Genomic DNA, 461,373 nt, shown 5'->3' with positions numbered 1-461,373 from the left:
ATCGGATTCATTTTTTTATAACCTTTTAGCGGTTCTGCTGCTGGACGATCTAGGTGTGTAATCGTATCTCCGACACGTGAATCATCTACATTTTTAATACTGGCAATGACATAACCTACATCCCCTACCGTTAGCTCGTTAACTGGTAATTGTTTAGGTGTATTGATACCTACTTCGGTAACTTCAAAAGATTTTCCCGTAGCCATCATTTTAATTTCATCACCCGTTTTCAAAGTTCCTTCAACAATTCGAATTGAAGAAATAACGCCTCTGTACGGATCATATTCTGAATCAAAAATCAATGCTTTTAATGGCGCTTCTGGATCTCCCTGTGGTGGTGGCACCACTTCTACAATTTTTTCTAATATATCTTCAATGCCAATATTTGATTTTGCACTGGCTAATACGACATCATCTTTATCAAGTCCTATTACATCTTCTACTTCTTGTTTTACACGCTCAGGTTCTGCTGCTGGTAAATCAATTTTATTTACAACTGGTAATAACTCTAAATCGTTATCTAATGCCAAATAAACATTGGCTAATGTTTGAGCCTCTATGCCTTGAGCAGCATCTACAACTAATATAGCACCTTCACAGGCAGCTAGTGATCTAGAAACTTCATATGTAAAATCTACGTGTCCAGGTGTATCAATCAAGTGAAACGTATAAGTCTCACCATCTTTTGCATCATATTTTAAACGCACAGCATTTAACTTTATTGTTATACCGCGTTCTCTCTCTAAATCCATTGAATCCAATAACTGTGATTGCATCTCACGTGATTCAACAGATTTAGTATTTTCCAAAATTCTATCTGCTAATGTAGATTTCCCATGGTCAATATGTGCAATAATAGAAAAGTTTCTTATATTTTCACGCTTGCTTAAACGATTTTCTTTATCCATGTATTATCAGTCTCACTTTCATAATTCTAGCCCGTAAATATGTATGACATTCTTTGATATAATAACGTTTTTATTTACTAATTGCAAACTTGATAAATTTAATAGTGATTTTTAAAGTTATGTGTATATTTTATCGTCTATGTAACTATTTTTATGTATATCTTTTGTCATTGTAATTAATATTGTACCATTTATCGCGACTTTACGCGTCTTAATATAAATAAATGATTGCAGAAACCTGGTTGTTTTGATAAAATATTTCTTGTTGTAATCAAATTAATTTTTGATAGCGAAGATCACACTTTTAGGAGGTGACAGACATGCCAAACATTAAATCTGCAATTAAACGTGTTAATACTACTCATGTAACTGAAGAACGTAATATTTCACAAAAAAATGCAATGCGTACAGCTGTGAAAAGAGCTCATACAGCAATCGACACTAATGCTGACGATAAAGCTGAATTAGTAAGCTTTGCATTGAAAAAAGTAGATAAAGCTGCTCAACGCAACTTAATACATTCTAACAAAGCTGCTAGAATTAAATCATCTTTAATGACAGCTGCTAAATAATTTAAAGTTCAAGCTTACGCTTGAACTTTTTTTATTTTAAAAATAACGTATTTCATGCTTCATAAAATCAGCCCAGAAATGTTTTGCAATAAGTAAAAATTCTTCTGGGCCTTTTTTCTCTCTATTTTATGATTTTATAAGATTAGCATTATTAGTGCACACTTTTGTTATAATTCATCGACAACATTATATACATTATGTACGGTTAGCTAAACCTAAAAACCGTCTAATTTATAAGGATAAAATAAACAGTTCAAGTATAAGGTGTTTATTCATATAAGATGACTTTAATTTATAATCTGTTTCTGCACAATTATCAATGATATTTAATAAACTTTCTAATTCATAGTGTCTTGCTTGATTTAAAGCTAACTTCACTCTATAAGGATGGACATTGATTGTTTTGGCAATTTGTTGACCACTATAACCCTTTTGTCCTAATATTTTACTTTGATAGAAAAGTCGATAATTACTCGTAATTAGAGCTAATAATTTTATAGGTTCCTCTTTCATTGCTATTAAGTCTTTAACCAATTGAATAGCTTCTGTTTTTTTATTTTTTTGGATATATTCAGTCAGTAAAAAAACATTTTGTTCCAAACTCCTATTAACAATTTGATGAACATCATTTTTGTTAATTGTCGTTCTATCACCTAAAAATAAAATGAGTTTTTCTATTTCTTGTTTAACAATATTAAAATTAACTCCAGTTAATTCAATAACTAGATCTAGTGCATCTTGTTTAATATCTTTATAATTTTCATGCAGTTGACTTTTTATCCAACGCTTTATGTCTTCTTCTGACATTTGTTCTATTTTTTTAATTTGTGCATGCTTTTTCAAAGATTTAACAACTTTTTTTCTTTCGTCTAGTTTAGAATGATTTACTTCAAATAATATTAAAGTGTCACCATCGTATTTTTCTATAAATTCTATCAGTTGATCAATATTATGATTTAATTCTTTAGGTGGCTTCTCACCAGTAAATACATATGCATTTTGTACTAGAACAGCCTTTTTATTAGAGAAAAATGGCATTGTCAGCGTTTCTTCAATTATTGGAGCTAAATCATTTTCATATAAGTTATATTTAACGAAATTGAATTCATCTTTTGGGTCATCTAAATATTGGTCAATGACTTCAGAAGCTTTTTTTTCAATTAGTTCAGGTACTTCACCATATATCGTTATTATATTACTGCTCATTCTTAGCACCCTTTCATTTCTATTACACATTTTTTAATTATAACACGCGTCATAGCTTCTCACTAATTAAAAATTTTAATTGAATTGTGAGTGTATTTCAATTTGGTTTTTAAATAAAATGTTCACTTCTCCGTTGATATTTGTTTGAAATATTTTAATGTCAAAAGATTTTAGTCTATTAATAATTTGATGATTGGGAAGTCTATATTTATTTTTTTCACCTACTGAAATGAGAGCTATTTTAGGTCTAATTGCTTTCAATAAATTATTACTTGTACTCGTACGACTGCCATGATGCCCAACTTTTAAAATATCAACATTGTATAAATGATATTTATGTATTAAATTCTCTTCATTATTTATTGTTGCATCTCCCATTAATAAAATTTTATAACTTTTGTACTGTATTAATATAATGATTGATTGTTCATTTAAATTATCAGAATTGGAAATTGTAGCATCTAACAGTTTAACTTCCGCTTTATTCATAAAAAAATGTGATTTATTTTTGAAATCTATTAATTTGATATTCTTTTTTGAACAGGTATTTTTTAAATGATTTAGTTCTTTAATTTTAAAGCTATTTGCATTAATTATAATATTTTTAATTTTTAAACTGTTTGTTAAATAATCTAGTTCACCGATATGATCAAGATGTGGATGTGTAACCACAACGTAATCAATCTTTTTTATATTATGTCGTTTTAATGTTGGTAAGATATGATATTTTGAAATACTGTGGCTCGAAAAGTTCTGTGTCGAATTAAAATTACCGCCCGTATCGATTAATAATGATTCGTGTAATTTAGTTTCAAATAACAGTGCGTCACCTTGTCCTACATCCAACATTGTAAGTTGGTAAGCGCGTACTTGAGGTAGAATAGTAGAGACAATATATAAGGCAATTAAACTAATTATCATAAATTTATAGCATTTATGAACGAATAAAACTAAACATAGAAACGAAATGAGACATATTATAGTTATTTGAAGATTATTTAAATTGGGAATATACCATTGATAAAGGTTGAGTTTATCAAAAATTCCGACCACTTTATCATGCAAAACAATTAATTGATTATATAAGTTGATTATAAATAAAGGTTTGATTGGCAAATGTATGATAAAAGTAAGAAAAATAACGAAGGGAAATAATATGAAAGAATAGAATGGAACAAAAAAGAGGTTTGATATGAGACCAATCCATTGAATTTGATGAAAATGGATACAACTTAAGATAAATGAGCTTAGTTGTGCAATAAACGTGATATAGCACAAAGATTGAAAAATACCTAAATTCTTTAGCAATGGGCTAACAAAAAGGATTGAAAAAGGATTGAAAAAGTGATTAAAAAAGAAAGTTGAAATCCGACATGATAAATTAACGAGGGATTTAAAAATGTTAAAAATACGAATAAAAACCCTAAAATGTTCATTGAATTCTTTATAATGTATTTTGGAAATATGATTATTAACAAACTCATAAATATTGCTCTAACAGCACTTGGAGACATATTTGTATACATGCAATAAATAGGTAATAATATTATTAATATTAGTTTGGTTAAAAACAATGGACATTTTATCCTGTTTAGGATAAAGCATATGATTGCAATAATAATAGCTATATGTGTTCCACTAATAGCAAGTAGATGCGCAATGCCAATCTTTTTAATTGTATCTAATTCTTCTTTGTTCATAAACGATGTATCGCCTGTAATTAATGCAATTGTTTTTTCAGGGAAAGCTATTTTCCATTGTTTCATTTTTTCATAAATAAACGTTTTATGTTTATTTAAAGTATCAGAAAAAGTGCTTGTGTCTTCGTAACAACTTGAAAGGTGAATATTTTGAAGAATAAAAATAAGATTAGGTCTTGTATCGTTTTTTAATGATCTAAACTGTCCGTGTACCTTACAAGTTTTTTGGAACAAAAAATCAGAAACATTTTCTATTTCTATATTTTTTGATGCATGTATATTATAAACGTAAGTATAAAGCTTTTTATCTATTTTAATTTTACCTTTAAGTATACGATGCTCCAAATTGGGTTTTGTGATTAATTTCGCTTTTCCTTGAAATACTTTATTTATCATTGAAGAATGGTATTCTTTTTCTGATCTCAAGTCATTTTGAAACATCATAAAACTACTTAAAGATATGATAACTATTATTATAAAATGGATTAAATTAAAGCTTTTTCTTTTCATTATAATGACTAGCCCAAGTATTAAAATAAAAGATAAAAATTTATTAAATAGTAGCAAGTTACCAGCCAAATAAGCTAAAGCATAATAAATCAATTTTATTTATTGATTAAATATTGTGCTACGTGTTCTTGATTAAATGGAATTTTTTTATACACAATACCTGATTGTTTTAACAAATCTAAAGCATAATGATGATTATGATAGTCTTCAGCATAATAAATCGTTTTAATACCAGCTTGGATAATTGACTTTGTGCAATTCAAGCATGGAAAATGAGTAACATAAATCGTTGCGCCTTCTGTTGACACCCCTTGTTTTGCACATTGTAGCAACGCGTTCATTTCTGCGTGTATCGTACGAATGCAATGACCATCTTCCAACAGACAATCTTCATCAATACAATGTACTTCTCCAGACACAGAACCATTATACCCTCCAGCTATAATTCTATTATCTTTTACAATCGTTGCTCCCACAGACAATCTTTGACATGTAGAACGCAGCGCTAATAAATGGCTTTGCGCCATAAAGTATTCTTCCCATTTAATACGATCCATGATACTAAACCTCCAATTTATGTAAATTTTTAATGTGATATTTATAGATTAAATCGATTTTCGAAAAAACACAACAAAATTTTAGATTGTTAAATGTGAACTTAATTTTTCTATTGTTTTAGTACCGAATCCATTAATTTCTTTCAATTGATCAATAGATTTAAAATTACCGTTTTGCTCACGATATTCAATGATAGCTTTAGTTTTAACCTTTCCTATTCCAGGCATACTGGTGAGCTCGCTTTCTGTTGCAGTATTTAAATTTACTGTTGCAGCATCAATATCTTTTTTTCTGAAAAATTTGTTGCGGTTTCACTTTTATTCAATTGATTCTGAGCTTGTAAATGAGGTTGCTCCCCTTTTTCAGGAATATATATCATTTTCTGATCTATTAATCGTTCTGATAAATTAATGTTCGTTAAATCTGCATGTTCTGAAACGATAGCTTTATCCAACAACTGTTTGACGCGATCATTATTTTTCATTTTATAAACATTTGGATATTTTACCGCACCTTTGATATCAACATAAACAAATGAATCTTTTGTAGGGTCATTGCTTGGTGTTTCAGTTTTATTCGATGAACGTTCATTTTTTTCATTTGGTTTGAGTTGGTTATGCTCTGATAATTCTATTGGTGCCATATCATTACTTTTTTTCATTTGTTCGTTATCACGGTTCATTAAAAATGATAAAGTTAAGGCTACAGTCACTATTATAAATAGCATAACACAGACTTTTATTGTAGAATTAAATTGACTAAATCTTTCTTTAAACAATTCCCATAATGATAACAAAAAATCACTCCTTTATAGTTTACACGCATAAAGGAGTGATTTTACTTTTTTATTTTTTAACAATGAAGAACAAGCGCTCTCCATCTTGATTATCATTCTGGTTTTCAAATTCAAAATCAACAAATGTCGTTATATGTTTAAAACCACATGATTCTAACATTTTAGTGTAAACTTCCTTTGAATAAGTCCTTTGGTAATGTGACTCATCAAATCTTTTATATAAGTTATCACTTTGTTTTATAAAAAATGTCATATCATGCCATACGCTTAATGGTTCTTCGCCACGAATAGCTTCCCAAGCTAAAAATACATTTTCTGTTTCATCAATATAACTTTGATTATTGAATAATGTATTCATCTTGTGTTCAGTATGGACATCAAACATAAATACACCCTCATTCGGCTCTAGATGATGATATACTTGCTGAAAAGTGGATAACACATCTCCATATTCTGTTAAATAATTTAAAGAATCACAAAAAATGGTTATTGCATCATATTGTTGGTTAAGGTCGAATTCTGTCATATCACCTTCTATCCAATTCACTTCACTGGATTTTTGCATTGCTATCGAAAGCATATCAACACTTAAATCCATACCTGTTATATTATCAAAGTCGTTTAATTTTGAGGTGAAACTACCTGTACCACAACCAATATCTAAGATAGTTGATTTGTTTTTAGCATAATAATTTACAATATCAAGCCATGATTCGTATGGCTGATCTAAAGTTAATTGATCATAGTAATAGCTCATTTCTTCGTATTGAGCCATTATTAATAAACTGCCTGTCCATAAGATTCTAATGGTGCATCACGATATAATTTCTCCAAGTTGTAATAATCACGTTCATCTTTATGGAATACGTGTACTACTACGTTGGCCAAGTCAATTAAAATCCATCTTGCTTCATTAAAGCCTTCCATTCGTTTTACTTCGATTTCCGCTTCATTTGCAGCATCTTTAACTGCACGTGCGATGGATTGAACTTGTCTTTCATTATTGCCGTGGCATACGATAAAATAGTCAGTCATATCGCTAATACCTTGAATATTTAAAGAAATAATATCTTCTGCTTTCTTATTCTCAGTTGCATTGACAGCTAAATTTAATAATTGATCTGATTTCATTTAATCATCCTTTACTCTTTTGTCACTATAATTGTAATAATTCAAGCAAGCAATCGTGGCATCATAAACGGTAATATCTTTCGTGATTAAATATAAAACAGTTCGCTTAGATATTTCATAAATGGTTTTATCTAAGCTACCTTGATTGTATGCTAAATCTCTAATTTCTTCAACGCCTGGGGTTTGACGACCAGGTTCAATATAATCTGCGATAAAAACTAATTTTTCTGTTTTAGTCATTTGAGCACGACCAGTTGTATGATTTTTAATGGCAAGTAACACTTCTTCATCGTTTACACCAAATTGTTGCTCCATTATAACAGCACAGACTGGACCGTGTAAGATTTCAGATCCGTAACTCAACAAGTTACTATCCAAATCATTTTGTCTAACAATCTGATACATAGATCCCAAATCATCGTACTTGCTATAATCATGTAAAATACCTGCGAGTTTTGCCTTATCTTTATCCCCATCATACTGTTCAGCTAATTTAACAGCAGTTTCTGCTACTCTTAGTGAATGATTATATCTTTTCTCAGGTAATTTGTCTTTAACTAGGGAGACAGCTTCATCAAATTTCATATAATCCTTCCTCTCTGATATATTTCTCTACACTTTGAGGCACCAGCGTTTGAATATTGTTATGTTGTTTTACCCTTTCCCTGATGAGTGTTGAACTTATATCTATGCGTGGAATATTAATTGCTATCATATTATTTGGAACTTCTTGCTTTGCTTTACCACGATTCACAATTACAAAGGTTACCATTGATTTCAAATTTTCAATCGCATACCATTTTTCTAATTGAATATATTGGTCCGTGCCTATAACAAAAAATAGTTTAGCATTTGGATGTTTTTCTAAAATATGTTTAATTGTAAAATAAGTGTAACTTTGTCCCTTGCGTTCGACTTCGTCTAAATAAACAGATCCAAACCCAAGTTCGTTAATTGCACAATGGATCATATCAATTCTATATTTCGCATCTAAGTAATCATCATGCGCTTTGAGTGGTGACATATAACTTGGAATAAAGTAAAACAAATCTGGTTTAATAACATGATTCACTTCGCTGGCAACAACCATGTGAGCTGTATGAATCGGGTTAAACTGCCCACCATATAAGACTATCTTTTTAGACATTATGGTAATTGAATTTGTTTATTATCTTGTGATTCTTTATACAAGACAATCATAGACCCGATTACTTGAACAATTTCACTATGAGTTGCATCGCTTAAAGTTTGCGCTAAATCATTTTTGTCTTCAAAGTTATTTTGTAGTACATGTATTTTTATTAATTCTCTATTTTCTAAAATATCATTTAATTGTTCTATCATATTTTCACCAACACCAGCTTTTCCGATTTGGAAAGTTGGGTCAACATTATGTGCTTTACTTCTCAAAAATCTCTTTTGTTTACCTGTTAACATAAAATGCTCCTTTTATAAATAATTTAAAACTGTGTGTTTCATAACTTGCACGTCCGGTTCTGTATCTGTCCAAATTTTAAAACTTTCTGCACCTTGATAAACAAACATGTCCAAGCCATTATAGATTGGGTTACCTTGGGCTTCAGCTTGTTCTAAGATCGGTGTTTTAAAAGGTACATACACAATGTCACTCACTAACGTATCAGACTCTAAATGCTTCAAACTAATTGGTATTTCTTGGTTTGTGTTCATTCCTGCCGGTGTCGTATTGATGATAATATCGAATTCGGATAATGCTAATTCAGCATCGGATAATCTAATTTTATTTACATTCAAATTCCATTGTTCAAATCTGTCCAGAGATCTGTTTGCAATAGTAAGTTTAGGTTGTACATATTTAGTTAATTCATTCGCAATGCCTTTACTAGCACCGCCTGCACCTAAAATTAAGATATAGGCATGTTTTAAATCAGGATACACGCGTTGCAAGCCTTTAACATAACCTATACCATCTGTATTATAACCAATCCATTTACCATCTTCTATCTTAACCGTATTCACGGCACCTACAGTTTCTGATTGTTCATCAATTTCATCTAAAAAAGGTATAATACGTTCCTTATGTGGAATTGTTACATTAAAACCAGAAAGTGCTTTATCTGAAATAATTTCTCTTATTAGATGAAATTTATCTTCAGGAATATTAATCGCTTCATATGTTGCATTATAATTTAAAGATTCAAAATTAGCATTATGCATCACTGGAGATAAAGAATGATCAATTGGATGGCCTATTACTGCATATTTCATATTTTACACACCTTAACCTTACATAATTGAATTTCTTAAAATAACATCAACATTTTTTGGCACGCGCACAATAACTTTTGCACCTGCGTCTATCGTGATAAAACCTAATCCAGAAATCATTACATCACGTTTTTCTTTACCAGTTTCTAACCTTACAGCTTTAACATTTCTCAAATCAAAATTTTCAGGATTATGAGGTGGTGTTAATACAGATCCTAATTGATTTCGCCATAATTCATTTGCTTTTTCTGTTTTTGTTCTATGAATATTTAAATCATTAGAAAAATAACAGACTAACGGTCTTTTCCCGCCACTTATATAGTCTATACGTGCAAGTCCACCGAAAAATAATGTTTGTCCTTCGTTAAGCTGATAAACACGTTGTTTAATTTCTATTCTAGGCATAATTGTTTTTAGTTCATGTTCAGATACTAAATGTGTCATTTGGTGCGCTTGAATAATTCCTGGTGTATCATACATAAACGTCGTTTCATCAAGTGGAATATCAATCATGTCCAAGGTTGTGCCAGGAAACCTTGAAGTTGTAACAACATCTTTTTCGCCTACACTGCGTTCTATTAATTTGTTAATTAAAGTTGATTTACCTACATTTGTAGTTCCTACAATATATACGTCTTCATCGTTTCTGATACTGTTAATAGAAGTTAATAGATTTTCAATACCTTCATTTTTGTCTGCAGAAATAAGCACAACATCTTCAGCGTCAAGTCCATATTTTTTAGCTGCTTTCTTCAACCATTCTTTTACACGACGTTTATTTATTTGTTTTGGCAAAAGATCTATTTTATTCGCTACAAGAATAATTTTTTTGTTGCCGACGATACGTTTAATTGCATTGATAAATGAACCCTCAAAATCAAATACATCCACAACATTTACTATTATTCCTTTTTTATCTGCCAAGCCATTGAGTAAATTTAAAAAGTCATCGCTATCTAAACCTACATCTTGTACTTCGTTATAATTTTTCAGTCTAAAACATCTTTTACACACAACGTCTTCACGAAATAAGTTATGTTCTGGAACATAACCTGGTGCATCAGAATCTTCAGACTGTAAAGGTGCACCACAACCTATACATTTCAATACATCCAATTCACTCAATCAATTTTCCTCCCATTTTATATATCCTTTTTTTCTAAAATGTTGTAATAATCTGCGTTCAATAAGACGATTAAATTTAGTAATCAAGCCATCCGTTTGTTTAACAGGTACTACCATAATAGTAAATAAACCTCGTCTGTTACCACCAAATACATCCGTTAACATTTGATCACCAATAACTACTATCTCTGATGGGTGTAAACTCATAGAATGCATTGCAGGATCAAACGCACGCCCTCTTGGTTTTCTTGCTTTAAAAATATAATCTACTTTTAAAGATTTAGAAAAGCTACCTACTCTTTTTTCATTATTATTAGAAACTATTGTAATCGTAATGCCTTTTTGTTTTGCTTCTTCAAACCAAGTTTTAACTGCTTCTGTAGGATAGGCAACATCCCATCCCACTAGTGTATTATCTAAATCAGTAATGATACCTTTTACGCCAGATTTTGCAAGCTTATCTATATCAATTTGAAAAATTGATTGCACATATTCATTTGGCATAAAGTATTTCTTTATTATACCCATTATTTCTATTCACCTTTTTTATATTTTTTTAATTAAATTTTCTACCATAGTACTAGAAGATTTTGCTGCTTTTGTTAAAAATTCATCAAATGTGATACCAGCGTCTCCATCTGCTAAATCTGATATTGCACGAGTGATAATAAATGGTAAATTGAATTGATAGCAAGTTTGTGCAATTGCAGTTGCTTCCATTTCTGCAGCCATCGCTTGAGGGAAATTTGTTTTAATTTTCATTCGTTGGTCTTTTGTACCAATAAAACTGTCACCACTTACAATCAAGCCTACCTTAGCAACTAGTTGTTGATTTGTAATTACTTGTGTCGCTTTGTCAATCAATGATTTATCTGCTACGAATTGTGCAGGCATTTGTGGGATTTGTCCTAATTGATAACCAAATGCTCTGGCATCAGCATCATGATAAGCAACCATATCGCTTACTACGATATCACCAACATTTAACGATTTATCCAATGCACCTGCAGAACCTGTATTAATAATTAAATCAGGTTTAAACTTTTCAATTAATAATGTTGTTGAAATGGCTACATTTACTTTACCAATGCCACTTTGAGTTAATACGATTGCTTTATCATTTATATAACCTTTATAAAAATATACATGTGCAATATTAATCTCTTCTAAATTCACAAGTTTATTTTTTAAGATTGCTACTTCCTCTTCCATAGCTCCAATAATACCGATCATTGTTATTCACCTCAATTTAAAATCCTAACCTTAGTTATTCTATCACATTTAAACTGATAGCTCGACGATTGAAGCATATTTATATCAAATTATTACTTCATTATTTATCGTAAGAAATTTATGTAAATTTTCGCATTATCAATTTGATTTAACATGTAAATACATTGCTATTATTTTAAAACGAAATGGCAATGCTTATTTAATGCAAGTATAAATATAAAACAAACCATTCTCTAAGTCCTTATTATAAGCATAAAGAACTAGAGAATGGTTACTTAATAACTATATTCGTATTGTTAACTACCTATTAATTGTGTCAATCCTTGCAGTGAATATATACCTGTAACAATTGTGACTAAAACAGCTAAAATACCAAACCAAAGCATCCATGTCGGATGATGATAGTCCCCTACGATTGATTTTCGTTTACTAGCAATAAGTATTGTCGTTAATATAATAGGTAAGATAAGTCCATTTAAAGCACCTGCAACGATTAATAATGTTACTGGTTTTCCTAAGAATAGAAAAACAAAAGTTGAAATGACTATAAATGAAATTACAATAATATTTGTTTTGTTATAGATCGATTTATGCAATGTTTTTAAGAAAGTTGCACTTGTATATGCTGATCCAATAACTGAAGACATTGCTGCAGCAAATAATACAACACCAAATATATTTCGACCAATTGGTCCTAATACATGCTCAAATACTGAAGCCGGTGGATTTGTATCATTTAAAGTTACGCCCGTAACGACTACACCAAGTACCGCTAAGAATAATAATGCTCTAAGCACACCTGTTGTTAATATTCCTGAAATAGCCGCTTTGTTTACAAATGGCAAATAATGTTTACCACGGATGCCAGAATCTAATATTCTATGTGCACCAGCAAATGTAATATAACCGCCAACTGTTCCACCTACTAATGTGATAATAGGTAAAACAAGTGCTAAAGGTTGTTCTGGCATCACAAGATGTTTAGCTGCGTCAGCATATGGCGGGTTAGCTTTAAACATTACAAATGCAACAACTACAATCATTAAAACACCTAAAAACATCGTGACAACATCCATAATTTTTTGACCACTTTTACTTACAAAAATAAGTATTGCTAATACTGCTGTAATAGCTGCACCAATCTTTACATCTAAGCCAAAAATTGCATTCAATCCTAATCCCGCACCTGCAATATTACCAATATTAAATGCGAGTCCACCTATTGCAATTAATATCGATATAAAAGTACCTAATCCTTTAAATATTTCATTAGCTACTTCTTGTCCACGTTTACCTGTGACGACCAACACTCTCCAAATATTAATTTGCGCTCCTATGTCAATCAATATTGATAATAAAATCGCAAAAGCAAAACTTGAAGTGAACTGCGCAGTAAATACTGCAGTCTGAGTTAAAAATGCAGGTCCAATTGCAGATGTAGCCATTAAGAATACAGAACCTAATAATAACCTTTTATGATTTTTTGTAAATTCAAAATCCTTCGATTCTGTTTTTAATTTTTCTCCCATGTGTTAGCCTCCCAGCTTAGATATAGAAACGCCTTCTTTCGATAATCTTTCTCTTATTTTTGTAACAAATTCTAGTGCATGTTCACCATCTCCATGAACACAAATTGTATCTGCTTGAATATCAATTTCTTTGTTGTTTTTCGTAATTACTTTTTGTGATTTAACCATTTTAACAACTTGTTCAATGGCTTCTTCTGTGTCAGTTATTAAGGCTTCACTTTCTTTTCTACTCACTAATTGACCATCATCTTCATAACGTCTATCTGCAAACACTTCTGAAGCCGTAGTTAAACCAACAGCTTGCGCTTCTGTAACAAGTAGTGTATTTGATAATCCAACATAAATTAATGATTCATCAAAATCATATACAGCTTGAGCAATCGCATGTGCGATTGCTTTATCACGTGCACCCATTTGATACAGTGCACCGTGTGGTTTTACGTGATTTATTTTAACTTGGTGAACGTTACAGAATCCACTTAATGCACCGAGCTGGTAAATGACGATATCATAAATTTCTTTCGGTGACAAGTCCATATTTCTACGGCCAAATCCTTGTAAATCTGGAAGACCAGGATGTGCGCCAATACCAATACCATTTGCTTTAGCTAATTCCACCGTTTGATACATAACATGTTGGTCACCAGCATGAAAACCACATGCAATGTTTGCTGACGTAATTAACGGAATAATTTGATCGTCTCCACCGAATGAATAATTTCCAAAAGCTTCGCCTAAATCACAGTTCAAATCAACTTTCATTATGCTTCCTCCTTAATTATTTGATGTCTATCTAAAAATTTAATATCTACATCTTTTGCATCACCATTGGCATATTGTGGATATGATAAAACTGCATATAGGAAATCAGCTGTGGTAGTAAAACCATCAATTACCATTTCATCCAATGTTACTTTTAATTTGTTTATTGCCGAAGCTCTATTAGGTGCTTTTACGATAACTTTCGCTACAAGAGAATCATAATTTGGCGATACCGTATAGCCATGATAAAGCAAACTATCGATACGTACGTTAAATCCTTGTGGCAAATGTAACGCTTTTACTTTACCTGGAGAAGGCTGAAATCCTTTCTGAGGATTTTCTGCGTTGATTCTCACTTCAATGACATGTCCATCAAACAGTACCTCATCTTGGTTGAATGGTAATGAACCATACTTCATTAAATACAGCTGAGCTTGAAGTAAATCACGATTCGCTCTCATTTCAGTTACTGTATGTTCAACTTGAATACGCGCATTCATTTCAATAAAGTAATAAGCATCTTCTGTCACTAAATATTCGATAGTACCTGCACTTCTATAATTAGATGCTCTAGCCACTTTTACAGCATCATTACACATAGATGCTCTCATATTTTCGGATAATGCAGCACATGGTGATTCTTCAATTAATTTTTGATTTTTTCTCTGAACTGAGCAATCACGCTCACCTAAGTGTATGTAATTATCTTTACCGTCTCCTAGTATTTGTACTTCCACGTGCTTAGCTACAGGTATAAATGCTTCCACATATACACGATCATCATTAAAATATTTTTGCCCTTCACTTTTTGCTTCTTTAAATGACTTTTCCAAGGCTTCTTCTGCTTTGACAATTCTTATACCTTTACCGCCACCACCACTGGCAGCTTTTAATACAAGTGGGTAACCAATGTCATGCGCAATTTCTTTAACTTCTTCAATTGTCTCTACTGCAGAAGTAGAACCAGGTATGATTGGTACATTCGCTTGATCAACTGTTTGTCGTGCTGTTATTTTATCACCCATCATTTCCATGGTTTGATCAGTTGGTCCTATAAAATAAATACCATTTTCTTCAACATTTTTAGCAAATGAAGTGCTTTCTGATAAAAAACCATACCCTGGATGAATTGCATTCGCACCACTTATTTTTGCAGCACTAATGATTCTGTCTTGGTTTAAATAGCTATCCAATGCATTGGCTTCTCCAATACATATCGCTTGATCAGCTAAACTTACATGTAGACTTGACTCATCCCCTAAAGCATAGATAGCCACAGTTTCAATATCCATTTCTCTACATGCACGAATAATTCTTACAGCAATTTCTCCTCTATTTGCAATTAAACAACGATACAATTCAAATACCCCCTTTAAACTTATTTCACAGTTATAATTGTTTGATCATATTCAACATTTGAACCGTGATTGACATGTATAGTGTCTACAACACCATCCACATCACTTTTTACTTCATTCATTACTTTCATTGCTTCTATGTAACCAATGGTATCTCCTTTTTTAATTTCATCACCTTCACGAATGAGTGGATTTGTTAATTCTTTTTCATCTTGTAAATAAAACGTACCAACCATAGGTGATTTGACAGCTTGATTTGATTGTTCTTCATTTGATATATCTTGCCCATTTAAACTTGATTCATTATTTGAAGCTAATTGTTGTTGCGCGGGCGATGCTGATGTATTATCTGTAAAATCAATCGTTATTTCATTTTCATAATCTTTATAATTAAATTTTTTAACCCCGTTATCTTTTACGATTTTAATTAATTGCTCTACTTTTTCAAAATTCATTATAATTCCCCTTTCAATAAATGATTAATGCGTATAGATGTATTTCTCAATTGTGTAACATCAAAAATAGGTTGTTCATAAATACTTTTAATTGTATTTTTAAATGCTTCTTCTTGTTGCTCTAATTTTTTAACTGCTTCATCGATTGTAGTCCATTCAAAACGAATCGTATCATTGGGTTGCATTTGAGCTAATTTATGTAAATCAGATGCACAAACAGTCGCTATTTTTGTATAGCCACCTACTGTTTGTTTATCATTTAATAAAATAATAGGATTACCATCATTTGGAACTTGTATACTGCCTAAGGCAACAGGTTCTGATATTATGTCTGCCGATGTGGTTGGTGAAATCGTTTCACCTTGTAATCGATAGCCCATGCGGTCTGACTTTTCTGATATTTTAAATTCATTGGCCACTAATTTTTGTTGCGCTTCTTGGCTAAAGTTTTCAATTTGAGGCCCCTCGATGATTTGAATAGTGTTTTCTTTAACCTCTGTGACATCAATAAGTAAACTCAAACCAAGATGACGTGTATACGAATGATTATTTTCACACTCTATTACATCACCAGATTTTAATGGTCGCCCTTTAAAACCACCAATTTGGCTTCGTGTATGAGTAGCATAGCTATTTGCAACTTTTTGAATTTTCAAAGGTTTACCAAATAATAAGTATCCTCTGGCCCCATTAATAACTTGACCAACTTTCAATACATCACCTTTTTTTACTGCTATTACAGTAGCTTCATCAATAGATATATCGTTAATGGTTGCGTTAAACTCAGCACCTATTAATACAAATGTATTATCTTCTAAGAATTCAATCGTTGGGCCAATAATAGTACATTCAATCGCTGGCCCTTCATTACCAATTAACGCTAGTCCAGTTCTATAAGCATATTGATCCAATACACCTGCAGTAGAAAATCCTTGGTCTTGATAACCGATTCTTCCTAAATCTTGAATCGTACTAAATAAACCTGGATTAATAATTTTAATACTCATATTGAATTTTCACCCATTTCTCAATATCAAATTCACCTTGTTGTGCTTCAACAATTTGTTCGAACGTTGATTCATCTATAGAATAGAATTTTATATAGTCTCCTGATTCGTATAAACACATAGGCGTTCTTAAAATATCAAATACCGTAATTGGTGTACGGCCGATGATTTGCCAACCTCCTGGAGATTGTTTTGGATATAAGCCTGTTTGATTATTCGCAATACCAACTGAACCTGCTGGAATACTTGTTCTTGGTTCTTCTCTTCTAGGAGTAGCTAGCTTTGAATTTAATCCACCTAAAAATGGAAAACCTGGCATAAACCCAAGCATATAAATTAAATATGTATTCTCTGTATGTAACTTAATTACTTCTTCTATTGATAATTGATTATGTGTAGCTACTTCTTGAATGTCCGGACCATAATTACCACCATAAAGTACTGGTAAACTAATGATTTTTACTTCACTTAAATTTTCATCAAAATCCAGTTTGTTTAATTGTTCTAGATTCAGTTCATTAACAACTTTCGCTAAACTTTGTTTAGTAATATCTATATGTAGCATTATTGCTCGATAAGAAGGTATAATTTCAATAATAGCTTCATGTTGCTGATCTTTAATATACTTTTCAACTTTTTGTACTTCCTTAAATGTCGAAGGATCAATTTGTTGTTCAAAGTAAATCATAATTGTCTCTTCGTTGATTAATTTATATTCCAACATTTTTCCCCCTTTGTAGTATATACATTAAACTATTTTTCAAACATTAATATGTGTACAACATTATAATTGTATCATTAACTGAGAGACTATGTTTAATTAAAAATAGTTATAATTGTTGATAATTAACTACTATTGTTAAATACAAATCAGCTCTAAATTATCTTAATATTTCAATAATTGTATCAATGATATAAATTTATCAAATAGTTGAAGATAAGTATATATTTTTATTTATAAAGTGTAAAATCCCCCTAACATTGGTTGTTAACGGGATTTTAATATTACTTGATATTTACAATTTTCACATTGATTTCAGCACCATTTGGTAGTGGCACACGAACCTCTTCGTTTAATTTTTTACCAATTAAACTTTTAGCCATTGGTGATTCATTTGAGATTTTACCATTAAATGCATCAGATTCAGCAGATCCAACAATTTGATATTCTTCTTCATCTTCACCCGGTAATTCTACAAAAGTTACAGTTTTCCCAATTTGTACTTGATTGTTGTCACCTGTATCTTCGATTATAAGTGCATTACGTAGCATATGCTCAATTCTTTGGATGTCTTGTTCGATGAATCCCTGTTCATCTTTAGCAGCATCATACTCAGAGTTCTCAGATAAATCTCCGAAAGAACGGGCTACTTTTATTTTTTCAACGACTTCTGGTCTCTTAACCGTCTTTAACTCTTCTAGTTCATTTTCTAGCTTTTCGAAACCTTCTTGTGTCATAGGGTATTGTTTTTGGTTTTCCATATTGTCATCTTCCTTTACTAAAATACTATTGTTTACTTACTAAAGTCTGAATTTTTGTCGTCATTATATCGATCGCAACTTTATTACTTCCACCTTCAGGAATGATAATATCTGCATATCTTTTTGTAGGTTCTATAAATTGATTATGCATTGGGCGAACTACATTTAGATATTGATTTATAACAGAATCCATTGTACGACCTCTTTCTTCTGTATCGCGAAGTAAGCGACGTAAGATTCGTAAATCTGCATCGGTATCAACATAAATTTTGACATCCATTAAATCTCTTAACGTTTTATTTTCAAGCGCAAATATGCCTTCTACGATAATAACATCTTTTGGTTTAAATGCAATCGTTTCATCGCTTCTAGTATGATTTGTATAATCATATGTTGGTACTTCAATCTGTTTACCATTTCTCAAATCGTTTAAATTTTCTATTAATAAGTCATTATCAAAAGCAAAAGGATGATCATAATTGGTCTCTAAACGTTCTTCGAAACTTAAATGCGATTGGTCCTTATAATAATAGTCTTGTGCTAATAATGCAACACTATGGCCTTCTAAATTTTTCATAATTTCGTTTGTGACTGATGTTTTACCTGAACCAGAACCACCAGCGATTCCAATAATAGTCGTACGTTTCATTATCCAATTTCCTTTCTCATCATGTTGTTGGTATAAATTGGATGATCAACTTTAATTTGCACAATTTGCAATGGGTGTCGTGCAGCATCAAGTTTGTTACCTTCTTCATCATAAATAGTGTCAACAACTTGTCTAAATGTATCAATTTCAGGACCAAAAAACTCTATTTCTTCCCCAGGCTCAAATTTATTACGCTGTTGAATCGTAGCGAGTTTGGTTTTTTCATCATAACCAAGAACTAATCCACAAAAATCATAAGCCGAGTTTTTTTTATTTTGTTGCCCAAACATTTGCTCTTCGTAACCAGGTGTGCCTTCAATAAATGCTGAAGCAGTGTCTCTATTAGCGCATTTTTCCACCTCAGTTAACCATTCTGGCTTAATTTTAAAATTATCAGGATCTTCTGCATAAGCATCGATGACTTTGCGATATACAGATACAACAGTTGCAATATAATGTATTGATTTCATGCGTCCTTCAACTTTAAGTGAATCCACACCAATATCCATCATTTTAGGGATTGACTCTATAAGTTTCAAATCTTTTGGACTCATTGCGAAAGGTGTCACTGCATTTTCTTCATAATATAAATCTAAATCACCGTCTTTATCAATTTCCAATAGGTCATAATCCCATCTACAGCTTTGACAACAACCACCTCTATTAGAATCTCGAGCTGTCATGTGATTACTTAATGTACATCTACCAGAATACGCAATACACATTGCACCATGAATAAATGATTCAATTTCAATATCTACTTTATCTTTCATTTTCTTCATTTCCATAGCACCTGTTTCACGTGCTAATACTACACGATCTAACCCTTCATTTTTCCAAAATTCTACAGCTTTATAATTTGAAAGTGATTGTTGTGTTGATAAATGAATTTCTAAATTCGGCGCTACGCGCTTACATGTTTCAATGATTAGTGGATCCGCAACAATAATACCAGTGGCACCGGCTGACTCTAAATTTTTTAAATATTCATCCAAACCCGCAATATTTTCATCATGTGCAATAATATTAGTTGTAACGTAAATTTTCGCCCCATATTGCTGTGCGAATGTCACACCTTCTTTGATTTCTTCCATCGTAAAATTATCCGTATTGGACCTTAAACCATACGCTTGTCCACCTAAAAATACAGCATCTGCACCATAATGTACTGCTATTTTGAGTTTTTCTAAATTACCTGCTGGGGCAAGTAGTTCAGGTTTTTTAATCTTATTATTAGTATTGCTTTCAACTTTTTCTAATAATTTCATTATTTAAACCTCCCTTAATATACTGTTTGCTTATACAAGAATCCTTCATCAAATGGACGATGTTCAGGCTGAATAGCTTCAATCGGATCTACGAGCATAAATTTTTCATCATCATAAGCTTCTGGATCTTCATTGAATAAATCAATTGCTTCTCTATATTGTTCTGTACAAACATTGATATATTCTTCGGTTTGTAATATACCGTCAATCTTGAATGCATCAATATTGGCTGCTAAAAGCTGTTCTAACTCTTCAATCAAACATATATCATTGGGCGACATAATATGCGTTCCATTGTAATCTTCAAAAACAGGATATTTGTTATCACGTTCTTCATCATATAATAACAACTCATTAGCTACTTTGTTTCGATGAATTTTCATTTGTCTTTCTTGGAAAGTAAAATAGTTACCTAATAACATGCGTTTTGATTGAAACATGCAAGTCATACCATGTACTTGTACTTCAATCTCTACATCTGCATGTTTCTTTATATTTAATATTTCATCTAAACTTAATTCTCTAGCTAGTTGCGCGCGTTGCGCCCCCTTTTCACCCCAATAGTTGCATTGGAAATAATTTGTGACTAATGCTTCTGCATCCCAATTTAATGGAATTGGGTTTTCTTGTTCATTTACATACATAACTACCGCTGGATCACCAAATATAATGCGGTCAACTTTTACTTCGTGTAAAAAATCTATATATGATTTTAGTGCATTTAAATGATAATTGTGAAATATACCATTTACTGCCACATAGGCTTTTTTACCATGTTTATGTATTAATTCCACTGCTTCTATCAACGCTTCTCTGTTGAATTCTCCTGCTAATCTTAAGCCGAATTTTTGCTCGCCAATTACAAAAGCATCTGCACCTTTTTCAATTAATGTCTCAATATGTTTAACAGATTTTGGCGTTACTAATAATTCTGTCATTTTGATTCTCCTTTAATCGAAATAGCTAGACCATCATCCATATTAAGGAAATTAGTTCTGAAATGAGGTTGAGCCATCAGCCATTCATTATATTCTTGTACTTTTTTTACCATTTGTCTAACATTTCTACTTCTCACTACGGAAATATCAGAAACAAAACCATGATACAAAACGTTATCTGTAACTACTATTCCACCTTCTTTGAGTAAAGGCGCATACAAAGTAAAAAACTTTTTTGATTGTGCTTTCGCAGCATCGATAAATATCATATCAAATGATTGATGTTGTATGTTTTCGAAAGCTTCTAAGGCATCTTTTTCAATTAACTCAATTTGAGTTTCATATCCAAATTTCGTAAAATTTTCTTTGGCTTTTAATTGCATGTCATCATCACGCTCGATAGTAACCACTTTTATTTCCTTAGAAACAGAAGCAAATTGCATACTACTATAACCAATTGCTGTGCCTATTTCCAAAATACGATTGGGTTTATGTATTCTAATCAGTTGCTTAATCATATCTAAAGTTAGCCTATCCACAATTGGAACATGATGTTCCACAGCATATGGTCTAAGTTGTTCAATAGCGATATCATTCTCTTTGTGCAATTCTAATAAATATGATTGATTATTATCCATTTCAAAACTTCCTTCAATGTAAATATTTCAAAGTGTTTTTGACAAATAAAATAAATCAGCCAATGATAATGACTGATTGTATTTCAATTAATAACAACAGCTATATGTTCTTATATTACGAACCACTTTTATATAATTCTTTGAAATTATCTCATAAATTTAATTTTAACTTTATATATTTTACCACAAAGCCATTTATATTATAAGTGTAAATTGTGATAACTAACTTGTTTATGTAGCTATAATGAATATTACATCAATTTCACATATTAAATGTGTATAAGAAACTAATACAGAAGGCTCTTGGATTAAATAGTGTAGTCATTTGCGTTGGCTTTTGGAGTAAAATAACACTAGTCTAAGATTTCAGGTTGAGTTAGTACCCGACATAATGAATACAAAAAAACTGCCAACAAAGTTAGAAACTTGTCGACAGTATGAACTGAAATTTTTAAATTCAGTTTAATAACATGATATTTATACTCGATGACCAGATTTTTTACAAATTAGCTTTTGTAAAATTATTGGTAAAAAAACAGTGTCACCTAAGACAAAGTGTAAACAATAGCGAATCGATTTGTAATTCAGATTCACACTTTATATATCAATGTATATTTTTAGTGTAGTCCAAATATTATTCATGGTTATGATCATGGTCGTCCATTTCAGTGTTAACGACTTCTTCAATCATATCCCATTCTTCATCAGTTTCAACTGGTAAGAATTTTCCGCCTTCACCATCTTCGTCGGGTTCATTAATCATTGGTACTAATTCGATTAAATCGTCATCATCTGATTCTGCACCTTCTTCAGCAAGAATCACATATTCTTTTTTAAATTCAGGATGGAAAAATTCTAATACTTTTCGATAAAGCACTTCGTTTCCATCTTCATCATATAAAGTTAATAATTCCTCTTGGTTGTTAATTTCAAATTCAGATTCATGGTTGTGTTCAGTCATTATAAAACGCTCCTTTTTATTGTATAGAATCTAAATAGCCTTGTAATATAAATACTGCAGCCATTTTATCTATTACTTTTTTTCGTTTTTGTCTAGAAACATCTGCTTCAAGTAAAGAACGTTCTGCAGCCATGGTACTTAAACGCTCATCCCACATGATTATCTCTACAGATGGCAATGCTTCCTGCAGTTGCTCCTTGTATTGTAACGAAGCTTCGCCTCGAAATCCAATAGAATTATTCATATTCTTTGGCAAACCTATGACAACCGTACCAACTTTTTCTTTCTCTATGATCGTTACTAGTCTGTCTATACCTAGTTCATTCTTATCTTCGTTTATATGGAGTGTATCTAATCCCTGGGCTGTCCAACCCATGAGATCACTTATAGCAATGCCAACAGTTTTACTTCCTACATCTAAACCTAAAATTTTATGTTTTAGCATTAATTACTTTGAGTTCTCTTGTAAATAATTTGAAACTAATTCTTCCATGATATCGTCGCGATCAATACGACGAATTTGGTTTCTAGCTTCATTATTACGTGGAATATACGCAGGATCACCTGATAATAAATAACCGACAATTTGATTTACAGGGTTATAGCCACGTTCATTCAGTGTGTTATAGACATTTTGAAGTACTGTTTTGACATCTTCTTTTGGAATTTCGTCATAATTAAATTTCATTGTTTTATCAAAGTTTTCCATTTTGTAACACTCCTTCATATCGACTAAAAAGTACTTATTGTTAATTCTACATTACAAAACGTAGAACTTATAGAGATTTAATGTAATCTTTAATGAAACGTAATGATTCTGTTATGTTTTCAGGTTGAGTGCCCCCACCTTGAGCCATATCTGGGCGGCCGCCACCTTTACCACCTACAATAGGTGCCATGTTTTTAATAATGTCACCAGCTTTTACACTGTCTGTTAATTCTTTTGGAACTGTAGCTACTAAAGATACTTTGCCATCTATGTTACTGATTAAAATTATAATAGCATCTTGCAACTTAGATTTAAAGTCATCCATTGTCTCACGAATCGCTTTTGCGTTTGCGACTTCAACTTCAGTTGCAAGTACTTTAAATCCATTAATATCTTCTACCTGATTTGTAATATCACCCATTTTCAATGTAGTGATTTCTTTATTTCTTTGTTCAAGTTGCTTAGATAATTCTTTTTCATCCACTTGCATTTGGATAACCTTGTCTAAAACTTGATCATCTGATTTCACTTTAACTTGTGCTTTCACCGCATTAAATTGTTCTTGTATTGTTTCTAAATATAAAAATGCTGATTTTCCAGTAAATGCTTCTATACGTCTCACACCAGCACCTGTACCTGATTCGCTCACTATTTTAAACAAACCTATTTCAGAAGTATTATTAACATGGATACCTCCACATAATTCAATGGAGAATGGTGCCATATTGACAACTCGAACGACGTCGCCATATTTTTCACCAAATAATGCCATCGCACCTAATTTTTTAGCTTCAGCAATAGGCATTTCTTGTATATTCACATCTATACTATTCCAAATTTCTTCATTAACTCTTCGCTCAACGTGATCTATTTCATCTTGAGTCAAAGGTCCGAAATGCGTGAAATCAAATCTTAATCTCTCCGCTTCAACAAGTGAACCTGCTTGATTAACATGATCTCCAAGTACTTCTTTTAATGCTGCATGTAATAAATGTGTTGCGCTGTGGTTCTTTTTAATATCTCTTCGTTCAACATGGTTTACACTAGCAAGCGCTTCGTCATTCTTTTTAACAGTTCCAAATTGTATTTCACCTTTGTGTAAATTTTGTCCATTAGGTGCTTTGGTTACTTCAGTAACTTTGATTTCGAACTGTTCATTACTTATTGTACCTTCATCTGCTACTTGTCCACCACTCACTGCATAAAATGGCGTTTCTTTTAAAATAAAATAAATGATTTCTCCAGCTTCGGCTTCGTTTACAAAATTTCCATTATAAATGATATCAGTAATAAACGTTTTTTGATCCATGACGTCATAACCTACAAATTGACTCTCTGTTGTTATTTTTTTCAATATGTCACTTTGTACTTGCATAGATTGAGAGTTTTGACGAGCTTGTCTAGCTCTATCACGTTGTTTTTGCATTTCATCTTCAAAAGTATTCATATCAACAGAAAGGTTTTCTTGTGTTGCAATTTCTTCAGTAAGTTCGACTGGAAAACCATATGTGTCATATAATTTAAATGCATCCTTACCACTGATTTCATTTGTCGTTGATTTTGCTTTTGCAATTAAATTATTTAATATCGCTAAACCTTCTTCCAGTGTTTCATGGAAACGTTCTTCTTCCGATTTGATCACGCGTTTGATGAAATCAGCTTTTTCTTTAACGTTCGGATAATAAGGTTCCATTATATCTGCAACGATATCAACCAATTTATACATAAATGGTTCATTAATATCTAATGATTGACTAAACCTTACAGCACGACGTAAAAGTCTACGCAATACATATCCTCGTCCTTCATTTGCTGGTAATGCACCATCAGCGATTGCAAATGAAATTGTGCGTATATGGTCAGAAATGACTTTAAATGCTACAACATAAGTATCTTTTTCAAGATACTTTTTACCTGAAACTTTTTCTACTTCATTAATGATTGGCATAAACAAATCAGTTTCGTAGTTTGTACGAACATTTTGCGCTATAGATGCCATTCTTTCAAGCCCCATACCAGTATCAATATTTTTATTTGGTAATGGTGTGTACGTATGATCTTTATTATGGTTAAATTCACTAAATACTAAATTCCAAACCTCTAAAAATCTTTCATTCTCACCACCTGGATACATTTCTTCTGCAGGATCATCTTGTCCAAATTGATCACCGCGGTCATAGAATATCTCAGTATTAGGGCCAGAAGGTCCTTCACCAATATCCCAGAAATTTCCTTCTATACGAATAATTCTACTCTCTTCTAAACCTATGTCTTCATTCCATATTTTATAGGCTTCTCTGTCCTCAGGATGTATCGTTACATACAATCGTTTTGGATCCATAGCCATCCATTTTTCATTCGTTAAAAATGCCCAAGCAAATTCAATAGCCTCTTTTTTAAAATAATCACCAATTGAAAAATTACCTAACATTTCAAAAAAGGTATGATGTCTAGCTGTAAAGCCAACATTCTCAATGTCATTAGTTCTTATAGCTTTTTGAGAATTAACAATACGAGGCTTTTTAGGTGTTTCTCGGCCATCAAAATATTTTTTTAATGTCGCAACACCAGAGTTAATCCATAGTAAAGAATCATCATCTATAGGTACTAATGGTGCAGAAGGTTCAACCATATGTCCTTGTTCAACAAAGTAATCAATAAAATTCTGTCTAATTTCACTTGCTTTTAAGTTTTTCATACTTAAAATTCCTCCATCTCAACTCAAGTTATATCAGTTATTTGATAAAAAAGAAAATAAAAAACGTCCATCCTATCAAAAGGGACGAACGTTTCGCGGTACCACCCTAGTTATAAGCATTAATAATGATTACTAATTTCGCTTATCACTTTAAATAAGTATATTTATTATTTAACATAAAGTAGCTTTCAACTATGCTACCTGTACTTTTCACCAACCAGTACATCTCTTGTCGACTACCATAGTTTACTCATCTTTATGCACAATCAATTATATTGTATTTACTTTAACCTACGTTGTCAATGTTCAACAAAATCATATGGTGAAATATCTCCCATATTAATCATAGGATTAATTTTATATATATTTTCTTCTGTTAAAACAGTCGTCGAATCAAATGTATCATCAACTTCATCTTCATCATTTCGATCATCATTATTAAAATACGTTTTTAAGAACGTACAAAGCTGTGTCATTCTCACTTGACCATTTGTATTTAAACCGATTTCGAAAGCTTGTGGGTCCCCCAGAAACACCAGTGATTGCTTAGCTCTTGTTAGTCCAGTATATAATATTTGTTTTTGCAGCATTCTAAAATATTGCTTAACCATAGGCATAATAACGATTGGAAATTCGGAACCTTGTGATTTGTGAATAGACGTACAATATGCATGTGTTAGTTCCAATAAATCTTGCCTTACAAAAGTAATTTCATTTCCGTCAAAATCAACGACAATCACATCTTTATTTAAGGCATTTTCTTTTGCCCAAAATATACCAACAACCACTCCAATATCACCATTAAATATATTATCACTTGGTCTATTTACTAGTTGTAGTACTTTATCTCCTTTTCTAAAGACAACATCCCCGAATTCAACTTCACGTGTTTCTTTCTCTTTAGGGTTTAAAATTGTTTGCAATACAGCATTTAATTTTTTTATACCCGCTGAACCTTTATACATCGGAGCTAATACTTGTATATCACTCATATCATAACCTTTATTTACAGCGCTTGAAACCACCTTTTCAACTACTGAAGGTATTTGATCTGTTGAACAGTTGATAAAGTTACGATCGTGAAATCTTTGTGTAATATCGATAGGTTCACCCAATTTCATTCTATGTGCTAATTCTATGATACTAGATCCATCTTGTTGTCGGTAAACTTCAGTTAGATTCACTCTGGGGATTACTTTAGAATCAATGAGATCTTTAAAAACCTGACCTGGGCCTACAGAAGGCAATTGGTCTTCATCACCTACTAATATGACTTGAGCATCTATTGGGACGGCACTAAGGAATTGATGAAATAACCAAGTGTCGACCATTGACATTTCATCTATAATAATTAATTTCGCTGAAATCTCATTATCTAAAATATCCTCTGGTTGTGTGTCTTGGTTCCAACCTATTAACCGATGTATCGTCATAGCTTCCAAGCCCGTAGATTCTGCCAATCGTTTTGAAGCTCTACCTGTCGGGGCTGCTAATACAACTGGATAGTCATCATTTTGATAATCATCATAATCTAAAGATAAACCATGTATTTCTGCATATAATTCAACAATACCTTTAATCACAGTTGTCTTTCCTGTTCCTGGTCCGCCAGTTAACAGCATAATTTTAGTATTGATTGCAGTTTGTAACGCATCTCTTTGAGAATTTGCATATGTAACCTGATTACGTTGTTCTATTTCACCAATTTCTAATTGTAATTCAGATTGTTCTATTTCTTTTAATTTATTCGTATATGTGTAATTACGATATAAGTTTTGAACACTTTTAAGTTCCGAATAATATAAACTAGGAATTGCTATTTCACTTTCTTGTTTTACTAATTTAGTATCTTCAACAAGGACTTGAATCATATTTTCTAACTGTTGATGTTCAATCACTTCATTAGGTGGTTGCGACAACATTTCTTGTGTCATTTCTAATACAGTTTGTGTCGGCAAGTATGTGTGACCTTGCTTAATGCATTCTTCTTCTAATACATACAATAAACCAGCTTTTAAACGCTCATCATCGTTATACTGAATACCCACATTTCGTGCTAAAGTATCTGCTTTGTTAAAGCCGATACCTTTCACATCGTAAACCAATTGATAGGGTTTGTTTTCTACAATATTGAGTGTATCGCCTAAATAAACTTGATAGATTGCCATCGCGAGTTTAGGCCCAAACCCTAAATCATGTAATCGAATAATGATTTGCTCTGTTTCTTGATTACTCGCAATTTGTTCAGCGATTTGCTTTTGCTTTTTCTTTGGCAAACTAGGTACCTTTTCTAAAATAGATGAGTCATTTAAAATATCTGAAATTGCATTTTCTCCAAGTGTGTTTACAATATTTTGAGCTGTTTTTTTACCTATGCCTTTAAATAAATCACTAGATAAGTAGCTAATTATAGCTTCTTTTGTTTGAGGTAACTCTTTTTCAAACGTTTCAGCCTTTAACTGTTTACCATATTTAGGATGTGAAACGACTTGTCCTTTAAAAGTATAAACATCGCCTTCAGCAATTTCTGGAAAAAACCCTACAACTGTAGGCATAGAATCAAATTCTTCATTAGATTCTATCGTATCTACTTTTAAAACAGTATAAAAATTGTCTTTGTTTTGAAACAAGATAGCATCTACAGTACCTTTAATCATTGAATTATTAAATAATGTAGGGTTATCCATGTAATTACTCCTCCTCTGCAATTGATTTAAACGTTTTGATGGCATGTTGACTCATCAAATGTTCTGGGTTGATAGAAACTGCACGTTCAAAATATTCTATGGCGCTTTCAGTATCTTCAGTTAACATATAGGTTGCTAAACCTAAGTTATATAAAGCATCCGTATGGGCTTCATCTAATGTGAGTACATACTTTAATTGTGAAACGGCTTGTTCATACATTTCTAAGTGGCACAACACTAGTCCATACTGAAATTGTACTTCTACATCATTGCGATTATCCTTTTCAGCGGCAGTCATTAAAAAGGGAAGTGCTTCTGTAAAAGCTTCTAACTGGTTAAAAGACATACCAATCATGTAATTTGTATCTATTTCGTCCACTTTATATTGCAAGGCTTGTTGATATAATTTAACCGCTTCTTTATAACGTCCCTCATTGTAATAGACATTAGCTAAATTGTAATAAACAGCACCATTTTCTGGGTCGATGGTTAGTGCTTTCTGGAAAAATTTTTCTGCTTTATCTATTTCACCCGCTTCAGCTATTAAAATACCTGCATTGATATAGTTTTCGACTTCATTCGGGTTTGCTTCTATATTTTCAAATAGTGCTGCTAAAGCTTGCTCAAAATTACCTTGTTTTATCAGCGTATAAATTTGTTCTTGATTCATGCTATCCCTCTCTCTCAACGTCTTATTATAACATTTAAGAATGAAAAAACAGTAAAAAAGGAGTAAGTGACAAATCAAAAATTTAAATTTGATATTGTACGCTTACTCCTCAAAACATGTTCATCTATAAAACTTTATATTTAATTAACAATAAATCATTGTTATTTACTATTTGCCAAGATAATTAATTTATTTGTTTAAACAACATAACTTAATTGACCTGATGTTTTGTATACATCATCTATAGTAGCGCCACCTAGACATACATCACCATCATATAAAACAACTGATTGACCTGGAGTAATTGCGCGTACAGGTTCATCAAATGTTACGCGAATCGCATCATCATTTTCTCTTTGAACAAAAACTTTTGTATCTTTTTGACGATATCTAAATTTTGCTGTACATTTAAAGCCATTTTCTAGATCAACAGGGTTAACAAATGAAATATCTGAAGCAATCAAATAATCACTATAAAGGGCTTCATGATGAAAACCTTGTTCTACATATAAGACATTTTCATTTAAATTTTTGCCTACAACAAACCAAGGATCACCATCTCCACCAATACCTAAACCGTGACGTTGTCCTATTGTATAGTACATTAATCCTGTGTGTGTGCCTATTTTTTTACCATCTAATGTTTGCATTTCACCAGACTGTGCAGGTAAATATTGAGATAAAAATGTTTTGAAATTACGTTCACCAATAAAACAAATACCAGTAGAATCTTTTTTCTTAGCGGTAGCTAAATCTTGTGCTTCAGCAATTCTACGAACTTCTTTTTTATCAATATCACCTATCGGGAACATTACTTTTGATAATTGAGATTGTGATAATTGATTTAAGAAATAAGTTTGATCTTTATTATTGTCAACACCGCGCAACATTTCAACATGTCCATCTTCATGGCGACGTACACGTGCATAATGACCTGTAGCTACATAATCTGCACCTAACTTAAGTGCATGTTCTAAAAATGCTTTGAATTTAATTTCCTTATTACACATCACATCGGGGTTTGGTGTGCGTCCTTTTTTATATTCATCTAAAAAATAAGTAAACACTTTATCCCAATATTCTTTTTCAAAATTAACTGCATAATATGGTATACCAATTTGATTACATACAGCTATGACATCGTTATAATCTTCCGTAGCTGTACACACACCGTTTTCATCCGTGTCATCCCAGTTCTTCATAAAAATACCAATAACATCATAACCTTGTTCTTTTAATAAATGTGCTGTAACGGAACTATCTACGCCACCTGACATGCCAACAACAACACGTGTATCTTTATTTGACAACTAAACTTCCTCCTTGAATTTATGATAAATTTTGTGAATTTCAGTAACTAAATATTTTATTTCTTGTTCGGTCGTTTGTTCATTAAAGCTAAATCGTACAGAATGATTTGCTCTTGTATCATCACCATACATTGCCAATAAAACATGTGAAGGCGATGTGGAACCTGCAGTACATGCTGAACCAGAAGCTACATATATATTGGCTAAATCTAGCAAGGTTAACATGGTTTCTACATCAATAAATGGAAAATACAAATTAACGATGTGACCTGTAGTGTCTGTCATTGAGCCGTTTAACTCAAAAGGAACTGATCGTTCTTGTAATGAAACAAGAAATTGATTTTTCAAATTCATCAAATGGACATTGTTTTCATCTCTATACTGATTTGCTAGTTTTAAAGCTTCAGACAACCCTACAATTTGGGGAACATTTTCTGTACCTGCTCTTCTTTTCACTTCTTGTCCTCCACCTAATTGTGGAAACTTGACGGTTGTACCTGTTTTTATTAGTAAAACTCCGATACCTTTTGGCCCGCCAAATTTATGTGCTGTAATACTCATTGCATCGATATCAAATTCATGAAAATCTATGTCTAAGTGGCCGATTGCTTGTACCGCATCTACATGAAATATGGCATTTGAATGACTTACAATTTCATCAATATCATACATTGGTTGTACTGTACCAATTTCATTATTAACAAACATGATTGAAACGAGTATCGTCTCATCAGTTAATGCACTTTTTAATTGTTCTAACGATATCAAGCCTTCCACATCTACATCAAGGTATGTTACATCAAAACCTTCTTTTTCTAATTGTTCAAAAACATGGAGTACTGAATGATGTTCTATTTTAGTTGTAATAATATGCTTGCCTTTATCTTGATTTGCATACGCAATACCTTTAATCGCTGTATTATTAGATTCTGTTGCTCCACTTGTAAAGATTACTTCACTCGGCTTAGCATTGAGTTGCTTTGCTACGAAACGACGAGACTCATCTAAATATTTACGTGCATCTCTACCTATACTATGAATAGAGGACGGATTACCGTAATGCGTTGTATAGACTTCCATCATTTTATCTATTACTTGCTGTTTAACTGGCGTTGTAGCAGCGTAATCTGCATATACTTCCATGTTTGACACTCCTTACAAATTTATCAATGTTCCAATGATAGCACCATCTATTTAAATTTTCTAGTTGTCTGTTTCAAAATGTCCATTTTCATCTATCATTTCATATTCATCTAACAATGCTAATGTTTCGTCTACATTTGATTTTGTCATATGATTTAACGTTAAGTTGTATAATTTTTTATCTTTGATTTCCCAGTGTGTCGCTTTAAATCTAGATTGAAAATACGCATCATGTGTTACAACTAATACTTGACCGTTAAAACTTTTTATCATATTTAAAATTAAGTCCTGAGTTGAAATATCAAAGTAATTAGTTGGCTCATCTAAAATTAATAAATTGGCGCCAGAGAAATACAGTAGTACAAATTGAAATCTACTTTTCTCGCCCATAGATAATTGACCAATTGGTTCATTAATTTTTTCTTCATTAAAACCAAATGAAGCTAAAATAGTTTGTGCCTCACTTCGTAATATTTTATTTGTAGTTAATAGCATGGAAAGTGGAGATTCTGCTTCATTTAAGTTTTTGTTTGTCTGATCAAAATATCCAATTTTTAGTGAAGGCGTGATTTTTATATTTCCTTGATTTGGAAGTATCTTTTGTCTGATCATTGCAATTAAAAGTGATTTACCACTCCCATTTAGCCCAGTAATTAAAATATTTTCTTTTTGTTTCATTTCAAAATGAGCATGTTCAAATATATGATGTTCATTTATAGCAACATTGAAGTCTTCAAAATGAATTAAAAAGCGTTTGCGTAAACGATCTTGATGATTAAAGTGATAATGTTTTTGTTCATTATCTGGCTGATTTATCGTCTTCTCATTTAATTTTTCGGTCATTTGTTTTTCTTTTACTTTAGCCTTTTGAGCTAACTTACTGAGCTTCTTCTGCTCAATAGGGCTACGGACACTTGCTTTTTGTTGTGCTGAATGATGCCATGTTTGGATTCGTTGTATCGTGCGATTAAGTTCTGCTATTTCTTTTTGTTGCTTTTCGTACATATTTTGTTGTGTTTGTAACGTTAAATCTTTAATTTCACGGTACTTGGAATAATTACCATGATATTTATTCGTTTTTTCAGATGTTACTTCAATGACATGCGTCGCTGTTTGATCGATAAAATCACGCTGGTGTGATACATAAACAATCGTACGTTTTGATTTTTGAATTTTTCTAATCAGTTGTTCCAACATTTCTATATCTAAATGATTCGTGGGTTCATCCAGTAAGATCAATGGTTTGTTTGACATGAATGCTTTTAATAATGCCAGTCGTGTTTGTTGACCACCACTTAAATCTTGAATTTGTTTTTCTAAATCTTTTTCTGTTAAATTCATTTGATTCGCTTGCGTAATAATACTTTGTTCGAATTCGTAACCATTTAATGCACTATAATTAGCAATATACTTATAATTACTTTTAATCTTCTGTTTTATCTGCAGCAATTCAGGATTTATAGCCATTACATAGTCTATTCCTGTTAAGTGTTCATAAACAGACATATTTTGATGCATTAAATAAGCTTCATCTTGATATTTCATCTTTATTGCTTCTAACAATGTTGTTTTCCCTACGCCATTGTTACCAATCACTGCAACATGTTCGCCCTTATCAATTTGAATTTCTACAGAGTTAATTAATTTTTTACCAAATTTTTCAAATGGCTTTTGAACATAATAAAAAGACATACCAATTCCCTCTTTCTCAAGAGATACGATATGCCTTAACCATCCGAACATTATATATGTTAGGTATTTTCCTGATCACTTTTTATTAAGACATAATCGTATCCCATATATTACTTTTTGATTAAATAAACTGTTTTGATTGTTCTTATGAGATATATCCATTGTCTTAATAAGACCACCTAACTTTTTTTAATTTCATACAGTATAACAGTGAGCAATTTCTTACGCAAGTTTTATTTAGACTGTTATACTGCAATATATTAATATATTTAAGGAGGACATCGTGTAATGAACGATTTAAAATTATCTGCGCTTAATCTCGTTCCTATTAGAGAAGGTCAAACCGATCAAGATGCAATTAGCGATATGGTTAAATTAGCACAAAATTTAGAAGAACTGGATTATGAGAGATATTGGATTGCAGAACATCATAACGCACCTAACCTTGTCAGTTCAGCCACTGCGTTATTAATACAACATACATTAGAACATACTGCTAAAATAAGAGTAGGTTCTGGTGGTATCATGTTACCTAATCATGCTCCACTTGTTGTTGCAGAACAATTTGGGACAATGGAAACTGTATTTCCAAATCGCGTTGATTTAGGTCTAGGTCGGGCGCCAGGTACTGATATGATGACAGCGAGTGCCTTACGTAGAGATCAACACAATGGTGTTTATGAATTTCCTGAAGAAGTAGAACAACTTGCGACTTATTTCGGACCGGGTAATCAACAAACTTATGTCCGTGCATATCCAGCAGTTGGTAAAAACGTTCCTCTTTATATATTGGGTTCTTCAACTGATTCAGCACACTTAGCTGCACGCAAAGGATTACCTTATGTCTTTGCTGGGCATTTTGCACCACAACAAATGAAAGAAGCAATTGAAATTTATAAAGAACTTTTTGAACCCTCGGACGTGTTGAGCAAACCATATGTGATTGTTTGTTTAAATGCAATCGTTGCTGATACAGATGCTCAAGCAGAATATCTGGCAACGACACAGGCTCAAGTTATGGTAAGTATAACTCGAGGAAGAATGCAACCTGTACAACCACCTACTGACGACTTAAGAGGACTACTCACCCCTACTGAGTATGAAATAGCAAAACAACGTATGCAAAGTTCACTTGTTGGTTCTGAAGATACCGTCAAACAAAAATTACAATCATTTATAGATGAATATGGTGAAATAGATGAATTGATGGCTATTAGTTACATTTATGATCAGGAAGCACAACTCGAATCATATCGTAAGCTTAAAAATATGATTACAACGCTAAATTAAATATAAAAAAAGCCGAGTTCTTATGTAAGAAACTCGGCCTCTTTATATTTAAGCGAAAAAGCTTAAACTTTTAAGACAATTTTATTTTTTATCGTCTTTTTTATCATCTTTTTTATCGTCACTGCCACCAGTGAAATTATCGATTTGTTCAGATGCTTGTTTTGCTTTTTCGTTATCAGTATCTTTTAATTTGTCAGAAACGTTTTTTGCAGTTTCTTTTGCTTTATTTAAGAAATCAGCCATAATAAAACCACCTTTTTAGTATTAGTTAACGATTATTATTTTTTAAATTTATCGATAACTTCATTTGCTTTATCTTTTGCATTTTCTACTACTTCTTTGGCTTTACCAGAATTTTTATCTTCTTTGCCTTCTTTTTCTAATTCTTTATTGTCGGCTACGTTACCAACTGTTTCTTTAACGTTTCCTTTTGCTTGTTCGAATTTATTTTCATCAGCCATAAATAATACCTCCTTAGCAATGTATTAATTAAATACCACAATACTTAAGTCATAAACATTTAAAACAAACTTTTTTAAATATTTTCAATTAATGTCAAAAAATGTTTAATTAACAATGTTATTCACATCTTAAATATAGAACATATATCCATCTAAATTATTCGTTTCATTATAATCTGCTAGGTATTTCAATGTTGTATTATCTAATACTTCTCTTACTGCATCTCTCATTCTAATCCAAAGTTGTTTCTGTGCAGGAGGTTCAGAATCAATACTTTCTACGAATGTAATTGGTCCTTCTAACAAACGAATAATGTCACCAGCCGTAATTTCTTCAGCTGAAACTCTCAATTGGTAACCACCTTTTGCACCACGAACACTTCGAATTAAACCTGCATTTCTTAATGGACCCACTAGTTGTTCTAGATAAAGATCACTTAAATTATTTTCTTCAGCTATAGATTTTAACGAAACACATCCTTGCCCTTGTTTTTTGGCTAAGGATATCATTAGTGTTAAGCCATATCTACCTTTTGTTGATATTTTCATTATATAACCTCACTTAATTCGAATACTATATATTAACATTCTATCATTTTTTACGTTAAGATAATATTAGAAAGGTGTGAAAGATTGTGACGAACGAACCACTCGCTTCAAGAATGCGACCAAATAATATTGATGAGATCATTTCACAGGATCATTTAGTTGGTGACAAAGGTATTATACGCAGAATGGTCAATACCAAACGATTATCGTCCATGATTTTTTATGGTCCCCCTGGAATTGGCAAAACGAGTATTGCTAAAGCTATTTCAGGCAGTACCCAATTTAAATTCCGCCAACTAAATGCTGTAACTAATACAAAAAAAGATATGCAACTCATAGTTGAAGAAGCAAAAATGTCTGGACAAGTCATTCTATTACTAGATGAGATTCATCGTTTAGATAAAGCGAAGCAAGATTTTTTATTGCCACATCTTGAAAATGGAAAAATTGTATTAATTGGTGCTACAACTTCAAATCCATATCATGCAATTAATCCTGCTATTCGATCAAGAGCACAAATCTTTGAGCTATACCCATTAGATGAAAACGACATAAAAGTTTCTTTAGAGAGAGCTCTAACCGATGAATCACGCGGTCTAGCTTCATACAATCCAGTCATTGATGAAGAAGCGATGAATTATTTCACAACGCAAAGCCAAGGAGATGTCAGAAGTGCGCTGAATGCTTTAGAATTAGCCGTACTCAGTTCAGAAGTGATTGATAACCAAAGACATATTACATTGGAAGATGCTAAAGATTGCTTACAAAAAGGTGCTTTTGTCAGTGATAAAGATGGCGACATGCACTATGATGTGATGAGTGCATTTCAGAAATCAATTCGAGGAAGTGATGTTAATGCAGCATTGCATTATTTAGCACGTTTGATAGAAGCTGGAGACTTACCTACTATTGTCAGAAGATTATTAGTTATTAGTTATGAAGACATAGGTTTAGCTTCGCCAGGTGCTGGACAACGTACTTTAGCAGCGATCGAATCTGCTGAAAGACTCGGTTTTCCAGAAGCAAGAATTCCTTTGAGTCAAGCGGTAATTGAATTATGTCTGTCACCTAAATCTAATTCTGGAATCACTGCTATCGATGCAGCACTGTCAGATATTCGTAAAGGTCATGTAGGACAAATTCCTGATCATTTAAAAGATGGGCATTACTCAGGCGCCAAAGATTTGGGTAGAGCGATAGGCTATAAGTATCCTCATAATTATGACAATGGTTTTATACCACAACAATATTTGCCAGACAAATTAAAAAACAAAATTTACTATACGCCTAAAACAACATCAAAAACTGAACAACAGCTTAAATCTATTTTTGACAATATCAATAAGGCGCAACAAAATAAAAATTAATTTACAACCATATCAAACAACCGCGTTGACACATTACAGAAGACTACATGTGTTAAACGCGGTTGTTTATTTCTTTTATTTATCTTTGATTCTTGTTACGGGTATATCTTTTAAAATATCATTCACTACATAGCTTGCACATATTAGTCCTACAACACTGGGTACAAATGCATTTGAGGATGGTGGCATTTGGCCTTTTCTAGTTGGCGCATTTGCATCGCCAACAGTTTCTTTGACATCTTCTCTTATGACGATTGGACTTTCATCTGAGAATACTACAGGAATCCCTTTGAATATACCTAACTTTTTCAATTTACGACGTATCAATTTAGCCATTGGGTCCATATAAGTTTTAGAAATATCTGCAATCTGGAAACGTGTAGGATCTGTTTTATTTGCGGCACCCATACTTGAAATAACAGAAATACCTCTTTCGAGACATTCTTTCATAAGATGAACTTTGTAAATAAGTGTATCGCTCGCATCTAAAAAATAATCTATATCATAGTTATTAAACAAGGCTTCATAAGTTTCTTCTGTATAAAACATATGAAGTGATGTAACTTTACACTCAGGATTGATTAATTTAATGCGCTCTTCCATTAATGTTACTTTACTTTGACCAATTGTAGATGTTAATGCATGTAGTTGACGATTAACGTTCGTTATATCAACATCGTCTTTATCTATTAATATAATATGGCCTATATTAGTACGAGCTAAAGCTTCAGCTGCAAATGAGCCAACGCCTCCTACTCCTAAAACAACAACGGTTTTTTGTTTTAATAAATCTAAACCTTCTTTGCCGTATGCCAATTCATTTCTCGAAAATTGATGTTTCATTTTTAAACTCCTTATTTAGCGAATACTATTATCATAACATTTTTGATTGATGATTATTTGTAAAACAATATTTTTTGTTAATTTATAACGATATAAAAAATACGCAAGACCGAAGTCTTGCGTACCGATAGAGTCCGTGCGTGCCGTAGTTATAAATTGCTTGATCATTCGGCCTGCTATTAACAGGTGGGTGCCCTGTTTCTTGTTTTGCAAGTCCTCCTTGAGAGGCGTGTGCGCTGCAAGAAAACCTATTGGGCTCCCGGATCAAAGAGTGTTAGGCCCAAATATGAAGCAAACTTACGAACACGACAGATGACTACCTTATGCAAGTATAATAACACATTATTGGAATTTAGCAAGAATAAAGACTTGGTAAAAATTAATGTCTAATTCTTAATGATAATTCTTCTAATTGATTTTCTGATACTTCGCTAGGCGCATTTGTTAATAAACAAGTTGCAGATGCAGTTTTAGGGAATGCAATTGTGTCACGTAAATTCGTACGACCAGTTAACAACATCACTAAGCGGTCTAAACCTAAAGCAATTCCACCATGTGGTGGTGCGCCATATTTAAATGCATCTAATAAGAAACCAAACTGTTCCCTAGCTTGCTCTTCGGTAAATCCTAATACTTCAAACATTTTTGATTGTAAATCTTCATTATGAATTCTAATAGAACCGCCACCGAGTTCATAACCATTTAGCACAATATCGTATGCATTAGCTTGAGCATTTTCAGGTTCAGAATCTAATTTATTAATGTCTTCTTGTTTTGGTGCTGTAAATGGATGATGGGCAGCAGTATAACGTTTTAACTCTTCATCATATTCAAGCAATGGCCAGTCTGTTACCCATAAGAAATTTAATTTACTTTCATCAATTAAATCTAATTCTTTAGCCAATTTTAATCTTAGCGCACCTAAACTTTGAGCAACAACATTAGGTTTGTCAGCTACAAATAATACTAAGTCTCCAGTTTTTGCACCAGTCAACGATTTTAATTTTTCAACATGGTCTGCTTCAAAGAATTTAGCTATAGGGCCGTTTAAACCTTCTTCAACTACTTTCACCCACGCCAAACCTTTCGCACCGTATATATTAACAAATTCAGTTAAAGCATCAATATCTTTTCTAGTGTAATTATCAGATGCACCTTCAGCTACAATTGCCTTCACTTGTCCATCGTTATTTACTGCATCTTTGAAGACTTTAAAGTCCATGATTTCACCAAGTTCTGAAACGTTAATTAATTCCATACCAAAACGTGTATCTGGTTTATCAGAACCAAAACGTGCCATTGCTTCATTATAAGTCATTCTTGGGAATGGACGCGCCACTTCCACTTCTTTCACATCTTTTACAACTTTTTGTAACATTTCTTCGCCCATATCCATGACGTCTTCTTGATCAACAAAGCTCATTTCAATATCAACTTGTGTAAATTCTGGTTGACGGTCTGCACGTAAATCTTCATCACGGAAACATTTAACAATCTGATAATATTTATCAAAGCCACTAATCATTAACAACTGTTTAAATATTTGTGGTGATTGAGGCAATGCATAAAATTCACCTTCATGAACACGGGATGGTACTAAATAATCGCGCGCACCTTCTGGTGTTGATTTAGTTAGCACAGGTGTTTCTATATCATAAAAACCTTCACCATCTAAATACTGTCTAATTGAACGCGTTGTTTGATGTCTCATCTTAAATGTTTGTGCTAATTCTTGACGTCTTAAATCTAAATATCTATATTTTAGTCTTATGTTTTCATCCACATTTTGATTATCTTCATTTAATGCAAATGGTGGTGTTTCGGCTTTATTAATAATTTCAATCTCTGAAACTTGTACTTCAACTTGACCTGTTGCAATTTTTGGATTTACTGTTTGAGGGTCACGTTTTTTTACAATACCTTTTACTTGTACAACGTACTCAGATCTAATTGTTTCAGCTATACGCAAAGCTTCTTCGGAAAAATCTGGATTAAAGACAATTTGCACATAACCTTCACGATCACGTAAATCTACAAAGATAAGTCCACCTAAATCTCTGCGATTATGTACCCAACCTTTTAATATAACTTCTTGTTCTAATAATGATTCAGTTACTAAACCACAATATGTTGTACGTTTACTCATGATATCTTCTCCTTAATTTCTAAAATAGTTAACAAGTTCATTTAAATCAATACGTTCTGATGTTCCAGTTTCCATATTTTTTACATTAATATTTTTTTCTTCTAATTCTTGATCACCAATAACAACAGTATGTTTGGCATTCAGTCTATCAGCTTGTTTCATTTGTCCTTTAACTTTACGTTCCATATAATCTTTATCCGCTTTAACACCATTTTTACGTAAATCATTCAATAATTTTACTGCAAAACGGTCTGCTTCTTCACCCATAGTAACGATAAATAAATCAAAATCATGGTCAACATCCAAATCAATGTCTTCTTCTTCTAATGCCATTAGCAATCTTTCAATGCTAAGTGCAAAACCAATACCTGTTTGACTTGGACCATCTAGCAATTCAAGTAGACCATTATAACGGCCACCACCACATAAAGTCGTAATCGCACCTTCATAATTTGGATTATCAATCATCAGTTCAAATGCTGTGTGTGTATAATAATCTAAACCTCTTACTAAATTAGGATCTTCTTCATATTTGATGTCTAAATCGTTTAAATGCTGTTTTACTTCCTCAAAATATGCTTTTGAATCATCATTTAAATATTCTGTAATGCGCGGTGCTGTTTTCACTGCTTCTTTATCTTTATCAACTTTACAATCCAAAATTCTCATTGGATTAGTGTGCAAACGCGCTTGGCAATCCTTACAAAAATCGCCAATTACTGGTTCAAAATGTTTAACCAGCGCTTCATTATATTCTTTGCGCGAATCAATATCGCCAATACTATTAATAACTAATTTTAAATGTTTAAGACCAAATGACTGATAAATATGCATGACCATTGCTAAAATTTCAGCATCAATACTAGGATTTTCTGCACCTATGGCTTCTACACCAAATTGTGTAAATTGACGATAACGTCCTTTCTGTTTTCGTTCATAACGGAACATTGGACCATTGTAGTACAATTTAATCGGTTGGTTAGGTAATCCTTGCATTTTATTTTCTATATATGAACGTACTACTGCAGCAGTACCCTCAGGTCTCAAAGTGATACTGCGGTCGCCTTTATCTTTGAATGTATACATTTCTTTTTGAACGACATCCGTAGAATCGCCAACGCCACGTGCAAATAATTCAGTGCTTTCAAAAATAGGCGTGCGAATTTCTTCATAATTATATAATTCCATCAATTCGTCTAATTTTGCTTCTATATATCGCCATTTTTTTGTTTCGCTTGGTAAAATGTCTTGTGTTCCTCTAGGAATATTTATCATAAAACCTCTCCTTTTATACAATAAAAAGCCCCTTGCATAACTATACAGTTATACAAGGGACGAATATCCGTGTTGCCACCCTATTTGGTTGACATAGTTTATCAATAAGCTATATCAACCCACTTCATACGGATAACGTTCGTCACACGGCTTTAATTTCATAAAGCACCTCTTCTTGCGTTTTAATAACTAAACTACTAAGCATAATTTTCCAGCCTCGAATTATGTCTCTACACATTTTAAATGTTGACGTTTCATTTAGCATAGTCAAGAATAATAACGGTTTTAATATAGAATTCATATCTAATAATAACGAGTTATTGATTAATATGCAACCTTTTTATTCTGAAAAATATGCACGTAAACCATCGACAACTGCTTGTTCAACAATGTGGCGATGTAATTGATTCGTTATCATATTTTCATCAGTTGGGTTACTAATATAACCTAACTCTAGTAAAACAGCGGGAACATTCGTCTGTCTCAATACTTGAAAGTTTTCTTGTCTAGCGCCTTTATTTGTCAGTAACGCTTTCTTTTGTATGTAAATATTTAATGTTTCTGCAAGTGCTTTTTGATTATCTTGAAGCCAATAAACTGTAGTTCCATTAGCTTTAGAAGATTTTAGCGAATCATTATGTATGCTGATAAAAGCATCACCTTTAATATTACGATCGTCCAAACTAACATAACTATCTGAACTTCTCGTCATACTTACAGTCGCGCCTTCTTTTTCAAGAAGACTTTTCAATTCTTTTGCTGTTTTCAGTGTATAAACTTTTTCAGTGCTCTTCTTTTTTGTATTACTTGAAGCTCCCTGGTCACTTCCCCCGTGACCAGGATCAAGTACAATTGTTTTATCTTTAAGTGGTTTATCGTTTGCATTAGCATCTGCTTGAATATCTAGGTTTGTATGCCAACCAGCCACCCAACCTTTATCTTTATGATTACTTGATTCAACTTCAATCCATTTGCCGGATTTACCAATTTTATTATAACTTTGACCTTGATTAGCAGGTTTAATAGTAGGATATACAGCATTTGGACCTGTTCTCAAATCAGTATCTTCCGTTATATATATCGTACCCGCATCTTCATCATTGTGATTTAAAAAAGCAATGAGCATAAAAATAAATATGACAAATGCTAACGTAACAATAAGCATTGGGAAATTTTTTAAATTATGTTTATCTAGCCAAGTATTGATTGTTTTCATACGATTTTGCCATCCTGACTTTCATAAATAATTGTCACGGGGCCATCGTTGGCAATATTAACAAGCATATCTGTACCAAATTCTCCTGTTAATACATTTATGTTATAAGTGCGTAATGCCTCATTAAATTTTTCATAAAGTTCATTTGCTTTTTCAGGTGGCATTGAATTGGTAAAACCAGGTCTATTACCTTTTCTTACGTCTGCATATAGTGTGAATTGTGAGATAGAAAGAATCTCTCCACTTACTTGCTGTAAATTCAAATTAAGTTTGCCATTCTCATCTTCAAACAATCGGGCATTCACTATTTTTCTTACTAATGTATCAATGTCCGCTTCAGTAGACGATTTACCTACTCCAACAAGCAAACAAAAGCCTTTATTAATTTTATTATCTATTGAACCATTAGAAACGGATGCTTCTTTCACTCTTTGAACAATAATCCTCATGTGTATTTCACCTCTAATTCCAAACTCTTGTTACTGTGTAAACATCTCCAAGTTGTTTAATCTTATCAACAACTTGATAGACTTCATTTACATTTTTCACCATAACACCAATATTAATGATTGCATTTTTATCAATATCTGAACGACCAGAAACTTTAACTAAGTTACTTTTAGTGGAATTAACGGCTTGTAAAACTTCATTTAATAATCCATTTCGGTCATAAGCGGTAACTTCTAAGTCAACTTGATAACGTTGTGTCGCATCTTTAGAGCGTACCCATTCAACACTAATTAATCTGTCTTTTTCATTTTTGATATTAGGACAATCCGTGCGATGCACCTTAATACCATGCCCTTTAGTGATATATCCAACAATATCATCACCAGGGATTGGATTACAACATTTTGATAATTTAATCAGTACATTTTCAATTCCCTCGACGTATACGCCACTATCTGTAGTGATGTCGTCCTTAATTGGCACAGATTTTTGTACTTCTTGTACTGAATTTAATGCTTTTTGTTTGTCTTGAATGCGTTGCTTTTCTGTTAATTTATTAACAATTTGTAACGCTGTAACACCACCAAATCCTACTGCGGCAAATAAATCTTCTTCATTAGAGAAATTATATTTATCTTTTACGACTTCAATATTATCATCCGTTAAAACTGCATCTACACGGAACCCTTGGTCTTTTATTTCTGCTTCGACCATAAACTTACCTTTTTCAATATTAGAAGAGCGATCTTGTTTTTTAAAGAAACTACGTATCTTACTTTTAGCACTAGAAGATTTAACAATTTTTAACCAATCGCGACTTGGACCATAAGAGTGCTTACTTGTTCTGATTTCAACGATATCACCAGTATTGAGCACGTAATCTATCGGCTCAATTTTTCCGTTAACCTTAGCACCAATCATTTTGTTTCCTACTTCGCTGTGTACAGCATATGCAAAGTCAATTGGAACAGCACCATAAGGTAATTCTATTACATCACTTTCTGGCGTAAAAGCATAGACTTTATCACTTTGTAAATCAAATTTTAATGTTTCCATAAACTCTTCTGCATCGGTGGTAGTACTATCCGTTTCAGCGAGTTCTTTAATCCAATTTAATTTTTTATTGAAATTTTGTGTTTTTTCAGTAACTTTTTTGCCTTCTTTATATGCCCAATGCGCTGCAACCCCGTGTTCTGCAATTTCATGCATTTCATAAGTTCTTATTTGAATCTCTAAAGGATCGCCATTCGGTCCAACAACCGTTGTATGTAAAGATTGATACATGTTTTGCTTTGGCATAGCGATATAATCTTTGAATCTACCTGGCATGGGTTTCCATAGTGTATGCACAAGACCTAGTACTGCATAGCAATCATTTATTGAATTAACGATAATTCGTATGGCTAACAAATCAAATATTTGGTCGAATTGTTTCTTTTGTTTAACCATTTTTCTATAAATGCTATATATATGTTTAGGCCTACCATTAATATCGCCAATTATATTCATTTTTTCCATGTCTGAATCTATGCGATTAATAGCATTTTGTATATATTCTTCTCGCTCACTTCGTTTTTTCTTCATCAAATTAACAATTCTGAAATATTGCACACTATCAATATATCTCAGTGCTGTATCTTCTAATTCCCATTTAATCGTATTAATCCCTAACCTATGTGCCAATGGTGCATAGATTTCTAAAGTTTCTTTTGATATTCTTATTTGTTTTTCTCTTGGCATTGCTTTCAGTGTTCTCATATTATGTAATCGATCCGCTAATTTTACTAGAATAACACGCACATCTTTTGCGATTGCAATAAATAACTTGCGGTGGTTTTCTGCTTGTTGCTCTTCTTTGGAACGATATTTCACTTTTTTAAGCTTCGTCACACCTTCTACGATTATGGCAATTTCTTCATTAAACATGCCTTTTACATCATCAAACGTATAAGGTGTGTCCTCAATCACGTCATGTAAAAAACCTGCAACAATGGTTGGGCCATCTAAATGCATTTCAGTTAAAATCCCAGCTACTTGTATGGGATGCATAATATATGGTAAGCCATTTTTTCGAAATTGACCTTCGTGTGCCTCATAAGCTAGATGGTAACTCTTCAATACATACTCATAATCTTCTTTTGACAAATATGATTTTGCTTTGGATAATACTTCGTCCACACTGTATGGATATTCATTGTTCACTTAAGACACCCCTATACTAAATATTAATCACGATTAGATACCCAGTATTATTTTATATCGATTGTAACGTATTTTTACGCTATTAGGTCAAATTATGTATAATAGTTATATAATACTACATGTTATTAAATAAATAAATGCGTACATAAGACAATTGGCAAAATGTAGCTGAATTTTAATTTTTTAATTCAAGCAAAAGATAATTTAAGTTAACGAATCATATTACTATTTTATAAATATAAAAAGATTTCAGGACATAAATGTCTCTGACTAAACAAAAAACGATAATTTCTATTGAAATAGTGTAGAAATTGTCGTTTTCTTTTTTATCAAATAGTGTAGCTCATTGAACTACTATTCTCCATACATTCAATGCCATTAGGACAAATCCTTATTCTCTTTTGACTTTGTCTATCCCTCAAACTGACATTCGAGTGAAACCCAAAATAGCCTTCATGAATCCAAAACTGGTTCTACATCAATTTTTCTTTGACTGTAGATTCTTTAGCCTCTGGTTCTGAAAGCTGCTGATTAATTTGAGATTTAAAATACTCTCACTTAAAATACTTCATTATCTTCTTATTAGTTTTTGAATTGCTTTTCATACATCAATTTTTAAGTGGACATTTTAAACAATCATCACATTCGTAACATTTGAGTCATGTTATAATCTTTACACATAAGGACCTCGTTAATTTGGTTTAGTAGTATTTATTAAATTATACGAAAGGGTCTTACTTTTTGAATAAAAATGCAAATTGTACTGATTTTGTAGCGTTCTGACGCCCGGGGGCATAGTATGAGCGAGAGACTACAGGCTCGAGCCATATCCCCACGCAAGCATGCACGATCAAAATCGGAAGATTTTAAATATAAAGAGGGCAAATCCATTGTTAAGGATTTGCCCTCTTATTTTAAGAATGGGGAGTTATGTCCCAGTCTCTATAAAATTTCTTTAATTATAAATGTGATTATTCATCGTATGAAATTAAACTCATTACGTCGTAATCTTTAATTTTTTCAATACCTTTTAAATATTTTAATTCTATAATAAATGCAATACCTACAACAATACCACCTAATTGTTCAACTAACTTAATAGCCGCTTCAATCGTACCGCCAGTAGCTAATAAATCATCTGTAATTAGCACACGTTGCCCTGGTTTAATTGCATCTTTGTGCATGGTTAATACATTTGTACCATACTCCAAATTATACTCAAAACGAATGACTTCTCTAGGAAGTTTGCCTTCTTTTCTCACTGGTGCAAAGCCAATACCCATGGAATATGCAACAGGACAACCAATGATGAATCCTCTAGCTTCCGGCCCTACAACTACATCAACGTCTCGTAGTTTTGCATATTCAACTATTTGATCCGTGGCATAACCATAAGCTTCGCCATTGTCCATTATTGTTGTAATATCTTTGAAGTTAACACCTGGTTGTGGCCAGTCTGATACTTCAGATACATATTGTTTTAAATCCATACAAACTTCCTCCTATTATTCTACCAATTCATCCTTTATCCATTGCTTCAAACGATTAAAATCCTCATAAAGCAATAACTTTTCAACTTCAATTCTATCGATACGACTTTGATAATATTTACTTGAAGCAATATCACGTTTTGTTGAAACATTATTTAATTTAATTATACCATTTTCAACTTGAATAAACTCTAAATCTAAGAAAACTTTCAAGATAAATTTAAGTATATGTGGTTGAATGTTTAAAAATTTACTTAATTGTACACCTTCATTAGCTAAATTTGTTTCTTTTTTAGCTGCAAGTGCTTTAAAACATTGTTTAAATGTTTCCATTTTTGGCATACCTTCAAAGTATATTGATCTATCATGATTTAACACGAGATAAATTTGAGATATATCAACTGTTTTTAATGTTGTTTTTAAATCATTAATGGATGTTGGCAAATCTCTAAAGACGTATTTTTCATACTTATTAATAATTTCATCACCATAATAGTGATAATTTTCACCTAACTTTTCACTTCTTTGATGAATCAAGTAAGCAACATTCTCAGTATCTGCATTTAAATCATTTACTTTGTTTTTGCTTCTATAATCTAAAATCTGTAAATTATGACTTGCTAAATCTTCAATCATAAATTGAGGAGATTGAAATCCATTCCATTCATTAATTTGTAATGTTCCAATTACATTGATAGGTTGTTGCACACCCAATTCTTTTACTAAGTGACCGCTTTGCCAAAAGATTGCTTGTAATTGACTTTCTCCAATAACGAGTTTTAAGTGTTTTTTTTCTTGACCAATACCCTTTACTTGTTGAACAAGTACGTCTTGTAATTCGAAGCACGGACTAGTGAAGTCAGTACCAAATGGTCGCAATCTTTGAATATCTTTAATATTTTGTATAGTAATATCACCTTCTGAAATAGTTACATCAACTTTTTTACGTGGTTCAAGTGAAGTTGTTTCTGCTAATTGTGCCATCCATTCATTTAAACTATTCTGTAACGGTTGAATATTTTCTATAGGCATTGTAACCCCAGCTGCCATATGGTGGCCACCAAATTTCGTGATTAACTGTGAATAATCACTTAAAATTTCAAACATTGATACTTGATCAATGCTTCGAGCTGAACCTTTTGCGTGGTTTTGGGCTTCATCAATATTTAAAATTAATGTTGGAAGACTGTAAGTTTCAACAATTCTTGACGCTACAATACCAAGTACGCCTTCATGCCAATCTGTTTGAGCTAACAGTAAGAATTTTGAGCCTTGCTGTACTTGTTCTTCTGCCATTACAAGTGCTTCTTCAGTAATTTGAGAAACGATATCTTTACGTTCTTGATTAAAAAATTCAACTTGTTCAGCTAAAAACATAGCTTCATCTTCTGTTTCAGTCATTAATAACTCTGCAGCTAGCGCAGCATCCTCTAAACGTCCTACAGCATTTAATCGTGGTCCTATAATAAATCCAACAGTTTCTTCATTTATTTCGTCATTATAACCAGCTTGGTTTAAAATAGCTTTTATTGATGGCGGACAATATTTATTTAATGCCGCTAAACCATTTTGAACCAGCGTTCTATTCTCATCCGTTAAAGATACTAAATCAGCAATTGTTCCAATAGCAACCAAACCAAGAAAATGAACTGGTGGTTCATCCAATAAACATTGAGCCAACTTATAAGCAACACCTGCACCACACAGATATTTAAATGGATATTCAAACTCAGGATGCATTGGATGGACAATCGCATATGCATTAGGCATTGTTTTACCAATTTCATGGTGGTCTGTGACAATAACGTCAACACCTAGGTCTTGAACCATTTGTATTTCATCATGCCCTTGAATACCATTATCCACTGTTATAATTAATGATATCCCTTCATCATAAGCATTTTTAAAAGCCAATTCATTTGGCCCGTAACCTTCAGAAAAGCGATTCGGTATATACCAACCTACATGAGCACCAAGTTCTTTCAATGTAGACACCAATATAGTCGTTGAAGTGACACCATCCGCATCATAATCTCCATATACTAAAATCTTTTGGTTTTGATCTATCGCTACATTGATACGCTCAACAGCTTTATCCATATCACTCATCTTCCAAGGATCATGTGTAATTTGAACCCCTTCTAAAAGATTTCGAATATCAGTTTCATCTGTTATACCTTTACTTTCCAAAACTTTTTTTACAATAGGAGTTAGCTTTAAATCTGTTGCAATATTTTCTGCTATTTCAACTTCAGGTAATTTAACGTCCCAATTATATTTTGATTTAATCATACTATCCTCCCTCATTTCCACAAGCAATTATACAAAAGAATTTGAAAAATAAAAAGTGGTAACCTTTATTTCAAACATGCTTAAAACTTAATACGATTTTGCATCGTGTTGACGCCCGGGGAAATGATATGAGCGAGAGACTTCAGGCTCGAGCCATATCCCCAGGCAAGCATACACGGTCAAAATCATAAATATTAACAATAAAAAAGGACCAATTCTTTATTACTTATTATTTCAAACTAATTCATATTATTAAGTTTTCAAAATAAGAACATCATTAATTTATTAGGATTAATGAATTGTTTCAAATGAGCCTTTACTTTTATATCTTGAGAAATATTTCAAACAATTTTGCATCGTGCTGACGCCCGGGGAAATGATATGAGTGAGAGACTACAGGCTCGAACCATATCCCCAGGCAAGCATGCACGATCAAAATCGTAAATATTAACAATAAAAAAGGCTCCCTTCAAGGTTTACATTTTTAAATGTCTACTTTGAAGGGAGCCTGTCAGAAACATGGATTAGTCTTTTATTTAGAGTGTGGGCTTTTGACCACCCTATTTTATATTAGCTCATTTTTCTATATTAATTAGACTAATATTTTTTCATCATTTGATTTTTTCTCTTTATATACAATAAGTTTATTGTCATTTGATTTTTTAAGCTGACGTTTTTTCATGATTCCCCATAAAGGAACAGCTATAAATACTGATGAGAATACGCCAGATATTAAACCAATTAATAACGCTAATGAGAAATTGAAAATACTTGGTGCACCGAATGCTAATAGTGCAACTACAACTATGATAACTGTCAATACTGTATTGATAGAACGCGTCATTGTCTGACGAATTGATCTATTAACAATATCATCGATTTGTTCAGGTTTCGTAATCACTTTAACTTTATGCAAGTTCTCACGTACCCTGTCAAACGTTACAATCGTATCATTAATTGAGTAACCGATAATAGTTAGCACAGCTGCAATAAATGTAATGTCGACTTCCAATCTAAACAGACTAAATACAGCCACAATCATAAACGCATCGTGTAATAGTGCTAACACTGAGGACAATCCCATACGCCATTCGAATCTGAATGTGATATAAATAATGATACCGATAGCTGCATATAATAGCGTCATCATTGCATTTTTTGCTAATTCTTGACCTATAACTGGTGAAACAGTATTAACTGTTGGATCATTACCAAATGATTTATCAATCGTGTCTTTAATTTTTGACACTTCATCTTTAGATAAATCATTTTTGAATTGTACTGTTGCGTTTTTGCCGTTTTCACCTAAAGAAACTTGGGTAGGTTTAAAATCTTGATCCTCAAGTGTTTTTGTCACTTTCGCTTCAGATATTTTATCTTTCGATTCAAAATCAACTCTTGTACCACTTGTAAAATCAATACCTAAGTTAAGTTTGAAAACAAACAGTATAACTGCACCGACAATTAAAATTAGTACGCTTAGTGACAATAATGGTTTGGCTAACTTCATGAAATCCCAACGCTCATACGGTGTTTTTAAATCATGAACTTCCTTACCTTCATTTATATCTGCAATATGATGCTTGTTGACACCAAATAACCAAGATGATTTCTTGAAGAAATTTGAAGAAACAAGTAGTGAAAGTAACCATCTTGATAAAAATACTGCCGTTACAAAAATCATTAAAATGCCAAGTAGCAACATTGTAGCGAAACCTTTTACAGAACTTTCACCAAAGAAGAACAATACAGCAGCAGCAATGACTGTTGTAAGCTGTGCATCAACTATGGTTAAGAATGAACTTTTATTCGCTTTTTTATAGGCTTGTTTGAGCGTTCGTCCAATTTTCAGTTCATCTTTAATCCGTTCATACATGATAATATTCGCATCGACTGCCATACCGACACCCAGTACTAAAGCTGCAAGGCCTGGCAACGTTAATACACCAGAAATGAAATTAAATGCAACTAATGTTAAATAAATATAAACAGTAAGTGCAATAACAGCTACTAGCCCTGGTAAACGATAGAAACCTAACATAAATAAATAAATTACCGCTATACCGATAGCTGCAGCAAATATTGTTTTATCTAAAGCATCTTGTCCAAATTGTGCACCTACAGAATTAGAGTAAATTTCATTAAGGTCTACAGGTAATGAACCAGAATTTAATAAATCTGCAATTTGTTTTGCTTCTTCAATACCTTTTTCGCCTTTAAATCCACCAGAAATTTCTACACTATCTGAGTTGATAGGTTTGTCAACTGAAGCAGCAGACACATATTTTGGATCTTTTTTGTTCATTTCTTTATGGTAAGTATCACCTTTTTCGTGATCTAACCATACAACCATGACGTTTTCATCTTTTTTAGAAATTTCTTCAGTTACTTTTTTGAATTTATCACTATCTTTTAATTTAAAAGTAACTGCGGGTTGATTCGTATTCTGTTTAAATTCTTGTTTTGCTGAACCTTGTTGAATATCTTTACCCGTTAATTTGATATTGTCATCAGCATCACGAATCGTTAAATTAGCTTGTGAAGATAAAATTTCTCTTGCTTGAGATTGATTTTTTATACCTGCTAATTGCACACGGATTCTATTTTTATCTTCCACTTGAATCTTAGGTTCAGAAACCCCTAAAACGTTCACACGGTTTTCAAGTGTTTTTGCTGTGGCTTTTACAGCTTTATCATCAATTTTATCACCTTTTTGTAAAGGATCAACTTGGTATAAGACTTCAAAGCCACCTTGTAAGTCTAATCCGAGGCTGACGTTTTTAACTACATTTTTATATGTAAGTCCTATCCCGCCTAACAATAGAACTACAAGTAATATAAATGCAACTATTCTACTACTTTTCTTCACTTGAACACCTCATTGTAAGCTTATGTTATAAATTCATAATTCAATCGCATTCGATTTCATATACTAAACGATTAAATTTTCTCAATAACCTTTCATATTTTAACACATTACATAAAGTGTAAAAACAAACTTAACTTATTTGTAACTTCTTTTTAAATGTAAGTGTTACCAATTGTAATGATTATTTAAGCTATTTAAAAATTTGATTTTGTCTATCTTTCATTATAACACCAACTATGTCTTTAAAGTCCAGTATCTTTAGGTTTTATTAAACAAAAAACGAACTGATAGTATATATCAGTTCGTAATCATAACTTCATTTATGAAGGATCAACTTGTTTAATAGCTGGTTTTTCTAAAGTGATTTCTGTACCATTACCATTTAAAGTTAATACAACTGTAGTTTCGTCAACGCTACGTACAGTACCTTTAATTCCACCTATAGTAGTAACATGTTGACCTGATGAAATTTGGCTAATCATTTCACGATGCTCTTTAGCCTTTTTTTGTTGTGGTCTAATTAAGAAGAACCACATTAATACTAATAATAATATCGGTAATATCAATGAAGTAAATTGCATATAGTTATTTCTCCCTTTTAAAAGTTTTTTGGGTTTTCTACATTTAGTCCATACTGTTCAAAGAATTCTTCTTTAAAATCAAGTAAACGATCATCGCGAATAGCTTGTCGGATGTTTTCCATTAATTTCAGCAAGAAATGTAAATTATGATAAGTAGTAAGACGGATACCAAAAGTTTCTTCTGCTTTTATTAAATGTCTTATGTATGCTCTACTATAATTTTTACAAGTATAGCAGTCACAATTATCATCAAGTGGACCTAAATCTTCAGCATATTTAGCATTTTTTATAGTAACACGACCATGTGAGGTCATACATGTACCATTACGTGCAATACGTGTAGGTAATACACAATCAAACATATCCATCCCTCGAATGCTACATTCTATTAATGCATCTGGTGAACCCACACCCATTAAATAACGCGGCTTATCTTTAGGCATAAATTGTTGTGTATGCGAAACCATATCATACATTACTGGCTTTGGTTCTCCAACAGATAAACCTCCGATAGCATAACCGGGAAAATCCAACGCCACTAATTCTTCAGCGCTTTGTTGACGTAAATCTTTATATTCTCCGCCTTGGATAATACCAAATAAAGCTTGATCTTCAGGTCTTTGATGCGCTTGTAAACATCTGGCAGCCCATCTACTTGTTCTTTCGATTGAATCTTTTACATATTTATATTCAGCTGGCATAGGTGGACATTCATCAAATGCCATCATAATATCTGAACCAAGATCATTTTGAATCTGCATTGATTTTTCAGGACTCAAGAATAATTTAGAACCATTAGTATGATGACGGAATTCAACACCTTCTTCAGTAATTTTCCTTAAATTACTTAAACTAAATACTTGAAAACCACCTGAATCTGTCAGTATTGGACCATTCCAGTTCATGAACTGATGTAATCCCCCACTCTTTTTGATAATATCATTTCCTGGTTGCAACCACAAATGATATGTATTTCCTAATATTATTTTTGCTTCCATCTGATGCAATTCTTCAGGACTCATCGTTTTAACTGTGGCTTTAGTTCCAACAGGCATAAACATTGGTGTTTCAAACGATCCATGTGGTGTATGCACGATTCCTAATCTTGCTCCAGATTGTTTACATGTTTTTATATGTTCATATGTTACAGCTGGCATACAAAAACTCCTTTCGTTTCATTCCTAAAAAATTAACATTGCATCGCCGAAACTAAAAAATCTATATTCTAATTTGACAGCCTGTTGATAAGCGTTCAAAATATAATCTCTTGAACTAAATGCCGAAACTAACATCACTAGCGTTGACTTCGGCAAGTGAAAGTTTGTTATTAAACCATCTATTGCTTTAAAATCAAAACCAGGATAGATAAAAATATCAGTCCATCCACTCTCTGCTACAAAATTATTATGTGTTTGCATAATGGTTTCCAATGTTCTAGTAGAAGTTGTACCTACTGAAAAGATACGATGCCCATTTGCTTTTGTAGCATTTAGTAAATCTGCTGTTTCTTGATTCATTTGATAATATTCACTGTGCATTTCATGATCATCAATATTTTCAACACTCACAGGTCTAAATGTACCTAACCCGACATGTAAAGTAATAAAAGCAATATTAACACCTTTAGCTTTTAATTGTTCAAGTAGTTCATCAGTAAAATGAAGTCCTGCTGTAGGAGCTGCAGCTGATCCTGATGCTTTTGCATAAACAGTTTGATAACGATCTGGATCATCTAAGCGTTCTTTAATATATGGAGGCAGTGGCATTTCACCCAATTCATCCAAACGTTCTTGTAGTATACCTTCATAATTTAAACGCATGATTCTTCCGCCTTGATCTAAAGTTTCAAGACATTCAGCAACTATTTTACCTTCACCAAAAGATAATTTGTCGCCTACTTTAATTCTTTTTGCTGGCTTCAATAAGACTTCCCAGTCATTATCTTCAAGTTGTGTTAGCATTAACATTTCTACTTTTGCACCAGTCTCTTCTTTTAAACCAAATAAACGTGCTGGCATCACTCTGGTGTCATTAAGTACTAATGTATCTCCTGATTCAATATAATCAATAACATTTTTAAAGTGCTTATGTTCGATATTTCCAGTTTTTCTACCAAGCACAAGCAATCTACTCTCATCTCTATTTTTCAGAGGCGTTTGAGCGATTAATGATTCTGGCAAATGATAATCAAATGCTTCAATATCCAAAACTATTCCTTCTTTCCATTCTTACTAAAATGTTCAAAAGCATACGCTGTCGCTTTACGCCCTCTTGGTGTACGTTCAATAAATCCTTTTTGTATTAAAAATGGCTCATAAACATCTTCAATTGTGACACGTTCTTCACCAATTGAAACAGCGATTGTATCTAAACCTACAGGGCCACCTTTATATTGCTCTAAGATACAGTTCATCATCTTATGATCGATATAATCTAACCCTTCATCATCAACTTGTAATAATGCTAGAGATTGCTTTGTAGTTGCAATACTTATCAATTCATCTTCTTTAACTTGTTGAAAATCTCTAACTCGTTTTAACAGCCTATTCGCCACTCTCGGTGTACCTCTGCTTCTTTTCGCAAGTTCTATGGCACTTTCATCATCTATAGTCGTACCTAATACTTCTGCGGTACGGATTATAATTTCTTTCAATTCATGTTCTTTATAATATTCTAACCTCAGATGAACCCCAAATCTATCACGTAAAGGTGCAGTTAAACTCCCAGCTCTTGTTGTAGCACCTATTAATGTAAAAGGCGGCAAGTCAATACGTATACTTCGCGCTTCTTCTCCTTTACCTATCACAATATCAAGAAAGAAATCTTCCATTGCTGGATATAAAACTTCTTCTACGACACTACTCAATCTGTGAATTTCATCGATAAATAATACATCACCAGGTTGTAAACTAGACAAAATAGCAGCCAAGTCACCCGGTCGTTCAATAGACGGTCCAGAAATAGTTCTAATATTAACTTCCATTTCATTAGCAATGATATTGGATAAAGTCGTTTTACCTAATCCAGGGGGGCCAAATAAAAGTACATGATCTAACGGTTCTTTCCTAATTTTAGCTGCTTTGATAAAAACTTCTAAATTTGATTTAATCGTTGATTGTCCTATATATTGGCGTAATCTTTCTGGTCTTAAAGATAATTCAAATGATGATTCATCCTCATGCATAGACTGATCTACCATTCTATCATCCATTTATATTTCCCCCTTCATAAAAATTCAGCAAACTTAAGATATAAGCAACTGTAAACCTCGCTTCACTGCATCATCTATTGATTCAAAAGATTCCTTAGCTAAAGTTTTTTCAACTTTATTCAACTCTCTCTTAGAATAACCCAATGCTTCTAAAGCTAATAATGCTTCTTTTACAATTGCAGAATTTTGCGGATTATTTTGGTCCACATTAAACAATTGACTGCTATCTTCTTCTGTTACTTGTACTTTACCTTTGAGATCTAAAACAATTTGCCGTGCTGTTTTTTTACCTATACCAGGAAATTTTGTTAAATAAGCATCATTTTCATTTTCAATTGCAATTTTCACTTCGTTTGGTGAGCTACTAGCTAAAATTGCTAAAGCTGATTTGGGACCGATACCTGTCACTTTAATTAAACTTAAAAACATGTCTTTTTCTTCTTGATTAATAAAGCCATAAAGTAGCTGTGCATCTTCTCTTACAATCAATGAAGTATGAATCAAAATCTCTTGGTCTTTATATTTTTGAAATCGATATGAGTTTGGAGTTTGAATCTCATAACCTACACCTGAAGCCTCTAAAACTACATGCGTGGGATTTAAAACGGTTAAAGTTCCTTTAATATATGCGTACACAGTCACACTTCCTTATATAGTCATACTAATGAGTTCCACATTAGAAATATGTTCAATCTTTTTTAATGCGTTTATGACTTCATCTATTTCTAAATCTGTGCCTTTGCCATCTAATGATAATGTAATGGTAGCTCTACCGTCCATCGGTATACTTTGATGAATCGTCAACACTGACAAATCTAATTTAGAAAGTGTATTTAAAACCTCAGCTAACATGCCTATGATGTCATTCACATACAAAATCAATGTAAACTCTCTTGTTTCTTCTAATTTCTCGTCAACTGGAAATATCGTATCACGATATTTGTAAAACGCACTTCGGGATAAATCGAATTGTTTCACTGCTTCAAATATGGACAATGATGGGTCATTTTTCAAAACTTCTTTGATTTGTAAAGTTTTAACCACTGATTCAGGTAACACATCTTCACGTATTAAATAAAACTTTTTATTTTCATTTTTGTCCATATCATACACTCCTATTCAACAAATTCAAATTCTCCACCAAGTATTCTTACAATATCTCCATTTTCACAACCACGTTCACGTAACGCATCATCAATACCCATTGAACGCATTTGACGCGCAAAACGTCTAACTGCTGGATCACTATTAAAGTCAGTCATCTTGAACATTCTTTCTATGGCTTTACCACTCACTACGTAAGCAGCATCATCGTCTCTAGTAATCGTAAATGCATCCTGACTAGGTGTATATTTATAGACTACTCTATTTACACCTAAATCTTCTTCTTCCTTATTAAAATCTACATCTTTGACCTCTTCTAATGTATCAGCAATAGCATATAATAATTCATCAATATTGTCGTGCATTACAGTAGACAAGGGAATAATGCGTACACTTTTGTCATTTAATTGCTCTTTAAAAATGGTTAAATTATCTTCTGCATCAGGGATATCCATTTTATTAGCAACTACAATTTGTGGTCGTTCTTCTAATCTATGTTCATAAGCTTTTAATTCTTCATTAATAACTTGATAATCTTCGTAAGGATCGCGACCTTCTGAACCACTCATATCAATCATATGCACGATTACTTTAGTTCTCTCAACGTGTCTTAAAAATTGGTGACCCAATCCAACACCTTCAGAAGCACCTTGTATAAGTCCAGGTAAATCTGCCATCACAAAACTACGATGATCTTTGGTAGAAACAACGCCAAGATTAGGTTTAATTGTTGTGAAGTGATAAGCTCCAATCTTTGGTTTTGCTTTAGAAACCGTTGATAATAATGTAGATTTTCCAACACTAGGGAAACCGACTAAACCAACATCTGCGAGTAGTTTCAGTTCCAAAGTAACCTCAATTTCTTCACCTGGTTCACCGTTTTCACTAAAATCTGGTGCGGGGTTTCGTGGAGAAGCAAAGCGGGAATTTCCACGTCCTCCACGACCACCTCTTGCAACTGTAGCACGCTGCCCATTCTCTACTAAATCAGCTAGGACTTCTTCGGTTTCTACACTTTTAATGATTGTACCTGGTGGTACTTTTAATACTAAATGCTCAGCATTTTTACCGTGCATATTACTGCTTTGACCACCTTCACCTCTTTTAGCTTTGAAATGTGTTTGGTATCTGAAATCTAATAACGTTCTTAGACCTTCATCTACTTCGAACACAATTGAAGCTCCGTTGCCACCATCACCACCTGCTGGACCGCCAAATGGTACATATTTCTCTCTTCTATATGCAGTTATACCATTACCGCCATCACCAGCTTTGAGTGATATTTTAACTTGATCAACAAACATGATTTCACCTCTTTTTTATAAAACTTAATTTACATATCTTGTATATTATAGCATTTTCTATATAACTAGAAAATAAAGACAAAAAATAAACACCAGAAGTCATCACTTCTGGTGTTAACATGAACAAAAATTACTCAGCAGCTGCGTATACAGATACTTGTTTTTTGTCTCGACCTTTACGTTCAAATTTTACAACGCCGTCGATTTTAGCGAATAATGTATCGTCGCCACCACGACCAACATTTTCACCAGGATAAATTTTAGTACCACGTTGACGGAATAAAATAGAACCGCCAGTAACGAATTGACCATCCGCACGTTTAGCACCTAAACGTTTTGATTCAGAGTCACGTCCGTTTTTTGTAGAACTTACCCCTTTTTTAGATGCGAAGAACTGTAAGTTTAATTTTAACATTTGGTTGCACCTCACTTATAATTTAATCTAATATTTTCTTTGTATTCTTCTTCAATGGTCTGCAAAGAGACTAACATTGCTTGAAGAATTAATTGCGCTTTTTCATTATTCGTCTCGACACTTCTAACATGGAAGTATCCACCGTCATCACTATAGTCAATGTCGGGTTTCTCAGATGTTAATCCCATTATAGCATTAACACTTCCGAAAATAACTGCAGATGCTCCTGCACATACAATATCGTAACCGTAGTCACCATGATCGGCATGACCCTCCATGATAACGTCTGTTACTTGACCCGAATCGTTTAATGTAACATCTACATTAATCATAATTACGCGTTGATTTTGTCGATTGTTAATTTAGTGTATGGTTGACGGTGACCTTTTTTACGTTTAGAGTCTTTACGACGTCTATATGTGAAAACAGTAATTTTTTTACCGCGACCTTGTTTGTTTACAGTAGCAGTAACTGTTGCACCTTCAACTGTTGGTGCACCAACTTTAACTGAATCTCCACCTACAAATAGTACTTTATCAAAAGTGAAAGAATCACCTTCATTTACGTCTAATTTTTCAACGAAAATTTCTTGTCCTTCTTCAACTTTTACTTGTTTTCCACCTGTTTCAATAATAGCAAACATACTTTGCACCTCCTATAATTTAAGTCACGCCAAACTCAGGTGACATCTTTGTACTTAAACCTGAATCCGAGCGGTTGTATGTAGCTAGAAACTACTCAACTACTGCATTTTAGCATTACGATCTTTCACTGTCAATCTTCAATTGAATTTTTTTGAGGAATTTTGTTATTAGCGGATACAAAATAATTAATAAAATTAAATTTAGAATTAATGTCGGTATCATTCTAAAAATCACAAACTCAAACAAATTAAATTGAACTAATCCTAAAACACTATATATAACTGCTACATAAATTTCTAACACGAGTGTACTTAACAAAACGATAGTAAATAACATCGTATGATCTCGATAAAATACTTTAAAGAAAAAATCCATGATAACGACTAATAAAATATAGCCAAATAAATATAATCCGTAAAAGCTACCATAATATAAATCGGTAATTAATCCTAATACTGTAGATAAAATCAGAGCTACACTAAAACCTCTATAGACACTAATGATTAAGATATACATAATCGTTAAATGAGGTACAAAAATGATCTCTTTCCCAGAAATTTGCATAGGTATGACAAGTGCAATTGCGGTATCAATATAAAAAAGAATGATGCCTATAAGAAAGTAGTAAAAAGCTCTCATTAATTATCACCACTTTCACTATCAGGTACTGAATTAGGGTCTCTTTTAGCAACATAAACATGACTTAAATCAGCTAAATCAGTACCAGTTTTCACTCTTACTTCTTTAGCTAAACCATACTCATCGTTTTCAACCTTTGCTACTTCACCTATGTATAACCCAGTTGGAAGCTGATCTGCTAATCCACTTGTAACTACCTTATCTCCTTTTTCAACACTGTCTTTATTGTTAATATCAGATATTACTAGCTCTTCTTTTTTTGCATCATAATGGTCTATGAGGCCAAACACGTTTTTATCATCATGTTGAATATTGACAGATAAACGATTTGCCCTTGTGTTTGTTGATATTAAATCTACTTGTGAAGAAAATTGATTCACTTTAGAGATTCGACCAACTAAACCATCAGAAGTCATTACTGCCATATTATTTTTGATTCCATCTTTTGAGCCTTGATTAATCACTAATGTATTCATCCACTGATCAGGGTTTCTAGAAAGCACTGTGCTGGAAATTGGGTCGAATTTAGATATGTCTTCAATATCTAATTCTTTTTTGTATTTTTTATTCTCTGACTTTAACCTTTGATTTTCCGCCTCTAACTGTTTCAATTCACTTGATTGTTTTTTTGAATCACCACTGGTAAAAATACTATTGATAGATCCAGTAATAAAATGGACTGGATAACTCACAGCCTTTTGGCCAAAAGCTACTGTATCCCCAACATACTGTTCAACATATGATTGGGATTGGGATCGCAATGACACACCAATCAAGGCGATAAAAACAATGATTGCACATAATATAACAATCAATTTGTTGTTACTAAAAAACTTTGACAACCTAAACACCTCTATTAACCAACTATTTTATCTTCTTCCTATCATTTTATATTACTACTTAAATGAAATAAAGCACGAACATAAAGAATATGAAACAAAATTCATTTGTGAATTTTAATATGAAGATAAGTTTACTATATTTTACATTCAAACATTGTGATAACTTGTATTATAGCAATAAATATAGAAAATAGTGTATTATTTAGTATTAATTTAAGCACTCCATTTAATTTTTGTAATAGTCATGGAAAATTCCATTTTAGGACACCCCATTACTCAATTTTGTAAGTACCCAATCTCATTAAAAAAGAACGAATAAAAATCAATCATATCCATATTGATTTTCACTCGTTCTGGTTATTTATCATATTAATTTTTCAAACTAAAAAATACCTTGAAGCTGCATAAACTACAGCTTACATACATATTTCATTAACTGACTGTACTCGTATTAAATGAATCCTATTTCTGCTCTTCATCTGATGATGTTTTAGAGTCATTAGACTTACTAGATTCTTTTTCATCTTCTTTATATAGTGTTTCTTCTTTACGCCAACGCGCAAATAAATTTTGTGCTTTTGCTTGTTCGTCTGCTTTTTTTTCATTAGATTTTTCACTCATTATAAACACCAACCTTTTCATATTACTTATATAAGGCTAACTTATTTATTAAAAGAATTCAAACCCATTACTCATAATTTGAAGCTGGCTTCAATTCTATATGTTCGCCCAATTGATTGAGGTCTTGATTCATCTCTATTTCAGTTTTATAAACTCTCATAGATTCAGAACCAAATTTATAAATAATAAATTCATCTCCACGTTGACCAGCTAAATATGTTTCATTATATCCCATTCTTTCGATACCAGTTACTGACATAAACTCCCGCTTATCAATCCAATTAAACATATTTTTTGTTTGACTAAGTGGAACATTATTCAAAATATCATTATCTTCTACTGAATATCTTTGTCCGCCTGTTAGATGACCTTTATTTGCGCTATTATTTAAGGATGATTCATCATTATGAATTGGGTTCCAATCTTGGTCCTTCAAAAAAGGCGCATATTTGAGTGCGAAAAATACAATTACTATAATTGCAATAATAGCTATAATATTCTTTATAATACTAAATATGAAACGCATGAACCATCCTCCTATTTTATTCATCAAAATTATAGTATGTTTAATAAAGTTTATCATCAGACTATAGGTGTATTTATATCTTAACTATAGACCGATGTATGTTTCATGCATTAATATTAAACTATATTAAAAGGAGTGAATAGACAATGAGTATTTTATCTATAATCCTGCTTGCACTCTTAGTTATCTTATTATTTAGAGTAGGTTTATCTATTTTAAGATTTTTAATCTATGTTGGCATAATTGTATTATGTATTTATCTAGGATACCAAGGCATTCTTTGGTTAATGGAAAATTATAATCAATTTTTTAGTTTTATAAATTAAAATTTTAGCGCTTATAGACGTTGAAGTCCATTAAGCGCTTTTTAAGTATTCAAATGATTATTTTTTCGCAAGTATTTGATAACAATAATAACAACCACACAATAATAGCACCCAAATAACTCCAAGGATAATCGCACTAAAACCACATTAAAAGCAGATGATCATAATTTTTTAAAAGCTTAGTACTGTTGAGGAAATAGTAACACCTATCGTTGAAATCAATACAGTACTACAGTATATATGTTTCATTCTCATATTCGTTTTCATTTTAATCATTTACATTAAATAAATCACAGGTAATAATAGCGCACTTAAAGTATATTTTCTACTACTTAACCTCCCAATTTGATGCCTCAAATATAATATGCTCGTTAAGTGTAAGATGACAACTTAATCAAACATCGTTAATAACATTATATTTAAACCACTGTTATTTAATCAAAGTAACCCGCTTCTACCATGCTTAAATATTCATGGTCGCCAATAATGACATGGTCTAATAAATCAATACCTAATAGTTGGCCACAATCTCTAAGTCTCGCAGTGGTTTTAATATCTTCATTTGAAGGTGTTGTATCACCGGAAGGGTGATTATGTAAAACGATAATCGCATTGCTCGCACATTTAATCGCTTCGCTAAATATTTCTCTTGGATGAACAATTGAAGAATTTAGCGTACCTACAAATATTGTTTTCTTTTTTATAATGACATTTTTAGAATTTAAAAACAGCACAATAAATTTTTCTTGCGTCAAATGTTCCATCTTACCCATCATAAAATCCGCCACATCTTTAGGGCTAGTGATTTGAATTTTATCATCAACACTTCCGGAATGTATACGTTCACCTAATTCAAATGCCGCTTTCAATGTAAGTGCTTTATACAGTCCCACACCTTTTACTTTATTTAAATCATTAATAGATAACATTTTTAATTCTTTTAAACTATCTACTGATTTTAATAATTCATTAGCTATATCTAAACTTGAACTACCTTTTCTTCCTGTATTAATGAGAATAGCTAATAATTCAGCATGTGATAAATACCTGGCACCATGACACAACATACGTTCTCTTGGTTTTTGATGATCTGCAAGTTCATTTATTCTCAATAAACAACAACTCCTATGAATTATCTAGATGTATTTCAGTATTAAAATTAGTAATTTTGTAAGGTCATTGGAATAACAAATTTTAAAGAAGCATTCAAAAGCGAGGTGTATTTATTCTACTACGAATGAAGTGTCATGTTGACAAATTTCTCATTAATTTAATAATTGCTTATTTCTATCTAAAAAATTTAATTCAGAATAAAAATTTAATTATTTTATAAATTATATCAAGATGTTTCTTTACCTTTTTGTGCACTGTCCCACTGTGCAAATAAAAATAAAAGACCTATAATTCCTAATATTACAGTTCCCCATATATTCAAAGGTAATATATCATTAACATATAAATAAATAAGTGTAATCACAAATAAAGTTGGTAAAATGGCGCCCAATAGCTTATTTTCTGTTTTAGATATAAAATATTGCACCGCTAACAATACAGCATAAATAATTGCTGGTGATAATGTCATTAAAAATTTCAAATAAAATCCCTTCTTTTTTATTATATTTTATGATCATAACAAACCATAACTAATTAAAAATTGTGATTATCATGCTTATACTTTGTAATAGCGTCTATTAAAATACAAATACCTAAGCCGAAAATAATTAAAGGAAGTATGATGATTAAATATATTGAGAATTTTCCAAATGTATTAGTAAAAAAAGCTACAGCAAATATAATTAAAAATATAAAAATTAATAAATTCATTCCCGTTGTTTTATTCAAGCCCTTTCACCTATCATTTTAATAATGTGCTCAAATTATATTAGAGTTAGTCAAAATTTAAAAATGAAATAAACTATATTTTACTACAAGGTTAAAAAAGCATAGTAAATTTCAAAATGTAAATTTTACAAATTAAAATAGCTATGCTTTTAATTAATCTATTCTTCTTTTTTAACTTCTTCTACTGTTTTTTCAACTTCTTCACGTGTCATTTTTTCACGCCCATTTTTCATTGCTTTTAGGGTTTTATGTGCGAAAGCTAGTGGTAAACGACAGAACAATAAAATCGTCCTTTTATTGATTGCTTTCATATATTCATCCGCTTTTGCTAAATTTTCTTCAGCATAAGCAAATAAATCCTCACGCGTCCAGTCGTCAGGAACAAAACTCACATCACGTTCCTCAAGATCTTCTTCTTCATTTCGCAGAATGTTTACAGCCTGAAGTCCTCTTCCATAACCTATTGCTAAATCTCTATCAGTTTTAACATTTGCACAGACATCCCATAGTTTAGATAGCATTACACCTACAAGTCCTGCTACATAATATGTATAATCATCTAAATCCTCACGAGATTTAATTCTCCAGTTGGCTTTGGCCCATTTTGCCATACCATATGCCATTTCACTAGAAGATTCTCTAACGATTGCCCGAGTATGTTCAGGGCAAGCAGCCAACCAGTCTCCTAATCTCACTGAAACTTCTGGTAATTTATCTTTTACTGGACTTATTATTTTTAAATATTTTTCCGAATCAAAAGGCATATTTAATAATTCGCTAATTTGCATTAACAAACTATACTTTAAATCATTGTTAATTTCCTCATGATCTTCAATTTCATCAATTGCGCGCATAACTAAATATGCACAAGCTACAGAATGTTTTAGCTCTTTTTCTAAAAAAGTAATTGGAATATAAAACGTACGGCTTGTCTCTTTTAAAACGCGCATTGCATCTTTTGGGAATTTCTTTTCTGCCATTTTATGAGTTCCCCTCCCTTTTCTTGATATTATCATATTTTTACATTTTAAAATAGCAAATGCTATGTTGATAGTATTTTTACACTTTGATGATTAAAATAAATTAAAAAGCGAGAACAAAATCGACAGTTGTTAATCGATTCCATTGCCCGCTTCTAGAAATTAGCAAACACGAAATTTAAAACTATACTTTAAAATATTTTAAACTAAAATATGAATTTATCCTTTGTTATATTATACAAATTCTTCATATTCATAAGGATTCTGTCCTTCAACACGACCATCTTCACCTTTATCTAACGCATCTATTTTAGCTATATCTTCATTTGATAGTTTAAAATCAAGATAATTAAAGTTATCTTGTTGATGAGTATATTGTGAAGCTTTAACTACAGGGAAAACATGTTTCTGATTCACCCAATTAATAATGACTTGTGCTGTAGAACGATTATATTTTTCTGCAATTTCTTTAATTGTATTATTAGTTAACACATCGTTAATCTCACGGCCAAGCGGACTCCACGCCTCTGATAAAACACCACGTTTATCGTTTTCTTTGATTAATTCACTATTATTAAAATATGGATGAATTTCTATTTGATTTGTCGCAGGTGTAACACCTGTTGCCTCTATAATGTCATCTAAATGATCAGGCATGAAATTGGATACACCAATCGATTTTATTAATCCGTATTTTTGAGCGTCAACTAATGCTTGCCAAGCTTCTACATATTTACCTTGTTTAGGATTAGGCCAATGAACTAAATATTTATCAAAATAATCTAAGCCCGTTCTATATAGTGATTCTTGTATAAGGTTAATTGCTTTATCATATTCGTGAGCTGCACCAGGTAGTTTAGCACTCACATAAATTTCTTCTCTTGGAATACTAGAACGACGAATGGCTTCGCCTACCATTCCTTCATTATTATAGTTTGTGGAAGTATCAATAACTCTATAACCTAGATTCAATGCATTTTCTAATGCTTTAACACCCTTGCCACCTTGAATATTAACTGTACCTAATGCTATATGAGGTAATGTTGTTCCATCATTTAATAAAAATTTTTCATTTAAACTCAATTTATAACTTCCTTTCAATATTTAACAAATTATGTTACAAATCAACCTTAAATTGATTTTAAATCATTACATTTATATTTTACCCACATATGACCTTTTTAATCTAAATGGATGAGTGAATGAAGCATTGATATCATAAACTTCCCCAAAAAATCCTAAAATGTGATAATACTGTCTCTATACAAAACGCTATATATATAAATGGAATAAATGGTATTTTAATTTTTCGTTTTCTTGTTTTCAGCACTAATATTGTAGAAAATATACTTCCTATTAAGCATGTAAGAAAGAGTACATTGATAAAAATGGAATATGGTATTAAATATGATAAAAGTGAACAAATTAATATATCACCATATCCAATAGCATTTTTGAATAAAAAATAAAATATATGTAGCAGGAGTGTGGTAATAACAAAATAAAAGAGGTTGCCATCAATAATAACTGTACTACTAAAAGCAAATATTAAAAATGTGTGTAAGGGGATAGATAAAGTTTGTATATCATAGAGAGCAAAAACAAGGAGAAATAAGTATATGCATATGAAAGTGCATAACGACTTTGCACTTGGATTAAATATCAAATATAAGGCTGGCACCAATGACAATACCTCACCTAAAATATAAAGTCTGCTAAGCGGTTGTTTACAACATGAAGTTTTCCCTAAAAGTCTAATATAACTGAATATTGGTATGATATCTCTGTACCTCAATTGCTTATTACAGAAATCACACTTGGATCTTGTTGCCAAATACTTTAAGTTAAATGTTTCAACAAAACATAATTGATAAAGAAAGCTAAATAACACAGGACAAACAACAAACAAAATAAGCAATGAATCGCCTCCTCTTGCTTATTATAACAACACAAGTCTAGCACTTTAACAAAAACATCACTTTTCAAATAATAATAGAAAGATACAAAAAATAAAGCTAGTCTATCATTTAACAAAACCATTATATAAGTTTAGTTAAGGTGTTAAATAATAACTAGCTTTATTATATTCAAATTAAATATTTAGAAATTCACTTTAGCTTTAACTTCGCTGATGAAATACAAACTACCTGTAATGACTAAGCCCTGTCCTTCATAATTTTCAATAAATCGAACGAAATCATCCACAGTTTCTTTTTGATCAAATCGTATTTCATCGTAAATTTCTTCTTTTGCGCATGCTTTTGGAAAATCAAAATCTGTAATATACATTGTTGAAGCAATTGTTTTTAATTGATCAATCATTGCGTGAATTGGCTTTCCATTAATAGCCGCATACAATACGTCGACATTGTCTAATTTATAATAGTCTTTTAACGTCTTTATGAGTGCTTCTACACTTTCCAAATTATGGGCACCATCTATAATTATCAATGGTTCATCTTTAACTTTCTCAATTCTTCCTGTCCAATTCACAGCTTCAATCCCATTAATCATTTTGTTAAAATCTAATTCAACTAAACCAGATTCATTTAATTCGATTAATGCTGTAATTGCCAATGCTGCATTTTCTTTTTGATGTTCACCAAGCATATTCAAAATAAGTGTTTCTAGTTCATAATTCTTATAGCGATATGTAAATTCCTCACCTTGAGAAATCACACTAATATCTCTATCTAACTCAATACCTTCTGCATTTTGTTGTTCTACAAAATCACGAATGATTTTAAGTGCATCTTCATTCTTCACAGCATATATGACAGGCGTTTCAGGTTTAATAATTGCGCCTTTATCTTTGGCGATATCTACATATGTATCGCCTAAAATATCAACATGATCTAAACCAACACTCGTTAAAATGCTAAGTATTGGTTTAAATACATTTGTAGAATCATTCTTTATACCTAAGCCTGCTTCTACTATTACAAAGTCAACTGGATGAATTTCTCCAAAATATAGAAACATCATCGTTGTAATAATTTCAAACTCAGTGGCTGTTCCAAGTTCTGTTTCTATTTCTAATGCTTCACTTACTGGTTTTACCTTTTGAACTAATTCTACAATGGCATCGTCGCTTATTGGTACACCATTTAAACTTATACGTTCATTAAATGTTTCTATAAAAGGAGACGTAAAGGTCCCAACTTCATATCCATTGTCAACAAGCGCTGACCTTAAATAGGCAACTGTTGACCCTTTACCATTTGTACCACCGACATGAATACCATTGATATTAAATTGTGGATTGTTTAATTTATCTAGCATCCACTCCATGCGTTTAACACCTGGTTTAATGCCAAATTTAGTTCGTTCATGTATCCAATATAAGCTGTCTAGGTAATTCATGTTAAGGACTCCTATGCTTTTAATTGATTAATTCGTTCTTGTACACCATCATATTTTTCTTGATATGTTTGTTTTTTCTCACGTTCTTCATTAATAATTTTTTCAGGCGCTTTATTAACAAAATTTTCATTAGCTAGTTTTTTATTGACACGATCTAACTCTTTTTCCCATTTTTCGAGTTCGTTTTCTAAGCGTGCAATTTCTTTATCCATATCGATTAAACCTTCTAATGGTAATATGACTTCACCAGCAGAAGTAATTGATGTCATTGCTTTTTCCGGGATAGCTATTGTAGTTTGGATAATTAGTTCGCTTGGATGACAGAATCTATCAATATAATTTGAATTATTTAATAAAGTTTCTCGTATATTTTCATCTTTTGCTTGAATGAAAATTGGAATAGCTTTTGATAATGGCGTATCTACTTCTAGTCGAGATTGTCTTACGGATTTAATAATTTCAACAAGTTGTTGCATCGTTTCTTTACTTTCATCAAATACTAACTCATTATTTGATTTAGGCCAAGCTGCATTGACAATCGTTTCACCTTCATGTGGTAAATTTTGCCAAATTTGTTCTGTTACAAATGGCATAAATGGATGTAACATTCTCATTGTATTATCTAACACATAAGTTAATACAGAACGTGTAACTTGTTTTTGAGCTTCATCTTCACCGTTCATAGGTATTTTACTCATCTCTATATACCAATCACAGAATTCATCCCAAATAAAGTTATATAGCGCTCTGCCAACCTCACCAAATTCATAACGTTCACTTAAATCAGTAACTGTATCTATTGTTTCATTTAAGCGTGTTAAAATCCATTTATCTGCTAAAGATAAATTAGTTGATAAATCTACATCTTCAACTTTGAAATCGTCACCAATATTCATCAAACTAAATCTAGCAGCATTCCATATTTTATTTATAAAATTCCAGATTGATTCAACTTTTTCTGTGGAATAACGTAAATCATGACCAGGAGACGAGCCGGTAGCTAAGAAATATCTTAAACTATCTGCACCATACTCATCAATAACGTCCATTGGATCAACACCATTACCTAATGATTTACTCATTTTACGACCATCCTCAGCACGAACTAACCCATGTAATAAAACATCGTTAAATGGGCGTTGTCCTGTAAACTCGAGTCCTTGGAATATCATTCTAGCTACCCAGAAGAATATAATATCATAACCTGTTACAAGTACATTAGTTGGGTAATAACGTTGAAAATCTTCATTTTCAGTATCCGGCCAACCTAATGTTGAAAATGGCCAAAGAGCACTAGAAAACCAAGTGTCTAATACATCTTCATCTTGTGTCCATTCTTCTATATTTTGTGGTGGCTCTTCACCGACATAAATTTCTCCAGTTTCATTATGGTACCAAGCAGGTATTTGATGCCCCCACCATAATTGTCGTGAGATCGTCCAATCTCTAATTTCTTCCATCCAACGATTGAATGTTTTTTCAAATCTATTTGGCACAAAATCGATTCTATTATCCGTTTTTTGGTTGTTTAATGCCTGTTCAGCTAATGGTTTCATTTTAACAAACCATTGTGTAGATAGATAAGGTTCAACGACTGCACCAGAACGTTCTGAATGTCCAACAGAATGTTCATGTTCTTCAATTTTAATCACTAAATCCTGTTCGTATAAATCTTTAACTAATGCTTCTCGACATTCAAATCTATCCATACCTTGATATTTACCAGCATGCGCATTCATGTGACCAGACTCATCCATAACTGTAATACGTTCTAAATCATGACGATTACCAATTTCAAAGTCATTTGGATCATGTGATGGTGTAACTTTCATCGCACCACTACCAAAATCGATATCCACATATTCATCTGCTAGTATTGGTAATTCTCTACCAATTATAGGCAAAATTACAGTTTTACCTATAACATCTTTATAACGATCATCCTTCGGATTTACTACGATTGCAGTATCACCTAACATCGTCTCAGGACGTGTAGTGGCTATCTCAATGAAACCATTGCCATCTGCATAAGGATATTTAAAATGATAAAACTTACCTTGTACATCCTCATGAATTACTTCTATATCAGATAAAGCAGTACGTGCAACTGGATCCCAGTTGATAATGTATTCACCACGATAAATTAAACCTTTATTATACATATCCACAAATACTTTTTTAACTGCTTTACTAAGTCCTTCATCTAATGTAAAGCGCTCTCTACTATAATCTAAACCTAAACCTAATTTTGCCCACTGTTGTCTAATAAAATCAGCATACTCTTCTTTCCAATCCCAAGCTTTTTCTAGGAACTTCTCTCTACCTAAATCATGGCGAGATAAACCTTCTTCTTTGAGTTTCGTTTCTACTTTAGCTTGTGTCGCTATACCAGCATGGTCCATACCTGGTAAGTAAAGTGTGTCATACCCTTGCATACGTTTCATTCTTGTTATAATGTCTTGTAACGTTGTATCCCAAGCATGACCTAAATGTAATTTACCAGTTACGTTTGGGGGTGGGATAACGATTGTATATGTTTCTTTTGAATGATCTTCTGCTGCTTTAAAATAGCCATTATTGACCCATTGATCATAACGTCCAGTTTCGACTTCGTTTGGATTATATTTGGGTTTCATTTCCATGTGTAAAATCCTCCTTAAATAAATAAAAACCCATCCTAATAAAATAGGACGGGTTTTACCGTGGTACCACCTAAATTCAAGAAATTAGTATAATAATTTCAAGCACTTAAAATTATGATTAACGCTCAAACACGCTTTAACCTACTTTATTATCTTAGATTTGACAAATTTCAGCTAAAGTTCAATGTGGGCTACCTTCAATAAGTTAAATTGTACATTTTCAGCTACCATGTACTCTCTGTTAAATTTCAGCTTATTTACTCTTCCCAGTAGACAATATTTCTTTACTTGATTATAGTATAATGGATATGAAAATAAGTCAATAAAATGGAGTGAAATTTATGAATGAATGTGCATTTGGCACTACAGATTCTGTTTACATTAATTATCACAATGAAAGTTGGGGTCATCCTATATATGATAGTTTGAAACTATTTAAATTAATGGCATTAGAATCTCAACATGCCGGGCTATCTTGGTTAACTATTTTAAAGAAAAAAGAATCATATGAACAGGCATTTTATAATTTCGATCCATCGAAAATTGTAAATATGACGTCAGAAGATATTGATAGGTTAATGGAGTTTCCCAATATTGTTCATAATAGAAAAAAATTAGAGGCCATCGTCAATCAAGCAGAAGGATATTTCAAAATCGAAAAAGATTATGGCAGTTTTAGTGCGTTTTTATGGTCTTATGTCAATCATAAACCACTCGATTTAGGCTATCGTCAATCAACTGAACGAATGACAGTGGATGAGCGTGCCACGGAACTTTCTAAAAAATTAAAACATTATGGATTTAAGTTTTTAGGTCCAGTTACTGTCTTCTCATTTTTGGAGGCAGCAGGTCTATATAATGCTCACCTACAAGCATGCCCTTATAACCCTAACATATACAATGGCGAAGGTTTCCAATAAAAATAAACCACTTTAATATAGTTAACGAGCAGTTGTCTCATTCATTAAATTTTATTGAATAACATGATTGCTTTTTCCAAAAGATCATGTGCTAAAAGGTATTTTTTAACCTGCATCAATAATTTATATACGCAGAAAACATGCACAAAAAACTGCTACCAAAGTCAACTAGTTTTTCGGCAGTCTGACATGAGCTTTTGCTCATGTTTTTTAGTTTAAGCATATTAAAGTCTTTTAAAAATTTAAAAAGTGTCAAAAGCGAATATTTGGTTTACTTTCAATTATGACGCTAAATGTATAAAAAAACCACTCCGCAGAGTGGTCAAAAGGATGAAGTACTGGAGGTACTTCGCTTATATAATATCAAACCAAAACACGTTGTTCAATATAATAAATATTAAATTATTGTAAAATATAAATAGATTTTACACTGTTGTATTTTTAGTAATCATTTTTATTACTTTCGCTTTGTCTTTCCCTAAATTTAAGAAAATAATTTAACATCGGTGCAATTAAAAATAATATAAAGAAAATTCTAAAGATATGGTAACTAGATATCATCGCGACATCTGCGCCAGTTTCAATAGCAACTAATACAATTTGACTCATGCCTCCAGGGGCGGCACCTAAGAACAATTCGTTCACTTGATGATGTGATACGGTTGCTATAAACAAGACCATGACAAATGCTAATAATATTAATAAAATATTTTGGAATGCAATTGCTATAGCAATTCTTCCTTTCATTTGGTCTAATAACTTTGCTATTTGTATACCTATTCGAATCATATATATAATTTGTGCTGCAGCAATGATGTAATTATCTAAAGTGAAAGTCACGCCAGTAAATAAGTTCCAGCCTATCAGTACGAGAATCGGGGCAAGTAATTGTTTGGTCGGAAAATTTATTTTTGTCATAACAAAATAAATAACAGTTATTGCAATAATAAGTAAGGCTATATTCGGAATTGTTAAAGCCTGTGTCAAAACTTGTGTAGTTCGTCCAGTAGTTGAATGATTTCCAGAATCTTGAAAAAAATACGATATAAATGGAACTAATATAACTACAAATATGATTCTTGATGTTTGAGTTAAACTAACAACCATGATATTTGCTTTTTTATTTTCGTCTGCCATTATTAACATTTGGCTCAAAGCACCTGGGATCACACTTAATATTGCCGTTTCGGTATTAACATTAGCAATTTTTTTGAAAAAATAAGCAATGATTAAGGCTAATATAAGTAACATAATTGTTATCAAAACAATCGTGAGCCAATCATCTTTAATATCAAATATGACATTTTTTGTAAAAGTAGATCCTATTTGAACTCCTAATAGCACTAAACCAATTTGGCTTAACCAAAACGGCCATCTTATATCTAAGTGTAAATAGCGTATACAAACGATACTAGCAATAATTGGTCCAAACATAAACGGCAGCAAAACATGAGCTGCATTTAGTACTAAACTAAAAATAAGCGCTAACATTAATACGATAAAATTACTTTTTAAATGCTTATTCATTTGCTCACAACTTTCTTTAGTATCGTTATCTTTATATACATAACTAATTAAATTAAAAGGAGCGAGTTAGAAATCAAAATGCTTAATTTGATTTCGAATCCTCGCCCCATTTAGGTAAAAGAACTCTAAAAAGTAAGTACAATTAAATGTTATTAATGAGCCTTTTAAAACACTATTTATTTTAACTGAATTGGAAATAACAATATAAATTTTAAGTGCTTAAAATTAAACAATACGGCTCAATGCAGTATCAAATGCTGCTAATGTTTTTTCTATATCCGCTTCTGTATGCGCAGTAGAAAGGAATGTCCCTTCAAATTGGGAAGGGGGTAAAAACACACCTTCTTTTGCCATTTCTCTATACATTTGACTAAACATTTCTAAATCACTTTGATTTGCTTCTTCAAAATTAGTTACCGGTCCTTCATTTAAGAAATACCCTATCATAGATCCTGCACGATTCACAGTAATGGGTACATTATGTTTTTTAAAAACATCTTTTAAGCCATTTTCTAATATATCTCCAAGTTTATTGAAATATTCATATGACTCTGGTGTTAACTGTTTTAAAGTTTCATAACCACTTGTCATAGCTAGCGGATTTCCAGATAATGTTCCTGCTTGGTAAATATTGCCTGAAGGCGCAATATGATCCATGATTTCTTTTTTACCACCAAATGCTGCTGCAGGTAATCCTCCACCTATGACTTTACCAAGACAAGTTAAATCAGGCATCACATTAAAGTAACCTTGTGCACAATGATATCCCACTCTAAAGCCAGTCATAACTTCATCAAATAATAATAAAGAACCATATTCATTTGTGATATCTCTCAAGCCTTGTAGGAATCCTTCTACTGGTGGTACAACCCCCATATTACCCGCTACAGGTTCAACGATAACACCAGCAATGTCATCACCAAATTCTTCAAAAGCTACTTTTATTGACGCTAAGTCATTATATGGTACTGAAATTGTATTTTTTGCAATACCTTCTGGTACACCTGGAGAATCAGGTAATCCTAAAGTAGCAACACCAGACCCTGCTTTGATTAAAAGTGAATCACTATGGCCATGATAACATCCTGTAAATTTCACTATTTTATTTCTACCAGTATAACCTCTCGCTAAGCGTAATGTATCCAATGTCGCTTCTGTACCTGAAGATACCATGCGTAGTTTCTCAATGGAAGGTACACGATCGATAACGAGTTCTGCTAACTTATTTTCAATTAACGTCGAAGCACCAAAACTTGTACCATTATCAACAGCTTCATGTAAGCTTTCATTCACTTGTTTGTTTTTATGACCTAAAATTAATGGTCCCCAACTTAAAACATAATCAATATATTCATTACCATCGATATCGTATATTTTTGAACCTTCACCATGATCCATAAAAATCGCCGGTGTATCTACAGATTTAAATGCTCTAACTGGACTATTTACACCACCTGGCATTAGATTTTCAGCTGTCTTCATTGCTTCTATAGAATTATTATATCCCATTTAAATTTTCCTCCTTATTGTTCATCAATATATCTACAAATATCTTTAGAGAAATATGTGATAATCATGTCCGCGCCTGCACGTTTCATTGAAATCATCTGTTCCATCACAACTTGTTTTTCATCAATCCATCCATTAAGTGCAGCTGCTTTCGTCATGCTATATTCACCACTTACATTATATGCAATTACAGGAACATTTGTCGTATTACGGACATCTCTAATAATGTCTAAAAAACTCAAAGCAGGTTTAACAATCATCATGTCTGCACCTTCATGTAAATCACTATCAAGCTCTCTTAGTGCTTCTCTTCTATTTGCAGGATCCATTTGGTACGTTTTTCTATCTCCAAATTGTGGTGCAGATTCAGCAGCATCACGGAATGGACCGAAAAAGCTAGAAGCATATTTAATACCATAACTCATAATTGGTATATTGTAATAACCAGCATCATCTAAACCTGCTCTAATTTCTGCAACGAAACCATCCATCATATTACTAGGCGCAATGATATCGGCACCAGCCTCCACTTGTGAGATAGCAGTTTTGACTAACAATGGTAAAGATTTATCGTTGTCTACATCATTTGTTTTTTCATTAATAACACCACAATGACCATGATCCGTATATTCACATAAACAAGTATCTGCGACAACGAGTAAGTCGCTGTACATTGCTTTGGCTTTTCTAGTAGCTTCTTGAACAATACCATTGTGATCATAAGCACCTGTACCAACAGCATCTTTTTCATTGGGTACACCGAAGAACATTATTCCTCTAATACCTAAATCATATGCTTCTTTAATTTCTTCATCAAGTAAGTTTAAACTGAGTTGATACACACCTGGCATTGATTTTATTTCTTCTTTAACATTATCTCGTTCTACAACGAAAATAGGATAAATTAAATCCTCTTTGTGTACATGTGTTTCACGAACCATGTCTCTTATAGATTTACTACTACGTAATCTTCTGTGTCTATCAAATTGCATCATTTTCCCAACTTTCTTCAACTTTATTTATTAACGAATCTAATGTTTGAATATTTGATATTGTCGCATCATAACCATATTGCTTTATAGTGTTTAAAGTTTGTTGTCCTATGACGTAATACTGATTAAATTGCGGTGTTTCACTTTGTTCAAAAAAATATCTTACTGCAGATGAACTCGCAAATGTAATGACATCTAGCTCGTTATTTTTTATCATATGCTTAACATCTTCAATATTTTTAGTATGTGGTACTGGACGATATAAATCAATTTTACAAACTTGATAACCTTGTTGACTTAAACTTTCTTGCAACAAAGGCCTTGCATAAGCACTTGAGGGTATTAAAATTTTGCTGTTTTTTGAAGTTTGAAAGCATTTAAGAAACCCTTCTTGTGAGTAATCTGAAGGATAAAACAGCACATCTAAACCCAATGATTTACAATAGTCTGCTGTTTTAGCACCTATTGCAGCGAAATTTTTAACTTTCACTTGTGATAAAAATGGTTGGAAATATCTCACCGCATTTTTAGACGAAAAAATAAGCCAGTCATAGTCGACATCTAATAAATTTAAATCAAATGATAAGGGCTCTACATCTATAAATGGTTTGTGTAGAATAAACTTATCGTTTTGTTCAAATTTAGAAGTTTGCGTCATAACTATAACTGGTCTCATTATTTTCACCTCGAATGATTATTGTTCTTCGTTTAGTTCTTTAATTATTTCGTATGCACCTTGTGCATTTAAAACTTCTGTTACTTTTTCACCAAGTTCTACAGGATCATACCCACGTTCGGTATGTTCGTAACGTTCTTTACCATCAGGTGACATAATTAGTCCTGTAAATTCTATTGTACCATCACTGTTTTTACTAGCATAGCCCCCTATAGGCACTTGGCAACTACCATTCATCCGTTCTAAAAACGTGCGTTCTGCAGTTACACATTCTGCAACATCTTGATTGTGGACTTTAGCAAGAAGTTCTAGCAATTCCTTGTCGTCTGAACGACATTCTATACCTAATGCACCTTGACCTATCGCGGGTATCAAAGTCCGCTCGTCTAGATATGAAGTGACGATATCATCAGACCAACCCATACGTTTTAGCCCAGCTGCAGCTAATAGTATGGCATCGTAATCTTCATTATTTAATTTACTCAAACGTGTGTCAATATTACCGCGAATCCATTTTATTTGTAAATGTGGATATTTTGCAAGAATTTGTGCACCGCGTCTTAACGAACTAGTACCAACAATACTTTGTTTTGGTAATTCTTCTAGTGGAATATGATTTTTAGCAATGTACGCATCATATGGATTTTCTCTATCAGGTATGCAACCTAAAGTCAATCCATCTGGAATTACACTTGGGACATCTTTTAAGGAATGAATTGCCATATCAATTTCTTCATTAAATAAGGCATTTTGAATTTCTTTAACAAACAGACCTTTTCCGCCCACTTTAGATAATTGTTTATCTATAATTCGATCGCCTTTTGTTACGATTTCCTTTATTTCCACTTCTAAACTTGGATCTACTGATTTTAATTTATCAATAAATTGTTTACTTTGCGTTAAAGCTAACTTACTTCTTCGTGAACCTACTACTAATTTACGCATCATGCGCATCCTCCTAGAAACAAGTCTATTCATTCAACTTAATTACACTTCAATAAATACCTGTCCATTGATGAAAATCAGATATATGTGAAGCAAAAAATAAATTAATCATACTAAGACAAAACAATAATATATTAAAATAAATTAATTTATGCTTAGTTAGTATTTTTTTCACTCTAAAAATCAAATAAATTCCATATAGCAATGTTATGACTGATGACATAATAACTTTAGGATCTATAATGATGTCTACACCTAAAGTATTAAAACCCCATTGCGCACCTAGTACAATACTTAATATTATGAAAATGAAACCGATTAAACTACTGTAAAATACCACTTGTTCAAGTGTGGCCACACTACCAATTCTAAAATATTTCTGGTCAAATCGTTTTTGTTTCAAATTATTATATTGTATTAAATACAAGATACAATTTACAAAAGCAAAAGCAAATAATGCGTAACTAATTACCGCCAAACTAATATGCACTATAAGTAATTCATTGATAATATTGAGTTTTTCACCGGTACTTTGATAATGCATAGGTTGGAATGTGTTGATTGCAATGAATAAAAAACCAATCATATTAAATAAAAATATGGATAAGTTTATTTGTTTGATCACATTGATAACTATGGAAATAGAAATAATAAGCCATGCTAACGCAAAAAACACATCAAATATATTCCCTAATGGAATTTGTTTCGTTACATTTACATATAAAGATAAAGAGACTGTTTGTAACATCCAAACAATCCCTAATGAAACAAAACCAATCATTTTAATTCTATGATGTTTTTTCAAAAAATCATAGAAATAACAAGCAATGCTAAATAAATAAATTAATAATATAAGTTCATTTAATCTAATGAACGAAAATTCTTGCATATCATCACCATTTGCATATGCTTATTCAAAACTAAAAATTTGACTTGTCGTAGCTACATTACGCTTTTTCTTTTTTGGTTTATAAGCTTGTTCAGCTTCAATGTCAAAAATGTTTTGAAATAGCTCTAATTTTTCGTTACTTTTTTTGTCACTACTCAACTCTTTCGCTTGCTTGATGGGATCTTTTAACATTTGGTTAATGATACTTTTGGTATGTTTTGATATTATTTTGCGTTCTCTTTCTGTCAAACCAGGAAGTTTTCGGTCAATACTACTCATGGTATCTTCTTGAATATCCATCGCTTTTTCTCTAAGTGCACGAATAACAGGAACAACACCTAACATATTAACCCATTCATTATGTGCTTCAATTTCTGCTGGAATTCTTTGTGAGATTTCGTCAGCCGCATTTTGACGTTGTTTTAAGTTAGCATCTACTAAGCCTTTCAAATCGTCAACATCATAATTAAAGACATCTTGAAGTGTATCAATGCCTGGTTCAATATCTCTTGGAACCGCAATATCAATCAATACGAGTGAATCATTTTTCCGTTGTGATTGAATAGAAGCCATCATGCTATTTGTAATGATATATTCATCTGAACTCGTTGAACTGATTACAATATCCGCATGTGCCAAAAGTTGTGGTAGTGCCTCCATAGATTCATACTTAACATTATGTGAGATTGCTAATTTCTGTGCTTTACTGACAGTCCTATTAACGATTGTCACATCAGTTACATCTGAACCAATCAAATTTAAGAGTGACAGTTCACTCATATCCCCTGCACCAATTATCAATGCGCTTTTATTATTAATTTTGCCAAATACTTTTTTACTAAGTTCAACTGCCGCATATGAAACACTTACTGCATTATCTGCAATATCTGTTTCATTATGTGCTTTTTTCGCGAAAGTAATCGCTTGTTTAAATAGATGATTAAATATAGTACCAGTTGTATCTTCCTCTTGAGCGATAAAGAATGCATCTCTAATTTGTCCAAGAATTTGAGTTTCTCCTAATACTACAGAATCTAATCCAGAAGTAACTTGCAATAAATGTTTTACTGCTGCGTCCCCCACTGTTACTTCAGTCATTTCTTTAATTTCTTCTACATCAAATCCAAAATTTCTCGCTAAAAAACGTTGAATATAATAGCGACCCGTATGAATTTGATCAACAACCGCATATACTTCTGTACGATTACATGTTGATAATATTACATTTTCTAAAATAGATTTAGTTTCAAATAAATCAACATTAGCTGAACGTATGGCATCATCTTTAAAAGCAACTTGTTCTCTCAGTGCTACATCTGCTGTACGATGATTAATGCTTATCGCAATTAAATGCATTTATAACGCCCTCCATACATATTACAATAAGTAGATTATAACACAATTATCATTTGAGTTAAGCATCTTGCGCACGTAAATTAGAAATATTCTAATTTACATTCAAATAGTTGTCATAATTTATACACTTTAACGAATTTTTAAGTTTTTATAAATATTTTTCGATTATATTCCAGACTTGTTGTTGTTTATTCGCTCGGATAGAAGAATAACTTATAATTTCATCCTCAGGTTCCATTTCAAGTTTTCGTTGAACATTAGCTAAATGTTTCTGTACTTTGCCTTTAGCAATTTTATCTTCTTTTGTAGCAATCACTAATGTTGGAATATCAAAATACTTCAAATAATTATACATTAAGATATCGTCTTCAGTAGGATTATGCCTCAAATCAACAAGCTGAATGACAAGTTTTAAAGATGTTCTTTGAGAAATATATTTTTCAATCATTTTTCCAAATGCTTCACGTTGTTTTTTACTTACTTTTGCATAACCGTAGCCTGGCACATCTACAAATACCAGTTGATTATCAATGTTATAAAAATTGAGTGTTTGCGTTTTACCTGGTTGTTGTGAAGTTCTCGCCATATTTTTTCGTCCAATCATACTATTGATAAAGGATGATTTACCAACGTTAGAGCGACCACTAAGTCCAACTTCACTTAATCCAGTTTCTGGATATTGCTCAGGCTTTACCGCACTTATTAATAATTCAATTTCATTAGGATTTATTTTCATTCCCGACCCTCTTTTCTATTAAGTCACTTCATTATTATATTACACAATTTCACATATTTATATGTATTTTTATATGATTTATACTGCTTTTAAAAAGAAAGAGGCTAAGACATATTAAAAAATGTCTCAGCCTCGTAGTTTGAATTTTTAACGTTGACGCATTTGAAATTTTGATAATTATACATCATATCAACGTTAATCTAACCTTGCAGCACAGCCAATACACATAAAATAACGCGTTGGCTTTAGCCCTTATTTCAAAACTGTCTTACTTAAGCAGAAGTTTGTTCCTTATTTACAAGGTTGCCTTCTTTATCGTATAGTTCAGGATCTTTTTCTTCATTAATTGTTTCTTCTGTAATTACTACTTTTACAACACCATCAGAAGATGGAACATCGTACATAATATCAATCAGTGCTTCTTCAATAATTGAACGTAATCCACGTGCACCTGTTTTACGCTCAATCGCTTTATTACTAATTGCAGACAATGCTTCGTCTGTAAATTCTAACTCTACATCATCAAGTTCTAACATTTTTGTATACTGTTTTACTAAAGCATTTTTTGGTTGCGTTAAAATGTTTTTTAATGCATCTACATCTAATGTTTCTAAATTAGATACAATTGGTACACGACCAATAAATTCTGGAATCAGACCATATGATTGTAAATCTTCAGGTCTAATTTGTTCTAAGATAGCATCTTCATCATATTTAGATGCTTCACTACTAGAAAATCCGATTACTTTTTCACCAAGTCTACGTTTGATCACTTCATCAATACCATCAAATGCACCGCCTAGTACAAATAAGATGTTTGTAGTATCAATTTGAATTAATTCTTGGTTTGGATGTTTACGTCCGCCTTGTGGTGGCACACTAGCAGTCGTACCTTCAAGAATTTTCAATAGTGCTTGTTGCACACCTTCACCAGAAACGTCTCTTGTGATAGATGTATTTTCAGATTTTCTAGCGATTTTGTCGATTTCATCGACATAAATAATGCCTTTTTCTGCTTTATCTATATCAAAATCAGCTGCTTGAATTAAGCGAAGCAATATATTTTCAACGTCATCGCCAACATATCCAGCTTCAGTTAAACTCGTAGCGTCTGCGATTGCAAAAGGTACGTTTAATGTTTTAGCTAAAGTTTGAGCTAAAAGGGTTTTACCGCTACCTGTTGGACCAATTAAGGCAACATTACTCTTTTGTAATTCTACGTCATCTTCATTTGGACCTAAATTTTGAACACGTTTATAATGATTATATACAGCGACAGCTAAAGATTTTTTAGCTTTTTCTTGTCCAATAACATAATCATTTAATTGGTCCATAATTTCTTTAGGAGTTGGTAATTCTGTTAGTCCTTCTGATTCTGATTGAGCTAATTCTTCTTCAACAATTTCTGAGCACAGCTCAATACATTCATTACAAATGTATACGCCACTTCCTGCGACTAATTTTTTAACTTGGTCTTGATCTTTACCACAGAAAGAGCATTTTAAATTTTCTTCATCTTCATTGAATTTGAACATTCTATTTACACCCCTATTCCCTAAAGACTATACTAGATAGCATTTTAATATGCAACTTGAACAAATCTCAAGTTTTTTGCACAAAACATTGTAGCAGACACATTAATTGAATGCATCTGCTACTAGTTTACAATATTAAACAACTATTCTTTGTTTCTACAAACAATATGCTTGAGACATTTTTAATTATGCTTCTGAGTCATCTTTAGATGGTTCTACTAATTTCGCTTCATCTACTAACATATCGATAACTTTTTGGATACGTACATCATTTTTAACAATGTCAGTATTGCCAAGTGTTTGTTTAATATCTTCTACAGAGATATTAAACTGCTCACTCATTTTTTCTAATTCTTTATCGATGTCAGCATCAGATACTTCAACTTCTTCAGCATCAGCAATCGCAGTTAATGTTAAGTTTGTTTTAACGCGTTCCTCAGCATCGTCTTTCATTTGTTCTCTTAATTGTGACTCATCTTGTCCAGAAATTTGGAAATAAGTTTCTAAATTAAGACCTTGTTGTTGCATACGTTGTCCAAATTCTTGAACCATGCGGTCTAACTCAGTTTTAATCATCGCCTCTGGAACGTCAATTGTTGTATTATTCGTAGCTTTGTTAATAGCTTCTTCTTTTTGAGTGTTTTCAGCGTCTGTTGCTTTTTGTTCCGCTAAACGTTTGCGTACGTTTTCTTTATACTCATCAACTGAATTAGCTTCTGCATCTAATTCATTTGCAATTTCATCGTTTAATTCTGGAACGTCTTTATATTTGATTTCATTAACTTTTGTTTTGAATGTTGCTTCTTTACCAGCTAATTCTTCAGCATGGTATTCTTCTGGGAACGTTACATTAACATCTTTTTCTTCACCAGCTTTAACACCAACCAATTGTTCTTCAAAACCTGGAATGAATGAACCTGAACCAATTTCAAGGTCATAGCCTTCTGCTTGTCCACCTTCAAATTGTTCGCCATCTACATAACCATCAAAGTCAATGTTTACAGTATCACCGTTTTCAACTGCACCATCTTCTTTAACAACCATTTCTGCTAAATGTCCAAGTTGATGATCGATTGATTCTTGTACTTCTTCTTCAGTTAATTCAGTATCTTGCTTTTCAATTTCTAAACCTTTGTAATCACCAAGTTCAACTTCAGGTTCAACTACAACATTTGCTTCAAATGTCATGTCTTCACCTTTTTCAATTGATGTTACATTAATTTCAGGTTGATCAACTGGTTTAATGCCAGTTTCGTCAATAGCTTCACCATATGCTTCTGGTAATAAGATATCAACTGCATCTTGATACAATGCTTCTACACCAAAGCGTTGTTCAAAAATTTGGCGAGGTACTTTCCCTTTACGGAATCCTGGCACATTAATTTGTTTAACCACTTTTTTGAAAGCTTGATCAATTGCTTTGTCTACTTTTTCTGCTGGAACAGTAACAGATAAAACGCCTTCGTTACCTTCCTTTTTTTCCCAAGTTGCTGTCATGTATAAAAACCTCCATGATTATCCTATTTTATTTTTTCAACTTCATTATTATAGCACACGTCAAAGCTCGACACAAATTATGAATTTTCTATGAATAATAAATAAAAAGTTGAAATTTATTTTAATTTTATATTACCTCTTAACATCATTACCCATTTTTCATATGAGTTAATGATAAAACAACCTATTTTTCTTTATCTAGTGACACGATGAGTGTAAGCACATGATTCGTTTCATCAAGTTTTTCTAAACCGACCATAGATTTGAAATAATTTGTATAACCTTCTATCCAAGTTTGCTTAGTTGCAATGCTTTCAATATTTAATGGATAAAGCAAAATGGCATGATTATTCAGCAAATGAAGTGCTTCCTCTACAAGTTGAGATGCACCATCTTCAATTTGCTTTAATACATTAGGTATGATTGTAGTTTTAAATAAAGTTTGTTCTAGTCCTTCAAGATCACGAGGAATCACATCGATTTCATAGCCATATTTATGAATAGTAATCGTTTGGGCATTTTTTGCAAAACGCAAGTATTCCAACATAATGCTTACAACATTTGGTGCTAGTTCTAACGCATTCAACAAATGGATGACTGTTTCTTGGTAACGATATTGACTATGGTCTATGAGCGTCAACATAATATTAACTTGTTCTTTAAGTGTTAAAGTATCAAAATTTTGTAGCATTTGAGCTGCATGTTCATTATGTTTATCAATTTGGCTTAATGCAAATTCCTTGATTGGAAACAGTTCCATTCTAGTTTTATGATCATTAACCTCATCTATGATTTGGTTAATGATTTCGACAACTTCAAAATATTGCCCCAAGCCATTTAAACTTTGGACATAGTAAATCATCAAATCGTCATAATTGGACATACCTTGTTTTAATAAAATGATGGCTTCTTCACGTAATTCTAAATAATATTCCATTTTAAAAAGCATCGCACATTTTAAAAGCGACATTTGTTCATCAAGTTCGAATTGAGCCTCTAATGACTCAAATAAATCATAGGCTTGCTCGAAATTATTTTCATTAAAAGCTTGCTTAATTTCTCTAATCAACTTTTCTTTTGATCGCGGAAATGGAATGATATCAGACATTGATCAACACCTCTATTGTATTGCCTGTAAAATGAGTGCACTCCATGTTTCAAATTCATCATAATTATCTATCTTATTATGATTGACCCATTTTATTTTTAAAGTGTCTGTCTCTTTTGCTTCTACATCATTACTATTAACATTTATCTTAAATACAACACCTAAATGAACTTCACCGACTTCATTTGTATCATCGTTGATAAAGCCTATGTATGCTAAATTTTGTGATTTACTTTCAGAAAGTCCTACTTCTTCATTTAATTCTCTCTGAGCATTCACTCTGAGCACTTCATTAATAGATTCAGCACCTTTAACGTCATTCATATGGCCACCAACACCGATTGAAGATTGCCCGTGTAAACGCGTTTCTCCACCACCAGTTAGACGTTCATAAACCAAAATTTCATCGTGTTCATTTTCTAATATACAATATGAAATAAGTTGTTTATAACTTGAATTTTCCTCCATATCACCACGACGTTTAATTTCATAATTCGATAGTGTTTCAAAAATGTCTTGTCCTTTATTCGAATTTTTATCTAAAAATCCATTAAATTGATTATTTTCATTATCAAATAAGATTTTTCTTGGTACAACTGTAATCATTTCATCAAATTTAGACATTAGTTTCTCCTTCATGTGTGACTTCTTTGTTATTTTATCAAAACATTTAAGTATCTCAAAATAATACTAATGTCAGAACTCTTACCAGCAATAAAATTTAATAATCTCTTATTCGAATCTCTGATTTGAAAAATAATTATTATATTGGTATTTGTTCAAGCTTCTCTATTTTAAAGTATTTACGCATTGCCAATACCACATAAAAGCCTGAGACAATATGGTGTCCCAGGCTTTATTTTAAAATTATTTTAAAGCTTCTTTAGCTTTAGCTACTAATTCACCAAAAGCTTTGTCATCTGAAATTGCGATTTCAGAAAGCATTTTACGGTTAACGTCGATATCAGCTTTTTTCAAGCCGTTCATTAATCTTGAATAACTCATATCATGTTGACGTGCTGCAGCATTAATACGTGTAATCCATAATTTACGGAAGTCACGTTTTCTTTGACGACGGTCACGGAAAGCGTATTGTCCTGATTTCATTACTTGTTGTTTTGCAACTTTGTATAATGTGCGTTTTGCACCGAAGTAACCTTTAGCTAATTTAATCGTCTTTTTACGACGAGCTCTTGTTACTGTTCCACCTTTTACTCGTGGCATAATAAATTCCTCCTTAAAATGTGTACATGTTTAATATTTTCGTTGTTTCTCACGCTAACTCGTCAATTATTTTTTATAAGATAATAATTGTTTTACACGTTTCATATCTGATTTGTGTACTAATGAAGCTTTACGTAATTTACGTTTTTGTTTAGTCGTTTTATTTGCAAACATATGTGAAGTAAAAGCTCTTGAACGTTTTAATTGACCTGAAGCAGTTCTTTTAACACGTTTAGCAGCTCCACGGTGTGTTTTCATTTTAGGCATGATTCAATTCCTCCTGTATTATCTGGTATTATTTTTCGTTTATTGGGTTAAGCATAATGAACATTTGACGACCGTCCATTTTAGGTCTTTGCCCAATAGTTGCGATATCTTTACATTCTTCAGCGAATTTTTCTAAAACGCGTTGACCAATTTCTTTATGCGTAATCGCACGTCCTCTGAAACGAATAGAAACTTTACATTTATCGCCTTTTTCTAAGAACTTACGTCCATTTTTCAATTTAGTTTGGAAATCATGTTCCTCAATTGTTGGACTTAAGCGAATTTCTTTAAGGTTGATAGTTTTTTGTTTCTTCTTCATTTCTTTTTCTTTTTTCTGTTGTTCGAATTTGTATTTACCGTAATCCATAATTCTTGCAACAGGTGGTTTAGCGTTAGGAGCCATTAAGACTACATCTAAACCTACTCTTTCAGCCATTTCTAGGGCTTCGGATTTTGATTTAACACCAATTTGTTCTCCATCTTGCCCTATCAAACGTAATTCTTTTGCGCGAATCTTTTCGTTAACTTGAGTCTGATCTTTTGCTATGGTTGACACCTCCAAGATTTTTACGAAATTATCCCAAGCAAAAAGAGCGAGTATATAATATACCCGCTCTTCTCTACACATGATATTCCCATGTATATATAGACCTGCCAACTGCGTTTAGCGTCGCCACAGGTGAGAAGCGGGAGCTTCTACTTGGTTCGTTTCGTATTCAACATTACCTATCTTAGCAACAATATTCATATAAGTCAACAGTTTGTTTTAATTATTATTTAATTTCGTCCATATCTACATCTTGATGTAAGTTTACTTTCTCTAATGGAACCATTCTAGTTTTATAACGCAATTTATGATAAATAAAGAAAGCAAGAAATACTGGAATACCCATATACGTGATTACAAAACGATTTAAGTTAAATTCACCTGTTTTGATAAAATCAACATCTTGTCCAATTATGACTAATACACAAAGTATTCCAGCAAAGATTGGGCCAAATGGGAATAGTTTAGCTTTGTATTTTAATTTAGATTTATCATAATTTTGCTTGTCAAATGCTTTTCTAAATCTATAATGACTAACCGCAATACCTACCCATGCGATAAAGCCAGTCATACCACTTGCAGCAACGATATATTCATAAGCGTCACCGCTCAAATGTTGCAATATAAAGATACCTACGACAATGATTGCTGTCGTGATTAGCGATACATATGGAACACCGTTTCTATTTGTTTTACCAAAAATTGGATAAGCTAATTTATCTTTACTCATAGAGTATAGCATTCTCGTCGATGCATACATTCCAGAATTACCCGCTGATAAAACTGATGTTAAGATAACCGCATTCATAAATGATGCTGCGAAAGCCAATCCTGCATTTTGGAATACTAATGTAAATGGTGAAGTTGAAATATCATCTCCACCGCCCATTAGTGCAGAGCTATCATATGGTATTAACATACCGATTACAAAAATTGCTAATATATAGAAAATCAAGATTCTCCAAAACACTTGTTTAATTGCTTTAGGTACTGCTCGTTCTGGATTTTCTGATTCACCAGCTGTAATGCCGATTAATTCAGTACCCTGGAAAGAGAATCCTGCAACTAAGAACACCCCAAGGATTGTTAGTAGGCTACCATCTAAACCGTCACCAAGAATTGGCCCACCACCTTTAGTAAATGTGTCAAAACCTACGAATTCTCCACCCATAATACCTAGAATAGTAAGTAGTCCAATTCCAATAAAGATAATAACTGTTACAACTTTAATTAATGCAAACCAGTATTCACTTTCACCATATACCCTAACAGACAATGCGTTTAATCCAAATATAATCATTAAGAACAAACAGCTCCAACTCCATGCTGGTATGCCTGAAAGTGGTGTCCAATATTGAATCACTTGTGCAGCAATTGTTACGTCCGCAGCAACTGTAATAACCCAGTTGAACCAATAATTCCACCCCAATGCAAAACCAAGTGATGGGTCAACGAAACGCGTTGCATATGTACTAAATGACCCAGAAACAGGCAAATAAGTAGCCATTTCTCCTAAAGATGTCATAAGGAAAAATACCATTGCACCAATAATTGCATATGCAAGTAATGCACCCAAGGCACCTGCATCATGAATTGCACCACCAGAAGTCATAAACAAACCAGTACCAATACAACCACCAATTGCTATCATGGATATATGACGATCTTTTAGTCCTCTTTTAACTCCATTATTTTGATTTCCTTCTTTTGCCATAGATGCTCCCTTTCCTTTAAACTTAGAGGCCAACTTACTATGCGATTATAATTATACTTTTATAGTTTTTATTAACATGAATATTGGAATATACATGTTATTTAATCAATTTGCTATAAATTTCCCGTTTTAGTATGAATAATAATCTTTAACCTAAAATAAAATGGTTGCATACCTATTAGATATGCAACCATTTTAGTAATAGCATTTATATAGGTAGCACATCACATATGTGACAGTCCAGTCCCTTTCGAAAACTGACCCAACCAAAAGCGCAAATGGTCACTTTTGGTTTCGGCATTTTTACCTTTCACAAATCCTACATACGCTCCAAATAGCTTCCGGATTGTTACTGATTAAAAACGCAACCTCTAACTCAATTTTTTTATTTTTTTATTTCACTAAGATTTAATATACATGATTTCAAGATTACTTTCAAGGTTATCTTTGTTTTTTAAGTCTGATCTCATCTACTAAATCCCAAATAAATGATTCTTTTTCAACCGTTTCTTGATCTTGAGAACCATATTTTCTAACATTCACTTCATTATTTTCCATTTCTTTATCTCCAACGACAAGTTGATAAGGGATTTTTTGCATTTGAGCTTCTCTAATTTTGTATCCCATTTTCTCATTTCTGTCGTCTATCTCGACTCTTACGCCTTGTGATTTAAGTTCATCTTGCAAATGTCTGGCGTAATCATAATGCAAGTCGACATTTACAGGAATAATTTCAACTTGTTTTGGCGCTAACCATGTAGGGAAAGCACCTTTAGTTTCTTCTGTTAAAAATGCAACAAAGCGTTCCATTGTCGAAACAACACCACGATGGATGACTACAGGTCTATGTTGTTCACCATCTTTTCCTATATATGATAATTCAAATTTTTCAGGTAGTAAAAAGTCTAATTGTGCTGTTGATAATGTTTCTTCTTTACCCATAGCTGTTTGTACTTGGACATCTAACTTAGGACCATAAAATGCCGCTTCACCAATAGCTTCTTCGTATGCTAAGCCTAGTTCATCAACCGCCTCTTTCAACATACTTTCTGCTTTATTCCACATTTCATCATCGTCAAAGTATTTTTCTTTATCCTCTGGATCTCTGTAACTTAAGCGGAATTTATAATTTTCAAAGCCAAAGTCCTCATAAACATCGACGATTAAATTAACAACCCGTTTGAACTCTTCTTTTATTTGATCTGGTCTTACAAAAATATGTGCGTCATTTAAAGTCATTCCTCTAACACGTTGTAACCCAGAAACAGCACCACTTGCTTCATAACGATGCATTGTACCTAACTCAGCAATTCGAATTGGTAATTCACGATATGAATGTGGTTTATTTGCATAAATCATCATATGGTGAGGACAGTTCATAGGTCTTAGTACCATTTCTTCATTTTCATCTAATTTCATAGTTGGGAACATGTCTTCTTGATAATGGTCCCAATGACCTGATGTTTTATATAAATCTACATTAGCCATTACTGGTGTATAAACATGATCATACCCCATACTCACTTCTTTATCTACAATATATCGTTCAATTTCACGGCGAATTGTTGCGCCATTTGGTAACCATAATGGTAACCCAGCACCTACTAATTGATTATTTGAGAATAATTCTAGCTCTTTACCAATTTTACGGTGATCGCGTTCTTTACGTTCTTCTAACATTTGTAGATGTGCTTTTAAATCTTTTTTATCGAAGAAAGCAGTACCGTATATACGTTGAAGCATTTTATTATCGCTGTCTCCGCGCCAATATGCACCTGCAGTTGATAAAAGCTTAAATTCTTTAATTTTGGAAGTAGACGGTACATGAACACCACGACATAAATCAGTAAATTCACCTTGCGAATATAAAGTAACATTTTCATCTTCTGGAATAGCATCTATTAATTCTAACTTATATGGATCATCTGCAAAAAATGTTTTAGCTTCATCTCTCGAAACTACTTTTCGCTCTATAGGATAGTTTTCATTAACAATTTGTTTCATTGTTTTTTCGATTTTTTCAAAATCATCGGATGACACACTTTCAGTCATATCAAAGTCATAATAAAAACCACCATCAATTACTGGACCTACGCCAAATTTCACATCTCCGTACAAACGTTTTAATGCTTGCGCCATTAAATGCGCAGTAGAATGGCGTAAAACTTCTAAAGCTTCATCACTACCAGGTGTTACAATTTCAATTTCACCATCTGTTTCAATGGGTCTTGTTAAATCAATGAGTTGTCCGTTTAATTTACCTGCAACTGCCTTTTTTCTTAAACCCGGACTGATTGAATGCGCAATTTCTTCAGTAGTAATTCCTTTTTCAAATGCTTTCGCATTACCATCTGGAAAAGTAATATTTATTTGAGCCATTTAAATTCCTCCTATTTATACTTACCTTAAATCATAGCGAAAAAGACATAATTACAAATGTAAAAACAAAAAGACCCCATCCCTAAAAGGGACGAGGTCTTCGTGGTACCACCCTAATTAAAGTTATTTCTATAACAATGAAACAACTTTACTCTACATAAGTTAACGGTCTTGAGCCGGATGTCGATTAAAACATCTATAATGAAGTAGTAACAGATAATGATACTTACCAAATTCTCATCATACATTGGTTCTCTGTGAAGTAATCATTTACCTATCATGTCTTCATTTTATTTCGCTTAATTTAGATTTAATTATATTATACAACATTTTTTTTATAATTCAATCGTTACGATAATTTCTGCCTTCCAAAAAATATGGTGTTGCTAAAGATTTAATTCTTTCCATAATTCTTGCTGCTTTTGTTTTTTCTGTACCATTACGCGTAACAGAAAGATGATATTCTAATTCTTCAAAACTTAGGTTAGAGCTAAAGAACGTTGGTAATTCTTGAACCATTCTATAATGTAATAATGGTCCAATCACTTCATCTCTCGCCCAAGGTGTAATTTCTTCAGCACCAATATCATCCAACATTAATACATGTGATTCACGCACTTTCGCAAGCCTTGATTCGAAACTACCATCTTTAAACCCGCCTTTTAAAGAGCGAATAAATTCCGGTAAATATACAATCGTAGAAGGTACTTTTTCAACTTTTAATTCATTGGCAATTGCACCTAAGATAAATGACTTGCCTGTACCAAAAGGACCGTGTATATATAAACCTTTAACTTGGGGGGGGTTTTCTACTATTTTTTCACAAATATCCGTTGCTGCCATTGCGACATCTATACGATCTCTCTTATCCATATAAATATCGCTTAACTTGGCATTTAATGTATCTCGTTGCATATGGTGTGAAGCAATTAAATGTGCATCGAATTTTTCTTCATCATGTTTAATTTTACATGGGCAAGGCAAGTAACGAATCTTAATGTGTTGATTTTCTACATATAATTCAGGTACGTGACCTTTAACAAAATTAGGGCAATCTTTAAAAGCATGTCCATCATAATGTTTTTCTTGATCCTTATATTCTTGTAAAATATTCAAATCTTCATCAATCATCGCATTCGTCACTTCAGATTGATGAGATTCTAGAAACATCTTAACGTCAGGGTCATTAATAACATCTTTTTTTATCTTTTCAATGCGCTTACTTAAATCTTTAGAATCACCCATAATATGATTGAAAGACTTCATATATTACTCCTCCTCTCGCTTGCTATTTAATCGTTTCAACAGTGCTTCACGGTCTCGTTTTAATGCTTCATCCTCATCTGGATTAGTATGATTTTCTGAACTTTGGTTTTTCGTATCTTTACTATCCCTTTCTTCAAGCCACTTAGGCGTCATTTCTCTAGAAACGAGTTGCTTAGGTTTATAACTACCATTTTTAAGTTGATTTGATTGATTGGATGTAGGTTGATTTACCTTTTTAGCATATTGATATGCTTCCTCTGCTGTTTTGATGCCTTTTTTCTTCCAATTTGATGCGATCTCAAAGATATAAGTTTTAGGGAGTTTCATATCTTCTTTTAACATTACAAATTGTAAAAGTATGTTAATTACACCAAACGGTAATTGTTCTCTTTCTATCAATTCTTCGACCATATATTTTTGTTGAGTCGTCGGTTCAGATTCTGACCACGAAGCAAGCATATCAATAGGACTGGTTTCATCTAATTGCTTTAACCAATTATTTGAATCACCTTTTATATGATTTTTATTTTCCGTGTTGTCATCATTGATATAATTTGATTTTTTAGCATTTAATTTGGGAAGCTGCTGCTCATGCTCTATAAGATAATACGTTCTAGCATGTTTACGCATTTCTTCAAAAGAAAGTTCTTGTGCACTAGTGATTGATTTTAAAATAATACGTTTCATTGCTTCTGGTGTCAAACCATATAAAGTCGCAATTTGTGTGATCAGCGCTTTAGCTTCACCATCAATCATTTTAGTACTAATAAAATGATTTTGTAATAAATCATAAAGTACTTCAAAATCAAAATTTACGTTAGATAAATCTATGCCACTATAGGTTTCTTCACCTTCGATCATCTGTTCATCTTCAGTAAGTGCTTGGTTAGGAACTTTAAACACATCAGTAAATGTGCGTGTAATATCTTGGTACTGATTTAAATCAATAGACATTTGATCCTCAAAATGTGATTTTAATTGTACGTAACGTTGCTTGCTTACTTGGCTATATAAATATACAGAAAGCATAGGATCATTAAAAAATTGTTGTGCTGATGGTGGTTGTATGAGTTTGTAAACGAAAGAAGAGTGTTGCTTAAAATGATGAACAAAAGATTTTAATAAACCAATGCCTTCTAATAAATCCATTTCTTTCCTGAATTCAAGTAGATTAATTTTCAATTCATTCATAATAATATAATGAGTCAAGACAACATCTTGCTTAAATTCCACAAATTGATTCAAATAATGATACAAACCGATAGCATTTGATCCAATCATTGGCGTAAATAATCTATTTAGAATTTCTAAATGCTTATGATTTAAATAAAAATGACGTAACACGTGAAAGTCATCTTGTGGCCTCAAACCATAATCATAGGATTGTAATCCCATTTAAGAATCACTCCGTTTGTTTTCTGCTAAAATCCCTTGCATTGATTGTAATAATTGATCAACATCTTTAAATTCTTTGTAAACAGATGCAAAACGCACATAAGAAACTTGATCAACATGCATTAATAAGTTCATAACGTGTTCCCCAATTTCTCTTGAAGATATTTCAGCACGTCCTTCATCTCTTAGCTTCCACTCCACATTATTGGTAATATCTTCTAATTGTTGATAACGCACAGGTCTTTTTTCACAAGAGCGCACCAAACCATTGAGTATTTTTTCACGCAAAAATTGTTCACGTGTACCATCTTTTTTTACAACGATTAGCGGTCTTTTTTCAATATGTTCAAACGTAGTAAACCTTGTGCCGCATTGTTCACATTCTCTTCTACGTCTAATCGCATTTACTTCATCAGCATGTCGTGAATCTACAACGCGAGAGTGCGTTGAACTACATTTCGGGCATTTCATCGAATTACCACCCTCTCAATTTGATTACCATTCATTATACTATAAATCATTAAGTCACAAAAGAATGGTATTACACAATAATTTCATTTACCTATTTAGATTCACTGGTTCTTCATATTTAAAGTTAAAACCTCTCGTTAAAGTGAAACTATTATTTCACTTTAACGAGAGGTTTAGATATAAGTTAACAATAAATTATTTTTCTTGATTAAGCAATTACAAAGCAATAACCATGTAAAACACTAATAATAATTGCACTCTTAATTAACAACAGTTGATACATTATTTTTTAATAATTGACCAATTTCTTCAGCGACATCAACAACTCTATTTGAATAACCCCATTCGTTATCATACCAAGCTATCACTTTTACTTTATTATCACCCATTATCATTGTACTTTGCGTATCGATAATAGCTGAATGTGGATTTGTGTTAAAATCCATAGATACAAGTGGCGCATCTTCAGTAGCAATCACATCTTCTAACGTATTATTTCTGAAAGCATCATTAACTTGTTCTACTGTCACACTCTTATCTAAATCAACTACTAAATCAACTAATGATACATTTTTAGTTGGCACTCTTAAAGCCATACCGTGAAGTTTTCCTTCTAGTTCAGGTAAAACTTCTTTTAGTGCTTTAGCAGCACCTGTCGAAGTAGGAATAATACTTTCATTGCATGAACGAGCACGTCTTAAATCTTTATGTGGATTATCGATATTATTTTGATCATTGGTAATGGCATGTACTGTTGTCATTAAACCATTTTGAATACCAAATTGGTCATTAAGCACTTTAGCTACAGGTCCAATACAATTCGTTGTACAAGACGCATTACTAAAGATATCATATTTTTCAATGTCCAATTGATCATTATTTACACCTTTAACAATCATTTGAACATCTCCACCTTTTGATGGTCCTGTTAACAATACTTTTTTAGCTCCAGCAGTAATATGAGCGACTGCTTTATCTCCATGATTAAATTTACCAGTAGCTTCAATTACAATATCTACATCAAGTTCAGCCCATGGTAAATTCTCTGGGTTTCTGTCAGCTACAAGTTTAATTTCATGTTCATCGACTTTTATACCATTCTCAATAGGTTCTACTTTTAAATCGTAGTTACCATGTGTTGTATCATAATTGATTAGGTGAGCAATTGTTTCCGGTGGATAGCTAGCATTAATCGCGACTACATTCATATTTTCATTTTTAAGCGCTATTCTTAATACCATTCTACCTATCCTACCCATTCCATTAATTGCAATATTTGTCGTCATTCGAAGCACCCCTCGTTTTAGTGTTATACTTTATGGAATTAGTATAACATAAATCGATAAATGCGAAAGCGTTTTCTTGAATAAAATTTAAAAATCTTAAAACAATTAAAATTATAGTTTTCTAAATGATTAAATTTTTATGAAATCATCATTTATTGCTTTGATATTTCTATCCTGTGATTTTCGTGCATGCTTGCCTGATGATATAGTTCAATCCTGTAGTTTCACATTCTTATTATTTCTCCATAATCTGCATGTTACAAATCGTTATAAATGTAAAAAAATCCCTCCAAAGTTTTCATTTATTAATTGTCCACTTTGAAGGAATTAAGCGTGTATGTTTTATTACACACATTTTATATTTATTTTTATATTTCTTGCGAATGACCTGTTTCACTTTCAATATAGCCTTCATCGGTCAATAATTGTTCTAAGTTTTGTTTTAAATCTAATTTAGAATCTCGATTATCGATGACGTGATCTGCCATTCTGCGTTTTTTGTCTATGGATATTTGACTATAAACACGTGCCTTTGCATCTTCCATAGAAATATCATTGCGTTGCATTAATCTATCTATTTGGATACTTTCTGAAGTATAAACAAGCCATACCTCATCTACTGTATCTTGCAATTCATTTTCATAAAGTAAAGGAATGTCCATGATTACATTATAGCCATCTTTTAAAAATGCTTCTTTTTCTTGTTCCATAATGTTTCTAACAATAGGATGGACGATTTCATTTAATTCTAATCTTTTTTCGGGATAATTGAAGACGATATCTCCTACATACCCGCGATCCATATTACCATCTTCATCAATTGCTTCTTCTCCAAATGTTGCACGAACTTGTTCAAGCCCTTCAGAGCCTTTTTCAACTGCTTTACGTGATGCAATATCTGCATCTACAATTTTAAAACCATGTGCTGTTAACAATTCTGAAACAGTTGATTTTCCTGATGCGATACCACCAGTTAATCCAATAACTTTAGGCATAATTTCACTCTTCCTTCATTTTTGACATACAGGACAGAAATGACTATTGCGTGTTGCAATAATTTGTGTCTCAATATCATTTCCGCACACTTTACATGTCTTTTGTTTATATACATTTAAATATTGTTGCATTGTACCAGTACTTCCATCCGCATGACGATAATCTGAAATACTAGTACCACCATATTTTATACCCGCTTCTAGTACTTCTCGAACATAATAAAATAACATTTCTTTTTCTTGATGATTTAAATCCTTAGATATACGTGCTGGGTGAATGCCAGCTCTAAACAATGCTTCACAAGCATAGATGTTACCACAACCTGAAATCACTCTATGGTCTAGTATCATTTGTTTGATTGGTTTATTTTGATATAATTTTTTATCAAACCAAGACATATAATGTGGTAATGCTTCTTTCTCAAAAGGTTCTGGTGCGATTTCTAAAAATGATGGATATCCTTCAAATGAAGCAACATTTCTAATCTCTCCAAATCTGCGAATATCTGAATAAACTAATAGTTTGTCATTATCTAATTTAAAAATAACATGCCAATGTTTACGATAATTAGGAGCACTAATGTCATCTAAATCATCTACAACAAAAAAACCACCAGCCATACCTAAATGACTAATTAGAATTCGTTGTGTTGAATTATTTTGAATATAAAAGACAATATACTTACTACGTCTTTCAATATTATTAATCGTGTAACTCTTAGTAAAATTTTTGAATGTATCTAAAGATAGACCTTTAATAATCGTTTCTTTTTGATTATTTTTCCCTTCTATCACTTTATCAGAGAAAATAATATCCTCAATTTTTTGCCCTTGTACAAAAGGTCTTATTCCTCTTGTAACATGTTCAACTTCAGGTAGTTCAGGCACTATATTCCCCTCTTTCTATTTCGCGTCATACCATGTTTGTCCATAACTAGATTCAACTTTCAATGGAACATCCAACTTCAATGCATTATCCATTATTTTTTCAATGAATTTTTCAAAATCATTTACTTCTTCTTTTGGTACTTCAAAAATCAACTCATCGTGAACTTGTAATAATAGCTGAGCATGAAAATCTGTATGTTTAACCTCATTAGCAAAATGTACCATCGCAAGTTTGATAATATCTGCTGCGCTACCTTGTATAGGTGTGTTCATCGCTGTTCTTTCAGCAAAACCTCTTAAATTAAAGTTTCTACTAGTGATATCTGGAATATAGCGTCTTCTGTGAAGCAGTGTTTCTACATAGCCTTGTGCTTTACAGTCTTTAACTATGTCTTCCATATATTGTTTGACGCCAGGGAAACTATCTAGATAATCATCTATGAATTTTTTAGCTTGTTTTCTAGTTATACCTAAACTTTGGCTTAAACCATAGTCACTTATACCATATACGATACCAAAGTTCACGGCTTTTGCTTGTCTACGCATTAAACTATCTACATTTTCAGGATCCACATCAAACACTTTTACTGCTGTGGCCGTGTGGATATCTTCATCATTGATGAACGCTTGTTTCAAACTTTCATCTTGCGTTATATGTGCCAATACTCTTAATTCAATTTGTGAATAATCCGCTGAAAATATAACGTTATTTTTATCACTTGATTTAAATGCTTTTCTAATTTTTCTACCTTCTTCTAAACGCACTGGTATATTTTGAAGATTTGGATCAATTGATGATAAACGCCCTGTTTGAGCCAATGTTTGATTAAAACGAGTATGAATACGATTATCTTCAGCAATCACTTTTTGTAACCCTTCAACATACGTTGATTGTAATTTCGCTAATTGTCTATATTCTAAAATATACTCTATGATTGGATGTTCCCCTTGCAACTGTTCTAACACATCAACTGCAGTAGAGTATCCTGTTTTAGTCTTTTTAATCACAGGTAATTTTAATGTTTCAAATAATACGACACCTAATTGTTTTGGTGAGTTAATATTAAACTTTTCACCAGCAGCGTCATAGATGTTATCTATTAAGACATCTAATTTACTTTGAATTTCTGTTTCCATTTGTTGTAATTCACTGATTTCTGTATAAATTCCAGTTTCTTCCATTTCACTTAATATCTGTGCTAATGGTAATTCTAAATCATACAATAAATCGGTTTGATTATATTCATCCAATTGTTGTTGAATTTTTGGTTTAACTTGACTGATAGCATTGATAATAGACCCCACATAAGGATTTAATACGTCATCTGCAGGGACATGTTTTTTCTTGCCTTTTCCATATATCGCTACACTTGATTGGACATAATGTTGACCATAGTTTGCCACCACAGAATTCACGTCATCAATTGTGCGTGAAGGATCAATAATGTAACTTGCTAACATCACATCAAACACAATATGCTTAATACTAATACCAAGTCGATGTGCAACAACATAAGATTTTTTGGCATCATAAACAATCTTTTCAGTTTTATCGTCTTCAAGCCAAGCAATTAATGATTGATTCTGAGTTAATTGTTCTGCATTAACTACAACATAATGTTGACCATCAAACAAACCAAATTTCAAAATATTATCCTTTAAGTAGTTGGCACCATCCAATTCAAAATGGATAGTAGCTGCTTCTAATGAGTTGAAATCAACGTTTGTAAAATTATCTTCTATTTCAATATCCATGTCTTGCACTTCAGTTACATTATTTGAAGCATCCATCTGATCTAAGAGTTGATTGAATTCTAACTTTTTAAATAGTTCAATTTTATCCTCAGTATCTGAATGATCCGGTAATTTTGTATCCTCTAACGATACATCAATCGGGCTATCACAATTGATGGTTGCTAATGTTTTACTCATTAAAGCATCATCTTTACTATTTTCAAGTTTTTCTTTCAGTTTTTTTCCTGATACTTCATCTAGGTGATCGTATACATTTTCAACAGTTGAAAATTGCTTCAATAGTTTAATTGCTGTTTTTTCACCGACACCAGCTACTCCAGGAATATTATCTGAAGTGTCCCCCATTAAACCTTTCATGTCGATAATTTGTTTCGGTGTTAGACCATTATATTTTTCAGCTATAAACGTCGGTGTATAATGATCGACGTCTGTCACACCTTTTTTAGTATAATAAATGGTTACATCATCGGTTGCTAACTGTGTTAAATCACGATCTCCTGTAATGATTATTGTTTGGAAGTTTTCTTGATTAGCTTGTTTACTTAATGTACCTATTATATCATCTGCTTCATAGTTTTCTAATTCATAACGTTTAATACGATATGCATCCAATAGCTGTCTCACGTATGGAAATTGCTCACTAAGCTCTGGAGGAGTGGATTGTCGTCCACCTTTATATTCACTATATTGCGCGTGTCTAAATGTTGTTTTCCCAGCATCAAAAGCGACTAAAAAATGTGTGGGCTGTTCTTCTTTAATTATCTTTTCCAACAACATTGCAAAACCATAAACGGCGTTCGTATGAATACCAGCTTTATTTTGTAATAATGGTAACGCATAAAAAGCTCTAAAGCTTAAACTGTTTCCATCAATTAAAATTAATTTATTCAATATTTTAACCTCCAACACATATTTACTTTTCATTTTATCATAAATTATAGGACAATCCGTATTCATTCGATGACGTTGCGTCAAATTGAGCTTCTCAACTAATTAGCATTAGATTGGTAGTCACTGATAAAGGCATACTTTTTAATTTTATGTACTTGTACGACTGATGCAAGCGCATGAGTCTCTGCTCAATTAATCCTCTATCTTATTCCTTCTGTGCACCTTTACGCATGTACATGACAACACAAGCATCATCAAATTGATTAAATATATACTTTCATTGAATTTTACAGTCACAAAATAAAACAATCGATTTAACCTTGACCAATTATGGTTAAATCGATTGCAGATATTATTTTATTCAAAAAATGTGACTCTAAAGGTAGAACCTTTTTCCGGTTCACTAAACACATTAATTCTACCTTGATGTGCTTCCATAATATGTTTCGTAATAGATAAACCTAGACCAGTACCTCCAGAATCTCTACTACGTGCTTTATCTACACGATAAAAGCGTTCAAATATGTGTTTTTGATCTTGTTTGCTAATGCCAATACCAAAATCTTGAACTTCAAGCATGCGCTTATTACCTTCTTTGAAAACACGCACGATGACTTGTCCAGATACTTTAGAATAACTTATTGCGTTCGAAAGTAAATTAAGTGCTACTTGCGAAACTTTATCTTTATTCGCTTCTATAATAATATCTGGTGCAATTTCATTAACGATTGTTATATTTTTACTTTCTGCGATATTTTGCATATGTCTCATTGTTGATTCAGCAATTTCAGACAAACTTGTTGGCTCTGTTTCCAATTGTGTTTGTTTTTCAACATGAGATAAATCTAACAAGTCATATACTAATGTTTCAATACGATTAGATTCTTTAGAAATAATTTTTAAAAAGTCATTTAATGTTTGTTCATCATCTTTTGCACCGTCTAACAGTGTTTCGGCAAATCCTTTTATAGATGTGATTGGTGTTTTCAATTCATGAGATACATTAGCCACAAATTCACGTCTTAAATTTTCCAACTTTTTCAAATTCGTAATATCATGTAGCACAACAACCATACCATAAAGATTTTTTTTATTTTTAGATAAAATTGGAATACATGCAGTGTCAAAATATTTTTGATGGACCTGGTCAATCGTCAATTCGATTTGATCATATGTTGGTTTTTCAACTTTAAATGCTGCAGCGATTAACTTCTGTATCTCTGGATCTATAAAATCAATATAACTTTTATGTTCTACAACATTGTCTGGACTAAACACATCGTAATACGATTTATTGGCAATTACAATTTCGCCATATTTATCAATCATTAAAATTGAACTAGGTATATTTTCTATCGTTGTTTTCAAGCGATTAGATTGCAACTTTTGTTTATGATTTAAGCGTTGTAATCTTCTGGCTAACTCATTAGTGGTGACGAATAGTTCCCTTGTTTCTTTTACATTACTTTCTGGAACTCTTACATGATAATAACCTTCAGCTAAAAGATTGGTAGCATATGTCACTTCATTAATGGGTCTAATGTAAGTTCTATTAATACTTCTGACGACAAAGAAAATAATAACCAAAACAAATAATCCAATTAAGCCAACATATTTCCATATACCTATTTGTAATTCTAGGATTTGATTATTAATACCACTGATAATCACATCTTTATCTCTAATCGATGTTTTAAAAGTGTATCTTCGATCATCCCCGAATTTATCGTAAACTATTTTAGATGGATTCGCTTCATTATTAATATCGTCGTTAAATTGGATCCTTTCTTTTGTGGAAAACACTTCATCGTTATCTTTCGTGAGTATAAATGTGAAATTTTCATTTTTTGCAATATCTTTGATTTCATCTGTTTTATCATGATTATATAAACTAACTAAATGTTGTGCTTGATGCTCTAAGTCACCTTGTTGGCTCGAAATGACAGTATTATAAATGACATGTGTAATTATTGCACCTAATGCAACAAAACTAATGATAACGATGGTACATAATAAAAATAAGAGTCTTTGGTTAAACTTTAGCATTAGACTTTAGGTCTTTCCAATTTATAACCTAAACCTCTAACTGTTTTTATCAATTTAGGTTGTTTCGGATTCTCTTCTAATTTATCTCTTAAATGACTTATATGTACATCCACAATTCTTGAATCACCTGCAAATTCATAATTCCAAACAGAATTTAACATATGTTCTCGCGTGATTACTCTGCCTTGTCTTTCAATAAGGTAAAGTAACAGTTCAAACTCTTTAGGCGTGAGCTCTAATAATTCATCTTCGCGATAAACTTCAAAATATTCTGGTCTAATTCTTATAGAACCAATTAAAATATCATCCTCATCATTTTCAACTGGTACTGCTTCATTGATCATTGCAGAGCGTCTTAAAATAGCTTTAACTCTTGCGACAACCTCTCTCGGTGAAAACGGTTTAGTCATATAATCGTCTGCACCAAGCTCTAAACCTAACACACGATCAAATTCATCATCTTTAGCAGTTAACATCAAAATTGGTACTAAATTTTTATCAGATCGAATTGTTTTACAAACTTCGATACCATCTTTCTTAGGAAGCATAACATCTAATACAACCAATTCCGGATTTACAGTATTCACTTTTTCTAAGGCTTCTTCACCATCATAGGCAACATCCACTATGTATCCAGCTTGCTCTAAATTATATTTTAACAAGGTTACAATTGATTGCTCATCATCTACTACAAGTACTTTTTGTGACATAGTATACCTCCAATTTTATGATTACAAATTAATTATAACGTAAATTTTAATAAAAATAACATACTTAAAAGTTTTTTTACATAAACTTAATAAATAGAAAATAATTAGTTATTTGTAAAGAATGAACAAAGAATTTGTATCGTCTTCTTAAACAATTCTTCAATGAACCTATCTCCAGCATTTTAAATAAATAATATTGTTTATCTTAATACTAACTTAACATTAACTTTATATTCAAACTAGTAATTGTTTCTTTTCAACCAAATTAAGGCCAATTATTGCTAGTTAGCAACATGCATTCAAGCAAAATTAAAAAGAGCGAGATAGAAATCATTATAAAAATGATTTCATATCCTCGCTCTTAACTAAAATTATGCTTCTTCATTTGAAAAATACTTCGTTATAGTATTTGTTGTTCATTTATTTAATATTTTTGATTAATTCATCTGCGAATTCAGATGTAGATACTTCTTTTGCACCGTCCATTAAACGTGCAAAGTCATAAGTAACAACTTTTGAAGCTATTGTTTTTTCAATAGACTCAGTAATCTTATCAGCAGCTTCTTGCCAACCTAAGTGTTCAAGCATTAATGAAGCACTTAAAATTTCAGAAGATGGGTTTACTTTATTTAAACCGGCATATTTTGGAGCAGTACCGTGCGTTGCTTCAAATATCGCATGGCCAGTTTCATAGTTAATATTTGCTCCTGGTGCAATTCCAATTCCGCCAACTTGTGCTGCTAAGGCATCTGACACATAGTCACCATTAAGATTCATCGTAGCTACAACATCGTGATCTGCAGGACGCGTCAAGATTTGTTGTAAGAAAATGTCTGCAATAGAATCTTTAATAATAATTTTACCGTCTTTTTCAGCTTGTTCTTGAATTTCATTCGCTTTTTCTTTACCGTCTTTTTCAACAATTTCATCATATTGTTGCCAAGTAAATACTTTATCACCAAATTCATTATGTGCTAAATCATAACCCCATTGTTTGAAAGCACCTTCTGTAAATTTCATGATATTACCTTTATGAACTAAAGTTACAGATTTACGATTATTATCTAGAGCATATTGAATTGCTGCGCGCACTAAACGCTCTGTACCTTCTTTAGAAACTGGTTTTACACCAATTCCTGATGTTTCTGGGAATCTGATATTTTTAGCGCCCATTTCATCTTGTAAGAAGTCAATTAATTTTTTAACTTCTGGAGTACCTTCTTTAAATTCAATACCAGCATAGATATCTTCTGTGTTTTCGCGGAAAATAACCATATCAGTATCTTCTGGACGTTTAACTGGTGAAGGAACGCCTTGGAACCAACGTACTGGTCTTAAACAAGTAAACAAATCAAGTTCTTGACGTAGTGCAACGTTTAATGAACGAATACCACCACCGATTGGTGTAGTAAGTGGTCCTTTAATTGCGATTAAATATTCATTAATTGTATCTAAAGTTTCTTGCGGTAACCATTCGCCTGTTTCATCATAAGCTTTTTGACCAGCAAGTACTTCTTTCCATTCAATTTTCTTTTCACCATTATAAGCTTGTTCTACAGCTGCATCGATGACTCTGCTAGCAGCTGACCAAATATCTGGGCCGATACCGTCTCCAATAATATAAGGAATGATAGGATTATTTGGTACAGTTAACCCTTCTGCTGATTTTACTACTTTTTCTCCTGCCATGTAAAAATACCTCCGTCATTTGTATTATTTTTTAGAATGCTAATTCGTAATTATCTTTCTTCAATTGGTTCATATGTTCTATTGGTTTCACCAATATATTGCGCTCTTGGACGCATAATTCTATTGTCTCTGTACTGTTCAAGAATATGTGCAATCCAACCTGAAGTTCTGCTAACTGCAAAAATTGGTGTGAATAAATCATGTTCAATATTCATACTGTGATATACAGTTGCACTATAGAAGTCTACATTGGCGATAAGGCCTTTTTCTTCTTTCATTTTATCAGCTATTTTTACAGATATATCAAATAACTGACTTTGACCTGTTTCTGAAGTAATTTTTCTACTCATCTCTTTCAAGAATTTTGCTCTTGGATCACCATTTTTATATACACGGTGACCGAACCCCATTATTTTTTCTTTATTTTTAATTTTATTATCAATGTATTCGTCTACGTCATCAATAGACTTAACTTCTGATAGCATGCTCATCACACGTTCATTTGCCCCACCGTGTAATGGACCTTTTAAAGATCCGACAGCTGCTACAATACCTGAATACATGTCTGATAATGAAGACACTGCACATCTAGCAGTAAAGGTAGAAGCATTCAACTCGTGATCTGCATGTAGTACCAATGCCTTATTAAATGCTTCAACTTCAATATCTGTTGGTAATTCACCACGTAACATATATAAGAAGTTCCCGGCATAATTTAAATCACTATTAGGTTTGACAGGTTCTTTACCTTCTCTAACTCTAGCATACGCTGTAACAAGTGAGGCGATTTTAGCTTGGATACGCACTGCACGTTCCATTGTTTGATCTTCACTTTCATCCTCAGCATGTTCATCAAAATGTGCAACGTAAGACACTGATGTTCTTAACGCTGTCATTGGATGTACATTACTAGTAGCATATTCTTTAAAATGATTATACACTCTAGGATTTAATGTCATATACTTAAAGAGTTTTTCTTTAAATGTTTGTAGTTCTTCTTTATTAGGTAATCTGTAATGCCATAATAAAAAGACAACTTCTTCAAATTCAGCATTTTCGGCTAAATCATCAATTTCATAGCCAGCATATGTAAGTTGACTATCAATGATTGAGCTCACTTTTGTTTCTGCTGCAATTACCCCTTCTAAACCTTTTTGTAACTCTGCCATATATATTCCCCTTTTCTATTTCATAATGAAACGGCTTTCATAAACTATTATAGCCAATATTTACGTTTTTGTGAATATTTCCGTTTAAAGTCCTGATTAATCATTAAGAAACGATAATTTGTTTATATGCCCATAAACACGCCCTAATTAATGAACGTTGTTATATCATCATTCTAATATGTAATTACCCTTTCTTCAATTTATCAAAGTTTTTAATTGGTTATCATGATTAATAACAAATTATTAATATAATATTACACTGGTTTTTTTGAGATACAACTATAAAAAAGTATTGTTTTATTTTAGATTGCGTATCATAATAATAAATAACTTAATAAAGGAGTTAAAACTTATGGCAAAACAACAGCTACAAAGAGAACTCAGCAATAGACATATACAGTTAATTGCAATTGGAGGCGCAATCGGTACAGGACTTTTCTTAGGTGCTGGTCAAACCATAGCATTAACAGGCCCGTCTATTTTACTTACATATATCATTATAGGATTTATGTTATTTATGTTTATGCGTGGCTTAGGAGAAATACTTGTAACAAATACAAATTTTAAATCTTTTGCTGATGTGACAAATCAATATATAGGTTCATTTGCCGGGTTTGTTACCGGATGGACGTATTGGTTATGCTGGATTATTACAGGTATGGCTGAAGTCACAGCAGTTGCAAAATATGTCAGTTTCTGGTTTCCGCATATACCTAATTGGATAAGTGCTCTATTTTGTGTATTAATTTTAATGTCATTAAATTTACTGAGTGCTAAACTTTTCGGTGAACTAGAGTTCTGGTTCTCAATCATTAAAGTCGTTACAATCTTGGCACTTATCGTCGTTGGTGTGGTAATGATTATCATGGCATACGACACACAATTTGGACATACATCATTAACCAATTTATATCAACATGGTATTTTTCCTAAAGGAATTAGTGGATTTTTAATGTCATTCCAAATGGCACTCTTTTCTTTTGTAGGAATTGAATTAATCGGAGTAACGGCTGGTGAAACAAAAGATCCAACTAAAACCATTCCAAAAGCAATTAATAGTGTACCGATAAGAATCTTAATCTTTTATGTCGGTGCATTGACTGTAATAATGTCCATCATTCCTTGGAACAATATTAATCCTGAAGAAAGTCCTTTTGTTAGATTATTTGCTTTAATCGGTATTCCATTTGCAGCAGGAATCATTAACTTTGTAGTATTAACAGCTGCTGCTTCATCTTGTAATAGCGGTATATTTTCAAACAGTCGTATGTTATTTGGACTTTCAAATCAACAGCAAGCACCGCCTATTTTTGAAAAAACAAACAAAAATGGAGTACCTCATATAGCTATCTTAGTATCATGTGCGTTATTATTAATTTCAGCATTATTAAATTACATTATTCCAAATGCAACTTTAGTATTTACATATATTACAACCGTTTCCACAGTGTTGTTTTTAGTCGTTTGGGCACTAATCATAGTTGCTTATATTAATTATCATCGCCAAAATCCAGAAATGCACAAAAATGCTACCTATAAATTATTTGGTGGTAAATATATAGGATATATCATTTTAGCGTTCTTCTTTTTAGTCTTTTGCTTACTTTTTGTAAATGTAGAGACAAGAAGAGCAGTTTATTTAACACCTATTTGGTTTATCATCCTGAGTCTTATGTATCTAAGATATAAAAAAATCGCAAGTTCAGATGTAAAATAACTGCATCATTAATCTTGCATTAGCACTTTACTATTTCAATTAGTTAATAAAAACATCCCAAGACATAAAATAGTCTTGGGCTTTGCTTTATGGGAAGAGGATGATAGACAATCAATATGTGTTGTCTAGAACTAAAATGTTTACGTATTTTAATTTTCGTTGTATATATCATATCAAGGTAGTTAAAATATACATTCAATTTCGAGTTATTTATGCGTTTTGCACTTTCTCCATATGCGCAATCTTTTTATGTAAGAAAGATAAGAAACAGGATTTTAAGTGACAATTATAAAGGAATAGCTATAGTTTCAGAAAAAAATATATTAAGATTAGCTATGAAGAAATCTATCGTCACAGATTTCTTCATAGCTATTTTTTTATAGTTATAGAGAGAAGTAAATTGCACTGGCTATTGGTTTTAATCCGTTAAAAAAATTGTGTATACGCATATAGAATAATTTTCAACATCACTTAGGGATGATATGCGTAGCATCACGATGATGTTTGAATTCATCAAATACATTTTCAAAGATTGTTTCAACGATCTCATTCACATGTCGTGATGTATCATTTGTGGTAATAAAAATTGAAATTTCTATTGGTAGTGTAAGTTGAGCCATGTTGTAATCTTTATACATAAGGCACTTCGTTAATTTAGTTTGAGGGCATTTATTAAATTATATGAAAGTCCTTATTTTTTAAATAACAAAATATAAATTTTACCGATTTTGCATCGTGCTGACGGCCGCGAAATGATATGAGTGAGAGACTACAGGCGCGAGCCATATCCCCAGGCAAGCATGCACTGTCAAAATCGTAATATTTTAAATATAAAGAGGACCAATCCTTAATAAGGATTGGTCCTCTTATTTTATTTATATTGTCATTTATGCTGTTTAATGCATGAATAATGACTAATGTGATTAAAGTACGTTCGCATATCCTTCGAATACTTTACCTTGATTTGCATCTACAGTAATCAAGATGTCATTTTGTATCTCTTTAGTCGCATTTTCAACACCAACAATTGTTGGAATACCTTTTTCTAGACCTATAATTGCACTTGGTGACGTAATACCACTTTCTTCAGCAATTAAGCCACTTGCTTGTTCAATATAAGGAACGAGCGTTTCATCTACAGAAGTTGTTACAATAACTGTTTCACTTAAATCTTTGCCTTCAAGTTCACTCGCATCATTAACTACTAAAGTATTTCCAACTACTGAGTTTCTACCGATACCTTGACCTTTAGCTAACTCATCACCAACTAAATGTAACTTCATCATATTCGTAGTTCCTTTTTCACCAGTAGGTACGCCTGCTGTAATAATGATTAAATCACCATTTTGAACTTTTTCAGTTTCAACCGCTGTAGCAACTGCTGTGTTCAGCATAGCATCTGTTGTTTTACGTCCTTCTTTAACAACAGGATGGATACCCCAAACTAATGCACATTGACGTGCAGTTTCAGCATGAGGTGTAACTGCAATAATATCTGATTTAGGACGATATTTAGAAATTGTTCTAGCTGTTGACCCACTCTCAGTTGCTGCGACTATTGCTTTTACATTTAAATTTAATGCAGTATGCGCTACTGAAACACCAATTGCATTAACTAATGAAGTTTGCACTAATTTAGTACGATCTGATAATAATCGTTTATAATCTTGTGCAGCTTCAGCTGAAATTGCAATATTACGCATTGTTTTAACTGCTTCTTCTGGGTATAATCCAGCAGCAGTTTCGCCTGAAAGCATAACTGCGTCTGTACCGTCATAAATCGCATTCGCAACGTCACTTGCTTCAGCACGTGTTGCACGAGGATTACGTTGCATTGAATCTAACATTTGCGTCGCTGTGATAACAGGTTTACCTAATTTGTTACATTGTCTGATTAAGTCTTTTTGCACCATTGGTACTGATTCAGGTGGTATTTCAACACCCATATCACCACGCGCAACCATTAAACCGTCTGAAACTTCAAGTATTTCCTTAATGTTATCAATACCTTCTTGATTTTCAATTTTAGGAATAATGCTAATGTTTGTATTGTTACCATCTTCAAGTAATCTACGAATATCTAATACATCACTTGGACGACGAACAAAACTTGCAGCGATAAAGTCAATATTTTCACTTATACCGAATTTAATATCTTCAGCATCTTTATCAGTAATGCCAGGTAAACTTACTTTAACACCCGGTAAGTTAACACCTTTTTTATTTTTTAACTCTCCAGTATTTAAAACATCACAAACAACTTCACCTTTAGCTTTGTCTATTTGTTTTACTTGTAATTCAATAAGACCATCATCTAATAAAATATATGAACCTTCTTGAACATCATTTATTAGATTATCGTAAGTTACTGAGAATTTTTCTGGTGTACCTTCAACTTCAGTCATACTTACGATGACTTCCGTACCTTTTTCAAGTTCAATAACACCATCTTTCATGTTGTGAGTACGGATTTCAGGACCTTTAGTATCTAATAGTATAGCGACTGTTTTGCCCAATCTATGAGATACTTCACGAATTCTATCAATTCTAGCTTTATGTTCTGCATGATCACCATGTGAGAAATTCAATCTTGCAACATTCATTCCAGCTTTAATTAATTTCTCTAGCATTTCTTCAGACTCTGATGCAGGTCCTATTGTACAAACAATTTTAGTTTTTCTCATTATTAATGCCTCCCAGTATTTTATATCGATAATTCATTTGCTAAAGCAAAAGTTTCAAAATCAAATTTGTGTTCGTTTGATCTGAATATTTCTTCAAACGATGTATCTGTTAATTCATTGTTGCGAATACCAACACCAATTGCTGTTTTTCCTTCTAGCAATAAGTCTACAGCATGTCCACCTAATCGTGAAGCAAGCACTCTATCTGCGCCACTTGGACTGCCACCACGTTGGATATGGCCAAGTACAGATACGCGCGCATCGACATTAATGTACTTTGTCAATTCTTTTGCGCAATCTTCTCCAGACATACAACCTTCTGCAACCATAACAATGGAATGTTTTTTTCCACGTCTTATCCCATTATCAATTTTCTCAGCAACGTCTTTAATATCCGTTTCTACTTCTGGGACAATAATTGTTTCTGCCCCAACTGAAAGTCCAGCCCATAGAGCTAAGTCTCCACAATCACGACCCATAACTTCAATTATAAAAGTTCTTGCATGACTTGAGGCCGTATCACGAATTTTATCAACACAATCTATAATAGTATTTAAAGCTGTATCAAATCCTATTGTAAAATCGGAACCGTTGATATCATTGTCAATTGTACCTGGTACTCCTATCGTTTGAATTTCTTTACATTCTTCACTTATACGTTGAGCACCTCTATAGCTACCGTCTCCACCGATAACCACTAGTCCCTCAATCCCTCTTTTGCGTAAGTTATCTATTGCTTTTTTCCGAACTTCTGCTTCTTTAAATTCAGGACATCTTGCTGAATACAGAAAAGTTCCGCCACGTTGGATTGTATCACCAACAGAACCGAGCTCTAACTTCTCGATATCATCGTTTAATAATCCTTGATAGCCTTGGTAAACACCATAAACTTCAATATTATTATAAATCGCTTTTCTAACAACAGCTCTAATAGCCGCGTTCATGCCTGGTGAATCTCCACCGCTAGTCAACACTGCAATTTTTTTCATGACGACATACCTTTCTAACATGTATTTCTTATTCTAAAAATACCATAAAATCATAGAAGGTGCCATTAAAATAAGGCATAGTAACTCATGTAAACGTTTTTAATTATAGTAAAAAAACATTTTACAATACGAAAGCGTTTCCTTTTAATTTATCTAACATTGTCAAAACAACTATACTTTATCATACCTTTAACTTCACTTTATTAAACAGGTATCTCAATTTTCCATTTCTACATTGCTTTATTCAATAAAAATAAGAGCACTAATATGAAATCAAGTATTGAAACCTGACTCCAATATAATGCTCTTTGAAAAACTTAGTCAATAAATGACTCATAGCAAGAATGTGTAGTAAAAAATTGTTTTGTTGGTGTAAACATCAAGGCCTTTTTAGTTATTCATTAAATGATCCAATATTTCTAAATTTATCATAACGATTATCTATGATTTGTTGTTCATTAAGTGCATTTAATTCACTCAAATGATTTAAAAATGCTGTTTTAATACTTTGTGCTTGTGTTTCAATATCATGATGAGCACCGCCAAGTGGTTCTTTTAAAACCTCATCAGCAATTTTCAACTCATATAAATCTTCTGCCGTAATCTTCATTGTTTCAGCAGCTATTTGTGCCAAATTACTATCTTTCCATAGTAATGCAGATGCACCTTCTGGTGAAATAACAGAATAAGTGCTGTTTTCAAGCATTAACAAACGATTTGAAATACCAAGACCTAAAGCCCCACCGCTTCCACCTTCACCTATTACAATTGCAATGACTGGCACTTTAAGTGCTGCCATTTCAATGAGATTTTTAGCTATAGACTCACTTTGACCACGTTCTTCTGCTGCTTTTCCTGGATAAGCACCTTTTGTATCAATAAAAGTGAAAATAGGTCGGTTGAATTTTTCAGCCTGTTTCATTAAACGTAATGCTTTTCTATACCCCTCAGGATGCGCCATACCAAAATTACGATAAATATTATCTTTGGTATCTTTACCCCGCTGTTGTCCAACTACTGTTACTGCTTGGCCATTTAAATATCCAATACCACCAATCATAGCTGGATCATCTCGAAAATTACGATCACCATGTAATTCAATAAAGGAATCAAAAATATACGGTATATAATCTAATGATGTAGGTCTTTCTTGTAAGCGCGCTAATTGTACACGGTCCCAAGGCTTTAAATTAGTATATACTTTTTGAGTTTCACGTTCTAAGGACGCCTCAAGCATATCAATTTCTTCCTGTAAGTCCACATCATTTTTTTCTTGTGATTCTTTCAACGATTCAATTTTATTTTTTATTTCAAAAAGCGGCTTTTCAAAGTCAAGCATTCGTCTTCACCTCTTGGTGCATTTTTAGAATATTAGAAAGTGTTACTTTCATTTCTTTTCTATGTACAACCTTATCTAGTTGTCCATGTTCTAATAAAAATTCAGCAGTTTGGAAGTCGTCAGGTAACTTTTCATTAATCGTCTGTTCGATCACACGTCTGCCAGCAAAACCAATGAGTGCTTTGGGTTCACTTAAATTAATATCACCAACTGAAGCAAAACTTGCCGATACGCCACCTGTTGTTGGATTTGTAATATATGAAATGTATAGCAATCCATGATCCATATGTCTTTTTAATGTGACACTTGTTTTACCCATCTGCATTAATGATATGATACCTTCTTGCATTCTAGCACCACCACTAGCAGAAAATAGGATAAATGGTAAACGGTGCTCAGTACAATGTTCAATAATTCTGCAAATCTTTTCACCAACAACTGACCCCATGCTCCCCATTCTAAATCGAGCATCCATCACAGCTACACCAAATTCAATGCCTTCTAAATACGCTGTACCAGTAACAACAGCTTCATTTAAATCTGTTTTTTGTTGATCTTTTTGAATTTTTTCTTCATAACTTGGAAAATCCAATGGATTCGCAGAGGTCATTCCTTTGTCAAATTCTGTGAATGTACCTTCATCAGAAATGGCTTCAATTCTTTTATACGCTGTTAAAGCAATGTGATGATCACAATTGAAACATACGTTTAAATTTTCAGCTAATTCTTTGGTATACATAATCTTTTTACATTTCGGGCATTTCGTCATAATTCCCGCTGGAACATCACTTTGTTTTGAATCAGAAACAGTCACATATTTTTTCTTTTTACTACTTCTATTGAAAAAATCTTTAAACATTTTAAACCTCCACTTAACCATTACTGTCTTTCCAATATTATAAACTCAATATTTTGAGATCAGTATTCATGAATATTATTTATCTAAGTCTGTTAATTTCATTGTTTTATTATAAATTTCTTCTGGATCCATATCTGTTCTTGCTACCCCTGTTTCCATTGCAGCTTTTGCAACTTCTCTAGCAACAGAAGGTGCAACACGTTTATCAAATGGACCTGGAATGCAGTAATCTGGATTTAATTCTTCCGGTTTAATTAAGTCTGCAATTGCTTCTACTGCAGCTTGTTTCATCTCTTCATTAATGTGTGTAGCTTCTACATCTAATGCACCTCTGAATATACCAGGAAATGCAAGTACGTTATTGATTTGATTTGGATAATCAGAACGACCCGTTCCAATTACTTTGGCGCCTGCTTCTTTTGCTACATCAGGGTTGATTTCAGGGTTAGGATTCGCCATTGCAAATATAATTGGATCTTTAGCCATTGACTCAACCATTTCTTTTGTTAATAAATCAGCTACAGAAACACCAATAAATACATCAGCATCTTTAATTACATCATTTAATGAACCTTCTACTCTATCTCTGTTTGTCCATTTAGCTACAAATGATTTTGTATCATTCATTCCGTGGGAACGGCCTTCATAAATTGCACCTTTTGAATCACACATAATCATATCTCTAACACCGTATGAATACAGTAATTGAACAATTGCCATACCTGCTGCGCCAGCTCCGTTAAGTACCACTTTTATATCTGATAATTCTTTATCTATAATGCGTAGCGCATTTATCATACCTGCGACTGTAACAATTGCTGTACCATGTTGATCATCATGAAAAACAGGTATTTTTGTTTCTTTTTTCAAACGCTCTTCTATTTCAAAACAACGTGGTGCAGAAATATCTTCAAGATTAATGCCACCATAGTTAGGTTCTAATAATTTCACTGTATTAACGATTTCATCTGTATCCGTAGTATTTAGTGCAATTGGTACACCATCTATGCCTGAAAAACTTTTAAACAAAACTGCTTTACCTTCCATTACTGGAATACTAGCTTCTGGACCTATGTCACCCAGTCCAAGTACAGCCGTACCATCTGTAACAACTGCGATTGTATTTGCTTTCATGGTATATTCAAATACTTTTCTAGGGTCTTCGTGTATTTCTTTACATGGCTCAGCTACACCAGGTGAATACGCTAAACTCAACTCTTCTTTATTGGTCACTTGTACTTTTGGTGTAACTTCTAATTTACCTTGATTTATTCTATGCATTTCTAGTGCGTCGTCTCTTAATGTCATGTAAACCTACCCCTTACATTCAATAATTTTAATCAGTCATATATATTTTTATTACAATCTAACATAAATTACAAATGTTATCGTTAGCATTAAATAGCAAGCACAAGTTGTATGTTAACTTTTGTAATAAAAACATATATTTCACATGAAGTATAGATGTCATCATTTAATATAAACTGATGGCAAGTTTCAACTTAACCATCAGTTTACTATATCATAGTTTATAGACTTGATAAAGTTAAATTATCCTTATATCCCACGGTGAAAACTTAGATATAAGCACTTCAATTTTCTCTTTTTCACGTGATATAAAACCTATTATTTTAAATTGATTTTGTTTTTCTTGAAAATATTTCACTGGGATATCGTCTGCAGTCTCTTGTGAATTTAACCACTGTTTTATTTCCGATAAACTTTCAATATTTCTAATGATTATTTGTTTCGCATTTGCTAATTTATTGTTCTCAAATGACGCAACATTTTCTATTTGATTAATAATAAGTTGCTTTTTATTATTTCTATTTTCAAATTTACCTTTCACGATAAGCGTATCTGTATTGTTTAAATATACCTCAAATTTTTTATATGCGTCTGGGAACACTACACCATCTAAATTGTTAAGACCGTCATTTAACGTAATAAATGCCATGTTTTGTCCATTTTTAGTACGAATACGTTTTAACTGGTCGATTTGAACAAAGATTGGTTGATTATCTCTGGCATTATTAAGTTTATAAATACCAAGATATTGTTTTTCTTCAAATGCTTTTTCTACAGGATGAGTAGATACATAAAACCCTAAATATTCTTTTTCATAATCACTTAACACTTGATCTGGTAGCTCTTCTTTTTCTTCATATGTTGTTTTAGGTGTCAACACATCAAAAATAAAACCATCTTGTTCAACATCGGAAACGTCATCTAATACTTGGTCAATAGACTGCAATAAAGTCGCTCGATTCTTACCAAATGTATCAAAAGCGCCGACTAATATTAATGCTTCAAGTAATTTCCTACTCTTTATTCTTTTAGGGATACGACGTGTAAAGTCAAAGAAATCTTTATATGCACCATTATTTTTTCTTTCATCGACGATGAGTTTAACACTTTGATAACCTATGCCTTTAATCGCACCTAAAGATAGATAAATACCTTTATTACTTGCTTTATAAAACCAATGACTTTCATTAATATTAGGTGCCAATATATTTAATTGCTGATGTTTCGCTTCATCAATCATTTGTGCCGTCTTTTTTTCGCTACCAATTGAATTGCTCAATATATTGGCATAAAAATAATTAGCATAGTGTACTTTTAAATAACTCATAATATAAGCTATTTTGGAATAGCTCACTGCATGTGCACGTGCAAAGCCATAGTCTGCAAATTTTAAAATCAAATCAAAAATCTGCTTGCTTAATCGTTCATCATATCCGTTACTTAAAGCACCTTCTACAAAATGTTGTCGCTCACTCTCTAATACTGCACGATTTTTTTTACTCATAGCACGTCTTAATATATCCGCTTCACCATAACTAAAATTAGCAAACTTACTCGCGATTTGCATAATTTGTTCTTGATAAATAATTACACCGTAAGTAGTTTTTAATATAGGTTCTAAATCTTTATGCAAATATTGTACTTTTTCAGGGAAGTGTCTTCTTGTAATATAGGTTGGAATTTCTTCCATAGGTCCTGGTCTATACAAAGAAGTTACTGCCACAATATCTTCAAATTGTTCTGGCTGTAACTTTTTCAATACATTTCGTATGCCATCAGATTCTAATTGGAATACACCTGTTGTGTCACCCTGCGAGAGTAACTGAAATACTTTTGGATCATTAAAAGGAATGGCTTCAATATCTATATCAATATTCATATCTCTTTTTACTTGTTTAACGATTTGATGAATAATAGATAAGTTTCGTAAACCTAGAAAATCAATTTTTAAAAGGCCAATACGTTCAGCTTCAGTCATGGTCCACTGTGTCAATAACCCCGTATCTCCTAAAGTTAATGGTGTATATTCATATAAAGGATGATCGTTTATAATGATCCCTGCTGCATGTGTTGACGTATGTCGTGGCAATCCTTCTAATTTTTTACAAATTTCAAACCAGCGTTCATGCCGATGATTTCTATGCACAAATTGTTTAAATTCAGTTTGCTCATATGCCTCATCTAATGTAATACCTAACTTATGAGGGATTAAAGATGAGATCTCATTTAATGTTATTTCATCAAAACCCATAATTCGACCTACATCTCTTGAAACTGCCCTCGCTAATAAATGACCAAACGTCACAATGCCAGCAACGTGGTTATCACCATATTTTTCTTGTACGTATTTAATCACTTTTTCTCTATGCGTATCTTCAAAATCGATATCAATATCTGGCATAGTAACACGTTCAGGATTTAAAAATCGCTCAAATAACAAGTTATATTTAATGGGATCAACCGTCGTAATATCTAATAGATAACTGACTAAGGAGCCAGCAGATGAACCACGACCCGGACCGACTAATACATCATGCGTTTTAGCATAATGGATTAAATCACTAACAATTAAAAAATAATCTTCAAAACCCATGCGTGTGATAATCTCATATTCATGATTAAGCCTGTTATCGTATTTTTGTAATGAAGCATTGGGTAAATTTAGTTGTTTTAAATTTTGTTGGAGAACTTGATAAAGGTAATCTTTAGACGGTTGGTTACTCGGTGTTTTGAATTTAGGTAATAACGATTGATGATATTGTAGTTCGGCATTACAAATGGACGCAACGTAATTTGTATTTTGCCAAATTTGCTCGCTTAAATTAAACGCATCCAAATCGGACTGACTATACATATGTGCATTATAATTATGAACTTCTTTAACCAAATCTAATTTCTCATTATTTTTGATAGCAGCTAAAGCCGTTAAAGTATCCGCATCATCTTCATTTAGATAATTTGTACTTTGCGCCCATACAACAGGAAAATCTAATCTTTGTTGGCTATTGTGATTTACAAATATATCATCTTTATCAGTGAAATTTTGTAATATACTTTGGTGTGCTTCCGTAACATTTTTAAATATGATAACCAAATGATCAATATATTTATTTAGCCACTCTATTGGCGTTTCAGTCTTCTCTTTCATTTTTATCGCAGAAGATAATTTAAATAAATCTTTTAGACCATGATTATTTTTAGCAAGTACTATAGTTTCAACTGATGACAAACCATCTGTAAGATAAATCGTCATTCCAAATATAGGATGGATATTTGCTGTAATACACGCGTCATAAAATTGAGGGTACCCATATAAAACGTTTGTATCTGTAATTGCTAACGATGTATAACCTTCTTTCGCTGCTTTCGCAATGACATCTTTAATTTTAATACTTGAATTCAATAAGTCATACGATGTATGAACGTTTAAATGCGCAACCATCAGCAAATACCTCCTTAATATTACAATTTATTATTTAATGCTTGTGCTAATGCTTCAAATTGGTGCCAATCTGCAACTGAAACACCAGATGCATTCGGATGACCTCCACCACCAAATGTGTTAGCAATATCATTAATGACGATACCTTTAGAACGAATACGACATCTAATCTCGGAACCTTCATCTACCGCAAACACCCATATTTTCAACCCTTGAATATCAGCAATCGCATTGACAAAAAGCGAAGCTTCATTCGCTACAATATCAAATTGTTCAAGTACATCTTTGGTGATTTTCACCTTACAGAAACCTTTTTCATTTAAATCAAAATTCTGTAAAACATAGCCTTGAAAAGGTAATAGTTTTGGATCTTTTTCCCCTAATTTATTCAATTCTTGCTGATGGTTAAATGAATATTTTAATAATTGGCTTGCGACTTCCATAGTATGTGGTGTTGTATTATTGAATAAAAACCGTCCAGTATCGCCTACAATACCTAAATATAATACTCTTGCTACAGAATCATCAATTAGTGATTGATCATTAAAATGACTTATAAAATCAAAAATAATCTCACTCGTTGATGATGCTTGGTCATTCACATAGTTAATATCTCCGTATTGGTCAACTGCTGGATGATGATCTATTTTAACAAGACGTTTGCCAGCATTGAATCTATGGTCACTGATTCTAGGAGAATTAGCAGTATCACATACGATAACCAATGCTTCGTTATATTGGTCATCACTAATATCATCAAAAGTACCGATAAAATCAAGTGACGGTTCTCCTTCTCCTACTGCATAAATATTCTTTTCTGGAAATTTAAGTTTCAAATAATTTTTCATTCCAAGTTGTGATCCATAAGCATCTGGGTCTGGTCTTACATGTCTATGTATAATTACTGTTTGAACCGCTTTTATTTCATCCATAATTTGGTTAAATTCTATCGTCATTTTTATCTTCCTTTTTTAAGTTATATATGCTTTTAATCTATCATTTGACAAATAATCATTGCTTTTGCAACATGTTTACCATCACTTGTCATCGTTACTTCTAATTTAGCAAAATTTCTTCCTACATCTAACATATCATAATGTACATTAATTTCAGATTCAATTTGCACAATCTTAATGTAAATGATATTTAAACTTTCAATCATTACTTCAAGTTTCTTTAACTTCCGCATTTCATAACGCACAGTTTCTTCAATAATAGCTACAAACACCGCTTTACTCAGTGTGCCAAACTGATTTGTAAGTAAAGGCGAAGTTTGTACTTGAATATCATCATTTGCAATTGTAATATGTTTAGCTACTTGATCATTAATAGTTTCGCCTACCTGGGGTTGACGACTTAATAATTGCATTGCTGTCAACACATCTTTTCTTGTAATTACACCAATTAATTTTTTGCTTGGTGAAATCACTGGTAATAATTCGATACCTTCCCAAATCATCATATGTGCACAATTTGCTACTGTAGTTGATAGTTGTACATTAAGCGGAGACTTAGTCATAAAATGTGCTAAAGTATCCTTGTCTTCCATTTTAATAATTTCTTTACTCGTAATGATACCAACTAAACGCCAATGTTCATCGATAACTGGAAATCTGGAGTGACCTGTGCGTTTTGCTTTTTCTTTATAATCGTGCAACGTCATATTGTCAAAAACTACAGTATCTTCATTCACAGATTTCACTATATCTTCGACGACTAATATTTCTTTCCGAATCATTTGATTATACATCGCTCTGTTAATAATATTTGCAACTAAATATGTATCATAATTAGATGATAGTATTGGTAAATCATGTTCATCAGCATATTTGATTATTTCATTGGACGTTCTAAAACCACCTGTAATCAATACTGCATTTCCTCTTTTCAAAGCGGCTAATTGTACGTCTTTTCGATTTCCTACAATCAACAATGTATGCGGACTTAAATACTTTACCACATCATCAATTTCCATTGCGCCAATAGCAAATTTTGTTAATGTCTTGATGAGGCCATTTCTTCCTCCTAATACTTGTCCATCAATTATTTTTACAATTTCTCCAAATGTAAGTTGTTCAATTTGTTCACGTGTTTTCTTTTCTATTCGGACAGTACCAACTCTATCGATTGTTGCTACTAAACCAATTCTACCGGCATCTTTGATCGCACGATAAGCTGTCCCTTCAGAGACATTTAAATCTTTCGCTATTTTTCTAACAGAAATTTTTTGCCCTACTGCTAAAGATTCGATATAAGATAAAATTTGCTCATGCTTTGTCATTGTAATAACCTCATTTTTGGACATTTTCTATGATATTATAACTTTTTATAACTAAAATTGCGATTTAATCACTTGAAAAATATATTTTAACTTTAATTATGACATATATTCACTAAGATATTAATATCTATAAAACTTTTTACTCTGTTAATATGAAAATATATAATTTTTAATTTGATTTGTGATAAACTTTAATTAGAATAGAATTAAGGAGGGATGGAATAATGTTTAAAAATATTTTACTAGGTGTTGATACAACACTTAAAAATGAAAAAGCACTTAAAGAAGTTTCTAAATTAGCTGGCGAAGATACTGTTGTAACAATTCTTAATGCAATCAGTGAGCAAGATGCACAAGCATCGATTAAATCTGGTGTTCATTTAGATAAGCTTGTTGAAAAACGTAGTAAAGGGTTAGAAAGCACTCGAAATACGCTCGATGAATATGGCATCAAATATGATGAAATCATTGTACGTGGTAATGCCAAAGAACAATTGGTAAAAGAAGCAAATAGTGGTAAATATGAAATAGTTGTCCTCAGTAACCGTCGTGCCGAAGAAAAGAAAAAATTCGTACTAGGTAGTGTGAGTCACAAAGTTGCTAAAAGAGCAAGCATCCCTGTGCTAATAGTAAAATAGTACAACGGTTTAATAACTGGGAAAATCATCTCATTGCAACAATTAGTTCAATTCCATAAAAAACAAAGTAAACGCCAATTTCTACTATGATGTTAGTGAAATTGGCGTTTACATTTTATGTGTAAGCTGTTTATATCGCAATCACTTTAAAGTTGAACTGCGTCTCCTGGATTTAATATCTGTACTTCACCTTCTGAAACAGCTGACTTGAAGTCGTCTGGATTTTGTTTGATTAAGTCAAATGTATTGTAGTGAATTGGTATTGTAATTTTAGGTTTAATGAACTGATTAATTGCAAAACTAGCATCATCAATGCCCATTGTGAAATTATCACCAATTGGAATAAAACAAATGTCAACTGGATGACGTTCGGCAATTAATTTCATGTCACCAAATAATCCTGTATCACCAGTATGATAAATCGTCTTGCCTTCTATTTCTAAAATTAGCCCCATCGGCATACCTAAATATACGGGAATACCATTGTCGTCAGTCAAGCTAGAACTATGAAACGCTTGTACAAACTTAACCGTTCCAAAATCAAATTCTGCTTTACCACCAATATTCATAGGTCTAACATTTTCAACGTTTTTAGTAGTCGTTAAATAATCACCTAATTCTGCTGAACCAATAACTGTTGCGTGATTTCGATTTGCTAATTCAATCGTATCACCAAAATGATCTCCATGACCATGTGTCAAAATAATATAATCAACTTCTAAAGTTTCAGCATCTAAATCGGATAAATCGTTGCCCGTAATAAATGGATCAACAATTACTTTTTTGCCATTCGCTTCAAAATAAATCGTTGATTGTCCATGAAAAGATAATTTCATATCGATAATTCCTCCCATAAAACTATTTATTTTATATATACCACAATTATTAATAGTTATAACACGCTTTTAACAAAATACGTGCTTATATATGATAATTCTTTTAATAATTTTAGCAATATATCTTATTTCAACATATTATTTTTGAATTCCTTACACAACTAACTTAAAATTAATATAATCATATATTTAGGAGGCAGTAAAATGAAGTTACAACAAGTTATAGAATCATTAAAATCACAACAAGCTGACGCAGCATGGATTACTACCCCATTGAACATCTTTTATTTCACAGGCTATTTAAGTGATCCTCATGAACGTTTACTAGCATTATTAATCAAAGAAAATGGCGATCAAGTCCTATTTTGTCCACAATTAGAAGTCGAAGAAGTAAAGGCTTCACCATTTGATGGTGAAATCATTGGTTACCTTGATACAGAAAATGCATTAGATAAGTATCCCTTTACTTTCAATAAAATGTTAGTTGAAGCGGCACATTTAACTGTGCAACGTCAACGTGAATTAATCGCAGCTTTTGATGTAAAAGCGTTCGGTGATATTGATCAAACAATAAAGTCACTACGTAATGTTAAAAGTGACTCTGAAATTGCTAAAATTCGTAAAGCATGTGAACTTGCAGATAAATGTATTGAAATTGGTGCAAGTTTCTTAAAAGAAGGTGTGACAGAACGACAAGTTGTTAATCACATTGAATATGAAATCAAAGCGTATGGCGTAAATGAAATGAGCTTTGATACGATGGTCCTCTTCGGTGATCATGCAGCGTCACCACATGGTATACCTGGTGAACGTCAATTACAAAATAATGAATTCGTATTATTTGATTTAGGTGTCATTTATGAAAATTATTGTAGTGATATGACAAGAACAATTAAATTTGGACAACCTAGCTCAGATGCTCAAAACATATACGATATCGTATTAAAAGCTGAACAAGAGGCAATCGCTGCAATTAAACCTGGTGTAAAAATTAAAGATATAGACGCTATTGCCCGAGGTATTATTACAGATGCTGGATACGGAGACTATTTCCCTCATCGACTAGGGCATGGTCTTGGATTAGAAGAGCATGAATATCAAGATGTTTCTAGTACAAATGCAAATGAATTTGTACCAGGGATGGTTGTAACTGTTGAACCTGGCATCTATGTGCCTGGTGTAGCTGGTGTCCGTATTGAAGATGATATTCTCGTAACTGAAAATGGAAATGAAAGTTTGACAGGTTACGAAAAATGATCAAAGAAGCCGTAGTTGAAACAATCCAACAAGTTGAATATGCAATTGAAAATGGCGCAGATCGTGTTGAATTGTGTGATCATTTACATGTCGGAGGAACCACGCCAAGTATAGGAATGGTTGAAATTGCTACTGAAATTTGCAAAGCAAACGACGTAGAAATTGCTGTCATGATTCGTCCACGCGGTGGCGATTTTGTATATAGCCTATATGACTTTGAAATTATGCAGCGAGATATTAAAGCAATTAAATCATTTGATATTGATTATTTTGTATTCGGTTGTTTAACAGATGATAACACATTGAATGAATGGCAAATGAAAACATTAAAACAACTAGCATCGCCGATACCTGTTGTTTGTCATATGGCGTTTGATGAAATACATTTAGAAGGTCAAGTAAAAGCATTACACAAATTAATTGAACTTGGGTTTAGTAGATTACTCACACATGGGGGTCCGGCTGACACCAATATTTTTGACAATTTAAATCAACTTGGTAAATTGGTCGTGAATTCAGGAGGAAAGATTGAAATCATGCCTGGTGGCGGTTTAACAAAATCTAATGTTCAAGAACTCATTACTGCATTTCCTTTTCAAGAGGTACATGGTACAAAAATTGTATAACAATAGCATATATACTTTGTGAAAATTTCAATATATAATGGCAACACAATTTCCATAAGACCATTGACAATCCACTTTATAATGCTCTTCACTTAAGTAATTGTTTTAATACAAATATCAAATTTTATATTATATTTTAAAAGCTTATTACGCGTGCACTAAATTTTAATAAATCGTATTAAAACTGAATTTAAAAACTGGTAACCTCTACTATATGGAAGAGATTACCAGTTTTTGTTTGTTATTTTTTATTATTTTAGAGTGCTTTCAACGTTAGAATATGGTAAATTCAAAGCTTTACCAACACCTTTATTGGTTAATACGCCATTAATAGTATTTAAACCTAATGATAAAGGTTCATTATCTTGTAATGCTTTTAAATAACCTTTTCCCGCAATTTGTAATGCATAAGGTAACGTTGCATTATTTAATGCAATAGTAGAAGTACGTGGTACTGCACCAGGCATATTAGCCACAGCATAATGTACAACGCCATGTTTTTTATATGTTGGATCGTCATGTGTTGAAATACGGTCAGTCGTTTCGAAAATACCACCTTGGTCTATAGCAATATCAACGATTACCGAACCGTCTTTCATGGATTTTACCATGTCTTCAGTAACTAGGTTTGGTGCTTTGGCACCAGGAATTAATACCGCACCGATGACTAAGTCACTATTTTTAACACATTCTTCAATATTTAATGGATTAGACATAATTGTGTGTACACGGCCATCAAATAAATCTTCAAGCTCTTGTAAACGCTTAGGGTTAACATCTAAAATTGTTACATCGGCACCTAAACCTAATGCAATTTTAGCAGCATTTGTACCGGCTTGACCGCCGCCGATAATCGTTACGCGACCTTTAGCTACGCCAGGTACACCACCAAGTAAAATACCCATACCGCCTTTATATTTTTGTAAAAATTCAGCACCAATTTGTGCAGACATACGCCCTGCCACTTCACTCATCGGCGTTAATAATGGTAATGTTTTATCTTGCAATTGAACTGTTTCATAAGCAATACCTATTACTTTATTATCTAATAAAGCTTGTGTGAGTTTCTTTTCATTTGCTAAATGTAAATAAGTAAATAGTATTAACCCTTCCTTAAAATATTGGAACTCTTCTTCTAATGGTTCTTTAACTTTCATAACCATATCAACGTTCCATACTTCAGCCGGTACATCACCAATTTTAGCTCCAGCTGTAATATAATCTTCGTCTTCAAAATATGAACCTAAACCAGCAGATTTTTCAACAATAACTGAGTGACCTTGTTCTACTAATGCATGTACGCCACTTGGTGATAAACTCACCCTATTTTCATTGTTTTTAATCTCTTTCGGAATACCTATTATCATTTTATCCACCTCCAAATTTATAGTAACGCGTATTATATGAAAGCGCAATCATAGTTTAGGGTATTTTTACAACATGTATTAAGGCGAATTATGTTAATATTCTGTAAATAGTGGTATAATATAAGCAAGAAGATGAAGGAGGTAATTGTGATGCTAACGTATAAAAATATTTTAATCGCAGTCGATGGATCACATGAAGCTGAATGGGCATTTAATAAAGCTGTAGAAGTTGCAAAACGTAATGATTCAAAACTAACAATCGTAAATGTTATTGATTCAAGAACTTACTCTTCTTATGAAGTTTATGATGCGCAATTTACTGAAAAATCAAAAAACTTCTCTGATGATTTATTAAAAGGTTATAAAGAAGTGGCTACGAATGCTGGTGTTACTGAAGTTGAAACGAGACTAGAATTTGGTTCACCGAAAGCAATCATACCTAAAAAATTAGCTGCTGATGTTGATGCAGATTTAATTATGTGTGGTACATCAGGTTTAAACGCAGTTGAAAGATTTATCGTAGGTTCTGTATCAGAAGCGATTGTGCGTCACTCTCCTTGTGACGTGTTGGTCGTACGTACAGAAGAACTTCCTGAAGATTTCCAACCACAGGTAGCTACAGATGAATTTAGATCCAAGTATCAAGCACATTAACGTTAAAGTACAACTTATTTAATAAAGACATTCAGCTATAGAAAAAAGATAGTTTTACACTGTATATCGTGTAAAACTATCTTTTTTGCTTAATCATCTTCACATCGCCTGTTTAGTTGTTAAGAAATTGTTATATCATCCTTAAATGAGCTTCATATCAAATATGTAAAATAGAATTAAGGCATACCATAAAGGAGTAAATGATATGAACCAATTTAAGAGAATGATGATGGTTAGTTTATCTATTAGTGCTTTTTTTATTTCTGCGTCAACACATACATATGCTTATAACGATGATGTAAAAAATGAAAAAACGGCTTCTCAATTAAAATATATTGACACAAAAACCATCCCTTATAATAAATCATTCAAAAATACAAAAATAGGCGGTCTTTCTGGTATTTCTTATGATGCTAAGTCCAAAAAGTGGCTAATGATTAGCGACGACCGCTCAGAAGAAAATCCTGCTAGGTTTTATGAAGCTCAAATCAATTACAATAAACATAAATTTAACAAAGTGAAATTCACGCAAATGCACTTTTTAACACAACCCAATGGCACAAAATATCCAAGTAAGACATCATTTAAGAAGCACCAACATGATGTTGTAGCTGACCCTGAGTCGATAAGAATTGACCCTTTAAATCATAAACGTCTGCTTTATACAAGTGAAGGCGATCGCGAACTTGGTTTCAATCCATTTATAAGGACAGCTGCTAGAAATGGCACATTTATTAGTAATCTCCAAATCCATACCCCTATTAAAATGGGACATCAGAATAAACATGGATTTAGAAATAACCTTGCGTTAGAAGGTAGCAGTTTTTCCGAAAATGGTAAGTATATTTGGACTTCTATGGAAGCACCTTTACTTCAAGATGATCAATTACCAACCATAAAATCAAGCGCTAAAACACGCCTAACAAAATATAATCGTCAAGGTGATGTTATTTCAGAAAAGCCTTATAATCTAGATCCAATTTCAAAAAAACCAGGAAAAAACAAAGATGCTGAAAATGGAATAGCTGAAATTTTAACATTGAATAAAAAGGAATTACTTGTACTTGAGCGTGCCAGTGTTCAAGATAAAAATAACAATTTCAAAAATTATATACGTATTTATAAAATTGATAGCACAAGCGGAACAGATACTAAAAATATCAAATCACTGCAAAAGAACCATGTTACACCTGTTAAAAAACAATTAATTGCAAATCTTAATGCGCAAGACATCGGACATATTGACAACATAGAAGGTATGTCTTTTGGTCCAAAATTGCCAAATGGTCACGACAGTTTAGTTCTTATATCAGATAATAACTTTAATCAAAAACAACAAACGAACCTTACTGCATTTGAAATAAAACCTTAAGAATTGCAAAAAACAGCTTTTATTTTTGGAATTTATATATGTCTATTTAAATTAAAGGTAACTAGGCAGATAACATATAAATTATAGAGATTTTGCATCGTGCTGACGCCCGGGGAAATGATATGGACGAGAGACTACAGGCTCGAGCCATATCCCCAGGCAAGCATGCACGATCAAAATCGTAATATTTCAAATATAAATAGGGCCAATCCACATTAAGGATTGGCCCTATTATTTATAAGCTAGATATTTATATCATAGATTTTAATTTTTAAACATTGTTTTATATCTTAAACTATGTCATAACCTATCGTGCATTTTAAACTATCATACTTTTGATTTCAAATTTATTCAAGATTACCAAATTTAACTACATCACGTGCAATCATTACCTCTTCATTTGTAGGAATAACAATAACTTTTACAGGAGAATGTGGATAGTTAATGAAACCTTCTTCACCATGAATTGCTTCATTTTTCTTAGCATCCCAATAAACACCCATAAATTCTAAACCTTCTAAAACTTTTGCTCTAACAGGGTCAGAGTTCTCACCTACGCCTGCAGTAAAGATAATTACATCTACGCCGTGCATACGTGTCGCATAAGAACCAATATATTTATGAATTCTTGATGCAAATACATCTAATGCTAATTGCGCACGTTCTTTACCTGCTTTTGCTTCATCAATAATATCTCTTAAATCACTTGAAGTACCAGAAATACCTAACAAACCAGATTCCTTATTTAATGTATTCAGAACTTCTTCAGCATTTTTTCCAGTTTTTTCCATAATAAATGGTATTAGGGCAGGGTCAATATTCCCTGAACGCGTACCCATAGTAACACCAGCTAGTGGTGTGAATCCCATAGAAGTATCAACAGATTCTCCACCATCAATTGCAGCAATAGATGCTCCGTTACCGATATGACATGAAATCATGCGTAATTCTTCGATCGGTTTGCCTAAAATTTCAGCAGCGCGTTGTGATACATATTTATGACTTGTTCCGTGGAATCCGTATTTACGAATACCATAATCTTCATAATATTGGTATGGTAAGCTGTATAAATAAGATTTCTCTGGCATTGTTTGATGGAATGAAGTATCAAAAATAGCTACATGTGGAATTTCTGGTAATAATTTGCGAAAAGCACGAATGCCCATTAAATTTGCAGGGTTGTGTAATGGTGCTAGTTCACTTAATGACTCAATTTGTTCCTCAACTTCATCTGTAACATATACTGAATTTGGGAATAATTCGCCACCATGTACGACACGATGACCTGTGCCATCGATATCATAAATGCTATCAATCACACCATGTTTTTTGAAGCTTTCCAACATAATATTAACCGCTTGTTCGTGGTCTGCAATATCTAAAGTTGATTTGTGTTTTTCTTCGCCTACCTCAATAGTAAATACAGAATCTTTTAATCCAATACGTTCAATAAGTCCTTTAGTAATAATTTTTTCTTCCGGCATTTCAATAAGTTGAAATTTCAATGATGAACTACCAGCGTTAATAGCCAAAATTAATTTTGACATAGCATAATGCCTCCAATTTAAATTAAGTTTTTTTATATCCATATCTATTTAATCATTAATACAGTAAGAATTCAAGAATATTACAGTTTAATTTTCAGGATGATTTTCCATCATCCAAGCATTTAAATCTTGTAAAAAACCTTGAAATTGTTGAGGGCTTTTGAAATCAGGTATATTAGCTAACAGAACCTCTACAGGCTTTGTTACATTAGTTTCTTTTTTCTGTAGAATGAGTATCGATTTACGCGCTTTTTCATTTTTAAACAGTGTAGATGGCAAGTTTAGAAAAGCTTGCATTTCTGTTTCTGTTGCAATGAAATTTTGTAACTGTTTCACATTCGTACCTTCAAATAAATTACTAGGTACTACTAAAAACGCATAACCTGATGCTTTTAATGCAGTTACTGCTTGTTCAATTAATAAATAGTGAGAAAAACTATGTCCTTCTTCAAAACCTAAATCCATTTCTTTACTTCTATCATCCACTGGATAATATCCTATTGGTAAATCACCAATCACAACATCTGCGTCTTCAAAAGGAAGTGGCATGATAGCATCTTGGGGATAAACATCAAATGGAATTTCTAAAAAGTTTGCCAAATGTACACTTACACGCGATAATACTGGATCGACTTCAACAAGATGATGCATAACTGTATGTTCAGTTAATACTTCATGTACAGAAGCGCTCAAATGTCCAGCCCCACTCGCAATATCTGCGACATGAAATGCTTCTTTGTTTTTTAAAAAACGCTCGGCAAGGAAACCTAGAATCATTCCAATTGAATCAGGAGTAATTTGATGATTTGCTTGAATATCTTCTTTTTGCATTAAATTTAAATAAGCAAATTGAAATGCTTTACGTCTATCTTGTAACGTAGCTTGTTCCAGCAATGATCTTTGATTCGTATAAATATTTTCCATTGCAAGACCTAAATTTTCTATGAAACTTTGACCATTCTCTTCATTTAAAGATTTGGTTTTTTCATCAAGTGCCTTAAATAATTGTTCCATTACTGTTTCTTCTTGTGCCATTTAAAAGTCCTTTCTAAAAAAACTGCCCATAATTTAATTGAAACTAAGTCAGTACCCTAACTTATATTACCAAATAATTATGGACAGTTTAATTTATAATGTCAACGATACTGTTTTATGAGTTTTACTAGTATAATCATGTGACAATATTATATAATTTATAGACTACGATAAGCTTCTAATGCAGCATCAAAGTCTGGGAAATTTGTGCCTTCAGAAACAATTTCAGTATAAACAACTTTATTGTTTTTATCTAAAACGAAAACAGAACGTGCTAATAAACGTAATTCTTCCATAACAACACCGTACGTTTTACCAAAAGATAAGTTTCTGTGATCACTCAATGTGATTACATTTTCTAATCCATTTGACGCACACCATCTTTTTTGTGCAAATGGTAAGTCTGCTGAAATTGTTAAAACTACACCATCTTCTTTAGCAGCTTCTTCATTAAATTTACGTGTTTGTTGGTCACAAACACCTGTATCTATAGACGGAACAACGCTAATTAATTTTTTTTGTCCGTCATAAGTTTCTAAATTAACTTCATTTAAATCATTATCTAAAACAGTAAAATCTGGCGCATATTCTCCTTTTTTTACTTGTGAACCGTATAGTGTTACTGGTTCTTGTTTGAATGTAATTTGTGCCATGTTGCACGCCTCCTATTAAATAGTTCTTACTACAATAGTATACCCATCTATTGTCTCAAAATAAACTCATAGATTACTAAAGTTTACTTTTATTTTTTTAAATAAAATAATTTTTCGAATTTATTTCTGATTACGACCGTGTCAGCGAAGATATCATGAATACCTCTGTGTTTATTTGTAAACAAAGTAACTAAGTAAGGTAAATTAAATAACACGCCATTTATAATACGTCCAATCCACTCTCTAAATAATACATCTGACCATGTAAGGGATTGACGATCTATCCGTTCTACCCGAATATTACAAATCATTTTACCTATCGTTTGTTTGAAAAATTTGGTTAATAATACAAAGTATAGATAAAATACCAGCGCATCTAAAAGATGACCTAGGCTAAAATATTCAATCCATAACTTAATTTCATCTATATGTGTAAAATGATATATCGGTTTCAATATCAGTCCACGTATACCAAATATAATGAGTAAATCAATAATAAAACTCCAAAACCTTATACCAAAACCTGCATATACAGACTGTGCTAATTGTTTTTGATACATTGCTTCTATATCAGATTTATCATTTTCTGGAGTTGTTTGTAATGTTTGTTCATTTGTATACTGCTCCATTTTATACACCTAACCTTTATATAGATACATAGGTTCAGCTTCTGTATCATTGCTTATAATTGATTTCAAATCACTTAATTCATTTTTGAATTGATCTAGTGTTGATTTAGTTGAATAAATAGAACTAAACCAGCCTTCGTCTGCACTATATTTAAACACTTCTGCATCCTTTGCTTTTATGTCATTCTTAAGTGCTTTTAACGCATTATCATTATAACCAATTTCATCAATCAGTCCGTTCTTTTCAGCTTGTTGTGCACTATAAATACGTCCATCAGCTAACTTTTCAACCTTTTTCTCTGGCATATCTCTACCTTCTGCAACAATATTAATAAATCTTTGATAACTATCATCTAATACAGATTGCAGGATATCTTTTTCCTCATTAGTCATTTCTCGAGAGCTACTCATAATGTCTTTATGCTCACCTGATTTAATGACATTTTCCTTAATGCCTAGTTTTTCTTGTAATCCAGAATAATCAACATTTGACATAATAACGCCAATGGACCCAGTAGTAGATTGAGGGCCAGCATATATTTTATCGGCAGGGGCTGAAATATAATATCCACCAGATGCAGCCATCGCATCCATATGTACATAAACTTTTTTATGTTTTTGTTTTATTTCTTCAATTTTTTTATAAATTTCATCACTTGGGTATGTACCTCCGCCAGGTGTATTAACGGTTAATAAAACACCTTTTATCGAGCTATCTTTTTTCACTTTATCCAACTGTTTGAGAAATGCTTCATGATTATAACCAGAGCTTCCAAACAATCCTTCACCAGTACCTTCACTAATTTCACCATTTAAAGTTAGGTGTACAATGCGTTTTGAACTGTCACCTTCTGATTCTACCGTTTCAGTAAAAGGATCCATTTCTGACATGCCATCTTCACTAAAAAGCGAAGATATCACAGTAGATATCGAACTCATAACAATACCACCAAGCACGATTATTACGGCAAGTACTATTGCTATTATTCTCTTTTTCGACATAACGTATTCACTCCCAGAATATTTTTTCAATCGTTCCAAATACAATTTAAACATAATCAATTAAACAATGTATACCTTTATAAGAAAAATAAAATAAGAGGAAGATCTGAGTGGTATAGAAAACTAATCGTTTTAAAATGAAAAAAGCTGAGACATTTTTGTCTCAGCAACATACACACACCCGAATACCATTGAAGTATTACAGTTTTATTTTTAATGTAATCAATTGATTAATTGCATAATATAATCGTAAGCATTTTTAATAATCAAAATAGCAGTTACTACGATAAATAAAGTTTTTACATAACTGACACCTTTTTTAATTGCGAAAGTCGCCCCAACATACGATCCGCAAATCATACTTACTGCCATAATCAAACCATAAAAATAGTCAACTTGATCTAATATCATAAACAAAATTAAAGCACCTAAGTTAGAAGCAAAATTTAATACTTTTGCATTGCCAGCAGCACCTAAAAAATCAAAACCGAACATAAGTAGAATAAAAAGCATAAATGAGCCAGTGCCGCCACCTAAAAAACCATCATAAAATCCAATGAGCGACATAATACTTACAAATAAAATTGCTTTACCAAATGTCAATTTTGTATATGTACGTACATTGCCCCAATCTTTTTTCACCAATGTATAAATCATGACTAACGTCAAAATAATGATAACCAGTGGTTTTAAAAGCTCGGCGGGTAGAAATGTGGCTACACTCGCGCCACAAATTGCCAAAATAAATACAAATGGAAATAACTTTCCTACTATCTTCAAATCGACATTACCCGATCTCAAGAAACGAAATGCACTTGTAAGTGAACCAAATGAACTTGCTAATTTATTTGTACCCAAAGCGACAGCTGGTGGCATACCTACAGCTAATAATGCCGGAATAGAAATTAAACCGCCGCCACCTACAACAGCATCAATAAACGCTGCTAAAAACCCTAGAAGTATAATTATAAGAACGATCGAAATATCCCAATCTAGCATAATTCCATCCCCTGTCTGTTTTATTCTTATGTCTGATTAGCTAATGTTGTTTGTATGGAATTGAATATTCATAATAAAAATTAAAATAAATCATCTGCCAGTGCTTGCGTTTCAGTATCTTTTTCACTTTGATAGTCTGGCGTAATTGTTAATGTTTCTATTTGTTCAAATGCTTCCTGTACAAGTGGTTCAAAATCATACACTGTTTCAAATTTTTCCACCTTTTCAATATCTGGCTCCGTCACAGGATTTTTAGGTGTAAAGATTGTACAACAGTCTTCATATGGTTGGATAGATACGTCAAATGTGCCAATTTCTTTAGCTTTCTTCACAATGTCTTCTTTATCTAATGTTAAAAGCGGTCGTAAAATTGGTGTAGACGTCACATGATTGATAGCATACATACTCTTAAGGGTTTGACTTGCAACCTGCCCTAAATTCTCTCCATTTACTATGGCATGTCCTTCAATATCATGCACAAGCTTGTCCGCTACTCTCATCATCATTCTACGTGTTGAAGTCATCGTATAACGCTCATGTACCACTTTGTTAATTTGTTTTTGTAAAGCAGTGAATGGCACGATATGCAATTTTATAGGGCCTACATGAGTGGACATGATTCTTGTAAGTTCAATTACTTTATCCTTAGCCTTTTCACTTGTAAATGGTGGACTATGAAAATGAATGGCTTCTACAGTAACACCTCTTCTCATAACTTCAATACCAGCTACTGGAGAATCTATACCTCCAGATAACATAAGTAATGTCTTACCGCCTGTACCGACTGGTAATCCACCAGATCCAGCAATTACTTTATCATATACATAAATAGCGTCTAATCGAACCTCTACTTTAATCGTATGGTTCGGGTTATGTACGTCTACTGTTAGGTTATCAGTAGCGTTTAACACTGTACCACCGAGTTCTTTTTGCAATTGATAGGTATCAAACGGAAAATTTTTATCTGAACGTTTGACATCAATCTTAAATGTATCTCCATGTGCATAACCTTGTGCAAATTTTACTGCTATATCACGTACTGCTTCCATTGTTTTATCAATTTTCAATACAGGACTGATAGAATAAATACCAAATACTTTTTCTAGTCGACGACACATTTCTTCAATATCTGCACCTTCATACAATTCAATGTACATTCTATCTCTATTGGCTTTGACGTTATATCCTTGCAGTGGCATTAATGCACGCTTGACATTCGAACGTAATTTATTAACAAACATTTTACGGTTAGCACCTTTTAAAGTCAACTCACCATATCTCACTAAAATGTGATCATAAATCATATTAACAACTCCTTCACTTCTTCATATACAAGCTTAAATTTCACTTTAAAATCACGGATATCTTCAGCGGTAGTGTTGGCACCCATCGATATTCTAATACTGCCTTCTATTTGCTTTTTTGGAATATCCATTGCTAAAAGTACCTCGTTCAATGAAGCTTTTTTGGATGAACACGCACTTGTAGTAGAAAGCATAATATCATTTTTTGAAAATGCATTTACTAAAACCTCGCCTTTCACACCCGGAAAGCCAATATTCAAAATATGTGGTGATGCACCGTTAGGAGAATTAACTTTCACTCCAGTAAATCCACTTAAAAATCTTATAATTTCCTGATTGAACTCACTTAGTTTTTCATACAGTTGCGTACTTTCTTTAGCAGCGACTTTCAAAGCCTTTACGATAGCTATATCAATAGGAAGATTGACTGTGCCACTTCTAAGTCCATACTCTTGACCGCCACCATGCACAATGGGCTCAATTTGGTGTAAATTACGAACAAATAAAAGACCTTGGCCTTTTAAGCCATGAAATTTATGGCCGCTTAAACTCAGTGTGTCAGCAGCTTCAAAATTCAAAGCAATTTTACCTATTGCTTGTACTGCATCGACATGTAAATGTGCTTTAGGGTATTGATGAACAATTTTTGACACTGCTTCGACAGGTTGAATTTGTCCCATAATATTATTGACATGCATACAAGTCACGAGTGCTACATTGTCTGACATTAACGATTCCAAATGTTCTAAATCAATTTGTCCATCTTTTGTAATATTTACATATCTTATTTCGAACCCTTCAGTTTCCAGCGAACGTACCACCTCTAAAACAGAAGGATGTTCTAAAACAGAGGTGATTATGACATTTGCAAATGCCTTTTTCTTGTAAGCAATTCCTTTAATTGCAATATTATTCGATTCAGTTGCACCACTTGTAAATACAATATCAAAATCTTTTTCTAATTTAAATAGCGCTTTGATTTGATCTTTTGATTGTTGTAATAACTGCTCTGCTTGTATACCTGCTTTATGTGGACTATTTGGATTAAAATATAACGACTCATTTACTTTTAAATAGGTATCTAATACGTCTTGTCTTGGTTTTGTTGTCGCTGCATTATCAAGATAAATCAATATTTTCACTCCAATTGTATATCATTTTATATTTTTAAACGTTTCATATTTATATTTTATATCAACATTTTATTTCATATTTTAAAGTTTCCCTTTTAGCATTATACTCGCTTTTATTAAAAAGAAAAGAGAGTTAAAATAGAAATTGGTTTTTAAAATATAATTTCTTCATCACTATCGAAATAAATTTTTGAATGACCATTAAATATTAATAATCTATTAATGCGAACTTCTACGTCCAACAAATTTTTTGAGGCTGGAACATAAAAATGTTCCAGCCTCAAAAAAGATTACTGTTATTTAATTGATAACTTGTGATTCAATTTGTTTTGTAACGCCTGGTTCTACACTTTCAAGCGCTTGTTCAGATATTTCAATTGATCGTTTATAACGATTGTTTTTAAATAAACGTTCCGCTTCGTTAAGACTTTTATCAATATTTGAACTTTCTTTACGATAACGGTTACCGTATTCGATCAATTTTTCAGCATAAACTGCATTAACGAGGACATCTGTAGCTTCATCTTCAAATTTATTCATTTGTAAGACTACTTTAGATACTTTATCTTTAAGTTGTTTTACATGAATCGGTCTTACACTGAATTTTTTATTTACTTCACGCACTTCGTAATCTATTTCATTTTTCATAATGATGAATCTTTCAGGTACACTTGGTAAATTTGATGCCAAGAGTTTTCTATAAACTTCTTCTTTTTTACTTTGTACACGCAAGATATTTTCCTCTGCTTCTGCTTCATCTTCGCGAAGTTGAATTAAATGATTTTGTAATTTTTCCTGTTTTTCATTGATAACATCAACATGTTCTGCGATATATTTCAAGTTATCTTGAACTTCGCTATATCTTACAGCTGACTTTGCCATTTCTTGTAGAATTTCATCATAAACTGAAATCATACTCTGAATTTCATTTTCAAACTGTCTGACGTTTTGAACATCACTTTCATTTATATAATAATTTTCACGCACATATTCAATTTCAGTTTGTAATGTATAATTCATTTCTTTAGCTCTAAATAAATTATCTGTGATGACTTCTTTTGTTTCTTCTACTTCATTTTTTGCTTTCACTTCATGTTCGATTAATTCATACATTTCATCTAGACGATCATTGATACTATTTAATTTATCATTTGCTTCGTCTAATTCTAATCTACTAATCATCGGTTCTACGAAACTCAATTCTGTTTTAAGCGTCTGTAATGAGCTATCAATTTTGACATGGTCTAAATCATAACCCTCGACCTTCAAATCGCGACAACCATATTTTAAATCTTGGAATTGACCTGGTAATTCCTTTTGTGCTTCTCTAATTAATTCAGGAATTTCATCCATATCTTTTTTAAGATAATTCATATCTTCATTAAGTGTTTTGATGTGATCATACGCTTGGTTATAATTGCCGTCTTCTTTTAGTGTTTCGTATGTTTCCATCTCTGGAACAAAAGTTTCAATTTCTTGTTCTAATGGAGCAGCCGCTTCACCGAATTGATGTCTATTGGCTAACACATCACGCTTCATTTCACGATAATCCACCTTACATTCTTCATATAGGTGGTCACTTTCTTTATGTAGATTTAAAATGTTTTCAATATTTGAATTAAGTTCGTTGTAGTTTTCTTCATATTTATCCATTAGTTCATGAGCTTCATCAATCTCAGTTTGAGCTTGTGAAAACTTAAATTTATCAAGTAATCCTTCCGCTTGATGAATTTTTTCTTCTACTGGCAATAAATATTGATTTTTACTATCTAATGCATTTTGTTTTAAACTGTTATAAGTCGTTTTTGTTTCCCCAGTTAAAGTTAGCTCAGATAATTGAGATAGACTTTCATCATAGGGTAATTGTTCTACTTTTGATTTACGCGTTTCAGCCTTTTCAATCATTTGACTTTTGTTGGAACGCATATAGAATAATATACCGACAATAATCAGTATAATGACAATAATTGCTAAAATGACATACAATACCATATGTTTTCTCCTCCTATTTTATCACTATTCATTATAACGTAAGATACCTACCCATTAAAGAGAAAATGAGTGAATCATCTCAATTATTTAAAATTAATCATAAGTTCATTCTCACCTAAATCATATGTATAACGATATTTTGAAAAACTTCTAAAATCTATTGATTGATTACTATTAAAACAGTCTTTATAATAAATGAAAAGTAAAAAGTGAGGTTTTTTATGCTAGAGGTCACTGAAACAAATTATGATTTATTACAAAAACAAGTTGCAGGTTTAATTGAAGATGAGTCAAATATGATTGCTATCCTAAGCAATGTATCTGCATTATTAAATGACTCAATAGATCAAATTAACTGGATTGGCTTTTATTTAATAGAAGATAACGAATTGATTCTCGGACCATTTCAAGGACATCCTGCTTGTGTACATATCGCAATTGGTAAAGGGGTATGTGGTACTGCTGTTGCCCAAGATAAAACACAATTAGTAGAAGACGTCAATGCATTTCCTGGTCATATTGCCTGCGATGCTAACAGTAAATCTGAAATTGTAGTACCTATTCATAAGGATAATAATGTAATAGGTGTTTTAGATATAGATGCACCAATCACAAATCGTTTTAATAATGAAGATAAACAAGGATTAGAAGCGATTGTAAAAATCATTGAACAACAATTATCATAAATTTTATGTTTAGCTGTCACAAACAAACGCAAAGTCGACTATTGACAGATTAATATATCATGGTACAATGTTCTTTGTGTGAATAAACGAAATTAGCAGTTGTATATTAATTGGCGCTATGTTGTTCCCAAAGTGGGCGTGCCGTGTAACCGTAGCTATGAGGCGAGGACACATAAAACAATATATCCAATTAAGCATGCAACACTCTTTTTTGTTTTTTCATAACAATAAAAGAGAAAAAGGAGGAGTCAATTTATGGCTCGATTCAGAGGTTCAAACTGGAAAAAATCTCGTCGCTTAGGTATTTCTTTAAGTGGCACAGGTAAAGAATTAGAAAAACGTCCATACGCACCAGGACAACATGGTCCTAATCAACGTAAAAAAATGTCAGAGTATGGTTTACAATTACGTGAGAAACAAAAATTACGTTATTTATATGGCATGACTGAAAGACAATTCCGTAACACATTCGAAATCGCTGGTAACCAACATGGTGTACACGGTGAAAACTTCATGCAATTACTTGCTGCACGTTTAGATGCAGTTGTATATTCATTAGGTTTAGCTCGTACACGTCGTCAAGCACGTCAAATCGTTAACCACGGTCATATCGAAGTTGATGGTAAACGTGTTGACATTCCGTCATACACACTTAAACCTGGTCAAGAAGTTTCAGTACGTGAAAAATCTGCTAAATTAGATATCATTGCTGAATCTGTTGAAATCAACAACTTTGTACCTGATTACTTAGAATTTGATGCAGATAACTTAAAAGGTAAATTCATTCGTATTCCTGAACGTAGTGAATTACCAGCTGAAATCAATGAACAACTTATCGTTGAGTACTACTCAAGATAATAAGTTTCATACTCAAACACCGACAAATTTTTTGTCGGTGTTTTTTTATTTCTCCATGCTAATTTATATGCAATGAGTCATTATGCTATCATTTCAGTGCTAAAGCTTAATAAATTTCGCTATATTAAAAGTTTTTTTTATGTTTGCCACTGATTCAATCAATGTTAAAGAAAGATATAACATCTCCTCTCTACGCCCCTTCAATTTTACTTTTTACTTCACTTTGTTTATATTTAGTAAAAAGGAGTGTTATCATTGAAAATCAGAGCTTTAGAAGAAACAGATTTAGACTTTGTACATCATTTGAATAATGAATATTCCATTATGTCTTATTGGTTTGAAGAACCATATCAATCTCTAAGTGAATTACAATCACTCTACAAAAAACATCTATTAGATGAATCTGAAAGAAGATTTATTATCGAAAATGATTCTGAACGTATCGGAGTCGTTGAATTAGTAGAAATTGATTTTATACATAGCAATTGTGAAATTCAAATTATCGTGGATGAAGGATATGGTGGTAAAGGATATGCCTCACAAGCATTTAAAATGGCTATAGATTATGCTTTTTTAGTGTTAAATCTTCATAAAATATATTTATTTGTAGACGTTACGAACGAAAAAGCTGTACATATTTACCAAAAACAAAACTTTAAAATCGAAGGTACCTTACAAGAACATTTCTATACACGAGGAAAATATAATGATTGCCATGTAATGGGGCTTTTGAAAGATGATTGGATTAAACAACAAAAATAAACGTATAAACCGCCACTTCTCACTTTTTGAGTTAGTGGCGGTTATGCATGTGCTTTAGCTCAACTAATCCTGAAAACTAAGCTATCTTCCCTTGTCAGACTGAATGTAAAAATTACTTCGATGTCTATACCCTGTCAATTTTGACAATATATTCCAATTTAAATCTATACATTAACAGAGCGGATAAAGTGACACCACAAACTTTTATTTAAAACTAATCATTGGCTTAACAAAATAAACGATGTGGCTTGTCAGAAATAAGACCATCGACACCAATACGGATCAGTTTTATCGCTTGGCTTTTTTCATTAACGGTATAAGGCATTACTTTCAATCCATAGTCATGTGCCTTCTTCATAAACGCTTCCGTCACTAATGAATAGTGCGGATTAACATAGTCAGCATATTCAGCTATTTTTTTAAAAGATGGCATTTTATACCAATATCGTTTTTTGCTAATTAAAACACCTAATCGATAACCATAATGTTGCAGATATAGTTGTTTTATAAAATTTTGATCAAATGATTGAATAATCACTTGATTTTTATTTAGCTCATATTGATTTAGTTTATCTATTAAATCATTTTCAATACCAGGATAATTTTTAGGTTGTTTCATTTCTATTAATAATAACTGAGGCGATGATTTGATTAATGTTAGTACTTCATCTAATGTCGGCAATGTTTGTTTTGTATATCTTGGATTACTATTTATACCATAATCAAATCTTCTTAAATCATAAAGTGTTTGTTCTTTAACTTTTCCACTACCATCGGATGTTCTGTCAATAGAATCATCATGTAACATAACTAACTGACCATCCCGCGTTTTATGTAAATCTATCTCTAACATATCTGCATTACTTTGAAGGGCAGCTTGAATTGCAATGATAGTATTTTCTGGATAGTCCATTGCCAAGCCACGATGTGCAACTAACATTATGTGATGGTCTTCGAATTCAAATGACATAAAAAGTGTCCTCCCCTTTCAATATTAAGTAGAATCATCTAAACTTAAGTTATCATAAAAACATTGGAGGTCAAAGCAATGGTCCAACATCAATTTAAAGTAACTACAAAATGGGCAGATGGGCGTGAATCAGTCGGTAAATTATCAGGTGATATTTTAGATGAACAAATATCTATCCCAGCAGGTCTGGGTGGAAATGGAACTGGTACGAATCCTGATGAATTACTAGTTTCAGCAGCATCGTCTTGTTATATCATTTCCCTTGCAGCTGTATTAGAACGCTCAGGTTTTACACAGATAGATATCCAACAATCAACAATTGGATTTGCTATATTTGAAAATGCTAAATTTAAAATGGACACGATTACACATTATCCTGAAATAAAAGTGGATACAACTCAGAAAGAACAATTAAAAAAGAAATTACCAAAGTTACTAAAGATTGCAGACAATAATTGTATGATTTCAAATTCTATAAGAGGCAATGTCGACGTCAAAATAGAGCCTATACTAAAATAATTTTGCAATCATTTTATGTATGACGGAATATGATTATAATAACAATGTATGCCCTTACATATTATTTGAAATTTGAATATATTAAATAATTCTAAATTTTTACACTTTTATATTTTCTGAAAATTTGCTAAACTTGACAATCATAAGCATTGGGGGAATTACACATGAAATATTATCATCCTTTGTTACTTACACCAGGACCTACACCTGTACCAGAACATATATTACACGCTACACAATTACCAATGGTCGGACATCGATCAAGTGATTTTGAAACAATCGCAGAACAAGCTTTTAAATCACTTAAACCTATCTTTGGTTCTAAAAATGAGGTTATGATACTTACTTCAAGTGGTACAAGCGTACTTGAAGCAAGTATGCTAAATATAGCAAACCCAGATGATGACATTGTTATTATTGTTTCTGGTGCATTTGGCAATAGATTTAAACAAATAGCAGAGACTTATTACGATAATGTACATATATTTGAAGTTGAATGGGGTCAAGCAGTTAATGTTCCTGATTTTATCAACTTCTTAAAATCTTTAAACACTGATATCACAGCAGTCTTCAGCCAATATTGTGAAACTTCTACAGCTGTATTACATCCTATACATGAACTAGGTAAAGCATTAAGCGACTTTGATTCATCGATTTATTTTGTTGTTGATGGAGTCAGCTGCATTGGAGCTGTTGATGTAGATTTAGACCGTGATTATATCGATGTCCTTGTTTCAGGTAGTCAAAAGGCAATTATGCTGCCACCTGGTCTTGGATTTGTAGCTTATAATAATCGTGCAAAAGAGCGATTTAACGAAGTAGTAACGCCTAGATTTTATTTAGATTTAAATAAATATTTAAAATCATTGTCTGAGCATTCAACACCTTTCACACCTAATGTTTCTTTATTTAGAGGTGTGAACGCATACGCCGAACTAATCAATGCAGAAGGATTAAATCAAGTTGTAGCAAGACACTATGCGATAAGAGATGGATTAAGACAAGCATTGAGAGCATTAGATTTGGAGTTATTGGTCCAAGATGCTTATGCATCTCCTACTGTCACTGCGTTTATTCCAAAATCTAAAGATGAACTGAACTATATTAAAAATGAATTAAAAAATAGATTTGCCATTACAATTGCTGGTGGTCAAGGTCATTTAAAAGGCCAAATATTACGTATCGGCCACATGGGTCAAATATCACCATTTGATATTTTACAAGTTGTATCAGCTTTAGAAATACTATTGTCAGAATTTAGAAATGAATCTTATGTTGGAAAAGCTATCACACAATATATGGAGGTCGTAAAAGCGTATGTATAAAATTTTAGTTTCAGATCCAATTTCACCAGATGGTTTAAAAAATTTAACAGATCATAGCGATTTTAATGTCGACATTCAAACTGATTTGAATGAAACAGAATTAGCTGAAATTATTCCTAACTATGAGGGGCTAATTGTACGAAGCCAAACCCAAGTTACATCTAATATCATTGCTGCTGCACCAAACTTAAAAGTCATCGCACGTGCAGGCGTTGGTGTGGATAATATTGATGTAGAGGCTGCTACTAAGCATGGTGTTATCGTTATTAATGCACCTGACGGGAATACAATTTCTGCTACAGAACATTCAATGGCAATGATTTTATCCATGGCACGTAACGTCCCTCAAGCCCACCAATCATTAAAAAACGGAAAATGGGATCGTAAAGCGTATAGAGGAACTGAACTTTATAACAAAACATTAGGTGTCATTGGTGCTGGGAGAATTGGAATTGGTGTAGCAAAACGTGCACAAAGTTTTGGCATGAACATACTTGCTTTTGATCCTTATCTGTCAGAAGACAAAGCTAAAGAACTTAATGTAACTCGTGCTACAGTTGATGAAATTGCTGAACAAGCAGATTTTGTAACAGTGCATACCCCACTAACACCAAAAACAAGAGGTATTGTAGATAAAGCATTTTTTGAAAAAGCAAAACCGACCCTTCAAATTATCAATGTTGCGCGCGGAGGTATCATTGATGAAGATGCGCTTGTCGAAGCATTAGATACTGATCAAATTCAAGGTGCTGCAATTGATGTATTTGAAAGCGGACCTGCAACTGAATCACCACTTGTTGCGCATGACAAAATAATTGTCACACCACACTTAGGTGCATCTACTGTTGAAGCACAAGAAAAAGTTGCAGTTTCTGTTGCCAATGAAATCATAGACATATTTGAACATGGTAATGTCGTTAATGCAATTAACGCACCAAAAATGTCCTTCAATGAAATTAATGATGAATTAAAGCCGTATATTGAATTAAGTAAATTAACTGGTGAAGTAGGTATTCAATTATTGGAAAAAGCCCCTCGTGAGTTACAAATTAAATATAAAGGGGATATCGCACTTGATGATACAAGTTTACTTACGAGAACTCTTGTATCAGGTGTATTACGCCAAGATTTAGCGGAACGTGTCAATTTAATAAATGCCTTAGTGTTACTAAATGAGCAAGGTGTATCATATAATATTGAAAAAGATACCAAACATCGTGGATTTAGTAATTATATTGAATTAACTTTAATTAATAAAGACACACAAATTAAAATTGGTGCCACTGTACTAAATGGCTATGGCCCAAGAATCGTACGTATTAATGAATACCCTGTTGATTTCAAACCCGAAAAGCATCAACTGGTTATCAATCATAACGATAGACCAGGTATCGTAGGACATACAGGTCAAATATTAGGCGAATACAATATTAATATCGCTTCTATGCATTTAGGACGCACAAACCAAGGTGGTAATGCGTTGATGATTTTATCGATTGATCATCCTGTAACACAAGATGTAATCGATGCTTTGTATGAAATTGAAGGATTTAATCTAATAAGAAGTGTAGAGTTAGATGTTGCAGTAAGTGAAAATTATAATATTTAACAATAATAAGCTGAAAGGACAACAAAACGATTGTTCTTTCAGCTTTATTTATCTAAATACTTTTAATCCAAACTTTTATTAACCGCCCTATTCATTTTAATATTAACGAGTTTAGGAGATAAATCCCCATTCTCAAAATTAGAGGACCAATCCTTAATATGAATTGGTCCTCTTTATATTTAAAATCTTACGATTTTGACTGTGCATGCTTGCCTGGGATATGGCTCGAGCCTGTAGTCTCTCGTTCATATCTTTCCCCTAGGCGTCAGCACAATGCAAAATCGTTTGGAATATTTCTCAAGAAACTAAAACAAAGACTCATTTCAAACAATTCATTAATCCTAATAAATTAATGATGTTCTTATTTTATAAAGTTAATAACATAGTTAGTTTGAAATTATAAATAATAAAAATTTGGTCCTTTTTATATGGATTACTTACGATTTTGATTGTGCATGCTTGCCTGGGGATATGGCTCGAGCCTGTAGTCTCTCGCTCATATCATTTTCCCGGGCGTCAGCACAATGCAAAACCTCTATATATGATGTGTCACGACATGTGAATGAAAGCGTTGAAACAATCCTCGAAATTGTACTCGATAAATTCAAATTCATCGTGATGCTACTCACATCATCCAAAATGTTTATATATGCGTTTTAGTTCAGCTCAACCTTGTAACTCATTCATCGTAATCATCTTTATCAAGATGTAATTATATACGTTAATATTTTTATATTCCTCAATCGTCAACATTTGTATTATAATAAAATATCTCGAATTTCACCTACATGATTAACGATATATTCAGCATCATAACTTTCTAATTCCTCACGTGCATTTTGACCTTTCAAACCTGTTAAAGGACCGATAAAAGTTGCACCTATCTTTTTCGCACTTAATAAATCAGCTAATGAATCACCAACAATAAATACTTCATCTGGATTTACACGATTTTCTTGATTTGTCGCATATTTTTTATAATGTTCCAAAATATTACCATCAAGCGTAGCTAAATAGCTAAACGGATTTGGTTTCCCTAGCGGCTTTAATTCAGGAAAATGCTCTTCTGCATTCAATACGTCACTGGCTGTTACAATATGTAAATCATCAAACAAAGATTTAATGCCTAGTGTCTCAAATGGAACAATTGTCTCAGTTCGTGGTCGACCTGTTGCAATCGCAATTTGGTAACCAGCCTCTTTCAAATCTACCAACAATTGCTTGATTTCACTGACAGGTCTGAGCACTACCTCTTGATATATATAGCCCTTTTTAAAGTCAGTGCGTTGTTGTTTCTGTTCTACTTCATGATACAATTGGCAACCTAAATACCATTCCTGATAAATTTCTTGTGCTAGCGTCCAGAATGGACTTTTCAACTCAAATAATTCAGCATCTTCTGTATTTAACTGTACTTTTGCATGTTCAATTAACGCTTGATATATATTTTCTTTACCAGAACTTAAACCATCTAAAAATGAAAGTGGTAATTCAAAATTAAGCTCAATATTTGAAATATGATCAACGAGAAATTGTAGCGTTTGTTCACTAAAACTTTCACTATTCAATGCAATAGATAATTCCTCTTGAGAAAGTGATTTACATAAATCAATGTAATGTAATGCAATAACGATAAATAACATATCCCAGTTTGAATTCAAACCTAAAGATTTTAACTTTGTTAAAATTTCATCATGGTAGAAGACAATATCTCTTATTTCAGAAATTTGCTCATCATCCAGTTCATGAAAATCTATAGACGGGTCAATACCAATATAATCTTTACTCATTAACATTTCATAAACAGTTAATGCAGATACATCAAAGCACCTTTCTTCACTTAAAAACACACCATCAACATCAAATAATACCGACTTCATCTTAGTTCCTCTCCTTTAATCAGAAAATTCTGATACTAGTATATCGTACTATTTACATATGAAAAGAGCAATGTATTTCCAAAAGATATATATAGAAAAATATTATTAATTTCATAGAATTAATTTGAAAATAAAATCACGCTTGAAAATGAAACGATAACATGTACTTATCGCTTATTTCCAAACGTGATTTTATGAATTGTTATATTTTTATAGTAAATCTTTCAAAGGTTGCTATCTAATTATGATCTTCTAATTGTGTTTCCATTTCATCTGCTACTTGTTGTACTTGCGTACCAATAATAACTTGGGTGTTATGCTTACCACTTGTTGTAACACCTACTGCACCAGCAGCTTTTATCTTAGTTTCATCAATGATACTATTATCATTAAGTTCCATACGTAATCGTGTAGCACAGTTTGTTAAAGAAGTAATGTTTTCTTTGCCACCAAGACCTTCTAAAATTTGACTAGCCGTTTTTGAATACTTATTTGTCTGTAATTCCCTTTCAGACTCATCTGAATCTGCAGTGTCACCTGTTGTAGCTTCTTCTGATGTCGGATCAGGTAGTAAGTTATCGCCACGACCAGGTGTATTTAGTTTCAACCATTTTATCGCTAATCTAAATACAACATAATAAATAACAAAGAACACTACACCTTGAACCATCAACATCAGTGGATGATTTGCTACTGGATTAATCAGAGATAGTAAAAAGTCAATTAATCCTGCACTAAATGAGAACCCTGCTGTCCAGTGGAATAGCGCTGCAATAAACAGAGATAAACCAGTTAATAGTGCATGAATGACAAATAGTATTGGTGCTACAAACATAAATGAAAATTCGATTGGCTCAGTCACGCCAACGAAAAATGCTGATATCGCTCCACCAAACATTAAGCCATAAACTCTTTTTTTCTGTTTTGTCTCAGCAGTATGATACATCGCTAATGCTGCTGCTGGAATCCCAAACATCATTACTGGGAAGAAACCAGCCATATAGCGTCCTGTAATACCTTGAACGGCACCATCACCCGTTTGGAATTTAGCGATATCATTAATACCTGCTAAATCAAACCAGAACACTGTATTCAATGCATGGTGCAGTCCAGTAGGTATTAACAAACGGTTGAAAAAGCCATATAAAAATGCGCCACCAGGACCTAAATCTAATATCCATGTTCCAAATGCAACAATTGCTGAGTACACAATCGGCCAAACAAACAACATAATAACTGCTATAAATATACTAAAGAATGCAGTTAAAATAGGTACCAAACGTTTACCACTAAAGAACGATAACGCTGTTGGTAATTCTGTTTTACTAAATCTGTTATACGTATATGCAGCAACTAAACCAATAATCAAACCGATTAAGACGTTTTGATTATTCATTTGTTCGAACGCTTCATTTACTCCTGTTTCTTTTACACCCAATAATGGTGCTAATTTTTCAGGACTAAGCACGACGGTTGTTAAGAAGAAACCAACAGCTGCAGCAAGCGCCACTGCTCCGTCATTTTTTTTCGCCATACCTAAAGCGACCCCAATTGCAAATAATATTCCTAGTTGTTCTAGAATCGTTGAGCCTGCTGTAGAAAAGAACGCAGCTATGGTTGGCAAGATACCGAGTGCTGTTAATGCATTACCAATACCAACGATAATTGCTGCTGCTGGCAACACAGCAACTGGCAACATGAGCGATCTTCCCAAACGTTGAAAGAAACTATACATAATCATTCCCCATTTCCCAATAAATTACCCAAAAAATCACCACATGTACAAAATGTCCACGTGGTGAATGAAAGCGTTATACTTGTTGTCATTGTACAATTCCATAATAACACAAGTTCTATAAAATTCGTATATAAAATAAGATTCAAAATGAGTAAAATTAACTATTTATGTGCTGCATACGTATTTAATTCATTTTGTAATTGAATTGTTCTTTTTTCCAATTCTTTTGTTAAATATTCTAATTTCTCGTTTCGCTTCATATCTTTAGGCAAATTTTTTGTTTCAATGGGTTCACCAAATTTAATAATTGATTTGCCTGTGATTAAGCCCTGAATTTTTTGGGGACCAATATATGCCGCTGGTAAAATGGGTGCTTGCGCCATCATAGCGATTGTAACTGCGCCACGTTTCATCGGTGAGCCTTCATCATATTTCATACGATGTCCAGTTGGAAAAATACCCACTGTTTTATTTTCTTTTAATAATTTAATTGGCTTTTTCAACGTGCTTGGTCCAGGGTTTTCTCTGTCAACTGGAAAAGCATTAAGTGAACTTAAAAATCCACAGAACCATTTATTATGAAACAACTCTTTTTTGGCCATATAATGAATTTGGTTGGGATAAATAGCCATACCTAGCATAATGACTTCATTGTAACTTTCGTGGGTACAAGTGACTACGTATCTATGTAATTGAGGGATGTTTTCTTTTCCTTGTACTTCTAATGATTTACTTATTTTACGTAAAATAAAATTTAATATACCACTAACTATTCTATACATTTTTCCACCTACTTTTTTTACCTTATATTACCCTATTGATTCTATCATTTAGTGCATTAATGAACAAGATAATTTATATTTCAGTCTAAAGTTGGATAGTGATATACTAGAAAAAGTTGGACAAACCTTTCATAATAGGTTTTATAGAATAAATCGGAGGTATAATATGTCAGAATTTAACAACGATCAAAATATAAATAATAAACAACCTGACGCGCAAACATCAAATAACACTCAGACGACATTTAGTAAACGAACAAAACCAAAATTCCCTTGGTTTAAAACTGTTCTTGTTGCACTCATAGCTGGTATCATAGGTGCACTCATCGTCTTAGGTATTGGCAAATTGATGGAGAATACTGTTTTAAATGATAATGGTTCAACCGTCAAAGAAGCAAATAATAACAGTAATGCTGGTAATTCATTAGATGGCAAAAATGATAAATATGATTCTGTCAATCAAATGATTACAGATGTATCACCTGCAATTGTCGGTGTCATCAATATGCAAAAAGCACAAAATTTAGATGATTTGCTTAAAGGGAAATCTGCTAAATCTGAAGAAGCTGGCGTAGGTTCTGGTGTGATTTATCAAAAGAATAATGGGTCAGCATATATTGTTACGAATAATCACGTAATTGATGGCGCAAGCGAAATTAAAGTACAATTACATAATTCAAAACAAGTAGATGCCAAATTAATAGGTAAAGATGCACTTACTGATATTGCTGTATTAAAAATTGATGATACCAAAGGTACAAAAGCGATAGATTTTGCCAACTCCTCTAAAGTGAAAACAGGTGACAGTGTATTTGCAATGGGCAACCCACTTGGTTTAGAATTCGCAAATTCTGTAACATCAGGTATCATTTCAGCAAGTGAACGTACAATTGATACGCAAACATCTGCAGGTGCGAACAAAGTAAATGTACTACAAACAGATGCAGCCATTAACCCTGGTAATTCTGGTGGTGCGTTAGTAGATTTAAATGGGAATTTAGTAGGTATAAATTCTATGAAAATAGCGAATGAACAAGTTGAAGGTATTGGTTTCGCTATACCTAGTAACGAAGTGAAAGTTACAATTAAGGAACTCGTTAAAAACGGAAAAATCGATCGCCCTTCTATTGGTATTGGTTTATTAAATTTAAGTGAAATACCAGATGAGTATAAAAAACAATTAAATACGGATAGAAAACAAGGTATATATGTAGCAAAAGTATATGCTGACAGTGGATTAAAAGAAGGTGACATTATTACAAAAATTGATGATGAAAAAGTCAAAGAAGATACAGAACTACGCTCTTATTTATATGAACATAAAAAACCGGGAGATAATGTTAATTTAACAATTGAAAGAAAAGGTAAAACACAAAGTATAGATGTCAAATTAACAGAACAAAAGTCTAATACGAATGACTCATCTAAAGAAGAAGCCGTCCCTTTTAATTAATAAAATGTGATAATATATTAACATAACATGAATCAAAACTTAATCTTAAAATAAAGTCCCACTGCTCAATTTATTGAGTAGTGGGACTTATGCATAAGCTTTAGCTCTAAATTTTTACAATTGGAGTTATCGCTACTAAGAATGGGACAACGAAATCATTTTAATAAAAATTAGATTTCAGTTCCACACCTTTTATATTTCAAAGCTTATGATTAAGTATAACCTTATTTATAATTGATCATAAAGTATTTTTTCTTACCTCTACGCACAATTGTAAATGCATTATCGATTTTATCATCCTCTGACAATTCATAATTTACATCTTGTTGTCTTTCCCCATTTATATAAATCGCACCATTATTTATATCTTCACGTGCTTGTCTCTTAGATGAAGATATGCCAGTTTCAACGATGGCTTCAACAAGGTTCGAAGTCGTGTGGTTTAAGTCAACTTGTGGTACATCTTTAAATCCTTCTTTTAATTCTTTAGCTGAAAGTGATTTCAAATCACCTGAAAATAAAGCTTGTGAAATTCTAATTGCATCATCTAATGCATCTTGGCCATGAATAAATCTAGTAACATTTTCGGCTAATGCTTTTTGTGCTTCTCGTAAATGTGGTGCTTCTTGCAGTGATTTTTCTAAATCATTTATTTCTGCTTTACTTAAAAATGTGAAGTATTTTAAAAATTTAATAACATCTTCATCTGTTGAATTAATCCAAAATTGGTAGAATTCATAAGGACTTGTTTTGTCAGCATCTAACCATACTGCGCCACCTTCTGTTTTACCAAATTTTTTACCATCAGATTTAACTACTAACGGAATCGTCAGACCAAATGCTTCATTTTCTCCATACATACGACGCATGAGTTCAATACCACTAGTGATATTGCCCCATTGGTCTGAACCACCTACTTGAATTTTACAATTGTATGTTTGATTAAGATGTCCGAAATCAATTGCTTGTAAAATTGTGTAAGTAAATTCTGTAAATGAAATGCCGTGTTCTAAACGGGTTTGTATAGAATCTTTGCCCAGCATGTAATTTACACCGACATGTTTACCATAATCACGTAAGAATTCAATCAGTGATATTTGTCCAAGCCAATCTTTATTATTAACTAGTTTTGCACCTTTATTTGTGTCAAATTCAAAAATTTTATGCATTTGTTTACTAATGCCTTGTACATTGGTTTCAACTTGTGCTTCAGTTTGTAATTTTCTTTCTTCTGATTTACCAGATGGGTCGCCTATCATCCCTGTACCGCCGCCAATTAATACAAGTGGTCGATGACCATGCTCTTGAAAGCGACGTAAAGTTAAGAATGGTAATAAATGACCAATGTGTAAACTATCTGCAGTTGGATCGGCACCACAGTATAACGTAACTTGTTCTTTATTTAATAAATTCTCGATACCTGTTTCATCCGTTTGTTGATAAATTAAGCCTCTCCATTTTAATTCTTCAATTAATGCATTTGTCATGATATCAACCTCCTAATTAAATATTGATAAAGTTTTGAATAGGCTTTATTTGCATTACTTATATATATTCAAGAAAAATAATATTAGAAAATGCAAAAAAGCGCCCTTACATATTTATGTAAGGGCGCAAGTGCACGGTACCACCATACTTTAAGTCAAACAACTTTATTAATGATACGTTCATTAACTAAAACGTTTGGATAATTGCGTTATAAAGGTGTATTCATATAAAGATCAACGTTAGTTCACAGCAACCACTAACTCTCTGAGGATGATACAATATATTACTTCTCCTCTATCCAAAAACGATATCGAATTGATATTTATTATATTTAATTCTATTTTAAAAGTCAATAGTCTATCTTATGTTATAATACTGTTTAGCTAAGGAGGACCACTATGGAAAAACAAACGTTTGATACCGACATTCGTGAAGATAAACAACTTACCAGACTGGAACAGTTTGAATTTATTTATAAAAAAATCAAACACTTTTTCGTAGGGTTGTTTTTCATATTTGGCTGTTCTTTGCTTATCTTACTCGCAATATCTGTACTTTATTTTCAAAATTTAACAAAAGAAGCAACACATATGTCAGATAATGAATTAAAACATAAATTATTAAATGTATCTGGTAATGAAGATATTGATTATAAAAGTGACAACATTTTATCAGAATATAACAATTCTATTAATACACTTATTGTTGGTCCAAAACATGTTGATAGCAATGTGATCAAAGCATTAACAGCTTCAGAAGACAGTTTGTTCTTTCGTCATAATGGTATATTACCTAAAGCCGTTTTAAGAGCAATTGGACAGGATATATTTAATTCAATTGATGCTACTGGTGGTAGTACAATTACGCAACAACTTGTTAAAAACCAAGTTTTAACCAATAAAAAAACATATAACCGAAAAGCAAATGAACTGGTACTCTCAATGCGCGCAGAAAAAATACTGACTAAAGACGAAATTTTATATACATATTTAAATATTGTTCCCTTTGGTCGTGATTATAATGGCACAAATATTTCTGGCATTGGTTCAGCTGCTTATAGTATTTTCGGCAAACCTGCCGAGGATTTGAATATTGCTGAATCTGCTTATTTAGTTGGGTTATTACAAAGCCCATACTATTACACACCCTATAATGAAGATGGTTCACTTAAATCTAGCGATCAAATTCAAGTCAGTTTAAATAGACAACATTATGTGTTAAAACGTATGTTAGTAGAAGATGAAATTACCCTTTATGATTATAGACGTGCAGAAAATTATGATATTAAAGCTCATTTAATGACTAAATAAAATTAATCATATACATGTTTTTAATTTCTATTAAGTTAGCAAGTCTATGCATAGAAAAACACTTTCGTATGATTCATTTTAAATGAACTCAACGAAAGTGTTTTTATTTTAATCTCACTAATTAGGATTAATTCTTATATGATTCGATAGAAATTGAAGATTGTATTAAAAAAGAGGTTATATCAAAGGCTCTTTTTTGTACAATTTTTTAGAATAAACCTACTGCATGTCCATCATCTGTAACATCCATATTTAATGCGGCAGGTTGTTTAGGTAATCCTGGCATTGTCATTATTGCACCAGTCAGTGCAACAATAAATCCAGCACCTGTTTTAGCTTCTAATTCACGGATTGTAATTTCAAAACCTTCAGGTGCACCTAACAATGTAGCATCATCTGAAAATGAATATTGTGTTTTGGCCATACATACAGGGTAATGATCCCAACCATTTTCCTTAAATTGTTTTAATTGTTTTTGAGCTTTACTACTAAATGTTACTTTGCTACCACCGTAAATTTCTTTTACGATTGTTTCAATTTTATCTTCTAATGGTTGCTCTAGTTCATATAAATGTTTGAAATCTTGTGGTTGTTCGATTACTTCTAACACTTCGTTAGCTAAATCGATACCACCTTTACCACCTTTTTCCCAAACTTCTGTTAAAGCTAGTCGAACACCATTTTCTTTTGCCCATTCTTGAACAAATTTAGTTTCTGCTTCTGTATCATGTATAAATGCATTTAATGCAATCACTGGTTCTAATCCATATTTTTTCACATTATTTACATGTCGCTCTAAGTTTACAATTCCTGCTTTTAACGCATCAACATTTTCTTCTTTAAGGTTATCTTTTGCAACGCCACCATGCATTTTAATCGCCCGAATTGTAGCTACTACTACAACTGCAGATGGTTCAAATCCTGCTTCACGCGCTTTGATATCAATAAATTTCTCAGCACCTAAATCCGAGCCAAATCCTGCTTCTGTTACGACAATATCAGCTAATTCTCTAGCAGTTTGTGTAGCAAGAATCGAGTTACAACCATGTGCAATATTTGCAAATGGACCACCATGTACTAATGCAGGCGTTCCTTCTATCGTTTGTACTAAATTCGGTTTGATTGCGTCTTTAAGTATCATCGCTAAAGCACCTTCAACTTTTAAATCCGCAACAGTGACTGGTTTACGATCTCTTGTATAACCTACTGTAATTTTGCTGATTTTAGATTTCAAATCTTGAATGTCGTTAGCTAAACATAAAATCGCCATAATTTCTGAAGCAACTGTAATATTGAAGCCATCTTCGCGAGGTACACCTTGTGTTGGTCCGCCTAATCCTACAATCACATTTCTTAGGGCACGGTCATTCATGTCTAAAACGCGTTTCCACTCAATTCTTCTTTGATCTATACCTAAGTCATTTCCTTGATGAATGTGGTTATCAATAAATGCTGATAAAGCATTGTTCGCGGTAGTAATCGCATGGAAGTCACCATTAAAATGCAAGTTAATATCTTCCATTGGTAATACTTGAGCATAACCACCACCTGTCGCCCCACCTTTAATACCAAACGTTGGTCCTAAAGCAGGTTCACGTAAAGCAACCATGACATTTTGTTTCAATTGGTTAAATGCATCTGACAATCCCACTGTAACTGTTGATTTCCCTTCACCAGCTGGTGTTGGGCTCATAGCTGTTACCAACACAACTTTCCCTTTGTTCTCTTTTTGTTTAACTTGGTTGATATCTATCTTAGCCTTATAGTGTCCATATGGTTCTAAAGCATCTGCAGGAATGCCCACTTTTTCAGCAATATCTCCAATTGGTTGTAATGTTGATTGATTAGCAATATCTAAGTCTGATAAATGTGCCAAATTAATTCGCCCCTTCTTATATAAATTTTTATCACTTTTTAAATTTAAAATTCAATCAGTGAGTCAAAATTCCTTACACATTCATAATAACTAAATAATGTTGTGTTGTCGATTAATAGAGATAACGCTTTCAAAATAATAAGCGTCTTTTGTAAAGATATGATATATATTTCTACTCATATTGTTTTATTACACTAAAAACTCCTTTATTTCAAAATTTTAAGCTACGTTAAAACTTATCAATAAAGGAGTGTTTTTAGCTAGTTTTGCTTACTGAATAATCATAAAATACTTTGTATTTAATTAATCTTCCATCGTACTTAAGTCACCTTCTGGCAAGTCAAGTTCCCATGCTTTTAATACGCGACGCATAATTTTACCTGAACGTGTTTTAGGTAATTTTTCTTTAAATTCTATTTCGCGTGGTGCAGCATGTGCAGCTAATCCTTCTTTTACAAATTTACGAATTTCTTCTTTCAACTCATCACTTTCTTCGAATTCAGGACGTAGGGCAACAAATGCCTTGATAATTTCACCACGTACAGGATCAGGTTTACCAATGACTCCTGCTTCTGCAACAGCCTCATGTTCTACTAATTTTGATTCTACTTCAAATGGACCTACACGTTCTCCTGCTGTCATGATTACATCATCAACACGACCTTGGAACCAGAAATATCCATCTTCATCTTTATAAGCTGAATCTCCAGAAACATACCAGTCGCCGATAAAATACGATTCATATTTTTCAGGATTATTCCAAATGGAAATCATCATGGATGGCCAACCTTTTTTAATTGCTAAATTACCCATGCGATTTGGAGGTAATTCATTACCTTGGTCATCTACGATTGATGCCTCAATGCCTGGTAAAGGTTTACCCATTGAGCCTAATTTCACATCCATCGAAGGATAATTTACAATCATATGACCGCCCGTTTCAGTCATCCACCAAGTGTCTAATACCCGCAATCCAAATACATCTTTTGCCCATTTTATGACTTCTGGGTTTAACGGTTCACCGACAGATAAAATGCTCTTCAAGGATGACAAGTCATACTTTTCGACGATATCGTCACCAGCACTCATTAACATTCTTAACGCTGTTGGTGCTGTATACCAGATAGTCACTTTAAATTCTTCTATCATGCCATACCATGCTTCAGGAGAAAATCTACCTCCCGCAATACAATTCGTAATGCCGTTTAACCAAGGACTAAATATACCATACGATGTCCCTGTGACCCATCCTGGATCTGCTGTACACCAGTACACATCATCATCTTTAAAATCAAGTACATATTTACCTGAAATATAATGTACTAACATTGATTTTTGTGCATGTAATACACCTTTAGGTTGACCAGTTGATCCTGATGTATAATGTAAAATCAAACCATCATCTAGATCTAACCATTCCGTATCAAATTGATCACTTGCTTGTTCAAACTCACTATTGAAATCTACATATGCTTGATCGACATCATTATCAACTACTATGATTGTTTCTAAATTTGGTAACTTATCTACAGGTATTCTTGGTAATAAGCTATTTGTAGTAACAATTACTTTTGCCTCACTATTTTCTAGTCTATCTCCAACAGCTTTTTCCATAAATGCTTCAAATAATGGACCGACAATTGCACCGATTTTCAAAATACCAAATAATGCAAAATAAAGTTCAGGTGTTCGTGGCATGAAAATAAATACACGATCACCTTTTTCAACATTTGCCTTATCCTTTAAAACATTTGCAGCTTTATTCGATTTTAATTTCATTTCACTGAAAGTATAGCTTTCTTGTCGCTGATCATCTTTATAATGAAGTGCAACTTTTTCTCCTTTACCTTCATCCACATGGCGATCAATACATTCATGTGCCATATTCACTTTACCAGTGTCATACCATGAAAATGCTTTTTCGACCTCTTTCCAATCAAAGTTGTTGTATTGTTTCTCATAGTTTTGAAGGTTAAAATTTCCTTCTTCCCCTTTATATACTTCTACTTTCATTCTAAATCCCCCTCTTAATGAAATCGAATACTTAATGCATATTATAACTAACAAATTCGCAATTTTCAAAATAATTGGTGTAAACGGATACATTATCGTGTTAATTTTCTCTAAAATCCCTTATACTAAAACTATTAAAGGGTGAATATGATATTCATCTAAAGTCGTTTGGAGTGAAAAAATGGAACATATAAAAACGTATCAATTTCAATCATTTCATATGGACGAAGGTACATTTATTATAGAAGGTCCTGTTTCTAGAGAAAATCTTGAACTTATGACTTTTGATGATGGACTTTCTGCTTTTCGACAACCCGACGATCAATTTATAGCTATAAAAGAAATTAGTGAATTAGCAGAAGGCAGAATTTTTGTGATACGAAAGCATAAACATATAATAGGTTATGTCACTTATCATTATCCTGACCCACTAGAACGTTGGTCTGATGGTAAGCTTGAGTACTTAATAGAACTGGGTGCCATAGAAATCAGCTTACCTTATCGACATTTACATTTGGGCAGTAAACTCATTCGTTTAAGTTTGTCTGCTGATGAATATGAAGATTATATCGTATTAACCACTGAGTATTATTGGCATTGGGATTTAAAAAATGCAGGTCTTGATGTTTTTGCTTATAAAAAATTAATGCAAAAATTAATGGGTTATGGAGGCCTAGAAATTTTTGCTACAGATGATCCTGAAATCACTAGTCATCCAGCCAATTGTTTAATGGCAAGAATAGGTGCACGCATTTCCATTGATCAGTTACAAGCATTCGATGATTTAAGATACAAGAATCGCTTTTTCTTTTAAAGGGGAGTTAAATCAATATGAGCAATAACCAAAAAACTGGTTTTGTTTATTCAAACGAAATCTTACAATACCGTTTTAGTAATCAACATCCTTTCAATCAAATGAGATTGAAACTGACAACTGAATTATTAAGTGATTTAGGTTATTTAAAACCTGAACACATTGTTAAACCACGTATTGCAACAGATGACGAATTAAATTTGATTCATAGCTATGATTATATACAATCTATCAGACGTGCATCACATGGCATTTTAAATGACAATGAAGCTAAGAAATACGGCTTAGATGGAAGCGATACACTGCAATTTAGAATGATGCATAAACACAGTGCACGAATTGTGGGTGGTGCCCTTAATTTAGCTGATAAAATTATGGACGGTACGTTCACCAATGGTTGTCATTTAGGTGGTGGATTACATCATAGTTTGCCAGGTCGTGCAAATGGTTTCTGCATATACAATGATGTGGCAATTACCATTGCTTACCTCATCAAGCATTATGATTTACGTGTGATGTGTATAGATACAGATGCACATCATGGTGATGGAACACAATGGAGTTTTTATACTAACAACGATGCTTTAATTTATTCTATACATGAAACGGGTAAATTTTTATTCCCTGGGTCAGGAAACTATACAGAACGTGGCAATGAACAAGGCTTCGGTTATACCGTCAATATACCACTTGAACCGTACACAGAAGATGAATCATATCTCGAGGTCTTAAATGAAACATTAGAACCTGTTGTTGCCTCTTTCAAACCTGATATCATTGTGAGTGTACATGGTGTAGATATTCATTATTTAGATCCACTCACACATATGAGTTGTACCCTAAATGCACTATATGAAATCCCCTATAAAATTAAAGCATTAGCAGATAAATATACTGATGGAAAAGTGATTATGTTTGGAGGCGGTGGTTACAATATTTGGAAAGTTGTACCTCGTGCATGGACACATGTATTTTTGGCATTAATAGGTGAACAAAAACAACAAGGTGAATTACCTGAAAAATGGATAGCTAAGTGGACACCTTACGCTACTTGTGAACTACCAAAGACTTGGAAAGATCAAAAATTAGATTATCAATTGATACCCAGACGTAAAGAAATTACAGAGATCAATATGAAACATGCAACTCAAGTATTAAGTTGGTTTAAATAACACTTATTTTGATAGTTTTACTACATAAAAACACAGAGCATGATAAAGCCCCACTACTCAGTTCATTGAGATTAGTGGGGCTTATGCATTTCAGCTCAGGTAAAATTTAAAACCAGTGCATTCTTACTAAACTATAACCAAAAGCATAGTAAACATGCTTTTGGTTATACCATCTATGTTTTATTAAATTTATTTTGTTGTACCTCTATATTCAATTCTATGCGGTAAAATCACATTAGGTTCATCAATTTCTTCTTCGTTCATATATTTGGTTAATAATCTCATTCCCACTGCACCAATATCATACAATGGCTGAATCACACTTGATAATTGTGGTCTAACCATTTCTACTAATCGCGTATTATTAAAACTAACAATTTGTAAATCATCCGGAACAGTTACACCTTCATCTTGTGCTGCATGAACTAAACCAATTGCTTGTTCATCACTAATTGATAAAATAGCATCTGGTTTAGTAGATTTTAATGCACCAAATGCACGTAAACCATCTTTATATGTTTCATTACCATTGAAGATTAATTGTTCGTCCAATGTTAATTGATTTTCTGATAAAACTTCTTTTAATCCTTCTAACACATCATCTTGTGCCTTCTTAGAATAATCTCCACCTACAAAAGCAAAACGCTTTGCCCCTTTTTCGATCAAGTGTGCCGTTATTTCTTTTGCAGCAGTTTGGAAATCAATATTGACAGATGAAATTCCTTCATCTTTACCATTCGTACCTGATACAACCACTGGTACAGATGATTTATTAATCAACTCTTTAATTTCTTCTGATATGGTACCACCTAAAAAGATAATGCCATCTACTTGTTTGCTTAATAAATTATTAAAAATTTCTTTCTCTTTGCTCGGATCATTATCAGAATTAGAGATGATTGAGTGATATTTATACATCGTAGCAATGTCTTCTAAACCACGTGCAAGTTGTGAATAATACACATTTGAAATATCTGGGATAATTACCCCGACAGTCGTCGTACGTTTACTCGCTAATCCTCTTGCTACTGCGTTAGGACGATAACTCAATTTTTTTATTACTTCGTTCACTTTGTCTCGGGTTTCTGGTTTTACATTTTGGTTACCATTTACGACACGCGAAACAGTAGCCATAGATACTCTAGCTTCTCTAGCTACATCATAAATTGTTACAGTCATAAACTCCCTCCTTGAAAGCGATTTCTTTATCATTATACTCTGTTTTCATAACATTTTCAAAGTTTACCATATTTTTCGTAAATGTAAAATCATTTTGATTTGAATGTCATAATTATGTCAATTTCATAATAATTCATTAAATCTTATTTGAGTATTTTTTTTATTCCATTAACAATAAATTTTAAAAACAGTATCTATTTTCCGTATAAATAGTTATTATAAAGAAATATAAAAACCTCTATATGCACCTAAATAGTTAGTGTGCAAAATAGAGGTTATAAAATCATAATGACATATACTTTATTTTAATTGTTTGCTGTTATACATATCAGCTAATGGTTTTAATTCATTGTAGAATTTTTCAAATTCATTTAAATCCATTTGTTGCCCACTATCACTTAATGCAACGGAAGGATCTGGGTGAACTTCTGCCATAATGCCGTCAGCACCAACAGCTAAACCTGCTTTTGCAGTCGGTAACATGATATCTTTACGTCCAGTACTATGTGTAACATCTACTAAAACTGGTAAATGTGTCCCCTGTTTTAAAATCGGCACTGCGGAAATGTCTAATGTATTTCTAGTAGCTTTTTCATATGTACGTATACCACGTTCACATAAAATTATATTTTCATTACCTTGCGACGCAATATATTCAGCTGCAAAAATAAATTCTTCAATTGTAGCGGACAATCCACGTTTTAATAATACTGGTTTATTAGAACGCCCTGCTTCTTTTAATAATTCGAAATTTTGCATATTACGTGCACCAATTTGGAAGACATCTAAATATTGGTCAGCAATTTCAAAATCTGCTGGATTTACAATTTCACTTACAACATTTAAACCATATTTATCTTTTGTATTTTTAAGTATTTTAAGTCCTTCTTCACCTAATCCTTGGAAATCATAAGGTGATGTACGAGGTTTAAATGCACCACCTCTAATGAATTTCTCACCTTTAGCTTGTAAGTTTGCAGCAACTTCATCTACTTGTTCTTGTGACTCAACTGAGCATGGACCAAAAACAAATGATTTATTACCATCACCAATAATGCCTCCATTATCAAATTGAACAATCGTATCTTCTGGTTTCAATTTTCTAGACACATATAAGTGTTTTTCATTCTCTGATTTTTGCAAGTCAGTAGAGGCTTTAAAAATTTCTTTAAATAGTTGTTTAATCACATTATCATTAAACGGACCTTCATTTTTATCTAAAAGTTGATTAATCATTTCTTTTTCACGTTGAGGGTCATATACCATTGTACCCTGTTTGCGTTTTTCTTCACCTATTTTTTGTGCGATTTTCCCTCTTTTAGATAAAAGGTCTAATATTTGTTCATTAATTCCAACAATTTCATCTCTGTATTCTTGTAATTTGTCTGTCATTTTATTCACCTCTATGAAAATTTTACAGCGATATTTTGTTCTGCTTTAAAGCGATAAAATATTTGTTAAACGTAATTCTAACAATAACTACACATAAGTTCAAGTCTCAAACGTAAAAAATCACTTTTAAAGTGAATACGTTTAATGATAACTGAATTTTCTGTTATTTACTAGCCGTATTTTTACACTATTACATAAAATATAATTTTATTTCAACAATTCGTTACATCGTATGCAAGTAAATGATATATATCACTTGATATAAATAACTATACCTATTTTATCTTACGTTTATTTTTTAATCGTTACTTTTGAATGCACAGATATTTGTGGAAATAAGAATTAAAGTTTCCATTGCTAGTGTATAAATTGAGTCACGTTATAACCTATATAAACAAAGCACTTAGTGAATTTATTTAAGTAGTGTTTATTAAAATATACGTAAGAGGCTTATTTTTGAATAACAAAATTTAAATTGTACCGATTTTGCATCGTGCTGACGCCCGGGGAAATGATATGAGCGAGAGACTACAGGCTCGAGCCATATCCCTAGGCAACCATGCGCAATCAAAATTGTAAGTTTTTTATATAAAATGGACTCATCCATCATGTGTTTTCATATTAAGTTATATCTTTTGGTTAATTTAAAATATGACTTGCTATTAGCTTTATAAGTTAAATAATACGAAGCTGTTTCTATATGTATTAAAACACATCACTTATAGAGATTTTGCATCGTGCTGACGGCCCAGGGAAATGATATGGACGAGAGACTACAGGCTCGAGCCATATCCCTAGGCAAGCATGCACGATCAAAATCGTAATATTTTAAATATAAAGAGGACCAATCCATATTAAGGATTGGCCCTCTAATTTTGAGAATGGGGATTTATGTCCCAAACTCCATTTGATTATAGAATTTATTCCAAATTCAGATAACAGCTTTTAGTCATTAAATGTTCTTTTATCTATTTTACTTTTCGCTTTTTCAGACTTCTTGTTTTGTAATCTGTTTTTTGAATATGTTGGCACTTCTTGGTCAGAATTAGCTGAAACAGTACTATTATTACTAGAAGATTGCTTATTTATACCTTGTTCAGCATTATCATGAACAATTATACCATCTTTAAAAGACACACTTTTGTGTGTTTGTTTAACACGTTGTTCTGCAGCTTGAGGTGCATTATTAGTTGAAGCTTGACCATGTTTATCTGCAGAATTTTCTACTTTATTATTATTTTCTACTGCATTATCTAATTTCTTTGTAACTAAATTAGGTACCTTTTGATTAACTTTGGCTGTTAGCGTTTCAGGTTCTAATAAATCAACTGTCTTTTCAGCTACCTTAGGATCTTTAGACATTGCATCACGTTTTTGGTTAGCTGCTAATGCTAATCCTGCAGCAGTAATACTACCTGCAACTGTTGCTGATTTTAAACTATTTGTTGATTCAGCTTCAGTACTTTTAGTAACTAAATTAGGAACTGTCTTTTTAGAATTAGATTTTACATTTTCTTCAGCTACAAGTGCATTTGTGTTTTCCTTAACTGTCGCGTCATTTTTTAAAGCTTTATTTTTCTCTTCAGCAGCATTCGCTAATTTTGTAGCCGATACTGTACCATTTTTTGATGTTTCGTCAGAAGATGATGCAACTGTAGAATCAGATAAATGATGTGTTTCTGACTCTTGCTTAATTGCATTTTTTTGAGCATTTTTTTCACTTTCAGTTGGTTGTGCTTGTACATCAATATTGTTTAAATCATCATCTGATGCTTCACTTGATTTTTGTTCAGTTAATGTTTCTTGTGCTTGAGGTGACGTATTAGATAAGTTGTGTGTAGCCGTCTCTTGTTGAATAGCAACTTTTTGTGCATCTAATTCATTGTTTGTAATTGCTTTTTCTTTTATGTGCGCAACTTGACGTTCTGCTTCTGCTTTATCATTTTCAGTTTCTTTAACTACATTTGATTTGAATGCTTTTTTATTTTTAGGATCGGATTTATCACTTTGACGTGATTTACTAATAGAAACCAACCCTACAGCCGAACCTATCACTGCACCCACTATAAATCCATAAACAAACACATTTCTAGCGCCAGATGTAAAATATTCTGGAACTTCATAACTTTCTAAATTTCTTTCGAAATCATCTCGATTATAGTACTTCATAATTGAATGCCTCCTATAACAAATGCACTTAAATAAGTTTATACCTCATTTAAGTGCATTTGTTTTTTAAGTATATAAATGATTAATGGTCAACACGTGTAGTATAGCTATGATTTGCATCATCTGCTACGCTACTTGCTTTATAATTTGCACTTTCTCTACGATTTCTTCTGTTTTGCCATTTGTCAGCAACTTCCATTGCAACGTTTGACCATTGTACAACTTGAGAAATTTTATCTTCATTTTGAGAAATATTGTGCGTGATTGAGTTTGTAACTCGATCAACAGAACCATTTAATGTTTGAACTGAATCACCGATACCTTTCACAGCATCAACGACAGAGTTTAAACGTTCTGATTTATCTTGAATATCTTCAGTTAAGCGATTCGCTTTATGAAGTAAGTCAGTAGATTCACGTGTAATCCCTTGAATTTGTCCTTCAACTCCATCAAGAGTTTTAGCAACGTGATCTAAATTTTTCTTAACTGAAAGTAATACAACAACGATTCCTATACATAATACTAAAAAAGCAATCGCTGCAATTATTCCAGCTATAGGTAAAATCCATTCCATTTAAAACGCCTCCTAAAAAAACATATGTTGTTATTTAATATAAATACCCACATCATTTTAACATAAACATATTAAAATGAGGTAGTTACACCGATATTTTCCATATATGCACGTTGGATTTTTTGTATATCGCCTGCACCCATAAATAAGATAACTGCATCTTTATACTGTTCTAACGTATTTACACTTTGCTCATCAATAAGCGTGGAATCATCCACCCTTTTAACTAGGTCTTGAATAGTTAGTTCGCCATTATTTTCTCTTATTGATCCAAAAATTTCACATAAAAATGTTTTATCAGCAAGATTTAAACATTCAGCAAATTCTTCTAAAAAAGCCTGTGTTCTACTGAAAGTATGTGGTTGGAAAACAGCTATAACTTCTTTATTAGGATATTTTTTTCGTGCTGTCTCAATTGTAGCACTAATTTCTCTCGGATGGTGAGCATAATCATCCACTAATATTTGTTTACCCGCTTTTGTTTCATTAAATCTACGTTTTACACCACCAAATGTTTCTAACGCTTCTTTAATATTATCAACATTTAATCCTTCTAAATAACTTATTGCTATTACAGCAAGTCCATTTAAAATATTATGATCCCCAAATTGTGGAGATAAGAAAGTATCATAAAATTTATTATTAATATAAACATCAAATTGTGTACCTTTTTCACTAATTTGAATATTATCCGCATATATATCATCATTTTCAGAAAATCCATAATAATAAATAGGTACATCTGCTTTTAAATCACGAAGATATGGATCATCTCCCCAAGCTATAATTGCTTTTTTTACGTTATGTGCCATTTCTTGAAAAGCATTAAAAACGTCATGTACATCTTTAAAATAATCTGGATGATCAAAATCAATATTTGTCATAATTGTATAATCCGGATGATAACTTAAAAAATGTCTACGGTATTCACATGCTTCAAAAGCAAAGTAATCACTAGCAGGAATACCTAGACCTGTACCGTCTCCAATCAAGAAAGAAGTCTTTTTATCTCCGTTCATAACATGTGATAGTAAGCCAGTTGTAGACGTTTTACCATGTGCACCTGTTACCGCAACAGAAGTGTATTGATTAATAACATGACCTAAAAAATCATGATAGCGAATTACTTCTAAATTTAAATCGTGTGCGCGCACTACTTCTTCATGCGTATCAGGAAAGGCATTACCTTGAACAATGACCATATCTTCCTTTATATTATCTGCGTCAAAAGGTAGGATTTTTATACCTTTATTTTTTAATGCTACTTCTGTAAAAACATAATTCTTTATATCTGATCCTTGTACTTCATTTCCAAGATCATGCATGATTTGTGCTAATGAACTCATACCGGCACCTTTAATGCCGACAAAATGGTAATGTGTCATTGTAACACTCCTTTATCTCTATATTAATTATCATTCAAATCAGACTCAGTGATATACACATCTCTAGGTTTAGAACCGTTTGCTTCCGAAACATAACCTAACTGTTCTAGTTGGTCTACAATTCTAGCAGCGCGATTATAACCGATTTGGAAATGTCTTTGTATCAGTGAAGTAGAAATATGTCCTTCTTGTACCATAAATCGACATACGTCGTCGAATAAATCATCTTGCGGATGACTTTCTACTTTTTTCAACAATTCTTTTTCTTCAAAAAGATAATCAGGTTCACGTTGTTGTTTAATAAAATCAACTACATCATCAATTTCTTCATCAGAAACGAAAGTTCCTTGTACACGTATTGGTTTGTTCATTCCACTTCCTAGGTAGAGCATATCCCCATAACCTAATAAGCGTTCTGCCCCACCACTATCTAAAATCGTACGTGAATCTACACTTGAAGATACCATAAAGGCAATTCGCGTTGGTATATTCGCTTTGATTAATCCTGTAATTACGTTTACAGATGGTCTTTGTGTTGCAACTAACATATGAATCCCGCATGCGCGTGCTTTTTGTGCAATTCGTGCAATTGATTGTTCAACCTCTTGTGGTGCCATCATCATTAAATCAGCTAATTCATCTATTACTATAACAATTTTTGGCATTCTATCTTCATAATTTGCCTTTTTATTAAAAGCAGTTATATTTCTAACATGATATTTGGCAAATACTTTATATCGACGTTCCATTTCTTCAACTGCCCATTTTAAACTTTGTGTAGCAGCTTTAACATCAGTAATAACAGGGGATACCAAATGTGGCAAGCCATTATATGGTGCCAACTCAACCATCTTAGGATCGATAAGTAATAACCTTAGTTCTTCAGGATGATTTTTATACAATAATGACATTAAAATGCTGTTAATAGATACAGATTTACCTGAGCCTGTAGCACCAGCAATTAATGCATGAGGTGTTTTTGCTATATCCATTACCAACGGCTCATTATTAATTCTAAGTCCCATAGCAACTGTTAATTTAGATTCAGCATTTTTAAATGTATTATCTTCTATAATAGAACGTAAATTAACAGGTGTTGAAGACTGATTTGGCACTTCAATACCTACTAAACTCGTACCTGGAATAGGTGCTTCAATACGTATATCTTTTGCTGCCAATGCCATTTTAATATCATCTTGTAAGTTAGTAATTCTAGATACTTTCACACCTTTTTCAACAGACAATTCAAAACGAGTCACACTTGGTCCTTCCGTAACAGTTTGAACTTCCGCAGGTACATTGAAATAATAGAATGCTTCATTTAATTCTTGTTTCTTTTCTTCAATCCATTGATTATCTATTTCATGCACTTTAGGTTCATCAAGTAAATCAATACTTGGAAGTTTAATATTCGGACCTTTTCTTATTGTCGTTTTACTTTCTTGAGATGTTTGCGTATTTTGGCTTGGCTGACCCACAGAATTTGAATTCTGAGACTTCGTATCATCAACTGATTGATTGTCTAAATGTGTGGATTCAAGATTTTGTGTTTTTTCACCATGTTCGTTATCTATAGCTTCATCTTTCAGACCTTTATTGGACTGTACATCCTCAGTCAATATTTCAGATTGCGCATGCTTATCCGTAATTTTTGACTTATTATCGTCAGAAGCATTTACTTCCACATTATTTTCGGTATGCATTTGTTGATGATAAGAGGCAGTTGTTTCATCTTTTTTCGTTTGTGTTGATTTATCTATATTATCATCTGATTGTTGTAATTTAACCTCATTTGAGTTGACAGAAGTATTCGTGTTGTTAAGATTTTTTTTAGAATCAAGCATTCGTTTTTTATCAGATGGTGTCATCACTACATTGAAAGGTTTGCTCCCTTTCAATCTAGTTGCTTTTTTATGTTGTTGATTCCTTTGTTCATCACTATTAACCTTAGCTACTGGCTTATCATGAACTTGCTGCGCTTCATCATCTTTATTCTCTGAAATCTGTGCGTCGTTAACAAAAGTATTTTCACTAGTTCTATCCGCTTCAGTATTAACAGATGAATCTTTCTGATATCGTGAAACATTTTTATTTAAATCATCAGAGTCACCATCATTTTGCTCATCTTCTTTTTCAAAATGATGGTTTGTATACATTGATGTATCATCCACAGAATAATCATTTTCATTTTTTGATGTTTTCACTTCATTATTGTGCGTTTGTTGAGTTGAATCAAGCGTATTTTGTGACATATCATTTTGAACATCTGAAATTTCTCTATACGTTGCATCCGAAATTTCAGTATCACCGATAGATTCTGTTGCGTTTTCATCATTTTGTTGTTGAATGTTAGCTGTTTCTTCACGATTACTATCTTGATAAAGATTTGTATCTTCATTAGCTTGACTCGTTGATGTTTCTGTAATACTTGATTCATTTTCTACATTGACAGATTGTTTCTCACTTTCATCTGACTCAATATCTGATTGGTTATTGTCAATGTTATGTACATCACTTATATGATCTAAATTAATTTCTTGATACTTGTATTGTGACGTATCACTTTGGCCATCAGCATCATTTTTTTCATTTGTATCTTTATCAGACATTTTTTTTGCATAGTCTGTATTACTATTATTATTTTCTGCTCCGTCTAATGAACTTTCTCCAATATATTGTTTTGCTTGTTGTGCATACATTTCATCAATTGCTTTTTGAATTGTATCTTCGTCATCTTGTTGATTTTCTTGTCGCTTCTGTTGCAATGCTTTCTTAAACTGACGTTTTTGAAGCACTTTACGCTCACGTTCTCTACGAATTTCTTCAACAATTTGAGACGCGTAGATATTTTCTATATTGATTGTATTGTTCTTTTTAGGTGTAGTTGTTGATTGTGATACATGATCTTGTTGCATAGATTTATTTTGCGTTTGTTCTTTGCTCTTTTTAAATGATGGTTGTTCACTATCAACTTGAGAAGATTGATCAAACGTTGATTCATCAGTGACACTTTGATTATTGTTAGAATTTGGTTTTTGTTCTTCTTGCATTTCACTCTCATTATCATCTGTAAAACGATTATTAGGTTTTATCACACCGTTTTCTAAAGGATGTGGTTTTTTAGTTCCAAAAATAGCGGAAGGAACTTCGCTCGCTTTAAATTCGCTTTTATGATATTGAGGTGTAGTAGGCTCATGTTTTTTTGTACTATATCCACTTCCGTGTCCAGTACCGCCTAAAACATCTGTTTGAATTCTTGTTCTTTTTCCTTTGTGTTGTTTCTTTTCTTTACGAATTTCATTATCTAATGACGCATTTGTTTTACTACGTGATGATGGATAAGATTCTGTAGATGGTTGATTAAATTTATCTGTAGTTGTTTCATCAGCCATTTGTCTCCGTCTTCTATAGTGGTGATTCTCAGTATGATGATTAGATGACTTATGATTGGAATTTTTAAATTCATTTTCTGATGATGCTTTATTAGCGTCCTCAATGTCACTATTTTCTTCTAAAACACGCATTGGAAATCTAAATTTTCCTTTGGGTCTCTCATAAACATCGTTATTTTGAGGAAGTAATGTGTCTTGATGTTCTTGCTGCATATTCTTTTGGCGTCGTTGGTTTCTTTTATTTAGATAATCTTTATTAGGATCATTTTCTTCTCCAAATAATTTGTCGAACCAGCTCATTCGGACATTACCTCCTTCTATTCTTCAAAAAATGCCTGTCCAACTTTGTATTCATCAGACAATACCATAATACCTTTTTCCTGTGGAGCATTTGGTAAATTTAATTCTTTCATAGAACAAATCATTCCACTTGAATCTACACCACGTAATGCTGCATCTTTAATAACCATGCCACTTGGCATCACAGCTCCTACTTTTGCTACAACGACCTTTTGTCCTGCTTCAACATTCGGCGCTCCACAAACGATTTGTAGCTTTTCTGTTTCTACATCTACATTTAATACACTTAATTTATCTGCATCTGGGTGTTTGTCTTTAGTTTCAACATAACCGACAACAAATTTTGGTGATAAATCTGCGTTTAATTCAAATGTGAAACCAGCATTATTAATTGCTTTTTGTAAGTCATGAATCAAATTTTCATCCAATTTTATATGACCTTTTCCAGTAATATTAGAGACCTTTGATGCATTGAATATATTAAAACCTACAACCTTATTATCTTGACGAATTTCAACTACATCATTCTTTATTTCATAAGTAAATTCACCTGTTGTGGGTTCAATTTGTAAAAAAGCTACATCTCCTACAGCTTCTTTATTGTAAAATAAATTCATTTTTTTAACTCCTTATTTCTTATCTTTATTTTCATATTGTTTTCTAGTTGCTTCTAATCTTTGGATGACATCTGGGTTTCTTTTTTGTTTATTATTTTTACCTAGTATAAATATTGGTTCAAAATGTCCTTTATCATAAGCTAATGACAGTGATGTGATTGGAACTAAACCTTTAGTGAAGAATTCCATCGTTAAATGTGCCATGACATCATAACCTGTTTTATTTCGTATATCAGCAATAATTAACACATCTTGATGTGGTACTGCTACCAACATTTCACCTTCACATTGAGCTTGTATGTCATTTAAAAAGGTATTATTTAAAATTCTACTTGCATCATAGCCATCATTTGAATTTACAAAATAGAAAATATTACCTTTAACTTCATCAGTTTTATATTTGTTTTCAAGTTTCCTAACATTAAATAATGCCATTTCTTTGACTTGTTGTTTAGTAAGATTTAATTTTTCTAACATTTGTTCATCTATTAATCGATAAGATTTTCCTAAATCTACTGCATAATAAATATTTGTTTCTGCAGTATGTTTATCTATAACAAAAGAATTACCTTCTTTGTCTTTTTTATCAAAACTAGGGGATCTTAGTACAGGCATTATCTCAATATTCTCTGCATCAGATAAAGCCTCCCCTTTCATTTGTTCAATCGCTTCTTCAACATAATATACAATTTCATCTACAATGTTTTCTTTTTGTTCTTTATATTTCGCTACAATTGTAGAAATTTTGACAGTAACACCTTTGCCATTATCATTTCTAGATACGCGTAGTGTTTCTTCATCACGATTAAAACTAAATTTAACATCTAAATGTTTCAATCTATCTTTTAATTTATCTCTCATTTGAAAGACATTCATCGTTAACACTCCTATTTACGTGTCTTTATACAGTTTACAATAAATATACCCTTAGGAACAGAAAAAAAGTAAGTTCTAAGGGTATATTTTTAGCGTACACATTTATACATTTAATTCACTTTGTTTTTATAAAGAAGCTAAAAATTCATCTATCTGTTCAATGGATTTACGTTCTTTGCCAATATAACTTCCAATTTGTTGTCCATTACTAAATACTAAAAAACTAGGAATGCCCATAATACCATGTTCAATACAAATATCTATAAATTTATCTCTATCCACTGATATGAATTTATAATTTGTATACTTTGCTTCAAGTTGTGGTAGGTCTGGTTCAATCACTTTACAATCCGGACACCAATCAGCAGTAAATAAAAATACTGTGTGTCCTTTTTTTAATTCTAAAAATTGTTGTTCATTTTCTAATTGTTCCATCTAATCACTCCAAAACATTATTTATACTGTAAAGTATTTATTACTTCATTATCTAAATTTTTAACTGATTGTAATATTAAGCTTCTTGCAGCATCATAATCGCGAAAATCAAATACTGCATTTGTACTGTGAATATAGCGTGCACAAACACCAATAACTGCAGTTGGTATACCTATGTTTGCTTTGTGAATTTCTCCCCCATCTGTACCACCTGGAGACATATAATATTGATGAGGAATTTTAAATTTGTTTGCTAAATCTAACAGCAAATCTCTAAACGTTGGTTTTAGTATCATTGTTCCATCTTTTATACGAATTAAAGTCCCTTTTCCCAGTTCACCGGAAAGATTTTGCTTTCCTTTCATATCATTTGCTGGTGAACAATCTACTATAAAAGCAACATCTGGATCAATTAATTCGGCAGAGGCTTTTGCACCTCTTAAACCAACCTCTTCTTGGACATTTGCACCAACATATAAATCAAAATCTAACTCTATATCTTTTAATAATTCTAATAATTCTATACCAATTAAACAACCATAGCGATTATCCCATGCTTTACTAGCAAACCTATGCTCTGATAATTGTGTAAATGGTGTGTCTGGAACTATAGTATCACCTATTTGAATGCCTCGATTTATGACATCTTGTTCGTTTTCACAGCCTATATCTAATAATAAATCCTCAATTTTTGGTGCGCCTTCGTTACCTGTTCTAAAATGTTTCGGTATATTTGCTACGACTCCAACAATTTCTTCGTTGCTTCTTGATTTTACCTTTAGCCTTTGACCTTGCCAAATATCAGTTGCTACTCCACCTAAATTAGTGAATTGTAAAAACCCATTATCTGTAATGTTCGTTATTAAAAAACCTACTTCATCCATATGAGCAGCAACCATTATTCTTTTAGGATCTTTAGATTTAGATCGTTTAACCCCATAAAAACCACCCATACGATTATAAACAAAATCATCTACATACGGTGACATCTCATCTTTCAAATATCCTTTAACCTCATCTTCAAATCCTGGCGCGCCATGTAATTCCGTTAATATTTTCATTCTTGATAGTGTTTTACTTTTGTCTATACTCAATGACATTCACTCCTTAATATTTATTATATCATCTTCATTATGGTAAACTATAAATATGAATTTATTGGGGGTAGATTGTAATATGTTGAATAAAAAAAGTTGGTTCTTCATCGGCTTAATCCTAATAACAACTATTGTTGGATCAATTTATTTTTATACTCGCCAAAAGCAACTACAAAATCGTAATCCTGAAATTATTATTTCAGATGTAAAAACTTATTTTATGAATGTTGTAGGTTCTTACATATTAAACGAAACGATAATGTATCAAAATGCTGGCGATCAATTAGAAGTCTTTCAAGGTGGTATCACTACCCTTCATAATGGCAAACGCACTTATTATGATTTTTATGCTAATGCTAAAAGCGGTGAAGTGATAAACATCGTTGAATGTAAATGATAAATGGTTAAAGTTATGAACATGTTTGTATCATGTAGTAATTGATTATTGACTACATTGAAAGAAATAAACTATATCACTGCTCAAGGCAAGAAGACATTGTTTGTATTTTTTGTTAAAGATATAGTGCTATTTCAAATGTTCAAAACTTTAACCTTTTACTTTATTTTCTAGTAATATAATGTTCGATTTCAGAGGGTTCTTTTGGGTTAAATTTTACAGCAAAGTAATTCACATCATGATAATATAAGAACCAGTAATTTTCTAAAATAAATCTAGGTATCATGCGTTCTTTTTCTCTTATAGACTGCATTGGATAATCATCGTAGGCAGTTACCCATAGCGGATTTTTGTGAGCGACTGTGGGAAAAATATCTCCCATATGCACTGCTTTTTCTCCTTCACTTTCAATTGTAATAATAGAATGGCCGTAACTATGACCTCCTGTATGGTACATATTAATCCCTTTGACTATTTCAATTTCATTTTCAAATAACAATAATTTATTGGAGAAATCACCATTATTTTTCTGCCAATACGTTGATTTACTACGTATATTAGGACTAATAAACTCTTGCCATTCATCTTGTTGAATAATATGAATCGCATTTTTAAAAACCGCACGTCCTTCACTATCAGTTAATCCTGACGCATGATCAAAATGTAGATGTGACATTAATACATAATCAATATCATTCGTCGTCAAATTAAATAATTTTAACTCTTCTTCTATGTTACTTTCATAATGCACACCAAATATTTTACGCTCTTTTTCCGTAAGCTTTTGATTACCTATACCAGTATCAATGATGAAGTTAAATTCTTCTGTTTGTATTAATATCGGATGTGTAGGTAATGGAATCCGATTGTCCTCACTCAGTTCATATTTTTTTGTCCATAAAACTTTGGGTACTACACCAAACATCGCTCCCCCATCAATGTTCGTAATACCGCCGTTAAGGTAATGTATCTTGAAATTTCCTAATTTCATAACCAATCCCCATTTCTTAATTTAATTACTAATCACTTAATATAGTAATATAATACTTGTTACACGTAAAATAACGAATTTATTAATCCTCCTGCTATAATCATTTCTTTGCGATTTTACAACACATTGACAATCATGAATTTGTATATGTGAAAGACTACAGGCTCGAGCCATATCCCCAGGCAAGCATGTACGGCCAAAATCACAATATTGTTAAAACAACTAAAGGGGTAATACGTTATTTGTATGCATATTAAGTTTTGTCATTTGGTAAATTAAAACAAGTCTTTCTTTTAGTTGTATAGGTTAAATCATACGAAGCTTTTTCTATTATATTGAAACACATCACCTTTAGTGATTTTGTAACGTACTGACGCCCGGGAAAATGATATGAGCGAGAGACTACAGGCTCGAGCCATATCCCCAGGCAAGCATGTACGGCCAAAATCACAATGTTGTTAAAACAACTAAAGGGGTAATCCGTCTTTCTTACGGATTACCCCTTTAGTTTGAACATAAGAGTTATAACAAATATTTAATTATTATGGAATTTGGCTTCCATTCTATAAATTCTTGAACCTCTGTCAGAAAACTTACGCTCATATTCTGTTTCAATATTATTCTCTTTCTCTTCTTGATGTAAATTTAAATTTATTTTTGTAAAATACATACCAAATTGAGACATACTTTCTAAGCTATAGGCAAATAATCCTCTATTATCAGTTTTAAAATGAATTTCTCCATCTGTTTTTAACACTTGTTTATACAAGGATAAAAACGTGTGATACGTTAATCTACGCTTAGTATGTCTTCTTTTCGGCCAAGGGTCAGAAAAATTTAAATAAATACGAGAAATTTCTCCATCTTTAAAGTATTCATTGAGTTCTATCGCATCATTACATATCAATTTAATATTCGTTAGATTTTGCTCTCTCACTTTATCTAACACTTTGACCATAACATTTTTTTCACGTTCCATAGATATAAAATTAATTTCTGGTCTTTGTGCAGCAAGTGTCGTTATAAATTGTCCCATGCCAGAACCAATTTCAATATAAATTGGTTGATCCTTGTCAAACCACTCACTAATATGTCCCGCATGGCTGCCATCCGTATCTACAATATCAGGATGCGATTTTAAATAATCTTCAGCCCATGGCTTGTAACGCATTCTCATTTTCTTGATAACTCCTTATATAAATGCATTGTTATTCATCACTTCATTTAAGAACTTCAGCCACATATTCATATCCTTATAGCGCTTTTGTTCTTCATACCACTGTATCATTCCAATAGACTGGACAGCAGTATACCACTTCATCCTCTTTTGCAAGTCTATAGAATCTTTCGTACCGTAATCATTTAACCACTGAGGCCATTTATTTTCAGGAACGTAATTGTATAGCAGCATGCCTAAATCAATTGCTGGATCCGCAATCATTGCACCTTCCCAATCCACTAAAAATAATTCATCATGGTCAGACAACAACCAATTATTGTGATTGACATCTCCATGGACAACTGTAAAAAATCTAGGGTCAAGACTTGGCATATGATCTTCTAAATAAGTTAATGCTTTTCGCACTACATGATGCGTTAACACTTCTCTAGATAATGAGGCGTTTATTTTATTTAACAAAATATCAGGCGTAATAGGATACATTTCCATACGTTTCAACATATTCAAAAGTGTTTTTGAACTATGTATTTTTTTCAATAAATTAGCCACTCGTTGTTCATACATTTCATCGAAAGTTAACTCTCTGCCATTTTTCCAATGTTGCGCTGTAACGACTTCACCAGTCTCTATTCGTTTTGTCCATACAAGCTTAGGTACAATACCTTCAGCAGATAGGGCTGCAATAAATGGGTTTGAATTTCGTTTTAAAAACAATTTCTGCCCATCTTGTTCAGCCATATATGCTTCTCCAGATGCACCACCTGCTGAATCAAGTGTCCATCCTAATTGATAAAACTGCTCCAACACGTTCACCTCACTTTCAATTAGAAAATGGCTCAAGAAAACAGATTTCGAGAGCCAAATATAATCATTTTCTAATACACTTATAAACTTTAAATTCTATATCACAGTCATTTAATCATGACTATCATTTTGTCCCATAGAATCAAGTTTTCATATTTAAATATGAAATACTGTATCGAGATTAATAATAACTTTAACATCATATCATACATGATCTCGTAACAGTATTTTTTTGAAAAATTCCTTTAGTTTTTTATGAAATTTCAAGTCTCAATTTCAAGTCTCAATTTCAAGTCTCATAGAAGATTTTATAATGTTTAGAGATTTATTTCAACCAATAATGAGAAACAAAAAGTCACATTTTACTACAGTATTTTTCTGTAATTTTTAAATCGGCTCAGTAAGCATTATAACATAATTTAGCTTTTATAGATGTTACATTTTATATCCTTTTATGGAAAATATTAACTATCTGTGTCAATATAACTATTAAATCCTTCTTGTAATGATTTCGTTATTGGACCGACTTCTCCGTCTCCTACTTGTTCACCATCTAATTTAACGACTGGCATCACTTCAATAGAAGTACTAGACACAATAATTTCGTCTGCGTTTCTTAAAAAGTCTACAGTATATGTACCTTCATTAAATGGTATACCCTTTTCTTCGGCAATATCTTTTATAACCATTCGTGTAATACCATTCAATATATAATTGTTTACTGGATGTGTATAGATTTCGCCTGCTTTAATAGCATATACATTGCTTGATGATCCTTCAGTAACAATGTCACCTCTGTGTTGAATAGCTTCTTGTGCATTATATTTTACTGCACGCTCTTTAGCCAACACATTTCCAAGTAAATTCAAGCTTTTAATATCACATCTTAACCAACGAATATCCTCAGTTGTTATCGCATTAATCCCTTCTTCTAATAATTTGTATGGACGTTCATAAGTTTTGGTAAATGCCATCACATTAGCTTCTACTGATGGTGTTGGAAAAGCATGGTCGCGAGGTGCTGCTCCACGCGTTACTTGAATGTAAACACCACCATTAACAACGCCATTCGCTGCTAATAATTCTTGAATTAATTCAGTAAGTTCGTCCACATTGTATTTCAATTCTAAACCTATTTCTTTAGCACTTCTTAAAAGTCTTTCAAAATGGGGTTTGGCAGTAAAAATATTATTATTATATGTTCTAATATATTCATATATCCCGTCACCAAATACGTAACCTCGATCATTGTATGGTACTTTTGCATCTTGTTCATCTACTAAATGTTCATTAATAAGTACTTTTGTCATCATCATTCCTCCACGCATAGTGCATATAAAGCTTCTAAATAAATACTAGTTGCATTAAATAATTGCTTTTTCGTAATATACTCATTTTTTTGATGCATTAAATCTTCGGAGTCATTAAACATAGCACCAAAGGCAACACCTTTATCTAAATTACGTGCGTATGTTCCACCGCCTATTGTGTAAGGTTCAGTTTGGTCACCAGTTTGATTACGATATGCTGTCACTAACGTTTGCACGAAAGGATCATTTTTATCCACATAATGAGGTGTTTGATTTTTACCTAATTCAATTGAAAATCCAAGTTGCTGAATCTCTCCTTTAAAACGTGTCATGGCTTCTTCAAATTCAAAACCTTGCGGGTACCTTAAGTTAATACCAAATCGGCCACCATTTTGATTATCGTATGAAATGACACCAATATTAGTAGTTACATCTCCCATGACATCTGTATGGAATTTCATTCCCATTTTTTCACCGAAATGAGAGTTGAATAAATACTGTTCACTAAATTGAGTGAAGTTTTCGGCAGTTTTATCTAAATTTAATTCAGCTAAGAAATTCAATAAGTACAACCCTGCATTCACACCAATAGATGGATCCATACCATGTACAGCTTTACCATAAACTTTAAGTACTAATACACCGCTATCAACAATACTTTCACCATCAATATTATTATCAGATAAGAACTGTTCAAATTTTTGAATGACGTCAGTCATATTTTCTTTAACTGCAAGCTTAGCGATTGCTTCATCAGGCACCATGTTATAGCGTTGACCTGATGCAAAAGAAATAAGTTCGTATTCTGGCTCATCTTTATCCTCTGCTTTGTCATTTTGAACCACATCAAATGTACTAATACCTTTTTCACCATGTATTGCTGGAAATTCAGCATCAGGTGCAAAGCCTAAAGTTGGCATTTCTTCAGTTTTAAAATAACGCTCTGTACATTGCCAATCTGACTCTTCATCAGTGCCTATAATGATATGTATACGTTTTTTCCAATTGACTTTCATATCGTTCAATATTTTCACTGCATAATATGCTGCTATTGTTGGTCCTTTATCATCAAGCGTACCTCTAGCAATAATCTTGTCTTCAGTTACAACAGGATCGAAAGGATTAGAATCCCAACCATCGCCAGCCGGCACTACATCAACATGACATAAAATGCCCATAACATCTTCGCCTTCACCAGCTTCAATACGCCCTGCAATATGTTCAACATCATGTGTGTTAAATCCATCACGTTCAGCAATGCCATACATATAATCTAATGCCTTACGTGGTCCAGGTCCAACCGGATTTTCTGAAGAAATTTTATTATCGTCTCTCACACTTTCAATAGATAATAAGCCATTTAAATCGTTTATTATATCTGTTTCGTATTCTTTCACTTTATCTTTCCACATTTAGCATCAACTTCCTTTTTAATACTTATATATTTAATATTTTACATGAAGTAGTACAGAAACTACAGTGAGATGTGAGTATTATTTTAAAAAATCCACTGTATAATTAATTGAAAAACAGATTGAAGCCTTTCACATACATGCCTTTCAAAATCTGTATTAATATAAAAAAACCTAGTTCAAAACTATGAACTAGGTTAAAAAACTAAATTAATCATTGCTTATTTGTTTTTATTGTTTTTGAGTTCTTCTTCAGTAACGACACGAAGATTATTTGAAGGATCAGCTGCACCTTCATCAGTAAATCTCGCTTCTTCAACATGTTCTTCTTCTTCAGATTCGCCTTTAAAACGATCTTTTTGTTCGTTAATGAAACCTTTAGGATCTTGTTTTACTTTTGAAGCATAACCTTTAGGGTCTTGTTTCACTTCATTATAAGTTTCATTTGCTTTTGAACTGATTTGACTAGCGATATCTTTTGCGTTTTGCTTATAGGATTCAGGATTTGATTTATATTTGCTATATTCATCCTTTAATTTATCTCTCTTCTCTTTTTTAGAAAGAACAACTGCAGCAGCTGCGCCTCCAACACCTATAATTGCTTTTAATAATTTTGACATATTAACACCTCTTTATTATTTTAATCCTAATTGTTTAAAATCTATTTGAGTTAAATGGCGATATTCACCTGGTTCTAAAGTCTCATCCAGTTTTAATTCACCAATGCTAATACGTTTCAATTCTAGAACTTCATTATCTATAGCATGAAACATACGCTTAACTTGATGATATCTTCCTTCATAAATTGTGATAAATGATTTATACGCCTCATCACTTTTTACTAAAGTTGCAGGTTTCGCCAAACCCTCATTCAATTCAATACCCATTTCAAATGATTTTATATCATTATTTGTAATATTTTTTTTAGAAATTACCTCATACGTTTTAGAAACATGCTTTGCGGGGCTCATTAGTTCGTGATTAAAAGTTCCATCATTCGTAATTAATAACAAACCCTCAGTGTCTTTATCTAATCGCCCTACTGGAAAAACTTCTAAAAACCGATATGGTTCGACCAAGTCTACAACTGTTTGATGTTGGTCATCCTCTGTTGCAGATACATAACCTTTAGGCTTATTTAACATTAAATAGACTTTATCTATATAATGAATTGTTTCATTGTTTTTTTGAACTACATCATTTTCTGGGTCTATTTGCTTTTTAGGAGATTTTTCTATTTTATTATTAACTGTAATAGTTCCCTTTTTCAATAACTGTTTAACTTCTGTACGCGTTCCGACACTCATATTAGCTAGGAATTTATCTAATCTCATTTTATAAGACCTAATTTACGTCTAAGTTTATTTGGAATATCTCCTAAAAACTGGTCGGCAAGTTTTGTCTTCATCGTAATACCACCGTAAACAATCATACCTATAATGACACTTATGATTAAAATTGCTAAAGCGCCAAATTTAGTTTGCGGTGAAATAACCATTTGTAATAAAAATGATGATAATTCAACTACGACCATCATTAGGAAGCCGTATAAGAAAATTTTACCAAAATGTAGCCATGTTTCTGAGAAATCAAAATTAGCATATTTTTTAAGTATATAAAAATTACAGATAACAGCAAATAGTAATGCTATTGCCGTACTTAATATTGCTCCAGCAGTATGGAAAGCCAAAATCAATGGCGTGTTTAGTATTACTTTTAATACTACTGCCGCTAAAATTACAAATACTGTTAATTTTTGTTTATCAATGCCTTGTAGCATAGATGCTGTCACACTCAATAATCCAATTAAAATTGCCACAGGTGCATAATAAAATAACAATTGACTACCATCGACATTGTAACTATAAAAGACAGTATATAGTGGTAAAGCTAAGGCCATAATACCCAGACTTGCTGGAACGGTAATATACATTAGAACCCCTAATGATGTTCTGATTTGTCTGTGCATTTCTTTTAATTCACCTGATTCATACGTCTTAGTAATAAATGGGATTAAACTCACTGCAAAACCAGCAGATAAAGACGTTGGAATCATCACTATTTTATTTGTCGTCATGTTTAAAATGGTAAAGAAATAGTCATGTAATCGGCTTGGTACTCCAGCCAAATCTAGGGCACCATTATGTGTAAACTGATCTACTAAATTAAACAGCGGGAAATTCAAACTAACAATTACAAATGGGATACTATAAGAAATAATTTCTTTATACATTTTTCCATAAGAAACTGTGATATCTGAAGTATCCGTTGCTACCATTTTTTCAATGTTAGGTTTTCTCTTTCTCCAGTAATACCATAATGTAAATATCCCTGCTACTGCACCTACTGCAGCAGCAAATGTTGCTATACCGTTGGCTTGTAGCACACTTCCACCAAAGACATTAAGTACTAAATAACTTCCAACTAAAATAAATAATATACGTGCGATTTGTTCAATGACTTCTGAAACTGCAGTTGGCCCCATTGATTTATAACCTTGGAACACACCACGCCATGTAGCAAGTAATGGTATAAATATGACCACCATACTGATTATTCTAATAATCCATGTAATATCAGCTACTGACCAACCACCTTTAGTACCAGATTCATGTGCTAAAGTAATTGTAGCGATACTTGGTGCTAATAAATATAAAATGAAAAATCCAATAAATCCTGTTATAGTCATAACTATAAAGCTAGATTTATATAACTTTTCACTTACTTTATAAGCGCCTAAAGCGTTATATTTAGACACATATTTAGACGCCGCTAATGGCACCCCAGCAGTTGCGACTGCAATGGCAATATTATACGGCGTATATGCATAGTTAAAAGGTGCCAATTTTTCTTCTCCACCAATAATGGAGTAAAAAGGAATAATATATAAAACACCCAAGACTTTAGTAATCAATATACTAAGGGTGATTAAAAAGGTACCCCTAACTAATTCTTTACTTTCACTCATTCAGATCTTCCTATCTCAAATTAAATTTTTACAATCATAACTTTAATCATAACGTTATAAACACTTTTTTTCAAAACTATATTACTATAAACTATAAAATAACACTATTTAGTAAAGTGAGGCAATCAAATGTACCAAACAATTATTATTGGCGGTGGCCCTAGCGGTTTAATGGCGGCTGCTGCCGCAAGCCAACATAGCGATAAAGTCCTTCTCATAGAAAAGAAAAAGGGACTCGGTCGCAAATTAAAAATCTCTGGTGGCGGGCGTTGCAACGTCACAAACCGTTTACCATATGAAGAGATAATTAAAAATATACCAGGAAATGGAAAATTTTTATATAGTCCTTTTTCCGTATTTGATAATGAATCTATTATTCACTTTTTTGAATCACGTGGTGTTGCACTTAAAGAAGAAGATCATGGGCGTATGTTTCCTGTATCCAATAAAGCACAGGATGTTGTAGACGCATTAATTCGTACAATTGATGAGAATAATGTAACTGTAAAACAAGAAACCACAGTGCATGCTATTGAACATACGCCACAACAGACTTTTAAAGTATTTTTAGATAATCAACAAACTGTTGAAGGCAATAGTTTGATTATCGCTACAGGTGGTACGAGCGTGCCAAAGACTGGATCAACTGGTGATGGTTACAAATTCGCTGAACATTTGGGACATACAATCACAGAACTTTTCCCGACTGAAGTACCAATTACATCCTCCGAACCTTTTATAAATAATAAAAGGTTAAAAGGATTGAGCTTAAAAAATGTTGCATTATCAGTATTAAAGAAAAATGGTAAAAAACGTGTGACACATCAAATGGATATGATATTCACTCATTTCGGAATCAGTGGCCCTGCCGCTTTAAGATGCAGCCAATTTGTATATAAAGAACAAAAAAATCAAAAACGCCAAGATATTGATATGCAATTAGATGCTTTTCCAAAACTAAGCTTTGCACAATTAGAAGATAAAGTAAGTGAATTATTAAGAACTACTCCAGATAAATATGTGAAAAATAGCTTACATGGTTTAATCGAAGAACGTTACTTATTATATATGCTAGAACTAGCAAATATTTCAGAAACATTAACAGCACATCATATATCTAATGAACAATTTAATAAATTGATTACTTTATTTAAAGGCTTTACGTTTACAGTTAATGGAACTCTATCAATTGAAAAAGCTTTCGTAACTGGAGGGGGCGTTTCACTTAAAGAAATCGAACCCAAAACGATGATGTCAAAATTAAGTCCCGGATTATTTATGTGTGGCGAATTACTAGATATCCATGGTTATACTGGCGGCTATAATATTACTAGTGCTTTAGTTACAGGTCACATATCAGGAACAAATGCAAGTAAATTTCAACGTTAAACATATCAATTTATATAATTTGTCACCTATTAGAGCCACTAGTTATATTTAAAACAAATTCACTATTTATCCATTTTAATGATTGATACTTTTCTATGCGGGTGACACATGCAATGTTATAATACTTAAGTCGCCTACTCTCAGGCGTCAATAGACGTAGAGAGGAGGTGTATTTTGTGATTGATATCTTTGTTCATATTATGACTACTGTCATCAGTGGTTGTATCGTTACGTTATTTGCGTACTGGCTGCGCAATCGTAATGACAAGTAAATAGGCGACACTTAGCTAACACCAAAAAACCCCCTCACTACTCGCAATAGTGAGGGGGTTGGTGTATCTGTATTGATATCTTTGTTAAATGCATTATAACACTATATTTGCATAAAATGCAAAATCATTGTCTTATTTTCACTCTATCTAAAGACTAAATACTTTTAATTTCTAAGCCTTCATCTCCCCATGCATCCATGCCACCTTCAACATTGACTGCATGAACGCCATTACGCTCTAAATATTGAACGACCTGTGCACTTCTGCCACCAACTTTACAAATGATATAATACGTATCTTCTGAATTGAAGTGATTTAAATTATCAGGAATTTTATCCATTGGTATCGTTTCCGCTTCTGGTATTACGCCCATCGCTGTTTCTTCATCAGTTCTCACATCTACGATATGAATAGGATTAGAATTTAAAATTTTTGATTTCAATTCATCTATAGTAATAGTTTCCATAATATATACGCCCCTTTTGTGTTATTTGGCAACAATATTAACAAGTTTTTGAGGCACCGCAATCACTTTTTTAATATCTTTGCCTTCTATTTCAGCTTTAATATTTTCGTTACCTAATGCTGCTGTTTCCATTTCTTCTTTTGAAATATCTTTAGAAACATTGATTTTGGCACGAACTTTGCCATTTACTTGAACGACAATTTCCACTTCATCATCGACTAATAATGTTTCATCAAATGATGGCCAAGGTTGATAAGTAATTGTTTCTTCATGTCCTAAGCGCGCCCATAATTCTTCACCCATATGCGGTGCAATCGGTGCTAACATTTTAATAAACCCTTCAATATATGGTTTATAAATCTCATCAACTTTATAGCAATCATTAATGAAGACCATCAATTGACTAATTGCCGTATTGAAGTTTAATGTTTCAAAGTCTTCCGAAACTTTTTTCACAGTTTGGTGGTAACTTTTATCTAAAGCTTTATTATTAGTATTGACTACTTTATCTGTGATTAAACCGTCTTCTGTAATTAAAAGTCTCCAAATTCTATCTAAGAAACGTCTTGAACCATCTAATCCTTTATCACTCCAGGCAATTGCAGCATCTAGAGGCCCCATGAACATTTCATATAGTCTCAACGTGTCAGCACCATGCGATTTGATAATATCGTCTGGATTGATTACATTACCTTTAGATTTACTCATTTTTTCATTACCTTCACCTAAAATCATACCTTGGTTAAATAATTTTTGGAATGGTTCTTTAGTAGGTACTACACCTAAATCATACAAGACTTTGTGCCAAAATCTAGCGTATAATAAGTGTAACACTGCATGTTCAACACCACCAATATATAAATCTACAGGCAACCAATGTTTTAACTTTTCTGGGTCAGCTAACATCTGTTCATTATCTGGATCAATAAAGCGTAAATAATACCAACAACTACCTGCCCATTGTGGCATTGTATTTGTTTCACGACGACCTTTCATCCCAGTTTCTTTATCCACGACATTAACAAATGCATCTATATTAGCTAATGGGGATTCACCTGTACCTGAAGGCTTAATTTCGTCAGTTTCCGGTAGGAGTAATGGCAATTCATCTTCAGGAACAGTCGACATAGTACCATCTTCCCAATGAATAACAGGAATAGGTTCACCCCAATAACGTTGGCGACTAAATAGCCAATCTCTCAGTTTATAATTAACTTTTCTAGTTCCAGCATTGTTTTGTTCTAATAATGTAATTGCTTTTTCAATCGCTTCATTATTATATAGACCATTTAACTCTCCTGAATTAATATGAGGTCCATCGCCATCATAAGCTGCTTCAGATATGTCTCCACCTTCAATGATTTCTGTAATTGGTAAATCAAAAGTTTTGGCAAATTCATAGTCTCTTTGGTCTCCACTAGGGACAGCCATAACTGCTCCTGTACCATAAGAAGATAAGACATAATCTGCTATCCAAATTGGCGTTTTCTCACCAGATAAAGGATTAATTGCATACGCTCCAGTAAAAACTCCAGATTTTTCTTTAGCTAGTCCAGTACGTTCTAAATCTGATTTCATCGCCGCTTCTTGTTGGTATTTCTCAACACTTTCTTGATGTTCTGATGTAGTAATTTTGTTAACGAGCTCATGTTCAGGACTCAACACTAGGAATGTAGCACCATAAATAGTATCTGGACGTGTTGTAAACACTTCTATTTGATCATTAATATCTTCTACATTAAATGTTATAGATGCACCTTCTGAACGTCCAATCCAATTTCGTTGCATATCTTTTAAAGATTCAGGCCAATCTAAGTCATCTAAATCTTCAAGTAATCTGTCTGCATATTCAGTAATTCTAAGCACCCATTGTTTCATCGGTCTTCTATAAACAGGGTGTCCACCACGTTCAGAAACACCGTCGACAACTTCTTCATTTGACAATACAGTACCTAAGGCAGGACACCAGTTCACTGCTACTTCATCTATATAAGCAAGACCTTTATTATATAATTGAATAAATATCCATTGTGTCCATTTATAATATTCTGGGTCTGTTGTATTAACTTCTCGATCCCAATCATAACTAAATCCTAACTCTTTAATTTGACGTTTAAACGTTTGGATATTTTGTTTAGTGAATTCACGAGGATCATTTCCGGTATCTAGCGCATATTGTTCAGCTGGTAAACCAAATGCGTCCCAACCCATAGGATGTAATACGTTATATCCTTGCATACGTTTGTATCTTGAAATAATATCAGTAGCAGTATAACCCTCAGGATGTCCTACATGTAATCCTGCTCCAGATGGGTAAGGGAACATATCAAGTGCATAAAATTTTTTTTGGCCTAAATTATCTTCGGTTTTAAATGTTTTATACTCTTCCCAATAATCCTGCCATTTTTTTTCAACTTCATTATGATTGTAATTCACTTCATTTCCTCCTGTTCAATAATAAAAAGACACCTCAAACTATTATATAATAGGGACGATTTTTCACCGCGGTACCACCCTGTTTCACTTAATGTGCGCTCATTTTAATTAATAGTAAGAGATGTCATTCATTCATTTTAAGTCCTGGTAAGTTCACTAGATGCTTTACGCTAAGTTCCACCAACCTTAGCTCTCTGTGGAAAAGCTTTCAAGTTACTACTCCTATACTCTTCTTATGATATTTGAAAAAGCCCTTTATTTCAAGTATAAAGTTGATTTTCAAGCTTCATCTTAATGCATAAATAAATTTATAAAAATAATACTTAAAAATATTGTTAATTCAATAAGCATTACTTGCTGAATTAACAATATTCATCCTTTTTTCATATAACAACAATCATCAGGGTTTAAAAGTTAACTAAATCTACTATTGTTGACTACAATATTGACACACTTTTTTGCTAAATATCTTTTGGTAGTTTGTGGTCATAGAAAGTTAAAAATATGAGTGATAAGACTAACAATGAAATCATGCTTAAAAACATAATTTGCATGTTAAACATATCAACAACTACACCACCAATAAGTGGTCCGAATGCCTTACCTACTGTCGCTGCAGAATTAACGTAACCTTGAAATGAACCTTCTTTCCCATTAGGTGCAAGTTGATTTGCGATAGTTGGAACAGCTGGCCAAACAAACATTTCTCCCAATGTTAATATAATCATACCTACCATAAATACAGAAAATTGTTCAGCAAAACTTGTGACAAAAAAAGATATGATAAAAATTCCTATTCCAACATACATTTGATGTTTCAGATTACCTTTCAATAATCTGATTATCGGAATGATTAATGGTTGAGCTACTAATATCATGATACCATTGACTGTCCATAATAAACTGTATTGGCTCATAGAGATATTTAGCTCTTGTGTAAATGAAGCTATAGTACTTTCCCATTGAATATAAGCAATCCAGCAAATACTAAACATTACGCATAACAATGTTAATGCGATGAATTGAGGTCTATACGCTTTATCTAATAAACTCATGGCATCATTTGATTTTACTTTAACGTCCAATTTAATATTAAATTGACTAATTGCCACTACGCCAAACGCAATATACATGAGCAAATTAGCAATAAATATATAATTAAAACTTAATTCTGCCACAAAACCACCAGAAGCTGCGCCAATCGCCACACCAAGATTTTGCGCTAAATATATCGCATTAAAAGTTTGTCTACCACCCTGCGGCCAAATTGCACCGGCTAGTGCGTAAATTGCTGGTACAATCATGCCACCACCAAAGCCAAGACAAACTAACCAAACTGCATACCATGGCCATCCGTGAAAAAAATTCAACAAAGTAGTGCTGCTTAAACAGATCACTGTACCAATCATAATTGTCCGATAGCCACCCAATTTATCAAATAGATTACCACCTAGTAAATTTCCAATGACCATGCCAAATGAATTAATCATCAAAACTAACCCTGCCATGGTTAAACTTTTATCTAATTCTTCATTCATATATATTGTATTTAGTGGCCATAAAAAACTTGAGCCTGTGATATTTAATGCCATACCAATCACCAACCACCACACTGATTTTGGCATATTCATAACCATAAGCTCCTTTCTTTTTTAAAATTTCTGTTTTTACTCTAAACACTATATCATTAAAATATGTTAAAATCTTTAACTAGAATGAATTTAGAAAGGAAAATGTTATATGGGACAATTCTTCCCTTACGCATTCGAGAATAAACGATATCATACTTGGAATTATCATTTAAAAAATAAATTTGGGCAAAAAATCTTTAAAGTTGCAATTGACGGAGGCTTTGATTGTCCAAATAGAGATGGCACGGTTGCACATGGCGGCTGTACATTTTGTTCTGCAGCTGGAAGTGGAGATTTTGCAGGAAATCGTGTAGATCCGATAGATGTTCAATTTCAACAAATCAAAGATAGAATGCATGAAAAATGGCATGAAGGTCAGTATATTGCTTATTTCCAAGCATTTACTAATACACATGCACCAGTAGAAGTATTAAGAGAAAAATATGAAACTGCATTAAAAGAACCCGGTGTTGTCGGATTATCTATTGGAACGCGTCCTGATTGCTTACCGGATGATGTTGTAGAATATTTAGCTGAATTAAACGAACGTACTTATTTATGGGTTGAATTAGGTCTACAGACAGTACACCAAAAAACTTCAGATTTGATTAATCGTGCACATGACATGAAAACGTATTATGAAGGAGTAGCTAAGCTACGTAAACATAATATAAATGTCTGTACACATATTATAAATGGTCTTCCTGAAGAAGATTATGACATGATGATAGAAACAGCTAAAGAAGTAGCACAAATGGACGTCCAAGGTATTAAAATACACTTGTTGCATCTCCTTAAAGGTACACCAATGGTAAAACAATACGAAAAAGGTATGCTAGAATTCATGTCACAAGATGATTATACAAATTTAGTTTGTGATCAGCTGGAAATTTTACCAAAAGAAATGATTGTCCATCGAATTACTGGCGATGGTCCGATTGACTTGATGGTTGGACCAATGTGGAGTGTCAACAAATGGGAAGTGCTTAACGAAATTGATGAGGAATTAGCACGAAGAAATTCTTATCAAGGAAAATACTATGAAACGACGGTTAAATCATGAAACTAGAACGTATTTTACCATTTTCCAAAACACTACTACAACAACACATCAACAAGGATAGTATTGTTATTGATGCCACTTGTGGTAATGGTAATGATACCGAATTTCTAGCACAACAAGTACCAAATGGTAAAGTCTACGCTTTTGATATTCAAAAAATTGCAATTCAAAATACGAGCAACAAGACAAACGCATTTAAAAATGTACACTTAATTCAAGATAGTCATGCTAAAGTAAAGCAATATATACAAAGTAATGAAATTGGACAAATTGATGCAGCCATTTTTAATTTAGGGTATTTGCCTAAAGGCGACAAATCAATTGTAACAAACTCTAGTAGTACATTAGCAGCGATAAACGAAATATTTAATATATTAGCGACAGAAGGTATTATAGTACTAGTTATATATCATGGGCACGATGAAGGTAAAATCGAACGCGATGCATTATTAAATTATCTACAACATTTTGACCAAAACAAAGCTCACATATTACAATATCAATTTATTAATCAAAAAAACAATGCACCATTTATCTGTGCAATTGAAAAAAGATAATATATAAAATAACAATAAAAATGCATCTCCGCTTAAAAGGAGATGCATTTTTATTTTAGTATAGATAGTGATTACCTATTACTTTTTGAGTCTAACTCATCATTTTGTAACTATAATTATTCCCTATAATTTTAAGATAGATTTAAGACTAGATTGTATAGTAGATGATTTTTCGTTTATTTCCGCTTTAAAACAATTTAAAAGTTCTTCCCTTTGATCTTTTAAATCCTCATTGAAATGTATAATTACTGTACGTTCGTCATTAACGGGTCTTTCTTTAATAATCCATGCTTTCTCAACTAAATCGTTATACGTTCTTGTACGTTTATATGATTTAATTTTCACATAATTATCCATTTCTTTAAGCGTCATTGATCCTTCTTCCCAAAGTGTTAAAAGAATTAATATTTCTTCTTTTGACATTTTATATTGTTTCTGTACCTTTCCAAAGATGTCTTCAATATCTTTAAGTACATGTTCCAATCTAAGGACACTATCTACCATATCAGCAATTGTCTTCCCCATAGAAATATCCCCCAATCATAATATAAAGTTAAACATGTAAAATTAATTTACCAAAAAATCATTCAAAGCAAAATTTATTCATATCAGAATAAATTTTGATATTTTCAATAAAATTAATCTTATATACAGTTTAAAATTAAATTATGAATTATGCAATTAGTTGTTTGATTTTATTTTGCATATCTTTCAAAATTATGGCAGAATTTTCAAACTTTTCACTTTCTTCACTATTTAATTGTGTTTCATATACTTTAATTGCACCATTTCTATTAATTAATGTTGGAACTCCAATATAAATATCATTTTGATTATATTCACCTTCTAAGTAGCTAGAAACTGGTAATACTACATTTTGATTTTTTAAAATTGCTTGTGTTATACGAACCAAGCCCATTGCTATACCATAATAAGTTGCACCTTTTGATTGGATAATGTCATATGCAGCATCTCTTGTATTCATAAATATTTCATCTATTCTATGTTGTTTATCAGGGTTATCTTTCAATGCTTGGTATATTGGTTTACCAGCAATATTAGCTTGTGACCACACTGCTAATTCAGAGTCACCATGTTCACCAATAATTTGTGCGTCCACACTCCATGGTGACACACCAAATTCTTGTGCTAGTTCAAATTTAAATCGTGCAGTATCTAGTATCGTACCAGACCCAATAACTTGTGATTTCGGTAAGCCTGAAACTTTTTGTGTTACATATGATAATACATCTACAGGATTAGTTGCTATAAGAAAAATACCATTAAATCCTGTGTTCATAATTTTTGTGACAATCTCTTTAAATATTTTTGTGTTTTTTTCTATTAAATCTAATCTAGTTTCACCTGGCTTTTGCGCAGCTCCTGCAGTAATAACAATTAAATCAGCATTACCACAATCTTCATAATTACCAGCTTTTACTTTAACAGGTGAATCACCATATGGTGCGCTGTGATTTAAATCTGCAACATCGCCTTTAACTTTCGCTTCATCTAAATCAATAATTACTAATTCATCAGCTAAGCCTTGTGCAACTAGTGCAAATGCATAACTTGATCCAACTGCACCATCACCAATTAAAACTACTTTATTCCCTTTTTCAAATTTCATGTTCAATCGCTCCTTTTATTTCAAAGTAAATATTTCTAAAATTTAATGTGATTTTTTTCACAATATAAATATAACAATTATTATTTTAAAAATCAATGTTTATTGTGATTTTTTTCACATTATTTCTCATAAATAAAAAGAGCGTGAATAAAATCAACGTTAAATTACATTTATACACTCTTTTTATACGCAATTATTTAGTCATAACTTGAATAAATTGGATTTTAGTTAAATTACTTACTTCCATAAAACGATATTCATCATTTACTAAACGAACTATGACAGTTCATTTTCATCATGTACAATAAAACCAATGTTACTAGCACTATTATTAAGAAATGCTAGAATATAACGCATTACTTCATCTCTTTCAGGTTCATTATGTATTTCATGATTTAACCCTTTCCAAGCTTTAAAATACAGTTCTTCTGTTGCAATTTTTTCTTTAATTAAATACATCGTAGAAATATCTGAAACTTTATCTTCAAGTCCATACATTAATAATAAAGGAAGTGGTTTAATATCTTTTAAATGTGTAACGGTCTCTTTCATGATTTCTATGACTTGTTTATACCAATGATAAGTCACTTTCTGCAACATCAGTTGATCCTCTTTTGCTTCTTCAATAACTTCTTCATTTCGTGTTAAATCTTCAATCGTAATACCTATTTTAAACCTCGTATCTTTTGTTAATTTCCCCACATTCGATACAATTTTATCTTTTCTAGTTTTATTACTTTTCTTAAATTCTAACAATGGAGAAATCAACATTAGTCCTTCAATAGGCACATCCACTTTTTCAAGTAAATTTAAAATGATAAGTCCACCAAGGCCCACACCTAAAACATAAGTCGGCAGTTTATACTCATTAGCTATTCTAATCCACTCAAGGACATGCTCATGATATACTTCAAAGTTTGCTATTTGCCCTTTATTCGCACGCGTCGTTTGACCTTGACCAGGCAAATCACCCATGATTACATGGTAACCATTTCTACGTAGCATAGTTATAACATATGCATACCTACCTGTATGTTCGAGCATGTTATGGGCAATTACAATGACACCCTTAGCTTCATTTTCTGTTTCCCATTTCCACATATTCCATACTTCCCCTTCTACAATAATTTCAATAACTACATTGTATCAAAATATGATGTACTTTTTCCATTTTTAACGCATAAATTTTACCGTTATATGCTACTTCAACTTTATCATTAAATGTCATATTTAAAGCGTGAGTCAATGTTATCGTGTAGTATATAATATTTAGTGTAATAAATTTTATTGTAAACGATTTCATTACTATTCGATTCATGCTACACTATTATTGAAAGAACAGCTATTAGCAGAATGGGAGGAATTAATATGCCAATTGTGAAAAATTTTTTTATAGGATTATCTAACAATCCATTTTTAAATAAAGCAGCTAAGGAAATTGGTCCTATGTTCGGTGCCAAGAAAGTAGTTGCAGGGAATACTATTCCAGAATTAGTGGACACAATTGAACGTTTAAATAACAAAGGGATTACTGTCACAGTAGATTGTCTTGGTGAATTTGTTTTAAATGAAGGTGAGGCAATACAAGCAAAAGACCAAATATTAGAAGTGATGTACGCTATCTACAATCATAATTTAGATGGTCACATGTCTATCAAAATCAGCCATCTAGGTTCTGAATTTGACCTTGATCTTGCTTATCGCAATTTACGTGAAATATTACTTAAAGCTAACGAATTTGGTAATATGCATATTAATATAGACACTGAAAAATATAATAGCTTATTTGATATTACTCAAGTTTTAGACCGATTAAAAGGCGAATTTAAAAACGTGGGAACTGTTATACAAGGATATTTATATAAAGCGGATGCACTCGTTGATAAATATCCAGAATTACGATTACGTATGGTTAAAGGTGCGTACAAAGAAAATGAAAACATCGCGTATCAAACTAAAGAAGAAATTGACGATAATTACATACGCTTAATTAAAAAGCGACTGTTAAATGCGAAAAATGTCACTTCTATTGCTACACATGATGATGCTATCATCACACATATTAAACAATTCATTAAAGACAACAATATTGAAAAGGATAGCTATGAATTTCAAATGCTATATGGTTTCCGCTCAGAATTAGCAGAATCACTAGCGCGAGAAGGCAATCATTTCTGTATCTATGTGCCATATGGTGATGATTGGTTTAGTTATTTTATGAGAAGATTAGCAGAGCGTCCTCAAAATTTAAATCTGATGTTTTTAGAAATTATGAAACCAGAAGTGCTGAAAAAAACTGGGATAGTAGTTGGAGCATTATCAACCATTGGAGCAATTAGTGGATTGTTATACAAAAAATTTAAAAACTAGCAAACTTTCAAATTAAAAGTATGTAATTAAAATCGTTTTAAACATTATTTTAGATTAAAGAAATATAATACCAAAACTGTGAATGAAAGATTACAAACACGTACTAAGTAAATCATATTCGCAGGTATGCAAGAACAAAAATATAAAACATTAAGCTAAAAGAGAGCTCACCCATAGAGGTAAGCTCTCTTATTTTGAGCATAAGTAATTATATTACATACTACGTCATACTTTTAAAATTTTAAATTGTATGATTTCTATAACTACTCAATATTAAATTTCTTTAAATAAATTCGCCATTTCTATAGCACTTACTGCTGCTTCAGATCCTTTATTGCCTGCTTTTGTACCTGCACGTTCTACAGCTTGCTCGATATTCTCAGTAGTTAAAATTCCAAAAATAACTGGTGTATCCGAAACATCATTCGCTTTTGAAACACCCTTTGCCACTTCATTACATACATAATCATAATGTGACGTTGAACCTCTTATCACACATCCTAAAGTGATGACTGCATCATAATCACTTTTTTGAGCTAATTTTTTAGCTACTAATGGAATTTCAAAAGCACCAGGAACATATGCAACATCAATATTTTCTGCTGGTACCTCATGTCTAACTAAGGTATCTTTAACACCGTCTAACAAACGATTCGTAATGAAATCGTTAAATCTACTTACTACAATTGCTACTTTTAAATCTGATCCTATTAATTTACCTTCAAAATTCATGTTTTTTCCTCCTATATTAAATGACCCATTTTCTCTTTTTTTGTTTGCATATACGCTTGATTATATTGATTTGTAGGTATTACTAATTCAATTCTTTTAGCGATATCAATACCGTAATTTTCTAAACTTCCAAATTTTTTAGGATTATTACTTAATAAATTCACACGTTTAATACCTAAATATTTTAAAATTTCTGCAGCATATCGGTACTCTCTCAAGTCTTCATCAAATCCGAGCGCAATATTTGCAGTAACAGTATCGTAACCTTGTTCTATCAGTTCATAGGCTTTTAATTTATTAATTAAACCGATTCCTCTGCCTTCTTGAGGTAAATAAAGGATAACGCCTCCATGTTCATTAATATATTCCATAGAAGCAGCAAGCTGTTCACCGCAATCACATCTTTGACTATGGAATATATCCCCTGTTAAACAAGCAGAATGTATGCGCACATTCTCAGTTTCATTAATTTCACCATTCGCGATTGCTACAATCTCCTCGTTATCATTCGTGCTAAAACCATACATGTCAAAATCGCCAAATTCAGTAGGCATCTTTACTTTTGCTTTAGCTTCAATAGACGAAACAGATTGCTTTCTATATTTTTCTAAATCTTCGATAGAAATCATTACCAAATTATGTTTCTTTTTAAATGCTTCTAAATCGTCGCCTTTTGCCATTGTGCCATCGTCATTCATTATTTCACAAATGAGTGCTGCAGGTTTTGCACCAGTTAGTTTAGCTAAATCGACAGAGGCTTCAGTATGACCACGTCTAACCAACACACCATCATCTTGAGCTATTAATGGAAATAGATGGCCTGGTTTATTAAAATCTTCAGCTGTTGTACTATTATCGACTAATGCCTTCGCGGTGAGCATTCTTTCATCTGCACTGATACCTGTTGTTGTTTTAACATGATCGATACTTACAGTAAATTGCGTACCATAAACATCTGAATTATGGTTAACCATTGAATGAAGTTCTAAATCTTCAGCTATTTTTTTACTAATAGGCGCACAAATTAATCCTCTACCATATTTAGCCATAAAATTGACTGTATTATCATACATCCATTCTGTCACTGCTACTAAATCGCCTTCATTTTCTCTATTTTCATCATCTACTACAATGATACTTTTACCTTCTTTAAGTGATTCAAGTGCTAATTCTATACTGTCTAATTGCATTTTACCCCTCCTAGAATCCAAAAGCGCTTAGTTTTTCTAAAGTTAAACCTTTTTCACTATTGCCAACTATTTTTTCCACATATTTAAACAACATGTCTGTCTCAATATGTACAGGGTCTCCTACACGTTTTTGATTTAAAATAGTTGATCTTCTTGTTTCTGGTATAAGATGAATATCAAATTCTGTATCTCTTAATTGAAACACTGTCAAACTTACGCCATCTACAGTGATTGAACCTTGTTGTACCATTTGATTTATAATAGAAGTAGATGGTTTAATCGTTACAATTTTAGAATTATCTGAGTTTTGTATTCTAGTGATTTTAGCTACTTCATCTGTGTGGCCAAGTACAAAATGGCCACCAAATCTTCCCGTACCACTCATTGCTCGTTCTAAATTTACCTCAGTAGCTTGATTTAATTGATTTAGATAGGTTTTATTCTCAGTGCCTTTGATTACTTGGACTGAAAATGACTGATTATCAAATTGTATTACAGTTAAACATACACCGTTTACACTAATAGAATCACCAATATGCATGTCAGCTAAAATTGTCTTACAATCAATTGTTAAATTAACAACGGATTGTTGTGTTGTAACTTTTTTTATAGTGCCTATTTCTTCAACAATACCAGTAAACATAATTATTCACTTCTTTCGCAATTCTAATTTAATATTTTGCTCAAGCATTTTGGAATTTACAATTTCAAATTGAGGTACGTCTGATAAATTAAAGACATTTTCTGTTTTGAAAAATTGATAATCACCAGAACCACCTATTATTTTCGGGGCATAATATAAGATGAGCTCATTCGTATAGTTAGATTGAAGAAATTCTGAAGTAATCGTAGGGCCTGCTTCAACCAAAGCACTTCCAATCCCATATTGATATAACTGCTTTAAAATATTTTCAATCGTGCAATTCGAACAATATATAATTTCTATATTTGTATCTTCACTTTTTAAATTTTTATTTTCCGTAAAAATCCATATTGGTGTCATCGGTTGTTTAAATATGTCTAAGGTAAAATCTACTTGGCCAGATTTTGAAAGTATCACACGTATCGGTTGCTTACCTTCTTCAATCCTAGTAGTATATTGTGGATTGTCTGCATTTAATGTGCCAGTACCAGTGATAACTGCATCATGTTTATGTCTGAGCATAAATACATCTTGTTTAACAGTTTTATTAGTAATCCATTTACTTTCACCATGGTCAGTAGCTTGTTTACCATCTAAACTACAAGAGACTTTTACAGTAATTTCAGGGACGCCTTGTCGTTTAGTAATAAAAAAGTCTTTGTACAATGCTTCAGCCTCTGGCTTATGATGAAACTCAACTTTTATTCCAGCATTGTGCAAAATATCGTCACCTTTAGTCGATAATGTCGTATCTTTAACTGCATAAACAACTTTTGAAATACCAAATTCAATAATTTTGTTTACACATGGTGGTGTTGAACCATAGTGTGAGCAAGGTTCTAAAGATATATAAATTGTTGCTCCATTTGCAGCTTCTTTAGCCATATCTAAAGCTTGCACTTCAGCATGTTTATCACCTTTTCGTAAATGTGCACCGATGCCAACGATTCTACCTTGATTTACTACAACTGCACCTACTGGTGGATTTACGCCTGTCTGACCATCAACCATTTGTGCCAATTGGATTGCGTAGTTTAAATATTGACTCATATAATCACCTCTTAATAATAAAAAAACACCTGAAATTGATTTCAGGTGTGGGATGTATTTAGATATAACATAATTTACTTAAATTTGAATACACTTCTCCAATTTTTAGAAAAATGTATGTTAAATAAACACTAAAAAAAGTGCTTTTTTGTTATACTTCATTCTTTCTCCCATCCAGACTATACTGTCGGCTCTAGAATTTCACTAGATCAGCCACACTTGTCAAAAACAAATGCAGGTCGCAGGCTTAATTTACTGCCGGTTGGGAATTTCACCCTGCCCCGAAAGAATATTTATGAAATTGTAATTGATGATTGAGTCAAAGTAACTTTATGAAAGCTACATCGTTATGTTACTATATATTTCAACAAAAAACAATTCATATTATCTAAGTCGGCTTTATTTATAAACAACCACTTTCCTATATCCTTAGACCAGCAGTGCGTATAAGCAATTTTTACAAAATCATTTTCAAAATATATTTTTCTAAATAATTACATAAGTAATTAAGCATTAAAACAATTTAAATATTTTTGCGTGTCTAGTTTAAATTAAAAAACAACTGTTATCCACCTTTATAAAATTGATAGCCTTATTCCATAATGTATACATATTTATATTCATTTACAAACATATTTCACTTACTGCTTAATTATATGAGCAATGTTCGTTTGAATGCTTCACTACAAATTTAATCATGCTTAGTGTCTAATAATTTTTCTACCACACTTACAGCTTGTTTTACTATCATCATAACGCCGTTACGTGATTGGTTAATCCCATTTGTAACTTGGCCTAAGGCAAACATGTTCTGTAGAGTACCGTAACGCGGACTTATAATTTGATTTGTTTCTGGAATGATTTGAATACCACCCAGTGGATGTGCTTGGACAACTTGTCTATTTTCTAAGTTTAGAATTAGTTGATCATCTTGGTCTAATTCTGATAAATGTGATTTTGAACCAGTAGCATTAATAACAATATCAAATTTATCAATCGCTTTAAAATCATCTTCATATTTAAAACAAAACTGCTGTCCGTCATATGTTACATCTTCCAACCCTTTTTTGATTTCGATTTGCCCATTTTCAATGTGGTCAATAATTAATTTTGCTGTACGCGGGGGCATTGGATTTGAATTTTCTTTTAATATTGATTGGTATTTTTCTAAAAATATCTTCTGGTCCTGTCTACTGAAACTATTCCAAATCCAATTTAGATTTTCTTTTGTTAATTCTAAAATACTTTGAAATCTCCCTAGCACATCGGCATGTTGTAAATCATATGTTAAATCTAAAATTGGATCTCCTTGTCTTCTGTGGACTAATTTCTCCACTGGAATATCATAATATTCACAGTCCTTTTTAAATAATGTTAATGCTTCCTCCAAAGGTACATTCCCAAAATATGCTTTTTTGATTTCATTAAAATTTTCTGGTGTAAGATATTTAAATTGAATTTCTGGCATATCTCCCCTAACACTAGGTAAATGACCTTTACGACTCGTCACAGTAATAGGTAAATTGGGATGATGTGCCGTTACAAATCGAATTACATCTAAACTTGCTAGTCCTGTTCCAATGATAGCAATTCTATCAGTACTATCAACCTCATTTAATGTGTCATATGTTGGGTAAGGTGTTTTTATGTAACCTGGTGTCCCTTTTAAATGATATGGGTCATGATAGGACATCGTACCGATCGTTAAAAATACGATATCATAACGTCGGCGTTTCTCTAGATTTTCAGAAGTACAAACAACATATTTAACATGCGTATCACCAATATTAGATTCTATAAAAACTTCCAAAACCTCTTCTTTGATCATATGAATATTACTATAGTGATTATGATATGTTTCCAAATAGTCTTTCATATAATGTCCAAAAATAAATCTAGGTAGATACTCAGGGTTAGAAAATTTAAATACGGATTGTTCTTGATACCATTCATAAAATTCCCGTTCATTATTCAAATTTAAGGACATTTGACTTGCAGGTAAATTGATTAATAATTGGTCGCTGTCATTTTGAAACGGCACGCCTTGTCCCATATTTTTAGGATTATCGTAAACGTCTATTTCCATTTGCTTGAATTCCTTATATTTTACCAATTCTTTCAACAAACTAACACCTGCTGTGCCCATACCAATGATAGCTAAACGCATTTCACTCATCCTTACTTTAATTAATTTATACATAGTATATCAATTATCGAATTAACATTACATATTAATGAATTATGCCACCATTATACAAAATTAATAAATATGTTAATATAAAAATGGTGTATCAAAAAATATTTCTAAAACATATAAGGGGTTAAAATATGAATTTTTTTAAAAGAATAATCTTTTTATTGATTGCAAGTTCACTTTTATTAGCAAGTTGTGATTTACCTGGTTTAGGTGGCGGTCAATCTAAAAACTCAGTTAAAATTTCTGCTTTAGCTACGAGTGAATCTCAAATCATGGCTTATATGCTCAAAGATTTAATTGAACATGATACAAACGGGAAAACTACTGGATCTATTATTAACAATTTAGGTTCAGCTACAATTCAACATAATGCATTGCTCCGTGGAGATGCTGATATATCAAGCACACGCTATACTGGCACTGATTTGGTTGGAGCTTTAGAACAACAACCCATTACAGATACTAAAAAAGCAATGTCTGTTACTCAAAAATTATTCAACCAAAAATTTAACCAAACGTTTTTCGACTCTTACGGATTTGAAAATACCTTTGCTTTTATGGTTACTAAAGAAACCGCAAAAAAATATGATTTACATACTGTTTCAGATTAAAAAAAGGTCAAAGACAAAGTTAGAGTTGGTACGGATACTACATGGATTAAGCGAGGCGGCGATGGTTATGCACCATTCCGTGAACATTATGGTTTTGGATTCAATGATTTAAAACCTATGCAAATTGGACTTGTTTATGATGCATTAAAAAATAACAAACTTGATGTTGCACTTGGTTATACAACAGATGGAAGAATTGCAGCCTATGATTTAGTAGTTCTTAAAGATGATAAAAACTTTTTTCCACCATATGATGCTAGTGCCGTTGCACCAAATGAATTACTACAAGAAAATCCACAAATTAAAAAATCCATTGCAAAATTAAATGATAAAATTAGTACTGAACAAATGCAAAAGCTTAATTATGAAGCAGATGGTGAGGGTAAAGAACCAGCAATTGTAGCCAAAAGTTTTTTAGAAAAACATAATTATTTCGAAGATGAAAACTAAATTTCAACATTACTTTATATGTGATATTAATCAATTAATGTTACTATAGTTACATAGTTAAGGAAGTGATTAAATGAAATTCATTTTAAAAGTCATATTATCGACGATCTTACTTTTTATATTATTTGGGCAAAAAAACAAAGCAAAATGAAATTAAACACTCAAGTAGCCTATGTCCTAAATGAATAATGCATTCACATTGTGCGTAAGTAAGTATACTTATATATTTATAAAACATAACTACGCTATTAATCCAATATCTAAATCAATAATTAAAGCATTCAAAAAGGACTAATCCACTTTCCTGATATGCTCCCTTCAAAGTAGACACTTAAAAATGTAAACTTTGAAGGGAGCTTTTTTATGACTCATAGAAAATTATCACCTGAAACTTATCAAAAAGCTTTCAGCTTATATGAAGAAGGATATAGTATGAAAAATGTAATTCAAAAATTAAATTTAAATTGTTCTCCTAGAACATTATTGATTAACTATTATAAATTTAAGAAGCATGGAATAAAGGTGCTTTTACCAATTCAGAGAAATAATACCTACTCAAATGAATTTAAGCTTAAAGTTGTGCACGAATATATAAATGATGGCCTATCTTTAACTGATTTAGTAGTTAAATATAATATCCCCACTACTTCAACTGTAAACAAATGGATTTCAAAGTATTTGTCGGGTAAAATATTAAAAACATATTCTCCAAAACCCGAGGTGTATCAATTGAAATATAAATCATTAACATTTGAAGATCGTGTAGAAATCGTTGATTATTATATGAATCATGGCCAATCGTATAAGACAACAGCAAATCATTTTAACATCAATTATAGCCAAGTATATAACTGGGTAAAAAAGTACAACTTGCATGGATATGATGGGCTTAAAGATGGACGTGGAAAAGGGAAACCCCAGTCTGTATTAACACCTGAAGAGGCATTAAAAGCTGAAATTAAGATACTTAAAGAGAAAAATAAATTTCTTCAAATGGAAAATGACGTTTTAAAAAAGGAAGAAGAAATAGAAAGGAAGTTGATGAAACAGGCATCAGACAAAAAGCATCATACCAAACGGTAAAAGCATTTAAAAACCTTTATCCGATAGCTTGGTTATGTTCAGTATTAAAGATATCACGTTCAAGTTACTATAAATGGTTACATCGCAAACCATCAAATAAAGAAATTGAAAACCAAAAATTGATCAAAGATATCGTTGATATCTACAATAAATACAAAGGCATATATGGATATCGTCGTATATACATATATTTAAGACTTAAACTACATCAAAAAGTAAATCATAAACGTGTCTATAGATTGATGAATCAACTGAATCTAAAATCTACTATCCGCCCTAAAAGAAAACGATATATTAAAACAACACCTGAAATTACAGCACATAATATATTAAATAGAAAATTTGAAGAACAAATCCCAAATAAAAAATGGTTAACTGACGTTACAGAATTCAAACTAAGCAATGGTAAAAAACTTTACTTAAGTGCTATTTATGACTTAGGCAGCAAACAGATTATCAGTCATAAATTAAGTACCTCAAATAACAATAAATTTGTATTAGATACGCTCAAAAAAGCAGTCAAACTTGTGCCGAATACCGAAGGTATACTCTTACATAGCGACAGAGGATATCAATATACAAGCAGATTATTTAAAGTTACGTTAGAGCAACTTGGTATAAAACAAAGTATGTCACGACCAGGATGTTGCATAGATAATGGACCTATGGAAGGTGTATGGGGAACTATTAAAAGTGAATTGTTTAGAGGAAGAAAAAAAGTGATTTTTAAAGACAAGGCTACAGCAATAAAAGCAATTAATTCATATATAGAATTTTTTAATCAAGAAAGAATAACATTAAAAATGGCTACCCTTATATCGTAAATATAAGGTAGCCATAAACATTTTGTTTTTTTCACTGTCTACTTGACAGGGTGCAGTTCATTCCGACGGATTAGTCCTTTTTGAATAACAAAATTAATTATTCTTTTTTATGTTTATTGTCATCTTTATATACAAAATATTTATAATATTTACCTTCAGTTTTCATATCTTTATAAAAGTTTGACATTAGACTTGCGTTACTTTCTGCCCATTTAATATCTGTAGCATATTGATGTTCACCAGGATTTTTTGGATTCCAGCGCATGCTATACAGTGTGTTCTGATCTTTATTTGATAAAAAATGTTCATGTATAAAATTAGCGCCACCAGTAATTGCTTTTTCTGGCGTATCCCAACCGTGTTTTTTTGCATATTCAGCACCGGTTTTCACTGGATCTTCATCAAGTGCGCCAACTCCAAAAAAGTTATAATATTTCTTACCATCAATTTCAACACCACTAGATAACTCACTTTTAGCTGAGCCTGTTTCAAGTAATGCATGTGATATTAAGTATACTTCGTTTACATGCTTTTCTTTCGCTGCTTTTATGAAATCATCTGAATGTTCTAATAATATTGGATTATCAATTAACATTCTTTTGATTCTATTTTCATCAATACCTTGATATTTATCTAATTCTAAAAATTGGTATTTTTGCGTATCGCTTTCGATAAATTCTTTACTATCCATCGCTGCTTTAATCTCTGTTGAAGATGCATCTCTCCACGAATCATTATTTTTATTTGAAATTTGTTGGCTAGTATAATTATCGATTTGTTTTTTTGATGCTTTATTTAAAGAAATATTGAGCTGTTCTACTTTTTCTTGTTGATTAACTTTTTTAAAAAAGATTTGATCTGAAATCATTGAAAATACAACGATAACAGCTATCACTAACACCACCAATAAGCCAATAATTGATAGTATCGAGCCTTTCTTATGCTTCGTCATGTCCACACCTCATAGGTAATAATAAGAATATTAAGTTCTCTCTTTATAGAAATATACTATAAGAGACTATCTAAATTTAAATTCTAACACTAAATAGTTGAACGTACAATTTAATATGTTTGTTGTTACATATTCATAAAAAAAGTAATGAAATTTTAATTTCATTACTCTTGACTTTTATTATATTCCATCATTACAAAGCTTACTGCTTGAGATCTATTTTTATAATAATAACGATTTAAATCAATTGTTCCTTCAATTTCACCATCACGGTACATCATTTCTTTTGTTAGATTATTTATCATAACAAAGTCTGATTTATCTTTAATCATATCTAAATCATCATGTCTTGCAAAAAAATGTTCTAAATTTAAATGTGCGTAATCCATATAAACCTCCTGATTTGTTGTCCGAAGATAATACTAAAACTCTAAAGTGTTATATCTTTAAGTTGAATACGCGTTGATGTTATAAAACTTAAATTTTATCTATCTTATTATCTCTATTTAACACCTATTATCATTATTTAGCAAATGAAAATTACTATAATTTAAAATAAAATGATTTCATCCGGAAATCAAAGTTATATATAACATTGGAGCTACAGCATGTCTTTCGAACAAACTTATTTTCAATTTAAATATATTATTTTTGTGTTATTAAAAAAATATCATATTGAGTATAATCGAGAAGAATATACTCAATTACTTACTATCAAAATGTGGGAATTAACACAAAAATATTCACCACATCATTCTACAACATTAGAACAATTTCTATTCTTTCGTTTGAATTTCTATTTGATTGATTTGTTTCGCAGTCAAAAACAATCAGAAATCAAAATACATTCTCATTATTTAATAGAACAGCAAACTAATATGATTGATCATAGGAATTATCAACTTATGTATGAGCAATTTTTACAACTATTAACTACTAACGAAAAAAACTGGCTTAGATTAAAATTGCTTGGATATAAGCAATTTGAGATTGCTTCGATGTTAAACTGCTCTATTTCTACAATAAAAAATTACCGAAAAAAGGTTCAAGTAAAATACATTAAATATTACGGACTAAATCAAAAATAGGAGTTGGAAAATGACACAGTTTACAAAATTATTATACTTAAAATCAGTTGCTGGAAATGAAATCATAACAATAGGACAATATACCACACATCAATTTCACTATCCTACTTCAATAATGCCTACAATTACTTATCTACTTGAAACCTATGGCTTATCTCTCTCTTATCAAACAAAACAAGCTAAACAAATTTTAAAAATAAGAAAGATGGTCCCCATATTTATTACTCCACAAATCACTTTATTTCCTCTTAAAGCGAGGCGTGCGCCCTTGCAATACTACATTAATGCAAATGCGATTGTTGGCATTAAATCAAATAATGATCAAACAACGATTTATTTTGAAAATGCTACATATATCATCGTTGATGCACCCTACACTTTTGTATATAAAAAATGGCAAGAAAGTATTACACTTTCTCACCTTTTAATTTAACGCATCATAGTGATCTATTGTGTTTATATTCTAATAGCTTTTTCGTAAAATAGCCTGTTACTACCTTAATTAAATACAGGCTAATTATCAGTAATAATACTGCACCAATAAGTGTCAATATAACTATAACACTAGATAAATCAACTTCTGGTTTAATAAAAAATTGGACTGATGACAAACTTGTCAATAAAGCAAATAAAAATAATCCTAATAAAATAATATATGTAAATAAAATACTAATTAATAACATGAAGAAATAAGTTGATGAAACTATTTTTTCTTCAAAGATATAATTTTTCAAAAATTGATTGGAAAACGCAATCGGTCGATTGAGTTCTTCTTCATGGTGTTTATCCAAGACATTTGTTAATACTTGGTCTAGTTGATGTTTCTCTTTTTTATTTAAAAACCATAAATGCTTTTTAACTTTCTGTTTAAAAATATTTGCCTTCATTAAAGTTTCTCCTTAAATGTATAACACTTATACTATCATTATAAAGGATAAGTTATTTATCTCATGGTTTCAATGAAATTATAAAAATTTTTTAATCAAATTACATTTTCTTAGTTAAAGTGGACTATCCGATAATTCTTGTTTCCATTGTGACTAGAAAATCAATTAACTCAAACCCACGCAAATCAACTCAACAATGTATTAATAATACAACTTTTCTGTGCACTCATCATCATTATTTCAACAACCGTATTTTAAATTTTAAAGTGTGTCAGCAATGTTGATAAAAATTAAAACACTTCCGTATCAATTCATTAAGCAATGAATTCTACGAAAGTGTTTTTTTATTCTCTTAGATTAGCATTAACTCAGCAATGAACTTACTGAGCTCACGATTATAAAATAGAAAGTCCAGAACTTTGGATGTCTTTCGCAAAGCCTTTGACTGTATCTACTGATAATTCGTTAACGTCACGTCCTAAATTATTATTCACTTTTTTAACTACATCTGCAGGACATGTGATAATATCAGCACCAATTTCATCAGCTTGGATTACGTTGATGACTTCACGACAACTTGCCCATAATAATTTTACACCTTTTTTACTGTGTGTAACCTCAGCTGCTTCTTTCATCAATGGAATTGGATCTACACCTGTATCTGCAATACGTCCAGCAAATACAGAAACATAAGTTGGAACACCTTCAGTTACAGCGTCAGTAATTTCTTTAACTTGATCTAATGTATAAACAGCAGTAATGTTTAAACGAACATTGTTTGCTGATAATTTTTTAATTAGAGAAATAGTTGATTCGCCTTTAGTGTTTACAATTGGAATTTTAACAAAAACATTATCTCCGTATTGTTTTAAAATTTCTGCTTCTTTTTCCATTGTTTCTAAATCATCTGCAAATACTTCAAATGAAATTGAAGCATCAGGAATTTCACGCACAGCTTCCTCAGCAAAAGCTTTATAATCTGTTACACCTGCTTTTGCCATTAAACTTGGGTTTGTAGTAAAACCATCTACTTGTTTATTTTTATAAGCTGCTTTCATTTCTTCAATATCTGCACCATCTGCAAACACTTCAACATTTAAATTTGCCATTACTAATTCCTCCTGACTAAAATAAATAATTCTATAAAGAATTATTTTTATAACGGTTTAAACCATACACTTTATTTATACCACCTTTATGTCATAAATTCTATTTTTCTGCTTATAGATGATGACTTACTAAAAATACAATAATTGGTTATCAACCTGGATTCACTATAGACGAGCTTTATAATTTATATTATTATTCACTAAAATATTTTTCTTATTGTAAATTTAGTTAACTTTAAGTTAATTTATGGTATTATTACATAATGAATTGCATTAGGAGGTAATTATGGCACGTTCAAAACTTTATTTTTATTTATCATGCATTTTAATTATTATTAGCTTTTATTTTAATACTAGAAACCCTCTATTAAATATGCACTTTAATTCAATGATTAAACTTATTTTTGTTTGTAGTATTATCAATGCTATTATTTTAATAATTGCTATTATCTTTTCTGATAAATCCGTTAAACATTTACATGAAGATTCAGACTGGATTCGACCGGTTAGTAAAATTTTACCTTATATCTTATTAATTGTGATCGCCATTCATATTATAGCTTCTCTTTCAACATTTGGTATTATTTTCTAATTTTTACTACAAAAGTTATACTACTTTTGTAGTTTATTTTTTTGAAAGGAAGAAATCATCGTGCAATATTTATATATTTTTATTGGCGGTGCCCTTGGGACATTCATTCGCTATCTATTATCTTTTTTAAATACTAATGATGGATTTCCATCTGGCACGTTTATTGCAAATATTATAGGTGCATTTTTTATGGGCTTGTTAGGTTCTTTAGCAATACGGTATTTTAGAAACAATCCACTACTTAAAAAAGGTATGACTTCTGGGTTTCTTGGTGCACTTACCACCTTTTCAACGTTTCAATTCGAACTTGTTGGCATATTACAACAACAAGCATATGTACTGTTCATAACCTACGCTTTACTTAGTTACATCATAGGTATATTTGTTTGTTATATCGGTGTTAAAATGGGGGCACATTTATCATGAGTCAAATATTTTTAGTTATGTTAGGTGGCGGAATAGGCGCAGTTCTTCGTTCTGTTGTTACAAACTTCTTTAACAATAAAATTGATAGTGCATTACCTATTGCAACACCTGTCGTAAATATTTTAGGTAGTTTTTTGATTGGTTTGCTCATGGGTCTTGCTTTAAATATTTCTTGGATTAACACATTTTTAATTGTCGGCGTTCTAGGTGGACTAACAACTTTTTCAACTTTGTCATCTGAGTTAGTTCAAATGTTAACAACAAACAAGCACGTATTTCACTTTATTGTTTATTCAATTTTACAATATGTAGTGTCCTTCGTCGCATGTTTATTAGGATATTTCATGGTTTAACTTACATAACAAAAGACCGTAAATATAGTTATTAACTACTATACTTACGGTCTTTTTCAATATTTTATTTCAATTTTTTAATGCCCACTATATTCTGAAGGATTTGGGCCTATTCTTTTATCTTCGTTTAAACTGTCTAATCGCTCTATGTGTGCTTTAGTTAACTCAAAATCAAATACATTTAAATTTTCTTGAATTCTAGTTGGTGTGACAGATTTAGGTATTACGACTACATCATGTTCAATATTCCATCTAATAATAACTTGTGCAGGTGTTTTATTTATTTCTGATGCTATCGACTTAACTGTATCATCTTCTAAAATCTGTGCATTCATTAGTGGTGACCAAGATTCTGCATGTATATTCTGAACTTCTAAATATCTTCTCAATTCTGACTGAGTGAGATAAGGATGAAATTCAACTTGATTAATCACAGGTTTAATCGAAACTTGAGCTAGTAATGCTTCTAAATGTTCTGCATTAAAATTACTAACACCTATATTTTTAACTTTATCATTTTTATATAAATCTTCCATACCTTGCCAAGTATCTATCATTAACGCTTCATCTAGACCTGGCCAATGCATTAAATATAAATCTAAATAATCTAAACCTAGTTTATTTAAACTAGTCTCATAAGCTTCAGCTACATTATTACGACCGTAATCATCGAGCCATAATTTAGATGTAATAAAAAGATCACTTCTTTCTAAACCTGTAGAAGCTAGTCCTTCTGCAATACCTTGTCCAACCATCTCTTCATTTTCGTATATCATTGCAGTATCAATATGTCTATATCCATTTTCAATTGCATGTTTAACTGCCTTCTTACATTCATCATTATTTTCAACTCGGAAAGTACCTAAACCTATGATAGGCATTTCATTACCATTATAAAAAGTTACAAATTCCAAATTTGAGCTCCCCTTTACTATTAAACTAACTATAATAATAATCAAAATTGGCAAACTATTAAATTAAAATGCCTAAATATTAAATAATTTGTTTTAAAATAGTTATTTTTGTCATTCATTTCGACTATAATTTAAAAATATAGACGTAAAATACTAAAATATCCTTTGTCACTTTCGCTAAACAAAAACACCTTTAAAAATTAAGTTTAAGCACATTTGTTCCAAGATTCAAGTCTCTATTGTGTTGTATATAGTTAGGATATCATTAATAAATGGAGTCTTGGATACTCTATTACTGATAGGCAAATAAACTTAAAACGAAATATTGAAGCTTGCGTTTAAGAAATACAAGCTAATACATATGAAATTTTGATAAAAAAAAGCCCATAAATAAATTTTCAAAAAATTCATTTATGAGCATATTGTATTAAGATTTATATTTTTGATACTTTATTAGTTAAATGTTTCAATTTCATCCATCACACGTTGTAAATCTTCAACATTGTACTGGATACGACCATGAAAAACAAACTTATTAAAGTATTCATCAAGTTGTTCTGGTCCAACTAACACTTTAGAATTGGTACTTTGTGCATAATTTGAAATAGTCACAGCACCTTCATCTTTAGGATTAAAATATAAGATTGACGTCGGTGTGAACTTCAAGTTTAATTCTGTTTGTAATTCACCAGCTAGTTTTTCAATTTCATTTAAATAATTTGTATAATTCACAAATGATAAAGAATCTTTATCATCATTTTGATCCATTACTAATGTTTGTGCCGTTTGTTTATCAAGGTTTAACGTATCAAACACTTGTTCCATCATCGGTTGTTCTTTGAATTGGTTAGCATTAATGCCATTAAACACATGACCTTTTAACAACTGAGAATCAATGAGATATAGTCCTGTACGCGTAAGTACTAAATGACTTATACGACGTATATCACTGAAGTTATTTTTAGGTAAGAAAATATTTGCCATGATATGCATATCTTCTGGTCGAATGCGTTTCTCATTAACTAGACGCTCGCGAATACCAATTAATCTCATATCCGTTACGTACTCACTTTTATTTTTTGAGAACAGTTTCAATGCATCTATTTCTTGATCTTTCGCATTTACTGTAGCTTCGTAGTCCTCTTTTTGTTTAGTAACTTGCTTTTTATTTTCAATTCTTTCTTTTTCTAACTCTTCATCATGTTCATCGCTAAGTTTTTGTTCTCTTGATTTATATTGCTCCTCGATGGTTTGCTGTGCTTTTTTCTTACTTTTCAAAGCAACTAAAAATAAGATTAAACAAATAACTGCTACGACTATTGCCACGATTAAACCAATTTCTATCGGGCCAAATGAATTCATAACAACAACGCTCCTTTATGTGTTCAGTAACTTAATTATAATAGATATGAGCTCATCATTCGATAGTAAAGTTAAAAAATAAATACTTCGTGCTTATATTTCTACGCTATCTTTTAATAAATTAACTTTATCTAATTTTTCCCATGGTAACAGTATATCTGTTCGTCCAAAGTGGCCATACGCAGCCGTTTGTTTATAAATTGGATGTTTTAAATCTAGCATTTTAATAATGCCTGCTGGTCTTAAATCAAAGTGTTTTCTAACAGCAGCTACTAGTTCTGTTTCACTTACCTTTCCTGTTCCAAAAGTATCTATCGCAATCGAAACTGGTTCCGCTACACCAATTGCATAAGCGAGTTGAACTTCACATTTATCAGCTAAATCAGCAGCAACAATATTTTTGGCTACGTAACGAGCAGCATAAGTAGCTGAACGATCTACTTTTGTAGGATCTTTCCCGCTAAAACAACCTCCTCCATGACGTGCATAACCACCGTATGTGTCTACGATAATCTTACGACCTGTTAAACCAACATCGCCTTGAGGTCCGCCGATTACAAATCTTCCAGTCGGATTAATATAAAATCTTGTATTATCATCGATTAATCCCTCAGGTACTGTTGGATATATAACATGTTCTTTGATATCAGCTTGAATTTGTTCTAAAGTATTATCTTCTGCATGTTGAGCTGAAACGACAATTGTATCTATACGATGCGGTTTATCTTGTTCATCATATTCCACTGTCACTTGAACTTTTCCATCTGGGCGCAAATATTTTAAAATTTTATCTTTTCGCACATCTGATAATCGTTTAGCTAATTGATGCGATAAAAATATTGGTAACGGCATATAAGTATCCGTTTCGTTCGTCGCATAACCAAACATTAAACCTTGGTCACCTGCACCAGTTGCTTCAATTTCCTCTTCTGATATATTGTCACGATATTCTAAGGCATTGTCGACACCTTGTGCAATATCAGGTGATTGCTCATCAATTGCGGTTAATATAGCCATCGTTTGGCTATCATAACCATATTTCGCACGTGTATATCCGATATTTTTAATTGTTTCTCTTACAACTTTAGGTATATCTACATAAGTAGCAGTAGAAATTTCTCCGGAAATTAATGCCATACCTGTAGTTACCGTTGTTTCACAAGCAACTCGCGCATTAGGATCGTCTTTCAAAATTTCATCTAAAATTGCATCAGACACTTGGTCAGCGATTTTATCTGGGTGCCCCTCTGTAACCGATTCTGAAGTAAATAATCTTCTATTATAAGTCATAAATTAACTTGCTCCTTTGTCTTTGATTACGAAAATTCTCTTTGATTGAGCTCATTAAAAAAAGCCTTCATCACTATATGAATAGAGAGAAGGCCCTTATACGTCCATTCGCTCTTATCGTTCAGACGCTATTTGTCCGCAAACGGTTTGGCACCTTTCTTCATTGTAAGAAGAGGTTGCTGGGCTTCATTGGGTCCATGTCCCTCCGCCACTCAGGATAAGAGAATCCGTTAATCACTATAGTACCGAAACTAAGTAGTAATGTCAATTTGATATTTATTTAATTTCCTTTAAATATGGTGTGGACTAATCAATCATATGTGTTATACTCTGTAATTGTAAAGGCTTACATTAATTTAATAGCGTTGGAGGGATTTAGTATGGCGGTAGATACATACACTTACACAAAAAAAGTTCAAAATATTTTGGACAAGAAGACTTCATTATTTCAACAATCCACAACACAGTTGTATAAGAAAATTCTTAATAACAATGAAGGAGAATTAACCGAACTAGGTGCAATTAACGCTAAAACAGGTAAATACACTGGTCGTTCACCGAAGGATAAGTTTATTGTTAATGAACCATCATACAGAGATGACATTGATTGGGGAAATATCAATCAACCTATTGAAGAGGACACATTTTTAAAGTTATATGATAAGGTATTAAATTATCTAAATGAAAAAGATGAATTATATGTATTTAAAGGATATGCAGGTAGTGATCAGGATTCACAACTTAAACTAACAGTTGTAAACGAATTGGCTTGGCATAATCTATTTGCACAAAATATGTTTATTCGTCCCGAAACAAAAGAAGAAGCAGAAGAAATCAAATCTGACTTTACTATTGTATCGGCACCATATTTTAAAGCTGATCCAAGTAAAGATGGTACAAATTCAGAAACATTTATTATTACTTCATTTAAACACAAGGTCATTTTAATTGGCGGAACTGAATACGCTGGTGAAATGAAAAAAGGTATCTTCTCCGTAATGAACTACTTACTACCTAAAGATAATATTATGAGTATGCACTGCTCCGCAAACGTTGGTGAAAAAGGTGACGTAGCTCTATTCTTTGGACTTTCTGGAACAGGTAAAACCACGCTTTCAGCAGATTCAACTCGAAAGTTAATTGGTGATGATGAACACGGATGGAATGAAAATGGTATTTTTAATATCGAAGGTGGCTGTTATGCAAAAGCAATCAACCTTTCTTACAAAAAAGAACCTCAAATTTATGAAGCAATTAAATACGGTACGATTTTAGAAAATGTTGTTGTAGACGAAGAAGGCGATGTCGACTTTGATGATAACTATTATACTGAAAATACGAGAGCCGCTTATCCAATCAATCATATAGATAATATCGTTACACCTTCCAAAGCAGCACATCCAAATACGATTATTTTCTTAACTGCTGACGCTTTTGGTGTGTTACCACCTATCTCAAAACTCAACAAAGATCAAGCAATGTATCACTTTTTAAGTGGATTCACAGCTAAACTTGCAGGAACAGAAAGAGGTATAACTGAACCTGAACCATCTTTCTCAACATGTTTCGGTTCACCTTTCTTACCATTACACGCAAAAGTTTATGCAGACTTGCTAGGTAACTTAATAGATAAACACGATGTAGATGTATACTTAGTAAACACCGGTTGGACTGGTGGTAAATATGGTACAGGACGCCGTATTAGCTTAAATTATACGAGACAAATGGTCAATCAGGCAATTACTGGTCAATTAAGAGATACGGAGTATATTCAAGATGATATGTTTGGATTAAATATACCAGTGGAAGTTGATGATGTACCTCAAACATTACTAAATCCTATAAATGCTTGGAGTAAGCCAGAGGCATATAGAGAACAAGCGCAAGATTTAAAAGACAGATTTAAACATAATTTCGAAAAATTTGGCGATGAAGTTTCAGATTTAGCACAAAACGGTGGATTTTAAATAAAATACTAAATAAAGCACATGGACCACATTACTATTGTGGTCCATGTGCTTTATTAGTAATTGTTTTATTTTTTTCCACTTGTGCCATCCATTGTTTAACTGTAGCTAACGCTTTTTTCATCGCAAATGGCCTTGGTACATGGCCTTCATCCATTTGGTAAAATGTTTGATAAGTTGTACCAATATGTTTCAATTGTGTTTCCAAATAATAGGCTTGGTGAATCCCTACTTGTTTATCTTTTCCTCCGTGTACTATAAGTATCGGCGGACTATCGGCATGTATATTAGTTATCGCATCTCTTTGCTTATATGCATTTTCTTTTTTCTTTGGATGTCCAACCATCCTCCTCAACATCCCCCTTAAATCTATTCTTTCCTCGTACATGAGACGAATATCGGACACACCACCCCAAATAATATAACTAGTTATAGGCAAATCCTGAAATGTAAGTAACCCTTGTAATCCACCTCTAGAAAAGCCTATCATATGAATATAAGCCTCTGGATATAGTGTATTTAATATTCGTATAGCAACCGTAACATCATTTAAATCTCTGCCATAAAATTCATCTTTGCCTTCACTACCATTATTACCTCTATAATACGGCCCAAATACAAGTGTTTGCGCATCTGAAAATTGCATTAGTCTCCCTGCTCTTACTTTGCCGACTTGCCCTTTACCACCTCGCAAATATACAACAATTCTCTTTACATTTTTATGAGGTTGCATTAATAAACCTCTAACATTAATGCCATCTACTTTGTAAGTGACTTCTTCAAAAGTATGGTCAGGTACTTCTATAGGCATTCTTTTTTTATGCATAAAATCCAAGTTCGATCACTCTCTCTAAACATTGTAAGATTGCAGCATCTTTCAATAAATAACTTTTACGTTCTTCTTTAATGTCTGAAATACTATTGAAAAGTAATGGACCTTCAGTTTCTAAATAATCATTTTTGGTTTGTAATCGATCTACTTTAACCATAAAAACATCTTTTGTAAACGGTAGACTATTTTGTCGATTAACACAATATTGAGCAATATAATGTTGGTCTTTGATATTTATAAGCGCACCTGTTTCTTCAAACAATTCCCTTTCACACGCTTGTTCACTCGATTCTCCTTCTTCTCTTTTGCCTCCTGGAAATTCTATGCCTCTTAATTTATGTTTGGTGAAAAGCAATTGTCCTTGATATATAGGAATAACCAAGACATGATCACCATCCGGGATGTCGTTTTCATCCTTTAATGATAAATAGACATCATCATTTTCTTTATCTTTAAACTTCACAAACATCAAACTCCCTTTATATATGTTAAACTATCATTGCTATGTAAATTGTTGGAGGCAAAATATTATGAAAAAAATCTTTCTAAGTCTTATCTATATATATCAACATTTCATTTCTCCGATGACTCCGGCTACATGTCGTTTTTACCCCACCTGTTCTGAATATACAAGAGAAGCTATAGAAGTTTTCGGACCCATCAAAGGTACTTGGTTAGGTGTTAAACGTATTTCAAAATGTCATCCACTCCATAAAGGTGGATTTGATCCAGTACCACTAAAAAAAGATAAAAAGCATAAACTTTAATTAATCTGAGTTAAATAAAACTTGTTTACAAAAGGAGGTTCAAAATAAATTGAGCCTCTTTTTAATATGCCCGAATGCGCTACAATATCATTTTCAAAATAAAATCCGTGTGGTGTAATATCACTTGGATAAGTGGCATATCGTGCTAATAAAGCCGTGAAATAACGACTCAAACCATATTCATACATACCACCAATGACAAATTTCACATGTTTTTGTTCCAATATTTCAATTATTTCCATGACTTTATCAAGGCCGCCGAGTCTAAATGGTTTTAATACCACAACTTCAATTTTATAATTTTCAACATAATATAAAATTGCTTTCAATGATACTGCCTTTTCATCAATGGCTATGGGAGGTAATTCAGAATCTTTGAAATCTTTTAATTTTTGTATATCTTTAAAAGGTTCTTCTAAATAAAGTATCTCGCTGCTAGAAAGTAGCATAACTTTCTCAAATTCACTATTTTTAACTGATTCATTAGCGTCAATGACGATTTGAGATTTAAATGGCAATCTCTTCAACTGTATTACATCTTCTAAAATATTTTCAGACCATTTTATTTTTACGCGTTGTGGTTGTGTGTCTTTTAAGTTGAAAATATGTTTATATGTTAGACCACTAACTGTAGCACCATAGGGTACATTAAACGTTTCCAATTCGTAAAAAGCCTGATAACAGGCCATCACAATCATACTTCGTGTAGCAGGATATTGCTCCAAACATTGAAGTGCATTTTGTACATCCGAAAAGCGTTCAAATTCATGGTTTTTATATGCTTCAAACCACTTTATTGTTTGGTCATAAACTACTTCTATTGTTTCATCTGCATACCAATCTGTTTCAAAAGCGTTACACTCTCCAAAATAATGTATATGCTTATCAGTTATAAACTCAACAAAAAGTGCTTTACGCCTGTCCATTGTTACTTTAGGAGTAACGATTGCATGCTTAAAATAATTATTACAAATATAAAGTTTCATTTCACTCAATTTCATAATTGCTCACGCCTAATTTTTTAAATGTTTTCGTTGCAATTTACCTGTAGATGTATAAGGTAATTCTGTTGCATGTTTAAAATATTTCGGGATTTTATACTTCGCTATATGCGTTTTAAAATGTGCCAATAATTCTTCATTTGATAATTCTGTTTTTGAAACATAATATAAATAAGGTACTTCTCCCCATGTACTGTCATGTTCCCCAATACACATTGCATCAACAATTGATTCATGAAGTTTTGCCACAGATTCTATTTGATATGGATATATATTTTCGCCACCGCTAATAATTAAATCTTTACGTCTGTCATAAATCATTACATAACCGTCTTCATCAATTTCTGCAATATCTCCCGTTTTAAAATAACCATTTTCAAAAGTAGCCATTAAATTCTCAGGATATAGATACCCATTCATAACGTTATCACCTTTGATAAGCAGTTCTCCATGTCCTTGATCGTTAGGGTCTTTTATTTTAACAAAAACATTTTCACTTGGTTTTCCAACAGTATCATATCGCTTCGCTAACATATTTGGTGATGCTGTTAAAAATTGAGAGCATGTTTCAGTCATTCCAAATGAATTATAAATTGGCAATTCTGATTTCAAAGCATTTTCAATTAAAGTACTAGAAAGTTTAGCCCCACCCAACAATATCTTTTGTATATTAAATGGTTGATCCAAACCTTCTTCCATTAACCATTTTAAAGTTTGTGGAACCAATGATACATGTGTTGGTAACTCTTTTTGGATTATTTCAAGAATTACTTGTGATTTGAACTTCGCTGCAATACGTACTGTAAAGCCTTCCATAAGTGCTCTTAGTATGACACTTAAACCAGATATATGATAAATAGGTAACACAGATAACCATTTTGTGTCTTGACCAAATCCTAAACTTTCTTTACAACCAACTGCACTTGCATAATGATTGCTAAAAGTTTGAGGAACTGCTTTTTGTGGTCCAGTTGTTCCAGATGTAAACATAATTGAAGCAATTCGATCCAAATTGAATATAGCCTCAAACGTGTTGTCAGAAACCTCTTTTCTTAATTCATTAAAGTCAATTATCTCTATGTCTTGTAACAATAAATTGTTAGTAGTAATAACTGTATCGGTTTCTATAGAGTATAACTGATTTTGCATTTCTTCTTTGGTTAAACGCGTGTTTAGCATCACTATTTCTACACCTGCTAACCACAACGCATTAATCAAAGTAATAGATTCAATTTGATTTTCTATATATATACCTATACGCTTTTTTTTCAATTGTTTTATTTGATAAGCTAATCGACTTGCCTCGTAATACATTGAAGCAAAGGTAATTTTATTGGTACCATCATCAATAAATATTTTATCTCCATTTTGTTTTGCTTGCGTTTTCAACCAAAATTCCAATCTGTCATTCCTCCATCTCATTGACCATTATAACGTTTTTACTTTGATTTAACAGAGTTGATGCATTTTATTAATTACTCTTACCGTAAATACATATTTATACTATTTGTTTACATTTCTTTTGTAAAACAGTCAAAATTTAAGTTGTATGCGATGAATTTTGGTGATATGATAGTAAAAATGACTTCGCTTTCAAATAATTATAAGCACATAAACAAAAAACTGTCTATGAAAGTATTTCTCGTTATCTTAATAGATTATTAAAGTGTCAGAGGTTCGAACTCTTCCCTCTCCTATACTTATAGCATAATTAGATAAGAAGAAAGATAAACGTTTTTAATTATATATATATGATGAAGGAGATAAAAATAAAATGAAATTTATCAAATACGAAATTGAGCAAGGCTTATATTATGACTTAATAACAATATATGCAAAAACAAACAAAAATACCCCGTTTCATTTCACTTTTTCAGAGAGCCATACACTAAAAGAAGTAAAAGATAGATTAGAAGACATTGCAATTAAAATTGATAAACCATAACGCTTAGTATAATTAATCATTAAGTAAAGAGACGGCATCCCATATTATTTAAAAAGATGGTTATATGATGATTCTTAATCTATCAATAACAAAATAATAATACTAGAAAGCCTTGCACCACAGGTAATACTGAGTTAATTTGTCAACGCTTTGGTCAATGGCGTAGAATTATATTTTTGGCCATTTTGACCATGAAATGACAAAATATTAAAAACCTATGCAAAATAAAAACACCGAAACCCAAATATATCAAAGGTTACGGTGTTTCAAAGAAACTCAAATTATGTAATTAACGGAGAGTGAGGGATTCGAACCCTCGAGACGCTTGTGGCGCCTACACACTTTCCAGGCGTGCTCCTTCGGCCAACTCGGACAACTCTCCAATATAGAATTAAAAAAACAGAAGCGATATTTCACTTCTGTTTGTATGACCCCGACGGGACTCGAACCCGTGTTACCGCCGTGAAAGGGCGGTGTCTTAACCGCTTGACCACGGGGCCATGGCTCCACAGGTAGGACTCGAACCTACGACCGATCGGTTAACAGCCGATAGCTCTACCACTGAGCTACTGTGGATTAATTTGAATGGAGCGGGTGATGGGAATCGAACCCACAACATCAGCTTGGAAGGCTGAGGTTTTGCCATTAAACTACACCCGCTTGATAACGATTATGGGGCGGTTGATGGGAATCGAACCCACGAATGTCGGAACCACAATCCGATGCGTTAACCACTTCGCCACAACCGCCAAAAATAAAATGGTTCAGGACAGAGTCGAACTGCCGACACATGGAGCTTCAATCCATTGCTCTACCAACTGAGCTACTGAACCTTAATAGTAAATCAATAATGGCGGTCTCGACGGGAATCGAACCCGCGATCTCCTGCGTGACAGGCAGGCGTGTTAACCGCTACACTACGAGACCAAATTATGTAATTGCGGGAGGCGGATTCGAACCACCGACCTTCGGGTTATGAGCCCGACGAGCTACCGAACTGCTCCATCCCGCGTTAATATTATTAATGACGCCTACCTATTAAATATACCATATTGCCATTACAAAATCAACATTATTTTAAAATTAATTTACAAATAATTAATTTATAATTAAAAATTAAATGTCATAATGAGTGGTTAAGCCCATCTCATTTCTGAATACTTATTTAGTATATAAACTTTTATTACTTTCGTCAATGCTTTCATTAAAGTATTTTGTGTAAAAAAGGAATATAACTATAATATTATAATTTTAGTTGATAAATGACACAAATTTATTTGTTTTTATAGCTTGCCGAAGTTTATTCACTTAAAATGTTGGCAAGCTATAAAAAACTATTCACTTTATAATTAAAATTATAGAAATTATTGTCTTACTTTATGCGCGATGTTTATAAATATCCAATCTACTTACTCATGATACCCATCATTTTACTTTGCAAGTTTGTAAATGTTGTGAAACCATCATCTTCCATGAAGTGTCCACCAAAATCAGTGACTTTACACTTGCCATCTAACGCGTCCATTAAACGCTTTGTTTCTTTGTAAGAAACATGTTTATCATCCTTTGCACATAAACCATAAAATTCATTCACTTTTTCTTTAACTTTATCATAGTCGATGATTTTATCATCTAATTTTAACGACTCATCAATCTCTTGTGCATCCTCTTTAAATCCTGAAATACTAAATAAGCCTTCAATATTGCTTAGGTCTTTACTTTGAATAAATTCAAGTGATGCAATTGTACCTAAACCATGAGTTACAAAATAAGTATCTTGTTTACGGATATGAATTTGTTCATTCATAACATTGATCCATTTACGTATATCACTATTTTGTTCTTCCGGAATATTAAAAAGTGTAACTACATAACCTTCCAAGGTAAGATTATTTGCTAACCATTCATACCAGTGATTCGTTGAATCACCTAACTTCGAATGTACTATTACTATATCTGTCATAAATCAATCCCCCACTTTACAAATATTACTATTAAAGTATCTCATAAATTTCACACGTATTGTAATTCTCATCTTAATAAAAAAAGTCAATTCTACAATAATTAAAAATTATCAAGTAGAAAATGACTTTTTATTATTTATTTAAATTTCATTTAAAATCTCTTCCACTGCATCTTTACCTTGTTTTATACAATCTGGTAACCCTACAGCTTCAAATGATGCACCTGTAATACGTAATTTAGGATAATTATTTCTAATATGTGATTGTATCGCTTTAATTTGTTCAATATGTCCTACTTGATATTGCGGCATACTTTTTGGTAATCGATTTACAATACTAAAATCAGGTGCGCCTTTAAAGGTCATCATTTTACTTAAATCTTTTTTCACAATTTTCACGATTTCTTCGTCTGTGTGATCGTCAACTACAGTGTCACCTGGTTTACCAACATAAGCTCTAATTAACGCTTTACCTTCAGGTGTTGTAAATGGCCATTTCTTACTTGTCCATGTACAAGCTGTAATATTGGTATCACTTGTACGAGCAATAACGAATCCTGTGCCATCATAGTTATTGATGATATTTGCTTCGTCAAATGCAAGTACAACTGTTGCTACTGTAGTAGAATCCATGTTTTTAAAATAATCGAAAGCAGGATCATTACCAAACCATTGTAAGAATTTTTGATGTGGCGTTGTAACTAGAACACTGTCATGAATATGCTTTTCATTATCTGTTTTTATTACATATTTTTTCTGTGAAGCAGTAATATCGCGAACTGCAGTTTGATACTTAATATTAACACCTTTTGCTACCAAATCATCTTTTAAATGTTCTATAAATGAACTCAATCCATGTCTAAACTGTTTAAATTGTCCCTTAGGTGCACCAGGATAAAGTTCACGTTGTTTGATTCTTTGCGCTTTCTCATATCGCATTCCTTTAATAAGGCTTCCAAATTGTTCTTCTCTCTCTTTAAATTCAGGAAAAGTACTCATTAAACTAAGCTCATCGATATTTGTACCATAAATACCACCCATTAATGGTTCTATTAGGTTTTCTAACACTTCGTCACCTAATCGTGTTCTAAAAAATTCACCTACCGACATATCGCTATTCATGTCTACTGTTTTTTTAAACAAATCCATTCCAGCTCTTAATTTCCCCAACGGAGAAATTAATTTGGTTTTTAGAAATGGTTTGATGTCTGTCGGTATTCCTAATATAGACCCCCCAGGAATCGGATAGAGCTTGTTTTTAGCATATATATACGATTGCCCAGTTTTATTAGTAATAAGTTGATCTTCAAGCCCTATGTCTTTGGCTATGTCTGTCATAATTTGTTTGCGCCCTAAATAGGATTCTGGACCTAATTCAATGGTATAACCTTCATTTCGGTATGTTTGAATTTTCCCGCCTACTCTATTAGAAGATTCATAAATTGTGACATCGATATCAGGTCGTTTAGATTTTATAAAATAAGCACTAGATAGACCAGTGATGCCTGCCCCAATAATTGCGATACGCTTAGTCAATGTAATTCACGCTTCCTTTAACAAACATTTTTTATCTCATCAACGATTGCACCAATAAATAGTAGATCTGTATTAGGCATTGCTGGACGGAAGTAATTGATTCCTAATTCATCACAAATTATCTTACATTCATAATCATTATCGTATAATACTTCCAAATGTTCACATACAAAGCCTACAGGTGTATAAATAAAATTTTTATAATTATATTTTTCGTATAAATTTCTTGTTAAATCTTGAACATCAGGTCCTAACCAAGGTGTACCTGTATTACCTTCCGATTGCCATCCTTCAGCTACATGAATGATGTTCGATTTAGCTTTTAATAATTCAGCAGTATCATGCAATTCGTTTGGATATGGGTCGTTATTTTTTTCGATAAGACCTTTTGGTAAACTGTGTGCTGATACAACTAAAACTGTTTCATCATGTTCCTCTTTTGGTATTTGCTCTAAAGTTTCATTTACCTTTTCAGTCCAATATTGGATAAATTTAGGTTGTTGATAATAATGTTCAACATGTTTTAAAGTAATACCATATTTATCTGCTTCTTCTTGTGCACGTTTGTTATAAGAGCCCACTGAAAAACTAGAATAATGTGGTGCGAGTACTACAGTCACCGCTTCTTCTATGCCTTCTTTGTGCATAGCTTTTACAGCATCTTCAATAAATGGATGAATATGTTTCAAGCCTATATATAACTTGAAATTAACATCTGTATACTGGTTATTCAGCTCTGAACATAAAGCTTCAGCTTGTCGATTCGTAGTGCCTGCGAGTGGTGATAAACCACCAATAAATTTATATCTATCTTTTAAATCTTGCAATTCTGCTTCTGTAGGTTTTTTTCCATGTCTAATATCTGTGTAATAAGCTTCTATATCACTTTCTTTATAAGGTGTACCATAAGCCATTACTAATAAGCCTACTGTTTTTGCCATTTTAAAATCATCCTTTTATTTAAATTTTTTAGATGTAGATGACATAATTAATTGTAAATCTTGCTCACTATGTTTATGTCTAACTATCTTTGTGTATATTCGTGAACAAATGTAGTAATTCTTTTTAAAGTTTCAGGTTTAACTTGTGGAAAAACACCATGACCTAAATTAAATATATGTTTGCCATGAGCTAAACCTTGATCTAAAATAGGTTTTAATCTTGCTTCTATAACTTCCCAAGGTGCTAATAGTAAAGAAGGGTCTAAATTTCCTTGTAATGTTTTAGTTATATTTAAATCATTTGCTTCCTTAATGGATAGTCTCCAATCTAAACCTAATACATCTATTGGTAAATCATTCCATTCATGTACTAAATGACTTGCACCGACACCAAATAAAATAACTGGCACATCATGTTTCGCTTTAATTCCATTAATCAACTTTTTCATTGCTGGCTTTATATAATATCTATAATCATGGACGTTTAATGCACCAACCCAAGAATCAAATACTTGAATAATTTCTGCACCAGCTTCTATTTGGGCAGTCGTGTAAGTGATGGACATATCAACTAAATGATCCATAAGTGCGAACCATGTTGCTTCATCACTATACATCATCGCCTTTGTAAAATTATAATTCTTAGAAGGACCACCTTCAATCATATAGCTTGCTAATGTAAATGGCGCACCTGTAAAACCTATCAATGGCACATTTAATTTTTCTTCAGTTAATAATTTTATTGTATCTAATACATATGGAACGTCCCGTTTCGGATCAATTTTCCCTAATCTTTCAACATCTTGAATAGTTTTAATCGGATTATGAATTACTGGACCTATCCCAGACTTAATTTCTACATCAACGCCTATCGGTTGCAACGGTGTCATGATGTCTTTATATAAAACCGCGGCATCCGTATTATAGTTATCTACTGGTAAATGTGTCACATATGCACACAATTCTGGTTGATGTGTAATTTCAAATAAAGAGTATTGCTCTTTCAATTTTCTATATTCAGGCTGTGATCTACCAGCTTGACGCATAAACCACACAGGTGTGTGTTTAACTTCTTTGCCCTTAATCATATCTAGGATTGTATTATTTTTATTATGCACCTTGTAATCCTCCTACATTATAATCATTCTTATTAATATTACCATATCCATTAATTTACCGTATTCAATGTATAGAAATGTCATAAAAATGACAAAGTGTGTCACTTTATGATCTTAATTATTTGACTATTGTTTTCTAGCAGAAATCAATTATAATACTGTTAAAGTCTATTTTACATTTATTTGAAATATTAGAAGTATATATAGTAAATTATAATAGTTATCCAATGTTTCTTAAACAATTCAAGGGGGAAAATTTATGAAAATATACGCATCTTACGGTACATTTGGTTATTTGAATCAAATTAAACTGAATAATCCGACACATAATCTATTACAATTTTCAGCTTCTGACTCTTCAGTCATTATAGAAGAAACAGAAGGTGAAACTGTTTTAAAACATCCGTTAGCTTATGACATCATTAAATCTGAAGGGAATTTAGATGAAAATTACTTCTATTCTGTTATTTTCATACCAACATCAGAAGATCATGCTTATCAATTAGAAAAGAAATTAGAAAATGTAACAACTGATTTTAAACAATTTGCTGGTTACAGAAGTTACCGTTTTTTAAAACCAAATCAAGGATTAACATACAAAATTTATTTTGGCTTTAATAGTCGTACAGACTATGAGGATTTCAAAGCCTCTGCCGTTTTCCAAGACAACTTTGATAAACTTGCACTAAGTCAATTCTTTGGTTCTAGTGGTCAACATTCTAGTTACTTTGAAAGATATTTATTCCCAATTGATGATTATTAATTAAAAATCGCTACTCAAAATTAGCACTAAGCTAAAACTTGAGTAGCGATTTTTTAATCTGTTAGCAAACTTTCTTGATATTTCAGTTTTTTAGTTATATTTCTAATCGTCAACCATCCTACAAGAAAGAATATCAATCCAAATAAACTATATTGTGGGAGAACAATAGCAAAAGTAACAATAAATATCACGCCTATAAAACACATTAATCTATTTAAAAATTGTTCATACCCTTTTATCACCTTACTATCAGATACCGGCCACACTTGAGGCCATAAACCATATGCTTGTTGTGTATAAAATTGAGCCATTTGTAACAAAATTATATACATAAACAGGCTACCAATTAATAAAATTACGATAACTTGATGTAACCATATCATCATAACTAAGGCTATAATTATCAAGCGTAATATAATATTAAATGCGTCTTTACCTCTAGCAAAACTTCTAATAAATAAATAAAGATACATATAGTTGTCATTAAATTTTTTAGGTTTTGGTTTCCACAATAACGGATCTAAATAGCTTCTCCTTACTGCTTTCTCTTCTAATTGTTTTACATCTGTAAACATATTTACAAATTTATAATAATTCATATGATGTTGTTGTTCTGTATTAATCATATGCTCCCATGGGAACAAATAGTCTTTGTTTAAATGTTTTATTAACAGTGTCAATGCAACAAGTATAATAACTGAAAAAATACTTGAAATATTTTTAGGATCTAAAGCTACATAATAACCAGATGTAAATATTACAAACAAAATGCTAAATAATGACCAGCGTTCAAGTCTAAATTTATACCATTGCCATTTCAATAATAAACCTAAGAGTGGGCATATAATTGCTAGTCCAGCAAAGATAATATAAAAGCCAAACGTTTTGTTATTAAGCACATAAAATAATGGAAATAATATAATAATTAATAATATTTGTATAGGTAATCTAGTAACATAACTATACATCAAACTCTTTTTCATATATTCAGACATATGATTTTCAAACGGCAATAGAAATAATTTATCTGCATCTTTCAATAGAGTCCTAATTGGAAACATAGAAGTAATGGCAGTGATTATACTTGCAATTAAGGCATAATTAATATGTTTAGGTATTGATTTCAACCAATCTCCATAGCCCAAAATAAATGCACCTAATAAAATCACAAGAAATACGGAAAAATGACCATTAAATATAAATTTATTATAATAACTTTTCTCCTTTGTGATTTCTTTTTTTCTTACATCAAATAATTGTTTAGCTTCCTGTCTCATGAGTTCTGGCCACCTTGGGTAACATATATATATATTTCATCTAAGGTTTTACCATTTAATCCAGTTTGTTCCCTTAATTCATCTATATTACCGAATGCCACGATTTGACCTTTGTCCATTATTAAAAATCTGTCACAATATTTTTCAGCAGTTGCCAAAATATGTGTACTCATCAATACAGTTCTATTTTCTTCTTTTTTTTCAACCATTAAATCAAGCATAGATTGAATACCTAAAGGATCTAAACCTAAAAATGGTTCATCAATGATATATAGTTCTGGATCCACAATAAATGCACAAATAATCATTACTTTTTGTTTCATACCTTTAGAAAAATGACTCGGAAATATATCTAACTCATTTTCTAACCTAAATGTTTTTAATAATGGATTTGCTCTTTTCATAGCTTCTTCTTTATCAATATTATACGCCATTGCAGTCATGTTAATATGTTCTTGCAACGTTAATTCATCGTATATCACTGGTGCTTCTGGAATATATGATAATTTTCGTCTATAAGTTTCTACATCTTTTTTGATATTAATATCTGAAATTGTTAACTGCCCTTCCATCGGCGTTAATAAACCTAACATATGTTTAATAGTAGTACTCTTTCCAGCACCATTCAATCCTATCAAACCAACAATTTCTCCTTTTTTCAATTCAAAATTTATATCTTTAATCACAGGTCTTTTGCCATATCCACCTGTTAAATGCTCTACTTTTACTGTCATAAGGCACCTCCACAAATAGTATTGTATCAAAAATCAAACATTGTTCATAAACTTACTGCAAAAAATGACGGAAATTAATCAGTAATGCTATAATGGTTATTAAATATCTGACAAGGAGTGAAGATTTATGTCCGAAACAATCTTTAGTAAAATAATCAATGGTGAGATTCCTAGTTATAAAGTATATGAAGATGAATTTGTTTATGCATTTTTAGACATCTCTCAAGTGACTAAGGGTCATACTTTATTAGTTCCTAAAAAAATCTCTGCAAATATCTTTGAAACAGATAGTGAAACAATGAAACATATAGGCGTTGCTTTACCTAAAGTAGCAAACGCAATTAAAAACGCATTTAACCCTGATGGTCTAAATATTATACAAAATAATGGTGAATTTGCCGATCAATCTGTCTTCCATTTACATTTTCACTTATTACCAAGATATGAAAATGAAGTAGATGGTTTTGGTTATAAATGGGAAACACATGAAGAAAGTATAGACGATGATCAGAAGAAAAAAATTGCAGAAGAAATTGCAGCTCAATTTAATTAATTATGCATAGCTGATATGATATAGGGTATATTAAAATTATTAATGGCTCAGAAATTTTAGAAATGAGGAGAATTTTTATGAAAACAGCTCAATTATTACTAGGTCTTGGTGCTGGTGTTGCAACTGGAATTGGTGTTGCATTAATGAATCGTGATAAGAAAAATTCAAGCCAATACGTGACAGAAGCGCGTAAACCTACAGGTGCTGAATCTGAATTTGATAGAGAAATCAATACAATAAAACAAAACGTCAATGATATTGTAAATTACATTGCTCAAATCAAATCCGAAAGTACTGAAATTGGAAGCACTATCGGTGACGAAGTAAAAACGATGATTGGCGATTTTAAATCTGATATCGATCCTAATATTGAAAATTTGCAATCTCATATTGAGAATTTACAAAATCGTGGCGAAGAAATTTCAAAAGCGTTTGAAAAAGATAAATAATAAGTTTGTTAAATAAGAGTTATGACTTAGTTTTTAAAAGAGTTATAACTCTTTTATTTTTTACAATAGATTTTTTAAACATTTGAAATAATACTAATTCAGAACTAATTTATAGTCTTATAAATTTCTTTGCTCAAGAACAATAACGTTCAACAAGTGTGTTTTCCTAAATAATCATTCAATCTCTAAAATTAGCATGAAGTTAAACTTGACGATTGCATTAATACGTTAGATAATACGAAAGTATATTCAATATATTTTAAAAGGAGTATGATTGCGTAATGTATTTATGTACACGTCAAATAGATATTAACGCTCGTTTTGGCATACCTAGAATTGCTTTCCTTAGTTTTGCTACTACAATTATTACTTTTTTAATTGCATACGAACTATTATACTTCTTTTCAAATACCAAGTTAACAGATGATCACTTTTTGATATTTTTAATTTTAGTGGTACTTTTGTATCCATTACATAAATCAATCCATTTATTATTTTTCTATCCCTATCGTAAATCATTTAAAAAATATAAATTAGTAAAACGTAAACCTGTGCCATTTTATAATGTGTACGTAAATACACCTGTTAATAAATATTACTTTTGTTTTGATTTAATCACGCCTGCTTTATTTATTACAATTATCTGTGCTTATGTAAGTACTTTAATTCCGCAATATGGTCATTATTTAATGTTTTTAATTGCTTTAAATTTAGGCTATTCAGTTATGGATTTTCTTTATTTAAAAATTATATTATTTTCAAATGAAGGGGCTTATGTTGAAGAACATCAAACAGGTATTAATATTTTAAATAAAGTATCCTCAAATTTGAATAATGAACTTGATTAAGCAAACAGCAATGTTTGCTTTTTTTATTTAATGCATTCTTTTTTACTTAAAAAGCTTACAACTATAGTCGTATATATTAGGTTTCTAATTGGTGAAAACGACTTTATATGTTATATTTACGTTGTTATTCTTACAAAAGGAGTTCCCAAACATGAAAACATTTAAAAAAGTTATAATTCCTGTTACTGCCAGTGCATTACTATTAGGTGCTTGTGGTAATAGTGCTACAGATTCTAAAGAAGATACAATCATTTCATCAAAAGCTGGCGATGTTAAGGTTGAAGATGTAATGAATAAAATGGGCGATGAGCAAGTTGCAAATACATCTTTTTCAATTTTATTAAACAAATTGTTAGCAGATAAGTATAAAGATAAAATAGATACTAAAGATATTGATAAAGAGGTTGAGAAAGAACAGAAGCAATATGGTGGTAAAGATCAATTTGAAAGTATGTTGAAACAACAAAAAATGTCACTTAGTGACTATAAAGAGCAGAAAAAATTACAATCTTATCAAAAAGCACTACTAAATGATAAAGTAGATATCTCTGATAAAGAAATCAAAGAATCTACGAAAAAAGGTTCACATATCTTAATTAAAGTTAAAGAGAATAAAGATGACAAAGAAGGTTTATCAGATAAAGATGCGAAGGCAAAAGCAGAAAAAATCCAAAAACAAGTATCAGAAAATCCTGATAAGTTTGGAGAAATTGCCAAAAAAGAATCCATGGATAAATCTTCAGCTAAAAAAGATGGTAGTTTAGGCTATGTTATCAAAGGACAAATGGAAAAAGATTTTGAAAAAGCACTATTCAAACTTAAAGAAGGTGACGTTTCAAAAGTAGTTAAAACGGATTATGGTTATCATATTATTAAAGCAGATAAAGAAAATGACTTTGATAAAGAAAAAGGTAAGCTAAAATCACAATTAATCCAACAAAAAGTACAAAAGAGTCCTAAATTATTAACTGACGCTTATAAAGAATTATTAGATGAATACAAAGTAGATTATAAAGATCGAGATATCAAAAAAGCTATCGAAGATTCCATTCTAGATCCAGATAAAATCAAACAACAACAACAGCAGCAACAACAACAGCAAGCGATGCAACAAGGTGGAGCTGGTATGACCTCTGGACAATAAAATCATATCTCAAAACTTAAATAAAGCAAATGCTATTATTAATAGCATTTGCTTTATTTTTTTATCAATGAAACGAACTTATATTTCTTTATTAGGGGCATAAGCGATAGTATTTTATTTTTTATATTAATATACAACATATGATAAATACTTGTTCAAACTACTCACACTAAGTCAAATTATCCCATGAATAAAAACTACTGACGCATCCCTACTCTACTACAATATATTACATATAAGTTTTCACGGTCAAAACCGAATGAGTTCACATATAAAAAGGACTAGTCCATGCAAATGATATGCTCCCTTCAAAGTAGACACTTAAAAATGTAAACTTTGAAGGGAGCTTTTTTATGACTCATAGAAAATTATCACCTGAAACTTATCAAAAAGCTTTCAGCTTATATGAAGAAGGATATAGTATGAAAAATGTAATTCAAAAATTAAATTTAAATTGTTCTCCTAGAACATTATTGATTAACTATTATAAATTTAAGAAGCATGGAATAAAGGTGCTTTTACCAATTCAGAGAAATAATACCTACTCAAATGAATTTAAGCTTAAAGTTGTGCACGAATATATAAATGATGGCCTATCTTTAACTGATTTAGTAGTTAAATATAATATCCCCACTACTTCAACTGTAAACAAATGGATTTCAAAGTATTTGTCGGGTAAAATATTAAAAACATATTCTCCAAAACCCGAGGTGTATCAATTGAAATATAAATCATTAACATTTGAAGATCGTGTAGAAATCGTTGATTATTATATGAATCATGGCCAATCGTATAAGACAACAGCAAATCATTTTAACATCAATTATAGCCAAGTATATAACTGGGTAAAAAAGTACAACTTGCATGGATATGATGGGCTTAAAGATGGACGTGGAAAAGGGAAACCCCAGTCTGTATTAACACCTGAAGAGGCATTAAAAGCTGAAATTAAGATACTTAAAGAGAAAAATAAATTTCTTCAAATGGAAAATGACGTTTTAAAAAAGGAAGAAGAAATAGAAAGGAAGTTGATGAAACAGGCATCAGACAAAAAGCATCATACCAAACGGTAAAAGCATTTAAAAACCTTTATCCGATAGCTTGGTTATGTTCAGTATTAAAGATATCACGTTCAAGTTACTATAAATGGTTACATCGCAAACCATCAAATAAAGAAATTGAAAACCAAAAATTGATCAAAGATATCGTTGATATCTACAATAAATACAAAGGCATATATGGATATCGTCGTATATACATATATTTAAGACTTAAACTACATCAAAAAGTAAATCATAAACGTGTCTATAGATTGATGAATCAACTGAATCTAAAATCTACTATCCGCCCTAAAAGAAAACGATATATTAAAACAACACCTGAAATTACAGCACATAATATATTAAATAGAAAATTTGAAGAACAAATCCCAAATAAAAAATGGTTAACTGACGTTACAGAATTCAAACTAAGCAATGGTAAAAAACTTTACTTAAGTGCTATTTATGACTTAGGCAGCAAACAGATTATCAGTCATAAATTAAGTACCTCAAATAACAATAAATTTGTATTAGATACGCTCAAAAAAGCAGTCAAACTTGTGCCGAATACCGAAGGTATACTCTTACATAGCGACAGAGGATATCAATATACAAGCAGATTATTTAAAGTTACGTTAGAGCAACTTGGTATAAAACAAAGTATGTCACGACCAGGATGTTGCATAGATAATGGACCTATGGAAGGTGTATGGGGAACTATTAAAAGTGAATTGTTTAGAGGAAGAAAAAAAGTGATTTTTAAAGACAAGGCTACAGCAATAAAAGCAATTAATTCATATATAGAATTTTTTAATCAAGAAAGAATAACATTAAAAATGGCTACCCTTATATCGTAAATATAAGGTAGCCATAAACATTTTGTTTTTTTCACTGTCTACTTGACAGGGTGCAGTTCACAAAATTGGATTAGTCCTTTTTAAGAATTTATTTTTTAAACGTATATTAGTTTTTTGTTTAATCCAATGATGTTGGATTGTAAAATTGTCTACCCTCAAGTCCAAATATACGTTCAGTAAATTGACCTTTTGGTGTTTTTTTATATGCTTTTTCAAACATATTCATTTTTGCATCAATATTGTCGATGAAAAATAAAATTTCCGCTTCTTTCATATGAGGTAGTTTTGGAGAGCCAAATTCCATTTTACCATGATGCGCTAATATCATATGACGTAGTAATAATACCTCTTCACCTTCTATTTTTAATTCACGAGCAGCATCTGCTACTTCATCACTTGCTATAGAAATATGGCCTAACAAATTGCCTTCAACTGTATATGTTGTTGCAACAGGACCACTCAATTCTTTAACTTTACCAAGATCATGTAAAATGATAGAACTATACAACAAGCTACGGTTTAACAGTGGATATATATCACAAATAGATTTTGCGACACGTAACATAGTTAATACGTGATAACTTAGCCCACTTGAAAAATTATGATGATGTGTACTTGCTGCTGGGAATGTAAAAAATTCCGTTTGATATTTGCGCAATAAATGTCTTGTAATACGTTGTAAATTGGCATTCTCAATTTCTAACATGTAATGAGAGACTTCTTCTCTGATTTCTTCTGGTGTCAGCGGCGCGCCATCTACGAAATCATGTATGTTTAAATCAGCTTCATCTGATGCTAATTTAATTTTATTAATTTTCATCTGTTTACGTCCACGATAATTTATAACATCACCAATGACGTGTACAATTTTCTCTGGTTCTAGCACGCGCATATCTTCCTTAGTAGCAGTCCATAATTTGGCTTCGATGTCTCCACTTTTATCTTGAAGATATATCGTCATATAGTCTTTTCCTTGAGCAGTCACACCTTGAGTCGCTTTATGAATCAAGAAATAGTGATCAACTGAATCTCCAGGATTTAATTTTTCTACATTTCTCATTATTTACCGCCTTCCTCAGGTTTATTCAAAGTAATAATTTGTTTTGAAGGCACACTTGTATCTTTGACACATGTAAAGTATAAAATTTGATAATCATTAGGCATTTGTCTTAGATAATTCATCATCGTTTCTTTTCTATGTTTATCAAAATGTACAAATGCATCATCAATAATTACAGGGAATGGATAGTAAGGTTTTAATGTTTTAATTAAACTTAAACGCAATGCGATATAGAGTATTTCTTTAGTAGACTGGCTTAATTCAATTGGTTCGTACATTTGACCATTCACTTGTTTTACCATTAAATCTTCATTCGCATAAGTAACTTGTACATAATTTCCATTTGTCAAATGTGCAAAGATTTCTGTTGCTTCATTTATCACTTGTGGTAAACGCTTGTCTTTAATTTGTTTAATATGTCCTTCCACTAAAGATTGTAAGTAACTGAGACTTGCCCAATCTTTCGCTTCATCGTTCACTCTGTTTTTCAAAATATGGAACTTATGACGTAAATCCGCTAGTGTTTTATCTGTTTCCATATCAGTGATTTTAGCGTTTAAATCACTGACTTCTGATTGCATTTCTAAATATTGGTCATTATAATGATCTACTTGTCTTTCCAACACTTCGTCTTCCTCAGATAATTGTGCATATGTTTTTTGACTTAACATAGAACTAGCTTCGTAATTATAATTTTGATTTTCCAGATATTTTGTTAAATCATTAAAACGATTTAATTGTTGATGATAAGCTTGGTATTGTGCATGTTGATAATAAAATGATTCTTCATCATTTGCACTTACAAAGTTAAATAATTGTGAAATCACATTACTGTTCTCATTTAAACGATGTTTAAGCTGTGATAATTCACTTTCTATTAAAGCGATTTGTTCTTGATTCCTATTCCATTTATCTAAATTCGTTGTTTCTTCTTTTAACCATTGATTTACATCATGAAATAAAGATAACGTGTTAAAAGCCGTAAATTGATTTTGTGTTACTGCTTTTGCATGTTCATAAAATGTATCTAATGCTTGCTGTAACTCAATTTTTTGATCGTTCAATTCAACCGTATGATTGTCATAATCCTTAATTTTATTCATCGTCGCAATACTATCAATAATGAGTTCGTCTGAAATTTTATCAGATAAATGTAATTCATCTTTAATTTGGTTAATCTCATTTTCTGATTTTGAGTATTGGTGCTGAGCCGCTTCTAAATTAGAAGATAAATAATTTGCTTTTTTATCTAATGCTTCTTTCGTTTTAATAGCATTATGAAATTGTTCGCGAATCCTATTTTGATCATCTAAATCAAAATCCAAATTATAATTAGCTTCTAAATCATTTATTTGATGTTGCAAATCTTCAATTTCATTAGAAATTGTTTCACTATGTCCAATCTCTTTCGATTTAACTAAGAAGATGCCTACGATAAATATAAGAGATAGTATTGCAAATACAATACCAAAGACCAAATTAGCAGAAATAAATGAAAAGATTGTTAACCCAATACCAACAACCGCTAATATAATTAAGGCAAATCGGAAGATATTCTGCTTACGTTCATTTTCTTGTTGTTCTTTATCAAATGCTTCTTTCATTTTTTGATATAAATTATTCTTCTCTTGTAGTTCAAACACACGATTGTTATATTGCTTTTTCTTTTCATAATTTTCATCAGACACAATATCTTTTTCTAATGCATCCATCTCAGTTTGATTTGTTTCTTTATCAATTTTACTTTCTTCAATATTGCGTTCTAATTGTTGAATAAAAGCAGTCTGTTCTTGTTTATTTTTAATTTGATTACTTACGTGACTTTTCATTGCATCTGAACTGTCTACTTCATGGTACACATCTTGCCAGCCAATATTAGACTTTAAGCCGGATTTTTCACGTTCTTTATCTTGAATTTCTTTTTCAACTGATTTTAATTCGTATTCTTTTTGTTTAATTTCATTTTCTTGTTGTTGTATATGGTTAAAAGCATCTATATCAGATTGCTTAGGGACATTGATTTTTTCGTTTTCACTTTTTAAGTGTGCTAAACGCTCTTCTCTTAAACCAATATCTCTTTTTAAATTTTGTGTTTGAATTTTTGCAGATTCATAGCGATCGATACCTTGTTCAGGAAATGTGACAGGTTCGATATTTAATTGTGTTTCTAGTGTTTTCCATTCTTGTGTTTGTTCATGTAAAGCTAATTCTTTTTGTTTACGACCATGCATTTTAGACAGTTGATTTAAATTTTGTTTCAAATTTTCTAAACGTCGATTAGCTTTATCTTTATCATCTACTAAACGTTTATAAGAGGATAGCTTTTCTTCTTCTTCGCGAATTTGACGCTCTAATGACTTCAATTCTTCAAGCTGCTGATTAATCATTGGATTTCTACCATTTTTCTTATATAATATTTCTTTTTTATCATTCAAAATTTCACGCATGCTAGTAAATTCTGTTGATCCTAATGCACCAGCTTGAAGTAAATAGTTTTGTAATTGCGTTTCATCCATGTTTTTATGAATATTTTGTAGACCTAATATATCAAATGAAAATATACCTTGGTATGTACGTTTTGAGATAAAATTAAGTTCTTTTTTTAACCAGCTTTCATCTTTAATGGCGCCATTTGGTAGATAAACTTTAACATCTCCAGTTGCCGCACCTTTGATACGCTCAATTTCTATCAAAGAACCATCATCTTGAATCAATGTAAGTTTTCCACCATATTGATTACCTAAACGTGGTTCTAATCGTGGTTCATTTTCTTTCTTAGTTGGAAAACCGAATAGGATAGAATGTATAAATGCCTGTATCGTAGACTTTCCTGACTCATTTTCTCCATATATTTCTGTGAAATGTTCATCAAATTGAATAGTTCTCTGAATAAATCTACCATAACCATATATATCTAATGATTTAATCTTCATTTTATTCCCCCCTCATATCTGATTTTAATAATAATTCAGCTCGTTTAATTAATTCACGACGATCAAAATCATCATAATTTTCTAGGTATTTGGAAGCTTTTGGATTAAGATATAAATCATTCATAGCTTGCTCATAAACTGAATTATCTTCAATCAAATCTGGCGAAAATTCTTTAACAAGGGTCGTTTTATCATCATCTTTATTCATTATTTTTAAATCTTCTATAAACACAAAATTATGCTCGTTTTCTTCATATTCGCTGATCATTTCATGTACTTGCATTAAATCTTGATCAGAAATAATTTCGTCTGAATTGACATGTACTACTAATTGATAAATTGCTTTACCGTCAGCTCTAACTTGTGATTTAAAGCTTTGTATTGCGTCAAATAAGCCTTGTTTTGAAGTCATGTCTGTATCTATTTCAGCTTTCTCAAATCGAATAAACTGGGTTGGCACAAATTTAGCATTTAGATGTAAATCATCTCCCTCTATTAATAGGCAGCCTTTTTCTCCAGTTTCTTTGAAATGACGACCTTGAATATTACCAGGATAATGAATTTGAGGCATATCACTTAGTTGTTGACGCTCGTGTATATGACCAAGTGCCCAATAATGATAAAGTTTATTGTTTAAATCTTCTAATCTAAATTCTGTATAACGGTCTTTTGTGTTCGTTTTGCTATATGTACCATGTAATATACCTATATGGATGCCTTTTTGGCCTTGGCTTGATGGGTATGCATCAAGCTTATTTTCGTAACTCGCTTCATTTTGATAGCTGAAACCATGTAAATATATTTCTTCGCCATTTTTGGTAATTGTTTGATATGTTTCTACATTTTCAGAAAAAACAGAAACGTTCTCTGGCCATTCAGTACCTATAGATGAAGAAAGCGGATCATGATTACCATGACAAAGATAAACAAATATTTGTTCTTTTGATAGTCGTTCAAATTGCTCTTTTAAGAACACTTCAGCACGGAGTGTTCTATTATGACTATCAAATAAATCACCTGCTATAATCATAAAATCTACTTCTTCATTTAACGCTAAATCCACAATTTTTTTGAAACTTTCATAAGCGCTTTTTTGCATATCTTCAAATATCGATTGACTTAAGTAGCTTCTAGACTTAAATGGACTATCTAAATGTAAATCTGCACAATGAATAAATTTAACCATATACTTATAGTTCTCCTTTATTTAAAGGTTTTTATAAAAAGCATGAAAATTAGGCATTCAATTTGAAATTCAAAAATCTGACTCATACCTATGTACATACTAATACCTTGTATCTCTTTATTTTACCACATCGACTATTGTACAGTCGATAAAACAAAAAGCTGAAACATAATATATATGTCTCAGCTTTAAATTCAATATTAACCATAGTTCATCGAATAAAAAATGAACGATTATCCAGCAATTAAAGAACTCATTTATAAGTATCAATTCTTTTGTATATCACTTCTCAATATATTGAGTTTATCATACATATGCTTGAATAAAAGTTCATATATCTCTTTCAATTATGGTTGTGGCCATGCATTGATTTCGAAAATCAATTTTTACATAGCAACACATTAAATATTTTAAATTTTTATAAAAACTTTAGATTACTTTTAAAATTAAACATTCTGATTAATTAATTAGTCAGCGTAAATTTCATCTAAAGGTTTAACAATGATTTGATTAATTTCTTGGAATACTTGGCTCATATTTTGCTCAGCAGCCATTAATTCTGAAATGTTAGAATCATTTTCGATTTTTTGTGCTTGTTCTTGAGCTTTTTGTAATTCCTCTTCACCAATTTCTTCACCTTGCATTTGTTTTTGTTGGAAGTTTAATTGTGTTTCACGGAATTCATCAAAAAGTGCTTTTGATTCATCATTTTCTTTTACTTTAGCATAAGCTTTTTGAATTGCTTGATATTCATCACTTTCTCTTAAAGCTTGTTCTAATTGATTTGCATGATCGTATAAATTTACTGCCACTGTGCTTCACTCCTTTATTTGTATATGTGTTATAACCACATCGATATTACAATAACATAATTTAATATGTTATACAAAAATTGCAATCACACCTTGTAATAAGCCTATGATGCCGCCTAATAAAAAGCCTAAAAGCATAATTAATTTCAACTCTTTATTTGCAATATCTATGATTAAGCGTTCAATATATGCTAAATCAAATGAATTTATTTGTTCTTCAACCATTTGTCTTAGGTTGATTTTTTTCATAATTGGAGAAATATGTTTAGAACCTTTATCAATAATCAATTCTGTGAGTTGTTTTGAAATTTTTGTTTCTAAGAATTTTATAAATTCTGGCATTACTTCTTTCAATGGTCGATTCGATATACTATCTATGTTTGCATAGTTCATAACTAAATCAGTAACTGTTACCTTGAGTGAGTCAAATTGATCTTCATTGATGATTTCTGCTAGCGTCTTTGATTTAAATGTTGCGTATTCATTTTCAACAATCTGCTTTGCAATTGCTTTAGCTTTAGGATGATTAGTTAATCTAATCAATTCATGTTGTATTCGATCTGCAATGCTTTCTCTAGTCATAAACATCTGTAGCAAACCTACGATTTTACCTTTCTCGTTAAAGAAAGTATCTAACATTGATGCTATATCAGCAGCGCCTTTTTCTGATTTAAGATAGACGCGTGCACGTTCAAACAATAATTCTGGTACTCCATCTACCTTTGCATCAATATTCTCTTCAATATCTGAAGGAATCAGTTGATTTATAGGGGTTTCTTTATGTTCAGCATAATATTGTTCTAATTTATTATTGATAACTGAATACATTTTATCATTAGTAACCTGTACAACATCAACATCGAAACTTTTCGTTAACGATCGAATCGTCATATGATCTGCTTTTAATTTTTGGATCTGTTTTAAGATTAGTGATTCGATTGCTTCTCTTGATTTAGGTGCATTTAATTTTGACTTAATTAACGTTTCAGTCAATAAGTGTTCTTCAATGACTTGTCCAATTTTATCTGCAATTTCTGTTCTTCTTTTTGGTATTAATCCAGGTGTAAAAGGAATTCGTTTATTAAAAATATAATAAGTTTTAAACGGATGAAATAACATTCTTACAGCAATTACATTTGTGACGCCACCTATTATTGCTCCAATAATCATCATCGCTATAATTATTAAAAAAGCGTGCATAATTAATTCTCCTTCAAATAAAATTTGTTATAAACTGAAGGTACAATCATATCAGTCATTTTTACATTGTATAACATATATCAAGAAAATGTGTATACTATTTATTATTTTTCATAAACAAAATTGCTTGGCAGCAATCACTATGAGTACATTCAATTTGAATTAGTAAAAATACAGAAATAAAAAAAGAGCGATTTAGAAATCAATCAACATTTGATTTCCCGTGTTCGCTCTTACACTGATGTATTCTTTTTATCATGGGTCAAAAACTGAATCAACTTACCTATTAAGTTCGGTTCATTTGTTCATGACCGATTTCAATTAAACTATAGTGACTAAACCATTCAATATATAAGCCATAACTTCATTAGTTAATGTTATAAATAATGATTCTTCTATCACAAAATGCATTTATTTATACGTGCATTAATTCTTCTTTTGAAACTCTACCAAAATATGTTTCAGCTTCTCTTAATTTAGAAGTACCAAAAATAGGTTGTGTTTCCTGATTTAGTACACGGTAGATATCACTTACTTTATTGCTTTGTAAAATATAGCCGTTACGAGTATCAACTGTGTTCCAATATATATCACTAGTTGTAGAATGATTTGGATACGCACAATGGTTACGTGAAATTGTTTGTACCATTTCTAATGGGTCGCAACCAAAAGTACTATTTAGAACATCAGAATCTCTAAACAATGCACAAATTGACACACATGTTGTCCAGTTAGGCAATACTCTCTCTTTTTCAATTTGTACTAATGTCTTTTTTGAAAGACCAATCGTTTGTGCCATTGTATCTTGCGTGTACCCCGCCTCAATACGCACCATTTTAAATTTTGTTTGAATTAAATCTGTAAAACTCTGTCTATCCATTACTTTAATCTACCTTTCATAAAAGAATATTTTATCCGGACACAAGAAATTGCAATAATACACGTTTCTTGAAACACAAATTACATCTTAATACAATTTGCGATAAAATAAAAGAGCGAAATGATATTTTCATTGTTTTTTATTATTTGCGAAATTATCTAAATAATCAATCTTATATCCTATAATTAACTTAAACACTTATACCACTTTTATTGTAAGCGCATAACAAGCGTGAAATGTGATTATATTTTTCACTTATTACTCTTTTGATATAAAAACACTATTCATTATTATATCTTAATTTTTCCCTTTTGGCATATACTTTGCCTTAAATAATTGAAAATGATCATTTATTTACTTTTTTCAGAATTTTCATTATAATCAGGGTTACTTTAATAATTGAGGTGTAAAAGATGACAGAGAAATATATATTACTTGCAACTTGTACAGATAAAGTCGGTATTACTTCATTAATCACTAATAAAATTGCTCAATATGATTCTAATATTCTACATTTAGATCATTTTACAGAATATGACCATTCACCAAATGCTACTGGTCAATTATACTTGAGATTAGAATTTGAAAATGTACCATCATTGAAAGAAGATTTAGAAACAACGTTGCAAACACATCAAATAGATTTTAAACTCTTTGATAATCAACAACATACAAAAATAGCACTTTTTGTTTCTAAGGAAGATCATGCTTTCAACGAAATTTTATTACGTGTTAACAGAAATGAATTGCCTGCCGAAATTGTGTGCATCGTTAGTAATCATGAAAACAATAGACAATTCGCAGAAACGCTTCATATCCCTTTTTATTACATACCGAGCAACGAAGATAAAGAAATCGTGGAAAGAAAAATACTAGATGTTTGTTCTGAACATCAAGTTGAACTCATCGTGTTAGCAAAATATATGCAAATCCTATCCGATCATTTTGTCAGTCACTATCCAAACCAAATCATCAATATTCATCACTCATTCCTACCATCATTTATAGGTGCAAATCCTTATAAACAAGCATGGGAACGCGGTGTCAAATTAGTTGGAGCAACAAGTCATTATGTTACTTCTGACTTGGATGAGGGCCCTATTATAGATCAAGACGTTATACGAATTAATCATCGGTACAATGTACAAGATTTACGTAAAATTGGTCGGCATGTTGAATCAAGTGTGTTAGCTCAAGCTGTAGAATATCATGTGCTCCATAAGGTGATTGTGACTGCAAATAGTAAGACAATAGTTTTTAATTAATCTTCATAAAAAAACCTGAGATAGCTTTTTGCGCTGATCACAATTTGTGGGAATAAAATAAAAACACTTCCGTTGAATTCATTTAAAATGAAAAATACGGAGGTGTTTTTTCTATGAAAAGAGTTGCTTACTCATTAGAAATCAAAAATAAAGCTATAGAAATGAAAATTGAAGGTTACTGTACAAGCGAAATTACGGAAACATTAAACATTAGGAACAGTGCACAAGTGAAAACTTGGTAAAAATGGTAAAACTCATAGATTCTACCAACAAGTTGGTAAACAGTATTCATATGGTAAGAATATTGAATAAATAAATAATGAAGAAAAGTTAAGAATAGAAAACAGAGGCAAAAAGCTGAAATTGATGTTTTAAAAAGTACAAGAAATTGGAAGGGAAGTTGAGCCAAAAATATTATACAAGTCGTTGAATCATTGAAATTGAGATATTCAGTTAAACTTGTATTAAAAGTATTTAATATTTCAAAATCAACTTATTATCGTTAGAAAGACAAATGTAATGAAGTTAATTCAACTACAGAAGAGATTAAATTTATTCGTCTAACTTATCACATTATAAATAAAAGCACTTATAAAATAATATAAGTGCCTAAATCAAGTTTAATTAGAATGCTGATTATTATCTTTTTTAAAATTATATATGCATGATGCAATACCTAAGCCAAGTACTAAAATTATAAGAATATACACTAAATAATTATCTGTTTGTATATAAAACTTAAATAAAGCAAAGCTTAGAAATGCAACTATGAAATAAACTGGTATGAATTTCTTAGACCAAAATATAGAATTTTCCATATCAATTCTCCTAATAATTATTTAGAAACAAGATGCAGCAGCTCCAGTAGCAGCTCCAGAAACGCCACCTACAATTCCACCAGCAACCGTACCAATTCCAGGTACCGCTGAACCGACTCCTGCTCCACCTAGTCCGCCAGTGCCTGTTCCACCAGCTGTGCCTAGAGTACATTTTGCCCATCCTTCTTTTTGATTCTTATCTAAAACTTGTATATCATATCCATCTTTTGTTTCTTTGTATTTTAATACTACGTCTTTATCATCTTTATCTTTTGCTTCTGTAGGTAACTCTTCAGTTTTACCATTTTAATCTTTTAAAGTTACTACGCCGTTGTCATCTTGAGTACTTGTAACACCGTCACTTTCTTTAATTTGCAATGTGCTCTCGTTAGGCTGACTTAATTTTACATTATCTTTACTTTCAGACGCTTCTGCATTATTAAAAATGCTCAGTAATGAAATAATTAATGCTCCAATAATTATACTTACTATACTTTTACTTATTCCTGATTCTACTGTAATGATAAATAAAAACCTCTTACTATTTTGTTACAACAATATTACAAAATCATTGCAACTTGGATACAACATTATCAGAAAAATTTGAAAATAAAAGAGTTTTTTAAAAATTCTTTTTATTTTTTATTTATCTAATCATTTATATTTATTATTTTTGATCCATGTAATTAAATGATTATCTTCTTACAAACTCAAAATCTCATATGAATTACTCATTTATTATTAAACACATTTGCTAAACTGCTATGTTTAGCTTTTTCTATTACATCTTAACTAAAGATACACTTTTAAAACTGTGCTATAACAGACCTATAACACACCTTAAGTGTATTACTTTTTAATACAGATTCCAAAAGCTTTCACATTTTAGATTAAAATTATTCAAAAACTTTGTGATTTTTTTAACAAAACAAATGATATAATTATTGTGAAAAAAATAACATACTTTTGGAGGTAATGATATGTTAAAAGAAAATAATATGCAATCCACAGCATGGAATGATTTTAAAAAAGGTCGCTGGCAACATCATGTAGATGTAAGAGAATTTATTCAACTAAATTACACATTGTACGAAGGTGATGATCAATTTTTAGAAAGTCCTACAAAGGCAACAACTAAACTTTGGGAGCAAGTCATGCAATTGTCTAAAGAAGAACGTGATCGCGGTGGTATGTGGGACATGGATACAAAGATCCCTTCTACCATCACTTCTCACGAGGCAGGTTATCTAAATAAAGAATTAGAAAGCATAGTAGGTGTCCAAACCGATAAACCATTCAAACGTTCGATGCAACCTTTTGGTGGTATTCGTATGGCCAAAGCAGCTTGTGAAGCGTATGGTTATGATTTAAATAGTGAAACTGAAAAAATATTTACTGACTATCGTAAAACGCATAACCAAGGAGTATTCGATGCATACTCTAAAGAGATGTTAAATTGCAGAAAGGCTGGAATCATTACTGGACTTCCAGATGCGTACGGCCGTGGACGTATTATTGGAGATTATCGCAGAATCGCTTTATATGGTGTAGACTTCCTAATGCAGAAAAAAATGGAAGATTTCAACAATATGTCTAAAGAAATGTCAGAAGATGTCATCCGATTACGCGAAGAATTGTCTGAACAATACCGAGCATTAAATGAATTAAAAACATTAGGTAATATTTATGGATTTGACTTAAGTCGCCCAGCCTATAACTTTAAAGAAGCAGTACAATGGTTGTACTTAGCATATTTAGCCGCAATTAAAGAACAAAACGGTGCAGCTATGAGCTTAGGTCGTACTTCAACATTTTTAGATATCTATGCTGAAAGAGATTTAAACAATGGATTGATTACAGAACGTGAAGTGCAAGAAATCATAGACCACTTTATTATGAAATTACGTATCGTAAAATTCGCTCGAACACCTGACTATAATGAGTTATTCTCTGGTGACCCTACTTGGGTAACAGAATCTATCGGTGGTGTAGGTATTGATGGACGTGCATTAGTAACTAAAAACTCATTCCGATTCTTACATTCACTAGATAATTTAGGTCCAGCACCCGAACCAAATCTCACAGTATTATGGTCAGTTCGCCTACCTGACAATTTTAAAACATATTGCGCAAAAATGAGTATTAAAACAAGTGCAATTCAATACGAAAATGATGACTTAATGAGAGAATCTTATGGTGATGATTATGGTATTGCATGTTGTGTATCTGCTATGACAATTGGTAAACAAATGCAATTTTTTGGTGCTCGTGCTAATTTAGCAAAAACATTATTATATGCGATTAATGGAGGAGTAGATGAAAAATCAGGACGACAAGTTGGGCCTGCTTATGAAAGTATAAAAACAGAAGTCCTAGAATATGATGAAGTATTTGAAAAATTTGATAAAATGATGGATTGGTTAGCTGGAGTATATATTAATTCACTTAATATTATTCATTATATGCATGATAAATATAGCTATGAACGTATAGAAATGGCATTACACGATACAAATATCATTAGAACAATGGCTACAGGTATAGCTGGTCTTTCTGTTGCTGCAGATTCATTATCTGCAATCAAATATGCAAAAGTAAAACCTATTCGAGATGAAAACGGTATTGTTACAGATTTTGAAATTGAAGGTGATTTCCCTAAATATGGCAATAATGACGCACGTGTCGATGATTTAGCAATTGACCTTGTAGAACGCTTTATGACAAAATTACGTAGTCATAAAACTTATCGTAATTCAGAACATACAATGAGTGTATTAACGATAACATCAAATGTTGTATATGGTAAGAAGACTGGAAATACACCAGATGGACGTAAAGCTGGAGAACCATTTGCACCAGGTGCAAACCCTATGCATGGACGCGACCAAAAAGGCGCACTTTCTTCACTAAGTACCGTAGCAAAAATACCTTATGATTGTTGTAAAGATGGTATTTCTAACACATTTAGCATCGTTCCAAAATCACTTGGCAAGGAAAGTAATGATCAATGTAAAAATCTCACAAGTATGTTGGATGGCTATGCTATGCAACACGGACATCACTTAAACATTAATGTATTTAATAGAGAAACACTATTAGATGCAATGGAACATCCAGAAGCATATCCACAATTAACGATTCGTGTTTCTGGTTATGCCGTTAACTTTATTAAATTAACACGAGAACAACAATTAGATGTTATTTCACGTACTTTCCATGAAAAAATGTAATTTGAATTTAAGGTGGCCTATATATGTTAAAAGGACATTTACATTCTGTTGAAAGTTTGGGTACCGTTGATGGTCCAGGATTACGCTATATTTTATTTACCCAAGGTTGTTTACTAAGATGTTTATACTGTCATAATCCTGATACTTGGAAAATAAATGACTATACACGCGCAGTTACAGTTGATGAAATGGTAAACGAAATAATACCTTTTAAACCATATTTTGATGCATCAAATGGAGGTGTTACAGTAAGTGGTGGTGAGCCTTTACTACAAATTAAATTCTTAACCGCCCTATTTCAATCGTTAAAAAAATACGATATTCATACCTGTATAGATACATCGGCTGGTACAGCGAAAAATACACCCACTTTTGAAAAACAATTAGATGCTTTATTAAAATATACAGACTTAATATTATTAGATATTAAGCATATTGATAATGCTAAACATAAGAAATTAACTGGCCAACCTAATACTCATATATTAAACTTTGCTAAAACACTTTCACGTAAAGGACAGCCTGTTTGGATAAGACATGTACTAGTGCCAGGTCTTACAGATGATAAACAAGATTTAATACGGTTAGGTGAATTTATAAATTCACTCGATAACGTTGAGCGCTTTGAAATACTGCCATATCACCAACTCGGTGTCCATAAATGGCAATCACTAGGTTTACCTTATGCTTTAGAGCATATAACAGCACCTACCGAGGCTGAAGTAAAACAAGATTATCAATATGTAAATTTTAAAGGTTACACCCCTAATTAACTTTATTACGACAGGTTAAATTTATCGTGCTTATTAAAATGTAGTACATCTAAAAAGTAGTGCATTGATATCATTTGAAATATAGATATCATTCACTACTTTTATTTTTGTTACTGAACATGAAATTGAATAATATTTTTCAAAATGATATATTAACAGAAACAAATTTTAAGGGGATGTTTCTTTGAATAATCATACTTCAACAAAACTAATTTCTACCAGTGCTTCTATGAAATTTATTAATGCTCAAATGATTCCAGGCCTTTTGACATTGTATAATGATAAAATTACGTTTAAAGCAAAAGGAGTAATTGAAAATCATGAAATCAAAAGTTTATTCCCATTTGATGAACTTCAAAGTGTTAAATTTGGTCTATCCTTAACCCCTTTTAGAATAACTATTATGGAAGCAGACGGAGAGCCTTGGCTTTTTGACCAGGTTCCAAGAAAAGATGGTAAGAAATTTGTAGAGTTGTATAATGTACTTCTTTCTGAATAAGTAACTCATTAGGTTAATCTTAAACTAAGCTATCATTGTGATGGTTTAGTTTTTTTAGATAGACAAATACTTTTATAAATCAACATCTATTTTACAACACTTCTCATGTGTATCAACTAAAAAAAGAGTAGCCAAAACATATAAATGTTAGAGCCACTCTCAGATTTTAAATTCCTTATATTTATGTCTATTATTTTATTAACTTTCATTTCTAGCAGCTAATTTTTTATCTTCAGCTTTTGAAATGATAAGTGCACAAGCAGCATCACCTGTAATATTGACAGATGTTCGTGTCATATCCAATAACCTATCAATACCTAAAATAATACCAATTGCAGCTGGATCTAATCCAACGGCATTTAAAACCATTGCTAACATAATCAGTCCAACCCCAGGTACGCCAGCTGTACCAATAGATGCTACAACAGCGATGACCACAACAGTAATAATTTGCATAAATGACAGCTCTACACCTGAGATTTGTGCAATAAATATTGTTGCAACACCTTGCATGATTGCCGTTCCATCCATGTTTATCGTAGCAGCGAGAGGTTGTACAAAAGATGCTACTTCAGGTCTAACACCCATATTTTTTGTACATTTAAGTGATACTGGTAAGGTTGCAGTGGAACTCGATGCACTAAAACCAAGTGTAATTGCAGGTAGAAATCCCTTAAAGAACTTTAGTGGACTTGATTTAGCCATAAATTTCACCGCTGAACCATATACAACGAAGAAATGGATAAATAGCGCTAGAAGCACTATAAAGAAATACATACCAAGTTGTTGGATAGCTCCAAATCCTGCCCCTGTAAATGCATGAGCAACAAGACCAAACGTACCAATAGGCGCAAATACACTCATGATCATCGTCACTATATACATTAAAACTTCGTTGGTTTGCTCAAATAACCGGTGTACCGCTTCTGCTTTCGAACCAACCATTATCAAACCAACCCCTATGAAAATGGCAAATGTAATAATTTGCAACATATTTTCTTCACTCATGGCTTGTAATGGATTTTTAGGAAAAAGATTAATCAGTGTTTGATCAAAAGATTGCTTTGCAGCAGAACTTTGTGAATTATCTTCTTTATCTAATGTTTTTTGATAACTTGAAACATCTTCACTTTTTAATAAATCTGATTTCCCTTCCCCCGGTTGTAAAACTAAAGCTAAAGTAATCCCAATAATAATAGCTATTGCAGTAGTGGTTAAAAAGAAGCTAATCGTTTTCAAACCAATACCACCTAGTAATTTAGGATCGCCCACACCTACTACACCTAACACAATTGAAACAAACACAACTGGCACCACTAACATGAAAATTAAATTCAGAAAAATTTGCCCAATAACATTGAAGACATATTTATCAACGTTGACTACAAAACTTGATTGCGCAAACGTGTTAAGTATGGAGCCTATTGCTATACCGAGAATTAACGCTATAACAATTTTCAATGAAAGATTTTTAGTCTTCATAATAACATCCCCTTTATGTTTATTAGATATAGTATATAGTAATATTATACATTTTGAAACAAAAGTATATATCGAATAAAAAAATGCTATGTAAAATAATATTTACATAACATCTAATATATTATATAAGATTATTCTGCATAGCATAAATAGCGGCTTGTGTACGATCGGATACTTGCAATTTAGCAAATATGTGACTGACATGTGTTTTAACAGTTTTTTCTGAGACAAATAAAGTTTCCGCAATTTCTTTATTTGTTTTACCCTTTGCCATTTCTGTCAATACTTCAGATTCACGTTTTGAAAGTTTGTTTGTATAATGCGGTTTACTGCTTACAGATTCCATAACACTTTGGGCTTGTGGATGGATAACTTTTTCACCTGACAATACGTTCTTAATTGTTTTAATTAACTTCTCAGGTTCAACATCTTTCATTTCATAACCATCAGCGCCTTTATCAGTTGCAGAAATTACATGTTCATCATCTACATAACTGGTTAGCACTAATATTTTTACTTCTGGATACTTTTGTTTCATAATTTCAGTGATTTCTATACCATTCATATTGGGCATCACTAAATCTAATAATACAATATCGGGTAAATCATGCGCTTCCAAATAACTTAAAAATGATTTGCCATCTGAAAAACCTTTAACAACCTCTATATCATCAACTGTTGATAATAGAAATTCTAAACCTTGTCTTACGATATGGTGATCATCTACCAAAATGATTCGATTCATCTTGACCTTCCTTTCGAAACTTTAAAGTGGTATTGAAATATAAATTTTTGTACCTTTGTTTGGTTCACCTTCAATTGTCAATTTGCCACTTATCTGTTTAGTCCTTTGTTTCATATTATTCAAACCATGCGAGTGATAAAGATTTGATTTATGCTTATCAAAACCTTTGCCAAAATCAGAGATTGTTACCAATAAATAATTGTCCGCTTGAACTAAATCTAATCGAACTTGAGTGGTTTCACTATGTTTTTTTGTATTATTCATTGCTTCTTGAACAATCCTATAAACATTTTCCTCTATTTGACTTGGAAGTTTAATTAAACCATCTACTTTAACAATTAACTCTAACTGTAATAACTCACTATACTGTTTTAGCGCACTAACTAATCCTTGTTCTAAACCAACGGGTTTTAATTGCCAAATTAAAGCTCTCATTTCATTTACTGCTTGCTGGCTTGTATCTTCAATCACTTGGAATGCTTTACGAGAAACATTTTCTTGTGTCATCCCTAATGCTGCGTGAGCTGTCAATTTAACAGAAAAAAGCATTTGGTTTACTGAATCATGTAAATCTCTAGCTAATCTATTACGTTCACTAATACGCGCAGCTTCTTTTTCTTGATCGGTTAAGAGAATCCTTTTTATTGCAGATCCGATTTGCAATGCAACAGATTCTAATAACTCTAAGTTTTCTGCACTATATCTCCTTGTATAAGGTGTTGCAACATTGAGTAATCCAAATTGTTCTTCACCAGACCTTAACGGAACAGTAGCATGATGTGTAATACCGTCAGTTTCTTCATGATAAGCTCGATTTGCTAAATTAATTCTCGAGCAATTTATGATATTTGAAGCCTTCGTTAACCTTTTATTTTGATATGCTTGAACACACCAACACGTACCCTTTCGCATATATTCACAATGATTATTTTCCAATGCTCCTGGTAAACCATTATATGATACGAGTTCATGTTGCCCCACATCATCAATGAAAAAAATCCAGCCTGTAGTAAATTCACTACCATCAATTAACGATTTTAATGCGCCTTGTAGCATACTATATGTTTCTGTCTCTTCATTTAAAAATTCAGCAATTTCTTTTAATAATGCTAATCTTGTCGGTTTTTCCATTTAACCAGTCCATTCTTTAACAACACTATTTACATACATTATACAAGTTTGTATAGCATTTAAAAATAGATAAATAATTCCTTTTTACTTGAATTAAAACAATGTAAAAAATTATTAAATCAATCTCAAGGTCTAATATTTTTAACAGCGTGTTTATGGTATGATAATAATTGGTTAAAGAGGAGGATATTATGAAATTTCAAATCCCAGAAAATTATAATACATTAACACTAAGAGAAATTTTCCAGCAATTACAATTACCAAAAAAAGATTTACACAATTTAAATATGTCAAAAGAGATTAAAATCAATGATATAAATGCAAAACTCACGTCACAAGTACAAACAGGCGATCAAGTTTACATTCCAACACCAGAAGAAAAAAGTAATTATTTACCAAGTTATCGATATGCTCAAATTTATTATGAAGACAATGATTTAGCAATTGTTATGAAGCCTAAAGGGGTTAAAACACATCCTAATGATTTAAAAGAAAGTAATACATTAATGAATCATGTGATATATACAATCAATAGTGACTATGCAGAACCGATACATCGCTTAGATCAAGAAACTGTAGGCTTATTAATTGTTGCTAAAAATCCTTTAATGAAAAAAATCCTAGACCGTATGTTAGAAGAAAATAAAATTGACCGTATCTATAAAGCAAAGGTACATAGCTTATTACCAATTAAACCACAAACCATTGATGCGCCTATTGGTAAAGATAAATTTCATTCGAACAAACGCCGAGTATCTACAACAGGACAATCTGCCATTACACACATATTATCTTCGAATATGGTCAAAGAAAATGTTTGTGAAGTCGATTTGAAATTGGACACAGGTCGAACACACCAAATTCGTGTGCATTTAGCAGAAATAGGACATCCTGTTATCGGAGATCCATTATACGGTGATTCAACTTTAAGACAACTGCAATTGAACAGTTATAAAATTGAATTTATTCACCCATTAACACAAGAAAAAATATCAGTTAGTTTAGATGATGAAATTTAAAAGAGATAGGTTTAATTTTCAATTCTCTCTATAGCTTTTATCGCACGAACAACATTGTAGTTAAAATGAATCAAAATAAATGCAAAAACGTCAATTTCTATTTCATTTCAATAGAAATTGACGTTTCTTCGTTAATCAAAGATATTGATATACTTTAAGATTTTAAATTTATTTAGGCTCAACCATATCTTCTGGTTTAATCCACTCATTAAACTGTTCTTCAGTTAAATATCCAGATTGGATGGCAGATTCTTTTAATGTTAAACCTTCTCGATGCGCTTTTTTAGCTATGCTAGCAGCTTTTTCATATCCAATATGAGGATTTAATGCTGTTACTAACATTAGTGATTGATTTAAATAATTATCAATGTTTTCTTCAATTGGTTCAATGCCTACTGCACAATTATTGTTAAATGTTTGCATACCATCCGCCAATAAATATATAGACTGTAATGTATTATGCAAAATCACAGGTTTATAGACATTTAATTCAAAATTCCCCTGTGAACTACCTATGCCAACCACAGTGTCATTGCCCATAACTTGAACTGCAACCATCGTTAACATTTCACATTGTGTTGGGTTGACTTTACCAGGCATAATAGATGAACCAGGTTCATTTTCTGGTATAGAAATTTCAGCAAGCCCAGCACGTGGTCCAGACGCTAACCATCTCACATCATTTGCAATTTTCATTAAGTCAGTAGCTAAAGCTTTGAGAGAACCATGTAATTGAACGACTTCATCATGCGCAGTTAATGCATGAAATTTATTTTCAGATGATACAAATGGATACCCTGTATTTTTTGAAATAAATTTAGCAACTTTATCACCAAATTCTGGATGAGCGTTGATACCGGTACCTACTGCAGTACCACCGATTGCTAAATTTAAAATATGGGCTTTTGACTCACTAAGTAATGTTTCACATTTATCTAACATATAACGCCATCCGCTTATTTCTTGGCCTAAACGAATAGGTGTAGCATCCTGTAAATGAGTACGTCCGATTTTTATAATATCATTAAACTTTGCTTCTTTTTCTTTAAAAGTATCACGTAATGATTTTAATGCAGGTTCAAGTTTCACTTCAATTTCATTATATAATGCAACATGCATCGCAGTAGGGAAAGTATCATTTGAACTTTGAGATTTATTCACATCATCATTTGGATGTATTGACTCATCGCTACCTTGTTCTTTGAGATACATATTTGCAACATAACTCACAACTTCGTTGACGTTCATATTACTTTGTGTGCCGCTTCCTGTTTGCCAAACGACTAATGGGAAGTGTTCATCTAATTCTTTGTTTAATATACGATCACATGCATGAACGATAGCATCTTTTTTTGCGTCACTTAGTTTTCCTAATTCATGATTGGCTAATGCTGCCCCTCTTTTTAATTGAGCGAATCCATAAACTACTTCAATTGGCATTTGTTCTTTTCCAACTGGAAAGTTACGTTTACTTCTTTCTGTTTGTGCACCCCAGTATTTATCTGCAGGTACTTCAATTTCACCAAATGTATCATGTTCAATTCTAACTGACATTTAAAAATCTCCCCTTCAATATGTATTTAACTTTAGTATAGCATTAATTAATTTAACTGGGCAATCTCTTAATATAGCGTTTTCATTATATAAAAAATGTCTAGGTAATAACAACGGTTTACAAAGTTTAGATACGTAGTTGCTAGCATTAAAAAACCAGAAACTAATTTTTAGTTCCTGGTTTTTACATCTATTCATTAACCTTTTGTAATTGTTACATCGTTAAATTTCATCTTTGCTGCTTGTATAATACCTATTGCAGTTAAGACTAAAAGAATCGCCCCAATAACCACAGTCACAGGACTAACTGTGATAAGAAGTCCTAAAAATCCAGTTAAACTATTATAAAAACCCCCAAGCGGCTTAAATAACAATACTGTTATAACAATACAGCATATTACACTAATAATGATTCCAGTTTGATTACTTTTTACAAACGTAGAAGCATTTACTTTATCTACCAGTCCATGTGACAAGTTGATTTGTAATTGAATAATTTTAAACAAGATTGGCAGATATATTGCTCCAATGGCCATAGGAAAACCTTTTATAGAAATTAAATTTACAATCACAGCACATATCATGAGGTGTTTCCAATAGTTACTTAACATATTAATGATAACTCCTTAATTCAAATAATGACTTAATAATAACATAATCAAATTTATGTTGGCATTATTTTTTTATTATTCATAAAATCATACGTAAATAACTTGGCAAATTGATTAAATAAATATAAAAAAGAAGCGAGAAGGACATCAAATTTTTAATATTTGACCATCTCTTACTTGCTTCCAATTATTTATAAACGAATTAATGATTTTGTTTGTTAGTAGTACTCATAGCATATCATTTAGACTTTGAAAGATGCTATTTAATCATTTATTAAACAAACCTAACACCTTAATTATCTAAATCAGAACGTACATTTGAATCATGTGATTTATCTAGTTTATCTTCATCATTTTCTTCAGAAATTTGTTCCATTTCTTTTCCCAATTCTACGATATCTTCAAAATCATCAACCATTTCATTTTTTGGTTCTGCTTCATGGTTAGAATACTTTTTATTTGCATTATCATCTGTCATTAGTTACACCTCACATTTTTAATTTTATGCAAAACGTGCAGTGAAATAGTGACGAACATCTTCAGGAAGACCTTCTGCAGCAGCTTCATCCAAAATAACATTTACCATACGGTGTGCTTTCAAATCAGATGGCTCAAATGAAGTTTTACCATTTTCTTCATATAATTTATGCACAACATCTTTTTTCTCAGAACCAGTAATCACTAAAATTACTTCTCTTGCAGAAAAGAGACCATGATTGATACTTACATTAAGTCTGCCATTTGTATCTATTGACAGTATTTGTGTAATCAATTTACCTTTATTTTCTTTAGTTTTAATTTTATCACTTATAAATGATTCTGTATCTTGACCATATGAAACACCATATATTTGACCTTCTGGTACGCCTAACGCTTCAAAATAAGACTTATTGCTGTCATAATCTAATATATTAATTTGACTAAAATCTACTGCATGATCATCTACATTTTTCTTTAATTCATCTAATACTGGTGCATTATCATTAGAAAGATGTATGCCTGCTATAGTAGTTGGATTATTGTTAAACTGTTTTCTTAAAATATCTGCAGCATATTCTGCTACACTTTTTTCGTTTTCTAAAATTTTAAAGTTCATTGCCATAGTTATTACACTCCTCTTAATCTTTTAAGACGCGTTCTAGCATTATTTATAATAATACCCTTGAAGCTATCTTCATAAACTATATAATTTTAATAATCAACTAAATTTTCAAAAACTACTTTTAGCTTTATCTACATTATACAAATGTCAAAGTCGTTTTTCATTGATTAATATATAATTTAATGTAAATTTGGAAAATTTTGTTGCCTTAACGCTTCATAAATAAGTAAAGATGCAGTATTTGATAAATTTAATGATCTTATATTATCATTCATTGGGATTCTTAATGCTGTATCTTTATATTTCTCTTTTACCCAATCAGGTAAACCAGTAGTTTCTCTACCAAAAATAAAATAATGATTTTCCTCTTCATCAGTAAAATCAAAATCAGAATAAGTTTTTTCACCAAACTTAGTTAATAAGTAATATTCACCTTGCGTACTTTCAAAAAACGATTCTATATTTTCATAATAACTAATATTTACAGAATCCCAATAATCTAATCCTGCTCTTTTCAACATCTTGTCATCTGTACTAAATCCTAGTGGTTTTATTAGATGTAAATGTGTATATGTACCAGCACAGGTTCTAGCGATACTACCAGTATTTCCGGGTATCTGTGGTTGAAATAATACAATGTGGTTCGTCATGCTTTTTATTCTCTCCTCATATCTAGTCCTTTTAACATCTCATGTTGGACTTCCTCTAATTCACTGTCATAATGTGCTTCAATAAATGGTCTTGCTTGCTCTCCTTGAATCTGTCCAATTGCCCAATAAGCTGTAGCTCTAATCATCGGTCTTGGGTCATTTAATGCGACTTCTTGTAATTCGGGTATCGCAGTTTCCTCTTTAAAATGTGCTAACGCTAGAATTGCGTTTCTTTGAATTGGTTTTTTACCTCTCCAGGCACCTGCTAAATGACCGTAAGTATTTTTAAATTCTTTGTTACTCATTTGTAATAATGGTACTAACCTTGGTTTTAATATTTCTGGTTCTAACACAATATCATCGTGCTGTGTGTTAATGCCACGATTTCTTGGACAAACTTGTTGACATGTATCACAGCCATAAAGTCGATTACCAATTTTATATCGATATTCATCTTGCATGTAACCTTTTGTCTGTGTTAAAAAACTAATACATTTTTGACTATTTAGTTGTCCATCACCAACTAAAGCTCCTGTTGGACATCGATCAACACATATTGTGCAATCTCCACAACTATCAATGATTGGGTCATCAGGAGGAAAAGGCACACTAACTAACATTTCTCCTAAATAAGTCCAAGTACCAAGATCTGGATTTATGACAAACCCATTTCTACCTACATAACCTAATCCTGCGCGTTCAGCAACAGCTCGGTCTGACAGCACACCCGTATCAACCATAGATTTAATTTCCACATCTGGGACTCTAGTCTCTAGATACTCAGCTAATTTATCTAAACGTTTTCTCATGATTGAATGATAATCTTGGCCCCAAGATGCTCTAGCAAACATACCTCTTCTGTCTCCACGTACACTTCTAGGTGCACCTTTTAATTTATTGGGATAACCAACAGCAATAGCAATAATAGATCTTGCAGTAGGTAATGTTAACTTAGGTTCAGTACGCAAACCAATATCTGATTCTTCAAATCCAGAGGCATATCCTTTCTCATGATAATCAACTAATTTTTGTTTTAATTCATCAAATGGATCAGCCGTGGTAAAACCAATACTATCAATACCAATTGAGTGAGCATAGTCTATGACATCTTGTTTCAATTGATCTACATTCATCTTTCACACCTCACCTTAAAAACATACATTCTATAGTTTAACATATTCATTATTAATAAGAGAATTCGATAATCCAATTTTCAATATTTATTAAAAAAACCAAGGTGCTATGAATGAATTACAATAATCCATTTGCAAACACCTTGGTTGATTTTATATTTATAAAACACGTGCCAAAAAGTTTCTAGTTCTATCATGTTGTGGTTTCTCGAAAATATTTTGCGGTGTCCCTGATTCCACAATGACACCATCAGCCATAAACACAACTTTATCACTTACGTCTTTTGCAAAATTCATTTCATGTGTTACAACTGCCATAGTCATACCTTCTTTGGCTAAATCTTTCATTACTTCTAAAACATCACCAACCACTTCTGGATCTAGTGCTGAGGTAGGTTCATCAAACAGAAGTACTTCTGGATTCATGGCTAAAGCTCTAGCAATAGCTACCCTTTGCTTTTGCCCACCCGATAATTGAGCAGGATAAGCATTAGCTTTGTCTTCTAATCCAACTTTTTTCAACAAATCCATTGCTTCCTTTTTCAAATCTTTTTGATTACCCTTTTTTAATAAACTAGGCGCCAATATGATATTGTCTATAACCTTCTTATGTGGAAACAAATTAAAATTTTGAAAAACCATACCCATCTGTTGTCTTAGTGTTTCCAATTTAGTTTTTTCATTTGTTAAACTATGATCTTTAAATATCACTTCACCACTTGAAGGGGTTTCAAGAAGGTTTATACAACGTAAAAGTGTACTTTTACCACTACCTGAAGGACCTATTATAGCAACAACATCACCTTTATCCACCGTTAGATTTATCCCTTTTAAAACTTCATTTTTTCCAAACGATTTATATAAATTTTTAATATTAATCACTAACTTTCAATCTCCCTTCGAAGAAATACATCACTCTTGATAAAGTAAATGTAAGTATAAAGTATAATATTGCAGCTACAATGAGCGGTGTGAATGGATCAAATGATGCTCCTTGTACAACTTGTGCATTAAACATTATTTCACTAACACCTATAACGGATACAATAGATGATTCTTTTATAACAGTAACAAACTCATTACCTAAAGCTGGTAATATGTTTTTTACAGCTTGTGGCAAAATAACTGATTTCATTGTTTGACCATATGTAAGTCCTAAACTTCTTGCAGCTTCAGTTTGTCCTTTATCAACTGCATTAATACCAGCTCTTATTATTTCTGCAATGTAAGCTGAACAGTTTATAACAAGCGCTATCATACCACATATCAATGCTGAGATATCTAGACCTAAAACTGCTGTGGTACCAAAATAAACTAGAAATACTTGTACTAATAATGGAGTGCCTCTTAAAAATTCAATATAAGCTGAAGCAATCCATCTCAATATTTTAACTTTACTTAATTTTAATAATGCAATAAATGCACCAAATACAGCACCTAAAACAACTCCAACTATAGAAATTAAAATCGTGTTTTTAATTCCTTTTAAGAAAAAGCTGCCATACTTCGTAAAGAAATTACCGTCATCTTTTTGCATTGCATCAGCAGCTGACGCTTTATAATCTTCCAGCAAATTTTTATTTTTAACATCTTTGATAGAGGTATTTAATTTATCCATAAGCATTGGAGAATTTTTAGGCAAAGCAATTGCCGTTTCTTTTTTACCTTCATTAAACTTAACATCATTAGCAAAAGTTAAATCTTTATTTTGTTTTAAATACGCTTCTGCAACTGGCCCTTCAATTACCATTCCATTAACTTTTCCGCTTTTTAATGACATTATAACTTCAGGTACACGTGTTAAGGATTGAATTTGTGCATTATCAATTTCAGTTTGTGCAATTTTTTCTTGTTGTGTTTGCTTTTGTACACCAATTTTTTTATTCGCAAAATCTTCTATTGTTTTAAAACGATCTGCCTCAGACTTTTTAATAATCATTTTTTGATCGACCGTCATATAAGGTTTTGAAAAATCTACCTCTTTCAAACGTTCTGGTGTAGGTGTCATTCCAGAAATAATGATATCAATTTTACCAGTTTGTATCGCTCCTAATAAACTATCAAACTGCATATTTACAATTTTTAATTTTAAATGATTATCTTTCGCAATCTTTTTTGCGATATCAATATCAATGCCTGCATACTTTGATTTACCATTAACATTATGTTCAAACTCATAAGGTGCATAATCAGCTGATAAACCAACACGCAATTCACCACGCTCTTTAATTTTGTGCCATTGATCTTTTTCACTAGCATTTACTTCTGGATTTATGTAAATAATTAAAGTACTTATAAGGAATGAAAAAACAGTAATCACTTTCAATATTTGTTTCATCTATTAATCCCCTTTCTATAATATTTATTATTATACATAAATACGCAAAAATATTCAATAAGAGTTTTGTTTCTTTTCTTAATTTTAAAAGTTCATCTTAGTATGATTATATAAAATGGTATATTTGATGTCGTTAATTGACAGCTATATTCTCAATATATTAAAAAACACCTCCATTTAATATGAAGGTGTTTTTTAGCTCATTGTTCTGTTTTCAAATTTTATATCAATTAATATGTATAACGACTGTTATAAACATGCATTATAATATTGAAAGATAGATAGATAAAACGCATAGCTATTTATTATCTATGTAATTGTAAAGCTTTGTTACTGTTTAGGGATTTCAAATTTATAAATATCATCTGTATATTTACGCATCATTTTTTTACAAATTTCATGCACAAAGAATGCTGATACAAACGGTATTATAAAATATCCGAATACTAATAAAATAATATTCATGGTCGGATCTCCATCCATTCGATTAAACGCGTTGATAGGCCCAACCAAACCAGTATAACCAAAACCAGCAGACATTGGTGTACCTTTAATTCCAATAAAATATGCTACTAAACCACCTATCACGCCATTAATGATTAATGGTATTGCAATAATTAAATGTTTAAAATAAACAGGAATCATCATCTTAGCGGCCCCAATTATCAATACTAAATTGACGCCAGCACCGTTAACTCTAATTGAACCAAATAAAAAAGTCACACAAGCTGCTACAATACCCATATTAGCTGCACCACTACCTAAACCAGATAAGCTAATTGCCGTTGCGATAGCAACTACAGATATTGGCGTAACCATTAACAAAGCATATGTAACACATATCAATATAGACATCATCAATGGATTTAATTCTGTAAATGCATTTACTACATGACCAATTCCTTTAGTGACATTTGATACATAACCTAACGTAAACAAACCTATAAATCCACTTATAACAGGAATAATAACAGGTAATAAAATCATTTCCAATGACCCTAATTTATTTTGTAATAACAAATATAAAGAACAAGATATTACTACAACTAAAATAATATTAATAATATCACCAATGCCATTAAGTAAAAATCCATCTGGTGTCATTTTAACCGCACCACTACCGATCATAGCGGAAACTCCTATCATCGTGGCACCAGCACCGTTAAATTTAAATTGATGCGCTGCTAAAACACCAATTATAAATGCCATAAATGATTGAATCAAAACGACTAACTGATAAATAGTTTCTAGTAATTGATTGCCTTCTTTAAAAAACTTTAATAATTCACCTAATAATGCATTAGGTATTAATGCTATGACTACACCTGCTCCTACAGCTTGTAAAATATTACTAAAAAATGTTTTCCCTGTAACCTTGGCTGTGCTAGATTTTACCATTCTTGTATCCTCCAAATATAACATTAGACTTATAATATTATATTTTTGACTAAACTACAATATGAAGTTTAATATTAAAAACCAATATTTAAATATTGAACAGTATTTTATAATATATAATACATCATCTCGTTTCTCACAAACTGACAACAAAAAAACTTTGCCACAAAGCGTTTAAATAACTAAAAACTAGCACTGTAATAAATGTACGACAAATTTTCTATTATTTACAATATCAATAGAACAAGTATGAATTGTTGAGCTGATAATTAGAATAACAAAAAAAGTTAAAATTACTAAACCTTGCAAAACAAAATTTTCACAATATTTTGTAGCAATTCAATGTTCAGAGTATTTAAAGTAAATGTTATATAATGAAATCCATAAAAAAAGAAACCTCTAAAAACGAGGTTTCTGAGAAATACTAATATGCTATTTATACCAGCGGTCGGGATCGAACCGACACTCCAAAAAGGAACGGGATTTTGAGTCCCGCGCGTCTGCCAATTCCGCCACGCTGGCTCAATGTTATAAACAAAAAACTTCCAATCAGGAAGTGATAATGGAGCGGAAGATAGGACTTACACCTATATCTCATTCCGGGAAGGAATGTGTTCTAAGAGTTAAACTACTCCCGCATGATATAAAAACTAAATGGAGCGGAAGATAGGACTTACACCTATATCTCATTCCGGGAAGGAATGTGTTCTAAGAGTTAAACTACTCCCGCATGATATTAAATTAAATGGAGCGGAAGATAGGGCTTGCACCTATATCTCATTCCGGGAAGGAATGTGTTCTAGAAATTGAACTACTCCCGCATAATTCATGGAGGCGGCAACCGGATTTGAACCGGTGATAAAGGTTTTGCAGACCTCTGCCTTACCACTTGGCTATGCCGCCAATAAAACTGGGCTAGCTGGATTCGAACCAGCGCGTGACGGAGTCAAAGTCCGTTGCCTTACCGCTTGGCTATAGCCCATTAATAAATAAGGGCGGTTGATGGGAATCGAACCCACGAGTGTCGGAACCACAATCCGATGCGTTAACCACTTCGCCACAACCGCCATGGCAGGGGCAGTAGGAATCGAACCCACATCGAAGGTTTTGGAGACCTTTATTCTACCTTTGAACTATGCCCCTATTAAATTGAATGGTGGAGGGGGGCAGATTCGAACTGCCGAACCCGAAGGAGCGGATTTACAGTCCGCCGCGTTTAGCCACTTCGCTACCCCTCCATGAAAATGGTGCCGGCCAGAGGACTTGAACCCCCAACCTACTGATTACAAGTCAGTTGCTCTACCAGTTGAGCTAGGCCGGCTTGTATAAAATGGTTCAAGACAGAGTCGAACTGCCGACACATGGAGCTTCAATCCATTGCTCTACCAACTGAGCTATTGAACCATAATATTAAGATAATGGCGGTCTCGACGGGAATCGAACCCGCGATCTCCTGCGTGACAGGCAGGCGTGTTAACCGCTACACTACGAGACCAAATTAAGTAATTGCGGGAGGCGGATTCGAACCACCGACCTTCGGGTTATGAGCCCGACGAGCTACCGAACTGCTCCATCCCGCGATAATGATATTAATGGCGGAGGAAGAGGGATTCGAACCCCCGCGAGCCGTTAAGCTCCTGTCGGTTTTCAAGACCGATCCCTTCAGCCGAACTTGGGTATTCCTCCATAAATATATGATAATTAAAATTATTAAATTGTTATAAAATGGCGGAGGAAGAGGGATTCGAACCCCCGCGGGCCGTTAAGCCCCTGTCGGTTTTCAAGACCGATCCCTTCAGCCGGACTTGGGTATTCCTCCAAAATTATATGGACCTTGCAGGATTCGAACCTGCGACCGAACGGTTATGAGCCGTTAGCTCTGACCAACTGAGCTAAAGGTCCAGAGTATAATTTACAACTAATAATAGTGGCGGTGGAGGGAATCGAACCCACGACCTCACGGGTATGAACCGTACGCTCTAGCCAGCTGAGCTACACCGCCGTTGTAATTTAGTTTGAAACAATAATATATGGTGGAGACTAGCGGGATCGAACCGCTGACCTCCTGCGTGCAAAGCAGGCGCTCTCCCAGCTGAGCTAAGCCCCCATTTTAAAATTATTTTAGCAGATATCGGGAAGACAGGATTCGAACCTACGACCCCTTGGTCCCAAACCAAGTGCTCTACCAAGCTGAGCTACTTCCCGTTTTTCATAGGATGAAGCACTAATTACGCGCCCGATAGGAGTCGAACCCATAACCTCTTGATCCGTAGTCAAGCACTCTATCCAGTTGAGCTACGGGCGCTTAATTCAAAGATGGTGCCGAGGACCGGAATCGAACCGGTACGATGATCTCTCATCGCAGGATTTTAAGTCCTGTGCGTCTGCCAGTTCCGCCACCCCGGCAAAATAATGGAGCAGAAGACGGGATTCGAACCCGCGACCCCGACCTTGGCAAGGTCGTATTCTACCGCTGAACTACTTCTGCAAATGCGGGTGAAGGGAGTCGAACCCCCACGCCGTAAGGCGCTAGATCCTAAGTCTAGTGCGTCTGCCAATTCCGCCACACCCGCGATATATGTTTAATGGTGAGCCATAGAGGATTCGAACCTCTGACCCTCTGATTAAAAGTCAGATGCTCTACCAACTGAGCTAATGGCTCTAAACATGGTGCCGGCCAGAGGACTTGAACCCCCAACCTACTGATTACAAGTCAGTTGCTCTACCAGTTGAGCTAGGCCGGCAAATTAAAATGGTGGAGGATGACGGGTTCGAACCGCCGACCCTCTGCTTGTAAGGCAGATGCTCTCCCAGCTGAGCTAATCCTCCATTTATAATTGCCTGGCAACGTCCTACTCTTGCGGAACGTAAGTCCGACTACCATCGGCGCTAAGGAGCTTAACTTCTGTGTTCGGCATGGGAACAGGTGTGACCTCCTTGCTATAGTCACCAGACAATATCATGTATAACTATTATACATTCAAAACTAGATAGTAAGTAAAATTTAGTTCAACCAACAAAACTTTTAAATTTGATTAAGTCTTCGATCGATTAGTATTCGTCAGCTCCACATATCGCTATGCTTCCACCTCGAACCTATTAACCTCATCATCTTTGAGGGATCTTATAACCGAAGTTGGGAAATCTCATCTTGAGGGGGGCTTCATGCTTAGATGCTTTCAGCACTTATCCCGTCCATACATAGCTACCCAGCGATGCCGTTGGCACGACAACTGGTACACCAGAGGTATGTCCATCCCGGTCCTCTCGTACTAAGGACAGCTCCTCTCAAATTTCCTACGCCCACGACGGATAGGGACCGAACTGTCTCACGACGTTCTGAACCCAGCTCGCGTACCGCTTTAATGGGCGAACAGCCCAACCCTTGGGACCGACTACAGCCCCAGGATGCGATGAGCCGACATCGAGGTGCCAAACCTCCCCGTCGATGTGAACTCTTGGGGGAGATAAGCCTGTTATCCCCGGGGTAGCTTTTATCCGTTGAGCGATGGCCCTTCCATGCGGAACCACCGGATCACTAAGTCCGTCTTTCGACCCTGCTCGACTTGTAAGTCTCGCAGTCAAGCTTCCTTGTGCCTTTACACTCTATGAATGATTTCCAACCATTCTGAGGAAACCTTTGAGCGCCTCCGTTACTCTTTAGGAGGCGACCGCCCCAGTCAAACTGTCCATCTGACACTGTCTCCCACCATGATTAATGGTGCGGGTTAGAAATCCAATACAGCGAGGGTAGTATCCCACCAACGCCTCCACGTAAGCTAGCGCTCACGTATCTAAGGCTCCTACCTATCCTGTACAAGCTGTACCGAATTTCAATATCAGACTACAGTAAAGCTCCACGGGGTCTTTCCGTCCTGTCGCGGGTAACCTGCATCTTCACAGGTACTATGATTTCACCGAGTCTCTCGTTGAGACAGTGCCCAAATCGTTACGCCTTTCGTGCGGGTCGGAACTTACCCGACAAGGAATTTCGCTACCTTAGGACCGTTATAGTTACGGCCGCCGTTTACTGGGGCTTCGATTCGTAGCTTCGCAGAAGCTAACCACTCCTCTTAACCTTCCAGCACCGGGCAGGCGTCAGCCCCTATACATCACCTTACGGTTTAGCAGAGACCTGTGTTTTTGATAAACAGTCGCTTGGGCCTATTCACTGCGGCTCTCCTGGGCGTGAACCCTAAAGAGCACCCCTTCTCCCGAAGTTACGGGGTCATTTTGCCGAGTTCCTTAACGAGAGTTCGCTCGCTCACCTTAGAATTCTCATCTTGACTACCTGTGTCGGTTTGCGGTACGGGCACCATAAATCTAGCTAGAGGCTTTTCTCGGCAGTGTGAAATCAACGACTCGAGGAAACAATTTCCTCTCCCCATCACAGCTTGACCTTAAGAGTGCCGGATTTGCCTAACACTCAGTCTTACTGCTTGGACGTACAATCCAATCGTACGCTTCGCCTATCCTACTGCGTCCCCCCATCGCTTAAAACGATACATGGTGGTACAGGAATATCAACCTGTTATCCATCGCCTACGCCTATCGGCCTCAGCTTAGGACCCGACTAACCCAGAGCGGACGAGCCTTCCTCTGGAAACCTTAGTCAATCGGTGGACGGGATTCTCACCCGTCTTTCGCTACTCACACCGGCATTCTCACTTCTAAGCGCTCCACATGTCCTTACGATCATGCTTCAACGCCCTTAGAACGCTCTCCTACCATTGTCCTACGGACAATCCACAGCTTCGGTAATATGTTTAGCCCCGGTACATTTTCGGCGCAGTGTCACTCGACTAGTGAGCTATTACGCACTCTTTAAATGATGGCTGCTTCTAAGCCAACATACTAGTTGTCTGGGCAACGCCACATCCTTTTCCACTTAACATATATTTTGGGACCTTAGCTGGTGGTCTGGGCTGTTTCCCTTTCGAACACGGACCTTATCACCCGCGTTCTGACTCCCAAGTTAAATTGATTGGCATTCGGAGTTTGTCTGAATTCGGTAACCCGAGAAGGGCCCCTCGTCCAAACAGTGCTCTACCTCCAATAATCATCACTTGAGGCTAGCCCTAAAGCTATTTCGGAGAGAACCAGCTATCTCCAGGTTCGATTGGAATTTCTCCGCTACCCTCAACTCATCCGCTCACTTTTCAACGTAAGTCGGTTCGGTCCTCCATTCAGTGTTACCTGAACTTCAACCTGGTCAAGGGTAGATCACCTGGTTTCGGGTCTACGACCAAATACTCAACGCCCTATTCAGACTCGCTTTCGCTACGGCTCCACATTCACTGCTTAACCTTGCATCAAATCGTAACTCGCCGGTTCATTCTACAAAAGGCACGCCATCACCCATTAACGGGCTCTGACTACTTGTAAGCACACGGTTTCAAGTTCTCTTTCACTCCCCTTCCGGGGTACTTTTCACCTTTCCCTCACGGTACTGGTTCACTATCGGTCACTAGAGAGTATTTAGCCTTGGGAGATGGTCCTCCCGGATTCCGACGGAATTTCTCGTGTTCCGTCGTACTCAGGATCCACTCAAGAGAGAACAGATTTTCGACTACAGGATTATTACCTTCTTTGATGCATCTTTCCAGATGCTTCGTCTAATCTATTCCTTTGTAACTCCGTATAGAGTGTCCTACAACCCCAACAAGCAAGCTCGTTGGTTTGGGCTATTCCCGTTTCGCTCGCCGCTACTCAGGGAATCGATTTTTCTTTCTCTTCCTGCGGGTACTAAGATGTTTCAGTTCTCCGCGTCTACCTTCGATACGCTATGTATTTACGTATCGATAATACGACATAACTCGTATTGGGTTTCCCCATTCGGAAATCTTTGGATCACAGCTTACTTACAGCTCCCCAAAGCATATCGTCGTTAGTAACGTCCTTCATCGGCTTCTAGTGCCAAGGCATCCACCGTGCGCCCTTAATAACTTAATCTATTTGCTTTCAACTCGACAACCGTCGGTTGAAAACCCAAAATGTTATTAATCTGTGAGTGTTCTTTCGAACACTAGCGATTATTTCTTTTTGAATTCAAGCTTATTTAAAACTCTTATTCACTCGGTTTTGCTTGGTAAAATCATAAATTTTACTTACTTATCTAGTTTTCAATGTACAATTATAATTTCTATGGTGGAGACTAGCGGGATCGAACCGCTGACCTCCTGCGTGCAAAGCAGGCGCTCTCCCAGCTGAGCTAAGCCCCCAAAATCGATATTAAACTCTAATGGTGGGCCTAAGTGGACTCGAACCACCGACCTCACGCTTATCAGGCGTGCGCTCTAACCAGCTGAGCTATAGGCCCCTTCGATTAAGAATACTCAAATGAGCATTCAAAACTGAATACAATATGTCAATGTTATTCCTTTTCATCTTCTAAAGAAGATGTTCCGAATATATCCTTAGAAAGGAGGTGATCCAGCCGCACCTTCCGATACGGCTACCTTGTTACGACTTCACCCCAATCATTTGTCCCACCTTCGACGGCTAGCTCCATAAATGGTTACTCCACCGGCTTCGGGTGTTACAAACTCTCGTGGTGTGACGGGCGGTGTGTACAAGACCCGGGAACGTATTCACCGTAGCATGCTGATCTACGATTACTAGCGATTCCAGCTTCATGTAGTCGAGTTGCAGACTACAATCCGAACTGAGAACAACTTTATGGGATTTGCATGACCTCGCGGTTTAGCTGCCCTTTGTATTGTCCATTGTAGCACGTGTGTAGCCCAAATCATAAGGGGCATGATGATTTGACGTCATCCCCACCTTCCTCCGGTTTGTCACCGGCAGTCAACTTAGAGTGCCCAACTAAATGCTGGCAACTAAGTTTAAGGGTTGCGCTCGTTGCGGGACTTAACCCAACATCTCACGACACGAGCTGACGACAACCATGCACCACCTGTCACTTTGTCCCCCGAAGGGGAAGGCTCTATCTCTAGAGTTGTCAAAGGATGTCAAGATTTGGTAAGGTTCTTCGCGTTGCTTCGAATTAAACCACATGCTCCACCGCTTGTGCGGGTCCCCGTCAATTCCTTTGAGTTTCAACCTTGCGGTCGTACTCCCCAGGCGGAGTGCTTAATGCGTTAGCTGCAGCACTAAGGGGCGGAAACCCCCTAACACTTAGCACTCATCGTTTACGGCGTGGACTACCAGGGTATCTAATCCTGTTTGATCCCCACGCTTTCGCACATCAGCGTCAGTTACAGACCAGAAAGTCGCCTTCGCCACTGGTGTTCCTCCATATCTCTGCGCATTTCACCGCTACACATGGAATTCCACTTTCCTCTTCTGCACTCAAGTTTCCCAGTTTCCAATGACCCTCCACGGTTGAGCCGTGGGCTTTCACATCAGACTTAAGAAACCGCCTACGCGCGCTTTACGCCCAATAATTCCGGATAACGCTTGCCACCTACGTATTACCGCGGCTGCTGGCACGTAGTTAGCCGTGGCTTTCTGATTAGGTACCGTCAAGACGTGCATAGTTACTTACACATTTGTTCTTCCCTAATAACAGAGTTTTACGATCCGAAGACCTTCATCACTCACGCGGCGTTGCTCCGTCAGGCTTTCGCCCATTGCGGAAGATTCCCTACTGCTGCCTCCCGTAGGAGTCTGGACCGTGTCTCAGTTCCAGTGTGGCCGATCACCCTCTCAGGTCGGCTACGTATCGTTGCCTTGGTAAGCCGTTACCTTACCAACTAGCTAATACGGCGCGGGTCCATCTATAAGTGATAGCAAAACCATCTTTCACTTTAGAACCATGCGGTTCTAAATGTTATCCGGCATTAGCCCCGGTTTCCCGGAGTTATTCCAGTCTTATAGGTAGGTTACCCACGTGTTACTCACCCGTCCGCCGCTAACGTCAAAGGAGCAAGCTCCTTATCTGTTCGCTCGACTTGCATGTATTAGGCACGCCGCCAGCGTTCATCCTGAGCCAGGATCAAACTCTCCATAAAAATATGATGTTTGATTAGCTCATAAAATACTAATTTGTGTTATCAATAACACATTGTTTTGATTCAACATTTAATGTTGAAATCGGAATTAACGTTGACATATTGCAATTCAGTTTTCAATGTTCATTGATGTGTTACAAGAATTAATTGTAACATTAAGTTTTTGTTAAGTCAATAATAAATTTTCTTTATTATTATTAAGTTTGTTTCGTTTGTTAACTCAACATTTAATATTGTATAACCATTCAATAATTTTAACAAGTGTCAAATTTACACTTTATAATATTTTTGTTTGGTTTTTTTAAGTCATCTCGTTTTGACGACTTTTATATAATATCAAGATAAATCTCACACGTCAATTCAATTCCAATAACTTTTTAGTTAAATTTTACCTTTGTAATAACTAATTATTTTTTATATGTATTAATATTATGAAATCCTATAATTATGTTTGTATTTTATGTCTATTCCTTCAATAACACTGTCTATAATTATCTTCTTATGCATTTTTACTTTTATTAATCTATATTTATCTCTTAGTAATTCAAAGTGCCGCATTTATAATCATTTTATAAAATGCGGCACTTTGAATCTTAATAACTTTTATAATTATTCAATTGTATTACTGCTGTAATTTCTCTTTATCTTTACATTCTTTACATAGACCATAAATTTCCATACGATGATGCGTTACATCAAAATTTGTTACGTGTTGAGCTAATTGTTCAACTTCATCTAGTTGTGGATAATGAAAATCTACAATCTTTCCACAATTTTCACATATAACATGGTAATGATTATGTGTATTAAAATCGAAGCGACTTGAAGCATCTCCATAAGGCAATTCTTTAACGATGCCAATTCCTTTAAATACACGTAAATTATTATATATCGTTGCAACACTTATATTTGGAAAATCGGGTGAAAGTGCTTGATAAATCTCATCAGCAGTGGGATGTGTTTCAGAGACAATTAAAAACTTCAATATCGCCTGTCTTTGTGGTGTTATTCTTATACCGTTATCTCTTAAAGACGCAATAGAATCTTCTAATTGATGTTCAACTGTTTCCATCTCTGCACTCATGTCCCTCACCATCTTTCTATTTAATAATTATTATTACTTAATATTAATATAACTGTTGCATCATTGAATTGTCAATAAACAAAGACCATTTCAATCAATATCCTGTTTTGGGATCTACTTCATTCTCAATTAAAGTATCCTTATTGAGAAAATGGTTAAGATTGCGTTTAAATATCTCAGTTACTTCTTGTTTATTTTCTACACCATTACCTGTGATATGTGCTGTAATTGTAATGTTACTTATGTCATATAATTGATTGCTTGGTTTAAGTGGCTCATTTTCAAACACATCTAAATATGACTGTCGTATGACGTTTTCTCTCATAACATTTGCTATTACATTTTCCTCAACAATTGTTCCTCTTCCTACATTAATAAATAAAGCAGAGTCTTTCATCTTTTCAAAATGATCTTTTTGAAGTAAATGTATCGTTTGTTGCGTTTCAGGTAACGTATTTACAACAATATCTGCTTCTTCCAATGCTTTTGATAAATGATTAATAGTATACGTTTTTGAGAAGCCTTCTACTGGGTGACCAGTTGTATTAACACCATGTACAATCATGTCCATCGCGTTCGCAATAGTTGCCGTTTTTTGAGCTATGCTCCCTGTTCCTAAAAATAAAAGCTTTTCACCGCTCACTCTTTTACCAGTTAACTTTGAGTCATAATTTTTATTTGTTTGATTAATAAATGAAACCTTCATTTTCTTATAGTCATCTAATATAAAAGCCATAATAAATTCAGACATTTGTTTTGCATGAACGCCACGACCATTCGTCAACAATATATTGTGGTTATTAATATATTCCAAAGGAAGATTATTGACACCAGTAGCATACCAAGCCAGCCATTTTAAATTCGGACATTCCTTCAAAAAGTCTTCATCTAATTGACCATCATACCCAAACAGTATATCTAAATCTTTTTTATCATGATCATTAATTTCAGAAACACCATGTGTAAATATAAAATTGACGTTTGGAAAAGCTTCAACTAAATCATTTTCCAACTTTCCCATTTTTTTCAAACTAACTGCTTTCATATTTAATCACTCCAGTATTGCTTTTAATTCGTCCATTTGTGATTTTACTTTCACTTTTTCTATGACATCGATTATAATGCCATCTTCATCTATAATGAACGTAGTTCTTACGATTCCCATAGTTTCTTTTCCAAAATTTTTCTTTAATTGGTATACGCCCACTTCTGTGGATAATTGATAATCTTCATCGGCCAATAAGTCAAAATTTAAATTATGCTTATTACTAAAGTTTTGATGTTTTTTCTTTGTATCTCCACTAATTCCATAAACTTTTGTTTTAAGTTCATTAAAATATGATAAATTGTCTCTAAAATCACAGGCTTCTGTTGTGCATGTTGGCGTGTTATCTCTTGGATAAAAATAAAGCACTGCTTTATATCCTTTTAATGTGTCATTAGAAATAATATCGCCATTTTGGTTTTCAAGTTTAAATTCTGGAAATTGATCTCCTTTTTTCAACAAATAACTCACCCTATTTCTTTTTACTAATAATTATATGATACGATAATAAACGAAAATATTAAATAAAAGAGGTTGATATTAATGAAATTTACAGAAAGTGAAAGACTTCAAGATTACTCAAATGAATATATATTGGGAGGCGTCAACTCACCCTCTCGTTCGTATAAAGCTGTAGGTGGTGGCGCTCCAGTAATGATGAAATCAGGTCAAGGTCCTTATTTATTTGATGTAGATGGAAATAAATATATCGATTATTTACAAGCTTATGGTCCAATAATTACTGGTCATGCTCATCCTCATATAACTAAAGCGATTCAAGAACAAGCTGCACTTGGCGTATTATATGGAACGCCAACAGAACTTGAAATAAATTTCGCTAAGAAATTACGTAGCGCTATCCCTTCTTTAGAAAAAATTCGCTTCGTTAATTCTGGAACAGAAGCTGTAATGACAACCATACGAGTGGCACGTGCGTATACTAAAAGAAATAAGATAATTAAATTTTCTGGCCAATATCACGGTCACTCAGATTTAGTATTAGTTGCAGCTGGGAGTGGTCCATCTCAATTAGGATCACCTGACTCAGCCGGAGTTCCTCAAAGTGTAGCTCAAGAAGTCATCACGGTACCTTACAATGATATAGAGTCTTATAAAGAAGCAATTGATTATTGGGGAGATGATATTGCAGCAGTATTAGTCGAACCTATCGTTGGTAATTTTGGTATGGTCAAACCTAAACCTGGGTTTTTAGAACAAGTAAATGAAATTACACATAATAATGGAAGTTTAGTAATTTATGATGAGGTTATTACTGCATTTCGTTTCCATTTTGGCGGAGCTCAAGATTTATATCAAGTTTATCCAGATTTAACAGCTTTCGGTAAAATAGTAGGTGGCGGTCTACCTATTGGTGGTTATGGTGGCAAACAAGACATTATGGAACAAGTTGCTCCTCTAGGCCCTGCATATCAAGCTGGAACGATGGCTGGTAATCCATTATCTATGAAAGCAGGCATCGCATTATTAGAAGTATTAGAACAAGATGGTATCTACGAACATTTAGATAGCCTAGGTCAACAATTAGAAGATGGTTTGAATAAATTAATTCAAAAACATAATATAACTGCTACAGTCAATAGAGTTTATGGTGCATTAACACTTTATTTTACAAATGAAATTGTCACACATTATGATCAAGTTGAAAATTCAGATGGTGATGCTTTCGCACAATTCTTTAAACTCATGTTACATCAAGGCATTAATCTTGCTCCTTCAAAATTTGAAGCTTGGTTTTTAACAACTGAACATACTAAAGATGATATTGATAAAACATTAGATGCTGTAGATTACGCTTTTAGTCAAATGAAATAAACTTGAATTTTATAGGGAATCGTTGTATAACAAGTATAAACATAATTTTATTAAATATACGAAGGAGCGGTACATTTGAAATTAGGAGCACGCATTCTGAAGACAGGTATAGCTATTATACTTGCTTTGTTTATCGCTTCTCTGTTCCCTGATGAAGCAGGATTAAAAGCAATCGCTGCTGTCAGTGCGGTAATCGCGATGCAACCAAGTGTTTTTCGTTCCATTAAAACAATTTCTGAAAGAGCAATTGGTAACCTGATCGGTGCAATACTCGCAGTAGTTATGGTTACTGTTTTTGGTAATAATCCAGTAATCATGGGGGTTACTGTTATATTATTAATTGCTATTTTATTCCGTTTTAAATTGGAACATGTAGCTACACTTGCAAGTATAACTGCATTAATTATTATGGGAACACATACTGGTAACTTTTATATTTCTGCATTTTACAGATTTGTCCTTGTTATGGTAGGTGTAATTAGTTCTTCTGCAGTTAATCTTTTATTCTTACCCCCTAAATTCGAGTCTAAAATTTATTATAATTCATTAAACATTTGTTCAGATATCTTTGTATGGTTCAAACTTGTGTTAAATGATACATCTGAATATCATCATATAAAAGAAGATAGAGGGCTAATCAGCAAACGAATTTCGAAATTAGAGCAAATATTTGAATACTATGAGGAAGAACGACCTTGGACGAAAAAACAAATTTATGCACAAAATAGAAAAAAAATTCTATTTAAACAAGTCGTGCGTAGTACACGGCAAGCATACGATGTTTTAAAACGAATGAATCGTTATCAAAACGATCTTCATAATTTAAATAATGAGTTGTTACTTCAAATAAAATTAGAAATAGATTTGCTCATTGCTTATCACGAACAAATTTTCATCAGCATTTCAAAAAAAGCACGATATGATATAAGTCATTTTGATAGTCAGATTGAAAATCCACAAAAAAAGGATTTAATGGATGCTTTCCAACGAGAAATCATTAAAGATCCATACCAAACAACATATTCATTTACAAATATAATGCAGATTATTTCAGCTATTGAAGAATATCGTTATACTATAGAACATTTGGATCGCTTAGTTATCAGTTTCTTCTCATATCACTCTAATGATAATGAAATTGAAATTGAAGAAGAAGATTTTGATTTATAAATCCTCAAAATTTGAACTAAAAAGACCAGAGACAATATAAAATGTCTCTGGTCTTTTATCTCTTTTATTCAATTTAAAATTATGCTTACACTTTCACTGCGCTTAAACAATCAAAATTTAGCAAATCACTTTTATAGATTTTGAATACTATATAGATGTTCATAAGCACCTTTTTTCGCTAGTAATTCTTGATGTGTTCCACTTTCTACTACCTCACCATTTTCTATAACAACAATTTTATCTGCATGAGTAATTGTAGATAGTCTATGTGCCACAATTAATGTTGTACGATCTTTACTTAAAATATTTAATGCATCTTGAATTATAGATTCACTTTCTAAATCTAATGCACTTGTTGCTTCATCTAGTATAATTATCGGTGGATTATTTAAGAAGATTCGCGCAATAGATATGCGTTGCTTCTGACCTCCAGAAAGTTTGACGCCTCTTTCACCCACTTCTGTATCATATCCATCTGTTAATTCCATAATGAAATCATGTGCGTTCGCCATTTTTGCAGCTGCAATGACTTCTTCGTCTGTTGCATCAGGTCTACCTAATAAAATATTTTCTTTAATTGTATCTGAGAATAGTACGTTATCTTGTTGGACTAATCCGATTTGATGTCTGAGACTGCCTGTTAAGTAGGATTTTATATTGGTACCATCAATTTTGATTTCGCCATCTGTAACATCATAAAATCTCGGTATAAGATTGATAAGTGTCGATTTTCCTCCACCACTCATACCGACAAATGCTACCGTTTCTCCTTGTTCGATATCCAAATTAATATGGTTTAATATCGTAGATTCATCTGCATTATATTTAAAACTCACATTATTTATTTCAATACGTCCTTCTTTAATTTCTAATGGTAAGGCACCTTTTTTATTTTTAATATCATAACCTTCATCCATTAGCTGGAAGACACGGTCCATTGATGCAAAACTTTGCGTTAACGTAGTAAATGAAGAAACCAATCTACGTAATGGACCAAATAATTGTTCAAGATAACCCACAAATGCAGCGAGTGTACCTACTGTAATGGAACCGTTGATAGCTAATACTGCACCAGAACCAATTACAATTAAAGGTCCTAAATCAGTCACTGTATTAATTGCAGAAAATGAATAAGCATTCCATCTTGTATGTGTAAATGCACGTTGTAAGAAATTACTATTATGTTTATCAAAGTTAACTGCTTCGTTATCTTCTATTGCAAAACTTTTGATGACTGACATGCCCTGTACACGTTCATGTAAAAAACCTTGGACTTCAGCCAAAGCTTGTGATCTTTTTCGTGTTAAATTTCTTAAACGTCCAAAGAAGAAATAGACAGTCAGAATATACACTGGAAATACAATAATTGCAGCCAGTGTTAATTTTACATCTAATACAAACATAATTGATAAGGCAATAATGATTGTTATGCAATCAAGCCAAATATTCATAAGTCCTGTTAAAATGAAATCTTTTGTCTGTTCAACATCATTAATTACTCTTGAAATAACTTGCCCAGCTTGGTTATTAGCATAAAATCTTGCACTTAGTGCTTGTAAATGATTATATAGACGCTTACGAATATCATATAATATTTTATTACTTGTCCACTGAGCTAAATATTGTCTTAAAAATTCTATAGGTGGTCTTACGATTACAAAAATAAATAAGGCTATTCCTAGCGCAATTCCTAATCTAGTAAATTTTTCTTCTACCGAAATTGCACCATTATTGATAATGTCATCAATAACGTATTTAATTAATAACGGAATAAGCATTGGAATACCAAATTTTAAGATACCTACAAGAATTGTGGCAATGATTCGCCATTTATATGGTTTTACGAATTGTATATATCTGCGAATCATACAAACTATACCTCCTTGCTTATTTCAGCAAATGAAACAGCCTTCGCTGAAATTCAACGAGGCTGTTAAACAATTATCTACAATCAGATGATTTAGTTAAGCATTTGCTATGATTTTTTTATTCTATACAATTAACTTGTATCATATATACCTACATAACTATATCGAATATAACTATCAAATACATTAAATATGCTTAATAATCTCTAATCTTTTTGAATCTTTCACGCCAAACTTTAATAAAGTCTGGTGCAAATGGCCCTTTTTTCTGCTCAATCCATTGTTGAAGAATATCTACATTTCTTCGTAAAATCACATCAATATCAGATGAATAATTCATTTGGCGCATATGTTGCTCATATTCGTCCTCATCTAATAAATGATATTTACCATTGGGATAAACTTTAATATCTAAATCGTAATCTATATATTTTAGAGCTTCCTCATCACATACAAATGGTGAAGATAAATTACAATAATAATAAACACCATCTTCTCTAAACATACAAATAACATTAAACCAATATTCGGAATGGAAGTATACAATTGCAGGTTCTCTTGTAATCCATGTGCGATTATCACTTTCTGTTACCAATGTATGGTCATTACCACCAATGACAACATGATCCGTACCTTTTAAAATAGTTGTTTCAGACCAAACACGGTGTATGTTTCCATCGTGTTTATAACTTTGAATTTTTATCGTCTGACCCTCTTTAGGTATGGACTCTTTAACCATGCTCCACACCACCTTTTCTGATTTCACATATTGAATTATAACATAATTAGCGATGACAGAACGACCTTAAATATTTGTTAGCAAAAAATTATATATTTTTGACATACTTACTGGGAAATTATATTCATCTTTATCATTAACGCGCATCCACACCATGTTGTCAGTTAATGTAATTTCTTGTTGTCTAACGTAACTTTGAGATAAATATACATCAATATCCCAAGTTAAATGTGTGAATTGATGTTTTAATGAATAAACAGGTTTACTTTGAAATTCAATTTCTGTAGATAACTCCGTATTAATATTTTCATTACTTTCCGCTTCATACATAGGAAATTCCCACATATTATTCAAAAGTTTTTGGGTTCTTTTTTCAATTAATAAATCGCCTTTTTCGTTACACACGATATATACATTTTGTTTGATATGTTTTTTCTTCACTTTCGTAGTTTTTACAGGTAACTCATCTACTGTTCCTTGTTTAAAAGCTTCACAATGTTCTTGGACAGGACAAAACATACATAACGCGTTTTTAGGTGTACAAATTAATGCACCTAGTTCCATCATAGCTTGATTGAAAGTACCTGAATCCTCTTGGACATAAACTTCCAATTCCTTTTCAAATGCTTTTCTTGTGGTTTGTAATTTGGTATCACGATGATCATTGTTTAATCTTGACCAAACTCTAAAAACGTTACCATCTACTGTTGCTAATGGAAGATTGAAAGCAATACTCATGACTGCTGCTTGTGTATATGGACCCACACCTTTAAGTTCTTTAAAGCGCTCAGGGTCATCGGGAACTTCACCATTATAATTAATTGCTACATCTTTTATCGCAGTATGGAAGTTACGTGCACGGCTATAATAACCAAGCCCTTCCCAATATTTAAGCACTTCATCTTCATGTGCATTACTTAAATCAGTAATTGTTGGAAACCTATTTACAAATTTATGATAATAATCAATAACCGTCTTCACTTGGGTTTGTTGTAACATTACTTCACTCAACCAAATATAGTATGGATTTTTAGTTTCTCTCCAAGGCATTTGTCTTTGATTTTTCTCAAACCATTTTACGAGATTATTTTTAAATTGCGATTCATTATACATGTTATACATCTCTTTCTCTATGTGATTCTAAAACTTTTTTTCTTCATTTTAGTATGTTAATTTTATTATTTAGTATATTAGATTATAATAGAAATAATATTGAAATGAAATGAGAGGATACTTATGGATACAGGTACGCATATTGTCATGGGTATTGGATTAACCGCTTTGGCAACACAAGATCCTGCAATGACTGGCTCATTTGCAGCAACAGCAACGACTCTAATCATTGGTTCACTGATACCAGATGGTGATACAGTTTTAAAACTTAAAGATAATGCTACTTATATATCAAATCATAGAGGTATAACACATTCAATACCTTTTACGATTTTGTGGCCATTACTTATAACTTTATTTATTTTTACATTTTTCAAAAATATTGATGCTAGCCATATATGGTTATGGGCTCAGCTTGCAGTTTTTCTTCATGTCTTTGTAGATATATTTAATTCTTATGGAACTCAGGCGCTCAGACCCATCACAAATAAATGGATTCAACTAAGTGTAATCAATACTTTTGATCCAATCATATTCACTCTGTGGTGTGTTGGCATTATACTTTGGGTATTAGGCTTACATCCTTACATTTCATTCTTCCCTATTTTTGCTATTCTTGTTGTTTATTATATTATTCGTTTTAGAATGCAAGCCATCATTAAACAACAAGCACTTAAACAGATAAAGCAAGAACATAATCCTGTTAAAGTTTTTGTTGCACCTACCATGCGATTTATGGAATGGCGCGTAGCTATTCAAACAGAAAAGTACGATTATGTTGGACGAAGTTATGGTAGAAACATCGTTTTTAGTGATAAATCAGAACGTCATTCTTTCCCTAGTAATGATTTAATGCAGTTTGTTGAAGATGATAAAAATATCAAAACTTTCCTTAACTTCTCATCTATTTATCGTTGGGAAGCTAGAAAATTAGATGATGATACGACAGAAATTAGATTGATTGATTTACGCTATCTCAAAAACGGACACTATTCATTTGTAGCAATCGCACATTTAGATGAGTTTATGAATATTGATCATTCTTATATTGGTTGGGTGTTTAGCGAAGATAAACTACAAAGAAAATTATTTGCTAAGTGATATTTTATTGATATTAACAAAGGCTGAGACACAATCATGTGTCTCAGCCTTTAATATGATATTGAAGATACATAATTAAAATATAAAATCATTATTTATGATTTGTGTTTGTATCTTGAGCAGTTACGTTTTCATTATGGTTTATCTTGTTTTTTAATTTAGTATCAGTCGATTTTTCTACTGTGTCATTTCCAAATCTAAATTTTTGATACGCAGTCATTCTATACATCGCAAATATAACTGCACATAATGTAGCCATTACAAATATAAAATAAAAATGGTACGGTATATTATTTAAACTTAATGCACCTAAAACAACGGACTGTGAAATTCCCTCTATAAGATAAAACAACGGATTTAACATTAAAATATGTGAAAATACAGTTGAATTACTGGACGGGATAAATACAATCGGTACGATAAAGAACATGATTACTGATAATATATAAAATATGATATTTACATTATTTTTGGTAATAGTCAGTAAACCAAATACCGTAGAAATTGTTACAACAAATATAATTGACATAACGACAAAATATATTGTTGATGGAATAGAACTTTCTATGTTAACTGGTGTCATTATGATAATCATCATTAATGCAATAAACATCAATAAACTAGTAATAATAGCTATCATAATAGTTTGAAAAATGGGATTTAAATTAAAAACTTTTGCAGTAAAATACTCTTTTTTAAACAATTGGTAACTTTGATAAATAGCTATCCAAATAAATGAAAAACTTATTAATGCTGCTAACCTAAAATAGCCTCGTGCTTGTTTTATTTCTTCTGTACCATTCACATTAAATATAAACATTAACAAACATAATAATAGGATGCTACTAATAAATGGTATAACAAACCATTTCCATTGTCCCTTTAACCGATGATACAAATGTTTACTTAAAAATGGTGCATTCTTATAAAAAATAATTAGATTATCTATCATTTATATCACCTACAATTCAATATATATCCATTTATCATTTTTAAAATCTGCCATGAAATAACCATTACCTGATTTAGTAATCCAAAAGTTATTATCAATATTAAATTTATCTTTTAACTTCGTTTTATCTTTCATCGGAATTGTAAATCCAGAGAGTTTATTTTGATCATTAAATATCATAGCAATCGGTTGTTGAACGATAGGAACAATAAAACGATCATTTTTTCCTTCTTCTGGAACTAGCGAATCAGTCACAGTACCATGTTTTTTATGTAAGTGACTATTAAAAAATTCGTAATAATTACTATAATTTTTACTCATAAATGGCGCGAGTGCATCACCACTATGTTCTTCGAATAAACCAGCTGGATCAAAATAACGTATATCTTTTTTACCAACTTTATAAGACTGATTATCGACACTAACGCGATAACTCTTAGTATTTTCACCTGTTATTGTAAGCAAAGCATATTTGCTTGGACTTAAAACTTTATCATTCTTAAAATTATCTAATTTGACTGAATCATCTAATACAATTCCGTATGATAGCTTATCTTCATAGGGATTTTTTGGTTGATTCTGAATAGAAGCCTGGTCCTCGTTTTGTCCAATTTCAATTTTTCCAATATCATTAAACATTAGTAACGCTGTTAAAAGCACCCCTAAGATACAAATAGTAATAAATGTCCAGAACCTGACTAATACAATCGGTGGTTTGACGTGATTATACCTTTCGATACGTTTGAAATTATATGTTAATTCTGGCGTACGTGCTCTGCTCTTTTTCCAATCCAAATCAAAGTTTTGCTTTTCTTCTTTACTTTTTAAAGATGCTCTATCTTTCTCATGTTCATTAAAGACAGGAATGACTTGGTTAATAGAACCTTCCATTCTAAGTTGACCATGCGAAATCCATGCTATATAATTACTTGCTTTACTAACTCTTTCGACATTGTCATCTATCATAACAACGGTTAAATTATTATTTATGTATTCATCTGATAGTTCAATTGCTTTTTCAAAATATTCGTCTGTTAAATTTTGCAGTATTTTATTAAAAATGATAATACTGGCTTTAGATGTTCTGGCAAGAGAAAAAAGTATACGCGCATAAGCTTCATCTGATAATTCACATATGGATGTATCACTTTGTTCTTCGACATGTGCATACTTTAAAACTTGTTCAACCTTATGTGTATTTACTTTGTATGGGAAAAGCGTAACTGCATTTGATATGTAATCTTTAACTGATATATTTTGTGAATATTTATCGTCTATATCTGCATAAAACAAATCTGCTTTACGCACAATTCTACCCTTGTCAGGTTTGATTTCACCACTTAATATCCGACCTACAAGAGATTTTGAAGACTCAGGTTCACCGATAATTCCAAGTGATTCACCTTGATAGATATGTAGGTTTATATTATTTAACTCTATGTTATCTGCATCATAACCAAAAGGTTGATACCACTTTTTTGATTTTTTATTTCTATAGTAATGTGTTACATTAAGTAACTTTAAAATAATTGAACTACCCATGCTATCTTCATCCTTCTACAGTTTTAATAGTGCTAAGGGTAAACCTTCTTCTGGCTCTGAACTATTGATTCTGAATCCCCACGCAAATATTCCTTTAAGTCGCTCTACTTTAAAATAACTTCCAGTACCATCATTTAATTTATATATTTTTCCAAGTTCTACTTTGTTTCTATCTACTAAATAACTTTCCGCTATGATTGCTTTACTTGCATATACGTCATACTCATTATAAATACCATTCATTTCTGCTTTGCGCATTTGTTCTTTATATCCTTGAATTTCATGACGTAATTCTATTTCGCTCATTTCACTCAATTTCTTCCGTTCCATCTTCAATACCACTCTCTTCTAGTTTAGCTTTTATTTTATCATATTGATAACCTTTTCTCATAAGTGTTTCAATTGTTTTATTGACCAATTTTTTACCTGTAAATTTTTTTGAAGTTTTAGTATACGCTTTTTCTAAATCATCTTGTAATAACATATCTAATGTTTCTTCTGATTGTGAAAAATCTAATTCTTCCATAACAATATTAATCGTTTCAAATGTATAACCTTTTTGTATTAAAGATTGTTTTAGCTTTTCTTTACGCTTTATTTGTGGTCCTTTTTTTTGTTTCAATATTTTATTTGCTAATTTTATGATCTTATCTAAAGATTGCTCATCATCATATAAAAGCGCATATTCATCAATGATATTTTGTTCTATACCAGCTTCACGTAATTTTTGTTTGAAAATTTCAGGACCTTTATCTGTAGTTAAAATCATCGTATTTTTTAAACTATTAGCATAATCTTTATGATCTATTAAGTTTTGTTTGTGGCAATAATCTAATACATTTGCAATTACACTTTCTGAAATATCTTTTTTTGCTAGATGTTGTGATACTTCGTGTTCAGTTCTTTTTCTGTATGATAAATATTGAATCGCTATATTAATTGCTTGTCTATATTGCTCATAATTTTGAATTTTTTCCATATCTGATGCTTCAACAATTTGTCCCTTTTTAAGGTTAAAATATACAAAAGTATCAATATCAATACCCATCTCAAATTCATCATCTAAATATAAATTAAAACGGTCTTTATTATTTTTTTGAACTTCTATTTTTGTGATTTTCGGCATTATCTTCACTCCACTTATAAGAATAACTTATATTGATTATGAATGGAATTATAGTGATTTTTATTTGCAAACTACAACTTCACTATGATTATGTACAAATTATAACATGGTTTGCAGTATAATCCTTTCATGAAATAGCATACATAATCTGCATATATCGGTATATTTTATAGTGTTTTACATACTTAAAAATTTTCTTAACTTCAATTGCAGTTAACATATATTGTATCTTTTAAAATTTTAAATGATATTAAAAACTCCCTCCAAGTAATCATTTTCACATGACTTCTTGGAAAGGAGTTTGTCATTGGCGACTTATTTTATACAGCTATTAATCATTAATGATATTACTATAATCATACACCTAATTCTAATAACGCATTTTTGTATTGTTCATCTGTAATAAATTCTTGTTGTTTCATTTTTTCTAAATCAATTTTCACTCGATTAATAAAATTATCGGACATATCATCTATATTATAAACACTAGGTGCATTAATTTTACTTGCTAAAATCGCACTTTGTAAAACTGAAATTTGTGGTAACTCCTGATTATTTTTATCTGTCGTCACCCCGAAGTAATAATTTGCAGCTGATTCTACTGAGTAATTATCACTACCGTAATAAATGTTATTCATATAAAAACTGAGTATTTCATCTTTACTATATGATTTCTCAACACGATGAGCTACAAATAATTCCTTAACTTTACGCGTGATTGATTGTTCGTTATCATAAAAATAATTTTTTACTACCTGCTGTGTGATTGTACTTCCACCTTGTACACTTTTATCACTTAATGTTGAAAATAATGCTCGTGATGTTCCCTTTATATCAAATCCATGATGCTTATAATAACGCTCATCTTCCATAGCTATAAATGCACCTTTAGTATAATCTGGCATATTTGACACAGATACAAACGAATCTTTATTTTCTATTTTTTTTAATTCATCAACATCTGCACGAGTACTGAAAGCATACATTATAGCAATAAATATACCTAAAACAATTATAATTGGAACAAGTAGTTTAAAGAAAAGCCCTTTTCCTTTTTTATGTTTTTGTGATTTTGTTACTGGCTGAAAATAAGTATTATATTGAGGTTCGTTTACAGTATCGGTTTGAGATTTTTTAGTTGTTTGCTTATAACGATCGCTTCTTTTCATGCGGTAGCTCCTTTATATTGCTCTCATATCATTATAAGTGAGTTTATCAATTGTTGGAATTTTTATCTATAGTAAATCATAAAAATCAGTCCAAGGGTGTATATGTATCTCCTATCAAGGCATTATAATAAGCGATTTAACCCAATCTATTTAAACATATATATGATAATATCATCGATTTCCAAATCTCACTTTCAATTTAAAAATTTCTATAATAAACAAAAAGAAGTTGCCTATATTTTATAATGAACCACTTTTGTATCATAAAAGTAAATTCATCAAAAATAAAGACAACCTCTTAAAAAAATATCAATGATTCAATTAGCGTTTAATTCCTTAAGCGTTTAATTGATCTACAATTGCTTTATTAAAGTCATCTAAATCATCAGGTGTACGACTAGTTACAATATTATTATCAACGACTACTGATTCATCAACTACTTGTGCACCTGCATTCGCTAAATCTTTACGAACATTTAATACTGCAGTTAATGTTCTACCTGATAAGTCATCTGTATCTATTAAAATTTGTGGTCCATGGCAAATTGCAAACGTTGGAACATCATTTTTGGTAAAGTATTTAGCAAATGTACCGTATCTGCCTTCAGAATCACCACGTAGATGATCAGGTGAGAAACCACCTGGAATTAATAATCCATCATAATCTTCTGGTTTTGCATCAGCAATACTTACATCCACAGAAACTTTTTCACCATGTTTTCCAACAACTTCACTATTGGCTTCATCTCCAATAACAACAGTTTCGTGTCCTGCTTCTTCAATTGCTTCTTTAGGACTTGTTAATTCTACATCTTCAAATTCATTCGTTACAATAATTGCTACTTTTTTAGCCATGAATTATCACCTTTCCATATTTATGTTATATACTCTGTATAGACGAAACCGAAGTTTTTTAAACATAAAAACTTTTAATACTCCGAAATTTAATCTGATGATTTCGAAACTGATTTAACTTTTTCTTCTAATTGATCTAATAAGCCAATCCATTCGTCTATGTCTTCTACTTTAACTTCATTAGGGTTTACATGATCAATATCATTCATAAATTTTTCTAATCTCTTTTTTATTTGATCTATTGTTTGATTGTCATCCATTGTATTAGTAACTCCTTTTTTTCAGATATTATTATACTAACATGGATTTGACAAATTTTGCCAAAGTCTTAATAATTATAAACTGAAATAATTTAACTAAATTAGAATAATTTCTATATGTTTAACCATTTCATATATTTAAACCTAAACCAAGCTTTAATAAAAGGATGTTTTAAATGACCTATCAAAAATCTTTATTATCTAGTATTAAAAAACCTATATCTATATTTAATGATCCATGGGAAACCTATAATGATATTCAAGAGCATAATGCATTAACTTTAAGTAATATTGAATTCACCACGACGAATCTCTGTAATATGCGTTGCAGTCATTGCGCTGTAGGATACACACTTCAAACTGCGGACCCTTCCCCTTTGCCAATGGACTTAATTTATCGCCGTTTGGATGAAATTCCAAATTTAAAAACGATGTCAATCACTGGTGGAGAACCTATGTTTTCAAAAAAATCCATTAAAAATGTTGTGAAACCACTATTGAAGTACGCATATGATCGCGAAATTTATGTTCAAATGAATTCAAATTTAACGTTACCTATCGACAGATATTTAGATATCGCTGAATATATTGATGTAATGCATATTTCACATAATTGGGGAACAATAGATGAATTTACAGAAGTTGGATTTGGAGCAATGGAAAAACAACCACCACTGAAAGCGAAATTACGACTTTATGATCAAATGTTATCAAACGCTCGAACACTTTCTGAACAAGGTATGTTCATTTCTGCTGAAACAATGTTAAACAAAAGTACAAGGCCCTATTTGAATAAAATACATAATGAAATTGTTAATGATATGAAATGTCAAAGACATGAAATTCATCCGATGTATCCTTCTGACTTTGCTAGTCAATTAGAGGTACTATCATTAACTGAAATAAAAGAAGCAATTCATCATTTACTAGATATTCGACACCCAGATATATGGATGCTTTTTGGCACATTGCCTATTTATCCATGTATAACCAACGAAGATGATCAAGCATTGTTGCACAGATTAAGAAATTCCAAAAATATTACGATGCGAAATGACCCAGATGGTAGAAATAGGTTGAATGTGAATGTGTTTTCTGGAAACATTATAGTGACTGATTTTGGTGATGAGAATGGCACTTTATCAAATATTAAAAATGATAAACTCACGGATGTTTTTGATGCATGGTTAAAGACCCCTTTAGCACAATCACTTAACTGCCATTGTCCTAAATTCAATTGCTTAGGCCCAAATGTTCTAGTAAAAAATATGTATTATCCTGATACAAATTTCAAACAAAATGAAATAGATATGCATCGACTTTATCCTATGCAATAATCATATCTATTGAGCTTAAATATTCAATTAACAGGGAATGTCTATTTTTCAAATATGATGAATATCCATAATCAAAACAAGGATTTCAATCACCATATTCGAAATAGACATTCCTTAACTTTATTCTATATGTTGCACACTGGCTAAAAACTCAATTGTTTCTTTACTTTCTTGTCTTCTTTCTTTACGGCGTTTAACTCTCGCTAATGCTGTTTCGTGAAACCAATTTTCAGTTTTTGTTTCTGGATAGACTTGTGGTACATGTGTTGGCTTGCCTTCATTATCCAGGGCAACAAATGTCAAAAAGCTTAGTGCAGCTAGGTGCCTTTCATCTTTCAAGACATCCTCAATTATAATTTGTACGCATACTTCCATTGATGATGTACCTGCATATGACACCATTGCTTCATATGACACTATATCGCCGGTTTTGATTGGCTTTAAAAAATCAACAGAATCTGTAGATGCTGTAACAACTTGTGTGTTACTGTGCTTCATTGCTGTAATAGCTGCTATTTCATCAATGTTAGCCATCAACATTCCGCCAAACATCGTATGATGATGATTAGTATCTTGTGGAAATACTTGTCTTGCTTTAACACTTCTAGATTCAGACATCGATTTCATTTTTGTAGTTCCCATAATATCTTCCTTCCCTTTTTTAAACTTAACCTAATATAAATTAGGAGTGGGACAGACATCTAATTTTGTTAAAAAGATTTCGTCGTCCCACCCCCGATAATGATGACTATAGATGAAATAAGTATCTCATAATCAAATTTTTCTTCATTTTCAAATAGTTAGTTTGCCCAATTACCATTTTCAAAAATCAGTTCTTGTTCACCACTTGTAGTGATACCATAAATCGTTAAATCGGAACTACCAATCATAAAGTCTACATGAATCAATGAATCATTTAATCCATGTGCTAATTTTTCTTCAGTAGTCATTGTTGTACCACCCTCAATATTAAAACCATAAGCTGAACCTAATGCAATATGACATGAGGCATTTTCATCAAATAATGTGTTATAAAATATTGTGTTACGATTTGAAATTGGTGAATCATCTGGTACTAAAGCAACCTCACCTAAATGTTTGGCACCTTCGTCTGTATTTAATAAATCACGTAGCACTTCTTCACCTTGTTCAGCTTTAAAATCTACTACCTCACCATCTTTAAACGTAAGTGTAAAACCATCAATAATATTACCATTATGGCTTAATGGTAATTTATTGGTCACATAACCGTTCACTTTCAAACGATGCGGTGCTGTGAATACTTCTTCTGTTGGGATATTAGCAACAAATGCTTGACCATCCTCTGTATAACTTGTTGCATCTTCCCAAATATGACCTTCTGGAAGACCAATTTCCAAATCAGTTCCTTCAGAGATATAATGTAATGACGCATAGTTTTTACGTTGCAGTTTATCTGCATGTTTACTTAAATTAGCAATATGCTTTTCCCAATTTGCGACTGGATCGTTTCCATCTACACGTACTATATCTAGCACTTCATCAATAAATTTTTCATATGCTTCTTCTACAGTTAATTCTGGATATACACGTGCTGCCCAAGCTTTAGACGGAAATGCTGCTACACACCAAGGAAATTGATTTTTTTGACTTGCTTCCATATAACCTTTATATGCTGTAGCGTATTGCCTTTGGAAAGTGGCTAATTTATCACTATCTATACCATTTAATAGATCTGGATCCTGAGTAATTAGTGCGAGATTAGCTGCACCACGGTTAACATAATCCATACGTTTAGCAACTTCATAAGCTTTAATTTCATTATTTTCAAAGTGGTCAACTGTTTCATTTTCAAATTTAAGTCGTGCCAAACGATCATCACTATACTCTACTTTCACATCTGAAGCGCCTCTTTTATATGCTGCTTCAACTATGTAATGCGTTAATTCTAAAGCATCTACGCTTGAACGGATAAACACTGGTTGTCCTTCTTGTACGTTCATGCCAATGCCAGCTAATAATTCAGCGTACTGTTTCATTTTATGTTGTAATTGCCCCATATTTAAACTCTCCCTTATTTACGAATTTGTCCAAGTGCGTCTGCAATTGCCGAAGCTTCACTTGGCGTAAATGAGGCTTTGGACGTTACATAATCATATACCTCTTTTACTTCTTGTGCATCAGCAGATTTATATTTTTCGGGATTGATTAAACTTTGATTTACTAGATTTAAACGACCTCGAATTTCTTCAATCATTTCTTCGTTACTTTTAGTCACTACTCTCACCTCTTTTTAGTTTATTTTATCAAATTTGCTAACCTTGTAAAACTTTTATCATAATTCCTCTTTAGAAATGATTAATAAACCATTAAAATGGGAAATAGAATTATATAATTTGGAGGTCAATATATGATTACAGTTGCTTTTGTTTGTCTTGGAAATATTTGTCGCTCGCCTATGGCAGAAGCTATAATGCGACAAAGGTTAAAAGATAGAAGTATCGATGGTATAGAAGTCACTTCAAGAGGTACAGGTAAATGGAATCTTGGACAATCACCTCATGAAGGGACACAAAAAATATTATCTGAACACAATATTCCATTTAATGGTATGATTAGTGAACTATTTGAATCTAACGACGACTTTGATTATATTATTGCTATGGATCAAAGTAACGTTGATGATATTCAAAGTATTAATCCAAATATTAAAGGAAAATTATTTAAATTGTTAGAATTCAGTGATATGACTGAAACTGATGTACCAGATCCTTATTATACAAATAATTTCGAAGGCGTGTATAAAATGGTACAATCATCTTGTGATAATTTAATTGATTTCATTATTAAAGATGCTAATTTAAGAGAGGGGTAACAACATCATGCAAAACAAATTAATTCCAGGTATATTATTAGGTGCTGTAATAGGAGGCGCAGCAACACTTGCTGACAAATCTACACGCCAATCATTAAAACAATCAATTAAAGATATTAAAGAAGGTAATCGTTCACAAAAACCTTCAGCAATTTCTAATATAAAAGATGAAGTCTCTTATTGGAAAGATGCAATAGAAGAAATCAGACGTAATAATCCAGAGTTAGAGCGTTCCTTAAAAGATGCAAAAGACACATTTGTTGAACGCAAAAATAATCGTTTAAAAAATTAAATAAATAATATCGTGACTAGTGAACATAATAAAATGTTTGGTCGCTTCATAATGATTGTTTGAAGTGAAGGGTCATAGATGACTTACGCATAATATAACATAGTCATCCAATCGGGGGTGGGAATTGGAAATCTACTTTATAAGTTTTGATTTCTTTCCTAACCCCCTTTATTTTTGATTTGTTATTTTGGTATTTTATTTTTCAAAAGTTACTTTATTTTAAAAGAATATAGCAACACATATTTACCTTTAATGCATTTTACAGTATATTAAACTGTATACGTAAAATATCAATACATAAGGAGATTTGATATGTCTAAAAATGAAAAAACATCTTCTAATTTTCTAAATGAAACTAAAGAAATGGAAGATCAAAAGAACAAAAAAGATAAGAACGAACAAATTGAACGTGATCGTATATACATAACACCAAATGAATTTAAATCGAAATCACCAAAAAAAGACAATCAAGAATTTTTTGTATCACGTATCAATAAGCCTGCAAAATATACTAAAGATTCAAATTTTTTCTCTTATTTAGTATATAGAATAGGAAAAGACGATGCATCAGGATTATCAGCACAACTATCCTATTATTTTATGTTATCTCTATTTCCTATGTTACTTTTCTTGTTATCAATTGTGCCGTACCTCGGTATTAAACAAAGTTCGATTAGAAGCATGATTAAGGAACATGTGCCACAAGATTACGCACCACAAGTATCATCTATTATTGGCGATATTATGGGTAATGCAAGTGGCGGTATTTTATCTGTAGGGTTAATCTTAGCGTTATGGTCTGCTTCTAATGGTATGACCGCTTTGATGAATTCTTTTAATGTGGCTTATGACGTAGAAGATAGCAGAAATTTTATTGTTTCTAAACTATTAAGTGTAGTATTTACACTGGCATTAATTATCGTCTTACCACTAGCAATTGTATTGCCTACATTTGGTGAACAAATCGGGTCATTGCTATTTGGACCTTTAGGCTTAGGCGATCAAGTTAAATGGATTTTCAACTTAGTTAGATTTGCGCTACCTGTTATTGTAGTACTCATAGCATTTATAGTACTTTATACGTTAGCACCAAATGTTAAAATTAAAATGCTTTCTGTTATACCAGGAGCTATTTTTGCAACTATCGTATTTTTAGGCGGCTCTTATTTATTTGGTATTTACATTTCAAACTTTGCTAACTATTCTAAAACATATGGTAGTATCGCCGGTATTATTATATTAATGTTATGGCTTTATATTACTGGTTTTATCATCATTATTGGTGCTGAAATCAATGCAATTATGCATCAAAGAAAAGTAGTTGCAGGTAAAACACCAGAAGAAATTACAATTGATCAAATTGAAGAAGAAAAGAATAACAGCGTAGATTAAACGACAGAATCTTTCTCCGATTATAAATTTAAAAAAGCTAAAACCTAGGCACACAGTATTGTATCTCTGCTTAGGTTTTAGCTTTTTTTATTGTATTAAATTATGTTGAAATGCATAGATTACAGCTTGAGTTCTATCTTGTACTTCTAATTTACTCAATACGTTACTCACATGTGTTTTAACTGTTTTGATTGTAATATGTGAAGCACTGGCAATTTCTTGGTTTGAGTACCCTTTTGCAATCAATAATAATATTTCCATTTCACGTTCAGTTAACATCTCATATAATTCAGCGCGTTGTTTCATACGATTTCTCATTTTAACCAACACTTCTGCTTCAAATACAGATTCATCACGATATGTTTTGCGTATTGCTTCAGCGATATCACTGGCACTTGTTGTTTTTAAAATATAGCTATCTACACCAGAATCTAGCGCGCGGTACACTTCATTATCTTCAATATAACTTGTTAGCATAACAACTTTAATGTGTGGCAAATCTTTCTTAATTTGTTCTGTAGCTTCTACGCCATCCATATCATCCATCAGTAAGTCCATTAAAATTAAATCAGGTTTTAGTTCATGTGCTTTTTCAATTGCATCTTTACCCGATTGCCCTTCTCCGACTACTTCTATATCTGGTTGAGTAGATAAATAACTAGAAATACCAATTCTGACCATCTCATGATCATCAACAAATAATACTTTAATCGGCATATGAATCCTCCTTATTTAATGGGGCTTTGACTTCAATTCGTGTTCCTGAATCTGGCAGTGATACTATATGAAACGTTGCGCCTATTTCAAGTGCTCGTTCGCGCATATTTTTTAACCCATAGCTTTGTTCTACCTTATCATCTACATTAAAGCCTTTACCATCATCTTGTATACGTAATAATAAATATTCTTCTCTATTAAACAATTCAATTGTAACTTTTGTCCCTTTTGAATGTCTTAATGTATTTGAAATTGCTTCTTGTGTAATTCTAAATAAATGATCTTCTATACCTTTGGGTACGTCGAATTCTTCAATATCATGTACAACTTTCATAGGCACCTTTTTCTGCAAATCAACCACTAAATCTTTGATACCTTGGCCAAGTGATTTATCTTTCAAGCCAATTGGTCTTAAATGCAATAGCAAGGCACGCATTTCTAACTGTGAATCTTGGATCATTTTTTCCAATACTGGAATTTGTTGATCTAAAGGTGCTTTCAAATCAGTTTCTTTAATAGCAGAGAGCATCATACTTGCTGCAAACAATTGCTGGCTTACGGAATCATGTAACTCTCGAGCCAGTCTTTGTCTTTCGTCTTCAATTATTTTTTTAACTTTCACATCGTTCATATTATATGATTCATTCGTTAAATTTTGTGTTTTTAAACGCAATCTATGAACTTCTTGATTGAGCGGTACAAGCGTTTGATATAATTCAATTGTTTCATTATATAATTCTATATTTTGATCATTGATACCTACTGTTTGTCCTTCTATAGAACGCTCAATTTGGTCTTGTAACCAATGATTTTGTTGATTGATTTTATACGCTAATACTGAGCCAACAATGATGCAAAGTAATATAACTAATAAGTTGATAAATAGTAAAACTGGTATTCCAAAGATTTGCGTATAAATCATGCCTTGAAAATATATAATATTCACAAAAACTTTATCTATAAAAAACATAGCGAAAAATGTACTATAAACTAATATCAACATTGATCCTATTGCTCTTATGTAGTGATTCATTTATAAATCACCTCAACATCTCCAATAAATGTTGACAAATAGACATTAACAGCATAATTATCTTCTTTTGTTTCTTCAACAACTTTAATATTGTTGTTTTCAACTTTATATGATGTTTCATTAACATATGCATTACCATAAAGTGCTGAAAAATGTAATTTTATATTGTAATTTAAAGGCACAATAATTTGCACTTTACCTAAAAAATGTCTGATTACTACAGTATTATGTTCTCTAATATTAGCAGCTTTAGACATATCTATATGAATGTCACCAATACCATGCTGTATTTGTAAATCTTCCCATTTATAAACATAAATAGGTGTACGTTGTTCACCAAACCACTTTTGCTTAATAAATTCTGGAGATTCTACTGCCTCTTCTGTCGCAATAATTTTCAAAGGTTTGAACCTATAAAATATATATCTCACAATTAACACAATTAAAAATATAAATAATATGATAATTGTGTATTTATTGGATAGTAAAGTAAAAGCAATAAGTAATACCCCTATCCAAAACGCTAATAACCCTCGTATTTTATGAAAATATAAATATCCTACATAAACCAATATGCAGCCTAGTAATAATACAAAAATAAAACCTATTTTTTCAAAGAAAATATAGTAGAAATTAGCTATTATCATTAATGCTGTAAACACAATCAACATTTCAGTTGATATATATTTATGAGTCATGTTTCGCCACCTTTCTTCAAGCGACTAAACTAATTTGTTCGATTAAATCACATTCTGTTTCAACATTCACTTTTTCCTTTGCCTGTTGTGATAAATCGGCTACAATACGTGCGTAGTCTGCTTCCATTTCATTCAAATCATTTTTAATTTTTTCTATATCATAGTGCTCAATCTCTTGTGCACATTCAATATCAGATTCATCTAAAATGTCGATATACTTATTTTCTAAAGATAATGTTAAATGATCTATTAATCTAGCTACATAAGTTTTTCTTTCAAATAGATAATTTATGTACATTTCTATACTTCTTAATTTTTTATCAAGATATTGTCTGTATTCAATTAAACTTGAATAAAAGGTTTGTTTAGTCATTTTTTCTAGATAAGTCGTAATATAATTCATAGAATCACCTCATGATTGATTAGATTCTATTATAAAAAATTTCCGGAACCATTAGTATAGGCTCCGGAACCATCTTATATTAGGACTTTAGACCGAAACTTATTCTAATCTATTTTAGTAGTTAAAACTGGTCCTTCTTTTGTTACTATCACCGTATGTTCAATTTGAGCAACAAAGCTTTTATCTTGAGTTTCAAATGCCCATTCATTCTTACCTTCTGTGACAAATGTAGCTTTTGAAGAAATAAATGGCTCAACCGCAATCACAGTACCTTCTTTAAGCAAAGTTTTATCTTTTGGATCATAATAATTCATCACATGGCTTGGAGATTCATGTAATGATTGACCAACACCATGACCTGTTAAATTTTTAATTACAGTTAAATCATTTTTACGTGCAGTTGCGTGAACTGCTTTACCAATTTGGCTCAGCTTTGCACCAGGTTTGATTTTTGTCATAGCTGCTTCAAATGCTTCTAAAGCAACATCACAAACTTTTTGTTTCAATGGATTATCCGCTTCACCAACTACAAATGAAATACCAGTGTCAGCATAATACCCATTTTTCAATGCAGAAACATCAATATTTACTAAGTCGCCCTCACGAATTTTTCGTTTTCCAGGGATACCATGTGCCACTTCTTCATTAACGCTGATACAAGTTTGACCTGGAAAGTTTTCATCATGAATTGGTGCTGAGATAGCACCGTGCTCTTTAAATAAATCTTTTGCGATATCATCAAGTTCTTTAGTAGTGATGCCAGGTGTAGTAGCTTCTTGCATTTTGTCTCTAACTAGTGCGCAGATATATCCAATATCTTTTAGTGCTGTTAATTCTTCTTCTGTTTTTACAATCATTTTATCCCGTTCCTTTTTGTAAATTATATTCTTTCTTATTATAGCAGACTTTTTTTGATATAATAAATTAGAAAATTTTTATCATATATAGTTTAACATTTTAACCAAATAATGACATAACCACTTTTACAATTCTGGTTAAATCATTAAACGTTTATTTTTATAGGAGTTTTAATATGAATGATTCTTGGTATAAAAATATTATTGGTGCACGAACTTTGAAAACAGGTTTAGCTACATTTTTAACTGCTCTTTTTTGTTTAGCTTTAAACTTAAATCCAATTTTTGCTATATTAACAGCTATTGTCACAATTGAACCAACCGCTAAGGCATCGTTAATAAAAGGTTATAGAAGACTACCTGCAACAATTATCGGTGCGTTGTTTGCCGTTATATTTACTTTTATTTTTGGCGATCAATCTGCTTTTGCCTATGCATTTAGTGCAACATTCACAATTATTCTTTGTACAAAATTAAATTTACAAGTAGGTACAACTGTAGCAACTTTAACTGCAATGGCTATGATTCCGGGCATACATGATGCTTACTACTTTAATTTCTTCTCCAGGTTATTAACGGCAATTATTGGATTAGTTACAGCGGGCCTAGTAAACTTTATTGTCTTACCTCCCAAATATTATGATCAATTGGAGGATGCTATTACTCAAACTGAAGAAAAAATGTACGCATTATTTCATAAGCGTATGCGCCAACTTGTTATTGGTAAATTTTTTAATGGAACGACCAATCAACAATTAACCACATTATTAAATTTAAACCAAAAAGTCGAGACGTTACTTTCTTATCAAAAAGATGAGCTCAGTTATCACAAACACCACAATTCAGAATGGATTCGTTTAAAATCTTTAACTACACGAACACATACAAATCGCTTGTTTATAACGCACTTATCTAACTTAGTTTTTTTACCAAAAGATACACAAGTTACTTTTACTAAAGATGAGCAACTTGCCATCCTAAATATTGCTGAGAGTATAAATAACATACATAGAACTGGACATTTTGAACGTCATCCAAAATCAGCGTCGTTACTTAAATCCACTGTCAAAGGTTTAGATGAGTTTGATAAAAATCAATTAAAAAGTCATATTGTCTATGAAATACTATTAATTTATAGAATTTTAAATAATCGATTTGCCTAATATAATCAATTAAATATTGTTACATCAACAAAACAGCCTAGAACATTTTGTCCTAGGCTGTGATTTATTTTATTCATACGAGTTAAATCTTTACTATTTTTGTTGAGAAACGCGCTCAACAATTACCTTCTTAGCTGCTTCTTCCTCTGAATTGTCTAATTCTTTCGGTTCAAATACAATGCCTTTACGTTCGCATGCTTTTTCTAATAGATAATCTGTAATTTCATGATTTTTAGGTAATATCGGTCCATGTAAATAAGTACCTAGTAGATTCTTGTAATGAATGCCTTCTTTAGCATCGTCATCATTATTACCAAAGCCATGAGTAACTTCACCTAAAGTTCCGTAATTATGATAAGTACGGCCCCCATGATTTTCAAATCCTACAATTGTACCAAAAGTATTACTTTCAATAACGATATCCCCTGTCAAACGATTTTTTTTAGATTCTGTATAAAAATCTAAAATATTTAAACCGTCTAATTCAGTACCATCTGGTGTAATGTATTTACGTCCTAAAAACTGGTAACCACCACATATAGTTAAACCAGGCAAGCCATCTTCAATAGCAGCTTTTAACTTATTTTTTATTTTACTCAATTCTAATGTCGCTAATGCTTGTTCTCTGTCACTACCTCCACCTATAAAGAAGATATCACATTCATCAAAAGTAACATTATCTGTCTGATTAATATCTACAACTTTCAAAGTGATATTACGGCGTTTTGCACGTTGTTTAAGTGCAATGATATTCCCTATATCACTGTACAAATTTAATTTATCAGGCATAAAGTGATAGACCGTCAACTCATTCATTTTACGTTATCCTCCTCAAAAGAGTGATTCAATTGTTTTAACATTGGAGCAAGCGAAGTATAGTTAGGTATTGCTACAGTAAAACTATTAGTATATTCCATTGTTTTCGCAGTCGCTTTATAGATATCATTTTCTAAAATAACTGGTACATCTATCTCTGCAAGCTTTAATCTCAATTGTAGCTCTTCTGCTCGTGTACCTGTAACTATTATAGCTTCTATCTGTTGATTCGCTAATTTTTCAAAGTCAGCATCATAAATCCATGATGTGTCACGTCCATCTGCAGCATAATCATTTAAACTGATGACATAAACTTTGTTCCCTTCTATCCGATCACCAACTGAGAGACTTGCATTCATACCTGCAGGGTTCTTAGCTAGATTGATCATTGCTTCTTTCGTACCTTTTTTAAAATACTGCATTCTGCCATTATCAGAAGTATAAGTTTCAAAACCTTTTCGAATTGACGCGTCATTTAATCCAAGTTCTCTGAGCACGGTATAAGCAGCAATTGCATTATATGCATTAAAATCGCCTGCAATTTTCATATTAAATGTAGTAGTCCCAACATTTAAATTAATAAAAGGTGTTAAATCAAATTGAGTTACTTCATATTTTGAGTTTTCTCGTCTAAAGCCACATTCACAATAATAATGGCCTAATTGATTATAATGAATATAATCATAATGTAATAAGCGACCACAATTAGGACAATATCTACTTTCATTCATAGAACTTTGTTCAAAATCATGCGCGTGCTTTTGCATTCCATAATAATTAACAGTGTCACTCGCTATTTTTAATCTACTCACAAATGGATCATCAGCATTTAACAATAATTTTATCCCTTTATTATCAATTGCTTTGGCAATATTATTTACCATAATATCGATTTCCCCAAATCGATCCATTTGATCACGGAAGAAATTAGTAACCACCATCATCGTAGGCGTAACTTCATTAAGTACTCTTGGTATTGAACCTTCATCAATTTCAATAACTGCAATTTTTGTGTTTTTTTTAATTTGCAAAATAAAGGCTGATGTAATGCCAGCAGCCATATTGGCACCTTCATTATTATGTATGATTTCTATTTGATTCTCTTTCAAAGTATGACCTATTAAATTTGATGTAGTCGTTTTCCCGTTTGTACCACTTATAAATACAATCTCATCTACATGAGATGCTAATTCTCTTAAAATATTTTTATCCACTTTTCTAGCGACTTGTCCTGGTAAGTCTGTTCCCTTTTTCCCAACAGTACGACTTACTTGTCTTGCCAGTCTCGCTAGACGTGTTGCAGTCCATTGTCTCATCTACTTCCTCCTCTACTATTCACTCAAATATTATAACACGATTAAGTTGTATTCCAAACAATTCTCAATGCAAATATCTTTCGCTTTCTTCAGATTAGAATAATTATTATTTACGAATGAGAATAAATTTGCTATACTAATGAAAACTGATACATGGAGGCTATTACTTATGTTGAATAAAGAATTATTAGATGCATTAAATGAACAAATGAACCACGAATATTTTGCTGCACATGCTTATATGGCAATGGCTGCATATTGTGATAGCAAGTCCTACGAAGGCTTTGCTAATTTCTATATTCAGCAGGCAAAAGAAGAAAGATTTCATGGTAAGAAAATTTATGATTATATCAATGATCGTGGTGAACAAGCAATATTTAATTCAATACCAGCACCTAAATCTGAATTCACAAGTATCTTAGAAACTTTTGAAGATGGCTTAGCTCAAGAACAAGATGTAACACGTAGATTTTACAACTTATCTGACCTAGCTAATAAAGATAAAGATTATGCCACAATTTCATTTTTAAATTGGTTCCTAGATGAACAAGTCGAAGAAGAATCAATGTTTGATACACATATTGATTATTTAAACCGTATCGGTGATGATAGTAACACTTTATATTTATATGAGAAAGAATTAGCTGCACGTTCATTTAATGAAGATGAGGCATAGCGTTAATACGCTAACAATTTTTAAATTAATGATGAATATACAGAAGCATGCCAACATGATTGGCATGCTTTTTTAAGTCATTTTCTGTTAGTAGCAAGGGACTGTTGGTCATCTATTAAGTTTAAGTGATTTTACTCACTTGACTTCGAAAAGAGAATTATATAAAGTCATAACATATTCTATAAGAGAAAGGGTTCTTGCTTGATGACAGCCAATGCTTATATTGCTTTAGATTTTGAAACTGCAAACGGAAAAAGAACGAGTATATGTTCAGTGGGAATGGTCAAAGTTATCAATCATCAAATCACAGAATCTTTTTATACACTGGTTAATCCAAATGACTATTTTTCAAAACAAAACATTGCCGTACATGGTATTAATCCAAATGATGTAAAAGATGCGCCGACATTTGACTCAGTATATCCATATATGATGCAATTTATTGATGGGTTACCAGTAGTTGCTCATAATGCTGCATTTGATATGAATGTTTTATATGACAGCATTAAGCAAATTGGCCAAGACACACCAACAATCACTTATTTTTGTTCACTACAACTATCAAGAAAGACAGTAAATAATCATCGTTATGGGTTGAACCATATGATGCATTATTACAATCTAGATTTTCACGGTCATCACGATGCTTTAAATGATGCCAAAGCATGCGCAATGATTACATTTCGATTATTAAAACACTATGATGATTTGAATAGTATATTATCAATATTTGGTAAGCAGTTAAAAGATAAAGATTAGTTTATTCAAAATCAGAATTTATTTCCATGGTATTTCATTTATATATAGTCATAAATTGTCATGTTTTCATATGTTGCTTTTTCTAAGTTACCTACTGTAACACCCACAAGTCTAATTGGTGTTTCTGAATCTTTGAGTTCAGTATATAAACTATAAGCAATGTTATAAATATCCGTCTCATTTCTTATGGGATCTCTCAAACTTCTTTGTTTTGACAAAGTTTCAAATTTAAAAGTTTTAATTTTAACAGTGACAGTTTTGCCAGATTTTTGAATTCTGGCTAAACGTTCAGCTGTTTTATGACTTAATTCCCAAATTTTTTGAAGAATTTGATCATCATCATTAACGTCTGTTGCAAAGGTGCGTTCTGTGCCAACTGACTTTCTAATTCTTGTGGCTTTCACTTCATTATTATCTATACCTCTCGCCTTATTGTACAATCCATAACCGCGTTTTCCAAAAAGACGAATTAATTCACGCTCACTTTGGTTATATAAATCTTGGCCATTATAAATTTTATGCTCATGCATTTTTTCTTTAGAAGCTTTGCCCACTCCTGGAAAATCACCTATATCTAAGCCCATTAATATTTCATGTACATTTTTATAATCAATAATGGTTAAACCGTTAGGCTTATTCATACCGCTCGCTAATTTTGCCAAAAATTTATTATAAGAAACACCTGCAGAGGACGTTAATTGGGTAGCTTCGTATATATCTCTACGTATATATTGTGCAATCATAGACGCTGGTAAATCAGGACGGACTAAATGCGTAATGTCTAAATATGCTTCATCCAATGACAATGGTTCAACGATTTCAGTGTAACTTTTAAAAATATTCATAATTGTGTTTGAAGCTTCTTTATAAGCTTCAAATCTAGGAGGTACATAAAAACCATTCGGACATAATTTATGTGCTTGTGCAGTGGGCATTGCAGAATGAACACCATATTTTCTTGCTTCATACGAAGCTGTTGACACCACGCCTCTACCGCTCGCTTTTCCACCAACGATGACTGGTTTCCCTTTTAACTTTGGATTATCCCTTATTTCTACTTGAGCAAAGAAATAATCCATATCTATATGAATAATTCTTCTTTCTGTCAATGCACACACCTCCCTTTTTAAACTTATATAATTATATTATTGTTATTTATATTACAATCTAAATGATTTTGTTACATAATATATGCTCATTATAGTAAAACAAACAAAAAAGAGTTAGCTATCCGCTTCTTAAATACGATATCATCTATAATGATAATTATGTATTTAGCAGTAATACTAACTCAGATTAATTAATGCTTATGATTTTGGTTCAGTTTGCAATTCAATTGAAGGGTTTTTTGTATAATATTTAATACCATCCTCAGTATCTTCTATGACTTCCACTTTTTCATTTAACACACCTGAAAGTAAATACAAATCTACAACACAATATCCAATATGAAAACTTGTAATAAATATGATAGATGAATAAAGCGTAATAAAAAATATGATAAATAAAATGGATGATATAATAATTAAAGGGGCTAACATAATTAAGCTATATTACCATTTTTTGAAATAAACTTGTGGCATATGTGACTTTATCAAACCATATTTAACACGATAAATAGGTTTTCGACCTTTTGATAAAATTCGAAACATTAAGTTATGAATCAATTCATGTAAGAAATAAACAATTGTAAAGCCTAAAATACCATACAATAAATTAAATAAGATATTTTGCTCTATAACTGAAGCAAATAAATAAGCAAATTTATATGATAACAATATACTGATCATTACTATTGTTAATTGGAATAGTAAGAATCCTTCTAATAACTTTTTATTAGAAAACAACTCAATTTTAAACATTAGCAACCCTCCAAATGCTTTGTTGTTACCTAAAGTATACAATGATTTTAACCACTTAGAAAGAGCTATTGAACAAAGTTAATGACTTGTAATTGAATTTTAACAAATCTTCTTACAATGAAATAAACTGCAACACTGAGTAAACAACAGATTAATTAACTTTACACAATATTTATTAAATCATGCTTATCTATTAACCTATGTTTTATATACGATTGAATTGAGCAACCGTTTCAACATGTGTTGTATGAGGAAACATATCTACGGGTGTAATCTTCGTTAGTTTGTAATGTTGTGCTAAATATTGCGCATCACGTTGTTGTGTTGAAGGATTACATGAAATATAGACAATTTTTCTTGGGTTTAATTCTAATAATGTTTTTAAAAATGTTTCGTCACAGCCTTTTCTAGGCGGATCAACCATCACTACATCAGGTTTAATTCCTTGTGATTTCCATTTTAATATAACCTCTTCTGCCTTACCACAGACAAAAGTAGTATTTTCAAATTGGTTTATAGTCGCATTTTGTTTAGCATCTTCAATGGCTTCTGATACAACTTCTACACCATAAACATGTTTCGCTTTTGGTGCCATATATAAACCTATCGTTCCGATACCACAGTAAGTATCCAAGACAACATCATCCTGCTTTAAGTTTGCGTATTCAATCGCAAGTTGATACAATTTTTCAGTTTGTATCGAATTAATTTGATAAAAAGACTGATCACTTATTTTGAAGGTAACGTCTGATAATTTATCATTGATTGTTGTCTTACCATATAGCGTATTAGATTCCGCTCCTAATATTACATTTGAATGAGTATTATTGACATTATGCTTTATACTCGTAATTTCAGGAAATGCTTTAACTAATTTTTGCACAAGTAAATCACTCTGTTTAAACTTCTTGCCATTGGTCACAAAGATCACCATTAATTCTCTTGTATGGTGTCCAGTACGAATGACAACATGTCTCATAAGCCCTTGTTTTTTATGCTCATTATAAATGCTAATATTTAATTCGTTAAACCAAACTTTAAGTTGGTTCATAACTTCTTGATGCAATTGGTCTTGAATTAAACAACTTTCCATATCTATAATATCGTGACTTCTTTGTCTATAAAAACCTGAGATAATCTCTCCGTCTTTATGCTTTCCAATAGGTATTTGTGATTTATTTCGATAATACCAAGGATTTTCCATACCAACTGTCTCATTAATAATCGTATCTTTAAAATCTGCTTTTCGATGAAACAAATTAATTACCTGTTCTTTTTTCATATTCAATTGAGCTTGGTATGTCATATGTTGTAATTGACAGCCTCCGCATTTGTAATAATATACACATGGCGGCTCAACACGTTCTTTACTTTGTTCTTTAATTTCTATTAATTTACCTATTGCAAAATTCTTTTTAACTTTAATCACTTTAAATTTAATCGTTTCATCTATTAAAGTATTAGGAATGAACACAGGATACCGATCTAACTTTACAACACCGTGTCCTTCATGTGTTAAATCAATTACGTGTCCTTCTAAGATTTCATTTTTTTGTAATATGCTCATATTATCACCCCATATAAAAGAGGTTAGGCTATTTGTCTCTTTACCTAACCTCTTTGTCTATTAACGTTTTTGAAGATTCATTTTAACTTATTTAAACTAGTTCACGATTACGATTTATTTTAATATTTTATTTGTTATTGCTCAACTAGCTCCTCATTTTTAATATCACTTGGTGTATAAACTTCAATATGCTGTTTTAAATTCAAGAAGTTTCCGGGTAATTTACCACCATATTCACCGTCCACATTTAATTGCATATCTATAAATGAAGAGATATTGATTGATTTTGCTTTTTTATAATGTACTTTAGGATGTTTAATATGCTCACCTCTTGAAGCAAGGGTCATAATATGCCCTAACTCTGCTAAATTCGCTTTTTCCACTATAATCAAGGTGAAATAACCATCATCTAATTTGGCATCAGGCACTAATTTTTCAAATCCTGCCATAGAGTTGGTCAAACCTAATAAAAATAAGAGCGCCTCTCCCTGAAATACCTCATCATCATATTCGATACGTAAATCAACAGCTTTCATCTGAGGCAACATTTCAAATCCTTTAATATAATACGCAAAAGGACCAACAATTGATTTCAATCTACTTGGTGTTTCATAAGATACCTGTGTTAATTGTCCCCCTGCAGCTAAATTAATAAAATATCTACTATTCATTTTTCCAATATCAACGCGCGTTGAATGGCCTTCTATAATCACATCAATCGCACTCATAATATCGTTGGGTAAATGCAATGCACGCCCAAAATCATTTACAGTTCCCATTGGGATGATTCCAATCTTAGGTCTATTTGGATGTTCTGCTATACCATTGATGACTTCATTGAGCGTCCCATCGCCACCTGCAGCTATTAAAACATCATAATCTTGTGTTAAACAACGTTTAGCTTCAGTTGTTGCATCACCAATTTTTTCAGTTGCGTAGGCACTCGTTTCAAAACCGGCCTTTTCTAATTTTATTAACACATCTGGCAATGTTCGTTTAAACAATTCTTTACCAGATGTTGGGTTATAAATGATTCTAGCTCGTTTTCTCATATTTTATCCCTCAACTTTTTATACTCAGTATATATATTAAATGATTTAGTTAAATGATAAAAGCATTTAGGCTATTTTCAAAAAGAAATTATAATATACTACTTAATATTAAAGAAATTGAAACTTTCATTCCTATTCTCAAAACATGGCACTATCCATAATTTAAATTAGTGTTCTTATATATTAAATTTAAGATTTTGACTGCGTATCATACCTTGTCTGATATATCGATCGTTCTTATAGTATTTCACACATACTATCCCTTGAATTTAGCAATTTATAAAATCGTATTAAAAAGTAGTAGTTCAATGCGCGCTTAAAATTTTATAAAAAAACGTCAATTCCTATTTTGTTATAGAAATTGACGTTTAATACTTTATCCAAGATGTTTATATCTCGGGCTCTTCATTAATTAGATTATAACCGTTTAAAATACAAATGATATTGTTATCTTTTATCTAACTCTTGTTTTAATAATTGATTCACTAATTGTGGGTTAGCTTGACCTTTTGAAGCTTTCATAATTTGACCTACTAAGAAGCCCATTGCTTTACCCTTACCATTTTGATAGTCTTCAACTGATTGTGGGTTATTGTCTAATGCTTCATTTACAAATTTAAGAAGTGTCGCTTCGTCAGAGATTTGGACTAAACCTTTATCTTCCATAATTTGTTTTGCATCTCCACCATTTTCAGCTAGTTCTGGGAAGACTTTTTTAGCGATTTTACTGCTCATTGTGCCATCTTCAATTAATTTAATCATACCAGCAAGATTTTGTGGTGTAAGTTTTGTATCTAATAATTCTATTTGATGTTTATTCAAGTATTCGTTTACGCCACCCATTAACCAGTTGGAAGTTAATTTTACATCAGCACCTTCTGCTACGGCACCTTCAAAGAAATCAGACATTTCTTTTGTTAATGTAATCACGTGTGCATCATATGCTGGTAAACCAAATTGATTCACGTATTTTTCTTTTCGTTCATCTGGTAATTCAGGAATTGTTTGACGTACGCGTTCTTTCCATTCATCGTCAACATATAAAGGTACGATATCTGGTTCTGGGAAGTAACGATAATCGTCTGACCCTTCTTTCACACGCATAAGAATTGTTTTACCTGTAGATTCATCAAAACGTCTCGTTTCTTGTAAGATTTCTCCACCATTCAACAATTCTTCTTCTTGACGTTTTTCTTCATATTCTAACCCTTTACGTACATAAGTAAAGGAGTTTAGATTTTTCAGCTCTGCTTTTGTTCCAAATTCTTCTTGACCGTATGGGCGTAAAGAAATATTGGCATCACAACGTAGTGAACCTTCTTCCATTTTACAATCTGACACACCAGTATATTGAATAATCGAACGTAATTTTTCTAAATAGGCATATGCTTCTTGTGGTGAACGAATATCTGGCTCAGACACAATTTCAATCAATGGTGTACCTTGTCTATTCAAGTCAACCAATGAATAACCATCTTTATGTGTTGATTTACCAGCATCTTCTTCCATGTGTAAGCGTGTGATACCTATACGTCTTGTTTCACCGTCTACTTCAATATCAATATAACCATTTTCACCTATTGGTTGGTCAAATTGTGAAATTTGATATGCTTTAGGATTATCAGGATAGAAATAGTTTTTTCGATCAAATTTTGATTCTGTTGCAATATCCATATTTAATGCCATTGACGCTCTCATCGCCCAATCAACGGCACGTCTGTTGACAACTGGTAATACTCCAGGGTAAGCCAAATCAATTACGTTTGTGTTTGAGTTAGGTTTCGCTCCAAAATGTGCTGGCGATGGAGAAAACATTTTAGATTCTGTTTTTAACTCAACATGGACCTCTAGTCCAATAACTGTTTCAAAATGCATGATTTCCACTCCTTATAAATTTTCGTATTCATTATGCAAATTAAATTTTGATTCATATTGGAAAGCGACACGATATAATGTTTTCTCATCAAAAGGTTTACCAATAAATTGCAAACCAATAGGACGTCCATTCGCTTTACCACAAGGAATAGATATACCTGGCAAACCAGCTAAATTAACTGGTGTTGTTAGTAAGTCATTCGCATACATTGTAAGTGGATCATCGATTTCTTCACCTATATTAAATGCAGTTGTTGGTGTTGTTGGCCCAACTACAACATCATAGTTATCAAAAATACGATCAAAATCGTTTTTTATTAATGTTCTAACTTTTTGTGATTTCTTATAGAACGCATCATAGTATCCTGAACTTAGTGCAAATGTGCCAAGGAAAATACGACGTTTAACCTCTTCACCAAATCCTTCACTTCTTGACATTTTATATAATTCTTCAAGTGAATTTGCTTCTGGAGAATGATAACCGTATCTGATACCATCAAAGCGTGATAAGTTTGAGGATGCTTCAGATGATGCGATTACATAATAAGAAGGAATGCCATATTTCGTATTCGGTAATGAAACTTCTTCTACTGTAGCACCTAATTCTTTCAATGTTTCAACAGCTTTTTTCACAGATGCTTTCACTTCATCAGATATACCTTCACCAAGATACTCTTTTGGTAATGCCACTTTAAGGCCTTGAATATCTTTACCAATATCAGATGTAAAGTCTGCATCTTCTACAGGTGCACTCGTACTATCATTTTCATCTAAACCAGTAATTGCTTCTAATACTAAAGCATTATCTTTAACATTACGCGTTAACGGTCCAATTTGGTCTAATGAAGACGCAAATGCTACTAAACCAAAACGTGATACACGACCATAAGTTGGTTTTAAACCTACTATACCGCAATAAGCTGCAGGTTGACGAATTGAGCCACCAGTATCTGAACCTAAACTAAAAGGTACTAATCCCGCTGCAACAGCTGCTGCTGAACCACCAGATGAACCACCAGGAACAGCTGTGTGATCAGATGGATTTAACGTCTTCTTGAAATAAGAAGTTTCTGTAGAACCTCCCATTGCAAATTCATCCATGTTTAGTTTTCCGATTAAAACAGCTTGTTCATTGCGTAATTTATTCATTACTGTGGATTCATAAATAGGTACAAATCCTTCTAACATTTTACTAGCGCAAGTTGTTTCTACACCTTCAGTAATAATATTGTCTTTAATTCCCATTGGAATACCAAAGAGTTTGCCTTCCATTTGGTCTTTGGCTTGTAATTCATCTAATTCCTGTGCTTTTTTAAAAGCATTATCTTTATCTAATGCAAGAAATGAATTAATTGTTGGATCAGTTTCTTCAATTGCATCATAGATATCGTTCACTATTTGTGAAGGTTTAATTTCTTTATTTTTTATTAATGTAATTAAATTTTCCACAGATTCATAACGGATGGTCATCTTAAGCGTCCTCCTCATTCATGATAGATGGTACCTTGAACTGTCCATCTTCCGTCTCTTTAGCATTTTTTAATGCAAGCTCTTGAGGAATGCCCTCGATTGCTTTATCTTCTCTTAACACGTTTTGTAAATCTAATACGTGATAAGTTGGCTCAATTGAGCTAGTGTCTGCTGTATCTATATGATTAGCAAAATTTAAAATACTTTCTAATGTATCTTGCATTTCAATTGTTTCTTCTTCAGATATTTGAAGTCTAGCTAAATTAGCAATATGCTCTACCTCTTCACGTGTAACTTTAGCCATTAAATAAAAGCCTCCTTTTTACTCATTCATTATAAAATTGTATCAAAATTCCAAGCAAAAATCTAAACTTTTCAACAATAACAATAAATAACCATATTTTAATTAAGTTCCGTTTGCTAAACATTTGTAATTATGTAACTTAAATATGTTTCAAAAACAATATATACACTTTTCATAGTATTAATGACAATTATTGCATAATAAATCATAACTTTTATAAACTGTGTAATATCATTTTATATTTTGTAAGCATTTTCATTTTGGTCATTGAGCTAAATATTTTAAAAAACTAAAAATAAATCCACTCTATTTATAAATTACATTGCATAATAATTCATGTAACACAATTTAATATTCTGGGGATAAGGGAGTTGAAGTATTATGTTTATTCTAGGCACATCTTTAGCTAATCAAGTTCACGCTACTTGGCAAACGTATATTATGATTATCATTTATTTTATCATTTTATTAATTATTGGCTATTACGGTTACAAGCAATCGACAGGTAATTTAAGTGAATTTATGCTGGGAGGTAGAAGCATTGGCCCTTACGTAACTGCCTTATCAGCAGGTGCATCAGATATGAGTGGATGGATGATTATGGGTCTCCCTGGATCTGTATATAGTACTGGTTTATCAGCAATGTGGATTACAATCGGTTTATCACTCGGTGCTTATATTAACTATTTTGTAGTCGCACCTCGCCTCCGCATTTATACTGAAATTGCAGGAGATGCTATCACCCTGCCAGACTTTTTCAAAAATCGACTCAATGACCGTAAAAATTACATAAAAATAATTTCAGGTCTAATTATTGTTGTGTTTTTCACTTTATATACACATTCTGGGTTTGTATCTGGTGGAAAATTATTTGAAAGTGCTTTTGGATTAAACTATCATTGGGGACTTATCATAGTTGCGGCTATAGTTATTTTTTATACGTTCTTTGGTGGATATTTAGCTGTATCCATTACAGATTTCTTCCAAGGTGTAATTATGCTGATCGCAATGATAATGGTTCCTATTGTAGCACTTATAAAACTCAACGGTTTGGATACTTTTAGCGAAGTAGCAGCTATGAAACCTACCAATATGGATTTGTTTAAAGGTACAACGTTTTTAGGTATTATTTCATTATTTGCCTGGGGTTTGGGGTATTTTGGTCAACCACATACCATTGTTCGATTCATGTCCATTAAATCACATAAACTTTTACCAAAAGCAAGGCGTTTAGGTATTAGCTGGATGGTTATTGGTCTCTTAGGCGCAGTTGCTGTAGGTCTCACAGGTATCGCATTTATACCTCAATACCATATTAAAATGGAAGATCCAGAGACACTCTTTATCATTATGAGCCAAATTTTATTCCATCCTCTTGTAGGCGGTTTCTTGTTGGCAGCTATCTTGGCAGCTATCATGAGCACAATTTCATCTCAGTTATTAGTGACTTCTATTTCATTGACTGAAGATTTTTATAAACTTATTCGTGGTGAAGCGAAAGCAAAAACTCACGAAAAAGAGTTTGTAATGATTGGACGACTATCTGTTTTACTAGTTGCAATTATTGCTATTTGGATTGCTTGGTCACCAAATGATACAATTTTAAATCTTGTCGGTAATGCTTGGGCAGGATTTGGCGCAGCATTCAGTCCGTTAGTGATTTTCTCACTATACTGGAAAGGGTTGTCTCACGCTGGCGCGCTGAGTGGTATGATTACAGGAGCTTTAGTCGTTATTGTATGGATTGCTTGGGTTAAACCGTTAGCATCAGTAAATGAAATATTTGGTATGTATGAAATTATACCTGGTTTTCTAGCAAGTGTGATAGTTACTTATCTAGTAAGTAAAATTACTAAAAAACCTGGTGAATTTGTAGAGCACGATTTAAATAAAGTAAAAGAGATTGTTAAAGAATAATCGAATCGCAACGCTTTCACTATAAATTGATACTAAAAAGCCACTCTTGTAACACTTGTCGTGATTACATAGAGTGGCTTTTATCGAGGAAACGTATATTAATTATTGTTTTTATAAATATGAACTTGTGGATCTTTGTCATCTTCAGTTTTACTGATTAAAGCTTTTGCTTTGTTACCATCTTTTATGCGAATTTCATATTCGTCAATATCATCAAAGTATTTCTCTGCTTGTTCAGTGATGTATTGTGTGATGCCAATTGTTTCTGCTTCACCATAATAATCAATCGGTACATCAACTGTTAATTGTTTCGCTTTTTTATTATCGAATTTAACTGTACCCACTGCTTGAGTAAAGTTGTTAAAATACGTCTGTAAATTATCATTAAATTGCTTAAAATTATTATTTAAATTTTCATCAATTTCGCCTGCTTCATCAGAAGGTAACAATGCTGTAGTTTGATTTATATCTTTCCATTCATTAATACGCGTCTTGCCGTCTTCAACTGTCGTACCAGCAATAAATTCACCTGGAACAATTGAATTTTCACCTGTTTGTTTATAAATTGCAAAGTGTATTGGTATGTTTTTCAAATCTTTATTTTCTCTGACTCTCGACAAAATTTCTCCTGCCATTTGCTTACCTTGTTTTTTAATTTCTTTGTCATCTAATTTTTTACTATAGGTTTCGCCATCTTTTTCTTTTTGATAGTAATATGTACTATTCATAGCTAGACCGATAGTCATACCTTTAATTTCCTTACCTTTAGTATCACCACTCGCATAAAAATCTTGTTCTAAAATATTAGAAAGATACGCAGGTGATTCTTCAGCAATTTTTTCTGGATCTGTTTCTCCATTATGAGATGGATTTAGACCTAAATTCTCATTCGCTTTCTTTTCTTTTCGTTCATCTTCATCCATCGCATCTACTTCAGATTTAGTATATTTTGGATCTAAATAAGCATTAATCGTATCTTTATCTAAGTACTGACCATCTTGATATAAATAATCGTCAGTTGGAAAAACTTGTTTACTCAATTCTAAGAGGCCGTTTTCGAAATCTTCCCCATTATAACTATTTGCCATGTTATCTTGTAATAAACCACGTGCTTGGCTTTCTTTAAATGGTAAAATCGTTCTATAATTATTGCCTTGAACATGTTTATCAGTAGCGATTTCTTTTACTGAACCGGATTTTTCTTGCTGTTTATTGTCATCAGGTTGTTCTTTACTTTTTTCACTATCATCATTTCCACATGCTGATAATAGAAAAATTGCTGAGATGAATAGTATAATCGTTCTTTTCATGCATTATCTCCTCTATCCCTCTATTTCTTTTTGTTTCTGGACAAAATCATCCTCCGTCCAAACTTCTGTGCCAAATTTTTCGGCTTTTGTAAGTTTTGAACCAGCGTCTTCTCCAGCAATTACTAAATCTGTCTTTTTAGTAACACTATTTGTAACTTTAGCACCTTGCAATTCTAACCATTTTGAAGCTTCATTTCTTGTCATTTGGTATAACTTGCCAGTTAATACAATGGTCTTATTAATAAATTCTGGATGACCTTCTAACTCGGTTGTTTTGACGCCTTTGTAAGTCATATTAACATGTTTTTCCTTTAATTTATTAATAAGTGCACGGATATCTTCATTTTCTAAATAAGTGACTAATGATTGTGCTAATTTTTGACCAACATCATAAATTTCAATTAATGATTCTTCAGTAACATCAAATAAATGATCCATCGTTCCATATTTTTCAGCAATGACTTGGCTCGCTTTGACCCCTAGGTGTCTGATTCCCAAACCAAATAGTAAATGTTCCAATGAGTTTGTTTTAGAATGTTCAATCGCATTTAATAGATTGTTGACTTTCTTCTCACCCATTCTCTCTAATGGTAGCAAATCATCTTTAGTTAAGTAAAATATATCAGCAACATCTTTTATTTTTTTATTTTCATAAAGTTGTTGAATGATTTTAGTACCTAAACCATCTATATTCATTGCTTGTCGTGATACAAAATGAATCATACCTTCAACGAGTTGTGCTTGACATTTTGGATTGATACATCTTAATGCTACTTCCCCTTCTATTCTTACTAGTTCATGATCACAACTAGGACAATGTGTTGGCATATGATAAACTTCTGCATTTTTCGGTCGACGATCTAAAACGCTTTTTATAACTTCTGGTATGATATCTCCAGCCTTTTTAATTACTACACTGTCGCCAATTCGGATATCCTTTTCATGAATTAAATCTTCATTATGTAAAGAAGCTCTAGAAACTGTAGTTCCCGCTACTTTTACTGGTTCAAGTATCGCCGTAGGTGTCACGACGCCTGTTCTACCAATACTAAGTTCAATATCTAATAAATCTGTTATGACTTCTTCAGCAGGGAACTTGTATGCAATTGCCCAACGCGGAGATTTTTGTGTATAGCCAAGCTCATCTTGTTGATCTAAATCATTCACTTTAATAACAATGCCATCAATATCATATGACAACTGTTCCCGCGCTTCCGTCCATTTTTCAATATAGTCAAATACTTCTTCTATAGTTTGAGCACGTTCTCGTTCTTTATTTGTTTTAAAACCTAATTTATCTAATTCATCTAAAGCTTCACTTTGTGTGTGAGCATTAAATTGTGTAAAGTCATTCACACTATATAGGAAAACGCTTAGTTTTCTCTTTGCGGCAAGTTTGGAATCTAATTGCCGCAGTGAACCAGCAGCCGCATTTCTTGGATTAGCAAATGGTTGCTCGTCATTTTGTGCCTTGGCTTCGTTTAAATCAAAAAATGATTTTCTAGGCATATATGCTTCACCGCGAACTTCAAATGTTCTAGCTTCATTAATCTTTAATGGTATTGCATGTATCGTTCTTAAGTTTTCGGTAATATCTTCGCCTGTAGTACCGTCACCACGTGTTAAACCTTGTACGAACCTACCATTTTCGTACTTAAGAGACACAGCCAAACCATCTATTTTCAACTCGCACATATATTCAACATGATCAATTTGCTCACGTATACGCTGATCAAATTTTCTTAAATCTTCTTCATTAAACGCATTTCCTAAACTCAGCATCGGTGTATCATGATTTACCTTTTCAAACGTTGATTGAGCTGAACCACCTACCCTTACTGTAGGTGAATCAACTGTTTGATACTCTGGATAGTTTGTCTCAATATCTATCAATTCGTGCAAAAGTTTATCATATTCACTATCTGGTACTGAAGGATTATCTTGTACATAATATTCATAGCTATATTGATTTAGCAATTGATGTAATACATCGACACGCGATTGTAAGTCAGCCACACTTTATTCCCCTTTCTTTTCAATAGGTGCAAATTGAGCAAGCAAACGCTTAGGGCCTTCAGATTTAAAGATAATATCTAGTTCAACTGAACCATTTTTTTCATTTACATTGCTCACCATGCCCTCACCCCATGATTTATGAATAACTTTGTCACCAACATGCCAATCCGTTGATTGTTGTGCTTTTTTAGAAGAAGTAACACGTTTACTATAACCTCTTTTTTCAGGTTGTTTGGTTGCAGATTTAAATCGATTCCCTTGTGCTGCAGATCGTGTTTTATTTTCGTTCTCTAATAAATCTTCAGGTATTTCTTTCAAGAATCTTGAAGCCATATTGGACTGAGGTCTGCCAAAAAGCATTCTTGAAGTTGCATGCGTTAAATATAACGTTTCTTCAGCACGTGTAATCGCAACATAACAAATCCTTCTTTCTTCTTGCATTTCATGATCATCATCACTTTTGATTGCTCTTATATGTGGGAATAATGATTCTTCCATCCCCATTATAAATACAATAGGAAACTCTAATCCTTTTGCTGAGTGCATTGTCATCAATGTTATACCATCATCTATTTGCGCTTCATCTATATCTGCAACTAAAGATAAGTCTGTTAAAAAGTTAATTAATGACTGTTCTTCTAATGGGGTATTCTCTTCATAATCATTAGGCACTGACATAAATTCATCTATATTTTCTAATCTACTTCTTGATTCTAATGTTTGTTCTCGTTCCAACATCTCACGATAACCTGATTTAACTAGTACCTCTTCTACGATTTCAGTAATCTCTAAAAATTCTTGTTGTTTAATTAAGTTCTGTATCATGTCATAGAAAGTAATACATGCTTGCGTAACTTTTTTAGATAAACCTATAAAATCCACTTCTGCTAGCGCGTCAAACATACTTATATCGTTTTGAGCAGCATAGGCTTGAATTTTATCTACTGTCGAAGGTCCAACACCGCGTTTCGGCACATTTATTACACGGCGTAAACTTATATCATCATTACTATTGGATATAATTCTCAAATAACTAAGTAGATCTTTAATTTCTTTTCGGTCATAGAATTTTTGACCACCGACCATTGTATAAGGCATATTAGATTTCATAAAAGTCTCTTCTAACACACGAGATTGTGCATTAGTACGATACAAGATAGCCATGTCTTTGAATTTTTTTCCGTTGCGTTGTTGTTTCATAATTTCTTTGACTACATATTCAGCTTCATCTCGCTCAGTAGTAGCTTCGTAGTAGTGAATTTTATCTCCAGATGTATTACCTGTCCATAGTCCTTTAGGTTTACGCTCTGAATTATTTTTGATTACTTCGTTAGCTGCATTTAATATATTTTTAGTTGAACGATAATTTTGTTCTAAAAATATCGTTTTAGCTTCAGGATAATCTTCTTCAAAGGAAAGTATGTTCTGAATATCAGCGCCACGCCAGCCATAAATAGATTGATCAGAATCTCCAACTACGCATAAGTTTTTAAATTTAGATGCTAAAAGATTAACTAATGTATATTGTGCTTTGTTCGTGTCTTGGTACTCATCGACGTGTATGTATTGGAATTTATTTTGGTAAAATTCTAATACATCTGGCACACGTTCAAATAATCGAATTGTAACCATGATTAAATCATCAAAATCCAATGCTTCGTTTCTTGATAACTGTCTTTGATATCCTTTATATACTGTAGCAATCATTTGCTCATGATAAGTATCAGCTTCTTTTTGAGCATCTTCTGGTGTTTTTAATTCGTTTTTTAGATTACTTATAGCACCGATAAACATTCTTGGTTCGAACTTTTTACTATCAATATTTTCATTTTTCAATACATCTTTGATAACTGATTTTTGATCGGTTGGATCAATAATAGTAAAATTACGTTCAATGCCAATTCTATCTGCGTCTCTTCTCAATATTCTTACACACATTGAGTGGAACGTTGACATCCATATAACTTGAGCTGGTTCACCAACTAAAGCTTCCACACGTGCTTTCATTTCTTTTGCTGCCTTGTTTGTAAAAGTAATCGCTAGAATGTTGTATGGAGATACGTCTTTTTCATCAAGCAAGTAAGCTATACGATGAGTTAAAACACGTGTTTTGCCCGAACCTGCACCCGCCATAATAAGTAATGGCCCTTCTGTAGTGCGTACTGCTAAGCTTTGTTCATCATTCATCTTATTTACTAATGCATTCATTTATGTTACTCCTTTATCTTAACTGTTTTTAATGCGCTTTTAATATCTTTATAAACGATATCACCAACGATAATCGTATCAACAATCGAAGCCATTTTTTCAGCCTCTTCTTGATTACTAATGCCACCACCATAAAATAGTTGTGTATCACTTAACATATTTGCAGCTGTTTTAACCTTTTCAACATCTCCATATGTACCACTATATTCAAGGTACATGACTGGTAATTTATACATCTCATTAATCATTTGAGCATATGCTTCAATATCTTCATCTGTTAAATTTGTTTCAGCTTGTGTAACTTGTGCTACTTTACTTTCAGGATTCATGACAACATATCCTTCAAAAACAACCTCTTCAAAATCAATAACGTGTCCAAAAGATTTCAATGCATCTAAAAGTATGCCATTGTGATATTTTACATTTGTACTATTCAATACAGTCGGTACAAAATAAAAGTCAAATCCAGGCATAACACTTTCTATATTGGAAATTTCAAAAACTAGAGGTAAAGGATACCTCCTCACCCTACTCATCAATTGAATAACATTATCTTCAGTAACATCATCTGTTCCACCGATCATAATTGCATCGGTTTGAGACATACATATTGCGTCTAAATCTTCATCAGAAATAGACTTGGCAGGATCTAATTTGAAAATATGTTTCCACTTTTTAATGTCATACATGATATGTTACTCCTTTTTTTAGCATACTTTTGATTATATCATTTTTAACCACCGAGTTCTAAAACGATATAGGATTTCACAATGTATTTTAACATGACAAATAAATCATAAGTTAATCATGTTTCTAGCTAAATATATTCAAAACATTTAAAGCCTCGACTCTATTTTATCAATACACTTTAAATTAACAACAAAAAAACTGTCAGCAAAGAATGTTTCTTTGCTAACAGCTTTTCAAATGAAATCATTAAAATTACACTTCGCTATAATATATAGAATTGTTAATTAATCGGTCGTTTCAATATTCATGCGGTCTAGAATCATTGTGTAAGCATCATTTCCCCATTGTAAAGATCTTTTAACACGAGAAATCGTTGCAGTTGAAGCACCAGACTCTTGTTCAATCGTCGCATAAGTATATCCTTGCTTAATCATTTTTGCGACTTGCAATCGTTGAGATAACGATTGGATTTCATTTACTGTACATAAATCGTCAAAGAATTGGTAACATTCTTCTCTGTTTTCTAATGTAAGAATTGCATCAAATAATTCATCTAATGCTTTTCCTCTTAATTTTTCTATTTGCATTAAAAACAACCCCTGTACTTTCATTTTAATCTTAATTCAACGTGCTAATACATTAAAGTGTAACGATTTCATCAGTAAATTTCAATTATTCTAATCCTGCACGTTTAAAAATCGTATCAACTTGATTTAAATGGTGTTTTGGATTGAAACATTCATCTAATTCTTCAGTGCTTAATAAATCAGTAATAGATGAATCTTGTTCAATTAATGTTCTAAATGGTGTTTTTGTTTCCCAAGACTCCATCGCTTTTGGCTGTACTTTATCATATGCTGCTTCACGTGCTAAACCTTTATTTATCAACGCTAATAATACACGTTGCGAATAAATAAGACCAAATGTTTTATCGATATTTGCTAACATATTATCTTCAAATACAGTAAGTCTTTCTACAATATTTGTAAATCTGTTTAATCCGTAATCTAAAGCTATCGTTACATCTGGTAGCATGATTCTTTCTGCAGATGAATGCGAAATATCTCTCTCATGCCATAAAGCTACATTTTCATATGCAGTTGTAATGTATCCTCTGATAACACGTGCAATACCAGTGATATTTTCTGAACCAATTGGATTACGTTTGTGTGGCATTGCTGACGAGCCTTTTTGACCTTTAGCAAAAGCTTCTTCTACTTCTCTTGTTTCAGTTTTTTGTAAATTACGTATTTCCACTGCAAATTTTTCCATAGAAGTGCTAATCAACGCTAAAGTAGCGATATAATATGCATGACGATCACGTTGCAATGTCTGAGTAGAAACAGCTGCTGTATCCAAACCTAAATTTTCACAGACATGCGCTTCAATTTCGGGCGGGATATTCGCAAAAGTACCTACTGCACCACTCATTTTACCGACTTCTATTTCTTTTCTCACACGTTTAAAACGCTCTAAATTACGTTTCATTTCTGTATACCATAATGCCATCTTAACACCAAATGTTGTTGGTTCCGCGTGTACACCGTGTGTGCGTCCCATCATCAAAGTATACTTATAATTTTTAGCTTTTTGAGCTAAAACATCAATAAATCTTTCTAAATCTTTTTCAATAATATCGTTTGCTTGTTTAATAACATAACTTAGTGCAGTGTCAACTACATCAGTTGATGTTAAACCGTAGTGAACCCATTTACGCTCTTCACCCAATGTCTCTGATACTTGTCTTGTAAATGCAACGACATCGTGTCGTGTTTCTTCTTCAATTTCTTTTGCGCGGTTAACATCAACCTTTGCGTTCTGACGAATTTTCGATACATCTTCAGCTGGTATATCACCTAATTTACTCCAAGCTTCACATGCGAGTATTTCTACTTCTAACCAAGCCTCATAGCGATTTTGATCCGTCCAAATATTAGACATTTCTTCTCTAGAATAACGTTCTATCATTGAAATAAGCTCCTATCTTGCGTAAGTTTTAGTTCACAAACTTCAAAAACATGTACATTCAATTAAAAAATACGATTAAAGTTCGTGTTTAATCTTGTCATTATTAGTTTAACAGAATTGACCATAAATGTATAAGTCTTTTCTATCTTCTTACAGAAATTTTAACACGTTTTATCAAAAGGCGTGCAGAAAAACCTTATTCTACTCAAAAAAATTATTAATCTATATCAAAAATGGAACTACATGATTAAAAAAATCGTTGACCTGAGTTTTTTATCTCTGTCAACGATTACACTTATATATATATAACACTTATTCATATCTAATTTCTTAGCTATTTTGGAACAATTATTCTATTAATTTGCCAACAAATTGAATTTCTTGTCTATATACTTCGTATTCACCATCTTTATTTTCCTTATAAATTGGTTTTTCAAAGCGTTTAATAGGCATATATCCAGCATCTCGCATACGTTGCAAACAATCTTGTATCGTTTCGTTTTCTTCTACTTTAAACTTTTGCTGCTTTTTCATATACTTTCCACTTTATCCGGATCATATTGTTTAAGTTTCTTACTGCGCACACCTTTAACCCAAAAACCGCCGTGAATTGTTCTTGGTTCGTATGCAATAATAAACGCTTTTTCATCAATTTGCTTAATTGTTTCTATTAATTTTAATTCGAAACGTCTTGGTGTTAATATTTGTAAAATTAACCTCGTACCATCTCTACCATAAGCAGTATTATGCGTAACCCCATAACCTAAATCTCTTAATTGCTTTGGTAAATCTAATTCATATTCAGATGAAGTAACATTCACAACTGTATAGCCAAGCGCTAATTTCTCTTCAATTTTCATGCCTACAATAATACCGATTGAAAATCCAAAAGCATATGCAAAGACATTTTGAATTTGATCTAAACTAGACATAACCATTCCCAAACCAATTACATAGACTAAAACCTCTAAGAAACTTACAACTGCTGCAACATAACGATAACCTTTGAGTGTTAATATCGTTCTCATTGTCAAACAAGTTACGTAAGCAACATTAATAATAAAAATAGCTAAAACCATTAACCATGGATTAGATGTGATTACTGACATGTTCATTTCCCTTTCTTTCTCATTAAATCCAAATTATTTTATCAGTAACTTATTATTTTGTCACTAAAATCATTCGAAATCTGTTTGATTTTTTGGCCATGTATACCTTGTGTAAGCTAATTCTCTTTTATGTGCATTTTTAATATAATGATTTTCTATGATAGCTTTTGCTTCTTTTGGCACTTGTTTACCTTCTAAATAATCATCTATTTGAGCATAACTAACACCAAGTGCTTCTTCGTCTGGTAGCTGTGGTTTATCTTCTTCTAAGTCAGCCGTTGGTATTTTTTCATATAAATGTGCTGGTGCATCTAAATACGCTAAGATTTGTCGTCCTTGACGTTTATCCAGACCAAATAACGGGCCAATATCCGCTGCACCATCACCATATTTTGTAAAAAATCCTGTTAGGTTTTCCGCTGAGTGATCGGTTCCCACTACGATACCTTGTTTATTTGATGCAATCGAAAACTGCACTTTCATACGCTCACGTGCTTTTTCATTCCCTTTTTGGAAATCAGTAAGCGTAATTCCAGCTTCTTTTAACGATTGTACACTTTGATCTACAGCAGGTTTAATGTTAACCGTAATTGTTCGATCTGGTTTTATAAACTTCAAGGCATCTTCAACTTCATCCGCATCTTTTTGTTCGCCATACGGTAATTTAACCGCAATAAATTGACAATCAATATCCTTTTCCTTTAATTCATTTACTGCAATTTGGCACAGCTTACCAGCTAAAGTCGAATCTTGTCCACCTGAAATGCCTAAAACTAAGGATTTGATAAATGAATGAGATTGGATGTAATTTTTTATAAATTGAACAATATTACGTGTTTCTAATTTGCTATCAATGTTGGATTTAACTTTCATTTCTCTAACGATAATATCTTGAATTTCATTCATTTTCTTCTTCCATCTCCTTCACATGTTCTGCCACTTCAAATATACGTTTGTGTTTATTTTCCCAACATTCTGTACTTAAATCAACCGGATACTCTTGTGGATTAAGGTGACGTTTGTTTTCATCCCATAAATATGAAAGACTTTCAGTCAAATAGTTTTGCGCTTCCTTTTCGCTCGGTAAGTCATAAACGAGTTCACCAGCTTTAAAAATATCATGATGTAATGGTTTAGCTATAAAAGACTTTATAAATTTCATCTTATACGTATGAACAGGATGGAATAATTTAAGTGGCGACTCATCATAAGGATCTTCATGCGCTAACGTTATGTAGTCACCCTCAGCTTTGTTGGTTTTCTTATTAATAATGCGATACACATTTTTCTTACCTGGTGTTGTTACCTTTTCTGCATTGTTAGATAGCTTTATTCGGTCTACATAATTCCCTGAAGCATCTTCAACTGCCACAAGTTTATATACAGCACCTAAGGCTGGCTGGTCGTAACCAGTAATTAACTTAGTACCAACCCCCCATGAATCGACCTTTGCACCTTGCGATTTCAAACTTGTAATTGTTTGCTCATCTAAATCATTTGACGCAATAATTTTAGCGTCAGTGAATCCAGCTTCATCTAACATACGACGTGCCTCTTTTGATAAATATGCAATATCACCAGAATCTAAACGTATACCAATAAAGTTAATTTCATCACCAAGTTCTTTAGCCACTTTAATCGCTGTTGGCACACCAGATTTCAAGGTATGAAAAGTATCAACTAAGAACACGCAATTTTTATGACGTTCTGCATATTTTTTAAATGCAATATATTCATCACCATAAGTTTGAACCATTGCATGCGCATGTGTCCCTGATACTGGTATACCAAAAAGTTTTCCGGCACGCACATTACTAGTCGAATCAAATCCACCAATATATGCTGCTCTTGCACCCCACAAAGCAGCATCTGCTTCTTGTGCACGTCTTGTTCCAAATTCCATTAATGTATCATTAGGCGCAACTTGTTTTATTCTACTTGCTTTAGTAGTAATTAACGTGTGAAAATTTACAATATTTAACAACATCGTTTCAATTAATTGCGCTTGAATGAGTGGTGCTTCAACTCTTAATAAAGGTTCATTACCAAAGCATAATTCTCCTTCTTGCATAGAACGAATATCACCAGTAAACTTCATATCTTTTAAATATTCCAAAAAGTCTTCTTGATAACCAATAGATTTTAAATATTTAATATCCGATTCTGAAAAATGAAAGTTATTAATATAAGCAATAACTCTTTTTAATCCATTAAACACTGCATAACCACTGTTGAATGGCATATTTCTAAAATATAAATCAAATACAGCATATCTCTCATGAATACCATCATTCCAATAACTCTCCGCCATATTTATTTGATATAAATCATTATGTAATACTAAAGTATCATCCTCAAATTGGTACACCGCTATCTCTCCTATCGGCTTTTTCATTAGTTTAACACAAAAAATTAAACGTTTATATCTGAAACAAATTTATCTATATTACTTCTATGATAACTTCTGAACATTATTAAATATAATTTTGTTATTTATTATTTATTTAGTTATTAGTAAATTCAAAATAGTAGCGACAAAATCATGACAATTCTATAGTTAAACAATAAAAATAGAAAGAAATATCGTATAATATGTGCGAGGTGTTTTATATGTTAAATGAAGCTAAATCATTTATTCAGACAATGTATCAAGAATTAAATTATAATGAAAATACTATATTAGAACGGATAAATCAGATAGAAACACAAATCAACTTATCAGGTACGTATGAACATACGAATGAAGAACTTGTATATGGTGCTAAAATGGCATGGAGAAATTCAAATCGTTGTATAGGTCGTGCATTCTGGGATGCTTTAACTGTCAAAGATGCAAGGCATGTTCAGTCAGAACATGAATTTATAGACGCTATAGAAAATCATATTCAATTTGCAACAAATGATGGAAAAATCAAACCATGTATCACTATTTTTGCCGCTCAAAACCCACCAAAAATATTTAATAATCAACTCATCAGATATGCTGGATATGAAGATGTTGGTGACCCTGCTGAAATAAAAATCACTCAATTAGCAGAACATTTAGGATGGACAAGCAATCATACTGATTTTGATATTTTACCTTTAATTTATAAAATTCCTGGTGAAACATTGAAATTTCATAATTATCAACCTGAATTAATTAAGGAAGTTCCCATTACACATGACCGTTTTCCAAAATTAGCAAAGCTTGGTTTAAAATGGTATGCCGTACCAATTATATCAAGCATGGACTTGAAAATTGGTGGAATCACATATCCAACTGCACCATTCAATGGTTGGTATATGGTAAATGAAATTGCTGTGCGTAATTTTACCGATTCATATCGCTATAATTTACTAGAAACCGTTGCAGAAGCTTTTGAATTTGATACACTAAAGAATAATTCTTTTAATAAAGATAGAACATTAGTTGAATTGAATTATGCAGTATATCATTCATTTAAAAATGAGGGCGTGTCAATGGTTGATCATTTAACCGCTTCAAAACAATTTGAAAGATTTGAAAAAAATGAACGCAAAAATGGAAGATATGTAACTGGTAAATGGTCTTGGTTAGCACCCTCTTTATCTCCTACGCTAGTATCTAATTACCATCATGGATATAAAAACGAGGTTAGAGAACCAAATTTCTTTTATAAAAAACAATCACCTGCTTCTGGGTGTCCTTTCCATTAATTTTTAAAATTAACACATATATACAAGGGGTAACGTCAAATGAAATTATATTATTTAGGTCCAAAAGGAACATTTTCATATTTAGCAGCAAAACAATATCAATCAGAATCTGAGTTTGACTATATATCCAAATCTAATTTGTATGAAGTTGTTACTGCTGTCTCAGAAGATGATCAAAGCATTGCTGTTGTGCCTATCGAAAATTCAATCGAAGGTACAATCAATATTGTTGCCGATGCCTTAACGCAACAGAACATTTATGCTCAGGGAGAAATTCATTTAGATATACAATTTGCTTTATATGGCCCTGAAAATGCTACAGTAAATGATATCTCAAAAGTTTATTCAATAAGCCCAGCAATTAGTCAAACAAGTAAATATATACAACAGCATAACTTCACATATGATTATGTAGATAGCACGATACAAAGTTTAGAAAAAATAACTAACCAAGTTGGTGCAATCGCACCTTTAGGTAGCGGGGAAACTTATGGTTTCCAACCTATAGAACAAAACATTCAAGATTTCCCTCACAATGTTACACGCTTTTTAGTCGTAAGTAACCAGCCGCAACATTTGGACAATGCAAGCGATACTATGTTACTCATCACACCGCAATTTGACAAACCAGGTTTACTAGCAAGTATTCTAAATACCTTTGTGCTTTTTAACATCAACTTATCTTGGATTGAGTCTAGACCCTTAAAAACACAATTAGGTATGTATCATTTTTTCGTCCAAGCAGACACTGGGTTAACAGAAGAATTATCTAAAGTCATTAAAATCTTGAACACTTTAGATTTTCAAGTTACAGTCATTGGGTCTTTCAATAAGTTAAATCACGATTAACTATTAAAGTAAAACTTATTGAAACTTTAACTCGCAAGCTTATCATCTTATATACTTCAATAATAGAGCCTGAGACATTTATATGCCTCAGGCTCTATGACGCTTTTAATTATTTTAATGGTAATGGCTTGGTAACATCTATGCCTAATACTGGTGGTACTAAGAAATAAACCACTAACACAATGACAATAATACTCAATATATTGACCCAAAATCCAACTGATGCCATTTTTTTAATACTAATTTTTCCAGTACCAAATACAATAGCATTTGGCGGTGTACCAACCGGTAACATATAAGCACAATTGGCTGCCATAGCAGCCGGCACCATGAGTAGTAACGGATGTACATTAACTGCAACAGAAAGTGTGGCAAGAATAGGTAAAATCATAGTTGCAGTAGCTGTATTCGAAGTTATTTCTGTTAAGAATAACACAAATATTGTGATGACAAGAACGATAATTAATGGACTGACACCTTCGATTAACTTTAATTGTTCCCCTAACCATGTAGCTAAACCACTTTCTGAAATACCTTTAGCAAGTGCTAAACCTCCACCAAACAAAATGAGCACGCCCCATGGCAAGTCCTTGGCAACATTCCAATCAATAATACGTGTATGTTGCGCTTTATTTTTAGCTGGAATTAAGAATAGTAATACAGCTATAAACATTGCAATCGTACCGTCGGCAACTTCTGAGGTGAACGACCAATTTTTCAATAAGAATTCTCTACTAATCCATAATAAGCTTGCCAATATAAAAATTGCTTGTACTACTTTTTCTTCATATTTCATCTTACCTAATTCATCTAATTTTTTTCTAATTAAATTTTGACCGCCTGGCAGTTCTTTCATATCATGTTTAAATGCAACATAACGCAAATATAGCCATACTAAAATCAATAGCACAATGACCGTTGGTACACCAACAACCATCCATTTGGCAAAGCTGATTTCTTCACCAAAAGCTGATTGATATTGTCCTTTTAGAATAATAAGTGGTGGTGTTCCAATCAAAGTTCCTAATCCACCAATTGTTCCTGCATATCCGATAGCTAATACTAATGACTGTTCAAATTTATTGATGCTTTTAGCATTCATTTCTTCCCCTTTTAAATCATTTGCTTCTTTAATAATTGCTAAACCTATCGGTATCATAATCATCACAGCTGCAGTGTTCGAAACAAACATAGATAAAAATCCTGTCGCAATCATAAAACCTAATAAAATTTTTCCAGTACTTGTACCTAAAATACTGATAATTGTTAATGCTACACGTGTATGTAAATTCCATCTTTCCATAGCTATAGCTAGTATGAATCCACCTAAAAATAGGAAGATAATGTCATTCCCATACTGAGCAGATACTTCTTCTGGGCTAAGTACATGACCAATAGGCAATAAAATTAATGGTAATAAACTAGTTGCTGCAATTGGTATTGCTTCCGTAATCCACCAAATAGCTATCCAAATTGTAATTGCTAACACAAAAACACCCTTATAAGATAAATTTTCAGGTTGAAAAGTTAACAATGTCAAAATAAATAGTAGTGGCCCTAAAATCAATCCTGTCAGTTGTCCTGCATTATAAGACTTATTTTTTTCAGAAAAAAATGTTAAATAATGCGAACGTCTAAATTCCCCTTTGTTCGTGTTAGTCATAATGTTCCCCCCGATTTTAGTTGTTTTCTGAATTTTCTTACATTATTACTCTTTAAGATAATATAATTTCAATTAAATTACAATATGTTTTATATTGTGTTTTAATTCAGAACTACTAAAATAAAGAATCATTATTTTATGTTTATTTTTTTAATGTTTATATTTTTTTCATCTGATAGATACAAATTTTCTATATCTTTTAAATAAAGTCTTTGATGTTTATTATCAAAATGATTCTGTGCAATAAATATATTATTGTGTTTTACGTTATGGTAACTTTGCACTCGAATTGCATCTTTAGACATATGACCAACAAAATGATTTTGGTAAATATACAAATTACTTCCAGATTGTGTTGTTCTCACCTTACCTGTAAGGTCTTGCGCATTTTTACCATCTTTCACTGCTAAAAACCGAATACCACCTCCACAATTTTTAAATATATTATCGTGAATAAAAGTATCTTTTGATTTTAAAGGTGTCAGTGCATATTGGTTTATACCTTCAAACGTATTAAAACGAATGTGTATGTTTTCATAAAATTGATTAAATCTACTCGCGTGAGATCCTATTGCTCTATTCCACGCACCCATTGTAGGTGTTTTAGAATTTCCAAAATAACAATTTTCAATCACTACATTTTTAGTTATCGTACCATCCGTTGCACCGAATTTTGGAAAAGCACCTTTTACTTGTATATCAATTTGTACCGCTTCTGAAAACAATCTTTCCCCTTTGTCATCTTTAAATCCTAAAAATTGGCATCCATTGATATATAATCCATTGATGCCACATGCATCTATGGCATGACCTCCAACAACATCTTTGAATGTTACGTCTAAAATTTGAATATTTTGAGCATGGCCCATGCACATTGCTGTATTGTTATATGGATAATTATAACCATTCATATCCAGTGTGCCACCAGCAATACAGATTGCACCATTACCTTCGTATCCATAATAAGATTTCAACCATCTACCGTTTTTTAATAAAGTATCTTTACCTACTCTTTTTAATACTGCTTCATCATCCAATATCAAAGTAGTTGAGTCATATATTACCAACGGTCTACGTATATGATACTCTCCTTTAGGAATATAAATTGTTGTGTTTTTGTGGTCTCTAGCATATTTCAATGCTTTTTGAATCGCACGTGTATCTGCCCATTTATGCTTACCTTTTAATCCAAATTGCATTGCATTAATGATCATTAGCAACTCTTCCTCCTTACTTAATACTTTATAATAAACTAATATTTAGTTTTTAAACGCTTTAAATGCACCTTTAATGATTTATGTACTTAGTATATAATAACTATAATCTTAATTTTGGGAGTGTTACATTAGATGAAAAATAGTGCGCTTATTATTGTTGACTATTCAAATGATTTTGTTGCTGATAATGGCAAATTAACTTGTGGCCTTCCTGGTCAACAAATTGAAAATTATATTGTTGAAAGAATTGAAGTATATAATAAAAAACAGGCTAATATCTTTTTTCTTATGGATTTACATTATGAAGAAAATAGCTATCATCCAGAAAACAAACTTTTCCCACCACATAATATAATAGACACCACTGGAAGAGAACTCTACGGTAAAGTGAATGATATTTATCAGAATATCTTATTTAATGATCATGTTCATTATTTAGATAAAACGCGTTATGATTCATTTTGTGGTACACCTTTAGATATTATGTTACGCGAACGTAACATTACTCATTTGGAAATTGTCGGTGTATGTACAGACATTTGTGTACTTCACACTGCTATCACTGCCTACAATTTGGGATATACTATTTCAATTTCTCATAAGGGTGTTGCCTCATTTAATCCAACAGGACATCAATGGGCATTAGATCATTTTAAAAATTCATTAGGTGCTGAAGTAGAATAACAATAGAAAATCATGATAAAATAAAATTAAATAAAAAATTAAGGAGAATTAAAACATGGCAAAAACTTATATTTTCGGTCATAAAAATCCAGATACAGATGCAATTTCATCAGCTATTATTATGGCAGACTTTGAACAACAAACAGGAAATACAGAGGCAACACCTTATCGTTTGGGTGAGGTAGGACCTGAGACTCAATATGCATTAGATCATTTTAATGTAGACACACCAGAATTACTTAGTGATGATTTAAATAATCAAAATGTTATTTTAGTTGACCATAATGAATTCCAACAAAGTGCTGATACGATTGACAAGTCATCAATTCAACATGTCGTTGATCATCATAGAATTTCAAACTTTGAAACTGCAGCACCATTGTATTATCGCGCAGAGCCAGTAGGTTGTACTGCAACAATCTTATACAAAATGTACAAAGAACGCGGATTTGAAATCAAACCTGAAATTGCTGGTTTAATGATTTCTGCTATCATTTCAGATAGCCTACTATTTAAATCACCAACTTGTACACAACAAGATATTGACGCTGCTGAAGCTTTAAAATCAATTGCAGACATTGACTTAGAATCCTATGGTCTAGAAATGTTAAAAGCAGGTGCATCTACAACAGATAAAACTGCATCTGAACTGTTAAATATGGATGCGAAATCATTTAATATGGGTGACTATATTACACGTATTGGTCAAGTTAATACTGTAGATATTGATGAAGTATTCCAACGTCAAGAAGAGTTAGAAAAAGAAATGTTAGAAGTGAGTACAAACGAAAAATATGATTTATTTGTATTGCTTGTAACTGATATCATTAACAGTAACTCTAAGATTTTAGTCGTTGGTGCTGAAAAAGATAAAGTAGGCAATGCATTCAATGTTCAACTAGACAACAATACTGCATTTTTACCAGGTGTTGTATCTCGTAAAAAACAAGTTGTACCACAAATTACAGAAGCTTTAAGTTAATTTCATACTTTATCAATATATAACGCTATAATAATAAAAACTTAAATAGTTTACTATATAGAAAAACTGGAACATAATAATAATTATGTTCCAGTTTTTTATCCATCATTTTAAACTATCTAAATCACCAATATACTAGGAGGAATAATATTTGAATTCAATAGAACAATCTTTCCACAATAGTAAACAATATTTTAATACTCATGAAACCAAATCACTTAAATTCAGAAAAAAGCAACTCAAACAATTAAGTAAGAGTATTAAAAACTATGAAAGTGAATTACTTGAAGCTTTTCAAAAAGATTTAGGTAAAAATAAAGTAGAAGCCTATGCAACTGAGATTGGCTTTACATTAAAAAATATTAAATCAGCTCGTAAAGAGCTTAAAAATTGGGCGAAAACCAAACAAGTAAACACACCATTATTCATGTTCCCTACTAAAAGCTACATTATGAAAGAACCTTATGGCACAGTACTCATTATCGGACCTTTTAACTATCCATTCCAATTGTTAATAGAACCGTTAATTGGTGCAATTGCTGCAGGGAATACTGTGATACTAAAGCCTTCTGAGTTCACACCTAATGTATCTGGTGTCATACAGCAAATCATTGCCGATGCATTTGATCCTGAATACATTAATATCATTCAAGGAAATGCTGATACAACTCAAACTTTACTTCAATTTCCTTTTGATTATATTTTCTTTACAGGTAGTGAACAAGTTGGACGCGTTGTTTATAATGCAGCAAGTAAAAACTTAACACCAGTAACTTTAGAGCTAGGTGGAAAGTCACCTACAATCATTGATGAGAGTGCAAATATTAAAGTTGCAAGTGAACGTATTTGTTTTGGTAAGTTTACAAATGCTGGGCAAACTTGTGTTGCACCGGATTACTTACTTGTAAACCGCAAAGTTAAAGATGAACTCATCAGTGCATTAAAAAAGACAATCACTGAATTTTATGGCACAAACATTCAAGATAGTCCGGACTATGGACGAATTGTAAACAAAAAACATTATCATCGTTTAAACGAATTATTAAATATTCATCACCCTGAAATTACTTTTGGTGGTCAAACTGACATTGATGAAAATTTTATTGCACCTACTATTATAGAAGGTACGACTTTCGATTCAAAAATTATGGAAAATGAGATTTTCGGCCCAATTTTACCTATTATAACTTATGATGATTTTGACGAAGCAATTGATTTAATACGTACTAAACCTAAACCACTAAGCCTTTATTTATTTAGTGAAGATGAAAATAGTTCAGAGAGAATATTAAATGAATTATCATTTGGTGGCGGTGCAATCAATGATACCCTTATGCATTTAGCAAATCCTAACTTACCTTTTGGCGGTGTTGGTGCTTCCGGTATAGGAAAATATCATGGAAAATACTCATTTGATACTTTTAGTCATGATAAATCTTATATTTTCAAATCTACAAGACTTGAATCAAGCCTACTGTTCCCTCCTTATAAAGGAAAATTTAAATATATTAAAGCATTTTTCAACAAATAGTATTTTGATATATTAAAGCCCGAAAACTTAGTATAGTTTCCGGGCTTTTTATCATTTATTTTTATTTTAAGAACTGAACACAAACACCTTCTGGCGCATTTTGTGATTCATCTGATTTCTCTAATTTTCCAGTAACTTTATCTCGCTTAAATACAACTACTTCATAATTACCTTCTTGGTGAGCACAAACTAAGAAATCATCTGATTCAGTAATATTAAAATCACGTGGAAATGCTCCTCCGCTCGCGACTATATCTACAAGTGAAATTGTTGATCCATTGTCTCCAACTTTAAATATAGCAATACTATCATGTCCTCTATTGCTGATATATAGGAATTTTTGATCATGAGATAATCTTACTGCAGCTAATTTTGTTGCACCTTCAAAATTTTCGGGTATTGTTGCATGGCGTTCAATTTCTGAGAATTCACCATTTTCATATGCCATGACACTTACAATATTTGATAATTCATGTACAACATAAGCAATTTTGCCATTTTCATGGAATGAAATATGTCGTGGCCCATCTCCAGGCTCAAAATCATATACAGCATATTCACTGTAGCCATTATCTCCAAATTCATACGTCACAATCTTGTCAGTCCCTAAATCCATGGCTACCACATATTTTTCATCTGGCGTTATACCAAGGTAATGGACATGAGGCTGTTCTTGTCTTTCTAAAGGGCCTGTTGGATAATCATGTGCTAACTCTTGGATTAAACGAATAACTTCACCAGTAGTCGGATTCGCTTCATAAATACGAGCCAGTCCTGCACCATAAACTGCCTCAAAAATATATTTTCCATCTGGTGAAACTGAAACATAACATCCACTACCTTTTGTTGAAGCTAAACATTTATTAATAAGGCTAAGTTTGCTATCTTTTTCTATTTTAAAACTTGCGATACCACAGTTTTCACCTTCACGTGTGACAGCATATAAAAATGAATGATGCTGATTCACGTATGTTGATGCTTCTAATTCATACCCCGTTTCTATCTCGACAACCGTTCCTGTTTGTTCATCTAATTCAAAACGGTAAATGCCCTTCCCCTCTTTTTTCGTATATGAACCGATATATCCTACTGTAGTCATGTAAACCCCTCCATATTATGATACTTTCATTTTAATAAATATTAATACTAAATGACAATATAATGGTTTTAGCGTTAATACGCCGTTTATAAATATTCCTATTGAAACTTGTATGACATAAATATATTTTCCTTTTATGAAACTGATTTATCTTAATTAAACTTATCATTTTCTAGCTTTCATTTTAATTATTATCTATTTTCTATTATAAGATAACTAAGTTTTCAAACATTGGAATCCACATTCTATTAAATATTGAAAAATAACTTGCAATAATACGAACAAGTGTTCTATTATTAAGTTGAGGTGATTGGATGTGTTCAAGTAAATATAATAATAAAGAGACTGATTACAGAAAAATACCTAGAGAAAAATTAAATCCTAATATTCCACAAGGGCGTGGTATGGTTAAATGGGCTCCTTTTGCAACGTTACCCGAACAATTTGAGGCAGTACAACAACATATCATTGATCAAAATAAAATTGACCGTCCTATTTTATCAGACGATCAATTAAATGAACTCAATATCCAACTACATCAAGCACTACATGCGAATACACCAGTGAGTATCGAATACTATAAGAATGGTTGGTTAGAATATATCACATTGGAAATTAAGAATATTGATATGCTTCATATGTATTTAGAAGGATATCCACTTGCTACTCCAAACACAATAAAATTATCGCTTTTTGATATCACAAGTATAAATCTAAAGCACCAGCCAAAGTCGTATTAAAAGTCAATTATTGGGTGCATTTAATTCCTAGTCTTTCGACTGCATAAACCACCGTAACATCTGCATCCTGCAGCTCTCTTGTTTTAGGTTCGCAGTCTTTCGACTGCATAAGCCTCCGTAACATCTGCATTCTGCAGCTCTCTTGTTTTAGGTTCGCAGTCTTTCGACTGCATAAGCCTCCGTAACATCTGCATTCTGCAGCTCTCTTGTTTTAGGTTCGCAGTCTTTCGACTGCATAAGCCTCCGTACATCTGCATTCTGCAGATGTACGGAGGCTAAAAAAAATAGAACACTCAAAAGTGTTCTATCAATAATTAATTATTAGATTCGATGTCTGAAACGATTTCTTTTGTTTTATTTTCGATATCTTCAAAGTCTTTTTTGAAAATATAAGCAAATACAACAGCACCTATTCCTGCTGCTAACGATACAGTAAGAATTGTACCGAATACAAATTTAAATAAACCTTTAATAAAATTCCACATTCTGTTTCACCTCAATAATTTATTAACATGTCTAACATTAATGATAGCATACTTAAAGACATCAATAAATATCTACCCTTTTTCAAATAAATTATTCTTAACATTCATAATATAAAATTACATTATGAATGTACTAAATAACTATTATACCCTAATATAGTTTGAAAAGAACTGGAATATTAATAACCATTTGAAGTAAACATGATACTACTATAAAATAATTATTAGATACTAATTCCCCCACCAAGTTGACAGAGCATCTCTTAATTGTCCATAGTAATTTAACATAATCATCACCTCATTCAACTAAATTAAGCTTTAGTTTTAAAAGTTAATTTTATGATAACTTCCACACAACAGTAATACAATTAACATGACGTTACAATGAGATAACATTATTGTAAGGTTACACTTAACATAGGAGTTTTTTTATGCAAAAAGTACAATCAGATATTTTAACACATCGAGGATCACATTTTGATTTAGGCATCAAAACTGCTCAATGGATGCAACAAACGCCAATGCTAAAAAATAGAGAAAAAGAATGGAAAAAGCGTATGCCTAGATTTGATATAAATATTAAAGAAACATATGATATTTTCCAAATATACGCACCACAAATTTGGGAAGAAATAAAAGGTATGCAAGAGGTCTTAAACCTTCCTACCAAACAAATGATACTAAACTTCGGGCATTATCGTTTTACACCATTAAAAAATAGCGGTTGCACTGTATTTTTAGGAAATGATTACATGGTACGCAACTACGATTATCATCCTGCCACTTATGATGGTCGATATTTATTATTTCAACCAAATGATGGTGGTTTAGCACAGATTGGCCCAACCTCACGTGTAACTGGAAGAATGGATGGAATGAACGAAGCTGGTCTTTCTATGGGTTACAATTTCATGCATCGTAAACATCCTGGTGATGGTTTTGTATGTTACATGATTGGCAGAATTATTTTGCAGTATTGTAAAACTGTACCAGAAGCAATTCAATTGTTAAAAGAAATCCCACATAGAAGTTCGTTTAGTTACATTGTTATGGATAAAAACCTAGAACATGCAATCATTGAAGTTACACCTCGTTCGATTAATGTGCGTTATGACCAAACTTGTACGAATCACTTTAAATTATTAACACATGAAAATAGAAATTATACAGCAGAATCAGAAGCGCGTTTAGAACGGCTTATTAAGCATAAACCGACACACTTAAATAAAGCAGAGGCCTTCAAGCTATTTAATAATCCACAGTATAAAATTTACAGTAAATTATTTAAAAGTTGGTCAGGAACAATACATACAAGTATGTATGAACCACAAAGTTTAACTGCACATATTGCAATCGGGGAAAATAATCATCCGACCATAATAAACTTTACAGATTGGCTTAATGGGCAAGCTTTATCAACAGATACACTTTTTGGTCATTTAGATACCGAGTTAACTTTTGCAACATATTAAACTATATTAAAAAAGTGGGACGATGAAACCTAATTTTATTAAAAAGATTTCATCGCCCCATAACAATAAAGATGACTAGGATCGAAAAAAGTATAAAATGATTACTTGAGCTGAAGTTCATTAATCCCCTAACAACAAGCACGAATCAGGGACGAGTCGAATCAATGATGTCTCAATAATTAATCAATCACTATATCCCCATCAGTAGTATATAGCTCTAAAATGTTATCCCCATTTCCAACTTTTTCATTCTTAAAATGCTTATTATTAACTTTTTTATCACCATGAAATGGATATAACTTAAGAAGTGTGTTTTTCGGAGCGTTTTTATAACTAATATTAATATCTCCTTTTTTAGCAGATGCTTTAAAATTAGAATTGATGTCAGTTTCAGATAATCTTATAGTTCCCTTATTTACTAATAACACTGAATCTTGAATAAGCGTATTTTCACCCGTTATTCTAGCATTTTCAGTTTCAATATTAGCCTTATTTATTTCACTTTCTTTAAACGTAATAGCTGAATTTAATCCTTTATATTTTAACTTTCCAAACTTCGATTCATTTAAAAACACTTTACCGCCATTTTTATGTTTTTTTGACAAATCTGCATCATTTACATTTAATTGTTTAACAATTATAGTATTATATTTACTTGATACATGTAGCTTATTTAATTTTTTTTCAGGTAAAGTGATAATTAAGTTATCCTCAAAATTTCTAAATGGATTGTAATTTAAACCATAATGGTTTTCTAGTTTTTCAGTCTCTTTAACCTTCAACGTTTTATCATTATTGTTTATATCAAGATTTCTCTTACCTTTATATCTCACTGACGTTTTATCTCCAGATTTAATTAAAACTTTACAATTTTCAGTTAAGACATCTAAATTATTAATATCTTTAGAATCCAATACTTTATTAACACTATTTAATTTTTCATTTTGTTTTTCAAAACCGAACCATGTAACACTTCCTAAAAGAAAGCATGTTATAAATAAAGTTAGCCCACCTAAAAATAACCGCTTCATAAATCTACACTTCCTTTAATTGTTCGGATATTCCATCTTAAGTATTTTAAAATTAAACGATAGACAAGTTGTGCTAATTTAGCAATAATTACAAATAAAACAATACCTAATCCTGTAAAAGAAAAAGCAAAAAAGTAATTACTTATCGCGAGGCTGATCATATGATTCAATAATCCATGAACAATTAACAATACAGGGCTAATAGTTAAGAAAAACGCAACGAGCAATAATGCACACATAAACACTGCTAATATAACCATGGGTATCAAAATAATAATTAATGACAAAATCCCCATACCTAAAGAAGCCATAATTGCTCTGACAATATTTTTAGTATTTGGCCTATATTCGGCAGATACAATAGCATTTTTTGCCATTATCTGTTTAGCAATCTGCTTGGGCGATTCTAAAGCTCCAATGATTTGGTATTCATTTTTGCCATTATTTTCTTGTTCAAAAAAATATTGTTCATATTCATACATCACTTTGTCTCGTTCGTTTCGAGGTAGGTTTTCTAATTCTTGTTCTAACGCATTTAAAAATGTGATTTTATCCAAGTTATCTACCGCCATTCAAATTTTAGGATTTAATCAATTTCTATTTCAATTCAAAAATGGCAAACCACTGCAGAGTGTCATTACCAAATTTAGTTACTATATATTTCAACGCTCTATATTTCATCATTTCTATGTACAATAAACACTTATATATATATTTAGTTATCCAAATATAACTTACAAAAGTTCAATGATTATATATAATAAATTAATGTTTAAATATTATTAGTTAAAAAACGGATATCAAAAAGTTATGTAACTTAATGTTGTTTTACACTATTCATACTAAATCAATATAGCATAAACATTTAGTATTTTCATTTAAAACAAATATTAAAACTTATTACTTTTCTAAGTATTAAAAATTTTCTTTCATTTAAAATTGTTGGTATAATAATAGCTAATAAATTAAAGGGGGAAAAATAATGACAAGTTTAGAAACTTATTTCAAAAACAGTCAACCACTTGATCAGTACATTGAGGATATGACTGAAAACCAAGAAAATCTACTAACAATTTATAAATCATTCTCACTTCCTCAAGATGATGAACGTCTTGAAAAAATCAAATCTTTACCTTACAGTAAAGTGCTTGTAATAACGGAAGATTGGTGTGGAGATGCTATGATGAACCTTCCTATTCTAAAGCATATAAGCGAAGAACTACACTTGGAAGTCAAAGTATTCCATCGTGATGAAAATACAGATTTAATAGACCAATACTTAACAAATGGCACAGCTAGATCCATTCCAATATTTGTTTTCCTAAATGATGACTTTGAACAACAAACTGTTTGGGGCCCTCGTGCTAGACAAGTCCAAAACTTTGTAGATGAAACGCGTTCAAAGTTACCTGAAAAAGACGATCCTACATTTAATGATAAATCTGCAGAAACACATACAATTATTGCAAATCGTTACAAAACAGACTCACAAATGTGGAAGCATGTTTACGACTCAATCTTAGATAAATTAATCACTAAATAATTAAACACGTATGAATTGGATTAGCTTTACTACAATTCATACGTGTTTTTATTGAAGTTAAATTTCTACTATTAAATATCTTTTTTAGATGCATAGAATAGATTAATAATAAATAAAATAACAATTGAAGCTGAGGTAATAAACCATTGCCAATTACTGAATGTATAATCTCCAGAAGTCGTTTTAGATGTTAAATAACTAAATGGAATATATTTTAATGAGTCTTGTATATTATCTCCAATTTTTGGAATCATTGGTAAGAAAGGCTCTGCAAAAGGCACAATCAATACTAAGAAAATTCCTAATGTGAAAATAAGTGCTGTTTTAGGTACTACTAATGCAAATAAATATAATAGTAATCCAAAGAATAGATGGAACATTAAGAAAAACCATAGTAATTCAAAAATTTTATCAGTTTTAATATTTTCACCGTCTACAATACCCTGAACAATTAAAACAAATGCAACAAGAATTGCTGTTATTAATATGGCAATTAATATAATAGAAACAACTTTTGCAACAACATAACCTACACGACTTGATGTTTTATTCATATATAATTGAATCGTACCTTGTGAAATATCACGTGTGATTGTTTTTATTACAAAAAGTAGCCCCATAATAGAAAAGAACCAACTACCTATTGAAAGTAATGTGTTACCGTTCATTTCATCAGATTGTTGAACAAATAAAATTGTAAATCCAATCATTGGTAAAATAGTCAATAATAATGCTAAGTAAGTTAAAGGACTTTTAAAAATACTAATTAAGTCATATTTTACAAGTTGAATACTGTTCATTATTGGCCACCTTTCTGATTGATATTGAAGTACGTATCACGTAAAGAACTTTTGCGCGTTTCAATAAACTCAGGGAAAATTTCTTTACTTGCTAGTCCTTTTAATATATCTTTATAGTTTTTTTGAGCCTTTAATATAACTTCTCCTGTCTCTCTTTGAGACTGTATTACATCAAAGTGTTCATTTAAATAAGCTAATCCTGCTTCAAAGTCAGCCGCTTCAAGATTCAATACTGTAGAATCTGTTGGGGCGCCTTCTTTCATATCAACATCTTGCACAAATGTACCATCTCTTAAAAAGACTGCTCTATCACAAATTAATTCTATATCCTCAAGTTTATGACTAGAAATCAAAATTTTCATATCTAATTCCTGAACAAGCGATTGTATCGTTTTTAAAACGTCAATTGAGCCATCAGGATCCATTCCATTTGTCGGTTCATCTAATATTAAATATTTAGGTTTATTCATTAAAGAAACTGCAATGGCTAACTTTTGTTTCATTCCCATTGAATATTTTTTAATTTTCTTTTTAATATAACTACGCATTCCAAATGCATCAATAATTTGATCAGCATACTTTTTATCAAATCCTTTTCCTAACACATTTGCAAAAAGTTTCAAGTTATATAAACCAGATTTATTATCATATAGTTTCGGGTGTTCTATTAAATAGCCTACATTTTCTTTATTACTTAATTGAACTTCACCTTTATAATTTACAATGTTGCCATTCATCACTTTCATTAAAGTGGTTTTACCCACCCCGTTTTTACCTATTAAACCAACAATTTGACTATGGCCAAAATCAAAATCAATATGATCTAATACATTATTATTACCATATGTTTTAGTAATTTGTTTTAACTGCATAATGCGCCTCCTTTAAAGTTAACTTAGCTTTTTATATTGAATGATATAATTTACTCCTAAAAATACAACACTTAACAATAAGAAGCCATAGTTAAAGAAATCTTTAAAATATCTTAAATGTTCAAAATCATAATCAAATAGTAAAGAACAACCAATAATGATAATTGCAATGATAAAAGGTAAGAAAATTAACATTCCTAACACATAAGGAATAAATGAAATATATTCTGCCTTTTGTTCTATAAACCGCTTAAAACCTAATGGTATCGCGAAGAGATTAATGGCAATATAAGAAAATGGCAATGTGAAGTTAATATTAATTGTATTACTTGAATAGTTATCATTGGATATGCCATATAAAGATAAAATACCTGCACCAACCAAAGTAAATACCAAAACAGTTATATAGTTCGCATTTAGTAAAGATAATTTAGAAACCGGTAAACTAGCAAAAAAATCATATGACTGTTTATATCCTAACTTTTTATTAAATCTAAAAACATGTCCTGAATCCAACACTGAAATAACTACTAGTACCATAACTAGGGCAGAATAAAGCACTTTATTTATCAATGTGTCATGATTCAAAATTAATTGTAAAGGGGAAATAATCAGTAAAACTGAATATAAAACAATCGTCCATTTGCGTAACTTAAGGTTTCGAATAAGTAAATTTTTCATCTTATACCTCCCGCATTATTAATTATTAGAAAGCCCCAAATCATTCTTTGGAGTTCCCTTTTTCGAGGTAAACCATTAAGTCTTCAATTGTTGGACTCGTGATTGCAACAGCATTACCAAATATTTCATAGAACACATTAGCCTGTGTGGTTAATGCAGTATAACCAGTTTTATTAATTTCAAAATATTGAGTTAAATGCTTTAATTCTTCATCAATTTGGTTGGAATCACCTTTGACAATTTTAAATTGAGTTAAAAGATGATCTAAAAAGTCATTTAAAACAACTTCGCCATCCTTAATATAAACTAAATAATCAGCTATTTTCTCCAAATCAGAAATAATATGAGTAGATAAAAAAACAGTCTTTCTTTCATCAATAAGTTCTTTTTGAATGATATCTAAAACTTCATTTCTAATAATAGGATCTAAACCCGAAGTAGGTTCATCTAAAATAAAAAGTTCAGCTTGATGACTAAATGCGATTGCAATGGATAACTTCATCTTCATTCCCGTTGAGAATGTTTTAATCTTTTTATTGAAAGGCAAATCAAATAATCCAACATAATGTTCAAAAACATCATGGTTCCAATAACTATAAAATGGTGCAATATAATTTTCGATTTTTTTAATGGTCCATTTATCATTAAGATATAATTCCGAATAAATAAAACCAATTTTATCTTTTATTGCTACAGCGTTATTTTTCATTTTTTGATTGAAAATTAATATTTCACCATTATTGGGCTCAATTAAATCCATAATTAACCTAATGATTGTAGTTTTGCCAACGCCATTTGCACCAATGAAACCTGTTACAAAACCTTGAGGAACTTCAAATGAAATATCATTTAATTGAAATTCTTTATATTGATAGTTAATATTTTTCAATTCTATAGCATTCATTCGTCGTCCTCCTCATAAATCAACGATAAAATTTCTTGTAACTCAGATAAAGTCATACCAATGGTCTTGGCTTCTTTACTCATTGATTTGGCTAAGGACTCGATAACTATAAATTGTTTTTCTTTTAAAATTGAACTATCCTGTTCCTTCACAAATGTACCTTTTCCTCTTATAGTAAAAACAAAACCATCTTTTTCTAAATCTTCGTAAGCACGTTTTGTCGTAATCACACTAACACTTAAATCTTGTGCCAGTTCTCTCATTGATGGCAAATGTTCTCCAGGAGTAACGTGTCCTTTTAAAATGTTCTCTTTTACTTGTTGTTTGATTTGTTCATAAATCGGTCTTTCACTACTGTTTTTTAAAAGTATTTTCATTAACGTCCTCCTTTATAACTGTACATACACAATATATACAATATATACACACTTGTAAAGTCAAATTTTCATTTTAACTAAAAAATTTTGAGCTAAAATAAGTGCAAATAACTATACTATCTGAAATAAAAAAGGCTAACCCACATAAAATGGTCAGCCTTATACCTAGTATGAAAGAGATACATGTCTATCTCTTACTACTTATTTCTTTTGATTATTTTTTTTGCGTCTATCATTACTTCTATTTATAAATGCACAAATCATAAACATAATTGCTGCAATTAATAATTTTATGCCTGAATTTTCATGTCCAGTAGCTTGTAAATAGTAACCAACGACAAATAATACAATAGCAATAATCACAAATATTTTTGTTAAATGTTTCACTATACTCACCTCAAATAATTACATTGTATCAAAATTTACTCACAATTTCTAAAACTCATTCATACTATTCTAATTTTGAAATTATCTTATTATTAATTTGCATTACACGCAATAGAATATATTGTTTGCAGTTTATACTTAGCGGTGCTAAAATATAATTGTATCCACGAATTATACTACACAACCCCAAGTCTGATAGCGCAGACTTGGGGTTTTTTGTGTAAGGCCACCTATTTGTCTTTCCACTTATTTTCTAACCAAACACGGAATACAACAAGTAAGCCACCTGTTATTAAAGTTACTAAAATTTCTTGCCACCACGTAACCATACTACACCCCCCACAAAAAAAGTACCATGTAGGATTTTGATGGCCTATCTATATTCTAACATAAAACAGAACACATGTTCGTATAAAATGACCTTAAATTTATATTTTTCTTATAAAATGTTTGCAACGCTTTAATTTTAACTGATTTCAAGATAATATAGTTATATCATTTAAAAAGTAAAGAGAGGTTAACAAACTATGAATCCTTTAGCTTTAGATTTAAACGAACAATTATCTAAATCCAATCCAGAAATTGCAGATATGCTTTCTGATTTAGGCAAATTAATGTATTATCCAAAAGGCATTTTATCACAATCTGCAGAAGCGAAAGCTACTAAGTATAATGCCACAATTGGTATGGCAACATATAAAGATAGTAAAATGTATGCTGAAACGTTAAATGATATGTTCAATCATTTAGAACCAAATGACATCTTTCCGTACGCACCTCCTCAAGGTTTAGAAGCACTTCGTGATTTATGGCAACAAAAAATGTTGAAAGACAATCCTGATTTAACTGCGAACCACATGACAAGACCTATTGTTACGAATGCTTTGACACACGGTCTATCTATTGTAGGGGATATGTTTGTTGATAGCGGAGACACAATTTTACTACCATCACATAATTGGGGTAACTATAAATTAGTATATAGTACAAGACATAGTGCTGAAATTGAAACATATGATATCTTCGATGAACAAGGACATTTTACCACTGAACAGCTTGTTCATACTTTAGAACAATATAACAAAGATAAAGTTATTTTAATCCTAAATTACCCTAATAATCCAACTGGTTACACGCCTACTAAAGATGAAGTAGCCGTTATTGTCGATGCCATCAAATCACTTGCAGAGCGTGGTACCAATGTTATTGCATTAATAGATGACGCTTATTATGGTTTATTCTATGAAGATGTTTACACGCAATCTTTATTTACTGCATTAACAAATTTACATTTACCTCATTTATTACCTATCCGTTTAGATGGGGCTACTAAAGAATTCTTTGCATGGGGATTACGCGTAGGATTTATCAGTTTTGGTGTTAACGACCCTATTACAAAGCAAGTCTTAGAAGCCAAAGTAAAAGGTTTAATTAGAAGTAATATTTCTAGTGGACCTATGCCCTCTCAAAGCGCAGTTAAATATGTACTTGAAAACCATGATCAATTTGATAAAGAAATTCAAAAGAATATTGAGACATTAAATGCAAGATACCAAATTACAAAATCTGTTGTTTATGACGAAAAATATTCAACATATTGGCAACCTTATGATTTTAACTCTGGATACTTTATGGCGCTTAAAGTTAAAAATGTTAATCCAGAACAATTGCGTAAGCATTTAATTGAAAATTACTCTATTGGTGTAATTGCATTAAATGATTCTGACATTAGAATTGCTTTTAGTTGTGTAGAAAAAGATGATATCCCTCATGTCTTTGATTCAATAGCTAAAGCCATTTCTGATTTACAAAATGTATAAAAAAAAGATGAAATTGCTGTTCATAGCAATTTCATCTTTTTTAATTTATTGTTGTTGTTTTAAAACACGTGACATTTCTTCAATTTTACCAGCATGTAAAGGAATATGAATGGCATTTAATGCCAACAATTCGTCTAACGTATTACAACCTGCGATTGTTTCAGTTAATTCTGTTTGTAGTTCTTCATCTGAAAGTTTTTGAGCGCGCTCTGGTAAGGTCTGTATATCGTTCAATATCTCGTCTATTTTCGGTATTGTTTCATCTCCCCATTTTTCTGGTGAAGAACCATAACCAAATAAGCGAGTGTATTGTTCAATATCAACTGTATTTTTATCATATAGAGATAAAGCAGATTCAAATATAGTTAAAACATGACCATATTGCCAATGTATTGTATTTGGAAATAAATCAATTTTATCGTCCAATACTTGGTCATTATTCCAATTATCATAACCTGAAATTAAATAATTAACACCCATATCAATAACATCATATACTGATTTCTTAGTCATAATTTAATTCCCTCCACTCTTCAAATATCGTGCAGCTAAAATATGTTGCAACTATTAAAACGTACACCCACTCTCTACCCTTTTATTTAATACTTATTCACAATACTAAAATGAATATTAATCTACTTCACCTTAATTCAAAATTCAGATATAAACTATAAGTAAAACGTTTATACTAACATTTTATTATCATTAATTTTCAAGATTTATAACATTTTTGTTTTAATCTAAACTACGATACAAAAAGACGTTTCCCAAAGATTTAGTAATCTAATGGAAAACGTCAGTAAAGAATTATTTTAAAATTTCTATGACCAAATCATGACCATTGGACGAATGATATACTGTCATATCAACGTTCTATGGTCTTTTTACATCATACCTGGCATACCACCCATGCCTGGTTGTGGTTCATTGTTATTTTCTTCAGGAATATTGGCTACGACTGCTTCTGTTGTTAAGAACATTGCTGCAACACTTGCTGCGTGTTGAAGTGAAGAGCGTGTTACTTTAGTTGGGTCTACAATACCAGCTTCAAGCATGTTCACCCATTCATTAGTAGCCGCATTAAAGCCAACGCCAACTTCTGAATTTTTAAGTCTTTCAACTATAATTGAACCTTCTAAACCAGCATTCTCGGCTATTTGACGTACAGGAGCTTCTAAAGCTTTTAAGACAATATTAACCCCAGTAGCTACGTCGCCTTCAGCTTCAATTTTCGATACTTTATCAAAAATGTTCATAAATGCTGTGCCACCGCCTGCTACGATGCCTTCTTCAACGGCAGCTCTTGTAGAATTTAAAGCATCTTCAATACGTAATTTACGTTCTTTTAATTCTGTTTCACTTGCAGCACCAACTTTAATTACTGCAACACCGCCTGCTAATTTTGCTAAACGTTCTTGCAGTTTTTCTCTATCAAAGTCAGAATCAGTTTCTTCAATTTGTGCTTTGATTTGACTTACTCTTGCATCGATATTGTTTTGATCACCATCACCATCGACAACTGTAGTATTGTCTTTAGTGATTTCAGCTTTGTTAGCAGTACCAAGCATATCAATTGATGCTTCTTTAAGTTCTAGACCTAAATCGTCAGTAATCACTTGTGCACCTGTTAAAATTGCTAAATCTTCTAACATCGCTTTACGACGATCACCAAATCCAGGCGCTTTTACTGCTACTGCTGTGAATGTACCACGCATACGGTTTAAGACTATATTTGTTAATGCGTCGCCTTCAACGTCATCAGCTACAATTAAAATTGGACGATTAGCTTGAACCACTTGTTCTAATAACGGTAAAATATCTTGGAAAGATGAAATCTTTTTATCTGTAATTAAAATATACGGTCTTTCTAACTCTGCGACCATCTTATCTGAATCTGTGACCATATATGGAGATTGATAACCTCTGTCAAATTGCATACCTTCTACAACTTCTAATTCAGTATTAAAACCGCTTGACTCTTCAATTGTAATAACACCATCATTTCCAACTTTTTCCATTGCTTCAGAAATATATTTACCAATTTCTTCATCAGCTGCTGAAATAGAACCAACTTGAGCGATTTCATTTTTATTATCTACATTTTGTGAAATTTCATGTAACGCTTCAATCGCTACTTCTACAGCTTTGTCGATTCCTTGACGTAAGCCGACTGGATTAGCACCACTTGTAACATTTTTTAAACCTTCTTGAATCATTGCTTGTGCTAATACAGTAGCTGTTGTTGTACCATCACCAGCGATTTCATTTGTTTTATTTGCTACTTCTTGTACTAGTTTAGCACCCATATTTTCATAAGGATCTTCTAATTCAATTTCTTTTGCAATTGTTACACCATCATTAGTAATTAATGGTGAAGTGTACTCTTTATCTAATACAACATTACGCCCTTTAGGACCAATTGTAACTTTAACAGCATTTGCTAATTTATCTACACCTCTTAGCATAGATTGACGTGCATCTTCAGAGAATTTTAAATCTTTAGCCATATTTCTTAACCTCCATGTTGTTAATATGATTTATCGTTTTTATAATTTATTATTCAATAATTGCTAAAATATCATCTTCGTTAAGGATTAAATATGTTTCGTCTCCACGTTTAACTTCTGTGCCAGCATATTGTTGAAAAACAACATTATCGCCTTCGTTCACTTCAGGAGCAACTCGAGAACCATCTTTTAAAATACGTCCTGCACCTACTGCAATTATCGTACCTTCATTTGACTTCTCTTTAGCGCTATCTGTTAATACAATACCACTTTTTGTTGTTTGCTCTTGTTCTATTTTTTGAATAATTACTCGGTTACCTAATGGTTTTAACATTGATTGTTCCTCCTTAGAATTGGAAATCTTTAGCACTTCATTACCTTGAGTGCTAATCTAATTTCTATAATAATCAAAGTTGGTCAACATTTCAAGTTAAAACCATCGTTGTATATTTTGTGTGTGACGATAATTTACGCTAAAATAAGATATAAACTATTTTTTGGAGGTTCATTATGTCTCGTTTGTGGGTATCCATATTGACATTATTTATTTATGGTCTAGCACAATATGGTGTTTTATTTTTACATATGGCAGGGTTTTTCGACAATTTAAGTGGTAAATCGTTAATGTTTACCAATATTTATACACAAGTTATTTTATTTATAATCGCATCAATCATTATTATTATAATCAATAATTTCATTGCTAATCCAACGCAATTAGAACAACGAACAAAAGAAAAGAAACGCTACGCAGTATTATGGGCGCTCGTTGGATATGTTTGTGTTATGGCGTATCAAATTATTGCTAATTTAATTAATATGTTCGTATTAGGTGGTCCACAATCAAGTCCAAATACCGAAAGATTAATGAAAGTAGCTCAAGATATTCCCGTCTTCATTATTTTAATTTCAGTTGTAGGTCCAATACTCGAGGAATATGTGTTTAGAAAAGTTATTTTTGGTGAGTTATATCAACTTATGAAAGGCAATAAAACCCTAAAGTTTATAGTAGCTTCAGTAGTAAGTTCTATTATATTTAGTGCGGCACATGGTGACCCAGCCTTCTTCATCATTTATTTTGGTATGGGAATGATTTTTTCAGGGCTATACGCTTTTACAAAACGCATATGGGTACCTATTGCTGTACATATGATGCAAAATGGTTTTGTGGTAATAATTCAAGTTTTAATTGGCCCAGAAAAAATAAAAGAACTACAAGAAACTACTTCTTTTATTTTCAGTCTTATTATTTAACAAATATGATTTTATAAAATTTGGAAATAACTTCTATACTCAAAATAAGGGATTAATCCATATCATTGAATGGATTAATCCCTTTTATATTTCAATTATTCATTATTTTTGTTTTTGCGATGAACAAAGTAACCAACTACGACACCAATAAATATAATAAAAATAGCTGCTATTAAAGCAAATAAAATACGTTCAAATTTTATATCGATAGTATTTTTTGAATTTTCATCTGCAGTTTCAGTCATTTCTTCATCACTGCTAGCGTGATACTCATATTTACCTGAAGTACTTTCCGTTTTGGGATTTTTCAAATCTGGCATTGATCCAATTTCACCAGTAATCAAAGCTAAAACTTGATCATCTAAATTTTGATAATAATCTTGTGATTTCAAAGGATTAAAATACTGGAATTTAAAATAATTCGTACCTTTCTGTAACTCATTTAAAAAAGCATTATCATCAAATCGTTGTGGTCTAAGAATGGATAAAATATCCCTGTTAGAGATTTTTTGTTCCCCATTATTTAATTGTTTTACTTGATTTACGACAAAAGGATTATATTTAAACGAACCGGTAGACATTTGATTAAATCTATTTAAAATTTGACGATCACTATTTGTATGCGTTGACGTTTGACTTGAGTCTTGTCTAACTGACAAGTCTCCATAGTTTATATCATTTTGATATTTGTTTGGTTGCGTATTTTCATTTGGTCTTTTTAAGTTTGATCGTGTAGAGTTTGAAGGTTTGACTGGTTGTGTTGGTTGATACACATCGTCATTACCGCTTCTATGATTTCCATTACTTGATTTATTTGGATAATGTGTTTGTGGAGGTGGTGTCAAATTCGGTCGCTCTGGATTTGTCGTTGCACCAGTTCCCCCATTTGAACCTGGTGAACTTCCTTCACTTGGTTTATTTGGTTTTGGTGGCGTACCCCCACCTTCATTTGGTCGGTCTGGATTTGTTGGTACGTTTGCTCCTCCATTTGAACCTGATGTATCTCCATTATTCGGTTTATCTGGTTTTGGTGGCGTACCCCCACCTTCATTTGGTCGGTCTGGATTTGTTGGTTTGTCTGTTCCTTCATTTGTGTCAGAATTATCTCCACCACTTGGTTTATTTGGTTTTGGTGGCGTACCCTCACCTTCATTTGGTGAGTCTGGATTCGTTGGTTTGTCTGTTCCCTCATTTGTGTCAGAATTATCTCCACCACTTGGTTTATCTGGTTTTGGTGGCGTACCCCCACCTTCATTTGGTGAGTCTGGATTCGTTGGTTTGTCTGTTCCCTCATTTGTATCAGAGTTATCTCCATCATTTGAATCAGACGTGTCTTCATCGCCTGATTCATCTGGTTCTGATGGTTTACTTTCTTCTTCTTTTGGTTGATCCGATGTGGATGTCTCTCCTGTATTATCGTCTTCACTTGAATCAGACGTGCCTCCATCACTTGGCTCATCTGGCTCTGATGGTTTACTTTCATCTTCTTTTGGTTGATCCGGTGTGGATTGCCCTCCTGTATTATCGTCTTCACTTGAATTAGACGTGTCTCCATCACTTGGCTCATCTGGCTCTGATGGTTTACTTTCATCTTCTTTTGGTTGATCCGGTGTGGATTGCCCTCCTGTATTATCGTCTTCACTTGAATTAGACGTGTCTCCATCACTTGGCTCATCTGGCTCTGATGGTGTGTCATCGTTTACTGATTCTTCTTTTTCACCTGAATTTAATTTATCAGCTGACAACTCACTATTTATTGTATTATCGTTTTCAACGTTAGTGTCAAAATCTTCTTTACCATTTATGTTATAAAGGTCGGAAATTGAAGGCGCAAAATTTGAATGTCCAATATTATCAGTTCTAGCAAAATTATCTTTTGCATCGGTTGATATTTTACTATTTTGATATTCAGCTGCTTGAATCGGTTTTGATAATAAAGAAGCACTTATAGCAAAAGCGAAGCTAGAAACTAATATTTTATTCATTTTATACCCTTTCATTTTCTCACCTCCATAGTAATAAATCTTATATTAATTATAATTATATTAGAAAGCTCACTTTTTTTCATTAAATAGATGGTTATTGAAAGGAAAAAGTAATAAATCTGAAATTTTTTGTAAAAAGCCTATTTACAAACTCTGATATAATTATTATACTAGATATATATTTTGAATTAATGAAGGAGCTACTATAATGGGATTATTCACAAAAAAATCAAAAGATTTAGATGCATTTCAAAAAGCAATAGAAACGAGACGTACAATTTATAGTTTAAATAAAGAAATCTCAATATCAGATAAAGAAGTTGAAAATATAATTGAACATGCAATTAAACATGTCCCTTCTTCATTTAACTCACAATCTACACGTATTGTTTTATTATTAAATGATAATCATGATAAATTCTGGGAAATCACAAAGGAAGAACTTAAAAATACGATGGGACCTGATCGTGATTTCCAACCTACCGCTGATAAAATTGATAATTTTAAACATTCATACGGTACAGTTTTATACTTTGAAGATGAAGAAGTCATCGAAGGTTTACAAAATCAAATGCCTAACTATGCAGAAAACTTTGCGATCTGGTCTAGCCAGACAAATGCCATGCATCAATTCGCTATTTGGACAGCACTAAGTACTGAAGGTATAGGGGCTTCATTACAGCATTATAATCCACTTGTAGACGTAGCAGTCTCTGAAGCTTTTGATATTCCAAAAACTTGGAAACTTATGGCACAAATGCCTTTCGGTAATATTCGTGAAGAAGCTAGCGAAAAAGAATTTAATGATATAGATAAACGCTTCCTTATAAAAAAGTAAAAATTTAAATATCTACAAAATGACAAGATAAATTACATCCACCAACAACAAACATATACAAAAATAAATTTATTTATATATATTTGTATAACTATCTATATATGAGGCAAAGACTTTCATGTCTTCGCCTCTTTTTTTACTTCTTAATAATACTATTAACCAAATTTTGAATTTTCTAAATATATTTAGTATATTTAGTTTAATACTAATATAAGGGGTGAAATTGATGAATATAGAAATCTTTCAACTTAAAATTGAACCAGCAAATGTTTCGTTTAATGAAACAACCATTAAAAATTGGTTCTCTAATTATGTAACAAGTGATACGGATGTTGTTGTATTGCCAGAAATGTGGAATAACGGATATGCCTTACCCCAATTAAACAAACTAGCTGATCAACAGTTATCACGAAGTTTTGAATTTATTTCAAAATTAGCTATACAATATCAAGTAGATATTGTAGCAGGTTCTGTATCTAATATTATGAAAGAAAATGTATATAACACTGCCTTTGCAGTATCAAAACAAGGCTATTTAATCCATAGTTACGATAAGGTACACCTCGTCCCTATGCTAGATGAGCCACTCTTTATGAGTCCAGGTAACGCTGTGCCTGAGCCTTTTTCACTTTCTAATGGGGTGAAAATTGCACAAATTATTTGTTATGACTTACGTTTTCCTGAAATATTACGTTATCCAGCACGTAAAGGTGCAGAAATCGCATTTTATGTAGCGCAGTGGCCAAGTGTTAGATTAGACCATTGGATTGCTTTACTAAAAGCACGTGCGATAGAAAATGATATGTTTGTCGTCGCTTGTAACACCTGTGGTGACGATGGTAAAACCGAATATGCTGGTAACTCAATGATTATTAATCCAAATGGTGAAATTATAGATCAGCTCAATGACAAAGAAGGAAGATTAAGTTGTTCACTTGATTTAGATGAAGTTGCCAAACAACGTGAAGCAATACCCGTCTTTAAAAATTTGAGACCACACCTTTATAAATAAACATAAAAAAACCGTGAGCTTGGGAGGGACTCACGGTTTTTTGCAACTTATTATTAAGGGAATGTTTTATACAGTTATTTCTCTATCTATTTTTTGGGGATGTTATTAATTATGAAAAAAATTAGTGAATTTACCGATTAAAATGATAAATTGAATGATGTTTACGATAGCTTACATGTTTAAATTTTAAATTGTCTCTGTTATAGACAAAGTTAAAATAGATTTGTTTTGAGACTGGGAAAGGTCTACAAATACAAATTTAAGGGATTTGCTTAACGTATTAAGCGAGTTGTGTACTAATCTAGTACTATTTTACGAAACCACTAGCTATTACTGAAAAGGTTCTTGTCACAACATCAGCCTCCTCTTGTCCGTATTCAAAGAAATGAAACCGACAACTAAACTTGTAACTTCAATAACTATACGGAGATACAGTTACAATTTAGTAAAGTCAATTAGACTCCTGCTCAAAAGTCTAATTAACATCATCATTTAAACGGTTAAGTCTAAATAATTTTATCACTTCTTTGTGATACAAGTATATTAAACCATGTATTTCTTAGATTGCGTTTAATAATTCCTAACTCGTTATATTTCATACTTATTTGTTAAGAATTATATGTTAAAATTAAAAAGATAAGAAATTCAAACAGTTAGGAATACAAAACTTACAGTTAAGCAATGAGACGCCTAAAATATAATTAAAATTGTATAATACGGGTGAGGAGAGAATAGCCATGTTAAGGGGAATTGATAACAAAATTGAAAACTTAGCACGATATCTTCAACAAAGAAATAGTCTTGATCATCTTGAGTTCCTAAAACTCCGTTTAGGCATGCAAGTTTTTGTTAGCAATCTTGCGAAAACTATTGTAGTTTATGGCATTTCAATCCTTTGCCATATATTTTTATACACACTAACTGTACACTTATCTTATTACTTGATTAGACAGTATGCACACGGTGCACATGCGAAGTCATCACTTTCGTGTCATATTCAAAACATTGTTTTATTTGTTTTACTGCCATGGTTTATTGGGTATATAAAAATGGATATTTTACTTATGTATATACTTGCTTTATTAGGTTTTATTATTTTAGTTATTTATGCACCTTCAGCAACTAAAAAACAACCGATTCCAATAAAACTTAGAAAAGGTAAAAAAATCAAAACAATTGTTGTAACTTTATTATTATTATTTATATCATTAATTTTAAAGGAGCCGTATTCACAATTAGTGCTTTTAGGTCTTACACTAATTGCGTTTGCACAACTCCCAATATTTTTTCCTAAGGAGGATGTTTAGATATGCATATTTTTGAATCTATTATAAACTTATTCGTTAAATTTTTTAGTGTTTTAGGAGCAGTTTCAGGTGGAAAAGTTTGCAGTGCTTATTTTGATGAACCTGAGGTACCAAAAGAAATTACAGATTTATACAAATAATTTGTTATTAGAAAGTGTGTATATATATGGTAGTTTTTAATTCTGTTTTGTTAGCAATAATACAATCAGTTCTTTTATTCGTTAATGTTAAAACTTTAACGAACATCAAATATACTTTTAGGGATTATATCGCAATGATTTGCATTATAATCCCTTCTACTATTATTTATTACTTTATTAGTGAAAAGACAACTATTTTATTATTAATAGCTGTCGTTATATTTATGTACATAAGAAAACAAACCATAGGTGTCGTTGCAGCATTAATCAGTTTTTTCATCTTATATATGGCTAACTTCATTTCTATTTGGCTAGCTACTCAATTAATAGAAGTTATCACATTAAATTATATTTTTAGTTCATTCTATGCAGTAAGTTTTATCTTAATTGCAATAAGTTTAGGATACATAATAAAATATTTTTTTATAAAAATGTCAACTTCATTTTTATCTTTAAATAAAATATATCTTTCAATTGTGTGCTTGTTTTTACTCACAGTTTTATTGTTAATTTATTTTTATTTACCAAATTCTATTTTATCATTTTCAGATATTAAATTTGTTGTGATCATGTATGCAGTGGTCATCATTACTACTGCTATTTTAATCATTACTATTTCCTTCAGTATTATACGTCAAATTCAATATAAACGTAATATTAAAGAAATAGAAAATTATTATAAATATACGTTACAAATTGAAAAAATCAATAATGAGATGCGTAAATTCCGACATGATTATGTTAATATACTTTCAACCTTATCTGATTATATCCGAGAAGATGATATGGAAGGTTTACGTAAGTATTTTAATGAAGAAATCATACCTATGCAAGATAATATGCAAATGAAAACACTTAAAATTAATGGCATTGAAAATTTAAAAGTTCGCGAAATTAAAGGTTTATTAACAACTAAAATATTACAAGCTCAAGAAAAAAATATAAGATTGAGCATTGAAGTTCCAGAACCGATTGAGAAAATTGATATGCCTATTATCAATTTAAGTAGAGTTATTGGTATTTTATTAGACAATGCCATAGAAGCATCAGAAAAAATTGAAGATGACCCTTTAATTCGCATTGCCTTTATCAAAAATGAAGACGATTCAGTGATGTTTATCATCATGAATAAATGTAAACCTGATATGCCTAGGGTACATACTTTATTCCAAGAAAACTACTCAACAAAAGGAAAAAATCGTGGTTTAGGGTTATCTAGCTTAAAGGAAATAACCGATGCAACTTCCAACGTTTTATTAGATACAACAATTGACAATAATTATTTTATCCAAAAAGTAGAAATATTAAATTCTAATTCATAAGGATGTGTAAATATGAAAATATTCATTTGTGAAGATGATGTAAGACAACGTGAAAATATAGTTTCAATTATCAATAATTACATCATGATAGAAGAAAAGCCAATGGAAATTGAAGTAGCTACGTCAGATCCTTATGAGGTATTGGAACGTGCAAAAGAACTTAAAGATATTGGTTGTTATTTTCTTGATATACAATTAGAAGCTGATATTAATGGCATTAAATTAGCAAGTGAGATTAGAAAATACGATCCAGTGAGCAATATTATATTTGTCACAAGTCACAGTGAGCTCACTTATTTAACTTTTGTATATAAAGTTGCTGCTATGGATTTTATTTTCAAAGATGATCCTGATGAATTAAAATCAAGAGTAATTGATTGTCTCGAAACATCAGAAACTCGATTGAAGCTACTTTCAAAAGAAAACACAGTTGAAACAATCGAACTCAAACGTGGCAGTAATTCTATTTATGTTCAATATGATGATGTAATGTTCTTTGAATCTTCTTCGAATTCACATCGTTTGATTGCTCATTTAGATAATAGACAAATAGAATTTTATGGTAATTTAAAAGAGATCGATAATTTAGATGAACGATTTTTTAGATGTCATAATAGTTTTGTTGTTAATAGACACAATATAGAATCCATTGATTCTAAGTCTCGTATTGTTTACTTCAAAAATAATGAACACTGCTACGCGTCCGTACGTAATGTCAAAAAAATTTAATACATAAATTAATAGGCAGAGACAATTAATTGTCTCTGCCTATTATCATGAAAGCACCAGTTCTCAATTTATTGAGTTAGCGGTGCTTATGTATGAGCTATATTGCTCAAGTATTTCTAAATCTCTATTTTCCCGTACTCATCTTAACGGAATTGGATTCAATGAATAGAAGTGTTTTCCATGTTCACACTTTTAATGTTCAAGTACTTCATTAACTTCATTTAAATTAGGTATACTCTCAATCGCGCCATATTTAGTAGTAACTTTTGCAGCAACTATGTTACTAAATTCAAGTATATTTTCACCTTGTACTTTTAATGCTGCTATAGGATTATCAATATCAGATACTGCCAATCTATTAATTAATGCTCCTATAAAAGCATCTCCAGCGCCAGTAGTATCTATCGCTTTCACTTTATAACCAGAGTGATCAATCACTGTGCCATCTTTAAAATGAATTTCTGCACCCTCTTTGCCTTTAGTATAAATAACTGCCTCTACGCTACCTTGGAAAAGCCAAGCGATAGCTTCTTTTTCAACTTTATTTCCAGTCACAAATGTCAGCTCTTCGTCTGAAATTTTTAGCACATGCGCTAATGGCAAAAATTCACGAATTGCATTTTTACATTCCTCTTCACTAGTCCATAACGGCAAGCGTACGTTAGGATCAAAGATAATCGTACCACTTGCTGACTTCACCTTATTTATTAATGCTTTATGCGCCTGTTTCATTGGGCTATCTACTAAATCAACAGAACAAAAATGTAACATATCATTTTCTGTTACAGTAATTGCATCTATATTGCTAGGTTGATATAACATATCTGCTGATGGTTTACGATAGAATGAAAAATCACGTTCCCCTTCTTTGGTTAAACTTACAAATGCTAAAGCAGTATTCGCTTCATCTGTACGTCGGATATAGTTTGTATGTACACCAATATTACTTATGGTTTCAACAATTAAATCGCCAAATGCGTCATTACCTAACTGGGTAATCATTTCTGCTTGCCCACCTAATTTTGTAGTAGTACAGGCAACGTTACAAGGCGCACCACCGACTTGTCTTGTGAATCCTTCAACGTCTTTTAATTTTGAGTCTTTTTGATTAGGGATAAAATCGATAAGTGCTTCCCCTATTGCAAGTAAACGTTTCATTTATTGATCATCCTTTATGTCATATTTTGTAAAATTAAGAAAGACTTGGCCAGATTCGGTAGAAGCTTTAAAACCTATGGCATCATCATCTGTAAAAATTCTTGAAGTCATCACACGTTCACCATCATTACAAAATAGTTCAATACTCGATGTATCTACGAACATTTGTAGTTGAGATAATGGCGTATCTAAATAAGTGCTACGTGTATTACCATCGACTGGTTCTGGTAATAAGCCACTTTCACTACGATCCAATGTGATTTTTTTTGTTTTTGTATTATAAGCAATAAGTAAAGACTGTGATTTTGAAGCTCTAATTTCAAAATAAATTTCAGTAGCGTCATTTTCCAAAATATCAATAATCAATTCAAATTGTTTACCTTCATATGGATTTAAAAATCGCGTAAATTTATTAGCGTAACCTAATGCTGTTTCTTTATTCGTTCTTAATTGTTGAAGTGCTTTAATAGGACGTTGTTTTAAATTACCTTGTTCAATTGTCAAAATACGTGGAATTGTTAAACAGTGAGCCCAACCATCTGAATCTGTAGGATAGTTTACTCCTGGTAAACCCATCCAACCAATGAGTATTCTTTTACCAAATTCATCTGTAAAAGTTTGAGGCGCATAAAAATCAAAACCATGATCTAATTCATGAAAATCGCCATGATCCATAACGAGGTGATCTATGTCGTATTGCCCCATGATATAACCAGATTGATAAATATTCCTAAACTTTTCACCTTCTGGTTCAATACCTTGAGGACAAAATAACAGTAAATCGAAACCATCTAAATTAAAATAATCTGGGCATTCCCACATAAAACCAAATGACTCGAGTTTGGTTTTTATTTCACCTTGAAATGTCCAATTCACAATGTCTGTTGATTGATATTGAAGTATTCTTCCATATCCTTCCTCATTTTGTGCAGCTATTACTGCATAGTAAACTTCATCCTTAACAAATACTTTAGGGTCTCTAAAGTGCTGCGTATATCCTGACGGTGGTGCAGCTATTACTGGTTTAGGAAATTTTTGAACATCACCATTGTCATGTACCTTAGCTATATTTTGTGTAGACTTTCTATTCCAATTTTCATCTCTATGATTTCCTGTATACATATAATACAAGTTGTTGTTATATGTAAATGCGCTACCACTATATACACCATGACTGTCATCTTTCGTATCTGGTCTTAGTGAAATTCCTTGATTATCAAAATTTATTAAATCTTTACTTTTATATGTATACCAATATTTCAAACCATGGACGGCTCCTAAAGGAAACCACTGATGTGAGATATAATAATCTCCTTTATAATAAATTAGACCATTAGGATCATTTAACAATCCTGTTTTCGGCTGGATATGAAACAATTGTCTATATTTAGATTGATTCACACGCTCAGTTAATTCGTCCATTGTTTGTTGATTAATATCTTCATAACGTTGGTAACGTTCATCTCTTGTCCATTCACTCACTTTATTTCCTCCTATTACAAACTACTACTTTCTGATATTTGTTCTGTCGCAATTCAGTTCATCATCAAATTATGTATTTCATTATCATTATATTAGTTTTATCCTACTCATTAGTACAAAGCTATGGCTTATACTGCTACAAAACAATTGCACATGTGGCATGATGTATTAATCGAAATGTGATTCCTGTAACATGGACACTAGCAACCAATGATACTTAAAATAGTTTCAACTTTATTCAAATAAAAAGTTCCTCACACATCAATTTTTAAATTATTATTTACAATTGTATAGATTTAATAACGTCTATAAATTAACTTATCGTATATTATTTTGACACCATCATTGCACATATTGACAATAACTGAATTTATAATCAATTATATAAAAATCTTACATTTAGATATGCCAATCATATTTTATTTTCACTCTCATTACTTGGCATTGTAAACATCATCTATTTTATCATATTGTATTCCCTTTAAATACTGTTAAAAGTCAAACTCAAACTACTTTATAAACACAAAAAATAATGCCGACTTCAAGAAGCAACTCTATATATGATTAGTATTAAATTATATATCATTCAAAGACGACTAATCTCATTTACCTATTCAACATGCGTCACTCAATATAAAAGCTATAAAACATTTTTATAAAACATAATAAAGTCCGAAACATCATAAAATATGTCTCGGACTTTCTCTCAGTGAGCAGTATATAATAAAATAATATTTTTTAATCTAACATTAACTTTCATCTTACTCAGTTATTTAAATTTAATGTTATATCATTAAGCTTTCTGAACAGTGATTGTCCATGAAGCATCATCAAGTTGTTCATAATTAGTAACTGGGTAACCTTCTTCAGCTGCCCAATTTGGAATTGCTTCAGTTGCTTGAGTACAATCGAAATCAATTTTTAATTCGTCACCATTTTCTAAAGTAGTCATTTTCTTTTGTGCTTCAATTAAAGGAAAAGGACAAACCATACCTACTGTACCTAATTCATATACCATAATGAAATCCTCCTAAAAATAAAATTTATGTCGTTTGTGTTTGTGTGGAAACTGTTTGAGCTGTAGACTTTTGTGCTTTTTTCATCGGCTTAATAAATATGAAATAACTCATAAACCAAGCACCTAGTATCATTGATGCAAGCGCAATCCAGCCTTTCCAAGACATTGTAGCTGTTTCAACTAAACCATTTCCGATAGAACAACCACCTGCTACTGATGCACCAAATCCCATGCATACGCCACCAATAACACTATTACGGATTGTCTTTTTATCAGGTAGCCTCCACTTAAATTCTCTAGCTCCTTTTGCTGCAACATAAGAACCAGCAAAGATACCTAAAACAAGGAATACACCCCAATCTAATAGTTGAAGATCACCAGTTACAAAAAATTGAATGATATTTGCAGAAGGCGTTGTAATTCCTAAACCGTACATTCTGCCAGTAGATTCACTCACTGGCCAAGCCAATAATGCAATTAGACCAACTGCAATAGCTGCAACAAAGGGATGGTATTTTTTTTCAAATAAATAATAACGAATCCCCGTAAACTTTTGTTTTAATTTTGGTACTGCAAATTTGGGCTTTGGTTTACGAAGCGTTTTAACAACAAATATAACCGTTATAATTGTTAATAACGCAACCCATACCCATGTTGGAATACCAGTTGTTTGAGCCATGCTTGTATTTACATTAGTAGGTTTATTGATGCCATCCATTAAAGGTAATAATAAACCAAATTTAGTAGCTGCTGATGTAAATGCATATGCAATAAGTGCTATCCAGCTACCAATTAATCCTTCTCCAGCTCTATACCATGTACCAGTTGCACAACCACCAGCTAATATAATTCCAATACCAAAAATAAATGAGCCAATAACCGTACCTATGATTGGATATGTTGACTCTGGTATTTCTACTAACCCTGTCGAAGTTAGAATTAGCAGTCCGATACTTTGCACGGATATTGCTATTAACAAGACATAAAACATTTTATTACTTTTTTGAATATACATATCTCGAAATCCACCAGCAAGACAAAATCGTGTACGTTGCATGACAAATCCCAAAAGTCCACCTACGATTAAGCCACTGATTATTAACCACGTCATAACATTACCTCTTTCCGATAAAATCAATAAGAATTATCATATTAGATTTGTACTGAAATTTCAACCTTTATGTTTTAAGGCTTATTCATAGGTATATGTATAAGGTAAAGCAGAGCTAAGTGAACAACAAAAAAACTTTGTTGAGACAACTAAACATCAAAAATGTTTGTATCTCTACAAAGTTAATATTTTAAAATCATTATTTATTACTGTAATTTTTCATAAAGAAAAGTAAAGACTGTAATTCAATCCCTAAATCAATGTGATGAACTTGTACATCTGACGGCGTATAAACACGTGTTGGTGTGAAATTTAGAATCCCTTTAATGCCTGCTTCAACTAATGTATCTGCAACTTGTTGTGCTGCGTTTTCAGGTGTTGTTAATATCACGACATCAATTTGCTCTTGCTTTAATACATCAGTGATTTTTGAAAATGAGCTTACAACCACATTACCTATTTGTGTTCCTATTACATCATCACGAATATCAAACGCTTCTGTAATAGTCATTTCATCATGAATAGAAAAATTATATGTTAGTAATGCTTTACCTAGGTTCCCTACACCTACGATGGCTATTTTAATTTCATCATTTTCACTTATCTCATTTTTAAAAAAATGTAACAAGCTATCAATATTATAGCCATATCCTTTTTTGCCTAATTCACCAAAATAAGAAAAATCACGACGAATTGTTGCAGAATCAATGTTCAAACCTTCACTAATTGTTTTAGAATTAACTCTGTCTATCCCTTTAGATTTCAAAGTATTGACGAATCTATAATATAACGGTAACCGTTTTAACGTGGCACGAGGAATCTTTTCGCTTTGGTTAGCCAAGATCTTGTCCTCCTATACTATAATCTCTAATTAATCTTATAATTACTTCAACATTATACATTAATACTTTATAAAAATAAACACTGGTAGTTTTAACAATAGGCAGAATACGGTAGAATGATAATGAATAGAGAGGTGCAAAAACGGATGATATTATTACAATTAAACGACATTACAAAATCATTCGACGGAGAAGATATTTTTAACAATGTCAATTTTGAAGTTAAAACTGGCGAACGTATCGGTATCGTCGGACGTAACGGAGCTGGTAAATCTACATTAATGAAAATTATCGCTGGCGTCGAAGGTTATGATAGTGGTCATATTTCAAAAAGTAAAAATTTAAAACTTGGTTATTTAACACAACAAATGACACTCAACACAAACCAAACTGTGATTGAAGAAATGTCCAAACCTTTTGAAAATATGAAAAAACTTGAATTTGAAATGAAAAAAGAAACGGATTGGTTAGCACAGCATGCAAATGAATATGATACAGATGAATATAAAAATCATATTGATCGTTATGAATACTTATCCAATGAATTCGAACAACAAGATGGATATCAATATGAAAGTAAGATAAAAACGGTACTTCACGGTCTAAATTTCACTGAACCAGATTTCAATCGCCCTATTAATGACTTTAGTGGTGGTCAAAAAACAAGGCTATCATTAGCCCAAATGTTATTAAGCGAGCCTGATTTATTATTGCTAGATGAACCAACTAACCATTTAGATATGGAAACAACACAATGGTTAGAAAGTTATTTAAACTATTTTAAAGGGGCTATTGTTATCATTAGCCACGACAGATATTTTTTAGATAAAATAGTAAATCAAATCTATGATGTTGCACTTGGAGATGTGCAACATTATATAGGTAATTATAAACAATTTATTGAAAAAAGAGACAAGTATTATGAAAAACGCATGCAAGAATATGAACGTCAACAAGATGAAATTAAACGTTTAGAAACATTTGTTGATAAAAATATAGCTCGGGCATCAACTACTGGCATGGCAAAAAGCCGTAGGAAAATGCTTGAAAAAATGGAAAGAATCAATAAACCAATGGTTGATGCCAAAAGTGCTAATATCCAATTTGATTTTGATCGAAATACAGGTAACGATGTTTTTCACATCAAAGATTTAGAAATTGGTTATGAACAGACAATTACCAAAGGTATCAACATTGAAGTAACTAAAGGAGACCATATCGCTATTATTGGACCTAACGGTATCGGGAAATCTACTTTAATCAAGACAGTTGCAGGTATACAACCAAAATTAAATGGTGAAATTACTACTGGTGCCAATTTAAAAATCGGTTACTATGATCAAAAACAAGCTGAATTTAAATCTAGTAAAACAATACTAGACTATCTTTGGGATCAATACCCTTCAATGAATGAGAAAGACATACGTGCAGTATTAGGCCGATTTTTATTTGTACAAGAAGATGTAAAAAAAATCATTAATGACCTTTCTGGTGGTGAAAAAGCTAGATTACAATTAGCTTTGTTAATGCTTGAACGTAACAATGTACTTATTTTAGATGAACCTACAAATCATCTTGATATAGATTCAAAAGAAATGTTAGAACAGGCATTGGATAACTTCGAAGGAACGATTTTATTTGTTTCTCACGACCGTTATTTTATTAATCAACTTGCAAACAAAGTTTATGATTTAGACACTCATGGTGGCACAATGTATTTAGGTAACTATCAGTATTTTATAGAGAAAAAAGAAGAAAACGAAGCGATTCAAGCTAAAAAAGAATATGAAGCTTCACATCAGACAAAACCGATGGTGACGCAAAACGATAATTATATTGATCAAAAACTTCAAAAACGCGAACAACGTCAAATTGAACGCCAAATTGATGAATGCGAAACCGAGATAGATAACTTTGAAACTAAAATTAATGAAATCAATGAATTGCTTACTTTACCAGATATATATAGTGATCCAGAGGAAGCAAATCGATTAGCTAAGAAGAAAGAAAGTAGCGAACAAGCATTAGAACAAGTCATGTCGAAATGGGCAGAATTACAAGAAAAGTTAATTTAAAACTAATTTTAACGATAAGTACGAAAAATGATTTTTTCATTTTTCGTACTTTTTATTATTATTTTACACATTAACTATTCACAGCTTCAACCCTATTATCAAAGCTATCCACAGAGTTATCCTATTTATCCACAAGTAAAATGTAACTTTTGTACCATTGAATATTCAGAAAACAATGTATATCCACACATTTGCCCACGACTTATCAACAAGTTATACACTAATTGTTGATAAGTACGCACGTTCTCTATTGACATATATCAGTACTTAACATAACCAGCTATTTGTGAATCGATTTATTTCATGACATAATAAAACATATTAATTTAGTATGAGGTGAAACTTATGTATCCTATTTTTTGGTTCTTAATCGCATTAATTATCGGAACAACACTGTTATTTATTATCACTACAATCATTGCCAATAAAAAATTAAAACATGATATCAAACCTTTATGGTCACTAAGAAAACCTTTAGAATCTTTTGTTCGACCTAATCACAGGTATAGTTATCAATTCGATACATATAAACACCAATTTGATGAAACAAATCTTATAGATGATAAAACTTACGCTGATTTGAATTTAAATGCCCTTTTCGACAACATGAACTTTAATTTTTCTGCAATTGGCGAAATGCGCTTGTATGCAACCTTAAGAAAAATGTTTACGATTCATAATCAAACTTTAATTCAAAAATTTAAGAATGATGAAATTTTTCGTCTTAAAATATCAACCCACCTTGCTAAAATAGGTAAAGCGATTTATCCAACGTTCCCTGATCAATTGACTACAGTGAAACGTAATTATTTTTTTATGTTGACTACGTATTTTCCGTTAGTATTTTTGCTTGTTACATTTTTAAAACCTGAAATCGGTATACTTTTAACTATACTTGCTGCTATATTCAATATGATTTTGAGTGGCATACTTAGAAAAACGTTCGATCAAGATTTGAATTCTTTATTTTATACGTCAAATGTTATTAAAAAAGCTTATGCAATTCATAAAATAGATGGTGCGCCTTCCATAGATGTTGACTTTAATCATTTTAAAGTTGCTCGTAGACTAAGTGGTCTTCTAGGAAGAGTAAATACAACAGAAGATTCTATGATATTTGCATTTTTATTTAAAGCTATATTTATGTTGGACTATCATATCTTCCATTTAATACAACATAGCTTTAAAAAATATGAATCTGAAGTTATGGCTTGTTATGAATATATAGGTAGCATAGACAATCATTATGCAGTAGCATTGTGGAGAGAAACGCTATCACAATATGCATTGCCCCAAGCAAGTAATGATGATTCAGTAGAATTTGAAGCACTTACACACCCATTACTTGTCGATGCTATTTCTAATGATTTAGAAATCGATAGCCATATATTATTAACTGGGTCAAACGCGTCAGGTAAATCAACTTTTATGAAAGCAATCGCCTTAAATCTTTTATTAGCTCAAACGATAAATACAGTTACTGCAAATTACTTCAAGTATAAGCCTGGTTTAATTTTCACTTCTATGGTGAACCAAGATGATATCTTGTCTGGTGATAGTTATTTTATGACAGAAATCAAATCAATTAAGCGATTATTTGATTTAAAAACAGAGGATAAAATTTATTGCTTTATAGACGAAATATTTAAAGGAACCAATACAACTGAACGTATCGCTGCTTCTGAATCCGTGTTAAATTATTTAGGCAATGGGCAAAATTACGAAATCATAGCTGCGACTCATGATATTGAATTAGCCACGTTATTAGAAGATAATTTCAAAAACTTTCATTTTAATGAGATTATTTATGAAAACGAAATTGCTTTTGATTATAAAATTAAACCTGGAAAAGCAGATACAAGAAATGCGATTGAATTATTAAGAATCTTAAAATTCCCTAATCAAGTATATACGCGAGCTAAATCATCTTCCACTTAAGTCTTTAAAATCTTAAACCTAATAATATAATCATAAATGCTCTTATGAATGCCGAAAAAGGAACAATGAAGTTTGCATTTACTTCATTGTTCCTTTATTTGGTTTAAATATTTTATTCAGCATTAATCATCCAAGTAACACCAAAAGGATCATTAAACATACCATATAATTCTGACCACTCCGTTTTACCTAACGGCATTGCCTCTTCACATCCGGCTGCTATGGCATTATTAAAAAAATCAATAGCCTGTTGTTTATCTACTTCATTACTGTGATCGAATGTAAATGTTACAATCGCACCACTATTATCGATTTTTTTATTTTTCCATGTGTCACTGCAATAAAATGTTTCACCTAAGACTTTAAATGAAGCATTCATTGTAAAGTTTTTATCTACTTGGAATTCTTCTGGCATATCTGTAAACATTTCATGGTCACCACCAATACGTTGAATATCTGTGGCACCTAAATTTTTTTCATAAAAGTCTAATGCTGCTAAACTATTTTCAAAATTAAAATACTGAACTGATTTCATTTATAAGCCGCCTCCTAATAATGTAATGCTTATTTACATTATTCTATATAGTATGACTATATATTAAAATATATACCCCATTTTTAATATTTAAACATTTGAGCTTGCTTAAATTTATAAAATCAATCCTTTATATTTTTCTGAAAATCATAGTAGTAAATTTCAAAAAAAGAAGTAGGAACATAAATCAAATCACTGCTTGATTTAAAATCCCTACTCCAATATTTCCAGTATTAATAATTAATATACTTTGTGCACATTTAATAAGTACATTATGATACTAAGTTAAAACTACACTAAGATATGTTATTACGCATTTAAGTATTTAATGAAAATTGTTCAATATCCATATCATTAAATCCATTTAATGACATATCTCCAACTAACCCTGCTTGATATAAATAGTGTGCTGCAGCACCAATCATTGCAGCATTATCTGTACAAAGGTTTGGGCTTGGTATACGCAAATTGATATCATTATCCTTACATGCATTATTAAGCGCTGCTCTTAAACCTTTATTACTTGCGACACCACCAGCTACAATTAAATGTTTCACATCATAAGCCTCACAAGCTGACACTGCTTTTCCAACTAATACTTCTACAACACTATTTTGAAAACTCGTTGCAACATCTTCAGGCTTTATTTCAGACCCTTTTTGTCGTAAATTATGCAATTTATTTATCACTGCACTTTTCAACCCGCTAAAACTAAAATCGTAACTATTTGCCTCTAACCAAACTCTTGGGAAGTTATAACAATCTTGACCATTTGCTGCTAATTGATCAACTTGTGGCCCACCTGGATAACCTAAGCCAATCGTTCTTGCGACTTTATCATAAGCTTCACCAACAGCATCATCTCTTGTTTCACCTATAACTTCAAAATTCAAATGATCTTTCATGTATACAAGTTCTGTATGCCCTCCTGAAACGATTAAAGCTATTAAAGGAAATTGTAATGGTTGCTCTAAATGATTCGCATAAATATGCCCTGCAATATGGTGTACAGGTATCAGTGGTTTATCATAAGCAAAAGCTAACGCTTTAGCTGCATTGATTCCTACTAGTAATGCACCTATGAGCCCAGGTCCCTGTGTTACCGCAACTGCATCTATATCTTCCATTGTTACTTTTGCTTCATTTAATGCCTGGTCAATTGTCGTTGTAATGCCTTCCACGTGGTGCCTGCTAGCGACCTCAGGTACCACACCACCAAAGCGTTTATGACTTTCAATCTGACTTAATACAATATTACTTAAAACCTCTGTGCCCTGTTTAATAATACTAACACTCGTTTCATCACAACTTGATTCAACTGCTAAAATCAACGTTTGATCACTCATTTAAATTCACCCACATCACTATCGCATCCTCACCTTCACCATAATAATTTTTGCGTTTACCACCAAATTGAAAGCCTAAATTTGTATACACATGTTGTGCAACCTCATTGTCTACACGAACTTCTAAGCTCATTATTTCACATTTGGTTTGTACATAATTCATCGCATATTTTAATAATAATTGTCCTAATCCATAACCTCTATATGTTTCATCTATGGCAACTGTTGTAACCTGAGCTTGATCTATCACTATCCAAATACCAATATACCCAATAATCATATGATTATATTCAATAATAAAATAATGTGCAAACTCATTTTGTTCTATTTCATGATAAAAAGTATCAATTGTCCAACTACTGTCGTTAAAACTATTTCTTTCAATATCAAATACTTGAGGCACATCGCTCAAAGTCATCAAACGTATATTTAACTCTTTTTCTGTTGGTTTAACCAATTTCTTTCAGCCTCTGATAATTTAATATAGTTTGGTTTAAATTGATGGATATCTTCAGTAGTTTCAATTAAATGTTTCATATACTTTGCTTTTGGTAAGTTGGGTATGCAATCACTATCTAATAAATCTTTTATTTTTTCAGTATCTATGCCCACAAATACATAGGGTTTCCCCAATCTATGTAATAAGTTGAGAAGTTCTTGTATTGGTAAATATTGATCTGCTTCTATTTGGACCAATTGATCTCCATTAAACTGATAAATGCCAGTGTAAACCGCTTCTCTACGTGCATCAAATATTGGAACCAATAGGCGTTCGTCATCTTGAACAGTGGCAGCAAGTGCTTTTAGTGAAGAAACACCGTATAGTTCAGCATTCAATGCATAAGCTAAAGTTTTAGCAACGGTTACACCAATTCTAAGTCCAGTATATGAACCAGGTCCTTGTGCAACAATAATTGCATTTATTTCTTCTTTTGCTATTTCACTCTCATTTATCAACTGTTGAATGGCTGGCATTAACTGAGTAGAATGATTTTGCTTCACGTTAGTATTGATTTCACTTAATACTACATTATTTTGCATTACTGCAACAGACAATGGTTGATTCGATGTATCAATCAACAGATATATCATATTCAACAACCTCCTTTAACTTTTGATAATGTTCACCGACTGCTTTTATCTCTAAATGTCTTTTCGTCTCATTTATAGTTTTAATATTTATAGTTAGGTGATCATCTGGTAAAAATGATTCGATAAATACACTCCACTCAATCAATGTGACAGCTTCATCTTCAAAATATTCATCAAATCCCAAATCTTCTTCACTATCTTCTAATCTATAGCAATCCATATGATGTAATTTAAATGCACTACCTTGATAAGATTTAATGATATTAAACGTCGGAGAATTTATATTTCGTTTTACACCTATGGCTTTACCAATAAATTGTGTTAATGTAGTTTTACCAGCGCCTAAATCACCATTTAATAAAATAATGTCCCCTGCAGATAAATGTTTCGCTAACACTTCTGCAAAATGTGCCAAACTTTCTAAATCATTTATTTTAATCATATGCCTCTCCTTTTTTAGCAACAGCTCTAAATTAATTTAGTTAGGGTCGCTTATGCTTGAACTTCGCTCAAGTATTTCTATTTACTTCCAAAATATTGTTGATGGATAAAAATGACTAATATATTTAGTAATTACATCAGCGCTTAATGATTATCTACTTCATTAAAAACTTTATTATCATTAAATTAACTATTATAGTTTAACAAATTTTTTCTTATTTTACTTCAAACTAAAACAAGTTCCAACATTTTGAAATTATTTGAATTGATAGAAAATTTAAAAAAATCATTGACAGTAGAAGTTCAGTATAGTAAATTTAATTTATCGAATTTTTAGACAATTCAATTAAACACATTAAAAGATAAACCATTCTAATGGAAAGGAGCATAATGAGATGACCAAATATACAATGCAATACCAACCAACAACTTCAAATATTTTAGTCATTTTATTATGCTATTAGGACTGGAACTTTAGTAAAGAATCTACTAAATGTTTAAGTCCTATTTCTAGTTGAATGGGACTTGAAAGCGTCCCAATTATTTATTGGGACGCTTTTTTATTTTCAAATTTATGGGGGAATTAATATGAGAAGCGATATGATCAAAAAAGGAGATCATCAAGCTCCAGCAAGAAGCCTTTTGCATGCAACAGGTGCTTTAGAAAAACCAACAGATATGAACAAACCTTTCGTAGCTATATGTAATTCATATATCGACATTGTTCCAGGGCACGTTCACCTAAGAGAATTAGCTGATATTGCTAAAGAAGCAATTCGCGAAGCAGGTGCCATCCCCTTTGAATTTGACACAATCGGTGTAGATGATGGTATTGCAATGGGACATATTGGAATGAGATATTCACTGCCATCTAGAGAAGTTATCGCTGATGCTGCAGAAACAGTTATCAATGCACACTGGTTTGATGGCGTGTTTTACATACCAAACTGTGACAAGATTACACCTGGCATGTTATTAGCTGCTGTAAGAACCAATGTTCCTGCTTTTTTCTGTTCAGGTGGCCCTATGAAAGCAGGTTTATCATCACAAGGCAAAGCTTTAACACTTTCTTCAATGTTTGAAGCTGTCGGAGCATTTAAAGATGGTTCAATTTCAAAAGATGAATTTTTGGATATGGAACAAAATGCTTGCCCTACTTGTGGCTCATGTTCTGGTATGTTTACAGCAAATTCAATGAATTGTTTGATGGAGGTTTTAGGCTTAGCGCTCCCATATAATGGTACAGCTCTTGCAGTAAGTGAACAACGTAGAGAAATGATTAGAGAAGCAGCATTTAAACTAGTCGATAATATCAAAAATGACATTAAACCTAGAGACATTGTAACTAAAGAAGCAATTGATGACGCATTTGCTTTAGATATGGCTATGGGGGGTTCTACCAATACAGTATTACACACATTAGCAATTGCAAATGAAGCAGGTATTGATTATGATTTATCAAGAATTAACGAAATTGCGAAGAAAACGCCCTATTTGTCAAAAATAGCACCAAGTTCTTCCTATTCTATGCATGATGTGCATGAAGCTGGTGGCGTTCCAGCTATCATTAATGAATTATTTAAAAAAGAAGGTACACTCCATCCAGACAGAATCACAGCTACAGGTAAAACACTTCGTGAAAATAACGAACAAAAAGAGATATTAAATAGCGATGTAATCAGACACCTTGATAATCCTTACGATAAACAAGGTGGCCTTTCAATCCTATATGGTAACTTAGCTCCTAAAGGTGCAGTCATAAAAGTAGGTGGTGTAGATCCTTCAATTAAAGTCTTTAAAGGAAAAGCAATTTGTTTTGACTCACATGATGAAGCCGTTGAAGCGATTGATAATCACGTCGTACGTGAAGGTCATGTAGTTGTGATTAGGTATGAAGGCCCTAAAGGTGGCCCTGGAATGCCAGAAATGTTGGCCCCTACATCATCTATTGTAGGAAGAGGATTAGGTAAAGATGTTGCATTAATCACTGATGGTAGATTTTCAGGGGCAACACGAGGTATTGCGGTTGGACATATTTCACCAGAAGCTGCAGCGGGTGGCCCGATCGCTTTAATTGAAAACAACGACGATATCACAATTGATTTAACAAACAGAACATTAAATGTAGAAGTTACAGAAGAAGTATTAGAATCTAGAAAGCAAAACTTGAAACCATTTAAAGCAAAAGTGAAAACAGGTTATCTTGCACGCTATACAGCGTTAGTAACGAGTGCTAACACTGGTGGTATTATGCAGGTACCTGAAGATCTCATTTAAGGAGTGAGTATGATGTCTAAACAAACTGAAATACTTGAATATGAAAAATCAGAAAATTTAGATTATTTCGAAACAGCAGAAGCAATTGAACCCGAAGTTGAATTAGAAAAAGAAACAATTGATGAAATGAAATCTGGTTCAGAATTATTAGTAGATTCACTTGTAAATGAGGATGTAGATTTTATATTTGGTTACCCGGGTGGTGCTGTACTTCCACTATATGACACATTTTATGACGGGAAAATAAAACATATTCTAGCAAGACATGAACAAGGCGCTTCACATGCTGCTGAAGGTTATGCCCGTGTTTCTGGAAAAACTGGTGTTGTTGTTGTTACAAGTGGACCAGGAGCAACTAATGCAATCACTGGTATTGCAGATGCCTATAGTGATTCATTGCCGCTTGTCGTTATCACAGGTCAAGTTGCAACAGCTGGTATAGGTAAAGATGCTTTCCAAGAAGCAGACTTGCTTTCAATGACCACGCCGATAACGAAACATAACTATCAGATTAAAAATGTAAATGAAATTCCAAAAATAATCCACGAGGCATTTCACGTGGCCAACACAGGAAGAAAAGGACCAGTAGTTATTGATTTCCCAAAAGATATGGGAATCTTATCTACTAACGCAGAAATTTCAAACGAATTGAATCTACCTGGCTATTCAGTGCCTAATCAACCAGACAAAACAGAAATCCAAAAATTACGTGATTATTTAAAAACTTCTAAAAAACCTGTCGTTTTATCAGGAGCTGGTATAAATCACGCTAAAGCAAATGAAGTTTTCACTGAATTTGTTACACGACATCAATTGCCTGTAGTTAGCACTTTATTAGGTTTAGGTGCCATACCATATGAAAACCCCCTATTTTTAGGTATGGGAGGTATGCACGGATCATATGCAAGCAATATGGCATTAACAGAGTGTGATTTACTCATAAACTTTGGTAGTCGTTTTGATGACAGACTTGCTAGTAAGCCAGATGAATTTGCACCTAATGCAAAAATTGTTCATATCGACATTGATCCATCAGAAATTAATAAAATAATCAAGGTTGATTTAGGCATCATTGCAGATTGTAAAGCAACATTAGAAGCTTTACTTGAATTCGATAGCTATTCAATCAACCATGATGACTGGTTAGAAAATTGCTTTAACAATAAAGCAGAACAACCTTTTGCATACAGTGAAGACCCTGATGATACGTTTTCAAAACCACAACGCACAATTGAGTATATAGGAGAAATTACACAAGGTGATGCAATAGTTACCACTGATGTCGGCCAACATCAAATGTGGGTGGCCCAATACTATCCATTTAAAAATCATGGCCAATTAGTTACGAGTGGCGGTTTAGGAACAATGGGATTTGGTATACCTGCAGCAATCGGTGCAAAGCTGGCCCAACCTGATAAAACAGTTGTCGCTTTTGTCGGCGATGGCGGTTTCCAAATGACCAATCAAGAACTAGCAATACTAGAAGAGTACGGTTTAGATATAAAAGTTGTAATTATCAATAATGGTACGTTAGGTATGGTTAAGCAATGGCAAGATAAATTCTTTAACAAACGTTTCTCTCATTCTGTATTTAATGGACAACCCGATTTCTTAAAATTGGGTGAAGCATACAATGTTAAAGGTTTCCTTATCGATAATCCAACACATTTAGAAGAACAATTAGATGCTGCTTTCAAACATGATGGTCCTGCATTAATTGATGTTCGTATCTCACCTATCGAACCAGTTAACCCAATGGTTCCTAGTGGTAAAGTGAATTATGAAATGGAGGGATTATTATGAGACGCACATTTAGAACAAAAGTTTTAGATAAAGCTGGTACTTTAAATAGATTAACGAGCATCTTTGTTCGCAGACAATTTAACATTGTCACGTTATCAGTTACACCTACAAGAGAAGATGGCGTTTCTAACATCACATTCGTAGCAGAAATTCCAGATTCAGATGTTCTAAGAAATCTAATTAGTCAATTGGAAAAACAAATAAATATCATTGATGTAGAAGATATCACTGATACTAACACTTACAACAGAGAATTGGTGCTTGTGAAATTAGAAACACCAAGCAATCATCAAGACTTGCAAAAAGTAATTAAACCTTATGATGCGCTAGTCTCTATTTTAAAAAATGAAGATCCTTATACCTATCTTCAAGCATCAGGTCCACAATATACAATGGATAATTTATTAGACGATCTATCATCATATAACATTGAACAAGTTTCAAGAACTGGTTCAGCCGGTTTAGTTTAAAACACAAGTCACCAAACTATAATTTAAAAACATGGAGGATTTTATTATGACAACAGTTTATTATGACCAATCAGTAACGAAAGATGCATTACAAGGTAAAAAAGTAGCTATCATTGGCTATGGTTCACAAGGACATGCCCATGCTCAAAACTTAAAAGATAACGGCTATGACGTGATTATTGGCATCAGACCAGGGCGTTCATTTGATAAAGCAAAAGATGATGGTTTCGAAGTATATCCTGTAAATGAAGCAGCAAAACAAGCTGATGTCATCATGGTATTATTACCAGATGAAATTCAAGGACAAGTATATAAAGAAGAAATTGAACCTAATTTAGAGCCAAATAATGCACTTGTGTTCGCACATGGATTTAATATTCACTTTAATGTTATTCAACCACCTGAAACGGTAGATGTATTCTTAGTAGCACCAAAAGGACCTGGACATTTAGTTAGACGTACCTTTACTGAAGGAAGTGCTGTACCTGCCCTATTTGCAGTTGAACAAGATGCTAGTGGGGAAGCTACTGATTTAGCGTTAAGTTATGCAAAAGGCATTGGCGCAACACGTGCTGGCGTTTTAGAAACATCATTTAAAGAAGAAACTGAAACTGACTTATTCGGTGAACAAGCTGTACTTTGTGGTGGTACAACAAAACTAATTCAAACTGGTTTTGAAACTTTAGTTGAAGCTGGTTATCAACCAGAAATTGCTTACTTCGAAGTATTACATGAAATGAAATTAATTGTTGATTTAATGTATGAAGGTGGCATGGAAAACATGCGTTATTCTATCTCAAATACAGCTGAATTTGGTGACTATGTATCAGGACCACGCGTAATCACTCCAGATGTTAAAGATAATATGAAAGCAGTACTTAATGATATCCAACAAGGAAACTTCAGTGATCGTTTCATTAAAGATAATGAAAATAATTTTGAAGAATTCCATAAACTACGTGAAGAACAACATGGACATCAAATTGAAGCGGTAGGTAGAGACTTACGCGAAATGATGCCGTTCATTAAATCCAAGAGTATTGAAAAATAACTAGTTATATGATGATGGTTGAAGAATCAAGCGAAATCCTCTTTTCTTTTAAAGACAAGTTAAGATTCTTCAGCCGACACATCATATTCAACTAAAATCTATTTATTAGGAGATGTTTAAAATGACTAGCCATATTCAAATTTTTGATACAACACTAAGAGACGGAGAACAAACGCCAAGCGTAAACTTTTCATTCGATGAACGCTTGAAAATTGCGAAGCAACTTGAAAAATGGGGCGTTGATATCATCGAAGCTGGTTTTCCTGCTTCAAGTTCAGGTAGCTTTAAATCTGTGGAAGCTATTTCTAAAGCATTAACAACCACTGCTGTTTGTGGCTTAGCACGTTGTGTAAAAAAAGACATTGACGCAGTGTACCAATCGACTAAAGAGGCTGTAAAACCTAGAATACATGTATTTTTAGCAACTAGCCCTATACATCGTGACTCAAAACTCATGATGTCTAAAGAAGAAGTGTTAACATCAATCAAAGAGCATGTTGCTTATGCTACAGAGTATTTTGACGTAGTTCAATTTTCACCAGAAGATGCTACAAGAACAGAACTGCCCTTCTTAATCGAATGTGTGCAAACTGCAGTTGATGCGGGAGCAAGTGTAATCAATATACCTGATACTGTTGGATTTAGCTATCCTACAGAATATGGCAAAATTTTTAAAACTCTCCAAGAAAACGTTAAAACAAATCACGAAGTTATTTATAGTGCACACTGTCACGATGACTTAGGCTTGGCAGTTGCAAATAGTATGGCCGCAATTGAAAATGGCGCAAAACGCATTGAAGGCACTTTAAATGGTATTGGCGAACGTGCAGGTAACACAGCCCTTGAGGAAGTTGCACTTGGCCTATACGTTCGACAAGATCATTATGGTAATCAATCACAAATAAATCTTGAAGAAACTAAAAATACATCTGATTTAATAGCACGATATGCAGGTATTCGAGTCCCAAGAAACAAAGCTATTGTCGGACAAAATGCTTTTAGTCACGAATCAGGTATTCATCAAGACGGTGTTCTTAAAAACCCCGAAACTTATGAGATTATGACACCACAATTAGTAGGCGTCAAAACTACTGAACTACCACTTGGTAAATTATCAGGTAAGCATGCCTTTTCAGAAAAGTTAGTCGCGTTGGGATATGATGTAGATTCTGAAGAACAAAAAGAACTATTTAAACAATTTAAAGCAATCGCTGATAAGAAAAAAGCAGTTACTGACAGAGATATACATGCGCTCATTCAAGGTACTAAACACGAACAAAATGCCATCTATAAAGTAGAGGCATTACAACTACAATTTGTCTCAAATGGACTGCAAAGTGCTGTCGTAGTAATTCAAGATAAAGACGGAAATACGTATCAAGACTCAAGTATTGGAACTGGTTCAATTGTTTCTGTATACAATGCAATAGATCGAATTTTCGATCGCAAAACTGAACTTATAGATTATCGCATTGAATCTGTAACTGAAGGTACTGATGCACAAGCAGAAGTTCACGTGCAAATTAAAATAGGAGATCAAATTGTTACTGGTGTAGGTATTGACCATGACATCTTATTAGCATCATGTAAATCTTATGTTGAAGCACATGCTAAATACGTTTCTAATTCAGAAGTGAAAGAAGGTATTCACTCATGAGTTATAAGATTGTAGCACTTCCCGGGGATGGGATTGGACCAGAAATTTTAAATGGTTCACTAGAAATTCTTTCACAACTAAGTGATATCTATAATTTTAACTATGAAATAGAAACACATGATTTTGGCGGTATCGCTATTGATAATCATGGTACACCACTACCAGATACGACGCTAAACGCTTGTAAACAAGCTGATGCAATTCTATTGGGTGCTGTTGGTGGCCCAAAATGGACAGACCCCAATAATAGACCTGAACAAGGTCTATTAGGTATTCGAAAAGCATTAGGTCTATTTGCTAATATTCGCCCCACTATTGTAACAAATGGTACCAGTCATTTATCACCTATTAAAAAAGAACGTGTAGCTGGTACAGATTTTATTTTAGTGAGAGAGTTAACAGGTGGTATTTACTTTGGCGAACCAAAACATTGGAATGAAGATCAAGCTTTAGATTCCTTAACTTATACACGCACAGAAATAGAACGAATTGCAAGGGTTGCTTTTGATTTAGCTCAAAATCGTCGCAAAAAATTAACTTCAGTAGATAAGGAAAACGTACTAGCTTCCAGTAAATTATGGAGAAAAGTTATAAATGATGTATCTAAAGAATATCCAGAGGTTGAGGTTAATCATTTACTTGTAGATGCTTGCGCAATGCACATCATTACAAATCCTTCGCAATTTGACGTCATTGTAACTGAAAATTTATTTGGAGATATTTTAAGTGATGAGGCATCTGTAATTCCGGGTTCACTCGGTCTTTCGCCATCAGCGAGTTTTAGTGAAAAAGGACCAAGACTCTACGAACCAATTCATGGTTCTGCACCGGATATTGCAAATAAAGATATTGCAAATCCATTCGGCATGCTTTTATCAGTGGTTATGTGTTTAAGAGAAAGTCTTGATGCTCCTGAAGCAGCTCAAAAGTTAGAATCAGTCATATATCAACTTATCGAAAATGAAAAAACGACTAAAGATCTCAATGGTAATTATAAAACAACAGATATTTTTAAATTCATTAAACAAAATCTTTAAAAAGGAGGAGATGTCATATGGGTAAAACATTATTTGACAAAGTTTGGAATAAGCATGTCTTAACTGGTAAAGAAGGTGACCCACAATTATTATATATAGACCTACATCTAATACATGAAGTCACATCTCCTCAAGCTTTTGAAGGACTCAGACTACAAAATAGAAAGTTGCGTAGACCAGATCTAACATATGCAACACTAGACCATAACGTCCCTACAGTTGATATTTTTAATATCAAAGATGAAATTGCTAATAAGCAAATAACAACACTTCAAAAAAATGCAAAAGAATTTGATGTGCATATTTTTGATATGGGGTCTGATGAACAAGGTATCGTGCATATGGTAGGTCCTGAAACCGGACTTACACAACCTGGAAAAACAATCGTATGTGGAGACTCACATACTGCCACACACGGTGCTTTTGGGGCAATTGCATTTGGTATTGGAACGAGTGAAGTAGAACATGTTTTTGCAACACAAACATTATGGCAAACAAAGCCTAAAAATTTAAAAATTGATGTAACTGGTGAATTACCTACAGGTGTATATGCAAAAGATATTATCTTACATCTTATTAACCAACATGGTGTTGACTTTGGTACTGGATATGCGCTTGAGTTTTCAGGTGAAACCATAAGTAGTCTATCAATGGAAGCTAGAATGACTATTTGTAATATGGCAATCGAAGCAGGTGCAAAATATGGCATGATGGCTCCGGATGAAACTACATTTGAATATGTTAAAGGAAGACCGTATGCAACAAATTATGCATACTCTGTAGACGAGTGGCGTGAATTATACACAGACGAAGATGCAAATTTTGATAAAATCATACAACTAGATGTATCTGATTTAGAACCACAAGTTACTTGGGGTACTAGCCCTGAAATGGGTGTTAGCTTTAATACACCATTTCCCGAAATCAATGATGTTAATGATGAACGTGCCTACAACTATATGGGGTTAAAACCAGGCCAAAAAGCAGAAGACATTGATTTAGGTTATGTATTTTTAGGTTCCTGTACGAACGCCCGACTATCTGATCTAATAGAAGCGAGCCATATTGTAAAAGGAAATCAAGTGCATCCTAATATTACAGCAATCGTTGTGCCTGGGTCTAGAACTGTAAAGATAGAAGCAGAAAAGCTAGGTCTTGATAAAGTATTTAAAAATGCTGGATTTGAATGGAGAGAACCTGGTTGTTCAATGTGTCTTGGTATGAACCCAGATCAAGTACCTGCTGGTGTGCATTGTGCATCAACAAGTAATCGTAATTTTGAAGGACGTCAAGGCAAAGGCGCACGAACACATCTAGTCTCCCCTGCTATGGCAGCTGCTGCCGCTATTAATGGCAAGTTTGTAGACGTAAGAAAGGTGGTTGTATAATATGGAAATTCAACCAATCACAACCTATACTGGTAAAGTTGTGCCACTGTTCCATGATAATATAGATACTGACCAAATCATTCCAAAAGTGCACCTAAAACGAATTTCTAAATCTGGATTTGGACCTTTTGCCTTTGATGAATGGCGCTACTTAGAGGATGGATCCGACAATCCAGATTTCAATCCAAATAAACCAGAATACCAAGATGCCACTATTTTAGTAACGGGTGATAATTTTGGTTGTGGCTCGAGCCGTGAACATGCAGCTTGGGCAATTAAAGATTATGGATTTGATATTATAATTGCTGGTAGTTATAGCGATATATTTTATATGAATTGTACTAAAAATGCGATGTTACCTATCGTATTAAATGCAGATGAGCGTCAATATATTGCCAATGCAGGCAAAGTCACTGTTGACTTACCTAATCAAACAGTAACTGCAAATAATAAATCATTTCACTTTGACATTGACGGAACATGGAAAAATAAACTTGTTAATGGACTTGATGATGTTGCGGTAACACTACAATACGAAGATGAAATTCAAGCTTATGAAACATCAAAAACTTTTTAACGAAACTTAAATAAAGGTGTGAAATTTATGGCTGTTAAAACAACTGTTTCTTCAAAAGATATAGATGAAGCTTTCTTACAATTGAAAGATGTTGTTAAAGAAACTCCTTTGCAAAAGGATCATTACTTATCTCATAAATATGACTGTGATGTCTATTTAAAAAGAGAGGACTTACAATGGGTTAGATCATTTAAATTGAGAGGTGCTTATAACGCAATTATAGCGTTAAATGAAAGTGATAGACAAAACGGTATTACATGTGCAAGCGCAGGTAATCATGCACAAGGTGTTGCATACACGGCTAACAAACTTAATTTAAATGCTGTTATATTTATGCCTGTGACTACGCCTCTTCAAAAGATAAATCAAGTGAAATTTTTTGGTGGAAGTAACGCTGAAGTCGTACTCATCGGTGATACATTTGATGATTGTCTAAAAGAGGCGCTCACGTATACACAAGATCATAAAATGAATTTCATCGATCCATTTAATAATATTTATACAATCGCTGGCCAAGGTACACTAGCTAAAGAAATTTTAGAACAATCTAAAGAGGACAACGTACAATTTGATTATTTATTTGCAGCTATAGGCGGTGGTGGATTAATTTCAGGGGTAGGTACTTACTTTAAAGAACATTCACCACAAACTTCTATCATTGGCGTAGAACCTGCTGGCGCTAGTAGCATGTATGCTTCGGTTGTGCTAGAAAATCAAATTGTAACTTTACCTGAAATTGATAAATTTGTGGATGGTGCATCTGTAGCAAAAGTCGGTGAAATCACATATGATATCGCTAAAAATGTAGTTGATGACTACGTACAAGTACATGAAGGTGCTGTATGTTCAACAATATTGGACATGTATTCTAAACAAGCAATTATTGCTGAACCTGCTGGTGCTCTGAGTGTTTCAGCATTAGAACAATATCGTTCAGAAATTAAAGGTAAAACAGTTGTTTGTGTCGTAAGTGGTGGTAACAATGATATTAACCGCATGAAAGAAATCGAAGAACGTTCTTTATTATTTGAAGAAATGAAACATTATTTCATTCTCAACTTCCCACAAAGACCTGGTGCATTAAGAGAATTTGTAAATGATGTGCTTGGACCAAAAGATGATATTACTAAATTTGAGTATCTTAAAAAAAGTTCTCAAAATACAGGGACTGTTATCATCGGTATACAATTAAATAATCATCAAGATTTAGATAACTTAAAGTCAAATGTAGATGAATTTGATCCTTCAAATATCTACATTAATGAGAATAAAATGCTTTATTCACTATTAATTTAAAAAGTCTAGCGTAAGCTAGACTTTTTAATTTATGTTCAATACGAATTTAACATTTTCAATTTATTGTTCTAATGGTACTTATGCATGAGTTTTAGCTCATGCATTCCTTTTACTATTTCACGCTTTCCTCACTCACTTACCACTTGTAAGCTCGTTTCGTTTTTCGTTCACTTCGTCAGCTTCAAGCGCTTTCTTTTGTCAGCTTGCAGTTCTTCGAACTGGAAGTTAAGCTCCTTTTTTGGTAAAAAAAAGAGACCTTTCGGTCTCGGCTCATCGCATCCTATTTAATTGCCTGGCAACGTCCTACTCTTGCGGAACGTAAGTCCGACTACCATCGGCGCTAAGGAGCTTAACTTCTGTGTTCGGCATGGGAACAGGTGTGACCTCCTTGCTATAGTCACCAGACAATATCATGTATAACTATTATACATTCAAAACTAGATAGTAAGTAAAATTTAGTTCAACCAACAAAACTTTTAAATTTGATTAAGTCTTCGATCGATTAGTATTCGTCAGCTCCACATATCGCTATGCTTCCACCTCGAACCTATTAACCTCATCATCTTTGAGGGATCTTATAACCGAAGTTGGGAAATCTCATCTTGAGGGGGGCTTCATGCTTAGATGCTTTCAGCACTTATCCCGTCCATACATAGCTACCCAGCGATGCCGTTGGCACGACAACTGGTACACCAGAGGTATGTCCATCCCGGTCCTCTCGTACTAAGGACAGCTCCTCTCAAATTTCCTACGCCCACGACGGATAGGGACCGAACTGTCTCACGACGTTCTGAACCCAGCTCGCGTACCGCTTTAATGGGCGAACAGCCCAACCCTTGGGACCGACTACAGCCCCAGGATGCGATGAGCCGACATCGAGGTGCCAAACCTCCCCGTCGATGTGAACTCTTGGGGGAGATAAGCCTGTTATCCCCGGGGTAGCTTTTATCCGTTGAGCGATGGCCCTTCCATGCGGAACCACCGGATCACTAAGTCCGTCTTTCGACCCTGCTCGACTTGTAAGTCTCGCAGTCAAGCTTCCTTGTGCCTTTACACTCTATGAATGATTTCCAACCATTCTGAGGAAACCTTTGAGCGCCTCCGTTACTCTTTAGGAGGCGACCGCCCCAGTCAAACTGTCCATCTGACACTGTCTCCCACCATGATTAATGGTGCGGGTTAGAAATCCAATACAGCGAGGGTAGTATCCCACCAACGCCTCCACGTAAGCTAGCGCTCACGTATCTAAGGCTCCTACCTATCCTGTACAAGCTGTACCGAATTTCAATATCAGACTACAGTAAAGCTCCACGGGGTCTTTCCGTCCTGTCGCGGGTAACCTGCATCTTCACAGGTACTATGATTTCACCGAGTCTCTCGTTGAGACAGTGCCCAAATCGTTACGCCTTTCGTGCGGGTCGGAACTTACCCGACAAGGAATTTCGCTACCTTAGGACCGTTATAGTTACGGCCGCCGTTTACTGGGGCTTCGATTCGTAGCTTCGCAGAAGCTAACCACTCCTCTTAACCTTCCAGCACCGGGCAGGCGTCAGCCCCTATACATCACCTTACGGTTTAGCAGAGACCTGTGTTTTTGATAAACAGTCGCTTGGGCCTATTCACTGCGGCTCTCCTGGGCGTGAACCCTAAAGAGCACCCCTTCTCCCGAAGTTACGGGGTCATTTTGCCGAGTTCCTTAACGAGAGTTCGCTCGCTCACCTTAGAATTCTCATCTTGACTACCTGTGTCGGTTTGCGGTACGGGCACCATAAATCTAGCTAGAGGCTTTTCTCGGCAGTGTGAAATCAACGACTCGAGGAAACAATTTCCTCTCCCCATCACAGCTTGACCTTAAGAGTGCCGGATTTGCCTAACACTCAGTCTTACTGCTTGGACGTACAATCCAATCGTACGCTTCGCCTATCCTACTGCGTCCCCCCATCGCTTAAAACGATACATGGTGGTACAGGAATATCAACCTGTTATCCATCGCCTACGCCTATCGGCCTCAGCTTAGGACCCGACTAACCCAGAGCGGACGAGCCTTCCTCTGGAAACCTTAGTCAATCGGTGGACGGGATTCTCACCCGTCTTTCGCTACTCACACCGGCATTCTCACTTCTAAGCGCTCCACATGTCCTTACGATCATGCTTCAACGCCCTTAGAACGCTCTCCTACCATTGTCCTACGGACAATCCACAGCTTCGGTAATATGTTTAGCCCCGGTACATTTTCGGCGCAGTGTCACTCGACTAGTGAGCTATTACGCACTCTTTAAATGATGGCTGCTTCTAAGCCAACATACTAGTTGTCTGGGCAACGCCACATCCTTTTCCACTTAACATATATTTTGGGACCTTAGCTGGTGGTCTGGGCTGTTTCCCTTTCGAACACGGACCTTATCACCCGCGTTCTGACTCCCAAGTTAAATTGATTGGCATTCGGAGTTTGTCTGAATTCGGTAACCCGAGAAGGGCCCCTCGTCCAAACAGTGCTCTACCTCCAATAATCATCACTTGAGGCTAGCCCTAAAGCTATTTCGGAGAGAACCAGCTATCTCCAGGTTCGATTGGAATTTCTCCGCTACCCTCAACTCATCCGCTCACTTTTCAACGTAAGTCGGTTCGGTCCTCCATTCAGTGTTACCTGAACTTCAACCTGGTCAAGGGTAGATCACCTGGTTTCGGGTCTACGACCAAATACTCAACGCCCTATTCAGACTCGCTTTCGCTACGGCTCCACATTCACTGCTTAACCTTGCATCAAATCGTAACTCGCCGGTTCATTCTACAAAAGGCACGCCATCACCCATTAACGGGCTCTGACTACTTGTAAGCACACGGTTTCAAGTTCTCTTTCACTCCCCTTCCGGGGTACTTTTCACCTTTCCCTCACGGTACTGGTTCACTATCGGTCACTAGAGAGTATTTAGCCTTGGGAGATGGTCCTCCCGGATTCCGACGGAATTTCTCGTGTTCCGTCGTACTCAGGATCCACTCAAGAGAGAACAGATTTTCGACTACAGGATTATTACCTTCTTTGATGCATCTTTCCAGATGCTTCGTCTAATCTATTCCTTTGTAACTCCGTATAGAGTGTCCTACAACCCCAACAAGCAAGCTCGTTGGTTTGGGCTATTCCCGTTTCGCTCGCCGCTACTCAGGGAATCGATTTTTCTTTCTCTTCCTGCGGGTACTAAGATGTTTCAGTTCTCCGCGTCTACCTTCGATACGCTATGTATTTACGTATCGATAATACGACATAACTCGTATTGGGTTTCCCCATTCGGAAATCTTTGGATCACAGCTTACTTACAGCTCCCCAAAGCATATCGTCGTTAGTAACGTCCTTCATCGGCTTCTAGTGCCAAGGCATCCACCGTGCGCCCTTAATAACTTAATCTATTTGCTTTCAACTCGACAACCGTCGGTTGAAAACCCAAAATGTTATTAATCTGTGAGTGTTCTTTCGAACACTAGCGATTATTTCTTTTTGAATTCAAGCTTATTTAAAACTCTTATTCACTCGGTTTTGCTTGGTAAAATCATAAATTTTACTTACTTATCTAGTTTTCAATGTACAAATCATTAAAGAATACTCGAATGAGCATTCAAAACTGAATACAATATGTCAATGTTATTCCTTTTCATCTTCTAAAGAAGATGTTCCGAATATATCCTTAGAAAGGAGGTGATCCAGCCGCACCTTCCGATACGGCTACCTTGTTACGACTTCACCCCAATCATTTGTCCCACCTTCGACGGCTAGCTCCATAAATGGTTACTCCACCGGCTTCGGGTGTTACAAACTCTCGTGGTGTGACGGGCGGTGTGTACAAGACCCGGGAACGTATTCACCGTAGCATGCTGATCTACGATTACTAGCGATTCCAGCTTCATGTAGTCGAGTTGCAGACTACAATCCGAACTGAGAACAACTTTATGGGATTTGCATGACCTCGCGGTTTAGCTGCCCTTTGTATTGTCCATTGTAGCACGTGTGTAGCCCAAATCATAAGGGGCATGATGATTTGACGTCATCCCCACCTTCCTCCGGTTTGTCACCGGCAGTCAACTTAGAGTGCCCAACTAAATGCTGGCAACTAAGTTTAAGGGTTGCGCTCGTTGCGGGACTTAACCCAACATCTCACGACACGAGCTGACGACAACCATGCACCACCTGTCACTTTGTCCCCCGAAGGGGAAGGCTCTATCTCTAGAGTTGTCAAAGGATGTCAAGATTTGGTAAGGTTCTTCGCGTTGCTTCGAATTAAACCACATGCTCCACCGCTTGTGCGGGTCCCCGTCAATTCCTTTGAGTTTCAACCTTGCGGTCGTACTCCCCAGGCGGAGTGCTTAATGCGTTAGCTGCAGCACTAAGGGGCGGAAACCCCCTAACACTTAGCACTCATCGTTTACGGCGTGGACTACCAGGGTATCTAATCCTGTTTGATCCCCACGCTTTCGCACATCAGCGTCAGTTACAGACCAGAAAGTCGCCTTCGCCACTGGTGTTCCTCCATATCTCTGCGCATTTCACCGCTACACATGGAATTCCACTTTCCTCTTCTGCACTCAAGTTTCCCAGTTTCCAATGACCCTCCACGGTTGAGCCGTGGGCTTTCACATCAGACTTAAGAAACCGCCTACGCGCGCTTTACGCCCAATAATTCCGGATAACGCTTGCCACCTACGTATTACCGCGGCTGCTGGCACGTAGTTAGCCGTGGCTTTCTGATTAGGTACCGTCAAGACGTGCATAGTTACTTACACATTTGTTCTTCCCTAATAACAGAGTTTTACGATCCGAAGACCTTCATCACTCACGCGGCGTTGCTCCGTCAGGCTTTCGCCCATTGCGGAAGATTCCCTACTGCTGCCTCCCGTAGGAGTCTGGACCGTGTCTCAGTTCCAGTGTGGCCGATCACCCTCTCAGGTCGGCTACGTATCGTTGCCTTGGTAAGCCGTTACCTTACCAACTAGCTAATACGGCGCGGGTCCATCTATAAGTGATAGCAAAACCATCTTTCACTTTAGAACCATGCGGTTCTAAATGTTATCCGGCATTAGCCCCGGTTTCCCGGAGTTATTCCAGTCTTATAGGTAGGTTACCCACGTGTTACTCACCCGTCCGCCGCTAACGTCAAAGGAGCAAGCTCCTTATCTGTTCGCTCGACTTGCATGTATTAGGCACGCCGCCAGCGTTCATCCTGAGCCAGGATCAAACTCTCCATAAAAATATGATGTTTGATTAGCTCATAAAATACTAATTTGTGTTATTAATAACACGTTGTTTTGATTCAACATTTAATGTTGAAATCGGAATTAACGTTGACATATTGCAATTCAGTTTTCAATGTTCATTTTAAAATTTCTCAATGGAGCGGGTGATGGGAATCGAACCCACAACATCAGCTTGGAAGGCTGAGGTTTTGCCATTAAACTACACCCGCATATTTTTTATAAATGATATGTAAAGTATTTTAATGCGGCCGAGAGGACTTGAACCTCCACGGGATAAATCCCACTAGGCCCTCAACCTAGCGCGTCTGCCATTCCGCCACGGCCGCTCGGTTGACGCTAAAAACTTTCGTTTATCAAGTTAACGTATTTCATTGTAATATGTTTGAAATGTTTTGTCAATAAGTTTTTAAAATTTCTTTAACAAACTTAATAACTCCTTCATTTAATTTCATATTATTTTCGCAACGTTTAATATCATATAACATAAATTATATAACGTCAACACATACAAATAACAAATTAGAGTAAATATTCATTTTAAGATGTTTTATTTACTTAAATACACAATATTCATAATAAATCTAATCATTTTCATTTGAGAATATCAAATGACTAATGACTAGTGATTCATAATAAAAAGAGAGTTGATATTTTCAACTCTCTTTTTAATTAAATTCACGTTTTTAAACACGTTTTTTTTCTATCAGCTTGCCTTTACAGTGTCCACAAAACATCTTATTTATATTTACTTTTCTTATCCTAGCATATTTCGCACCACAGTTTGAGCATTTATAGATATACCTAACCCTATCTTCATAACTTTCAATCGCTGAACAAAATCTCGGAGAACCTGTCTGTGAACTTAACACCTTAAAATCTTTATCTCTATGCTTATATCCCTTTCCTTGAATATGAAGATGGTAATGGCATAATTCATGTTTAATAATATCAATAACGGCATTTTCTCCAAAAGCATCATATTGTTTTTCATTTATTTCTATATTATGTGTATTTAGTATATAACGGCCGCCTGTTGTTCTAAGTCGTTTATTAAAATAAGCACTATGTTTAAAAGGCCTTTCAAAAACTGTGATAGAAATATATTCTGTCATTTTTTGTAGCTTTTCATTATCCATGAGGATCAATCATAGTTAATGAAACTTTCCCTTTCTTGTCATCGATGTCTAATATCCAAACATCGACAATATCTCCAACACTAACAACATCCATAGGATTTTTAACAAATTTCTTAGATAATTTTGAAATGTGTACAAGTCCATCTTGTTTAACACCAATATCCACAAAAGCTCCAAAGTCAACGACATTTCTTACAGTACCACTTAATTTCATATCTTTTGCTAAATCTTCTATTGATAAGACATCTGATTTTAAAATTGGTGTCTCAAATTCATCACGAGGATCTCTATTAGGTGCAATTAATGATTTTATAATATCTTCAAGCGTTGGTTTTCCAATGTTTAGTTTTGCAGCCATATTAGTCAAATCCACATGATTTAATGCCGCTTTCAAATCATCATTTCCTAAATTTTCTACACCAAAATCTATTTCATTTAACAATTGATAGGTTGCATGGTAACTTTCTGGATGAATTGATGTATTATCTAAAGGTTCATTGCCATTTATAATTCTTAGAAAACCAATACTTTGTTCAAATGTTTTAGCACCTAATCTTTTTACTTTGGCAATATCCTTATTATGTTTAATAGGCCCATTTTCTTCACGATATAAAATGATGTTTTGAGCTATAGTAGAAGACAAACCAGAGACATATTGCAGTAATGAACGTGAAGCTGTATTTACATCTACCCCTACTTGGTTAACAGCTGTTTCAACAACAAACGTTAACGCGCCTTCCAATGCTTTTTGGTTAACATCATGTTGATATTGACCAACTCCAATTGATTTTGGGTCAATTTTTACAAGTTCACTTAATGGATCTTGCACTCTTCTTCCAATCGAAACAGCACTACGTTCTTCTACTTGAAAATCTGGGAACTCTGAACGAGCAACTTCTGAAGCTGAATAAACAGAAGCTCCAGCTTCGTTAACAATAATAAATTGTGTTTTTAATTTATGTTTCTGAATCATTGAAGCTACAAATTGTTCTGTTTCTCTACTAGCAGTACCATTACCAATAGCAATTAAATCAACGTCATAATTATTTACAAATTGAACAAACGTTTTCTCCGCTTCTTCTTTTTTATTTACTGGCGGATGTGGGTATATGACTCCCTTAGCAATAAAAGTTCCGAAAGGATTTATTACAGCCAATTTACACCCTGTTCTAAAAGCAGGATCCACTCCTAGAATTTGTTTACCTTTCATTGGTGGTTGTAATAAAAGATTTCTTAAATTCTCACTAAATACATCAATAGCATGATTTTCAGCTTTTTCCGTTAAATCCCCTCTAATTTCCCTTTCAATCGAAGGCATAATTAATCGTTTTAAGCTATCAGAAATCGCTTTTTCAATGATATTCGAACCATCATGATGGTATATTACTTCATACTTACGAATAAAATTTTCAATTCCTTGAATATCCATTTCTACTTTGACTGTTAATATTTTTTCTTTTTCTCCACGATTGATTGCTAATGTTCTATGGTTAGCGATTTTCTTTATTGGTTCTGAATAATCGTAATACATTGAAAAAATTTCTTGCTCATCCTCAGCATTCTTTTTCTTTTGTGTAACAATTTTCCCGTGTTGGAAAGTATCTTTAAGAATTTTAGTTCTATATTTTGGTTCATCTGAAATTTGTTCAGCAATAATGTCTTGTGCACCTTGTATTGCTTGTTCTACATTTTCTATTTCTTCATTTAAAAATTGTGTTGCTTTTTCTTCTATTGTCATGTCTAAACTAGAGCTTTTAAGCCAATTTGCCAAAGGTTCTAAACCTTTTCTTTTAGCTTCTGTAGCTCTTGTTTTCTTCTTCTGTTTATAAGGTCTATATAAATCTTCAACTCTTTGTAGCTTAGTTTGCTTTAAAATGTCATTTTTTAATTCTGTAGTCAATAGACCTTGTTCTTCTATATTATGTATAACTTCTTCTTTTCTTTTTTGAAGATTGACCATATATTGGTATTCATCATTAATTTGCTTTATTTCTACTTCATCCAAACCGCCAGTCTGTTCTTTACGATAACGCGCAATAAATGGTACCGTATTTTTTTCTTCAAGCAAAGTTAAGACTGCATTAATTTGTTTACTTGAAAATTTATATTTTTCTTTTATAGATTGTATTAAATTACTATCCATAGTATCCTCCACTCATAAATAAAAAATTAATTACTATTACTAATATATTCTAACATATTACGTTATATTGATTCTTTTTACGAAAGTAAATGAACTATAAAAAAGCAGAATTCATTGAATGAATTCTGCTTTTTAGCATGTATTTTATTGATTTGCTGCTTCTTGCAATTTTTTTATAGCCGTTCGTTGTAAACGAGATACATGCATTTGACTTAACCCTATTCTTTCACCTGTTTCTTTTTGACTCAAACCTTCAATAAATGTGCACTGTATAATTTCTCTTTCACGTTCAGACAAAATTGGAAGTATTTTTTCTAAAATCATACGCTTTTCTGTTAAATCATAATTATCATCTTGTTGCCCCATAATATCTAATAATGTAACAGTCGAGCCATCTTTATCCGCTTCTATGGAATGATCTACACTTAAAGCATTGTAACTTTGTCCCATTTCCATAGCTTCGAGCACATCTTCTTCGTTGACTTCTAACCTATCAGCAATTTCAGCAATAGAAGGTGAACGCTCTAACTCATTTGTTAACTCATCAGTAACTTTCTTAATACGGGGCCCGATTTCTTTAATTCGTCTTGGAACGTGCACACTCCACGTTTTATCACGTAGATAACGCTTAATCTCACCAATTACAGTTGGTACTAAAAAAGCTTCAAACTTTCTATCAAAGGATAGGTCGAATCGGTTAATTGCGCCAATTAAACCAACCATACCAACCTGAACGAGATCTTCGTGATGAGATTGACCTTTTGAATATTTATATGCCAATGATTCAATCAACTTTTTATAATGTTTAACAAGTTTATCTTGTGCATTTGTATTCTCATTATTTTGATGCTCCATTATCCACTGGTTGATTTGTTCAGGTGATACGTCATTAACTGATTTCGACTCTCTCGCCATTATTTCGCACCTGCTCTTTTTTTATATACTTAATCATGCTAATGGTTACACCAGAGTTTTTATCTACTGTAACTTCATCCATTAATGATTCAATTAAAAATAAACCAAGACCTCCTTCTCTAAGGAAATCTATATTTTCATTATCTTTATATGGACCTAATTTTGCTTTAGTTTCTTCATAATCAAAACTTTCACCTTGATCAGAAATAACTATTTTAATTTTATCATCGAAAATTTCAAAACAAAGGTTAATCATACCTATATCTGTAGCATCGTTTTTATATGCATGTTTTACTGCATTTGTTACTGCTTCACTTACTGCTATTTTGGCATCTTCTATATCGTCATATGAAGCTCCAGCACGAGAAAATACACCTGATAATGTCAAACGTATTAAACTTACATACTCTGCTGATGCTGGTAAACGCATTTCTATATAATCTTGTTTAAGTTGCATGTTATTCGACCTCCGTTCCTTCATTAACATGCATCAAATCTTTTAAACCTGTGATATCAAATAGTCGACTTATTCGATCTGAAGCACCTAAAATATATAATTCTTTATCATTTTGATTTAAAGCTTTTAATGTTCCTACAAATAACCCTAAGCCAGTTGAATCCATATAACTTACATTTTCCAAATTTACATATATGTCATGCGTTCCCTCTTGTCTCATCGGCACGAGTACCTCTTCAAGTTCCGGAACAGTATAAACATCTAATTCTCCGCCAACTTTGACTTCATAATGTGTATCATGTGATATTGTTTCAATATTTAGATTCATAAATTACACTCCTAAGCATAGTCTCATTAATAACCGTTATACCCTTTTATTTTAATCATTAATCTTCTTTAATTCACTCTTTTTATAATCAATATTGTTAAATCATCTCTTTTTTCTGGATTCTGTATTTTTAAAATTGCCTCATATAAAAGTTGAACGATATCTTGTGGATGCATATGTTTATACTTTTTTATCATGTCGAGTAGGTAACTTTTATCTAAAAAGTCACCTGCTTCATTTCTAACTTCAGTGACACCATCAGTAAAAATGATGACTAAGTCATCTAAATAAACTGGTATTTCTTGCTGATTGTATCTCGTTTGTTGGCTGACACCTAAAACACGACCTCTCACTTTAATTTCTTCGAATGTTTCGGTTTCAGCTCTATAAATATACCCCGGTTCATGGCCGGCAGAACTACAATATAATAAATGATTTAACTCTTCATATAATCCATAAAACATTGTTACGAACATATTTTGATTCACATTTTTTTCTACTACGCGATTCAATCTTTTAAGCCCATCGCTTGGTAATTGTGAGTGCCCATATGAATCCATACCAAATTTGATCATACTCATAGCTAATGCAGCAGGTATACCTTTACCTATAACATCTGCTACCGCAAAGCTCATCGTACCATCTTTATGATCTATTAAATTAAAGTAATCACCGCTTACCTTTTGCGCCGCTACAGAAATTACACCGATTTGTATACTATCAAATTGAGGAATATCAGTCTTAAGCATCGTTTGTTGTAAACGAGATGCTAAGTCGATTTCTTTATCATGATATTGTAATCGATTTACAAGATCTTGATAATCTCTATAATTATAGCCAAATCCTTTTACTACTTCTTTAAGCACATTGAATGTTTTAGTAATTTGTTCATTATCTAACTCTAAGGCTTGAACATAATTTTTATGAATTTCAACGATATCTTCAGGTAGTAAGTCTTTTCTTTTCACTTCTTCAGTAAAGCCTTCACACTTTTTTAATAAATCTGTCTCATTTACTGTGTGTAGGCTTTCATCAATTAGCGCTTTATATTGATTTTTGAACTCTTTCACTCAGTATTTCCTCCTCAAAATGCAAATATAAATCGCATACATCGGTTTAACATGAATATATTCTGTTATATGTATGTGTATTAAATGATCAAACAAGCAATACAGTTTTTATTTCTAGCAAAACAAAATATTTATATATATATGATTTATGTTGATATCGAAAAAAGCTTTAGGATAACCTAAAGCTTTTCAACTTAAACATCCTATTCAAAAATATTTGATTACAAACACATGTTATGTTTTCTCTGTTCTATTTCAAATTATCTTACAATTAAGTGTTTGTTGCATGTATAAGGAATTGATGTCTATCATTCGTTATTTTATTACGCTTGCTTTTAAAAATTATGTTCTATGATTTCTAATATTATGTAAACCAAGGCTAATATCTATAGCATTATTAACTTCTTGCATTTTTTCTTCAGATAAATATGTCAACTTTTCTTTTAATCTATTTTTATCTAAAGTCCGTATTTGCTCTAACAATATAACAGAATCCTTGTCGAGTTTATACTTGCTTTTTTCTATTTCTACATGTGTAGGTATTTTAGCCTTATTAATCCTACCTGTAATTGCAGCTACAATTACGGTAGGACTATACTTGTTACCAGTATCATTTTGTATAATGACTACGGGTCTTATTCCCCCTTGTTCAGAACCCTGTACTGGTGACAAATCAGCTAAATAAACGTCTCCTCTTCTCATCATTCATTGTTATTCTTAGATATAATGTAGACTTCATTGCAATCGCAAGCTTCACATTCAAATGGAAATGCTTCGGCCGCAAGGGAGAGATTCAAGTCAGCCATTTGAGAATAGCCTTCTTTTAAAAGTTGTTCAATACTATGATTTCTGTTTTGATTAAAACTTGCCATGAATAAAGACCTCCATGTGACTAAAATAGAATATATTGAGATTTCTTGTTAGATATATAATAACAAATTTTAAATACAGTGACTATACTATTTTAGTAATTCATTGAGGATTTCTAGGTCTTGGGTACCATAATATATGCGTGGTAACCTTCTGTTCAAACGACATAAAACTTCATAGTTGATTGTATGTTGTTGATATGCCAGCGCTTCCACAGATTGTTTACTGTCTGAATGATGATCCAACAATATCACTTTATCTCCTGTTTGAATTTCTTCTGGAATTTTAATAATTATTTGATCCATGCAAACTTTTCCAATAATTTCACATTGTTTGCCATTTACATTGACAGAAAATCCAGTCATCATTCTTGGAAAACCATCTGCGTACCCAACGGGAATGATACCTATTTTTGTAGGTTCTGTTGCTGTATAAATACTGCCATAACTTACAGATTCTCCAGGTTGTAAGACTTTTGTTTGTACAATTTCACTAATCCACTGTGCGCTTGGCTTTAAATGTATTTTCACACTGTCTTTGACATATCCTGAGGGATAGTAACCATATAATGATATACCCACCCGTACTGTATTGCAGAATTGGCTATCTTTCATTAATGCACCTGCAGAATTTTGTGAATGTATATATTGTGGTTTTTCATCTTCATTGACAATTGATTCAAATAGACTTTGTTGCTGATTCATCGATTCTCCAGGTTCATCTGCACAAGCAAAATGTGTAAACACACCTTCAAATACTAAATGCTCATGATTATTGATCAACTCAATAACTTCTTTGTACTCATTTATATCTTTAATACCTAATCTTCCCATACCAGTATCTATTTTTACGTGCAACCATAAATCTTTGTCGTTATCTACTGGAATTTCTTTTAATGCTTCAACTAACCATGCTTTTGATGGAACGGTAATGGCTACACGATGTTGTATAGCTTTATTTATATTATATGTAGGTATAACTCCCAGTATTAAAATTTTGGCATCTATACCATGCATTCTTAATTCTATCGCTTCATCTAAAGTTGCTACGCCAAAAAAATCAGCCCCATGATCCATTAGATGACGCGCTATTTTCACACTGCCAAGCCCATAAGCATTTGCTTTTACGATTGGCATCACCGTTTTATTTGGATGTAATTTTTGAAAAACTTGAAAATTTGCCACAATTGCATTTAAATCTACGTTTAAATAGGTGGATCTATAATACTTATCAGTCATGAAACGAGACCTCCATTTCAAAAAATAAAATTACGCTTTGACATACATTAAGTTAAGTTTATAACAATTAAATAAAGATAGCCAAATCTTTATATTAAAATAGTTTTATTTTTCTATAATGACTTGACTCACCGCGTAGTATTCTGTGTGTGAAATACTTACATGAACTATAAAACCATCATAATTGATACATGGTTTACCAAGTTCATCATTAAAACAGTCAATTTCATTTAATGCAATCTCTTTTCCAAGTCCGGTACCAAGCGCTTTGCTAAAGGCTTCTTTACAGGTGAACCTACCCGCTAAAAATTCTATTTTACGAGCTTCACTTTTAAACTTGTGAAAACGATTTCGCTCATTTTTTGACAAAACTCGTTCTACTAATTTGTCTTGTCTGTGGTAAAGTTTTTTTATTCTATCAATTTCAATTAAATCAATGCCAATACCATATATCATTAGCTACTCCTAACTTTCTATGACAAGTATTTATATTATAAACTCTGTTGCATAGAATGATCACCTTTTTTTATTTCTTGCTTTAAAGCATTTGCTTCATTTTTGTCAATTAACTTTATTTCAGTATTTCCACCAGCTGTAGACAAGGTTAAACTCGCTAAATTATATTTTCGCATTAAGATACCTTCATGTGTATCTACATTTTGAATACGAAACAAAGGGATGTTTACTACATTAACAAACCACAAACCATTTCTAACCGTTATTTCTTGATTTTCTAGCTTATATCTAAATATTTTATATCTATAAATTGGTGCTATAATCCCACCTACAATTATAACAATTAATGCAAGCGTGATATTAATCGTCCATAACCAAAACAATACTTTAGAACTTATGAAATGTAACCATATTTTATCAATTATTGTAACAATTGATAAAATTAAAATTAATAGGATTACTGTAATTATAGAAGTAATACGCATTACTGTTTTACCAGATTTATCCATATAATTATATTCACTCATCAAAATCACCTCTCAAATACCATGACTTTAGTGTCTCTACATTAGTAACTTCACTGTATTTCAATCCTATTTCTTCGCTACCAGCAGCTTTGGCAATTATAAACTTAAAGTTCGTTAGTCTACTGCGAATTAGAAAAGGATTTTCTGACATCTGCATCCCTAATAATTTATTGTGTTTAAAGTATGTGCTTTTAAAGCCAAACATGGTTACATTCCGTACAACTAATTCATCACGCTTTAAGTTTAAGCCTGAATACTTAATAACGATAAAACTGTGAAGAATCATTAATACAATTAAGCACCCTGCTATAACAAACGACCAGACAGACCAATAATAAGTACCAATCGCAGCACCAATAAGTAATACTAATGACTCTCTCCAAAAATATCTATGAAATCCTCTCCAAGGCATGCCTAGTTTAGGTCTAGTAAATTTCATGTCTGGAATAAGCAGCTTTATAAGTTCAAATGCTTTTTTTCTCTTAATAAATGGCAAGATCATTACATTGCCACCTAGTGTAACATCATCTTTATTTAAACTACCCATGTCACTAGTAATAACGAAATGAATTGAAGTGTAGCCAAATAACTTCCTTAAAAATGATTGACGTTCTACAATTGCTTGCACTCGGTCAGTTGGTACAGTAATGCTTTTGACATTAAACAAACCATATTGAATATTTAATTGTGTCCCTTGCTGCGTAACCGTATAATTGAAATTTCTTATTATCTCAATGACAGTTCCAAAAATATAACTTGCTACAATAACCAAGACAACAATCATTAAAATAATCATAAAAGTAGCTTGAAAGATTTCAGAAAATGTAGCTGTAATTTTGTCCCAAGGTATAATGTCATTAAGTGCAAACATAATTGGTGAAAGAGTTGCAAAAGCTACACCAATTACACCACTCGTTAAAGCCATAAATAAAAGTTCTTTAAAATTCAGTTTATAGATATTAATAGCGGGCGACTGCATATTTTGCTCTTTTTCAGTATCCTGCGCTGCAAACGAACTATCAGTGTCACTGATTTCGCTGTTTTGAGTTAAGCTTTGTTGCTTTTCTTTTAAGGTTTGCTGGATAAAATCACTTTGCTTTTTTGATACAGTATCTAACTCTATACCATCACTTGGTGTTTTAATTTGAAGTATTACCCCACCAACAATTTGATTAATAATACCTTGTGATGTATCTAGCGTTTGAATTCTCCGTATATTCAACTCTTTTTTTTCTTTGCTAAAAATACCGGTAGCCAAGATAAAATGATCATTTTCAATCCAGTATCTAGTGTTATAAACCTTTAATATTTGTAATACAAACGAGATTAAAAAAATAATAGTAACAATTCCTGGATAGATATATGATTTATAATCGGTAAAATCAAAGTCACGTAAATTGAAAACTAAAAAAATGATAATTAAAATAATATTTTGTTTAATCGCTTCAATTATTCCAGTAATATAAGAAATTGGATGTAATTTTTGAGGACTATACATCGTAATCAGCTCCTCGTAAGTATTCTAAAATGTTATGTTCAAATACTTCAATTTCCTTTGTTAACATCAATGGGAAATCAAGTGAATGTCCAGCAGTCATCAAAGTTAGTTTTGATATATGTAATTGTCTTAATAATGGATTGCTTTTTCTTTTTAAAAATTGTGTACGTTCAAATTTAATAATTTCATACTTTTTAAAAAATAATCCCTTTTTTATTTCTATATAGTGGTCTTTCACACAATAAAATGTGTATTTATACTTCAACCAAGGTCTTAATAGCATATAGATAACATCAAAAATTATTATTGCAATAAATATGTAAATTAAAAAATGCCACCAATTATAATGACTCCATAAAAACACTAATGCCACCATAAATATTAAACTAACAATCAATTCAAGAACTTCAAGTATGTAATAATATCTCATTGCTTGCTTAGGGCTACGCCTAAATTGTTGGTCGTTAGTCATAATTACACTCCTTAATAAAATTTTTCAATTCATTATAACATAGCGATATGCTTGCTTCATTATAGTATTAGAACTAGATGATCATTCAAATATTTTCTAATTGGTTTTATAATTTTGCACATTTACTAATCGTTTTTATGTGTCCGTATTACTTTAATATATAAAAAAGTCACCCCAATAAATTGGAGTGACTAAACCTAAAATTCATATATGATAAAGTATTTTATTTTTTATGGTCGGCGAATGTGCGACCTTTCATTGATTTTTTGTTGTTTCTATCTGATGATCTATCATTTTTCTTTTTATTGTTGAAGCCGCCTTTATTTGGACGACGATTTCTGCTATCGAATTTGCCGCCACCACGTTTATGGTTTCCACCGCCACGTTTTGGTCCACCTTTACCTTGACGACCTTTGCCTCGAGATAATGGTTTTTCAAATGTTAATTGAACATCAACTTCATCGTTTGATTCAACCAACTCTTGTAGTAATGCTGCTACTAAATTCACATCATTATATTCTTCAAGTAATTCTGTTGCAATACGTTCTAGTCTTGGTTCGCTATCTCTTGACATCCAGTTTTGAACTTTACCTTTAATATCGTCTTCACGTGCTTTAAGCACTTCTTTACGATGAGGTGGTCTCAATGCTGTCATTTGTCGTTTATTTGCTTGTTCAATTTGACGGATATAATCCATTTCAATTGGGTTAACAAAAGTGATTGCTACACCTTTTTTACCAGCACGACCTGTACGGCCAATTCTGTGCGTATAACTTTCTGTATCTTGAGGTATATCAAAATTATAAACATGACTTACGCCAGATATATCAAGGCCTCTTGCTGCAACATCTGTAGCAACTAAGATATCCAATTGATCGTTTTTAAATTTCTTCAATACTTCTAAACGTTTAGCTTGTGTGATATCACCATGTAAACCTTCAGCTTTATAACCTTTTGAAATTAATGCACTTGTTAATTCGTCAACACGACGCTTAGTACGGCCAAAAACAATTGCTAACTCAGGTTGATGTACATCTAAGAAATTTGTAAATGTATCAAATTTTTCTAATTCTTTGACAATTGTGTAATATTCATCTATTTGAGGATCTGACATCTCATTATTCATAGTTTTAACAATTTCTGGTGATTTCATAAATTGTTGCACTAATGTTTGAATAGCTTTTGGCATGGTAGCTGAAAACAGCATTGTTTGACGTTGTGCTGCTGGTATTTTATCCATAATAAATTTCATATCATCAATAAAGCCCATATTCATCATTTCATCTGCTTCATCTAATATTAATGTATGAATATCGTTTGTTTTTAACGTACGACGATTTAAATGATCGATAACACGTCCAGGTGTACCTACAACAATTTGTGGGCCCTTTTTAAGTGATTTAATTTGACGATCTATTGGCATACCACCAAATACAGTTACTATTTGTACATTTTGACCTGTCGCAAACGTTCTAAGTGATTCAGCAACTTGCATCGCCAATTCTCTTGTTGGTGCTAATATTAATGATTGAACTCCGTCTTGTCCTGCCACTTTCTCAATAAGTGGAATACCAAAAGCGCCTGTTTTTCCTGTACCTGTTTGCGCTTGACCAAGAACATCCTTACCTTCTAAGGCAAGAGGGATACTCTCTTTTTGTATAGGAGTGGCCTCATCGAACCCCATTGATACTAGGGTTTCTACCGTTTTATCTGAGATCCCTAATTCTTTAAAATTTTGCAATATAATTCTCCTTTATTTATCTGTATTTCTCTACATATATGTTCATCTAAGTTTCTTCAACTTCTTTATAGTACCACCTCAAGTCTATAATCGCAATAAACCAAATTTATAATAATCGTCTAAATTTCCTCATTTATAATCACATTATGTTAAGAAAATACTGTGATATATAGGTTGTAAGCGTTTAATTTTATTTTTCGGTATTTATTTTTTCTTTCGAAAAAAAAATTTGTAGATTTATTTATCTTGATAATTATTAGTAATATTCAAATATTTAGTAACTTAAATATACTGATTCAAGTTACTAAATATTGCTACATACTATTCTTTAAAACAAACAAAAAATAAAACACCACTATTTTCATTATTAAAAGTGATGAAAAATGTGGTGTCTATAATTTTAAATTAGGGATTCTACAACTTCTTCTAATTGCATCCCTCTTGAACCTTTTATTAATATTTTATCTTGTGGTTCAATATTTGTTTTTAATGACTTAATCAATGCTGTTTTATCTGTATAGTGTTCCGCAGATTTTACAAATGCTTTGCCTGTATGATGAATGTGGCCCGCTTCTTTTCCATAAGTATATAACGCATCGATTTGTTTATTAACTAAATAATCTCCAACCGCTTCATGCATTATTTGACTGTCAGGACCCAATTCTAAGACATCACCCAATACAAGTATTTTTCTGCCTTCCATACTACTGAGTGTGTCAATTGCAGCTTTCATACTAGTTGGACTAGCATTATATGCATCGTTAATAACAAGTATACCTGAATCAGTATGATGTTGCTCCATTCTCATACCTGTGAGTTGAACATCTTGAATATTTTGATATATCGTGTCGTAACTCAGATTCAATCTTTTACCAACGGCAATAGCTATAGTCGCATTTTTCATATTATGTTCACCTAAGATAGGTAATTCATAATTTTCAGCTCCATTAATATTAAAAACAATACCTGTATCATCTATATTGTCAATTTGACAGACCAAATCATTACTTTCCTTTTTACCTATACTGATTAAATCTAAATCCACTAATTTATCAACATGTGGCTTTAACAATGGTTCATCACCATCATAAATAAATAAGCCATGAGGTTTAAGTCCAATTGTAATTTCGGATTTAGCTTTCGCTATACCTTCACGCGATCCTAAATCTTGCATATGTGATTCACCAATATTAGTAATGATTGCAATATCTGGATTTGCTAATTGTGATAATGCTTCAATTTCATGAAAACCTGACATTCCCATTTCTAAAATAGAAATTTCTGTATCTTGATCTAATTGCAAAATGGTTAATGGCATACCGATTTCATTGTTATAATTTCCTTGCGTTTTTTTTACTTTGAATTGAGGCTTCAATACACTTTCAATCATGTCTTTAGTCGTTGTTTTACCGTTAGACCCAGTAACAGCAATCACATGCGGATTAACAAACGCCAAATATGCTTTGGCTAATTGCTGCAATGCTTCCAATGTATCATCCACCCAAATAATTGGACCAGAAATTTGAGGATCTAAAACACTGTCTTTCTGATAAAATGCTGCACCAGCACCATCTTTCAATGCTTGATTCACAAATTTATGTCCATCGACATGTTCTCCTTTAAATGGAATAAATAAATTTTGTTCATCAATTTTTCTTGAGTCTATAGAAACACCTTTAATTGTGTAATCTAAATAATCATTATTAATCTCACAAGGAATCCAATCTTGGATTTGTTCTAAAGTTACTTCAATCATGATTTAACCGCCTCAGTCAATTTTGTATTTATTTTTCTTTTTATCTTCGTGTTTTTCTTTTGCTAATTCAATTAATTTACTTATGAGTTCTGCATAGCTGACACCCATATTTTCCCATAAGCTTGGATACATACTATAAGCAGTGAAACCAGGCATTGCATTTGTTTCATTAATAAAAATTTGATTATCTTCAGTTACAAAGAAATCTGCACGCAGTAATCCTGAACAATCTGTTGCTTTAAAAGCTTCTACAGCCATATTTCTTAAAGTCATTTTCACTTCATCATTTAAATCAGCCGGAATATCTAATTTGATTTTCCCATCTTTATATTTGGCTTTATAATCATAAAAGGCAACATCTTTAACTACCTCGCCAGGCCATGTCGTTTCAGGATAATCATTACCTAATACAGCCACTTCAATTTCTCTAGCATCGATACCTTGCTCAATCACTAATTTACGATCGAATTGAAATGCTTCTTCTATACCTTTTTTTAATTCTTCCTCATCGTTACACTTACTAATACCTACGCTTGAGCCTAAATTCGCAGGTTTCACAAATACAGGATATTCTAACTTATCGTGTACCAATTTAAGAATATTATTTTCGTATTTTTGATATTCGCTTCTTAAGAAACTTACATAAGGTAATTGAGGTAACCCTCTATGTGCAAATAGTTGTTTCATTACAAGTTTATCCATTGAACTTGAGGCTGCTAACACACCATTACCAACATATGGTATATCTAATACTTCAAATAAACCTTGAATTGTCCCATCTTCACCATTCGGTCCATGTAATAATGGGAAAACTGCACTATATGCTGTGCCTAGACTTCCTTCATTCAATAATTTGGAGATTTCTCCAGCAGGAACTTCTGCTAATCGTAACGTATCTATGTCATCTATAGGATCTACGATATTTTCTTTCTTTTTCCAATCACCATCGTTTGTTATGTAAATAATGTCCACTTGATATTTTTCTTTATCAATCGCATTTAAGACATTTTGTGCCGTTAATATTGAAACATCGTGTTCAGCACTTTTACCTCCATATACGATACAAACATTTTCTTTAGCCATATTTTAGCCTCCATATAGAATTCTTAAACTACATCATATCACGATTTATTAGCATTTTGCATTTGTTATGTAGTAGTAAAATTATTGTTTTTTATTAGTATATTGAAGTTTTTTAAGTTTTACATACCCTACTTCTAGCAAAATCGTATAAAGTTCGGTAAAATCTATATATACTACATATAATTGAAATAATAGTTTTCCAAAGGAGTAAGAAATGAATACTTCACGTCAATCAAAAAATAATCATTGGATCCGAAAAATAGACTGGATTTTAGTTGGCTTCATCGCGTTATTCGCTATCATTAGTATTACATTAATTAGTTCTGCAATGGGTGGAGGCCAATATAGCGCTAACTTTAGTATACGTCAGATATTATATTATGTTTTTGGGGCGATCATCGCATTGTTGATAATGTTAATTTCACCTAAAAAACTGATGAAATATACATATTTACTTTATATTATACTTTGTTTCTCATTATTATTATTACTGATTATTCCAGAAACTCCCATCACACCGATTATTAACGGAGCAAAAAGCTGGTATACATTTGGTCCAATCAGTGTCCAACCATCTGAATTTATGAAAATAGTTATGATTTTAGCATTAGCTAAAATTGTAACAAAACATAATCAATTTACTTTTAACAAATCTTTAGAAACTGATTTTAAATTATTCTTTAAAATTATCGGTATAGCCTTTATACCAATGGTACTTATATTATTGCAAAATGATTTAGGTACAACCCTAGTTATTTTTGCGATTATTATTGGGGTTATGATAATCAGTGGAATAACGTGGAAAATACTAGCCCCTTTATTAATAGGAGCAGTCGTTATCGCGTCGACAGTAATATTATCAGTGATTTATAAACCTTCTATTTTAGAAAATAGTTTCGGCATTCAACCTTATCAATTAAGTCGTATCAATTCGTGGCTCGATCCTTATACTTATAGTAGTGGGGATGGATTTCATTTAACTGAGTCACTTAAAGCGATTGGATCTGGTCAATTATTTGGAAAAGGATTCAATCAAGGTGAAGTTTATATTCCAGAAAATCACACTGATTTTATTTTCTCGGTTATCGGGGAAGAATTTGGTTTTATTGGTTCTGTCATTTTGATATTGATTTTTCTAGCGTTTATTTTTCATCTAGTACGACTTGCCACTAAAATAGAATTACCATTTAGTAAAATTTTCATCATTGGATTTACGACGATGATACTATTCCATATCTTAGAAAATATTGGTATGACTGTTCAACTATTACCAATTACTGGTATACCATTACCATTTATTAGTTATGGCGGTAGCTCATTATGGAGTTTAATGTGTGGCATAGGTGTTATATTATCAATTTATTACCACCAATCTAGACAATATACAACACAAAACAAATAAATATCGTCTCAAACTGTCGACAAAGTCTCTGACTTTGTTGGCAGTTTTTTTGTGCACGCTTTCCGCGGGCACTGCCTTAACCTGTAGTCTTCGGCTAGTGCTATTCCCGCAAGAGTCAGCCCAAATCACTGCCAATATTATACGAAAAATATTTTAATGTATAAATTAAGCAGTGGTGATGTTTATTTTGTTGAATAAATCAATTGATAAATGCGAAATCAATATGTTTCCAACGCTTTTATGTATGAATGTAAATGAGCCATTCAATCACACGCATTAAATGAGCTATGAGGCAATCTAATTTATTTAAAATGATTGCTTCTGTCCAATCAGTCAAGACTGACTGTCAATATAACGATAAGAGGCTGAGACAATAAAATTGTCTCAGCCTCTTAATTTTTGCATATATGCTTTATTCTTAGTATGGGTAACTCACTATTTCAATTCGTTAGCGGCTTTCACAGTCGTTGGTAAAGTATGCATGACTTCTAATCTTGATTTAGTTTTCTTTATGTTTACCCCTAATGATGATAATAGTTTAACTACATTTTGAATCTTTTCGTTATCTTTACTCATATCATCACTCCTAACTTCTAGCTTCTAGCTTCTAGCTTCTATTCTATTTTACCCTATTTATTTACAAATTACTACATGTTATTGAAATTTCCTTTATTTTTATAAAAAAATTTTTGTTTTATTACGTAGTTTTAAAATTTTCACTTAATAATTATTTTAACTATTAAAATCCAAAAGTAGAATATAACTCAGTGTAAGTTTATTGATAATTTCATATCAATCTTTTATGAAATGATTTGAGTAAGATAACATTTCTATGGCATAGGCTAACTTAATATAAAATATCAAATCCTAAATCATATAAGTCTTTTTCTAAATTGTTTAAACTTGCTGGTGTTTCAAATTCTATAAACACTTGAGCTTTTTCAATATCAACTGAAACATGGTTCACACCGATGATTTGTGATAATTTATTTTCTATTTGAAGCTTATCTTGTTTATGATTTATTTTACTTAAATATATAATTTGTGATTCCATTAACGTCACCTGATCTAATCTTTCATTAACTTTTGAAAAGTTACTAATAACTCATCCATCGCTTCTTGTTGCTCACCTTGATTAACTTTATCCATGATACAACTTTTCATATGATGATCCAGCAGTTTCGTAGCAACACTGTTAAGTGCTGATCTTGTCGCTCTTATTTGTGTAAGTACATCATCACAATATACATCTTCATCTATCATACGATTGATTGCTCTCACTTGACCTTCAATACGATTTAAACGGGATTTTAAATTTGATTTAATTTGTTCAGAATGATGCGCTTTTTGCAAATCGGCCATGATTCAACGCCTCCTATTTATATATATTTATAATATACCCCTACAAGGTATTAGTCAAGTGATAAAAACGTGGTACCATGTTACAATGATTAAGAATTTATCAATTGGAAATTAATTGAATAGCAACTTGGAGGTTTAATATGATAGATATTTTTGCTATAACATACAACCATACGAACGTCATCATTAATGTCATTCTGATTGGCGCATTTATATTAAACCTAATCTTTGCATTTACAATTATCTTTATGGAGCGACGATCTGCAGGTTCTGTTTGGGCATGGATATTGGTTTTGGGTCTTATACCTATTTTAGGTTTTATCGTATATTTACTTTTTGGTCGCCAAATCCAACGAGAACATATCTTTAGTTTAGATGAAGAAGATAAAGTCGGCATTGAAATGATTGTAAATGAACAACTAGAAGCCTTGAAAAATGATGACTTTTCAAAAGGCAATCATCAAATCGTGAAATTTAAAGATATGGTACAAATGTTATTGTATAATAATGCGGCATTCTTAACTACCGATAATGATATAACCATTTTTGTAGATGGAAAAGAAAAGTTTGATTCACTCATTGAAGATATATATAATGCCAAAGATTATATACATATTCAATACTATATTTTCCGTAATGATCAATTAGGAAAACGCATATTGACAGCATTAGAACATAAGCTTAATGAAGGTGTCGAAGTGAAAATGCTTTATGATGATATGGGCTCTAGAGGTTTGTCAATTAAAGACTTTAAAGCTTTTAGAAAAAAAGGTGGACTCGTAGAAGCATTCTTTCCTTCTAAATTACCATTAATTAATTTGAGAATGAACAACCGTAATCACAGAAAAATTGTTGTTATCGATGGACATATCGGTTATGTAGGTGGTTTTAATGTCGGTGACGAATATTTAGGACTTAAGAAAAAGTTTGGCTATTGGAGAGATACACATCTCCGAATTGTTGGAGATGCTGTTAACGCTTTACAACTACGCTTTATGCTAGACTGGAACTCACATTCAACACGTGATAATTTAAAATATGAAGAACGCTATTTTCCAGATGTAGATTCAGGTGGTACAACGGGTGTACAAATTGCTTCAAGTGGTCCTGATGAAACGTGGGAACAGATAAAATACGGTTATTTAAAAATGATTGCTTCTGCAAAGCACTCCATTTATATACAATCACCTTATTTTATACCTGACCAAGCATTTCTAGACGCTGTTAAAATTGCGTCATTAGGTGGTGTGAATGTTAATATCATGATACCTAATAAACCAGACCATCCTTTTGTTTATTGGGCAACATACAATAATGTTGCTTCTTTATTAGATGCTGGTGTGAATATCTTCCACTACAATAATGGTTTCTTACATTCTAAAACACTCGTGATTGACGATGAAGTTGCAAGCGTTGGTACAACAAATATGGATCATCGTAGCTTCACATTAAACTTTGAGATAAATGCATTTATCTATGATACACATATTGCTAAAGCTTTAAGAGTGGCTTTTGAAAAAGATTTAAACGTTTCTTATAGACTAACGAAAGCATTATATGAACAGAGAAGTTTATGGGTCAAATTTAAAGAAGGCATTTCAAGGTTATTATCTCCTATTTTATAGAATAATTAGTAGTCCGAGGCTTATCATATGTCTCGGACATTTTTAATCTTAGTAATTGCTCGCGGCTAAAATAAAATGTGTTTCTTTACATATGAATTTTTAGAGTATATACATACTTTTGGGTCATTCTTATATAGCTATACAGCGTTTTATCTTAAAAATATTGATTTTTTCTCACTATTTTAACCTCAAATTTTATTTATTAATTTAATTTTCTCAAAATGGAGGCACTTTTTATGACGGATAATGACTTAATCTCTAAAGCACAAGACTATATGACATCTTTTCACTGTGATGATACAACTGGACATGATGTTGCACATGTAAAACGTGTTACAAGATTGGCAAAATATATTGCTATGAATGAACAACAAGGTCATTTACTCACCATTCAATTAGCAAGTATTTTACATGACACCATAGATGAAAAACTTACTCATACCAAAGAAGCAAAAATAAAATTAGTACAATTTCTTAATCATTTGGAACTTGATAATACGGTACAACAAAATATATTACATATCATTGAACATATAAGTTATAAAAATGGTAAGAATGATCATATTCAATTGTCAATTGAAGGACAAATAGTTCGTGATGCAGATCGTTTAGACGCTATTGGTGCAATTGGTATAGCACGCACGTTTCAATTTGCAGGTTATTTCGGCGAACCCATGTGGGTTGAACATCCATCTTATAACATAGACGAATCTAATCAACCATATTTTGAATGGGAGCCTTCTGCAATTAAACACTTTTATGAAAAATTATTTAAACTTAAATCTCTTATGCATACTAAAACTGCAAAAAATTTGGCACAGCAACGCCATGAATATATGAAAAGTTATATAGATACCTTTTTTAAAGAATGGTATTTTTAAAATCTTAATTATGGTACTTAATCACAAGCCGTATTCTTTGGTAGTAAAATAGAAAAACTGCTTAATGATTGTATCCAAGTGATGTGGCTGCCACAAAACCAAACACAAAAATGAAAAAGGCAATTTCTATATTATTTCAATAGAAATTGCCTTTTTTCACTTGTCCAAGGACTTTATGTCCCTGACGCTTCATATGCTTTATACCTGCTATTTATTATGTACCAGGTTTGTCATTTTAATTAATGATATGACGCACTATTTCTTTTTAGATTTCTTAGATGCTACTTGTGTATTCTTGCCTTTGCTAGCTTTATCAGAATTATTCTTCTTCATTGCTTCAATCATTGGAGCAACTTCTTTTTTAGCAAGGTTAGAATAATACATGTTAGCAACTTGAGTTTGTACAATCAAGAATGCCGCACTGACTGACCAATAAAGACCTAATGCAGACGCAGAACTTAAAGAAATCCAAACAATCATAATTGGAGAAATAATCATCATCATATATCCCATTTGACGTTGTTCATTTGGCATACTCTTACTTGATACAAATGCTTGTAAGAAGTATAAAATACCAGCGATAACTGTAATCCAAATATCAGGTTGTGACAAATTGAACCATAAGAAATTTGGATGTTCAGTAAATCCACCACTTGAAGGATATTTTAATACGAAGAATAAGCCCATAATGATTGGCATTTGAATTAAGATTGGTAAACAACCTAACATACTCTTCATTGGATTCATATCGTATTTTTTATATACTTCCATCATTTCTTGGTTTGCAGCCATTTTTTCTTCTTGCGTTCTTGAACGCTTAACTTTTTCTTGAACTGCATCGATATCTGGTTTTGCAACCTTCATCTTTTCTCGCATCATATGACTATTTTTATAGTTTGATAACATGAAAGGCAATAATACAACACGTATTGCCAATACAAGTACTACTATTGCTAAACCATAATCATTGTTAAAACTTGTTCCCAACCAATGAATTAATTTGTCCATTGGTTCTACAAACGTATTAAAGAAAAATCCATCTCTATTTTCAGGTTTAGAATAGTCACAGCCTGCTAATAAGACCATTACACCTAATAATAAAGGTAGTAGCGCTTTCTTTTTCATTTTTCCACCTCTAATGATATATTCACATAAAATTTATTTTATCATACTCAAAGGAAAGTAGAAAACAAAAAAAGAAATTTTCCGCATTATTCAACAGTTTGTAAAAATTGTTGTACAGTTTCTGAGATATTTGAACTTTTAGCGATAGCTGAAATGATTGATAATCCATCTGCACCATGATTCATAATTGTTTCAGCATTTTTTGTATGAATACCTCCAATAGCAACGATTGGAAAATCTTGAACTTTAGTTCTTAATGTTTGAATCATTTCTGGCCCTACTGGAGCTTTAGCATCTGATTTTGATCCAGTATGATACATTGGCCCAACACCGATATAATCAACATTGGATAAGTCCGATACTTGATATTCTTCTAAATCACTCACACTAAGTCCTATTATTTTATCGGTAAATGCACTAGCGAATATATCTACATTTGCGTCATTTTGTCCTACATGTATTCCATCTGCATCTATCGCATTTGCTAAGTCTACATCATCATTAACAATAAAAGGAACACTGTAACTCTTACATAAAGAGAATAATTTTTGTGCAAGCTCTATTTTGGCATTTCCAGTTAATGAGCCTTCTCCTTTTTCTCGAAATTGAAACATTGTAATCCCTGATTCTAAGGCATCAGTTACAACATCTATGATTGATTTGTCCTTTGGTATATCTTGCGTTCCACAAATAAAATATAGCTTTAAATACTCCTTATTAAACATAGTTACACCTCTTGCTTATTATGATATTGTACATATGTTTCAAAAGTAATGTTATATAATGCATTTAATAACTCTACTTTAAAAGTACCAGGTCCTGCTGAAATTTGTTCGGCTTGTTCAGCAGCGATATTATATAGAGAGACCGCTTCTATTAATGCATTTATGGATGGATCTTCCGATTCAACAAAACTTGCAACTATAGCTCCTAATAAGCAACCAGCACCAGTTATTTTTGCCAATAAAGAAGATCCGTTAGATAGTTTAAATATGCGTTCATTTTGAGCAATGATATCCTCTTTGCCTGTGATGACAATCGCTGTATTAAAATGTTCAAATGCTTCTTTTGCAATTGATACTGAATCTAAACTATTGTCACTGTCAGTTCCTTTCATTTTTGTATCACTGTTAATTAACGTTAAAATTTCAGAAGCATTTCCTTTAATAACAGTAACTTTTATTTCATTCAGGAACTTTTTGCAAAAATCCTTGCGATATTGTGAAGCACCTACAGCAACTGGATCAAATATAATCGGTTTGCCAAGTTGGTTCGCTGTTTTTGCGATTTTTAAAATATCTTGTTCTCTTTCTTTTGTTAACGTACCGATATTTATTAACAATGCTTTTGCAGCTGTCAGCATATCATATGCTTCTTCAGGCGCCTCACTCATTGCTGGACTCGCACCAAGACTTAACAAACCATTCGCAGTAAAATTTTTCACTACATCATTCGTATAACATATTACAAGCGGTTGAGCCGCCCTTAATTTTTCCAAATTATTCATCATCTAAACCAACTTCCTTCATATATGCAAAATGGTTTACTGGTCCACTACCAAAACCAATTTCAGGTGTATGTTTAATACTAAGAGAAATAAATTTTTTTGCTTTTTGAACTGCATCAAACATAGATTTACCTTTTGCTAACTCTGCAGTAATAACGGCTGAAAAAGTACATCCCGTACCATGTGTATGTTTTGTATCGTATCTTGGCTCTTCAAAAGTATACACATCATCTTGTGTAAATAAATAATCTATAGATTTATTTTCATCATTTGAATGTCCACCTTTTATAACTACACCTTTACTACCAATTTCATTGATAAATATATTGCCAGCTTGATAAATCGATTGTTGATCATTAATAGTAATGCCTGTAATTTCCTCAGCTTCTGGTAAATTAGGTGTCGCTATTGTAGCATAAGGCAATAAAATATTTTGTAAGTTAGCTTTGGCATCGTCATCCATTAGTGAATCACCACTTTTCGCTAACATAACCGGATCAATGACATAAGGAATATCATCATATTTTTTTAAATATGTTTGAATAATCTCCATCATTTCCTTTGATGCAATCATACCAGTTTTCAAAGCATGTGGCAGTTCATCGGAAAATATACTTTCCATTTGCTCTTCTAACCATGTTGAATCTAGATTATGAATGTGCTGTACACCTTTGGTATTTTGGGCCACAATACTAGTTATTGCGGCCATACCATATACGCCACATGCATGAAATGATTTCAAATCTGCCATGACACCTGCGCCACCTGTAGGGTCTGTTCCTGCAATCGTTAATGCTATTTTAGGTTTATTCATTCGTTTGACCTCCATATAACCAATTTTCTTGTATATATGCCATATTAAAGAAATTTCGTTCATGTATCGTACTTTGTAAGAAACAAGCCTTTATTGCCTCTTCCTCTTCAACAGAAACATTTTGAGTTAACCGATCCATTAAACCATCGAAGATATTTACCAATTCATCCATTTCTGTACTATAAAATTCAAACCATTTTGATAAAATTGAGTCTTTATTTAATGCATTATCTTTCAATGCTTTTTTAGCAATCACCTGATACACATACGGACATGGCGCCATTGCTGCAATTGTATAAGCTGCATTTTCTTTTGAATAAGCATTGAAGTACATATGTTTGATATAATGATCTCCACTTGGTGGCCAAACTTTTTCTTGGACGATTTCATCATAGTTTTCTTGTACGTATGCTGCTAATATTTCATGTGCTTCTACTTCACCATCAACTATAAATTGAATTTGTTCTACTAAAAATTGGACTTCTTCCAATCTATTCATTTTTGGTATTAGCAATGCATATATATTTGCAAATTCTTTTAAATACGAAGCATCTGCTCTTAAATAAAATTTCAAAGCTTCGTTAGAAATCGTACCGTTTAACATTTCTTGAATAAATGAATCATTGTAAATATCCTCAATAATTGGTTTTGAAGCTTCTTTTAATTCCTGTGAAAATAACAAATTTAGCCCTCCTAATTAAAAAAACTACACCCCCATAGGAATGTAGTTTATTAATAAATATATTAGAGCAATTTCCCAAATATTAATGAACGCTACTTTCCTACGTTGGTCTTAACCAAATCAGGTTATAAGGGTCTGAATTTCTCATCTCAGCCATTAGGCTCCCCTAGTAGTTTTTATGATGTATTTATATAAAACATATCAAAGTATACCACCTATTGCAATAAAATGGTCTATATCAACTGAAACCAATTAATAAAAGAGTATTCATGATAAGTATTCACTCCAAATAGTTATACAAAAATATAATTATATTAGCATTTATATACCTCCGATATTTGTGATAGAAAAAATGAGTTAGGCTCTAAGTTTACCTAAACTATTTTCTATAAAATAAAAAAGCTAAGACAATAAATTGTCTTAGCTTTGTATAATAATATAATTTAGTATATTAATGTTATATTATGCAGTAACCCATTGTGAAGCGCCAACTTCGTTATAAAGTTTTACAGCTGCAGCATCTTGTACTGATTCTGGTGCTTCTGTTGGAGATACACCTTTATATTCAGCTGGTGCTACTGAGTCCCAAGTACTTTGTAAGAATTGGTATTTACCTGCTGCACCTGATGATGGGTTAACAGCTTTTAAGTCGCCGCCTGATTCACGTTGAGCGATTGCTTGTAAATGTGAATTAACATTTACTGAAGAACCACTTGAAGCTTCATTTGAGCTTGATGATTGAGTTGAAGCTTTTGTAGTTGCTTCTTGTTGTGGTTGTTGTGTTTGTTCAGTTTGTGGAGCAGCTTGTTGAGCTGGTTGCTCAGTTTGAGTTTGTGCTTGTTGTGGTTGTTCAACTGTTGAAGCGTTAGCGCTTGAACCTTCACCATAACTCCAAGACCAAGTTTGTCCATTTGATTCAAAGTTATAGTTTAAACCATTGTAATTAAAGTTATAACTATATGAACCTTCTTGTACTGGTGCTGCATTTAATTGTTCTGGGTTAGATTGAGCTAAGTTTGCTAATTCTGCTTTATCTACATCTTGTTCTGCTGCGTCAGCTGAGTTACCTGCTGCGAATCCTGTTACACCTAATCCTACTGCTAATGTTGAAGCTAATACTGTTTTTTTCATTTTTAAAAATTCCTCCTATAAGGTAAATAATTTTTTCGTTATGATTAATTTGCAATTACAACTATAACATCTTAAAAACAATAGCAGGTTACAGTCAAATAAAAAAGTACACCTTTTCTTTACACGGGGATTACATTTTCAAAATAGTATCAATGCATTACTTTTCACTTCAGAAACTGCTATGAAAGTTTATATTAGTAATAATAAAAATTATGTTGTGTAATAATATTGTAATTTATCTGATTATTCTGTATTATATCAGCATGAATTTCAGCTTTTTTAATAATGGATATGTGTTCTATATAGTATGTATATTAGCTATTCCTATTGAATCATTTTTGAGTTAATAGGAATAGCCTGATAGAAGTATAATTAAATAGTAGGATTAAATGTATATTAGATTTGATGGGTTAAATTAACGGGGAGTTGGGAATGCCTGAAACTTTATACAATTTCATAAATATCGTTTTCCTCTAAATGAAAATTATTAATAAGTTCTTGATTTGAGGCTATTGGAAGTGGATCAAAAAGTGCTTCATCTTCATTTTTAGACCGTGGGGACATAAATTTAATAGTTTCAATAAAAATTTCTGATACAAAATGCATCTGTCCTTCTTTTTCAAATTTTCTCGATTGCATTTGTCCAGTTATACCAACTAATGAGCCTTGATTGATATATTTTTCGACATTATTAGCAATTTTTCCGAATGCCTTACAGAATAAATAATCACAAATAGTTTTTTGATTTTTATCTTTATAGTTTCTTGTAACAGCTACGCAAAATGTAGCTAGTTTATTTCCCTCCTTCTCATAAATTTTAGGGTCCTTTGTTAGTCTCCCTACAATGACAATACTGTTAATCATATGTCACCTCCTTTATAAGCTAATCATAAAAAATTCATATGATTTCGTCAAAACACATTTTTCAAAATTTAAAATAATAATCGATTACTTATTTCTACTTTTTTCACCTTTCACATAGAAAATTACGTTATAATAATAATATAAATGCATTTTTTGTAGAGTTTAAATTAATTAAATGGATGTGAGACGATGAAAACATTTAAAGCCGTTCGATTTCAAATCGTATCAGAGAATGGTGGCGTGACTGAGTACGAATTAGAAGATGGTGTCATCATCAATAAGGAAAATAGTGGCACTGGCTGGTTGCTTGAAATCGTCATTTCAGATTATCACTATGAAACTATGAAAGCATATATGGAAAACGAGACATTATTAGATATACGTGTTGTTATCACTAGACCTGCGAACGATCCAGCTTTGTTTGATGCAACGATTAAACATATCATCCAACTAGAAGATACAATTTCTGTTGTTTGTGAATGTCATATTTACACATTGAGACAAGTTTACGCTGAAAGTTTATTAGAACAATTAATAGATGAAGGTTTAACTGGCGACGACTTGAAGAAGTCATTTAATAGATTGATGCAATCTAAACCAAGACTTAAAGATGAAAAAATTGATAAATAAAAAATAGTGTCACAGTCTGTTGAAAACAGTCTGTGACACTATTTTTATATACTATTTATCTTGCAAAGCAAATGTTAACTCACAACTACATGCTAATTGTCCATCAACTGTTGCTTTAGCACTACCCTTACCTATAGGGCCTCTGAGTTTCGTTATTTCAACTTCTAAACGCAAAGTATCTCCAGGGGTTACTTGTTTTTTAAAACGACATTTATCGATACCAGCAAATAGTGCAAGTTTACCTTTATTTGCTTCGCTATTTAACATAGCAACTGCACCTGTTTGGGCTAAAGCTTCAGTAATTAATACACCAGGCATTACAGCATATTCTGGAAAATGACCTTGAAAGAATGGTTCATTACCTGAAACTTGCTTAATTGCCACACATCGTTGACCTTCTTCGTATTCTACAACGCGATCAATTAATAAAAATGGTTGCCTATGTGGAATAATCTCTTTTATTTGGTTGTAGTCAAAAATTGTTTCCATAATTTGCTTCCTCCAACTATACTTCTATCTATTTCCGATTTATTAATATATTATAACATTAATTTTGTGTTCTTTTGATATCAGCACCTAATGCTTTTAATTTTCCATGTAAATCAACATATCCTCTGTCTAAGTGCTTTAATTCAGTAACATATGTTGTACCTTCAGCAACTAAGCCCGCTAAAATCAGTGCAGCTGCAGCACGCAAATCTGTTGCTTTAACTTGAGCACCTTGAAGTTCACTTTTACCTTCAATTTTTGCACTTCTACCTTCTACAGTAATTTTAGCATTCATTCTTTTAAATTCACCGACATGCATAAATCTATTTTCAAACACTGTTTCAGTTACTACTTTGTGTCCATTAGCAGTTAATAATAACGCCATCATTTGTGATTGCATATCTGTAGGAAATCCAGGGTGTGGAAGCGTTTTGATATCTACTGGTTTCAATTCGTTTTCGACACTTACACGAATTGCATCATCAAGATATTCTAGATTAACTCCCATTTCTTCTAGTTTATATACTAAGCTCGTCATATGTTCTTTGATTGCACCATTTACTAATACATTTCCTCTTGTAATTGCACCGGCAATTAATAATGTACCCGCTTCTATTCTATCAGGTATAATTGAATGCTCAACGCCATATAAAGCTTCAACACCTTCAATCGTGATTGTGTCAGTACCGGCTCCTAATACATTTCCGCCCATTTCATTAATATAATTAGCCAAATCAACGATTTCTGGTTCTCTTGCAACGTTTTCTAAAACAGTTTTGCCATCAGCTAAAGAAGCTGCCATTATAATATTTTGAGTCGCACCTACGCTAGGAAAATCTAAGTGAATCGTTGTACCTTTCAATCCATTAGTAGTGTTTGCGTATATAAAACCGCCATCCATATGGATTTCTGCACCTAGCTCTTCAAAACCTTTAATATGCTGTTCAATCGGTCTAGAACCGATAGCACAACCACCTGGTAAAGCCACTTTGGCATGACCTAATCGTGCTAATAATGGCCCCATAACAAGAATACTTGCTCTCATTTTACTTACATATTCATATGGTGCTTCTTCATTTAATTGTTTCGTTGCATCTACTGTAACTTCTTCTTGCTCTTTATTATAAGAAACATCAGCATTTAATGTTGATATTACATTATTAATTGTTTCTACGTCACTAAGTGCTGGTACATTTTTTAACTTGCTCACGCCTTTTGATGCTAATAGTGATGCTGTCAATACTGGTAATACTGCATTTTTTGCACCTGAAACTTTCACTTCACCAGTTAATTTTTTACCACCATTAATTTCTATCTTATCCATCTTAAGTCCTCCACTTAACTACTTATAAATTGCCTTTAATTTTCAATCAAACTTACTATTAAATTATATCGATAATCATGCGTAATATACAATTATTTGAATTATTGTGCCAAATATTTTATTTGTGTAGAAAATTGTAACAAATCTACAATAAAATTACTGACTGACGTTCCGATTAGTATTGCTAAAAATATCATACAAATTTGAACTTGTACTGGAAAACCTTTTTTAAAAAATTGTTCCAATCTCACTGCATTCAATGCCCAATAAGCAATACAAATACAAAGGACATGTAAAATGAGATGTACAATTGAAAACTGTCCCAAATATTCCATAAGTTATTCTCCTTGCTAAACACTATTTATATATTTTACACGAAACACTATGCAAAAGATACTTAATAATGAGATAACTGACATTTAAATAATAAAGCGTCAATTTATTATTATTTTCCCATTATATATGACATATATGCATAACAATTAAAATTAAATATTTTTATTTGTTTTAGTCATTTATCAATTATTATCTTCCTTTATAAATGATTATGAAAAATCATATGTAAAAGTAAGTTTTCATAAAAATTATTTTAATATAGTAAATACATGCTATTACTTAAATCAATATATCACTGATAATCTTAGGCTAAAATTTTGATTCTAACATGTCTTAATCAGAAAATAGAAAAAGTCGACAAAGTATAAAACTTTGTCGACTTTTTTGATAAACGTAATAGAATATCTTATATTCATTATTGTAATTGAGCGACACGAAGACGGTTATTAGCACGATCTAATGCGCGTTTGGCTCTATTTATGTCACTGCTATCTTCTTCATTGTTTAAATGAGATTCTGCTCTTGATTTTGCTAACTCTGCTCTAGCGACATCAATTTCATTCGCAGGCTCTGCAGTTTGAACAATGATTGATAATTTATCTTGTCTTACTTCAACAAAACCTTCACTCACTGCAATATATTCTGAACCACCGTCAAAATTAATTTTGGCATAGCCAATTTCAAGTGCTGCAACTGTTGGAATATGTCCATACATGACTCCGATTTCTCCAGCAGTAGTTTGTAATACTGCAAGAGTGACATCTTCTCGGTCGTAAACAGAACCATTAGGAGTGACAATATTTAGGCTTAATGTATTCATTATCCATACCTCCTAATTTTAAACTTCAACACCCATATCTTTAGCTTTTTCAATTACTTCATCCATACTTCCAACCAGACGGAATGCGTCTTCTGGAATATGATCGTAATCACCATTTAATATTGCTTTGAAGCCTTCTACTGTTTTTTGAACAGAAACATAAGATCCTTTTTGACCAGTAAATTGTTCAGCAACGTGGAAGTTTTGTGATAAGAAGAACTGAATACGACGCGCGCGTTCTACAGTTTGTTTGTCTTCTTCAGAAAGTTCATCCATACCTAAAATAGCAATAATATCTTGTAATTCTCTATATTTTTGTAAAGTAGATTGTACTTCACGTGCTACTTCATAATGTTCTTGGCCAACAATTGATGGGTCAAGCGCTCTAGAAGTAGATGCTAATGGATCAACTGCAGGATAAATACCCATTTCAGTTAATTTACGCTCTAAGTTTGTAGTTGAATCTAAGTGCGCAAATACTGCGGCTGGTGCTGGGTCAGTATAATCATCGGCTGGTACGAATACCGCTTGAATTGATGTTACTGAACCTTTAGTTGTAGAAGTAATACGTTCTTGTAATTGTCCCATTTCAGTTGCTAACGTTGGTTGGTAACCAACAGCTGAAGGCATACGACCTAATAACGCAGAAACTTCTGAACCAGCTTGAGTAAATCTAAAGATGTTATCTATGAATAATAGAACATCTTGTCCTTGTTCATCCCGGAAATATTCAGCCATTGTTAAACCAGAAAGTGCTACTCGCATACGCGCACCAGGTGGTTCGTTCATTTGTCCAAATACCATAGCTGTCTTTTTAATAACACCACTATCACTCATTTCAAAGTATAGGTCATTACCTTCACGCGTACGCTCACCTACACCAGCAAATACGGATATACCACCATGCTCTTGAGCGATATTATTGATTAATTCTTGAATTAATACAGTTTTACCAACACCGGCACCACCGAATAATCCAACTTTACCACCTTTGATATATGGTGCTAATAAATCAATGACTTTGATACCTGTTTCTAAAATTTCAACTTTAGTAGATAACTGATCAAATGCAGGTGCTTCTCTATGAATTGGGTCACGACGCACTGAGTCATCTATGTCTTCATCTAAATCTATCGTATCACCTAATACATTAAATACTCTACCTAATGTTTCATTACCAACTGGTACGCTGATACTATTTCCGCTATCTCTAACTTCTGTACCACGTTTAACACCATCAGTTGAATCCATTGCGATTGTTCGTACTACGTCATCACCAAGTTGTAATGCAACTTCTAACGTTAATTCAACAGTACCTTCTTCTCTTTCTATATCGAGAACTAAGGCATTATTAATTTCTGGAACTTCATTGTGCTCAAAGCGAACATCAATTACTGGACCCATAACTTGTGTTACACGGCCTAATCCCATGCTATTTTCCTCCTTTAATCATTATTCAAGTGCAACTGCGCCACCAACAATTTCAGTAATTTGTTGAGTGATTGCTGCTTGTCTCGCTCTGTTATATTCGATAGATAAATCATCAATGATATCTGTCGCATTATCAGATGCATTTTTCATAGCCGTCATACGTGTAGCATGTTCACTTGCTTTTGCATCTAAAATCGTTCCATATATTAAACTTTCAACATATTGAGGTAAAATAACACTTAATATTGCTTCTTTGTCTGGTTCAAATTCATATGAAGACATTTGACCATGTCCTAAGCTTGAATCTTCCGGAGACAATGGAAGCACAGTTTTCATCGAAGGTGTGTTTTCTAAAACACTTACGAAGTGACTGTAATAAATTTTTACCTCATCCACAATCTCGTCGTTATACAAATCTATCGCTTTTTTAGCAATTGCTTGTATCTCTTTAAATGAAGGTTGATCAGGAACTTCTGTTAAAGAATCATGAATCTCGTATCCTTTATTTTTAAGAAAATCAACACCTGTTTGACCTAAAACTAAGATAGAATATTCATCACTACTACTATGTTTGCGTTCAATATCTTTCATCAGATGTTTCAATACATTTGCATTATATGCACCTGCAAGGCCTTGGTCACTAGTAATTACGATATAACCACTTTTTTTCACTTCTCGCTGTTGTAACATTGGATGATGTGAATTTCTATCCGCACCAGCAACAGCTGTAATTGCATCTTGCATTTTAGCCATATATGGTCTGAATTGATTCGTGTTTTTTTCAGCACGACGCAATTTTGAACTAGAAACCATGTTCATTGCTTTCGTAATCTGTTTCATCTTTTTTGTTGATTTTATTCGTGTATCGATTTCTTTAAGAGATGCCATTATCTCACCACCTTTTATCTACATTAACTATTATGCTTCTTCTGATTTGCTAAAACTCTTCTTGAATTCAGTGATTGCTGATTCAAATGATTCATCGTTAGGTAAAGCACCCGTCGTTTTGATTTCATTTAATAAATCAGATGCATTCGATTTAGCCCATTGATTCAACTCGTCTTCAAAACGCGTAATATCAACTACTGGGATATCATCTAAATGTCCTTTTGTTAAAGCATAAATAATTAAAACTTGATTTTCTACAGGTAGTGGTTTGTTTTTATCTTGTTTTAATATTTCAACTGTACGTTTACCACGTTCTAATTTTTTAGCAGTAAATTCATCTAAATCAGACCCAAATTGCGCGAATGATTCTAATTCACGATATGAAGCTAAATCTAGACGTAAAGTTCCGGCAACTTTTTTCATAGCCTTAATTTGTGCAGAACCACCAACACGTGATACTGATTGTCCTGCATTAATCGCTGGTCTAACACCGGAGAAGAATAAGTCAGATTGCAAGAATATTTGTCCATCTGTAATAGAAATTACATTTGTAGGTACATAAGCAGCAATATCGCCTGCTTGTGTCTCAATAATAGGTAGCGCTGTGATTGAACCGCCACCTAAATCATCATTTAATTTAGCTGCTCTCTCTAATAATCTACTATGTAAGTAGAATACGTCACCAGGATAAGCTTCACGACCTGGAGGTCTACGTAATAATAGTGATAACTCACGATAAGCTGCAGCTTGTTTTGTTAAATCATCATAAACGATTAAAACATCTTTACCAGCAAACATGAATTCTTCAGCCATTGCTACACCAGAATATGGCGAGATATAAAGCATAGGTGCTGGATCTGCTGCTGAAGCTGAAACAACAATTGTATAGTCTAATGCACCTTCTTGACGTAATTTTTCAACATTTGCTCGAACTGTTGAATCTTTTTGTCCGATAGCAACGTATATACAAATTGTATCTTGATCTCTTTGGTTCAAAATTGTATCAATGGCAACCGTTGTTTTACCTGTTTGACGGTCACCGATAATTAATTCACGCTGCCCACGACCAATTGGTACAAGTGCGTCAATTGCTTTGATACCTGTTTGTAATGGTTCATCTACAGATTTACGATCCATTACACCAGTTGCCTTCTTCTCTACAGGACGTGTTTTTGTTGTATTGACTGGTCCTTGACCATCAATTGCTTGTCCTAATGGGTTAACGACACGACCAAGTAACTCCTCACCAACTGGAACCTCCATGATACGTCCAGTTCGTTTTACTTCGTCTCCCTCTTTTATATCCGTGTATGGGCCTAAAATTACTACACCGACATTGGATTCTTCTAAGTTTTGTGCTAAACCTAGAACGCCGTTATTAAATTCAATAAGCTCACCAGCCATAACGTCATTTAATCCGTGGATTAAAGCGATACCATCACCAATTTGCAGAACTGTACCTACATCAGTAACAGCCATTTCTGACTCATAATTTTCTATTTGTGAGCGAAGTAATGCACTGATTTCTTCAGCTTTAATGGCCATCTATGTCACTCCTTCGATTTTTATTTCACTCTAATAAATTGCTTTTCAAGTTTGGCAAGATCATTTTTAATACTTGCATCCATCACTTTCGTACCGACTTTAACTCGGATACCACCGATAAGATCGGGATTAATTTCATTTGTTATCATTAGTTTTGAAAGTTTTGTACGTGATTTTATAATTGAATCAATACTTGCGATTTCATCTTCAGATAGTTTATAAACAGATTCAATAACTGCAAAGTCTTGATTATGATATTCATTGTATAAGGTTTCAAAAGCTAAAAATATTTCATGTGTATATGTAAGGTGACGATTACTTGCAAGCACCATAAACATATTCTGTAAATATTGATTTGCGTGTCCAAAAATAATAGCAACAAAACGTTGACGTTGTGCTACATCTTTTTGTGGATCTGTGTCTAGTTCTTTTAATTTCACAACTTCAGGTTGTACTGCTTCGTCAATTGTTGAAAATTCTTCATACATTTGATCGAGTAACGCTTTTTCTTTAGCAGTATCAAATAACGCTTTTGCATATTTTTTTGCTACATTAGCCATTATTTATCGCCTGCCTCTTTAATGTACTTTTCAACTAATTCTTTTTGATCTTTTTCTGAAATTTCTTTTTGAAGTACTTTTGAAGCAATTAGTACTGAAAGTTCAGAAACCTGATTGTTAATATCCGCAAGTGCGCGTTCTTTTTCACTGTTAATTTCATTTTGTGCTGTTTCAATCATGCCATTAGCTCTAATGTTGGCTTCATGAATGATTTCTTCGTGCTGTTTACGGGCTTGTATTTTAGACTCTTCTAAAATTTTATGAACCTCTTCTTGTGTTTCTTTTAGTGTTTGTTTGTTTTGTGCTTCTAGTTTTTGAGCATTTAATTTAGCTTGTTCAGCATCATCGATATCTTTATTAATATCGCGTTCACGTTTGTCCATCACTTCTTTAAGTGGGCCCCAAGCAAACTTTTTCAAAAGTAAAAGTAATATGGCAAATGTAGCAATCGTAACAATGATTGTCCCCCATTGTACACCGCCGCCACTAGCCGCACCTAGAACGAACATATTAGTCGTAGCAGTCACTTTCATAGACACTCCTTTCATCCAGTATAATCATAAGGTATTTTGATAAAAACGAACGGCGAGAGCCCAGAAGACTTCGCCATAAAGACTAGTTTACTTATAGTGACATGAAAGCGATAACGACACCTATAATTGGTAGCGCCTCAACTAAACCGATACCGATGAACATAATACCCATTAATTGACCACGTGCTTCTGGTTGACGAGCGACACCTTCTACTGTTCTTGAAACGATAAGACCATTACCAATACCTGCACCAAGTGCTGATAAGCCGATTGCGATTGCTGCTGCGATTAAATTCATTTAAAAATCCTCCTAATTTGTTCTTTTTATTTTTTAATTTAATGACTCTTTTGTACTTTGTGTGACATATATACCATCGAAAGCATTACAAATATATATGCCTGAATCGTACCGATAAAAATTGAGAACCCTTGCCATACGATTAGGCCAGGTAATCCAATTAGCCAACCCCATGCTGGGAAGTCGAATACTAAACCTGCTAATAATCCTAGCAATAATTCACCTGCAAAAATATTTCCGTAAAGTCGTAATCCTAGCGTCAATGTTGAAGTAAATTCTTCAAACACATTGATAGGCAATAGGAATATTGGCTTTGTATAATTTTGAAAATATCCTTTAGTTCCAACCATTTTAACTCCATAATAATGTGTTAATAGTATTATCAGAGTTGATAATGTTAGTGTCACAGTTGGATCGGCTGTGGGAGATTTCCACCACAGGGTGTGTCCCGAAATTAATTGGAACGGTAATCCGAGCATATTACTAACAAATATGAAAAAGATTAATGTAACGGCTAAGAAATGGAACTGACCGCCTTTTGACCAAGCCATGTTACTTTCAATAATCCCTCTTACGAAATCAAAAACCCACTCGATAAAGTTTTGTTTGCCTGTTGGACGCTTCTTGAGGTTACGTGTACAAATAATAGCTATTACAAAAACAATAAACGCCGTAATCAACATCATCATAATCGATGATAGATTAAACACGATGTCTAGACCGAACACATTCCAACTGACTAGAGGGTCTTTATGATCCATGCTTTCTCACCTCTTTCATTATAAATTTTATTTCTTGTGTAAAAATGGTTTGAAAACAATTAAAACATAAGAAATCATTAAACCAACAACTACTCCAAAAATGTTTATATAGTCCTTATAAAAATACCATATCGTACAAGCTAATATCACTATCAAATATCGCCAAATGTTGCCCGTTGAAATATGTATGTTATCCTTTTCTTTTGCTTTCGCCAAATAATATTCAAAAGTAAAAGTATTGATTAGCGATCCGATCATACCAATTATAAGACCTAATATAAATGCAGAGTATGTGAAAATAAACACAATTACAAGTACAATAATACAATATAAATAGTATTGTATGTACTGACTAAAAATGATGTTGAAACGTTTCATTACAGTGCCTCGCTTCACCTTATCTTTCACATATGAAAACCATTCCAATCATACAATTTTAATAATAATATAGGATACTTTACGTGTCAATTCTATTCAAATTGTAATTCAATTTTTTACAAGAATGTCACAAAAATGACACATAAATACATAATTATTTGAAAGAAGAAGGTTTTTTTTCAATTAAACCAAAGAAATATTTAATATTTTGACAAATTCTATATGATGCATTGCCATCTCCATATGGATTTTTAGCTGTGCTCATTGTCTCATATAAATTTTTGTTGTCTAATAGTTCTTTTGTTGCTGTAAAAATGTTTTTTGCATTTGTACCTACAATTTTTAATGTACCCGCTGCCACACCTTCTGGTCTCTCTGTCACATCCCTTAATACGAGTACTGGTTTGCCTAATGAAGGCGCTTCTTCTTGTACTCCACCAGAATCAGTTAAAATTAAGTAAGACTGGTGTGCAAAATTATGAAAATCAACAACCTCTAATGGTTCGACAAGTTCGATTCTTGTATGGTTTGACAAATAATAATCTGCAATTTCTCGTACTTTAGGGTTTTTATGTATTGGATATACGACAACAACATCCTCGTATGCTTCGACAATATCACGTACTGCCTTGAAAATATGTGTCATAGGTTCTCCAATATTTTCTCGTCTATGCGCAGTTAAGAGAATAATACGTTTATTTTTATGCTTAGCTATGATTTCTGATTCATAACCATTATGAATTGTCGTTTTCATAGCATCAATCGCAGTATTGCCTGTCACTACGATTGTGTCTTCTGGTTTGTTTTCAGCGATCAAATTGTTTGCAGCATTATTGGTAGGAGCAAAGTTTAAATCAGACATTACTCCTACCATTTGTCTATTCATTTCTTCAGGAAATGGAGCGTATTTATTCCAAGTTCGTAAACCAGCTTCGACATGTCCGATTGGGACTTGATTATATAATGCTGCTAAGCTTCCAGCGAATGTACTCATAGTATCTCCGTGAACAAGTATCATATCTGGTTGCGCTTCTTTTATCACATCCTCTAATCGAATGAGTATGCGAGAAGTTATATCAGACAATGATTGACTCTGTTTCATAATATTCAAATCATAATCAGGTGTTATGTCAAAGCTTTTCAAGACAGAATCTAACATTTCTCTGTGTTGTGCAGTCACTACAACGATTGGTTGTAATTCAGAATCTTTCTCCAACTCTAAAACGAGTGGTGCCATCTTTATCGCTTCAGGACGTGTCCCAAAAACAGTCATAACTTTTTTCATATTACTCCACTCCTGGGTTAAACTATTTTGTACCGAATAAACGGTCACCAGCGTCACCTAAACCAGGTGTAATATAAGCATGGTCATCTAATTTCTCATCTAATGCTGCGATATATATATCAACATCTTCATGTGCTTCTTGTAATTTTTCTACACCTTCTGGAGCCGCAATCAGACACATAAATCTGATGTGTTTAGCACCGCGTTTTTTAAGTGAATTAATCGCTTCAATTGCAGAAGCACCAGTCGCTAGCATTGGATCAACTACTACAATTTCTCTTTCTTCAATGTCTTGTGGTAGTTTTACAAAATATTCAACCGCTTCTAATGTTTCGGGATCTCTGTATAGTCCAACATGACCTATTCTTGCTGCCGGCACTAAATTTAAGATACCTTGTGTCATACCAAGTCCCGCTCTTAAAATGGGAATAAATGCTAGTTTTTTACCTGTTAGTCTTTTAGCAATCATCTTAGTGACTGGTGTTTCAATTTCTACATCTTGTAACTCTAGATTTCTAGTTACTTCGTATGCCATTAACATACCAACTTCATCTACGAGTTCTCTAAATTCTTTTGTACCTGTATGTACATCTCTAATGTAACTTAATTTGTGTTGAATAAGTGGGTGATCAAAAACATGTACGTTGCCCATAATTACTTCCTCCAATTTAATTATATAAAGGATGTTTCGTAGTTAATGCTTTAACTCTTTCTTGTCCTTCTTTTAATGTTGTTTCATTTTCAGGGTCTTTTAACACTAGGCTAATAATTTTGGCTACTTCTTCAAATGCTGCTTCATCAAAACCACGTGTTGTAGCTGCTGGCGTACCAAGTCTTAAGCCACTTGTTACAAAAGGTTTTTCTTGATCAAATGGAATTGTATTTTTATTACAAGTAATACCTATTGAGTCCAAAGCTTCTTCTGCTACTTTACCAGTAATATTGACTGATCCTTTTACATCTACGCATACTAAATGATTATCAGTACCGCCAGATACTACTCTAAACCCTTCTTTATTTAATGTATCCGCTAAAGCTTTTGCATTTTTTATAACTTGTTGTTGATATGTTTTGAAATCATCTTGAAGCGCTTCACCAAACGCTACAGCTTTAGCAGCAATAACATGTTCTAAAGGGCCACCTTGAATGCCTGGGAAGATTGTTTTATCAATTTGCTTTTTGTATTCCTCTTTACACAAAATCATACCACCACGAGGACCGCGTAATGTTTTATGTGTTGTCGTAGTTACAAAATCAGCGTATTCTACTGGACTTGGGTGTAGACCCGCAGCTACTAATCCGGCGATATGCGCCATATCTACCATCAATTTAGCACCAACTTCATCAGCAATTTCTCTAAAACGTTTGAAGTCTATTGTTTTTGAGTATGCAGATGCACCAGCAACAATTAATTTAGGTTGATGCGCTTTTGCTACTTTTAAAACTTCGTCATAGTCTATTTGTTCACTCTCTTTGTCGACACCATATTCGACAAAGTTATAAAATTGACCACTAAAGTTTACTGGTGCACCATGAGTTAAGTGTCCACCATGACTTAAATTCATACCTAATACAGTATCTCCGTGTTCTAATGCAACGAGATAAACAGCCATATTTGCTTGTGAACCAGAATGTGGTTGAACATTAACATGTTCTGCACCAAACAATTGCTTTGCTCTTTCAATAGCTAATGTTTCAGATACATCTACGTATTCACAACCACCGTAGTATCTTCTGTTCGGATAACCTTCAGCATACTTGTTAGTTAATACGGAACCTTGAGCTTCCATAACTGCTTCCGACACAAAGTTTTCTGATGCGATTAACTCTATATTGTTATTTTGACGGTTGAACTCGTTTTGAATCACTTCATAAATTTCTTTATCTTGATCTTTAATAAATGACATTAGTAAACCCTCGTTTCTGTATTAGTTATATTTTGCTCTTTCGCCACCAATTTTCTTAGGTCTTGAAGAAGCGATTGTAACAATTGCTTCGCCAATTTGCTTCACACTTGTACGCTCGGGTATTGCTACATGCTTAATATGCATACCGATTAAAGTTTGGCCAATATCTATCCCTTTTGGAACGTTAATTGTTTCAACGACTATAGGGTCAGCCATATGTTGATATGCATATGTAGCTAAACTACCTCCAGCATGGACATCTGGTACAACGGTTACTTCTTCCATCGTTAAGGGATCGAAATTTGCTTTTTCAATAGTGATTGCTCTATTGATATGTTCGCAGCCTTGAAATACAAAAGAAACGCCTGTTTCCGTTTCAATCTCTTTTAATGCTTCAAATATGTCTTTTGCTACTTCCATAGATCCAACACTACCTATGCGTTCGCCAATCACTTCTGAAGTAGAACAACCTATAATGCAAAGCTCGTCGTCTTTAAAGAAAGATTTAGTTTTTAGTTCATCTAATAACGCTTTTAAATCCTCCATGTTCAGCACCCCTTATTTATTTTGATAAAAAGTAAGCCAAAATACATAAGTCCATTCAGACAAATTTAATTGCTAGCACATTTGCTACACGTTATTATTATAACGTATTTAATGAGTTACTCATACTAATTTCACATATTTATTTACTCTAATATTTTATTTTTTAATTTTTCAATCAATGAATTTAATTCATTATAAATTTCAAGATAATCTGATTTAGTTCCTCCAAATGGGTCAGCTACGTCTTCACCATGCAATACATACTCACTTAAAGTAAATATATGTGTGCCTCTACCATACATTTGTTTAATTACTTCTTTATGGCTTGTTGACATTGTCAAAATAAGGTCTGCATTCATATCAATTTCAGTGAAGTTTTGAGCATTTTCTGGTAATGGTAATTGTTTTTCTTTTACGATAGCGCGTGTGTATTCTGATGTAGGTGTACCATCTATTGCAAACAAACCACGTGATGCAACTTCAATATCTGGCATTTTAGCTTTTGCAATACTTTCTGCCATCGGACTTCTGCAAGTATTTCCAGTACATACAAAAACGATTTTCATAAAGTTTCTCCTTTTACAATGGTATAATTTGCCGCCTTTTGCATACGATTCATGATAGCAACTGCATCATCACGATTTTCAAATCCAAATATATAAGCCTCTTTAATATTTTCATTTTGGTCTATGTCGTGCAATATTTGATACAAATTATGATTTGCACCTTTAATATCTCTTTCATTTTCACACAATGGAATAAAAGTTGCATTTTCAGGAATATATTTAAGCTTATCTTTTGGAAATATAAAAGCGACATTACGCCAATCTTTACTAGAGGATAGTTGTTGATGAACCGCGTATACAATTGTTATTGGGGTATCTGGTGCATAATGTTTATATTTCATTCCTGGGGCTATGGGATTTTCTTGATTCAAGTTCTCTTTTGTTGAAATAGATCCAGGCAACACATTTTCAATCATAGATTTGGTAATAGACCCTGGACGAGCTATCCTAAATGGGTATTGTGTACAATCTAAAACTGTACTTTCTAAACCTTCTTCACTTTGGTCACCATTGACAATACCATCAATTCTTTGATTTAAATCACGATATACGTGTTCAAAATTAGTTGGAGAAGGTCTACCACTTAAATTAGCACTGGGCGCAGCAATCGGTATATCTACAAATTCTAATATTTTCCTTCCAATAGGATGACTCGGCATCCTAACTGCTATGGATGAAAGTCCACCACTTACACTTTCACATAAATAACCTTTTTTCAGTGGTAAAATAAATGAAATTGGCCCAGGCCAAAATTGATTCATTAGCATCCTAACTTCTTGTGTAATATGCTCTGTGAATGCATCTAATTGTTTAACATGATGTATATGAACGATTAGAGGATTATCTGAAGGTCTACCTTTTGCTGCATAAATATTTTTTATAGTCTGTTCGTTTCTTGCATCACCACCTAAACCATATACAGTTTCAGTTGGTATTGCGATGAGTCCACCAGCTTCAAAAACATTTTTTATTTCATTATAAGTATCTATATTAACGTCATCTGTCAGATGATTTCTCAGACCCCATATTTTTGTTTCCATCTATACACGCCCTTTCATCTTAATTTCAATTTTAAAACAAAATAAGAAGTTATGCACCTTCATGACTTATCATGTTCAGCACACAACTTCTTAAATTACCATTTGAAAGAAATAATTCTATCATTATTGTTAATATCTTTTATTATTTGAACACAAACAGCAGGATATTTTTCTTCAATTTTTTTCTTTAAAGTAAGGCCTTGTTTATAACCAATTTCAAACACAACTATTGCATTGGGTAACAATACATCTGGTAATTGTTCTAAAATCTTATCATAAACCTGAAAGCCATTATTTTCAGCAAATAAAGCACTGGTAGGTTCATATCGCAATACTGTGTCTTCCATTAAAGTTTTTTCGCTATCAGCTATATATGGTGGATTTGAAATTAAGCCATTCACTTTAATATTTTTCTCTATTAAAGGATTTAAGGCGTCGCCTTGTAAAAATGTAATGTCTACATCATGATACTGAGCATTATCTTTGGCCACCGATAAAGCTGCATCATATAAATCTGTAGCTAAAACGTCCAAATATTGATTCATTTTTTTTAGTAAAATAGGTATGTTGCCACTACCTGTACCTATATCTACAACTTTATCCCCAGACTTCACCAAATTATAAAAATGTAGTAATACTTCTTCTGTTTCAGGTCTCGGAATTAAACAGTGTTCATTCACTTTAAATATTTCACCATAAAAAGATTGTGTGCCTACAATATACTGAATAGGTTCACCTTGTAACATCCTTGCTTCTGCACTATCAAACAACACGTTGTGTGCTTCTGTCATAATTTCGTCAGCGTGCAACAAATAATCTGTTTTTTGCCATTGAAATAAATCAAGCATTAACCATTCAGCTCTTGTTGCTTCAATATTTTTTGCTTCACATTTGCTTTGCGCAATCTTCAATCTTTCTCTATAATTCACCGTCATTCAGTTCTTTCAATTTATCTGTTTGTTCAGCTAAAGTTAGTGCATCAATAATCTCATCTAACTTGCCTTCCATAACTTGTTCTAATTTTTGCAATGTCAATCCAATACGATGATCCGTTACACGACTTTGTGGGTAATTGTATGTTCTAATTCTCTCTGAACGATCACCTGAACCGACAGCTGATTTACGTTGTGCTGCATACTTTTGTTGTTCTTCTTGTAATTTCATATCAAACAAACGTGCCTTTAACACTTTCATTGCTTTTTCACGGTTTTGAATTTGAGATTTTTCTGATGAAGTAGCAATGACACCCGTTGGCAAGTGTGTGATTCGAACGGCAGAATCTGTAGTATTTACGTGTTGTCCACCTGCACCACTAGAACGATAGGTATCTATTTTAATATCTTCATTACGAATTTCTATCTCAACATCTTCAACTTCTGGTAATACGGCAACTGTAGCTGTAGATGTGTGAATACGCCCACCTGACTCTGTTGCTGGTACACGTTGTACACGATGTGCGCCATTTTCGTATTTCAATTTACTATAAGCACCTGTGCCTGAAACAGAGAAACTAATCTCTTTGTAACCACCATGGTCACTTTCAGTAGCTTCGACTATATCTGTCTTATAACTATGTGCTTCAGCGTATCTAGAATACATTCTAAATAAATCCCCAGCAAATATTGCAGCCTCATCTCCACCAGCTGCTGCACGAATTTCAACAATTACATCTTTTTCATCATTGGGATCTTTTGGAATTAACAAGAATTTTAATTCTTCTTCTAATTCTGGAATTTTTTGGCTCAATTCTTGTTTTTCATCTTTGAGCATTTCAACTTCTTCTTCATCTTTTGTTTCCTGTAACATTTCATCTATTTCAGTTACATCTTCTTTAACTTGTTTATATTCGCGATACACTTCAACTGTTTTTTGCAAATCAGCCTGTTCTTTTGAATATTTTCGTAAATTATCTGGATTATTTACGACTTCAGGATCACTTAACATTTCGTTTAATTGTTCGTATCTTTCTTCTACAATGTCTAATTGATCAAACACTACATTTCCTCCTTCTCATGATTACTTGGTGCAACGATATGATGTGCCCTACATCTAGGTTCATAGCTTTCGTTTGCGCCGACGAGAATCACAGGGTCATCAATTTTTGCTGGATTGCCATCAATTAACCGTTGTGTACGGCTGGATGACGAACCACATACTGCACAAACAGCTTGTAGTTTAGTCACTTCTTCACTTACTGCTAATAAATGAGGTATCGGTTCAAATGGTTCACCTCTGAAATCCATATCTAAACCTGCAGTAATCACTCTATGTCCTTTTTCAGCTAATTCTTCTACAATATGAACAATGTTGTTTTCAAAAAATTGAACTTCATCGATTGCTATAATATCAAATTTTGATAAATCGTGTTTATAAATCTCAGCTGCTGTTGAGATATTAATTGCCTCAATTGCATTGCCATTATGCGAAACAATCTTATCTTTATGATAGCGGTCATCTATTGCTGGTTTAAATACAACCACCTTTTGTTTAGCATATAGTCCACGTCTTAAGCGACGAATTAATTCTTCAGATTTACCACTAAACATGCTTCCAGTTATACATTCTATCCAGCCGGAATGATAAGTTTCATTCATTATGCGTTCCACCCTTTTTCAAAACATAATCGGTTTATTATATCATATTTTCTATCTTAAAATATCAATTTCTCTTAAGTTATTTGTAATTTTATATGTAATTAATGTACTAAAACATTTGTACTCTTCTGTTTACACCTATCCATCATCCATGTTAAATAAAAAAGCATTCTCATAAAATGAGAATGCCTTATTACAACAATTATTCGTTGCTTGATTTGAATCCGAATTTCTTGTTGAAACGTTCCACACGACCATCCGCAGCAGCGAATTTTTGACGTCCTGTGTAAAATGGATGTGAATCAGAAGAAATATCTAAACGAATAACTGGGTATTCATTTCCATCTTCCCATTCCATCGTTTCTGATGAAGATTTTGTTGAACCACTTAAGAATTTAAAGTCTGTTGTTGTATCTAAAAAGATAACTTTGTGGTATTCAGGATGAATATTTTGTTTCATTTTTTTCAGCTCCTTTGCCCTGAACCATCTGGAACAGAGTTGTTTGTGAGTTTTTTTACCCAATACTTGATAATTATAATTGTTATAAAACTAAAACGCAACCCTAAATCGCATTTTAAATGATAAGCCGCTTTAAATAATTGGCTTTCCAGTTTTAGTACTCTCCTTGGCAGCTTCCTGTAATTGTTCAAAGAATTCTTGATTCGTTTTTGTTCGTTTTAATTTTCTTACAAATCTTTCTGTAAAATCAAGTGAATCTGTAAACATGTTACGTAGTTGCCAAAGTGATTCTAAATCTTTTGGTGGTATTAGCAATTCCTCTTTACGTGTAGAACTCCGACCGATATCAATAGCTGGAAAGACGCGACGTTCAGCTAGCTTGCGATCAAGATGTAATTCCATATTTCCTGTTCCTTTAAATTCTTCATATATCATGTCATCCATACGTGAACCAGTATCAACTAACGCAGTAGCTAATATCGTCATACTACCACCAGCTTCAATATTTCTTGCTGCACCAAAGAACGCCTTAGGTTTGTGTAATGATGCTGGATCTAAACCACCTGAAAGTGTACGTCCACTTGGTGGGATAACCAAGTTATATGCACGTGCAAGTCTTGTAATGGAATCCATTAAAATAATGACATCTTTACCTATTTCTACTAAACGCTTTGCACGTTCTAATAGTAATTCTGCCACTTTGACATGATGCTGCGGAGGTTCATCAAATGTTGAGTGAACAACTTCTGCTGATTCAACAGAACGCTCTATATCAGTAACCTCTTCTGGTCTTTCACCGACAAGTAGCACAAATAATTCTGCATCAGGTTTATTGATTGCGATGGCATTTGCAATTTCTTTCAATAATGATGTTTTCCCAGCTTTAGGTGGGGCAACAATCAAACCACGTTGTCCTAAACCGATTGGAGTAATTAAATCCATAATACGCGTAGAATAATTTTCTTTCGTTGTTTCTAACTTGATGCGTTCTTCTGGGTATAATGGTGTCAATGCTTGGAAATGTGGTCTTTTCTTAACTTCTTCTGCATTCTCATCATTGACAAAATCTACTTGTAGCAAACCATAATACTTTTCATTATCCTTTGGTTTTCTTACTTTACCAGTTACTTTATCACCTCGTTTAATTTCAAAACGACGTATTTGACTAGCAGATATATAAATATCTTTTTCACCTTTTGAATAATTGACAGTTCTTAAGAAGCCGTAACCATCTTGTTGGATATCATCTAAGATGCCTTCCATATAATAGTTTCCATCTTTTTCCATCTGCGCTTCCATAATTGCAAGAACTAACTCTTTTTTATTTAATTTACTATAGTTTGTTAATTTCAGTGATTTTGCTTTTTGAGTGAGATCTTTAGTAGTGTAATTTTTATATAACTCATGGAACGATTCGTACTGAGGTGATGTTCGTACTTTTTCAGGCATTATCTTGCACCCATTTCATAAATAAGTTTTAAATAACATAATGAACTACGCTATTTACCTTTATAACTATAGCAAATATTTTATTTAATTACAAAATGTATTTCAATAATTGAAATTTATAAATACTGCTTTAAAGCTAATTAGTTAATAAAACAGTATGTTAAATTGTAAAACTTTACTTTATAATTCAAATTTACTAAATATAATAAGCGCTAAGATATAAATAGCTTTATTTCAAGCATAATTATCGATGGCTACTAAAAAATATATAAGTCGTAATTTACATATCGCGATTTAATGATATTAGGAATTAAAATTTCACTGAATAAAATAAGTTAAGCTTTAGTATATAGCGATTTTAAAACGTGCTGACACCCGGAGAAATGATATGAATGAGAGACTACAGGCTCGAATCATATCCCCAGGCAAGCATGCACGATTGAAATCGCAAGATTTTAAAAATGACTAATCCATAGGGCTACGGATTAGTCATTTTTGAGCGTGAGATTTTTGTCTCAGTTTGTTTTTATTACAACATCACACTTAGTTTTTATAATAAATTATGAATTATAATATCCTGCAATAGATTTAACTTCTAAGAATTCTTCTATACCATAATCTCCCCATTCACGTCCTAAACCTGATTGCTTGTAACCACCGAATGGTAAATCTGGTTTACGTCCAGCTTCATTAATTTCAACTGTACCAGCCTCAATTGAACGCGCTACTTTGTGAAGTTTTTCTTTATCTTGTCCATATACATAACCAGCTAAGCCATATTTCGTATCATTTGCAATTTCAATAGCTTCGTCTAAATCATTATACGTAATTACAGACATTACAGGGCCGAAAATTTCTTCTTGTGCAATTGTCATATCATTTTCAACATTATTAAAAATAGTTGGTCTTGCAAAATAACCTTTTTCTAAGTTTTCAGGTTTTCCAGGACCACCATATAATAATTCGGCACCTTCTTCTACACCTTTATCAATATATGATTGAACCTGATCAAATTGTTTTTTGCTAATAATTGGTCCTACTTGTGTACCTTCTTCACGAGGATCGCCAACTTTAACTTGGCTAAATTTTTCTTTAACAGCTGTTAAGAATTCTTCTTTTATACTTGCTGGTACTAAAGTTCTTGTTCCTGCAGTACAAACTTGCCCTGTGTTATTAACGACTTTGCCAGTAGCTGCACTTGCAGCGCCATCGATATCAGCATCATTTAAAATGATATATGGAGATTTACCTCCTAATTCTAGTGATACTTTTTTGAAATCTTCAGCTGCTTTTTTCATAATACTCGCACCAGTTGGACCAGAACCAGTAAAGGACATCATTCTTACTTTTGGATGTTCGCTAAGCGGATTTCCCACACCTTGTCCGTCGCCATTTACTAAGTTGAACACACCTTTAGGTACGCCAACTTTATCAAATATTTCTGCTAAAATAATTGCTGCAAATGGTGTTTCTTCTGATGGTTTTAACACGACCGGACTTCCTGCCGCAAAAGCTGCAGCTAATTTTAATGAAGTTTGGTTAGTTGGAAAATTCCATGGTGTAATTAATCCTGCAACACCAATCGCTTCTTTGACGACTAAATCGTCACCGCGTCTTTCTTCAAATTCAAAATTATCTAATGCGTCTCGTGCTGCTTCAAAATGATCTAATCCCATTTGGTAATGGACATTTTCAGATACTTTTAAAGGAGCTCCTAATTCGTCGGTTATTGCGTCAACGATATCATCTTTTCTATTTTTATATTCTTGAACGATTTTATCTAAGAGTTCTTTTCTTTCTTCTACAGAACTGTGTCTAAATTCTAAATATACTTTATCTGCCGCTTCTACCGCTTTATCAACATCTTCTTTATTACCTTTGGCAATTTTACCTGCTACTTCTTCAGTTGCTGGGTTGATAACATCAAGTGTTTCTCCGCTTGAACTTTCTACCCATTGTCCGTTGATATATTGTTTAGTGAAGTTTCTCATCTATTATTCACTCCTTAAATTTGTATTCATATTTTCATTCTAACCTAGATTTTTAATTTTAAAACATATCTGCTCATATCAAATCTTTTCAAACGTTGTTATTACAGGCTTTTGCGCATAATAATTGCACATTATTCTAATAACATTAACTGATGCTATAACGACATGAAATAACACTTATAGCTTAAAAATTTCACTTATCATCTTATTAATTATTAAGCATAATACGATATGTCAATCACCTAAGTCATTTTTAATTATTGCAAAAAGATGACTCAACAATAAATAAAAAAGCTATAAAGAAATCTTTAATTAAAGATTTCTTTATAGCTAACCTAAGTATGTTAAAAATAACCTCAACGCAACATTTATCTACCAATATTACGTAGAATATCAAATTAGATAGCTAAAATCTTTAGCCTTCTAATTCGATATATTCTTGAGCCCATTTTTCCATAGGAACCAATGCCGTTGCCAAGGCATCACCTTTATCTGTAAGTTGGTATAAAATGTTCATCGGACTAGTAGAAATAATCTTTTTCTCTACAAGCCCCCATTCATTTAGGTCTGTTAATTTTATGCTAAGTGCACGAGGCGTAATTGTTTTCAAATCACGCTTCATATCAGAAAAATGAGCAGATTTTTCTGTGCATCTAGACAAGTAATTAATGATAAGACCATTCCAACTTCTGCCTACTATTTTAAAGGTCTCTTCTAGATAAGGGCAAACCTCCATGGTCATCACCTCATATCAATTATATTTCCCACTGCATAAACTATAATTATGTTTTATTCATTCAGTATAATTATTATACCACATGTTTTATATTTTTTCAGTCCAAATGTCTGCACCAAGTGATTTTAGTGTTTTAACAATGTTAGTATAACCACGATAAATATGCTTTACATTGTAGATTGTAGTAACACCTTCAGCCAATAAACCAGCTACAATAAGACAAGCACCTGCACGTAAGTCACTCGCATATACTTCTGCACCAGTTAATTTGGATGGCTTGATAGTAGCAGTACCATTATCTGATGTAATATTAGCACCCATTTTTTTAAGTTCTTCTACGTGCTTGAATCTAGCAGGATAAATTGTTTCAGTCACAAAAGACACGCCATCAGCCATAAATAATAACGGCGTAATAGGTTGTTGTAAATCTGTGGCGAAACCAGGATATACTAATGTTTTGATGTCTACACTAGCATATGGTGCACTCCTCTTAATTGTTGCACTATCATCACTAACATTGATATCTACACCAAGCTCTTTCAACTTAACAGTTAATGGCTCAACATGAGTAGGAATAATATTATTAATCACAATATCTTCACCACAAGCTGCTGCAATACACATATATGTTCCTGCTTCAATTCTATCTGGAATCACCTGGTGATGTGATCCATGAAGATGCTCAACACCTTTTATTTTAATAGTACTCGTACCAGCACCTTTAATATTAGCTCCTAAACTTGTTAAAAAGTTTGCTACATCAACAACTTCAGGTTCTTTCGCTGCGTTTTCAATTACAGTTTGCCCTTCAGCTCGAACTGCTGCCAACATAATATTAATCGTAGCACCTACACTAACAATATCTAAAAATATATTAGCTCCTATTAAACGATCAGCTTCAATTTTCATAGATGTTTCACTGGATTCATCAATATGCGCACCTAATGCTTTAAAACCTTTGATATGTTGATCAATCGGTCGTGGACCTAATGGACAACCGCCAGGTAAACCAATCACGCATTTTTTAAATCTACCTAACATTGCTCCCATCATATAGTATGATGCACGTAATGATTCTACTTTGTTATTAGGTAACGGCGCATTTTCAATTTCATTTGGATCAACTTCAAGAGTCATACCTTCTAAGTTTGCCTTAATGTTCAAATCACCTAATAAACTCACAAGCGTTTCAACATCTGAGATTTGTGGCAACCCTTCTATTGTAACTTTATCTTCCGCTAAAATTGTTGCTGGAATAATTGCTACAGCACTATTTTTTGCACCATGATTATTAACTTCACCTTTTAGTGTTTGACCGCCTCTAATTTTTATTACTTCTTGAGCCATTCGCTTGATCTCCTTTGCCTTTCAATCAGTATTTCAATTTAGTTACATTATTTGCATTATAAAGTAAAAAAATACAGTTTGCAAAACACACCAATGAAACAAAACCTTTTTAATTTTAAATTATGTATTGCTTCACTTTTATGTATACTATAATGATATATTTATTCCCGATTTAATAGGATTCAAATCCTATTTGTCTTATTTCTGTTTAAAAATTATATTAATTTTTTCAATTTACTTAATTTTAATGCTCATAGATTATAACATAAAAAAATAAGACTGCGACATTAAAAATTGTCGCAGCCTTATCAGTTTAATCATCAAGATTGTTTTAAAAAACTAACTTTTTATTATAAGCTGATTATTTAGCTCTATTTGATGTACCAAACTCTTTAATTTTACCAATTACCGTTGTTTTAATTGCTTCGCGTGCTGGTCCTAAATATTTACGAGGATCATACATTTCTTGATCCTTGTCTAAAGCTTCACGTACTGCTTTAGCAGAAGCAATTTGGTTTTCTGTATTAACATTGATTTTTGCAGTTCCAAATGGAATCGCTTTTTGAATGTCTTTAGTTGGGATACCAGTTCCACCATGTAATACTAATGGTAAACCTGTTGAAGCACCAATCTCTTCCATTTCTTTAAATCCTAATTTCGGTTCACCTTTATACGGTCCATGAACTGAACCTAATGCTGGTGCTAATGTATCAATACCTGTTTTTTCTACAAGCTCTTGACATTCTTTAGGATCTGCGTAAATAACACCTTCAGCAACAACATCGTCTTCTTGTCCACCAACTGTACCTAATTCAGCTTCTACTGATACACCATGTTCGTGAGCATATTCAACTACTTTTGATGTAATTGCTATGTTATCTTCAAATGATTCATGAGAAGCATCAATCATAACTGAAGTGAAACCAGCATCAATAGCTTCTTTACATTTATCAAAACTTGAACCATGATCTAAGTGGATTGCAACTGGAATCGTAATTTCTTTATCATGCATTAATCCTTCTACCATTTTAACTACTGTATAGAATCCACCCATATAACGTGCTGCACCTTCAGAAACTCCTAAAATAACTGGAGCATTTTCTTCTTGTGAAGCTTCCAATATCGCTTGTGTAAATTCTAAGTTATTTAAGTTGTATTGGCCAACTGCATAACCATTTTCTTTTGCATCGATTAACATTTCTTTCATTGAAACTAAAGGCATGAAAGTTCCTCCTTAGTGCATTAAGCACATATTTTTACAATTTAATTATATCAAAATCCCAAGCAATTTGCATTCTTCTGTTCAATTGTAAGCGTTTTTAATTTATTTTTTTAATTTATTACTTTTAAATCAGTCTTTAATTTTCATGTTTTTATATAAAATTGCAATATTTACTACCATTATTTACAATAAGTTGAGTGGATAGAACGGAGGTACATATATGTCTAAAATTTTGAACACACAATTAAATGGTGTTTTTAATCGAATAGAAGCACAAGCTTTAGATATTCAAATGGCAGCTCAATGCTTAATTCAAGCAATTGGCGGTGAAGGTAATGTATTTGTTAAAGGTTATGGAGATTTGAATTTTTTTGAAAGCTATATATTAAACAGTAATGAAAAATTAGAATCTAGTATAGCGCTACGCTCACTCAATACATTCGAAGATATTGATACAACAGATAGAGTGCTGCTCTTTTCTCCTTATTATACCGAGGAAGTAGAAAAAGACGTTAACGCATTAATTGCAAACGATGTAGATTTTGTCTTAATTTGTAATAAACCAAAGACAGAAACCTTTCAGGATCATTTATTTCATTTTGTTAATTTAAGTACGCCTAGACCTATTGTCTATACGGAAGATTACGATAAAATTGTTATACCACATCCTATTGCATTTAACTATATTTATTATGATATATATACACAAATGGTTGAAATGGTTAGAGATTTAAATCTTTAACATTTCATCAAATTTAATAGACAATCTTACTTAAAAAGGCTGAAACGTATGTTATCGTTTCAGCCTTTTTACAACCATATTTACTTAGTTTGTTGGTGTTTTAATGACGCTTCTATAAACGCTTTAAATATAGGTTGCGGTCTATTAGGTCTAGATAGGAATTCTGGATGGAATTGACATGCGACAAAGAAATCATTTTCAGGAATTTCTACCATTTCGATTAGTCTACCATCTGGACTAGTTCCAGAGAATATCATGCCTTTTTCTTCTAATTGGTCTCTATATTCATTATTGAACTCATAACGGTGACGATGTCTTTCTTCTATATCTACTTCGCCATAAATTTTATGCGCTAAAGTTCCTTCTTTAATATGGCATGGATATAAACCTAGTCTTAACGTACCACCTAAATCTTCAATGTCTTTTTGTTCAGGCAATAGGTCAATAATCGGATGTGGTGTTGAAGGATTTAATTCTGCAGAGTGTGCATTTTCAAAGCCAAGTACATTTCTAGCAAACTCTACTGTAGCAAGTTGCATACCTAAGCAGATGCCGAAATATGGTACATTATTTTCTCTCGCGTATTTGATAGCGGAAATTTTTCCTTCACTTGCTCTGAATCCAAATCCACCAGGAACTAAAATGCCATCAACATCATTAAGTATATCGTGTACATTCTCATCAGTTACTTCACTAGAATCTATCCATTTAACTTCAATATCTTTTTTAAATGGATAACCTGCATGTTTTAATGATTCAACAACTGATAAATACGCATCTTGAAGACTGACATACTTACCAACTAAACCAATAGTTATTTTGCCATCTAAACTATTGACTGTGTCCAATAAATATTGCCATTCATCTAATTGAGTATCGTACTTAGCGTTAAGTTCTAAGCGTCTAATTACGATATCATCCATATCCTGTTTACTTAATTGTAAAGGAATTTCATAGAGTGAATCGGCATCGCGACATTCAATTACACTTTCTTTGTTAATATCACAGAACAAAGCAATTTTATCTTTTAAATCTTGCGTTAATTCATATTCTGTACGTACTACGATTAAGTCAGGTTGAATACCTAACCCACGTAATTCTTTAACACTATGTTGCGTTGGTTTTGTTTTCATTTCACCGGCAGCTTTTATAAATGGTAAAAGTGTACAATGTACATACATGACATTTTCACGCCCTAAATCACTACGAATTTGTCTAATCGCTTCAATAAATGGTAATGATTCAATATCACCAGTAGTACCACCAATTTCAGTAATAACTACATCAGCATTTGTACTTTCTCCCGCTAACAGTAAACGTTCTTTAATTTCATTTGTAATATGAGGGATTACTTGGACCGTACCACCAAGATAATCACCACGACGTTCTTTTTTCAAAACATGTGAATAGACTTTACCAGCTGTAACATTTGAATATTTATTTAAATTAATATCAATAAACCTTTCATAATGTCCTAAGTCTAGATCTGTTTCCGCACCATCATCAGTAACAAATACTTCACCATGTTGGTATGGACTCATTGTACCTGGATCAACATTTAAATATGGATCAAATTTTTGTATTGTAACTTTTAATCCTCTATCTTTTAATAAACGTCCTAAAGATGCTGCTGTGATACCTTTACCTAATGAAGATACAACTCCACCAGTTACAAAAATAAACTTTGTCATTTTCTGCCTCCTATTATTAAAACAGTCATTCTCACAATACCAACAAAAATTTATGGCATGTTTCATTAATCATTGAAATGGTTATAATTTATCTAAACGTCAAAGCTTTATAATTTTTAAATATCATTATATTCACTATAAATAACGTCATAAATTAAAATTTTATAAAATTTGTATAGTAATTCAAATAAAAAAATCGCTCCCTCTCACAGCATTTGCAAGGGGGAGCGTATAATATTTATACACGTCGTCCTAATTAAAGGAGCCCGAATAAAATTTTATCATTTTCGCAGAAAAAGTCAAATGAATATTGATAGATTATTGATTAATTTTCTTCGTCTTCTTCCTCTTCATCATATTCATCTTCGTCTTCTTCTAAATCTTCATCTTCGTCATCGTCTTCATCAATAACGATTTCATTTTCAGGAATCTCTTCGTCAACTTCTTCTTCATCAGGTTCTTCGATTGTCTCTTGGTCATCAGTGACTGCTGGGATGTCATCATCGTCGTCTGCCTCATCTTCACCAAGTAATTTTAATGTTTTATCTTCTTCATCGTCATCGTCTAAAATGTCGAATTTTTGGATAGTTGGTGCTATTTTTTCTTCAATATCGGCAACTGAATACCAATCACGTAAGCCCCATATGTTTTCTCCAACATTTAGGAAACGACCATCTGTGTTTAAGTCTGTATAGAATTGAACAATTCTATTTTCAATTTCGTGGTCTTCGTAATGACCTAAAGCTTTAAATTCGTCAATAATATCATATAAGTTCATTGTATCGCCTTTTTCAAGTAATAATGTGTAGGCCATATCAATAAATGATTTTTCGTCAACCATTTCTTTAGTGTAATCTTGAATTCTCATTATTTATTCTTCCTTTCAGAGGCATTTATGCATTTATCCAAATCAGTACTATTCATCTTAAGTAATAATAACAAAAGTAAATTATAAATGACAATCCCTGATTTCGCAAACACTATTAATAATTAATATATTTTTCAAAAACAGAAAAATCTTCTGCCTTTTCAATTTCAACAAAATTACTGTTTATACATAGTGGTTTTAATTCATTATTTTCCCCATAAAGTGTAATCGTTATTAGTTTTATACTTTCAAAATGTTTTCGAATATATGTAGGTAATTGTCTCAATGCACTTTCCGCTATACCGTTATGTCTCTCTGCTTTATCAACTTCAATTGAATTAATATTCATACGCTGTTCATGTTGCTCAATTGCTATAAAACCTACCTTATTATCGTCTTTCATCATATCAATAATATGCACATCATAAGGTGATGTATCTCCATTTGCTGTTAGCTTTAAAGAAGATACATGTTTAGAATCTAAATCTAAATAATATAGACGTTCTTTGCCAATCGGGCCTTCTTCTTTTGTGGCAGCATGCATAAAACCTGCACGTTCATATACATTCCATGCACCTTTATTTTCCGCATCTACAACTAAGTATAAATGATTAAAGTTTGGAAATAGCTTTTGAACATATTGTGGCAAATACATCATCATTTTTGTACCATACCCAAACCCTTGAAAATCTTCGTTTACAGATAAAGAACGAACATATATAACTTGTTTAGGTGTATCGTAGCCTTCATGTTGATAATATTGATGTAAGACAAAAAAACTTACTACTTCTCCTTCATCATTCAAAGCAATATTAGCTACACGGTCGTTATCCTTCAACGCATCACTAAGCACATCTTTTGGCAATGAAGAATATATCTGTTGGCGCTCACTTAATTTAAAATGACAAACAGCTGATTTATATTTTTCTTCAAAAACTTGTATTGTAATATTTTCAAACGTTTCTTTAATAAACATATTATATCCCCTATTGTGTTTAACTTTTATTAGTTATTAATACCACTTTTGCATTAATATAATCGAAATTTGAACATTTTATCTTATTAGTCTAAGAAACAATTCATGAGCCAATTGACTTCAAACTGATCTTTCACTTGTCCATGCATCGCATTAAAAAATGTTTTAGACAGAGGCATATGCGGTTCTCCTGCTTCACTTAATTTATCATACACTTGTTTTTGAGTAGCCAAATCATCGAAAGTTAAAATAATGTTCGTATTGTCATTGCTCCATTCACGTCCATATGTACTGGAAATATGTAATACAACTGTTTCATTAACATGAAGCTCCGCATGTAAAGTTTTCCCGTTTGTCTCATTTAATATTTTTTCATTACCACCAAACGCATTTTTATAATATGCAAGTGCCTGTTCTACATCATCTACTTTAATAAACGGACTTAAATTCATTAAAACCATCCCTTTCAAATTTTCTATAGTTGATTTTCCCTCATTTTATTATAATATAAGTTATAATGTAAATTTTTTAGGAGGTACACAAATGAAAATAGGCATTGATGCCGGCGGAACACTTATAAAAATTGTTCAGGAGGATAATGGCAATCGACAGTATACTACAAAATTAACTACTGAAATTAATGAAGTCATTGATTGGTTAGGGCAACAATCATGTGAAAGTATTAGCTTAACAGGTGGTCAAGCTGGAACAATTCAAAATAAGTTAAAATGTGAATCACGTATTTTTGTAGAGTTTGATGCTGCTGCAAAAGGTTTAGAACTCTTGTTAGAAGAACAAGGTCATCATTTAGATAATTACATTTTTACTAATGTTGGAACCGGAACATCACTGCATTATTCAAATGGCGAAAAGCAACAACGTGTTGGTGGTGTAGGAGCAGGTGGCGGTATGATACAAGGCCTTGGCTATTTATTAACTGGATTAAAAGACTACAAACAATTGACAGATACTGCCCAAAAAGGTGAGCGAGAATTTATTGATTTGAAAGTAAAACATATCTATAAAGATAGTGAACCTCCGATTTCAGGTGATTTAACTGCAGCTAATTTCGGTCATGTGTTGCATAATTTAGACAAAGATTTTTCAGATTCTGACAAATTAGCTTCATTGATTGGTGTCGTGGGGGAAGTCATTACTACGATGGCTATTACAGTAGCGAGAGAATACGGTACTGAAAACGTGGCTTATATTGGTTCATCTTTCCATAATAATCATTTACTTAAAGAAGTTGTTAAAGATTATACGATATTACGTGGTTTCAAGCCATTTTATATTGAACACGGTGCCTTTTCCGGCGCATTAGGTGCAATACATTTACAATAAAAATTACCATGACATAAGTATAAAGAATTAAAGTTTCTATACTTATGTCATGGTAAAAAAAAATGGAAACAGTTATTTCATTTGATGATGAATATTCCTTCAAAATAACTACTTCCATTAGTTCACATCTTCATTTACTTTAAAACGGTAATTGATCTATTACTTTTTGAGCTGAGACTACAGTACCTACAACACCTGATTTCAAATCGATCGCTACTGCTTTATCATCATCTCTTAAAATATCTAACCATTCTGCGAAGACTTCACCTTCTATTTCAATGATATCGCATTCTTCAAAGTCTTCATTTCTTACTTTTTCTGCTCTATTTCTAATACTCCACACCGGCATAATATGTGGCTTTTGATGTTCGTCATCACTAATCATGATAAATTGTTTTTCATTTTTATTAGTTAAACCGAACACAGCGTCTTCTTTCGCCACATCTATTATAAATTCTTTGAGACGAATTTCATCTAAATCTGACATTAATTCATTTGTAAAATCAATAATATTGACTAAATCACCATCTGTCTGAGATGACGCATTCATCAACACTTCTTCACCTTGTGCAAACATATCATCCATTTCATAAGTTACAAAACGATCAATATCGATTTTTTTAAGCTTATCATAATCGGTGTCATGTTTATTTAAGAAAGTTTCAGCTGTTTCTTTTTGAGTCCAAACACAAATGACGTCCTTCTCTAAAATTTCATGTCTAATTAATTGTTTTGACTTTGTTGCTATATAAAAATATTCATTGACTAGAATATCTTGAAAAAATGAACTTGCTTTATAAGACATAATTACACCTTCAATTCATTAAAATATTTAACTATATTTAAAATATAAATGAGTATATTACTATAGTCAATTAACGTTATACAATAAATATTAAAATTTTAATATATCTCAACAATAAACTTAAGTTATCAAATACTATTAAATGAAATTTTACTATATTTCTGATTATATTTTTAATTCTTCTAAAAATTGTCGTTCTAACTTTTCTATATGTTCTTGTGATTGTCCATGCCAAATACATGCAAATCTCGAAGGCACGCTTTCATTTTTATACCAATCACCATCATAATATGATAGTGGAAATAAGCAACCCATGTTCACATATTTTATAATTGTCTGAAAGAAATGCTCATTATCGTTAGGTGCAATATAACTATAAAACTTTTGATATCCAGATTGCATTAATGGATCTAATAAAAGCATACTTGTCGAACCATTTTGTCTAAAGTTCAAATCAATCGCAAATATATCACCATGTTTATCTAATAGTAAGTCAAAACCTGCGATTCCAAAATAACCTTTGGCAACACCTATTTCCATAATTTCTTTGCCAGCTTGAATGACTGATTCTGGCACATCTTGTACATTTTGATTGCCACTATAATGGCCATATTTGTCTGTAATTTGCTCTGATGTGCCAATATAGTGAATTTCCCCGTCCTTTTCACATGCAAATTGCACACAATAATTAGATGTTTCTTGAATTTTTTGTTCAATAATAATTGTATCAGTTTCTGCTCTTGCTTGTTCAATCCGTGATTTTGCTTTAATTAAATCTGCTTCGTCATAACAAATCATCACACCATAGCCACCTGCAGTTGGTAAATCATCACCTGGCTTCAAGACAAAAGGGAATTTCCAATCTGCAATTGCATTTTCGAAATCTTCTATTTTTACCACTTCACGTGCTGGTAAATACTTTTGATTAGTCCATTCTGGAATACGTGCTTTATTATTTAAAGCAACAAAGATATCTTTATCCATAGCGTAATATTCTTTTTCTAAAATAGATTCACTATGAATATATTGAAAATAAATACGTTTATTATCTTGTTCAGCGAGTTTTCTTATTGTTTGTTCGTAAGAAGCTTGGTTGTCAAAAGTGTAAATATTTGTGGGCATTGGCTTGCCAATCGTTTCCAATAATATTTCTAATTTCTTTGTGGCGCTTGCTTTATGAACAATAACCGGCATTTGATCAGCAATAATTAATTCTCTACCAGTCAAGAAATTAGATTGATGTTCTTCTGGTTCTAACCATGGATTTGATATATAAGATGGTCTAGAACTATATACGACATCATCATTGTATAAATCACTAAGTGTTAATTTAGGGCGTTGAGTACTTAGTTTTTTCATTTTTTGTTCCCCTTTATATAGTGGTGCTGTTCAATTATTTCATTTAATTCTGTTTGATTTTCTATTAATTCCAATCCCGTTAATGCAAGGATTTTAGCACCTCTTATTAGAGCTTGATCTCCATGAGCACTTCCTGCTGCTTCACGAAAGCGATGCGTATGCCCTACTAAATTCCTAGAACCTATTTTAATATGAGGATGAATCGTTGGCACAACGTGACTTACATTACCCGTATCTGTCGAACCAAAACCAAAATCATCATCTATGACCGCTTCTCCCATTTTCGTCGCATATTTTGCAAATAAGTCATCTAATTTAGGTGTCTTAATAAATTCATTGACGCCATTTTGTATAGGGCCAAATTCAAAGTCGCAACCTGTTTGAATTGCAGCACCTTTTGCAATTTGCCCTACCCTATCAGTTAATATATCTAATTCTTTACGTGATGTTGCACGTGTATAAAAACGCGCATGAGTATAGTCTGGAATAATATTAGCAGCTTTTCCACCGTCTAATATAACGCCATGAACCTTTTGACTCTTTTTGATATGTTGTCTTAACTGAGCTACACCATTAAAATACGCAATCATTGCATCTAAAGCATTTCTTGCTTCTTCAGCATTTTCAGAAGCATGCGTACTTTTACCATAAAATTTAATGTCTAAAACATCTACCGCTAATGTATTAATTGTTTTATAAGTTTCATTACCTGGATGAACCATTAAAGCAACATCTATTTCATCTACAATACCTTCTTTTACATATGCAGCTTTTGCACTACCATTGACACCGCCCTCTTCGGCTGGACAACCAAGTATTACTACTTTTCCACCTGTTTGTTCAATCACTTGCTTCAAAGCTATACCAGCAAATGTACTTGCCGTACCTATAATATTATGACCGCAAGCGTGCCCTAGACCTGGTAAAGCATCATATTCTGCTAAAAATCCAATGGTTGGACCATCGATTTCTGAATCATAACGTGCAATGAAACCTGTAGCATAACCTGCAATGTTAGTTTCAACTTCAAAATCATGCTTTTCCAAATCTTCAATTAACGTTCTTGAAGCAAATATTTCTTCATTGCCTAATTCAGGTCTTTGATGGATAAGGTGGCTCATCTCTATGTATGATAATTTTTCATTTTCTATATAATCCAATATGATTTGTTCATGTGTCATTTTCAATACAACTCCCTTGTATTACAATATTTCACACGTATTATTATTGAAGTTATAAAAATGTATGTTCAATAATAAACGTGCAAAATACATTTTGATTATTATTTATTCTATCCGTTTTGGTTAATTCTGTCATTATTTTTCTGAAATTTTAAAAAACGATAATTACTTGTATTTTCTAAAATTTATAGAAATTGTAAATGCCACTATGTCTTGTTACAATTATGATAATTATTATTTTAGGAGGACATCACATGCCAAAAATGAACGTTGAAAGTTTTAATTTAGATCATACCAAAGTAGTAGCACCATTTGTTCGACTTGCAGGTAAAATGGAAGGTGCTAATGGAGATGTTATCCATAAATATGACATTCGTTTCAAACAACCCAATAAAGAACATATGGAGATGCCTGGTTTACATTCATTAGAACACTTAATGGCTGAAAACATTAGAAATCATTCGGATAAAGTGGTTGATATCAGTCCAATGGGTTGTCAAACTGGATTTTATGTATCTTTTATAAATCACAGTGATTATGATGATGTATTAAATATCATTGAAAAAACACTTCAAGATGTATTATCCGCTACAGAAGTTCCTGCATGTAATGAAGTACAATGTGGTTGGGCTGCTAGCCATTCATTAGAAGGTGCAAAAGAAATTGCACAGGCATTTTTAGATAAAAGAGAGCAATGGCATGATATTTATGGTGAAAATAAATAATATCTAATTACCATTATAAAGTAAGATATCAAAATTGAATTTATTTAAAAAGGTCAAGATAAAAGGCTGAGACAATTAATTTGTCTCAGCCTTTTTAATGTTTCCATTTTTCAACATACATGTTCGTCAGGAATCAATTGTGGTAACAAATGAACATGCGGTCTCCAACCTGTATTATTTTACCGATTGTTCATATGTTCCAACATTACTATAATCACTGTACTTTATAAAACAGATATTTTCATATAAGTCTAGTACCTTCAAATTTATATCGTAACCATGATATATAAAACAGCGTAACAGTTTAAACCCTTATCGCTTTATAATTTATAAACCGATCACAAAACGAGTGATTGTTTAATCTATAATTTATTCACAACTTTTATCAAAACAAATTGTAGTGGAATTCTACCGAACAACAAACTTTCTGGTAGTTGTTTGTCACCTAGTGGCAATTTTTTCCTAGCCATATAAATATTTGCTGGTAATACAGCTAATAAAAATAAATTAATCATTTTCTTTAGACATGAACTTGGTCTTTTCACTATTAAAAGTATTCCAAAAATCATTTCAATAATTCCAGAAATGATAACAGCCGATTTTCTAAACGGTAAATAATCAGGCACAATTTTTCTAAAGCGCGACTCATGTTTAAAATGTAAGACACCAATAATCATGAAACCGCAACCTAAAATTAAGCTTAATAATCGTTTCATTTATCGACACCCATTTCTTTCAAATAGCTACGACCAAATTCAGGTAATTTAACACCAAAATTATCTGCAATAGTAGCACCTATAGAACTAAAGGTATCATCCATAGATAGCTCATGATAATCATTGATTTTAGGACTAAACATAAGGACCGGGATATATTCTCTTGTATGATCAGTCCCTGGTGCCGTTGGGTCATTACCGTGATCTGCAGTAATGATGACTAAGTCATCATCCTTTAGATGTTTGATCAGTTCGGGTAAACGCTCGTCAAAATCTTTTAATGCTTCAGCATAACCGTTTTTATCACGTCTATGTCCATACAGTGCATCAAAATCCACTAAATTCAAGAAACTTAAACCCTTAAAGTCACGTTGTACAGTTTCTATTAGTTTATCCATACCATCCATATTATTTTTAGTTCGAATTGCTTCAGTAACACCTTCACCATCATAAATATCATTGATTTTTCCTAAAGCAATCACATCAAATTGATTATCTTTTAACTCATTCATCACTGTACGTCCAAATGGTTTTAACGCATAATCATGTCGATTAGAAGTTCTTGTAAAAGCACCTGGTTCACCGACATATGGTCGCGCAATGATTCGACCAATTAAATATTTTGGATCTTTTGTTAATTCTCTTACTTTTTCACAAATATCATACAATTCTTCAAGTGGAATAATATCTTCATGTGCCGCAATTTGAAGCACTGGATCTGCTGATGTATAGACGATCAGGTCTCCAGTTTTCATCTGATGTTCGCCCCACTCATCAATAATTTGTGTGCCAGAAGCAGGTCTATTTGCCACTACTTTACGACCTGTCATTGTTTCAATTTCACTAATTAGTTCTTGTGGAAAGCCATCAGGATAAACTTTAAAAGGTTGCATAATATTTAATCCCATAATTTCCCAATGACCCGTCATTGTATCCTTACCTACAGAAGCTTCACTCATCTTAGTATAAAACGCGTCAGGTTTAGACACTTTTTTAACGTTAGGTAAAGTGGCAATATTACCTAGACCTAAGCTTTGTAAATTAGGTAATGATTTATCAAAATCTTCGAGCGTATGCTTCAAAGTGTGACTGCCTTCATCATTAAAGGCTTTTGCGTCAGGTCCTTCGCCTATACCCACTGAATCCATGACAATTAAATGTACCCTCTTAAATGGTATCGTCATCATTCCATCTCCTATTCAGTAATTATTTTATGAATCAACGTAGGAACTTCACCATGTGAAGTAATCGCAATACTTTGATTTAATTTTTCCTTAACATCATCAATTTGCTCACGGTTACTATGAATCGTTAATAAAGCTTCGCCTTCATCAACTGAATCTCCTACTTTTTTGTGTAAGACAATACCTACACTTAAATCAATATCGTCTTCTTTAGTTTGTCTTCCTGCACCTAACATCATAGATGCAACACCGATTTCATTGGCTATAATTTCAGTTACAGTACCCGATTTTTGCGAAAGCAAATCAATTTGATAGCGTGCTTGTGGTAGTTTACTGACATCATCAACGACAGAGCCATCGCCATCTTGATTTTCTAAAAATGTACGGAAACTTTCTAGTGCCGAACCATCTTGAATAGCTTTTTCTAATAATGCTTGAGCCTCATTTAAATCTTTAGCTTTACCACCAACTACTACCATTTGCGAACCTAAAGTCATTACTAGCTCAGTTAAATCTTTTGGACCTTGACCTTTCAATGTTTCAATCGCTTCTTTAACTTCTAAAGCATTACCTATTGCATTTCCTAATGGTTGACTCATGTCTGAAATAATTGCCATCGTGTTTCGGCCGACATTATTTCCAATACTTACCATCGCATGTGCGAGTGCTTCAGCATCTTCGATTGTTTTCATAAAGGCACCGTTACCAGTTTTTACATCCAATACTATGGCATCAGCGCCAGCAGCAATTTTTTTACTCATAATAGAAGATGCGATTAGTGGTATTGAATTAACTGTTCCAGTCACATCACGTAAGCCATAAAGCTTTTTATCTGCTGGTGTTAAATTCCCAGTTTGTCCTATTACAGCTACTTTTGCTTCATTTACAAGTTCAACAAATTTATCTTCACTAATTTCAACGTGAAACCCTTTAACTGATTCTAATTTATCAATTGTGCCACCCGTATGACCTAATCCTCTACCACTCATCTTAGCCACAGGAACACCAACAGAAGCTACTAATGGAGCTAATACTAGTGTAGTTGTATCACCAACACCACCTGTAGAATGTTTATCAACTTTAATCCCATTAATCGCTGATAAATCAATCACGTCACCTGAATTAACCATTGCCATTGTAAGTGCTGCTCTTTCTTGATCATTCATATCTTGGAAAAAAATTGCCATCGCTAAACTCGACGCTTGATAATCTGGTATTTCACCACTGGTATAAGCATTAATAAAGAATTCTATTTCTTCATTTGTTAAAGCTTGACCATCACGTTTCTTTTCAATAATATCTACCATTCTCATTTGAGTTGGCCTCCCCTGTTAGACATTTATGTCTTTATATGTCTCATTTTAAACTTAAAGATAGTGATTAATAATCTGAATTACTTTCTAATCCTTGAATGATTTGTACACCTGCACTAGCGCCAATTCGAGTCGCACCAGCTTCTAGCATTTTGTTGAAATCTTCTAAGTTTCTGACACCACCTGAAGCCTTAACTTCTAAAGCATCTCCAACTGTATCTTTCATTAACTTAACATCCTCAGGCGTAGCTCCACCACCGGCAAATCCAGTTGATGTTTTCACAAAGTCTGCGCCTGCTGCTTTACTTAACTCACAAGCTTTTACTTTTTCATCATCAGTTAAAAGGCAAGTTTCAATAATTACTTTCACTGTCTTACCGTTTGCTGCTGCTACAACACCTTCAATGTCTTTTTGAACTTCGTCATAACGTTCATCTTTTAAGGCACCAATATTGATAACCATATCTACTTCTGATGCACCATTTTTAATAGCATCTTCAACTTCAAACACTTTCACTTCAGTATTTGTAGCACCTAATGGGAAACCAATTACTGTACATACTAACACATCAGTGTCTTGTAATTTATCTGCTGCGTATTTTACGTGCGTTGGGTTAATACACACTGATTTAAAGTGGTACTCAATTGCCTCATCAAGAATTTTATCGACTTGGTCTCTTGTAGACTCCGGTTTTAGTAAAGTGTGATCTATATATTTTGCATAATTCATTCTAATTCCTCCTAAAATATTATCTGTCTGAAATTATTCTCATTCTTGAAAGTCATTATTATTCTAAAAAATTAATAACAACACAACAAGTGCTTTACCTCTATATTACAAAAATTCGCAAAAATAATAAACAAATGTTATCTTTATTTTGATAAAAGAATTTAAAGGAGAAGAAGTCTATGACAAAATCTACACCACATATTCAACCTAATGGAGTTAAAATTGCTAAAACTGTTTTAATGCCTGGTGATCCCTTGAGAGCAAAATATATTGCTGATAATTATTTGGAAGATGTAAAACAATTTAATGAAGTTAGAAACATGTTTGGTTATACAGGTACTTACAAAGGAAAAGAAGTTTCTGTAATGGGTTCTGGTATGGGTATTCCAAGTATTGGTATTTATTCATATGAACTTTATAATTTTTTCAATGTCGACACAATCATACGAATTGGTTCATGTGGCGCTTTGCAAGAAAATGTTAACTTATATGACATCATAATTGCTCAAGGTGCTTCTACGAACTCTAGTTATGTAGAACAATATAATATTCCTGGACATTATGCACCTTTAGCTGATTTTGATTTAATGTTAAAAGCGAAACAAAAGGCAGATGAAATTGGTGCTACTACACATGTTGGTAATATTCTTTCTTCAGATACATTTTATAATGCTGATCCAACATTTAACGAAAAATGGCAACGTATGGGCATCTTAGGTATTGAAATGGAATCAGCTGCTTTATACTTAAATGCAACTTATGCTAATAAAAAAGCATTAGGTGTTTTCACAGTAAGTGATCATATTCTACGTGATGAAGCAACTACTGCAGAAGAACGTCAAAACTCATTTACTCAAATGATGGAAATTGCTTTAGAAATTGCTGAATAACATTTGAACATGTTTAGCTTACCTACAAAAATAAAACAACTTTAGATTAAAAATTATAATCCCAAGCTGTTTTTTTATACGATTTAACTGAAATTGCTGAACACAAAATTTTATAATGTTTATGTATGAAGTATGTAGCTATTATGTTCTTATAGTTTTATCACAAAAAAGACAGAAATCAAATGATTTTATCATTTGATTTCTGTCTTTTATTCTTTTATTCATAAAAACTGTTTGTCTATCTATATTTTTATTTTCCTAAATAAGATTTTAACATCCAATTATGTTTGTCAATATTTGTTTGCATACCGATAAACATATCTTCTGTTACATCATCTTCAGCTTTAGAAGCTACTTCAATTGCTTCACCTAATTGTTTAGAAACATTATCAAAATCTACTGATAACGCTTCAACCATCTGTTCAGCAGTATAACCTTTGCCAGCTTCATCTATAATTGATAACTCTAAACTTTCTTTCAATGTTCCAACTGGATTACCACCTACTGCTAAAATACGTTCTGCTAAATCATCTATATATTGACTTGCTTCATCATATAATTCTTCAAATTTTGTGTGTAGTGAGAAGAAATTTGGCCCTTTTACATACCAATGAAAATTGTGTAATTTGGTGAATGCAACTGTCCAGTTTGCTACTTGCTGATTTAATACTTTTACAACTTCTTCATTATTTTTTGACATATCAAAAATCTCTCCTTTGAATAATTGTCATAATTAAGCGACAATCGATTTTCTATTACAATAATTATTATATTATAATAATTATAATCTGTAAAGCGGTTTTCTCTCCTAAATTAAAATTATTATAATTTAGAATGCAGCTTAATTATCTACTTACATTATACCCTGAATCACACGATTTAATCTAGCTCTTTTCTGTATGGCATCGCACCTTGAGCGCCTAATCCTGTAACTGAAAAACTAGCAGCTAAATTGGCAAAATTAACTGCTTCTTCTAATGATTTATTTTCAATTAGTGCAACTGCTAATGCACCATTAAATGTATCTCCAGCGCCTGTAGTATCAACTACTTGTTTTTTATAACCTTTTACAAGTTGTTGAGAATCACTGTAAAACAATGCCCCCGAAGCGCCTTTAGTTACAATTAATTTTTTAGGATACATCATTAAAGCTTGATCGACCTTATGTTCAAATAATAATTCACTTTCTGATTCATTTGGTGTCAGCCAATTAACTTTTTCAATAATTTCTTTGTCTAATGAACGAAATGGTGCAGGATTTAACATTACTCTCATTTTATGTTTTTGTGCATAATCCACTACTTCTTTTATGGTCTCTTCCGGTATTTCATGTTGCATTACAATAATATCGCCAGCTTCAAAAAAATCAAGTTTTGGAATTACTTTATCTGGCGTTACATAATTATTTGCTGCCGGCACTACAATAATACGATTATCATCATCAAATAGCGTTATATGTGCAGTTCCAGACGCTTCATTTTCAATAACATCCATATACGCTGTATTTACATTGTTGTTGTTAAGATTTGAAAGTATTTGTTGGCCATTATCATCATCGCCTACAGCTCCAATCATATAAACATGATCACTTAAACGCGCAGCCGCAACAGCTTGGTTAGCACCTTTACCTCCAGGATTTGTAAAAAATGATTCACCCATTACAGTTTCTCCTACATTAGGTAAAATATCTGTTTTCACCACTAGATCGATTGATGCGCTACCAATCACAATTATGTTTCCCATATTCTTTTCCTCCATCTATTCATTCAGTCAATAAAAAATGATTGCTCATAATCATTAGGTTTGTGCCAATGTGTTTTCCACATTCTGTTTCTATTATCCGCAAAAAGTTGATAACCAAAATCTCTCAGAAATTTAGGCGTTAAATATAATAATAATCCAATCCATTTATAATTTGTTAAGGATGAAATCAGTGATGCTATTGCATCTGATTTATATTTAAATTGATCTCCTTCTTGCAAAATAACACTATCGTGTTGTTGTGTTTCAGGATAATTGGCAAACATACTTTGAGCTGTAGCACCTTGAAGTTTTGCAAATTGGTAGCGACTAGACAACCCATTTTGTATAAGCCAAATTGCGTAATTATAACAGTATACACAATTACCATCGTAATAAATTATTGGCATACGTTCATCTCCTTTTTATGATTAGTTATCATAAAATATAAATTATTTATTCACAGTTATATTATATCCTAAAATGATAAAAATAAATCATGATATGAATTACCTTAATATGTATCACTAACTATTACATTTACATACAAAAAAAGGATGAGGCAGAAATCTAATTTTATTAAAAAGATTTCGTCTTACCACTCTGACAAGGATAACTAGCATTGATAATGTATAAAATAATGACTTAAGCTGAAGTCCAATCATCTTCTGACAATATAAAAGCGTCTGGATCTCATCAATGATACCCAGACGCTTAATCATAATTTTACTGTCATTTTAATCTTGATTAACCTTAACAATTCTTGTGTACTTTAAAAATTGTTCAGTATATTTTTGCTTTATATCATTTATGCTATCGTACGTGATACCGACGATATGCCAATTCGGATTAAAATGATAAAATGAATCTTTTTTTCTAGACCACTTCACCATACTACCGTCCCTATTATATCTTGGCAATGTCATTTCATAACCTTCTAAAACGTTAATATACGTTTGAAAAATGTCTGGGTCTATACGATTAAAATTATCTATAACTAGATAACTTTTATCATTTCTTGGCATAAGATTAGTAATGAATCCCTCTCTATAATACAAAGCACCAGCCTCATTTGGTAAATATTTACCATACAGCATGTCTTCTGTAAAATCTGGATGACCTACTGTAATTACTGGATTAGCATTGGTCTTTTGTAACAAGTTTTCTGCAGCATTTAAACCTTCACCTTTACCAACTACTAAAAGAATAAATGGTTTTATATCATCATCTGCTTTATCGATAACGCCTTGACTTTTTACCGCTTCAAATTGAGATTTCATGCCATCGTTTTCACTCATTTCAAGTATTGCATCAAACTGTGTGCGTGACATGCTTGCAATAGCTTGTTTTGCATTTTCTTGTAAATAATATAAATTTTTTAATTTAGGGTGTTTATTTAAAGTACTCAATGTTACAGGTTCGATTTCTTTTTCAAAATAAACTTCTATCGCAGTACTGTTTGTGCGACCAGGAATTGGCGATTTTTCATGTAAATGTTGACTTACTTCACCTACACCAATCACTGATTGTTCTCTATGTTTATTATAAAAAACGAGTTGGTCACCAATTTCAAGCTGTCTATAAAAATGGTATCCATTTCGTTTAATACCATTATATGTGTGTGTAAACAAGGTATTATAAGAATTGGGTTCGAATTCTTGTTCCTCTGATATAAAGAAGTATCTAGGTATTTTCGTTTCACCTTTACCTAAACTTACGATTAAGTCAAATTCATCTTTTGTAATTTGATTAAACAATGTTTCTTTCATATTAGTAATTCGAAATTCTAATTGTTCACTTCTTTTTAAGTAATCAGCAGTTAATGGTTTCAATTGTTCTAATAACTGAAAATGCACGCGAATTTTATTTTGTGCACCTGTTTGTACACTAGTAATTTCACCAAATCCCAGTAAACCAGTATCCATCTGTACTTGATAAAATATAACTTTATCTCCTACTTTAGCTTGTTTAAAAGATCGGAAACCTTGTGACGGATTAAATTGTGCACCTGATTCAAATAATGTTGTTTGACCCACTAATGGTTCGTTATGATTCCAGCGATTATATCCGCAATTCAACCAAAAATAACTTGTTTCCTCTGCCATTTAGATACTCCTTATCTCATATAAAAAATTCTATTTTCTCATTATATTTAAAAATCAGTTCTCAAACAATGATTATAATAAATTAATCAATTTCATTGATATTAAACTTGTTATTATTACTACTATCCAAGTCACTAAACCTAATAAAATCGGCTTTGCACCAGCTTGTTTAAACTGTTTGAAATCTACGTTTAATCCTATACCTGCCATTGCCATCGTTATTAAGAATAATGATATTTGTTGGAATATGTGAATAACTGTAGGTGAAAAATTAAAAATTGTACTAATCAGTGAAGCTACAATAAACCAAACAATGAACCATGGAAATATCTGTTTAATCGATGTGCCTGTTTGTTTTGATTTTTCTTTGCGTATCGTTCTATATGTAAAAAATAATACTACTGGAACAATCATCAATGTACGTGTCAATTTTACGATAGCACCAGTTTCTAAAGCTTTACTTCCGTAATTAGATGTAGCAGCAATAACACTAGATGTATCGTTAATTGCTGTACCACCAAAATAGCCAAAAGCCGTTTGACCCATGTTCATTAAATGACCAAGTGGTGGGAATATAAAAACTGCTATTAAATTGAATAAAAATATAGTTGAAATTGCGAAAGCTACTTCATTTTCTTTAGCTTTGATGATTGGGCTTGTAGCAGCAATTGCAGATCCACCACAGATAGAAGTACCGACACCAATCAAAATGCTTAGATTTTCATTAATTTTAAATATTTTCATCAATATAAACACGATTATAAATGCTGCTAATAAAGTTATGATTATTATTGGTAAAGATCTCCAACCAATTGAACCAATAGATTGAAAACTCAATGTAAAACCAAGAACAATAATACTATAATGCAATATTTTTTTACTACTAAATTGGATACCGGCACGATATTTTTTTGGGATTTCAATAAAATTATTTAAAAGAATACCTATAACAATTGCAAATATTGCACTTCCAATTACTGGAAATTTACTTCCCATAATCGATGCAATAAGTGCAATAATAAAAGTCATCAATATACCTCGAGATTTCGACATTTAGCCCACCTCCAATTTAAATTCTATTTTACCATAAATAATTTATCGCTAAAGAATATTTTATAATCTTTTAATTACAAATCTTATTAATTATAATCACTAATATGTATTCTGTTAAAAGTAAAGTTGATTTAGTTAATGACACAAATGATTTTTGCTTATAAAAAAAGTACCTTTTACTCTGAAAGTAAAGATACTAAATTTATTGATTATTGAACCATCGTCAATGCACCCAAAATTGGCATTAAATTAATGAGAACACCACCAAGTTTTAATAATCCATTTATTTCTTTGTTAGGTATCGTAATTAATGCAGCAATGATACCAATTGCACCAATGATAACTGGTAAGAAAAATGAAGGGAAAATAGGTATTTTTAAAAAAATTCCCGCACCAGCTAATAAACCGCAAATTAATGATACATATAAATACTTATACATTTTGAAACACTCCGTTTTTTTATCTATAAATAACTTATAATTAATTCATAATCTCCTTCAAAAATTGTATCTAAATCGTCTGAAGTTAGTATGAAATTTTGACCTTGTGTCACATCATAAATATCACCATCAACTATGACTTGTCCAGAACCTTTTAATACGGAAACTAAAACAAATTCTCTAGGTTTCATATAATTTAATGTGCCAGATATTTCCCACTTAACCATTGTAAAAAAATCATTTGAAACAAGTTGAATACGTTTATGGTTTTCAACAATTTCGGTGTCTGTTGCTATATTAATATTTTCTTGAGTAACTTCGATGACTTCTTTCGCTTTTGCTTGATTCAATCCTCTGCTATCATGTGCTGCTTCTTCTCGATCAAAATCATAAACTCTATATGTGACATCAGAAGATTGCATTGTTTCATACACAAGTACACCAGCACCTATAGAATGAATCGTTCCTGCTGGTATAAAATAAAACTCACCTGGCTTGACTTTAACTTTATTAAATAAATTTTCATAGTCTGTTTCATCGATTTGATCAACTACAGTATCTTTACAATCTACGTTCACGCCGTACATAATTTCTGCGTCCTCTTCTGCATCTATAATATACCAACATTCTGATTTACCATATTGTCCGTTTTCATTTTCATAAGCGTAGGCATCATCAGGATGCACATGAATCGATAATGATTCCTTAGCATCTACAATTTTTGTCATTAACGGAAACTCTTGACTCGGAAAATCACCAAACAATTCCCGATGATTTTTCCATACCATATCTAATGTTTGTCCTTTGTATGGACCATTCAACACTTCACATCTTCCATTTGGGTGTGCTGAAATCCCCCATGCTTCTCCAATATTTTCAGTAGGCAAATCATAACCGAGTGATTTCAACTTTGTGCCACCCCAAATTTTCTCATGTAATACTGGTTTTAAAAATAATGGCATTCACCACACCTCCAAACTTAGTTTTTATATTGTTTAATCTGATATATACAATTTAGAAAAATATAAAGTTACACTATTTATATTACATTTTAAAATTAATTTTACAGAACTATTGAAATTGTATCACATATCTTAATGCTTTATAAACTGTCACTTCAACGTTTAGTCATATTCAAATCATTAATTATTATATCAATACACTTAATAAACGTATAGTTAAATTAATGTCCCCCGATTCCATTCAATTAAATTTGACAATAAAATTATTCAATTGTCGTAAATTTTTTAAATAAAGACTTGCCTTCACAACATTTTTAACATTATAATGACACTAGAGTCTTCAAAGGGCTCATATTCTTTTACATATAAGGTAATAAATTATGATTATTTTGATCAGATGATCACTGTTCAAAATATAAAATTTGCAAAAAAGGCCCAAACTAATATTAGTTTGGGCTTTTTATTACTTGAAATTTAATTATATGTGCTTATACTTTAAGAACTTGGAAAGCATTAAAATAAATTTGAAGATTATAAGTATGTTACGTTCTAAAATTTATTTTTCTTTAAAGTTAGCTAAAATTGTTTCTTTAACTTCTAATAAATGTGACTCCATGGCTTTAACAGCTTCTACATCATCTTTGTTAGCAATTGCATTATAAATGACTACATGTTCCTCTAATAATTTATTCATTGTTTTTTGTTTACTATAAATAAATATTTTTCTTGTTTCTTTCATAGAATCTTGCATAAGTTCAGATATATTATTTAGTAATTCAACTAACAAGGAATTGTTGCCAGCTTTTGCGATTAATAGATGAAACTCTAAATCAGCTCTTTCTCCTGATGTACCATCTGTTATTGCTTCACCCATTCGATTCAAAGCCTTTTCCAAATCAACTAAGTTCTCTTCTGTACGGTGCCAAGCAGCCATTTTGACGGTTGCACTTTCAACAATCTCTCTTAACTCTAATAATTCTTTTATCTGAACTAACGAATTAAATTTATCTCCTAATTCAAAAAAAGTCGGTTCAATTTGCTTTACAAATGTCCCATAACCTTGTTTAATCTCCAATACACCTATCGTTCTTAATGCATTTAAAGCTTCTCTTACCGAAGCCACACTCACACCATATTCTTTACTGAGCTTTTGTATAGATGGTATTTTATCTCCAACTTGATAATTTCCAGATTTAATGCTTTCCAATAAAGTATCTGCAACTTGTTCATAAATTTTAGTGTTTGAAATCTTCATAGTTACCTCCAAACGATATCTATTATTGTATCAAATTTTCATCATAAAATTTATTAAAATAATAGATATTTCAATTAAAAATGGACCAAATTACATTAATTTGTAAATTGGCCCACATTTGTAACTATCGATTATTTATTTTTAAAGCTATCTAAAGCCTGTGATATTTCTACATCTCCACTAATAATTTGGAATTCAGTATTTAAATAGTCGTCACTTGAGACAACTTGATTGATGACTGAAGCAACATCTTCTCGTGGAATCGAACTTCTACCTTCAAAAAAGGCACCTACTTCAATTTTGTTTGTACCTTCATCATTTAATAAAGCACCTGGATGTACAATCGTATAAGGTACTGATGCTTGTTTTAAATATTCATCAGCATAATGTTTGGCAATTGTGTAGGGTTTCAAATCTCCACTTGCATCAAATGCTTCTCTTCTAGAATCATATGTTGACACCATCACAAATTGTTTCGCATTATTTACCTCACTTGCTTTAATAGCTTTAACAGCACCATCTAAATCTACAATAATTGTTTTATCTGCACCTGTACTACCTCCTGAACCAACGGAAAATACTACACGGTCAAAACCTTTAAATTTTTCAGTTAAAGTTTGAACATCATCTGTCTCAACATCAATTAAAGTTGTTTTGATATTTTTTTCCTTCAGTTGTTCAACTTGTGATTCTTTTCTAACTCCAGCGGTAAAATCTACCCCTTTTTCTTTTAACTGTTCTATTAAATGATGACCAACGCCACCATTTGCGCCAATAACTAAAATACTCATATTGGTACCTCCTTATCGAGTTAATACTAAAAGTCTACCACTTTTATAAGAATTTAAAACAAATATGCAATTTCAATTGACATATTCGCACAATAACATTAATATATGAATATATATTAATATATTCATATGATAGGAGGGTTAAATTTATGAATCCCCCAATAAACACTGAAACTTTAGAGCATGTAACTGATATTTTCAAGGCATTAAGTGAGACGAATCGCATACGCATCATGCATTTATTATCACAAAATTCTAGCAGTGTAGGTCATATTGCACATACTTTAAATATGGGGCAATCCAATGTGTCACATCAGTTACGCATATTAAAACAGGCCCACCTAGTCAAATCTAACCGAGAAGGCCAATCAATGATATATTCAATTGATGATACACATGTGACTGATTTATTGAAACAAGCAATACATCATGCAAATCATAAACTATAAAACTATAATGAAAGGTCTGAACTTATATGTCACAACATCACGAACACAATCACACACACAATCATACACACGGACATGTACACACCAATAATAAAAAAATCTTACTTATTAGCTTTTTAATTATTGGTATATTTATGATAATTGAAATCATCGGAGGTTTTTTAGCACATAGCTTAGCATTATTATCAGATGGTTTACACATGTTTAGCGATTCAATTTCATTAGGTGTAGCTTTATTAGCTTTTATTTATTCTGAAAAACATGCTACTCAAACTAAGACTTTTGGCTACAAACGCTTCGAAATATTAGCAGCATTATTTAATGGTGTAACATTATTTGTTATCGGTATTTTTATCATCATAGAAGCAATCGATCGTTTCTTTAATCCAATAGCGGTAAAATCTACAGAAATGTTTATCATCAGTGTAATTGGCCTCATTGTTAATATCGTTGTTGCTTCTTTTATGTTTAAAGGTGGAGATACAGATCATAATATAAACATGCGTGGCGCTTTTCTCCATGTAATCGGAGACTTATTAGGTTCTGTCGGAGCCATTGTAGCAGCTATTCTTATTTGGTCATTTAATTGGACAATTGCAGATCCAATTGCAAGCATTATCGTCTCCTTACTTATTATCAAAAGTAGTTGGGGCATAACGAAATCATCTCTTAATATTTTGATGGAAGGTTCACCCAGTGATGTCAATATGGATGAAATCATTAGCGCTATTACAAGTGAAGTGCAAATAAAAAATGTACATGATTGTCATATATGGACTATTTCTAATGAAATAAATGCTTTAAGTTGTCATGCAGTCGTACCTAATGACATGACAATTGAAGAAGGTGAACAACTTTTAAACTTACTCGAACATCGTCTAACACATTTAAACATTCAACATATGACAATACAATTTGAAACAGAATATCATAATCATGACAGCAATACCTTATGTTCAGCAATTTATACAGAAAAATAACATGAGGTAAAAAAATAAAAAGTGACTAGATTTTAAAGCTTGAAACAAGCAGTATCATTTAATCTAGTCACTTTTATGATTTTAATTACTATTAAAATATATAACAAATTCATAACACTTTATACATTATAAAAACTTATCAAATATCAATTCTTTAGCTGGCACTTGTTTTTCTTTAAAACCTCTTATAAATTCTTCATTATCATAAGGCACTTTAACTCGTTCAAATGAAAATTCATTTTCTTCGATAGTAACAATACCATATACAGCGTATGCGCCGTTATTTAATCCAACAGACCCAGGATTAAAATAAACCTTGGATTTATCATCAAACAAATGAACTGTATGATTATGACCAAAAACAATTAAATCAGCCTCTTTATCTTCAAAAAGTGATTTTATATTTTCTTCAGTAGGTTCTACAATAGGACTAAATGGTTGACCATCAATCGGCGTATTCAATTTATCATTTGGAATTTCGTAATGGATAAACATGACTTTTTTATGATTCATTGTTTTTTCAATAACACGAGGTAAAGCATTTAATTTATCGTAATAATCTTCGTCTAAGTGGCTTTCAATCCATTGGTGGTGTTCATAAAATTTATCTTTTAAGTCTTCAGGATAAGGTGTATCGTTAACAATTGACATCACCGCTTCATCATGATTACCTGCAATAATTTCCATATCATCTCTTTCGAATATTTCATCAAGAACTTTATTTGTTTCATGGCCTACACCAATATTATCGCCTAAGTTATATATTTTATTTATATCTTTTCTTCTATCAATATCATCCAATACTGTATCTAACGCATCAAAATTGCCATGTACATCAGTAAGAATTGCAAATTTCATGATGATATCTCCTTTCAACATTTTCTCATTTGGTCATTTTAACATTTTATAGCCATTTTGTTACCTATTAATTTTAAAATCCCTAATTTTTTGATAGCATATGCTTATCACTAAAAAGGAGTGCTTAAAATTTGTTTAAATTTCATAAACTAGCATTACAAAATGCAAAACCGCAAAATGCTAAAATTTTACTATTCACAATTGTAAGTTTTATCATATTGTTTGCTTTGACTGTACTAACTTTTATACCAGTTCAACCAGCAATATATAAATTTTTAATGTCAATGGCAATGCAACAACCTATTGGAAGTGCATTAATTACATTGATACTAGCAATACTAATTCCATTAGTGGTTTTTATATTTGTAGGATATCAACTTATTGCTGGAACTATATACACTATAGACAATGCAATTAATAAAGACAAGGCTAAATTCAAAGATTTATTTTCAATATTTAAAAAGGGTAAATATGCTAAATCATTAAAATTATCTTTAATCACATTATTAAGTATTATTATTATATTATTACTTAATCTTCTAATAAGTAAGCTATTACAATTAGGAATTGTGCAATTATTCACTGCATTACAAGGACCGTTAAGCAGTTCTGATCATGCACTTGGATGGTCATTAACATTCCAAATTATTGCTGCTACTTTACAAGTATTCATATTGTCATTTGTTTATTGGTTCTTTACAATCTTAATCGTCAACTATACACTAGCTTTTGTTAAAGAACCTAATAAAGGTGCTTGGTCTTCTGTAAAACGTGGCTTTAAAGCAATTAAAAACGGAAATAAAACTTGGTTTAAATTTTATATAGGTATATTATTATTAAATTTACTTGTTATAATCTTAGCAAATCCAGTAAGTCAGTTAGTGTCAATTAGTACTGGCGGTATTTCACAAACATTAGCAATGACTATTATCTATATTGTGTCAGTAATTGTTATAATAATTAGATTGATCGTTTATTACACAAACTTATTAGCAATTATTCAATACTACAATAAAAATGGTGAGAACATAGATAAATCAGAAGTCAAAAAATCTAAAGCTTCTAAGCAATCTGATCAAACATCTAAAGTAACTAGTAGTGTTAATCACACAACTGAGAAAGCTACTGATAAAGTTAATCATACTACTGATCAATTTAAAGATAATGCAAAAGAAAAAACTACAGACATCAAAGATCAAATAAATAATAAAGATAAATAATATATTGGAATATAAATTACAAAAAAGACACTTTCTCTCATTTAATAATGGTTATTAAATGAGAGAAAGTGTCTTTTTTAATTAATTCATCTATGCATATAGTTTATAATAAATGTTTTTTTAAGTATAATGCGGCACCATTTTCTTCATTTGTGAATGAAGTGACATCATCTGCTAAAGACTGAATTTCTGGTCGAGCATTCTTCATCGCCACAGTATAATTGCCAAACGCAAACATCGCTCTGTCGTTATCACTGTCACCAATGACTAACGTTTCTTCTTGTTTAATGCCAAAGTAGTCTATCATTTCTTTAATTCCAGTTCCTTTATCAATTCCAAAAGCCATTGTTTCTGCGTTAAAGCGAGATGAATTTGATACACTGATTTGAAGTATCGTTTGGTCATCGATTAACTGATTTCGAAATTGAGTAATTTTATCATAATCTGGTGAAAATAAATAAATTTTTGAAAATGACGTGTTAGGGATACTTGCTTTCCAACTTACTTTTTCAACGATAGATTCTCTTCGAGATGTCCATTCACTATATCCTACGTTTTCAGGTGGTGTTGATTGTTTAAACATCGCTTTTGCCCATGCTTGATCTTCATTAAGAATAATTCGATTGCCGTCGAAAGGAAAAACTTCATAATAAATTGCTTGTGCTTTTGCTCTTTTTACAATTTCATTAACCGTATCAAATGTTAAACTATGTTTAAAAATCGTTTCATTGTGAACAACACCATTAGTGCCGTTAGAACTAATAATACCATCCACCTTAAAATTTTCAGGTACAAGGTAATGAATCTCATCATGTGCTCTACCAGTAGCTAAAAATACTTTATAGCCATGATTTCTTAATGTTTGTATAACCTCTGTCGTTTCATTATCTACACGATTATCTTTATGTAAAATTGTGCCATCCATATCCAAAAATATTGCTTTAACATTTTTCATGTAATTAAAATCCTCCATCCTACGTTATCGTATTAAATTATGGCACTTAATCTATATTTCTGCAATGTCTCCATCTTTTAAAAACAGTGTGTATCGCCCATTGTTACATGCTATGTTGACATTTCTCTTAAAGAAATGACTCAATGTTGTATGATTAAGAATTTCAGATATTTGACCTTGTTTAAAAGGTTGCCCATTTTTCAATAAAAACCCATAATCAATATCTTGTGTAATTTCTTCTACAAAATGCGTTACATAAATTACTGCTAATTGAGGATTTTGCTTATACAATTGTGTCAGTGCACTTAATAAATCTTCTCTTGCAATAAAATCTAAACCTGAGGCTGGTTCATCTAAAATTAATAGTTTAGGGTTCCCCATCAAAGCTCTTGCTATCAACACTTTTTGACGTTCTCCAGTAGAAAGATAGCCATAATATTGATTTTCAAATTGAGCGATTCCCATTTGTTTTAAATATTTTTTAGCCAAATCTATGTAATGTTGTTGTACATCTTGAAACACACCGATTGACTTAAATATCCCACTAATTACAACATCTAAAACAATTTCACCATCCTGAAATCGATTCATTAAACTATTTGATACAAATCCAATTTGTTGGCGTACATTTTCAGCAGAATACCCTTTTTTACCAGGCTGCATACCAAATAAAGTCATTTCACCAGATGTGTTTGGCTCATATGCATTTAAAATATTTAATAGTGTAGTCTTACCTGCCCCATTTAAACCATATAGCATCCATTTTTCTCCCTCATTGATTTGCCAACTCACTCCTTGAACAATTTCTTTACCATCTTTTCTTCTTGCTATATTGTTCAATTCAATTAGCATATATATCCTCCTCTTTAAAATTTTCATTTATTTTTGATTTTGTCTAAATATCTTTTCCAATGTCTTGCCTTTAGCCAATTCATCAACCATTTTGTCTAAATATCTAATTTCTTTCATTATTGAATCTTCCATATTTTCAACACGAATACCACATATAACACCAGTCACTTTAGTTCTATGTGGATTTAACTGTGGTGCTTGTTGAATAAATGATTCATAGTCTGTGCCATCATCAATCATTCTATTTATTTGTGACTGATTATAGTCGGTCATCCATTTAATGACAGTATCTACCTCATTTTTTGTTCTACCTTTTTTTTCGACTTTTTTCACCAAATGAGGATAAACTTCTCCAAAAGCCATGGTATAAATTTTAGGTTTTGTCATTGTTTTATACGACCTTTCTTTATTTCTAAAATGTAAGCTTCTACATAGCATATTAAATTTTTTATATTTTTGAAAATATTTCACTTTTACTATACGTTAAAAATAAAAGCTACGACATCAAAATGTCTCAGCTCAGACTGTCCACAAAGTATCCGACTTTGTTGGCAGTTTTTTTGTGCACGCTTTCCGCGGGCACTGCCTTAGCTTGTAGTCCTCGGCTAGTGCTATTCCCGCAGGAGTCGGCCCAAATCACTGCCAATATCACACTAAAAATATTATTAATTCAGAGACTCATATGTTAAAAGAGAACGAGAAAAACAATATGCTTATAGTCTACCTGCATGTGTAGATAATGATTGTTATATCATTGAAAAGCACTGTTGATAATGTAAAGAAACAATATAATTTGCGAAATTAAACAATTGAGAGAAGATTTGACGATATAAAAGAACAGCATGATCCGATGAACGAGTTATAAACGTCATGACAAAGTTACTATGGATATCATGCTTATTTGTGTTGCCATGAATCTTTAAAAATTGGCAATACGGTTAGTAAAATGGCCAATAATGGACTGAAATACCACTACTATTTTGAAAAATTTATATAAATAGACAAACCCTTCACAAATTAATGCGAAGGGTTTGTCTACATTCTGAAGCTGAGACATCAAAATGTCTCAGCTCAATCTAATTTATTAATTTATTCAACTGTTACAGATTTAGCTAAGTTACGTGGTTTATCCACATCTAAATCTCTGTGTAGTGCAGCATAATATGAAATTAACTGCATTGCCACAACAGCAACTAATGGTGTTAATAACTCATGGACATGTGGGATAACATATGTGTCACCATCTTTATTTAATCCATCCATAGAAATTATACAAGGGTTTGCACCACGTGCTGCAACTTCTTTCACATTACCACGAATAGAAAGGTTTACATTTTCTTGTGTTGCTAAAGCAATCACTGGCGTACCCTCTTCAATAAGTGCGATTGTACCGTGTTTAAG

General features: G+C 32.4%; 430 protein-coding genes, 38 tRNA genes, 6 rRNA genes, 1 other RNA gene, 5 pseudogenes, 4 riboswitches and 4 other annotated features (2 of these 488 running past the window's edge). Of the genes and pseudogenes, 98 read left to right on the top strand and 382 right to left on the bottom strand.

All coding sequences use genetic code 11. From position 1 onward, the window contains the following. Positions 1-908, bottom strand: the 5' portion of a protein-coding gene (lepA, locus tag NST87_RS06285; RefSeq protein ID WP_019469385.1) for a translation elongation factor 4. The gene continues 916 nt to the left of window position 1, outside the view; 908 of the gene's 1,824 nt are visible here — the first part of the coding sequence; the start codon lies at positions 906-908; its stop codon lies beyond the left edge, outside the window. A 320-nt stretch (positions 909-1,228) separates the two neighbouring features. Here lepA and rpsT point away from each other — a divergent pair, with 320 nt between their 5' ends. After that, positions 1,229-1,480: a 30S ribosomal protein S20 gene (gene rpsT / locus NST87_RS06280; protein WP_019469386.1), complete on the top strand. Its 252-nt coding sequence runs from the start codon at positions 1,229-1,231 to the stop codon at positions 1,478-1,480. A gap of 231 nt (positions 1,481-1,711) precedes the next feature. Here the strand turns inward: rpsT and holA are convergent, their stop codons facing one another. The 36 genes and pseudogenes from holA to sal all read right to left on the bottom strand — a co-directional run bounded on the left by holA (position 1,712) and on the right by sal (position 33,942). Continuing rightward, a complete protein-coding gene (holA, locus tag NST87_RS06275; RefSeq protein ID WP_019469387.1) occupies positions 1,712-2,686 on the bottom strand; it encodes a DNA polymerase III subunit delta in 975 nt (324 codons plus the stop codon). Between the two features lie 75 nt (positions 2,687-2,761). Further along, positions 2,762-3,607 (bottom strand): ComEC/Rec2 family competence protein, encoded by an 846-nt coding sequence (locus NST87_RS06270; protein WP_064264430.1) that lies wholly within the window; start codon positions 3,605-3,607, stop codon positions 2,762-2,764. An 84-nt stretch (positions 3,608-3,691) separates the two neighbouring features. Further along, positions 3,692-3,964: pseudogene (locus NST87_RS06265) on the bottom strand (ComEC/Rec2 family competence protein); the annotation flags it as partial. Between the two features lie 23 nt (positions 3,965-3,987). Continuing rightward, positions 3,988-4,896: a ComEC/Rec2 family competence protein gene (locus NST87_RS06260; RefSeq protein WP_080946748.1), complete on the bottom strand. Its 909-nt coding sequence runs from the start codon at positions 4,894-4,896 to the stop codon at positions 3,988-3,990. A gap of 95 nt (positions 4,897-4,991) precedes the next feature. After that, complete coding sequence (locus NST87_RS06255; RefSeq protein ID WP_019469390.1) at positions 4,992-5,453, bottom strand: ComE operon protein 2; 462 nt, start codon at positions 5,451-5,453, stop codon at positions 4,992-4,994. 81 nt (positions 5,454-5,534) lie between these two features. Further along, on the bottom strand, positions 5,535-5,681 hold the full coding sequence (locus tag NST87_RS06250; RefSeq protein ID WP_230620687.1) for a ComEA family DNA-binding protein: 147 nt from the start codon (positions 5,679-5,681) through the stop codon (positions 5,535-5,537). Positions 5,682-5,802: 121 nt separating this feature from the next. Further along, positions 5,803-5,989: pseudogene (locus NST87_RS13795) on the bottom strand (helix-hairpin-helix domain-containing protein); the annotation flags it as partial. A 310-nt stretch (positions 5,990-6,299) separates the two neighbouring features. After that, positions 6,300-7,025 carry a class I SAM-dependent DNA methyltransferase gene (locus tag NST87_RS06240; RefSeq protein ID WP_019469391.1) on the bottom strand — a complete coding sequence of 242 codons (726 nt, stop codon included), beginning with the start codon at positions 7,023-7,025 and terminating at the stop codon, positions 6,300-6,302. Between the two features lie 2 nt (positions 7,026-7,027). After that, positions 7,028-7,381 (bottom strand): ribosome silencing factor, encoded by a 354-nt coding sequence (gene rsfS, locus NST87_RS06235; RefSeq protein ID WP_019469392.1) that lies wholly within the window; start codon positions 7,379-7,381, stop codon positions 7,028-7,030. Then, positions 7,382-7,966, bottom strand: a complete 585-nt coding sequence (gene yqeK, locus NST87_RS06230) for a bis(5'-nucleosyl)-tetraphosphatase (symmetrical) YqeK (protein WP_019469393.1) — start codon at positions 7,964-7,966, stop codon at positions 7,382-7,384. Continuing rightward, positions 7,956-8,528: a nicotinate (nicotinamide) nucleotide adenylyltransferase gene (gene nadD, locus NST87_RS06225; RefSeq protein ID WP_026034801.1), complete on the bottom strand. Its 573-nt coding sequence runs from the start codon at positions 8,526-8,528 to the stop codon at positions 7,956-7,958. The genes yqeK and nadD overlap by 11 nt, the downstream gene beginning before the upstream one ends. Beyond that, positions 8,528-8,818: a ribosome assembly RNA-binding protein YhbY gene (gene yhbY, locus NST87_RS06220; protein WP_019469395.1), complete on the bottom strand. Its 291-nt coding sequence runs from the start codon at positions 8,816-8,818 to the stop codon at positions 8,528-8,530. Before yhbY ends, nadD begins: the two co-directional genes overlap by 1 nt. Before the next feature lie 12 nt (positions 8,819-8,830). Continuing rightward, positions 8,831-9,628: a shikimate dehydrogenase gene (gene aroE / locus NST87_RS06215; RefSeq protein ID WP_019469396.1), complete on the bottom strand. Its 798-nt coding sequence runs from the start codon at positions 9,626-9,628 to the stop codon at positions 8,831-8,833. 18 nt (positions 9,629-9,646) lie between these two features. Then, positions 9,647-10,753, bottom strand: a complete 1,107-nt coding sequence (gene yqeH, locus NST87_RS06210; protein ID WP_019469397.1) for a ribosome biogenesis GTPase YqeH — start codon at positions 10,751-10,753, stop codon at positions 9,647-9,649. Further along, positions 10,754-11,281 (bottom strand): YqeG family HAD IIIA-type phosphatase, encoded by a 528-nt coding sequence (locus NST87_RS06205; protein WP_019469398.1) that lies wholly within the window; start codon positions 11,279-11,281, stop codon positions 10,754-10,756. An 18-nt stretch (positions 11,282-11,299) separates the two neighbouring features. Then, positions 11,300-11,986, bottom strand: a complete 687-nt coding sequence (gene mtnN, locus NST87_RS06200; protein ID WP_019469399.1) for a 5'-methylthioadenosine/S-adenosylhomocysteine nucleosidase — start codon at positions 11,984-11,986, stop codon at positions 11,300-11,302. Between the two features lie 296 nt (positions 11,987-12,282). Then, positions 12,283-13,515, bottom strand: a complete 1,233-nt coding sequence (locus NST87_RS06195) for an NRAMP family divalent metal transporter (RefSeq protein ID WP_340721412.1) — start codon at positions 13,513-13,515, stop codon at positions 12,283-12,285. 3 nt (positions 13,516-13,518) lie between these two features. Next, entirely contained in the window at positions 13,519-14,277 is a 759-nt protein-coding gene (gene pxpA / locus NST87_RS06190) for a 5-oxoprolinase subunit PxpA (protein ID WP_019469401.1), read from the bottom strand. Then, positions 14,277-15,635, bottom strand: coding sequence for an acetyl-CoA carboxylase biotin carboxylase subunit (locus tag NST87_RS06185; RefSeq protein ID WP_019469402.1), 1,359 nt, complete (start codon positions 15,633-15,635; stop codon positions 14,277-14,279). The genes pxpA and NST87_RS06185 overlap by 1 nt, the downstream gene beginning before the upstream one ends. Positions 15,636-15,655: 20 nt before the next feature. After that, entirely contained in the window at positions 15,656-16,090 is a 435-nt protein-coding gene (locus NST87_RS06180; protein WP_019469403.1) for an acetyl-CoA carboxylase biotin carboxyl carrier protein, read from the bottom strand. Continuing rightward, positions 16,090-17,097, bottom strand: coding sequence for a 5-oxoprolinase subunit C family protein (locus tag NST87_RS06175; RefSeq protein WP_019469404.1), 1,008 nt, complete (start codon positions 17,095-17,097; stop codon positions 16,090-16,092). Before NST87_RS06175 ends, NST87_RS06180 begins: the two co-directional genes overlap by 1 nt. After that, a complete protein-coding gene (gene pxpB / locus NST87_RS06170; RefSeq protein ID WP_340721411.1) occupies positions 17,087-17,818 on the bottom strand; it encodes a 5-oxoprolinase subunit PxpB in 732 nt (243 codons plus the stop codon). Before pxpB ends, NST87_RS06175 begins: the two co-directional genes overlap by 11 nt. Positions 17,819-18,102: 284 nt before the next feature. Continuing rightward, positions 18,103-18,579 carry a transcription elongation factor GreA gene (gene greA / locus NST87_RS06165; RefSeq protein ID WP_019469406.1) on the bottom strand — a complete coding sequence of 159 codons (477 nt, stop codon included), beginning with the start codon at positions 18,577-18,579 and terminating at the stop codon, positions 18,103-18,105. 25 nt (positions 18,580-18,604) lie between these two features. Continuing rightward, complete coding sequence (gene udk, locus NST87_RS06160; RefSeq protein ID WP_019469407.1) at positions 18,605-19,228, bottom strand: uridine kinase; 624 nt, start codon at positions 19,226-19,228, stop codon at positions 18,605-18,607. After that, positions 19,228-20,496: a peptidase U32 family protein gene (locus tag NST87_RS06155; RefSeq protein WP_019469408.1), complete on the bottom strand. Its 1,269-nt coding sequence runs from the start codon at positions 20,494-20,496 to the stop codon at positions 19,228-19,230. Before NST87_RS06155 ends, udk begins: the two co-directional genes overlap by 1 nt. 14 nt (positions 20,497-20,510) lie before the next feature. Next, entirely contained in the window at positions 20,511-21,434 is a 924-nt protein-coding gene (locus tag NST87_RS06150) for a peptidase U32 family protein (RefSeq protein WP_019469409.1), read from the bottom strand. Beyond that, the gene (locus NST87_RS06145) at positions 21,431-22,072 is read right to left on the bottom strand and encodes an O-methyltransferase (protein ID WP_019469410.1); all 642 of its coding nucleotides are present in this window, start codon (positions 22,070-22,072) and stop codon (positions 21,431-21,433) included. Before NST87_RS06145 ends, NST87_RS06150 begins: the two co-directional genes overlap by 4 nt. Before the next feature lie 634 nt (positions 22,073-22,706). Further along, complete coding sequence (locus NST87_RS06140; protein WP_019469411.1) at positions 22,707-23,033, bottom strand: DUF1292 domain-containing protein; 327 nt, start codon at positions 23,031-23,033, stop codon at positions 22,707-22,709. 16 nt (positions 23,034-23,049) lie between these two features. Further along, complete coding sequence (gene ruvX, locus NST87_RS06135) at positions 23,050-23,478, bottom strand: Holliday junction resolvase RuvX (RefSeq protein ID WP_019469412.1); 429 nt, start codon at positions 23,476-23,478, stop codon at positions 23,050-23,052. A gap of 3 nt (positions 23,479-23,481) precedes the next feature. Continuing rightward, positions 23,482-23,742 (bottom strand): IreB family regulatory phosphoprotein, encoded by a 261-nt coding sequence (locus NST87_RS06130; protein WP_019469413.1) that lies wholly within the window; start codon positions 23,740-23,742, stop codon positions 23,482-23,484. Between the two features lie 67 nt (positions 23,743-23,809). Next, on the bottom strand, positions 23,810-26,440 hold the full coding sequence (gene alaS, locus NST87_RS06125; RefSeq protein ID WP_340721408.1) for an alanine--tRNA ligase: 2,631 nt from the start codon (positions 26,438-26,440) through the stop codon (positions 23,810-23,812). 299 nt (positions 26,441-26,739) lie between these two features. Beyond that, positions 26,740-29,127, bottom strand: coding sequence for an SF1B family DNA helicase RecD2 (recD2, locus tag NST87_RS06120; RefSeq protein WP_340721406.1), 2,388 nt, complete (start codon positions 29,125-29,127; stop codon positions 26,740-26,742). A gap of 4 nt (positions 29,128-29,131) precedes the next feature. Then, entirely contained in the window at positions 29,132-29,797 is a 666-nt protein-coding gene (locus tag NST87_RS06115) for a tetratricopeptide repeat protein (protein WP_040030022.1), read from the bottom strand. A gap of 197 nt (positions 29,798-29,994) precedes the next feature. After that, entirely contained in the window at positions 29,995-31,107 is a 1,113-nt protein-coding gene (gene mnmA / locus NST87_RS06110) for a tRNA 2-thiouridine(34) synthase MnmA (protein ID WP_019469417.1), read from the bottom strand. Further along, positions 31,108-32,250, bottom strand: a complete 1,143-nt coding sequence (locus tag NST87_RS06105) for a cysteine desulfurase family protein (protein WP_340721405.1) — start codon at positions 32,248-32,250, stop codon at positions 31,108-31,110. It lies immediately after the preceding gene. A 60-nt stretch (positions 32,251-32,310) separates the two neighbouring features. After that, entirely contained in the window at positions 32,311-33,942 is a 1,632-nt protein-coding gene (gene sal / locus NST87_RS06100) for a Sal family ABC-F type ribosomal protection protein (protein WP_019469419.1), read from the bottom strand. Between the two features lie 288 nt (positions 33,943-34,230). Between sal and NST87_RS06095 the strand changes: the two genes are divergently transcribed. Further along, entirely contained in the window at positions 34,231-35,232 is a 1,002-nt protein-coding gene (locus NST87_RS06095) for an LLM class flavin-dependent oxidoreductase (RefSeq protein WP_040030020.1), read from the top strand. Positions 35,233-35,313: 81 nt separating this feature from the next. Here NST87_RS06095 and NST87_RS06090 read toward each other — a convergent pair whose 3' ends face one another. The 3 genes from NST87_RS06090 to cymR form a co-directional block, all read right to left on the bottom strand. After that, positions 35,314-35,475, bottom strand: a complete 162-nt coding sequence (locus tag NST87_RS06090; RefSeq protein WP_019469421.1) for a hypothetical protein — start codon at positions 35,473-35,475, stop codon at positions 35,314-35,316. Between the two features lie 35 nt (positions 35,476-35,510). Continuing rightward, positions 35,511-35,693, bottom strand: coding sequence for a CsbD family protein (locus NST87_RS06085; protein WP_040030019.1), 183 nt, complete (start codon positions 35,691-35,693; stop codon positions 35,511-35,513). Between the two features lie 129 nt (positions 35,694-35,822). Next, positions 35,823-36,242: a cysteine metabolism transcriptional regulator CymR gene (gene cymR, locus NST87_RS06080; protein WP_019469423.1), complete on the bottom strand. Its 420-nt coding sequence runs from the start codon at positions 36,240-36,242 to the stop codon at positions 35,823-35,825. An 86-nt stretch (positions 36,243-36,328) separates the two neighbouring features. Between cymR and NST87_RS06075 the strand changes: the two genes are divergently transcribed. Then, positions 36,329-37,609 carry a replication-associated recombination protein A gene (locus tag NST87_RS06075; RefSeq protein ID WP_019469424.1) on the top strand — a complete coding sequence of 427 codons (1,281 nt, stop codon included), beginning with the start codon at positions 36,329-36,331 and terminating at the stop codon, positions 37,607-37,609. Positions 37,610-37,684: 75 nt separating this feature from the next. On the opposite strand, the gene NST87_RS06070 is transcribed toward NST87_RS06075, so the two are convergent. The 25 genes and pseudogenes from NST87_RS06070 to NST87_RS05950 form a co-directional block, all read right to left on the bottom strand. Continuing rightward, a complete protein-coding gene (locus NST87_RS06070; protein ID WP_019469425.1) occupies positions 37,685-38,452 on the bottom strand; it encodes a tRNA threonylcarbamoyladenosine dehydratase in 768 nt (255 codons plus the stop codon). A 127-nt stretch (positions 38,453-38,579) separates the two neighbouring features. Then, positions 38,580-38,770: non-coding RNA, 6S RNA (gene ssrS / locus NST87_RS06065), on the bottom strand. Positions 38,771-38,831: 61 nt separating this feature from the next. Continuing rightward, on the bottom strand, positions 38,832-40,598 hold the full coding sequence (aspS, locus tag NST87_RS06060) for an aspartate--tRNA ligase (RefSeq protein ID WP_340721404.1): 1,767 nt from the start codon (positions 40,596-40,598) through the stop codon (positions 38,832-38,834). A gap of 12 nt (positions 40,599-40,610) precedes the next feature. After that, positions 40,611-41,873 (bottom strand): histidine--tRNA ligase, encoded by a 1,263-nt coding sequence (gene hisS, locus NST87_RS06055; RefSeq protein ID WP_019469427.1) that lies wholly within the window; start codon positions 41,871-41,873, stop codon positions 40,611-40,613. A gap of 340 nt (positions 41,874-42,213) precedes the next feature. Next, positions 42,214-43,089 (bottom strand): N-acetylmuramoyl-L-alanine amidase, encoded by an 876-nt coding sequence (locus NST87_RS06050; RefSeq protein ID WP_019469428.1) that lies wholly within the window; start codon positions 43,087-43,089, stop codon positions 42,214-42,216. Further along, on the bottom strand, positions 43,086-43,538 hold the full coding sequence (dtd, locus tag NST87_RS06045; protein WP_019469429.1) for a D-aminoacyl-tRNA deacylase: 453 nt from the start codon (positions 43,536-43,538) through the stop codon (positions 43,086-43,088). Before dtd ends, NST87_RS06050 begins: the two co-directional genes overlap by 4 nt. Before the next feature lie 13 nt (positions 43,539-43,551). Then, positions 43,552-45,741, bottom strand: a complete 2,190-nt coding sequence (locus NST87_RS06040; RefSeq protein ID WP_019469430.1) for a RelA/SpoT family protein — start codon at positions 45,739-45,741, stop codon at positions 43,552-43,554. Positions 45,742-45,958: 217 nt separating this feature from the next. After that, a pseudogene (locus NST87_RS06035) lies at positions 45,959-46,397 on the bottom strand (transposase); the annotation flags it as partial. Between the two features lie 315 nt (positions 46,398-46,712). Further along, positions 46,713-47,231: an adenine phosphoribosyltransferase gene (locus NST87_RS06030; protein WP_019469431.1), complete on the bottom strand. Its 519-nt coding sequence runs from the start codon at positions 47,229-47,231 to the stop codon at positions 46,713-46,715. 15 nt (positions 47,232-47,246) lie between these two features. Next, positions 47,247-49,523, bottom strand: a complete 2,277-nt coding sequence (gene recJ / locus NST87_RS06025) for a single-stranded-DNA-specific exonuclease RecJ (protein WP_019469432.1) — start codon at positions 49,521-49,523, stop codon at positions 47,247-47,249. 592 nt (positions 49,524-50,115) lie between these two features. Next, complete coding sequence (gene secDF, locus NST87_RS06020) at positions 50,116-52,392, bottom strand: protein translocase subunit SecDF (RefSeq protein WP_019468515.1); 2,277 nt, start codon at positions 52,390-52,392, stop codon at positions 50,116-50,118. A gap of 320 nt (positions 52,393-52,712) precedes the next feature. Further along, a complete protein-coding gene (gene yajC, locus NST87_RS06015) occupies positions 52,713-52,973 on the bottom strand; it encodes a preprotein translocase subunit YajC (RefSeq protein WP_019468514.1) in 261 nt (86 codons plus the stop codon). 17 nt (positions 52,974-52,990) lie between these two features. Beyond that, positions 52,991-54,130, bottom strand: a complete 1,140-nt coding sequence (tgt, locus tag NST87_RS06010; protein WP_019468513.1) for a tRNA guanosine(34) transglycosylase Tgt — start codon at positions 54,128-54,130, stop codon at positions 52,991-52,993. A gap of 24 nt (positions 54,131-54,154) precedes the next feature. Further along, positions 54,155-55,180 (bottom strand): tRNA preQ1(34) S-adenosylmethionine ribosyltransferase-isomerase QueA, encoded by a 1,026-nt coding sequence (gene queA / locus NST87_RS06005; protein ID WP_019468512.1) that lies wholly within the window; start codon positions 55,178-55,180, stop codon positions 54,155-54,157. A gap of 2 nt (positions 55,181-55,182) precedes the next feature. After that, on the bottom strand, positions 55,183-56,184 hold the full coding sequence (gene ruvB / locus NST87_RS06000; RefSeq protein ID WP_019468511.1) for a Holliday junction branch migration DNA helicase RuvB: 1,002 nt from the start codon (positions 56,182-56,184) through the stop codon (positions 55,183-55,185). Positions 56,185-56,217: 33 nt separating this feature from the next. Further along, positions 56,218-56,820: a Holliday junction branch migration protein RuvA gene (gene ruvA, locus NST87_RS05995; protein ID WP_019468510.1), complete on the bottom strand. Its 603-nt coding sequence runs from the start codon at positions 56,818-56,820 to the stop codon at positions 56,218-56,220. Positions 56,821-56,832: 12 nt separating this feature from the next. Continuing rightward, positions 56,833-57,288: an ACT domain-containing protein gene (locus NST87_RS05990; RefSeq protein WP_019468509.1), complete on the bottom strand. Its 456-nt coding sequence runs from the start codon at positions 57,286-57,288 to the stop codon at positions 56,833-56,835. Between the two features lie 11 nt (positions 57,289-57,299). Beyond that, positions 57,300-58,592: a GTPase ObgE gene (gene obgE, locus NST87_RS05985; RefSeq protein WP_019468508.1), complete on the bottom strand. Its 1,293-nt coding sequence runs from the start codon at positions 58,590-58,592 to the stop codon at positions 57,300-57,302. Between the two features lie 130 nt (positions 58,593-58,722). Continuing rightward, positions 58,723-59,007, bottom strand: a complete 285-nt coding sequence (gene rpmA, locus NST87_RS05980; RefSeq protein ID WP_019468507.1) for a 50S ribosomal protein L27 — start codon at positions 59,005-59,007, stop codon at positions 58,723-58,725. Between the two features lie 11 nt (positions 59,008-59,018). Continuing rightward, positions 59,019-59,339 carry a ribosomal-processing cysteine protease Prp gene (locus NST87_RS05975; RefSeq protein ID WP_019468506.1) on the bottom strand — a complete coding sequence of 107 codons (321 nt, stop codon included), beginning with the start codon at positions 59,337-59,339 and terminating at the stop codon, positions 59,019-59,021. Positions 59,340-59,341: 2 nt separating this feature from the next. Then, positions 59,342-59,650: a 50S ribosomal protein L21 gene (rplU, locus tag NST87_RS05970; protein WP_019468505.1), complete on the bottom strand. Its 309-nt coding sequence runs from the start codon at positions 59,648-59,650 to the stop codon at positions 59,342-59,344. Between the two features lie 12 nt (positions 59,651-59,662). Further along, positions 59,663-59,736 (bottom strand) — a sequence feature (ribosomal protein L21 leader region). Between the two features lie 29 nt (positions 59,737-59,765). Next, the gene (gene mreD / locus NST87_RS05965) at positions 59,766-60,290 is read right to left on the bottom strand and encodes a rod shape-determining protein MreD (RefSeq protein ID WP_019468504.1); all 525 of its coding nucleotides are present in this window, start codon (positions 60,288-60,290) and stop codon (positions 59,766-59,768) included. Beyond that, positions 60,290-61,132 carry a rod shape-determining protein MreC gene (gene mreC, locus NST87_RS05960; protein WP_019468503.1) on the bottom strand — a complete coding sequence of 281 codons (843 nt, stop codon included), beginning with the start codon at positions 61,130-61,132 and terminating at the stop codon, positions 60,290-60,292. The genes mreD and mreC overlap by 1 nt, the downstream gene beginning before the upstream one ends. A 462-nt stretch (positions 61,133-61,594) precedes the next feature. Continuing rightward, positions 61,595-61,753 carry a hypothetical protein gene (locus NST87_RS05955; protein ID WP_019468502.1) on the bottom strand — a complete coding sequence of 53 codons (159 nt, stop codon included), beginning with the start codon at positions 61,751-61,753 and terminating at the stop codon, positions 61,595-61,597. A gap of 67 nt (positions 61,754-61,820) precedes the next feature. Continuing rightward, the gene (locus NST87_RS05950; protein ID WP_019468501.1) at positions 61,821-62,279 is read right to left on the bottom strand and encodes a DUF4930 family protein; all 459 of its coding nucleotides are present in this window, start codon (positions 62,277-62,279) and stop codon (positions 61,821-61,823) included. Positions 62,280-62,425: 146 nt separating this feature from the next. Here NST87_RS05950 and NST87_RS05945 point away from each other — a divergent pair, with 146 nt between their 5' ends. After that, the gene (locus NST87_RS05945; protein WP_019468500.1) at positions 62,426-62,605 is read left to right on the top strand and encodes a hypothetical protein; all 180 of its coding nucleotides are present in this window, start codon (positions 62,426-62,428) and stop codon (positions 62,603-62,605) included. 434 nt (positions 62,606-63,039) lie between these two features. Here NST87_RS05945 and radC read toward each other — a convergent pair whose 3' ends face one another. The 7 genes from radC to NST87_RS05915 form a co-directional block, all read right to left on the bottom strand. After that, entirely contained in the window at positions 63,040-63,717 is a 678-nt protein-coding gene (gene radC, locus NST87_RS05940) for a RadC family protein (RefSeq protein WP_064264199.1), read from the bottom strand. 227 nt (positions 63,718-63,944) lie between these two features. After that, complete coding sequence (locus tag NST87_RS05935) at positions 63,945-64,199, bottom strand: hypothetical protein (protein ID WP_019468498.1); 255 nt, start codon at positions 64,197-64,199, stop codon at positions 63,945-63,947. Positions 64,200-64,605: 406 nt separating this feature from the next. Then, on the bottom strand, positions 64,606-65,427 hold the full coding sequence (locus NST87_RS05930) for a squalene/phytoene synthase family protein (RefSeq protein WP_019468496.1): 822 nt from the start codon (positions 65,425-65,427) through the stop codon (positions 64,606-64,608). A gap of 234 nt (positions 65,428-65,661) precedes the next feature. Beyond that, positions 65,662-66,510: an aldo/keto reductase gene (locus NST87_RS05925; RefSeq protein ID WP_040030014.1), complete on the bottom strand. Its 849-nt coding sequence runs from the start codon at positions 66,508-66,510 to the stop codon at positions 65,662-65,664. 133 nt (positions 66,511-66,643) lie between these two features. Next, the gene (locus tag NST87_RS13790) at positions 66,644-67,318 is read right to left on the bottom strand and encodes a prepilin peptidase (protein WP_369076460.1); all 675 of its coding nucleotides are present in this window, start codon (positions 67,316-67,318) and stop codon (positions 66,644-66,646) included. Positions 67,319-67,527: 209 nt separating this feature from the next. Then, positions 67,528-68,790, bottom strand: coding sequence for a bifunctional folylpolyglutamate synthase/dihydrofolate synthase (locus tag NST87_RS05920; protein WP_019468493.1), 1,263 nt, complete (start codon positions 68,788-68,790; stop codon positions 67,528-67,530). Between the two features lie 11 nt (positions 68,791-68,801). Beyond that, a complete protein-coding gene (locus NST87_RS05915) occupies positions 68,802-71,432 on the bottom strand; it encodes a valine--tRNA ligase (protein ID WP_019468492.1) in 2,631 nt (876 codons plus the stop codon). Positions 71,433-71,473: 41 nt separating this feature from the next. Beyond that, positions 71,474-71,715, bottom strand: a binding site (T-box leader). Between the two features lie 58 nt (positions 71,716-71,773). Here NST87_RS05915 and NST87_RS05910 point away from each other — a divergent pair. Next, positions 71,774-72,352: a DNA-3-methyladenine glycosylase I gene (locus NST87_RS05910; RefSeq protein WP_019468491.1), complete on the top strand. Its 579-nt coding sequence runs from the start codon at positions 71,774-71,776 to the stop codon at positions 72,350-72,352. 441 nt (positions 72,353-72,793) lie between these two features. On the opposite strand, the gene NST87_RS05905 is transcribed toward NST87_RS05910, so the two are convergent. The 28 genes from NST87_RS05905 to NST87_RS05770 form a co-directional block, all read right to left on the bottom strand. Next, positions 72,794-73,879 carry an AbrB family transcriptional regulator gene (locus tag NST87_RS05905; RefSeq protein ID WP_019468490.1) on the bottom strand — a complete coding sequence of 362 codons (1,086 nt, stop codon included), beginning with the start codon at positions 73,877-73,879 and terminating at the stop codon, positions 72,794-72,796. Between the two features lie 225 nt (positions 73,880-74,104). Further along, positions 74,105-75,388 (bottom strand): glutamate-1-semialdehyde 2,1-aminomutase, encoded by a 1,284-nt coding sequence (hemL, locus tag NST87_RS05900; protein ID WP_340721401.1) that lies wholly within the window; start codon positions 75,386-75,388, stop codon positions 74,105-74,107. 14 nt (positions 75,389-75,402) lie between these two features. Then, on the bottom strand, positions 75,403-76,380 hold the full coding sequence (gene hemB, locus NST87_RS05895) for a porphobilinogen synthase (RefSeq protein ID WP_019468488.1): 978 nt from the start codon (positions 76,378-76,380) through the stop codon (positions 75,403-75,405). Further along, positions 76,370-77,056, bottom strand: a complete 687-nt coding sequence (locus NST87_RS05890; RefSeq protein ID WP_019468487.1) for a uroporphyrinogen-III synthase — start codon at positions 77,054-77,056, stop codon at positions 76,370-76,372. Before NST87_RS05890 ends, hemB begins: the two co-directional genes overlap by 11 nt. Before the next feature lie 18 nt (positions 77,057-77,074). After that, positions 77,075-78,001, bottom strand: coding sequence for a hydroxymethylbilane synthase (hemC, locus tag NST87_RS05885; RefSeq protein WP_019468486.1), 927 nt, complete (start codon positions 77,999-78,001; stop codon positions 77,075-77,077). 49 nt (positions 78,002-78,050) lie between these two features. Continuing rightward, complete coding sequence (gene ccsA / locus NST87_RS05880) at positions 78,051-78,890, bottom strand: cytochrome c biogenesis protein (protein ID WP_019468485.1); 840 nt, start codon at positions 78,888-78,890, stop codon at positions 78,051-78,053. 21 nt (positions 78,891-78,911) lie between these two features. After that, the gene (hemA, locus tag NST87_RS05875) at positions 78,912-80,246 is read right to left on the bottom strand and encodes a glutamyl-tRNA reductase (RefSeq protein WP_019468484.1); all 1,335 of its coding nucleotides are present in this window, start codon (positions 80,244-80,246) and stop codon (positions 78,912-78,914) included. Positions 80,247-80,394: 148 nt separating this feature from the next. After that, the gene (gene yihA / locus NST87_RS05870; RefSeq protein ID WP_019468483.1) at positions 80,395-80,982 is read right to left on the bottom strand and encodes a ribosome biogenesis GTP-binding protein YihA/YsxC; all 588 of its coding nucleotides are present in this window, start codon (positions 80,980-80,982) and stop codon (positions 80,395-80,397) included. A 272-nt stretch (positions 80,983-81,254) separates the two neighbouring features. Continuing rightward, a complete protein-coding gene (clpX, locus tag NST87_RS05865; protein ID WP_340721399.1) occupies positions 81,255-82,517 on the bottom strand; it encodes an ATP-dependent Clp protease ATP-binding subunit ClpX in 1,263 nt (420 codons plus the stop codon). A 186-nt stretch (positions 82,518-82,703) separates the two neighbouring features. Continuing rightward, positions 82,704-84,014 (bottom strand): trigger factor, encoded by a 1,311-nt coding sequence (gene tig / locus NST87_RS05860; RefSeq protein ID WP_019468481.1) that lies wholly within the window; start codon positions 84,012-84,014, stop codon positions 82,704-82,706. Between the two features lie 184 nt (positions 84,015-84,198). After that, positions 84,199-85,122 (bottom strand): hypothetical protein, encoded by a 924-nt coding sequence (locus tag NST87_RS05855; RefSeq protein ID WP_019468480.1) that lies wholly within the window; start codon positions 85,120-85,122, stop codon positions 84,199-84,201. Positions 85,123-85,134: 12 nt separating this feature from the next. After that, positions 85,135-85,746, bottom strand: coding sequence for an NUDIX domain-containing protein (locus tag NST87_RS05850; RefSeq protein ID WP_019468479.1), 612 nt, complete (start codon positions 85,744-85,746; stop codon positions 85,135-85,137). A gap of 243 nt (positions 85,747-85,989) precedes the next feature. Continuing rightward, complete coding sequence (gene rplT / locus NST87_RS05845; protein WP_019468478.1) at positions 85,990-86,346, bottom strand: 50S ribosomal protein L20; 357 nt, start codon at positions 86,344-86,346, stop codon at positions 85,990-85,992. A 66-nt stretch (positions 86,347-86,412) separates the two neighbouring features. Next, positions 86,413-86,613: a 50S ribosomal protein L35 gene (gene rpmI / locus NST87_RS05840; RefSeq protein ID WP_019468477.1), complete on the bottom strand. Its 201-nt coding sequence runs from the start codon at positions 86,611-86,613 to the stop codon at positions 86,413-86,415. Positions 86,614-86,641: 28 nt separating this feature from the next. Continuing rightward, a complete protein-coding gene (gene infC / locus NST87_RS05835) occupies positions 86,642-87,169 on the bottom strand; it encodes a translation initiation factor IF-3 (protein WP_037539866.1) in 528 nt (175 codons plus the stop codon). 23 nt (positions 87,170-87,192) lie between these two features. Further along, positions 87,193-87,321: a sequence feature (ribosomal protein L20 leader region), on the bottom strand. 65 nt (positions 87,322-87,386) lie between these two features. Next, positions 87,387-88,874 (bottom strand): amino acid permease, encoded by a 1,488-nt coding sequence (locus tag NST87_RS05830; RefSeq protein WP_019468475.1) that lies wholly within the window; start codon positions 88,872-88,874, stop codon positions 87,387-87,389. 209 nt (positions 88,875-89,083) lie between these two features. Further along, a riboswitch (Lysine riboswitch) is annotated at positions 89,084-89,256 on the bottom strand. A gap of 59 nt (positions 89,257-89,315) precedes the next feature. Then, a complete protein-coding gene (gene thrS, locus NST87_RS05825; protein ID WP_019468474.1) occupies positions 89,316-91,253 on the bottom strand; it encodes a threonine--tRNA ligase in 1,938 nt (645 codons plus the stop codon). 342 nt (positions 91,254-91,595) lie between these two features. Then, positions 91,596-92,519, bottom strand: coding sequence for a primosomal protein DnaI (dnaI, locus tag NST87_RS05820; protein WP_340721398.1), 924 nt, complete (start codon positions 92,517-92,519; stop codon positions 91,596-91,598). Positions 92,520-92,522: 3 nt separating this feature from the next. Further along, positions 92,523-93,914 carry a replication initiation and membrane attachment family protein gene (locus NST87_RS05815; RefSeq protein WP_340721396.1) on the bottom strand — a complete coding sequence of 464 codons (1,392 nt, stop codon included), beginning with the start codon at positions 93,912-93,914 and terminating at the stop codon, positions 92,523-92,525. Continuing rightward, the gene (gene nrdR / locus NST87_RS05810; RefSeq protein ID WP_040030011.1) at positions 93,915-94,385 is read right to left on the bottom strand and encodes a transcriptional regulator NrdR; all 471 of its coding nucleotides are present in this window, start codon (positions 94,383-94,385) and stop codon (positions 93,915-93,917) included. A 260-nt stretch (positions 94,386-94,645) separates the two neighbouring features. Beyond that, positions 94,646-95,671: a type I glyceraldehyde-3-phosphate dehydrogenase gene (gene gap, locus NST87_RS05805; protein WP_019468633.1), complete on the bottom strand. Its 1,026-nt coding sequence runs from the start codon at positions 95,669-95,671 to the stop codon at positions 94,646-94,648. Between the two features lie 368 nt (positions 95,672-96,039). Then, positions 96,040-96,666, bottom strand: coding sequence for a dephospho-CoA kinase (coaE, locus tag NST87_RS05800; protein WP_040030010.1), 627 nt, complete (start codon positions 96,664-96,666; stop codon positions 96,040-96,042). Positions 96,667-96,681: 15 nt separating this feature from the next. Continuing rightward, positions 96,682-97,554 carry a bifunctional DNA-formamidopyrimidine glycosylase/DNA-(apurinic or apyrimidinic site) lyase gene (mutM, locus tag NST87_RS05795; RefSeq protein ID WP_019468631.1) on the bottom strand — a complete coding sequence of 291 codons (873 nt, stop codon included), beginning with the start codon at positions 97,552-97,554 and terminating at the stop codon, positions 96,682-96,684. A gap of 15 nt (positions 97,555-97,569) precedes the next feature. Then, positions 97,570-100,200 carry a DNA polymerase I gene (gene polA, locus NST87_RS05790; protein ID WP_040030009.1) on the bottom strand — a complete coding sequence of 877 codons (2,631 nt, stop codon included), beginning with the start codon at positions 100,198-100,200 and terminating at the stop codon, positions 97,570-97,572. Positions 100,201-100,557: 357 nt separating this feature from the next. Next, on the bottom strand, positions 100,558-102,246 hold the full coding sequence (gene pnpS / locus NST87_RS05785) for a two-component system histidine kinase PnpS (RefSeq protein WP_040030008.1): 1,689 nt from the start codon (positions 102,244-102,246) through the stop codon (positions 100,558-100,560). After that, the gene (locus NST87_RS05780) at positions 102,246-102,956 is read right to left on the bottom strand and encodes a response regulator transcription factor (RefSeq protein WP_019468628.1); all 711 of its coding nucleotides are present in this window, start codon (positions 102,954-102,956) and stop codon (positions 102,246-102,248) included. The genes pnpS and NST87_RS05780 overlap by 1 nt, the downstream gene beginning before the upstream one ends. A gap of 420 nt (positions 102,957-103,376) precedes the next feature. Then, positions 103,377-104,645, bottom strand: coding sequence for an NADP-dependent isocitrate dehydrogenase (icd, locus tag NST87_RS05775; protein WP_019468627.1), 1,269 nt, complete (start codon positions 104,643-104,645; stop codon positions 103,377-103,379). A 50-nt stretch (positions 104,646-104,695) separates the two neighbouring features. Next, positions 104,696-105,814 carry a citrate synthase gene (locus NST87_RS05770; protein ID WP_019468626.1) on the bottom strand — a complete coding sequence of 373 codons (1,119 nt, stop codon included), beginning with the start codon at positions 105,812-105,814 and terminating at the stop codon, positions 104,696-104,698. 352 nt (positions 105,815-106,166) lie between these two features. Between NST87_RS05770 and NST87_RS05765 the strand changes: the two genes are divergently transcribed. Further along, positions 106,167-107,531: an amino acid permease gene (locus NST87_RS05765; RefSeq protein WP_019468625.1), complete on the top strand. Its 1,365-nt coding sequence runs from the start codon at positions 106,167-106,169 to the stop codon at positions 107,529-107,531. A 435-nt stretch (positions 107,532-107,966) separates the two neighbouring features. Here the strand turns inward: NST87_RS05765 and NST87_RS05760 are convergent. The 9 genes and pseudogenes from NST87_RS05760 to NST87_RS05720 all read right to left on the bottom strand — a co-directional run. Continuing rightward, positions 107,967-108,169, bottom strand: a pseudogene (locus NST87_RS05760) (IS5/IS1182 family transposase); the annotation flags it as partial. A 285-nt stretch (positions 108,170-108,454) separates the two neighbouring features. Beyond that, entirely contained in the window at positions 108,455-110,215 is a 1,761-nt protein-coding gene (gene pyk / locus NST87_RS05755; protein ID WP_019468623.1) for a pyruvate kinase, read from the bottom strand. Between the two features lie 20 nt (positions 110,216-110,235). Beyond that, entirely contained in the window at positions 110,236-111,204 is a 969-nt protein-coding gene (pfkA, locus tag NST87_RS05750) for a 6-phosphofructokinase (protein WP_019468622.1), read from the bottom strand. A 394-nt stretch (positions 111,205-111,598) separates the two neighbouring features. After that, positions 111,599-112,543: an acetyl-CoA carboxylase carboxyltransferase subunit alpha gene (locus NST87_RS05745; RefSeq protein ID WP_019468621.1), complete on the bottom strand. Its 945-nt coding sequence runs from the start codon at positions 112,541-112,543 to the stop codon at positions 111,599-111,601. After that, positions 112,536-113,402, bottom strand: a complete 867-nt coding sequence (gene accD, locus NST87_RS05740) for an acetyl-CoA carboxylase, carboxyltransferase subunit beta (protein ID WP_019468620.1) — start codon at positions 113,400-113,402, stop codon at positions 112,536-112,538. The genes NST87_RS05745 and accD overlap by 8 nt, the downstream gene beginning before the upstream one ends. Positions 113,403-113,477: 75 nt before the next feature. Continuing rightward, positions 113,478-114,710 (bottom strand): NAD(P)-dependent malic enzyme, encoded by a 1,233-nt coding sequence (locus NST87_RS05735; RefSeq protein ID WP_019468619.1) that lies wholly within the window; start codon positions 114,708-114,710, stop codon positions 113,478-113,480. A 238-nt stretch (positions 114,711-114,948) separates the two neighbouring features. Continuing rightward, the gene (locus tag NST87_RS05730) at positions 114,949-118,152 is read right to left on the bottom strand and encodes a DNA polymerase III subunit alpha (RefSeq protein WP_064263257.1); all 3,204 of its coding nucleotides are present in this window, start codon (positions 118,150-118,152) and stop codon (positions 114,949-114,951) included. Between the two features lie 20 nt (positions 118,153-118,172). Then, the gene (locus tag NST87_RS05725) at positions 118,173-119,108 is read right to left on the bottom strand and encodes a DHH family phosphoesterase (RefSeq protein WP_019468617.1); all 936 of its coding nucleotides are present in this window, start codon (positions 119,106-119,108) and stop codon (positions 118,173-118,175) included. A gap of 32 nt (positions 119,109-119,140) precedes the next feature. Then, a complete protein-coding gene (locus NST87_RS05720) occupies positions 119,141-120,433 on the bottom strand; it encodes a DRTGG domain-containing protein (protein WP_040030005.1) in 1,293 nt (430 codons plus the stop codon). A 224-nt stretch (positions 120,434-120,657) separates the two neighbouring features. Here NST87_RS05720 and NST87_RS05715 point away from each other — a divergent pair, with 224 nt between their 5' ends. Beyond that, the gene (locus tag NST87_RS05715) at positions 120,658-121,071 is read left to right on the top strand and encodes a universal stress protein (protein WP_019468615.1); all 414 of its coding nucleotides are present in this window, start codon (positions 120,658-120,660) and stop codon (positions 121,069-121,071) included. A gap of 146 nt (positions 121,072-121,217) precedes the next feature. On the opposite strand, the gene NST87_RS05710 is transcribed toward NST87_RS05715, so the two are convergent. Continuing rightward, complete coding sequence (locus NST87_RS05710; protein ID WP_040030004.1) at positions 121,218-121,907, bottom strand: metal-dependent hydrolase; 690 nt, start codon at positions 121,905-121,907, stop codon at positions 121,218-121,220. 204 nt (positions 121,908-122,111) lie between these two features. Between NST87_RS05710 and NST87_RS05705 the strand changes: the two genes are divergently transcribed. Both NST87_RS05705 and NST87_RS05700 read left to right on the top strand, forming a co-directional pair. Continuing rightward, the gene (locus tag NST87_RS05705) at positions 122,112-123,164 is read left to right on the top strand and encodes a M24 family metallopeptidase (RefSeq protein WP_019468613.1); all 1,053 of its coding nucleotides are present in this window, start codon (positions 122,112-122,114) and stop codon (positions 123,162-123,164) included. Further along, positions 123,161-123,790 carry a copper homeostasis protein CutC gene (locus NST87_RS05700; protein ID WP_019468612.1) on the top strand — a complete coding sequence of 210 codons (630 nt, stop codon included), beginning with the start codon at positions 123,161-123,163 and terminating at the stop codon, positions 123,788-123,790. The genes NST87_RS05705 and NST87_RS05700 overlap by 4 nt, the downstream gene beginning before the upstream one ends. Positions 123,791-124,041: 251 nt before the next feature. Here NST87_RS05700 and ald read toward each other — a convergent pair whose 3' ends face one another. Then, positions 124,042-125,157: an alanine dehydrogenase gene (gene ald, locus NST87_RS05695; protein ID WP_019468611.1), complete on the bottom strand. Its 1,116-nt coding sequence runs from the start codon at positions 125,155-125,157 to the stop codon at positions 124,042-124,044. A 150-nt stretch (positions 125,158-125,307) separates the two neighbouring features. Here ald and NST87_RS05690 point away from each other — a divergent pair, with 150 nt between their 5' ends. Beyond that, positions 125,308-125,811, top strand: a complete 504-nt coding sequence (locus tag NST87_RS05690; protein ID WP_019468610.1) for a universal stress protein — start codon at positions 125,308-125,310, stop codon at positions 125,809-125,811. Between the two features lie 205 nt (positions 125,812-126,016). Next, positions 126,017-127,183 (top strand): esterase-like activity of phytase family protein, encoded by a 1,167-nt coding sequence (locus NST87_RS05685; RefSeq protein WP_019468609.1) that lies wholly within the window; start codon positions 126,017-126,019, stop codon positions 127,181-127,183. Positions 127,184-127,530: 347 nt separating this feature from the next. Here NST87_RS05685 and NST87_RS05680 read toward each other — a convergent pair whose 3' ends face one another. From NST87_RS05680 to ezrA, 9 genes are all read right to left on the bottom strand, one after another. Then, positions 127,531-128,730: an acetate kinase gene (locus tag NST87_RS05680; RefSeq protein ID WP_340721393.1), complete on the bottom strand. Its 1,200-nt coding sequence runs from the start codon at positions 128,728-128,730 to the stop codon at positions 127,531-127,533. Between the two features lie 87 nt (positions 128,731-128,817). Continuing rightward, the gene (locus tag NST87_RS05675; protein WP_019468607.1) at positions 128,818-129,765 is read right to left on the bottom strand and encodes a class I SAM-dependent methyltransferase; all 948 of its coding nucleotides are present in this window, start codon (positions 129,763-129,765) and stop codon (positions 128,818-128,820) included. Positions 129,766-129,923: 158 nt separating this feature from the next. Beyond that, positions 129,924-130,418 (bottom strand): thiol peroxidase, encoded by a 495-nt coding sequence (gene tpx / locus NST87_RS05670; RefSeq protein ID WP_019468606.1) that lies wholly within the window; start codon positions 130,416-130,418, stop codon positions 129,924-129,926. 89 nt (positions 130,419-130,507) lie between these two features. Further along, positions 130,508-131,047, bottom strand: a complete 540-nt coding sequence (locus NST87_RS05665) for an RDD family protein (protein WP_019468605.1) — start codon at positions 131,045-131,047, stop codon at positions 130,508-130,510. A gap of 9 nt (positions 131,048-131,056) precedes the next feature. Then, positions 131,057-132,049 carry a signal peptide peptidase SppA gene (gene sppA, locus NST87_RS05660; protein WP_019468604.1) on the bottom strand — a complete coding sequence of 331 codons (993 nt, stop codon included), beginning with the start codon at positions 132,047-132,049 and terminating at the stop codon, positions 131,057-131,059. 222 nt (positions 132,050-132,271) lie between these two features. Further along, on the bottom strand, positions 132,272-133,048 hold the full coding sequence (locus NST87_RS05655; RefSeq protein ID WP_019468603.1) for a sulfite exporter TauE/SafE family protein: 777 nt from the start codon (positions 133,046-133,048) through the stop codon (positions 132,272-132,274). A gap of 80 nt (positions 133,049-133,128) precedes the next feature. Continuing rightward, positions 133,129-134,352: a tRNA uracil 4-sulfurtransferase ThiI gene (gene thiI, locus NST87_RS05650; protein WP_019468602.1), complete on the bottom strand. Its 1,224-nt coding sequence runs from the start codon at positions 134,350-134,352 to the stop codon at positions 133,129-133,131. Further along, positions 134,349-135,485, bottom strand: a complete 1,137-nt coding sequence (locus NST87_RS05645) for a cysteine desulfurase family protein (RefSeq protein WP_340721390.1) — start codon at positions 135,483-135,485, stop codon at positions 134,349-134,351. Before NST87_RS05645 ends, thiI begins: the two co-directional genes overlap by 4 nt. A 300-nt stretch (positions 135,486-135,785) precedes the next feature. Further along, positions 135,786-137,477: a septation ring formation regulator EzrA gene (gene ezrA, locus NST87_RS05640; RefSeq protein WP_019468600.1), complete on the bottom strand. Its 1,692-nt coding sequence runs from the start codon at positions 137,475-137,477 to the stop codon at positions 135,786-135,788. A gap of 221 nt (positions 137,478-137,698) precedes the next feature. Between ezrA and NST87_RS05635 the strand changes: the two genes are divergently transcribed. From NST87_RS05635 to NST87_RS05625, 3 genes are all read left to right on the top strand, one after another. Then, entirely contained in the window at positions 137,699-138,163 is a 465-nt protein-coding gene (locus tag NST87_RS05635) for a GAF domain-containing protein (protein WP_019468599.1), read from the top strand. 255 nt (positions 138,164-138,418) lie between these two features. Next, entirely contained in the window at positions 138,419-139,021 is a 603-nt protein-coding gene (rpsD, locus tag NST87_RS05630) for a 30S ribosomal protein S4 (RefSeq protein ID WP_019468598.1), read from the top strand. A 255-nt stretch (positions 139,022-139,276) separates the two neighbouring features. Beyond that, positions 139,277-139,783, top strand: a complete 507-nt coding sequence (locus NST87_RS05625; protein WP_019468597.1) for a GNAT family N-acetyltransferase — start codon at positions 139,277-139,279, stop codon at positions 139,781-139,783. Positions 139,784-140,009: 226 nt separating this feature from the next. On the opposite strand, the gene NST87_RS05620 is transcribed toward NST87_RS05625, so the two are convergent. Beyond that, positions 140,010-140,753: a glycerophosphodiester phosphodiesterase gene (locus NST87_RS05620; RefSeq protein ID WP_340721387.1), complete on the bottom strand. Its 744-nt coding sequence runs from the start codon at positions 140,751-140,753 to the stop codon at positions 140,010-140,012. A gap of 78 nt (positions 140,754-140,831) precedes the next feature. On the opposite strand from NST87_RS05620, the gene NST87_RS05615 reads away from it, so the two are divergent. The 3 genes from NST87_RS05615 to serA all read left to right on the top strand — a co-directional run bounded on the left by NST87_RS05615 (position 140,832) and on the right by serA (position 144,206). Then, complete coding sequence (locus NST87_RS05615; RefSeq protein WP_019468595.1) at positions 140,832-141,272, top strand: SACOL1771 family peroxiredoxin; 441 nt, start codon at positions 140,832-140,834, stop codon at positions 141,270-141,272. 164 nt (positions 141,273-141,436) lie between these two features. Continuing rightward, a complete protein-coding gene (locus NST87_RS05610; RefSeq protein ID WP_019468594.1) occupies positions 141,437-142,597 on the top strand; it encodes a pyridoxal-phosphate-dependent aminotransferase family protein in 1,161 nt (386 codons plus the stop codon). Beyond that, positions 142,590-144,206, top strand: coding sequence for a phosphoglycerate dehydrogenase (serA, locus tag NST87_RS05605; protein WP_019468593.1), 1,617 nt, complete (start codon positions 142,590-142,592; stop codon positions 144,204-144,206). The genes NST87_RS05610 and serA overlap by 8 nt, the downstream gene beginning before the upstream one ends. A 758-nt stretch (positions 144,207-144,964) precedes the next feature. Here serA and NST87_RS05600 read toward each other — a convergent pair. From NST87_RS05600 to NST87_RS05590, 3 genes are all read right to left on the bottom strand, one after another. Continuing rightward, complete coding sequence (locus NST87_RS05600; protein ID WP_019467749.1) at positions 144,965-146,086, bottom strand: HAD family hydrolase; 1,122 nt, start codon at positions 146,084-146,086, stop codon at positions 144,965-144,967. A 238-nt stretch (positions 146,087-146,324) separates the two neighbouring features. Further along, positions 146,325-147,821, bottom strand: coding sequence for an N-acetylglucosamine-specific PTS transporter subunit IIBC (gene nagE, locus NST87_RS05595; protein ID WP_040030106.1), 1,497 nt, complete (start codon positions 147,819-147,821; stop codon positions 146,325-146,327). A 164-nt stretch (positions 147,822-147,985) separates the two neighbouring features. Continuing rightward, entirely contained in the window at positions 147,986-148,606 is a 621-nt protein-coding gene (locus tag NST87_RS05590) for a lysophospholipid acyltransferase family protein (protein ID WP_340721385.1), read from the bottom strand. A 166-nt stretch (positions 148,607-148,772) separates the two neighbouring features. Between NST87_RS05590 and NST87_RS05585 the strand changes: the two genes are divergently transcribed. Continuing rightward, positions 148,773-150,059, top strand: coding sequence for a S1C family serine protease (locus tag NST87_RS05585; RefSeq protein ID WP_040030105.1), 1,287 nt, complete (start codon positions 148,773-148,775; stop codon positions 150,057-150,059). Between the two features lie 224 nt (positions 150,060-150,283). Here NST87_RS05585 and tyrS read toward each other — a convergent pair whose 3' ends face one another. Beyond that, positions 150,284-151,546: a tyrosine--tRNA ligase gene (tyrS, locus tag NST87_RS05580; protein ID WP_019467752.1), complete on the bottom strand. Its 1,263-nt coding sequence runs from the start codon at positions 151,544-151,546 to the stop codon at positions 150,284-150,286. Between the two features lie 399 nt (positions 151,547-151,945). On the opposite strand from tyrS, the gene NST87_RS05575 reads away from it, so the two are divergent. Further along, positions 151,946-152,857, top strand: a complete 912-nt coding sequence (locus tag NST87_RS05575) for a biosynthetic peptidoglycan transglycosylase (RefSeq protein ID WP_019467753.1) — start codon at positions 151,946-151,948, stop codon at positions 152,855-152,857. 208 nt (positions 152,858-153,065) lie between these two features. Here NST87_RS05575 and NST87_RS05570 read toward each other — a convergent pair whose 3' ends face one another. Beyond that, positions 153,066-154,733, bottom strand: coding sequence for a formate--tetrahydrofolate ligase (locus NST87_RS05570; RefSeq protein WP_019467754.1), 1,668 nt, complete (start codon positions 154,731-154,733; stop codon positions 153,066-153,068). 303 nt (positions 154,734-155,036) lie between these two features. Then, a complete protein-coding gene (acsA, locus tag NST87_RS05565) occupies positions 155,037-156,746 on the bottom strand; it encodes an acetate--CoA ligase (protein ID WP_019467755.1) in 1,710 nt (569 codons plus the stop codon). 181 nt (positions 156,747-156,927) lie between these two features. Between acsA and NST87_RS05560 the strand changes: the two genes are divergently transcribed. Both NST87_RS05560 and NST87_RS05555 read left to right on the top strand, forming a co-directional pair. Further along, complete coding sequence (locus tag NST87_RS05560) at positions 156,928-157,560, top strand: hypothetical protein (protein ID WP_019467756.1); 633 nt, start codon at positions 156,928-156,930, stop codon at positions 157,558-157,560. A 17-nt stretch (positions 157,561-157,577) separates the two neighbouring features. Continuing rightward, entirely contained in the window at positions 157,578-158,732 is a 1,155-nt protein-coding gene (locus NST87_RS05555; RefSeq protein ID WP_019467757.1) for an acetoin utilization protein AcuC, read from the top strand. Between the two features lie 189 nt (positions 158,733-158,921). Here the strand turns inward: NST87_RS05555 and ccpA are convergent, their stop codons facing one another. The 10 genes from ccpA to NST87_RS05505 all read right to left on the bottom strand — a co-directional run bounded on the left by ccpA (position 158,922) and on the right by NST87_RS05505 (position 172,151). Next, positions 158,922-159,911, bottom strand: coding sequence for a catabolite control protein A (gene ccpA, locus NST87_RS05550; RefSeq protein WP_019467758.1), 990 nt, complete (start codon positions 159,909-159,911; stop codon positions 158,922-158,924). 300 nt (positions 159,912-160,211) lie between these two features. Then, positions 160,212-161,303 carry a bifunctional 3-deoxy-7-phosphoheptulonate synthase/chorismate mutase gene (locus NST87_RS05545; protein ID WP_040030104.1) on the bottom strand — a complete coding sequence of 364 codons (1,092 nt, stop codon included), beginning with the start codon at positions 161,301-161,303 and terminating at the stop codon, positions 160,212-160,214. A gap of 945 nt (positions 161,304-162,248) precedes the next feature. Beyond that, a complete protein-coding gene (locus NST87_RS05540; RefSeq protein ID WP_019467697.1) occupies positions 162,249-163,472 on the bottom strand; it encodes a hypothetical protein in 1,224 nt (407 codons plus the stop codon). An 82-nt stretch (positions 163,473-163,554) separates the two neighbouring features. Next, the gene (locus NST87_RS05535) at positions 163,555-164,046 is read right to left on the bottom strand and encodes a DUF948 domain-containing protein (RefSeq protein WP_019467698.1); all 492 of its coding nucleotides are present in this window, start codon (positions 164,044-164,046) and stop codon (positions 163,555-163,557) included. Between the two features lie 71 nt (positions 164,047-164,117). Beyond that, complete coding sequence (murC, locus tag NST87_RS05530) at positions 164,118-165,431, bottom strand: UDP-N-acetylmuramate--L-alanine ligase (protein ID WP_019467699.1); 1,314 nt, start codon at positions 165,429-165,431, stop codon at positions 164,118-164,120. Between the two features lie 23 nt (positions 165,432-165,454). Continuing rightward, a complete protein-coding gene (locus tag NST87_RS05525) occupies positions 165,455-169,123 on the bottom strand; it encodes a DNA translocase FtsK (protein ID WP_340721381.1) in 3,669 nt (1,222 codons plus the stop codon). Between the two features lie 17 nt (positions 169,124-169,140). Further along, positions 169,141-169,740 (bottom strand): YtpR family tRNA-binding protein, encoded by a 600-nt coding sequence (ytpR, locus tag NST87_RS05520; protein ID WP_040030101.1) that lies wholly within the window; start codon positions 169,738-169,740, stop codon positions 169,141-169,143. Between the two features lie 12 nt (positions 169,741-169,752). After that, on the bottom strand, positions 169,753-170,616 hold the full coding sequence (locus tag NST87_RS05515) for a DUF1444 domain-containing protein (protein WP_019467702.1): 864 nt from the start codon (positions 170,614-170,616) through the stop codon (positions 169,753-169,755). 126 nt (positions 170,617-170,742) lie between these two features. Beyond that, positions 170,743-171,051: a thioredoxin family protein gene (locus tag NST87_RS05510; protein ID WP_019467703.1), complete on the bottom strand. Its 309-nt coding sequence runs from the start codon at positions 171,049-171,051 to the stop codon at positions 170,743-170,745. Positions 171,052-171,068: 17 nt separating this feature from the next. Continuing rightward, complete coding sequence (locus NST87_RS05505; protein WP_401537629.1) at positions 171,069-172,151, bottom strand: M42 family metallopeptidase; 1,083 nt, start codon at positions 172,149-172,151, stop codon at positions 171,069-171,071. 76 nt (positions 172,152-172,227) lie between these two features. Here NST87_RS05505 and NST87_RS05500 point away from each other — a divergent pair, with 76 nt between their 5' ends. Then, complete coding sequence (locus NST87_RS05500) at positions 172,228-172,545, top strand: hypothetical protein (RefSeq protein WP_019467705.1); 318 nt, start codon at positions 172,228-172,230, stop codon at positions 172,543-172,545. A 163-nt stretch (positions 172,546-172,708) separates the two neighbouring features. On the opposite strand, the gene NST87_RS05495 is transcribed toward NST87_RS05500, so the two are convergent. From NST87_RS05495 to NST87_RS05460, 8 genes are all read right to left on the bottom strand, one after another. Next, positions 172,709-173,536, bottom strand: coding sequence for a YtnP family quorum-quenching lactonase (locus tag NST87_RS05495; protein WP_019467706.1), 828 nt, complete (start codon positions 173,534-173,536; stop codon positions 172,709-172,711). 535 nt (positions 173,537-174,071) lie between these two features. Further along, positions 174,072-174,713, bottom strand: coding sequence for a tRNA (guanosine(46)-N7)-methyltransferase TrmB (gene trmB, locus NST87_RS05490; protein ID WP_019467821.1), 642 nt, complete (start codon positions 174,711-174,713; stop codon positions 174,072-174,074). A 15-nt stretch (positions 174,714-174,728) separates the two neighbouring features. Further along, on the bottom strand, positions 174,729-175,520 hold the full coding sequence (locus NST87_RS05485; RefSeq protein ID WP_019467822.1) for a phosphotransferase family protein: 792 nt from the start codon (positions 175,518-175,520) through the stop codon (positions 174,729-174,731). A 464-nt stretch (positions 175,521-175,984) separates the two neighbouring features. Beyond that, entirely contained in the window at positions 175,985-176,830 is an 846-nt protein-coding gene (gene dat, locus NST87_RS05480) for a D-amino-acid transaminase (protein ID WP_064264566.1), read from the bottom strand. Between the two features lie 2 nt (positions 176,831-176,832). Next, the gene (pepV, locus tag NST87_RS05475) at positions 176,833-178,242 is read right to left on the bottom strand and encodes a dipeptidase PepV (RefSeq protein ID WP_019467824.1); all 1,410 of its coding nucleotides are present in this window, start codon (positions 178,240-178,242) and stop codon (positions 176,833-176,835) included. Between the two features lie 221 nt (positions 178,243-178,463). Then, entirely contained in the window at positions 178,464-178,862 is a 399-nt protein-coding gene (locus NST87_RS05470; RefSeq protein WP_019467825.1) for a YtxH domain-containing protein, read from the bottom strand. Positions 178,863-178,877: 15 nt separating this feature from the next. Next, on the bottom strand, positions 178,878-179,576 hold the full coding sequence (locus NST87_RS05465) for a pseudouridine synthase (protein ID WP_019467826.1): 699 nt from the start codon (positions 179,574-179,576) through the stop codon (positions 178,878-178,880). Beyond that, positions 179,573-181,210: a putative polysaccharide biosynthesis protein gene (locus NST87_RS05460; RefSeq protein WP_019467827.1), complete on the bottom strand. Its 1,638-nt coding sequence runs from the start codon at positions 181,208-181,210 to the stop codon at positions 179,573-179,575. The genes NST87_RS05465 and NST87_RS05460 overlap by 4 nt, the downstream gene beginning before the upstream one ends. A gap of 129 nt (positions 181,211-181,339) precedes the next feature. Here NST87_RS05460 and NST87_RS05455 point away from each other — a divergent pair, with 129 nt between their 5' ends. Together NST87_RS05455 and NST87_RS05450 are read left to right on the top strand one after the other, a co-directional pair. Beyond that, entirely contained in the window at positions 181,340-182,599 is a 1,260-nt protein-coding gene (locus NST87_RS05455; protein ID WP_040030096.1) for a BaiN/RdsA family NAD(P)/FAD-dependent oxidoreductase, read from the top strand. Positions 182,600-182,775: 176 nt separating this feature from the next. Continuing rightward, positions 182,776-182,871: a type I toxin-antitoxin system Fst family toxin gene (locus NST87_RS05450; protein WP_107385129.1), complete on the top strand. Its 96-nt coding sequence runs from the start codon at positions 182,776-182,778 to the stop codon at positions 182,869-182,871. Positions 182,872-183,025: 154 nt separating this feature from the next. Here NST87_RS05450 and NST87_RS05445 read toward each other — a convergent pair whose 3' ends face one another. The 3 genes from NST87_RS05445 to NST87_RS05435 all read right to left on the bottom strand — a co-directional run bounded on the left by NST87_RS05445 (position 183,026) and on the right by NST87_RS05435 (position 187,404). Next, positions 183,026-183,337, bottom strand: a complete 312-nt coding sequence (locus NST87_RS05445; protein ID WP_019467829.1) for a rhodanese-like domain-containing protein — start codon at positions 183,335-183,337, stop codon at positions 183,026-183,028. Positions 183,338-183,358: 21 nt separating this feature from the next. Further along, complete coding sequence (gene leuS / locus NST87_RS05440; RefSeq protein ID WP_340721378.1) at positions 183,359-185,773, bottom strand: leucine--tRNA ligase; 2,415 nt, start codon at positions 185,771-185,773, stop codon at positions 183,359-183,361. A 48-nt stretch (positions 185,774-185,821) separates the two neighbouring features. Further along, positions 185,822-186,010 (bottom strand) — a binding site (T-box leader). A gap of 224 nt (positions 186,011-186,234) precedes the next feature. Next, positions 186,235-187,404: an MDR family MFS transporter gene (locus NST87_RS05435; RefSeq protein WP_019467831.1), complete on the bottom strand. Its 1,170-nt coding sequence runs from the start codon at positions 187,402-187,404 to the stop codon at positions 186,235-186,237. 109 nt (positions 187,405-187,513) lie between these two features. Here NST87_RS05435 and NST87_RS05430 point away from each other — a divergent pair, with 109 nt between their 5' ends. Together NST87_RS05430 and NST87_RS05425 are read left to right on the top strand one after the other, a co-directional pair. Beyond that, complete coding sequence (locus tag NST87_RS05430) at positions 187,514-188,467, top strand: TIGR01212 family radical SAM protein (RefSeq protein ID WP_019467832.1); 954 nt, start codon at positions 187,514-187,516, stop codon at positions 188,465-188,467. Then, positions 188,464-189,024, top strand: a complete 561-nt coding sequence (locus NST87_RS05425; RefSeq protein WP_019467833.1) for a class I SAM-dependent methyltransferase — start codon at positions 188,464-188,466, stop codon at positions 189,022-189,024. The genes NST87_RS05430 and NST87_RS05425 overlap by 4 nt, the downstream gene beginning before the upstream one ends. A gap of 123 nt (positions 189,025-189,147) precedes the next feature. Here NST87_RS05425 and NST87_RS05420 read toward each other — a convergent pair whose 3' ends face one another. The 3 genes from NST87_RS05420 to NST87_RS05410 all read right to left on the bottom strand — a co-directional run bounded on the left by NST87_RS05420 (position 189,148) and on the right by NST87_RS05410 (position 191,755). Continuing rightward, on the bottom strand, positions 189,148-189,549 hold the full coding sequence (locus NST87_RS05420) for a transcriptional regulator, SarA/Rot family (protein WP_019467834.1): 402 nt from the start codon (positions 189,547-189,549) through the stop codon (positions 189,148-189,150). Positions 189,550-189,697: 148 nt separating this feature from the next. Then, positions 189,698-190,654, bottom strand: coding sequence for an L-lactate dehydrogenase (locus NST87_RS05415; RefSeq protein ID WP_019467835.1), 957 nt, complete (start codon positions 190,652-190,654; stop codon positions 189,698-189,700). Positions 190,655-190,930: 276 nt separating this feature from the next. Further along, entirely contained in the window at positions 190,931-191,755 is an 825-nt protein-coding gene (locus NST87_RS05410) for an alpha/beta fold hydrolase (RefSeq protein WP_019467836.1), read from the bottom strand. Between the two features lie 267 nt (positions 191,756-192,022). Here NST87_RS05410 and NST87_RS05405 point away from each other — a divergent pair, with 267 nt between their 5' ends. After that, positions 192,023-193,024 carry a proline dehydrogenase family protein gene (locus NST87_RS05405; RefSeq protein ID WP_019467837.1) on the top strand — a complete coding sequence of 334 codons (1,002 nt, stop codon included), beginning with the start codon at positions 192,023-192,025 and terminating at the stop codon, positions 193,022-193,024. Positions 193,025-193,297: 273 nt separating this feature from the next. On the opposite strand, the gene ribH is transcribed toward NST87_RS05405, so the two are convergent. The 5 genes from ribH to NST87_RS05380 all read right to left on the bottom strand — a co-directional run bounded on the left by ribH (position 193,298) and on the right by NST87_RS05380 (position 198,806). Continuing rightward, entirely contained in the window at positions 193,298-193,756 is a 459-nt protein-coding gene (gene ribH / locus NST87_RS05400; RefSeq protein ID WP_019467648.1) for a 6,7-dimethyl-8-ribityllumazine synthase, read from the bottom strand. An 11-nt stretch (positions 193,757-193,767) separates the two neighbouring features. Continuing rightward, the gene (locus tag NST87_RS05395; RefSeq protein WP_019467649.1) at positions 193,768-194,946 is read right to left on the bottom strand and encodes a bifunctional 3,4-dihydroxy-2-butanone-4-phosphate synthase/GTP cyclohydrolase II; all 1,179 of its coding nucleotides are present in this window, start codon (positions 194,944-194,946) and stop codon (positions 193,768-193,770) included. Between the two features lie 10 nt (positions 194,947-194,956). Further along, on the bottom strand, positions 194,957-195,589 hold the full coding sequence (ribE, locus tag NST87_RS05390) for a riboflavin synthase (RefSeq protein WP_019467650.1): 633 nt from the start codon (positions 195,587-195,589) through the stop codon (positions 194,957-194,959). 6 nt (positions 195,590-195,595) lie between these two features. Continuing rightward, positions 195,596-196,639, bottom strand: a complete 1,044-nt coding sequence (ribD, locus tag NST87_RS05385; RefSeq protein ID WP_019467651.1) for a bifunctional diaminohydroxyphosphoribosylaminopyrimidine deaminase/5-amino-6-(5-phosphoribosylamino)uracil reductase RibD — start codon at positions 196,637-196,639, stop codon at positions 195,596-195,598. A 158-nt stretch (positions 196,640-196,797) separates the two neighbouring features. Further along, a riboswitch (FMN riboswitch) is annotated at positions 196,798-196,932 on the bottom strand. Between the two features lie 398 nt (positions 196,933-197,330). Further along, positions 197,331-198,806, bottom strand: coding sequence for an FAD/NAD(P)-binding protein (locus NST87_RS05380; RefSeq protein ID WP_040030095.1), 1,476 nt, complete (start codon positions 198,804-198,806; stop codon positions 197,331-197,333). A gap of 161 nt (positions 198,807-198,967) precedes the next feature. On the opposite strand from NST87_RS05380, the pseudogene NST87_RS05375 reads away from it, so the two are divergent. Together NST87_RS05375 and NST87_RS13785 are read left to right on the top strand one after the other, a co-directional pair. Beyond that, a pseudogene (locus NST87_RS05375) lies at positions 198,968-199,897 on the top strand (osmoprotectant ABC transporter substrate-binding protein). Positions 199,898-200,260: 363 nt separating this feature from the next. Beyond that, positions 200,261-201,804 (top strand): IS3 family transposase gene (locus NST87_RS13785; RefSeq protein ID WP_437129139.1). Its coding sequence is split into 2 segments (ribosomal slippage): positions 200,261-200,935 and positions 200,938-201,804, totalling 1,542 coding nucleotides; the frame shifts between segments, so codons are not numbered across the junction. 97 nt (positions 201,805-201,901) lie between these two features. Here NST87_RS13785 and NST87_RS05360 read toward each other — a convergent pair. After that, the gene (locus NST87_RS05360) at positions 201,902-202,756 is read right to left on the bottom strand and encodes an N-acetylglucosaminidase (protein WP_019468075.1); all 855 of its coding nucleotides are present in this window, start codon (positions 202,754-202,756) and stop codon (positions 201,902-201,904) included. Between the two features lie 164 nt (positions 202,757-202,920). Beyond that, positions 202,921-203,145, bottom strand: coding sequence for a hypothetical protein (locus NST87_RS05355; RefSeq protein WP_019468074.1), 225 nt, complete (start codon positions 203,143-203,145; stop codon positions 202,921-202,923). A gap of 219 nt (positions 203,146-203,364) precedes the next feature. Between NST87_RS05355 and NST87_RS05350 the strand changes: the two genes are divergently transcribed. After that, complete coding sequence (locus tag NST87_RS05350; RefSeq protein ID WP_019468073.1) at positions 203,365-203,844, top strand: LuxR C-terminal-related transcriptional regulator; 480 nt, start codon at positions 203,365-203,367, stop codon at positions 203,842-203,844. Positions 203,845-203,854: 10 nt separating this feature from the next. Continuing rightward, positions 203,855-204,277, top strand: coding sequence for a competence protein ComK (locus tag NST87_RS05345; protein ID WP_019468072.1), 423 nt, complete (start codon positions 203,855-203,857; stop codon positions 204,275-204,277). Positions 204,278-204,281: 4 nt separating this feature from the next. Here the strand turns inward: NST87_RS05345 and NST87_RS05340 are convergent, their stop codons facing one another. Next, positions 204,282-204,731: a hypothetical protein gene (locus NST87_RS05340; RefSeq protein ID WP_019468071.1), complete on the bottom strand. Its 450-nt coding sequence runs from the start codon at positions 204,729-204,731 to the stop codon at positions 204,282-204,284. A gap of 395 nt (positions 204,732-205,126) precedes the next feature. Then, positions 205,127-205,840 (bottom strand): transaldolase, encoded by a 714-nt coding sequence (locus NST87_RS05335; RefSeq protein WP_019468070.1) that lies wholly within the window; start codon positions 205,838-205,840, stop codon positions 205,127-205,129. A 286-nt stretch (positions 205,841-206,126) separates the two neighbouring features. Between NST87_RS05335 and NST87_RS05330 the strand changes: the two genes are divergently transcribed. The 3 genes from NST87_RS05330 to NST87_RS05320 are packed head-to-tail and all read left to right on the top strand — an operon-like array spanning position 206,127 to position 207,211. After that, on the top strand, positions 206,127-206,432 hold the full coding sequence (locus tag NST87_RS05330; RefSeq protein WP_019468069.1) for a hypothetical protein: 306 nt from the start codon (positions 206,127-206,129) through the stop codon (positions 206,430-206,432). Positions 206,433-206,492: 60 nt separating this feature from the next. Beyond that, positions 206,493-206,858, top strand: a complete 366-nt coding sequence (gene crcB / locus NST87_RS05325; RefSeq protein WP_064264047.1) for a fluoride efflux transporter CrcB — start codon at positions 206,493-206,495, stop codon at positions 206,856-206,858. Continuing rightward, positions 206,855-207,211 carry a fluoride efflux transporter FluC gene (locus NST87_RS05320; RefSeq protein ID WP_019468067.1) on the top strand — a complete coding sequence of 119 codons (357 nt, stop codon included), beginning with the start codon at positions 206,855-206,857 and terminating at the stop codon, positions 207,209-207,211. The genes crcB and NST87_RS05320 overlap by 4 nt, the downstream gene beginning before the upstream one ends. 77 nt (positions 207,212-207,288) lie before the next feature. On the opposite strand, the gene NST87_RS05315 is transcribed toward NST87_RS05320, so the two are convergent. From NST87_RS05315 to metK, 3 genes are all read right to left on the bottom strand, one after another. Beyond that, positions 207,289-208,125: an aldo/keto reductase gene (locus NST87_RS05315; RefSeq protein ID WP_019468066.1), complete on the bottom strand. Its 837-nt coding sequence runs from the start codon at positions 208,123-208,125 to the stop codon at positions 207,289-207,291. A gap of 453 nt (positions 208,126-208,578) precedes the next feature. Then, the gene (locus NST87_RS05310; RefSeq protein WP_019468065.1) at positions 208,579-209,487 is read right to left on the bottom strand and encodes a nuclease-related domain-containing protein; all 909 of its coding nucleotides are present in this window, start codon (positions 209,485-209,487) and stop codon (positions 208,579-208,581) included. Positions 209,488-209,580: 93 nt separating this feature from the next. Then, entirely contained in the window at positions 209,581-210,777 is a 1,197-nt protein-coding gene (gene metK / locus NST87_RS05305; RefSeq protein WP_340721376.1) for a methionine adenosyltransferase, read from the bottom strand. Positions 210,778-210,888: 111 nt separating this feature from the next. Then, a riboswitch (SAM riboswitch) is annotated at positions 210,889-211,001 on the bottom strand. Positions 211,002-211,157: 156 nt separating this feature from the next. Between metK and pckA the strand changes: the two genes are divergently transcribed. Next, complete coding sequence (gene pckA, locus NST87_RS05300) at positions 211,158-212,744, top strand: phosphoenolpyruvate carboxykinase (ATP) (RefSeq protein WP_019468063.1); 1,587 nt, start codon at positions 211,158-211,160, stop codon at positions 212,742-212,744. Between the two features lie 34 nt (positions 212,745-212,778). Here pckA and NST87_RS05295 read toward each other — a convergent pair whose 3' ends face one another. After that, complete coding sequence (locus NST87_RS05295) at positions 212,779-213,579, bottom strand: alpha/beta hydrolase family protein (protein ID WP_019468062.1); 801 nt, start codon at positions 213,577-213,579, stop codon at positions 212,779-212,781. Then, on the bottom strand, positions 213,563-214,045 hold the full coding sequence (gene ytkD / locus NST87_RS05290) for an RNA deprotection pyrophosphohydrolase (RefSeq protein ID WP_026034750.1): 483 nt from the start codon (positions 214,043-214,045) through the stop codon (positions 213,563-213,565). Before ytkD ends, NST87_RS05295 begins: the two co-directional genes overlap by 17 nt. Before the next feature lie 61 nt (positions 214,046-214,106). On the opposite strand from ytkD, the gene yidD reads away from it, so the two are divergent. Continuing rightward, complete coding sequence (yidD, locus tag NST87_RS05285; RefSeq protein ID WP_019468060.1) at positions 214,107-214,343, top strand: membrane protein insertion efficiency factor YidD; 237 nt, start codon at positions 214,107-214,109, stop codon at positions 214,341-214,343. Here the strand turns inward: yidD and menC are convergent. Both menC and menE read right to left on the bottom strand, forming a co-directional pair. After that, the gene (gene menC, locus NST87_RS05280; protein WP_019468059.1) at positions 214,340-215,344 is read right to left on the bottom strand and encodes an o-succinylbenzoate synthase; all 1,005 of its coding nucleotides are present in this window, start codon (positions 215,342-215,344) and stop codon (positions 214,340-214,342) included. The two genes, yidD and menC, sit on opposite strands and share 4 nt — an antisense overlap. 12 nt (positions 215,345-215,356) lie before the next feature. Next, positions 215,357-216,745, bottom strand: coding sequence for an o-succinylbenzoate--CoA ligase (menE, locus tag NST87_RS05275; RefSeq protein ID WP_064264383.1), 1,389 nt, complete (start codon positions 216,743-216,745; stop codon positions 215,357-215,359). 373 nt (positions 216,746-217,118) lie between these two features. Here menE and NST87_RS05270 point away from each other — a divergent pair, with 373 nt between their 5' ends. Then, a complete protein-coding gene (locus tag NST87_RS05270) occupies positions 217,119-217,289 on the top strand; it encodes a hypothetical protein (protein ID WP_019468057.1) in 171 nt (56 codons plus the stop codon). A gap of 293 nt (positions 217,290-217,582) precedes the next feature. Here the strand turns inward: NST87_RS05270 and NST87_RS05265 are convergent. From NST87_RS05265 to hemE, 12 genes are all read right to left on the bottom strand, one after another. After that, positions 217,583-217,671: transfer RNA gene (locus tag NST87_RS05265), tRNA-Ser, on the bottom strand. 46 nt (positions 217,672-217,717) lie between these two features. Continuing rightward, positions 217,718-217,789 (bottom strand) — tRNA-Glu (locus NST87_RS05260). A gap of 1 nt (position 217,790) precedes the next feature. After that, positions 217,791-217,865: transfer RNA gene (locus tag NST87_RS05255), tRNA-Asn, on the bottom strand. 10 nt (positions 217,866-217,875) lie between these two features. Then, a tRNA-Gly gene (locus tag NST87_RS05250) sits at positions 217,876-217,949 on the bottom strand. Between the two features lie 13 nt (positions 217,950-217,962). Beyond that, a tRNA-His gene (locus NST87_RS05245) sits at positions 217,963-218,038 on the bottom strand. 11 nt (positions 218,039-218,049) lie between these two features. After that, positions 218,050-218,122, bottom strand: a tRNA-Phe gene (locus NST87_RS05240). Positions 218,123-218,140: 18 nt separating this feature from the next. Continuing rightward, positions 218,141-218,216, bottom strand: a tRNA-Asp gene (locus NST87_RS05235). An 11-nt stretch (positions 218,217-218,227) separates the two neighbouring features. Further along, positions 218,228-218,301 (bottom strand) — tRNA-Met (locus tag NST87_RS05230). A 393-nt stretch (positions 218,302-218,694) separates the two neighbouring features. Continuing rightward, complete coding sequence (locus NST87_RS05225; RefSeq protein WP_019468056.1) at positions 218,695-219,252, bottom strand: alpha/beta hydrolase; 558 nt, start codon at positions 219,250-219,252, stop codon at positions 218,695-218,697. Between the two features lie 141 nt (positions 219,253-219,393). Then, complete coding sequence (gene hemY / locus NST87_RS05220) at positions 219,394-220,788, bottom strand: protoporphyrinogen oxidase (RefSeq protein ID WP_019468055.1); 1,395 nt, start codon at positions 220,786-220,788, stop codon at positions 219,394-219,396. Between the two features lie 17 nt (positions 220,789-220,805). Beyond that, positions 220,806-221,729 (bottom strand): ferrochelatase, encoded by a 924-nt coding sequence (gene hemH, locus NST87_RS05215; protein WP_340721373.1) that lies wholly within the window; start codon positions 221,727-221,729, stop codon positions 220,806-220,808. A gap of 83 nt (positions 221,730-221,812) precedes the next feature. After that, positions 221,813-222,847: a uroporphyrinogen decarboxylase gene (gene hemE, locus NST87_RS05210; protein WP_019468053.1), complete on the bottom strand. Its 1,035-nt coding sequence runs from the start codon at positions 222,845-222,847 to the stop codon at positions 221,813-221,815. A 259-nt stretch (positions 222,848-223,106) separates the two neighbouring features. Between hemE and NST87_RS05205 the strand changes: the two genes are divergently transcribed. Then, on the top strand, positions 223,107-223,610 hold the full coding sequence (locus tag NST87_RS05205) for a hypothetical protein (protein ID WP_019468052.1): 504 nt from the start codon (positions 223,107-223,109) through the stop codon (positions 223,608-223,610). A gap of 53 nt (positions 223,611-223,663) precedes the next feature. On the opposite strand, the gene ecsB is transcribed toward NST87_RS05205, so the two are convergent. Together ecsB and ecsA are read right to left on the bottom strand one after the other, a co-directional pair. Further along, the gene (ecsB, locus tag NST87_RS05200) at positions 223,664-224,887 is read right to left on the bottom strand and encodes an ABC transporter permease EcsB (RefSeq protein ID WP_040030386.1); all 1,224 of its coding nucleotides are present in this window, start codon (positions 224,885-224,887) and stop codon (positions 223,664-223,666) included. Further along, positions 224,884-225,621 (bottom strand): ABC transporter ATP-binding protein EcsA, encoded by a 738-nt coding sequence (ecsA, locus tag NST87_RS05195; RefSeq protein ID WP_019468050.1) that lies wholly within the window; start codon positions 225,619-225,621, stop codon positions 224,884-224,886. Before ecsA ends, ecsB begins: the two co-directional genes overlap by 4 nt. A gap of 127 nt (positions 225,622-225,748) precedes the next feature. On the opposite strand from ecsA, the gene NST87_RS05190 reads away from it, so the two are divergent. The 5 genes from NST87_RS05190 (at position 225,749) to NST87_RS13780 (ending at position 230,512) form a co-directional block, all read left to right on the top strand. Beyond that, positions 225,749-226,174, top strand: a complete 426-nt coding sequence (locus NST87_RS05190; protein WP_019468049.1) for an HIT family protein — start codon at positions 225,749-225,751, stop codon at positions 226,172-226,174. Positions 226,175-226,251: 77 nt separating this feature from the next. Beyond that, the gene (locus NST87_RS05185; RefSeq protein ID WP_019468048.1) at positions 226,252-226,623 is read left to right on the top strand and encodes a YtxH domain-containing protein; all 372 of its coding nucleotides are present in this window, start codon (positions 226,252-226,254) and stop codon (positions 226,621-226,623) included. Positions 226,624-226,904: 281 nt separating this feature from the next. Next, positions 226,905-227,471 (top strand): DUF3267 domain-containing protein, encoded by a 567-nt coding sequence (locus NST87_RS05180; RefSeq protein WP_019468047.1) that lies wholly within the window; start codon positions 226,905-226,907, stop codon positions 227,469-227,471. A 151-nt stretch (positions 227,472-227,622) separates the two neighbouring features. Beyond that, positions 227,623-228,615 (top strand): peptidylprolyl isomerase PrsA, encoded by a 993-nt coding sequence (prsA, locus tag NST87_RS05175; protein ID WP_019468046.1) that lies wholly within the window; start codon positions 227,623-227,625, stop codon positions 228,613-228,615. Between the two features lie 353 nt (positions 228,616-228,968). Continuing rightward, a protein-coding gene (locus tag NST87_RS13780; RefSeq protein WP_437129139.1) for an IS3 family transposase occupies positions 228,969-230,512 on the top strand; the annotation gives its coding sequence in 2 pieces (ribosomal slippage) (positions 228,969-229,643 and positions 229,646-230,512; 1,542 coding nt in all). A 118-nt stretch (positions 230,513-230,630) separates the two neighbouring features. Here NST87_RS13780 and yhaM read toward each other — a convergent pair. From yhaM to xdrA, 6 genes are all read right to left on the bottom strand, one after another. Then, the gene (gene yhaM / locus NST87_RS05160) at positions 230,631-231,572 is read right to left on the bottom strand and encodes a 3'-5' exoribonuclease YhaM (protein WP_019468130.1); all 942 of its coding nucleotides are present in this window, start codon (positions 231,570-231,572) and stop codon (positions 230,631-230,633) included. Further along, positions 231,572-234,505 carry an ATP-binding protein gene (locus tag NST87_RS05155; protein ID WP_340721370.1) on the bottom strand — a complete coding sequence of 978 codons (2,934 nt, stop codon included), beginning with the start codon at positions 234,503-234,505 and terminating at the stop codon, positions 231,572-231,574. The genes yhaM and NST87_RS05155 overlap by 1 nt, the downstream gene beginning before the upstream one ends. Position 234,506: 1 nt before the next feature. Beyond that, the gene (locus NST87_RS05150) at positions 234,507-235,691 is read right to left on the bottom strand and encodes a metallophosphoesterase family protein (RefSeq protein WP_019468128.1); all 1,185 of its coding nucleotides are present in this window, start codon (positions 235,689-235,691) and stop codon (positions 234,507-234,509) included. Positions 235,692-236,158: 467 nt separating this feature from the next. Then, on the bottom strand, positions 236,159-236,503 hold the full coding sequence (locus NST87_RS05145) for a YlbF/YmcA family competence regulator (RefSeq protein ID WP_019468127.1): 345 nt from the start codon (positions 236,501-236,503) through the stop codon (positions 236,159-236,161). A gap of 69 nt (positions 236,504-236,572) precedes the next feature. Then, on the bottom strand, positions 236,573-237,703 hold the full coding sequence (locus NST87_RS05140; protein WP_019468126.1) for a DUF445 domain-containing protein: 1,131 nt from the start codon (positions 237,701-237,703) through the stop codon (positions 236,573-236,575). A gap of 415 nt (positions 237,704-238,118) precedes the next feature. After that, positions 238,119-238,583: an XRE family transcriptional regulator XdrA gene (gene xdrA / locus NST87_RS05135; RefSeq protein WP_019468125.1), complete on the bottom strand. Its 465-nt coding sequence runs from the start codon at positions 238,581-238,583 to the stop codon at positions 238,119-238,121. 413 nt (positions 238,584-238,996) lie between these two features. Between xdrA and purU the strand changes: the two genes are divergently transcribed. Next, complete coding sequence (gene purU, locus NST87_RS05130; RefSeq protein ID WP_019468124.1) at positions 238,997-239,848, top strand: formyltetrahydrofolate deformylase; 852 nt, start codon at positions 238,997-238,999, stop codon at positions 239,846-239,848. Between the two features lie 113 nt (positions 239,849-239,961). Beyond that, on the top strand, positions 239,962-240,090 hold the full coding sequence (locus NST87_RS05125) for a hypothetical protein (protein WP_019468123.1): 129 nt from the start codon (positions 239,962-239,964) through the stop codon (positions 240,088-240,090). A 378-nt stretch (positions 240,091-240,468) separates the two neighbouring features. Here NST87_RS05125 and NST87_RS05120 read toward each other — a convergent pair whose 3' ends face one another. Next, positions 240,469-240,666, bottom strand: coding sequence for a hypothetical protein (locus NST87_RS05120; protein ID WP_019468122.1), 198 nt, complete (start codon positions 240,664-240,666; stop codon positions 240,469-240,471). Positions 240,667-241,646: 980 nt separating this feature from the next. Between NST87_RS05120 and pflB the strand changes: the two genes are divergently transcribed. The 3 genes from pflB to NST87_RS05105 all read left to right on the top strand — a co-directional run bounded on the left by pflB (position 241,647) and on the right by NST87_RS05105 (position 245,168). Continuing rightward, on the top strand, positions 241,647-243,896 hold the full coding sequence (gene pflB / locus NST87_RS05115; RefSeq protein WP_019468121.1) for a formate C-acetyltransferase: 2,250 nt from the start codon (positions 241,647-241,649) through the stop codon (positions 243,894-243,896). A 23-nt stretch (positions 243,897-243,919) separates the two neighbouring features. Further along, a complete protein-coding gene (pflA, locus tag NST87_RS05110) occupies positions 243,920-244,669 on the top strand; it encodes a pyruvate formate-lyase-activating protein (RefSeq protein WP_019468120.1) in 750 nt (249 codons plus the stop codon). Positions 244,670-244,853: 184 nt separating this feature from the next. Continuing rightward, positions 244,854-245,168: a hypothetical protein gene (locus NST87_RS05105; RefSeq protein WP_019468119.1), complete on the top strand. Its 315-nt coding sequence runs from the start codon at positions 244,854-244,856 to the stop codon at positions 245,166-245,168. A 198-nt stretch (positions 245,169-245,366) separates the two neighbouring features. On the opposite strand, the gene NST87_RS05100 is transcribed toward NST87_RS05105, so the two are convergent. The 3 genes from NST87_RS05100 to NST87_RS05090 form a co-directional block, all read right to left on the bottom strand. Beyond that, a complete protein-coding gene (locus NST87_RS05100; RefSeq protein ID WP_019468118.1) occupies positions 245,367-246,650 on the bottom strand; it encodes a dicarboxylate/amino acid:cation symporter in 1,284 nt (427 codons plus the stop codon). Positions 246,651-246,771: 121 nt separating this feature from the next. Beyond that, entirely contained in the window at positions 246,772-247,395 is a 624-nt protein-coding gene (locus NST87_RS05095) for a response regulator (protein WP_019468117.1), read from the bottom strand. A gap of 21 nt (positions 247,396-247,416) precedes the next feature. After that, positions 247,417-248,526, bottom strand: a complete 1,110-nt coding sequence (locus NST87_RS05090; protein ID WP_019468116.1) for a GAF domain-containing sensor histidine kinase — start codon at positions 248,524-248,526, stop codon at positions 247,417-247,419. 191 nt (positions 248,527-248,717) lie between these two features. Here NST87_RS05090 and NST87_RS05085 point away from each other — a divergent pair, with 191 nt between their 5' ends. Next, complete coding sequence (locus tag NST87_RS05085; protein ID WP_019468115.1) at positions 248,718-249,545, top strand: RluA family pseudouridine synthase; 828 nt, start codon at positions 248,718-248,720, stop codon at positions 249,543-249,545. A gap of 168 nt (positions 249,546-249,713) precedes the next feature. On the opposite strand, the gene fumC is transcribed toward NST87_RS05085, so the two are convergent. From fumC to bcp, 43 genes are all read right to left on the bottom strand, one after another. After that, positions 249,714-251,099: a class II fumarate hydratase gene (gene fumC, locus NST87_RS05080; RefSeq protein WP_019468114.1), complete on the bottom strand. Its 1,386-nt coding sequence runs from the start codon at positions 251,097-251,099 to the stop codon at positions 249,714-249,716. Between the two features lie 197 nt (positions 251,100-251,296). Then, a complete protein-coding gene (locus NST87_RS05075; RefSeq protein ID WP_340721369.1) occupies positions 251,297-251,710 on the bottom strand; it encodes a hypothetical protein in 414 nt (137 codons plus the stop codon). 292 nt (positions 251,711-252,002) lie between these two features. Further along, positions 252,003-252,188 (bottom strand): SAS053 family DNA gyrase inhibitor, encoded by a 186-nt coding sequence (locus tag NST87_RS05070; RefSeq protein ID WP_019468112.1) that lies wholly within the window; start codon positions 252,186-252,188, stop codon positions 252,003-252,005. A 24-nt stretch (positions 252,189-252,212) separates the two neighbouring features. After that, positions 252,213-252,812, bottom strand: a complete 600-nt coding sequence (locus NST87_RS05065) for a glucosamine-6-phosphate isomerase (RefSeq protein ID WP_019468111.1) — start codon at positions 252,810-252,812, stop codon at positions 252,213-252,215. Positions 252,813-252,991: 179 nt separating this feature from the next. Continuing rightward, positions 252,992-253,462 carry a tRNA (uridine(34)/cytosine(34)/5-carboxymethylaminomethyluridine(34)-2'-O)-methyltransferase TrmL gene (gene trmL, locus NST87_RS05060; protein ID WP_019468110.1) on the bottom strand — a complete coding sequence of 157 codons (471 nt, stop codon included), beginning with the start codon at positions 253,460-253,462 and terminating at the stop codon, positions 252,992-252,994. Between the two features lie 5 nt (positions 253,463-253,467). Next, a complete protein-coding gene (gene queG / locus NST87_RS05055; protein ID WP_019468109.1) occupies positions 253,468-254,595 on the bottom strand; it encodes a tRNA epoxyqueuosine(34) reductase QueG in 1,128 nt (375 codons plus the stop codon). Between the two features lie 159 nt (positions 254,596-254,754). Continuing rightward, positions 254,755-255,477, bottom strand: a complete 723-nt coding sequence (locus tag NST87_RS05050) for an amino acid ABC transporter ATP-binding protein (RefSeq protein WP_019468108.1) — start codon at positions 255,475-255,477, stop codon at positions 254,755-254,757. Beyond that, positions 255,470-256,933, bottom strand: a complete 1,464-nt coding sequence (locus NST87_RS05045) for an ABC transporter substrate-binding protein/permease (protein WP_019468107.1) — start codon at positions 256,931-256,933, stop codon at positions 255,470-255,472. The genes NST87_RS05050 and NST87_RS05045 overlap by 8 nt, the downstream gene beginning before the upstream one ends. Before the next feature lie 330 nt (positions 256,934-257,263). Beyond that, complete coding sequence (locus NST87_RS05040; protein WP_019468106.1) at positions 257,264-258,331, bottom strand: PTS transporter subunit IIC; 1,068 nt, start codon at positions 258,329-258,331, stop codon at positions 257,264-257,266. A 439-nt stretch (positions 258,332-258,770) separates the two neighbouring features. Next, positions 258,771-258,853: transfer RNA gene (locus NST87_RS05035), tRNA-Leu, on the bottom strand. Positions 258,854-258,894: 41 nt separating this feature from the next. Then, positions 258,895-258,969 (bottom strand) — tRNA-Gly (locus tag NST87_RS05030). 17 nt (positions 258,970-258,986) lie between these two features. Continuing rightward, positions 258,987-259,061: transfer RNA gene (locus tag NST87_RS05025), tRNA-Gly, on the bottom strand. Between the two features lie 16 nt (positions 259,062-259,077). Beyond that, positions 259,078-259,152 (bottom strand) — tRNA-Gly (locus NST87_RS05020). An 8-nt stretch (positions 259,153-259,160) separates the two neighbouring features. Continuing rightward, a tRNA-Cys gene (locus tag NST87_RS05015) sits at positions 259,161-259,234 on the bottom strand. Positions 259,235-259,241: 7 nt separating this feature from the next. Further along, positions 259,242-259,313 (bottom strand) — tRNA-Gln (locus tag NST87_RS05010). 12 nt (positions 259,314-259,325) lie between these two features. Then, positions 259,326-259,398 (bottom strand) — tRNA-His (locus NST87_RS05005). Positions 259,399-259,400: 2 nt separating this feature from the next. Continuing rightward, positions 259,401-259,474, bottom strand: a tRNA-Trp gene (locus NST87_RS05000). Positions 259,475-259,485: 11 nt separating this feature from the next. Beyond that, positions 259,486-259,569, bottom strand: a tRNA-Tyr gene (locus NST87_RS04995). A 7-nt stretch (positions 259,570-259,576) separates the two neighbouring features. Continuing rightward, positions 259,577-259,652, bottom strand: a tRNA-Thr gene (locus NST87_RS04990). Positions 259,653-259,662: 10 nt separating this feature from the next. Further along, positions 259,663-259,735 (bottom strand) — tRNA-Phe (locus NST87_RS04985). A 15-nt stretch (positions 259,736-259,750) separates the two neighbouring features. Then, a tRNA-Asp gene (locus NST87_RS04980) sits at positions 259,751-259,826 on the bottom strand. A gap of 11 nt (positions 259,827-259,837) precedes the next feature. Continuing rightward, positions 259,838-259,911 (bottom strand) — tRNA-Met (locus NST87_RS04975). Between the two features lie 13 nt (positions 259,912-259,924). Beyond that, a tRNA-Ser gene (locus tag NST87_RS04970) sits at positions 259,925-260,017 on the bottom strand. Positions 260,018-260,057: 40 nt separating this feature from the next. Then, positions 260,058-260,150 (bottom strand) — tRNA-Ser (locus tag NST87_RS04965). Between the two features lie 9 nt (positions 260,151-260,159). Continuing rightward, a tRNA-Ile gene (locus NST87_RS04960) sits at positions 260,160-260,233 on the bottom strand. Positions 260,234-260,259: 26 nt separating this feature from the next. Further along, positions 260,260-260,333: transfer RNA gene (locus tag NST87_RS04955), tRNA-Met, on the bottom strand. A 29-nt stretch (positions 260,334-260,362) separates the two neighbouring features. After that, positions 260,363-260,438: transfer RNA gene (locus NST87_RS04950), tRNA-Ala, on the bottom strand. 24 nt (positions 260,439-260,462) lie between these two features. Next, a tRNA-Pro gene (locus NST87_RS04945) sits at positions 260,463-260,536 on the bottom strand. A gap of 26 nt (positions 260,537-260,562) precedes the next feature. Continuing rightward, a tRNA-Arg gene (locus NST87_RS04940) sits at positions 260,563-260,636 on the bottom strand. Positions 260,637-260,648: 12 nt separating this feature from the next. Beyond that, positions 260,649-260,737 (bottom strand) — tRNA-Leu (locus NST87_RS04935). A gap of 7 nt (positions 260,738-260,744) precedes the next feature. Further along, a tRNA-Gly gene (locus NST87_RS04930) sits at positions 260,745-260,819 on the bottom strand. A gap of 3 nt (positions 260,820-260,822) precedes the next feature. Continuing rightward, a tRNA-Leu gene (locus NST87_RS04925) sits at positions 260,823-260,904 on the bottom strand. A gap of 13 nt (positions 260,905-260,917) precedes the next feature. After that, a tRNA-Lys gene (locus tag NST87_RS04920) sits at positions 260,918-260,993 on the bottom strand. A gap of 6 nt (positions 260,994-260,999) precedes the next feature. Then, positions 261,000-261,075 (bottom strand) — tRNA-Thr (locus NST87_RS04915). Between the two features lie 9 nt (positions 261,076-261,084). After that, a tRNA-Val gene (locus NST87_RS04910) sits at positions 261,085-261,160 on the bottom strand. Between the two features lie 10 nt (positions 261,161-261,170). Continuing rightward, positions 261,171-261,285: ribosomal RNA gene (gene rrf / locus NST87_RS04905) — 5S ribosomal RNA — on the bottom strand. 77 nt (positions 261,286-261,362) lie between these two features. Continuing rightward, positions 261,363-264,283, bottom strand: a 23S ribosomal RNA gene (locus NST87_RS04900). Between the two features lie 193 nt (positions 264,284-264,476). Next, a tRNA-Ala gene (locus NST87_RS04895) sits at positions 264,477-264,552 on the bottom strand. A gap of 21 nt (positions 264,553-264,573) precedes the next feature. Further along, positions 264,574-264,650, bottom strand: a tRNA-Ile gene (locus tag NST87_RS04890). A 101-nt stretch (positions 264,651-264,751) separates the two neighbouring features. Then, positions 264,752-266,304, bottom strand: a 16S ribosomal RNA gene (locus NST87_RS04885). Together the 16S, 23S and 5S rRNA genes with 28 tRNA genes alongside form the textbook arrangement of a ribosomal RNA operon. A 622-nt stretch (positions 266,305-266,926) precedes the next feature. Continuing rightward, the gene (perR, locus tag NST87_RS04880; RefSeq protein ID WP_019469639.1) at positions 266,927-267,388 is read right to left on the bottom strand and encodes a peroxide-responsive transcriptional repressor PerR; all 462 of its coding nucleotides are present in this window, start codon (positions 267,386-267,388) and stop codon (positions 266,927-266,929) included. A gap of 94 nt (positions 267,389-267,482) precedes the next feature. After that, positions 267,483-268,433, bottom strand: coding sequence for an NAD(P)-dependent oxidoreductase (locus tag NST87_RS04875; protein ID WP_040029813.1), 951 nt, complete (start codon positions 268,431-268,433; stop codon positions 267,483-267,485). A gap of 6 nt (positions 268,434-268,439) precedes the next feature. Continuing rightward, complete coding sequence (gene bcp, locus NST87_RS04870; protein ID WP_040029812.1) at positions 268,440-268,895, bottom strand: thioredoxin-dependent thiol peroxidase; 456 nt, start codon at positions 268,893-268,895, stop codon at positions 268,440-268,442. An 81-nt stretch (positions 268,896-268,976) separates the two neighbouring features. Between bcp and NST87_RS04865 the strand changes: the two genes are divergently transcribed. Both NST87_RS04865 and NST87_RS04860 read left to right on the top strand, forming a co-directional pair. Beyond that, positions 268,977-270,266 carry a glutamate-1-semialdehyde 2,1-aminomutase gene (locus NST87_RS04865; RefSeq protein ID WP_019469636.1) on the top strand — a complete coding sequence of 430 codons (1,290 nt, stop codon included), beginning with the start codon at positions 268,977-268,979 and terminating at the stop codon, positions 270,264-270,266. A gap of 75 nt (positions 270,267-270,341) precedes the next feature. Further along, positions 270,342-271,436 carry an FUSC family protein gene (locus tag NST87_RS04860; RefSeq protein ID WP_019469635.1) on the top strand — a complete coding sequence of 365 codons (1,095 nt, stop codon included), beginning with the start codon at positions 270,342-270,344 and terminating at the stop codon, positions 271,434-271,436. A 131-nt stretch (positions 271,437-271,567) separates the two neighbouring features. Here NST87_RS04860 and NST87_RS04855 read toward each other — a convergent pair whose 3' ends face one another. The 3 genes from NST87_RS04855 to mutY all read right to left on the bottom strand — a co-directional run bounded on the left by NST87_RS04855 (position 271,568) and on the right by mutY (position 275,156). Then, positions 271,568-273,304 (bottom strand): ABC transporter ATP-binding protein, encoded by a 1,737-nt coding sequence (locus NST87_RS04855; protein WP_019469634.1) that lies wholly within the window; start codon positions 273,302-273,304, stop codon positions 271,568-271,570. A gap of 196 nt (positions 273,305-273,500) precedes the next feature. Further along, positions 273,501-274,043 (bottom strand): nucleoside tri-diphosphate phosphatase, encoded by a 543-nt coding sequence (ntdP, locus tag NST87_RS04850; protein WP_019469633.1) that lies wholly within the window; start codon positions 274,041-274,043, stop codon positions 273,501-273,503. Between the two features lie 66 nt (positions 274,044-274,109). Then, a complete protein-coding gene (gene mutY, locus NST87_RS04845; protein WP_019469632.1) occupies positions 274,110-275,156 on the bottom strand; it encodes an A/G-specific adenine glycosylase in 1,047 nt (348 codons plus the stop codon). 123 nt (positions 275,157-275,279) lie between these two features. Between mutY and NST87_RS04840 the strand changes: the two genes are divergently transcribed. After that, positions 275,280-276,257: a metal-dependent hydrolase gene (locus NST87_RS04840; protein WP_019469631.1), complete on the top strand. Its 978-nt coding sequence runs from the start codon at positions 275,280-275,282 to the stop codon at positions 276,255-276,257. Between the two features lie 91 nt (positions 276,258-276,348). Here NST87_RS04840 and NST87_RS04835 read toward each other — a convergent pair whose 3' ends face one another. The 7 genes from NST87_RS04835 to NST87_RS04805 all read right to left on the bottom strand — a co-directional run bounded on the left by NST87_RS04835 (position 276,349) and on the right by NST87_RS04805 (position 282,161). After that, positions 276,349-277,209, bottom strand: a complete 861-nt coding sequence (locus NST87_RS04835; RefSeq protein WP_340721368.1) for a sugar ABC transporter permease — start codon at positions 277,207-277,209, stop codon at positions 276,349-276,351. A 9-nt stretch (positions 277,210-277,218) separates the two neighbouring features. Beyond that, complete coding sequence (locus NST87_RS04830; RefSeq protein ID WP_040029811.1) at positions 277,219-278,751, bottom strand: ATP-binding cassette domain-containing protein; 1,533 nt, start codon at positions 278,749-278,751, stop codon at positions 277,219-277,221. Positions 278,752-278,766: 15 nt separating this feature from the next. Then, positions 278,767-279,081: a YfhH family protein gene (locus NST87_RS04825; protein WP_019469628.1), complete on the bottom strand. Its 315-nt coding sequence runs from the start codon at positions 279,079-279,081 to the stop codon at positions 278,767-278,769. Beyond that, entirely contained in the window at positions 279,059-279,877 is an 819-nt protein-coding gene (gene recX / locus NST87_RS04820) for a recombination regulator RecX (protein WP_019469627.1), read from the bottom strand. The genes NST87_RS04825 and recX overlap by 23 nt, the downstream gene beginning before the upstream one ends. Before the next feature lie 356 nt (positions 279,878-280,233). Continuing rightward, positions 280,234-281,046: a monofunctional peptidoglycan glycosyltransferase SgtB gene (sgtB, locus tag NST87_RS04815; RefSeq protein ID WP_019469626.1), complete on the bottom strand. Its 813-nt coding sequence runs from the start codon at positions 281,044-281,046 to the stop codon at positions 280,234-280,236. 336 nt (positions 281,047-281,382) lie between these two features. Continuing rightward, entirely contained in the window at positions 281,383-281,901 is a 519-nt protein-coding gene (locus NST87_RS04810; protein WP_019469625.1) for a type 1 glutamine amidotransferase domain-containing protein, read from the bottom strand. 89 nt (positions 281,902-281,990) lie between these two features. Continuing rightward, positions 281,991-282,161: an SE1561 family protein gene (locus NST87_RS04805; RefSeq protein WP_019469624.1), complete on the bottom strand. Its 171-nt coding sequence runs from the start codon at positions 282,159-282,161 to the stop codon at positions 281,991-281,993. Between the two features lie 176 nt (positions 282,162-282,337). On the opposite strand from NST87_RS04805, the gene yfkAB reads away from it, so the two are divergent. Continuing rightward, positions 282,338-283,498, top strand: a complete 1,161-nt coding sequence (gene yfkAB, locus NST87_RS04800) for a radical SAM/CxCxxxxC motif protein YfkAB (RefSeq protein ID WP_019469623.1) — start codon at positions 282,338-282,340, stop codon at positions 283,496-283,498. A gap of 120 nt (positions 283,499-283,618) precedes the next feature. Here the strand turns inward: yfkAB and NST87_RS04795 are convergent, their stop codons facing one another. From NST87_RS04795 to NST87_RS04785, 3 genes are all read right to left on the bottom strand, one after another. Then, positions 283,619-284,140 (bottom strand): acyl-CoA thioesterase, encoded by a 522-nt coding sequence (locus NST87_RS04795; RefSeq protein WP_019469622.1) that lies wholly within the window; start codon positions 284,138-284,140, stop codon positions 283,619-283,621. Between the two features lie 158 nt (positions 284,141-284,298). Beyond that, positions 284,299-285,537 (bottom strand): aminopeptidase, encoded by a 1,239-nt coding sequence (locus NST87_RS04790; RefSeq protein ID WP_019469621.1) that lies wholly within the window; start codon positions 285,535-285,537, stop codon positions 284,299-284,301. Positions 285,538-285,551: 14 nt separating this feature from the next. Beyond that, positions 285,552-285,755, bottom strand: coding sequence for a DUF1128 family protein (locus NST87_RS04785; protein WP_019469620.1), 204 nt, complete (start codon positions 285,753-285,755; stop codon positions 285,552-285,554). A 132-nt stretch (positions 285,756-285,887) separates the two neighbouring features. On the opposite strand from NST87_RS04785, the gene NST87_RS04780 reads away from it, so the two are divergent. The 3 genes from NST87_RS04780 to NST87_RS04770 all read left to right on the top strand — a co-directional run bounded on the left by NST87_RS04780 (position 285,888) and on the right by NST87_RS04770 (position 288,036). Next, positions 285,888-286,352: a low molecular weight protein-tyrosine-phosphatase gene (locus tag NST87_RS04780; protein ID WP_019469619.1), complete on the top strand. Its 465-nt coding sequence runs from the start codon at positions 285,888-285,890 to the stop codon at positions 286,350-286,352. A 7-nt stretch (positions 286,353-286,359) separates the two neighbouring features. Next, positions 286,360-286,644, top strand: a complete 285-nt coding sequence (locus NST87_RS04775; RefSeq protein ID WP_019469618.1) for a YtxH domain-containing protein — start codon at positions 286,360-286,362, stop codon at positions 286,642-286,644. A gap of 312 nt (positions 286,645-286,956) precedes the next feature. Next, positions 286,957-288,036, top strand: coding sequence for a YihY/virulence factor BrkB family protein (locus NST87_RS04770; protein WP_019469617.1), 1,080 nt, complete (start codon positions 286,957-286,959; stop codon positions 288,034-288,036). Between the two features lie 87 nt (positions 288,037-288,123). Here the strand turns inward: NST87_RS04770 and vraR are convergent, their stop codons facing one another. The 5 genes from vraR to map form a co-directional block, all read right to left on the bottom strand. Beyond that, on the bottom strand, positions 288,124-288,753 hold the full coding sequence (gene vraR, locus NST87_RS04765; RefSeq protein ID WP_019469616.1) for a response regulator transcription factor VraR: 630 nt from the start codon (positions 288,751-288,753) through the stop codon (positions 288,124-288,126). Then, on the bottom strand, positions 288,743-289,786 hold the full coding sequence (gene vraS, locus NST87_RS04760) for a sensor histidine kinase VraS (protein ID WP_019469615.1): 1,044 nt from the start codon (positions 289,784-289,786) through the stop codon (positions 288,743-288,745). Before vraS ends, vraR begins: the two co-directional genes overlap by 11 nt. Continuing rightward, complete coding sequence (gene vraT, locus NST87_RS04755) at positions 289,783-290,484, bottom strand: cell wall-active antibiotics response protein VraT (RefSeq protein ID WP_019469614.1); 702 nt, start codon at positions 290,482-290,484, stop codon at positions 289,783-289,785. Before vraT ends, vraS begins: the two co-directional genes overlap by 4 nt. A gap of 16 nt (positions 290,485-290,500) precedes the next feature. Then, a complete protein-coding gene (locus NST87_RS04750) occupies positions 290,501-290,887 on the bottom strand; it encodes a hypothetical protein (RefSeq protein ID WP_019469613.1) in 387 nt (128 codons plus the stop codon). A gap of 104 nt (positions 290,888-290,991) precedes the next feature. Then, positions 290,992-291,744: a type I methionyl aminopeptidase gene (gene map, locus NST87_RS04745; RefSeq protein ID WP_019469612.1), complete on the bottom strand. Its 753-nt coding sequence runs from the start codon at positions 291,742-291,744 to the stop codon at positions 290,992-290,994. Positions 291,745-291,920: 176 nt separating this feature from the next. Between map and NST87_RS04740 the strand changes: the two genes are divergently transcribed. After that, positions 291,921-292,907 (top strand): FUSC family protein, encoded by a 987-nt coding sequence (locus NST87_RS04740; protein WP_019469611.1) that lies wholly within the window; start codon positions 291,921-291,923, stop codon positions 292,905-292,907. 93 nt (positions 292,908-293,000) lie between these two features. Here the strand turns inward: NST87_RS04740 and NST87_RS04735 are convergent, their stop codons facing one another. Further along, complete coding sequence (locus NST87_RS04735) at positions 293,001-293,723, bottom strand: type 1 glutamine amidotransferase (RefSeq protein ID WP_019469610.1); 723 nt, start codon at positions 293,721-293,723, stop codon at positions 293,001-293,003. Beyond that, positions 293,720-295,039: a Mur ligase family protein gene (locus NST87_RS04730; protein WP_019469609.1), complete on the bottom strand. Its 1,320-nt coding sequence runs from the start codon at positions 295,037-295,039 to the stop codon at positions 293,720-293,722. The genes NST87_RS04735 and NST87_RS04730 overlap by 4 nt, the downstream gene beginning before the upstream one ends. A gap of 169 nt (positions 295,040-295,208) precedes the next feature. Between NST87_RS04730 and NST87_RS04725 the strand changes: the two genes are divergently transcribed. Together NST87_RS04725 and NST87_RS04720 are read left to right on the top strand one after the other, a co-directional pair. Further along, complete coding sequence (locus NST87_RS04725) at positions 295,209-295,715, top strand: ferritin (RefSeq protein ID WP_019469608.1); 507 nt, start codon at positions 295,209-295,211, stop codon at positions 295,713-295,715. 204 nt (positions 295,716-295,919) lie between these two features. After that, positions 295,920-296,474, top strand: coding sequence for a 3'-5' exonuclease (locus tag NST87_RS04720; RefSeq protein ID WP_019469607.1), 555 nt, complete (start codon positions 295,920-295,922; stop codon positions 296,472-296,474). Between the two features lie 38 nt (positions 296,475-296,512). Here NST87_RS04720 and dinB read toward each other — a convergent pair whose 3' ends face one another. The 8 genes from dinB to gatC form a co-directional block, all read right to left on the bottom strand. Beyond that, positions 296,513-297,583, bottom strand: coding sequence for a DNA polymerase IV (dinB, locus tag NST87_RS04715; protein ID WP_040029808.1), 1,071 nt, complete (start codon positions 297,581-297,583; stop codon positions 296,513-296,515). Positions 297,584-297,781: 198 nt separating this feature from the next. Further along, a complete protein-coding gene (locus NST87_RS04710) occupies positions 297,782-298,015 on the bottom strand; it encodes a metalloprotease family protein (RefSeq protein ID WP_019469605.1) in 234 nt (77 codons plus the stop codon). Positions 298,016-298,027: 12 nt separating this feature from the next. After that, positions 298,028-298,336, bottom strand: a complete 309-nt coding sequence (locus NST87_RS04705; RefSeq protein ID WP_019469604.1) for a hypothetical protein — start codon at positions 298,334-298,336, stop codon at positions 298,028-298,030. A gap of 205 nt (positions 298,337-298,541) precedes the next feature. After that, the gene (gene rlmD, locus NST87_RS04700) at positions 298,542-299,903 is read right to left on the bottom strand and encodes a 23S rRNA (uracil(1939)-C(5))-methyltransferase RlmD (RefSeq protein WP_019469603.1); all 1,362 of its coding nucleotides are present in this window, start codon (positions 299,901-299,903) and stop codon (positions 298,542-298,544) included. Positions 299,904-300,037: 134 nt separating this feature from the next. Then, entirely contained in the window at positions 300,038-300,955 is a 918-nt protein-coding gene (locus NST87_RS04695; protein ID WP_040029807.1) for a diacylglycerol kinase, read from the bottom strand. A gap of 447 nt (positions 300,956-301,402) precedes the next feature. After that, positions 301,403-302,830: an Asp-tRNA(Asn)/Glu-tRNA(Gln) amidotransferase subunit GatB gene (gene gatB / locus NST87_RS04690; RefSeq protein ID WP_019469601.1), complete on the bottom strand. Its 1,428-nt coding sequence runs from the start codon at positions 302,828-302,830 to the stop codon at positions 301,403-301,405. A gap of 12 nt (positions 302,831-302,842) precedes the next feature. Continuing rightward, entirely contained in the window at positions 302,843-304,300 is a 1,458-nt protein-coding gene (gene gatA, locus NST87_RS04685; protein WP_019469600.1) for an Asp-tRNA(Asn)/Glu-tRNA(Gln) amidotransferase subunit GatA, read from the bottom strand. 1 nt (position 304,301) lies between these two features. Beyond that, a complete protein-coding gene (gene gatC, locus NST87_RS04680) occupies positions 304,302-304,604 on the bottom strand; it encodes an Asp-tRNA(Asn)/Glu-tRNA(Gln) amidotransferase subunit GatC (protein ID WP_019469599.1) in 303 nt (100 codons plus the stop codon). 381 nt (positions 304,605-304,985) lie between these two features. Here gatC and putP point away from each other — a divergent pair, with 381 nt between their 5' ends. Next, on the top strand, positions 304,986-306,521 hold the full coding sequence (gene putP / locus NST87_RS04675; protein ID WP_103211101.1) for a sodium/proline symporter PutP: 1,536 nt from the start codon (positions 304,986-304,988) through the stop codon (positions 306,519-306,521). 98 nt (positions 306,522-306,619) lie between these two features. Here putP and NST87_RS04670 read toward each other — a convergent pair whose 3' ends face one another. The 10 genes from NST87_RS04670 to NST87_RS04625 all read right to left on the bottom strand — a co-directional run bounded on the left by NST87_RS04670 (position 306,620) and on the right by NST87_RS04625 (position 318,190). After that, positions 306,620-307,831, bottom strand: coding sequence for a CamS family sex pheromone protein (locus NST87_RS04670; RefSeq protein ID WP_019469597.1), 1,212 nt, complete (start codon positions 307,829-307,831; stop codon positions 306,620-306,622). Positions 307,832-307,843: 12 nt separating this feature from the next. After that, entirely contained in the window at positions 307,844-309,847 is a 2,004-nt protein-coding gene (ligA, locus tag NST87_RS04665) for an NAD-dependent DNA ligase LigA (RefSeq protein WP_019469596.1), read from the bottom strand. Positions 309,848-309,850: 3 nt separating this feature from the next. Next, positions 309,851-312,055, bottom strand: coding sequence for a DNA helicase PcrA (pcrA, locus tag NST87_RS04660; RefSeq protein WP_019469595.1), 2,205 nt, complete (start codon positions 312,053-312,055; stop codon positions 309,851-309,853). 5 nt (positions 312,056-312,060) lie between these two features. Continuing rightward, positions 312,061-312,744, bottom strand: coding sequence for a heptaprenylglyceryl phosphate synthase (locus NST87_RS04655; RefSeq protein WP_019469594.1), 684 nt, complete (start codon positions 312,742-312,744; stop codon positions 312,061-312,063). A 285-nt stretch (positions 312,745-313,029) separates the two neighbouring features. Beyond that, positions 313,030-313,332, bottom strand: coding sequence for a YerC/YecD family TrpR-related protein (locus NST87_RS04650; RefSeq protein WP_019469593.1), 303 nt, complete (start codon positions 313,330-313,332; stop codon positions 313,030-313,032). Between the two features lie 85 nt (positions 313,333-313,417). Then, positions 313,418-314,713, bottom strand: a complete 1,296-nt coding sequence (gene purB, locus NST87_RS04645) for an adenylosuccinate lyase (protein WP_019469592.1) — start codon at positions 314,711-314,713, stop codon at positions 313,418-313,420. 348 nt (positions 314,714-315,061) lie between these two features. Next, on the bottom strand, positions 315,062-315,247 hold the full coding sequence (locus tag NST87_RS04640; RefSeq protein ID WP_019469591.1) for an NETI motif-containing protein: 186 nt from the start codon (positions 315,245-315,247) through the stop codon (positions 315,062-315,064). Further along, positions 315,244-315,822 (bottom strand): DUF2179 domain-containing protein, encoded by a 579-nt coding sequence (locus NST87_RS04635; RefSeq protein WP_019469590.1) that lies wholly within the window; start codon positions 315,820-315,822, stop codon positions 315,244-315,246. The genes NST87_RS04640 and NST87_RS04635 overlap by 4 nt, the downstream gene beginning before the upstream one ends. Before the next feature lie 69 nt (positions 315,823-315,891). Beyond that, positions 315,892-316,728: an ammonia-dependent NAD(+) synthetase gene (nadE, locus tag NST87_RS04630; RefSeq protein ID WP_340721361.1), complete on the bottom strand. Its 837-nt coding sequence runs from the start codon at positions 316,726-316,728 to the stop codon at positions 315,892-315,894. After that, complete coding sequence (locus NST87_RS04625) at positions 316,721-318,190, bottom strand: nicotinate phosphoribosyltransferase (RefSeq protein ID WP_019469588.1); 1,470 nt, start codon at positions 318,188-318,190, stop codon at positions 316,721-316,723. The genes nadE and NST87_RS04625 overlap by 8 nt, the downstream gene beginning before the upstream one ends. Before the next feature lie 242 nt (positions 318,191-318,432). On the opposite strand from NST87_RS04625, the gene NST87_RS04620 reads away from it, so the two are divergent. After that, positions 318,433-319,500: a nitric oxide synthase oxygenase gene (locus NST87_RS04620; RefSeq protein ID WP_040029804.1), complete on the top strand. Its 1,068-nt coding sequence runs from the start codon at positions 318,433-318,435 to the stop codon at positions 319,498-319,500. Positions 319,501-319,539: 39 nt separating this feature from the next. Continuing rightward, on the top strand, positions 319,540-320,349 hold the full coding sequence (locus NST87_RS04615) for a prephenate dehydratase (protein ID WP_040029803.1): 810 nt from the start codon (positions 319,540-319,542) through the stop codon (positions 320,347-320,349). Between the two features lie 109 nt (positions 320,350-320,458). On the opposite strand, the gene NST87_RS04610 is transcribed toward NST87_RS04615, so the two are convergent. After that, entirely contained in the window at positions 320,459-322,012 is a 1,554-nt protein-coding gene (locus NST87_RS04610) for an SLC13 family permease (RefSeq protein WP_040029802.1), read from the bottom strand. A 131-nt stretch (positions 322,013-322,143) separates the two neighbouring features. After that, positions 322,144-323,226, bottom strand: a complete 1,083-nt coding sequence (locus tag NST87_RS04605) for a glycosyl hydrolase family 28-related protein (RefSeq protein WP_019469584.1) — start codon at positions 323,224-323,226, stop codon at positions 322,144-322,146. A gap of 135 nt (positions 323,227-323,361) precedes the next feature. Here NST87_RS04605 and NST87_RS04600 point away from each other — a divergent pair, with 135 nt between their 5' ends. The 3 genes from NST87_RS04600 to NST87_RS04590 all read left to right on the top strand — a co-directional run bounded on the left by NST87_RS04600 (position 323,362) and on the right by NST87_RS04590 (position 326,426). Beyond that, a complete protein-coding gene (locus NST87_RS04600) occupies positions 323,362-323,913 on the top strand; it encodes a cysteine hydrolase family protein (RefSeq protein WP_019469583.1) in 552 nt (183 codons plus the stop codon). 55 nt (positions 323,914-323,968) lie between these two features. After that, a complete protein-coding gene (locus tag NST87_RS04595) occupies positions 323,969-324,895 on the top strand; it encodes a manganese-dependent inorganic pyrophosphatase (protein ID WP_019469582.1) in 927 nt (308 codons plus the stop codon). A 151-nt stretch (positions 324,896-325,046) separates the two neighbouring features. Continuing rightward, positions 325,047-326,426: an aldehyde dehydrogenase gene (locus NST87_RS04590; protein ID WP_019469581.1), complete on the top strand. Its 1,380-nt coding sequence runs from the start codon at positions 325,047-325,049 to the stop codon at positions 326,424-326,426. 61 nt (positions 326,427-326,487) lie between these two features. On the opposite strand, the gene pglS is transcribed toward NST87_RS04590, so the two are convergent. Further along, positions 326,488-327,525, bottom strand: coding sequence for a 6-phosphogluconolactonase (pglS, locus tag NST87_RS04585; protein WP_019469580.1), 1,038 nt, complete (start codon positions 327,523-327,525; stop codon positions 326,488-326,490). A 314-nt stretch (positions 327,526-327,839) separates the two neighbouring features. Between pglS and NST87_RS04580 the strand changes: the two genes are divergently transcribed. Further along, positions 327,840-328,265: a YolD-like family protein gene (locus tag NST87_RS04580; protein ID WP_019469579.1), complete on the top strand. Its 426-nt coding sequence runs from the start codon at positions 327,840-327,842 to the stop codon at positions 328,263-328,265. Between the two features lie 314 nt (positions 328,266-328,579). On the opposite strand, the gene NST87_RS04575 is transcribed toward NST87_RS04580, so the two are convergent. Next, positions 328,580-328,750 (bottom strand): hypothetical protein, encoded by a 171-nt coding sequence (locus NST87_RS04575; protein ID WP_019469577.1) that lies wholly within the window; start codon positions 328,748-328,750, stop codon positions 328,580-328,582. Between the two features lie 431 nt (positions 328,751-329,181). Between NST87_RS04575 and NST87_RS04570 the strand changes: the two genes are divergently transcribed. Continuing rightward, on the top strand, positions 329,182-330,222 hold the full coding sequence (locus tag NST87_RS04570) for a C45 family autoproteolytic acyltransferase/hydolase (protein WP_019469576.1): 1,041 nt from the start codon (positions 329,182-329,184) through the stop codon (positions 330,220-330,222). A 179-nt stretch (positions 330,223-330,401) separates the two neighbouring features. On the opposite strand, the gene NST87_RS04565 is transcribed toward NST87_RS04570, so the two are convergent. Both NST87_RS04565 and NST87_RS04560 read right to left on the bottom strand, forming a co-directional pair. After that, entirely contained in the window at positions 330,402-331,253 is an 852-nt protein-coding gene (locus NST87_RS04565; RefSeq protein WP_019469575.1) for a DUF4097 family beta strand repeat-containing protein, read from the bottom strand. After that, a complete protein-coding gene (locus tag NST87_RS04560; RefSeq protein WP_040029801.1) occupies positions 331,250-331,810 on the bottom strand; it encodes an HAAS signaling domain-containing protein in 561 nt (186 codons plus the stop codon). The genes NST87_RS04565 and NST87_RS04560 overlap by 4 nt, the downstream gene beginning before the upstream one ends. A gap of 425 nt (positions 331,811-332,235) precedes the next feature. Here NST87_RS04560 and NST87_RS04555 point away from each other — a divergent pair, with 425 nt between their 5' ends. Then, positions 332,236-332,796, top strand: coding sequence for a thioredoxin family protein (locus tag NST87_RS04555; protein ID WP_040029800.1), 561 nt, complete (start codon positions 332,236-332,238; stop codon positions 332,794-332,796). Between the two features lie 71 nt (positions 332,797-332,867). Here NST87_RS04555 and pmtD read toward each other — a convergent pair whose 3' ends face one another. The 7 genes from pmtD to NST87_RS04520 form a co-directional block, all read right to left on the bottom strand. Then, positions 332,868-333,596 (bottom strand): phenol-soluble modulin export ABC transporter permease subunit PmtD, encoded by a 729-nt coding sequence (gene pmtD, locus NST87_RS04550; RefSeq protein WP_019469572.1) that lies wholly within the window; start codon positions 333,594-333,596, stop codon positions 332,868-332,870. Further along, the gene (gene pmtC, locus NST87_RS04545; RefSeq protein WP_019469571.1) at positions 333,596-334,468 is read right to left on the bottom strand and encodes a phenol-soluble modulin export ABC transporter ATP-binding protein PmtC; all 873 of its coding nucleotides are present in this window, start codon (positions 334,466-334,468) and stop codon (positions 333,596-333,598) included. The genes pmtD and pmtC overlap by 1 nt, the downstream gene beginning before the upstream one ends. An 18-nt stretch (positions 334,469-334,486) precedes the next feature. After that, positions 334,487-335,149 carry a phenol-soluble modulin export ABC transporter permease subunit PmtB gene (gene pmtB, locus NST87_RS04540; protein WP_019469570.1) on the bottom strand — a complete coding sequence of 221 codons (663 nt, stop codon included), beginning with the start codon at positions 335,147-335,149 and terminating at the stop codon, positions 334,487-334,489. A gap of 40 nt (positions 335,150-335,189) precedes the next feature. Then, entirely contained in the window at positions 335,190-336,053 is an 864-nt protein-coding gene (gene pmtA / locus NST87_RS04535) for a phenol-soluble modulin export ABC transporter ATP-binding protein PmtA (protein WP_040029799.1), read from the bottom strand. Beyond that, positions 336,050-336,430 carry a PSM export ABC transporter transcriptional regulator PmtR gene (gene pmtR / locus NST87_RS04530; protein WP_019469568.1) on the bottom strand — a complete coding sequence of 127 codons (381 nt, stop codon included), beginning with the start codon at positions 336,428-336,430 and terminating at the stop codon, positions 336,050-336,052. Before pmtR ends, pmtA begins: the two co-directional genes overlap by 4 nt. Positions 336,431-336,631: 201 nt before the next feature. Then, positions 336,632-336,817: an SE1626 family protein gene (locus NST87_RS04525; protein ID WP_019469567.1), complete on the bottom strand. Its 186-nt coding sequence runs from the start codon at positions 336,815-336,817 to the stop codon at positions 336,632-336,634. 230 nt (positions 336,818-337,047) lie between these two features. Then, a complete protein-coding gene (locus tag NST87_RS04520) occupies positions 337,048-337,146 on the bottom strand; it encodes a Trp-rich small protein (RefSeq protein ID WP_019469566.1) in 99 nt (32 codons plus the stop codon). A 198-nt stretch (positions 337,147-337,344) separates the two neighbouring features. Here NST87_RS04520 and NST87_RS04515 point away from each other — a divergent pair, with 198 nt between their 5' ends. Continuing rightward, the gene (locus tag NST87_RS04515; protein ID WP_019469565.1) at positions 337,345-338,637 is read left to right on the top strand and encodes an aminotransferase class I/II-fold pyridoxal phosphate-dependent enzyme; all 1,293 of its coding nucleotides are present in this window, start codon (positions 337,345-337,347) and stop codon (positions 338,635-338,637) included. 45 nt (positions 338,638-338,682) lie between these two features. Here the strand turns inward: NST87_RS04515 and NST87_RS04510 are convergent, their stop codons facing one another. From NST87_RS04510 to groES, 3 genes are all read right to left on the bottom strand, one after another. After that, positions 338,683-339,150 (bottom strand): DinB family protein, encoded by a 468-nt coding sequence (locus NST87_RS04510; RefSeq protein ID WP_019469564.1) that lies wholly within the window; start codon positions 339,148-339,150, stop codon positions 338,683-338,685. A 371-nt stretch (positions 339,151-339,521) separates the two neighbouring features. Further along, entirely contained in the window at positions 339,522-341,144 is a 1,623-nt protein-coding gene (gene groL, locus NST87_RS04505) for a chaperonin GroEL (RefSeq protein WP_019469563.1), read from the bottom strand. Between the two features lie 49 nt (positions 341,145-341,193). After that, the gene (groES, locus tag NST87_RS04500; protein WP_019469562.1) at positions 341,194-341,478 is read right to left on the bottom strand and encodes a co-chaperone GroES; all 285 of its coding nucleotides are present in this window, start codon (positions 341,476-341,478) and stop codon (positions 341,194-341,196) included. Between the two features lie 176 nt (positions 341,479-341,654). On the opposite strand from groES, the gene mroQ reads away from it, so the two are divergent. After that, complete coding sequence (mroQ, locus tag NST87_RS04495) at positions 341,655-342,398, top strand: intramembrane glutamic endopeptidase MroQ (RefSeq protein WP_019469561.1); 744 nt, start codon at positions 341,655-341,657, stop codon at positions 342,396-342,398. Positions 342,399-342,493: 95 nt separating this feature from the next. Here mroQ and NST87_RS04490 read toward each other — a convergent pair whose 3' ends face one another. After that, on the bottom strand, positions 342,494-344,398 hold the full coding sequence (locus NST87_RS04490) for an SdrH family protein (RefSeq protein WP_040029798.1): 1,905 nt from the start codon (positions 344,396-344,398) through the stop codon (positions 342,494-342,496). Between the two features lie 193 nt (positions 344,399-344,591). Between NST87_RS04490 and NST87_RS04485 the strand changes: the two genes are divergently transcribed. The 6 genes from NST87_RS04485 to agrA all read left to right on the top strand — a co-directional run bounded on the left by NST87_RS04485 (position 344,592) and on the right by agrA (position 349,731). Then, a complete protein-coding gene (locus NST87_RS04485) occupies positions 344,592-345,221 on the top strand; it encodes a nitroreductase family protein (protein WP_019469559.1) in 630 nt (209 codons plus the stop codon). 226 nt (positions 345,222-345,447) lie between these two features. Further along, entirely contained in the window at positions 345,448-346,233 is a 786-nt protein-coding gene (locus NST87_RS04480) for a carbon-nitrogen family hydrolase (RefSeq protein WP_340721354.1), read from the top strand. Between the two features lie 737 nt (positions 346,234-346,970). After that, positions 346,971-347,540 (top strand): accessory gene regulator AgrB, encoded by a 570-nt coding sequence (locus tag NST87_RS04475; protein WP_019469557.1) that lies wholly within the window; start codon positions 346,971-346,973, stop codon positions 347,538-347,540. Between the two features lie 2 nt (positions 347,541-347,542). Beyond that, complete coding sequence (agrD, locus tag NST87_RS04470; RefSeq protein WP_019469556.1) at positions 347,543-347,680, top strand: cyclic lactone autoinducer peptide AgrD; 138 nt, start codon at positions 347,543-347,545, stop codon at positions 347,678-347,680. Positions 347,681-347,706: 26 nt separating this feature from the next. After that, on the top strand, positions 347,707-349,002 hold the full coding sequence (gene agrC, locus NST87_RS04465; RefSeq protein ID WP_040029797.1) for a quorum-sensing sensor histidine kinase AgrC: 1,296 nt from the start codon (positions 347,707-347,709) through the stop codon (positions 349,000-349,002). 12 nt (positions 349,003-349,014) lie between these two features. Then, complete coding sequence (gene agrA, locus NST87_RS04460) at positions 349,015-349,731, top strand: quorum-sensing response regulator AgrA (RefSeq protein WP_019469554.1); 717 nt, start codon at positions 349,015-349,017, stop codon at positions 349,729-349,731. A 192-nt stretch (positions 349,732-349,923) separates the two neighbouring features. Here the strand turns inward: agrA and NST87_RS04455 are convergent, their stop codons facing one another. The 5 genes from NST87_RS04455 to NST87_RS04435 form a co-directional block, all read right to left on the bottom strand. Further along, the gene (locus NST87_RS04455) at positions 349,924-350,889 is read right to left on the bottom strand and encodes a carbohydrate kinase family protein (protein ID WP_019469553.1); all 966 of its coding nucleotides are present in this window, start codon (positions 350,887-350,889) and stop codon (positions 349,924-349,926) included. Further along, positions 350,890-352,371 (bottom strand): sucrose-6-phosphate hydrolase, encoded by a 1,482-nt coding sequence (locus NST87_RS04450; RefSeq protein WP_019469552.1) that lies wholly within the window; start codon positions 352,369-352,371, stop codon positions 350,890-350,892. A gap of 793 nt (positions 352,372-353,164) precedes the next feature. Further along, positions 353,165-353,389 (bottom strand): sulfurtransferase TusA family protein, encoded by a 225-nt coding sequence (locus tag NST87_RS04445; RefSeq protein ID WP_019469551.1) that lies wholly within the window; start codon positions 353,387-353,389, stop codon positions 353,165-353,167. A 25-nt stretch (positions 353,390-353,414) separates the two neighbouring features. Beyond that, positions 353,415-354,500 carry a YeeE/YedE family protein gene (locus NST87_RS04440; protein WP_019469550.1) on the bottom strand — a complete coding sequence of 362 codons (1,086 nt, stop codon included), beginning with the start codon at positions 354,498-354,500 and terminating at the stop codon, positions 353,415-353,417. A gap of 199 nt (positions 354,501-354,699) precedes the next feature. Further along, a complete protein-coding gene (locus tag NST87_RS04435; protein WP_040029796.1) occupies positions 354,700-355,341 on the bottom strand; it encodes a redox-sensing transcriptional repressor Rex in 642 nt (213 codons plus the stop codon). A 147-nt stretch (positions 355,342-355,488) separates the two neighbouring features. Here NST87_RS04435 and NST87_RS04430 point away from each other — a divergent pair, with 147 nt between their 5' ends. Next, the gene (locus NST87_RS04430; RefSeq protein WP_019469548.1) at positions 355,489-357,417 is read left to right on the top strand and encodes an ABC-F family ATP-binding cassette domain-containing protein; all 1,929 of its coding nucleotides are present in this window, start codon (positions 355,489-355,491) and stop codon (positions 357,415-357,417) included. A gap of 345 nt (positions 357,418-357,762) precedes the next feature. Further along, positions 357,763-359,355 (top strand): MutS-related protein, encoded by a 1,593-nt coding sequence (locus NST87_RS04425; protein WP_019469547.1) that lies wholly within the window; start codon positions 357,763-357,765, stop codon positions 359,353-359,355. Positions 359,356-359,467: 112 nt separating this feature from the next. On the opposite strand, the gene NST87_RS04420 is transcribed toward NST87_RS04425, so the two are convergent. The 5 genes from NST87_RS04420 to tsaE form a co-directional block, all read right to left on the bottom strand. Continuing rightward, on the bottom strand, positions 359,468-359,890 hold the full coding sequence (locus NST87_RS04420) for a VOC family protein (RefSeq protein WP_019469546.1): 423 nt from the start codon (positions 359,888-359,890) through the stop codon (positions 359,468-359,470). A 317-nt stretch (positions 359,891-360,207) separates the two neighbouring features. Continuing rightward, on the bottom strand, positions 360,208-361,236 hold the full coding sequence (gene tsaD / locus NST87_RS04415) for a tRNA (adenosine(37)-N6)-threonylcarbamoyltransferase complex transferase subunit TsaD (protein WP_019469545.1): 1,029 nt from the start codon (positions 361,234-361,236) through the stop codon (positions 360,208-360,210). Next, complete coding sequence (rimI, locus tag NST87_RS04410) at positions 361,229-361,654, bottom strand: ribosomal protein S18-alanine N-acetyltransferase (protein WP_390326899.1); 426 nt, start codon at positions 361,652-361,654, stop codon at positions 361,229-361,231. Before rimI ends, tsaD begins: the two co-directional genes overlap by 8 nt. An 11-nt stretch (positions 361,655-361,665) precedes the next feature. Continuing rightward, positions 361,666-362,328, bottom strand: coding sequence for a tRNA (adenosine(37)-N6)-threonylcarbamoyltransferase complex dimerization subunit type 1 TsaB (tsaB, locus tag NST87_RS04405; protein ID WP_019469543.1), 663 nt, complete (start codon positions 362,326-362,328; stop codon positions 361,666-361,668). Then, positions 362,309-362,770 (bottom strand): tRNA (adenosine(37)-N6)-threonylcarbamoyltransferase complex ATPase subunit type 1 TsaE, encoded by a 462-nt coding sequence (gene tsaE, locus NST87_RS04400; protein WP_019469542.1) that lies wholly within the window; start codon positions 362,768-362,770, stop codon positions 362,309-362,311. Before tsaE ends, tsaB begins: the two co-directional genes overlap by 20 nt. 587 nt (positions 362,771-363,357) lie before the next feature. On the opposite strand from tsaE, the gene ilvD reads away from it, so the two are divergent. The 9 genes from ilvD (at position 363,358) to ilvA (ending at position 374,325) form a co-directional block, all read left to right on the top strand. Next, positions 363,358-365,046 (top strand): dihydroxy-acid dehydratase, encoded by a 1,689-nt coding sequence (ilvD, locus tag NST87_RS04395; protein WP_040029793.1) that lies wholly within the window; start codon positions 363,358-363,360, stop codon positions 365,044-365,046. 12 nt (positions 365,047-365,058) lie between these two features. Further along, entirely contained in the window at positions 365,059-366,849 is a 1,791-nt protein-coding gene (gene ilvB, locus NST87_RS04390) for a biosynthetic-type acetolactate synthase large subunit (protein ID WP_019469540.1), read from the top strand. After that, positions 366,846-367,319, top strand: coding sequence for an acetolactate synthase small subunit (ilvN, locus tag NST87_RS04385; protein WP_019469539.1), 474 nt, complete (start codon positions 366,846-366,848; stop codon positions 367,317-367,319). Before ilvB ends, ilvN begins: the two co-directional genes overlap by 4 nt. A 46-nt stretch (positions 367,320-367,365) precedes the next feature. Beyond that, a complete protein-coding gene (gene ilvC, locus NST87_RS04380) occupies positions 367,366-368,370 on the top strand; it encodes a ketol-acid reductoisomerase (RefSeq protein WP_019469538.1) in 1,005 nt (334 codons plus the stop codon). A gap of 121 nt (positions 368,371-368,491) precedes the next feature. Beyond that, positions 368,492-370,027 carry a 2-isopropylmalate synthase gene (locus NST87_RS04375; protein WP_064264479.1) on the top strand — a complete coding sequence of 512 codons (1,536 nt, stop codon included), beginning with the start codon at positions 368,492-368,494 and terminating at the stop codon, positions 370,025-370,027. Beyond that, positions 370,024-371,064 carry a 3-isopropylmalate dehydrogenase gene (gene leuB, locus NST87_RS04370; RefSeq protein WP_040029790.1) on the top strand — a complete coding sequence of 347 codons (1,041 nt, stop codon included), beginning with the start codon at positions 370,024-370,026 and terminating at the stop codon, positions 371,062-371,064. Before NST87_RS04375 ends, leuB begins: the two co-directional genes overlap by 4 nt. A gap of 17 nt (positions 371,065-371,081) precedes the next feature. Next, on the top strand, positions 371,082-372,452 hold the full coding sequence (leuC, locus tag NST87_RS04365; protein WP_071560494.1) for a 3-isopropylmalate dehydratase large subunit: 1,371 nt from the start codon (positions 371,082-371,084) through the stop codon (positions 372,450-372,452). Between the two features lies 1 nt (position 372,453). After that, entirely contained in the window at positions 372,454-373,029 is a 576-nt protein-coding gene (gene leuD, locus NST87_RS04360; protein WP_019469534.1) for a 3-isopropylmalate dehydratase small subunit, read from the top strand. Between the two features lie 27 nt (positions 373,030-373,056). Continuing rightward, positions 373,057-374,325: a threonine ammonia-lyase IlvA gene (gene ilvA / locus NST87_RS04355; protein ID WP_040030621.1), complete on the top strand. Its 1,269-nt coding sequence runs from the start codon at positions 373,057-373,059 to the stop codon at positions 374,323-374,325. A gap of 290 nt (positions 374,326-374,615) precedes the next feature. Here the strand turns inward: ilvA and rrf (NST87_RS04350) are convergent. From rrf (NST87_RS04350) to NST87_RS04250, 21 genes are all read right to left on the bottom strand, one after another. After that, a 5S ribosomal RNA gene (rrf, locus tag NST87_RS04350) occupies positions 374,616-374,730 on the bottom strand. Between the two features lie 77 nt (positions 374,731-374,807). Continuing rightward, positions 374,808-377,728: ribosomal RNA gene (locus NST87_RS04345) — 23S ribosomal RNA — on the bottom strand. A 281-nt stretch (positions 377,729-378,009) separates the two neighbouring features. Then, a 16S ribosomal RNA gene (locus NST87_RS04340) occupies positions 378,010-379,562 on the bottom strand. Between the two features lie 142 nt (positions 379,563-379,704). Next, positions 379,705-379,778, bottom strand: a tRNA-Gly gene (locus NST87_RS04335). 34 nt (positions 379,779-379,812) lie between these two features. Next, positions 379,813-379,895 (bottom strand) — tRNA-Leu (locus NST87_RS04330). A 357-nt stretch (positions 379,896-380,252) separates the two neighbouring features. Continuing rightward, a complete protein-coding gene (locus tag NST87_RS04325; RefSeq protein ID WP_040030625.1) occupies positions 380,253-380,705 on the bottom strand; it encodes a SprT family protein in 453 nt (150 codons plus the stop codon). Continuing rightward, positions 380,698-382,848: a Tex family protein gene (locus tag NST87_RS04320; RefSeq protein ID WP_019468015.1), complete on the bottom strand. Its 2,151-nt coding sequence runs from the start codon at positions 382,846-382,848 to the stop codon at positions 380,698-380,700. Before NST87_RS04320 ends, NST87_RS04325 begins: the two co-directional genes overlap by 8 nt. Before the next feature lie 144 nt (positions 382,849-382,992). Next, on the bottom strand, positions 382,993-383,763 hold the full coding sequence (gene sigB / locus NST87_RS04315; protein ID WP_019468014.1) for an RNA polymerase sigma factor SigB: 771 nt from the start codon (positions 383,761-383,763) through the stop codon (positions 382,993-382,995). Then, positions 383,738-384,220, bottom strand: a complete 483-nt coding sequence (gene rsbW, locus NST87_RS04310; protein WP_019468013.1) for an anti-sigma B factor RsbW — start codon at positions 384,218-384,220, stop codon at positions 383,738-383,740. The genes sigB and rsbW overlap by 26 nt, the downstream gene beginning before the upstream one ends. A 1-nt stretch (position 384,221) precedes the next feature. Next, positions 384,222-384,548: an anti-sigma factor antagonist gene (locus NST87_RS04305; protein WP_019468012.1), complete on the bottom strand. Its 327-nt coding sequence runs from the start codon at positions 384,546-384,548 to the stop codon at positions 384,222-384,224. A 68-nt stretch (positions 384,549-384,616) separates the two neighbouring features. Then, positions 384,617-385,618, bottom strand: a complete 1,002-nt coding sequence (locus tag NST87_RS04300; protein ID WP_019468011.1) for a SpoIIE family protein phosphatase — start codon at positions 385,616-385,618, stop codon at positions 384,617-384,619. Between the two features lie 342 nt (positions 385,619-385,960). Further along, positions 385,961-386,323, bottom strand: a complete 363-nt coding sequence (locus tag NST87_RS04295; RefSeq protein ID WP_019468010.1) for a type II toxin-antitoxin system PemK/MazF family toxin — start codon at positions 386,321-386,323, stop codon at positions 385,961-385,963. Continuing rightward, entirely contained in the window at positions 386,320-386,490 is a 171-nt protein-coding gene (mazE, locus tag NST87_RS04290) for a type II toxin-antitoxin system antitoxin MazE (protein WP_019468009.1), read from the bottom strand. Before mazE ends, NST87_RS04295 begins: the two co-directional genes overlap by 4 nt. An 87-nt stretch (positions 386,491-386,577) precedes the next feature. Beyond that, on the bottom strand, positions 386,578-387,726 hold the full coding sequence (alr, locus tag NST87_RS04285; protein ID WP_019468008.1) for an alanine racemase: 1,149 nt from the start codon (positions 387,724-387,726) through the stop codon (positions 386,578-386,580). Between the two features lie 105 nt (positions 387,727-387,831). After that, positions 387,832-388,182, bottom strand: coding sequence for a holo-ACP synthase (acpS, locus tag NST87_RS04280; protein ID WP_019468007.1), 351 nt, complete (start codon positions 388,180-388,182; stop codon positions 387,832-387,834). Positions 388,183-388,217: 35 nt separating this feature from the next. Next, the gene (locus NST87_RS04275; RefSeq protein WP_019468006.1) at positions 388,218-388,709 is read right to left on the bottom strand and encodes a PH domain-containing protein; all 492 of its coding nucleotides are present in this window, start codon (positions 388,707-388,709) and stop codon (positions 388,218-388,220) included. Continuing rightward, a complete protein-coding gene (locus tag NST87_RS04270; RefSeq protein WP_145380076.1) occupies positions 388,702-390,207 on the bottom strand; it encodes a PH domain-containing protein in 1,506 nt (501 codons plus the stop codon). Before NST87_RS04270 ends, NST87_RS04275 begins: the two co-directional genes overlap by 8 nt. Further along, complete coding sequence (locus NST87_RS04265; protein WP_019468004.1) at positions 390,200-390,679, bottom strand: PH domain-containing protein; 480 nt, start codon at positions 390,677-390,679, stop codon at positions 390,200-390,202. The genes NST87_RS04270 and NST87_RS04265 overlap by 8 nt, the downstream gene beginning before the upstream one ends. Positions 390,680-390,902: 223 nt before the next feature. Then, the gene (gene cshA, locus NST87_RS04260) at positions 390,903-392,420 is read right to left on the bottom strand and encodes a degradosome RNA helicase CshA (protein WP_019468003.1); all 1,518 of its coding nucleotides are present in this window, start codon (positions 392,418-392,420) and stop codon (positions 390,903-390,905) included. A gap of 400 nt (positions 392,421-392,820) precedes the next feature. Further along, positions 392,821-394,176, bottom strand: coding sequence for a UDP-N-acetylmuramoyl-tripeptide--D-alanyl-D-alanine ligase (locus NST87_RS04255; protein WP_019468002.1), 1,356 nt, complete (start codon positions 394,174-394,176; stop codon positions 392,821-392,823). Positions 394,177-394,188: 12 nt separating this feature from the next. Next, on the bottom strand, positions 394,189-395,259 hold the full coding sequence (locus tag NST87_RS04250; protein WP_019468001.1) for a D-alanine--D-alanine ligase: 1,071 nt from the start codon (positions 395,257-395,259) through the stop codon (positions 394,189-394,191). A 214-nt stretch (positions 395,260-395,473) separates the two neighbouring features. On the opposite strand from NST87_RS04250, the gene NST87_RS04245 reads away from it, so the two are divergent. Continuing rightward, the gene (locus NST87_RS04245; RefSeq protein WP_019468000.1) at positions 395,474-396,661 is read left to right on the top strand and encodes an FtsW/RodA/SpoVE family cell cycle protein; all 1,188 of its coding nucleotides are present in this window, start codon (positions 395,474-395,476) and stop codon (positions 396,659-396,661) included. Positions 396,662-397,096: 435 nt separating this feature from the next. Here the strand turns inward: NST87_RS04245 and NST87_RS04240 are convergent, their stop codons facing one another. The 3 genes from NST87_RS04240 to csoR form a co-directional block, all read right to left on the bottom strand. Further along, positions 397,097-397,237, bottom strand: coding sequence for an Lmo0850 family protein (locus NST87_RS04240; RefSeq protein WP_002482742.1), 141 nt, complete (start codon positions 397,235-397,237; stop codon positions 397,097-397,099). A 271-nt stretch (positions 397,238-397,508) separates the two neighbouring features. Further along, positions 397,509-397,715, bottom strand: a complete 207-nt coding sequence (csoZ, locus tag NST87_RS04235; RefSeq protein WP_019467999.1) for a putative copper chaperone CsoZ — start codon at positions 397,713-397,715, stop codon at positions 397,509-397,511. Positions 397,716-397,729: 14 nt separating this feature from the next. Continuing rightward, positions 397,730-398,023, bottom strand: a complete 294-nt coding sequence (gene csoR / locus NST87_RS04230) for a copper-sensing transcriptional repressor CsoR (protein WP_040030626.1) — start codon at positions 398,021-398,023, stop codon at positions 397,730-397,732. A gap of 140 nt (positions 398,024-398,163) precedes the next feature. On the opposite strand from csoR, the gene cls reads away from it, so the two are divergent. Together cls and NST87_RS04220 are read left to right on the top strand one after the other, a co-directional pair. Continuing rightward, complete coding sequence (cls, locus tag NST87_RS04225; protein ID WP_019467997.1) at positions 398,164-399,648, top strand: cardiolipin synthase; 1,485 nt, start codon at positions 398,164-398,166, stop codon at positions 399,646-399,648. Between the two features lie 236 nt (positions 399,649-399,884). After that, the gene (locus NST87_RS04220; protein WP_019467996.1) at positions 399,885-400,529 is read left to right on the top strand and encodes an HD domain-containing protein; all 645 of its coding nucleotides are present in this window, start codon (positions 399,885-399,887) and stop codon (positions 400,527-400,529) included. Positions 400,530-400,784: 255 nt separating this feature from the next. Here the strand turns inward: NST87_RS04220 and yidC are convergent, their stop codons facing one another. The 7 genes from yidC to NST87_RS04185 form a co-directional block, all read right to left on the bottom strand. Further along, positions 400,785-401,654, bottom strand: a complete 870-nt coding sequence (yidC, locus tag NST87_RS04215) for a membrane protein insertase YidC (RefSeq protein WP_019467995.1) — start codon at positions 401,652-401,654, stop codon at positions 400,785-400,787. Between the two features lie 86 nt (positions 401,655-401,740). After that, positions 401,741-402,379 (bottom strand): thiamine phosphate synthase, encoded by a 639-nt coding sequence (gene thiE, locus NST87_RS04210; RefSeq protein WP_019467994.1) that lies wholly within the window; start codon positions 402,377-402,379, stop codon positions 401,741-401,743. A 2-nt stretch (positions 402,380-402,381) separates the two neighbouring features. Continuing rightward, positions 402,382-403,161, bottom strand: a complete 780-nt coding sequence (gene thiM, locus NST87_RS04205) for a hydroxyethylthiazole kinase (protein WP_026034745.1) — start codon at positions 403,159-403,161, stop codon at positions 402,382-402,384. Continuing rightward, positions 403,154-403,975 (bottom strand): bifunctional hydroxymethylpyrimidine kinase/phosphomethylpyrimidine kinase, encoded by an 822-nt coding sequence (thiD, locus tag NST87_RS04200; RefSeq protein ID WP_340721347.1) that lies wholly within the window; start codon positions 403,973-403,975, stop codon positions 403,154-403,156. Before thiD ends, thiM begins: the two co-directional genes overlap by 8 nt. Beyond that, positions 403,968-404,657: a thiaminase II gene (gene tenA, locus NST87_RS04195; RefSeq protein WP_019467991.1), complete on the bottom strand. Its 690-nt coding sequence runs from the start codon at positions 404,655-404,657 to the stop codon at positions 403,968-403,970. Before tenA ends, thiD begins: the two co-directional genes overlap by 8 nt. An 80-nt stretch (positions 404,658-404,737) precedes the next feature. Then, a riboswitch (TPP riboswitch) is annotated at positions 404,738-404,835 on the bottom strand. Between the two features lie 284 nt (positions 404,836-405,119). Next, positions 405,120-405,788, bottom strand: coding sequence for a transglycosylase family protein (locus NST87_RS04190; RefSeq protein ID WP_046467856.1), 669 nt, complete (start codon positions 405,786-405,788; stop codon positions 405,120-405,122). A 444-nt stretch (positions 405,789-406,232) separates the two neighbouring features. Next, positions 406,233-406,652, bottom strand: coding sequence for a single-stranded DNA-binding protein (locus tag NST87_RS04185; protein WP_019468308.1), 420 nt, complete (start codon positions 406,650-406,652; stop codon positions 406,233-406,235). A gap of 189 nt (positions 406,653-406,841) precedes the next feature. On the opposite strand from NST87_RS04185, the gene NST87_RS04180 reads away from it, so the two are divergent. Continuing rightward, complete coding sequence (locus tag NST87_RS04180; protein ID WP_019468307.1) at positions 406,842-407,282, top strand: YwpF-like family protein; 441 nt, start codon at positions 406,842-406,844, stop codon at positions 407,280-407,282. Positions 407,283-407,333: 51 nt separating this feature from the next. Here NST87_RS04180 and fabZ read toward each other — a convergent pair whose 3' ends face one another. The 27 genes from fabZ to fdaB form a co-directional block, all read right to left on the bottom strand. After that, positions 407,334-407,771: a 3-hydroxyacyl-ACP dehydratase FabZ gene (gene fabZ / locus NST87_RS04175; protein WP_019468306.1), complete on the bottom strand. Its 438-nt coding sequence runs from the start codon at positions 407,769-407,771 to the stop codon at positions 407,334-407,336. Between the two features lie 58 nt (positions 407,772-407,829). Then, positions 407,830-409,095: a UDP-N-acetylglucosamine 1-carboxyvinyltransferase gene (murA, locus tag NST87_RS04170; RefSeq protein WP_019468305.1), complete on the bottom strand. Its 1,266-nt coding sequence runs from the start codon at positions 409,093-409,095 to the stop codon at positions 407,830-407,832. A 101-nt stretch (positions 409,096-409,196) separates the two neighbouring features. Beyond that, positions 409,197-409,430: a DUF1146 family protein gene (locus NST87_RS04165; RefSeq protein ID WP_019468304.1), complete on the bottom strand. Its 234-nt coding sequence runs from the start codon at positions 409,428-409,430 to the stop codon at positions 409,197-409,199. A gap of 416 nt (positions 409,431-409,846) precedes the next feature. Further along, positions 409,847-410,251: a F0F1 ATP synthase subunit epsilon gene (locus NST87_RS04160; protein WP_019468303.1), complete on the bottom strand. Its 405-nt coding sequence runs from the start codon at positions 410,249-410,251 to the stop codon at positions 409,847-409,849. Positions 410,252-410,269: 18 nt separating this feature from the next. Next, positions 410,270-411,682 (bottom strand): F0F1 ATP synthase subunit beta, encoded by a 1,413-nt coding sequence (gene atpD, locus NST87_RS04155; RefSeq protein ID WP_019468302.1) that lies wholly within the window; start codon positions 411,680-411,682, stop codon positions 410,270-410,272. Between the two features lie 21 nt (positions 411,683-411,703). Next, complete coding sequence (gene atpG, locus NST87_RS04150; protein ID WP_019468301.1) at positions 411,704-412,570, bottom strand: ATP synthase F1 subunit gamma; 867 nt, start codon at positions 412,568-412,570, stop codon at positions 411,704-411,706. Between the two features lie 30 nt (positions 412,571-412,600). Continuing rightward, entirely contained in the window at positions 412,601-414,115 is a 1,515-nt protein-coding gene (gene atpA, locus NST87_RS04145; protein ID WP_019468300.1) for a F0F1 ATP synthase subunit alpha, read from the bottom strand. Between the two features lie 20 nt (positions 414,116-414,135). Next, positions 414,136-414,675: a F0F1 ATP synthase subunit delta gene (locus NST87_RS04140; protein WP_019468299.1), complete on the bottom strand. Its 540-nt coding sequence runs from the start codon at positions 414,673-414,675 to the stop codon at positions 414,136-414,138. Further along, entirely contained in the window at positions 414,675-415,202 is a 528-nt protein-coding gene (locus tag NST87_RS04135; protein ID WP_026034759.1) for a F0F1 ATP synthase subunit B, read from the bottom strand. The genes NST87_RS04140 and NST87_RS04135 overlap by 1 nt, the downstream gene beginning before the upstream one ends. Before the next feature lie 97 nt (positions 415,203-415,299). Beyond that, on the bottom strand, positions 415,300-415,506 hold the full coding sequence (gene atpE, locus NST87_RS04130) for a F0F1 ATP synthase subunit C (protein ID WP_002482721.1): 207 nt from the start codon (positions 415,504-415,506) through the stop codon (positions 415,300-415,302). A gap of 38 nt (positions 415,507-415,544) precedes the next feature. After that, positions 415,545-416,267, bottom strand: a complete 723-nt coding sequence (gene atpB, locus NST87_RS04125) for a F0F1 ATP synthase subunit A (protein ID WP_019468297.1) — start codon at positions 416,265-416,267, stop codon at positions 415,545-415,547. A 27-nt stretch (positions 416,268-416,294) separates the two neighbouring features. Then, the gene (locus NST87_RS04120) at positions 416,295-416,645 is read right to left on the bottom strand and encodes an ATP synthase subunit I (RefSeq protein WP_046467681.1); all 351 of its coding nucleotides are present in this window, start codon (positions 416,643-416,645) and stop codon (positions 416,295-416,297) included. A gap of 154 nt (positions 416,646-416,799) precedes the next feature. Next, the gene (gene wecB / locus NST87_RS04115; RefSeq protein WP_019468296.1) at positions 416,800-417,930 is read right to left on the bottom strand and encodes a non-hydrolyzing UDP-N-acetylglucosamine 2-epimerase; all 1,131 of its coding nucleotides are present in this window, start codon (positions 417,928-417,930) and stop codon (positions 416,800-416,802) included. Between the two features lie 22 nt (positions 417,931-417,952). Next, on the bottom strand, positions 417,953-418,582 hold the full coding sequence (gene upp / locus NST87_RS04110) for a uracil phosphoribosyltransferase (protein ID WP_019468295.1): 630 nt from the start codon (positions 418,580-418,582) through the stop codon (positions 417,953-417,955). Positions 418,583-418,598: 16 nt separating this feature from the next. After that, the gene (gene glyA, locus NST87_RS04105; protein ID WP_019468294.1) at positions 418,599-419,837 is read right to left on the bottom strand and encodes a serine hydroxymethyltransferase; all 1,239 of its coding nucleotides are present in this window, start codon (positions 419,835-419,837) and stop codon (positions 418,599-418,601) included. 21 nt (positions 419,838-419,858) lie between these two features. After that, a complete protein-coding gene (locus tag NST87_RS04100) occupies positions 419,859-420,383 on the bottom strand; it encodes a TIGR01440 family protein (RefSeq protein ID WP_019468293.1) in 525 nt (174 codons plus the stop codon). 143 nt (positions 420,384-420,526) lie between these two features. Next, complete coding sequence (locus NST87_RS04095; protein ID WP_019468292.1) at positions 420,527-420,949, bottom strand: low molecular weight protein arginine phosphatase; 423 nt, start codon at positions 420,947-420,949, stop codon at positions 420,527-420,529. Continuing rightward, positions 420,946-421,989 carry an L-threonylcarbamoyladenylate synthase gene (locus NST87_RS04090; RefSeq protein ID WP_340721343.1) on the bottom strand — a complete coding sequence of 348 codons (1,044 nt, stop codon included), beginning with the start codon at positions 421,987-421,989 and terminating at the stop codon, positions 420,946-420,948. Before NST87_RS04090 ends, NST87_RS04095 begins: the two co-directional genes overlap by 4 nt. A gap of 95 nt (positions 421,990-422,084) precedes the next feature. Beyond that, on the bottom strand, positions 422,085-422,924 hold the full coding sequence (gene prmC / locus NST87_RS04085; RefSeq protein WP_019468290.1) for a peptide chain release factor N(5)-glutamine methyltransferase: 840 nt from the start codon (positions 422,922-422,924) through the stop codon (positions 422,085-422,087). Continuing rightward, positions 422,908-423,984 carry a peptide chain release factor 1 gene (gene prfA / locus NST87_RS04080; protein WP_019468289.1) on the bottom strand — a complete coding sequence of 359 codons (1,077 nt, stop codon included), beginning with the start codon at positions 423,982-423,984 and terminating at the stop codon, positions 422,908-422,910. Before prfA ends, prmC begins: the two co-directional genes overlap by 17 nt. After that, complete coding sequence (locus NST87_RS04075; RefSeq protein ID WP_019468288.1) at positions 423,984-424,583, bottom strand: thymidine kinase; 600 nt, start codon at positions 424,581-424,583, stop codon at positions 423,984-423,986. Before NST87_RS04075 ends, prfA begins: the two co-directional genes overlap by 1 nt. 202 nt (positions 424,584-424,785) lie before the next feature. Then, positions 424,786-425,043, bottom strand: a complete 258-nt coding sequence (locus NST87_RS04070; RefSeq protein ID WP_019468287.1) for a type B 50S ribosomal protein L31 — start codon at positions 425,041-425,043, stop codon at positions 424,786-424,788. 132 nt (positions 425,044-425,175) lie between these two features. Continuing rightward, positions 425,176-426,492, bottom strand: coding sequence for a transcription termination factor Rho (gene rho, locus NST87_RS04065; RefSeq protein ID WP_019468286.1), 1,317 nt, complete (start codon positions 426,490-426,492; stop codon positions 425,176-425,178). A 560-nt stretch (positions 426,493-427,052) separates the two neighbouring features. Then, positions 427,053-428,483 (bottom strand): aldehyde dehydrogenase family protein, encoded by a 1,431-nt coding sequence (locus NST87_RS04060; RefSeq protein WP_040030451.1) that lies wholly within the window; start codon positions 428,481-428,483, stop codon positions 427,053-427,055. Positions 428,484-428,898: 415 nt separating this feature from the next. Continuing rightward, positions 428,899-429,219: a winged helix-turn-helix transcriptional regulator gene (locus tag NST87_RS04055; RefSeq protein WP_019468284.1), complete on the bottom strand. Its 321-nt coding sequence runs from the start codon at positions 429,217-429,219 to the stop codon at positions 428,899-428,901. Between the two features lie 87 nt (positions 429,220-429,306). Beyond that, the gene (locus NST87_RS04050; RefSeq protein ID WP_040030450.1) at positions 429,307-430,566 is read right to left on the bottom strand and encodes a UDP-N-acetylglucosamine 1-carboxyvinyltransferase; all 1,260 of its coding nucleotides are present in this window, start codon (positions 430,564-430,566) and stop codon (positions 429,307-429,309) included. A 361-nt stretch (positions 430,567-430,927) separates the two neighbouring features. After that, entirely contained in the window at positions 430,928-431,788 is an 861-nt protein-coding gene (fdaB, locus tag NST87_RS04045; RefSeq protein ID WP_019468282.1) for a class IIb fructose-bisphosphate aldolase FdaB, read from the bottom strand. Positions 431,789-432,008: 220 nt separating this feature from the next. Between fdaB and NST87_RS04040 the strand changes: the two genes are divergently transcribed. Continuing rightward, entirely contained in the window at positions 432,009-432,530 is a 522-nt protein-coding gene (locus NST87_RS04040; protein WP_019468281.1) for a DUF2529 family protein, read from the top strand. Positions 432,531-432,610: 80 nt separating this feature from the next. Here NST87_RS04040 and NST87_RS04035 read toward each other — a convergent pair whose 3' ends face one another. The 4 genes from NST87_RS04035 to NST87_RS04020 all read right to left on the bottom strand — a co-directional run bounded on the left by NST87_RS04035 (position 432,611) and on the right by NST87_RS04020 (position 436,517). After that, positions 432,611-434,221: a CTP synthase gene (locus NST87_RS04035; RefSeq protein WP_019468280.1), complete on the bottom strand. Its 1,611-nt coding sequence runs from the start codon at positions 434,219-434,221 to the stop codon at positions 432,611-432,613. 325 nt (positions 434,222-434,546) lie between these two features. Continuing rightward, positions 434,547-435,089: a DNA-directed RNA polymerase subunit delta gene (gene rpoE, locus NST87_RS04030; protein WP_019468279.1), complete on the bottom strand. Its 543-nt coding sequence runs from the start codon at positions 435,087-435,089 to the stop codon at positions 434,547-434,549. Positions 435,090-435,204: 115 nt separating this feature from the next. Beyond that, positions 435,205-436,065, bottom strand: coding sequence for a GNAT family N-acetyltransferase (locus NST87_RS04025; protein WP_019468278.1), 861 nt, complete (start codon positions 436,063-436,065; stop codon positions 435,205-435,207). 86 nt (positions 436,066-436,151) lie between these two features. After that, positions 436,152-436,517, bottom strand: a complete 366-nt coding sequence (locus tag NST87_RS04020; RefSeq protein WP_019468277.1) for a VOC family protein — start codon at positions 436,515-436,517, stop codon at positions 436,152-436,154. Between the two features lie 91 nt (positions 436,518-436,608). Between NST87_RS04020 and coaW the strand changes: the two genes are divergently transcribed. Beyond that, positions 436,609-437,409, top strand: coding sequence for a type II pantothenate kinase (gene coaW, locus NST87_RS04015; RefSeq protein WP_019468276.1), 801 nt, complete (start codon positions 436,609-436,611; stop codon positions 437,407-437,409). A 139-nt stretch (positions 437,410-437,548) separates the two neighbouring features. Here the strand turns inward: coaW and NST87_RS04010 are convergent, their stop codons facing one another. The 3 genes from NST87_RS04010 to NST87_RS04000 form a co-directional block, all read right to left on the bottom strand. Beyond that, a complete protein-coding gene (locus tag NST87_RS04010; RefSeq protein ID WP_019468275.1) occupies positions 437,549-438,214 on the bottom strand; it encodes a DUF2750 domain-containing protein in 666 nt (221 codons plus the stop codon). A gap of 165 nt (positions 438,215-438,379) precedes the next feature. After that, positions 438,380-439,573 carry an L-aspartate--L-methionine ligase LdmS gene (gene ldmS, locus NST87_RS04005; RefSeq protein ID WP_019468274.1) on the bottom strand — a complete coding sequence of 398 codons (1,194 nt, stop codon included), beginning with the start codon at positions 439,571-439,573 and terminating at the stop codon, positions 438,380-438,382. Next, complete coding sequence (locus tag NST87_RS04000) at positions 439,570-440,754, bottom strand: M20 family metallopeptidase (protein ID WP_019468273.1); 1,185 nt, start codon at positions 440,752-440,754, stop codon at positions 439,570-439,572. The genes ldmS and NST87_RS04000 overlap by 4 nt, the downstream gene beginning before the upstream one ends. A gap of 254 nt (positions 440,755-441,008) precedes the next feature. Between NST87_RS04000 and NST87_RS03995 the strand changes: the two genes are divergently transcribed. Beyond that, a complete protein-coding gene (locus tag NST87_RS03995) occupies positions 441,009-441,479 on the top strand; it encodes an S-ribosylhomocysteine lyase (protein WP_019468272.1) in 471 nt (156 codons plus the stop codon). A gap of 362 nt (positions 441,480-441,841) precedes the next feature. On the opposite strand, the gene NST87_RS03990 is transcribed toward NST87_RS03995, so the two are convergent. The 4 genes from NST87_RS03990 to deoC form a co-directional block, all read right to left on the bottom strand. Beyond that, positions 441,842-442,195 (bottom strand): DoxX family protein, encoded by a 354-nt coding sequence (locus NST87_RS03990; protein WP_019468271.1) that lies wholly within the window; start codon positions 442,193-442,195, stop codon positions 441,842-441,844. After that, positions 442,192-443,379 (bottom strand): phosphopentomutase, encoded by a 1,188-nt coding sequence (deoB, locus tag NST87_RS03985; RefSeq protein WP_019468270.1) that lies wholly within the window; start codon positions 443,377-443,379, stop codon positions 442,192-442,194. Before deoB ends, NST87_RS03990 begins: the two co-directional genes overlap by 4 nt. Positions 443,380-443,390: 11 nt before the next feature. Beyond that, positions 443,391-444,692, bottom strand: a complete 1,302-nt coding sequence (locus NST87_RS03980) for a pyrimidine-nucleoside phosphorylase (RefSeq protein WP_040030447.1) — start codon at positions 444,690-444,692, stop codon at positions 443,391-443,393. A 67-nt stretch (positions 444,693-444,759) separates the two neighbouring features. Further along, positions 444,760-445,422, bottom strand: a complete 663-nt coding sequence (gene deoC / locus NST87_RS03975) for a deoxyribose-phosphate aldolase (protein ID WP_019468268.1) — start codon at positions 445,420-445,422, stop codon at positions 444,760-444,762. A 179-nt stretch (positions 445,423-445,601) separates the two neighbouring features. On the opposite strand from deoC, the gene deoD reads away from it, so the two are divergent. Continuing rightward, positions 445,602-446,312, top strand: coding sequence for a purine-nucleoside phosphorylase (gene deoD / locus NST87_RS03970; RefSeq protein ID WP_019468267.1), 711 nt, complete (start codon positions 445,602-445,604; stop codon positions 446,310-446,312). Between the two features lie 250 nt (positions 446,313-446,562). Here deoD and NST87_RS03965 read toward each other — a convergent pair whose 3' ends face one another. The 9 genes from NST87_RS03965 to NST87_RS03925 form a co-directional block, all read right to left on the bottom strand. After that, positions 446,563-447,012 carry a Dps family protein gene (locus NST87_RS03965; protein ID WP_019467684.1) on the bottom strand — a complete coding sequence of 150 codons (450 nt, stop codon included), beginning with the start codon at positions 447,010-447,012 and terminating at the stop codon, positions 446,563-446,565. A 179-nt stretch (positions 447,013-447,191) separates the two neighbouring features. Continuing rightward, positions 447,192-448,055 (bottom strand): ribokinase, encoded by an 864-nt coding sequence (gene rbsK / locus NST87_RS03960; protein ID WP_019467685.1) that lies wholly within the window; start codon positions 448,053-448,055, stop codon positions 447,192-447,194. A 23-nt stretch (positions 448,056-448,078) separates the two neighbouring features. Next, positions 448,079-448,462, bottom strand: a complete 384-nt coding sequence (locus tag NST87_RS03955) for a thiol-disulfide oxidoreductase DCC family protein (RefSeq protein ID WP_019467686.1) — start codon at positions 448,460-448,462, stop codon at positions 448,079-448,081. Positions 448,463-448,789: 327 nt separating this feature from the next. After that, a complete protein-coding gene (locus tag NST87_RS03950) occupies positions 448,790-450,157 on the bottom strand; it encodes an EVE domain-containing protein (protein WP_019467687.1) in 1,368 nt (455 codons plus the stop codon). Positions 450,158-450,229: 72 nt separating this feature from the next. Beyond that, a complete protein-coding gene (locus NST87_RS03945; RefSeq protein WP_019467688.1) occupies positions 450,230-451,210 on the bottom strand; it encodes a YeiH family protein in 981 nt (326 codons plus the stop codon). Positions 451,211-451,419: 209 nt separating this feature from the next. Further along, positions 451,420-451,650, bottom strand: coding sequence for a hypothetical protein (locus NST87_RS03940; RefSeq protein ID WP_019467689.1), 231 nt, complete (start codon positions 451,648-451,650; stop codon positions 451,420-451,422). Positions 451,651-451,673: 23 nt separating this feature from the next. Beyond that, positions 451,674-452,612 (bottom strand): type I phosphomannose isomerase catalytic subunit, encoded by a 939-nt coding sequence (locus tag NST87_RS03935; RefSeq protein ID WP_340721333.1) that lies wholly within the window; start codon positions 452,610-452,612, stop codon positions 451,674-451,676. 556 nt (positions 452,613-453,168) lie between these two features. Continuing rightward, on the bottom strand, positions 453,169-453,867 hold the full coding sequence (locus NST87_RS03930) for a FadR/GntR family transcriptional regulator (protein WP_019467691.1): 699 nt from the start codon (positions 453,865-453,867) through the stop codon (positions 453,169-453,171). Between the two features lie 131 nt (positions 453,868-453,998). Further along, positions 453,999-454,658, bottom strand: coding sequence for an NAD(P)-binding oxidoreductase (locus tag NST87_RS03925; RefSeq protein ID WP_019467692.1), 660 nt, complete (start codon positions 454,656-454,658; stop codon positions 453,999-454,001). A 149-nt stretch (positions 454,659-454,807) separates the two neighbouring features. Here NST87_RS03925 and NST87_RS03920 point away from each other — a divergent pair, with 149 nt between their 5' ends. Together NST87_RS03920 and czrB are read left to right on the top strand one after the other, a co-directional pair. Next, positions 454,808-455,107 (top strand): ArsR/SmtB family transcription factor, encoded by a 300-nt coding sequence (locus NST87_RS03920; RefSeq protein WP_019467693.1) that lies wholly within the window; start codon positions 454,808-454,810, stop codon positions 455,105-455,107. A 26-nt stretch (positions 455,108-455,133) separates the two neighbouring features. Beyond that, a complete protein-coding gene (czrB, locus tag NST87_RS03915) occupies positions 455,134-456,087 on the top strand; it encodes a CDF family zinc efflux transporter CzrB (protein WP_019467694.1) in 954 nt (317 codons plus the stop codon). 126 nt (positions 456,088-456,213) lie between these two features. Here the strand turns inward: czrB and NST87_RS03910 are convergent, their stop codons facing one another. Continuing rightward, complete coding sequence (locus tag NST87_RS03910; protein WP_019467695.1) at positions 456,214-456,945, bottom strand: metallophosphoesterase family protein; 732 nt, start codon at positions 456,943-456,945, stop codon at positions 456,214-456,216. Positions 456,946-457,076: 131 nt separating this feature from the next. Here NST87_RS03910 and NST87_RS03905 point away from each other — a divergent pair, with 131 nt between their 5' ends. Next, positions 457,077-458,165 carry a hypothetical protein gene (locus tag NST87_RS03905; protein ID WP_019467696.1) on the top strand — a complete coding sequence of 363 codons (1,089 nt, stop codon included), beginning with the start codon at positions 457,077-457,079 and terminating at the stop codon, positions 458,163-458,165. Positions 458,166-458,268: 103 nt separating this feature from the next. Here the strand turns inward: NST87_RS03905 and NST87_RS03900 are convergent, their stop codons facing one another. The 4 genes from NST87_RS03900 to glmS all read right to left on the bottom strand — a co-directional run. Continuing rightward, complete coding sequence (locus NST87_RS03900; protein ID WP_019467748.1) at positions 458,269-459,120, bottom strand: Cof-type HAD-IIB family hydrolase; 852 nt, start codon at positions 459,118-459,120, stop codon at positions 458,269-458,271. Between the two features lie 51 nt (positions 459,121-459,171). Continuing rightward, complete coding sequence (locus NST87_RS03895; protein WP_019467747.1) at positions 459,172-459,972, bottom strand: ABC transporter ATP-binding protein; 801 nt, start codon at positions 459,970-459,972, stop codon at positions 459,172-459,174. Between the two features lie 27 nt (positions 459,973-459,999). Then, complete coding sequence (locus tag NST87_RS03890; RefSeq protein WP_019467746.1) at positions 460,000-460,359, bottom strand: DUF2200 domain-containing protein; 360 nt, start codon at positions 460,357-460,359, stop codon at positions 460,000-460,002. Between the two features lie 702 nt (positions 460,360-461,061). Continuing rightward, a protein-coding gene (gene glmS, locus NST87_RS03885; RefSeq protein WP_019467745.1) for a glutamine--fructose-6-phosphate transaminase (isomerizing) crosses the window boundary here: on the bottom strand, positions 461,062-461,373 show its end. The gene runs 1,494 nt beyond the window's last position; the window shows 312 of its 1,806 coding nt (coding positions 1,495-1,806); its start codon lies off the right edge, out of view — the gene reads right to left on this strand; it ends in the stop codon at positions 461,062-461,064.

The organism is Staphylococcus sp. FSL W8-0271, assembly GCF_038006605.1.
In the GTDB taxonomy this organism is placed as follows: Bacteria; Bacillota; Bacilli; order Staphylococcales; family Staphylococcaceae; genus Staphylococcus; species Staphylococcus cohnii.
This window is presented reverse-complemented; position numbering and strand designations above follow the sequence as displayed.

Bases quoted from the DNA above. Each gene is read 5' to 3' on its own strand.
- rpsT (WP_019469386.1), top strand. From the start codon at position 1,229: ATGCCAAACATTAAATCTGCAATTAAACGTGTTAATACTACTCATGTA.
- holA (WP_019469387.1), bottom strand. From the start codon at position 2,686: ATGAGCAGTAATATAATAACGATATATGGTGAAGTACCTGAACTAATT.
- NST87_RS06270 (WP_064264430.1), bottom strand. From the start codon at position 3,607: ATGATAATTAGTTTAATTGCCTTATATATTGTCTCTACTATTCTACCT.
- NST87_RS06260 (WP_080946748.1), bottom strand. From the start codon at position 4,896: ATGAAAAGAAAAAGCTTTAATTTAATCCATTTTATAATAATAGTTATC.
- NST87_RS06255 (WP_019469390.1), bottom strand. From the start codon at position 5,453: ATGGATCGTATTAAATGGGAAGAATACTTTATGGCGCAAAGCCATTTA.
- NST87_RS06250 (WP_230620687.1), bottom strand. From the start codon at position 5,681: ATGCCTGGAATAGGAAAGGTTAAAACTAAAGCTATCATTGAATATCGT.
- NST87_RS06240 (WP_019469391.1), bottom strand. From the start codon at position 7,025: ATGGCTCAATACGAAGAAATGAGCTATTACTATGATCAATTAACTTTA.
- rsfS (WP_019469392.1), bottom strand. From the start codon at position 7,381: ATGAAATCAGATCAATTATTAAATTTAGCTGTCAATGCAACTGAGAAT.
- yqeK (WP_019469393.1), bottom strand. From the start codon at position 7,966: ATGAAATTTGATGAAGCTGTCTCCCTAGTTAAAGACAAATTACCTGAG.
- nadD (WP_026034801.1), bottom strand. From the start codon at position 8,528: ATGTCTAAAAAGATAGTCTTATATGGTGGGCAGTTTAACCCGATTCAT.
- yhbY (WP_019469395.1), bottom strand. From the start codon at position 8,818: ATGTTAACAGGTAAACAAAAGAGATTTTTGAGAAGTAAAGCACATAAT.
- aroE (WP_019469396.1), bottom strand. From the start codon at position 9,628: ATGAAATATGCAGTAATAGGCCATCCAATTGATCATTCTTTATCTCCA.
- NST87_RS06205 (WP_019469398.1), bottom strand. From the start codon at position 11,281: ATGGGTATAATAAAGAAATACTTTATGCCAAATGAATATGTGCAATCA.
- mtnN (WP_019469399.1), bottom strand. From the start codon at position 11,986: ATGATCGGTATTATTGGAGCTATGGAAGAGGAAGTAGCAATCTTAAAA.
- NST87_RS06195 (WP_340721412.1), bottom strand. From the start codon at position 13,515: ATGGGAGAAAAATTAAAAACAGAATCGAAGGATTTTGAATTTACAAAA.
- pxpA (WP_019469401.1), bottom strand. From the start codon at position 14,277: ATGAAAGTTGATTTGAACTGTGATTTAGGCGAAGCTTTTGGAAATTAT.
- NST87_RS06180 (WP_019469403.1), bottom strand. From the start codon at position 16,090: ATGAATTTTGAAAAAGTAGAGCAATTAATTAAAATCGTAAAAGATAAC.
- NST87_RS06175 (WP_019469404.1), bottom strand. From the start codon at position 17,097: ATGAGTATTAAAATTATTAATCCAGGTTTATTTAGTACGATTCAAGAT.
- greA (WP_019469406.1), bottom strand. From the start codon at position 18,579: ATGGAAAACCAAAAACAATACCCTATGACACAAGAAGGTTTCGAAAAG.
- udk (WP_019469407.1), bottom strand. From the start codon at position 19,228: ATGAAACGTACGACTATTATTGGAATCGCTGGTGGTTCTGGTTCAGGT.
- NST87_RS06155 (WP_019469408.1), bottom strand. From the start codon at position 20,496: ATGAAATTATTAGAAAAAGTTGAAAGCAATACTAATAATAAGATTAAA.
- NST87_RS06150 (WP_019469409.1), bottom strand. From the start codon at position 21,434: ATGACAGAATTATTAGTAACGCCAAAATCTGTTAAACATATTGAGACA.
- NST87_RS06145 (WP_019469410.1), bottom strand. From the start codon at position 22,072: ATGGATAATAATCAATCATATTTATTAGAATTGCACAAAGAGAATGAT.
- NST87_RS06140 (WP_019469411.1), bottom strand. From the start codon at position 23,033: ATGACTGAACACAACCATGAATCTGAATTTGAAATTAACAACCAAGAG.
- ruvX (WP_019469412.1), bottom strand. From the start codon at position 23,478: ATGCTAAAACATAAAATTTTAGGTTTAGATGTAGGAAGTAAAACTGTT.
- NST87_RS06130 (WP_019469413.1), bottom strand. From the start codon at position 23,742: ATGGAAAACTTTGATAAAACAATGAAATTTAATTATGACGAAATTCCA.
- alaS (WP_340721408.1), bottom strand. From the start codon at position 26,440: ATGAAAAACTTAAAAGCAAGTGAAATTAGACAGAATTTTATTGATTAC.
- recD2 (WP_340721406.1), bottom strand. From the start codon at position 29,127: ATGGATAACCCTACATTATTTAATAATTCAATGATTAAAGGTACTGTA.
- NST87_RS06115 (WP_040030022.1), bottom strand. From the start codon at position 29,797: ATGAATCAAGAACAAATTTATACGCTGATAAAACAAGGTAATTTTGAG.
- NST87_RS06105 (WP_340721405.1), bottom strand. From the start codon at position 32,250: ATGGAAGTATATGCAGATTACGCTGCTACAACGCCAGTTAAACAGCAA.
- sal (WP_019469419.1), bottom strand. From the start codon at position 33,942: ATGTCTTTTTATTATGTTCAAAAGCCATTTGAAAAATTTGGTAAAAAA.
- NST87_RS06095 (WP_040030020.1), top strand. From the start codon at position 34,231: ATGAACGATTTAAAATTATCTGCGCTTAATCTCGTTCCTATTAGAGAA.
- NST87_RS06090 (WP_019469421.1), bottom strand. From the start codon at position 35,475: ATGGCTGATTTCTTAAATAAAGCAAAAGAAACTGCAAAAAACGTTTCT.
- NST87_RS06085 (WP_040030019.1), bottom strand. From the start codon at position 35,693: ATGGCTGATGAAAATAAATTCGAACAAGCAAAAGGAAACGTTAAAGAA.
- cymR (WP_019469423.1), bottom strand. From the start codon at position 36,242: ATGAAAATATCAACAAAAGGTAGATATGGCTTAACACTAATGATATCC.
- NST87_RS06070 (WP_019469425.1), bottom strand. From the start codon at position 38,452: ATGAAACATCAATTTTCGAGAAATGAATTGGCATACGGCAAAGAAGGT.
- aspS (WP_340721404.1), bottom strand. From the start codon at position 40,598: ATGAGTAAACGTACAACATATTGTGGTTTAGTAACTGAATCATTATTA.
- hisS (WP_019469427.1), bottom strand. From the start codon at position 41,873: ATGATAAATATTCCTAGAGGAACACAAGACATTTTACCAAGCGAAACA.
- NST87_RS06050 (WP_019469428.1), bottom strand. From the start codon at position 43,089: ATGAAAACAATCAATACTTGGCTAGATAAACATAATTTAAAAAATTTC.
- dtd (WP_019469429.1), bottom strand. From the start codon at position 43,538: ATGAGGATTATTGTTCAAAGAGTGAAAGAAGCATCCGTTTCTAATGGT.
- NST87_RS06030 (WP_019469431.1), bottom strand. From the start codon at position 47,231: ATGGATTTAAAACAATATGTATCTGAAGTATCAGACTGGCCACAACCA.
- recJ (WP_019469432.1), bottom strand. From the start codon at position 49,523: ATGATTAAATCAAAATATAATTGGGACGTTAAATTACCTGAAGTTGAA.
- yajC (WP_019468514.1), bottom strand. From the start codon at position 52,973: ATGCAATTTACTTCATTGATATTACCGATATTATTATTAGTATTAATG.
- tgt (WP_019468513.1), bottom strand. From the start codon at position 54,130: ATGCCAGCTGTAACATATGAACATATAAAAACATGTAAACAATCTGGA.
- ruvB (WP_019468511.1), bottom strand. From the start codon at position 56,184: ATGGATGATAGAATGGTAGATCAGTCTATGCATGAGGATGAATCATCA.
- NST87_RS05990 (WP_019468509.1), bottom strand. From the start codon at position 57,288: ATGGACAAAAATGAAAATAAAAAGTTTTATTTAATACGTGAAGATGTG.
- obgE (WP_019468508.1), bottom strand. From the start codon at position 58,592: ATGTTTGTTGATCAAGTTAAAATATCACTCAAAGCTGGTGATGGCGGT.
- rpmA (WP_019468507.1), bottom strand. From the start codon at position 59,007: ATGTTAAAATTAAACTTACAGTTCTTCGCATCTAAAAAAGGGGTAAGT.
- NST87_RS05975 (WP_019468506.1), bottom strand. From the start codon at position 59,339: ATGATTAATGTAGATGTTACATTAAACGATTCGGGTCAAGTAACAGAC.
- rplU (WP_019468505.1), bottom strand. From the start codon at position 59,650: ATGTTTGCTATTATTGAAACAGGTGGAAAACAAGTAAAAGTTGAAGAA.
- mreD (WP_019468504.1), bottom strand. From the start codon at position 60,290: ATGAGAGCTTTTTACTACTTTCTTATAGGCATCATTCTTTTTTATATT.
- NST87_RS05955 (WP_019468502.1), bottom strand. From the start codon at position 61,753: ATGAGTGAAAAATCTAATGAAAAAAAAGCAGACGAACAAGCAAAAGCA.
- NST87_RS05950 (WP_019468501.1), bottom strand. From the start codon at position 62,279: ATGCGTTTCATATTTAGTATTATAAAGAATATTATAGCTATTATTGCA.
- NST87_RS05945 (WP_019468500.1), top strand. From the start codon at position 62,426: ATGAGTATTTTATCTATAATCCTGCTTGCACTCTTAGTTATCTTATTA.
- NST87_RS05930 (WP_019468496.1), bottom strand. From the start codon at position 65,427: ATGGCAGAAAAGAAATTCCCAAAAGATGCAATGCGCGTTTTAAAAGAG.
- NST87_RS05920 (WP_019468493.1), bottom strand. From the start codon at position 68,790: ATGAATTACCTAGACAGCTTATATTGGATACATGAACGAACTAAATTT.
- NST87_RS05915 (WP_019468492.1), bottom strand. From the start codon at position 71,432: ATGGAAATGAAACCCAAATATAATCCAAACGAAGTCGAAACTGGACGT.
- NST87_RS05910 (WP_019468491.1), top strand. From the start codon at position 71,774: ATGAATGAATGTGCATTTGGCACTACAGATTCTGTTTACATTAATTAT.
- NST87_RS05905 (WP_019468490.1), bottom strand. From the start codon at position 73,879: ATGAATAAGCATTTAAAAAGTAATTTTATCGTATTAATGTTAGCGCTT.
- hemL (WP_340721401.1), bottom strand. From the start codon at position 75,388: ATGGGATATAATAATTCTATAGAAGCAATGAAGACAGCTGAAAATCTA.
- hemB (WP_019468488.1), bottom strand. From the start codon at position 76,380: ATGCAATTTGATAGACACAGAAGATTACGTAGTAGTAAATCTATAAGA.
- NST87_RS05890 (WP_019468487.1), bottom strand. From the start codon at position 77,056: ATGAGACCAGTTATAGTTATGACGCAAACTTCTAAATTTGAACAAAAC.
- hemC (WP_019468486.1), bottom strand. From the start codon at position 78,001: ATGCGTAAATTAGTAGTAGGTTCACGAAGAAGTAAGTTAGCTTTAACG.
- ccsA (WP_019468485.1), bottom strand. From the start codon at position 78,890: ATGCAAGAATTTTCGTTCATTAGATTAAATGAACTTATATTATTAATT.
- hemA (WP_019468484.1), bottom strand. From the start codon at position 80,246: ATGCATTTAATTGCGATAAGCATTAATCATCGTACAGCAGATGTAGCA.
- yihA (WP_019468483.1), bottom strand. From the start codon at position 80,982: ATGAAAATAAATCCTAATGAAATTGAATTATTAATAAGTGCGGTAAAG.
- clpX (WP_340721399.1), bottom strand. From the start codon at position 82,517: ATGTTCAAATTCAATGAAGATGAAGAAAATTTAAAATGCTCTTTCTGT.
- tig (WP_019468481.1), bottom strand. From the start codon at position 84,014: ATGACAGCAACTTGGGAAAAAAAGGAAGGTAACGAAGGCGTTTTATCT.
- NST87_RS05855 (WP_019468480.1), bottom strand. From the start codon at position 85,122: ATGTCTGATATCATTCCATTTCCGCGATCAAAAGAAAAGTTGATTAGA.
- NST87_RS05850 (WP_019468479.1), bottom strand. From the start codon at position 85,746: ATGTCTAAATTTGATGAAATGATTACAGTTGTACCAAGAAAAATCTTA.
- rplT (WP_019468478.1), bottom strand. From the start codon at position 86,346: ATGCCACGAGTAAAAGGTGGAACAGTAACAAGAGCTCGTCGTAAAAAG.
- rpmI (WP_019468477.1), bottom strand. From the start codon at position 86,613: ATGCCTAAAATGAAAACACACCGTGGAGCTGCTAAACGTGTTAAAAGA.
- NST87_RS05830 (WP_019468475.1), bottom strand. From the start codon at position 88,874: ATGGCAAAAGAAGGAAATCAAAATAATGGAGTTAAAAGAGGACTAAAA.
- thrS (WP_019468474.1), bottom strand. From the start codon at position 91,253: ATGGCTCAAATAAATATTACTTTTCCAGATGGTAATGCGAAAGCATTT.
- dnaI (WP_340721398.1), bottom strand. From the start codon at position 92,519: ATGAAGTCTTTCAATCATATTATGGGTGATTCTAAAGATTTAAGTAAG.
- NST87_RS05815 (WP_340721396.1), bottom strand. From the start codon at position 93,914: ATGGGATTACAATCCTATGATTATGGTTTGAGGCCACAAGATGACTTT.
- nrdR (WP_040030011.1), bottom strand. From the start codon at position 94,385: ATGAAATGCCCGAAATGTAGTTCAACGCACTCTCGCGTTGTAGATTCA.
- gap (WP_019468633.1), bottom strand. From the start codon at position 95,671: ATGACGACAAATATTGCAATTAATGGAATGGGTAGGATAGGTAGAATG.
- coaE (WP_040030010.1), bottom strand. From the start codon at position 96,666: ATGCCTAAAGTTATTGGATTAACTGGTGGTATCGCATCAGGAAAATCA.
- pnpS (WP_040030008.1), bottom strand. From the start codon at position 102,246: ATGCTAAAGTTTAACCAAAGACTCTTATTTTTATTATGTACCATCGTT.
- NST87_RS05780 (WP_019468628.1), bottom strand. From the start codon at position 102,956: ATGTCACAAAAAGTACTTGTAGTAGATGATGAGCAATCAATTGTAACC.
- icd (WP_019468627.1), bottom strand. From the start codon at position 104,645: ATGGCAGGAGAAAAAGTAGTAAAATCAGCAGAAGGGTTAACTGTACCA.
- NST87_RS05770 (WP_019468626.1), bottom strand. From the start codon at position 105,814: ATGGCAGAGTTACAAAAAGGTTTAGAAGGGGTAATTGCAGCAGAAACA.
- NST87_RS05765 (WP_019468625.1), top strand. From the start codon at position 106,167: ATGGCAAAACAACAGCTACAAAGAGAACTCAGCAATAGACATATACAG.
- pyk (WP_019468623.1), bottom strand. From the start codon at position 110,215: ATGAGAAAAACTAAAATTGTTTGTACAATAGGACCTGCATCAGAGTCT.
- pfkA (WP_019468622.1), bottom strand. From the start codon at position 111,204: ATGAAAAAAATTGCAGTGTTGACTAGCGGTGGAGATTCACCAGGCATG.
- NST87_RS05745 (WP_019468621.1), bottom strand. From the start codon at position 112,543: ATGCTTGACTTTGAAAAGCCGCTTTTTGAAATAAAAAATAAAATTGAA.
- accD (WP_019468620.1), bottom strand. From the start codon at position 113,402: ATGTTTAAAGATTTTTTCAATAGAAGTAGTAAAAAGAAAAAATATGTG.
- NST87_RS05735 (WP_019468619.1), bottom strand. From the start codon at position 114,710: ATGACATTAAGAGACGACGCACTAGAAATGCATAGAATAAATCAAGGT.
- NST87_RS05730 (WP_064263257.1), bottom strand. From the start codon at position 118,152: ATGGTTGCGCATTTAAACGTTCATACATCGTATGACTTATTGAATTCA.
- NST87_RS05725 (WP_019468617.1), bottom strand. From the start codon at position 119,108: ATGACGATAGAATTTAACCAAATTATGGATGAAATAAAAGCGGTTCAA.
- NST87_RS05720 (WP_040030005.1), bottom strand. From the start codon at position 120,433: ATGACAAAGCATGAGCAAATTTTATCTTATATCGAATCTTTAGCAGTA.
- NST87_RS05715 (WP_019468615.1), top strand. From the start codon at position 120,658: ATGTTTAAAAATATTTTACTAGGTGTTGATACAACACTTAAAAATGAA.
- NST87_RS05710 (WP_040030004.1), bottom strand. From the start codon at position 121,907: ATGAAATTATCTTTTCATGGACAATCAACGATTTATTTTGAAGCGAAT.
- NST87_RS05705 (WP_019468613.1), top strand. From the start codon at position 122,112: ATGAAGTTACAACAAGTTATAGAATCATTAAAATCACAACAAGCTGAC.
- NST87_RS05700 (WP_019468612.1), top strand. From the start codon at position 123,161: ATGATCAAAGAAGCCGTAGTTGAAACAATCCAACAAGTTGAATATGCA.
- ald (WP_019468611.1), bottom strand. From the start codon at position 125,157: ATGATAATAGGTATTCCGAAAGAGATTAAAAACAATGAAAATAGGGTG.
- NST87_RS05690 (WP_019468610.1), top strand. From the start codon at position 125,308: ATGCTAACGTATAAAAATATTTTAATCGCAGTCGATGGATCACATGAA.
- NST87_RS05685 (WP_019468609.1), top strand. From the start codon at position 126,017: ATGAACCAATTTAAGAGAATGATGATGGTTAGTTTATCTATTAGTGCT.
- NST87_RS05680 (WP_340721393.1), bottom strand. From the start codon at position 128,730: ATGTCAAAATTAATTTTGGCTATTAACGCTGGTAGTTCATCATTGAAA.
- NST87_RS05675 (WP_019468607.1), bottom strand. From the start codon at position 129,765: ATGGCACAAGAAGAAACAGTAATGGAACAATTATTTAAGGCACTTGAT.
- tpx (WP_019468606.1), bottom strand. From the start codon at position 130,418: ATGGCACAAATTACATTCAAACAAGAACCAGTAACACTATACGGTTCA.
- NST87_RS05665 (WP_019468605.1), bottom strand. From the start codon at position 131,047: ATGGAGCAGTATACAAATGAACAAACATTACAAACAACTCCAGAAAAT.
- sppA (WP_019468604.1), bottom strand. From the start codon at position 132,049: ATGTCGAAAAAGAGAATAATAGCAATAGTACTTGCCGTAATAATCGTG.
- NST87_RS05655 (WP_019468603.1), bottom strand. From the start codon at position 133,048: ATGCTAGATTGGGATATTTCGATCGTTCTTATAATTATACTTCTAGGG.
- thiI (WP_019468602.1), bottom strand. From the start codon at position 134,352: ATGATTTATGATCACATTTTAGTGAGATATGGTGAGTTGACTTTAAAA.
- ezrA (WP_019468600.1), bottom strand. From the start codon at position 137,477: ATGGTATTGTATGTCATTTTAGCAATTATTGTCATTATACTGATTATT.
- NST87_RS05635 (WP_019468599.1), top strand. From the start codon at position 137,699: ATGCTAGAGGTCACTGAAACAAATTATGATTTATTACAAAAACAAGTT.
- rpsD (WP_019468598.1), top strand. From the start codon at position 138,419: ATGGCTCGATTCAGAGGTTCAAACTGGAAAAAATCTCGTCGCTTAGGT.
- NST87_RS05620 (WP_340721387.1), bottom strand. From the start codon at position 140,753: ATGTCATTTGAATTCGAAGACCATCACATAATGTTAGTTGCACATCGT.
- NST87_RS05615 (WP_019468595.1), top strand. From the start codon at position 140,832: ATGGTCCAACATCAATTTAAAGTAACTACAAAATGGGCAGATGGGCGT.
- NST87_RS05610 (WP_019468594.1), top strand. From the start codon at position 141,437: ATGAAATATTATCATCCTTTGTTACTTACACCAGGACCTACACCTGTA.
- serA (WP_019468593.1), top strand. From the start codon at position 142,590: ATGTATAAAATTTTAGTTTCAGATCCAATTTCACCAGATGGTTTAAAA.
- NST87_RS05600 (WP_019467749.1), bottom strand. From the start codon at position 146,086: ATGAAGTCGGTATTATTTGATGTTGATGGTGTGTTTTTAAGTGAAGAA.
- nagE (WP_040030106.1), bottom strand. From the start codon at position 147,821: ATGTATAGTTTCTTTCAACGTTTGGGAAGATCGCTCATGTTGCCAGTT.
- NST87_RS05590 (WP_340721385.1), bottom strand. From the start codon at position 148,606: ATGTATAGAATAGTTAGTGGTATATTAAATTTTATTTTACGTAAAATA.
- NST87_RS05585 (WP_040030105.1), top strand. From the start codon at position 148,773: ATGTCAGAATTTAACAACGATCAAAATATAAATAATAAACAACCTGAC.
- tyrS (WP_019467752.1), bottom strand. From the start codon at position 151,546: ATGACAAATGCATTAATTGAAGAATTAAAATGGAGAGGCTTAATTTAT.
- NST87_RS05575 (WP_019467753.1), top strand. From the start codon at position 151,946: ATGGAAAAACAAACGTTTGATACCGACATTCGTGAAGATAAACAACTT.
- acsA (WP_019467755.1), bottom strand. From the start codon at position 156,746: ATGAAAGTAGAAGTATATAAAGGGGAAGAAGGAAATTTTAACCTTCAA.
- NST87_RS05560 (WP_019467756.1), top strand. From the start codon at position 156,928: ATGGAACATATAAAAACGTATCAATTTCAATCATTTCATATGGACGAA.
- NST87_RS05555 (WP_019467757.1), top strand. From the start codon at position 157,578: ATGAGCAATAACCAAAAAACTGGTTTTGTTTATTCAAACGAAATCTTA.
- ccpA (WP_019467758.1), bottom strand. From the start codon at position 159,911: ATGACTGTAACAATTTATGATGTAGCTAGAGAAGCTAGAGTATCTATG.
- NST87_RS05545 (WP_040030104.1), bottom strand. From the start codon at position 161,303: ATGACAGACAAATTACAAGAATACAGAGATGAAATTGTTGGAATTAAT.
- NST87_RS05540 (WP_019467697.1), bottom strand. From the start codon at position 163,472: ATGAAGTACTATAATCGAGATGATTTCGAAAGAAATTTAGAAAGTTAT.
- NST87_RS05535 (WP_019467698.1), bottom strand. From the start codon at position 164,046: ATGGAATGGATTTTACCTATAGCTGGAATAATTGCAGCGATTGCTTTT.
- murC (WP_019467699.1), bottom strand. From the start codon at position 165,431: ATGACACATTACCATTTTGTCGGCATTAAAGGTGCCGGTATGAGTTCA.
- NST87_RS05525 (WP_340721381.1), bottom strand. From the start codon at position 169,123: ATGAGCTGGTTCGACAAATTATTTGGAGAAGAAAATGATCCTAATAAA.
- ytpR (WP_040030101.1), bottom strand. From the start codon at position 169,740: ATGAATTTATTTTACAATAAAGAAGCTGTAGGAGATGTAGCTTTTTTA.
- NST87_RS05515 (WP_019467702.1), bottom strand. From the start codon at position 170,616: ATGAATGTCTTTCAAATGAGAGATAAATTAAAAGATAGATTGAAACAT.
- NST87_RS05510 (WP_019467703.1), bottom strand. From the start codon at position 171,051: ATGGAACAATTAGAAAATGAACAACAATTTTTAGAATTAAAAAAAGGA.
- NST87_RS05505 (WP_401537629.1), bottom strand. From the start codon at position 172,151: ATGTCATTGAGTATAGACAAAAGTAAAACACTATCAAGAATGAAAATA.
- NST87_RS05500 (WP_019467705.1), top strand. From the start codon at position 172,228: ATGTTGAATAAAAAAAGTTGGTTCTTCATCGGCTTAATCCTAATAACA.
- NST87_RS05495 (WP_019467706.1), bottom strand. From the start codon at position 173,536: ATGAAATTAGGAAATTTCAAGATACATTACCTTAACGGCGGTATTACG.
- trmB (WP_019467821.1), bottom strand. From the start codon at position 174,713: ATGAGAATGCGTTACAAGCCATGGGCTGAAGATTATTTAAAATCGCAT.
- dat (WP_064264566.1), bottom strand. From the start codon at position 176,830: ATGACAAAAGTACTTATTAATGAACATTTAGTAGATGAACAAGATGCA.
- pepV (WP_019467824.1), bottom strand. From the start codon at position 178,242: ATGTGGAAAGATAAAGTGAAAGAATACGAAACAGATATAATAAACGAT.
- NST87_RS05470 (WP_019467825.1), bottom strand. From the start codon at position 178,862: ATGTCAAAATTATTAAAAGCAATTATAGGTGTTGGAGGCGCAGCTGCT.
- NST87_RS05465 (WP_019467826.1), bottom strand. From the start codon at position 179,576: ATGAGATTAGATAAATTCCTAGCTAATATGAGTGTCGGAACGCGTACA.
- NST87_RS05460 (WP_019467827.1), bottom strand. From the start codon at position 181,210: ATGAGTGAAAGTAAAGAATTAGTTAGGGGTACCTTTTTAATCACCCTT.
- NST87_RS05455 (WP_040030096.1), top strand. From the start codon at position 181,340: ATGTACCAAACAATTATTATTGGCGGTGGCCCTAGCGGTTTAATGGCG.
- NST87_RS05445 (WP_019467829.1), bottom strand. From the start codon at position 183,337: ATGGAAACTATTACTATAGATGAATTGAAATCAAAAATTTTAAATTCT.
- NST87_RS05435 (WP_019467831.1), bottom strand. From the start codon at position 187,404: ATGAATATGCCAAAATCAGTGTGGTGGTTGGTGATTGGTATGGCATTA.
- NST87_RS05430 (WP_019467832.1), top strand. From the start codon at position 187,514: ATGGGACAATTCTTCCCTTACGCATTCGAGAATAAACGATATCATACT.
- NST87_RS05425 (WP_019467833.1), top strand. From the start codon at position 188,464: ATGAAACTAGAACGTATTTTACCATTTTCCAAAACACTACTACAACAA.
- NST87_RS05420 (WP_019467834.1), bottom strand. From the start codon at position 189,549: ATGGGGAAGACAATTGCTGATATGGTAGATAGTGTCCTTAGATTGGAA.
- NST87_RS05415 (WP_019467835.1), bottom strand. From the start codon at position 190,654: ATGAAATTTGAAAAAGGGAATAAAGTAGTTTTAATTGGTGATGGTGCA.
- NST87_RS05410 (WP_019467836.1), bottom strand. From the start codon at position 191,755: ATGTGGAAATGGGAAACAGAAAATGAAGCTAAGGGTGTCATTGTAATT.
- NST87_RS05405 (WP_019467837.1), top strand. From the start codon at position 192,023: ATGCCAATTGTGAAAAATTTTTTTATAGGATTATCTAACAATCCATTT.
- ribH (WP_019467648.1), bottom strand. From the start codon at position 193,756: ATGAATTTTGAAGGTAAATTAATAGGATCAGATTTAAAAGTAGCAATT.
- NST87_RS05395 (WP_019467649.1), bottom strand. From the start codon at position 194,946: ATGCAATTAGACAGTATAGAATTAGCACTTGAATCACTTAAAGAAGGT.
- ribE (WP_019467650.1), bottom strand. From the start codon at position 195,589: ATGTTTACTGGTATTGTTGAAGAAATAGGCACTATAAAAAAAGTTACA.
- ribD (WP_019467651.1), bottom strand. From the start codon at position 196,639: ATGAGTCAATATTTAAACTACGCAATCCAATTGGCACAAATGGTTGAT.
- NST87_RS05380 (WP_040030095.1), bottom strand. From the start codon at position 198,806: ATGCGTTTAGCTATCATTGGTATGGGCACAGCAGGTGTTAGTTTGTTG.
- NST87_RS05360 (WP_019468075.1), bottom strand. From the start codon at position 202,756: ATGACGAAGCATAAGAAAGGCTCGATACTATCAATTATTGGCTTATTG.
- NST87_RS05355 (WP_019468074.1), bottom strand. From the start codon at position 203,145: ATGGATTACGCACATTTAAATTTAGAACATTTTTTTGCAAGACATGAT.
- NST87_RS05350 (WP_019468073.1), top strand. From the start codon at position 203,365: ATGTCTTTCGAACAAACTTATTTTCAATTTAAATATATTATTTTTGTG.
- NST87_RS05345 (WP_019468072.1), top strand. From the start codon at position 203,855: ATGACACAGTTTACAAAATTATTATACTTAAAATCAGTTGCTGGAAAT.
- NST87_RS05340 (WP_019468071.1), bottom strand. From the start codon at position 204,731: ATGAAGGCAAATATTTTTAAACAGAAAGTTAAAAAGCATTTATGGTTT.
- NST87_RS05335 (WP_019468070.1), bottom strand. From the start codon at position 205,840: ATGGCAAATTTAAATGTTGAAGTGTTTGCAGATGGTGCAGATATTGAA.
- NST87_RS05330 (WP_019468069.1), top strand. From the start codon at position 206,127: ATGGCACGTTCAAAACTTTATTTTTATTTATCATGCATTTTAATTATT.
- NST87_RS05320 (WP_019468067.1), top strand. From the start codon at position 206,855: ATGAGTCAAATATTTTTAGTTATGTTAGGTGGCGGAATAGGCGCAGTT.
- NST87_RS05310 (WP_019468065.1), bottom strand. From the start codon at position 209,487: ATGAATTCATTTGGCCCGATAGAAATTGGTTTAATCGTGGCAATAGTC.
- metK (WP_340721376.1), bottom strand. From the start codon at position 210,777: ATGACTTATAATAGAAGATTATTTACTTCAGAATCGGTTACAGAGGGG.
- pckA (WP_019468063.1), top strand. From the start codon at position 211,158: ATGGCGGTAGATACATACACTTACACAAAAAAAGTTCAAAATATTTTG.
- ytkD (WP_026034750.1), bottom strand. From the start codon at position 214,045: ATGTTTGTGAAGTTTAAAGATAAAGAAAATGATGATGTCTATTTATCA.
- yidD (WP_019468060.1), top strand. From the start codon at position 214,107: ATGAAAAAAATCTTTCTAAGTCTTATCTATATATATCAACATTTCATT.
- menC (WP_019468059.1), bottom strand. From the start codon at position 215,344: ATGAAATTGAGTGAAATGAAACTTTATATTTGTAATAATTATTTTAAG.
- NST87_RS05270 (WP_019468057.1), top strand. From the start codon at position 217,119: ATGAAATTTATCAAATACGAAATTGAGCAAGGCTTATATTATGACTTA.
- NST87_RS05225 (WP_019468056.1), bottom strand. From the start codon at position 219,252: ATGACAGATATAGTAATAGTACATTCGAAGTTAGGTGATTCAACGAAT.
- hemH (WP_340721373.1), bottom strand. From the start codon at position 221,729: ATGGCAAAAACAGTAGGCTTATTAGTAATGGCTTATGGTACACCTTAT.
- NST87_RS05205 (WP_019468052.1), top strand. From the start codon at position 223,107: ATGAAAATATACGCATCTTACGGTACATTTGGTTATTTGAATCAAATT.
- ecsB (WP_040030386.1), bottom strand. From the start codon at position 224,887: ATGAGACAGGAAGCTAAACAATTATTTGATGTAAGAAAAAAAGAAATC.
- ecsA (WP_019468050.1), bottom strand. From the start codon at position 225,621: ATGACAGTAAAAGTAGAGCATTTAACAGGTGGATATGGCAAAAGACCT.
- NST87_RS05190 (WP_019468049.1), top strand. From the start codon at position 225,749: ATGTCCGAAACAATCTTTAGTAAAATAATCAATGGTGAGATTCCTAGT.
- NST87_RS05185 (WP_019468048.1), top strand. From the start codon at position 226,252: ATGAAAACAGCTCAATTATTACTAGGTCTTGGTGCTGGTGTTGCAACT.
- NST87_RS05180 (WP_019468047.1), top strand. From the start codon at position 226,905: ATGTATTTATGTACACGTCAAATAGATATTAACGCTCGTTTTGGCATA.
- prsA (WP_019468046.1), top strand. From the start codon at position 227,623: ATGAAAACATTTAAAAAAGTTATAATTCCTGTTACTGCCAGTGCATTA.
- yhaM (WP_019468130.1), bottom strand. From the start codon at position 231,572: ATGAGAAATGTAGAAAAATTAAATCCTGGAGATTCAGTTGATCACTAT.
- NST87_RS05155 (WP_340721370.1), bottom strand. From the start codon at position 234,505: ATGAAGATTAAATCATTAGATATATATGGTTATGGTAGATTTATTCAG.
- NST87_RS05150 (WP_019468128.1), bottom strand. From the start codon at position 235,691: ATGGTTAAATTTATTCATTGTGCAGATTTACATTTAGATAGTCCATTT.
- NST87_RS05140 (WP_019468126.1), bottom strand. From the start codon at position 237,703: ATGCACGCTTTTTTAATAATTATAGCGATGATGATTATTGGAGCAATA.
- xdrA (WP_019468125.1), bottom strand. From the start codon at position 238,583: ATGGATAGACAGAGTTTTACAGATTTAATTCAAACAAAATTTAAAATG.
- purU (WP_019468124.1), top strand. From the start codon at position 238,997: ATGACAGAGAAATATATATTACTTGCAACTTGTACAGATAAAGTCGGT.
- NST87_RS05125 (WP_019468123.1), top strand. From the start codon at position 239,962: ATGAAAAGAGTTGCTTACTCATTAGAAATCAAAAATAAAGCTATAGAA.
- NST87_RS05120 (WP_019468122.1), bottom strand. From the start codon at position 240,666: ATGGAAAATTCTATATTTTGGTCTAAGAAATTCATACCAGTTTATTTC.
- pflB (WP_019468121.1), top strand. From the start codon at position 241,647: ATGTTAAAAGAAAATAATATGCAATCCACAGCATGGAATGATTTTAAA.
- pflA (WP_019468120.1), top strand. From the start codon at position 243,920: ATGTTAAAAGGACATTTACATTCTGTTGAAAGTTTGGGTACCGTTGAT.
- NST87_RS05100 (WP_019468118.1), bottom strand. From the start codon at position 246,650: ATGAAGACTAAAAATCTTTCATTGAAAATTGTTATAGCGTTAATTCTC.
- NST87_RS05095 (WP_019468117.1), bottom strand. From the start codon at position 247,395: ATGAATCGAATCATTTTGGTAGATGATCACCATATCGTAAGACAAGGT.
- NST87_RS05090 (WP_019468116.1), bottom strand. From the start codon at position 248,526: ATGGAAAAACCGACAAGATTAGCATTATTAAAAGAAATTGCTGAATTT.
- NST87_RS05085 (WP_019468115.1), top strand. From the start codon at position 248,718: ATGAAATTTCAAATCCCAGAAAATTATAATACATTAACACTAAGAGAA.
- fumC (WP_019468114.1), bottom strand. From the start codon at position 251,099: ATGTCAGTTAGAATTGAACATGATACATTTGGTGAAATTGAAGTACCT.
- NST87_RS05075 (WP_340721369.1), bottom strand. From the start codon at position 251,710: ATGTTAAGTAACTATTGGAAACACCTCATGATATGTGCTGTGATTGTA.
- NST87_RS05070 (WP_019468112.1), bottom strand. From the start codon at position 252,188: ATGACAGATGATAATGCAAATAAAAAGTATTCTAACCATGAAGCAGAA.
- NST87_RS05065 (WP_019468111.1), bottom strand. From the start codon at position 252,812: ATGGCAATGAACTTTAAAATTTTAGAAAACGAAAAAAGTGTAGCAGAA.
- trmL (WP_019468110.1), bottom strand. From the start codon at position 253,462: ATGACGAACCACATTGTATTATTTCAACCACAGATACCCGGAAATACT.
- queG (WP_019468109.1), bottom strand. From the start codon at position 254,595: ATGAATGTAGATCAATTGAAACAAGATGTCATAGACTATGCTCACTCA.
- NST87_RS05045 (WP_019468107.1), bottom strand. From the start codon at position 256,933: ATGAAACAAATATTGAAAGTGATTACTGTTTTTTCATTCCTTATAAGT.
- NST87_RS05040 (WP_019468106.1), bottom strand. From the start codon at position 258,331: ATGGTAAAATCTAGCACAGCCAAGGTTACAGGGAAAACATTTTTTAGT.
- perR (WP_019469639.1), bottom strand. From the start codon at position 267,388: ATGAGTGCAGAGATGGAAACAGTTGAACATCAATTAGAAGATTCTATT.
- NST87_RS04875 (WP_040029813.1), bottom strand. From the start codon at position 268,433: ATGAAAGCAGTTAGTTTGAAAAAAATGGGAAAGTTGGAAAATGATTTA.
- NST87_RS04865 (WP_019469636.1), top strand. From the start codon at position 268,977: ATGAAATTTACAGAAAGTGAAAGACTTCAAGATTACTCAAATGAATAT.
- NST87_RS04855 (WP_019469634.1), bottom strand. From the start codon at position 273,304: ATGATTCGCAGATATATACAATTCGTAAAACCATATAAATGGCGAATC.
- ntdP (WP_019469633.1), bottom strand. From the start codon at position 274,043: ATGGTTAAAGAGTCCATACCTAAAGAGGGTCAGACGATAAAAATTCAA.
- mutY (WP_019469632.1), bottom strand. From the start codon at position 275,156: ATGTATAATGAATCGCAATTTAAAAATAATCTCGTAAAATGGTTTGAG.
- NST87_RS04840 (WP_019469631.1), top strand. From the start codon at position 275,280: ATGGATACAGGTACGCATATTGTCATGGGTATTGGATTAACCGCTTTG.
- NST87_RS04835 (WP_340721368.1), bottom strand. From the start codon at position 277,209: ATGATAGATAATCTAATTATTTTTTATAAGAATGCACCATTTTTAAGT.
- NST87_RS04830 (WP_040029811.1), bottom strand. From the start codon at position 278,751: ATGGGTAGTTCAATTATTTTAAAGTTACTTAATGTAACACATTACTAT.
- NST87_RS04825 (WP_019469628.1), bottom strand. From the start codon at position 279,081: ATGGAACGGAAGAAATTGAGTGAAATGAGCGAAATAGAATTACGTCAT.
- recX (WP_019469627.1), bottom strand. From the start codon at position 279,877: ATGCCGAAAATCACAAAAATAGAAGTTCAAAAAAATAATAAAGACCGT.
- sgtB (WP_019469626.1), bottom strand. From the start codon at position 281,046: ATGAAAAGAAGCGATCGTTATAAGCAAACAACTAAAAAATCTCAAACC.
- NST87_RS04810 (WP_019469625.1), bottom strand. From the start codon at position 281,901: ATGGCTAAAAAAGTAGCAATTATTGTAACGAATGAATTTGAAGATGTA.
- NST87_RS04805 (WP_019469624.1), bottom strand. From the start codon at position 282,161: ATGGATGACAATCAAACAATAGATCAAATAAAAAAGAGATTAGAAAAA.
- yfkAB (WP_019469623.1), top strand. From the start codon at position 282,338: ATGACCTATCAAAAATCTTTATTATCTAGTATTAAAAAACCTATATCT.
- NST87_RS04795 (WP_019469622.1), bottom strand. From the start codon at position 284,140: ATGGGAACTACAAAAATGAAATCGATGTCTGAATCTAGAAGTGTTAAA.
- NST87_RS04790 (WP_019469621.1), bottom strand. From the start codon at position 285,537: ATGGGGCAATTACAACATAAAATGAAACAGTACGCTGAATTATTAGCT.
- NST87_RS04780 (WP_019469619.1), top strand. From the start codon at position 285,888: ATGATTACAGTTGCTTTTGTTTGTCTTGGAAATATTTGTCGCTCGCCT.
- NST87_RS04775 (WP_019469618.1), top strand. From the start codon at position 286,360: ATGCAAAACAAATTAATTCCAGGTATATTATTAGGTGCTGTAATAGGA.
- NST87_RS04770 (WP_019469617.1), top strand. From the start codon at position 286,957: ATGTCTAAAAATGAAAAAACATCTTCTAATTTTCTAAATGAAACTAAA.
- vraR (WP_019469616.1), bottom strand. From the start codon at position 288,753: ATGCCGATTAAAGTATTATTTGTTGATGATCATGAGATGGTCAGAATT.
- vraS (WP_019469615.1), bottom strand. From the start codon at position 289,786: ATGAATCACTACATAAGAGCAATAGGATCAATGTTGATATTAGTTTAT.
- vraT (WP_019469614.1), bottom strand. From the start codon at position 290,484: ATGACTCATAAATATATATCAACTGAAATGTTGATTGTGTTTACAGCA.
- NST87_RS04750 (WP_019469613.1), bottom strand. From the start codon at position 290,887: ATGAATTATATTACGACTTATCTAGAAAAAATGACTAAACAAACCTTT.
- map (WP_019469612.1), bottom strand. From the start codon at position 291,744: ATGATTGTAAAAACAGAAGAAGAATTAACAGCACTAAAAGATATTGGA.
- NST87_RS04740 (WP_019469611.1), top strand. From the start codon at position 291,921: ATGAATGATTCTTGGTATAAAAATATTATTGGTGCACGAACTTTGAAA.
- NST87_RS04735 (WP_019469610.1), bottom strand. From the start codon at position 293,723: ATGAATGAGTTGACGGTCTATCACTTTATGCCTGATAAATTAAATTTG.
- NST87_RS04730 (WP_019469609.1), bottom strand. From the start codon at position 295,039: ATGAGACAATGGACTGCAACACGTCTAGCGAGACTGGCAAGACAAGTA.
- NST87_RS04725 (WP_019469608.1), top strand. From the start codon at position 295,209: ATGTTGAATAAAGAATTATTAGATGCATTAAATGAACAAATGAACCAC.
- NST87_RS04720 (WP_019469607.1), top strand. From the start codon at position 295,920: ATGACAGCCAATGCTTATATTGCTTTAGATTTTGAAACTGCAAACGGA.
- NST87_RS04710 (WP_019469605.1), bottom strand. From the start codon at position 298,015: ATGTTAGCCCCTTTAATTATTATATCATCCATTTTATTTATCATATTT.
- NST87_RS04705 (WP_019469604.1), bottom strand. From the start codon at position 298,336: ATGTTTAAAATTGAGTTGTTTTCTAATAAAAAGTTATTAGAAGGATTC.
- rlmD (WP_019469603.1), bottom strand. From the start codon at position 299,903: ATGAGCATATTACAAAAAAATGAAATCTTAGAAGGACACGTAATTGAT.
- NST87_RS04695 (WP_040029807.1), bottom strand. From the start codon at position 300,955: ATGAGAAAACGAGCTAGAATCATTTATAACCCAACATCTGGTAAAGAA.
- gatB (WP_019469601.1), bottom strand. From the start codon at position 302,830: ATGCATTTTGAAACAGTTATTGGACTAGAGGTCCATGTTGAGTTAAAA.
- gatA (WP_019469600.1), bottom strand. From the start codon at position 304,300: ATGACCATCCGTTATGAATCTGTGGAAAATTTAATTACATTAATAAAA.
- gatC (WP_019469599.1), bottom strand. From the start codon at position 304,604: ATGGCTAAAGTTACACGTGAAGAGGTAGAGCATATTGCTAATTTAGCT.
- putP (WP_103211101.1), top strand. From the start codon at position 304,986: ATGTTTATTCTAGGCACATCTTTAGCTAATCAAGTTCACGCTACTTGG.
- NST87_RS04670 (WP_019469597.1), bottom strand. From the start codon at position 307,831: ATGAAAAGAACGATTATACTATTCATCTCAGCAATTTTTCTATTATCA.
- pcrA (WP_019469595.1), bottom strand. From the start codon at position 312,055: ATGAATGCATTAGTAAATAAGATGAATGATGAACAAAGCTTAGCAGTA.
- NST87_RS04655 (WP_019469594.1), bottom strand. From the start codon at position 312,744: ATGTATGACATTAAAAAGTGGAAACATATTTTCAAATTAGATCCTGCC.
- NST87_RS04650 (WP_019469593.1), bottom strand. From the start codon at position 313,332: ATGCAAATAGAAAAATTAAGAGGAAAAGCATTAGATGAATTATTTGAT.
- purB (WP_019469592.1), bottom strand. From the start codon at position 314,713: ATGATAGAACGTTATTCTAGAGAAGAAATGTCTAATATTTGGACGGAT.
- NST87_RS04640 (WP_019469591.1), bottom strand. From the start codon at position 315,247: ATGAAAAAGCAGCAAAAGTTTAAAGTAGAAGAAAACGAAACGATACAA.
- NST87_RS04635 (WP_019469590.1), bottom strand. From the start codon at position 315,822: ATGTCAGTAATCACATCTAATCCATGGTTAATGGTTTTAGCTATTTTT.
- nadE (WP_340721361.1), bottom strand. From the start codon at position 316,728: ATGAATGAAATTCAAGATATTATCGTTAGAGAAATGAAAGTTAAATCC.
- NST87_RS04620 (WP_040029804.1), top strand. From the start codon at position 318,433: ATGTTAAATGAAGCTAAATCATTTATTCAGACAATGTATCAAGAATTA.
- NST87_RS04615 (WP_040029803.1), top strand. From the start codon at position 319,540: ATGAAATTATATTATTTAGGTCCAAAAGGAACATTTTCATATTTAGCA.
- NST87_RS04610 (WP_040029802.1), bottom strand. From the start codon at position 322,012: ATGACTAACACGAACAAAGGGGAATTTAGACGTTCGCATTATTTAACA.
- NST87_RS04605 (WP_019469584.1), bottom strand. From the start codon at position 323,226: ATGATCATTAATGCAATGCAATTTGGATTAAAAGGTAAGCATAAATGG.
- NST87_RS04600 (WP_019469583.1), top strand. From the start codon at position 323,362: ATGAAAAATAGTGCGCTTATTATTGTTGACTATTCAAATGATTTTGTT.
- NST87_RS04595 (WP_019469582.1), top strand. From the start codon at position 323,969: ATGGCAAAAACTTATATTTTCGGTCATAAAAATCCAGATACAGATGCA.
- pglS (WP_019469580.1), bottom strand. From the start codon at position 327,525: ATGACTACAGTAGGATATATCGGTTCATATACGAAAAAAGAGGGGAAG.
- NST87_RS04580 (WP_019469579.1), top strand. From the start codon at position 327,840: ATGTGTTCAAGTAAATATAATAATAAAGAGACTGATTACAGAAAAATA.
- NST87_RS04575 (WP_019469577.1), bottom strand. From the start codon at position 328,750: ATGTGGAATTTTATTAAAGGTTTATTTAAATTTGTATTCGGTACAATT.
- NST87_RS04570 (WP_019469576.1), top strand. From the start codon at position 329,182: ATGCAAAAAGTACAATCAGATATTTTAACACATCGAGGATCACATTTT.
- NST87_RS04565 (WP_019469575.1), bottom strand. From the start codon at position 331,253: ATGAAGCGGTTATTTTTAGGTGGGCTAACTTTATTTATAACATGCTTT.
- NST87_RS04555 (WP_040029800.1), top strand. From the start codon at position 332,236: ATGACAAGTTTAGAAACTTATTTCAAAAACAGTCAACCACTTGATCAG.
- pmtD (WP_019469572.1), bottom strand. From the start codon at position 333,596: ATGAACAGTATTCAACTTGTAAAATATGACTTAATTAGTATTTTTAAA.
- pmtC (WP_019469571.1), bottom strand. From the start codon at position 334,468: ATGCAGTTAAAACAAATTACTAAAACATATGGTAATAATAATGTATTA.
- pmtB (WP_019469570.1), bottom strand. From the start codon at position 335,149: ATGAAAAATTTACTTATTCGAAACCTTAAGTTACGCAAATGGACGATT.
- pmtA (WP_040029799.1), bottom strand. From the start codon at position 336,053: ATGAATGCTATAGAATTGAAAAATATTAACTATCAATATAAAGAATTT.
- pmtR (WP_019469568.1), bottom strand. From the start codon at position 336,430: ATGAAAATACTTTTAAAAAACAGTAGTGAAAGACCGATTTATGAACAA.
- NST87_RS04520 (WP_019469566.1), bottom strand. From the start codon at position 337,146: ATGGTTACGTGGTGGCAAGAAATTTTAGTAACTTTAATAACAGGTGGC.
- NST87_RS04515 (WP_019469565.1), top strand. From the start codon at position 337,345: ATGAATCCTTTAGCTTTAGATTTAAACGAACAATTATCTAAATCCAAT.
- NST87_RS04510 (WP_019469564.1), bottom strand. From the start codon at position 339,150: ATGACTAAGAAATCAGTATATGATGTTATTGATATGGGTGTTAATTAT.
- groL (WP_019469563.1), bottom strand. From the start codon at position 341,144: ATGGCTAAAGATTTAAAATTCTCTGAAGATGCACGTCAATCTATGCTA.
- groES (WP_019469562.1), bottom strand. From the start codon at position 341,478: ATGTTAAAACCATTAGGTAACCGAGTAATTATTCAAAAAATAGAACAA.
- mroQ (WP_019469561.1), top strand. From the start codon at position 341,655: ATGTCTCGTTTGTGGGTATCCATATTGACATTATTTATTTATGGTCTA.
- NST87_RS04490 (WP_040029798.1), bottom strand. From the start codon at position 344,398: ATGAAAGGGTATAAAATGAATAAAATATTAGTTTCTAGCTTCGCTTTT.
- NST87_RS04485 (WP_019469559.1), top strand. From the start codon at position 344,592: ATGGGATTATTCACAAAAAAATCAAAAGATTTAGATGCATTTCAAAAA.
- NST87_RS04480 (WP_340721354.1), top strand. From the start codon at position 345,448: ATGAATATAGAAATCTTTCAACTTAAAATTGAACCAGCAAATGTTTCG.
- NST87_RS04475 (WP_019469557.1), top strand. From the start codon at position 346,971: ATGTTAAGGGGAATTGATAACAAAATTGAAAACTTAGCACGATATCTT.
- agrD (WP_019469556.1), top strand. From the start codon at position 347,543: ATGCATATTTTTGAATCTATTATAAACTTATTCGTTAAATTTTTTAGT.
- agrC (WP_040029797.1), top strand. From the start codon at position 347,707: ATGGTAGTTTTTAATTCTGTTTTGTTAGCAATAATACAATCAGTTCTT.
- agrA (WP_019469554.1), top strand. From the start codon at position 349,015: ATGAAAATATTCATTTGTGAAGATGATGTAAGACAACGTGAAAATATA.
- NST87_RS04455 (WP_019469553.1), bottom strand. From the start codon at position 350,889: ATGAAACGTTTACTTGCAATAGGGGAAGCACTTATCGATTTTATCCCT.
- NST87_RS04445 (WP_019469551.1), bottom strand. From the start codon at position 353,389: ATGGTATATGAATTAGGTACAGTAGGTATGGTTTGTCCTTTTCCTTTA.
- NST87_RS04440 (WP_019469550.1), bottom strand. From the start codon at position 354,500: ATGACGTGGTTAATAATCAGTGGCTTAATCGTAGGTGGACTTTTGGGA.
- NST87_RS04430 (WP_019469548.1), top strand. From the start codon at position 355,489: ATGATATTATTACAATTAAACGACATTACAAAATCATTCGACGGAGAA.
- NST87_RS04425 (WP_019469547.1), top strand. From the start codon at position 357,763: ATGTATCCTATTTTTTGGTTCTTAATCGCATTAATTATCGGAACAACA.
- NST87_RS04420 (WP_019469546.1), bottom strand. From the start codon at position 359,890: ATGAAATCAGTTCAGTATTTTAATTTTGAAAATAGTTTAGCAGCATTA.
- tsaD (WP_019469545.1), bottom strand. From the start codon at position 361,236: ATGAGTGATCAAACGTTGATTTTAGCAGTTGAATCAAGTTGTGATGAA.
- rimI (WP_390326899.1), bottom strand. From the start codon at position 361,654: ATGACTTTGAGCGATGTGCCTCAAGTATTTGATATTGAAAGAAATAGT.
- tsaB (WP_019469543.1), bottom strand. From the start codon at position 362,328: ATGATATATCTGTTGATTGATACATCGAATCAACCATTGTCTGTTGCA.
- tsaE (WP_019469542.1), bottom strand. From the start codon at position 362,770: ATGATTAAAATAAATGATTTAGAAAGTTTGGCACATTTTGCAGAAGTG.
- ilvD (WP_040029793.1), top strand. From the start codon at position 363,358: ATGAGAAGCGATATGATCAAAAAAGGAGATCATCAAGCTCCAGCAAGA.
- ilvB (WP_019469540.1), top strand. From the start codon at position 365,059: ATGTCTAAACAAACTGAAATACTTGAATATGAAAAATCAGAAAATTTA.
- ilvN (WP_019469539.1), top strand. From the start codon at position 366,846: ATGAGACGCACATTTAGAACAAAAGTTTTAGATAAAGCTGGTACTTTA.
- ilvC (WP_019469538.1), top strand. From the start codon at position 367,366: ATGACAACAGTTTATTATGACCAATCAGTAACGAAAGATGCATTACAA.
- NST87_RS04375 (WP_064264479.1), top strand. From the start codon at position 368,492: ATGACTAGCCATATTCAAATTTTTGATACAACACTAAGAGACGGAGAA.
- leuB (WP_040029790.1), top strand. From the start codon at position 370,024: ATGAGTTATAAGATTGTAGCACTTCCCGGGGATGGGATTGGACCAGAA.
- leuC (WP_071560494.1), top strand. From the start codon at position 371,082: ATGGGTAAAACATTATTTGACAAAGTTTGGAATAAGCATGTCTTAACT.
- leuD (WP_019469534.1), top strand. From the start codon at position 372,454: ATGGAAATTCAACCAATCACAACCTATACTGGTAAAGTTGTGCCACTG.
- ilvA (WP_040030621.1), top strand. From the start codon at position 373,057: ATGGCTGTTAAAACAACTGTTTCTTCAAAAGATATAGATGAAGCTTTC.
- NST87_RS04325 (WP_040030625.1), bottom strand. From the start codon at position 380,705: ATGGATAATGAAAAGCTACAAAAAATGACAGAATATATTTCTATCACA.
- NST87_RS04320 (WP_019468015.1), bottom strand. From the start codon at position 382,848: ATGGATAGTAATTTAATACAATCTATAAAAGAAAAATATAAATTTTCA.
- sigB (WP_019468014.1), bottom strand. From the start codon at position 383,763: ATGGCGAGAGAGTCGAAATCAGTTAATGACGTATCACCTGAACAAATC.
- rsbW (WP_019468013.1), bottom strand. From the start codon at position 384,220: ATGCAACTTAAACAAGATTATATAGAAATGCGTTTACCAGCATCAGCA.
- NST87_RS04305 (WP_019468012.1), bottom strand. From the start codon at position 384,548: ATGAATCTAAATATTGAAACAATATCACATGATACACATTATGAAGTC.
- NST87_RS04295 (WP_019468010.1), bottom strand. From the start codon at position 386,323: ATGATGAGAAGAGGAGACGTTTATTTAGCTGATTTGTCACCAGTACAG.
- mazE (WP_019468009.1), bottom strand. From the start codon at position 386,490: ATGGCAAGTTTTAATCAAAACAGAAATCATAGTATTGAACAACTTTTA.
- alr (WP_019468008.1), bottom strand. From the start codon at position 387,726: ATGACTGATAAGTATTATAGATCCACCTATTTAAACGTAGATTTAAAT.
- acpS (WP_019468007.1), bottom strand. From the start codon at position 388,182: ATGATATATGGTATTGGCATTGATTTAATTGAAATTGATAGAATAAAA.
- NST87_RS04275 (WP_019468006.1), bottom strand. From the start codon at position 388,709: ATGAGTGAATATAATTATATGGATAAATCTGGTAAAACAGTAATGCGT.
- NST87_RS04270 (WP_145380076.1), bottom strand. From the start codon at position 390,207: ATGTATAGTCCTCAAAAATTACATCCAATTTCTTATATTACTGGAATA.
- NST87_RS04265 (WP_019468004.1), bottom strand. From the start codon at position 390,679: ATGACTAACGACCAACAATTTAGGCGTAGCCCTAAGCAAGCAATGAGA.
- NST87_RS04255 (WP_019468002.1), bottom strand. From the start codon at position 394,176: ATGATTGAAGTAACTTTAGAACAAATCCAAGATTGGATTCCTTGTGAG.
- NST87_RS04250 (WP_019468001.1), bottom strand. From the start codon at position 395,259: ATGGCTAAAGAAAATGTTTGTATCGTATATGGAGGTAAAAGTGCTGAA.
- NST87_RS04245 (WP_019468000.1), top strand. From the start codon at position 395,474: ATGAATACTTCACGTCAATCAAAAAATAATCATTGGATCCGAAAAATA.
- NST87_RS04240 (WP_002482742.1), bottom strand. From the start codon at position 397,237: ATGAGTAAAGATAACGAAAAGATTCAAAATGTAGTTAAACTATTATCA.
- csoZ (WP_019467999.1), bottom strand. From the start codon at position 397,715: ATGGAATCACAAATTATATATTTAAGTAAAATAAATCATAAACAAGAT.
- csoR (WP_040030626.1), bottom strand. From the start codon at position 398,023: ATGGCCGATTTGCAAAAAGCGCATCATTCTGAACAAATTAAATCAAAT.
- cls (WP_019467997.1), top strand. From the start codon at position 398,164: ATGATAGATATTTTTGCTATAACATACAACCATACGAACGTCATCATT.
- NST87_RS04220 (WP_019467996.1), top strand. From the start codon at position 399,885: ATGACGGATAATGACTTAATCTCTAAAGCACAAGACTATATGACATCT.
- yidC (WP_019467995.1), bottom strand. From the start codon at position 401,654: ATGAAAAAGAAAGCGCTACTACCTTTATTATTAGGTGTAATGGTCTTA.
- thiE (WP_019467994.1), bottom strand. From the start codon at position 402,379: ATGTTTAATAAGGAGTATTTAAAGCTATATTTTATTTGTGGAACGCAA.
- thiM (WP_026034745.1), bottom strand. From the start codon at position 403,161: ATGAATAATTTGGAAAAATTAAGGGCGGCTCAACCGCTTGTAATATGT.
- thiD (WP_340721347.1), bottom strand. From the start codon at position 403,975: ATGAATAAACCTAAAATAGCATTAACGATTGCAGGAACAGACCCTACA.
- NST87_RS04190 (WP_046467856.1), bottom strand. From the start codon at position 405,788: ATGAAAAAAACAGTATTAGCTTCAACATTAGCAGTAGGATTAGGTGTA.
- NST87_RS04185 (WP_019468308.1), bottom strand. From the start codon at position 406,652: ATGATTAACAGTATTGTCATTGTAGGGAGACTAACAAAGGACCCTAAA.
- NST87_RS04180 (WP_019468307.1), top strand. From the start codon at position 406,842: ATGAAAACATTTAAAGCCGTTCGATTTCAAATCGTATCAGAGAATGGT.
- fabZ (WP_019468306.1), bottom strand. From the start codon at position 407,771: ATGGAAACAATTTTTGACTACAACCAAATAAAAGAGATTATTCCACAT.
- murA (WP_019468305.1), bottom strand. From the start codon at position 409,095: ATGGATAAGATAGAAATTAATGGTGGTAAAAAATTAACTGGTGAAGTG.
- NST87_RS04165 (WP_019468304.1), bottom strand. From the start codon at position 409,430: ATGGAATATTTGGGACAGTTTTCAATTGTACATCTCATTTTACATGTC.
- NST87_RS04160 (WP_019468303.1), bottom strand. From the start codon at position 410,251: ATGAATACATTAAGCCTAAATATTGTCACTCCTAATGGTTCTGTTTAC.
- atpD (WP_019468302.1), bottom strand. From the start codon at position 411,682: ATGGGATTAGGCCGTGTAACACAAGTTATGGGTCCAGTAATTGATGTT.
- atpG (WP_019468301.1), bottom strand. From the start codon at position 412,570: ATGGCATCTCTTAAAGAAATCGATACACGAATAAAATCAACAAAAAAG.
- atpA (WP_019468300.1), bottom strand. From the start codon at position 414,115: ATGGCCATTAAAGCTGAAGAAATCAGTGCATTACTTCGCTCACAAATA.
- NST87_RS04140 (WP_019468299.1), bottom strand. From the start codon at position 414,675: ATGGCTAATGTAGCAAAAAAATATGCAAAAGCGTTATTTGATACTGCT.
- atpE (WP_002482721.1), bottom strand. From the start codon at position 415,506: ATGAATTTAATCGCAGCAGCAATCGCAATCGGCTTATCAGCACTTGGT.
- atpB (WP_019468297.1), bottom strand. From the start codon at position 416,267: ATGGATCATAAAGACCCTCTAGTCAGTTGGAATGTGTTCGGTCTAGAC.
- NST87_RS04120 (WP_046467681.1), bottom strand. From the start codon at position 416,645: ATGAAACGTTTCAACATCATTTTTAGTCAGTACATACAATACTATTTA.
- wecB (WP_019468296.1), bottom strand. From the start codon at position 417,930: ATGAAAAAAGTTATGACTGTTTTTGGGACACGTCCTGAAGCGATAAAG.
- upp (WP_019468295.1), bottom strand. From the start codon at position 418,582: ATGGGCAACGTACATGTTTTTGATCACCCACTTATTCAACACAAATTA.
- glyA (WP_019468294.1), bottom strand. From the start codon at position 419,837: ATGTCATTTATTAAAGATCAAGATAAAGAAATTTATGAAGTGATTCAA.
- NST87_RS04100 (WP_019468293.1), bottom strand. From the start codon at position 420,383: ATGGAGGATTTAAAAGCGTTATTAGATGAACTAAAAACTAAATCTTTC.
- NST87_RS04095 (WP_019468292.1), bottom strand. From the start codon at position 420,949: ATGAAAATCGTTTTTGTATGTACTGGAAATACTTGCAGAAGTCCGATG.
- NST87_RS04090 (WP_340721343.1), bottom strand. From the start codon at position 421,989: ATGGAAACAAAAATATGGGGTCTGAGAAATCATCTGACAGATGACGTT.
- prmC (WP_019468290.1), bottom strand. From the start codon at position 422,924: ATGACGGTGAATTATAGAGAAAGATTGAAGATTGCGCAAAGCAAATGT.
- NST87_RS04075 (WP_019468288.1), bottom strand. From the start codon at position 424,583: ATGAATGAAACTTATCATTCCGGCTGGATAGAATGTATAACTGGAAGC.
- NST87_RS04070 (WP_019468287.1), bottom strand. From the start codon at position 425,043: ATGAAACAAAATATTCATCCTGAATACCACAAAGTTATCTTTTTAGAT.
- rho (WP_019468286.1), bottom strand. From the start codon at position 426,492: ATGCCTGAAAAAGTACGAACATCACCTCAGTACGAATCGTTCCATGAG.
- NST87_RS04060 (WP_040030451.1), bottom strand. From the start codon at position 428,483: ATGAGAAACTTCACTAAACAATATATCAACGGACAATGGGTAGAAAGT.
- NST87_RS04055 (WP_019468284.1), bottom strand. From the start codon at position 429,219: ATGGAGGTTTGCCCTTATCTAGAAGAGACCTTTAAAATAGTAGGCAGA.
- NST87_RS04050 (WP_040030450.1), bottom strand. From the start codon at position 430,566: ATGGCTCAAGAAGTAATAAAAATTAGAGGCGGTCAAACACTAAAAGGT.
- fdaB (WP_019468282.1), bottom strand. From the start codon at position 431,788: ATGCCTTTAGTTTCAATGAAAGAAATGTTAATCGATGCAAAAGAAAAT.
- NST87_RS04040 (WP_019468281.1), top strand. From the start codon at position 432,009: ATGTCTAAAATTTTGAACACACAATTAAATGGTGTTTTTAATCGAATA.
- NST87_RS04035 (WP_019468280.1), bottom strand. From the start codon at position 434,221: ATGACAAAGTTTATTTTTGTAACTGGTGGAGTTGTATCTTCATTAGGT.
- rpoE (WP_019468279.1), bottom strand. From the start codon at position 435,089: ATGAGAATTCAAGATTACACTAAAGAAATGGTTGACGAAAAATCATTT.
- NST87_RS04025 (WP_019468278.1), bottom strand. From the start codon at position 436,065: ATGTTTATTAAAGAAACGTTTGAAAATATTACAATACAAGTTTTTGAA.
- NST87_RS04020 (WP_019468277.1), bottom strand. From the start codon at position 436,517: ATGAATTTAAGTCCGTTTATTAAAGTAGATGATGTAGAACAGGCACTT.
- coaW (WP_019468276.1), top strand. From the start codon at position 436,609: ATGAAAATAGGCATTGATGCCGGCGGAACACTTATAAAAATTGTTCAG.
- NST87_RS04010 (WP_019468275.1), bottom strand. From the start codon at position 438,214: ATGTCTTATAAAGCAAGTTCATTTTTTCAAGATATTCTAGTCAATGAA.
- ldmS (WP_019468274.1), bottom strand. From the start codon at position 439,573: ATGAAAAAACTAAGTACTCAACGCCCTAAATTAACACTTAGTGATTTA.
- NST87_RS04000 (WP_019468273.1), bottom strand. From the start codon at position 440,754: ATGACACATGAACAAATCATATTGGATTATATAGAAAATGAAAAATTA.
- NST87_RS03995 (WP_019468272.1), top strand. From the start codon at position 441,009: ATGCCAAAAATGAACGTTGAAAGTTTTAATTTAGATCATACCAAAGTA.
- NST87_RS03990 (WP_019468271.1), bottom strand. From the start codon at position 442,195: ATGAAACGATTATTAAGCTTAATTTTAGGTTGCGGTTTCATGATTATT.
- deoB (WP_019468270.1), bottom strand. From the start codon at position 443,379: ATGACGATACCATTTAAGAGGGTACATTTAATTGTCATGGATTCAGTG.
- NST87_RS03980 (WP_040030447.1), bottom strand. From the start codon at position 444,692: ATGAGAATGGTAGATATTATTGAAAAGAAACGTGATGGTCAAGCTTTA.
- deoC (WP_019468268.1), bottom strand. From the start codon at position 445,422: ATGAATTATGCAAAATATATAGATCACACTTTACTAAAACCGGAGTCT.
- deoD (WP_019468267.1), top strand. From the start codon at position 445,602: ATGACAAAATCTACACCACATATTCAACCTAATGGAGTTAAAATTGCT.
- NST87_RS03965 (WP_019467684.1), bottom strand. From the start codon at position 447,012: ATGTCAAAAAATAATGAAGAAGTTGTAAAAGTATTAAATCAGCAAGTA.
- rbsK (WP_019467685.1), bottom strand. From the start codon at position 448,055: ATGGGAAACATAATTGTGATTGGTAGCGCATCAATCGATCTAGTGGTG.
- NST87_RS03955 (WP_019467686.1), bottom strand. From the start codon at position 448,462: ATGCCAATAATTTATTACGATGGTAATTGTGTATACTGTTATAATTAC.
- NST87_RS03950 (WP_019467687.1), bottom strand. From the start codon at position 450,157: ATGGCAGAGGAAACAAGTTATTTTTGGTTGAATTGCGGATATAATCGC.
- NST87_RS03945 (WP_019467688.1), bottom strand. From the start codon at position 451,210: ATGTCGAAATCTCGAGGTATATTGATGACTTTTATTATTGCACTTATT.
- NST87_RS03940 (WP_019467689.1), bottom strand. From the start codon at position 451,650: ATGTATAAGTATTTATATGTATCATTAATTTGCGGTTTATTAGCTGGT.
- NST87_RS03935 (WP_340721333.1), bottom strand. From the start codon at position 452,612: ATGCCATTATTTTTAAAACCAGTATTACATGAGAAAATTTGGGGTGGC.
- NST87_RS03930 (WP_019467691.1), bottom strand. From the start codon at position 453,867: ATGAAGATTTCAAACACTAAAATTTATGAACAAGTTGCAGATACTTTA.
- NST87_RS03925 (WP_019467692.1), bottom strand. From the start codon at position 454,658: ATGAGTATTTTAGTTATTGGCGCAAATGGTGGCGTTGGTCATCATTTA.
- NST87_RS03920 (WP_019467693.1), top strand. From the start codon at position 454,808: ATGAATCCCCCAATAAACACTGAAACTTTAGAGCATGTAACTGATATT.
- czrB (WP_019467694.1), top strand. From the start codon at position 455,134: ATGTCACAACATCACGAACACAATCACACACACAATCATACACACGGA.
- NST87_RS03910 (WP_019467695.1), bottom strand. From the start codon at position 456,945: ATGAAATTTGCAATTCTTACTGATGTACATGGCAATTTTGATGCGTTA.
- NST87_RS03900 (WP_019467748.1), bottom strand. From the start codon at position 459,120: ATGAAAAATGTTAAAGCAATATTTTTGGATATGGATGGCACAATTTTA.
- NST87_RS03895 (WP_019467747.1), bottom strand. From the start codon at position 459,972: ATGCTAATTGAATTGAACAATATAGCAAGAAGAAAAGATGGTAAAGAA.
- NST87_RS03890 (WP_019467746.1), bottom strand. From the start codon at position 460,359: ATGACAAAACCTAAAATTTATACCATGGCTTTTGGAGAAGTTTATCCT.